Raw genomic sequence first — 461,373 nt, forward strand, 5'->3', positions numbered from 1 at the left:
CCCCTAGCCCCTAGCCCCTAAAACCTCTCCCCTCACAATCTCTGAGCCTTTACTTAGCGCATTGAGCTTGGCGCTTGCTATGTGGCGAGGGAGGGGCGCCATACCGCAATTTGTGCATGGGTAGAGCTTGTCGGCATCAACATATTTCAGGGCTTCGCGTAATGTCTGTGCTACCTCATCAGGGGTTTCAATTTCATTGCTTGCTACATCAATGGCACCAACCATCACTTTTTTGCCGCGTATGAGTGCTAATAGCTCAATGGGCACGCGAGAGTTGTGACACTCCAGTGAAATAATATCGATATTCGACTTTTGAAGTTTTGGGAATACTTCTTCATATTGACGCCATTCATTGCCCAGTGTTTGTTTCCAATCAGTGTTAGCTTTGATGCCATAGCCGTAGCAAATGTGCACAGCAGTTTCGCACTTTAAGCCTTCGATTGCTCTTTCTAGGCACTTAATGCCCCAGTCATTTACATCATCGAAGAACACATTAAACGCAGGCTCATCAAATTGAATAATATCAACACCTGCAGCTTCGAGCTCTTTCGCTTCTTGATTGAGGATTTTGGCAAATTCCCACGCCAGTTGTTCACGGCTTTGATAGTGGGCGTCATACAAGGTGTCGATCATGGTCATAGGCCCTGGCAACGCCCATTTTATAGGTTGCTTGGTTTGCGAACGTAAAAACTTGGCGTCTTCAACAAACACGGGTTTGCTGCGTGACACCGGGCCAATCACACTTGGTACACTGGCTTCGTAGCGATTACGAATGGTCACTGTTTTACGGTTCTCAAAATCAACGCCATTTAAGTGTTCGATAAAGGTCGTTACAAAGTGCTGGCGGGTTTGCTCGCCGTCGCTCACGATATCAACGCCAGCTTGTTGTTGCTCTTGTAAGGCAACACGCAGCGCGTCTTGTTTGCCGTCGATAAGCCCTGCGCCTTGCAATTTCCAAGGCGACCATAAGGTTTCAGGCTCAGCAAGCCAAGCAGGTTTTGGTAAGCTGCCAGCTGTCGATGTGGGTAATAACTTTCTCATTTTTACTCTCTTTAAATCGCGTAGTTAGCAGACCATTTCTCAAGCACTGATTGATAAGGCTTAATAAAGTGCTGCTCAGTAAATTTACCTTGTGCAATCGCAAGTTGGCTGCGCTCTTCACGGTCGTAAACAATTTGCGTGATCGAGTGATCGGCGTTTCTTAAATTTGGTTGATAGCAACTACCCGCCACGGCATTGGCATTATAAATTTCTGGACGATAGATTTTCTGGAATGTTTCCATGGTGCTAATCGTGCTGATCAACTCTAAGTTGGTGTAATCGTTCAGCAAGTCACCAAAGAAATAAAACGCCAGCGGAGCAACTGTGTTTGGTGGCATAAAATAGCGTACCTGCAAGCCCATTTTTTTAAAGTATTGCTCGGTTAATGACGACTCATTTGGTTGGTACTCAGCACCTAAAATTGGGTGTTGGTTTTCTGTGCGATGGTACGTTTTGTTATCAGACACGCTTAAACAAATAACCGGTGGTTTTTTAAAGTGCTGTTTGTAAGTCTCTGAGTCAATAAAGTATTTAAAGAGTTTACCGTGTAAGTCACCAAAGTTTTCGGGAATGCTAAATTCGTTTTTCGCTTTGTTATGATCAAGCAGCAGTACACTAAAATCATAATCGCGCACGTAAGATGAAAAGTTATTACCAACAATACCTTCGATACGTTCATTAGTTTGGTGATCAATGATATTCGTTTTTAGTACTTCAATTGACGGGAATGCCTCTGCGCTTTGTGCAATTTCTAAATCAACAGAAATGATCTCAAGCTCTACTGAGTAGCGGTTGCCTTGCGGGTTATCCCAGTTTGCTAGCGCATTAAAGCGACTATCAATCATTTTTAATGCGTTACGTAAATTCTGCTGGCGACTTTCACCACGAGCTAGGTTCGCAAAGTTTGTGGTAAGTCGTGTGCTATTTGACGGATGATAATTTTCGTCGAAGCAAATGCTTTTAATTGTAAATCTGAAATCGTTGTTCATGGCAATGTATCCAAAAGTCCTGAAATAAATGATTGCTGCTCACCTTCCTTAAATCGCTAGGTCATTAACCTTAGGTTGCTCTGCAGCGGTAATAAATTTATACGTTCTTACGATCATGAAGAAAAACGTTTTTATTTCAGGTAAAACATGAGGCAGATTCATAAATATTTGCTGTTTTAGTAAAACATTTAAGAAGGGATAGTGAAAAAATACTTTAAAGCTATTTTAGACGTCTGGATTTCTAAATTCATTTGTTGGAGTTGCAGTAATTTCATATAAAACGTGAGTAATATTCAATACTTAACAGGACTTTTGAGAGCAACCCCGTACTTTATTGTTGTTATACTCGTCTTCCTAAATCAACAACACAGACAAATATAATGAATGAATTAATCTTGCTTATTATTGCTTGCGCCATACTTGGTAGCGGAGTGGGCTTTTTAGCTGGGCTATTAGGAATTGGTGGAGGCCTAGTAATTGTGCCTATTTTAAGCATGATCTTGCTGCATTTTCAGGTGTTACCCGAAGAGCAAGTGGTGCTGGTGGCGATTGCTACATCGCTTGCCTCAATTCTTTTTACTTCAACGTCATCAGCTATCGCTCACCACAAAAATGGTAATGTGCCTTGGCAATTGGCTCCGTGGGTTATGACTGGGGTTGCACTAGGTGCACTTATCAGTGGCTTTTTGGCTTCGCTATTACCCGCAAATGTGGTGCGAATTGTATTCGCTGTGAGTGTGGTGCTTATTGCATTAAAAATGATTTTCAGCAGTAAAAACGACAGCCAATCAACATGCTCGCTACCTAATAAAGGCCTTTTAACATTTTATACAAGCATCACAGGGGGTCTTTCTGCCATGATAGGCATTGGCGGTGGTGCAGTACTTGTGCCGTTACTGACGTTTTTCTCGGTCGATATGAAAAAAGCTATTGGCTGTGCTTCGGTGTGCGGTATTGTCATTGCGCTATTTGGCTCAGTGGGTTACATCAGTTCTGGCAGTCAGTATTTTACATTAAAAGAAGGCTTTGCTGGTTTTGTTTATTTGCCAGCCTTGTTTGGCATTGTGTGTACTTCGTGGTTTACCGCGCCATTAGGTGCAAAAGCAACGCATCATTTACCTGTCTCCACCATCAAAAAGATCTTTGCGGGGCTGTTGGTTATTATGGCTGTAAATATGCTAGCTAAATAGTGTTAACGTATTAATTCGACAACACGAAAGTCGTTTGTTAATGTCAGTTAAGCAGTTTTTAGGCTGCTTAACTGCCTTTTTTCGAAAGCTGTAGGCGCTAATTAAGGACTATTTTTTAAGGAAAATGTTATGGAACGCAGGTGCTTTCAAGCGAGTAAAAAAACACTAAGCTCTTTATTTGTTGCTCTATCGCTAATGGCTTTGCCAGTGACTGCTGAGCCTACAAAGCCACTCGAAACTCACCATGCTTTAATGAGCCAAGTTCTCAATGCAAACCAACAAGCTCCCCTTACAGGTTTTGCACTTCATGTGATTGTTGATGATGGACATGCTTTTTCAACCGTAAAGCAAAGTAAAGAAAATGCGCCGCAAGTTATTAACCCAAATAGTTTATTTAGAATTGCCAGTGTGACCAAAACCTTTACTGCGGCAACGGTGCTACGTTTGCACGAGGAAGGAAAACTAAGCCTTGATACAACGCTCGATAAGTTAATTTCTGATGACTTTTATGCGCTTCTTGAAAGCGATGGTTATGCCCTTGATAAAATGACGCTTAAGCAAGTGCTGAGTCACACGGCAGGGTTATACGATCACGGCCAAAGCGATCAGTATTTAGCTGGCATAATGGCGAATCCGCAGCAAGATATTACGATGCGCGAGCAAATTAAAGGGTGTGTAGAGTGGGGCGACCCAGTTGGTAAACCTGGTGAACGTTTTTCATATTCAGATACCGGTTATGTGTTACTCGGCCATATTATTGAAAGAGTGACAGATTTACCGCTACCTGAAGCGGTTCGCCAATACTTAAGTTTCGATAAAAATCATATCGAAAATGTGGTCTGGGAACGTGGTGATTCGTTTGCCGTGGATGAATCTCGACGCGTACATCAATACTTGCATGGCACCGATACTTTTAATTGGAGCCCAACTGTCGATTTATATGGTGGTGGTGGGCTTGTTGCCAGCCCAATCGGTATGGCTAAATTTTATCAGGCTTTATTTTCAGGTAAGGTCTTCAAACATCCAGAAACGCTCAAACTCATGCTCTCGGATAAAGGCTTACCAGCAGATAGCCCTTACCGTTTAGGTGTATTTGCAAAAGAATATAACGGCACCTTGGTTTATCAACATGGTGGCTTTTGGGGCACTTTGGTGATGTATGAGCCAACAACGCAGGTGGTGGTCGCAGAGGCTGTTACTCAGCAAAAAGACTACGCCCAGCTTGAAAAAGTAATGAGTGGCTATTTAATTTTACAAGCAAAATCAGCACTCTAAACACGCCAAAATCTAAGCTGGCGCACAGATGCGCCAGATCCTTTCTTAGTTCAACTTTAGCTAAGTCATGTCATTATAGAAGATAAATGACTTGCGTACTTCATATAACAAAAATATTATATAACTAAATTGTTATGGAGTGAGTCGTGAAAGTTCTCTTTTTATGTACAGAAAATTCAGCCCGTTCAATTATGGCTGAGGCGTTGCTTAAACATCACGGTAAAGGTGAGTTTGAGGTGTTTAGTGCGGGTACTGAACCTTATGCGGTAGACCCTCGTACGCTTGCGGCGATTGAGCATTTTGGCTTAAAAACCGATGACTTACACTCAAAGCACTTAAATGATGTAACTAACCTGCATTTTGATTATGTAATTACATTGTGCGACAAAGCAGCAAAAGAATGTGCAAACCGCGTTGATGGTACACATTGCCTTGCATGGGATTTTATCGATCCTAAAACTCGCCCAGAACCTCACGCTTTTGAAAAAACCTTGCAAGAGCTCAATGAGCGAATTAAACAGTTTGTGCAATCCCAAAACAAAGAAAAACCAGCATCGATTTCGCCAACCACATTTTATAAAGCGCTTGCCGATGGTATTCGTTTAAAAAGCTTATTGCTTATCGCCGTTGAGCAAGAGGTTTGCGTATGCGAACTAATGACGGCACTTAATGAGCAGAGCCAGCCAAAGGTTTCAAGGCATTTAGCGCAACTTAAAAAACAAGGCATTTTGTCGGATAGAAAACACCAGCAGTGGGTGTTTTACTCTTTAAACCCGACTCTACCTATGTGGATGAAGCAAACAATTACCTCGACCGTGGTAAACGAACCGAATTTCATAGAAAACGAGTTAGCAAGGCTAAATGCGATGGGGGATGATCGCCCAACCCGTGTTGCTCGTTGCTGCAATTAAGGACTGAAAATGGGTGTTTTTGAACGATATTTATCTGTATGGGTTGCTGCTGCTATCGCCATCGGTGTGGCGCTTGGGGTGATGTTTCCGCCTTTATTTGAGCTAATAGCAAAAGCCGAAGTGGCCCATGTAAACATTGTTGTTGCACTGTTTATTTGGGTAATGATATACCCGATGATGGTGCAAGTTGATTTTTCAACGATTAAAGAAGTCGGTAAGAATCCTAAAGGGCTGATGCTCACTTTAATCATTAACTGGCTTATCAAACCGTTTTCAATGGCCGCATTAGGTTGGCTATTTTTTGAAGGGTTATTTGCTGATCTCGTTAGCCCTGAAACGGCGCAAGAATATATTGCTGGGATGATTTTGCTTGGTGTTGCACCTTGTACTGCAATGGTGTTTGTGTGGTCACAACTGACTAAAGGCGATGCAAATTATACCTTAGTGCAAGTGTCTGTGAACGACATCATTATGATTTTTGCTTTTGCACCAATTGCGGGTTTACTGCTGGGTGTATCTGATATTCATGTGCCTTGGCTTACACTGATGATTTCGGTTGTGCTGTATGTATTGCTGCCACTCGTTGCCGGGGTCTTAACACGAAAAGCTCTTAATAATTCAGCACAAAATGAGGCTGCTGTGCAGTCATTTTTAGAGAAAATTAAACCTTACTCAGTTATTGGTTTACTGGCCACAGTAGTCTTGCTGTTTGGGTTTCAGGCGAACACGATTTTAGCCCAACCGCTTAACATTGTACTGATTGCCATCCCGCTTGTTTTGCAAACCTACGGTATTTTTGCAATCACTTATTTCATTGCGTTAAAGCTTAGGCTTAAGCACAACATTGCGGGCCAGCATGTTTAATTGGTACTTCTAACTTCTTTGAGTTAGCGGTCGCAGTGGCTATTTCATTATTTGGTTTGCACTCGGGCGCAGCATTAGCAACCGTTGTTGGGGTGTTGGTCGAAGTACCTGTAATGCTGTCGTTGGTTGCAATCGTTAATAAAACAACACATTGGTTTAAAGAGTAATTGGGGAATCATAATGCAATCACATCCATTTGATATTTTACAGCTAGAAACTGGGGCATTTATTTTTACTCCTTGCCCTGGCACAAAAGGCGTTGGCTTATCACAGTCTGTTGCTGATCTAAAAGCGGCAGGTGCAAAAGCCATTATTACTCTAATGTACGATGAAGAGCTTGTTAAAAATGGGGCGCAGCAGCTTGCAATCGAATGTGAGCAAGCCGGTCTTAGCTGGTTTCAATTACCTATTGTTGATGATGACGCGCCAAGCGAAGCGTTTAGTTTAGCTTTCAACAAACACCTTAACGAGATTCTTGCCATCATAAAAAGCGGTGGTAGTGTGGCTGTGCACTGTAAAGGCGGCTCAGGCCGTACAGGCTTAGTTATTGGTTTATTAATGCATGAGCTTGGCTATGCTAAAAACGACATAGTTAATCAAGTGCAGGCTATTCGCCCTAAATCGTTGCATAACCCAGTACAACGTTCATATTTCGACAACTTTCAAAAAGTAGGAGCTTAACAATGGCAATTAAAGTAGGCATTAATGGTTTTGGCCGTATGGGTCGTTTATCGCTAAGAGCAGCGTTTGCATGGGACGACGTTGAGTTTGTGCAAATTAATGACCCAGCGGGTGATGCAGCTACATTGGCTCACTTACTAAAGTATGATTCGGTACACGGTATTTGGCCTCATGAGGTTGAAAGTAACGACAACGCGGTGATCATCGATGGTCAGGTGATTAACGTCACACAAAATAAAGCGATTGCAGACACTGATTGGTCTGGTTGCGATATTGTTATTGAAGCCTCTGGCGTGATGAAAGAAAAGTCACTACTTCAGGCTTATCTTGACCAAGGTGTGAAGAAAGTCGTTGTTACTGCCCCCGTAAAAGAAGACGGTGTGCTTAATATAGTGATGGGTGTAAACGATGATTTATACGACGTAGATCAGCACGATATTGTTACAGCAGCATCATGCACTACCAACTGTTTAGCGCCTGTGGTTAAAGTTCTGCAAGAAAAAATTGGTATCAAACATGGTTCAATGACCACTATTCACGATATCACGAATACGCAAACGATCTTAGATGCGCCGCATAAAGATTTACGCCGTGCTCGCGCATGTGGCATGAGCTTAATTCCAACTACAACCGGCTCTGCAACGGCGATCACACATATTTTCCCTGAACTTAAAGGCAAATTAAATGGCCACGCAGTTCGTGTGCCTTTAGCAAATGCATCAATCACTGACTGTGTGTTTGAAGTTGAAAAGCCAACCACCGCTGAGCAAATTAACCAATGGATGCAAGAAGCCGCAGCAGGTGAGCTAAAAGGCATTTTGGGCTATGAAGAAAAGCCACTTGTTTCTATCGATTACAAAACTGATCCACGCTCAAGCATTGTTGATGCGCTATCAACCATGGTTGTGAACGAGACTCAAGTTAAGCTGTATGTTTGGTACGATAACGAATGGGGTTATGCAAACCGCACCGCTGAACTTGCCCGTAAAGTTGCGCGATCACTACAAGGTTAAAAGCAATGACGCGTTTGGCTAATCTTCCCGCTGATATAAAGCAGTACTTAATTGTCACTGGGAATTACTGGGCATTTACGCTAACAGATGGCGCATTGAGAATGCTGGTGGTACTGCATTTTCATGCGCTTGGCTACTCGCCTTTGAGTATTGCCATGCTGTTTTTGTTTTATGAGATTTTTGGTGTTGTCACTAACTTAGTGGGCGGCTATTTAGGCGCAAGGCTTGGTTTAAACAAGACCATGAACATTGGCCTTGCCATACAGGTTGTAGCCTTGTTCATGCTGGCAGTCCCTCCTGAATGGCTGAGTGTTGCCTATGTGATGTTAGCGCAGGCGCTGTCGGGCATTGCAAAAGATCTCAATAAAATGAGCGCTAAAAGCTCAATTAAAATGCTGGTTGCCAGTGGCCAAGAAGGCACCTTGTTTAAATGGGTGGCGATACTTACGGGCTCTAAAAACGCATTAAAAGGTGTGGGCTTCTTTTTAGGTGGCTTACTTCTCACATTAATATCGTTTAAAGGTGCCATGCTAACCATGGCTGCTACTTTGCTGGTGGTGTGGTGTTTTAGTCTTTATGCACTTAAAAATGATTTAGGCAAAGCCAAAAACAAACCTAAGTTTAACGAGATATTTTCAAAAAGCAGTTCAATCAATATCTTGTCGGCAGCAAGGTTGTTTTTGTTTGGTGCGCGTGATGTTTGGTTTGTAGTTGCACTACCGGTGTTTTTATCGCAAGCCTTTGGCTGGGATCATTGGACAGTGGGGGCTTTTATAGCTGCGTGGATCATTGGTTATGGGATTGTGCAATCTTTTGCACCTAAAATCATTAAGCTTAATAAGCAAACATCACCAAGCGCAGAAACAGTTAAGTGGGCATCCTTGCTTGCTGTAGTCACCTTAGCCATTGCCTTGGCTATTGGTTTTGACTGGGCAGTAAAACCAATGCTGATAGGCGGACTGATGTTATTTGGTGTGCTATTCGCGATTAACTCATCTTTGCACAGCTACTTAATTGTTAGCATGGCTGATGCCGATGGCGTATCACTCGATGTCGGGTTTTATTATATGGCCAATGCCATGGGACGCTTAATTGGTACTGTGTTGTCGGGCTTAGTGTTTCAGGTGTATGGCTTAGCAGCCTGTTTGGCTATATCACTGTTATTTATTGTTATTACCGCTCTTATTTCGACTAAATTACCAAAACAAATTTAGTTAAATCTAAACACGCCCTACAAAAGTAAGCCTTCTTGCTTACCTTTGTTCATGCATAGCATCAGAAATAATAAAATCAGTCACCTTCAGGCTTGAAAAGCTCTTCGAGCATTGGCTGTGGGTTGTTTAAAAATGCCTTTGTAATTTGGTAATGTTCAGTATCCTCATAATTTATCTGTTCAATACCTTGTGCTCCCACTTGGTAGATCCTTGCGCCTGGGTACGCCATTAAAATTGGTGAGTGTGTGGCAATAATGAACTGAGAGTTTTGTTCAATTAGTTGAAACATGCGACTTAAAACTGCCAACTGCCTAGAAGGAGAAAGTGCGGCCTCAGGCTCATCTAAAATGTAAAGCCCATTACCGGAAAAACGGTTTACCATTAGCGCTAAAAAAGATTCGCCATGTGATTGGTGATGAAGGGATGTACCACCATAGGCATCTATCAGTTTAGGCTCCCCAGAAAATCCCATATCTAAGTCATCAATGTTTGATGCAACGTTATAGAAGCTTTCTGCTCGCAAGAAAAAACCATCTTTGTATCTCTTAAACGATTTTGAGAGTAGCAAGTACTTATGAAGCTCTGAATGCGATTGCTGAGTTTGAAAGTTAAAGTTTTTAGAGCCACCTTCGGCGTTAAAACCCAACCCGATAGCAATTGCTTCTAAAAGAGTCGATTTCCCAGAACCATTTTCACCTACAAATATTGTTACATGTTTCGAAAAGTCTATTTCAAAGAGCTGATTAACCGCAGGAATAGAGAATGGATATGTATCAAAAGAGAAAACGTGATCTCGTTTAAGTGTCACCTTTTGTAGATACGGTAATGCGTCCATACACAATATTCCTAATAAAGACGAACTAGACCCCTTAATAGGCTCTGGTAACTTTCTAACTTTAAGTTTTCACCTGTTTAAAGCAAACGAAGCGAAACCGCAGTTAAGCAGTGAAAATGGCTGTAATGAGCCTAAAGTTCATTATTCAGGCTCAAGATAGTAATTTAAATTTCTGTGACTTCAGGTAGCTTATATGTTCTGTCTAAAATACTTTCGCCAGGCCTGTAAACTCGCATGAGAAAGTTCCAGCCTTGAGTAATATCAGCTCTATTAGCTTGATCGCCACAAGCTTGTTCTGAGCCGAAAAATGCGGTGAATGTTCCATTTTCGTTTAGGGTAACATTACGATCATTAATTATGTTGTTCGTTGATTTCATGAAGCCATCATCACCATAAACAGTAATAGACCAAAACGCATCATTATCAGGTACTTCGTATGTTGCAGAATAGCACTTACTTGGATCGGCAGGGCCTGTATAGTTTATATAAACAGCGTCTTTTTCAGGAAATAGGCCCCAAGCACCTGCCACTGCTAAGTGGCGGCTTTGTTCGTTAACTTCTCCTTTTTTGCCCATCCAATCAGCTTCGTATTGTGCGAATTTTTGAAACTCTTTTTCATAATCGGCGCGAAGTTTAAGCATTGATGGCTTATCCCAGTCAGGCTTTGGAAAAGTGTCATTACTATTTGTAGAAATGATAATTTTCTTTTGTAATTCATTTACAAGAGCAACATCAGCAGGGTCATTTGGAGCAAGAAGCTGGATCCTTTGAATAACTGCCTGATACTTTGTTGTGTTAGGTAAAGCATGGGTTCCTGATTCATAAAATACCGCTGTTGCGTAGTGATCATTATCAACAACATAGACCGAGAAATATCGATCATCAGGAAACTCAGGAATTGTTACAGTAGCACCTCCTTCAGTATCTACTACAGCGCCTGCATACAGAGTATCTTTATTCATTCTCACTACACTTTGCTGATCCAGTGGCGTTGGTTCAGTGATGTAAAAGAACTCATTGATTTTACCGCCTGCTCTTAGTTGAAAGTCGAAAAATGAAAAGTCATCTTCAGCTCTTATGTAGTTTTCTGGAGTGACTAATTTTTGCGTGCTTTTAATAGTAGAACTTGCAGTTTTTATATCTTCAGAATTTGTTGTTTCTGTTTTATTATCGCCACAGCCAGCAAGGGTAAGACCGGCAATTATAAACATCGATGTATTGAGTATGAGGCGCATTCGATGATCTCCATATTTTGCATAAACTTAAGTAAAGGGATTATTTTTCGAACAAAAAATAATCTAGCAAGTTAATAACTTTAACTCAATGTTTGGGTACAAAGTTGTTAGTTTGTTTGATCGCCATCATGATTTTAGGCTGCCATATTTAGAAGTTTAGCTTCGCTTTTATTATTGTTTTCTTGTAACTTACTTAGCAACAAGAGTGATAAGTAGGTTGTTATGTCTGGGTATGCTTTTATTAGACAACGGAAAAAGCCACTTTTAACTGTGGCTATGGCATTAGTATGCGTAATATTTATTAACAGTTACGACTCTCAAAAAACTGCTTCATTAGCTACCAGTTCAGAACTATCGAATAATAAAATAGCTACGCAGCAAGTTGACGCACAAGTGAGCATGCCCGCTACCAAGCTTGAAACGAGTTTGTTAGCTGATGAATCAGCTGAGCAAGGGAGTGAAGTTAATGACAGCCGTGAACTTATTATCAAAAACACGCCAAATTGGCGTTTTGATGGCGTGTTTCTAGACCATTTTACAGAGCTAAAGCAACGTGCTCAGCAAGGTGATGTGGAGGCTAACTACCTCATCGCGCAAAACCTTAAGTATTGTTTTAATGCGCCTTTAGATGAACAGGTCCTGGAAGTAAAGTTGGCTGAAATCTATGAGTTTAGTGATGCTGGCGAGATACAAAGCCGTGTTTTAGATAAATATGAGTATTGCCAAGGATTAGATTTAGCAACGCGGCGTTCTTTTTACAGTTATTTGGCAGAGGCTGCAGAAAATGGCTCCGCTTATGCGCAGCAAACGTTTGCTGGGCTAACGCCCGAATTTTACATGAAGTCGCAATTTCCTGAGAAGTTGTCACGTGCAGAGTTCATCAAAAAGCGTGATAGTTTTAAAGAGCGTAAAACCGTATTTTTAGAGCAAGCAGCGAAGCAGGGTAGTGAACAAGCGCTGATGAGTTTAGCGAGCATGTATTACAGCGAACAAGTTGGTGAGCATAGTGCAGCAAAAGCCTACGCTATAAATCGACTCATTATGGAAATCACGCAAAATAACGATATGTATAATCGTTATGCGTGGTTTGAGCAAAGACAATACCCGACACTTACAGATGAAGAGCTGAGTATCGCGAACAATTTATTTGAGCAATGGCTGTTGCAAATAAAGCAAAATGGAACATTGTATTCAAAAAACTGAATACCCAAAGAATTAATAACCCAAAGCAAGGATGGCAATTATGATTGAACCAAACTATGCAGGTTACACTCTTGATGAGCTGCTAGATTGCAAAGCGAATATAGACGCACAAGCATGGCCCGAGCGTATAATACCAATCCGCAATAATACTTAATCATTTTGAGGGATTAAACCTGTCGCTATCTGCGTTAAAAATTTCTGATTTAGAACAACTAAATAACGAAATTTTTGCCTTGCTATCAACGAGGTTTTATTGCCTCAAAATAGACCACTTAATTAAGCGAATTGGTATAAAAAAATCGAAAATGCGTTGAGTGTTTATGCCAGTCAATCTGCTGAGCACGAAAAACAGTACAAACAAGCAGTGTTTGATGCTTATTGCGAGACGTTACGCCACGATCTAACCATCAGTATCGACGATAATATTCTATGGTTTCTAAGACCGTTTTCTAAGCAAGCTAAAGATATTACTCCCAGTACCTTTGCTGGCGAAGTTTGCCCGCTTTGCAAAGGAGATATTAGCGCAACCACATGGGCTGCTGGCTGGCAGTTGAGCTGCGAACATTGTGAAGTAACAGGGATTGTTGTTGAAAAGTTTGGCTATTAAAAAAGTTAGCTTATTGAAATTGCTGTGTAATTATTCACAGCAATATATAACAATTTTGATAATGCTATCAGGCTTTTTTAACAAATTTAGCGGTTACCATCATTTCACCAACGCCATCAACTTTACAGTCTAATTCGTGGTCTTTCTTATCTAACACGCGGCGGACCACAGCTTTGGTGCCTATTTTAATCACTTGTGAGCTGCCTTTAATTTTTAAATCTTTCGCAACAGTCACTTTGTCGCCATCAGCTAATAAAGTGCCGTTAGCATCTTTCACATTGATCACATCATCGGTATCAACCGCATTAGGATCCCACTCATGAGCGCATTCTGGGCATACTAAATTGTGTTGATCTTCATACACGTATTCAGAGTTACATTGTGGGCAAGGAGGAAAAGACATAAATGGCACCATGGTTGATTTTAAAAGGGTATTTTAATGGCTAAGAGTAAACTATGCGAGCCCCAAGTTGAACAAGAGATCGCATCGTTTATTTAGTTATCCATCATGCTATCAGTAAAAATTTGATAGCCATTACGACCCAGCTCTTTTGCTTTATACATCGCTTTGTCGGCTTGTTTTTGCAAAGTTTCAGCTGATATGTCATGCATCGGGTCATAAAATGAAATACCAATGCTCGCTGATACGCATAGCATGTCGTCTTGGTATTTTACCGGATTCAAAATTTCAGCGTTTAATCGTTCAATTAAGGTTAAACAAGCTTCTTGCTCTGTGAGATTGCCAATCACAGCAACAAACTCATCACCGCCAATTCGTGCTAGGGTGTCTTGTTTACGAAGTATTGTGCTCATACGAGCGGCTAAGGTCACTAAAAGGTGATCGCCAGCTTGATGACCATAACTGTCATTAACCGGTTTAAATTTATCTAGGTCTATAAATACGCAAGCAACTAAGTTGTTGTTGCGTTTTGCCAATTCAATTGCCTGGGCTAATCTATCGGCAAGTAACATACGATTGGGTAACCCAGTCAAGGTATCGAAAAATGCTGCTTTTTCTAAATGTTGGCGCTGTTTGGCTTGCTGTGTTACATCAGAAAATACCGAAACATAGTTGCGAACTTGTGCACTTTCGTCTTTTACGGCTGTGATTGTGAGTGACTCAGCGAAGAACTCACCGTCTTTTCTGCGGTTCCAAATTTCTCCTTGCCAATAGCCTTTATCATCTAGTTGTTGCCACATAGACTCATAAAACTCATTCGGCTGGGTGTTAGAACTTAATATATTTGGGTTTTGACCTAGTAACTCATCTTTTTTATAGCCTGTGATATCAGCAACGGCTTGGTTTATTCGAACGATGGCAGCATCTTCATCAGTAATAATAATACCTTCGCGCAGGTTTTCGATTATCTTGTCAGCAAGGTTTAACTCCCAGCTGTTTTTTAAAAGTTTGTTTGCTTGATGCTTTACTTCATTTTCTAGTGAGCGCACGGCGAGTTTTACAGCAAAATAAATAAGTATTTCTAGCAAGAGAAAACCAATAATTCCGTAAGCAATGTTGTAAGTCATGGATTCGTTGAAGGCATTTATTTGCTCATCAATATTGCGCCAAAGTACGATGTTACCAATATCAGGCTGACTTGGATCTTTGTGCCCGAGATAATCGCGTACAGGAATATAGGTAATCGCATAATGCTTACCGGCTATTTCACTTTGCTTTACAGTTGTTTGGTTATATACAGTTTCGCTGGTTATTGAGGTAATAAAGTCGGTTGCATTATCTCTGGAAATAGCTTCTAAATAGCAGTTGCATTGATTCAGTTTGCTGCCAAAACGTTTTGCTTTGGCATCTTCCCAAAGTAAGTTATCGATATGTTCAGCTGTAAATAATACCGCAATACCTAAATCAAACTCATTGTCGAGCGTATCGAGCAGTGAATCAAATGAGGTGCCGACTTCTAATGAGCCTACATGAATACGCTGTTGATTAATTTTATCGGTGAAGTAGACGGGCACTACACCGCGGATACCGGAGTAAATTCGACCCGTTTCTAACCCTGAAAGAGCGTGTTTATCGCGGTTAGCATCAACAATAATATGTCGAATATCATGCATGGTGTCGCCATATTTTTTATCATTGTGCACTCGTAAAAAGCTGGTAGAGCCAGGCCCTAGATGAAAATGCAGCTGGCGGGCTGAAAAGCTATTTTGTACTTCTTGCCAAGCAGGTGCGACTTTATTGAATAGCTGTTTGCGAATTGCGGCGGCGCGTTCTTTTCCTTTGCCTCCACCCTCCTGTTCAATAGCTTGCTTACCTTGATAAAAGAGTTCTGCAACTTCAGGATCGTTTGCTACAAAGGTCGCAATGGCAAGCATGGTTTCCTGCTCTTGCGACATTAGTAATTGATAACTTGATTCGAGGTTTTCGCCTTGGTTTATTAGGTTTTTGTTGAGTGTTTCTTTTTCTAGTGTGTAATTAAGCAAAATGTAGCAAATGTCGATGATTAAAATCGCAACACTTAATGCTAAAAATACTTTGCTTTTAAAGGTTAACTTCATTGGCTTACTGCTTTGTTAGTCTTTTATTGTTTTGAAGTACTATTTTATTTTTCAGTGGTTTCGAGCGTTTTGGTAATAGAGAATATTCCTCTTAGATCACCAAGCCGATAGCCTGTAGCTAAATCATTTGGGTAATGTTCGCTAAGTGCTTGCTTTACTTCTGGCGCAATCGATTGGCCATGACAATTGAGGCAAACTGGCGCGACTTTTATCGCTTTAGCAAAGCGAAATTGACCATCTTTATTGGTTGAAAAAGCCACATTGTCGATGCTTTCTGTATTTCTGATCATATCGAGTAGCTTAGCGATTTTTTCAGCTTCCCATTCATCGGGTTTATTATTTGGATTACGGTTTTTAGTGCTTTTACGTGCTACCGTCCAGCCATCAGTTGATAAGCTCTCGGCAATGGCCGGAGCTTGCATTTTACACACGTTGATTCCTTCAACTAAACCACCTTGTTTGATTGCAGCTGCCAATGCTGATTTAAGCGTAGTGGCAAATTCAGTTGCTCGCTCCGCTGCTTGAGTTTCTAGAGTCGCTGATTTTGTTTCAGCATAAATACTAGGTGAAAGTAACGCAGTAAAAATCACAATTGTTCTGAAGGAAAACATAGTAAAACCTTATATTAGATATATCTAATATAGTAGTTTGTTTTTACTATACATGCCAATTTAACCTGCAAAAAATAACGATTCTTTGCACAAAGCCTGCTGGAGTGTTGTTGCTAAATTGGTTAAGGTGAAGAAAATATCTTGAGAACAAAAAAAATGAAAAAACTAATTTATATCGCCGCTTTGTTATTCTCTGCCCTGACATTTGCAGGTACCGCTCCATACAGTGGAGAGATAAGTCGTGATGACTTACTTAAAGACTACTCTGCGTTCAGTGAAGAATACGATGAATACTCACCGAGCAAAGAAGAGTTAACCACGATAAAAGCACTGCAAGGTAAGCAGATTTTGGTGTTCTTGGGCACTTGGTGTCATGACTCAAAACGTGAAGTGCCTCGATTTTTGAAGCTTCTCGATACTGCGAAGGTGCAGTTAGGCTCACTTAAATTAGTGGCCGTTGGCTACGACAAGCTAGACCCTGCAGGGTTAGCAAAAGAGCACGACTTAATGTATACACCAACCATTATTGTCAGCGATGGTGAAAAAGAGCTTTCCCGTATGATCGAAAAGCCAAAACAAAGCTTGGCAGTGGACCTTACGCAACCGGGTCAAACGCTATAAAATCATCAATAGATAAGGGCATTGATATTAAGTAACCTTGAATATAATCAATGCCTTTATCACTCACCAACTGCCATTGCTCTGAGCTTTCGACCCCTTCTGCGGTAATCGTTAAGTCTAGTTGATGGGCTAAATCACTCATCGTTTGTAAAAATAAACCATCTCGTGGGTTATCAACGCAGTTACAAATAAAGGCACGGTCAATCTTAACGTTATCTAACGGAAACTGCTGAATCGACGACAGTGATGAATAACCCGTTCCAAAGTCATCAAGTGATAAATTAAAACCTGCTAATTTAAGTTCATGCATTAGGTTTATGGCGTATTGGGTATTTTGAAATAGGGCGGATTCGGTGATCTCAAGATTAATTTTTTGATTAGCCGGAAAAAGCTTAGCTTTTTCTTTACTCAGTCGTTTAACTAAATGCACATCAGAGAACTGTTTACGTGAGAGATTGATCGACACTTTAATACGAATGTTATTTTCAACCATGCGGTGGCAATCTTCAGCAACCTTAGCAACAATCCAACGAGATAATAAATTAATGAGCTCTGATTGCTCAGCGATGGTAATAAACTCCACTGGTGACACAAACCCTCGAACAGGGTGCTGCCAACGTACAAGCGCTTCACAGCCAATCAGTGTGCCATCTATAGTGTTTACAATTGGCTGATACACCATACTTAGCTGTTCGTTGGCCGCAAGCGCATGACGTAGATCACTTTCGAGGTTACTTTGTGCAATAAGCTTATCTTTCAGAGATTGGCTATAAACAGTAAATGGTTTTTGTGTACGGGGGCATTCATTCATCGCAATAAGAGCTGTATTGATTTGCTCAGCCGCATCGATGTTTTGTAAGTGTGGATAACCCACGCCAATGTATAAGTGGTAAAAATGAGCGCTACCAGCGGTTTCAATAATACCGCCGACCTGATGCTGTAATTTATCTAATAGGGCGGCGAGTTTTTCATCAAAAATGGCTTCTTTAAGTAATATTAAAAAACAGCCAGGTTTTATATGAGCGCAAAAAGCTTGATGTAAGTCAGAAAATTCAATTAGCCGGTTAGCTATCGTTGTCTGTAGTTCATTTAAGTAATCTTGACCGTAAATATCTTCTAATTGACGATAGCCTTTGATCTCGGCACACAATAAAGTAAGGCCGCTACTGTACTGGTCTTCAGGGCATAAGCTAGCGATATATTTTTCGCTGTAATGGCGATTGGCAAGGCCGGTGATCGAGTCAAAATGTGCTTGCTGGTAAAGCTCATGTTGGCGTTGTTTTTCAGTACTTATGTCTTTAATCGTACCAACCAAGGTGTTGGTTTTAGGGTTCCATTCAGCGTGTTCATGAAACCAGCGTTTTTCTCCATTGAGTTTAATCGTGTACTCAATTTCAGTTGGGCTACTAGGCTTAGTATGAATAAAATTTAAAAACGAATTTTTATAAAAGCTATCGATTTTTTTACAGACATCAGTAATTGATTGCGCTTTGCTTTGTTCTTTGAATAGCGATTTAGCTTGTGATGATAATTGCCTAATGCTTTTATCAGGCGACAGATGCCAACTGCCTACGCCACTGAGTGACTGAGCTTGTTTTAATTCAAGTGCCTGTTCAGACAGCTCTAAGGTTTGCTTTTGCACAAGTTTTTCGAGGTTTTGCTCATGCTCACGTAACCGACAAGTAATCGTAATCAAATAGCAGCTAACTGATGAAAGTAACAGAGCTATGAGTAGTAATACTAAAAATTCAACATGCGCTCGATAAGCAAACTCGTCTTTAATACCCACAACCCAATGTTGATTTTCAACATCGAGGTTGTAAGTTGACCAGTGGCTTTGCTCAAAACTGTGGTTATTTAAAAGCGGCACGTAGTTATTCGCTGTTTTTTGCCAAACCTCATAGAGGTGAGAGGGGGAGGTGCTCTCAGGGCTCAAATTTGCAATAAATTCTGGAAAGCGCAGCACCGCGATTGCAAACCCCCAAAACTCATTTTGATCAAAAATTGGTAATCGAGCGACTAAGCCTTGACCACCTTGAGCCAACTCTTTAGGTCCATCGATTCGCATTTTTTGCGTATCAATGGCTGTTTGTAAAGACTCTTGAATGCTTTGCATCTTAAATAAATCGACACCAATCACACTCTCGTGACTGGTTAGCGGGTAGCTGTATTGAATTACCCCTTTTGGTGCGAGTTGAATAGTTTGGCTACCATCACTATGAGTTAATATCTCAGTGGCAAGGGTTTCGAATTCAGTTTGTGTGTATGTAAAGTCACGCATCGCGGCGCGAACAAGGTAAGGACCAAGGAGTGCGTTATCGAGGGCTTTTTCAAGTTTATTGCTGTAACTGTTAAGTGCTGCACTTAGCTCAATCTCATGCATTTCTTGTCTATCGTAAAACACTTTTAGTGCGATCGCCGAAAACAAGCAGAAACTGAGAAAAAAAGAAGTAAATAACAACGAAAAATATGTAATATTACGCAATGGCGTCCCTGAATTGAGTGGGTATTTAAGTACTAAGCTCGTTTTTAAAAATACTAGTTTAGGGTTAACTGATTGTCTAGCGAAGAGCTAGAGTTTTAGTTGAATTTTTAGCAAGTTAAAAAAATAATTGTACCTAAATACAATGAATTGCAAGCACAAGTAAGATTAAACACTATGTACCAAGCTGTTATAAAAGCGATAGATGCAGCGAATGCTGTCGATCCAAATCGTGTAAAACAAGATGATCAAGAGCTAGCAAAAGAGTCTTTATATGCAATGCGTATGACCGACATGCTAAACCGTTTCAACCCACAAGCCGATGAGTTGATGCATATTGCTGCGCGAGGCCAACATATTGAGCGTTGGCGCTCTCCTCGCAGTGATTTTCCTATGGGTAAACAAGGTTATTATCAATGGCGTACTGCTTTATATGACTTTCATTCCCAGCGTGTAACAGCCCTTATGAAAACGGCGGGTTATGTACCTCAAGAATGTGAGCGCGTATACGCAGCCGTTGCTAAAAAGAACATAAAACGAAACCCCGATAGCCAATTGATTGAAGACATTGCAAGCCTTGTTTTTATTGAGCATTACATGCTTGATTTTGCAAGTAGTAAGCCTGATTACGATGAACAAAAATGGCTGGGTATTATTCGTAAAACATGGCAAAAAATGTCAAATGAAGCACATGACTTTGTATTAGCTGGTAACATCAGCTTACCTGAGCCGCTTAAACCGTTAATTACAAAAGCGCTAAATTAATTATAAAACAAGGATGGTCTATGTTTTGCCCGCGTACTAAAACAGCCCTTGAAGCAGTGAGCATTGGCGACGTTAACGTGTATTTATCAAAAAGCGGTGGCGTATTTTTTGATAACCGACAAATATTTCACTTTAGCGATCCGAATTTAAAGCCCGCGCAAGTGCTGGTGGCTCATTTACAAACCCTGCCAACAGAATGTGTTGATTTAGCAAAGCGAATTAATTGTCCGAATTGCCCTGATGTAGTGATGATGCGACGCTTTTTCACCCCACTAAAAGTGGTTGAAATAGACGAATGTCCAAATTGTGCTGCTATTTGGCTTGATCATGGTGAGCTTGAAAAGATCCATGAAAATCATTTAACGCCAAAAGAACGTGAAATGCTGCGTATTGATATGGCCAATAATCATGGTTTTATTCAAGTTAAGATCCCAAAAAGGCGCTACTCAGTTCATGCTGAAAAGCCTGAGTCTAATGCAACGTCATCATTAGAGAAACTAGCAGAACTTGCGTATTTATCGATTTTGAATGACTGAAAATAAGAAGCCTGTACCAACTAAGATACAGGCTTTATTTGCATGCTAAGCGTTAAAGCTTAACTAGCATTTTTCCTTTATTTTTACCTTCGAACAGGCCAAGAAATGCATCAATGGCATTTTCGATGCCATGGTATACCGTTTCTTCAGATTTAATTTTACCTTCGCTGATCCACGCGCCCATTTGTTCAATAAACTCAGGGAACTGATCAAAATAATCAATCACGATAAAGCCTTGCATGGTGAGCTTTTTCGAGTTGATATAAAACAGGTTGCTTGGCCCAGGCTGTGCAGTGTCGTTATTGTAACCTGAGATCATGCCACATACAGGAATACGGCCGTAATCATTCATTACATTGAGTGCGGCTTCAAGGTGATCGCCACCTACGTTTTCAAAGTACACATCAATGCCTTGTGGTGCCGCTTGTTCAAGGGCTTCTGTTAGGTTTGCTACCGTTTTGTAATTAATTACTGCATCAACACCCAACGCTTTAACCATTTGTGCTTTTTCGTCAGAGCCAACCGAAGCAATCACTTTACAGCCTTTTAGCTTAGCAATTTGGCAAACAACGCTACCTACAGCGCCTGATGCAGCTGAAACAAACACGGTATCGGTTTCTTTTAGGCTAATTACCTTTGTCAAACCTGCCCATGCAGTTAACCCAGTCATGCCCATAGTACTTAAAAACAGTTGGTCTGGTAAAGGTACGTTTGGCAGTAACGTTAAGTCGCTGCCATCGCTAATGTGCATGGTACGCCAGCCGCTAATATGACTTACTTTGCTCCCAACAGGAAAGTCATCATTGCGTGATTCAATTACTTCGCCGATAGCACCGGCTTCCATCACTTCGTTTAAGTTAAATGGCGCGATATATGATTTACGATCAATCATGCGCGGGCGCATATAAGGGTCAACTGACATCCAGGTATTTTTAATTAACACTTCGCCGTCGTTCAAATCAGGAAGTGTTACGTCTACCTGCGCAAAATTAGCCTGTGTTGGTACACCCGTTGGGCGTGAAACTAAATGAATTTGTTGACTTGTCGCCATATAAACCTCGAATCTGCTAGATTAGAATCAATTAATGAGTTGCACAAAACATTTGCGCGCAAACTATTTGCGATCAATTTAATGATCTTTAGTATAAAAGGCAATAGATCGTCGGAAAATAATTTGCGCGCAAACTAAATTAAGGCAATAATATGGCTGTATTTCAGTTTAGGGTAGCAGCATGAGCAACAAGTTATCAGACAATGTATGTTTCACTTTATACAGTGCAACCAATGCGTTGATCAGAGCGTTTCGACCAATCCTTGAAGCTTATGACTTAACCTATCCGCAATATATTGTGATGCATTCTCTTTGGTATAATAACCAAGTGAGCTTAAAAGCGCTTTCTCATGACACGCACCTCGACTCTGGCACCTTAACACCAATAGTTAAGCGCCTAGAAAGCAAAGGTTTATTGACTCGTCAGGTATCAAATGAAGATGAGCGTAAAAAAGTAATTTCGTTAACAGAGCAGGGCATGCAACTTAAAGTTGATGCTGAAGAATTAACGGCTAAGTTAATGGCACGCTCAAATATGAGTTTGGAGCGAATCGAGTTATTACGCGAGTTAACCCTTGAGCTGCATACTGACCTAACAAAAACGGACCTTACAAAAAGCTAATCTTCTACTAAACACACTAAAGTGCCTTCAATAGCGCGAACATACGCATAATGCTGGGCGTCTTTTTTAGTTGGCGGGCACAATGGCTCAGCACCAGCAAGCACAGCTTTATCGTAACTTTCGACTAAATTATGGCAGCTGAATCTTAGCTCAAAACCAAGAGCTGGTTGCTTAGGATGGGCGCGAATATACCCTTGCTTGAAGTATGATTGCGCATGCGGGTGGGTTGCAAAAGCAAGTTTAATTGATCCTGTAACAAGTTCACCGTACTCGGCATCGTCACTGATATGGTTGGTATTTAAACCAAATGCTTGATAGTAAAAGTCGAGTACCTCTTCTACGCTATCGACGTAAATAACCTGACTTAAAAAGACCATTTATGCTGCTCTATTTATTGTTCGTTTATTAAATAAAGCATAGTTTTAGCAATAAAAAAACCTTGTAAGTCATACTTACAAGGTTTTTTTAATACTTAATACTTACGTAGAAATTACGACTTGTTGCGGTTTTCTTTTGCAAATGCACGAATTTTACGTTTTTGCGATAAAGTCACTTTATTAGTGCGACCCGCGTATGGATTATCGCCTTCTCTAAATTCAATTTTGATTGGCGTACCCATAATACCTAATGCTTTACGGTAGTAGTTCATTAGGTAGCGTTTGTAGCTATCAGGTAAATCATGAACTTGGTTACCGTGGATCACGATACGTGGTGGGTTATAGCCACCTGCGTGAGCATATTTAAGTTTCACACGACGACCACGAACAAGTGGCGGTTGGTGATCAGCTTGTGCCATATCCATGATACGACGCAGCATCGCTGTGCTAATACGCTTAGTTGCTGATTCGTACGCTTCGTCTACTGACTCAAATAGGTGACCCACACCTGTGCCGTGTAAAGCAGAGATAAAGTGCAAACGTGCGAAATCGATGAAACCTAAACGACGGTCAAGCTCTGACTTAATACGTTCTTTAACGTAATCGTCAAGGCCGTCCCATTTGTTAACAGCAACAACCAATGAACGACCTGCGTTTAAGGCAAAACCAAGTAAGCTTAAGTCTTGATCAGAAATACCTTCGCGAGCATCAACCACAAGCAATACCACGTTAGCGTCTTCAATCGCTTTAAGGGTTTTGATCACAGAGAATTTTTCTACAACATCGCTTACTTTCTTACGCTTACGAACACCCGCAGTATCAATAAGAATGTACTCTTTGTCGTTACGTGTCATCGGAATATAGATAGAGTCACGGGTTGTACCCGGCATATCGTAAACGATTACACGTTCTTCACCTAAGATACGGTTTGTAAGTGTTGACTTACCAACGTTAGGGCGACCGATAATAGCAAGCTTTACTGGCTTGTCAGCAAAGGCTTGCTGGTTGTCTTCGCCTTCTTCATCTTCGCTGTAAAGATCAACCAATTCGTCATCACTTTCTTCAAGCTCTTCAGCTTCGCCTGCAAGTTCTGCAATAACAGGCTGTAGAGTTGTTTCAAGTAATTGCGTGATACCACGGCCGTGAGCCGCTGCAATGTGATGTACGTCGCCTAAGCTTAACTGATAGAACTCAGCACAGTATGAGTCTGCATCAATACCATCCACTTTGTTTGCCACAACAAAACATTTCTTTTGTTGTTTACGAAGGTGGTTAGCAATCGCTTGGTCTGCGGCGGTCATACCTGCGCGGGCATCAACTAAAAATAATACGATATCGGCTTCTTCAATCGCTAGTAGCGATTGCTCAGCCATTTCGGTTTCGATACCTTGCTCAGAACCGTCAATACCACCCGTGTCTACCACGATAAATTCATAGCCATCGTAATCAGCTTGGCCATATTTTCTATCTCGTGTTAAGCCTGGAAAGTCGGCTACGAGGGCGTCACGAGTACGTGTTAAACGGTTAAATAATGTGGATTTGCCCACATTGGGTCGCCCAACAAGAGCGATCACGGGAAGCATAAACTACCTCTTAAAAAAACAACAAAAGGCTTCGCCAAGCGAAGCCTTAGAAAAATAACGTTTACTATTAGTAAGTTAGTTTGGAATTTTAACCGCGCTAACTTCACCATCTCGGGTGTATAAAATTAACTTGTCACCGGCAACAACTGGCTCAATAAAGAAACCTGAGCTGTCAAAGTCTTCGCGCGATACAAGCTCACCCGTTTCTTTGTCTAACCAGTGTAGGTTACCTTCTTGGTCACCTAGTGCTAAATATTTACCAGCCACGGTAGGGCCTGTTAAGTACCAGCCGCGCAGTGCCGGTTGGCTCCAACGCTCAATACCTGATGTTTTATCTAGACCGTAAACAACACCTTCGCTATCAACAACATAGATAGACTGGCTATCCATTGATAAATCACGGTAGCTGCTGTACTCACGTTTCCAAACAACATTACCAGAACGAATATCAACGGCTGCTAAGTTACCATTATAGGCGATTGCATAAGCATATGGACCGCTAATTAATGCTTGTGTATCTACATCAACCAAACGTTCAAACTCAGACGCCCCTTTTGGAGAAGCAATTTCAGCACTCCACGCAGAGTAACCATTTTCAGAAATTAATACGCTTAATTTACCTGTTTCAAGACCTAGTAATACACCACCGTTGGCTACAGTTGGTGAACTTTGACCTCGTAATGTAAGTGGTGGCACTTCTTGTTCAAAGCTCCAACGCTCTTCGCCTGTATCTGGGTGTACAGCTAATAATTTACCTGAGCCTAGGTTTACAAAAATTAGGCCGTCGCCTGCAGCTGGTTTAGCAAGTACTTCGCCTGGCATAGTTTTGCGCCAAACGATTTCACCTGTTTCACGGTCAAGAGCAGTTAAGTAACCATGCTCAGAACCAACGAAAATTTTGCCGTAAGCTTGTAAAATACCGCCCGATAGCTTGGCACTTTCTGTGGTTTCCCAAGGCCAGAAGGCTGGGTTTTCACGCACATCGGTTTGCCATAGCGTATCGCCATTTTCAAGCGATAGGGCTTCAACTTCACCTTCGCGGTTTGCTACATACACAACATCGTTATGAATAGCCGGTGTTAAGCGCGAGAAATAGTGCTGAACACCATCACCGATTGATTCTTGCCAAACTACTTCTGTCTCAAATTGATTAACAATTTCAGGCAGTACCAGTTCTTCTTCGTCATCACTGGACGAACACCCAGTCAGGGTTGCGATACACAGAGCAAGTGTTGCCGCTGTTAACTTCTTCATCTTAACCCCTTACGCCGCTGGGCTAGTTTGTGCTAAGTCATCAAGTTTAATTTGTAATAACGGATTGTTTTCAAGGCCGCCATTATCAGCAGCAGCTTGGTATTGGCTGCGAGCTTGGTCTTTGTCGCCTTGTGCAGCATAAACATCGCCTTTTAATTCAGCGACTGCAGCAGCAAATGATGCTGGAAGCTGGGCGTTTAGCGTTGTTAGCGCTTGCTCATATTGCTTTTGTGCAAGGTGAACACGAGCAAGGCGCGTTGTTGCCGTTGCTTTAAGCTCAGGGTTTTGCTCGTTGGTGATGATCCAGTTAAGCTTTTCGCTTGCTGCATCAAGGTCATTCTTGTCAACGGCTTCTTTCGCCGCTACAAATGCTGTTAGCGTGCTGTAGCTTGACTCGCCATTGTCTTTGATAAACGTATCCGCTTTTTCTAGCACGGCACCGCTTTCAACAAGTTGTGTGAAAGAGTCAGATGCTTTCTCAGCTGTGGTGATTTGGTTTTGGTTATAAGCTTTCCAACCATATAAACCACCTAAACCTGCAACAATACCAATTGCAAGTGCTAAACCATTTTCACGGAAAAAGCGTTTGATCGCTTCTTCTTGTTGTTCTTCTGTTGAATAAATTTCCATGCTTACCTCTGTTGCTAGCTGGGCTTAAATAAGTTCAGCTAGTAGCGTTTTCGCTTCTTCTAGTTTTAAGGTGACTTGTTCTTTACGCTCACGTAAGTACTTAATAGTCACAACGCCTTGTTCTAATTCATCTTCGCCGATAATAACTGCGACTAGCGCATCGCTTTTATCTGCGCGTTTTAATTGCTTTTTAAAGTTGCCACCGCCTGCGTGCACCATAACACGTAGACCAGCAACATCTTTACGTAATTGAGCGGCAATGATAGGCGCTTGAATGCTGGCTTTATCGCCCATGGCTGCCAAATATACATCAGCACTACGGCGGATGTCACCTACACTTTCTAGCGCTTGAAGTAATAACACTAAACGCTCAAGACCCATTGCAAAACCTACCGCTGGTGTTGCTTTACCGCCTAGTTGTTCAACTAGACCATCGTAACGACCACCGGCACAAACGGTTCCTTGTGCGCCTAGGCTATCGGTTACCCACTCAAAAACAGTGCGGTTATAATAGTCAAGTCCACGTACAAGCTTTTCATTTACCGTGTATTCGACGCCTGCAGCGTCTAAACGTTCACATAAATTTTCAAAATGTTCTTTTGATTCAGCGTCTAAGTGCTCAGATAGTTTAGGCGCATCAGTTAAAATAGCTTGTACATCAGGGTTTTTGCTATCTAACACACGTAAAGGATTAGTGTGCATACGACGCTTAGAGTCTTCATCAAGTACATCGACGTGTTGCTCTAAGTAAGCAACAAGTGCATCTCGATAGTCTGCACGCGCTTCATTTGAACCCAATGAATTAAGCTCAAGACGAACGTGCTCACTGATACCAAACTCTTTCCATAATTGGGCTGTCAGCAAAATAACTTCTGCATCAATATCAGCAGTGGCAATGCCGAATGTTTCTAAACCAAATTGGTGGAATTGACGGTAACGGCCTTTTTGTGGACGCTCGTGACGGAACATAGGGCCCATGTACCATAAACGTTGTTCTTGGTTATACAGTAAACCGTTTTGATTACCTGCACGCACACACACTGCGGTACCTTCAGGGCGAAGAGTTAAGTTATCGCCATTACGGTCAGCAAAGGTGTACATTTCTTTTTCTACGATATCGGTTACTTCACCGATAGAGCGCTTGAATAGGTCGGTTGATTCAACAATTGGAAAACGAATTTCTTGATAACCAAACGATGAAACTGTTTCACGTAAAATGTCTTCTACTTTCTGCCAAATTTGCGTATCGCCTGGCAGACAATCGTTCATACCACGAACTGCCTGAATTTGTTTTGCCACTGATAAATCCTAAATACTGTACTTGCGCTGAAAAAATCGCGCCTCAAGAAAAACTAAAAAATTGACCCGCTATTATACCGTTTGGGCTCTAAAGGTAAACGGCAAACCCAAGGGTTTGCCGAGTATATGCGAATTATTCAACGATTTTGATGTCGATTGGCGTTTCTTTCTCTTTTTTAGCGATAAAGTCGCGCACATAGCCTTCAAGTTGGTCGACAATGTTATCGTTATCGATACGTGCTTTTTGGCGCTCACCATTGATGTATAAGCCAGAGCGACGGTTCGCACCAGCAAGGCCGATATCACTAACCAGCGCTTCGCCAGGACCATTAACTACACAACCAATCACCGACACTGACATAGGCTCAACCACATCTTCAAGGCGCTCTTCAAGCTGGTTCATGGTGCTTACCACATCAAACTCTTGGCGTGAGCAGCTCGGGCAGGCAATAAAGTTAATGCCGCGTGAGCGAATGCGTAATGATTTTAAAATATCAAACCCCACTTTGATCTCTTGTACCGGATCGGCAGCAAGTGATACGCGTAATGTGTCACCAATGCCTTCGGCAAGTAGCATACCTAAACCAACAGCCGATTTAACAGAACCTGAGCGCATACCGCCTGCTTCGGTAATACCTAAATGCAGTGGCTGGTCGATTTCTTTGGCAAGTAAACGATATGCACCGACCGCTAAAAATACATCTGACGCTTTAACAGATACTTTAAATTGATCAAAGTCTAAACGTTGTAAGATCTCAACATGGCGCATAGCTGATTCAAGTAAAGCTTCTGGTGTTGGTTCGCCGTATTTTTCTTGTAAATCGCGCTCTAATGAACCGCCATTAACACCAATACGAATAGGGATGTTATGCTCACGTGCAGAGTCTACAACGGCACGAATACGCTCTTCGCTACCAATGTTACCGGGGTTAATACGTAAACAATCCGCACCATACTGAGCCACTTTTAATGCAATACGGTAATCAAAGTGAATATCCGTTACCAGCGGGATAGTGACTTGTTCTTTAATGCTTTTAAATGCTTCAGCTGCTTCCATGGTTGGTACAGACACACGCACAATATCGGCGCCGGCATCTTGAATAGCTTGAATTTGTGCAACCGTTGCATCGATATCTAGGGTGTTGGTGTTAGTCATCGACTGAACGGCAATTGGCGCACCATCACCAATTGGCACGTTACCTACGTTAATACGGGTCGATTTTCTGCGTTTAATAGGAGATTCTGAAAACATTGCGGTTACTCTGATAACGGTAAAGTAAATTTAGCTAAGCGATTTTTGGCAAAATGTGAGGTATCGACGGCTTGACCTTGAAAAGTAATATCGACTACTTGGTGTTTGCCGAGTACCACACTAAATGGCTGTGGGCCGGTTACTGTCATAACGTAACCTGCTTTTTTAACACCAAAAGCAATACGATCGCCGTTGCCATCGTGAATTTCTACCCAGCTATCTTCATTGAAATGCATCACCACTTCGCTGTGCTCAGGATCTGCCTTTTCAGTTTGTGGCTGAGCAGTAGGTTGGTTTTGTGATGCAGTTTGATTTTGTGTTTCGTTGCTGGTCGTTGGCGCATCAGCTTCAGGCTGAGCGATTTCTTGCTCGCCTTCAGCGAGTGGTTGAATGGTTTCTTCAGCTGGTGCTTCTACAGCTAAGTCAGGTGAAATATCACTGCTTTCAAGTTGATTTGGCATCGCAGTCGTGACCGGCTCTTCGATATTCTGGTTGCTATTTTGCCACCACCAAAACACAGACGAGCCAATGATCACCGCTAAGATAAAGTAGCTAAACAGCATTAAACGGCTGTCATGTGCTTCTTTTTCTGTGCGGCGAGAAAAGCTCTGCATTTTTGACTTTTTCTCAGGCTCAACGTGCTCAGGCAGTAATTCAAGCATGGCTTGGCTATCGATTTTAAGCTCACGGCAATAGCTTCTGATATAACCTTTTACGAAGGTCGCAGGGCCTAGTAGTTCGTGCTCGTCGTTTTCTAGTCGTTGTAACTGTAAAACTGATAACTTTAATGCACCAGCAAGTTGCTCAAGGCTCATTCCTGCGTCTTCGCGGCGCTTTTTTAGCGCTTGGCCGAGCGTTTCTTGCGGTTGTTCTAAATTGTTTTCTTCATTCATAATGCGTATGAGTCTGGATCTACCAATAAGAGTCTATGCCCAGGTTCTAGGGCGACATCTGGGCTCAATTTGTTCCAGCGCATTAACTGATCGATTAATACGCTATGCTGTGTGGCTATGCTATAAAGCGTGTCGCCATCGCTGATGTTGTGGTAAATGTGCGGATCGTTCAAATAAATGCGAGTACCGTTTTGTACACGATCCGATTCTTTTAGGCCATTCCACAGCAAAATCTTTTGTAGTTTAACATTGTATCGCACCGAAATGCTAAAGAGGTTTTCACCATTTTCAACAATATGATAAGGGATATTCAGCGCCGGTACATTTGCGTTCAGCATAGGTAAATTGAGTGGCTCGTTTGTCACGCTAAAGTCAGTGCTATTTGCAGATGATGTCGTTGTTTGACTGCCACTAAATACATTTTCGTCTTTTTCTGCTTCGTAAAACACCACAGTGCTGGCATCATTTTTAGTATTTTGCGAGTTTGCTGGCGTTTGTTGTTGAACGCTTGGCGTTTGCGGTGCACCAAATGACACTATGGTCACTTCATCATTACTTTGCGCTGGTTTTTGCGCGTCTGTTTGCTGCTTTGCAATAACTGGAGTTTGTTCAACTTTACGAGAGGAAACTGTTTGGAAACCTTCGTCAGTTTTCTTTGTGAGCGTATCTTGCGTTTTATCGCTCGTCTGCGAAGAGGCGAGTGTCTCTGTTACGGGCTTTTCCTCGCTGTCTGAGTTTACCTCAGTAGGCACCTGCTTATTACTTTGCGCAACAGTTTGTGGCTCGGGTTGAGTTTTGTTTACAGTTGGCTGCTCAACTGAATAAGCTTGTTCATTAGTTGTTGGAAAATTTGTGGTCTTTACAAGGCTTTGCCCGGTAGTAGCCACTGACGCCTGCGCAACAACAGGTTGTTTAGCTGGCGCTTTTCTTTTCACGATGCGAATTTTTGGCTGATCTTTGCTAACTGCGCTGTTATCGCTTGAGATTTTCAGTTCTTCAAGCTGGGCTTGACGGTATTTTTCACGCAGAACTTCAAATTCTGAGCGTTTAGTTTGCCCTGCTGTAATTGCTTTTGCTTCGCTCGAACCCGGGTAGGTTTGTAAAATGATACCCGCCGTTGTTTCGGCTTTTTCAATGTGGCCCATCCGTTGCTGAATTAGGTAGCTGAGCATGAGTGCGCGAGGAGTCACACGACCGGTTGATTCGTATTTTTCAATAATATCTTCCGCTTTATGAAGATCGCTTTTAGCATAATACAAACCGGCAAGGCTAATCATTGAAGAAGGGCGCTGCGAGCTGTGATTTAGCGCTGATTTTAGGTATTTTTCTGCGTTTTCAAAGTCATCAAATTCAATTGCACATAAGGCTAAGTTTTCGTAACTTTCAGCTACACGGATATAGCTAGGAACTGCAATCGCTTTAAGAAGCTCTTCGGCAGCGCGGTCATATTCGCCAATGCCACACAAAAAGACACCATAGTTATTTAAGGTGTTCGGATCATTAGGGGCGATTCTTAAAGCGCGTTGATAGGCTTTATCGGCTAGCTCTGGTTCATCAACTTGTTGATAGTAATAAGCTAAAGAATAGTGTACTTCTGGGAGATCAGGAGCAAAATCAGCTGCGCGTTCTAGGTTATATTTTGCTTGCGAGTTGTTGCCTGTTTTTAAGTACTGTAAAGCAAGGGCGATACGAGTACGGGCAGCACCGGTATTGTTAACCTGTTTTTCAACAACGGGTCTGTCGCTACCTTCGTAGCTGTTTTCTGTAACACACCCTGTTAATGCGAATGCACCAACAGTAATGGCAAGTATAGAACGCATTACCTAATCTCTTCTTTGATTCCGTATGCCTATCTTACCGAAAAGCCTTTGTGTTGCATCTATTATTTTAAAAATAACGAGTTTGTCACAAAGGCTTATCTTTAGAAATTACGCTTATGCTTGGTGAACATTTACCGCAATTGCGTTATCTTCGCGCATTTTCTTTTTCGCTAAACGTTTAGTACGGTCAACGACATCACCTACTAATTGACCACAAGCTGCGTCAATATCATCACCACGGGTACGGCGAACAATACAGGTAATTCCCGCTGCTTGTAATACTTTAGAGAAGCGGTCGATGCGGCTGTTGCTCGAACGGCCATATTCATTACCTGGGAATGGGTTAAACGGAATTAGGTTCACTTTTGAAGGTGTTCCTTTTAATGTTTTAACCAATTCGTGTGCTTGATCTGTGCTGTCGTTTACACCTTGTAGCATAACGTATTCGATAGTCACATCTTTGTTTGCTTTAGAGCCATCAATATAACGACGACACGCCGCTAAAAACTCTTCGATAGGGTACTTTTTATTAATTGGTACCAGTACATCACGCAGCTCATTGTTTGGTGCGTGAAGTGAAATAGCCAGCGCTACGTCAATTTTCTCTTTTAATAAATCAAGAGCAGGTACCACACCAGAGGTACTTAAAGTAACGCGACGCTTTGATAAACCAAAACCCCAGTCGTCCATCATAAGTTCCATTGCTGGTACTACATTTTTAAGGTTTAGTAATGGCTCACCCATACCCATCATTACCACGTTAGTAACTGGTCGCTTTGTGCTATCGCCATCTAAACCAATGTCTTTTGCAACACGCCATACCTGACCGATGATCTCAGATACTGATAAGTTACGGTTAAAGCCTTGTTGTGCTGTTGAGCAGAAAGTACATTCAAGGGCACAACCTACTTGTGATGAAACACATAAAGTTGCACGGTCTTTTTCTGGGATCCAAACAGCTTCTACTTCTTGGCCACCTTGTAGCATTAGGGCGTATTTGATGGTGCCATCACTTGCCTGTTGTCTAACTGAGATTTCAGGAGCAACAATTTCACATTCAGCTTTTAGTTTCTCTTTTAGCTTTTTGTTGACGTTTGTCATGTCGTCAAAATTGTCTACACCAAAATGATAAATCCATTTCATCACCTGATCGCCACGGAATGGCTTTTCACCGAATGATACAAAAAGCTCACGCATTGCATCTCGGTTTAAATCTAATAAATTAATCTTTTTTTCAGTGGTCATGAAACAACCTCAATCAGTGACGGTGGTAAGTAGTTTGGGTGCGCGATTGTACATTATTTAATCGACTTAGTCATTAGCTAAACAGATTTACAATAGGCTTAGCTAATGACTAAAAAAAGGGCCCGAAAGCCCTTTTTCTTCTGCATCACAGACTTAGCTGTGAACTCGAAATTAACGAGTACGTGGGCAGATTTCTTCGTCAGCGAAGAAGTATGCGATTTCACGTGCAGCTGATTCAACAGCGTCAGAACCGTGAACAGCATTTTCGTCGATGCTGTCTGCGTAGTCAGCACGTAAAGTACCAGCTAGTGCTTCAGCAGGGTTAGTAGCACCCATGATTTCACGGTTTTTAAGTACTGCGTTCTCACCTTCAAGAACAGTAACCATTACTGGACCAGATGTCATGAACTCAACTAAAGCACCGAAGAAAGGACGCTCGCTGTGCTCAGCGTAGAAACCTTCAGCTTTTTCTTTTGAAAGGTGAACCATTTTAGCTGCAACGATTTTAAGACCAGCAGTTTCGAAACGGTTGTAGATAGCACCGATGTGGTTTTTAGCAACTGCATCAGGTTTTACGATTGAAAAAGTACGCTCTAAAGCCATCTTTATGCTCCAATAATTTTAAATTTAAAAGGTTAAATATTAACGGGCGCGAATTATACGCGCTTTACGTGAAAATTCCTAATTTAATTAAATAGTCATTTGATGGCATTTTCATGAACCCTAACCATGTATAGCAACACGGGTATAAAGTGTGAGCGAATTTTAGCAGTTAAGTACTTGTTGTGGGCTGTTTTATAGGCAATTATTAACTCAGGAAATGATAAAACTAATAAGGACAATAATGAAAAATCTTTTACTGGCTAGTTTACTTGCAAGCTGTTTAGTTGGCTGTAATTCAGACTCAAACGATGAGCTTGAGTGCTCTACTTACCCCATTGCAATCGATATTAATAATTATGTTGTCACCTCAGAGCAAAGCGAAGCTAATACAGCACTCGCCTATGATGCCTATACCATTAAACTAGGTGGTATGGGCGAAGGCGTTTATAGTGAAGGAAATGAGCCCGATCCTGATAAAGAGTATGCAGAGTGTGCTATCCCAGCTGTGGTACTAGGGAGCGCGAACACCATTACAGCGATTAATATTTACTCAAGCGCTGATTACAACAATGAACTCACTGCGGGTACGAGTTTAAATAGCCTGTTTGATATCAAAGAAATGTATAATAGTGATTTTGATTATTACAGTGATGGCAACTATGCCAGTGTTGAAAACTTCACAAACGTATTCCCCACTATTGCACCCATATTTATTGAACTAAAGCCTAACCAAGCTCCTGAAGTTGAAAGTAGCCATATTTTTTATATCGATATTAGTTTTGCAAACGGCAAAACCTTTGCGCTTGAAACTGAAGAAGTTCAGCTGTTTTAAATTGCTATTAATCAGCTATTTTCAGCGGGCTTCTCTGCTGACATACCTAATCTCTACTCGCTTACAATTTGCTCACCCAACTAAGCTAATTGGTATAAATTTACCTTCTCCATAACACATTTAAAAAATGTAAAAATACCACTTTATCGTTAACTTTCTGCTCACTTTATCATGGGTAAGCTAATTACCCATGATAAAGTGATGCTATTTTAAATTGTTGAAAATGATTTATTTTTGCTTTTTTGTGTGAATTTAATCTATCTTTTCAGAGAAAAATAGCAACAACAAAATTGTAATCGAAATGTTAAATTTAAGTGTACAAAACGCTACATGGTTTTTCGTGAATTCCTGAACTTATTCAATCATAAAATATTAGTGAATTGATTTTTTCTAAACAAAAAATCTTACTTTCATTTTAATTTGAATAATCAAAGGAGAGAACAATGAAACTACGCAGTGCACTTTCTAAGTTGTCATGCGCGTCAGCTTTTGCACTTGGCACCATGCTGACTTTGAGCCCCGCAGCCAATGCAATGAAACTAAAGCAACAAAACTTACGAGAGATGGCCGTTGAGTCACAGAGCATTATTGCCGGTCAGGTGGTAAGCGTAACAGATGGTTTTGATAACAATCGTCCCTATACCGAAGTGACTATTCAGGTTTCGTCAGATGCTAAAGGCAAATTAAAAGAGGATTCAAATTACACTTTTCGTCAGTTTGGCTTGATCAAGCCCCGCTCTATGGGCAATGGCAAAGTGTATTTAGGTGCAACACCAGAGGGCTTTTCTAAATGGCAAGAAGGCGAACAAGTGATTGCCTTTATGTATAAGCCAGCATCAATCACAGGGTTTCAAACGACCGTAGGCCTTGCTCAAGGTAAATTTGTAGTGCGCAATGGCAAAGTAGAAAACATTTTTGCTAACAAAGGTGTTTTTGAAGGGTTAGATACCAGCAGCTTATCAGCAGAGCAACAAAATCTTTTAACCACACCAGGTGCAGTCGATGTGGGAGTTTTTATGGATTTAGTAGGTAAACTGTCTGGAGTACAACAATAATGAAATTTTCTAAAATCGCAGCAGCATTAACCCTTGCAACTATTTCGACAGGTGCGTTAGCCGGTGGCCCACTCTATATTCATGAACCGACAATGCAGCCATATAAATGGGACACCTCAAAAGGCAGTATTCCAGTGTGGACAGATGGCGGCCAACTTATCAAAGATAAAGACGGTAACGATGTCGAAACCTTCACTGTACTTGAAAAAGGCACTGTTTTTAACGTTGATGTTACCTTACCTGATGGCACAGTGATCCCTGCATACACTGAACTTGACCGAGATTATACATTTTTAACGATTGAGCAAGCCAACAAAGTAACGGCGAATGCTGTGAAAGAGTGGTCTGATGTAGAAACGTCGACTTTCGAGATGTCAGTACAGGGCACGATTTTTGAGAAAACAGGCATTGCGGATGTGACTGCAGAAAATGTTGATCAAATTTATGGTGTTGAGAATGGTTATGGCTTTTGGGTCAATTACGACACTGATGGTGGCATTTTAGAAAACTATTTTGGTGTGCCAAGAAGCGCTGTTTTAGGTATTGCATTCCCTGAATGGGCCGACGAAGAAACTGGCGAAATTATCGAAGCGACAGCTTTAATGAATGGCTGGTTTGTTGATATCAGTGATACCGATGGCACGCAAGTTGGTGGAGTATTCACCCATGAGTTTGGCCATGCGATCAATATGTCTCACTCGCAAGCAAATGGCCATTTAGTGTATATGTCGGCAAGCTATAGTCCGCAATACGACGGTGTACCAGGTTGTGAAGGTGTCACTAAATTTACCAGCTCTAGTATGTTAGATTATTCTGCCATTGAGACGATGTTCCCGTTTATTAATGTGCGCGGCAGTGCTGGTGCAAATCAACACACCATTAATGTGAAAGATGACATCGTTAATATTTCAGATCTCTATCCTACCAGTGAGTACAAATCACAGTTTGGCTCTATTCAAGGTAAGCTCTTAACAAAAGAGGGAGTAGAGTACTCAGGGGTGAATTTAATAGCGCGTAACCTTGATAACCCTTACGAAGATGTGATCAGCCAACAGTCAGGTAACATGACACAAGGCCGTATCGGCCCAGATGGCTCATTTACCATTAATGGCTTAACGCCAGGTGCTCGTTATGCTCTTTATACTCAAGAGATCAATGCCGGTGGTTATCCAACTCAGCAAACGAATATTCTTTCTGAAGCTGAATATTGGAATGACAACGAAAGTGCAAACCCGGGAATAGATAATGCCTGTGCGATGACAGAGATAGTTGTTTCAGCGGGTGAAACTAAACAAGTTGAGATGTTCTTCAACGGTTATCAAGATGGTATTCAATATACGCCACTGATTTCAGCGTTTGTAATGGATCACGCTAAAAACGGTAAAAAAGCACTTGGAACAACCTCTTCGGGTATTCCTTTCTTATACGACAGTGCGACTAATTCGTTTGATACTTTAGTAAGCCCTGATGGCTACGCTTTATTAAGCTCTACAAGCACAGCAATGAACAAAACAGCAACTAAAGCTGCCATTACCGCACACTTTAACGATAATGGCGTGATGCAAGGCGGCGTCTGGGATATAAACTCTGGAAAAGTATCAATGCTTGAAGATTTAACGGGGAATAGTTGCTCGCTTTCAAGTCAGCAGGGGCAAAGCTCACATAGCATCTGGGATATGGATGATGATGGTAAGTTGATTGTTGGTACAACACGCTTCCCATACGATGGTTCAAATCGCTGTGCTGAAGGCGAAGCTGCGCGTTCAGTTGGTATGCCTACTGTTTGGGATGCAAACACGGGTAAAGCAAGCGTTTTACCTGGCACCCAAATGGTTGACCGTACTTATGGTAGCGGTAAAGAAATCGCTATTATGAATGGCGATGAGCAAATTCGTCGTACGGCATGGGCGCGAGCAGATCGTATCTCTGGTAATGGCGAAACCATTACAGGTTCAACGAATGGCTTTACGCAAATTGCTTGGGTGAATGGCGAGCTTGTTGATACCTACACGGAGTTTGGTGCAATCGACAATTCAGTTATTTCTGAAAATGGTCGTTATGTCGCCTTTGGCGCCATCGAAAACCGTCGCCCTGCTGGCGTAAAAGTATGGGATACAGTAACCAATACAACTCAAAAAATTGGTAGCTTACGTTGGTGTGACAACATTCCTGCGATAAGTTTCTGGACCAACTATTGCGACCTAGGCTACAGCCATGAAGAATTAGTTGAACTAGGATTTGGCTTACCTTCAGTGATGGTTCTTGATGCAAATGAGGACTTATCGATGATCACCGGACGTGCTGGTAGCCCTCTATCTGGCGGTTTTGTTGGCGCTATTTATTTAAAAGGTATTGGCTGGATGTCATCAGCAGAGTTCTTTGCTAAGCAAGGTGTTACTGAAGCAAAAGGCTTGCTTACTGATAACATGTTTGGCCTAAGTGCTGATGGTTCTGAGATCATGGCAGGCATTGCTGGCGCAGTGTTATCAATTGAAATCGATGCGAATAAGGCATTTGTATGTGACAACGGCCGCGACCGTGAACTTAGCTTCCCTAAGCAAGTGGTTGATGCGGTGTCGGCAGGTGCTGAATTTGGCCGCTGCGCACATATTAATGACTAATACCATTTTGTGTTAAGCGCTTAAAGGTCCGGCTAGGTGGCTGGGCCTTTATTTCAATATCTTTGTAACAAAGGCCTGCTAATGTATAAAAGTTCATTAATAACAATAATATGGTTATGTATTCTAAGCTTTATTCCTGATCAAGCTAGTGCGCAAACCCATCAAGCTGCAAGCTCAAGCAATAAAGGGTTTAATGTTCCTGAAGAGCTATTGACCACATGGGAGCTAGATGAAGCGGCTTCAATGGAATACGCAAAAAAGTCTGCGCACTGGAATGAACATATCGCTAATTTGATGCCGAAACTAATCGCAACAAATAAACAAATTAAGTACCGCTTTAATCAGGATGAAATGGTCACCATTCAGGCTGCAAAAGAGCACGAGCTTGCCATTAGTTTGATTAAGCAAACACTGACGTCATATAAATTCAAATTTGAATTCGACGATAAGCCAAAGCAATTGCAAGTGATAAAAGCCGCAGGTGGGCGGATCAATATTCAGGCCGATGGCCTACTTGGTTATCAGTTCTTATTGTGGAAAAAACGCCGAGAACGCTTAACTGGCGTATAAAAATATCAATGTTAAGGGCTTTGCTGTTAACATTAGCAAATCAAAACCAATTACCCTGGATAGTTAATTGAGTTTGATCTAAAAAGGTGGCCATAGGATTGGTCACCTTTTTTCTTTTCTGTATAAGTCCTTACTTAGTTTAATTTCTGTAGTGCTAAAGTGTTAGTTTTTGTCTTTGCTTATAATATTTAAGTGCTTGATTACATTTTGGTACAGATTGATACACTTTTATATTGTGTAAATATTATTTTAATATGTTGTTAATTAAGGTGTTTTTTTACAGTAAATTTAATCGTTTTTCTTGCCATGGTTTTTACCCTTTTTAGTGTGTTGAATTCTCATTTTACTTCCTCTATTACTTGTTTTGTCACTCATAACTAATTGTATAAATTAAATATATTTTATTATTGAGTGGTTTTAGCTGTTTTTAATAAAAACAAACAACAAGGAATTAATATGAAAAAAGCGCAGTTAGGTTTGTTAATCACATCATTCGCTATTATGGGTGGATGTGCAAAGTTAGACGCTCAAGTTAACGCTGGCGGCACTCTTAATTCAAAGGGTGGGGCTGGAAAAGCTGTGTTTACAGCACATGCAGCTCGATGTGATGGAGAAGTAAGCGGAAAAGTAAATTACAAAGATGTAACTGCATTAGATTGGCAACAATCTGGAGGAGTATCATTTAACGCACAGGTTTATGGTGCAGGCTTATGTAGTGAAGATCCTGTATCACCTGATGGGGCTGAGTCTGGTGATGAGCGATTATTTTGCAAACAAGATATTTGCACTGAGGGGATGTATCAAGTTGAGTTTAATTATAATTCAACCAATCCTAGCCTGCCTGGAGAGGGGGTTGGCTTTGCATGCATGATGGATATTTCTGAAGGTATTAAATCTGGATTTGGTGCAAATGGGTTATTGAATGTGATGTTACTCGAGTCAGGTCCATACCAAGGCTATAACAATGCCGGAACAATAAGTGGCAATGTACAAGTGAAAGATTGCCCAAGTAGCAAAAATGACGACAACGCAGAGTAGAGAAGGAGTTTAATGATGATAAATAAAAAAACAGTTTTAGCGGCAAGCATTGCTCTTGCTTATAGTTTTCCTTCTTTAGCTGATCAATCAATGCGAATTGTTCTAGAAGCAAATAGTAATAAAGCCTCAGCGCTTAAATCGGAGTTGTTATCAAATAATATTAAAATAGAAAAAGAGCTTAGTTCACTAGAAAGTTTTGCAATTTCGATTAATAAAACTCAGTTAGCCAATGTTACAGGGCTTACAAACGTAAAGACTTTTTACCCTGACGTACCAAGAAAGTTAATGTCTGAAGGCGCTTCGCAATATATTCCGTATGGTTTATCGATGGTTCAAGCTGATCAAGTTCAATATCAAGGCGGACAAAAAGTGTGTGTAATTGATAGCGGTTATGCCTTAGAGCACCCAGATTTGCCGAGTGCTGGTGTTACAGGCTCAGACGATGGTGGTGCTGGTGTGTGGTATCAAGATCCATTTGGTCATGGCACTCACGTTGCTGGCACGATTGCCGCAATCGACAATGAATTTGGTACGACAGGGATTGTCGATGATCATTCCCTTGATATGCACATTGTGCGTGTTTTTGCAGGTAATGGTAGCTGGGCTTACGCTTCGGATTTAGCCGGTGCTATTGATGAGTGCCAGCAAGCCGGTTCAACGGTTATTTCAATGAGCCTTGGTGGAAAATACTCAAGCCCGATTGAAGAAAAAGCGTTAGATAAAGTTGCTCGTGCAAATATATTAATGGTTGCGGCAGCAGGAAATGCTGGTGAAGCTTCACATAGCTACCCTGCCTCTTATGACAGTGTGATTTCAGTCGCAGCGGTTGATAGCACTAAAAATCATGCAAGCTTTTCTCAGCGAAGCAGTCAAATTGAACTAGCAGCGCCAGGCGTTAATATTTTCTCAACTGTGCCTGTTGACCGCGCGCGCTTTTCAAAATTTAATGTCACGCAAGATACTGTTAATTTCCAATATTATGGTATGGATGGCTCGCGTTTTGGTACTGTGACAGGGGAGCTCGTTGATTGTGGTTTAGGTACTCAGAGCTGTGGAGATGTAACAGGAAAAATCTGTCTAATCGAACGAGGGGAAATTCCGTTTTATAAAAAAGTAGAGCAGTGTGAAGCGGATGGCGGTGTGGGAGTTATTATTCGTAATAATAACCAAAGCCAGCTAATCGGCACTATTAACCCTACTTCTATGATTGCTGGCTCTGTGACAAGAAATGAGGGTCTTAATTTAATGGACAACCTCGGTAAGAAAACCACAATAACAGTCGCTGAGTTTTCAGATCATGACTTTAAATCAGGTACTTCGATGGCAACTCCCCATGTTTCCGGCGTAGCTGCATTGGTATGGAGTAATTATCCTGAGTGTTCTGCAAATGGTATTCGTTTAGCACTGAGGGCATCTGCCGATGATCAGGGGGATATGGGTTATGATCATGCTTACGGCTGGGGCATAGTGCAAGCCAAAGCGGCTGTTGATTATATCGCTGAAAATGGATGTAAAGCATCTAATAACGTATTACGTGGCGGAGATGGCTCAGCCCATTAACTACTCCCCTATATTGTTGTTATGACCAAAGCGCTTATGGCGCTTTTTTCGTTTGTCACCTACTCAACAATAAGCTCTATGAATCAATCATGATCTAGATCAATAAAATTACTGGGCAGGTTATTATACTCCCGCGCTTCATTATCGTATTAATTCATGCAACCGACTTGTACTCGGTTCGATGTGTGGAGCTTTCATGTCGTCACCTATTTTGACCCCTCGTCCTTTTACGCCTGAGTTGTTATCACCTGCGGGTAGTTTAAAGAATATGCGTTATGCCTTTGCCTATGGTGCAGATGCCGTATACGCTGGCCAACCTCGTTATAGCCTTCGTGTTCGTAACAATGAGTTTGACCTAGATAATCTGCAAGTTGGTATCAACGAAGCGCATGCGCAAAATAAAAAGTTGTATGTGGTGTCGAACATTGCTCCTCATAATGCCAAGGTTAAATCGTACTTACGCGATATTGAGCCTGTCATTGAGATGCAGCCAGATGCGCTGATCATGTCAGATCCTGGGCTTATTATGTTAGTGCGTGAAAAATGGCCAGATATGCCAATTCACTTATCTGTGCAGGCCAATGCGGTGAACTATGCCACAGTGAACTTTTGGGCTCAGCAGGGTATTGAACGAGTCATTTTATCGCGCGAATTATCGCTTGAAGAAATCGCTGAAATTCGTGAGCTATGCCCAAATACAGAACTAGAAGTGTTTGTTCACGGTGCACTTTGCATGGCGTATTCTGGCCGTTGTTTGCTATCGGGTTACATTAATAAACGCGATCCAAATCAAGGAACGTGCACTAATGCATGTCGCTGGAACTACGATGTGAAACCAGGCACGGAAAATGAAACCGGCGAAATGGTGCATAAAATCGACCCTAAAGCGGTGATCCCAACCCTAGGTGATGGTGCACCAAGTAACGAAGTATTCATGCTTGAAGAGCAAGGGCGCCCAGGTGAGTACATGCCTGCTTTTGAAGACGAGCATGGCACTTACATAATGAACTCAAAAGATTTACGTGCAGTTCAATATGTTGATCAACTAACGAAAATGGGCGTGCATAGTTTAAAAATTGAAGGCCGTACCAAGTCTTTCTACTATGTTGCTCGTACTGCACAAGTGTACCGTAAAGCCATTGATGATGCCGTTGCTGGTCGTCCATTTGACGCAAACTTATTTAAAACTCTCGAAAACTTAGCGCATCGTGGTTATACAGAAGGGTTTTTAAAACGCCACGCACATCAAGACTATCAAAACTATGAGTATGGTCATTCGGTGTCAGATAAACAGCAGTTTGTGGGTGAAGTATTAGGTCGCAACGATAATGGCTTAGTTGAAATTGATGTGAAAAATAAGTTCTGTACTGGTCATTCACTAGAATTAATGACACCAAAAGGCAATATCAATTTTAAGTTGGATTTTATGGAAAACAAAAAAGGCGAAGCCATTAGCGATGCGAAAGGCTCAGGTCATATTGTTAAAATTCCTCTGCCAGAAGATATCGATTTAGATCACGCAATTTTGATGCGTAATCTAGATGCCGACCAAGATACCCGTAATCCATTCAAAAAAGCTTAATAAAAGGGGCGCTAAGTCATACTTAGCGCATTGATCTCATCTTTTTTTGGTATTTCACTGTCGTTACTAGTTATTTTTACTATCCTTTTTTCTAAGGGTATTAATTAAACATAGTCAAAAACTATAGTGAAATACGTTGTTCATCCATCACATCAAAAAGAGCTTTTACACACTGTACCTTATATTGCGGTAGGGGTATTGCTGCTGGCTTTTGTTTTGCTACTTGAACGATTAGGTCTTATTGCTGCTATTCCTTTTTATGTAGCAATGCATACGAGCGTCGAATTGTTCTCAGTTGTGATCTCGTTTTTAATTTTTGCAATTGGTTGGAACACGTGGCATTTCACCAATAACTACAAACTGTTACTGCTCTCTTGTGCCATGTTGTGCGTTGCCATTTTTGATTCATTGCACTTTTTAGCTTATGACAGCATGCATGAAGGCGAAGCTGATATGAATCTCGTATTAAGTTTTTGGCTCATTGCTCGGCTGTTTAATGGGGTTGCCTTTTTAATTATTGCAGCGGGGATTTGGGTTAAATATAAACCGTTTAATGCGCGCGCCTTACTTACCTCTTTACTGCTTTTTAGTTTGTTTATTGCAAGCTCTCTTTTTTATTTTCCAGGTTCACTGCCAGAAATCTACATAGAAGGAGTCGGTGGCAGCCATATTAAGTTTTTAATTGAGTTACTCGTTTTAGCGCTTTACGGTGCTGCTGTTTTGATGTTTGCGACACAACTTCGTAAGCCCAGAACAAATTTAAACATTGCAGGAAAAACATTAGTTTGCCTGTTAGCTATTTTAAGTGAGGCCTGTTTTGTGGTGTTTAATGATGCGTCGCACACCACCAACACCCTTAATTTTTTTGGGCATGTGTATAAAGGGCTCACCTACTTTTTACTGTATAAAATCCTTTTTGTTGAAACCGTCACTAAACCGTATGCAGCACTAGATAACTCCTCTAATCAGTTAAAAGCAACACTTACCGCACTGCCAGACTCGGTTTTTGAGCTAGAAAAAGACGGTACTTTTCGCGAAGTCTTCAGTGATAACTCCGATAGCCATGTCTTTACTAAAGCGATGGTTGGGCAAAATATTAGTAGCATGTTTGAAAAATCAGATGCGCAAGATTTTATGCGCACACTTATGGAGGCAAAAAAATCAGCTGTCTGTTTGGTCAATACCTTACCCATTAGCGTAAATGGCTGGGTTATTCATTTTGAATTTTCGATTACCTTGTTCGAGCACGATAATGATGGACCAACGTATTTAGTGAACGCCCGCGACGTGTCAGATAAAGTTGGGCGTATGGCGGCACTTGCTCAGCAAAGTAAATTTAATCGGGGTTTATTACAGCTAACCGAAATTTCGTTTCAAGACGATCAAGATGTGTTGTTGAATTATGCAGTTAATCAAGCCCTCGAAATTACCAATTGCGATGGCGCAGCTTTGTTTATTTGTAACGAACAAAAGCAACATGATTATCGAGCCGAGAAAGGTAATGTTTTTGATGTGTGCACTGAAAAGTTACAAGGCAAAATTGCGGCTGGGCAAGCTGTCATTGTTAACCGAAAACATGCAAAAGAATACGGGTTACCTGGCGACTCTAACTCATTGTTAGTGGTGCCCGTGATACGCCATAGTCAGTGCCATATGGCCATTATTTTACAGCATCAAACTAAAGTGTTTAGTGTGCAAGATAAAAACATGCTAACGGTTTGGGCCGAGTCAGTGTGGCAATGGTTTCATAAAATTACTCTTAACAAACGCATGCACATATTGTCTCAAGCGGTTGAGCAAAATCCACACCCCATTATGTTTACCAATACAGATGCAAAAATTGAGTATATGAATCGTGCTTACCTTGATATGTGTCAGTACGAGTATGATGAACTAATAGGTCAGAGCCCGCATAAAATCAGTGCCGGTCAAACTGAACCAGCTGTTTATCAAACAATGTGGGAGCACTTAAAAAACCGAAAAGCCTGGGTGGGTGCTTTGGTTAACATGACCAAGCACGGTAAAGTGATTGTTGAGCAGACTACCATTTACCCATTGAAGGATCAGCAAGGGAAGGTGAGTAACTACATTTCGTTTCAGCATGATGTGACCAAAGAAGTCGAAAGTGAAACCCTTATACATCAACTTTCTTATTTTGATCAGCTAACGGGGCTTGCAAACCAGGACAAGTTGCAGATGGAGTTTGAGCAAACCATTAAGCTTCAAGTTGATGCTAAGGCAGCCTTTATTTTAATTGGTTTAGATAACTTTAAAATTCTCAATAAAGCATTGGGTATGGCAAGTTGCAACCTTGTATTACAAAGCTTGAGTGCGCGAATTTGTAACTTTATGGGTGAGCAGATTATGGTTGCACGACTACAAGGCGACCGCTTTGCATTTATCACGCCTTATACTTCCACTGGCGCTATAAATAAAAGTACTCACGATTTATTAAAAGTGCTCAGTGAGCCGCTGACGATTAATGATGAACTCATTGTTGTTACAGCATCGGTCGGGGTTTCCCTGTTTCCAATTGATGGTAAAGAGTTTGAGCCGCTATTGCAGATGGCCGAGTCAGCGATGTTTGAGGTTAAAAGGCAGGGTAGAAACAATGCGTTATTCTACGCCGAAGAAATGAATAAATCTGGGCTTAGGCAATTACAAATCATCAATGCCCTTAATTATGCCCTTGAAAATAATGAGCTTTATTTAGTCTTTCAGCCACAAATTGATATTGCCTCAGGTGCTGTGGTGGCTGTTGAAGTATTATTACGTTGGCACAGCGAAACATTAGGCAATGTATCACCTGCTGAGTTTATTCCCATTGCTGAAAGCAGTGGCCGCATTAGCGAAATTGATGACTGGGTATTCGAAAATACCGTTAAAACAATTCGCCAGTGGCAAGATGACAACATGCCAGCAATGACCTTTGCAATAAATCTATCGGCAACGAAGTTTGTTAAAAAGCAGCTGCTTGGTGATTTAATTTCGGTGTTGCAAACTTATTCTATTGAGCCTGAATGTATTGAACTTGAATTAACGGAAACCATTGCCATTGGTAACCCTCAGTTTGCTTTAAGTACGATTACAAAACTGCGTGAAGCAGGGTTTAAAATGTCGATTGATGACTTTGGCACAGGCTACTCATCAATGAATTACTTAAAAGATTTTGCTCTCGATAAGCTCAAAATCGACAAATCATTTATTGATGATTTAGAAAACCCCAGCGATGCTGACAAAGCAATTGTTAAAGCTATGATTGATTTAGCCAGCGCGTTAAATATGGAGTCAATTGCTGAAGGCGTTGAAAGCGAGCAGCAGCTGAACATACTTAAAGAGCTTGAGTGTTCTCAAGTACAAGGCTATTACTTCAGTAAGCCCCTGCCAATTACAGTGTTGTATGAGTTTGTGGAGTCACCAAGTTTTTCAAGGTAAGCCTACTTTTTAAATTGACTGGCAAGCTCTGCAAGCGACACTTCAGCAAAACGTTTTAATAACAGTGCTTCTGCATCATCCATCGCATTTTGCAGGGCGCTGTTCACTGCATGCTCGATAGGGCAGTTGCTGTGCTCATCGGTTAGACCAATGACAAACAGGTTCTTTTCGCCAAGCGCTTGGTGAATATCAAATAAGGTGATGTCAGTTAAGGGAGTGGCCAGTAGCCAGCCGCCATTGTGACCTTTGATTGCCGATACATAACCTGCTTGGCGCAGTAACGCCATTGTACGGCGCACGACCACAGGGTTGGTCATTAACATGTTTGCTAATGTGTCTGATGTAACAGGGTGGCTGTAACTGTTTAAATGGATCAGCACATGTAAAACCCGTGATAGTCGGCTGTCTTTTCTCATCTCAAATCGTCAATATGCGTTTTTTGCAGTGTATCACGAACTGCTTAATATTAACCGTTTGAATTACCAAGCTAATGCTCACTAAGCCAATGCCAAACCAGCCAATTTGCTGAAATTGCTCATTTAAAACCACTATAGCCAGTACGGTGGCGATAATAGGCTCAAGTAAAGTAATGAGCACGGCTTGGCTAGCCGCTATGGTTTTTAAGCCAATACTAAATAGCCAATAACCGAAAAACATCGGCACTATGGCCATGTAAAGCGCCACGCTGGTATTGGTAACTGTGGCAAAAAGCGCATCTCCAGTGAACAATAACGAAGGCAAGAGTACACATGCAGCGCCGCCAAATAGGCTTGCCATAGTCGCTCTTGAATGAACGCCGTTGCTAATTAAACGTTTGGCAACCCATGAATAGCCCGCATAGGTAAGCCCTGCAATTAAGCCAAGTAAAATGCCGATGTTTTGGCTAAACAACCCCTTAGCAGCAAGATTATGTTCTTTACCTAACGCAATTAAGCCAATGCCAATAGCACCAAAGCAAAAGCTGACTAGCCAGCGAGTTGCAATGGGCTTTTTCTCAATTAAGTATTCCAATAAGACGGTAAATAAAGGGGCGCTGGCAATCGAAACAACGGTGCCTATTGCCACACCAGCGCTATTCATCGAGGTATAAAATGCCAGCGGATAAATAGCCACACAGGCTGAGCCTAGAAGGGTTAGAGGGTAATGCTTACGCAGTGTACTTGCATTGTTTTTTAGCTGAGTTAGTGAGGTTAGGCAAAGTAATACCCCGCCAAACCCCATCGCAAACGCACCTATTGCAAAAGGGCTAATGTCTGGTGCAAAGCTTGCGGCTGTGCCTGTTGTGCCCCAAAACACACTGGCAACTAAAACGGCAATGGTCGCGATGGTATGGTTCATTGATGATTCGCTTTAAATTTAAGATATCAAAAGCATAATCAAAATTGATGTGCAGTTTTTGACAAAAAGGACGGTTTTGTTGGCGTTAAAAACTAAAGTTACTTTTTGAATTTACTCGGTGATAAGCCAAAGTACTTTGAAAAACTGCGGCTAAAAGATGAAAGCTCATTGTAACCAACTAACTCACTAATGCGCTGCAACGGGTAGTCGGTATGACTTAGCAAGGCTTGGGCTTTTTCCATTCGCTGTTTGGTTACATAGTTCATGACAGTCAATCCTGTTTGTTGCTTAAACAGCAGCTTAAATTGCGTTGGGCTTAAACAGGCAATGCTGGCAAGGTGTTTGATTTGAAGAGGAGTACCTAAGTGACTGTCAATATAAAGCAGGGCCTCGCTAATACGGCTGTCGACCTTAGGCTGCATAATTTGCTCAGCTAACAGCAAATTGAAGGTGTTAAACATAGCAAGTTCTAATTCATGATTAACCGCTTGCTCAAGTTGCTTTGCCACAAACTGCAAAAATGCCCAAAGTGATAGATTAATAGCAAACACGCAGCGCTCAGCAGTGGCCAGGTTATCTGGTAGCTTTGGCATATCGGCCACCACAAATCGGGCTTCTGGCATTGCGGTAAACAGGTGTGATTGCGAGGCTTTGACAACCACGCATTCACCGGGGGCAACTTTACCTTGAAAATCACCCACACTAATAGCAATCACACCTTTTAAGGGCAGTACTAGTTGATGATAGTCATGGCTATGACTAACAGGCTTAGTACTGTATGAGCGGATAGATAGATTGCCTTGCATCATTTTGTGATAACCGTTTGCTGAATAAGGCTATTATGCCTGTTTGCGAGGGATGATCAATTTTAGGCCATTAACGGGGTTAGCACATGCTCGTAGGCAATCATTAGCGCGACATAAACCAACAAAACAGCCATCAATTTATTAAACACATTAAAAACACCCGTCCGTGATACTTGTTTGCCAAGCACCAAGCCCGCTAACGAGTAACTTGTAGGAGCTCCAAAGGCAAGAATGGCTAAAATAAGTGACCAAAATACGATTGCAGCGCCGGTAATATCTGCACTTGGGAATTGAATCGTAGCAATTGGCAAAGTGGCCACCAAGGCTTTTGGATTTAATAGCTGCATAAACAGGCCATCGAAAAAGCTTAATGATGCATCAGCTGATGCATCATTTACCTGTACTTTTGCTTTTGCGACCTTCCAAGCAATATACAAAATATAGCCGCAACCAATTAAGCTCACATAAGGCAAAAACTGCGGGTTGATCACTTGTAAGCCAAGGTAGCCAAGCAGCACAAATAAGATAAACATCGCGCTACCCACGCCAATAAAAAACCCAAGGTGTGAACGTGTTTGTTTATTTAAGCCACTGCTTAAACCAAGTAAATTGATTGGCCCAGGGGTGTACATAATGCCAATAGCATATGCAAAAATATCTGCCATAACAGCTCCAAATCAGTAATTTAGCTCTATCTACGAGCCCATTGCAGTTGAAATTGTTTTGGTGTCATACCGAATACTCGTTTGAAGTTACGATTGAGGTGACTGGCATCTGCAAAGCCAGATTCAACTGCTACGCTGGTGGCATCGCGGCCAACTTGTAACGCTCTACGGGCATAATTAATACGACAGTTCAAAACATATTGATGTGGAGTAATACCGAAGTGCTCGCGAAAGCGGCGGATAAAATGAAACTTCGACATAGTGGCTGCATGGGCAATGTCATCAATAGCAATGTCATTGTCGATATTTGCCAAAATATAGTCTTTTGCGCGCAGTAGTAAGCTATCAACACGAGTGCTTAAAGTTGGCAAATCAAGGCTGCCGTTGAGCCTGACTAAAGACTGTGCCATTTGCAATACTGCAGCTTCTCGCTCTATTTTGCTGGTGCTATTGGTTTGTAATAGCCTTGATAAATTAATCACTTGATTACGTAGTAATGGATCAGCATACAAGGTGTTTGCCATACGTAATGTGCAGTCTTGCTTATACCCTAGTGCTTTGAACAAAGGCTGAAATTCATCGGGATGAATGTACAGCATTAGATACTCTAGGTTTTGCTCAGTGCCAGAGTGACCATCGTGAATATCTTCAGGATTAAACAAAATGACATTGCCAGGTACGCTTTTATAAAACGCATTACGACAAAAGAAATCTTGCCGCCCCTGTAGGGTAATACCAATTGAATACTCTTCGTGAGCATGTTTTGCATAGGTAAAATCACTCATAGTCGCAGTCAACATCGAGATGCTCTGATGTTGTTCGTTGTTGATGTACTTAAAGTGATTGTCTTTGCTCACAGATGCTCCTGAAGGTTGTGCGCTTCGTTATTATTCCTACGCCAATATAGCGAAGCAGGCAACCTAAAAACTTGAACAAAATTGCTGATATTGAATGGGAGAGATTTATTTTTGCCTAATTAACAGCGAATAACGGCAAATAGCTGCGATGTTTTTAGTTTTTTTCAGTTACCTAGATAAACTAATACTCAGACTTTTCTTATTTTTTAATTCAGCGTGAATGTTTTTATCCCTAACTGAGGTCTTTTAAACAAGCAGTAGAGAGGGGGTTAAATGAATTTACGTACATCAAATAATTTAGTGGTTGCACTTATCACCATCAGTTTTTCGTTATTGGGTTTGTCTTTTATCTTGGGAGCAAACCCCAATACCATTGGCAGTATCTTTTCATTTTATAAATTAGACGCTCAGTTGCCAGCTCACATCATGAGTATGATCGCAGGCTTTGCATTTTGCTTTATTGGCATTACCAGCCTTCATTCACATTTGGGGTTTATTAATAGAGCGCTTCCGACCATCACTGCAATTGCTATATCAATGCTCTGTTTGATTACGCTGTTTGGCGCTAATCGTTGGCTTGCAAGTGAAGGGGGCTTTCCTGTAATTGGGTCGGGGCAGGGGATCATTAAGTATTTTGCTGTTATTCCACTGTTTTTATTTGTGTTTTACAAAGATGCTTTGAGTGATAAAGCGCATATTGCTTTAAATTATGCATCGGTGGCATTAGTGCTGGTTTGGATTGGCGCCATGAAGTTTTTTGCTTTTGAAGCAAAGGGGATTGTAACACTTGTCGAAACATCGCCGTTTATGTCGTGGTTATATCAGGTTTTTAGTGTGCAGGGTGCATCTAATGTAATTGGTGTATTTGATATTGTCAGTGTGCTGTTGCTTTGTGTTGGCTTGTTGATTAAAAACAATAAGTTAATAGTATTGGCAGGGCTTGCCTGTTGCGCTGTTTTTATCATGACGCAAACATTTTTAATTACCGCACCGAATGCGCTTAGCAGTTCGACGGTTTTAGCAGGACTTGGTCAATTTGTGATTAAAGATCTGTGGTTTATTGCAAACTTAGTGATTATTTATCACCTAGCTGTAATTAATAATACAGCCAACGAAACAGTCGCATAAAATAAAAAAGGCCTCAGAAGAGGCCTTTTAAATGATCACTAAACAACTACAACGGCTTTTTGCTTTTGAACTTTAGAAAACTCAAGCGCATCGTTGAGATTGCTAAATTCAAAGTCTGTAGGTTCTTCAACATTTAAAGTACCCGACGCAATGTCATTAAGGAGCTTTTCGCCATCAGTTACAAGACGTTGCCATTGCTGTGTATCACCATAATCGTGTAATGCACCAAGGGCAATTTCATGATAAGAAATAGTGCGTGTGAATGGCTCATCGACTGGGGTTTCAATACGCCCTAAAATACTGATCACATGACCATTTGCTTGTAGGAGTGGCACTAACTTTTTAGCTTCTTCAGGGCCGTTAGCATCAAAGAGTGCAAAGTAGCCACCCTCAGAAGGCGCGTCGCGTAATACTAACTTAACGCCAAGCTTTTCTGCTTGCTCTGCCGTTAAGCTTTTTGATAATGCATGAACTTCAAAGCCACTGTGGTTCAGCATTTGCGTCAGCAGTTTATTAACAGCTCCCATGCCGGTAACTAATACTTTTTCGCCTTTACGTAATGGTATTTTGCTAAAGGCTTGCCACGCAGTAAGCAGTGGGCAAGGCAATGCAGCAGCAACATTAGCAGCTAACTCTTTTGGTAATTGCATAACACGTTCAGCATAAAGAACCGAGTGCTTAGCAAAGCTGCCGTTTTCACTTAAGCTATGATGATAAGCGACTGTTTTACCAATTAGTTTGGTATCGACGCCATCGCCTACCTGCTCAACAACCCCAGCACCGTCTACGCCAGGTGTGTGTGTATCTGGCCAATTAATAGGATCAGCTTGAATAAACTTCCAATCAACTGGATTGATACCAATCGCATGGTTACGAACTAAAATTTGCCCTGCTTTAAGTGCTTGTACAGCTTTTAATCCCAAAGTGAGCGCTTTATCAGCACCTTGAAATTGCCAAGCATGAGTTGTTTTTACTTCATCATGATCCCAGTCAGGAGCAAAATCAGGGGTTGCTTGCCTGTCATTGCAGCTAAGGGCATCAATTTGATTAATCTCGTCTTGGCTTAAGCTAAGCGAAAGGGCTTTTAAGTTGGTAGCCATATTTTCGCGTTTGGTCGATGACGGTATCGTCACCATGTCATGCGCTAATTCCCAAGCAATGACCACTTCAGCAGTGCTCACTTGGTGTTTGTTTGCAATCGCTTTAATGGTTGGATCTTTAAGTACTTTACCTACCGCAAATGGCATATAGCCGGTAACGAGAATGTCGTTTTGCGTACAAAAATCACGTACCTTTTGGTTGGTTAGGTAGGGATGTACTTCTACTTGATTGGTAAATAACGCGCCTTTTGGCAAAATACTTAAGGCTTCTTCCATTTGTGCAATGGTAAAGTTTGAAACACCAATTTCTTTAGTCAAACCAAGCTCTTTTGCTGATTGTAACTCGGTTAAGTACTCATCCATGCTTTCGCCATTGGCTGGGCTTGGCCAGTGAATAAGCAGTAAGTCGATGTAATCTAGTTGGAGCTTAGTCAGGCTTTCTTTTACGCTGTTAATAAAGTCCGTTTTATTTAACTTATCATTCCATACTTTGGTGGTAATAAATAACTCACCACGTGCAACACCACTGTCTTTAATCGCTCGGCCAACAGCTTCTTCGTTACCGTAAATTTGCGCGGTGTCGATGTGTCTAAAGCCCTCTTCAATAGCTGTTAGCACACTTTGATATGCAACTTCGTCTTGTAATCTAAATGTACCAAAACCCAGTTTTGGCATAATTGATTGTGACATCATAACTCCTTAATTATGGAACTTGGGCAAAACATGTTCGCCGATGTGCTTTAATGCCCATTCGATGGGTAATTCGTTACGTCTAAAGTGCAGGCCAATGTGATTCACACCGGCATTTCTCATTGCCTTTAGTTCTGAGATGAGTCCGTTAACGCTTGTTTCAACCCCTGAAGAGGGGCGATTGAATAACGGTATTATGGCGAGGAAAGTTTTTGCGAAAAACAGCAAGGATAACAAAACACCTTTGTCGTTTTTGCAAAGGTGATTTAATCGTTATGAATTAGCTTCTTCTTTTGAAAGGGTAAAGTATGCGCGAGTGACTGGGTAGGCAATTTGTGAAATCAGTGCTGTGCCCCAAAGTAAGTTGCCAATGAGCGAAGGCACATGGGGTAAAATGGGAATGGTAACTAAAGCGAGTATAACGCCAAACATTCTTACTTTAGCTGTTGCAAAACGATGGGCTACACGGTGTTCGATCATTAACTGGATCCACAATAAACTCAATAAGTAGCCTGCTAACCCTACACAGCCAATGACACCATATTTAAGTGGGTAAGGTTGCCAAAACCCAGCTTTCACTTCGCCGGCGAGCGCAACGCCAACCATAACGGCACATAACATTAAAAACAGGTGTGCTAACCACCAACTTGCGAGTGTCCATTTATGCTGATTCTTAGGTTTACCATTGCCAACAAAGTCAAAGTAAATCCAGCATTGCACAAATACTGCAATACCGCCAAACATAAAGTTAGCCAGTACAGAGGGGTCGACTTTATAAATTCCTTTTTCTGATAAAGTAATCACCAATTTAAAGAAACCTTCGCCTACGACAATGAGCAGTAAAAGGGCAAAGCGCTCAGACATATGCCCAAGGCGTGGTAAAAAACGTTTATTTTCAAGTACACCAATTTTTGGAGCCATATACAAAACTTGGATAGCGGCAATCGCAGTGCCAAATACCCAATAACGATAGGGTGCAGGCATAAAAGCTGTGGTAGCAAAGATAATGGCAAGAGCAAAGTAGTTACGGCTCACACTGCGTGCTAATTTAGTTGATTCGACCCCCAGTTGATTGGTGCGATGAAATAAATACGCTGTAATAAGTCGGTTTGCGGCATAGGCCAATGCAAAATATGTCCAGCCTTTGTCAAGTACATGAGGGGTCGAGGCTGCCATAACCATGGCGGTGACAATTTGGCAGGCCATGATCAGCCGATGTTTTACATCGGTACTGACATAGAGTGAGTTAAAAACGCTGGAGTCAGCCCACGCGAACCATACGGTGATGAACAAACCTGCAAAAGTAAGAAAACCACTTAAATGTAAGTGGTCGCTTAAAAAATTACCTAGCAAAAAAATGATTACCACATGGATAAGGTCATAAAATAATTCAACCCAATGAACATGGTCATGTGAACTTTTTAAATCTAGGTGATGCTTAGGTAAGCGCCACATTGGGTGGTTTTCTAATGCCATAGTTGATCCTACCTATTTGCTCTCAACAATAATTGCAGTGATGGTGGTTTCACCTTCATTTTTGACTTGGTGAGTCCATGTGTCATGCCACATCACATAGCCATTGGGGATCTCAAGTGTTGTTTGTGACTCTTTTGTACTGATAGTTGCCTTACCACCCGTCTCAAAGTAGACAGTTTCAGCATTATGCGTGTGCCAATTATCTTGCTCACCTGGTGCTAAAGTCATACGCAAAACAAGTACTTCACTGTTATCTAGCAATACTTCATAGTGATTAGGTGAAGCAATATGTGCATGGGGGAGTTGTGCTGAAAAGGCATGTGGTGAGCACATCATTATACTCACCAAACCAATCAGCAAAGTTGTAAATTTGCTCATGGCTACTCTCTACTTATGCATACCGCGAATTGGGTAGTTATTTTTTGGGTCGCGTATCCAGTTAAGCCCACTTACCAAGGTTGCTAAATCAGGTCTTACAAATGGGTTATTAGAATAATCAACCACATGTACATTACCTTGCTCGTTAACCACAAACAGAGCAGGCTCTGCGAAAGGGTGATCTGTTTCTTGCGGTGAACGGGAATCAGATATGTAAGTACCTAATGCTTGCATTTGCTCTGTAGTCAAACCGTAAGCAAGTGGAAATGACACAGATAACTGCTCTAAATGTGCTTCTAACTGCTCTTTGCTATCGCCTGAAACAGCAATTACATCAACACCCGTTTCTAATAGCGCAGCTTTGTACTGCTCGAGGCTGTTTAAATAGCGAGTACATAAAGGGCAATGCTTACCACGATAAACAACAACAAGCTGCCAGCTTGCACCGTGTTGAGGTTGACCAAGAACAGCCTCTTCACCACTCAAAAGTGCAGCACTAATACTAGGAAATGCACTGCCCGGGTGGAGTTTATTGCTATAAACAGATTCGTTACTCATAAGTGTTCCTTAAAAGTTGTCGTTTAAGTGTTTTTCAAAGCGCGCAAAGTCGCTGTCGATGTCTGCATTTTTCATCACGTCATAACAGGCGAAAGTAGGTAACCCTTGCATACCGAAAAACTTAAAGTTCATATGCATTGGGAAAACAAGGTCATCAACACTTTTACCTTCAAAAAAGTCAGTGGCATCTGCAAATGATTCTGCAGGTGCATTTAAAGTCAGCGACATCATGTATTGAGTGTTATTTAAGGTGCCGCCTGTACCGTAATTGGCTTTTGGATTGTCTTGATGACGACCATCACCATGGCAAAGCGCTCCACCCATGCCTGCTGTGTACACTTCATCCATGTATTTTTTGAATGACCAAGTCATGCCCATCCAGTTAATTGGTGATTGCAAAAAGACGATATCTGCCCATTGATGGTTCTCAAGTTCAGTTTCTACATCAAATTCGTCTTGTGTATTAACCACACGAGTTTGATAGCCTTTTGCTTGAAAAAAAGCGTCGGCTTTTTCGATTAAAGCAGCATTTAACTTACCTTCAGAAAAAGGGTAATAGTGATGTGCGTTAAGAATTAATATGTTTTTCATAGTTGAGTATCCGTTTGCTAATTACTTTATCGTGTTCAAAATACATTCTGTGGTATATAATAGTAACCTAGATTATTTAATCAACCAGTCACCTTTTTGTAACTAGTCTGAAAAATGTGAGGATGTTTTGGAAAGTTCAGTAGAAACAGATAGTAAGGGTAGAAAAAAAGTTTTAAATGCTTGCATGGAACCGTGTGCTATTGAAAAAGGCATGCGTTTGATTGGCGGTAAATGGACGGGCTCTATTATCTATCATTTAAAAGATGGCCCTGTGCGTTTTAATGATTTAACGCGCATGCTGGGTGGTGCAAGCAAAAAGATGATAGACCAGCGTCTAAAAGAGCTTGAAAGTAGAGCGATGATCACCCGTCATGTTATTAGCACGCGCCCGATAGCAGTGACCTATGAACTTACTGATTTTGGCCGCTCAGCACTGCATATACTCGATGAATTACGGGTTTGGTCTGAATCGAATGAGATTTAATTAGCTTAGAGAGAGCAGGGAATGCATAAGGCACAATTTGGAGAGGTTGAATCAATTAAAAAGCCACCTCATTATGAGGCGATTCATCAACTTGCGCTTGATATTGTTAATGCTCCAAATAAACAACAAGAGTGGGCGGCGTACAATAAAATAAAAGAAATATGCGACAAGTTTGCAGGCACACCGCTTGATCATCCGTTTCAATGGGAAACGCTTGCTGACTTTACCCATCAAAAGCCAGAGGTTGCACTTAGCTATTATTTCAAAGCGCTAGAGTTAGCAATGTTACTCGAACTAGAGGATTATTTGGCGTCGATTAATTTTGCGATTGCAGAGAATTACCTAGAGAAAGCTGATAAGGCCCAAGCGCTAAACTTTGCCAATACAGCTTTAACTTTCGCGGAACAAACAGCAGATGATGAATTACAGTTAGAAATTAACGAACTGATTCTCGAAGCTAATTCCTTGCCATAAAATTATTTATAAAAAAGCCAGCGCTATGCACTGGCGTTTATCAATTACGGAAAAGAGTAGCGCACAATTCGCTTTACTACAGAAAAGTACTGGCGAAAGAAGCCGCCGGTATTGTAGTGAATACCGTGCTCTTTAAAGATAGCTTGCACCTTAGGGGCAATTTCGCGGTAACGTTTTGCGGGTAAATCTGGGAATAAGTGATGCTCTATTTGATAGCTCAAGTGCCCAGTCATTACATGAAACAGGTTACCCCCTTTGATATTTGATGACCCCAACGCTTGGCGGTAATACCACTGGCCTTGTGATTCATTTTCGCAGTCTTGCTGGTTAAATGTTTCAACTTCACCGGTAAAATGCCCGCAAAAGATAATAGTTGAGGTCCACAGGTTACGTAATAAATTAGCGGCAAGATTGCCCGTCAAAACCCACAAAAATAAAGGCCCAGCAAGCAACGGAAAGAACAGGTAGTCTTTCACTAGCTGGCGCGCACCTTTACTAAAAAAGCGCTTTTTCAGTTCGCTGTGCGGTACTTTGTAATCGCGGTCATCTTTTTTCTTGCCAAAAAATACTCGCTCGGCTGCCATTTCGTGGTACGACACACCCCATTGGAACAGCACACTGAGCAATAGGTAAGTGACAAATTGCCACAGGTTTTTTACTCGCCAACGAAAGTCATTCGATAAGCGCAGTAATCCATAGCCGAAGTCGCGATCTTTACCAATAATATTGGTATAGGTGTGGTGCTCGTAGTTGTGAACACGGTTCCAGCTAGCTCCATCGCACGCTATATCCCACTCGTAAGACTTTGAATTTATATATTTATCATTCATCCAGTCGTATTGACCATGCATCACATTGTGGCCAATTTCCATGTTATCGAGAATTTTTGCTGTGGCTAAACTAAGCACACCCACGAGCCATAAAACAGGCTGAATAAAGCCTAACATTAATAAAATTCGGCCACTCCATTCAAACACTCGCTGGCAAACAATAACGCGGCGAATGTATTTTGCATCTTGCTCACCGAGTTTTGATTTTACATCTGTTTTAACGCTATCGAGTTGAGCTGCTAATTTTTCAAAATTGACTGTTTTTGTTGTGTTCATGCTGATAACTCCACGTCACTGACAGGTTGCGATATACAAAGTTGAATTAACTGCTCTGAGCTATCAGAGAGCTCACCGGTGCGAATATCACGTACGATGCCTTGCTTTTTAACGCATTGGCATTGATGGCAAATTCCCATACCACAGCCAACTGTTACAGGTTGCTTATTCGCTTGTAAGTGGGTCAGTAAGGTTTGTTGGTTATCAATAGTGAATGTTTTGCCCTGATGAGTGAGTGTTAGTTCGTGCTTATCAGAGGTTGCTAAAACAGCAGGGACTGCACTGAAATGCTCACTGTCTATAGGCGTATTTAATTGCTTAGCTAAAGCGGCTGCTTGCTTATACAAAGCAACTGGGCCGCACACTAACCAGTGTTTATGCGTATTTGTTGTCAGCCATGTCGTCGCATCGCCATCGTTGTTGCGCTCAAGTAAGTGATAATCAAAATTGCTCAGCGATTGCTTTAGTTGCTCAAGTTCATCTTTAAGCCAGTGGCTGTTCGGCTTTGCATAATAAAGCAGGGTTATAGTTTGTTTGCTATCAGCAGGTATTGATTTAAGCATGGCTATAAATGGCGTAATGCCTGAGCCACCGGCCAGCATGATTAAAGAGCGCGCGGTATTTGGCATAACAAACTGGCCTTTAGGCTCAGAAATATTAAGCCATTGCCCTGGCCTCAAATTTATTAGCTTTGACGTAAATGCGCCGCTCCCTTGGCTGCGGATCAATAAACGAATTTGTCGCTGCTGCCTTGCCAATTGTGGTTCGCTTGCGATGGTAAATACACGCGTTAGCATTCGACCATTCGTTTGGATTGTTAACGCAATGTGCTGGCCTGCTTGATGAACTGGCCATGCTTTTTCTGGCTCAATAATCAACTCAACGCTTTGTTCAGCAAACACCTGTACATATTTTACTTGTGCACGAAAATAGCCTTCGCGCCAGCCTGGTTTAAAGCACTGAACCACCGGCTCCCAGTATCCTGCCCATGATTGATGATGCAGTAAATGTTTTGATAATGAATTTAATAACGCTCTCATTTTTCGCCTTTAGCTTACAAGTGTACGCTCACTTGGCGCACAAGTGTAAGCTGAAAGCTGATAATTGCAAGCCTAATTTGAGTATTAGCTCTAAATTAAAAGGGCTTGACCTTGCTATTAGGGGGTTATATTTAATGAAAAAAGAATGGATTAATTTTCTTTTTTATTTAATTCAAGGTTATATGTTTATTTTGTTTAGTTTTAATTGCCATGCATCTAGGGAAGGGAGTTTTGAGCTCTTTTACAAGAAGTATTAAAAGGGCTCGTTAATTTCGGCTAATAATTAAAAAACAGCTTTAGCTTTTTTGCTCTGAATCTCTGCCACCGGCTCTAGTGGCAAAGCTTAATTTACAGTCCGAGGTGTAAGGTAGGGATATTCGTTGGTTTGTGAGCCAATTCAATCTAGTTAATTCTTATGCAAACATTATCCCATCTGAATCTTGTTTAAAGTTATTCTGACTCTCAACTTTACGCCACACTTTTTCGTGGAAGTAAAACGCAACAGTGTTCACAGCTGGCTCAACAATAGCGACCAAGCCACCAATTAAAAAACTACCTGTTAAAAAGTAAGTCACTGTAAAAGCGATTGCGAAGTGCATCATTGCAAAAGTAACTGTCTTAATCATTTTGAATACCCTAACTCTCATAATTTGATGAGTTTAGTATTGCTCATTCTTTTTCATCTTTAAAATGGAATAAAAGGATTGTTGTAATCGAAAAACTGGATTGTATCTTTCACATTAATGTTCAGAAAGTTTTATTTCAAAGTCTATGAATTCAAATAGAAGTAGATGGTGAGAGTTTCGTAAATATGCATTTCAGTTGGGGCAATAAACTGCGTATTGCCATCGATAATGCATGGCGAGGCTTTAGGGCAATTAAGGAGTAGAAAGCTTATTTAATCAAATTACTTAAGTTTATTTTAAGCTTAAACAAGTACAGTAAAGTTTCGCTAATAAGTAAAAAAGATAATTTAAGATAGCTCATTTTTTGTTTTAGATCATTACAGCAAGAGCGCTCAAAGGATAGCGTAATTGTGAGTCTATATTACGTATAAATTTAGCACTTATCTCAACGCGTTTTACGAAAGGGGCACTATGAAGATTAAAAATACAACGACTCATTACAGTTCGTTCTCGATATTATTGCACTGGCTTATGTTTATTCTAATCGTCACTGTTTTTGGCAGTATTGAATTGCGAGAGTTATTTGATAAAGGCACGGAAACACGCGATGCTTTTAAAATGTGGCATTTTATGTTGGGTTTATCTGTTTTAGCTCTAGTAGTTGTAAGGTTAGTGGTGCGTGTGCTGGCAGGCTCAACGCCTGCAATAAAACCTGAGCCTGCAAAGTGGCAAAATACATTAGCCAAACTTGTGCACCTAGCGCTCTATGTCTTCATGATTGCAATGCCAATAGCAGGTTGGCTGATATTGAGTATGGCTGGTAAACCCGTGCCATTTTTTGGCTTAGAGCTACCTCCATTAGCAAGTGAAAATAAAGATCTTGCTAAAACTATCAAAGAAATACACGAGACTGTGGGTGAAGTAGGTTATTACTTAATAGGGTTGCACGCCGCTGCTGCATTATTCCATCATTACATTTTGGCTGATGACACTTTAAAACGTATGTTGCCTTTAAAAAAGTAAAGTTTAGTTAGGTCATCTTAAATAAGCCTTGAAATCCCATACTAGGATTTATCAGGGCTTGCTCTTCACATAAGACACCATTCTGAATAACTTGGTTTGGAAAATGTTCAATGATTCCGGTAATTCAGTAATACCGCCCTCGGAGGATCTTAACTACTTTTAAACTTGATCTAGATCAAAGAAACTTCACTCGCAGCAATCTATATTACGCGGCTGCAATTTTCACCGCTTTTTGAAATCTAGATTAGCTTTTAAAGGCAATACTCCATCATCGTGCTTAAAGGTGTGTCATGGCATTACTCATCAATAACAAATGTATTAACTGTGATAAGTACTAGGTGCCAGGATTTAATGAGGAAAAACAAATAGTTGAATTTTGCTGTGTTCTTTTTTGTGTTGGTGATTTTTGAAAAATCAACAACAAAGCTAAGTATTAACTAAGTTTGATGGAAAAGCAAATTGTATTAACTAAATCGACTTTTTTATCAATTTTATGCATTTTTTCACACGCTTTCCCTCCTTGATTTTCACTTAAATTACTACGTAACACAGCGCTATTAGTTCGTAACACAGAATAATAAATGCGTAACACAGAGATGAAACTTACCTCTGTTACTTACCATTCGTTACCATCACGCAAGCTTAGTTAGTGTTAGGTCAAACACTAACTAGGAAACTCATGAGTACATCAAAATCACAATTTATCAGAGAGTATCAACGCGCGAGTAAATCACCTTGGGATGACAATTCAACGATTCTGCTATTAGCAGATGTCGATGAAGCGTCTACAAGCGACTCAATCGAACTTAGTTTTAGCCATTACATTTATATGCACAGAGATAGGGTAGGCAGTGTATTGGGTATAAGCATCTCAAAGCAGCTCTTTGATGATAATCCTGATTTTTCAGGGCGCTATTTAGATGGTGTAGAAATGTATGCTTTTTTGCTGCTGTACATTGAGCAAATAAAAGAATTCTGTCATTTATTTTCAGCGGAGTTCGAAGCGATATTCTTAACTAAACCAACAACTTTCTTCAGTTACGCTGAAGAAAGCTGGTTAGAAATCATCGAAAAAAGTTAAAACTGGCGAACCCTTGGGTTCGCTTTCTTAATGTTTCAATTAGTTATAACTTTATGTGGCTAGCTTAGTGTTTTTCAGGCTCGCTCGCAACCGGCCTTGATAAGACATACCAAGCTGACAATAGCATGAACAAAGCGACTGCTGTTGTAAGCGGCCATGATGGTGACGCACCAAGATAAAATAATATGAAGCCTATTGCCATTCCCACACAGGCAATGCATTTAACTTTACGCGAAATCGCGCCATATTGTTGCCAGTTTCTTAATGTTGGTCCGTAATGACGATGATTTAAAAGCCAGGATTCGAACCGCGATGAAGAGCGCCCAAAGCAATAAACAGCAACAATTAAAAAAACAGTAGTAGGCATCACGGGTAGAATCGCACCTATAATTCCAAGCCCTGTAAAAATTAAACCTGTGAGAAAGAATAGTGCCTTGAATACTTTGGAACCTTCATTCATTCCGTGTGCGTTTTTTATTTTGTTGCTGCTCATTTTTATTTTTGGCTTATGCAAATGTTTTATCGACTAGCTCACGAACAAACGAAAATGCTTGTTGAGCAGCAATAAGAGCATTTTTTCTTTGTAAATCATCAAGCTCTATTTTATTGATTGAATTAGAAAACTGTTGCCATGCAGTACCGCGGCCTTGTTCGGCAGGTGCTAAATGCCTAGCTCCAAATGTCTCCGATAAATCAATACGTTTGGCGGCTTTTAATAAATATTCTGCACCAAGGTTTGATCCTTCAACTACATACAACCACGCTAAGCCTTGTTCAAATGTGAATGTGCGCTTATCAGAGTATTGCTTAAGAATTTCATCGGCCTGCTGCTTAAATGATAAATCGCATAAATCATCGTACACAGCATCTAAGCGCTGCATACCTGCAAGCCCTGTAATGCAATCTTGAAACCTTTTATCATGATATAAAGGGGCGACCGTAATATGAAATGCTAGTTGTATTTGTAAAAACAATGCATAGCGTTCAATGCTTGAAAAAGGCCTTTTAGTCATAATCGCTTTATCTAAACCATCATGAATAGAAGTTGTTTCTGCTTTCAGCTGGGCTGTTAAAGTGCTTTCTTTAATTGTTTCCATATCCAATGAAGACATGATTAACTCCGCGTTTCTAATATTTAATTTATAAAAAATTCAACAGGTAAGGTGAGCGTTAATGTAGTACCTGTTATTTCGTCTGGGGGTAAGGGTAATGGTTCTGCGCGTTTGACCAGAGCTAGTACCTCTTTATCAAGGGATGACACACCGCTTGCTCTAAATAAAGAAACTGCAATTACTTGGCCTTCTCGATCCATTGTAAATTTTACCCAAGGCACGCCTTGCTGACGTTTCAGTTTTGCCATTCGAGGATAGCGTTTACGTCTTTCAAGGTGAGCTGATAATTGCATTTGCCAGCGCTGCTTAGCCTCAGCTTGTTGCTTGCTAAATGCATTACTAACTGGGCCTGTACGTTGTTCTGCTGGAGCTGCATCAATTGATTTTGGTGCTGTAGTCTGTGCAACTTCTCTGTCGTTCTGAGAATTTTGTTCTGTCTGTTCAACTTTCTCTTTAACAGGCTTAGTGTCATCAACAGCTGTTTCTTGCACTTTTTCGACTTTAGCTACTTTGGTTTTTTTAGTTACATTAGGCTTTGTAATTTTAATCTCAGACTGCTTAGCGATAAGCTCTGGTTGCTCGAGTTTAGGCTGTTCTTTAGGTTTGGGTTTAGGCTTACTCTCAGCAGAGGATTGACTCGCCATCTGCTGTTCAGGCCCCTCTGGTAGCGCATTTTTTGGCACTTTAGGTGCGGCTACCATACTAATGACGACGGCATCAGGCATTGCGGCATGTGTCGTTTGTGTTATAGCAACTGCAGGGCTCATAATAAAGTAAGCTGCAACCAACAGATGAACAATTAATACTGTTGAAACACAGAGTAACTGTAATTTACGATAGCCTGTTCTAAGCGTTGGCTGACCAGCTATCATGCTCATTACTGCTGACTCGCTTGTGTTTTTTCTAGCCCAACTAATGCAATGTTCTTATAGCCCGCTTTAGAAAGAATATTCAGCAAATCAACAAAGTCCCCGTAATCTACACTGCGATCAGCGCGGATTAAAATTGCTTGCTCATGAGTGATTTTTTGCTGCAATAACGCTTCAACTAGTTCGGTTTTCGCGACAGACTGCTTTTCACCAATAACCAAAGACAAATCTTTTTGTAATGTAAGGTAAGTTGGTTTTTGTTCAGAGGCTTTCGTTTCAGAATCAATACTGGGTAGTTCAACAGGCACACTAACTGTTGCTAATGGTGCGGCAACCATAAAAATTATCAGTAAAACCAACATAACATCAATAAACGGTGTGACATTAATGTCATGTTGTTCAACTAGTTCTTCATCATCTTGTTGTAAGTTAAAAGACACGGCTTTATTTCCCTGCAGCTTTGATTTGCTGATAGTCAATTAACTGCTCTAGTGGTTTTGCTTGAGTATCTTTTGCTGATAAATCACGGCTAAGGATTGTCATTATGACAGTCACTGTGTCTAATAATTGCGATTTATAGGCTGTTATAGAGCGTGAAAAATAGTTGTACATCACAACTGCGGGTATTGCTGCAACTAAACCTAGGGCCGTTGCAAGTAATGCTTCAGCTATGCCTGGCGCGACAACAGCAAGATTGGTTGTTTGTGTTTTGGCGATGCTTATAAAGCTATTCATAATCCCCCAAACAGTACCAAACAAACCAACAAATGGAGCAACAGAACCAATGGTTGCTAAAACCCCCGTTCCTTTGTTCATATCTGCAGATAGCTCGGCTTTTACCCTATCTAAGCGAGCTGCAACACGCTCTTTTAATGCATCACTTGTCGTTGCGTTTTTACTACTTAAGATAAGCTCATGTAGGCAAGCTTGAATTAATAGTTTTGCTGTACTTGGCTCTTGAGTTAAACCTTGTTCTGCCATTTTTAAGTTATGACTATTTAATAGTTTGACTAATAAAGCCCTGCCTTCACGTTTACTTTTATTAAGATAAATAAGCTTCGCGATAAAAATACCCCAACACACAATAGAAGCTAGTAGTAGGCCAATCATAACGGTTTTAACAATCACATCGGCCGCTAAATACATACCCCAAGGCGACAAATCATGGCTAACAAAAGCTGCGCTGTCGGCTAATTGTGGGCTATCTAATTTAGTTACTTGGCTTACTATTTCATTTGCAGGGTCTTGCTCAGATGAATAACTATGCCCGGAAAAAAAGCCAAAAAGAGCCACAAAAAGCACTACTCCAAATTTCATTAAATCTACTCCAGCCAACTGACAAAAATGGCGAAAAAAATAAACGTCATATTAGATAAGACGCACCAAAATCATTTTCCCGTAATAAAAATTGAATTTTTTTGTCTACGGCGGGCATTTGCTTTAAGCGATTTGTTGTAATTCTCTGATTGAATGGAGGGTTTTGAAAAGAGGCTAGCTAAAAGTGGTCATTATCATATTTTAAACAACAAACTTGCCTTGAATAAATAAGAATGGTACGGTAATGATAATTGTTATCATTTGCATTTATTGGTAGGGAACCGCAGTGCTTAATTACACCAGTATGGATCTATTTGTTCGCGACAATCAATTTTGGCTATTAAGGTTTTTACAGAAGAAACTTAACCTTCATTGCCATCATGATGCACAAGACCTTTCACAAGACACATTTATTCGTGCTCTGACTTCGTCAATTGATTTATTTGAAGTGAAAGAACCTCGTGCTTACCTTGCTACAATTGCAAATCGTTTAATTATCGATAAAGCAAGACGTAAACGCATTGAGCAAGCCTACTTTGAAGCTCAGTTAGAGTCTTCACAAGAATATGCCCCTTCGTGTGAAGAAGTGCATGAAATGATCCAAAAACTAGAGGCGTTATCGCGCTTACTTGAAGGGTTAGCAGATAAACCAAGGCGCGCATTCTTAATGGCAAGGTTAGATGGTTTGAAGTATCAAGAAATTGCCCAGGAACTGAATATATCGGTGAGTATGGTGCAAAAATATATTGCCCAAACATTGCTTCATTGCCACAGCCAATTACTCGATTAAGCCATAATGTCCGTACAGTACCCAGACTACAAATCTAAGCTTGAACAGGCCGCAAATTGGTGTGTTTTACTCAATTCTGACAACTTCACCGATGCCGATATTCAAGCCCATAGTCAGTGGCTCAAAGCCGATCCTGAAAATCAAAAAGCTTACTCAGAATTGCAAGCACTGTGGTGCGAATTTGACAGCACTGATAACAGCCATTTTGATTCGCAAATCCTCAATAGGGTACTAGATAAAGATAAGCCTAAGTCTAATCATTTTGCTAAATCGGTCGTTTTATCGGCTCTTTTTATTGGGCTCGGATTCATGGCCAATCATGTAGGTCTAACAGGAGTTAGTTCTGATTATTACACTCTAAAAGGAGAGCAAAAAACTGTTGAGCTTAAAGATGGCTCCATACTGACTCTCAACGCGCAAACCCAAGTGGATATAGAGTTTAGTTCTAAGCAACGATTGATTAAGTTGAATCAGGGAGAAATACATTTAGTGGCAAAAACTAATTCAAGTTGGCCATTAGTGGTGGAAACAGATAAAGCAACGGCAACAGCCTTAGGGACACAATTTTCTGTTAAACGCCACGAACAAGATACCTTTGTCGTTGTGAGTGAATCAAAAGTAGAACTGTGCTATTTACCTGTTAAAAAATGTGTCGTAGGTAAGGAAGGTCAAGCAATGTCAGTGGCTAATAGTCACCTCATTGGGCCAACAGCTGCTAACCCTGATATAGAATTAGCGTGGTTAAATAATAGGTTAGTTGCTAATAATATGAGTTTAGCTAGGTTATTAAGTTTGCTTGAGCCTCATTATCAAGGGGTCTTTATTTACAATCAATCCGCACTTGAACATATCCGAGTTTCAGGTGTTTACCCAACAGACAATATTGCTATGGCGCTACAGATGATAGCGTCAGAACCCGCTGTGACCCATACCTCTATCGCCAATTATTTTGAGTATATCTCATTGAAATAAAATAAATTATAAAATTAATTTCATTATTTAATAAATTTTATTACTGCTTTTTGATTTTGCTGCGTCCTATTAATAGCTCTAAAAAATAATGAGAACTATTTATGTTACAAGGCCGCTTATCGCGTTTCATTTTTACAGTCTTGCTATGCCTGCAATTTACATTTTCTGCAAAGGTGTTAGCGGATCAAGCCCACCAACTTGATATACCGCAAGGTAGTTTGGCTGAGGCACTTAATACATTTGCCCTCCAAACAGGCATCTTGCTGCAGTTTGATCCTAAGCAAGTTGGCGATTTGCAATCTACTGGTCTAAAAGGTGAATTCGAACTTGATACAGGGTTCCAACAGCTTCTCTTGGGGACTGGCTTGTATGCCGAGAAAACGGCTAATGGAAGTTATGTTATACGTGCACTCTTAGCCCAATCAAATGGTGAGATTTTACTCGATACCTTAGAGGTTCAGGCTACATCTAATAAGCGTATAGAAATTTATCAATCAGCCTCTTCAAATACTCAACTTGATCAAGCTCAGCTCCAACGCATTGCCCCACGTGATACATCAGATATTTTCTATAACGTTTCAGGTGTTACCACTTCCCAAACTCGGCAGGAGCCTGGGGTTGCAGTAAATGTTCGTGGTTTACAAGACTTTGGTCGAGTTAATGTGATGATCGACGGAGCTAGGCAGAACTTCAAACGCAGTGGTCATGGTGCCAATGGGATGGTTTATTTAGATCCTCAATTACTGTCGAGTGTCGAAATTGCAAAGGGACCAGTAGGCGAAAGTGGTGGTGCTGGCGCGATTGCTGGTGTTGTAAATTTTAAAACGCTTGAATTTGATGATTTGGCGGCTCCAGGTAAAGATCATGGTACTAAGCTAGCCATTTCATCTGGCAACAATGCCTATCATATGCAGGGCTTATTAGCGTCTACTGTGCGTGTGGGAAAAGACCTAGAGCTTGTTGCTGCGGTAGGGCATAAGAATGTTGGCCGTTTTAAGCCAGGCCAACATGGCGGTAATGCTGATTCTAGTAGTTACTTTAGTGCAATGAGTAACTTTACCGAGCAAGATAACTGGTCGTCATTGCTCAAAGCTGATTACACAATAAATAAAGAGCAGTCAGTAAAGCTTAGCTATGTCGGTTTTTATGGCAACTTTGAAGAAGGCTCAGCGACATCAGTAGATGCAGAGCCCGAAAGTAGCAGTTCACTCAATAACGATACGATTAAATTAGATTACACATGGGCTGCAAACTCAAATTACCTCAATCTTAATGCCAGTGTTTATTACAACCGCACTCAAATGCGTCAGCATGTTTATGAAATGGGAGAAAGCAGCAATCCCTACGGCGAGTTTGAATTGCAATATGAAACCAACACCCTAGGAATGGTTGTTGATAATCTTGCCTTTTTTAGCCTCAAGCATGATTGGTTAACACAACATGAGTCATTGTTATTACTTACTTTAGGTGGCGAATATTTTAAAGATTGGACAGAGCCTCAAGCAATACAGCAAACGCCAGGAACTGGCGATCCATCTTGGTTTACAGGTGCAACCCCTGAAGGTGATCGCTCTCTTGGCAGTGCTTATATTCAAGCTGAATGGCAATACGGCGAGCATTTCTCTTTTGAATCAGGTTTGCGCTATGAGCAATTTTCACTGCAAGGAGGTGGAGAAATATACTCTGGTTACATTCTTAACCCTCCCGGAGTTTCGCCTAGTCGCACTTTGATCTATACCGACTTTGACGTTGACCGGCATGAAAATTACCTTTCACCAAATATGCGTTTAGCCTATCGCTTTAACGATAAAATACAAGGCTACTTAAGTTCAGCTCAGGCAGTCAGGCCGCCTGAAATCACAGAGACCTTATTATTTGGTGCTCATGTTGGTAACTCTTTCCCTTTTTACCCAAACCCTGGACTTGAAGCTGAAGAAGCTTGGAATAATGAAATTGGTCTTAATTTTGAGTTGCTTGATATAGCCAAAGACCACGATTTATTCATTAAAACAGCATGGTTCGAAAATACCATCGATAACTTTATTGTCCAAGGTCGCGTGATGAGACCTACTTCTATTGATGACAATGGAATGACGCTGAGTTATGTCAATTTACAAGATGAGATCCGTTTTGATGGCCTTGAACTGCAAGCTGATTATGAATCAAAAAGGCTATTTGCTGAGCTTAATTACACCAAAATGAATGTTGACCTTGGCAAGGGTGGCTATGATCCATTTCCTCTAGGAAGCCAAGTAGGTTATCCAGAAACAAGTATGGGTCAAGCTGGATCGGGAAGCTTGAACTATATCCCTCCACCAAAACACAGTGGTGCATTGACCCTAGGCTTAAAGTTATTTGAAGACACTTTAAAGTTAGGCGCTCGAATGCGTTACGAAGATAACGACGGTCGTGGTGGCAGCGCTTATGAAGACGTTGTTGACTGGCAAGTTTATGACTTTTGGTTGGAATATCAATTCACATCACAGTTTAAATTACGTATGTCGGTCGACAACCTGACCGATCTCAATTATGCCGAAGCAAATGGTACTTCATATTGGATTGCGCCTGGGCGCACCGCCACTGCTCAATTAACCGCAACATTTTAAATAATAAAGGAATAAAAATGCGACATACCTTTAAGCTAGCCCTTATTACCAGTGCATTGTTTAGCGCAAATCTTGCAAGTGCCGCTGAAATTAACCTACAACAATTACATGCATTTGGTACACCGCCGACCATTATGATGGGCGGCGATAAAGGCATGATGCCCGCAAAACCACCGACATTAAATACCCATAATGGTAAATTAATAGGTACTTTTCTTTCTGGTGGTGGAAGTGACTTTGCCACGCTAACGCAGTCGGGTATTTATAGCTTCACTCCCCAATTAACCGAAGGCGAGTTAACCGACTACACCACATATATAAACGAAGTTAATAACGACACGCTAGCCTTTGTAACGAATACCGTGGTTGATAGTCAGGGAGTTGTTTATGGTGGCGCAAACAGAACATTATTCAAATGGAGTGAAGGCGAAGTAATAGAGGATGCACTATCGCATTTGGATCTCTCTAGTATTAATGGCGGAGACTTCCGAGTACAAGGCTTGATGACGATAGATGCACAAGACAACATCTATTTTGCCGCTTATGAACGAGGTAGTGATTATAGTGCATTACTGCGCCTTAATAGTGAAGGTGAAATCGCTGTACTGATTGACTTTAGCCGTGATGAATATAAACAGGGCAATATTTTTACTAAAGGTGAAGCGCCTGCCTCACTGATATACAGTGAACAAGATAATGCTATTTATGGCCTTGCACATAAATCTTCAAAGTCTGATGGAGCAGGCAGTACCGAAGGCTTAGAAGATGGCGACTTCCCAAGCGGCACCCTGTTTAAGCTAGATTTAACCAATGTTAAAACGGATGGCGGCTCAGAAGTACAAATTTTAAAAACCTTTTCTAATAACCTACATGGTCTTATCGATGACCATACCTTAGCAACCAACTCGTTAGTAGAAAGCGGTGATTGGTTATACGGAACGTCAGCTAAAACAGTATGGCGTGCCCACAAAACCAATTTAGACGCATTTACCGTGTTACATACATTTGGTTCAGAACAAGATGAAGCAGAAACAAACCTAAATGGTAAAACGCCAGCGGGCCCACTTGTAGTTGCAGCAGATGGAAATATTTACGGTACAACAACCGCCGGAGGCAGTGACGATAATTCAGGTGTGCTATTTCGTATTAACCTAAGTACAGACGCACGCGACCTTGATAAAGAGCAAGACAATTTTCAGCTTGTACTCCACTTTGCAGATCAAGCCTCACCTCTACCAGTAGGTTTAACTGCTGGTGCGCTAGTGAATGGCGAACAAATTATTTACGGTGCCACCAATGGCGACGCGGTAAACGACACGGGAAGCGTATATCAATTCACTGTAAAACAACACGCTATGGAGTTTACCACTCAAACTTCAGAAATAACTTTAGGAGAGAGTGTTGAAGTCAACTGGCAGTCAACCAACTTAAGCCAATGTACTGCAAGTGGCGATTGGCAAGGTGCAAAAGAAACCAGTGGTACTGAATCAATTGAGCCAAGCTCTGAAGGTGAACAATCTTATTTATTAAGTTGCCAAGACACTGACCAAAAACCTCATGTTCAGTTAGTTAATGTGGTTGTAAACCCAAAACCAGAGCTGAACTTTACTTCTTCAGTTACCGAAATCACCTTAGGAGAAAGCGTAGAGTTAAATTGGCAAACATCTAACTTAAGCCAATGTACGGCTAGTGGTGACTGGGAAGGTGCAAAAGAAACCAGTGGTACCGAAACTATCGAGCCAAGCACTGATGGCAACAAATCATACATTCTAACTTGCCAAGATAACGACCAAACTGACTATGTTCAAACTTTGGATATTTTAGTTAATCCTGCACCAGAACCAGAACCAGAACCAGAGCCAGAACCAGAAGATAATAGCAGCAGTGGTGGGGCATTTGGCGGTGTAATCTTGGCTCTTGGCTTATTAGTTGGTAGACGCTTTCGTAACAAAATTAAAAGCTAAATTAGCAACCGGTTTTGCTAATTAACCCAGTCATATCAATCTGGCGCGCAATTGATATGACTATTTCAGACCTCTAGGTCATTACAAAAACAGAAAAGGAAATATTATGTCTATACAAGTTTCATATGGTGCAAATTATAGCTACGGCAGTTTAAATGACTTTTTCACCTACGCAAGTGAGTTTTTTACGGATACAACTTACGATGAAAGCATTGGTAGTTTCGCTGGTACTGAAAATCCAGATCCTATTGTAGATTTAGGTTTTTGGGGGAGCTTTGGTACGTTCTCTGGCACGCAATTTGTGCAAGAGGGCACTTCAAGTGATGGCAGCCTAGGCTTTATCATTCAGGCTGCTGATGGTTCTTACTTAGATTACACCTTCTTCTCTAGCCCATCTCATACAATTTACGGTGAAATTGCCTCAATTTCCTTTGGTTACGGCATCACTCAAGATGCTAACGGTGAATACAGCTTCACTGATGAGTTAGTTAGTTTCGATGGTCTAGATACCATAGGCCTAAATGCCGGTATTGATGCAAGCGGCAATGTGATTGACCGTACAACTGGTGACAATACCACCCATAACATTGTAGATGGCTTAAAAGATGCGGAGTTTGATTACTTCACTACTTTACTATCTGACAATGGAATTGACTTAACCCTAAACGAAACTGGTGCTGCTAGCTTTGCATCACTTGACACTATTGGTGTTTCAAGCTTTGTCGAATACGAACTCGTTGCATAATCTAACTGCACTGTAGCTTTGCTGCAGTGCTACTTAAAATTTATTGAGCTAGCTATGAAAACACTCTGCATTTTTTTATTCACTTTGCCGCTTTCTTGCCTTGCTAACACGGCGGTTGACGATGTTAGTGTAAATTACCTGACTTCACTTCATTATAGTGGCCCTGAAGGTTGGCCTACGGCAGGGAAACCCTATGCACCCCCTATCTATAATGCTGAGCGAGACCAACTGCTAGGAATATCATCCACAGGACATGTAGATATTTTTGGTAACGACACTAGGGCAGCAAATATGTGGGGGCTGGCGCCGGTGCAAGGTCATTATTTTTCATTGGCTAAAGATATTAAATCATACGTGGGTTTTGCTGAGCATCCACAGCTCGATAGGCTTTATAGTATTGATTTAGATGGTAACATTTTTTATGTCCACTCAGATGGCAGTAATAAAAATATTGTTTTTGATAACAATGAGGAAGAGCTTAGCAGTCAACCTAACGTTCAGCCCATTTTTGATCAGCAGGGGCGGCTACTGTTTATAGACACAGACGGCGAATCTTACTCGCGGTTAATGCGCTTAGACGCCGATAATACCTTGATTGAAATGCACCGTTTTAACAATAACCCGCATGGTTATTATACTGGTGCGGGAGGTATGTTATTGAGTGGTAATACATTATTTGGCTATTTGGCCTACCCCAGAGGCACACCATTTTTAGATACACTCTCGATTGATGATGATTTTATTGTCGGCGCCCTCTACGCAATGGACTTAAGTAACGACCCAGTACAAAGCCCTGAAATTATACACGAGTTTACCTTAGCCGAGGGAGAAGTTCCGTGGACAAGAGGTGAAGCTGCGCGTATAGCCACCTATTTGGTTGAAGACCAACAAGGTTATTTATACGGCACCACGTCGGTAGGTACTTGTAAAACAAAAGGAATAATCGTTCATAATCAGCAAGAGGCAAAATTTGATAATGGCATTTGTGGTGGTAGCTATGCCTTATATTCTGTGACCGATAAAGAAAATCTCATCCATACAGAATATCCTCATTATGATGGCAGTAACCCTTTTGGCTCTGTATTTAGAGTAAAAAAAGATGGCTCTGATTTTGTGTTAGTGCATACATTTAGTGACCTAGATGGTAGCCAGCCCCGCGGACCAATGGCGATTACGGACAATGGCTACCTTTATGGTACAACGATGGGGGGCGGTGTCCATAAAGATGAAGTTATAAGCGTAAAGCAAGGCAACCCCTACCCCTCGGAATTCGGGGAAGTAACCGGGAATGGCACCATTTATCGTATTCGCCTCGCAGATATTAAAGTTGAAAATGGCGTGGTCGTTGAAAGTGGTTTTGAACATGTACACTCTTTTAAAGCGGGGATAGATGTTGATGCCGACGGCAAAGTGCCAACCGGTATCATGTTAGCTGCAAACGGTAACTTATACGGCACCACCTTATATGGTGGCCGAGGGTATACCGATAATTCTGGTAATAAATACCTCAATGATAAATTCGGTACTGTATTTGAAGTAGATTTAAGTGCTCAACAGCCGACAGGCTCAGTGTCAATCAGCATAACTCCAGGGACTATAAAGCAAGGAGAGCAAGCCGAAGTGACTTGGTCCAGTTTTAATGCAACAGACTGTAAAGCAACGGGGGAAACAGCGATTGGCGACTGGCAACCTGATTCGCCACTAGAGCCGCAAGGCAGTATGGTTATTTCGCCACAGACAGGGGTTTATACATTGACAGTTAATTGTAAGGATAGCGATGTGAATAGTCGTTTTGCTGCCCTAGCAACCTTGTATGTGGATGCAGAAGCCAAAGCAAAAGACAGTGAGTCACTTAGCTATGGTAATGGCGGCAGTTTAGACTGGCGTTGGCTGTTTTTGTTAACTGCGGCAGCATTGTTTAAACCAGTTCGTACAACGAGGTTTAAATGAACGCTTCGCAAGCGCTTAGTAAACCACTTAAAGATGCTTTAAAGCTGCAAATGCGCAGTTTTTATCATGTTGCAGGGTTTAGTGCTGTCATTAATGTATTAATGCTGTTGCCTGCAATCTACATGTTGCAGGTTTATGATCGCGTTTTGAGCTCAGCAAATTTAGACACCTTATGGCTAATCTCTTCGATGGTTGCGGTATTTTTCTTATTAATGGGGGGGCTGGAGTGGATCCGGAGCCGAGTATTAATAAGCATTAGTCAACAATTTGATAAAACTTTACACAACCGTGTATTTAATGCGTTATATCAACATCAACTTAAAACTGGTAACGCTAACTCAGGACTACTGATTAACGATCTTAATCAAGTTCGTCAGTTTATGACAGGGAGTAGCGTGTTTGCCTTTTTTGATGCGCCTTGGGCGCCTATTTTCTTAGTAATTTTGTTCTTTTTTCACCCTTTATTGGGCACGCTCGCATTGGTTGGTAGTTTAGTGTTATTTGCTTTAGCTTTAGCAAATGAATTATGGGCTAAACAGTCTCTAGTTTTAGCCTCACAAGCAACTACAAATGCTAACAGACTCGCCAGCGATATCATTAATAATGCCGAAGTTGCTCAAGCCATGGGTATGCAGCAAAATTTACAAGAACGATGGCAGTCAGAGCACTGGGCTGGAATTTGCCATCAAAGTGAAGCGAGTAATTTAAGTTCTGTTCTTACTGCAACCAGTAAAGTTTTACGACTCGCATTACAGTCAATGATGCTAGGTGCAGGCGCATGGTTGGCTGTTGCGGGAGAAATAACAGCTGGAATGATGATTGCGGGCTCTATTTTGGCAGGACGTATGCTCTCGCCAGTTGAGCAATTGGTTGGTGCTTTTAAACAATGGCAATCAGTTAAGCAATCACAACAACGTTTAAATGGCTTGTTATGTCAATATCCATCAGTAAAGGAAGGGCTTTGTTTACCTAAACCAAGCGGTAAATTAACCATTGAGAACGCCACTTTAATCCCACCAATGGCTCAGCATCCTGTTCTTAAAAATATTAGTTTTGAGCTTGAACCAGCAGAAATTTTGGCCATTATAGGCCCCTCAGGTGCTGGTAAATCATCAATTGCGAGAATGCTATGCGGTATTTGGGAGCCGCGTATAGGTAAAGTGCGTTTAGATGGCGCAGATGTATTTCAGTGGAATAAACAAAGCTTAGGCCCTTTTATTGGTTATTTACCACAGAATGTGAGCCTTTTTGCAGGCAGTATCGCGCAAAATATTGCACGATTTGGCGAGGTGGATGATCACTTGGTGATTAAAGCCGCGAAGTTGGCTGGGGTCCATGACATGATACTCAAGTTAAGTAATGGTTATGAAACGCAACTAGGTGAAGCAGGAACCGGTTTATCGGGCGGCGAAAAACAGCGCATAGGCCTTGCAAGAGCAGTGTATGCTGATCCTAAGGTGGTTATTTTAGATGAAGCAAATGCGAATTTAGATGATAGCGGTGAGGCTGCGTTAGCAGCAACAATCAAAACGTTAAAGCAAGCTGGCAGTAGTGTGATATTTATAACTCACAGAGCGAATATTTTAGCTATGAGCGATAAAATTTTGTTACTAAACAAAGGCCATGTTCAGGCATTTGGCGCTAAAGAAAACGTATTAAACGCCATGCAAAGAGCCAAACAAAGTCAACAGGGAGTGGCAATAGCATGAATGCTCAACACGGCATAGCAGGTCGTAAATACATTCTTTGGGGCTGGATTATGACTGCACTAAGTTTGGGTGTTTTTTTACTTTGGGGAGCCTTTGCACCACTAGATAAAGGTGCTGTGATTGAAGGTCAAGTTATTGTATCTGGGAGAAAAAAACAAATACAAGCTCCACAAAGTGGGGTGCTTGCCCAGTTGTTAGTGCAAAATGGTCAATGGGTTGAGAAAAATCAGCCTTTAGTGACCCTCGATAACCGAGTCGCTAAAAGTCAGCTTGAGGCCGCAACAACTCAATATTATATGGCACTGGCAGAAAAAGAACGTTTATATGCTGAGTTTACACTAACGCCGAAGTTGCACTATTCATCAGCGTTAACCGAAATAGCATTACCACAAGCCGAAGAGGCTATGCGCTTGCATCAGCAATTGTTTGTACAAAGAAAAGCAACGCAGGATGCAAAACTCTTACTGTTAGAAAATAACAAACACACTACGCAATCGAGAATTTTAGGCCTACAAAATGTGGTTGCCAGTCAGCAACAGCAATTGGCTGTATATAAAAATTGGCTTAGAGACACACAAGCTTTAGTAGATAAAGGCTATCAATCACAAGAAAAACTTTATCAATTACAGGCACAAGCTGCGGAGATCAGCGCTGATTCAGCAAACTCACAAGCAGAACTAAAAGCACAACAGGCCAGGTTATTAGAGCAAGACACTCAATTACAACAGACAATAAAAGCTTACAAGCAAGACCTCAGTCAACAGATGGCTACCAATCAAGCGAATATTAGTCATTTCAAACAGCAGATTATTACGGCTCAATTTAGCCTGGATAATAGTGAAGTTCGCGCACCAGCAGCTGGTCAAGTTGTAGGCCTTAATGCGTTTGGTGATGTAGTATCCCAATCACAATTATTAATGGAAATAATGCCTAAAGGCCAAAGTCTTATTGTGGATGCGAAAGTACCGGTTCATCTAATTGATAGCATCTTACTTGGTCAAGAAGTAGATCTACTATTTAATGCTTTCAATACCAGTACGACACCGAAAGTTAAAGGCAATATAGATAGCCTGACACAAGATATTGTCAACGACCAACGAACTGGGCAGCCTTATTATCAAGTAACTATTCGAGTCAATGAACAAGCGTTGCTAAAAGATTTAGTGTTACAGCCGGGGATGCCAGTTCAAGCATTTGTTAAAAATGGAGAGCGTTCGATGCTGAGTTATTTGTTTAAACCTTTAATAGATCGTATTCCTCATGCAATGGCTGATAATTAAAAAGAATTTCACTTTAATTAATAATTAAGAAGGTTTACCTAATAAATACACTTGAATGAGAATGATTATTGTTTATAATGTCCGCCTGCCACGCAACGGGACTTTGTAAATTTTGACTAGCAAGACCACTAACAGAACTGGGTTCAACTCGATGTATCAAGAACACCACGAATGGTTAGTTCGTTGGATTGCTAAGCGAACGAGTAATGCTGATAATGCCCAGGATCTGGCGCAAGATACGTTTATAAAATTGTTAAATAAGCCAATGCTTTATGATGATATGCGTAGCCCACGTGCCTGGCTTACGAAAGTTGCTGGTAACTTGATGACAGATCAATTACGCAGGCAAGTGCTTGAACGTAATTATCAAAGCATGCTCGAATCAATGCCTGAGGCTGACTACTTTTCGCCTGAAGAACAATTGGAGTTGCTTAACTTACTTGAGCAAATTGACAAGTTACTCACGGGTTTGAAAGCAAAAGAAAAAAAAGCTTTTCTAATGGTTAGATTGGATGGCATGAGCTATAAAGATGTCGCAAACGAACTAAAAGTAAGCTTATCTTCAGTCGAAAAGTATATCGCAAAAGCAACACTACAGTGCTACCAACTTGTTTATTTTGACAGCTAAATCTGATGAATTTTAGACTCAATCACAATCAAGCTCATATTCCAGAACACATAGTTCAACAAGCAATTCGTTGGCAAATTAAAATTGAATCTGGCAGCATCAGTGAGGCTGAGCAGGGACATTTTGTAAAGTGGCGCAGTGCTGATCCATTACATGAGCTGGCGTGTGCTCGGTTACTACACCTTGATAAAGCATTTAGTGATGTTGCTGTAAAGTCCGCCGGGTATGCACGAGAAACATTACAAAAAACAGACCATGAAATTGATAATCTACAGCGTAGACGTTTGCTCAAAGGCGCGCTTGGTACGACACTAAGTGTAGCAGGTGTGGCTTTTTTAGCTGAGCAGCAAGGCGCTCGTCATTATTTTAGTGCTGATTTATCAACCAGACATAGTCGCGAAAAATTTACCGTTTTCAAAAGTAGCCAACTATGGTTAAACCGCCATAGTACGGTAGAAATTGATGAACAGAAGAGTAATTCGATTAGGCTCACGCAAGGCGAGTTATTTTTAAAAACCGCAGCTATTGATGCACCTGTTCAACTACACACAGCTCATGGCGTATTTGCCACTCAAAACGCAGAAGTATTTGTTCGTCATGAGGCAAGTCATGTGATTGTACAAGTAAACAAAGGCCTACTGCATTACAGTGCAGAGGCAGGTGAAAACAGTTTATCCCTACAAGCAGGCTCGACGTATCAACTCTTTTCCAATAAACAATTTGCTTTAAATAATGGGGTTTTTGATTACAGTAGCTGGCGTCAAAATCTACTCACTGCTAGAGCCATGCCGCTTGCCGATTTTTTACACGAGTTGGCTCGTTATCGAAGCGGCCATATTCGTTGCCATCCAAGTTTAAACGAAACGCTAATTTCTGGTGTATTTCAGCTTTCAGATACAGATTTAATTTTATCAACTGTCGCACAGTCATTGGGCGCAAAGCTTAACTATCTGACCCGTTTCTGGGCAGAAATTTTACCGAAGTAAAATAATTCTCATTTATTTTTACGGCTTTTCATTTTTCGTTCGGCTTTATAGGTATGTAACGAAAAAAGGAAACTCACATGCCGTCTCGTGTATTGCTTTCTAGCTGTGCCATATTTGTTTCGAGCCTGTTGTCTGTGACCCCAATTTATGCGGCGCAATCATCAGCTAGTTCAGCTAATTTCACATTAGTTCAATTTGACTTACCTGCAGGTAATCTAGGTGATTCATTAACGCTGCTTTCACGACAAGCAGGGATCACACTGAGCTTTGATGAGCAAATCGTAAAAAATATCTCCGCGTTAGAGCTTAAAGGACGCTACAGCACAGAAACTGCTTTAAATAAACTTTTACAATCAACCTCATTAGAAGCGTTTTTGATTGCTCAAAATGCTTGGATCATTAAAGCAAAGCCACAATCAGATGTGATTACTCTTGATACTATTCAAGTTCAGGGACAACACAATAAACTAAAAAATAAAACCTATACCGAGGCAAAATCGGTAAACGTCATCACTCAGCAAGATATTGAACGATTTCGCGGTACCAGTGTTGGCGATATATTCCAAGGTACACCTGGGGTATTAGTCAGTGAGAACCGCAACTCAGGTGGTTTAGACATCAATATCCGCGGTATGCAAGGTCAAGGCCGTGTGCCAGTTATTATTGATGGAAGTCGCCAAGAAACAACTGTTTATCGAGGGTATTCAGGTGTCTCTAGCCGCAGTTATATTGACCCCGATTTAATTGGCTCAATGACGATTAGTAAAGGCCCTGTTATGGACGCGCAAGGGACCGGTGCGACGGGCGGATTAGTGAGTGTAAGCACTCTTAATGCTGACGATATTGTCAAAGAAGGTGAACTGTCAGGTGTACGTTTAAGAGCGAGTGCTATTGGTAATAGCTCAAACGCACCTCAGCCTGGAACCTATGCAGGCTATTATCTCCCTCGTAATGCTTATCGCTCAGACTGTCGCTTTCCAACATATTGTACTGAACAGTACTTGATGCCTGAGCATTTTGCCCCCGAAGAAGGAATGGACAGACCTAGTTTGTTAGAGTTTGCGAGTTACGCGGGGAGTGTCGCTGCTGCAAAACGCTTTAGTTGGGGTGACTTAGTTGGTGCTTACGCTAAGCGTGAACAAGGCAATTATTATGCAGGTAGCCATGGCCCTAAACCCGAATTGATTTATGGTGAGCCGGTTAAAATGGCTTGGTATACCGAGACTCCTGTGTCTGTGGAAGGTGCGTCAAGATTTCGTGCTAATGAGCGTATACCAAATACAAACTTCAATAGTGAGTCGGTATTACTTAAAACGAACTTGGTGATGCCAAAAGATCATAGCTTAGAGATGAGTTATATCCTTTATAACAGCGAATATGGCGAAATGATGCCTTCGCAAATTCGCTCTTTTGGTCAAGCAAGACAATGGCTTGACAGCGAAGTAACAAACCATACCTATACATTAAAATACAAATGGCAACCGCTTACTTATGATTGGGCCGACTTTTCGGCTAATTTGTGGCACACAGATGCGATTACAGATTTAAATACGCCAGATGTCGGCTCGGTGGATATTGCCGATAACATAGCTCGAAAAGATGACTATCAGCGTTGGGGTGCTGAATTTAGTAATAAAATGATGTTCTACAATCATGGCGAACTTGCATTGAGCTATGGCATTGCTGGGCAGTGGGAAGATATGGATACCGACACGCCCCAAACAGAAGGTTTTTATGCTGGTTCAAGAAGCGGTTGGCGTAAAGAGTTTAGTGCTTTTAGCGCCGTCGATTGGCAAATTACAAAGCAGTGGCAATTAGAAGCAGGATTACGCTTTAGTCATTTCTCTTCAAAAGATAATAATCCTTTAGAGCTTAAGCCCAATGATCCCGCATGCACACCTGATGGGCAAGGAGGCTGTGTCCCTGTAAATTATCAGAATAGTCACTCAGGCAGTGCGCCGCTTATTGCTTTAACATGGCAAGCGTTAGACAGTCTTCAATTATACATTAGACACGCAGAAGCTTTACGCATGCCAAGCTTGTTTGAAAGTACTTCGGGCTGGTCTGTGAGCCCTGTGCTTGATATCCCTCTGAAACCTGAGCATGCCAAAAACCAAGAATTGGGTATTAATTATTTAAACGAAAAAATAGCGAATAACACAGAGCAACTGGCTATAAAGCTTGCCTATTTCGAGAATCATGTAGATGACTATTTGACTCGAACACAACCAAATGCATGGGAGCAATCACAAGGCGGTATGCTCGATTTTTTCCGCATGCGCAATATCGACAGTTTAGATCTTAATGGTGTTGAGTTGAACTTTAGTTACACAACACCTTTTTGGTTAGTTGAATTAAGTGGCACTAAATATTCCCATATTGAAGTGTGTAATGTTGGTAGCTATGTACGCTATTACTGTAATGACTGGGGGATCCCTGAGAGCTACATAAATAATATGATCCCGCCTAACTGGCATGCCAGCTTGCATTTAGGGTTACGTCTTTTTGATCAAAAATTCGAGACTGGTTTACGCGCTACCTTTATGGGCGAGAGAAACTCAATTCCTCGATACAACGCACCAACAGGTTTTAATGAGCCTGTGCTATGGCACAGCTATAACCTTTTAGATTTCTACAGTTCATACCAATTTAACGATACGGCGACCCTTGATTTTACTATCGATAATATTACCGATCGTTACTACTTAGACGCATTGAGCTTAGGACTTGTGCCAGCCCCAGGGCGCACAGCCAAGCTTAGCTTAACTTTACAATTTTAATTGCCAGAAAAACCAGCAAGGAGACCCCGATGAAATTGATGCTACATACATTCACCGCTATAGGGCTAGCTTTAGCGCTAACCGCTTGTGGTGGAGGTGGTGGTAACGACGATAGCACCCCTGTTGTTGTTGAACAAAAACCGACGGCTGTCATCACAAGCAGTACAGAACAAACAACGTTTTCACTTAAAGATGGTGCAGTACAAATTCAACTAAGTGCTGATCAAAGTAGTAGCGCAGATAACAAAGAGCTCAGTTATCAATGGCAACTTATTTCCCGCCCAGAACAAAGTGAAGCGGCTTTAACCAGCAATGATAACCTTAGCACCGATTTTATGGCTGATCTTCCTGGTGAATATGTCATTAGTCTTATTGTTAATGACGGTGTGAATAACAGTGAAGCAACACGCATTACTTTTAATGCAACAACACCATACCCCACTGCAGTTGCCGAGCCTGTATACAGTGTAAGTTTGGGTACAACGAGTGTAGGCCTAGATGCAAGTGCCAGTTTACCTCCTACAGGCGAGACAGGCAGTTTAGATTATCAATGGAAGATTGTTGAAAAACCGGCTGAGAGTGCGGGTTATTTAAGCAATGCAACACTTAGTTTAGCTACTCTATTTGTTGATGTAGCTGGAGATTACAAACTTGAGTTGGTTGTTTATTACGGAAATATTGCCAGTGAACCAAAAACGGTTACCGTAACTGTTTCATCAGGTAATGCTCCACCTGTTGCGATTGCTGATGATGTGACGGTTAAGCTTGGGCAAACAGTCACGCTTGATGCATCAGAAAGTAATGACCCTGAAGGAGCGTCTTTACAATACCGTTGGAAATGGGCTTACAGTCCTGTTGAACCAGATGCTATTCCATTACCAGAATTAGCAGGAAGAACAACAGATACACTTACTTTTACGCCGGTAGTTGCGGGTGAGTATTCATTGGTACTGTTCGTGTTTGATGGTGCAAGAAAAAGTGAAGAGCGTGAAGTCCTTGTAACCGTAGAGAAAGATCCTGAGTCTAATGAAAACAAAGCACCCGTCGGGGAGTTACTAGCAACAGGCTATTTCCCTTCTTATAGCATTGGTGAGCAAGAAGTTGGTTTGCGCGCTGAGTTTAATTTTTCAGGCTATGATCCAGAAGGGGAAGCATTACAAATAATCAGTGCAGAACTTATTGAAAAGCCAGAAACAAGTACTGCTGAATTAGTTGATATTGGTTCTTGGAAGCCGATGGGCAAAAAGATTCAAGAGCTTGATGTTGAAGGCATGTATAAAGTGCGAATGGTCGTATCTGATGGTGTTAATCAACTAACAACCGATGCAACAATGGAAGCTAAAATTGGTAATGTTAATGGGCAGCCTTCAACACGTGGTGTAGATGCTCAATCTAAATCAGTGATTGTAGGTGATGCACTCGTATTTGATGCATCAAGTGAAGACCCAAATGATGATCCAATGACATTCCATTGGGAACTTGTTGACCGTCCAGATGGCAGTAACGCGGTTATTGAGCCAGTTATTGAACCTGAAACTCAAGAGTATCGTCGTGCTCGTGTGGTAACTGACGTACCAGGCTCATATACTGCGCGCTTGATTGTTGAAGATGACCGCGGACTTTTTGCAAAAACTTATGCAGAAGATGATGGCCTTGCAAAACTTACCAATACTGCGCCTGAAATTCGTTCAGTTGTGTGGGCACGTAGCTGGGGGAGATTGCAGCCAGGTGAAGATTACTATCAAATCTTACCGTGCATGTCATTATTACATCGCCCAGTTACGGTTGATGCTGATGGTGATGAAGTCTTCACCCATGAAGAGTTAATTAGCACGCCTGAAGGTGGTGAATTCACAAGTTATCCTGATGAAGCTGATTGTCCTGCCACACGCGGTCAAGTGTTTACCAAACCAGGTACTTATACATTCCGTTATTCAGCGACTGATTTAATAGACGATGCACCACAATATGATTTTGTTGTTAAAGTTGATCCATTATCAGAAGCGAAAGGTGTTCGCTTACGAAGTATTAATGAAGATGGCGAAAGCTTATGGCACCCACTTCCATATGAAACAATTCCACCATTTGCAAATGGCTTTAGTGCAAGCTCGCGTCCATTTTTAGAAGAAGGCTATGTGCAATGGGAGCTGAGTGCTATGGATAGTGCTTATACGATTGAGAATGTTAAGGTGAGCCATATTAATGGTGGTCTTGCGAGTCTTACTCCTCGTTTTGAAAACCTATATGAAGGACGAGTTATTCAACAAGGCGAAAGCTTAGCATTTCAAACCGTAGTACCTGCAGTGCCTTGTATTCGTAATGACGATAAGTCTGAAGGCTTCCATTTCTCTTTCAATATCAGAGAAATCCCAGAAATTACTTATGTATACGAAATATGGCGCACAGCCGATGAAGACAGTCTTTTCAATGAGTGGGAAGAGTGTGAAGAAGGCCAGTTAAATTAAATACGCCAAATTAAAAACTTAAACAAGCGAACCTTCGGGTTCGCTTTCTTAATATTTCCCCTTCCTCGTTCCTTTTTAGTTAAAAGCCGTAACAGCGGCTTAAAACCCATATAAAAATAAAGGAGCATATCTATGTTCAGATATATATCAACGCAGGATCTTCTAACTTTAGTTGACTCAACCCGCAGTATCATTCTCAAAAACGACCATAGAATTAATCATTTAATGTTAAACAAAGAAAATCCTGATTTTGAGGGGCTTTGGTCAATTGTCGAGCTAGATGTTTATGCCAATAAGCAACTGAACTATCGTGGTGTAAAAGTGTTGTTTTATAAAATGATGGTTTTTCTGCTCGAAGATATTCAGGAGGACACCTTTGATTATTCGGATTACGATGACCAACCTTGCAACGAAAACCCTGAGCGCTTTGATGCATTATCTCCCCAATATCGCTCTTGGAGGATCTTAAACACTTTTAAAATTGATCTAGATCAAAGAAACTTCATTCGCAGCAATCTATATTACGCGGCTGCAATTTTCGCTGCTTTTTGAAATCTAGATTAGCTTTTAAAGGCAATACTCCATCATCGTGCTTAAAGGTGTGTCATGGCATTACTCATCAATAACAAATGTATTAACTGTGATATGTGTGATCCGGAGTGCCCGAATGAAGCTATTTATATGGGCGCGAAGATATATCAAATAGACCCAAATAAATGCACTGAGTGTGTTGGGCATTATGATAACCCTACATGTGTTAGTGTGTGTCCTATTGATTGCATTAAGCCAGATCCAAATCATCGTGAATCTTTAGATGAGCTGGCAGAGAAATACGTTAAATTGACCTCTCAAGCTTCTTAGTTAAATCACTTTTCTTAATTCTTTTTGCTTATCTTAACGTAGCGCCCTGCGATAATTGTTCTACAATTTTATGAACAACAACACGTTAATAAAAAATCAGGGCGTTTTATGTGGTTTAATAAATCCTTACAGGCTGAAATTGATGCGTTAAAAGCTGAGCTTTATCCGCTAAAAGATCTCACTTCAGGTATTGATGAAGAGATGTTGGTGCTTAGGCTGCGTGCTGATGGCACAATGGCCTATATTAACCAGAACTTTTTAGATGAATTAGGCTACTCGCACAATCAGCTAATTGACTCGCCCTTCCAAGATATTATTACTGAACAATCTCGAAATACTGACCAGTTTGTAGAGCTAAAAAACGCCATTGAAAATCAACAGCATGGAGTAGGGCACTTACAAATAACTCGCTATGACGGCAAGCTTGAGTGGCTACGATTAATTGCTCACCCGGTACATACAGAGCAAGGTGAGCTTAATTACTTTGCTATTTATGGCACAGTGCTTACCGATGCTATTTCTACTTCTCGTGAACAGCGCGATACTATTAATGCCATCTATCGCTCGATGGCAGTTATTGAGTTTGACCTTGAGGGCAAGGTTATTAACGCAAATGAACCATTTTTAGAGAGCATGGGTTATAAAAAAGATGAGATCGTTGGTAAGCACCATAGTATGTTTTGTGATCATGCACTTGCTGAATCTGCGGAATATGAGAAGTTTTGGCAGCGCTTAAGACGTGGTGAGTTTGTTGTTGATCGCTTTAAACGTGTTGACCGTCATGGCAATGAAGTGTGGCTTGAAGCATCATACAACCCCATTTCAAATGATTTTGGTGAGCTTTACAAAGTGATGAAGTTTGCCACTGTGATCACTGAGCAAGTTAATCGTGAGCATGCTATTTCACAAGCGGCTGAAATTGCGTATGGCACATCAACCGAGACCGATAAACTCGCTCAACAAGGGGCTGAAGTGTTACAAAACACCATGACAGTGATGAATGAATTAGCCCAGCAGATGGAGCAAGCAGCTCAAGAGATTTCAGCCCTCGATAAACAGTCACAACAAATTGCAGCCATTGTGCAAAGTATTAGTAGTATTGCGGAGCAAACGAACTTACTGGCGCTAAACGCAGCAATTGAGGCTGCTCGTGCAGGTGAGCAAGGCCGAGGCTTTGCGGTGGTGGCTGATGAAGTCAGGCAGCTTGCGTCAAGAACCTCAAAAGCCACCGAAGAAATTGTTGAAGTAGTAAATAACAATCAGTCACTTACACAAAATACGGTAAAGGTTATTGAACAAGGCAAGGTGAAAGCCGAGCAAGGTGTGTCTTTATCAAATGAGTCTGGCAAGATGATGGAAGACATACAACACGGTGCGCAGCAAGTGGTTGATGCAGTTGGACAATTTGCAAATCAACTGAATCACTGACAAAAAGCTTACTCAGTTAGGCTTTTATAATGCTATTTGATTAAATCATTTCTTATTTTGCTTCAAGAAACTTCCTAATGTCTTGAAAGCGGCTATTTATCCAACTTTTTTACGCTAATATCATCGAACGGTACAGATTTAGTAGTCCTTATCGAGCTACTCTGTGATGATTTTAGTATTTAAGGTGGGATGATTTATGTTTTTTACCCAACCATTGAAAGAAAGGATAGCTCAGTTAGAAGATGAATTGTTTAGCGTATCTCAAGTGAAAGATACATTAGATAATAGAATGTTTACGCTGGAGCTAGATAAGGAAGGTTGTATCACGTTTGCCAATACGCAAGTATTAGCAGAACTCGGCTATACAGAAGCCCAATTAATAGGAAAACCTCTGCTTGATTTAGTGCCTAGTACCGCTAAACAAGCTAAGCATTCCCTTCAGTTCAAACGAGCTATTTTAGATAAATCAGCTTGGGTCGGTGCTGTTCAACTTTTAAATGCGCAGGACCAGCATGTGTGGTTAAGAGCATTTTTTCATCCAACTTTAAATAAACAGCAGGGCTTTGAAAAGTTTGATCTTCACGCCAGTGTGCTGACCCGAACAATTGAAACATCACGAGAAAATAAAGACTTAGTGAAAGCAATTAATCGCTCAATGGCGGTTATTGAGTTTGATTTAGAAGGTCATGTTTTAAAAGCGAATGATCAATTTCTAGCGGGTGTGGGTTATGCAAAAGAGGAAATTATTGGTAAACATCACCGCATGTTTTGTGAACCTGAGGAAGCAAATTCAACTGGCTATGCTGAGTTTTGGCAGAAATTACAAAAAGGCCAATTTATCTCGTCACGATTTAAGCGGGTTAATAAGTTTGGTGAACCCATTTGGTTGGAGGCGACTTACAATCCGGTTTTTAACGAGCAAGATGTGCTTTATAAAGTCGTTAAGTTTGCCACTGTGATCACCGAACAAGTGAATTTAGAAATGGCTGTGTCTCAAGCGGCTGACATCGCTTACGGCACATCTACCGAAACTGATAAAGCAGCAAAGCAAGGTGCCACTGTTTTAGATGAAATGGTTCATGTAATGGATGATTTGGCGAAGCAAATGGAGCAAGCTGCAGCTGAAATGGCTGAGCTCGATAAACAATCACAGCAAATTGCTGCCATAGTACAAAGTATTAGTAGTATTGCGGAGCAAACAAACTTATTAGCGCTTAATGCAGCAATTGAAGCGGCCCGAGCTGGTGAGCAAGGCCGGGGTTTTGCAGTGGTGGCTGATGAAGTGCGGCAACTTGCTTTAAGAACCTCTAATTCAACAGTCGAGATTGTTGATGTTGTAAAACAAAATAGGTCTTTGACTAAACATACGGTTGAAGTAATTGAATTAGGAAAAACGAAAGCTGAGCTAGGTTTTAATCTTGCCTCTGAATCGGGGAGTGTAATGAGCGACATTCAACATGGCGCTCAAAAAGTGGTGGATGCAGTTGGGCAGTTTTCACAAAAGATAAAGTAACTTTATCTGTGTTTATATTGGGTTTTACAGTAACCACGGGATATATCTGGATGACGTAGTTTTAAGTGTTTGGTTTGCCTACCCGCTGCGCGTTTTCGCCAAAGTTTAAAGCTCGAACGTGTTAATTGCTCACGCATTAGCGCGATAACGCTTTTTTCATTTAAACCAAACTGTTGGTTTATTGCTTCAAACGGGGTTCTGTCTTCCCACGCCATCTCTATGATACGTGATACTTCATGATCTAAATGCTGCATTACGGCTCCTTTTTATAGCCTATACGTATTTGCAGCAGATTTAGATTATAAGATATCGTGTTGCCAGTGCTCTGCTAAAAAGTCGATGAACGCTCTCACCACATTTTGTTGGAAGTTACGCGATAAATACACCGCCCATAAGTGAGAGCCTATAGTTGTATGCTCTGGCAGTACTTTAACAAGCTCACCTGATGCCAAATAGTCATTGGCGAGATCGCAAGGTAGGTGAGCAATGCCCATTCCTTGTTTTGCAGCTTTTAGAAGTACGCCCATATCGTTGGCAACAATGTTGCCCTTCACGGTCACTTTTTGTGTGTTGTCGTCGTGTTGAAATTGCCAAATAGTGTGTTTGTTATGAATAAGGCAATTGTGTGCGGTTAAGTCACTCGGCTCAAAAATCGGTGGGTTTGCAGCTAAATAATCGCTAGAGGCACACACTGCGGTTGCGATATACATTAGCTTACGGGCAATAAGACCTTCGTCAGGCTGGTGGATGTAACGCAAAGCGATATCAACGCGGTCATCAACCAGCTGCGATAAACTATCTGAAAGTAACAGTTCAAAGCGCGTCTGTGGGTGGCGCCTAGTAAACACTTCAATGGCATCAAACAGTTTATGTTGGCCAAGCCCAATCGGAGAGGCAACACGGATAGTACCCACTAATTCGTTGTTATGACTATGCGCTCGGCTTTGTAAATCAGACACTTGATTTAATATTTGCTGGCAATAGCTAAGGGCTTCTTCGCCTTGAAGGGTCAAACTTACTTTGCGTGTTGTACGATGAAACAATCTTAAATTTAGCCACTTTTCTATATCTTGAATATGCCTAGAAACTTGTAATCGGCTTAAACCTAAATGCTCTGCAGCCTGAGTAAAACTGCCTGTACGGGCCACTTCGACAAAGCTAGTAATTGAATTGAGTTTATCCATTGGTATCTTAAAGTGAAACAATGTGTATCTATATAGTGTGTTTATCAGTAATTAGTGAACAAGTAAACTGCAATCATTGAAACAAACAACGGAGAATTCCTCATGAAATTAGCAGTTATTGGCGCAACAGGTTGGATTGGCAGCCACATTACTTCAGAAGCAATCGCACGTGGTCATCAAGTAAATGCATTAGTTAGAGACGTAAGTAAAGTAACTCAAGATAACGTTACTGTGACTGAATTTGATTTAACAAAAGACGATATCGCAACTGCAGCTGAAGGTAGTGATGTTGTTATTGCGGCAATTGGTGGTCGTGCTTTAGGGAACCATGAAATTGTTGCAAACACAGCAAAGCAATTATTAAACACGCTTGCAGGTACTGGCACACGCATTTTATGGGTGGGTGGTGCAGGTAGCTTAGAAGTGGCACCTGGTGTAACACTGGTATCAAGCCCAGACTTTCCTGCTGAATATAAAGCAGAAGCCATTGCTCAGGGTGAGGCACTTGATGTATTTAGAGCATCAAGAGCAGATATAGCTTGGACTTTTGTATCACCAGCAGCGGTAATCTACCCTGGTGAGTCAGAAGGCCCGTACCGTGTTGGTGGCGACAGCTTCTTTACTGATGCAAACGGCGAAAGCAAAATATCAGTGACTGATTATGCTAAAGCGATGCTTGATGAAGCACAGTCGGCGGCTCATTTAAATCAACGTATTAGTATTGCTTACTAATAGCGAGCCTTTCTTCAGGCTCATAAAATGGTATTCTTAAGCGATGTGTTAAGTTACCTATTTAATTTATGAGCCTGCTATTTTCTATTGCACTTGCAACTATTCCTGCCTTACCAGAAGCCGTCGCGAACAACGCTGTAGCCAAAGTTGTTATTGATGAACAAGCCTACTTTTTAAGTTTTATGGGCTTGAGCTCAGGCAAAGCACATACCGATGTTCACAATAAAGTGTGGGTCCTTAAGGTGGGCGATAACGCGTGGCAAGCAGCCAAAGCCGTGCCAAGTACATTGCCTCTTAGTGGCCGTTTGGCGAGTACCGCAGTGGGTGTGGGTCAGCATGCCTATGTATTTGGTGGATATACCGTTAGCGCCGATCATCAAGAAATCTCTACACCCGATGTATATCGCTATGATGTGCTTTCTAATTCATATACGCAACTTGCCAATATGCCAGTGCCGGTGGATGACAGTGTGGCGCTTTCGTACCAGCAGCGTTATATCTATTTAGTCAGTGGTTGGCATAACGATGGTAATGTTAACCTTGTACAAGTGTATGATACGCATACAGATACTTGGCAACAGGCTTCGCCATTTTTAGGTCAACCGGTGTTTGGCCAAGCGGCGGCAATTAGTGGAAACACTATATTGGTGTGTGATGGCGTTAAAACAGAGGCGAATGCTGATAAACGTCGTTCTTTCGCTGCGGTTGCACAGTGTTTAAAAGGTACAATTGATGCTAATAACCCATTAAAGATAGATTGGCGTACGGTACCGCACCCTACAGGTGTTGCCCATTACCGTATGGCAGCAACCAGTTTTAATGGCGACATTTATATGATGGGCGGCTCTGATAACCCATATAACTACAATGGCATGGGATACGATGGCAAACCAGCGCCAGCGAGTGATCATGTTTGGCGCTTTGATGTTGATAAAAACACGTGGCAAGTGATGCCAAAAGCTGATACCGCGAGCATGGATCATCGAGGTTTATTAGAGCACCAAGGAAGTTTGTATCGTCTTGGTGGTATGGATAATAATCAACAAGTGACAGCCGGTGCACTTGGTTACAAGGTAAAGTTATCTCTATGAATACACTCTATATTACAGGGGCGGGAGTGAGTGCCGCTAGCGGTATACCGACCTTTCGTGGCGAAGATGGTTATTGGACCATTGGCAGCAAAAATTATACGCCGATGGAAATGGCAACGCGTGCTATGTACGAAAATAATCCCCGCGAATTTTTAGCTTGGTATTATCATCGCTTTGCAACCTATCGCCATCACGGTCCCAATGAAGTGCATCATTGGTTAAGTAATAAAAATCTCATTACGCAAAATATCGATGGCCTTGATGGTAAAGCAGGTAACACCGATTTTATTGCTATTCATGGTCGCTTAGATCAAATGACACTGTTTCACCATCAAGGTGACGATGTGATGGCTTTTAACGCGCCGTGGGATAATGTTAACGAAGACAACCTGCACAACTCCTTGCTTGAGGTGTTCAATATTGATAATGAAAGCCCCAAGCTTAACGAATCGTTTAAGCCTTACGTGTTGTTATTTGATGAATACTACACTGAGCTTTATCGAATCTCTGAGGCGCAACAGCGCATGCTTGATGCCGATAGAATCGTCTTTATCGGCACCTCTTTTAGCGTCAATATTACCCAAATGGCACTTGATATTGCACGCAGTCAAGGCACGCCAATTGAAGTGGTTGACCCAGATCCTACTCACGTATTTCATCCTAATGTGACGTATCACAAGATGACAGCGCTTGAGTATGTTCAGCAGCAAGGATAAAAATAAGGCGCTTATATTAAGCGCCTTATTTAATTATTGTTTTTCAGCTTTGGTTGCTGTGATGTTTAACCGCGCTTGTAAGGGGTCCGGTAAAAACTCTGCAGTCCCTGATTTATTCATTTGCAGTATAAAAGATTCATCATTTTTATATGCTTGCCAAGTAGGCAAACCTGGGCCATTTGGTGTGCCTAATTTAATAAAGTTTGTCACATAACGGTGCATTATTTTAGCGGCTTGCTTATCTTGCTCAGTGGTAACGTGTCCATATTTAGCAGCCACAGTATTAAAAAAGTACGGAATTTCGCTGGCGTGCTCTGCACCGGGTTTATCTAAAGTTTGCGCTACATAACCAAAACGATACAAAAAGGCATCGTTACCCATATCTGTCACACGTTTTGCAACGAACCTTGCAGGCTCTTGCATTAACGCATCTTGACCAACTTGGTAATTGAGTAAAGGCAATGGCGTTTCGCCGCTTGCATCGTAAGTCATTTTTGCTTGTGTACTGTGCGGAGCAAAACTCGCGAATAGCGCCTCTTTAGAAGCAAAATTAGCAAAGCCTAAATCCATATCTGTTGTGCCAACCATGGTCGCAACATGGCTAAATGTGCCTTTTCTCAAGCGTGCTTCTGTCGCCGAATTGATGATAGTGCCATCAATAATTGGCCCGCCAACGTAAGTAGACTCATCATCATTTTGTCGGTTTAATGTGCTTAGATTTAGGTTATCAACCACGTCTTCGGCAGATAACTCACGTAGTGCAGCAAGGGCATTTTCATCACTGCCTAAAATAGTGTGTTGCTTGGCAAAGTTTTCGCCAATTTTTTCGGCGCTTAACACGGTGTCATCATCACTAGTTAGAGGCAACTGCTTAAAAAGCTCTCGTCCGCCCGCTGACATAATAATCGCTTGCTGGAATAAGCCATTAGCAGCAGGGGTTTGCATCATCGCATGTACCGATGCGCCCCCTGCAGACTCACCCATGAGTGTCACTTTTGCAGCATCACCACCAAATTGAGCGATATTTTGTTTCACCCATTCAAGGGCCGCAATTTGATCCATCAAAGCATAATTGCCCAGTGCATCGTTCTCAAAACGACTAAGGGCAGGGTGCGCAAAAAAGCCAAATCGGCCTAAGCGATAATTAAAGCTAACAAAAATAACCCCTTGTTTAGCAAAGCTTTCACCCGAGTAAACAGCGGGTGATGCGCCACCATTTACAAAGCCACCCCCGTGTATCCATACCACAACGGGATAAGGAGAATCGTTGTGTTTAGTGGGTTTAAACACATTTAAATAAAGGCAATCTTCCGAAGGGGTTGTTGTAAGCGGTGCAGCGTCGGCTGCAAACGGCTTTTGCATACAGTCAGGCGCGTAATCGTTAAGTACTTTTACATCTTGCCACTTAGGAACAGGTTGCGGTGCTCGCCAGCGTAACTCTCCAACCGGAGCTGCAGCATACGGAATGCCTTTATAGGCAATAAAACGCCCTTCTTTTTGCCCTTGGATGAGCCCGCCAGTGACGGCGATTTGATCTGATTGAGGTTGTTCTTGGCAGGCTTGCAAAAATACAGCAGAGCCTAATAGAAAAGATGAGTAAAAAATCGATTTGAGAATACGCGATGTCATAACAAAGCCTAGGCTGTTTGGGTAAGGCTTATAATATTAACATATTCAGATAGTAACAACGAGAAAACCAGCATAGCTACAAGGGGAGGCTATGCTGGTTTTAGTATTTGGCTAAACCACGCGGAGCGTTGTTGTTTAAAAAGGCCAAGTAGGCCTTTTATCACTTGGGCAGAAGTGAGCCAAATTAGATCAACCTTAGAAGCGTGTGCGAATACCTAGTGTAATACGACGCTCAAAGATATTTTGAGTGATCACATTATCTGACCACTGTGCGTAAATATCTTCTTTTTCTTCGGTTAAATTACTGACAGATGTATAAATACTGGTATCTTCAGCTAACTCATAGCCAGCATAGAGATCGTAGTACAAGGTGCTTTTAGTCCAAAATGGCATCACACCTTCACCCATAGCTGAACTTAAGCTATCTAAACGATCACTACGATAGTTTGCTGCTAAACGAAGTTGTAATGGGCCTTTTTCGTACCACAGAACAGCATTTGCTGATTTTTCTGAGTTGTCTTGGATTGGTAAGCTTTTGCCATATACATCAACGTTAGCGCTATCACTTGGTGCGTAAGTAAAGTTAAGTGATGTACCTAAACCATCAAATGGTGCTGGTAAGAAATCAAATGCTTGTTGATACGTTAATTCGAAGCCTTTAATTTCACCACCTTCACCATTAATTTCAGTAGTAACAGGTACTTCACGACGAATCACCCCATCAATATCAGGTAAGCCCATCATCACAGTGCCATTTTCAACAAAAGACTCAATATCCATTAAGAATGCTGAGAGACTTAATAAACCACTTTCATTAAAATACCATTCAGCTGATAAGTTATAGTTTGTAGCGCGCCAAGGCTCTAGGTCAGGGTTACCATTTTGGCGACCCTGAACCGCAACTAATAAATCAGGACTCACACCAAGTTCAGCGGCAAGAACATCACCAGCACGAGTACGGCCCACACTTATACCCCCAGCAAGTTTACCAATGTCCAGCGTTGTCATTGTTTTGCCGTAACCAGCACGTAAAATAAAATCTTCAGTCAGATTTAAATTAAAGTTCATTGATGGTAAAAAATCTGAGTAATCACGATTTAACCATTTTTCACCTGTTTTCTCGCTAGCAGTACATAGTGAGCACGGACGTGCTGAGCCTAGCTGGTTTTGTAACATGTCGAGTTCAGTTTTGATGTATTGTGCACCAAGATTCGCGGTGTAGCTCATATCACCAAGTTCACCCGTAAAATTGAACTTAAAGTATGCTGATTGTGTTTGCTCTTTTACTTGGTAGGTACGTGATGGATTCGCTAAACGTTTATTACCAGGGTAAATGGCATTTTGAAAAGCCATAGGGTCATCCATTACATTTGGATCAATCAAGTAAAAGCCTTGATTAGAGCCTCCTGGGCCAAAGTCACTTACTTGGTGTACCCAACCATCCGGTAAATCACTAAAGAAGTTAGTATTGCCAATAGTTAAGTCACCACCGGCTACACTATTTTCACCATCACCATTGGTATCGCCTAATGAGGCACCTGAGTCTTTCCACATAACGTCAGCGCTTAAGTCGCCAGTTGTAAATGGGGCAACTAGAATATAAGTTTCTCGCTCAACATCACGTTTTGATGCTCGAATACCAAAATCAACGTTTGTGAGGTGCTCTGTTGAAAATTCATAGCGACCGTCGATGCGCGCTACATCGAGTGTTGCTTCTTCTTCAAAGTTATTTTCTGAATATGTAGATACTAGGTTATATTGATTGATGTCGCTGCCGAAGCCTTCTTCAAATCCAAGCGTGATGTACTCACCGCCACGAGAAAAATCAACTGCAACCGAATCAGGACCCACACCGTTAGGGTTTACTGGTGTTGCACCTGTGCCATCATTTCTAAGCAAACCATGTTGTGCACCAGAGGTTAAATAACCGTGAGCAACGTTCTCTGTGTGACCTCGTTCAGCACTGCCGTGAATATAGCGAAACTCACCAGAAAGAGGGCCATCACCTTGATATTCGAATAACATGCTGACATTAGTTGATTCGCGATCATTCGTTAAGCTCTCTGAGTAAGCACTTACACGGCGAGCCAAAAAAGTAGCATCATTTACAGTATAAATTTGACCACCTTGATCATTGTCTAAGCGTGGAATGAAGCTATCTGAATATGCCCAAATATCGCCGCGAGCATTATCGATCATCATGCCTTGTTTTCTGTCTGCATCATCCATGTTGGTGTAGAAAATATCACCGGTAAACGTCACAGCGTCTGAAATTTGATATTGAACCGTAGTGTTTAAACCTAAACGTTCACGTTCAGTTTCACGGTGCATCACACCATAAAAGCGCTGACTATAGAAGCTATCATTTAAATCACCATCACCGTTAAAGTCGCGAGTTGTTTCATTTTGAATTTCGCTTGATGTCAAAATTGTACCGTTTCGGTAGTTCGCAAGCGTACCTTCATCGTAAGCAGCAGTAAAAATAATCCCAAAGTCATCGTTGTTATAACCTGCAAAAGCAACCAATTTGGGATCTGTTTCTTCTGATAAACTTCCGCGTGTAGCTTCTCCTGTGAATGAGAAAGTAGTCCCTTGCTCTAAATCGAATGGTCGGCGTGTTTTTAGATCTAAAGTGCCCGATATACCGCCTGCTAGCGTATCTGCTTGAGGTGATTTAAGTACATCAATACCTGAGAGTAGCGCTGCGGGCACGTCTGTGAAGTCAGGTTGTAAAGTGGTAATTGAACCCGCACTTAAAAACTGTTCGCCGTTTAACAGCGTTGTCACTTGCGGCATACCGCGAACATTGATTGTTGAACCTTCCCCCGCCGAGCGACGAATTTGAATACCTGGAATACGTTGTAAAGTATCTGCGATAGTTACATCGGGTAATTTACCAATGTCTTCAGCGGTGATTGAATCCATTACACCAGTACTAAAACGTTTGTTATTTATATCTTGCTTATTACTGGCTGCAATACCACGAACTTCAATGGTTTCGATTTCTTCATTTGTTAAAGAGTTTTGATCTGCTGCAATCGCATTAAAGCTGGTATAACCGCAAATAACAGCAGCAACGGCATTAGCCGTGATACTGCGACTCAGTTTATTTTGGCGACGGGTTTGAGATTTCATTTTTAACGTTCCTCATCCTGTTTATTTTAGGGTAATTATTATTTTCTGTTAATTTGTAACACGTATTGACTGTGCCTGTGTTATTAATTAACATTAGATTTAACAAAATTGCAATAACAATTACATTAAAAGCGTTATATTTTTTGTTTGATTTTTAAACTACGGCCATTAACTGGTTGATTTGTAAGCAGGCTTTTAAAATGAAAAAATTTAGTGTCGCAAACCTAGAAACAGTAAATAGAGCTAATAAAGGACTAGGTAATTACCAAAAGCTATGTTCATCAGGTTGGAATGTCGCTAAGCAAGATGTCAGTTTGCCTTGTTTATGCCTGTATGAATCACGCTTAATAAATAATATTCAGTGGATGGCTGAGTATACAAAAAGAAGCCATGTTCTTTTTGCACCGCATGGTAAAACAACGATGACTCCTGCAATTTTTAAAAAGCAACTAGCGGCAGGGGCTTACGCAATAACGGTCGCAACAGTTGCCCAATCACATGCCGCTGTAAAGAGTGGAGCAAAACGAGTGCTAATGGCAAATCAATTAGTGGGTCGTGCTAATTGCCAGCAATTAGATGAGTTACTTGTTGCTAACAACATAACCTTTTATTGCTTGGTTGATAACCTAGATAATATACGCATGCTCGGCGAGTACTTTGCTAACACTAAGCATACGATTCATGTGCTGATTGAGCTTGGTGTACCGGGAGGGCGCTGTGGCGTTGTTGATAGTAAAGAACTGGCATTATTGGTTGCTGAAATAGCTAATTATCAATCACTTGCATTGGCTGGTATCGAAGTTTATGAGGGAGTGCTATCGCAAACAGAAGCGGTAAGTCAGTTCCTCGAATATGCAGTCGCAACGTGTAAGCAATTAATTGCTGATAACGCATTTGACACACAACAAGTGATGATTACTGCGGGAGGGTCAGCTTACTACGACTTAGTGTGTGAGGCATTTCATCCAGAAAAACTGACTCAAAACATGGTCGCTGTGCTTCGTCCTGGCTGTTATGTCACTCATGATCAAGGCATTTACGAACAAGCACAGCAGCAAATTTTAGCGCGAAATGAATTGGCATGCTCTTTAGAAACTGAGCTTACTTCATGCTTAGAAATTTGGGCGTATGTGCAATCAATACCTGAACCCGGTCGCGTGATTATTGGTTTTGGTAAGCGAGATGCTGCATTTGATGCGGGATTTCCAATTCCTTCACTACAGGTCGATCAAAACGGGCACCTAAGTAAAGCAGATCCCGCTTGGAAGATAGAGAAAATGATGGATCAGCACGCAATGATGAAAGTACCACTCGATTGTACACTTCGAGTTGGCGATATTGTCGCGTTTGCTACTTCACATCCGTGCTTAACATTTGATAAGTGGCGCTACATCAATGTGATTGATGATAGCTACAACGTAGTTGATGTGGTCGAAACTTATTTTTAGGAGATAGACGATTGGATATAGTTTCAAGAATAAAAGAGCGCTTAGGGCATTTGCGCCAATCAGAACAAGCCGTCGCTCAATTGATTTTGGCAGATCTGCAATTTGCAGCTTCCGCAAGTATTAGTGATTTAGCAGATAAAGCGAATGTTAGCCATGCTTCAATTACCCGCTTAGCAAAAGCACTTGGTTGTAGCAATGTACGTGATATGAAGTTACAACTAGCGCAATCTTTAGCTGTAGGCGAGCGTTTTATAAATGAAAATGCTACGCAGCGAGAAGATATCCCCGCTATTTACAAAGCAATTCACGATATTTTAGATATCAACGCAGGGCTAATTAAGCAAGCCGATGTTGAGCAAGCTGCCCAATATATTGCTAGTAGCCGCCATAGCTTAATATTTGGTGTTGGTGGGGGGAGTTCCATCGTTGCACAGGAATGCCATAATCGACTGTTTCGATTAGATATTTTAAGTAATGCCTACAGTGATCCTGTGATGATGCGTATGACGGCGGCAAGTGTTGATGTGAGCGACGTCGTTGTGATGCTATCTCTGACTGGTTGTGCTCGTGACTTGATTGATACTGCGCGTATTGCAAAAGAGTATGGCGCTAAGGTTATCTCAATCTGCCCGCAAAGTGAGTTAGCAGACTTAGCCACGATTCATTTGCCAATCAAAACTAACGAATCTGATTACATTTTTACGCCAAGCACCGCGCGATATGCAATGTTAGCGGCAGTTGATGTGTTAGCAAGTGAAGTCGCTATTTTGACGCAAAAGAAATCTCGCGAAAAATTACGCCGCATTAAGCATGAACTTGATCAATATCGCCAAGGACCGGACCGCGCACCGATAGGAGATTAACTATGCAGTACACTGTCTCACAACCTGTTGATACATTAATTCAAGGCGCTAAAGTATTTGATGGCCTTGGCAATGAAGCGCTTACTTGTGATGTAGCTATAAACGGTGATCGTATTGTTGCCATTGGCGAATTAACGTCATTATTAGCAAAAGAAGTTATTGATGCTAAAGGCCTATGCCTTGCTCCAGGGTTTATTGATGTTCACACGCACGATGACCTTGAAGTACTGCGCAATCCAAATATGGCTGCAAAAATTAGTCAAGGTGTCACTACCGTAATCACAGGAAATTGTGGGATCAGTGCCGCCCCTGCAATAGTTAAAGGATGCGCTCCTGACCCGATGAACCTACTCGGCGCAGCCAGTGAGTTTAAATTTGCCAATATGGCTGATTACATAACAGCAATTCAAAGCGCTCCTTCGAATGTCAATGTAGCCGCTTTAGTTGGTCACACAACACTTCGTAATAATGTAATGGATGATTTATTGCGTACGGCGACTGAAAGCGAAGTTACCCAAATGTGTCAGCAGCTTGAAAGTGCATTAAATGCTGGTGCACTGGGTCTAAGTACCGGGCTTGCCTATAAAAATGCGAATTTTGCCACAACTGATGAAGTTCAAGCGTTTGGGCCAGTGCTAAAAGCACATAATGCGTTGTACACAACGCATTTGCGCACCGAATTTGATGAAGTGCTGGACGCTATGGATGAAGCATTTGCGATGGAAAAGCTGTTTGATATTAAGGTGATCATTTCTCACCTCAAGTGCGCTGGTAAAAATAACTGGGGACGCGCGCCTGAGTTAATCGAACGATTTTCAGTTCAGGGAGCGCATTCTCGTTGTAGTTGTGATGCTTATCCTTATGCAGCTAGTTCAAGTACATTAGATTTAAAACAAGTGACTAGTGATTTTGAAATTTTTATCACGTGGTCACAACCGCATCCAGAAATGGCTGAGCGCTCACTACAAGAGATTGCTGATGTTTGGCAGTTATCATTAATTGATACCGCTAAAAAGCTGCAACCAGCGGGCGCTGTGTACCATGGTCTGAACGAAAAAGACGTAGCAATGATACTCGCTTTTGATAAAACCATGATTGGTTCAGATGGCCTCCCTTGTGACCCTCACCCACATCCACGTTTATGGGGATCTTTCCCTCGTGTGTTAGGCAAATACGCTCGCGAAGACGGTATTTTTTCACTTGCGACAGCGATCCATAAAATGACAGGGTTAAGCGCGAGTAATTATGGTTTAACCGATCGTGGTGAAATTGGCTTAGGCAAGTTTGCTGATCTGGTTCTTTTTGACAGCGATGCCATTTGCGATAACGCCACATTTATTAATTCTGAATTGCCGGCTTCAGGCGTCCATCGTGTATGGACCAACGGGCAGGCAACATTTCTTAATGACCAAGTTGTGCCTGCACACTCGGGCAAATTTTTAACATCAGTTGGAGAATAACATGATCAGACGTATTGGTATTGAAGGTGGTACAGGCACCGGTGGACAGCATTTACCTTTTGCTCGAGCGATAGAAGCAGGTGGTTGGTTAATGGTTTCGGGGCAGACACCAATGAAAGATGGTGAAGTTGTTGAAGGTGGGATAATTGAGCAGTCGCGTTTAGCGATTCAAAACTGCATCGATATTATGGATGAGGCTGGTTATGGTCTTGAGCATGTGGCGCATGTAAAAGTGATCTTGACCGACTCTCGCTATTTTCAGTCGTTTAATAAGGTATTTAAAGAATTTTTTGGCGAACATCCGCCGGCACGTATTTGCGCAGTCGCAGATTTGGTTGTTGACTGTAAAGTCGAAGTTGATGTGACTTGCTATAAAGCATCTTAAAAAATATTAAAGCGTTCAACAGCAAAAGCTGTTGAACGTAAAAAGCACGAAACGAAATTATAACTATAAGCACCAAGCCAAACAGCAAGTAATCATAATAATGAGGCTTAGGTGAAGCAGGATGTCGTATGAAGTGGCAATTATTAATGGCCTTTTTAGGTTATCTGATTTTTATGATCTGGTTTGGCTGGTGGGTTAGTCGTAACAGCAAAACGGGTGACGATTTTCTTTTAGGCGGACGAAACCTTCCTCTCTTTTTAACCTTAGGTACCACCGTTGCAACTATGGTAGGAACAGGCTCATCGATGGGGGCCGTAGGGTTTGCCTACAGCAATGGTTGGGCTGGCATGATATATGGGCTAGGAGGTGCGTGCGGCATTTTGTTGCTGGCTAAATTGTTTGCGCCGGTTAGAAAACACGAATTTATGACAATGAGCGAAGAAGTATCGTTTTATGTCGGTGCCAACCCACTTGTTAAAAATACGATTGCTATTTTCATTTTTGTAGCCAGTATCGGTTGGCTTGGCGCACATATATTGGGTGGTGGTATGTATTTGGCTTGGTTAACAGGTTTGTCGCCGCTCAGTGCTAAATTATTTATCGCACTTGGTTTTAGTATTTATGTTGTTATTGGTGGTTATGTAGCCGTTGTATGGACTGACTCTATTCAAGCGCTTGTGTTGTTTATTGGGTTTTTCTTGATGGCGGGTGTCGCGCTGTATCAAGCTGATGGTTTAATCGCCATAAACGAAGCACAACCTTTATTAAATCAAAGCTTTTTATCGTTAGATAAAATAGGTGTAGTGCATGGGGTTTCGTTATTTTTTGCCGTGTTGGTTGGTGTTCTAGTTGCGCCTTCATTTCGTCAACGTATTTATTCTGGCAAGCATGTGAAAAGTATCCGGCAGTCGTTTTATTTATCAGGCGGCTTATATCTGCTTTTTGCAATCGTGCCAGCGATTATTGGTATGGCTGCATACAAACTAAACCCATCACTTGAAAACAGCGCATTTTCTTTTCCTTACATGGCCTTTGAACTACTTCCATTTGGCTTAGCTGCGTTGGTTATTATTGCAGGGCTCTCAGCCACCATTTCGAGTGCCAGCTCAGATGCTATTGCAGCTGTTAGTGTGCTTATACGTGATATTTATATGCTGGTATTTAAACGGATGCCGCATGCAAGTGAAGTTATAATGCTTTCGCGAATTGGCCTGGTGCTAACTATTGGTACCGCGTTGTTATTAGCGTTACTTACCAATGATGTGATTGGTTACATCACCAATATGATTGCCACTTTGATGTCGGGATTATGTGTTTGTGTACTACTTGGGCATTTTTGGCCTCGCTTCAATTGGCAAGGAGCAATGACAGCCTTGTTCGTGTCATTCCTTGTATCAATGGCAGTCATTTTAACACCGAGTTGGCAAGCTTATTGGAGTAATCCAATTATTCCAGCGACAACTGCTTCAATGCTTCTATCGGTATTAGTAACGCTCATTACTCCAAAACAAACATGTGATAGTGAACAAGCATTAGCAATTTTAAATGCACAAAGAGAGGCGATGCATCATGATTAAAATCGCATTTTTTGGTGAAGCTATGCAGGAATTAAATGACGAGCACTTACTTCGCTTTGGTGGTGATGTTTATAACACTGCTGTGTACTTTAAACGCTTAGCATCACAGGCAGACGTGCACTTTGTAAGTGCTATCGGTATTGATGAAATAAGCCAAGCTGCCCAGACGCTTTGGCGACAGCAAGGGTTATCACTTTCGTTTGTGCAAACGTCAACGGATAAAACATTAGGCCGTTATGGAATTACAACTGACAGTCATGGTGAGCGAAAATTTTGTTATGCTAGAAGTGACAGCGCTGCCAAACAATTTTTCCAGTTAGATACGCAACATAACTTTATAGAATCGTTGAGATCTACTCACTTTAGTCATTGTTATTTATCAGCAATTAGTCTCGCTATTTTAGATGCAGCTAATCGGCAGTTATTACTCGATGCGTTAGATGACTTTAAGCGTGCAGGTGGCAAAGTGATTTTCGACAGCAACTACCGCTCGGTTCTTTGGCAATCTGAGCCAGCAACTCCGTTTTATTTAACTGCTTACAACCTTGCTGATTATTTATTTGTGACTGACGATGATCATCATGGCGTTTTTGGTCAATGTGATGAGAAAGGGATAGTCAGCTTTTATCAACAATTTTCTAATAAACTAGTGATTATTAAGCAAGGTGTTGCCGATACTTTCGTGCTCAATAACAAGGAAATACAATGTTTTACTGTACCAAAGGCTGAGCATGTGGTGGATACCACCTCCGCTGGTGATGCCTTTAGTGCGGGTTTTTTAGCTGCATATTTATACTCGCATGATACACAACAGGCTATAAGTACCGCACAACAATTAGCGCTACAGGTTATCGCTCAAAAAGGAGCGATAGTGCCTACAACAATCCAAATAGCGAATGAGGGTTAAGTAATGACTTATTTTTTACGTTTATTGATGTGTGTTTTATGCGTGACAGGTACTGCCATCGCTAAACCGCCCTTGTTGATGCCTATGCCTGTAAGTGTGACTAATCTTGATGGTCAACTGCAACTGACATCGAGCCATCTATCTGTTTACCTTGATGAAAAGTACAGAAACTCAAGTAAGTTACTATTTGAAAATGCGGCGTTTTTACAAAATTTTTCATCAGTTACTTGGCAAGATAAGCGCAGTGCTCAGTTAAAAATAGAGGTGGCTGATTGGCTGGATGATATCCCTAGATTAGATGTCGATGAAAGCTATCAATTGATTATTAGCACTGAAGCCATAACACTTAAAAGCCAAACACAATTTGGCATGTTGCGTGGTTTTGCAACGCTCAATCAATTGCTATTTTCAGCAAACACAACTTATCAACTTAATGCAATGACAATCAACGATGCACCCACTTATCCATGGCGAGGGTTACTATTTGATAGTGTAAGGCATTTTTTACCTATTAGTGATGTTAAACGGACGTTGCGAGGGCTAGCATCGGCAAAGATGAACGTATTTCATTGGCATTTAACCGATGATCAAGGCTGGCGTGTTGCCCTTAAAAGCTACCCGAAATTACACCAAGTTGCATCCGACGGACTTTTTTATACCGCAGAAGAAATCAAAGATGTCGTAGCTTATGCCGCAAGTTTAGGGATCCGAGTTGTACCTGAGTTTGATGTGCCTGGACATGCGAGTAGCATCGTGCTTGCTTACCCTGAGCTTGGTAGCGGGACAAAACTTGATGGTATAGAGCGTCGCTGGGGGGTATTCAGGCCTTTATTAGATCCAAGTAACCCTAACGTGTATCGGTTTGTTGAAGATGTTGTTAAAGAATTGACGGAGTTATTTCCTGATCATTATTTACATATTGGTGGTGATGAAATAGATGACAGAGATTGGCAAGAAAATACTCAAATACAATTGTTTATGGCCAAGCATAAACTCTCTGATACCCATGCCTTACATGCTTATTTCAATCAGCGCGTTGCAAATATATTAGCTAAATATAATCGCAAGATGATAGGTTGGGACGAGGTGCTTCACCCCAACTTACCCAAACAAACCTTAGTGCAATCTTGGCGTGGCCATCATTCTCTCGCGGCTATTCAAGAAGCGGGGTTCGATGGTTTATTATCGAGTGGTTTTTATATTGATCAACCACAATGGACCAGTTATCACTATCGTAACCACCCAGAACCAATAATATCAAAAACGCTTTCAGCTAAAGAGGTGATCAACCACTCAACGTTTACTTTGACGCGCTTAAAAGGAAGTTCCGTTAACGGAAAAGTGACGGTATTTAGAGATACTCAATCTTTGTTAGCAGCTTTGGTATCCATAGAAGGAAAAGGGCGTTTCATTACTGACCAAGTTTTGCAAACAGAGTATGGTTTTGAGTTATTGATAGACACGTGGATGGGGCCTACTAAGCTTTTTGTCGGAAAAACTACAAGTAATCAAGCTGCATTTGTTGGTAATACTCCATACGAGATGAAAAGCAAGTCAGAAAACAAACCAAGCTTAAGGGCACTTAATAATGCTCTTCACGAAGAACAAGGTAAAGATAAAGGCGGCAGGGTGTTGGGCGGTGAAGCAACGTTATGGGCTGAACTTTTAACGACTGAAAGTCTAGATACGCGTTTATGGCCTCGTTTATATGCTATTGCAGAGCGATTTTGGTCGCCAAAAACGCAAGTAGATGAGCGAGATATGTACCGTCGCTTAGTGGTGATGGATAAGTTTGCTTTGCTACATGGCGGTAAACATAAGCAACAACTTAATGAGCGGTTAAATACATTGTTAGACGACAATGTAACTCAAGATGAAATTGCTAAATTATTAAAATTTAGTGAATTTTTAGAGCCTGCACATTATTACACCTTGCATCACCTAGCTTATTTACGTGATGAGTATCACCATGGAGCTCCCCTAGATAAACTAGTAGATGTGCTGCCAGTTGAAAGCTTAATGCTGCGTGAGTTTGATTATAGTGTAGATGACTATATGCAGACATGTTCTAAATCTCTTGAGACTTCATTGCAATTTCAAGTTGATGAATGGCGTGATTTTATTAAGCATAACATGCACTTAATTGAACGAGTTGCAGAGTGGAAAAACCCCTATCTACAAATTAAAAACGCGCTACAGTCAAAAGAGTCACAGCCCATTATTAATAATAATGGCACGATAGCTCAGTTAGTGGCTTCATTAAATCAATATCACAAAGTGTCTTCGCTTTGCAAAAATAGTGGTTAATGAGTAAATCAAAAGAGCGTTAGTTTCGGGTTTTATTCTGAGCTAATGCTCTATCTGTAGGAATAAACGGTACTTTTTTGATGTGAATCTTTTTCTTACTGGGCTAAACTTTAGCTAAGTACCTTAATAACTGGTGTTTCAATGTGGTTTAGTAAAAGTAAAGGTCAACTCATTGATGCTTTGCAGCATGATGTTGATAGAAGTCAGCAATATTTAGCTGGGATCAGAGAAAATATTGCTTATATCGAATTTACACCAGATGGAACTGTTCTCGAAGCTAATGATTTGTTTTGTAAAACAATGAAAGTGCAAGCTGGCGATATTATTGGTCAGCATCATCGTAAGTTTTGTGCGCCTGAATATAGCAGCTCAAAAGAGTATCAAACGTTTTGGCAAGATATCGCTAAAGGCCAAGCAAAATCAGGGGTTTTCTCGCGCATAAATGGTGCCGGCGAAAATATTTGGCTGCGTGCAACCTATTTTCCGGTACGCGGTGATGATGGTAAGGTGCGCTGTGCAATTAAGTTCGCTTCAGAGATTACTAAAGAAGTCGAAAAACTTGATGAAATGTCGGCAATCTATGATGCCGTTAATAAAAGCACTGCGATGATCCGCTTTACGCCGGATGGTCATATTATTTCAGCGAATGATAATTTCTTAAATGTTGTAGGTTACAGTCTTGCTGAAATCCAAGGTCAGCATCATAAACTGTTTTGTTATGATGACTTTTATCAAAAGAACCCTAACTTTTGGCAAGAGCTGGCGAACGGGCGCATTTTTTCTGGGCAATTTTCTCGTAAAAAACGTGATGGCAGCCCGCTTTATTTAGAGGCAACCTATAACCCTATTTTTAATAAACAGGGTAAAGTGACGCAGATAATTAAGTTTGCATCTGATGTCACCGCTAGAGTTAACAGCACCGAAGAAGTTAAACATGCAGCTGAAAATGCCGGCCACACGTCTGAAGAAACCTCGCAAGTCGTGACCAATGGTCAGCAACGAATTTTAAGTAGTGTTGCGTCATCAAAAAAAGTGAGCGAGCAGGTTCATCAAACTCGTGAACTGTCAGATGTGTTAGCGCAGCAGTCATCACAAATAGGTGAAATTGTAACAACCATTAATAGCATCGCAGAGCAAACAAACTTACTCGCCTTAAATGCAGCGATAGAAGCTGCCAGAGCCGGGGAGCATGGTCGCGGTTTTGCTGTGGTTGCCGATGAGGTTAGAAATTTATCGCAACGTACTTCTGTGTCGACCAGCGAAATATCAGGCTTAATTGGTAAGACGCAAGAAATCGCAGCAAAAATGACGGCTCTTATCGAAGAAATTGAAGCTCTGTCTGGTGAGTCTCAGCAAAATGTTGAAGAAGTCAGCATGATCATGGAAGACATTAAAACCGGTGCAGATAAAGTGGTAGATCAGATCTCCGAAGTGATAATTCGTTACGATACACTTTAAAGTAAAAGCCCGCAGTGCGGGCTTTTAATGGGGTATTGATTCCAATATTATTCAGAAACAGTGAAAGACACGTCTAAGTCTTCACCCGATGTTACTGTAATTGGTTTTACTTGATAAAGCGTAAATGCTTCGTCTTGCGTTTCAACGTCATCGATATGTGCTGCACAGGTATAAGCAAGTTGATAATCACCAGGTTGAATGAACGCAAGTTCAAATTCGTATTGGTTATCTTCGCTATCGAAAACAACATCCGCCGTTGCAAGAGGTGCATCTAATGGTGTTTCGTCTTCGTTAACTTCATAGTTGTCCATTGGCATTTCAACATCGCTGCTATATAAGTAAACAGCATGACCGAATGAACCATCTTCCAATGCGATATCGATATTATCTGTTTCACAGTTAGCGATAAGTACGTCGCTTACAGTGCCTTCGATATCTTCAGATTCAGCAAGGTTTTCTAAGCGAACACCACGTGGTTTTAAGAAGATCTCATCACTATTTTGTGGATCAACTAGTGACTTTTTAAGGTCAAATTCAATAACAAAGTCGTTACCAGCTTGGTTTAGGGTAAAGCCATCAAGTTGAATTTCACCGATACCATCGTTGCCTTTACGTTTAACAACCAGTGGTGCAATGCTGTCATCTTCGTAAACAACATGCGAAGTCATGGTTAAATCGTTTGTGTCACCATTGATGACATCTGCACGGATCCATTGATATTCACCCGCAGCTACTTCTTCATCTTCTAATAAAGAAAATACATCATCACCTGTGTAGTCTAATAAATTAACCATTTCAGGCATGGTTTCATCATCATCTTCACGGGTCTTAAAAGTGAACTCTTCACCACCTTGGGTTTTCAATGTGATTGAATCAAACACAACATTAACAGCTTTTAAACCTGTTACAGGTGCATCAGACACACCTAACGTGAACTGTGCAGTTTGCGGCTGAGGATCAACTGAGTCGTTCTTGTCGTCATCGGAGCCACAACCAACAAGTGCAAATAAAACAGCGCTGCTAAGTAATGTAGTTTTAAAGTTCATCGTTTCTTCCCTTTGTGTTCTAAAAATTTACTAATAGTGTAATAACTAAAACTTAATGTAACTTGAATTGCTAGTAGTAAGTTTCGAACAACACTTTTGTACCTTTTATGTAACAAGTTGAAAGCCGAAAAAACTACTAATAAAAAATTAGACTGCTTTTATGTAAATCCATTTTTCTTCCACATTTTGCTGACACCATGACAAAAAATAAGAACCTAGGAACGAAAATGAAGGTTATTGACTTAGAAAAGCGCTTTGAGCTTATGAGCTGGGCAGTATTAAGTGCAATTAATGTGCTCTTACTGATGGGCTTTATGAGTAGTAAATCGGAAGTAAGTAATTTACTTTTTAGTTTTTTACTGTGCACAGTTACCTCACTAATTGCGCTGTTGGTATTTAATTCAAAGCGTAATTTAACGGTGTGCCGTCATGGTGTGCATTACCGTAATTTATTTGGACAATGCCGTCATATGCATGCAAGACAAGTGCAGTTTATTCACCATTACTCATTTTTTGGTTTACGGTTAGTACTTATTATGGGCGAAAAGTATATTTGTATTGCACCGTTTTACAGTCTCAGCGATAAGCAACAACAGCGTCTTAAGCGCTACGATAATGACTTGTTCGATTGGTTAAAGAACTTACAAAAAACCAATGATTTTTGTTAAGCAGGCCGCAATGCCTGCTTAACCATTGATCAGCTATTAGGTTTTATAACGGCTTACATTTTGTTCTAACTGCGTTGCCGTGTCTGTTAGTTCATGCATGTATGACGTTGCTACATCGGTATCATTAGCGGTTTTGTTAGCAATATCGACAATGGTCGTCATGTTTTGATTAATCGCTTCAGACACTGATGTTTGCTCTTCAGCGGCGGTGGCAATTTGTGCATTTTGTGATGTGATGGTATTAACCGAAAGCAGTACTTCATTAAGCGCTTTTTCGACTTCGCCCGCCTCATTAACACTGGTTGCACTGCCTGATTTAATTGACTGCATAATGCTATTTACAGTTGTTGTTCCTTGCTGAACTTGCTCAATCATTGCCTCTATTTCATGAGTACTATCTTGCGTGCGTTTTGCAAGAGTTCGCACTTCATCAGCCACCACTGCAAAGCCACGACCTGCTTCACCTGCTCGGGCAGATTCAATAGCTGCGTTCAGTGCCAGTAGATTTGTTTGCTCGGCAATATTTCTGATCACATCAAGCACACTGCCAATTTGACTCGATTGTTGATTAAGCTGATCCACCGCATTAGCCCCTTCATCAACTTGTTTGGCAAGGCCATTAATCACTTTTATGGCAATGAGCAATTGATTGTTAGCTTGCTTAACTAAATGATCGGCATGTTCAGCAGCGGTTGAGGCCTCTTGGGCGCTGCGGGCAACTTCCATTGACGCCGCCGACATTTCGTTTATTGCGGTTGCAACTTGCTCACTTTCTTCATGTTGACGATTAATACCAGAATGCATATTGGCAAGTAGCTCGTTGAGTTTGTGTGACGCTTGATTCATCGATTGCGATGATTGGCGAATATCAATAACCATCTTACCAACGTCATCGGCAAAGCGGTTAAACGAACTGCCAAGCTTGCCCAGTTCATCGTCTCGTTTCACCATTAAACGTTGGGTTAAATCGCCATCACCTTGTGATATATCGTTCATTGCTAGTACGGTTGTGTGCAAAGGGCTAGTAATACTGCGCGATACTACCACTGCAATCGCTGCGGTAATTGCAACTGCGAATATTGAAGCGATAACTGTGTTTATAAAGGCATTATCGATACCTTCATTAACCCGTTGTTCTGTTACTGCAACTTGTTGCTCAAGGCCACTGATCCAAAAGCCGGTTCCGAGCACCCAGTTCCATTTTGGGACCAAAGCGGCATAACCGAGTTTAGGGTTTACACTGCCATTGGTATTTTTCCAAGAATACTGCACATAACCACCGCCTTTCTTCGCAGCATCAATCAGCTCTCGTATCAGATAAACCCCATTAGGATCTTTAAAATCATATAGGTTTTTACCCTCAAGTGAGGCGTTAACGCCATGGGCAATATTGACACCTTTTACATCATAAACAAATACATAGCCTGTATCGCCAGCATCATCAAATCGCAAATTACGCAATATGCTTTTTGCTTGGTTTTGCAGCTGTTCAGTATTAGAGCCATCATCTTGTGCGATGAGATGAGCAATCGAACTCATGGCAATTTTTTGATAGTTACTGACTTCGGCCTTTCGGTCGTTTTCCATTTGTGTAGCAAAACTTTCAACGGTTTGCGCACCACTGTGTTTTGACTGCACATAATTGTAGAGTGTCAGCATTATTGCAATGAGTAGGGGGGGAAGTAGGGCTAGAAAAAGTACCCGTTGCTGTATTGATAGCGCCATTTATCGCTCCTAATAAAAATCCGCAGTACTAGTTTAGTACTTTTATAGATTTTTATTAGTCGACTTTATGATTATATCAATTGGCTATAAAAGCAGATCTAGGCGACCTGCTTATAAAAATACACCGTTGCGTCAAATTCACCGGATGAACTTTTCGCAAAACCAGGAATAGTGCCAGCTTCAATATAATCGAGTTTGCGATACAAATATGAAGCAGAGTCACCTTGACGGGTATCAAGTACCAATAATTGAATACCTAAGATACGGGCGTCGGTTTCTAGGCTATTCATCAATTGTTTTGCAATTCCTTTGCCTTGATATTCGCTGTGTACCATGAGCTTTTCTACCTCGCCGCGGTGAGTGCCATTGGCTTTGGCGCACAAAGAAAGCTGCACTGAGCCAATCACCGTATCACCATTAAGGGCCAGATAAAGCCTACGGTAAGGCGTTGCTAAATCGCCATCGACCCCTTGCCAGTAGTCATGTGCTGACTGTAATGATAGCGGGGCAATAAAGCCAATTGATGCGCCACTGGCAACGCTATCAATCAGTAAACTATTGAGTGATTTAGACACCCCTTTAATAGAGTGTACAGCTTTAATTTTCATTATTTATTCTTGTTGAAATGGATACACAGAGCCTAAATTAAGTAAGTTGGTTAACTCATCAAGTGCTTGATAGCTTTCGGTTAAAAGCATTGGATCGGCAAAATCGTCACTACTTAGAGAGTCACGGTAATGCTTATTCGCCCAATTCACTAATTGGTTATATTTTTCTTCGCTGAATCGTACACCCGGATTGACCGCTGCGAGTTCGTCAGTGTTGAGCGCTACACGCAAGCGTAAACAAGCAGGGCCACCGCCATTTTGCATGCTTTGGCGCAAGTCAAAAAAGCGCACTTGCTGAACTGGGTTATCTGCCAAAATCATTTCTTGAATGTAATCGTGAACAGCTTGATTACGCTGACATTCTTTAGGTGCAACCAGCATCATGCTGTCATCACTTAAGGTAATTAATTGGCTATTAAATAAATAGCTGCCTACAGCATCTGTAATGCTCACTTTATTGGTTGGCACTTCAATAATATGTAGCGGCTTGTTGCCTAGGTAAGCTTGTTTAATCTGTTTTAGCGTATCAGCTTGATGCAAAAAAGCTTGTTCGTGGCATAAAAGTACATTGCCATTGGCCACAGCGATTACATCGTTATGAAAGACACCTTGGTCTATCACATCAGGATTTTGTTGAATAAATAACTTATTTTCTGGCTTTAGTTGATGTAATCGAGCAATTGCTTGCGAAGCTTCAAGAGATTGTCTTGCAGGAAATTTAACGGGTTTTGGTAAGGCGCTATTAAAGCTACTTGCCCCATAAACAAAGATCTCAAGCCCTGCATCTGCATGGCTGTCGCATAATCGATTATGATTTGCGGCACCTTCATCACCAAAAAAGCCTTGATCAGGTAAGTGTGTATGATGGCTAAAGTAACGCTCATCGTTAAACATGGCTTTTAATAAAGCCGTAGTTGTAACGGGTTCTAACGAGCGGTGAAATTTGTTATTTAAGTTAGCAGCCGTAAAGTGCACTTTGCCATCAAGCGTATCGACTGAAGGCGAGATAGTGCCAGCATTGGCTGTCCACATGGCCGATGCACTGTAACAAGCTCGCAGTAAAATAGGGTCGGCTTTAAATGCTTTTTCAATAATCTGGCTATCGCTGCCTGTAAAACCTAAACGCTTTAGCACATTAATGTCGGGGCGAGCATGGGGTGCAAAAATACCTTGTTCTAGGCCTAATTCGTGCATCGCCTTCATTTTTTCAAGGCCTTGTAGCACGGCCTCTTTGGGGTTTGAATGCGAAGAGGCGTGACTTAGTGAAGCGACATTGCCATACGATAATCCCGCGTAATTGTGAGTAGGCCCCACTAAGCCATCAAAGTTTACTTCTACTGCGTGCATACTTAATCCATCATTATTGTGCGTGTATTTTAACCATACAGAAGTTATTTAGCTGAAGCTAGCTAACTCCATTTCTACATTACGTAGACTTTGTTGAAGGCGCTTCTGAGTGGCAATTAAATACGCTTTTTGTTTGTTCTGTTTAACTTGTTGCTGTCGTGCGGCTTTGTATAACACACGCTTAGGAATGTCGTACTGCTCAGACGCTTCGGTGATTGTCAGTTGGTGAACCGAAATTTTTTTAAGCGCTTCAATAAATGTGGGGTCATTATTTAACATAGCGACGCTCCAAATCAGCAACATTATGCGGATCGTTTGCTTCATGCATATGCCATGTGCTGATGTCTAATCGCCAAAGTAGATAAAGAGTGTGAAAGAAGTTAGTCACGTTAGTCTCCTTGTTAGTGCCAGTTCATACTCACTATTGGAAGATCTGTGCCAAACCTTTATTAAATTTAAATGCATTAAAAATCAATTGGTTAATGTTAGGCGGTAAGGGCGTCCCTAAAAACAGGCACTAAAATAGTGAAAGGTAAGTACAGTAATGCACTTTAATGATGCGTGTTTGTATTATTGAACGAGGAAGTACGCGATGTGAAATCGCTGCTACAAGCTCGCACCTCGTATCTTTACTCTCGTAACTTTAATCTCGCTAACTTTCCCCTTGCAACTCGTACCTCGTTACTCAAACCCTTCCAACACAAGCTTTCCGCGAGCTTTGTGAGATTCTAAAATCCCATGGGCTTTAACAAGGTTTGCTACGTTTATCTTACCTAAATGCTCACCCAATGTTGTTTTGATTGTGCCGTTATCAACTAAGCTAGCAAGCTCTGAAAGAAGCTGATGCTGGGCAATCATATCCTCGGTTTGGAACATTGAGCGGGTATACATAAACTCCCAATGCAACGAAATACTCTTACGCTTTAACTTTAAAATATCAAAGCTTGCAGGGTCGTCGATCAGTGCTAATTTACCTTGTGGCTTGATCACTTCCATAATGCTATCTAGATGTTGGTCGGTGTGCGTTAAGCTCACTACGTAATCAAATTCACTCAGGTCGGCCGCAAGACGTTGCTCGTTAAGGTTTTTGCTATGATCAAGCACATGATCAACACCTAAATCTTTAAGCCAGTTGGCGCTTTCTTCTCGTGCGGCGGTACCAACAACTGTTAAATTGGTAAGCTGCTTGGCAAGTTGCACTAAAATTGAGCCTACACCACCGGCTGCACCTATCACTAATACAGAGGCTGGTTTATTGTTTTGAGACTTTTCAATCTGTAAGCGGTCAAACAATAACTCCCATGCGGTGATACTGGTTAATGGCAGGGCGGCTGCTTCACTATTACTAAGGCTTGTTGGTGCAAGACCGACAATGCGTTCATCAACAAGTTGCAGCTCAGCATTACTGCCTTGGCGCGTTAAGTCGCCAGCATAAAACACACGGTCACCGACATTAAATAACGAAACCTTGTCGCCAACAGCTTTAACCGTCCCCACAGCATCCCAGCCAATAACTTTGTAGCCAGTGTCTGGTGACACATTAGCGCGAATTTTAGTATCAACGGGGTTTACTGAAATTGCTTCTACGGCTACAAGAATGTCGTGACCTGTCGCAACGGGATCAGGTAATTCAATCGCTTGTAATGATGAGTCCGATAACGTTGGGGTTGCTGTAGTGTATCCAAATGCTTTCATGATGGTGTCCGTATTGATGAGTTTTGAACACTATAGCGCATCTAGTTTTATTAAAAAGCAGTGTAATCCAAATTCACTTTCAAAAATTTTTTGTTAATTAAGATCACTATTTACTAAATCGAGTAACTCGATCAGTTGCAGTGCTTGTTGTTCGTTAATGCTTGGGAAGCGACAACGAATTTGCGACGGTATATCGGCAGCTTGATCTTGCATTGCCTTGCCTTTGGCTTCGAGCTGCACGAGTCGTTTGCGTTTATCTTGGCTATCTTTAGTGATCGACAACAATGCTTTGTCGCTCATTTTTTTCAAAATTTGCGTCATTGCACCGCCATCAATGGCGGTTTTTTCAAGTAATTCAGCAATGCTGATCTGATCTTTTTCCCACAGCGCCATCATCACTACGTATTGCGGGTAGGTTAAATCTAATTGATTAAGGGAATCTCTATACGCACGGGCAATCCCATTCGATGCCATATATAAGCGATGGCATAGCTGGTTATCTAATTTTAGTTGTGGGTATTTCATGCACGATCCTCAAAATTCAATACGAGTATTTTAATTTGCATACAAAGTATTTGCAATCCCGAAAAAGCTGATCTAATATATTTTGCATGCAAAATATATTTTCACTCAATTAGGAGAGTAAACATGAAAGAATTACAAAGCGTGGCATACACAGCAAAAGCAACAGCAACAGGTGGCCGTGAAGGCACAGCAAAATCAGATGATGGTCGTTTAGATGTGGCACTATCAACTCCTAAAGGGTTAGGTGGTGATGATGGTCAAGGTACAAACCCTGAGCAGTTATTTGCTGCAGGATACGCGGCTTGTTTTATCGGTGCATTAAAGTTAGTGGCTGGCCAAGCAAAAGTTAAATTACCAGCTGATACTCATATTAACTCTGAAGTATCTATTGGTCCTATTGAAGGTGGTTTTGGTATTGCTGTTAAGCTTGCGGTATCGGTAGGTGATCTGGATAAAGACACCGCTCTTGCTCTGGTTAATAAAGCGCACGAAGTATGCCCATACTCAAACGCAACGCGCGGTAACATTGCTGTTGAATTATCAGTGATCTAATTGCTATTTATCAAAATAGGCCGTGCTTTATGCACGGCTTTTTTGTTTTTCAGCAATCGATTTTGCTAAATCACCTGAACCAGTAAGCGCTGATACTTGGCCTTCGCGTGGTTCACTAAATTGTATTGGCTTTATCTTGCTTGCTCGGGCTGCATCGAATACCGGCACTTGGCTCATTGCATATTCCGACAATGCGGTAATGGTTAATGATGGGTTTACCCCTAAATTACCCGGTATGATTGAGCCGTCAATAACTCGTAGGTTTTGATAGCCGAACACTTCTCCAGAGCTATCAACTACGCCGTTAGAGGCATCAGTTCCCATGGCGACTCCACTCATTATATGCGCCGTCATTGGGGCACCAAAGAGCACTTCAGATAAGGCTGAGCCCGGCACGCCACCGAGTTTTTCGGCGTAGAGTTTGGTTGCTTCTTCTGCTTTTGGAAAACTAACGCTAAGCGGCGTGTCATTGTCTTTTTGCACCGCAGTAATGCCGTTTTTAAATAAGCGATACCATTTACGTCGCCATTCTAGGTGAATAAACGCCTCGGATTTTTGCATCACCAAAAATAGAATTGAGCTGCGGGCTTTTCCTTTTGGTCGCAAGACTTTGGCTGTTTTTATTGGATGGCGCAGTGTATTAACTAAAAACTTAGCAATACGCTTGAGGCCTTTTCCAGTCACCATAGGAACGTAAGGTAAATATAGCCATGTGCCATCGGCGCCTTCTCTAAACCGGCAAATTTCAATATTGGTGTCTTTGTCGACCGAAATAAATGAGCTGATCGCAACACCATCATCAACTTTTTTAGTAGTGTTGTTCGCGGTGGTGAGGGTTTCTGAATTAGTACGAATTTGCTGGCCTAGCCAAGCTGAAATATTGGGCAATGTTTTGTCTTTATCGCGCATTTTTAAAAGCAAAGGCACGGTGCCCATGACCCCTGCGCTAAGCACAACGCCACGTGTTGTTAGCGTATAAATATGGCTATTGCGATGACTGGTATCTTTAATCTTAATTTTGTATCCGGCGCTGCCATCTGCATTGAGCGGGGTGATTTTGATTACTTCAGAGCTGGGTCTTATCTCTACGCCATTGCGTTCGGCAAAGTACAGATAGTTTTTCATTAAGGTGTTTTTGGCATTATGGCGACAACCAATCATGCAGCTACCACAGTAATGGCAGGTATTTCGCCTCGGACCATCGCCATTAAAGTATGGATCGGGTAGCTCTTTGTTATAGGCTTCGCCGGGTTTTGCAAAAAGCACCCCAGTGTTCACGGTTTTGAATGAGTCACCTTGACCCATCTGCTCAGCAATGTCTTTTAGCGTGTGATCGGCAACATTGGTATAGGTATTTTTGGCACTACCTAACATGCGTTGTGCAAGGCCATAGTAGGGCATTAGACTTTCTTTCCAGTCTGATTTTATTCGTGTCCACGCTGGAGATTGAAATACTTCATCATCAGGAATAAGGTGCACATTGGCATAAATTTGTGAGCCACCGCCAACACCCACACCATGCAGCACAGTGACTTTGCTGGTAAACGAAAATTGAATGCAGCCTTTTAGGCCAATTTCTGGCTGCCACATATAATTTTTGATATCTAGGTTGGTTTTTGGAAATTCTTTATCGTCGCGGCGTAGGCCTTTTTCGAGTACTAAAACTCGGTTGCCTTTTTCGCTTAGGCGAAGCGCACTCACAGAGCCGCCAAATCCAGAGCCTATAATAATTTGGTCAAAATCAAATGTGTGTTGCTGCATTATTATCACCTGTTGGTGTTTATTGTTATGAATTTAATTTACTCAAAAAGGCTAAAAGCTTATCGGCAAACCTGCCGTAAGGCGGCATTAAAAATTTCACGCTTGAAAACTTGGCTTGATAAAACACCGGACGTAATTTTGAAAAGGTTAAAAAGCCTTCATAGCCATGGTAATGCCCCATACCACTGGCACCTACGCCACCAAAAGGCAAGTCGTGCTGACCGACATGAAACAGGGCATCGTTAACGCTTACACCACCCGACATCACCTGCTCAATATAAAAGTTAACAAGCTGTTTGTTGTAGCTAAACGGGTAAAACGCTAAAGGTCTATCTCGCTCTGCAATATAATCAACGACTTGCTGCGAGTCTTGATAGGTTTTTACCATTAAAATAGGTCCAAATGTCTCGCGGGTATCAATGCTCATACTGTCATTGCTGTTTAAAATTAATGTCAGTGGCAGTTTTCGCGTGTTGGCATCTGCAACTTGGTCGCTAAGCGTAATAACGTCAGCGCCGAGTTGTTTGGCTTCTTCAATACAGTTTGTAAGGCGTTTAAATGCGCGGTCATCAATAATGGCTGTGTAATCTTGGCTATGGATATCTGGCACATGTTTCTTCGCCCAGCGAGTTGCTGTATCGATAAATAGTGCAAGTTGAGTCTGATGCACAAATACATAATCAACATTGGTACAAATTTGCCCGGCGTTCATTTGCTTTACATACATGATGCGCTCTACAGCTTTTTGCATCGGGTAATCAGTAGCAATCACAGCAGGAGATTTACCTCCTAACTCAAGGGTTACAGGCGTTAGGTTTTGCGCCGCTGCAGCCATCACTTTTTTGCCGGTTTCACCTGAGCCTGTGAACATTAGATGATCAAAGGGAAGCTTTGAAAAGGCGATGCCTACTTCACCAGTCTCACAGTAAAATTGCAGCTTTTCGGGCTTAAAATAATTGCCCACTAGCTCACCTAAAAGCGCACTTAAATGCCGAGAGTTTTCAGACATTTTAACCATCGCCTTATTACCTGCTGCAAATGCTGCGGCTAATTGACTAAAGGCTAAATTTATCGGGAAATTCCACGGCACAATTAACCCTACAACACCAAGCGGCTGGGGAATAACTCGGTTCTTTGCCCCTAAATACATACGGTGATCAACATGTCGCTTTTGCACTTTCATCCACTTTTTAAGGTGCTTTAACGTGCTATTGATATCTGCACAGGCATTAATGATTTCGGCAAGTAAGGTTTCATGGCGAGAGCGATTACCATAGTCTTGATTAATGGCCTCGATAATACGTGCTTGGTTCTCAGTAATCATGGCTTTTAACGCAAGTAAGTGTTCACGTCTTTGCTGGTAGTTTTCAATACCTGCTGCTTTGGCATGGCTGCGCTGCGCGACTAAGTCGGCCATTAAAATGCTATCGATGCTTACTGGTTTAGTGGCAATGTTCATCTGTATGTTCTGTTTGTCAGAGTTTGTTCTAGCATAAATAAATCACTTGCAGTTGATTTGACTTTTTAGGACACTGAAATGACTCTTTAGGACAAAAGGCACACTGCGTGGAAAGTTTAATTCGCTCTTCTAGTTTAGCTGGGTTTGAGAATTTAGTGAGGCAATATGGCGTAAATCCAATTACTTTGTTGGAGAAAGCAGGTATTTTACCCGCACAATTACGCGACCCAGACAGCTTTGTTGTTTACGCTCATTACCTTGAGTTACTTGAACTTGCTGCCAAAGCGTGTGACGAGCCATGTTTTGGCTTAAAGCTTGGCGCATCACAAAGTATGAGCACGGTAGGCTTGATTGGTGCTTACATGTCGCGCCAACCTACGATTCTTGATGCCCTTAATATTGCCCAAAAATACATATACCTGCATGCCGAAGGCATTGTGCTAAACCTTGCTCTGCTTGGGCAAACAAGTTGTGAGGTACGTTTTGTCCGACTGTCTGACGAAAAACACGAGTTTGAGCAAAAGTCTCAGTTGGCAGTGTGTTTGGTCAATAAAATATTAAAAGAATTAGTTGGCCCGAAATGGCGGGCCGATAAAGTGTGCTTACGGCAATTTGTCGCAATGAAACAGCGGCCCTTATTTAATAAAGTACTTAATTGTGAGGTTGAGTTTAACAGTGACGTAGATGCGATTTACTTTTCAAGCGCATTTTTATCCTATAAACCCCAGCTAAATGATGCCATTTTAGATACCCTAATAGCCGACCAACTTGAGCTACAACGCCTTAATAAACTCCCCGATGAAATGCTGCAAATAGAAAGTGCGATGAAAATGTTGCTAGCAACCGGTGAGTGTAATAAAGAAAATACCGCGAAAAGTGTAGGGCTACACCCCAAAAAGCTGCAACGCATATTAACCGAGCATAACACCAGTTATCGGCAATTATTGGACGAAGTTAGAAAGTCAGAGGCAATGCGGCTATTACAACAAAAGCACATCAATATGACCGATTTAGCACTGCGTTTAGGCTATTCAGAGCTGTCGATTTTTAGTCGTCGCTTTAAGTTATGGTTTGGTATGTCACCCACCGAATGGCAGCGTAACTTGCGCTAACTTAACAAAGCAGCTTAATTACAGCAAAACTTCATACTTTTTTTCTAATTGTCCCTGTGTAGTCATGCAAATGGTCTAAACTATTAGCAAACCTACAATAAAAACAGGAAATGTCGATGCGGCAGTTAGCATTAGCGAAAAAGTTATTATGGCTTACGGTAGGCAGTATTTTTATTACTGTGTTTGTTTTATCAAGTGTTTTATGGTGGCAGCTGTCAAGCAGCAACCAGCAGTTAGCTGCGCAATCAGAAAAGCTGATTGTTGCAGAGGTGGAGGATAAGCTCGCTTCAAATGCCGCCGCATATGGTGAACAAGTTGCTGGGTTTATTAATGAAGCGTACCGAGTGCCTTATTCATTTGCCGCTATCTTAGGTGACAACGATGCGGCAGCTACCTTAACCCGCGATGCTGTGGTTGAGTTGAATCGCTCTCTATTACAAAAAAATGATATTCTTTCATCTATCTACTCGCAATTTGAAGCAAATGCGTTTGATGGCCGTGATGCTAATTTTATCAGCGGGTATGATCATTCTGTAGCAGGCGTTGGCACACTAGAAATTTATTTCACGCGCAACCGAGACGGTGTAATTGAGCAACAAGTGGTTGACGATGTAGCTGAAAAATATGTGGATACGCTCAATGAATTTGGCCAGCGGGAAGCTGAGTGGTACTTGTGTGTAAAAGACACCAAAGTGCCTTGCATTATGGAGCCCTACCTATACGAAATCACCCCGGGTTACTCTGAAATGATGACCTCTCTAACTGTGCCCGTTCTTCGTGATAACGAATTTATAGGTGTTGCTGGGGTTGATTTAACATTGCCTGTATTTCAAAGCATGACCGAAAAGCTCTCAAAAGAGCTGTATAACGGTAAAGCCCGTGTCACCTTGCTAAGTTCACTCGATTTAGTGGTTGGTAGTAGTCATTACAAAGATAAGCTAGGCAGACCGTTAAAAGAGGCGGTGACTAAAAACATTTTAGACAATTACGTTAAAGCGAAAAAACAAAGTGGTGTATTTAAAGTTGGTGATGAGTATTTAGTTAATTACCCAATCAGCATTAAGCTTGCAAAAACACAGTGGAACCTATTGATTGAAGTACCCGCTGAGCTTGCCCTTGAAGGGCCGCATGCGCTAGCAAATAGCATGAGCGAAAATGCCAATACACTAGGTGGTTTAATCTTGGTGACGGGTATTATTATTGCTGGCGCCGCCTTTGTGATTATGACCTTAGTGATCCGCACCATTGTGGCACCACTACAGCAAATTCAACAGCGCGTTGATAACCTTGCCAGTGCTGAAGGTGACTTAACTCAAACCTTGCATGTTGATACCCACGCTGAGTTAATCGCATTGGCTACAGGCTTTAATGCATTTCTTGCTAAATTACGCGATTTAATTGGTGAGCTTAAAAATGTATCAACGCAAACCAAAGAGCAGGCTCACTTAGCGACCAGTGTTGCTGTTGATACTAAACACAACGTTCAAGCTCAGTTCCAAGAAATTGAGAGCGTAGTGACCGCCATGAATGAAATGAGCGCAACTGCACTCGAAGTGGCAAGAGCCTCAGAGCAGTCAGCGCAACAAGCCGATGAAATAAACAGCCTTGTTGTGAGCAGTGAATCGAGCTTGTCGTCTGCGGTTACCCAAGTTAAAACCATGTCGGATGAAATCAAAGAGGCCAATCAAGCGGTTGAAAAAGTCGCGGCTCGCAGTAACGACATTACGCAAATTTTAGATGTGATCCGAACGATTGCAGAGCAAACAAACTTACTTGCACTGAATGCGGCAATTGAAGCGGCAAGGGCCGGTGAACAAGGCCGTGGCTTTGCGGTGGTGGCTGATGAAGTAAGGGCACTTGCTTCAAAAACACGTTCATCAACCGATGACATCAGCGGCCTAATCGACAGCTTACAGCTAGAAGTAGGCAACGCGTCTAAGGTCATTGAGCAAGGTGTTGTGCGTGCACAAACCGCGGTAGATGAAACCTCCGTTGCATTTGATGCATTACACGAAGTTGTAGTCAAAGTGGATGAAATCACGCAGCAAATTACTCATATTGCAACGGCTGCAGAAGAGCAAAGCTCAGTCACAGAAGAGATAAACCGCAACCTGACGTTAATTTCAGATGCCGCATCGCAACTAGCTGAGCTATCTACCCAAGCCGGAGATGGTAGCCAAACACTTAATGCACTCGTTGCTCAACAGGATGATGAGTTGAATAAGTTAAAGACGAAATAACTTTAAGTTGCTAGTTACAAGAGTAAAGGGGCTAGGTGCGAGGTTCGAGAAAAACGCGATGTAAAATCGCAGCTACAGACTCGTACCTCGCATCTCGTTTCTCGTAACTTTACTCTCGTAACTCGTATCTAATATCTTGTTTCGCGCGCCAAGCAAGCAACGGCTTTATGCCGCGACAAAGGTTAAAAACACCGTGATGCAATGGTTTTTTTCACTATTACTCTATGATTCGCTTCAGAAAACTTCGCTTTAATTTACATTCATTGAATAAGCAGGCAGTTAACTTAAAACCTAGCTTAACTTCCTGATTATTTGCACCCGTAAAAGTTAAAGAATCAGTGACACTGCCCATACCACCAAATGCAGCTAGTGAATGATAAATACTTTTTTGAGGCTTACCCACATAGAGCAACTCTAATGATTTTTGAAAATAATTAGCCCAATGCTCTTCATTATATACCCGAAGTAATTTTATGAGATTTTCTAAATTATCTTGATAATCGGCATAATTAGATTTCATTAAAGTACTCGTCGTATGAAACATCTCGCTAATAATACTAGGTCTTATTAGAGATAAGCAGAATTATCTTGGTTGCCCATTTTTCTAAGAGATTGTTAGGTGCAAAAGAAAGGAAAATACCAAACAGAGGAAATAGCGCAGTGAAAATTACTGATCCAACTTTTGCACTAAAATCCTTTGTTGGCACTCCATTTATTTCAATCGCTGCATTTGGGTCCTGCGCAGCCTGAATAAAAAAGAAGACCAAAATACTCCCAATAATAATTAGCATGCCTCCAGCAAGGCGGCTTAACCCAACGACAACATCTACTTGTTTCTTTAATTCTTCATCCATAACCATCTTAATTAGAACATTTTTATAGCTATTTAAAGCTCTTTATTAATTGCCTATTTTTAACAGAGCAACTAACTAATTACTAGTCGTATAGTGCAAAGAGCCTTAAGCTCATGCTCGCACCTCGCACCTCGCACCTCGCACCTCGCACCTCGCACCTCGCACCTCGCACCTCGCACCTCGCATCTCGCACCTCGTCTCTCGTAACTTTACTCTCGTAACTAGCAACTCGTAACTCATTCTAACTACACTGCGCCTGGTTACGGCCTTGGTTTTTGGCTTGATACAATGCTTTGTCGGCGCGTTTTAACATCGATTCTATATGCTGATCGCTTGTTTGTAAGGTGCTTACGCCAATACTCACGGTGAATTTAACGTGTTTGTTATCGGCGATGATGTCTTGTTGTTCGATATCGGCTCTGATCTTTTCTGCGATAGCAAAGGCTGTGTGGTTATTTGCCATAGGTAAAAATAAGACAAATTCTTCTCCACCAATGCGTCCCGCAATATCTGATGTTTTGCTATGTTGGATGAGCTTATGTGCAGTGGTTCGTATTACTTCATCGCCAGTAGCGTGGCCATATTTGTCGTTTATAGCTTTAAATTGGTCTAAATCTAACAGTAACAGGGAGCAGGTACATTGCGCGTCATGATATTTTACAAACTGTTGATTAACCTTTTCGAAGAAGCCACGGCGATTATAAAGTTGTGTTAAATGATCTGTCACAGATAAGGCTAATGCTTCATGCTTAGCACGTTCTAGCTCATAGGTTCTTTCTTCTACTTTTTGTTCGAGCATGGTGGTTAGTTTTTGTTGTTCTTTCTTGCGCTGAATAAACACAGCTTGAATAAGTAATACCGCTGAAAGAGTAAATAAAAAGAAAAACTGCATAGTCACTTCTGCTGTTTTAGGATGATGATAATAAAAATAGCCCCAGCCTTGATTACTTCCGACCCAAGCTGCAAAAAACACCAACATATTCATGCAGCTGGTGGCAGTTGGTGATAACCGCGTAGCGGCATAAAGCAGCGGAAACAACAGTAATGCAGGTTGTAAAAATGGTAATGTCATGGTTGTGTATGCGGGGCCAAAAATAAAATAACACAACAAAACCACGGTCAAAGTAAGCAACAAAAGTTTAGAAAATTCACTAGGGGTGACCGGGTGCGGCCAATTCCGCCATAAAAAGTAAAGGGCAGGGGTGAACACAATTGCTGCTAAGGCATTGCTAATACTCCAATTTAATATGCCTACATACAAGCCATTAAACCACTCGATACCAACTAGTGAGTATATGCCCACACCGAAAAGCGCAGAAATCACGCCAATCGCAATGCAAGCAACAATAAACACTCTGGCTAAACTGGTGACGCTTGTCAGCAGTGTGTGTTGTTTAAGTTTTCGGTTAATTAGCCAAAATGCTGTTAAAGCAGCGAGAGTATTACCTGTGGTTGTTGCGGCATTTATTGCGATGTGTTTAAACGTGAATGGATTTAAGTCGCTAAGATAAAAGTAACAAAGCACAACTAAACAGGTGCCTGATGCAACGCCCAACCAGGCTTTACGACCAAATAACATCAAGCCTGCTAATGCGACTCCTGCTGGTGGCCATACCGCCAGTGTTTTTAACACTTGCATAGTAAACAAGCCAAACAGCAGATAAACAGAGCAAACAATGATATTAAATTGCCAAGGCTTGAGCTGTGTGTTCATACATCCCTTTATGTGCTTATGTAAGAAAGCCACCGATCGGCGAGTTAGCATTAATCAAACTACTAATAAATTAGTATATTAGTAGTTGGGGAATAGGCAAATTCGATTAATTTAAAAGTGGTTTTTATCTTATTGTTTGCTATTCATACAATTTATTAGACTAATAGTTAATGTGCTTAAAAAACAACCCAAAGCTTATTCTTTAAAAACGTTTTTTATAAGTAAAGCTATACATATCAATGTGTTAAGTTTGTTTTCTGATTCTGTCAACTTATTAAAAACACCTATTTTATAAATTCATACCCGACCTTTTGCCTAATCGTGTTTTGTATCTGGCTGCTTTACCCTAACTGCATAATAAAAACTCACACAATTTTTCAAGATAGGCAGTAGGAGAACTCATGAATACGAGGCAGCAATCAGCGTCAATAACGCCTGCTGAACAAGGATCGGATACTCATACCGACCAGCAAAGCTATCAAGCTCTTCATAAACCCAGCAGTGAATTTTCGAATCGTGACGAATACCTTGAACACGAATTACAAATTATGCAGCCTAAGCGCTGGCGTCCTAACTTACCATTTCGTGATTATCGGTTTGAATTAGAAGACTCTATCCCTGCCATGGCAGGCACCATAGGCAAGGTGGTCATGGTGGGTGCAATTGCTGCAACGTTTGCAGCGCCACTAGGCTTAGGTGAAGGCTTTATTCTAGAAAACGTGCGTTATGAGCTGTTAATTGTATCGATCTTCATTTTATTATTTTCGGGCTTCTTTTTACCAACAGCAAACTTAGCGGGTACGCATGGGCCGCTTATTCCTTTGATCCCGATTGTGGTTGCTGCAGGGGGTCACCCAATGGCCTTCGGTTTACTGATAGGGGCATTTGGTCTGTTACTGGCACTTAGTAAAGGCGGGAGTTTACTGGCGGGGTTAACCAGCCGAGGCGTGTGTGGAGGTTTACTGCTCTACCTTGGTTTTATTGGCACGATTTCGCAGGTTAAAAAGCTGTTTGCATGGGCTGAAGGTATTGATATGACCCATATTGCTTTCATTGTGATTTTGTCGACTATCGTGTTGTATGCATTACTTGAGCACTACAAAAAACGTTGGTTAGCCGTGCCATTAAGCTGTTTACTTGGCGGTTTAATTGCATTTTTACTGGGAGCGCCGTTTGAGTTTAAGACCGCACCGGGTTTACCAAATATGAACCCAATGTATTGGTGGGGTGAAAACACTGGTTGGATGCTGGGTTTACCGACCCTAGAGAGCTTTGTTGTGGTATTGCCATTCGCGGTGCTTGCGGTTGCCATGTGGTCACCTGACTTTTTAGGACATCAAGTATTCCAAAAAATTAGTTACCCAGAACGCACTGAAAAAGTACAAATGAACATTGACGATACCATGTTCAGCGCTTCAATCCGCCAGACATTTGGCTCCTTGTTAGGCGGCTCTAACTTTACCTCGTCATGGGGAACCTACATCGTGCCAGCAGCCATCGCTAAACGCCCAATTCCTGCGGGAGCGGTGTTAACGGCATTATTTTGTATTATTGCCAGTATTTGGGGTTACCCAATGGATTTAGCTATTTGGCAACCCGTGTTATGCGTCGCGCTAATAGTTGGTGTGTTTATCCCGCTTCTAGAAGCGGGTATGGAAATGACCCGCGAAGGTAAAACAACGCAATCGGCTGCTATTGTGGTGTTTTCATCGACTTTAGTGAATCCTGCATTTGGCTGGTCATTAACTATGTTGCTCGACAATCTGGGCTTAATTGGTTGTAAAGAACGAAGCTCTGAACTAACCCCAATGAGCCGCTGGATCATTCCATTAGTAATGTTTGTTATTTTAACAAGCGTGATGGCAATGGTGGGTATGCTGCCAGGTATTCCGGCATTAATGGCAGACTTTAGACATTAATAAATAAGGGTAAGGTGATAAACGCCTTACCCTTTTTTAAAGCTTTTATTTAAACTTAACTGTTTTTTCGCTGCGGGTGTAAGTTCGGGTATCAGGTTTTGTCCATTGACCTTTTTTAAGATAAGAGGTCGACACCACAAAGCTGTTGTTTTTAAACTCGCTTGTCGATTTCACCTTAGTGATCCCTTCTTTATTACCCGTTACATTTTCATAAGCAACAAATTGAGTAGGGCTAAGTACATTCATAGTGCCTTGGGTATAAAAACCTGCTGTAGTGAAGTAATAAAACACTAAAGACTGCTTTTTATTGTCCCAAAAAATCATCGACTCACCACCATATTCACCTTCATTGATAGAGTGAATGGTTTTAATCGCCGTGCCATTGAGCGCGCGTTGCCAGCTACTCACATCTTGCACCGCAGGCTTACCTGCAGCGACATTAAAGTCTGACTGCCACGTGCCTAAGTAAGGCTCAAACACTTTTAGCTTGTTATCAAGTTGTTGCTCTGCTGCCATAGGAGAAAGTGAACATAGGCAGATTGATAGTAAAAGTGATTTTAGGTATGCCATAATAGCGTCCCGATAAAATTAATTTGTTTTGCAGAGTATAGGTGATAATTCGTTGATTAAGAAAACATTAATTACATTTTCATTGTTGTTTCTAGCGCTGCTATGGCTGGTATCGTGGCAACTTAATATTACCTACTTTATTGCAGGCACTTACAGCGTAGCGAGCTTAATAAGCTTTTTGGTATATGGCTGGGATAAACGTTTAGCGATGCAACATGGTGAGCATGTGATAAGAGTACCTGAGCGTACACTGCATATTTTAGGATTAATCGGCGGCTGGCCAGGTTCATTAATTGCGCAGCAATGGTTAAGACATAAATCTAAAAAACGCAGTTTTATTGCCGTACTTTGGTTAACAATTATTGTTAATGGCAGTGCACTGTCGTCACTGTATTATTTGCAGTTAATTTACAAGTAGATTAAAAAAGGAAAGCAGTTGCTTTCCTTTGGTGGGAAGTAATTTTACATTATTGAGTCGCTTGATTAGACTCTATGCTGTCAAGGTCTACAGTCAATATTGTTTTCTTATCTACAACAATCCACTTGCGATAGGTCAAGTAGCCAGGCTTTGTTACTTCAATATCGTATTTACCATCATCAAGTTCGATACCATCTTCATAAACAGGTTTAATATTCATAATACGAACACGGGCATCGTTAGGTGTAGTAACGACTGTTAATGAAGTTACAGGCATTTCTTCTATCACTTCAGCTACAGGCTCTACAATAGGCTGCGGCTCTGGCTTGACTTCAGTAGTTGATGAACAGCCAGCAAGTACCATTAATGCACAGGCAAGACTTAATTTTTTCATAATTACTCCATTAAATTACACTATTTATTAAACGTTAAAGAAAAAGAATGGCGTTCAAAAATATAACTGTGCAAACTCACTCTTCCCTGACGTTTGATTATTTAACTTTCTGAACTAGATTTTATTTTCTAGACTCTTTCTAATTTCTTCGCTACGTTCGACAAGTCTTTCGGCTGTTCTGTACATTTTTCGTTTCATTAAGCTACTAGCCATCGAAATATAAGTCGTCGCTATTTGATCTTTGATTAATAAAATAGGCTCAAAAGATTCGGGGAAAATTTCAGCTTCTTTACTAAATGACTCATCAAACTCCATAAGTTGTTTATAGTCAGAAACATCAGCAAGTTGAGTATTAAACTTTTCTAACTTTTCTTGATAAAATATTTTGGCATCATCGTCAGGGTAACTCACAGTCATCCCTTCACTTGTTTTTCTTTTATACTCAGCTAATGAAACCATGGCTGACTCTTTTTTTCGCAATGCCGTAACGAGTGGTTCAAGTTCTGAATTATTTGCAAAAACTAACTCACCTACATCAAGTAGTGCTTTTTGTGTAACGAAATCTTCATTTTCAATAGACGTTAAAACGGCTAGTTTGAAATTATTTATGTGCTCTTGATTGGGTACATAGGCATAACTAGCGTCGATAACTTTTAATTGAGATACAAGGCCGTGAATATTGTTATCACCACTCTCACCATATCTCGATTGCGATAACAATACATCTAAACGATAACTTAGATCAGATAGGATCGACTGCCTTTCAGTAAGTAAACTTTCGAGTTTATTATTTAATGTCTCTGAGTCAGGGTAGAATTTTTTTGCTTCGTCATAAATAGCAATGGCCTCATCATAGTCTCTTGTATTTATGGCGGTTCTTGGTAAATCATCAACTTGCTTAGTAAATTTTTCCACGACTTTATTTTGATGAACAGCTAAAAGCCCTTCTTTTAATACTTTGTATTGTGGGGGAATTTCATTTAATCGTTGCGGTAAACCATCACTAGGCCAATTCATCCATGTTTCAAGTTGTTCAACTTTTGCGACCGAGTTTTGATAGTTTGCTTCAATCAATTGCTGTTTATCGCTTTGAGATAAAAACTGAAACCCAGCAGCACCAATAAGTAATGCGTAGCAAGCTGCATGGATTAATAGTGAAGTTCTATTATTATTTAGTTCATATTTAACTTCGAGCAATGATTTAGGACGCATTGCGGCATCAAGTGAAATACACTTTTTGATTTTAAACCAAACGCTTAGTGAACAGTTGCTAGGTTTTTTTACACTTGTATCTTTTGCAACTTGATTTGCAGCTACTCTGTTGTATGGGTGCTTACTCGTTAATAACTCAAATGCGATACAGCCAAATGCAAATATATCGTCTTTGGCTGAAGAACTGTCTCCATTTAGTTGTTCCGGGCTTGCATAAGTGGGGGTATAACCATTGCTATTTGGTAACTCATTGTTATCCGGCGCTGCATATTTATCTTCGTGAAGATTTGTTTTTGCAATCCCAAAATCCAAGATTTTTAAGTTTCCCTGCGAATCGAGAATAATGTTTGAAGGCTTTAGATCGCTATGAACGATTCCTTTTGTGTGAGCATATGTAAGGGCATCAATTAGTTGATTTAAAATTGGTTTAGCTCTTTTTTGAGATAAACCACTAGGCTTATTTCTTTTGATCAACTGTTCAAGAGTTTCACCTTCAATCCATTCCATTACAACGAAATGATAGTTGTCACTAGATGAAGCTGAAAACACTTTAACAATGTTAGGGTGAGAAAGAGAGCGCGTTTTTATTGTTTCATCTTTTAACAACAAAAGCGCATCTTCAGAGTCTGCCAGTTCTGGGTGCAATACTTTGATTGCCACGATATCGTCTTGATTAGAAGCTGTATTTAGATAGGTATCTCGCGCTCGATAAATATAACCCATACCGCCTTCGCCAATTAATTCTTCAATTAAGTAGCGCTTTGCTAGATATTTACCAATTAAGTGAAGCTTGCTTTCTTTTGATACAGCATTTTTATTTTTTATTGAAGCAATGCGTGTTTTATCATTTTCAGCAGTCATTATAATTCCTTTTATAAAAATCAATATCCTTTTGACTGGTGCCATATTTTACAAAAAATACACCAATAAGCAATCATTCAGTTTATATTAATGAACTGGTACTTAAGGTTTAGTTCTAGAGTGGGTTATTTGTTTTATCCTTTTTATTCTGTTTTTTGAAACTATTTTAAATTTTATTTTTGGGTATTTTTCCGCGTTGACTTTATTCTGTGAAGTATTTTATCCTAATAGAATGTTTGTATTTATGGGACTAATAATCAAATGGAAGTGATTCTAAATGTTACCAGTTATCACAGGCTCTCTCCTGAGATAGATGCGAAAAAAGTAGTAAAAAATGAATTAACTTTTGGTCGTTCAGAAGACTGCGATTGGTATTTACCTGATCCTGAAAAAGTAATATCAGGTCGCCATGGCAAAATCGTAAAAGAGACCGATGGATTCTATGTATATGACTACTCTACCAATGGATTGTTTATAAACTTTTCAGTTTCACCGTTAGGAAAAGAGAATAAACACCGTCTAAATGATGGTGACATTCTCACGATTGGTGATTTTCAAATAGAATCAACTCTACAGCAAGTTAACCAAGTTCAAGATTTTGAGCCACAAATCAATTCTTTCAACTCCTCGCTTTCTGAAATGCCAAAAGATTCAAGCGATGATATTAAGGGGTTTGCTGAACAGCAAATGGCTTATGGCAGTGCAAACGAACTTGAAGAAGCAATGATTGCGCCTACTTTTCAGAAAACACCGAGTGATAATATTGACATATTTTCACAACAAAATCTGAGTCAACCTATTCCTGAGGATTGGGATGAACTCGCACAACTATCAGCTTCGGTAGAAGAAAAAGAAAATAGCGTGCCTGTATTACCGGTAGAAGAGCCTGTAATTAGCACTCCAGCTGTTAATGATAGTAAGCCGTTTAATAATGGCAATAGTGCAATGGCTGCAAATAACGCCCCAGTTAGTGCACCTATAAAAGATAATCAAATTCCAAACTCATCGAAGTTAATCTCTTCATTTTTAAATGGTTTAAGTGTTAATGAAAAGCTATCAGTAGAGCTGCAAAATGAAGACACATGGCAGCGTATGGGCGAGTGCTTTAAGCTTTTCCTTGAAGGCTCGATGGATTTGATTCGCCAGCGAACAAATATTAAGAACCAACTTAAATTGAATCACACAACGTTTAAAGTTGAACAGAATAATCCACTTAAGTTTTCAGCAACCATTGATGATGTAATGCAGAATCTTTTTGTTCGCAATAGCGCAAGTTTTTTGCCAGCGAATGAAGCAGTTAAAGAAAGTTTTGTTGATACAAAACTTCACGAGCAAGGGTTATTAGCAGGTGCGACTGGGGCACTTAATGGTCTTTTAGAACAATTATCACCCGATGGCATAAAAGCACAAAGCAATAATGGTGGGTTACTTAGCTCATTGCCTGCTTATGGTGGTGCTTCAAGCTGGCGTATATATAACGAATTGTATGCTGACATTACAGATGATGTTAAAGCTAAAGGGGTTTTAGCATTTTCTGATGATTTTCTGAAGGCTTACAATGGTGGAAATTAGCTGTATTACAATGAAGGAATAATGCAATGTTGAAGTTCAAGCTTACTTTTGTAGGTGCTTTATGGGTATTTTTAACAGCCTGTACAACAGTAAACAAGTTTGTGCCCCCATCTACTGATTTAAATATTTCAGTGGCCTCAGATGTGAACCCAGATATCTCTGGTCGTCCTTCACCTGTTGTTTATAAAGTGTTTGAACTGAGCTCTCGCACCATTTTTGATACGCAAGATTTTTTTAGCTTATATGAAAATCCTGAAGCAGTACTTGGTCCAGATCTACTTAAGAAAGATGAGCTTGAATTACAACCTTCGGCAAAAATTGAATACAAAATGAACTTGAACAGAAACACACGTTTTGTTGGTGTTGTGGTCGCTTACAGAGATATTGAAAAGGCCCGTTGGCGAGCTGTTATAGAAGTTGACCCAACAGGCTATGATGACATTGACGTAAATGTTGAGTCGTTAGCTGTATATATGAAAGATTAAAGGAATAAACATGAGTGATTACACGCGGGTCGCATGGACAGAAGGAATGTTCTTAAGGCCTCAGCATTTTCAACAAGCAGATAAGCATGTTTCTAGTGTAATTAGAAGAGTTATAGAGGGCACTGTTGCTGATTCATGGGGAGTCATTGAACTCGAAATTGATAGTGAACTACTTATAACCGGTCAATTTGCTATTGATAAATTGTCGGCTATTTCGCCAGATTTATGCCCAATTCAGATGCCAAGTGATGAGTTTCTCCCTGACCCCTTAGTGGTAGCTAAAAGTGCCTATGATGAAATTATATGCCTTGCAATTCCAGCCTTGAAGGGAAGTGGGATCAACATCTCTTCTAGTGAAGACGAATTAGTGACACGTTACAGGATTGCAGACTTATCAGTTAGTGATGACAGTTTAGGCTCTCAAGCTCAAGAAGTAATCCAAGTAGCAAAGCTTCATAGCCGATTGATGTTAATGTCTGATGATACATCGGGTTATGTCTTGCTGCCGCTTGCAAGAATTACAGAAGTCACAAATGAGGGAGCAATTAAACTTGATTCTAAGTATATTCCTCCTAGTTTGTTTGTCACCAGTAATAAGCCTTTAACAGCGCTTGTCAGAGAGGTCTCAGGTTTAATAAAGCAACGTGCTGAAAGTATTGCGGTGAGACTATGTCAAGGGTATGCAGGTAGCACATCCGTGGCTGATTTTTTGATGCTACAAACACTCAATAAATATGATGCTATTTTTCAAAGCCTATTAACGCATTCTCGTGTTCACCCGCGAGAACTTTATGCAAGGTTAATTGAGCTTGCTGGCGAACTTGCAACATTTAGTGCTGTAAATAAACGGGTGCCGCAACTTCCAAAATATGACCATGCAAATTTACAGTTTGTTTTTGCAGAGGTTGTGAACTTCCTATACCAATCTCTCAGCCAAGTGATTGAACAAACAGCCACTGAAATTAAGTTAGAACAAAGTAAGTTTGGTATCTCATTCGGTGCATTAAGAGATAAGTCGATTCTCGACTCTGCTCAATTCGTACTGGCTGTCAAAGCGAGTATTCCCCATGAAGAATTAAGAAAGTTGCTACCTTCGCAAATTAAAATTGGTAGCGTAGAGTCGATTCGAGATTTAGTAAATAACCAGCTACCAGGGATCTCAATCAATGGCTTACCTACAGCGCCACGTCAAGTACCTTACCATGCTGGATATCATTATTTTGAGCTTAATAAAAACAGTGAACACTGGAGCAAACTAAAATCCAGTGGGGGTATCGCTCTTCATTTATCAGGTAACTACCCTGATTTAAACTTAATTCTTTGGGCAATTAGAAGCTAATAAAGGAAGCGTTTCAATGGATGAAACAATAATTAAACCACGTCCAGGACGTTTGGGCCGTAACAAGTCAAATTCAGAAGCATCGCAAGGCTCGAGTGACAAAACCGTGGTCTCGTTTAGTCACTCTTCACCTGAAAAGGCGAATGTTAGTTCTGTATCAATTTTTAAAAATGAATTACTCGATGCGGCTAATGATAGCTTTTCATTGATCATTTTTATTAATCAGTCAACGCAAATAGACAGTTTAGCGGCTTTAAAGCATCGTGCAATTGAATCAATCAAGCGCTTTGAGACGAATCTGCGCGCGAAATCAATTGAGCTCACGGTCATTAATAATGCGCGTTATTGCTTATGTGCTGCAATTGATGAAGCCGTATTAAATGCAAAGTGGAGTTCGTTAGAATGGGCAGAAGAAAGCTTATTATCCACTTTTCATAAAGAAACATTTGGTGGTGAGTACTTTTTTACTTTGCTGGATGAAGCGCTAGCGCATCCAGAAATGAATCGAAACTTTTTAGAGCTACAATACCATTGTTTAAATTTAGGCTTTAAAGGTAAGTTTCGAGTTGCAGCAAGCGGTGAAAGCAAGCTAGAAGATTATCGCAATAGAATTTATCACATCCTCAATCAGTTGGATGGGCCTCATAGTCAATTTTTAACACTTAGCTGGAAAAGCCGTGTTGCAGCAGGTGTAGAACTCAGAAACCAAATTCCACTTTGGGTTGTGATATCGGTTTTGGCTTTAATTGCACTTGTGGTTTATTTATTTTTTAACATGCGTCTTAATGAGCAAGTTGACGCTACAGCTGAAAATTTGAAGTCAGTTCATCCTTTGTCATCTTCACAAGTTGAAGGTAATAGAAGCAAGCAACTTGACTTGTTAACTCAGTTATTACACACAGAGATACAACGCGGTATAGTCAGCGTTGAACAACAAACAGACAGGATCAGAATAACAATAAATAATGAGAGTTTGTTTAACTCTGGTGAAGCAACACTATTGCCCTCTTTCCAACCCATTTTAGAGAAGTTAGCACTAAGCCTTGAAGGAACAAAAGGCAAAATCTTAATCACAGGTCACACCGACGATAGCCCAATAAGTACCAGTCAGTTTCCTTCTAATTGGCATTTATCATTAGCTAGAGCTACACAAGTAGCAAATTCAATGGCTAAGAATACTGGCTTAATGGGAAGGTTATGGCCAGAAGGAAAAGGTTCTGCAGAGCCTTTAGTGAGCAATACGAATTCAGATAAGGCATTAAACCGCCGAATTGAAATCGACTTACTTTTTTAATGGAGTTGTGATGAGTTTTATTCAAAAGTGCAAGCGCGCTATGTACGCTGCTACTTCTCGTAAGGTAATGATTGTAGTTGGCTTTATAGCTCTCTTCCTACTTATTTGGTTTGGTGGTCCACTGATTGCGATCGCCGATTATAAACCGTTTGAAAGTGTCGCAGCTCGTGCCATCATTATTTTAGCAGTTTTACTGGTTTATACTGTAGTTAAACTGATTGAATTTAGAAATCAAAGCAAACGAAATACCAGCATGACAGAAGAGCTGATAGAAGTTGATGCTAATTCTGCAGATGAAGTCCAAGAAGAGATTAAAACCTTAAAAACTCGTATGGTTGAGGCAATAGAGTTGTTGAAGGACGCTAAGCTTTTTAACGGCCGTAATATCTATCAGCTTCCTTGGTATATTATGATTGGCCCACCAGGGTCAGGTAAGACAAACTTCATTAATAATTCAGGTCTCGACTTTCCTTTAAAGGAAAAGCTAGGTACTGACTTAATTCACGGTGTGGGTGGTACACGTAATTGTGATTGGTGGTTTACCAACAAAGCTGTGATTATCGATACCGCCGGACGTTACACTACTCAAAACAGTCATGCTTTGCATGATTCTAAAGCATGGCAAGGCTTTTTAGGGCTACTCAGAAAATACCGCCCAAAACGACCTGTAAATGGTGTAATCATCAGTATGGGTATATCCGAACTGATGAATCAAACGAAAACCGAGCGTAACTTGCATGCCCGAGCGATAAAACAACGCTTGCAGGAGCTTCAAGGTCAGCTTGGTATGACTTTTCCTGTATATGTTATTTTTTCTAAAGTTGACTTAGTTGAAGGCTTTAGAGAGTTTTTTAGTGAACTGAGTGATGAAGAGACGGAGCAAGTTTGGGGGGTTACTTTTGAACTTGATGCAGATTCTGACAATCAAATTGAAGTGTTTAATAAAGAATTTCATGGGCTAATTTCAAATTTAACCTCGCTATTAAATCGACGTTTGATTAATGAGCATGATTTGGCGAACCGTTCTAAAGTGTTTGAGTTTCCAAAACAACTTCGTGCTCTTCAAAGTGTTGGTTACTCTTTTTTAAAAGAAATATTTACGCCAAATGCGTATGAAAGTCTGCCAATATTTCGCGGTGTATACCTTACCAGTGCAACGCAGGAGGGAACACCTTCTAATTTGCTGACTGAGCAAAACTCGACGAAAAAAGACTATATCAATCAAACGAGAAGCTTCTTTATAAAGCGTTTATTAGAAAGCGTTATTTTTCCTGAGCAAAACTTAGCAAGTACCAACAAACATCATGAAAAGCAAAGTAAGTGGCTACGGGTATCATGTTTAGCAGTGACATGTATCACTCTGATAGCATTAAGTATTTCTTGGTTTATTAGCTTTTCATGGAATAGTGAATTGATAGATGAAACAAATCAAGCGTTAGCTGAATATCAAGTATTAGATCAAAATACGGTAGATAAAAGTAACTTACTTGTTTTGAATCAGCGCTTTAATAAGCTGAAGAACTTCCCTGTTAACGAGATTAATGCAGAAGACTTTGAAGCGTATGGTTTTAGTAAGGTCGAAGAGCTAACAGAGGCTTCAAAAAGTGCCTACTTGCGTTCACTAAAAACGTACCTAGAACCATATTTACTCAATGCGCTAACATCTGAGATGGAGCAACAAGCTGATTATTTGAGTTATTTATACGAGACATTACGCAGCTATCTGATGTTATTTGAGCCTGAGCATTATAATCAAGATGATTTACTTGCCTGGTTTAGTGCCTATTACGAAAGGGCTCTTCCGGGGGATGTGAACGTAACTAATCGCAGTGATCTTATGGCTCATACGCGAGCATTACTGGATCATGGTTTTTCTGGGCAGGAAATTGATCATCAAGCTGTTCGTCTTGCGCGAGCTGAATTAACAAAACTGCCAATTGCAGAAAGAGCTTATCAAAGACTGCAAGCTGACTTTATGGAAAGCAGCATTCCACCAATAAAATTAACAGACATTATAAGTTACGAAAGCGCAAGAGAATTTAGTTTTCAAAACCCTGAAGTCGCTATGAAAGGTATCCCAGGTCTTTATACCTACAATGGTTATCATGGCATTTTTAATGTCGAGAAAAGCAAGATGTTGGGTAACTTGATGGCTAGTAGTTGGGTTTATGGTGAAGAAGCTGCAAACACATACGATATCTCAAAAGCTGAAATCGAAAAGAAATTAGAGCAGAAGTATTTTCAAGATTATATCTATTACTGGCGTTCGTTTGTTGATGAGCTGACTTTAAATGAGTTCAATTCACCAACAGAAGGTGTTCGCGTTACTAATGTTTTAGCGGGACCAGAAGCGCCAATAAAAAATATTATTACAACTGTTCAAAAAAATGTTCAGTTGACTAAGTTGCCTATTTCGGAAAATCAAAAGGCTGCCGGTAAAGTGGCTGCAAATGCAGCTGAAGTCGCTATGCATACTAAGGCTAATAGACTTAAGCGCTACTTACCCAATGAAACACCGAAATTTGAGGTGAAGCTTCCTGGCTATCAAGTTGAAGAAGCATTTAGTGATATTTTAGAAATTGAACCACAGCAACTTGAGACAATTCAAGCAAGTTTAAGAGAGCTAAATATTTACTTAAACCAACTTGACCGTGGTGGGTTACTTAAGTCTTCTGTAAAAAACCAACTAAGTGGTAAAAATAAACCAGAGTTTCTGAGCGAGCTTGAGTTTCAAAGTAAAGGGCTGCCTTATCCAGCCAGTAATTGGTTGTTGAACATAAGCCAAGATACGTCAAACATCACAAGAAAAAGTGCCAATCAACACTTAAACGAAATCTGGAGAAGCAGTGTTTTACGTGAGTATAACGCAGCAATCGTAGGGCGTTACCCGTTGGTGCCTCACTCAGATAAAGAAATTAACCTTAAAGATTTCTCTGACTTTTTTGGTCCTAAGGGCACAATTGATAACTTCTTTTCTACCTATATTGCACCCAGTGTCGATACCAGTAAGAGTCCATGGCGATTTGAAAAGAACATAGGTGTAAGCGAATCCGCACTTAAAATGTTTGAGCAAGCAGCCAGAATTCGTGAGGTGTTCTTCGATGGCAACAGTAATACGCCACGCATAGAGTTTGGTTTAAAGCCGATAAAACTCGACCAGACGATTTCTAGCTTTATGATCGAAGTTGACGGGCAATCAATGATTTATCGTCATGGCCCGCCGAAAGTAAAAAGCATTGTTTGGCCGGGAGAAGTAGCCCAAAGTAAAACTAGAATTGTATTTACCCCACCTTATGGTGGCAGGACTATCAATACTAGTTACAGTGGCGAATGGTCTTTCTATCGGATGTTAGACGATTTAAAGGCTCAACGAGCAGAAACTCAGAGTGACTTAGAGCTGCACTTTTCGCTGCAAGGTAATAATGCAACCGTTGAATTATTACCAAATTCAATTAGACACCCATTTTGGAACGCAAGTATAGAGAGTTTTTCATGTCCGACAAGGCTATAGGTATTGGCTATTTGGGCAAGGTTCCATTTTTGGGTGACTTTGTGCAAGAAGGGATCAGCCAACAGTTTTCAGAGCATTGGGAGCATTGGTTACAGGCTGCTATAGCAGTAAGTAAAGAACAGTTAGGTGCTCAGTGGCAAGAACGTTATTTAACAAGTCCAGTATGGCACTTTGCATTGTCTGAAAACTTAATCACAGAAAGCGCAAAAGTGGGGACACTTTTACCAAGTGTTGATGCTGTTGGACGCCATTATCCCTTTACAGTTCTCATCGATAGCGATAGCACACCCATTTCGGCGTTAAATTCGAACCAACTATCGCTTGATTATGAAGACGCTGTGTTATCTGTACTTGATGACAGTGTGGACTTAAGTGTTTGGCAGAAAAAGGTACTGAATACGCTTAAAGTTCGTCATTCACCCGCTAAAAAGTTCAGTAAAAGTCTTTCGCCAGATGAAAATAAATCTGCTGCTGTATTTGAGTTTCAAGGAGATGAATTAGCGGATGGGACTCTAGATGATGTATTGCATTCACTTTTACTTAATAAATATGGTGATTACAGCGTTTGGTGGACTCACGGCTCTATAAATATTAAACCTGTTGTTTTTGTGACTGCAGGTTTACCACCGGTAAATCAGGTGGCTGCAATGCTAGATGGACGTTGGCAGCATTGGGAATGGAATTATACCCAGGTAAGTAAATGTGAATAAAAGTTTTATTAGTTATGCCGTGTCTCATCGCGGAGTCGTTCGAGAACTTAACGAAGATGCTTATATTGAACTTAATAAGTATAACATTTGGGTTGTTGCAGACGGTATGGGAGGGCATGAAGCGGGCGATTTTGCAAGTCAGCTAGTGGTAGATGTTATCAAGGCTGAAGTCGAAGAGTTACCTGCGTCATCAATTTCAACCGAGATGTTGATCAAGGCAATAAAAAGTGCCAATAGAAAACTGCTTGAATATAGCAGTGATTTTTTGGCTAACAAAACGGCCGGTACAACAGTTACCGTATTGTTTTTCAAAGATAATAAGTATTCAGCAATTTGGGTAGGTGATAGCAGAATATACCTTTACAGAGCGAATGGGTTGTTACAGTTATCTCGAGACCACAGTCAAATTAATGATTTAATTGATGAGGGGTTACTCACAGAGCAAGAGGCAATAAATCACCCTTTAGCAAATGTTATTACTCGCGCGGTAGGGGTGCAAAATGACCTGTCTGTTGATTTTGTAGAAGGCGACTTATTAACTGATGATATTTTCTTACTTTGCTCAGATGGATTAACTGGTGAGTTAAATGACTCAGAAATTAGTATTGCTTTAGGTCCTAAAAATATTATTGACTCAGGTATGGCTTTAATTCACTCCACTCTTGTGCGTGGCGCAAGAGATAATGTTACTTTTATTTTAGTGAAAAATGAAAAGTCAGATAATTCTAATGATAAAACATTAAATAATAATGATTTGACTGTGCCCTTATTATTGAGTAAGTAGCCTATTATTAAAATAATGTGGATTATGGTTTATTTTATTATTTTATTTTTTGTAATTTTATTTTAATTAACGGTTTTGTGGCTTGAAATTAAAAATAAGAGATGTATTATTTTACGTCGTCTCCATTTTGGGTGTAAAAGGAATTTGTAAGGCAATGGAATGTTTGTATTTGATGAATATATAGCTCCAATTAGTGAAGATGCATTCGCGGGCATTGAGCCTAGATCTGATGTGTCTCCTACCTCAACGTATTATTCCTTAAAAGATATGCGCAATCAGTTACGTGCTGCTGAACGACTTGCACTCGTTGATGACGAAGGCATTGCTTCTCTTGCTCGTGATTGGCAGCCATTGTTAGAACAATGCAGCACAGCATTAAAATCAGAAAGTAAAGATATAGAGTATTTAGCTTGGTTTACTGAAGCATTGTGTCGTGTTCATGGTTTTAAAGGTTTGGCATTTGGCTTTCGTGTGACACATGAACTAATAAGTAATCACTTTGAGGCCCTCTACCCATCACTTGATGATGGTGATGAGATATCTGATAAAGTCTCTGCTCTTGTTGGTTTAAATGGTGTAGCGGGGGATGGGGCATTGATCATCCCTATCAAAAGTATTGCATTAACCGATAGTCAAAACTACGAACCATTTACTTATTGGGAATATCAGCAAGCTTACGATATATCTCGACTCAATGAAGAGAAGAGAGAGAAAAAAATAGCGCAAGGGGCTATTGATTTTGAGTTGATAGAGAAAAGTGCCCAAGAAACGTCAGCAGAGTTTTTTCTCGATATAAAAAATGGCATTGAAGAGGCGCTTGCAGAATTTAGTGCTTTGAGTAGTGCACTTGATAATGCTACAGAACAATCGCAGCCTACTTCAAATATCAAGCAAGCACTCGAGGAATGCTTAAATGCAGTTTTACATTTAGGTGAAGACAAACTTAAGTCCCTTGAAGCGAAGTCGATCCAAGAACCGCAAGAAAATGAGCAGGTTGAAGGCGAAACATCTGTCACAGAGAATCCCTCTCGAAATGATACCCAAATCAATAGCCGAGAAAATGCGATAAACAAGTTGCAAGAAATTGCGCAGTTTTTTAGAAAGACAGAGCCACATTCACCTATGTCTTACACCATTGAGCAAGTTATTCGATGGAGCGAATTATCGCTACCAGAATTATTAAATGAGTTAATAACCGATAGTGATGCTAGGACCGGATACTTTAAGCTGTCTGGCATCAAAGTTAGCGAAACAGAAACCGAGTAAAAGGAGTTTTGAATGAGTATCCATGACAAATTAAAACGTGTACGTAAACCTAGAGTGCATATTACCTATGACGTTGAAACTGAAGGTGCAATTGTAAAAAAAGAGCTGCCTTTTGTGGTTGGGGTAATGGGCGATTTTTCAGGCCATAATCAAGAAGTATTAAAACCTTTAAAAGACCGTCGTTTTATTCAAATCGATAGAGAGAACTTTAATGATGTGTTAAAGAAAATGAGCCCTTCTCTAAAGTTAGATGTCGATAATACTTTAACCGATGACGGCACACAATTTAGCGTTGATCTTAATTTTAAAAGTATCGATGACTTTGAGCCTGCAGCTGTCGTTAATCAAGTTGAACCATTACGCAATTTGATGGAAACACGTAATAAACTACGTGATTTGATGACTAAGATTGACCGCTCGGAAGAGTTAGAAAATGTCTTAGAGGAAGTGTTAAGCAACACGGCGAGTCTTGATTCAATTGCCAAAGAGCTAAAGTTAGAGGAGTCTGAAAAATGAGCACCGAAACACTAGCACAAGAATTAGACACAGCAACAACGACAGAGTCAACGTCGTTATTAACTCAAGCGATTGGCGCAACTAAACAAACAGACGCAAGTCGAGCGGAAGAGCTATTACGCACTTTAACTGAAGAAGCTTTAAAGGGCACTGTTCAATGGAATAAAAACATGACAGTGACTTTCAATGAAGCGATTCAGTTGATCGACCAAAAAATTTCGAAACAACTCAGTGTGATTATGCACCATGAAGACTTTCAAAAATTAGAAGGTTCGTGGCGTGGTTTGAATCACTTAGTAATGAATTCAGATACTGGTTCAACTCTAAAAATTCGCGTGCTTAATATGAAGAAGAAAGAGCTTCATAAAGATTTAAGTAAAGCGGTTGAGTTTGATCAAAGCCAAACATTTAAAAAAATCTACGAGTCAGAGTTTGGTACACCAGGTGGTGAACCTTACGGTACTATTGTTGGTGATTTTGAGTTTACGAATCACCCTGAAGACGTTGAAACACTTGGCTTAATGTCGAATGTTGCTGCAGCTGGTTTCTGTCCGTTCATTTCGGCATCATCACCTTCACTCTTTGGTTTTGATAGTTGGGAAGAGCTCACTAAACCAAGAGATCTTGAGAAAGTATTTGAATCTCTTGAATACACTAAATGGCGCTCATTTAGAGACAGCGATGATTCACGCTTTGTTTCACTTACAATGCCAAGATTTTTATCTCGTTTACCTTACGGTGCAGCATCTAAACCTGTTGAAGAATTCAACTATGAAGAGTTTGAAGTTGATGAGCTTGCCGGTCGCTCTGTAAGTACTAATAACGCTGATTATTGTTGGAGTAATGCTGCCTATGCAATGGCAACGAATATGACAAAAGCATTCTCTCAATATGGTTTTTGTACAGCTATTCGCGGTGCTGAAGGCGGTGGTAAAGTAGAAGGTTTACCTACCCATATATTCACGAGTGATGATGGTGATCCTGATCTTAAATGCCCAACAGAGATTGGTATTACTGATCGACGTGAAGCAGAATTAAGTAAGCTTGGTTTCTTACCACTGTGTCATTATAAAAATACAGATTACGCGGTGTTCTTTGGTGGACAATCGTGTCAAAAACCGCAAGTTTACTCAACGCCTGATGCAACTGCGAATGCTGCTATTTCAGCTCGCTTGCCTTACCTAATGGCTACTTCTCGCTTTGCTCATTATTTAAAAGTAATGGCACGCGATAAAATCGGTAGCTTCATGGAAGCTGAAGACGTTGAATCTTGGTTAAATCGTTGGATTCTATCTTACGTAAATGCAACAGAGGGTGGTGGTCAAGATATCAGAGCACGTTATCCTTTAGCAGATGCAAAAGTTTCAGTTAAAGAAATTCCTGGTCAACCAGGTGCCTATAATGCTGTTGCGTGGTTAAGACCATGGTTACAAATGGAAGAGTTAACGTCATCACTTAGATTGGTTGCCAAAATCCCTGAGATTGGTTAACCCTTTCTGCATTAAGGATGATGCAAAATGAATTGTGAAGAGTTTTCATTCATAGGAGCTGACGCTGTATTTTCTCATAATACAGCGTCTGATATCTTCGAAAATAGCGCTTTATTGGAACGCTTTCTAAATGAGAAAGAGACATTTAAAGCACTGTTATTATGGCTTGAAGGCTCTTCTGATTCACCATTGCAGTGGGATAAAGAGTCAATCAGTTCATATTTGCAACTGACCATTGTTAAAATAGACTCGCTTATATCTGAGCAATTAGATCAGATTTTACACCACCCAACATTTCAACAATTAGAAGCCAGCTGGCGCAATTTATGGTGGTTAGCTTTACAAACAGAACTCAGCGATAAAGAAAAAAAAGTAAAGTTACGCTTGTTAGATTGTGATTGGAATACATTATCGAGAGATGTTAATAAAGCAATCGATTTTGATCAAAGTAGCTTCTTTCAATTAATTTATCAAAATGAATTCGACCGCCCTGGCGGAGAGCCCTTTGGTGTATTGATTGGTGATTACGAAATTACCAACGGGAATGCACCGGGTACAATTTACAACGATATAGACACCTTAAAAGAAATTTCGAAAGTAGCCGCAGCCTCCTTTTCGCCATTTATTACTGCTGTGTCAGCAAGCTTATTTGGTACAAACAGCTTTACTGATCTAGGTTACCAATTCGATTTATATAATCAATTTGAACAGGTCGAATATACAAAGTGGCGTAGCTTTAGAGCCATGGAAGATGCGCGTTTTGTTGGTCTTGTATTGCCGCATGTTTTAGTCAGAGCACCCTATAAAAACGACGGTACCCGTCACTTAGACTTTTTATATACAGAAAAAATAACAACACCAGAAACAGACATGTTATGGGGAAACGCCGGTTACCAATTCGTGTCGACTTTAGTGCGTGCTTATGCTGAAAGTGGTTGGTTTGGTCAAATAAGAGGCATTGAACCAGGTAAAATATCTAAAGGTATCGTTACCGGTTTGACGAAAAATTACTTTTCAACCGATGTATACAGAAAAGAAGCTAAACCACCAATAGATTTGATTATAACCAGTAAATTAGAAAAGCAATTTTCTGAACTTGGGTTTATTCCAGCCTCATCCGTGACTAATACTGAGCATCTGGTTTTTTATAGTAACGCTTCGGCTCAGCAAGCTAATTACTACGATAGTGAAGCATCGACTGTAAATGCCCGCTTATCATCTATGCTGCAATATATTTTGTGTGTATCACGTTTTGCTCACTATTTAAAACTCCTAGCACGTGATCGGGTTGGTTCTTACAGTACAGCTCAAGCTTGTGAACAAGGCTTGCAAGCATGGGTTAATAACTACACGACAGCATCGGATTCTGCCTCAGAGCAAATAAGAAGTAAGTATCCTTTGGCGAATGCGAAAGTGAAAGTGACTGAAAATAAATCGAAGCCAGGCCACTACTTTTCTGTCTTACAACTACAACCTCATTTTCAGCTTGATCAAATGGTATCAAGTATCAAATTAGTGACTGAACTAAGTCCTCATCATCAAATAAAGGAATAAAAATGAAAAAGATTCATGAGTGTATTCGCAATGGAAAATTAGCCGATGCATTAGAGTACTGCGCACAAAAACTAAAAGATGATCCACTGAATTTTGATATTCGCAGTGCTTATACGGAATTGTTGTGTGTAAATGGTGAACTTGAAAAAGCGGATAAACAATTAGATTTTATGGTGACTAAATCACCTGAGCTAGCGGTAGGTGCTGTTAATTTAAGACACTTGATCAGGGCCGAGCAAGCACGACAAGATTTTTATGAAGGTAAAGCGGCTCCTAAGCTATTTCATGAAGCAGATGAACTCGATGAGATATTTCTACAGATGCATATTGCTTTACGTGAAGAAGATTTAAAAGAGGCAACTGAAAAAGCAGCCAAAGTTGAGTCTTTGAGAACCAATTCAGCAAATAAGCAACTTACTGCAATCAGAGATATTGATGATTCATTAAACCCGTTTCTGGAAATTTTGGGAACCAACGGTGAGTTTTATTTAGCTCGCTTTGATGAAATCGAAAAGTTTGAAGTTCAACCCATAGAGTCAATCGTTGAGCAAATTTGGCTACGTGTTGAGGTTACTATCAAAGATGGGCCTGTAGGTACTGCTCATATCCCAGTTGTTTACCCGCACTCAAAGAGTGAAATAGAAAAACTAGGCCAAGTGACTGAATGGCAAGAATTAACTGAAGAAATGTACTTAGGACGCGGAATGAAAATGCTGTTTATAAATGAAGAAGCAGTCTTATTGTCTGAACTTGGCTCTTTCATCAATTGAGTGTGAAATGTTCATGATTGCAAGCAAGCAGCCGCTCAAAGCATCAATTTTAGATCGTTTGATAGATGACGAGCCAGAAGTACAGGATTCGCCACAGCGAACGGATGGTATCAGCTTATCACTTTTAAAAAGTTATGTAAGACGAGATATCGAGGCGTTGCTAAATGCTCGGATCCAGTGGCATACATGGCCAAGTCAATACAGTGAGCTTGCAACATCATGTTTATCATATGGATTGCCTGATTTTTCGAGCATGGTTGTAAGTTCGCATGAAGGGCGAGCTGCGTTGTGTGAAAAAGTTAGAGATGCCATTTTACGATTTGAGCCTAGGTTTATTGAAGTTGAAGTATTAGTTGATGAAGAACTCCCCCTTAACCGAGTATTAAACCTAAGAATTAATGCCTTGTTGTATGCCGATCCAGAGCCTGAATACATCAGTTTTAACTCTGAAGTTGAGCCAGTTAGTTTAGGTATGAAAATCTATGAGTCTTCACTATGAATGATGAATTATTAAAATATTACAATCGTGAATTAGCGTATGTGCGCCACCTTGGGAAAGACTTTGCAGAAAAATACCCAAAAGTAGCAGGCAGGTTAAAACTTACAGACGAAGTGATAGAAGATCCCCATGTTTCAAGGTTAGTCGAATCCTTTGCATTTTTAACTGCCAACATTAGGCAAAAACTTGATGATAGCTTTCCTGAGTTAACGGATGCGCTTTTAGGTCAACTCTATCCAGACTACCAAGCGCCTATCCCTTCATTATCAATTGTAAAGTTAGAGTCAGAAAACTTATCAACGACAGGGGTCATTATTCCTCGCGGGAGTGAGCTTGAAACTAATGTAGAAGGAATGAAACAGTGTAAATTTCAAAGCTGTTTTGATACCAATTTGTGGCCCGTAGAGATAACAGCTGCCCAGTTTGATAACAGTCCTTTTATTGCGCCTAAACCAAAGTTTAATGAACCTGCTAAAGCGATATTTAAGTTACAACTGACAGGTGAGTATGATGGCGTTTCATTGCATGAAACAGAGCTAAATGATCTAAAAATTTATATTCATGGACAATGGCATTATGCGCTCAAAGTATACGAACTCTTGTTTAAACATTGCATCGGAATAGCAGTAGATAATGGCGATGAGGGAGTGCATTACCTCTCGAAAACTCATTTAAAATCAGTTGGATTTGAGGAGCATGAAGCTGTTGTTCCTTACTCAATGCGCTCATCATCAGCATATAGGCTATTAGTCGAAAACTTTATTTTCCCTGAAAAGTTTAAGTTCTTTGAGTTACAAAATATTCGCTCGGTACTTCCTCGCAATACCAGTGCAACAACACTTTATTTTTATTTAGATGTTGAGTCTAGCGAGTTGGAGAAGCAAGTAGATAAAGACATGTTCTTGCTGGGTTGCACGCCAATCATAAATTTATATGAACAAGAACTTGAACCGATCCGCCCAGAGCTAAGCGAATATGAGTATAAGCTTGCACCACGCTATATCGACTCTGAAATATCTGAAGTTATTAGCCTTGAAGAGGTGGTTGCATTTGACCACAAGGGGAATAAACAGATAGTGACGCCTTTTTATGCGCAAACACACCCTAAATATCAAGAGCATAAAGATCTCTATTGGCATACTCGACGAGAAACTGCACTTTGGGCTGGTGGCTATGCTGAGGCGGGAACCGAAACCTATTTATCATTAGTAAATGGTGGCTTCGAAAATAGTGCGCAAACTCTCAGTGAGGGAAATACGGTGGTAACAGCGCGGGCTCAGTGCAGTAATCGTAATCTACCAGCTAGTTTACCATTTGGTGATGATGAACTTGGTTTTACATTGCCAAAGCGTGGCGATGTAATAAAAAAAATCAGGTGTTTAGTTGCGCCAACTCATGCGGTAAGACCTGTGCTTGGCAGTAATACTCGCTGGCAATTGATCAATCACCTGACTCTTGATTCATTTAGTGGTGAGCAAAGTGCAGAGAAATTAAAAGAAACATTGAGGCTATATGATTTTAAAGCAACACCCCAATCAAAAGGGATGATTGATAACATCTATAGCGTCAAAATTGAACCTGCAACTGCACGTGTCGTGCAAAACGGTCGAGTTGCTTTTGCAGCAGGAACTGACATTGAAATTACGTTTGCAAATGATGATTACGCTGGTAGTGGGGTGTTCTTTTTTGCTTCAGTTCTTGATTGTTTTTTCTCGCAATTTGCATCAATTAATAGCTTTACACGCTTAAGTCTAAAGTTAAAAGAACAAGATCGAGTTTATCATCAGTGGCCAGCTAGAGTAGGTTCCGGAGTGCTACTATGATTGCACAATTGCTCGAGAACGCGACAGAAATAGATTTTTACAAAGCCGTGTTTGTGATCGAGTCTCAGTTGTCGAGTGCGGCCCAGCAATACCGAAAAGTTGGTTATGATTGTCAGCCAAAACTAGAGCTGATCAAGTTTAGTTCAACACAAAAATTTGGCTTTGCGGGTAATGCGATAACTAAATTAAAACCTGCTAAAAACGTTGCAGGGATCACTCAGTTTGATATGGAAATATCATTTATGGGGATGACCGGTTGCTCTGGCGCTTTGCCGCATTTTTATAGTGAACTGGTGATGCAACGATTGCGCTATAAAGACAGTACAATGAGAGATTTCTACGATATGTTTAATCATCGTTTGATTTCGTTGTACTACCGAGCTTGGAAAAAGTATAAACCCGCACTTAATTTTGCTAATAGCAATCAAGATAACCACACAAAAATTTTGGCACTTTTGAGTGGGGGCAATGCCCCTCATCAGCTTTATTTCAGTGGTCTTTTCAGTCGAAAAACACGAAATATTGCTGATCTGCGAAATATTTTAACTTTCTATTTAGACTGTGATGTCAGCATAAATCAATTTGTAGGCCAATGGCAACCGTTAAAGCAATCTGAGCAAACGCGCATAAATAGTGGGGGCTTTGCAGGTCAACATGCAAGGCTTGGTATTGATGCGATTGCAGGCAAGCAAGTTTGGGATATCTCAACAAAGATCGAAGTTATTATCGAGCCTAAAAATGAGCACCAAACAGCCCGTCTTCTACCAAAACAAGAGCTCTGGAATTTAGCCCATCAAATTGTGGGTGATTTTGTTGGTAATCAAATTCAACATGCACTGATAGTAAAAGCAAACTTTTATAAGCTTGGTGCAAAGCAACTATTAAAAGAACGATGTCAATTAGGCTGTAATAGTTTTCTGTTACCCGAAAACGCTGCTCAAAATGGCAAAGTCTCTGAACTTTCGTTCAAAGGATAAATAAATACAAGGAAATATTATGTCTACAATGACGCTAAATACACTCGTAGAAAAACTAAGCCCAGAGTGCAAAAAGAGTCTTGAACAGGCTGTTGCAATTTGTAATAGCCGAAGTCACTTCACTGTTGAATTAGAGCATTGGTTACTAGCGATGCTTGAGCAACAACTTGATGACTTTCGAATTATTTTGAGCGCTTACGATATTGATAGAGACTCGTTAAAAAATGATTTGAATAAGTCTTTAGAAATGCACAAAACGGGTTGTAACTCATCACCTAGTTTATCGATGCATGTGACCAGTTTGCTCAAGCAAACGTGGCTTAGTACGAGCATTGATTTTACAGATACACAAATTCGTAGTGCTTACTTAATTTACACGCTGGTAAAAGATGACACTTTAGCAAGTTTAGTGAGTCGTTGTAGTAAAGAGTTTAATAAGATAGAAGCAGGGCAATTATTGCATGCTTGGCCTGAAATGGTCGCAAAGTCACAAGAACAAAGCCCTGTGGCAAATAGTCAGGCTGAAAAATCGGTATCTACAAGTTCTAAAACGCCGAGTTTAGATCAATTTACAGTTGATCTAACAGCTCAGGCAAAAGCAGGAAAAATAGATCCAATTTTGGGGCGTGATTTTGAAATTAGACAAATGGTCGATATTCTTACTCGACGTAGACAAAATAACCCCATTCTAACTGGTGAAGCTGGGGTAGGTAAGACCGCAGTTGTTGAAGGGTTAGCGCTAAGAATTGCTCAAGGCAGTGTTCCAGATGTTTTAAAAAATGTAAAAATTCACACCCTAGATCTCGCTTTATTACAGGCCGGCGCGGGTATGAAAGGTGAATTCGAAAATAGGCTAAAGTCTTTAATATCGGAAATTAAAAACACCCCAAATCCTGTTATCTTATTTATCGATGAAGCGCACACAATGATCGGTAGTGGTGGCCAAGCTGGTCAAAATGATGCTGCAAATCTTTTAAAACCGGCGCTAGCTCGCGGCGAACTCAGAACAATTGCAGCCACAACATGGGCTGAATATAAAAAGTTCTTTGAAAAAGACGCAGCATTGGCTCGCCGATTCCAAGTCGTTAAAGTGGAAGAGCCTACACCAGAAAAAGCAATTGCGATGTTACGTGGTTTAGTGCCTGTTATGGAAAAACACCATAATGTGTTCATTTCCGAGCAAGCGCTAGAAAGCGCAGTGCATTTATCACACCGCTACATTACAGGCAGACAACTTCCTGATAAAGCTGTTGGTTTACTTGATACAGCCTGCGCTAGGGTTGCAATGAGCCAAGCATCAACACCTAACTCAATCGAAACGCTTGAAAATGAACGCTCAGAAATAGAGTCGCAAATTAATATGTTAACTCGTGAGCAACGCACAGGATTAAATCACAGTGAGGTGCTTGAGAGTTTAACAAATAAGTGCCAGCAAATTACTGAGCAGCTTGCACCATTAAAGTCGCAATTCGAAACTGAAATGTCACTTATTAAAGATGTAAAAGAAGTCATCACTGGCTTGAATGATGAAACAGAACAGCCAAGTGCAGAAATTGAAAAGCTTCAACAATGCAAAGAAAGCTTAGCCAAATATGATTCGAACATGGTGCATTGGCAGGTTGATGATGAGTTAATTGCGCAAGTTATTTCTGACTGGACTGGTATTCCTGTTGGCAAGATGCATGAAGATGATGTGAAGAGTGTTCTTAATATAGCAAGCACAATGAAAGAGCGTGTTGTTGGCCAAGATCATGCGTTGGAGTTAATTGCAAAAGTTGTACAGACATCTAAAGCGCAATTAGCTGACGAAAGCCGCCCGAATGGAATTTTTATGCTAGCGGGTCCAAGTGGTGTTGGTAAAACGGAGACGGCACTTGCATTAGCGAATGAAGTGTATGGCAGTGAAGAAAACATCACAATCATCAACATGTCAGAATACAAAGAAGAGCATAAAGTATCGTTACTACTTGGGTCACCTCCTGGTTATGTAGGCTATGGCGAGGGGGGCGTATTAACAGAGGCGATCAGACGTAAGCCATACAGTGTTATTTTGCTAGATGAAATTGAAAAAGCGCACCCAGGTGTACATGACATCTTTTACCAAGTGTTTGACAAAGGCACAATTAAAGATGGAGAAGGTAGAGATATCGACTTCAAAAACACGATTATCATCATGACCTCGAATGTGGGTACTGATACAACAATGAGCTTATTTGAAGATGAAGAAACAGCGCCAAGCGTTCAGGGTCTGCAAAAGGCTATTCAAAGTGATTTACTTGAAGTATTTAAAGCTGCATTCCTCGGCCGCATCAATGTCATACCCTATTTGCCACTAAATAAAGAAACTCTTGCAGAAATTACAAAACTGCAATTAAGTAAAATAAAAGTTAGAGTTAACAAAAATTACAAATCTGATTTTTTATATTCAGATATTGTTGTAGATTATATAGTTAACAATTGTAATGACTCTGGTTCGGGTGCAAGAAATATTCACGCATTATTGCAAAATAATGTCTTGCCATTATTATCTGAATATTTACTTGATAGTCTTGTTAGTGGTAGTAAAATCAATAGTATATCATTAGATTTAAATGATGATTCATTTGTTGTTAATATAAATTAATATATTTAAATTAGTTTCTTGTTTCTTTTTTGGAGTCGGATTATAATTTGTCCGTCTTCATTAGTTGATGGAACATTGAGACATTGTCTTCGTCTAGGGAAAGGATATTGAAGACCTTTTCGTTGCGCAGTTAGAGATAATGATTTCAAAGGAATTTTGGGAAACCAAAAGTAAATGATCCAATGTAATGGATATTATTTATAAATTAAAAGGAGCATTATCAAATGCAATCAAATACATATTTAAAATACGGTTCAATTAAAGGCGAAACTACTGCTGAGTCTTTTAAAGATTTAATCACAGTTTTATCATTAGATTGGAACGTTAGTCGTGAAATTTCAGCACACACTGGTACAGCAATGGACCGTGAATCTAGCTCAACTCGCTTAGGTGATGTAACAATCACTAAACTTCAAGATAAAGCGTCTCCAGACCTTTTCAAAGAAGCGACAATTGGTAAAGGCCTACCGGCTGTTTTCCACATCACTAAGCAAGGTGATAAAGTTGAAGAAATCATGAAAATCGAACTTACAGATGCAATGATTTCTAGCTACTCTGTATCTGTTCAAAATGACCGTCCAGTTGAAACAATCACTATCAGCTACACAGAAATGATGATGACTGTTACTCCTACTGACGACAAAAATAACATCACTGCACCACTTGTTTATGGTTACAGCGGTGTTAAAGGTCAGCAAATGTAATTTTTTGCAGTACCTAATAGCTCTGAGTTTTGCTCAGAGCTTTTTTGATCTTTGGGAATAGGAAGCATGGAATGCAAAAAGCAACACAAGATAACAATGTAATTCAGATTAACACCCCAGCAGGTAAAGATACGCTTTACTTAACTCGGCTGGTGGTGCAAGAGTCTATGTCTGATTTGTTTGTGATGTCAGTGAATATGTTCACTATAGGCACACAAATAGCGCATGAAGATCTGGTGGGAAAACCTGTTTCTATTAAAGTAAAGAATGCCGATAGCGCTGGTGAGCGTTATTTTCATGGCATAGTTAGCCAATTAGTCTCTAATGGTAGCCGCACTGCTGATATTGATGAGCAAAAAAATTATATAGATTACCACGCCACTATTGTTCCTTTCGCAGCATCAATGCGAAACCGCAAAAACAGTCGGATCTTCCAAAAGAAAACAATAAAAGATATTTTTGCCGATTTGTTTGGTCAACACAGTGTCGCTTTTAAAGATAATACAACTAAAACGTATCCCAAGTACGAGTATTGTGTTCAGTACCAAGAGTCAGATTTTGACTTTATTCAACGCTTATTTCAGCAAGAAGGTATTTTTTATTTTTTCGAGCATAGTAACAGTGCCCATACGCTCGTACTCGCTGATGATATAACAGCTTACGAAGAGTGCGCAGAAGCAAAAGTAGAGTTTACCTCTGGTCACCTCAGTGAGTCACACATTAATAAATGGCAAGGTGGTTTAAGTATAGCGCCTGGCAGCTACAAGCGTATTGGCTATGATTTTAAACAACCACCAAGATACCCTGATGGCGATCACAAAAAAGCAGATTTACCGACCCAGTCAGTTGCTGAAATTTTTGAATATACCGCTGAAGCCGAAACCCATCCAAGAGCTGCAGGTTTAGCAGCCGTACAACTTGAATCATTACAGCGTAATATGAAGTTAAGTAGCGGTAGAAGTGATTGCCGTTCATTCTCGGTGGGTAAATTATTTAGCTTTAAAAAACATGAAGACCCGCGCCTAGAAGGTAAAACATTTGCTATCACATCTTTACTAACGTCTATTACGGTGCCAAATCAATCGGGTGCTCAGCAATCTGGCGCGCAAGAAGTATTTACCAATCACTTTGAATGTGTACCAAAAGATGTGCCATATCGTGCAGCGCACAGCATGCGCAAGCCTGTTATTCATGGTGTGCAAACAGCCATAGTGACGGGCGACAGCGCAGATGAAATTATGGTTGATCAATACGGACGTGTGAAAGTGCAGTTTGATTGGGACCGAGAAGGTAAAAAAGACTCGCAAAGTTCTTGCTGGATCAGGGTTGCACAAAACTGGGCCGGTAAAAAGTGGGGCGCATTTTTCTTTCCTCGTGTAGGGCAAGAGGTGTTAGTCGACTTTATTAATGGTGACCCTGATCAGCCAATCATTAGTGGTGCAGTATACAACGCTGACTTAATGCCTCCTTATGCATTACCTGCAGATAAAACACAAAGCGGTATCAAAACACGCTCAACAAAAGAGGGTGGTGCAGATAATTTTAATGAACTGCGTTTTGAAGATAAAAAAGGCAATGAACTTGTTTACATGCAAGCAGAAAAAGATAAGCAGCTGTATGTAAAAAATGATCAAAAAGAAAAAATTGATAATGATCGTTTTCTTGAAGTGGGCAACAACGATGATGCCAAAGTTAAAGTGAATCGCACGGTTGATATTGGTGAAAATGACACGCTGAAAGTGGGTAAATCACTCAATATCGAAGCGGGGAAAGAAATCGTTATTAAGACCGGATCGGCAAAAATTACTATGAGTAGTAGCGGTAATATTTCTATCGAAGGCACAAATATCAATATTAAAGGCAGTAACGTAAAGGTTGATGGGAGTGCAATTACCCTTTCTGCTGGCATGATCAAGTTGAACTAGCATGGAATTACATAATACGTTTCAACCAGGTGTCGTGCATGGCGCAGCAAGTAATGGCTTTACCGTTTATTGCCGTTATGGGCTTCCTCATTTGGTGTGTCTTTGTGTAAACCGCCCTGATGATCCGTTTTTGAACTTGCCAATCGATTATTTTAAGAGCCTTGATGGTTATTTTGCTGAGCAATTTTTTATAAACCTTCACCCTGTACTCAATAGTAGCAATGTGTTGTCGCATATTTATCAATACGCTACACAAACAAGTTCAATAATAAATGATCTTTCGTACGACGAAATAGCGCAGGAGTTGGCAAAACTCGTGTGCACAAATAAGTTACAAGTTATTCCTTTAAACGAATAGCCAAAAACAAGGGAGGCATTATGGGAAAACCCGCTTCAACGTTAGGGCATATGCATGTTTGTCCAAAAGTCACAGCACAGGTACCTCACGTAGGTGGACCCATTGTGGCTGGTTCTGCCAATGTATTAATAGGCAATATGCCTGCCGCAAGACAAGGTGACATGCTTGTTTGTATAGGCCCGCCAGATAGTATTAATAGCGGTTCGGGTACAGTTAAAATAAACGGGAAACCTGCTGCTCGAATGGGAGACAGTACTTCTCATGGCGGTAAAATTGTTTTAGGTAACCCAACAGTTTTAATTGGTGGATAAGGTGTTATCACTCATTTTAAATGAGCATAAAGCAGCTCTTTCAAATTTAAATGTGATGCAGCAAAGTGCATTTTATAGCATTGGGTTTATCGCTCAAGTTCGTCAGCAGTTAGCTTTAAAAGTACAAGCATATCAGGGTGCTAGCAATGTACAGTTTGAAATGGTGCAACGCACTATTGAAGAAATTGAGACGTTAAAACAGCAAGATGTTTTATTAGATGACATTGCTGAAGCGTGCTTGGTTGCGCTGCTATTAATGTCGAACTCTCAAAAGCAGAGGTTTTTGGGGTTATTAAACCGACATGAGTTTACGCTTTTAAAACATAAGCTTTTGGAGAAAAGCTTAACAATAAGTGGGTCCGCCAATAGCGACTTTTTGAATTGGGCAAATGTGTACGGTAATTCAGATACACAGGCGATTATTTATAAAGCAATAAAACGTGCTGTAAAACAGCTCCCAGACATGCCTGAAATGCAAGAAACAGTAAACGCATTTGAAAAGGCTGCGATGATTAATTCACCGTTAATGTCTGTGTACCTATTATTGCTAGACCCGCAGAGAATGAATTTTGTTTGCAACTATGTGAGCCAGCAGTTTACTCGAGAGCAAGCTATTGCGGTGCTATTGCAAACTGGGGCAACAAAATATGTCCCCATGGCTGTTGCGCTGTTGACTGAAGTGAGGTCGGCCAAGAATCTTGTTGCTGGTATTAAACGCTGCTTAGGTAGTCAGCTCGATGAATTAGTTGCATTTGATACTCAAATTCAGGCTGGCGATTGTAAGCAAGCCGCTGTTGATTTTCAGCGCCAATTTGCATTGAGTTGGCCAGAGCAAAAGATCAACTTTAATGATCAAACTCTGGTTTATGGCTTTGCGATGAATAGGCCTGTCAGTGTAGCAAGCCTGCAAGGTGTTGATTTTTTTAGTTGGCAGGTGATTACAATTTTAAATGCGCTTAAATATGACTGTCGAAATAGTCAAGCGAGTTAGCATTGAGTGCATTTAAAATTTCAATACAGCAGTTTGATACACCTTATGAAGTAGCCCCAGAAGTATTAGCACTAGAGGGGAGCTCGGGTCATGAGCAAGTGCAAAACTGGCATTCATTTGATGCCTTTATTTATGACTGTATTGTTAAAGCAAAGTCAGTATTGAAAGAGTCAGACGTGCAGCAACCGTTAATTTGGTTATTACCGGCACTGCCTTTTCAAACTGATCATAAAACACTATTTATAAACAGCCTTCAACAGCGTTATGGCATTGCTGTTGAACAGATGATTTTTGAAGGCGCAAACGCTATACACAGTGCGATTGCATTAGCCAAAGAGCAAAATTTTAGTGCTTTTGATGTGGTAGCAATTGATGGTGTGTTTAAAGCCTCAAAGCATAACGGCTTTGAATATTTAGGTATAGCGGCTTGTAAGGCATATGTTGAATTTACTCAGGTAGGTTGGGCGTTGCAATCTACGAGCATGTGTTCTTCTGTGGATATAGCAAAGCATCAGCCTATACATGCAGAGCTTGAACGTATTTTATCGCTAAATGAACAAAAAATAGATTTAGTGTTTGCCCCAGGTAATGGCCTAGAAAGTGATGATTGGGTAAGTTATTTACCTGTTTTAAGTAAAAAAATTAATGAACAAACGATGTTCCAACTTCCTAATTATAAATTAGGCAAAATGGGAGCAATAGAAGGGGTTGTAAACCTCGCAAGCCTGACAAATAGCTCACTTTATGCTGAGCGTTTTGGGCAGGCGTTAATAATTTCGCAAGAGTACAACAAGTACCAAGCCGTCGCGTCATACTTATGGATAAGTAAGGAAATGTGCAACTAATGGATAGTAAAGCAGTTGTGTTACAGGGAACACGTTATCCCATCTGCCTCGTGTTAGCTAAACAGCCAGCCCCCAGTGGTTTTATTGCTGTCGCAACGAATACGCCGGATAGTGCCTACAAATTTGTAGCAGAGGTTGGCGCGGTATTAAGTGGCGATGCTGCTAAACGATTAGATCTTATTCAATTGTTAAATGTTGCTGGTATTAATTGTCCAAGGCAAGCAACAGCGCGCGAAACTGCAGCGGCTTTGATAAAAGCCTTAACCTCAGGTGCCATTACGTGCTACCAGCAGCAAGTAAAAAGCACCATTCAAGTCAGTGATAATACTCGCTCATCGCAAAGTAGCAGTTCAGCGTCTTCGGCTGTGCCAAGTAATGCCAAAAAAGCAACACAAGCTCCTGCTAGCAATAAGGGCAGTGCCAGTAACACAACCGCAAGTGAAACGCCTATAACAGAACAAGAATGCCGTTCAGACCCGGTTTCGATGCTAACAGGCGAAGAAATTCTTCCTTTAACTGACTTCTCATTAGCCGCAAATAGGCCTTTAACGTGGCGTCGGTTATATCGTTCGTCTCACTGTAATCAAAAAACAATACTGGGTAATGGCTGGCGTCACGATTATTTAGTGCAATTAACCGAGCATTACCTACCACCGCCGAAAGTGGGCCCAAAGAAAAAGGGCACCTACTGGCTTGAGTATCACGACGAACATGGTGCGACTCATAAGTTTGAAAAAGTGAAGCCGGGGCAATCGAGTTATCAGCTAAGTAGTAACTTGGTGCTTCATTATAAAGAAAATGGCAAGCAAGTATTAGTAACACCAGATGATAAACACTTGACGTTTATGCCGGGTGGATCAGCATGGTTGCTCGAAAAAATCATCAATGAAAAAGGTCAAAGCACCCGTTTTTATTATGATTCGATGGAGCGTTTACAACGTATTGAAGTAAACAATGTACGCGGCTGTGTACTGAAATATAATAAGCACGGTTTGCTCAAAACGGTGCACGCTTATCGTACTAATGAACAAGGAAAATTAGTTCTTTTAGATCAGCCGTTAGCCAGTTATGAGTATGATGAACAGTCAAACTTAGTGGCGGCAACAAACCAATTTGCTGAACAAGAGCGTTATGAGTATAACGCTGCAAATTTACTAGTAAAGCGAACTAGAGCAAGCGGTTTTAGTCATCACTTTGAGTGGGACTCATATGGTTATGATGCCAAATGTATTAAACAGTGGGGTGATGACAACACCTATTGCTATCAGTTCGAGTATCAAGGCAATAAAACAACCAGTATAGATTCACGCGGCAACCAAGAGCACTTTGTTCACAATGAGCAAGGTAAGCTGATTGAGCACACTGATGCCAATGGTAATATCACACGCTATGATTACAATTCGCTTGGACAAAAAGTAGCGCAAACTGATGCTCTAGGCTATCAAACGCTTTATACCTATACTGAATACGGCCAACTTGAATCAGTCACCCAAGCTGATGGTAACCGCACTCAATTTGGCTATAACCAACTTGGTCAACAAGTCGTTGTTATTTTGCCAAATGGCGAGAAGATTAAACGCCAATACAGTGCCTCAGGGTTACTACAAAGTGAAACCCAAGCAGATGGGCGAATAGCACTTTACAGTTACGACAAACAAGGTAATTTGACCCAGCATGTCACGCCAAACGGTCATGTATTAAAATACACATGGAATGAACAAGGTGAGCTACTCGCAAAGCAGCACAATGATGAGCTCATTCGTTACAGCTACGATAACCTCGGTCGTGTAAACGCGACCATCAACCAAGCCGGTCTGCTTACTCAATATAAATATAATGAGCAAGGGCAACTAGTTGAAACAACAGCGTTTGAGCAAAGTAACCCTGATAACAAACAACAACAGCTTTTTTCTTATGATGATGCTGGTAGATTAGTTCTTTCGACAAACGGTAATGGTGATACCACAGAGCAGCACTTTGAGGGACTAAGCCAACCTCACTGCGTGATCCAGCCAGATGGCAGTGCACTGCATTTAACGTATGATAAAGAGCGAAATTTAACCGCAATCGAGCGTAGTGACGGCCATATTTATCGCATTAATTACGATGCAAACGAAAACCCAACACAAATCACGGGTTTTGATGGTACTGAACAGCAATTTAAGTACGACGCATGTAATCGTTTAGTGGCTGTCACGCAAAGTGACAAACGCCATGTAAATATTAAGCGTGATAAGCTAGGCCGCGTTATTTCGCAGCACGCAAGTCTAGCCACAAATAAACACATCGTTAATAACGCTAACCACTACACTTATACTTCAGAGGGCAAAATAGCACGTGCTCACAATGAGCAATCAACGATTAAACAGTCGTTTGATAAAGGCGGACGACTACTGAGTGTTGAGCAAATTCACAACCAGTCTCAAGCTCATAAACTTGTATACAGCTACGATGATTATGGCAGACGACAGTCTCTTACCTTGCCAGACTCAACAACCCTTTATTATAACTACAATAGTTTTGGGCAGTTAAGTGCTATACAGGTAAAGCGAGCGGATGGTGAGTTAGCAAAACTCGTCGAGCTTGGCTATGACAGCCAAAATAATATCAAAACTCAGCGTTTCGGTAATAAGGTTACCCTTAATCAGGCGTTTGATGTTTTTGGGCGTTTAACGCAGCAGCAACTATCGCATCCAGAGCACACATTATTTGATAGCTGTGATTATCAATATGATGCGGTTAATCAACTCATTGCGCGTGAAGAACAAGGCATTAGCTGCCAAAATACACAGTTTGAATACAATAGCCTTGGCCAGTTAATTCAGCAAAATCTAGCTGATGCAAAGTCGGATACACAAGCGCCAGAAACCGCCAAGCAATTTCAGTGGGACAGCTTTGGTAACCCGGTTAGCCAAACTCAAGCGCAGCATGATGAAGCAGTCAATAAACAAGAAGCTAATGATGCTGTTACATATAGCCAAGTCGATGCCGACAGGTTAACCCATTTTGGCGATAGCGATTTTGAATACGATGACTGTGGTAATCAAGTTCGTGAAACGGGCAAAGGCATAAAAACGCACCGTGAATACAATGCGTTCAACCAATTAAGCAGCTTTAACAACAACGGCACGCTAACACATTACGACTACGACCCACTGGGTCGTCGCATTGCTAAGCAGACTGAGCATGGCAAGATTGATTATATTTGGGATAACGACCAGCTAATAGGTGAATACCAGCATGGCGAGTATACCTGGTACATCAACTTACCCAATCAATTTCACCCGGTCGCACTGATTAAGCAAGGTGAGATGTATTACTACCACCTAGACCAATTAAACACCCCACGTTTTGTTACAAACAACAATGCAGAAGTTGTATGGCAAAACCATGCTGATGTGTACGGCTATGAAGAACCAGAAACCCATGCTGGCTTTAATAAAGAAAACAGCTTCACTCAGCCAATACGTTTCCAAGGGCAATATTTTGATGAAGAAAGCGGCCTACACTACAACCGCTACCGTTATTACAGCCCCAAACAACAACGTTTTATAAACCAAGACCCCATTGGTTTAATGGGTGGCATAAACCATTATCAATATGCGCCGAATCCAGTGAATTGGGTGGACCCGTTTGGGTTGTTATGTAAAGAAGGGCAAGAAAAGTTATCTGCAATGTTAGATACATTAGTCGGGAATGGGATTGATCAAACAGCGAAGGATAAAATTCTAAAAAGTGCGATAGATAGTGCTGCAATTACAGATCCAGAGGGTAAGTTAAAAGTTCAGAAACCAGATGGTGTGAACAAGCTTAATTATGCTTACACCGTAGAGGCAATGAATGAAGTCGACAATACCATTACAATTCACCGTAATATTGCCGGAGAAACTAAAGAAATGGAGCTTACTATCGAAGAATTTGCAGGTATGCATGAGTTTGATGGTAAGGCCGTTAATGAAGAATGGGCAACGAAAGGGCGCATTAAAGAGAATACAGCAAGAACGTTGGTGACGGCTAAAAAGAAAGAAAACTCAGATAAAACCTATATATTGAAGCCAGAAGAAAAAGAAGAATTACAACAGCATTGCGATGCACGAGATGATGCAATAAAAGAGCGTGATAAGTTCGCGCGTCAAACCGAAGGATACAACAAGCAAATCCCGAAAGTGAATGAGCAATCAGCCAAAATTGGTGAAAAGGCAGCCGACATGGCCGTAAAAGCTAATTACCCAGGTTATGAGAGAATTCACCCAGATAGTTTAGATGATTCTACATCGGTTTCTGGAAACTTTGATATGGTTTACCAAAATGCAGAAGGTGATGTAATAATCGTTGAGGCTAAAGGCGGCAAAAGCCCATTGGGTAAGAAGCAAATTGGTGATGAGGATTATCAGCAAGGAACACGTGAATATGCCGAAGCAATTACTGAGAATATGAGGAAAAGCTCGCCAAATACAACAGATATAAAAGCGGCTAATGCAATTAAGAAAGCTACTCGTAGAAAGAAAAATGAAATTAAATATTTGCATATAGAAACTCCTATCTATAAGACTGAACAAGGCTCAAGAGTTAAGGAAGTGAAAATATCAGAGTTTGATATTGGTAATTAATAGTTAAAAGGTGAAAAATGAAAATTGAAAGGGTTTGTATTCCTAAGTTTGAAAATGTGTCGCTAAATGAAAGATTGGAATTTCCTAGAGAAGAAATCAATGAAACCCCAGACTTCTTTGCTGATTATCGTGATAACCTTTTACAATGTGCAAAAGATAGGTTGGATTTAGCTCGCTGGCTCACTTGGGAAGTCCAAACCAATGAAATAGAAAAAGAGTCTGCAACAGGTTTACGCTATGCATCTAAAATGTACGCGGCTTTTTTGAAGCTCGCAGAGCATCCCGAGCAAGACATTACGTTTAAGATATTAGATTTACCAGAGGTGACTTGGAATGGGCTAGGAATGTTAGAAGATGGTCGTGCTCACCCAAGCCAGTGGCTTGATGCCTATTTTTTAGCTGTGATCACGCGCGATTCCGAAAGTATGGATAGCTTAGCGAACTTCCCCGTTGAAATTATGAAACAAAGTGCCACAAAAGCAGGGCCTGTTTCATATAAGTTAGTCGAAGTATTTCAAGCTTTCCATCACAGGCAAGATAATTATCCATCGTTACTCAACCAGTGTATGAAAATGGCAGTAGATCAAGGTAACGATTGGGCACTAGGCATTGCAATGGGGTATTTAGAAACGTTTGCAGCACTTACCACCGACATTGGGTTTGACTTCAATGAAACGCTTGCAAAAAATATTCAGCTGCAAGAAAAATATTGGATAAATGCAAGTGGTCCAGACACTGTCCCGGTTGAATCATTTTTACCTCTTCAACTGTTGGGCATGGCATGCATGTGGCGAGATATGGGTAATACTGTAACGGTTGAAAGTGATTCACTACCTCGCTTTTTAATCGAAGGAACCTATTTTTAATATTCACTTATAAGCTTTAAAAGTAACTACATAAAAACCTAAAAACTAGGCACGTATTAAATAAATACTTAGGTGTATGATGAAACAATTGATTATTAGCATTTGTTTGATTTTTACTTTTCCTTGTACCGACGCTTTAAGTAATGATGGCAAAACGTATGTCAGCCTTGATGTTATTGAGATGAATGTAGAAAGGGTCAATGACAATTTGTTTCGTTGGCTTAAATTTCATCCTGATAGCGACTTCCCTTGTTTAAGACTAGAGATTTTAGAAGCAGGTAGTAATGCGCATATCAAACGAAAGAATATATGTAACGTGTATGATGAAGCGTTAAAAGTGACACATGATCTTAAAAAGTTAACATTTTTAGATATCTACAATCTGAATGTTAATTCACAAACTCTGACATTTGACTTAGAACTCTCTTTGTTGAGTCAGAATGTAGTTAATATGAATTGTTCAATTAAGATTGAAAATACAGATTTTTCTCCACTTGAGTGTCACCGTTTAGAGGTGGGGGAATAGCCAGCGGCTGGATTGATGCTAGCTGTAATAAACACAACTAAGTCACTCGAAAGGAGTGATGGAACTAATTTATTTTTTGATAACAAAGAGCTCACTGAAGAGCTTTAATTAATGGATAGGGAAATACTATGAGTGAAATAAACACGGATGTTAACTATAAAACAATGGCGGGAAATGCCCGTTTACTAATGCTGGGTGAATCGAGTCATAATACAGCAGGTTTTAAATATGAGGCAATTAAGGCTCTTAAACAATTAAAAGCAGCAGGATTTACTCACTTTGCAATGGAAATGCTACCTCGCTCTATGCAAGAAAAAATAGATTTTTATCAACGTACAGGAAAGGGCTTTAAGGTAATTCAGCAATATTTAAATGAGAATTGGACGTGGGGCTACTTAGTACCTAAAGCTTATGGCGAGCTGGTTAAGGCTGCTAGAGACATTGGTTTGAAAGTAATTGCACTAGATATTTCTTATGAATTGATGGAGCAAATGGATAAGGAATGTGAATATGACCAATATATGACGGGTTATTGCTTCAGTACCCACACTCGTCGAAATAAAATATGGGCTGAAAATATAATAGGGGTTTTAAATGCCTCAAAACAACATCGTGTAGTTGCCTTTATGCATCGCTGGCATGCCGTACAAGCCACAGACTATGAGCCTGGTCTTGACACTATTGTGCAAGAAAAGGGCATGAATAGTATAAGGTTTATTGATTTTATAGGTGGAATAACTTGCTTATCTCAAAGGCAATGTGAAGGTAGTTCTGCAGAAATTAATTCACTTAAACAACAATACTTTTCGCGTGAAGGCTTCCCTTATAAGCATGCTGTAAAAGCATTTCAGGTTCATATTCCTGAACAAAGAGTTAACCTAGATGGCACTTTAAAATGGTAAAACATCTACTTTTAGCACTTTTAGTTTTGAGCACAGTTACTCCCTATGCCGAGAGTAAATCGGTAACGGGCTCTTTATGGACCGAACTTGATATTAATGACCCTGCTTTATCTAAGGGGGCAGCAATGCGCCAATGCGAAAAGAGTTTGAAATATGCAGTTAACGAACTTGAAAGCTGGTGTGAGAAAGCCTACCAACTCGGAGCTTGGGAAGCGTTGCTTTATATTGGGTATCATACAGGAGATGGCTCGCGTTACGTTCATGAAGTAAAACAACGTGCAGCTAATGATGAAATCAAGGCTATTCGTAAGTTAGCATGGCTATATGATGGTGGCTTATTCATTGAAAATAACCCAACTGAAGCGGCCCGTTTATACGAACTATTCCTCACAAAAGCTACAGATGCTTCGCCTCGTTTGTTAAGACGGATCCATTACGACCTGGCAAAAATTTATACAAAACTTGAGGATTGGCCGAGCGTAATTAATCATGCGGAATATGTGCTCGAACACAGTGAAGGGGATGGCACTGAGGCTCTAGCTAGAGAGTTGAGAGATTATGCAAAAACACAAAGTAGTCAATGAATGTAATTATTTAGGTTTATCTAATCAAGGTTTTAGAACTAAAAGGAGCTATAAACGCTATTAAATGCGTTATAGAAACAGTATGGAACAACAGCATCAACAAACACTCACCCAACTAGTTAACGATGTTTATAACAAACCGGACTTAATTGAAGAACATCAGGTTCTTATTCAACCCTTATTAAAAGACTTGCTAGCAAATGCGCCAGCGGGTTTTGAGGGGATGGCTACGATGATCCACAGCCATTTTGTCAACGGACTTAAATCTACCAATCCAAATATTCAAAAGTTTGAACTTGAGTCAGGGCTTTTAAAGCTTAAGCCTTATTTTCAAAGAATTAATCAGTAAGCTACAAAATCTTAGTTTAGGTAAACAAAGTACAAGGATGGTTATGTCATTAATGAATGCGTGCATTTTAATGCTACTGTTACAGCCATTGTTTGTTTACTTTGCGTTATTTGCAAAAGAAGTTGATCTTAATGAAGACTCGCAAGATTCGACTGTCATGCTATTTAACTTTGGTCTTTTGGGTATCACGCCTAGTGTTGCTTATTTTTACATGGAGCAGTTTTGGTTCGCAGTTGGGATGTTAACTGGCGTCACACTATTAGGTTTAACACTTGCTAAAACTTTAGAGTCAAAGGGTAAAAGGCCATTGGATCTCATCCTAACTTTGCGTTTTGTGACGTCGTGGCTGCTTATTTTTGGCGTTATATATTGGTTAATTTCATTATTTACAGGCTCATCAGAAGTTCAGCCAACAATTGCTGATGCTGATCAGCAAGTTGAGCCGTTTTATCAGCTATTTTGGCCTTCATTTTACTATTTAGGTTTAATGGTTTTTACATTTTTACTTAAAGTACTCGAGTTTCGTTTTCAATTAAAGCCAGCATTATCTGGTACTTTTTTGATACTTGCTGCAGCGTTAATCGGTATATCACCACTCGTTGATGGTAGTTTTATTCTTGGCTTGTTTATAAATATCGTCATATTTTTTATTTTTTGCTCTATGTATATGGAAATTAATAAAATAAATGACCCATCTGGCGGAGCGATTGCTTTCTTTTATGCATATATATTATCAATGGGAGTTGGGGTAGCTATTATCGTAAAAATTATACGTGTAATATTTTTTACTGCTGAAGTTTGATTTTTGATCTTGCAAGGGAGGTTGTTTTTTAGTTATTATTTGTACCTGTTTTGTTGTTTTTATTCTGCGTAAATTAATAATGTATAAATCAGCATAATACGGTTTTTGTTGCCATAAATTGCATTGCAAGGAGGCTTGGTGTGTTCTCATCAAGGGTTAGGCAGTTAGCTATATTAATTGCTACATTATTTGTTTTATTCACTACGACACAGGTATTTGCGAATATGTTTGGTTTTTTTAATAAAAGTGATTTTATTTTGTCTGCCCCTGTTAAAGGGCAGCTATTTGATGATGGGAAGCCTGTTGCAAATACCAAAGTGATGCGTTCACTTACTTACGGTGATGAATATATCGACGAAACAGTAACAGATGAACAGGGCTATTTTACGTTTTCAGAAAAAACAATTAAAACCAGTAAGCCAGCTAATATGTTCGATAATGACTCATTGGTACAGCACATTTATTTAGAGAATGGCACGCCAGAGGGAATAGTATTGTGGTATACACTTGTGTCACTTCATGAAAATAGTCAAACCCTCAAACGATTACTTGCTGATTTAGAATGCGATATTTCTAAAGAGCCAGAAACATACGATATTCCTATCGAAGAAGATACAAGCCATACTTTTGCGATTTATACATCATGTAAACTTTAACCTAAAACGACTCATACAAAGGGAACTTATATGAATACCTTGACGCCTACTCAAGCGGTGCAACTCGCTGAGCTTGCTTATAAAGCAAAAAGTATTAAAACAACTAATTTACTTAACCACTCATTGCACGCTTCTTTGCGAAATAGCTTTAATTTCTCAATTAACCCAAGTGCTGTACAAGGTGTGTCGGGTGGTTTTTTCTCTCATTTATTTGGTTTAAGCACAGGTTTTGGTTTAGTTGCACACGGAAAAAATGAGTTTCAAGGTGATTCTGTTATCACTATTCGTGGCACAGCCTCTTTAAGAGATGGTTTAACAGATGCAAACTTCGGTTTAAGTGGTGGTTCAAACGGTAGTATGGTTCATGCGGGGTTTAATAAAACGTTTTACACCATGAAGCCGGGCCTGCAAGAGTTTGTAACAGCAAATATACGTGACAAAGTAACAGGATGCGTACATTTAGTTGGCCATAGCTTAGGTGGTGCACTTGCAACGTTAGCGGCAGATTGGATCAAAGCTGAATATTCGTTACCTGTAAAACTGTATACATTTGGCTCTCCTCGTGTTGGTCTAGATAACTTCTCAAGAGCCGCAACAGGCAGAATCGATAAGATTTATCGTTGTACTCATGGTGCCGATCCTGTCACTAAAGTGCCGTTATGGCCATTTTCTCATGCTCCTTATCAGGGCCAAGAAATTCGTTTAGACAGCGGGCAAGGTTTAAAAGGGGCTGCCCACAAACTCAGTGGGACTCCTGGCTACATCAATACCGCAAATAGTAATGATTGGGGCAACCTGACAATCCGTGCGAATCATTATCTAAATACACCTGTGCGTTTAAATTTTGAAGATCGTAATCAAGCATCATTCAATTCACATTGGGCAGATAAATTAGGTGCGGCGCTTGTTACCTTATTAAAAGATGCTGGTTATTACAGTGCTGTTGCAGCACAAGCAGCGATTGGAACAGGCCTGACATTTTACGACATGCTTGCTCGAACTTTAGATAAAATTGCGAAAGCATCAGCCTCATTTGCTGCACAAACACTGGGTCTTATTGGTCATATGTTGGTGTTTGCTGGCAAAGTTGTTAGCAAAGCCGTAGAACTAACATACAGTGTTATTAAGTGGGCTTTTGACTCGACTCTTGGTGCTCTTTATCGCGCCGCAAAAGACGGCCTAAATGGCTTAGATTAATAACATATTGGGCATGCTGGTTAGCATGCCCATTTCTTATTATTTTTCGTTTTCTTTTAATGAGCTTATTTGTATTCCATTCTTACTCAGCTCACTTTGTAGCTTTAATGCACTGCTTTTTAAGTTTGGTAACGTCTTGTTATTTATGATATCAACTGCTTCATTTAACTGCTTTGAAGCATGTTTAGCCGACATTTTTCTACTGATTGCTGCATCAATAATAAATTGACTTTTGCTGTAAAAACGACGAATTTCAGTTAAAAACTCACTGGGCGTTTCTAAGGTTGTGGGTGAATACTGCATGGTCTGCCAAATATACTTTTCGATGGTTGGCTTGTTATATTCAAGTTCAGACTTAGCTGGGCTTTTTGCTAGTAAGTTAGCAAATTTTTTGAGATGTTCAGCATTATCTTTAACTTCATCATATAAAGAAGTTCTAAGATAATAGTTATCTTCCATTTTACTGAAAGAGTCGAATTTTAAAGCTTGCTCTAAACCACTTTGGGCTGCAAGATAAACCCCGAAAATAGTTGAAAAAACGAGGAATAATTGGTTTAGCCAAAAACCAGTACTTTTTAGTTCTTTATTATCAACGGTTTTGAATGCGGTAGTGATCTTTGGAGTATTTCCTTTATCCATTATTAAATTCCTTTTATTATTTTGACTTAGTATCTCACAGCTGTTTTATTAATAAACTTAATCTCTTTCTAACAGTACAGCGCCGCTGTGCTCTTCACCTAAATAATCATCTTTGTTGTAGATAGGGCATTTGGCCATTGATAAACAGCCGCAGCCAATGCAACCGTTAACGCGCTCGCGTAATCGTTGCATGTATTGAATTCGTTCATCTAATTGCGTTTGCCAGACTTTTGAAAGAGCTGCCCAATCTTGTTTAGTGGGTGTGCGTTGCTCGGGTAGGGTGCCTAAAGTTTGTTTAATGTCTTCAAGAGTTATGCCCATGGTTTGCGCAGCTTTTATTACGGCAATTCGGCGCAAAACATCGGGTTTATAACGGCGCTGGTTACCGTTATTACGCCAGCTGCGAATAAGCCCTTTCGACTCATAAAAATGCAAGGTCGAAACTTTTACGCCACTGCGTTTTGCCACAAAGCCAACTGCTAGGTTTGCATCAATAAGTTTCTTATCTGACATAATTTGCTCCAAGGTGTTGACCTAAAGTTAGCTTGAGGTTTTACGCTGCGCACATCATAAAAAAGGAGTGATAGTCATGCAACAAAAACCAATAACAAATACGGTAATTATTTATTCAAGTGCACGAAAAAAGGGTAACACGAGCTTACAAGTTAATGATTATAAAGCACAATATGGCGGCGATGTAGTATGTCTAGATGACTATGTTATCTCGCCTTATTGCTACGATAAGCAATATAAAAATGATGACTTTTATGCGGTATTTGAAGCGCTGTTGAATTATCAACACTGGGTGCTGGCATCGCCAGTGTATTGGTATAACACTACACCGCAGTTTAAAGCGTTTTTAGACCGGATCACTGATTACATGGATGATGAAACACTCAGGCCAAAACTGAGAACACTGCGTGAAAAGCAGTTTTCATTGCTCTCAAATGCAGGATCTGCTCACGCGCCTAACGCGTTTATCGAGATGTTTAAAAACACCTTTAATTACTTAGGCATGACCTTTAAAGCGCACCAACATATTGATGCTAGTTAAACGGGTTTAAACAAGGTAGGCTAGAGTAAAAACAACAGGAACTTATATGAAATCAACACTGTTAGGTTTATCTTTAGCCTTATTATCTTCGTTTAGTCATGCAGAGCAAGCTGAGCCTGCTATTAAAGGTTTTGGTTTTTATTATGATGTGCCAAATCATGCAGCAATCTCTGATCAAACGGTTTTCAAAGTGGCGTTTGATGTAGCTGATGCAGCAGAAAAAGGGGCGCAGAATAATAAAATGAACTCATTAGCACGATTCATTAATATGCATATAGCCCATGGTGTGAAGCCTGAGAACATTCAACTTGCTTTAGTTGTGCATGGTGGCGCAAGTGTTGATGTACTGGAAAACAGTTTTTATAAACAGCGCTTTGGCAGTGACAATAAAAATCAGCAATTGATCTCACAATTGCTGACACATAACACCCTTGTATATGTGTGCGGGCAGTCTGCAACGCACATGAAGGTAAAACAGCAACAGCTTATTCCTGGTGTGCAAATGGCGTTATCGGCAATGACCGCGCATGCACAGTTGCAACAGCAAGGTTACACATTGAATCCATTCTAATGAATATCTTATGTTTTGGTGATTCAAATACCTATGGTATTTCACCCGTCGATGGTAAGCGCTTTGCTGCCGATGAGCGCTGGCCTAGTTTACTTGGTATTAAATTAGGTGCCGGCTACCAAGTTATAGAAGCTGGTCAGCCTAATCGTACACTGGTGAACGACCCGCCTTTTAGTGGTGACAAACTGGGCATTAAATACTTAGAGCCCTACTTAGCGGCTTATCATTTAGATGTGATTGTTATTCAGCTCGGCACGAATGATTTAAAGCGCCGTTTTGCACTGTCGGCTGCTGATATTGCCAAAGCCCTCGAAGCACTTATTTTAGATATAAAAAACTACTATCTGCACCGCGAATTGCCCAAAATAATGATACTAAGCCCGCCGGCGGTGTATGAGGTTGGCGCGTATCAATCTATATATGCTGGAGCGGCTGCTAAGTCTGATGAGCTAGTCGCGGCTTTTTCTGAAGTGTGTGTGAAACAGCAAACTCTATTTTTGGATATCACAGCAATCGCTCCGCCTTGCCAGCAAGAAGGTGTGCATTTAACCCTTAAATCACATAGGTATATAGCAGAGCATTTACAGTTCTTGATTGTAAAACAAAAAAGCCACAGGTTATAAAACACTGTGGCTTGGGTATTGATTGCATAACAACCAAGGGAGTTAGGAGAGTTTAAAACTCGTAGCTAATGCTTAAGCGTGTAGTACGAGGCATAATGTAACGACCATTCGGTGCATCAGCATTACGAGGGTCACCTTCAGTGATACCTTGCTCGTCAGTTAAGTTATCAACTGCTAGCTGCACTTTAATACCTTCCATAGGCTCAACAATTAAACCAATGTCTACTTTTTCGTAACCTTCTAACACCACTGTGTTTTCGTTGTCGCCCCAACGATCATCAACCGCTGAGATTGTGCCGTATAAGGTTGCATACATGTCGCTTACTTCAAAGTCATAGCTTGGTGTTACACGTACTTGCCATTTTGGCTGACGTTGGCTTTCGTTACCTTCGTTGCTTGGGCTTTCAGTGATTTCAGTTTCTTGAAGCGTTGAGTTTAAGTTCACTGAGAAACCAGATTCGTGGTTGTAGTTATAATCAAGCTCAATACCGTATGCTTCGTTGGTTAAGATTTCAGCGGGTACACCAGGGCGGCGAACAAAGGTGTCACCTTTTACTTCGTTAGTGAAGAATGTTGCATAGAAATCGGTGCTATCAGTTAATAGTTTATAACCAAACTCGGCTTGTGTTACTTCTTTAATTAACTTTTCTCCACCTTCGTATGCACTAAAGTTATCGCGGAAGTCGTCGAAGTAAGGCATTTTATAACCGCGGTTTACGCGAGCAAATACGCCCATATCATCGGTAATTGAATAGTTAATACCTGTTGTCCACGATGTTTTGCTTTCGTCATATTGAACAGACTGAGTGATCACACCATCTAGGTTTTCATCAACTGAGTATTCCACCTCGTGGTTTTCAAAACGAATACCTGCATCAAGTGTAAAGTCATCGTTGAATTTATATTGAGCTGTTGTGTAAAACGCATTGGTGCGTGCATCACCTGTTGAATTGATATCGTAGTTAAAGCCACAACCATCATAGCTTTCATTACACTCTATGGCGTCTAGCATTTCGCCGCCTGCTTCTAGTACATGATACGCTGTGTTACCTAAGCTCCACCAGTCATTTGCTGATGTGCTTGCTGTGTAGTAACCAAATGCCAGTGATAAGTTATCAAGCTTTTTAGCAAATGCTAAATCGTTGGTGAATGCGCTAATTTCTTTTAATACCACCCAACGACCAAGTTGTTGAACCGCTGTGTCTGCATCGTATTCTGTGCCAGTTACTGCACCTGTTGCTGTCTCACCGTTATCTGCCACTGCACCAACGGTTGTTGCAGAACCTGCCGGTACTAAGCCGTACGTGTTTGCATCACCTTTGGTGATGTTGAAGCGATCTGTGAAGCTCCAACCGTTATCGAATTCAAGTTTGATGCTACCACCAGAAACATGACCTTTCCAACCACGGCCTTCACCTAAGTCGATTTGTTGCTCGTCATTATTTGGGCCTGTGTAGATAGTCGCTTGGCGATTTAAAGTACCCAGCTGCGTGTAGCTTGCATCAACACCGTCAACATTTAGTGGTGTTGGTAAGTACCATGCACCGTGGTCGTCTGTTTGACGGGTGTATAAGTTAATAGTGCCGTTTTCTAATTCTTTAGTGATATTAATGGTGAACTGGCTGCCTTTTGCTGATGTGAAACCAGCATCACGAATACCCGGAGAGCTTTTAACATAACCACCCACCATGAAGAATAAGTCATCAGAAATTTCACCACTAACCATAGCGTCAATGCGTTGTAGGTCATAATCTGAGGTTGTGTATTTGAATACGCCTTCGGTATCTTCACTACCACGTTTAAGGCGGAAATTAGTTGTTAAACCTGGTTGGCCATTTGATACAACAGGGTTTGGACCGCCGCGTAATGCTTCCATCGTTTCGATTGTTTCATCTAAACGGAATAACGACGAGTTTTCTAAAAATGACAAAGTAGGCGCAGGGTAAATTGGCGAACCTTCAAGGCTTAATGTTAAAAATGGTGCATCGCCCCCACCAGGGAAACCACGAACAAATACGTTCGCGCCAGACTCACCACCCGAGCTTTCTACCCACACACCCGGCACGGCTTTAAATAAGTCTGCTGTACTTTTTGGCGATAGTTTAACGATTTGATCTGCATCGATATTGGTTACGGCATAGCCAGCATCAATTTTACGTACGCCAATACCTGCTGGTGTACCTGATACAATAATTCGTTCTACTTTTTCTTTAGCTGGTTGCTCAGTTTGCTCTTCGGCCATAACTGTTTGGCCACTCAAAGCTAGCAAAATTGCAGAGGCTAGCGCACTGCGTGTGTATGTAGTTGTCATTGTGTGTTCCCATTTTTTATGTTGTTGAAAGCAATGTATTAGCGAATATTTTGCAATTGTTAACACCTTGCTTTAATAAACCATAAAGATTTATGCAAACGTTTGCAATTTGTTTTTTTAATTTTTTGTCCTTTTTTTAAACACAGGATGAGGTGGGCTGTTTTTACTTACTGAAAAAATATTATGCTTGTTGACGCAGCGATTTAGCCAAAATGGTGGTATATTGCCAGCATATGTTTTAAAGGAAAGCAGTGTTTCAGTATCATGAATGATAGAAAATTAAAGTTAGCTGATCTTGCGAAATTAGCCGGTGTTTCTACGTCGACTGTTTCCCGCGCGCTCAATGATAACCCATTGATAAAAAAGGAAACTCGCGAGAAACTTCAACAGTTGGCGAAAAAACATAACTTTAGTTTAAACACGGCTGCTAGCCGCCTTCGCACCCAAAAAACCAATGTTGTTGCAGTTATTATTAACCTCGATGGTGATACAGAACAGTCTATTAACGACCCTTTCTTACTTAAAATTGTTGGTGAAATAAATTTAGCGCTAAATAAATTTGGCTTAGAGTTATTACTTTCTAATTCGTTTATGGCCAGTGATGATTGGGCAAATTACTTTATTAATAGCCGCCGTGCCGATGGCATTATTGTGGTGGGCCAAGGTAAAAGCCAAGCAAATATTGAAGCGGCAGCGAATGCTGGCGTCCCTTTAGTTGTGTGGGGCGATCCAAAAACACCCAGCAGTTACCCCATTGTTGGCAGTGATAATTACTTAGGTGGTCGGCTAGCAACTGAGCACTTATTGGCAAATGGCGCTAAAAACATATTGTTTTTAGGTGACCCTGGGCACGCTGAAATTGGTGAACGCCACCGTGGTTATATAGATGCCATTTCTGAAGCAAAAGCTACTCCTCACGTGCTTTCTATCGACATTACTAGTAGTGCTGCTTACAAAGGAATTAACCAATTGTTGGTAGAAAAAGGGCTGTGCTTTGATGGCATTATGGCATGTAGTGACATGGTGGCTTTTGGTGCGATGAAAGCTTTGAAAGAGCGTTACATTAGTATTCCAAATGACGTTGCCCTTGTGGGCTTTGATGATATTGCCATGGCAGATATCAGCCATCCTTCTTTGTCGAGTATTAAACAAAATACTCAACGTGCTTCAGTTATTCTTGTTGAAAAGTTGTTAGCTCAGTTATCAGGGCAGTCGACAGAGTCTCAAGTTGTTGAAATAAAACTAGTAAATAGACAGTCGAGTCAGCGCTAAGCCTATCAAATGTTAGAAATATGTGTAATCTTAAATGCAAACGTTTGCATTTTGTTTTGGGCTAAACTAGACTGAATTAAAATAATCATAGGTTGAAGTGAATGAATCCTATAAGAGTAACTATCGCGCTGGCATGCAGCTATTTTGTCTTTGCTATTATGCTCAACAGTGTGGGCACTGTTATTTTACAAGCAATCAATAGTTTAGATGTAACCAAAACTCAGGCGTCTGTTCTTGAAGGATTTAAAGATCTTAGTATTGCCATTGTGTCATTTATAGTGGCGTCATTTATCCCTCGCATAGGCTATAAAATTGCTATGCTTGGTGCTTTATTACTGGTTGCAGCAATGTGTTTGGTTGTTCCAAGTATTGCCGACTTTTGGGTGTTAAAAGCACTTTTTGCTGCAATTGGTTGCAGTTTTGCTGTAATGAAAATTTCTGTTTACTCTGTTATTGGTCAAGTAACTGATAATGCCAATAAACACTCAGCATTATTAAACACCATTGAAGGGGTGTTTATGCTTGGCGTGCTGTCGGGCTATTGGATTTTTGCGTTATTTATAGACGCTGATAATCCGCAAAGTAGCCACTGGTTGAATGTTTATTACTTGCTTGCAGCAATTGCTGCTGTGGCGTTTGTTTCTGTACTTGCGGCACCAATAAAATCGCCAGAACTAAAAACTAATCAGCAATCTCAGCTACGTGACTTTATTGACATGTTAAAGCTGACTTACCAACCCCTGGTGCTCATTTTTGTTGTAAGTGCATTCATGTATGTACTAATTGAGCAAGGCGTGGGCACCTGGTTACCGACCTTTAATAACCAAGTTTTAAAGTTACCAGTCGATGTCAGTATCCAACTTGCCAGTTTGTTTGCCGCTGCGTTAGCGCTTGGTCGTTTGGTAGCAGGGCAAGTACTTAGGTTTATTAATTGGTTTAGTTTACTAATGGGCTGTTTGGTCGCTATGGGTGTGCTCGTTTTATTGGTGCTGCCTTTGACTCATGATGTTGATGGTAGCCAAGTGAAAAGTGTGTTTGATGTGCCTTTTGCAGCATACATGCTGCCGTTGATTGGCTTTTTTATGGCACCGATTTACCCGTTACTTAACTCTGTGATGCTGAGTTCACTTGCTAAGCACAAGCATGCGGCTATGACAGGTTTAATTGTGGTTTTTTCAGCATTAGGTGGAACAACAGGCTCAATTATTACGGGCTTTGTATTCGATAAATTTAGCGGTCAACATGCGTTTTATCTCACATTAGTGCCAATAGCTTTGTTATTAATCACGGTTTCAGTATTTAAAAAAATCACCCTACAGCCACAGTATTTAGCAGCCTCAAGCGCAGAATAAGGGATTATCATGAACTTCGTTAATAGCCAGTTATTTAAAGACGTTCAGCTTGCAGAAGTGTTTGCTGATTCAAAAATGTTTGCAGATGCAGTGCCAAACTTATCTTGGCAAAGTGCCTGTGAGTTGTATCAACTTGTAGGCCCTTTAAGAGGTGATGAGCTGCGTAAATTTGTTATGTCGAACTTTGTGTTTGCTGATCAGTCTATTCCGACTGCGAAATTAGATACTACATCAGTTAAACAGTATATTCTTGACCTATGGCCACATTTACATCGCAATGCTGATACTGATTTAGCAAGCTCACTGATGCCACTTGAGTTTGATTACATTGTTCCAGGTGGTCGTTTCCAAGAAATTTATTACTGGGATAGTTACTTTACAGCCTTAGGTTTAGAAGATATTGGCGACTTGACGACAATTGAAGCCATGGTTAATAACTTTATAGACCTACAAGAACGTAATGGCTGTATTCCAAATGGTAACCGTGTTTATTATAGCTCTCGCTCGCAACCACCTGTATTGGCGTTAATGTTAGCGATGCTATGGGATGCGAAATATAAACATGAAGCAGATATAACTTGGCTGGCAAATGCTGTAAAAGCACTTGAAGCTGAGTATCAATTTTGGATGCAAGGCTGTAACGACCTTAGCAGTGAAAAGCCTGCTATTAGGCGTGTTGTAAAAATGCCTAATAAGGCTATTTTAAACCGCTATTGGGATAGTGCGGCAACACCTCGTCCTGAGTCATTAAAAGAAGATTTACATGACGCTGAGGGGCTAACAACTGAGCAGCAGCAAAGTTATTTTCAACATATTCGCGCGGCATGCGAGTCTGGCTGGGATTTTAGTAGCCGTTGGCTGAGCGATCATAGTGACCTAAAAAGCATTGAAACAACCAATATTATACCGGTAGATTTGAATAGCTTACTGTATAACTTAGAGCATACGTTATCTCGTTTTTACCGGTTACTTGGTGAAGAACAAAAGAGTCAATCTATTGCCGAGCTGGCTACACTGCGCTTAGATGCAATTAATACTTATTGTTGGAATTCTGAGGCGGGTGTTTATCGTGATTACAACATTCGACTCAATCAGCAAAGCAGTGTTGACTCAATGGCAATGGCTGTTCCTTTGTTTGTAGGTGCAGCATCTGTACAACAAGCTCAACAAGTAAAGCAAAAACTGATGAGTGAGTTTTTAAAACCCGGTGGTCTAGTGACAACATTGTGTAGTACACCACAGCAATGGGATAGCCCTAACGGCTGGGCGCCGCTGCAATGGTTCGCTGTAAAAGGTTTAATTGAATATGGCTTTGTCAGCGAGGCACAGGCGATCATGAAAAATTGGGTGAGTATGATCGAAATGCGTTTTGCAGAGGATAAGTGCCTGCTTGAAAAGTACAATGTGTGTGAATTAGTTAGTCGTGCAGGTGGTGGTGAATACATAGTACAACAAGGGTTTGGTTGGACAAACGGTGTAACATCACGTTTTTACAAACTACTTGATGACTCACTATAAAAGGGTTGATGGGAGTATTGGTGATTTACATTTTGTTAACCGTGATGTCTGGTCATTCAAATGGGTTAGCAATGTTGTAAATTGCCAAAATAAAGGCTTATAAACGGTTGAATCATGTATCTAAATTGGGTATTGTGAATGAAATGTTTCAAGGAAGAAATGAGATGATTCAACCAACTTCTGTATTTCTAAAAACACAGCCAAGGTTACAAAACCGCAGTCAAAATTATCAATATTTAATTAAAATACTCGATGCGTTTTTTATGCGCGTGAAAGTCGATGCAAGTTTGCCTCAAGACTCTATGCGCGATGAGTTTAGCCTTTATTTGATTGATAGCACTGGCGCACATTGGAAAGACTTATTACCTGCTGAGTTAGTGCAACTTGCTAAGCAACATTTAGTGGTTATCTTTAATGCGGACGCTAATGCAATCTGCGAAGAAAACTTACTTTTAAATGGCATTAAAGGGGTGTTTTTTGCAGATCAGTCACCTGAAGATATTTTTGCAGGGCTGGTCAGAGTGATCAATGGCGAACTGTTTTTTAGCCGTAAGAGTATTTCTACTACCTTTAACCATATGCTGTCTGCAATGTCTCGCAGCCAATTTAATGCTAGTAACGATTCGGTAAATACTGATATTGACCTCAGCTTGCTGACTAAACGAGAAAAATCAGTGATTCACTTACTTGCCCAAGGTGCGAGTAATCGAGATATCGCAGAGCGTTTAAATATCAGCGATCATACAGTTAAAACCCACCTGTACAGTGCATTCAAGAAAACGGCATCGCGTAACCGCGTGGAGCTGGCTAATTGGGCACAAAATTACATGGCAGTGAGTTTGTCTTTACAAAATACACAGTGACAAACTATAGCCAGTTTAATCCCAGTGGTAGTGTTTGATCAGAATATTCAGCCACTTGCTCGATGCTTAAAAATCCAGCTTCAAGCAAGTAGCCTTCAAAATCTTGCTTCAGTTTAGTTTGCATTATTCGAACCTCGGTTCGATTTAGATGTGAGCTTATTCATAAAGTACAGTGGAATACACAGTATTAATAATCCCAGCCATTGCCATAATGGCGCAAAAAGAAACACCAGTGCTGATTGTGCATCATAAGAAAAATAGATTGAACCTAAGGTCACAGTACCAAATAAGACACACATAATAGTGACAATAAACGTGGCGATTTGTGTCACTCTTGTTTTACTGTGTTCAACCATCCACGCCATTAATAAATAGGGCGAAATACCCCATAAAACAAAGCCAATTGGCAGGCTTTTTGAACTGTCAAAATTATCAATGATGATAACCAGGGTAATCATTGCGGCTAAAACAATAAGAGAATAAGCGCATTTGGAGAAAGTAATCCATTTCATAAATAAAACTTAATTAACTGAATGCTATAAGTATTTATTTCGATGGGTAATTTAGCAGAAAGTTCAAATTGGGCGCTGTGGTGTTCAGCGCCACACTTATTCAATTAGACTGCTTTTGCAGACCAAATGCCTTTGTTAATACCTTTTAATACAAGGTCGCTAAGCGCTTTTTCAATTGCTTGCGTCACGCAAATACTCATAGGCTCATTGTCGGTGAATCCGGCTTCTGCTTCTGCAAGACGTTTGTAGCTCACATAGCGAAAGAAGCCTGCGCGCATTTCTTGGCTGAGTACTTTTTTGCTAGTCGCAACGGATAACAAAACTTGGCCTGTGCGAACATCGACAGCGCGTAAATAAATTGAGATTGCATCTTCACGATATAACTCTGATGCGCCAATCCCGAAGTATTCCATACCAATCCCGCCGGTTTTGATATTTGTGTCGTAGCTAATGATACCGCCTTCTAAGATTATTTTAGCTGTCGTGAGTGGTGGTAATTCAGGTAGCTTATCGTTTTCGGCTTGCGCAGCGCGAATTATTTTACGCTCAGTTAAGATATTTTGTAGACCTTCGCGTTCTACCGGAATAAACCAATCAGATTCATGCAATGCTTGCACTAAAATAGAGTTAGCACCTTGTGTTACTGCGGTAGAAAATGAGCTTACATTTGCCTGTGGTTTGTATTGCCCAGTTTGGTCACGAAATGAGTACACTGACACAGGAATGCTTCCCATTGGTTGAGGAAGGGCCTGCAAAGCCTGGAAAGTTTCGGTTGGCTCAAGAGAGTCTGCTAGTTGTTTGGTCGGTGGGATTAAATTGCCCATTGATGAACAACCCGACAGAAGTAATACCATTGCTGCTAATGTGAATGTCTTCATTATCCAAACCTCGGTACTTCAATTACTGTCACTGTGCCATCAGAGGTGTTGGTAATTCTAACGGTGATTGTGTCACTGGTACTGGTGATAATTTGAATTTCATAATCACCCGTCATAAAGGTCGAGTCACCATTAAAGATGCTGTCGTCGATTTCGTCACCAAATGCCATATCTGTGATTTCTCGTACCATTCTATTTAAGTAGGTACGCTCTAACGAATCTTGAAATTTTTCCCCGTAGGTTTGTTCGATAACCGGCGCTTTGTGCTTGTTTTGTGATTGCGCTTTATTAAGTAGCATGCTGGCATTTAATGGGCTGCCACCAAAGCTTGGGTTAATTGGGGTATAAACGAGTTCGGTTGCCCAACTAGAAAGAGGGCAGAGGATTATTATTAGTGTTGTTAAGTATTTCATTTTACCATCCATTTTTTGCCATATCGGGTGATGATTGCTGCATTTGACTGCGTGCCATGGCATCCATCACGCTATACATGGCTTGTTTTACACGTTCATCTAATGGCTCTAAGCGACGTCCTAAATAAGTGACGTACACTATTTGGTTATTCATTTTTAAGACAAGTCGAGTCCCCGCTCGGGGTAATACCGTTTCTTTTATTTCGATATTAAAACCTGCTGTTGAAGGTAAATCGCGCCATAGGTTGGCAAACTCAAAATAAAATTGATGGCCAAATCGGCTAATACTTCTATCGAGTACTAAGCCATCGATTTCGAGGTCTTCGCCATAACTAGCCGTACTTTGAGCTGCAAGCACGATGCAACATATGCGTAGTAAGTTTTTTATTTTCATAATGGAATGAGGGAGCAAGGCTCCCTCTTAAGCGATTATTCTTGGGTTACAGTTGCGGTATTGCCATCACCTAGTTGAGTGATAACAACTGTGCTGTTAGAGCCAATCATTGAGCCTTCAACAAGGTTTGCGTTGCCGTCTTGTACAACGACCAGTGAGTTACCCTCACCGCCTAGCAAGAATGCACTTTCACCTATACCTACAACAAAGTTTTCTGAGCCTGTTTGGCTAATATCAACAGAGTTGTTGCTACCTTCCATAATCAGGTCGATGGCATTGAGTTCACCAACTTGTGTGAAAGCAACTTGGTTGTTGTTGCTATCAAGCACGCTTGCGAATGTTAATGCCGCTTCGTTAAGGTCACCCAGCTGATTAACTGCAATGTCATTATCGTTTGAAGAGAGTGAGTCGTCTGGGTATGAAGACTGGACTAGTACCGTGTTTTCATTGCCGCCTTGAGCAATATCAACGTTGTTGTCGCTACCATTGAAGTTAGCAACGTGAGCACTGTTTGCGTCACCAATTTGGTTAGCAACAAACTCATTGCTATCGCCAATAGCACCTAAGTACACATCATTACCGTTACCATTTTGGAATGCAGTGAGTTCGTTGTCGTTGCCAATAGCATCTAAGCCAGCGGTATTTCCATCTTGCTTCTGATTAACAAGTAGCGTATTGCCATCGCCAACAATGACACCTGACTCAAAACTGTTGCTGTTGCCTTCTTGATCAGATTTAACTTCGTTCTCATTGCCTGTGATTTCTGCAATTAATGCGCTGTTAGAATCACCGTCTTGTTCAAACTTAACCTCGTTATAATCACCACGTAGTGAAGTAAGTGCAGTGCTATTAAATGAACCTGTTTGGTCAATAGTAAGCTCATTGCCATTGCCAATTACTTCATCAGAGGTAAACGCATTGAAAACACCTTCTTGCATTACATCGATGCTGTTATCATCACCTGTAATTACATTGAAAGTCGCTTCATTTAATAAGCCGCTTTGTTCTGCGCTAATAGTGTTGCTGTTACCCTGTAAATCAAAGTTGTAGAACCAATGGCCACCATCACCTTGCGTTACAGTTGCGCTATTTTCATCACCAACCATGACGTTGATAGCTTCGTTGTTAACACCAAAGAATCCTGCACCTTCTTGCTCAACGCGAATAGCATTGCCAACACCAACGGTTTCAGACAATGCGCCATTCATGGTACCGTTTTGGCTGTGCGAAACAGTATTATCGTCACCTGTGTTGTAGATAAGAGATAAGTTAGATGTTTGTGCTTGGCTTACTTCAACCATGTTGCCATCACCTACACTGACAGTTTCTGCACGATGACCTGTACCTTGTTGAGCAATAACCGCATCGTTACCAACACCGGTAACCGATACTTGATCTAGGGTAATTGAGTTTGATACACCCAGTGTTGAAACTTGGCTTGCAAGCTCAGTGCTAGATTGTGTTTTATCATCTGTGTTTGCACTTGCTGCAAAGCTTGAACCTAACGCAATAGTAATTGCACAGGTAAGTAGAGACTTTCTTAACTTCATGATTATTCCCTTTAAATTATTATTAATCAAAGCTCTAAAATTATTATTTTCGCTTTTAGAACCATGTACCAGCATGCCTTGCCGGATTAATTTCTGTGATATTCAACTGTTAGCTAACAATCAGAAGTGAATGAAGCAACGTTGTTATTTGCGACTATGAGGCCATACAAATAACAAGAAAATTACTTTAGACAGATTTGGAATAATATAAAATCATCAGTTTTTGTGGTTTTTATAAATTATTTATTTTCAATTGGTTATGTGTGTTTGTTTAGGTTTTAGTATGGGTTTTGATTTAAAAGCAGTAAAAAAGTTGGGGGAATATTAATGGATCATTGAGGGTGCTTTTTTCACAAAAAAGTGTGAATTGGACGTATTTCTATTGATTCAATCAGCAAAAAAGTATGGATTTAAACTTAACATCATTTTTTTTCTTGCCTGTTATCTGCAATTTGCCATTTATGAAATATGCCACGTGATATTCATCATTCAGAAGTAATGAGCTTTGGTGGTCGGATCATAGTGATTCGATCAGTTCAACAAATTATGGATAGTAAATATGAAAACTAAATTATCTGTATTAAGCCTAGCCTTATTACCATGTTTAGGTGCTGCACAAATCAGCACACCAGCAAAAACAACCGTCGTTGGTGCAAGTGAAGACTCTGTACTTGTTATGTATAAAAAAGGCACCTCTGCTGCAATGCGTGCCCATGCTCGTAGCTTAGTTAAAGCCACCATCAGCGATATCAACAAAGATGGTGTCGATGATAACTATTCAGCTATTTTGTCTGGCCGTTTAGCTAAATTTAAAATTGCAGGTATGAGCAGCAAAGAAGCTATCAAGCGTCTACAAAACCATGCTGCTATCGAATATGTAGAGCCTGATTATCGCGTATCGATTGCCAGCGTACCTAATGATCCTGATTTTTCTTCGTTGTGGGGTTTACACAACGAAGGTCAAACTGGTGGTGTCGCCGATGCTGACATTGATGCAGTTGAAGCATGGTCAATCTCAACCGGTAGCCGCGAAGTTGTTGTTGGTGTAATTGATACCGGTGTTGATTACAGCCACGAAGATTTAGCTGACAACGCATGGATCAATCCTGGCGAAATCCCGGGTGATGGTATCGATAATGATGGTAATGGTTATATCGATGATGTGCACGGTATTAATGCGATTACCGACTCAGGTGATCCAATGGATGACCAAGGCCACGGTACTCATGTATCGGGCACCATCGGTGCTTCAGGTAACAACGGCACCGGTGTTGTTGGTGTGAACCACGAAGTATCAATTGCGGGCTGTAAGTTCTTAAGTGCAGATGGTACAGGTTCAACTTCTGATGCAATTAAGTGTATCGATTACATGGTTGATCTTAAAAACCAAGGCGTAAATGTACGTGTTTTAAATAACAGCTGGGGTGGCGGTGGCTTTAGCCAAGCACTGGCAGATGCAATTACGGCAAGTGAACAAGCTGATATTCTATTTGTAGCAGCAGCGGGTAACGATGCAGTTGATAACGATCAAAACCCTCATTATCCGTCTAACTACGAGCATGACAGCATATTATCAGTTGCCAGTACTGACAACAGAGATAACATGTCGAGCTTTTCACAATGGGGTTTAACAAGTGTTGATTTAGGCGCACCAGGTAGTGCAATTTTATCAACGGTACCGGGCAATGGTTACGCTAGCTATTCTGGTACATCAATGGCAACACCGCATGTTGCTGGTGCAGCTGCATTAGTGCTTTCGATCAACCCTGATTTATCAGCGCTTGAACTTAAAGAGTTGCTAATGAATAGCGGCGACCAAAATGAAGCGCTGCAAGGCAAAACAGTGTCTGGCAATCGCTTAAATGTGAATCAAGCACTTGAGCAAGCAGATCCAACTCCAAGCTTCAAAATCTCAGTGTCGCCAAGTTCACAGCAAATTACTGCTGGTGAAACTGCAACATATACCTTTGAAATTGGTTCAATCGCCCAGTGGGATGGTGTCGTTAGCCTAGCACTTCAAGCTGATTTAGCGGGCGCAACACTATCGCAAACAGAAGCTGTACCTGGTGATGTAGTTACACTAACGGTACCAACACAAGAAGCAACAGCATGGGGCAGTTATAGTTTTGTTGTTGATGCAACATCAGGTGAGTTAGCTAAACAAAGCAGTGCGTCACTGTTTGTTAACCCTGTTGGCTTAAATGACTTTACTTTCTCAAATGAAACACCAGTGTCTATTCCAGATAACAATGACACGGGTATTGATTCGGTGATTACTGTAGCTGATGAACTTACTGTGTTCTCAACGGATGCAAGTATTGATATTACTCATACTTACATTGGTGATTTAATCGTCACATTAACGTCGCCGCAAGGAACAACTGCAACACTTCACAGCCAATCTGGCGGTGGTGCTGATGATCTAGTACAAAGCTACTCGCTGGCTAACTTTAATGGCGAAGTTGCGACAGGTGATTGGGTACTTAATGTCAAAGACGTACTGTCTGCTGATACCGGTACTTTAAACAGCTGGTCACTGACGTTTAGCGCTATTGGTGAAGTGAGCCCGCAGCCTCCACAAGCTGGCTTTGCATTTGAAACATCAGGTTTAGATGTCACTTTCACTAATACCAGCACAGATAGCAATGACGATATTGTTGCTTGGGCGTGGGATTTTGGTGACGGTGCATCATCAACAGATGCTGATCCTATGCATACTTACGCACAAGCAGGCAGCTATGAAGTGACGCTAACTGCGACAGATAGCGAAGGTCAAACAGATACGTTCACGCAAACGGTTGTGGTATCTGATGTTGAAATTGAGCTATCGGTTAAACGTGCTAACAAAACACGTTTAGGTACTATGCGTGTTGATTTAAGCTGGCAAACTGTGGCTGATCAAGTAAGCATCTACCGTAATGGTGAACTACTTGAAACAGTAGCTGATCGTGGTTTCTATCGCGATGTAGAGCGTAAAGCTGAGTTACCAAGCTATGAATATCAAGTTTGTGTATCTGATACTGTTTGTTCTAACCCAGTGACAGTGTCCTTCGACTAACATTGTTTCACTGCTCAAAGCCCAGTTTCCCCACTGGGCTTTTTTATTTGTATTACAAAATGAAGTTTTCGCTAAAACTGTGTATAATTTGCGCCCTTTAAATATCTATTCACGTGTCGTATTAATGTGGGGTTGTGAGTGAAAGCATTGCTGAAACAGCATGGTGTAATTTTTATTCTTCTAAGTATGCTAACCGGGTTAATGGGGGCATTTGTTAACCCATTGATGAGCTTATTCATTGTCGAAGAGCTGCAAACACCGCCCGTGTATTTAGGTGTTTATATGGTGGCGGTCACCATTACTGGGTTAGTTATTAGTCAGTGGTTAGGTGGCATGGCAGATAAAGGTACCAGTGCGCGAAAGTTATTTATGGTGGCTGTATCAGGTATGGTGTGTGCGTTAGTGACCTTTGCGAATGCCACTGCATTTTGGCAAGTATTGCTCGCAGGCGTGTTGTTTCTTGCGATGGGCAATGCGGCAATTCCGCAAATGATGACCGTGGCAAGACAATGGGCTGGGCGTCAACAGAACATCGACATTACCAGTTTTAATTCCCGTTTACGTGCTGCTATTTCCTTTGCTTGGGTCGGCGGCCCGCCGATTGGTTATTTATTAGCCGCTGGAGGCGAGTTCAGCCGCTCGTTTTACTTTGCTGCGGTGTGTGCCTTGGTTGCACTTATCTTTGCATTTAAGTTTATTCCTGACTACAGCACTAAAAAAACACAACATCTCTCAGAGCCTGCAGCCGCAGCGAGTTTATCATTTTGGTTGTTGGGCTTAGCTATTATGCTTGGCTCAACGGGCAATATTATGTATTCATCGGCACTGCCGCTTTATAGCATTACAGAACTAGGTTTCGCTGAACATACACCGGGGCTGTTTATGGGGGTAGTGGCACTATTAGAAATTCCTATCATGCTGTATGGGGCAAAGCTTGCTAAAAAATACAATAAAGTTGCGATGCTTGCGGTGGCATTTTGTTGTGCAATTGTATTTTATTTAGGGGTGTTTTTTGCCAGCCAAGTATGGCACTTAATCGCGTTGCAAGTTTTAAACGGCCTGTTTTACGGTATTTTTGCGGGCATTGGCTTAACCGTCTTACAAGATCAGCTCCCCGAACGAATAGGGTTTACCTCTGCGTTTTACACGAACGCCATTAAACTTGGTGTTATGTGCGGGGCAGGGGCAACAGGGGTTGTTGCACAGTTTTATAGTTTTAGGTTTGCAACCCTTGGCTCTATGCTAGCTGCAAGCTTAGCCCTTGGCTGCTTAATGTTGTTTAGCTATGTAAAGCGCCAAGAGCAGCAAGGAGCTGTTATGCCAGTACTGCAAGAAGGCCTAGTTGAATAACTAGCTTAAATAGATAAAAAACCGAGCATTGAGCTCGGTTTTTTGATTATGAGTAACTAATCATTAGCTATTAGCCATTAGCCATTAGCCATTAGCGATTTGATCTAGTAAATGCATAACTCGTTCACTGGCTGCTTCCATCTTATTAATGTGATTAATCGCAGCGTCTTTATTGCCAGTTTGCAGCATGACTAACGCTTCAACACCATTGCGATGAACTTCACGATGTGGCTCTTCTAATTGACGAAATGCGTTATGTTGTTTGAAGCCATTTGATTGCTCTGAATTATACCATTTACCTAATCGGCACATGGTGTGATCTGAAAAGTCATCAATCGACTTATTACTTGTGCCATTGGCAACTGAGTAAACTTCACCTTTCCAAACAATGTGGTCCAGTTTTACGGTTTGCACAAATGAGCGTGTGGCTGCATTAATAATGGTTTCTTTCATTGAGCTACAGTGATTCATGATAGAACCATAGTCATTGTTTAGAGTATCAAAACTAGTTGAAAGCTGAGTGTTATTTTGCTGGATATCTTCAACCGAGGTCACCGTTTCGCCAGTTTTATTGATGATCTCTTTAACTAGATCAGATACTTCTTGGGCTGATTTATTGGTGTTGGTTGCAAGTGTACGAACTTCGTCGGCAACAACGCTAAACCCACGACCAGCCTCACCAGCACGGGCAGCTTCGATTGCGGCATTTAGCGCAAGTAAGTTGGTTTGATCAGAAATTTTAGAAATGGTTGATACAAAGGTGTTGATGCTATCGGCCATATCAGACAGACCCGTAATGTTACTGGTCATGCTGCCCATTTTGCCTGCCATACTCGCCATTTCACTGACAATATGTTGCAGGGCATTATTTGAGTCGTTTAATAGTTGGCTTATTTGTAAAGTAACTTGGCTTTCTTCTTCGATAACAAGGTATGAGTCGAGTACAGTTTGGCGTACCCCCTCAATTTGCGTGATACATTCAATCGAACTATTCAATAAGTTGGCAAGGAACAGTTGGTCTGCATCATCAGCTTGCTGATGTAATTTTGCTTCTAAGCGTTCGTTTTCGTCACGTAATACGTGATTGTCGGCTTTAAGTGCCTCAACTTCAGCTAATAGCGCGTTGTATTGATCTTGGAGTAAAGAGTGGCTTTTGCTAGAGACAAACATGTATGTTCCTAATTTATATGGTTAATACCTACCCATGCTGATTATAGATCAAAGTATTAACTTATTATCAGTGTTTTTTATTAGAGAGAGGTTAATTACGACTATTTGATTAAGTGTAGTAGAAAAAATTGGTTATTAAAGCCGAAAAAGCCCAGTAAAAACTGGGCTAAAACGAGGGAGGAGAGTAATTAATAAAAAGAGTATTTTAAAGTAAGCGACGTTGTACGGCCGTTAATAGTACGGGCACGAATAATGTCGTTATCTGGTACTGAGCCTTCTTCTGCTTCGGTGATACCTACGGTGTCGAACAGGTTGTTCACGTTAAGCGATAGACTTAAGTTTTCAGATAGATTGTAACTTACAAAACCATTCACTTGTGTATAGCCATCAAACTCAAGGTCGTTACTGTCTTGTGCGTAAGCATCTGTTGTACCAATAAAGCTCAGACCAGCAGCACCTTTATCAAAGTTGTAAGTTGCCATTAATGAGTAGATTAGGTCAGCTTGACGACGTGGTGTATTACCGACTAACTCTGGCGATAACGCATCTTTAGCAATTTCTGCGTCTGTCCAAGTAAAGTTACCACGGAAATCCCAATCACCTACGTAGTAGGTTGATTCAACCTCAATACCTTTTGCTTCGTACTCGCGGTCAAAGAATTTTTGTGATGTTGCCTCGAAGTTTTGCTCTTCTGTTTCTGCGTAGAATGCTGTTGCAAATACTGATAGCGAATCAAAACGTTTTTTCACACCGATTTCGTATTGGTTTACTTCATCAATTGCATCGGCTTCGGCAACCGAACCATCTGCTTCTACTTTACCGAATAGTAAGCGGTCTGCATTTGCGCGGCCGCCTTTACTTAAACGGGCAAAAGTCGCAAAGCTTGGATCAATTTGGTAGTTTGCACCAATTGAGTATGAGCTGTAGTGCCAGCCGTAGTTAACAATGCTTGGGTTTGCATTATCAATACCAACAACACTTTGCTCAGGAATTGAGATAGTACCGTCGCCATTCATATCAATTGTTGATGTTACGGCACCTGCGTAGTTACCACGCGCTTCACCTGAATCATAGCGAGCACTTGCATCAATGCTTAAATCGCCAAACTTAGTGGCTAAGTTAATGTAAGGTGCGCGAGTTTCGTACTCTGTATCGTAGTTACGTTGACAGCAGTTACCCCAGTAAGGTGTACCATAAGCGTACAAGCCATTATCTGAATAGCTGTCGCCATTCGCAGCGTAAACGTCAAGTAATGCAGCGTTGTCGCCTTTTAGCTCCATAACATATGAGTTCCAAAGCCACGACATATCAATCGATTGGCTTGATGCAAAGTAACCAAAGGTAACGCTGGTGTCATCAGAAAACGACTTAGTGAGCTTAAGGTCATTAACAATTGAACCCATGTCGTTTAGCGTTACATCAAATGTATGAATACGCATTGCTAAATCGTCATCGCCATAGGCTTCGCCTGCTGAACCACCATTTGCATAAACAAGCGATGCACCATCACCAGCAATACTAGAAGCAATAGAGCTTGCGCTTGCAACTTCAGCTGGAATAAGAGAAATAAAGTTACCGCTTACTGATGATGTTCTAAAGCGGTTTTCGATGCGCCAGTCGTTTTCTAAATCAAATGCAGCTTCAAAACCCACTGAGGTAACAACTGGGTTCATACCGTCGGTCATATCGCCTGTGCTGATTTGGTTATCACCATTTAAACGCAGAGTTTGTGTGAAAAGCGCTGAATGCGGCGTATCTGATTGTGCATCAAAACCTGGGATTGAATCGCCATCTGAGTACATAGGCATAGGTAGGTAACCTACGCTCTTATCATCGAGGTGTTTAAAGTAAACACGAACATAACCAGCATCAAATTCTTTAGTTAGGTTTGCCTTAATTTGGCCACCTTTATTTGATGTATAACCGGTTTCACGTGGACCTTCACCTTGGCGAACGAAGCCACCAATGTGATAGCGCACACTGTCGTTTAAATACGTACCATACTCAAAGTCTGTACGAATTGAATCATAATCAAGGCCTACCGTGGTCGATACACTGCCTGATTCGTTCTCACCCGTTTTTGAAATAAAGTTGATGATACCACCTGGGGCATCACTTGCTGCTGTTGATGCTGAGCCACCACGGATTGATTCAACACTTTGCACTGTTGAATCTAAGCGCATGAAAATGTCTGCGTTACCAAAGGCAATATCGCCAAATTGCATAACTGGTAAGCCATCTTCTTGTAGTTGCAAGAATTTAGCACCGCCCGATGCAACCGGTAAACCACGTACCGCGATATTTGCGTTACCTTCACCACCAGTTGATTCTGAACGAACACCCGGGATTGTTCTAAATGCTTCTGCAGTAGAACGAGGTGTTGATACTTCAATTTCAGCTAATGTAACACTGCTAACCGATGAGCTTGATGCCATGATGGTTGTACGGCGTGGTACACCGGTTACAACGATTGTTTCAAGGCCGCTTTTTTTAGCCTCAGGTTGTGCTTGCTCTTCGGCGTGTAAGTTTTGGCTTACTGCTAATGCAAGCGCGCTTAATGTGTAAAGGGCATGTTTGTGTGTTGTCATAATGTGCCTCGTCTCAATCCCAGATGGTTTGTTGTCTAAATTGCTATCTTAATCGATTAAGTAAAGATAACAATAATTTTACACAGTGCAAGTCTTTTTAGCGAAAAACTTGCACAATTTATGTTCGATAATTGATTTTTAACGATTTTTATTTAGTGGCTTAATGCACTGTGCTGCGCTAAAGCTTGCTCAGCAGGGTTTCGTAAGTAGTTATATAGCATGGCTAAAAACAGTAAACATGCGAAACCTGTTGCGAGATAAAAGCCGTAACGAATGTGGCCAAAGTAGTCACTGATCACACCCATTAATAATGGGCCTGCTGCTGCAGAAAGGGCAGTAAAAAACAAAATAACCCCAGCAACTGCACCGTGCTGTTGCACCGCAAAGCAAGAAATACCTTTTGAGTTTAAAGTTGGGTAGATCATCGACATGAATAGCCCAGATAAAGGGAGTAAGAATACCGCCCAATCAACGCCTCCGAAGATTAAGCCTAAATAACACAGTGCAATTCCTAAGCTTAAATACAGCATCGCCGCTTGCCAGCTTAAGTGATTTAACAGCCACACCGCTAAGAAACGTCCTGCAGCGCGTAATATGAAAAACAAGGTCAGTGCATAGGTTGCCAGTAATTGCCAAGGGCCGTTGTAATCGCCAAGTAGAGTAGGCATCCACACATAAATAGCCACTTCGGTTGCAACATAAAGAGCAATTGCTACCGAAAAACCCAATGCATAAGGGTTTTTCATCATACTCATGGTGGTTGCAAGAGAGGCCGGTTTTGCGTGTTCTTCAAGCTTTTTAGGTTTTGGATAATCTGCACGCCAAGCAATTAAGGTTAAAATTAAACATAAAACCCCAGCAATAACGTAAAGGTAGGTCCAGCTTACCTTTTGGGTGATTAAAAAGCTGACAAGGGCAGGGCCTACAATGGCGCCAACACCAAAGAAGCCTTCGACCAAATTCATTGTTTTTGTGTGTTCTAAATTGTTTTTAGAAATATCACCTAACAGCGCCAAGGCGCCGGTTTTAAATAAACCAATAGCAAGGCCAATACAGCTAAGTAACACTACAAATATGCTAAAACTACTGCTAACGGCGAACAGAAAACAACAAATGGTGAATATGCCGAGCCCCAACATGATGGTTTGTTTGCGCCCAAAACTGTCGGCCAAAAAACCTAAAAACAGGCCACTAAAAGCAATAAGTGCCATAGGTGCATAATGGAAAGCACTGGCTTGGGTCATGCTTAAATTAAATTCTTCGATAAGCTCAGGAATGATCATACCAACCGCATCAGAGGTCATCGCAAACATAAAAAACATCATGTATGTCAGCCATCTAATGGTTTGCAAAGGATCGTGTGTTCTATTCATTATTGTATCCCCACCGAAAGGTCTGCGCCTTTACTATGTATATTAGTGTATAAAAACTATAAAAACTGCTTGAATAATTTGCTGTCGTGGTTAAAGATATATCTTAATCGATTAAGTTTCAACTTGGTATTAACAATTATGATCAACAATAAAGTGCAATTAATCACCTACGCAGACCGTATTACCGGTCAAGGTATTGATGAATTAAGTAATTTATTAAATGGCCCACTTAACAATGTGTTTGCAGGTGTACATTTGTTGCCATTTTATAATCCGATTGATGGCAGTGATGCTGGCTTTGATCCTATTGATCATAGTGAAGTAGACTCGCGCCTTGGTAGCTGGGACGATATTAACGTGCTTGGTGCAAACTATGACCTTATGGCTGATTTAATTGTTAACCATGTTTCAGCACAATCTTTCCAATTTAAAGATGTACTTGCGAAAGGCAAGCAATCTGAATTTTGGGATTTATTTTTAACTAAAGACGATGTATTTCCAAATGGCATGTCAGAGGCTGAGCAACAAGCGATTTACCGTCCGCGTCCGGGTAGCTGCTTTACACCTATCGCGTGTGGTGATGGCCAAACCTATGATTTTTGGACCACATTTACCGATAACCAAATTGATATTAATGTGAAATCAACGGCGGGTATCGAGTATTTAAATACGGTGCTTGGCAAATTTGCTGATAATAATGTCAACATTATTCGTTTAGATGCAGCAGGCTATGCGATTAAAGAAGCTGGCACAAATTGCTTTATGTTGGACGAAACGTTTGAGTATTTAAATAAGCTTTCGGCGCAAGCAAATGAAGCGGGTATGGAAACCATTGCTGAGATCCATAGCCATTTTCAAACTCAGGTTGAAGTCGCAAAGCGTGTAAATATGGTTTATGACTTTGCTTTACCACCACTTATTTTACACAGCTTGTTTAGCAATGATGCGCAAGCTTTACTGAATTGGCTAACCATTTCGCCGCGTAACTGTTTAACGGTTCTCGATACCCATGATGGCATTGGCATCATTGACGCAGGCCCAATGGGTGATAAACCGGGTTTATTAAATGCAGCAGAAATTGATAACTTGGTTGAAACCATTCATGAAAAGAGTGAAGGGCAAAGCCGCCTAGCAACTGGTGCAGCAGCAAGTAATGTCGATTTATATCAAGTTAACTGCACATACTACAATGCCTTGGGTGCAGATGACTTTGATTACTTATTAGCGCGTGCAATACAGTTCTTCGCGCCAGGTATTCCACAAGTTTATTATGGTGGCCTGTTCGCTTGTGAAAACGATATGGAATTATTGGCTCGCACCAATGTAGGTCGTGATATCAATCGCCCTTACTTAAATGCGCAAGACATTGATGCTGCGCTTGCTAAACCTGTGGTGAAAGGTTTAATCAAGCTGATTCAATTACGTAATGAGCATCCAGCATTTAACGGTGAGTTTATTGCGAAAGGTGAAGGCAGTGTGTGTCGTTTAAGCTGGCATGATGATACCAGCTCAATCGAGTTAAAAGTTGACTTCGCTAGCCGTGAAGTGATCATTGTCGATCACCGAGACGGCGAACAAAGCATTGTTGATTTGGCTGACTTTTTAGCTTAACTACTTTGACCCAATTGCAGTTGATAGTCGATTTCGGCTGTTTGCTGCTCTTTCGATAGAAACAAGGTCGCAGCAATGCGGCCTTTTTCTTCGCTATTTTGATGGACCGTTGTGAGTTTTGGCACAAATCGTTGGCCTTCATCTATGCCATCAAAACCAACAATTCTGACATCTTCAGGAATCGATAAGCCCATTTTTAATGCTTCGCGCATGGCGGCAAGGGCAATTAAATCACTCATACACAACAACACGTTTGGTCTTGGTGTGCTGCTAAGCGCTTCTTTGGCGGCAATGCTTGCAAAGCGCTCGCTGCTTTCAGGAATATTCCATGTTCTATCTTCACCAAGGGTGATGCCAGCATCGCTGATTGCTTGATGATAACCGCGCAGTCGTTGATGAGCAATCGACTGACCTGCTTCAAACTCATGATGTTCGTATACTCGGCATAATACGTCGTTATCGAGTAAGCGCAGGCCTAAAATAGCAACCCGATCATCATTTTTTTGTAGTGCATGTTTGGCAATATCGAAACTGGCTTGTTGGTTATTTACGTTTACAGAGGCATCACGACCGATGTTAAAATCAACAGTTACAACATGCTTGGCAACCTGTTTTAACTGTTCAACAAGTTGTTTATTACGAGGGCGACCATAACAAATAAAGCCATCAACAAAATCGACTACGCTATTTAGGTTATCGTTGTTACCTGAAAATAATAAAAGATTAATGCCATTTTTTTCGAGCACCGCCGATACGCCGCGCATAAAGCTGCTAGCAACCGGATCTGATACCATATATTCAACGCTGTCTGGCAATACTAAAGCAACAATATTAAAGGTGCCTCGGCGTAATGATTGCGCCGCCTTGTTTGGGCCAAAATAGCCGAGCTTTTTACAGGCCGCCAAAATTTCTTCGCGGCGTGCTTTCGATAATTGATCAGGGCGGTTAAACGCATTTGATACGGTGGCATTTGAAACGCCTAACTCTTGGGCAATACTTTTCAGCGTCCAACTTTTTGGCTTTGTCATTGTAGGTTCTTAATCGATTTACTTAATGGTAAATTACCATATAAAGAGTCGAAAAAAAGTGTTTTTAGTCATAAAAATAGGCGTACCATAAAAGAATGAGTACGAGTGTGAGAAAAAGGCGAATAGTGAGTGATTTCTAAGTTACCAAAATGGGTTGAGATTGGCGCATTTATTTTAGCGCTGGTGGCTGGGTGTGTGAATGCAGTTGGTTTACTTAGCTTTGAGCATCAAGCTGTATCGCATTTATCAGGAACTGCCACCTTGCTTGGCGCAGACCTCATGCATGGCAATAGCCTTGATGCTTTACATTTATTAGGTGTATTACTGTCATTTTTAGTTGGGTCTGGTATTGCTGGGTTCTTGCTGCATAGTTCAGCACTTAAACTAGGTCGTCATTACGACACGGCATTATTGATTGAAGCAGGGCTTTTACTGGGCGCACTTTGGTTATTGTTTAATGGCTCGGGTTACGGGCACTTTTTGGCCTCTGCGGCATGTGGTTTACAAAACGCCTTAGCAACAACTTACAGTGGTGCAATTGTTCGTACCACCCATGTAACGGGTATCTTTACTGATTTAGGTATTATGTTTGGTCGGGTTTTACGTGGCGAGGCGCTTGATAAACGTAAGGCTAAACTGTTCGGCCTAATCATTTTAGGGTTTATTCTTGGCGGCTTAGCAGGGGCATGGTTATTTGCAAAAATGAGCTTTGCGGCGCTTTATGTGCCTAGTGCTATTTGTATTTTACTTGCCTTGACCTATCGTGTTTATTCTCATCGCAATCCAGAACTTAATGGTTAGCGATACTTTTAGGTGTTGCGCCAAAGGCTTGTTTAAACACACGGCTAAAATGGCTTGGGTTATTAAAGCCTAATTGGTAACAAACTTGGCTAATCGCCTCCCCTTTTTCGAGCAGTTTATACGCTTTTTGTAAGCGTAATTGTTGTTGCCAAAGAGCGGGCGTAACACCAAAGGCTAACTTAAATTGCTGATAAAATTTACTGCGGCTCATACAGGCTATCTTACATAACACATCAATATCAATATTCTCAGCAAGATGCTGTTCTATATAGCTTACTACATGGCTTAATGGGGTTGCGAGCTTGCCTTGCTTACAACTTGCTATCATTAAGTCTCGGCTTTGCTGCTGTAACAGACGGGTTATGAGTTCATTAAGTGATAAATCAATTAAGTAATCGCGGTGTTGCTCATTTTCGCTAAATAGAGTGATCATGCGCTCCAGCAGTTGTTGAGTTTGCGGATTATGCTGGGCGTGCACTAACTTGGCTTGATATTGGAAAAAGTCATCCTGGGTAATTTGCTGGTTAAAATTAAGCGCATCAACTACTTGGCTTATTTTATCGGTACTGATTTCAATCGCTAAACAGGTTGTTGGCTGATTGAGAGATGCATTGGGAAAATCGATTAGCACCCCTTGCTCTGGGGCAAGTACAAATGACTGGTTTGGTAAAAACTCTTCATGATAATCACTGTCGGCGACATGCATGATTTTTTTACCGCTGATCATGCCGCAAAATAATAATTCAGTGGAATGTAACGCCACTTTTTGGGCATCTAAATAGGTGTCGTAAATACTTAATTCCGCATGTTCGCCCGCAAAACTGACTTTATTTTCAATAAGCACATCAATACGTTGTCGTTTTTTATCTAAACTTCTATTGCTAACTGATGTGTTCATTGTTGCCTCGCTGTCGTCCTAAATTCTGGACAAATAGTCAAAAAGTCTGGACTAGGAATCAAGTGTGTTTTCAGTAACTGAGCTAACTTCAATTGTTAGCGGTTCATTAAACAATAACCTACCGCATGATTTAGTCAATGCTAAATAAAACACAACAATTTGAAGAGAGAACACATTATGATTTATGCAAATCCAGGTAGTGAAGGCGCAAAAGTTAACTTTAAAGCGCAGTATGAGAATTATATTGGTGGCCAATGGGTTGCCCCTGTAAAAGGAGAATACTTTGAAAACATCAGCCCAGTAAACGGTAAAGTGTTTTGTAAAGTACCTCGTTCATCAAAAGAAGATATCGAACTGGCACTTGATAAAGCCCACGATGCAAAAGCGGCATGGGGAACTACGTCGGTCACCGAGCGTAGCAATATCTTATTAAAAATTGCCGATCGTATTGAACAAAACCTAGAAATGCTGGCAGTGGCCGAAACCTGGGATAACGGTAAAGCAATTCGTGAAACACTTGCGGCAGACGTGCCACTCGCGGCTGATCACTTTCGCTATTTCGCAGGTTGTGTGCGCGCGCAAGAAGGTTCAATCGGTGAGATAGATGAAACCACGGTTGCTTATCATTTTCATGAACCACTGGGTGTAGTAGGGCAAATTATTCCTTGGAATTTCCCATTGTTAATGGCGGCATGGAAACTTGCACCAGCCCTTGCTGCGGGTAACTGTATTGTTTTAAAACCAGCTGAACAAACGCCAGCATCTATATTAGTGCTGCTTGAAGTGATTGGTGACTTATTGCCTGCAGGTGTTCTAAATGTGGTAAACGGCTATGGTAAAGAAGCGGGTGAAGCGCTGGCAACCAGTACTCGAATTGCGAAGATTGCCTTTACAGGTTCAACGCCAGTGGGTTCACATATCTTAAAATGCGCTGCTGATAATATTATTCCTTCGACGGTTGAGCTAGGTGGTAAATCGCCAAATATCTTCTTCAACGATGTAATGGAAAAAGACGATGAGTTTTTGAGTAAGGCGATTGAAGGGGCTGTACTTGCGTACTTTAACCAAGGTGAAGTGTGTACGTGTCCATCGCGTTTATTTATTCAAGAAGATATTTACGAGCAATTTATTGAACGTGTTCTTGCCCGAACTCTACAAATTAAACGGGGTAATCCACTTGATACCGAAACCATGGTGGGTGCTCAAGCATCACAAGCTCAGTTTGATAAGATCCTAAGTTACATCGAAATTGGTAAACAAGAAGGAGCCGAAGTGCTTGCGGGCGGCGAAGTCGAGCAACTGTCTGATGAGTTTAATGGCGGTTACTACATTCAACCAACGCTATTAAAAGGCACTAACGACATGCGTGTGTTCCAAGAAGAGATTTTTGGCCCGGTTATTTCAATGTCGACTTTTAAAGATGAAGACGAAGCGTTAGCCCTTGCTAATAGCTCTGAGTTTGGCTTAGGTGCAGGTGTATGGAGTCGAAACATGAACCGTGCTTATCACTTTGGTCGTAAGATTGAAGCGGGTCGTGTTTGGACCAACTGCTATCACATGTACCCTGCGCATGCTGCGTTTGGCGGCTATAAAAAGTCAGGCATAGGTCGCGAAACACATAAACTCGCCCTTGATCATTACCAACAAACTAAAAACCTATTAGTAAGTTACAGTGAGAATCCACTGGGCTTCTTTTAAAAGCAATTTCTTATTGTTGTCGAAACTACCCAAACGCCACATCTAGTGGCGTTTTTATTTTATAGCGGGCATAAAAAAGCCTGGCGAACACACAAGCCAGGCTTTTCGACAACAATTTGGTTGAGTCACCGCAAGTGCAGTGACTCGGAATAAAAAAGCTTAGAGAACACACAAACTAAGCTTTTGACAACAATTTAGTTGAGTCACCGCGTGTGCAGTAACTCGGAATAAAAAAGCTTAGAGAACACACAAACTAAGCTTTTGACAACAATTTAGTTGAGTCACTGCGTGTGCAGTAACTCGGAATAAAAAAGCTTAGAGAACACACAAACTAAGCTTTTGACAACAATTTGGTTGAGTCACCGCAAGTGCAATGACTCGGAATAAAAAAGCTTAGAGAACACACAAGCTAAGCTTTTGACAACAATTTGGTTGAGTTACCGCGTGTGCAGTAACTCGGTATATAAAAAGCCCAGAGAACACACAAGCTAGACTTTTTGTGACAACAATTCGGTTAGCGCAAACACTCTCAATGGTGTGAAGCTGTTTAGCTTAAAAGCGCTGATGGGTTAACTTTAGAGTAATCCTTCTAAACCGACAAACGATTAAAATAAACCTGATAGATGAATTTTTTTAATCTATTAGCATGTGAAGTACTTTTTATTGCCACAACAATGCCTTAGTGATTAAATAGGGTGCTTTTTAAACATAATAACTATTTAAAATGGATTTTTATGAAACGCTTGACGCTTTACTCATCACTCATCTTTACAGCTCTAAACTTTTCAAAAAACGCCAGTCAGTTTACTAGACCTGTTTATGTGATTGTGCCAAGACAATGTGCCAGTGCTTGTTCAAATGATAGCTGAGTTGTAATTAAGCAGTATCTTTAGCAAAGAGTTTGGTAGACCCCTGAGGGGAGTTGAAGTGTTGACCTTGCGTAAAGAAGAACAACACTTTTTAAATTAAATTGTATATTAACAAGCTAATTCTGTAGCAGGCTCTTCTGCTAACCAGTTTAGAGCTGCTGTTTTTGACTTAAATACACTCATTACCATGCCAGCTCGTTTATACAAATTGCAGTAGGTATCACTCAACAAGCTACCGCCTTCAAGCCCTTCTTTTATAACTAAAGCTGTTTTGGCCGTGCGATGCCTTTTCGTCTAAGCTTAACAAAATACACCATTAGTTTTTCAAGCGCCCCGGGGGTTGCCATGCATGAGTTTTCAAACTCAACCAACTCAAACCATTGACCATAATCAGCGCTGAGCTTATTGATGTAATCTTTTTGCATAAAAGAGTGCGCGTCAATAATCTCTTCGTTGAAAGGCCCTGTGGCAGTAGTTAGTAGCGTACGTTCACGCTGATAAAATTCGACAAGACCATGGGGTTTAAAATCTTTGAATGGATAATGGTTGGTTGATACTTTTTTATGCATCCGTTCAATCCCTGAATACTTATTGAGCTATTGATGATAGCAGTGAAATAAATTAATTCAATCTTTAGGTTTAATTGGTCGTTAAAATAATAATAAAAGTATTAGTTTGGTTACCAAGTAGACCCCGCCTGAATGTAAATTGCATTCTGCTCAGGGCCATGGGCTACATCTAAGCCGATACTAATACCGTAATGTTCATCAATTAAATAGCGAAAGCCTGCACCCACAGTATCTATGGTTTCAGCCTTCGATAAGTCAGAAAAGTTATCGGCCGCCCAGCCCATGCCAGTAAACACATTGAGCTTTATTTTATGAGTGATTTTATAGCTCGCTTCTGCTTCGGTAACAAATACATCAAGGCCTTGATAGCGAGTTGCAGACACACCGCGAAGACTAATACTTGGCGGAATATATACCGGTAAGCGTTTTTCACCACGGTTGTTAACTGAGTCATACTGCATGCGCAGAGCAAAGTTGAATTTATCGGTGTAACGCCAGTAATTTAAGGCGGTAAGCTTTAAGCTCGTGTAATCAACTTTACTGCCAATAGCCTCATCATAATATAAATATTCGGCCTTATAATTAAAACCGCGCTCAGGGTTAAGGGGGTTATCTCGGCTATCGTATTCTATTAATGGACCAATACCTGACGTATTTACATCAAGTGAAAGGTGGTCCTTGATTATATTGTTTTCGAGTAGAAAATCTTCGATAGGGTTTTCGGCCAAGCTTATTTCTACTTGACGATAAATCTGTTTAAAGCCGTAAAAAAAGTTACTGTCGTCATAGCGTAATTTAAGGTTTTGAAATACCGCAGGGCCTTCAATATTCAGCGATAATGGTGTGAGTAATTGAATTTCATCAAAGGTATAAAAATCAAGGTTTATACTCGCCCAGCCAACAATCCCTTGATAGCGAATACGGTCTTCATCCCAAAACGTAATATGACCAACAGCGCCGCCTTTGGTGCCATTTTTAGTGCCCATGAGGCCAACCAAACTTATACTTTGTGGCAGAGTAGAGCCGTCTTTTTTCTTCTTTTTAGCTTTCTTTTCGTTGTCATGAAAAAATAAGCCAACAACACCAAGACCAGGCCCTACAGCTGGCTCTGTAATAAAAGTCGGAATAGGTAAAAATGAAATGGGCTCATCAACTTTTTGCTGTTGATTACTTAATTGCTGCTCAGCAGGTTTTATTGCATATTCATCGTAACTTGATGCAACGCCTTGTGTGCTTAACAAACTTGCTGCAAGCATAGCTATTAATACAACTTTTTTCACTTAATCCCTTACCTTGTTGTTTATTCTTTATTTCACATTTTAATTTATAGCTGATAATTAAATTCTAGACGATGATCACCATCTATAAAGTCAACGTTTTCATTCCAATTTGCGAAATAGCGTAGATTCATACGCGGGTTAATTTGATAACTTGCTGCAAACTCATGGGTTAAAATATCACTTTGGTTTAGACCATAGTAGTGGTCTTTATAGTTATCGCTACCACCGATAGTTGTTAGCCAAAATGGATTGTAATTAAGCCAAATTTTATCGTTAATGGTTATTTTTGCGTACATACCCACTAAACCATAGGCTCCCATAATGGAATAACCACTGTCACGACTACCATCATCTTCTAACGTATTTTCACCGAGCGATGCACCCACACCAGCTAACGGGTAAAACGTAAAACGTCCCATAGGTTTTAGTGCTTTTATATAGCTATACGAAACATCCATGCTTTCGTCAGCAACAAGGTTGGCATTGAGGTTATAGCTAGCATCAATCTGCGTTGCACTCATAGTGCTTAAATCAACTGAGAAGTTTCGAAAGCGAAATGAGTCTATTGAATCCGTCGTTTTGCTATCGCTCTCCCAGCCTAGCGCATCGCCATATATGCCTTTAACTTCAATCACATTCATGCCGGCAGTTGTTGCTATACCCGTATCGTATGCTTGACCTACTTTAAGGTTAATACCTTTGTTTGTTGCGCCAACACCTACTTGAGTGTAAACGGCCAGAGGGTCTGACATGTCTTGTACTTCTTTTTGCTCAGCCGCATGGCTCGAGGCTGCAATCATAAGCGTTAGTAAAGAGGGGAATCGAAGAGAAGTCATGTGTTTTCCTTACACAAAAGTTTGAAAAATTAGTGTTTTTTTAGTTTATATAAGTTGAAATTAGGTGCTTTTAGCTTAATAAATTCTCGACTTCAGCCTCTAAAGAGGCATCAATTTATTCCTTTCAAAAATAAAAATAGCATAAAAATAGTGACAAATGCGAGAACAAAAATTGAACAAGCCTCAGCAAATACAACGAAGCTCTCAAAAAGCACTTTAGTAACAATTTATATTAATTTATCAACTGGTTAATGAAAATGTGTGATGTTTGTGGAAATTTGATTTAAATCGTTTTTGCCGCTTTTAGAGACTAGACTGGTTTGTTTTTTAATCTATACTAAAAGCTGCTCATCTAGAGTAAAAAGTACTATTAATGAAAAGGGATGATTTATGAAAAAACTAATAGCGGCGGCTATTTGTGGCTTAGTTTCAACGGTAAGCCTTGCTGCAAATAAACCGAACGTATTAGCCATCATGGTTGATGACGTTGCGCCAATCTCACTCAGTGCATACTCGCACGGTATGACCTACCCAACCCCCAATATTGATCGCATTGCTAACGAAGGTGCATTGTTTACAGATCACTATGCACAACCAAGTTGTACAGCGGGTCGTGCTGCGTTTTTAATGGGGCAATTACCAATTCGAACAGGCTTAACAACGGTAGGCCAACCGGGTAACCCTCTCGGTATTAAAGAAGCCGATCCTACCTTAGCTGAATTTTTAAAAGATCGCGGTTATATGACTGCGCAATTTGGTAAAAACCACTTAGGTGATTTAGATGAGCACTTACCAACAAAGCATGGCTTTGATGAATTTTACGGTAACTTGTATCACCTCAATGTATCTGAAGAACCTGAACAAGCGGATTACCCAAAAGATCCTGAGTTTGTGAAAAAGTTTGGTCCACGTGGTGTTATCGAATCTTACGCCAATGGCAAAATTATCGATACAGGCCCGCTTACTCGCAAACGTATGGAAACCTTTGACGAAGAAGTGTTAGAGCGCTCACTTAACTTTATGGAACGTGCAGTTAAGGCGAAAAAGCCATTCTTTATTTGGCATGCGTCTAGTCGTATGCACGTTTACACACATTTAAAACCAGAAAGCCGTAATTTAGCGACGGGTATTAGCTCTGAAGAAGACGTATTTGGTAGTGGCCTGATTGAACATGATGGCCATGTTGGCAAGCTGCTTGATAAACTTGATGAGCTAAAAATTGCCGATAACACAATTGTTATTTACACCAGTGATAATGGCCCTGAGCAATCAAGCTGGCCAGATGCAGGTACAACTGAATTCCGCGGTGAAAAAATGACAACCTGGGAAGGGGGCGTGCGTGTGCCTTTCTTAGTTCGTTGGCCAAACAAAATACCTAAAGGCCTAAAGCTAAATGGTATTTCTTCACATGAAGATGTTTTCCCAACTGTTGCTGCTGCACTAGGTGAAAAGAACTTACGAGAAAAGCTTAAAAAGTCAGACAAAGTGTATATTGATGGTGAAAACAACCTAGCTTACTGGACTGGTAAGGCGGATAAGTCTGCACGTAATTATTTCTTCTATTACTATGAGTCTCAGCTTACAGCAGTTCGTTTTGGCCCTTGGAAAATGCACTTTGCGACTAAACCAAATGGTTTATATTACGAAGACATGGTAACTCACAGCATGCCTAAACTATTTAACTTACGTAAAGATCCATTAGAGCACTATGATGGAGTAACAGGTTTCCACCAAATCATGCGTAAGAGTTGGTTGCTACAGCCAATCATTGCTAAGTTAAACGAACATGTACAATCTTTTGTAGAGTTCCCACCGCGTCAAGAGTCTGCGTCTCTTAACGTGAATGAAGCAATCGAAAAAGCAAAATCACTAAACTATGGTCATTAATTACTAATCATAAGTTAAGTTGAAAGGGCCTACTTGGCCCTTTTTTAATGCTTAATGATTAATACTATTCATCATTTCGAGCTGTTTCACAAACTGCTCAATTTGCTGGTTACCCGGTACCAAGCGGGCTAGGTTTCTGGCATAAAACAGCGCTTGGCTGTAGTTTTCTTCTGCCACATACCACTGCGCCAAACTGTAGCTGATATCTGGGTTATTAGGTGTTAGATTAAAAGCGCGCTCAAGGGCTGATATTGCAGCTGGCATATTGCCTAAATCTTGTAATAGCAGTGCGTAGGTAAACTGATAGTTTGCATTTTCTTGTGCAAACTGCGCGGCTTTTTGTAAGTGTGTAAGGGCGGTGTCTTTTTGTTTTGTGCGAATAAGGCTCATTGCAAAGGCATAATGAATATCGCCGCTTTCTGCGTTAACGTCTAAGCCTTGTTTCAAGATGGCTTGCGCTGCTTTTTCATCGCCTTGGTTGCGATATAAATCAGCTAAATTGACATAAGCAGGAGCAAAAATAGGCTCAACACTGATTGCTTGTAGGTAATGTGCTTTAGCTTGCGCTGGCTTTTGTAGTGTGAGTGCCAGATTACCTAAATTGGTATGGGAATAGCCACGCTCTGCTTGGTACTCTTGAATGCCTTTGTACTCACCAAGGGCTGAATTTAAACGTTTGCTGTCTTGCTCATTAAGACCCGCCGGAAAGGGCTGAGTTAACATACCTGCAAGTGCTCTTGCTGCTTCAGCTCTGATTGGTAAATGCTCATCATCTAAAAGCGGGTTTAATAAACGCCAGCGCTGATTGATATCAAATGGCATGGCCGCCTCAATGGCTGCTTGGCGTTTTAATGGTTCGCTGTCTTTTACTGAGCGAGCAATCGCAACGACAGCGTTGTTATCAGGGCTTGTGGCTAAACGGCTTAATGCTGAAGCGCGAATAATGTCAGGAAAGCCTTTATCTTGCACGATTTTGGTCAGCATGGTTGAGGCATTTGGTAAACGGTTATCGGCGGCATAAAACGCCTCAGAAAAATGCGCAGTGCCAAGGTGTTTTGAATGTGGATGCCAGTCTTTTATTTTGCCAACCGCCCACTGCGGCGTCTTATCTTCATGGCAGCTATTACAAGCATTTGGAGCATTGGTTTTTAATGTTAAATCTGGGCGTGGTACCCGAAAGCTGTGGTCGCGCCTTGCATCAACTTGCATATAGGTGGTGGCAGGCATATGACAATCAACACATTGGCTACCAGTACTTGCCACTTTGTGACCGTGATGTTTCGGCGTATCGAACACTTCTTGGCTATGACATTGCGTACAGGTTTGATTGCCCGGTAGCTTTAATTTACCCGAATGAGGGTTGTGACAGTTACTACAGGTAACTCCCGCGTTGAACATTTTACTTTGTAAAAATGAACCCCATACATAGTCTTCATCCCACACTTGACCATCAACATGATAAAGCTCAGGAGTGAGTAATGAGCCTTGAAAGCTTTGTAAAAAACTATGTGGGTCTTTGCGGTCATCAAGCTGTGAGCGCCGAGCATGGCAGGTTGCACACACTTGCACTTGGTCGCTTTTTACCAGAGGCTGCACGCTTTGCATACTGCCATCGGCTTTTTGGGTAAACAGCGGAGTTTGCTTTTTAATATTATGAGTAAAGCCCTTATCGGCAATACTGCTATCGCCATCAGCCCATTTTAAATGAGCTTGTGGATCGCCATGACACGCTTTACAGCTCACGTTAATGCTTGAATAACTCGAATCAAAGCTATTCGTTTTAAGGTTAAATTGCTTTTTGAAATCAGTTGAGTGGCAATCGGCACACATATGATTCCAGTTTTGGCCTTTTTGCGACCAATGAAATAGGTCGTGTTTTTTCTGCTCAGGGTGCAGTACGAACCAGCGCTGACCGCCGTCTGTTTTACTGCGCGAGTCCCATGCAAATGGAAACAGCTGAATATGACCTTGGCCCATATCAAACATGTATTGCTGCAATGGCTCATAGCCAAATGTGTATAAAACCGGGTAATCAGTCAGCTTGCCATCAAGGTTTGGCATGCTTATAAAAAGTTGTTGGTCTTGTTGATAAAAGCGCGCTTGCTGGCCTTGATAGTCGAGGGTTTGTTCGTTGAAATTACCAAGCACCGTAGTGGGAGTGGCTTTTTCCATAGCATGAAAATGATGGGATGTTTGCCAGTCTTCAACTTGGCTTTGATGACAGTTAATACACTGGGGTTCTGCAAACGCATTAAATGCGAAAAAGCTGCATAACAGCCAAGCCAATCTTATCACTGAATAAATCCTTTTTATTTTTACCACATGCACTTAGAGTTATATCAGTTTGTTACTGATAAGCAAAGTCGGCTTATTAAAACGAGGGTATAAAAAAGCCCGAGAAACTCGGGCTTAGTAAGTTATAAACTTTTCTTCGGTGGCAGCGCGACGTTAGCAAAGATAAGCCCCGCCACTAATGACATGAAAATTAAAAAGGTTTGTTGGCCAATATGGTCTGCATAAACGAAATCTTGGCCTTCAATAAGTGAGTTCAAGCCAATATAGGTTTTACTACCAGGTACCAATACGATTAGTCCTTGCATAGCTACAATTGAGGCTGGAGCATTAACAACGCGGTTGAATAAGTTGCTAAAAACGCCCACGGCTAATGCGCCTACAAATGTGCCTAATGTGTAGTCTAGGTACATGGCTGAACCAATACTTGTACCATACGCTATAAAGCCAGATGCAATAGACCAAACAGCATGCTTTAGCTTGGTTCTAAAAATCACGATTAGGCTGCTACATAGCATGAATATAGCTAGCCAAGCTGTCCATTTAGGTAAAGGCTCGGGTTGCACAAAGTCACTTTGACCAAAAATAGCAAAACCAATACCAATACCAATAAAGGCGCCAAAATACAGTTTAAACAGAAGCATGAATGAGTCCATCACCCGAGCCGTACCAGATACTAAATGTCTTGCCGCTAACTCTGCCAAACCTAGGGCTAATGCTAAGCCGGGTATAAACACAATGATGGCAGAAAGTACCACTAGTCGTATGTTAATTTGGGCGTCAATATAGACACTAATAGCACAGGCTATAATCGCCGATACGATGGCAACTAATGGTTCAAGCATATGGGCAACACGTTTAGAGCGTGTTGACCAAAGTACAAATAAATACACCACTAAGGTAATAAGTGCTGACCAAAATACATCATTCCAGCTAGTACCCATCAACATGGCAAATGCACCACCTGAGGTTGCAAACGCAACGCCAGTCATAAATTTATTATATGGGTTTGGCATGGTGTAAATAATATCGAGCTGTTTATCGACCTCTTGTAGCGTCAGCTCGCCATTAAGCATTTTGTTTACTAAGTCATCGGTATCTGCCAGCGAGCCTAAGTCATGATCGCCCGGATCAACACGCGCAACATGGGTGTACTCTTCTTCGTGCCCATCTGTCCAAATAACAAATGTCACTGATGTTGGCGACATAACAAAAGATGATTTCAAACCGAGGTAAGTCGCAACTTCCATTAAGTGTGCTTCTAGTCGGTATGCAGGTGTACCGTATTTATGAAGCATTTTGCCAAGCTTCACGATAAATTTTCGTTTTTCAGTAAACGTTGCGGTTTTCAAAGGCGTTTTGAACCAAAGGTTAAATTGTTCAGTTAAGGATAGACCAAAATTCAATAAGATATAGTCCAATAGCTAGACTATATCGCTTAAATTGACCAGCGCGATTTTAGCGACAAAAGCCGCTATGTCTAGTGTTATTTACGGCAAAATTACTTATTTTTTGCTTCAATCCACTGCGCCATGTATTGGGTCGAACGCATGGTGTGATGTTTGAGCATTTGGCCGGTAAAATTTTGCTGTCTATGCTGCGCTAATGACTCACTAATGGCGGTGATTTTAGCGATTAACTGCGACTGAAGTTTTGATTTATCATAATATTTTTGCAATAACTGCTGGCCATTTTGCTGTGCCTGAGTAAATAACGCTTCATCTTGATAAAGTGCCACTGCTGCATCTGCAAATTGCTGTGCATCTTCACAGATTGCGCCTGACCAAGGCTCATTTTGATGCATGCCTTCACTACCAATAGGAGTTGTTACGCTCGGCGTTTGCATGATCATCGCTTCGAGTAACTTACCCTTAATACCAGCCCCAAAACGCAGTGGCGATAAACATACTCGGGCATCTTCCATCACTTGATAAGCATCATCAGCCCAGCCTTTGATTAAAAAGCCGGTTTTTGGATTGTTCAGTGCTGTTGCCTTTGGTGGCGGGTAAGAGCCATAAATGTGGAGTTCGGCATCGGGTAATTGTTTGCGGATCAGCGGCCAAATCTGTTGTAAGTACAACACTGCATCCCAGTTTGGCGCATGACGAAAATTACCAATGGTCATAAAGTGTTTACGCTCTGAAAATGATTTGGTGCTGGTGGGGATATGCTGTAAATCAACCAAAAATGGTAGGTGGTGAAGTAGGGCGTTATCGACTTTGAAAATGTCATTGAGTAGCTGCATCTCGTAATGCGAGATAATTAAGCTGATGTCTGAGCGTAAAATAGCCGCGATTTCTCGCTTGGCAATATCACTGTGTAAATCGCTATGGCTGAATTCTCTACCTGCTTTATGAGCGTCGTGACGGGCATTTCTTAGACACTGTAAATCTTCGGTATCGAGAACTTTAAGTGCATTAGGGCAGTATTTGTCGACTCGCCAACCAAACTGTTCTTCCATCATAAAGCGGTCAAACATCACAATATCAGGGTTATACGCTTGTACGTACTCATCAAAACTAGAGCAGTTTAATGCAATTACTTGTGTGGTAATGCCATCTTCGTTGAGATCCACCATGTGTTCGGTTTTTTGCGCAGGGCTTGCAAATTCGACTTGCCAGTTTTCTGCACGAAAGGCGCGCAGGAGTGACATCATGTGGGTGCCGGCTGCCGACGAATTAGGCTCAGGCCATACATAGCCGATCACTAACACTTTTTTCATTGACTTGAATCTCGTATTTTTAAGTTAACATCCACCAAGGTGCGAACTGGCGGTGTTGATTTATCTAATAGTTCTTTTAGCACCTGACAGGTGCGTTTACCGATTTCATCGGCATTAATGGCGATGGTTGAAAGAGAAGGTAGCATTAAGCGGGAATCTTCTAGGTCATCAAAGCCAATAACTTTAATGTCTTTACCCGGCTCTAGGCCATGTTGGCGCATAGCTTCAATCGCGCCATAAGCAATCACATCATTAAAACAGACAATGGCTCTGGTATTTGGCGCTTGTTTTATAAGGGTATTAAAGGCTTCTCGGCCACCTTGGCGGTTTGTCGGTGCTTGAATAACCGGTTTTTCGTCAGTGATATTAAACTGCTCAAGCGCAGCTAAAAACCCACTTAAACGTTCATGGTAATCTGATATTTCTGCGGTGCCGCCTAAAAAGGCTACCTCTTCTATGCCTTGCGATAAAATATGGCTGGTCGAAATATGTGTGCCTTTTTTGTTATCAGGCAAAATACACGGCGCTGCTGAAAAGGGAATTTCACGCATGATATTAATAACCGGAAAACCACTATTTATTAAATCATCTTGCCACTGTTGCTCAGTCCCCGGTGCCGGACACATAATAAACGCCGATACGTTGTATTCTTTTAGGGTTTTCACCACTTGAGTTTGCCTTTCGACACACTCCGCAATATTCACCAGCATTGGCAGCATGCCAAGCTCAAAGATGTGTTTTTCGAGGCCAACAGCAAGCTGAGCTGAATACGGGTTGGTTAAGTCATTTATAACCAACGCGACGAGGTTTGAGCGCTTGCTGCGAAGTGCTGCAGCATCGCGGTTATACACATAGCCAAGCTTATCAATGGCAGCCAGTACTTTTTCTTTACTTTTTTTACTGACCTTATCACTGTTGGTAAGGACCAAAGACACGGTTGATTTTGAAACTTGTGCTTGTTCAGCTACATCCCAAATTGTGACTTTGCCTGTCGATTTTTTCATTTTTATTAGCAAAAAGTGGCGAATAGAGTGCTTTTATTTTAGCGTAATTTAGCTGTTTAAGTCACTGATTGGCTGCCAAAAGGGTCGAAACTCTTTATGAAATGCTGCAAACATGTTCTACTTGTTTACAGAATCGAAAATAAAAACGAAAAAGGAACGAACATGAAAGCATTTAAACTGCTTTTTGCGCTAGTTATTGGCGCAGCTGTTTGCACACCCAGTTTTGCTAATCAAGGTTATCAAACTCCATCGCCTGCACTGGCTGCTGTGGTTGACGCTAAGCTTGCACCGAGTAGTTATTTATCGAATGATGGCCAGTGGCTGGCGTTATTTGATAGAAAACGCATCGATACGTTACAAGACTTAGCCAAAGAAGAGTTGAAACTTGCGGGTATTAAGCTTAATCCTGCTAATTTTTCTCGCTCACGAGTGCGTAATAAGTTTACATCGTTAGTGCTTAAGCATGTTGAAACCGGTTCTGAAATTGTTGTATCTGGTTTGCCAAATGGCATTTTACGCTCACCAAGTTGGTCAAGCGATAGTCAATACTTGGCGTTTGTGGTTGAGCAAGCATCGAGTGCTAACTTATGGGTTTATAATGTAAGTACTAAGCAAGCCCGCCAGTTAAGTGATACACCACTTAATTCAGTGCTAACGCGCACGCCTTATACTTGGTTGCCAGATAGCAGCGCCATTGTAGCTAATGCAGCGGTTAATATTGGTAAAGCACGTATCAGCAACGACAGCTCGCAGATTGTACCAGTTATTCAGCAAAGTAGTGGTGAAAAAGCGCCTGCTCGTACTTATCAAAACTTGTTAACTAGCCCATATGATGAAGCACAATTTAAGTTTTTTGCGCAAAGCCAGCTGACTTATATTCCGCTTAGTGGTCAGGGCCAACCAATTGGTCAACCGGGCTTAATTAAATCGTTTTCGGTCTCACCTGATTCAACCAATATTTTGGTTGGCATGATTGATGAGCCTTTTTCTTATCAAGTGCCTTACAGCCGATTTGCTGCGACTTGGCAAATTTGGGGGATGCGTGGCTATACGCTAGCAGAGCTTGCGAAGCAGCCTTTAGCAGATAACATACCACAAGGTTATGACAGTGTGCGTACTGGTCGCCGCGAATTTCAATGGCGAGCAGATCAAGGCGCTGAAGTCATTTGGGCAGAAGCACAAGACGGCGGTGATATGAAAACCGACGTTCCTCATCACGATTACCTTTATAGCCTAAGAGCACCATTTAAACGTGATGCTAAGTTATTTGCTAAAGTTGAACGCCGTTTTGATTCAATTACTTGGGGCAACGGTAATGTTGCTCTGTTATCTGAATGGCGCTTTAGCGACCGACAAGTTCGCACATTTGTTATTCAACCACGTAATGCAGATAAAAACCGTGTGCTATTTTCCGAACGCAGCTATAACGATGCCTACAAAAACCCAGGTTACCCAATTTATGAAAAAAATGATTTGGGCGCTGATGTATTAAAAGTCGTTGGCGGACGCTATCTTTTCTTACGCGGTAATGGTGCATCTGAAAAGGGCAATATTCCGTTTTTAGACCGTTATGATGTAAAAACCAATACCACAACACGCATTTGGCAATCAGAAGCGCCATACTATGAGCGTGTGCGTGCAATGCTTGATGATGAAGGCGAGCGTTTAATTACGATTCGAGAATCTAAAACTGAGCAACCTAACTTCTTTATTCGCGACCTAGACGATAAAACCCTGACTCAACTTACGACTTTTGAGCACCCTTATCCAGAATTTAAAGGAGTAACTAAAGAGCTAATTCGATACAAGCGTGATGATGGTGTTGAGCTTAGTGGTACGCTTTATTTACCGCCGGGTTATGATTCAACTCAAGGCCCGTTACCGGTTCTAATGTGGGCTTACCCGCTTGAATATAAAGATAAAGCCGTTGCGTCACAAATGCGTGAGTCGCCGTATGAATTTACCTACATCGGTTATTGGGGGCCAATGCCTTACCTTGCAAAAGGTATTGCTGTGTTTGACGACCCGAAAATGCCAATTGTGGGTGTTGATGGTAAAGAGCCAAACGACTTATTCCGTAAGCAGCTGGTGGCAAGTGCTAAGGCTGCGGTAGATGTACTTGTTGAAAAAGGTGTGGCAGATAAAGATAACATTGCCATTGCAGGCCACTCTTATGGTGCCTTTATGGTGGCGAATTTATTAGCGCACAGCGATTTATTTAAAACCGGTATTGCCCGCAGTGGTGCTTACAACCGCACCCTAACGCCATTTGGTTTCCAAGGTGAAGAGCGTGATTTTTGGCAAGCGCAAGATGTGTATGCGGCTATGTCACCGTTTTTCCACGCTGAGAAAATCAATGAGCCTATGCTGATGATCCACGGTCAAGAAGATCCAAACTCGGGTACCTTCCCAATGCAAAGTGAGCGTATGTATGCTGCATTAAAAGGCCTAGGTAAAGAAGCCCGCTTAGTAATGTTACCTTATGAGGCGCATGGCTATCGTGCCCGTAAGAGCTTGCTGCATGTGCTTTGGGAGCAAGAGCAGTGGTTAGATAAATACTTATTAAGTGATGAAAAACCCGCAGAGCCAGTTGCCGCTGAAGGTGTTACTCAGTAATTAGTAAAATATTAAAAATCCCCGCCTTATAGCGGGGATTTTTGTATTAATGGTAGCGTTTTGTTTTTATTGGAAGCCGCTTTAAAAGAATCAATTCAACAATGAGCCGAGTATTTATTTAACACTAGCTCTGCGTAATCGGTTTTAATTGCTCGCTTAACCAATCAATAAACACTCGGGTGCGCCTTGGTAAATGGCGTCGATTTGGGTAGACGATATTCATAGGCATGGGCGGCAAATTATAGTCAGGTAAAACTTGGATAAGTTCACCACAGCTGAGCTCGTCAAGAACTCCATGACGAGGCACTTGAATAAGACCAAGCCCTGCTAAGCACGCTGCTTTGTAGGCATCCGTGTTGTTAACTGTAAGTTGTGATTTCATGGTCAGGGTTTGCCAATCGCCTTGTGTATCTTGGTATTCGAAGCCGGGGTCAAGTTGACCGAGTGTTTGGCTATAGCGAACAATGTAGTGCTCGGCTAAATCGTTAAGTTTTGTGATGTTGCCATAGTTTTTAATATAACCTGGGCTTACACAGTTAATCATCGGGCAGTGGCCAATTCTTTTTGCAATCAGCGATGAGTCTTCTAATTGGCCGACTCGCACTACACAATCAAAGCCTTCTTCAATTAGGTTAACTCGTCTGTCAGAACTGCTCAGTTCAATCTCTAATTGTGGGTGTGCAGATAAAAAGCTGTCTAGATTCGGCAGCACTAAACGTCTGCTAATTGGCTGTGGCATATCTACTCTAAGACGCCCTGATAACGCTTCGTCTTTTTTATGAAATAGGGTTTGTAGTTCGTCTATATCAGCAAGCATATCTTTGCAGCGTTGATAAAAAACCGTGCCTTCGTTGGTCAGCGTAACTCGCCTTGTTGTGCGGTTTAGAAGCCGAGCACCTAACGTATCTTCGAGTTGTTTGATCAACTGCGAGACAGATGATTTAGGCATGCTCAGTGCAAGTGCTGCAGCCGAAAAGCTTTTTAGCTCTGCAACCTGAACAAAGGTTTTCATGGCATTCAGTTCATTCATGATTGTTTGTTATTTACGAACAGTTAATTCAATTTTACATGGTTTATCTGGTTTTGCAGTGTAAATATACTGGTTGCTCACAATTACTTCAAAGCAAAAGGTAAACATGATGAGCAATAAAATTGCAGTGATCACAGGTGGTAATCGCGGTTTAGGTAAAAATACAGTTTTAAGTTTGGCACGTAAGAACATTGATTGTGTATTTACTTACAGAAGCCATAAAGATGAAGCGCAGCAAGTTGTAGAAGAAGTCGCAGCGCTAGGGGCAAAAGCCGTCGCCATTCAACTTGATGTGAGCGATATTTTAGGTTTTGCTGAATTTAAACAAACACTTGAAAGTACCTTGGCAACACTATGGCAAACCTCTCGATTTGATTATTTAATTAATAACGCAGGCCATGGTAGTGACAGTGCATTTGCTGATACCAGCGAAGCTATGTTTGATAATTTGATGAATGTACATGTAAAAGGTGTGTTTTTCTTAACGCAAACATTGCATGAGATGATCAATGATGGCGGGCGTATTATTAACTTATCTTCTGGGCTGACACGCTTTGCATTACCAGGAAAAGCGGCCTACGCCACCATGAAAGGGGCCGTTGAGGTATTGACCAAATACATGGCAAAAGAACTTGCTGGTCGCAATATTGCCGTGAATGTCGTCGCACCTGGTGCAATTGCCACTGATTTTGGTGGCGGTGCTGTCCGTGATAATGACCATGTTGCTCAATTAGTCAGTTCATTTACAGCTATGGGGCGCGTTGGCCAAGCTGATGATATTGGCCCTATGATTGCGCAATTACTCGGTGATGAAAACCGTTGGGTAACCGGACAACGCATTGAAGCATCGGGCGGTATGTTTTTATAAGCCTGTTAGCAATCGCGTGTTTGTTTGCTTATTTAAGTGAATGTGATTTAATCGCTTTCTCTTTTTAAGCAATAAACATGTGATTGCATTTATGCTCGATTTAGCAGTACTCGCGGTTTTTATTCCGACCTTTTTCTTTGTTTCTATTACACCTGGTATGTGTATGACGCTCGCCATGACGTTAGGGATGAGTGTGGGCGTTAGACGTACGCTGTGGATGATGGTCGGCGAGGTGTTAGGCGTTGCCACGGTAGCCATTGCTGCGGTGATTGGGGTTGCTAGTATTATGCTTAATTACCCTGAGTTATTTGCCTTTTTAAAATACTTAGGTGGTGCGTACTTAATTTACCTAGGGGTTAATATGTGGCGCGCTAAAACCAGCTTTAAACCTAATGATGATACACAGCAGCAAATTGGTCGTGGGCAATTGTTTTCGCAGGGGTATATTACTGCCATTGCAAACCCAAAAGGGTGGGCATTTATGATTTCTTTACTCCCTCCGTTTATTAATGTTGATTTAGCGGTTGCTCCTCAGCTTGCGGTATTAGTGAGCATTATTATGCTGAGCGAATTTATCTGTATGTTGATTTACGCAACAGGCGGTAAAAGCTTAAGGCTGTTTTTGGATAAAGGCGATAATGTGAAGTGGTTAAATCGTATTGCTGGCGCGCTAATGATGTGCGTAGGTGTTTGGCTGGCGCTAGGTTAATACTAATTTGGATAATACCCATCCGAATACGGCAAATGGGTATTATCCTTGTAGCGTCTTAATCAACTAATTCAACTTGCTTAGACACATGGTTAAAACACAGTTTTAATGTATCAATGGCAGTTTTTGTTTTTGCCGCTAAGCTGTCTCTGGCTGGTGTTACGGCATAAACAGTGTAATTTGGCATTGCCCACTCGGGTGCAATTTCAACCAGCTCTTTCGATTTTAGTAAATGCCTGACTTCTGGCTCTGGTAATACGCCATAGCCAACACCATCACACACTAATTTAATTAAGCTTTGCATATTATTTACGGTGATCTTTGCTTTCGGTAACGGCTTGCTTGCCAGCGTTGACGGGTTAAACGCATTACTGTCGGCGTTGCTGTGGGCGATACGGGCAAAGTTGCCAAGGTCTTCCCAATTGGCTTTATCGAGTTTGCTAATTGCATGGTCTTTATGAGCACATAGCTTTAACGGCCAAGTTGCTAATTTACGAGCAACGAGGTTTGAGTCAGTTAATGGGCCAATCGCAATCGCTAGGTCAGCGCCGCATTTGATCATATCAATTGGCTCATCAGTCAAAATTAACTGAATACGTAAATCATCAAACTCGTTAATTAAGCGATCTAATGGCTCGCTTAATAGGCCACCGCCAAACCCCACAGGCGCAACTAATTTGAGCTCGCCACTGGGTTTATTTTGTAATTGTTGCAATTGCGTACTGGCCTGATCAGCCAGTGCCAGTATTTTTAAACAGCTTTGATAATACAGGTGGCCCGCTTCGGTTAAAGTCAGTTCGCGCGGGCTGCGGTTAAATAGGCTCAATCCGATTTCTTGTTCTAATTGCTTAATGTGTTGACTGACAGCCGATGTGGTCATCGATAACTCTGCAGCTGCACTGCTCATGTTGCCTGTTTCAACAGTACGTGAAAATACACGCAATGTTTTTATCAGCTTGGAATTCATGGTTCAGGCCTTCTTAATTCAGTTTTAAGAAATCGTAAATTGTGAAAATCGGGACTTCTCATTAGTATGCAAACGCTAATTATTATCATTTATAAATAAAAAGTCACGGAGTATTATTATGACGAGGGTTGTTTCTTCTGTTTTACCACTCACTGCTGCTGTTTTAGCAGGTCTTTCCCATTTTGCATACGCTGATGACAAAAAACAAGACATGGAAGTAATAGTTGTATCGGCTTCCGGTTACGAGCAAATGCTTAAAGAGGCACCAGCCAGTATCAGTGTTATTGACCGTGAGCAGCTTGAAAAACGTTTTTATCGAGATCTAACCGATGCAATGACCGACGTTCCCGGTGTAGTTGTCACAGGTGGTGGCGACAGAAAAGATATCAGTCTTCGAGGGATGGCAAGTCAATATACTTTGATTTTAATTGACGGCCAGCGCCAAACCTCACGCGAAACTCGTCCAAACAGTGATGGCCCAGGTGTAGAAGGGGCATGGACTCCACCTATTTCAGCAATTGAGCGTATTGAAGTTATTCGCGGCCCAATGTCTTCACTATATGGCTCAGATGCAATCGGTGGTGTTATCAATATTATTACCCGTAAAACACCTGAAAAATGGTACGGTGAAGTACGCTTAGACAGCACGATTCAAGAATCAAGTGAATCGGGTAATATCAACCAAGGCAGCTTCTTCACTGCGGGTGGTTTAATTCCTGAGTTATTAGGTATGCAGTTATCTGGTCAGTTTTCAAAGCGTGACGAAGACGATTTCGAAGCCGGTTTTCGTGGTAAAGAGCAAAGTAATATCAAAGCAAAGTTTATCTTAACGCCTTCTGATAACCACGAAATCATGCTTGAAGTAGGTTCTGCAAAACAAAAACTCGACGAAACATTAGGTAAAACAGTTGCTCCTTTAGCTGAAGGTGAAAGCTGTGGTCGACGTGGTTGCCCAGAGTCATCAACCACAGAGTACGACCAAGAAAGCTACTCACTAAGCCATAATGGTTTTTATGATTTTGGCTCATCACGCAGTTACTTAAAGTACGATAAATTCGATAATACCTCTCGCGAAATGTACGTCGAAAATACCGATGCGCAAACAAGCTGGACTTTACCATTTACCAATCATAATGCTGCATTTGGTGCGTCATATTTAAAAGAAGAGCTAGACGATTACACCAGTAACCGCATTAGTGACCTAACGCATGTTGAGAACGAGCAGTGGTCAGTATTTGCCGAAGATGAGTGGGCTGCAACCAAGCAGTTTAAACTCACTACCGGTCTTCGTTATGACCATGATGGTAATTTTTCAGGCCATTTCAGCCCGCGTTTGTATGGCGTGTATACAGCAACTAAGTCGTTGACGGTGAAAGGCGGCATCTCAACAGGCTTTAGAGCACCGAATATTCGTCAATCTACCGCAGCTTGGGGGCAAGTGAGCCGAGGTGGTAATATTTACGGTAACCCAGATTTAAGCCCAGAAAAATCAGTAAACTACGAAATGGGTATCTACTATGATGCCAGCCGTGATTTATCGCTTTCAAGCACCGTATTTTACAACGAGTTTGAAGATAAAATTACCCGTATTTCGTGCCCACTCACTCAGTGTACTGATGGACCAAACCAGTTTGGTTCAATGCCAACGACCTATGTCAATGTGGATGAAGCCGTTACGCAAGGCTTTGAGTTATCAGTATCTTACGACATTACCAGTGAGCTTGATGTAAGTGCCAACTACACCTACACCGACTCTGAGCAAAAAACCGGTGAATACAAAGGCAGCCCACTTAACCAATTACCGAAGCATATTTTACAAACATCAGTTAATTGGCGCCCGGTTGATAAGCTAGGTACCTGGCTGCGTGTTCATTACCGCGGCGAAGAAAGCCAGCCGACAACAGGCCCGTCGCAAGATAGCTTAATTGCGCCAGATTACACCTTGGCTGATATTGGTGGTAACTATGATTTAAGCCGCAGCATTAAGTTAGGATTTGGTGTTTATAATCTGTTTGATAAAGAAATCACTGAAGATGAATACGGATATGTTGAAGATGGTCGCCGTTATTGGGTTTCTCTAGGCTTTAACTTTTAAATAATTATTAAGTTATTCGTATTTGCAGGTTTAACCACTAAGTTAATTGGTGGTTAAACCTTATTTTAGTAAAGCTTAGGTTGTTATCTCAACGATAGCGCCGTGGTGCTGAATGACTTGCCCTGCAATATAATTTCCTTGTTTTGCGCATTTTTCGATAGCTTGATCCTGCAGCCAAGCCGATAAAAAACCAGCATTAAATGCATCTCCTGCCGCTGTTGTATCAATGACTTTGTTAATTTTATTGGTAGGATAATGCGTTGCATTTTGTTGCTCTAAAGTACTGTATTGGCACCCATTTCCACCATCTTTAATTACAAGTTCTTTAACGCCTAATTGATGAAGCCACTCTCTACAAGCTGAAATATCTTTGCAACTCCAAATCATTGCTTCATCATCAAACGTAACCAAAGCCAGGTCGGCTAATTGCGCCATCCGCTTATTAATATCCTGACAGTATTGCATCGAGTGCCATAACGAAGGCCTGTGATTGCTATCATAAATAATTTTTACACCTGCACGTTTTAAGTTTGTCAGTTCGTTAAGTAATGCATAGCAATCATCTGGGGGCAAAATTGCCAAACTAATGCCTGATAAATAAATAGCATCAAACTCAGTTAATTTATTGATGATATTATAAAATTTGGGCTGCTGAACAAGGTGTTTTGCTGCAGAATTATTGCGCCAATATTGAAAAGAACGCTCGCCATGTTGGTCTGTTTGAATCATATAAAGGCCAGCGTGTCTTTGCTTATCTTTGAGAACAAAGTCGCAATTTATTTGATAATCCTGCCAACGAGCTATCATAGCTTGGCTTAATGCATCTTCACCCATGGCAGTGAAGTAACAAACATCAATTCTTTCGCCTGCTAATTTCTTTAGGTAAATTGCGGTATTCATGGTGTCACCACCAAAGTTTTGTTGCATGGCTGTGAACAGCTCGCCAGACAATTCCACCATACACTCTCCAATAATGGCGACTTTTTTAGCCTTCATTACAGAGTGACTCCTTTTTTCCAAATAGCGACTTCACGAATATCATTAACTTCGTTACAAGTTGGCTTGCCATTTACTACCTCAACTAATAAATCGACAAACTCCTGATGCACTTCAGGCATGCTTTTACCGCTGACTAGCACACCGGCATCAAAGTCTATCCAGCGCGTTTTTTTATTTGCTAGCTCTGAGTTAGTAGCAATTTTTAAAGTCGGCACAAAGCCACCATAAGGCGTACCTCGGCCGGTTGTGAATAACACAATATGACAGCCTGCAGCGGCAAGTGCGCTGGTGGCAATGGGATCATTACCTGGTGCATTGAGTAAATTTAAACCAGCAACACTTAAGCGTTCACCATACTCAAGCACAGCCTGCACTTTGCTTGTGCCAGCCTTTTGTGTACAACCCAACGACTTATCTTCTAATGTACTAATTCCGCCTTTTTTATTGCCTGGAGAAGGGTTTTCGTAAATAGGCTGATTATGTGCTTTGTAATAACCTTTAAAGTTATTAACCATGCTGACAAGTTGATTAAAGGTTTCTTCATCTTTACAGCGAGACATGAGTAGTGTCTCTGCACCAAACATTTCGGGGACTTCCGTCAGGACTGTCGTGCCTCCTTGAGCGATTAAGTAATCAGAGAAGTAGCCAAGCATAGGGTTGGCTGTGATCCCTGATAGGCCATCACTGCCTCCACACTCAAGGCCAAATTTTACTTCACTGAGTTTGCCGGTTTCTCGCTTATCGTGTTTAACGACGCTGTAGATTTCTTCTAGTAGAGCTACGCCATCTTCAACTTCATCATCAGAGTGCTGTGAAATTAAAAACTTAATTCGTGATTCGTCTATTTCACCTAAACCCGCTTTAAAAGCTGCTAATTGGTTATTTTCGCAACCTAGACCAACGATTAACGCGCCACCGGCATTAGGGTGTAAGGCCATATCTTGCAATAAAACTTTTGTGGTTTCTAAATCATCGCCTAACTGAGAGCAGCCAAATTGATGTGGAAATATGTGTACGCCATCAATTTCAAGATCAGCATGGTTACGTAAAAACTCATCTTTCATTTGTTTGATCATGCCATTCACGCAGCCAACGGTTGGGATCAACCATATCTCGTTGCGAATACCAATCTCACCATTGGCACGACGATAAATATTAACCTCAGGTGATGGCTCCTCAGGGGCTTGTGTAACGAACTCTGGCTGATATTGGTATGTTAATTCATCATGCAATGTTGTTTTGATGCAATGTGTGTGTACCCATGCGCCAGGATTAATATCTTCAAGTGCAAAACCAATTGGGGCGCCATATTTAATGACTCGCTCACCCTTAGCAATCGGCTTAAGCGCAACTTTATGACCCTTATCTATGTCTTCTAACGTTTTAAAAGAAAAGCCTTCAAATTCGATTCTTTCATTTGCATTGATTGGCTGTAAGGCAATCGCCACATCATCAGTATTGTGAAGTCGTAATAGTCTGCTCATGCTTATGACTCCAATAAGTTAACAAGCGTTTGTTCAACTGAGCTTGATAGCATTAGACTTAGTTGCTCAGTCACTTTATCTGTAAGGCCTGCAATTTCATTTAAGTCTTTATCCCAATGCCAGTTTGCAGCTAACACAGAGCTTACTAGCTCATTGGTTGTTATTGATCCTTGCTGATGTTGTTGCCATTGCTCGTTGAATAAAGCCAACCACTTTGGACTGTCGGCTAATTCAATTTTGTCGTCATTTCGCTCGCCACGATAAAACAATATTTGCCCAGCTAAAGCTGTTGCGATGAGTGGTGGTACAGTTTTGTTGTCGCTAATATATTGCTCTAATTGAGGTAACAAGCGTGTTTTGAATTTAGTCATGCTATTTAATGAAATAGACATCAGTAGGTGACATATATAAGGGTTTCTAAAGCGGTTTAATACGTCATTAGCGAAAATCTGCAACTCTTCTTTAGGTAAGGATAGAGTCGGGATGATTTCATCAAATATCAGTTTAGTAACGTATTTTTCAAGCAGAGGTGAAGCGAGAGCCTCGCCAACCGAATCAATATTTGCCATATAGGCAAGTGGAACCATAGCAGTATGGGCACCGTTCAAAATAGCCACTTTTCGTTGCTTATAAGGCGCAATATCGTCAACAACCTTAATGTTTAAGTCACTTCCTTCAAGGTGTAATACATCAGCTAAATGCTGTGGTCCTTGGATCACAAATAAATGAAAGTACTCAGCTGTTACCATGAAGTTGTCGTAATAACCGCATTGTTGCTGTAAAGCTTGATGTTCATCGCGCGGAAAACCCGTCACAATACGGTCAACGAGAGATGAACAAAAATGATTGTGCTCGTTAAGCCAGTTTACAAACTCGCTTGGTAAATCCCATATCTGACTGTACTGCAATACAATCTCTTTAAGCTTTTCGCCATTATAATCAATAAGTTCACAAGGAATTATGATCATGCCACTACTACTTGCACCATTGAAGTGCTTGAAGCGGTGAAATAACCATTGCGTTAGTTTTGCAGGAAATGCCTTTGCAGGGGTATCAGATAACTTGTCCTCGGGAATGTATTCAATGCCGGCTTCTGTCGTATTCGAAAAAATGACTTTAAGGTCGCTGTTCTCGGCAAGCTTTAAATAGTTATCAAACTCTTTGTAAACTGGGATTTCTTCGTTAACGCAACTGATAATACGCTGCTCAGAAACAGCTTTGTTTTGCTCATTGATACCACGAATAATACAGGTATATAAGCCATCCTGTATATTAAGAAGTGGCAGCGAGTCGTAGTCGATGGGTCTGATGATAGCAACACCGGCATTTAAACCGGTTTGTTCGTTAAGCTTATCTATTTGCCAATCGACAAATGCACGTAAAAAATTGCCTTCTCCAAACTGCATAATACTCGTTGGATATTTGTTTTTATTAAAGTTTTTACGATTTAAAGTTTGCATTTTTGTGCCCGCTCTTAGCATTGTTACAGTGTATTGCAGAACATAGTAGTTAATTTTGCCACCGGTGGCAAATAAGATTTGACAATTTGCTACCGGTAGTCAAAACTGGCCTTTAACAAATAAGTAATACAATTAACGTTTGTTTATAGCTATCCATTGAAAACTCACAAAATTTTTTAAATGGATACGCAGGTCATAGCTTGGATTGCCGTGTACCTTAATGAAATATAAAGGATTATATAAGACAACATGAACACACAACTGAACACACAAAGAAGACACAACAATGCATAAAAATCTTCTGAGCACGCTATTTCTCTGCTGCTGTTTACTTTTTATCAGTGCTTGCAGTGACGACAACAAGGTTATTCGCCTAACAATGGCGCATACATTAGATAGCCGTCATGTTACTCATCAAGCCATGGAGTATATGGCAGAGCGTTTAGCTTATTACTCTGATAATCAAATGGAAATTGTGATTTATCCCGCAGCACAATTAGGCACGGAAAGAGAGTTAATAGAGCTATTACAAATCGGTAGTTTGTCGATGACAAAAGTATCGTCAAGCCCACTTGAAGGCTTTGTGCCTCAAATGAAAGTATTTGGGGTGCCTTATTTATTTAACGATAGTGAGCACTTTTGGAAAGTACTCAATAGTCAGCTTGGGCAAAAATTGCTTGATGACCTAGCTGTAGCTCGCCTTAAAGGGCTTGGCTATTATGATGCGGGGAGTCGCAGTTTTTACACAACAGATGCTGCTATTAGAACGCCCGATGACTTAATTGGTAGCAAAATTAGAGTTGTAACTAGCCCAATGGCTATTGCTACTGTGCAGTCTTTAGGTGGCGCTGCCACTCCCATTGCGTGGGGTGAACTTTATTCTGCGCTGCAACAAGGTGTTGTCGATGGTGCAGAAAATAACCCGCCTAGCTATTACCTATCTCGTCATTATGAAATTGCGAAATACTACACCCTAGATGAACACACTTTTGTGCCTGACATCGTAGTTGCTAGTCAAAAGGTTTGGCAGCAATTAACGACTCAGCAGCAACACTGGCTGAAGTTGGCAATGCAAGATTCTGTTACCTATCAACGTAGTTTGTGGCAATCAGCATCTGATCAGGCATTACAGGCCGTTGTTGATGCGGGTGTTGAGGTTATTTACCCAGATAAACAAGTGTTTCAAGAGAAAGTAGCCCCTTTTCATGCCTCATTTAAAGGCACGCCTATCGCCGCACAAATTGCGGCAATAAAAGCGATGCAGGAGGCGTTATGAAAGAGTTTAATGCGAAAATAAATCAGCTCATTGAATGGGTATTAATTGTTGCGATGTTTGCCATTGTTGCAGTCGTTAGTTGGCAGGTGTTCTCACGCTTTATTTTGCGGTCCCCTAACTCTTACACTGAAGAACTTGCTCGTTTTTTACTTATGTGGATTGGCGTTTTAGGTGCTTCGTATGCCTATCGTACCCGAGCACACTTAGGGCTTGATCTTTTCTATCAGAAGATGATTCCAACGATACGTCGTAAGTGTTCATTTTTAATTGAGTTTTCAGTACTGATTACCGCGCTCAGCCTATTAGTTTATGGAGGCGGTATGTTGATGAACTTAAGCTTTGCATTAGATCAACGTTCAGCTGCTCTTGGGATCAATATGGGGTTCATTTATGTTGCTTTGCCAATTAGCGGCGTACTTATCACACTTAATTGCATTGAAAATATCATTTATTTTTTTAGACAAACACAGGAGCAAGAATAATGGAAATGACAGCCATCTTGTTGCTTGTTTGTTTTTTCACACTGCTCCTAATCAATGTACCGATCTCGATTAGTATTGCTCTGTCGACCTTGTTAGCACTGGTTTTACACATGGATTTTACTCCAGCGGCAACGACCATTGCGCAGCAAATGATAGGTGGAATAGATAGCTTTGCACTACTGGCCATTCCCTTTTTTATTTTATCGGGTCTGATCATGGGGCAGGGGGGGATAGCTAGGCGTTTAATTGAATCTGCTATGGCTATGGTCGGTTTTTTACCGGGCGGTCTAGCGCTGGTCAATGTGATGTCTTGTATGATGTTTGGCGCAATTTCTGGTTCAGCAGTGGCGGCCACATCGGCGATAGGCAGCTTTATGGTGCCAGAAATGAAAAAGCACGGTTATAGTGAAAATTTCGCCGCCGCAGTTACGGCCAGCGCAGCAACAACGGGTATGCTAATACCGCCAAGTAACATCTTAATCATTTATGCCATAGCAAGTGGTGGTGTGTCGATCGCGGCATTGTTTGTTGCCGGTTATTTACCAGGTATTTTACTGGGCTTAACACTGATGTTGGTCTGTGCCATCTATTCTTTAAAAAATAACTACCCCGTAGCAGCACGTTTACCACTTGCTTTAGTTTTAGAAAAAGTGATTGCAGCCATCCCTAGTTTGCTTCTCATAATAATCGTTATTGGCGGTATTATAGGGGGGGTATTTACAGCCACAGAGGCCGGTGCTGTCGCTGTATTATATGCACTGGTTTTAGCCGTTTTTGTATATAAAGAATTATCGCTAGATGAGTTACCTAAACTACTGCTAAAAGCTTGTGAAACAACGGCAATCGTGATGCTTATTATTGCCGCTTCTAGTGCGATGTCGTGGGTTTTATCATATTCACACATTCCGCAAATGGTGAGTCAATTTTTCTTAACCTTAAGTGATAACCCATTACTGATTTTGTTATTAATCAATCTCATTTTAATATTAGTGGGTGCTTTTATTGATATGACACCTGCTGTGCTTATATTTACTCCGATCTTTTTGCCCGTTGCAGCACAGTTTGGCATGTCGCCAGTGCAATTTGGGGTAATGATAGTGCTTAATTTATCAATCGGTTTGGTATCGCCGCCGGTTGGTAGTGTATTGTTTGTCAGTTGCGCAGTAGCAAAAACTTCGCTTCATAAAATCATTAAGCCAATGCTGCCTTTGTATTGTGTGATGTTTATGGTGCTTATGTTGGTGACCTATTTACCTGCCATAAGTGAGTTTTTACCTCGCTTGCTAGGGTTGATTGATTAATAAAAACAATTGCTTTGCTAGAGTTAACAGCTTTTATGGATAAAAGCTTGGTGCTACTATAGCTAAGTTAGTTATTTCGGAATCTTCTATGTCAGTGACAATTAATGATATTGCCCGCTTATCGGGGGTATCAAAACGTACCGTTTCTCGTGTAATAAATAGCTCACCTGCGGTAGGTGAAGCAACACGTGAAAAAGTGCTTGAGATAATAAAGCAAACAGGCTTCTCGCCAGATAAGCAAGCCAGGGGTTTAGCCTCAAGCCGTTCGTATTTGTTAGGGCTAATTTATGATAACCCTGATGCACTCTATATTGATGAAGTGCAACGAGGTGCATTGAGTGTCTGTGCTGAATTAGGCTACGAGTTAGTGGTACACCCAGGTTCTGCAAAACGCGAAGATTTTGTTGATGACTGCTTACGCTTTATTGCTCGCTCAAAATTAGATGGCGTCATTATCTTGCCTCCGGTATCAGAAAACAAAGAGCTCGCTGCAGCTTTAAGAGATGTTGATTGTCCATACGTAAGGCTTGCATCAGTTGATTTGGATGACGCTGATAATATTGTTGTATCTGACGAGCGTGCAGCAATGCGTGATATGGCAGACCATTTAGTCGAATTAGGCCATCAGGACATTGGCTTTATTTCTGGCCCACAAAATTATCGTTCATCAATAGAGCGTTTAGCTGGCTTTTTAGCTGAATTGCAGGTTTATGATGTAAATTTACCCTCAGAATATATTGTTGAAGGCAAGAATAGTTACGACAGTGGTTTAGAGTGCGCTAGGGAGTTGTTAAGCAAACAACCTAGGCCAACAGCAATCGTTGCTAATAATGATGAGATGGCTGCAGCTGTGCTCCGTGTGGCTAACAACCAAGGTATTAAAGTGCCAGAACAGTTATCGGTCGCGGGGTTCGATGACAATATTCTTGCATCTCGGATCATTCCATCGCTGACAACAATACGCCGACCTGTATTTAATATGGCATGCTTAGCCGTACAAAAGTTGATTAATCGCTCTCGTGGTAATCAAGACAAACTACCTATGCCAAAAACAGTAACGCCACATCTGGTGACACGCGAATCAACATCTCGAGTTCCTAAGTAAGCACGGCATTATGGCAGTAATGCCGTGCTAGATTTTTATAAGTTATACGCCTTTTTAACCAACCCATAAGTTAGTTGATAAGCAAGCTCGTGGGCTGTTTCAATCGTTATTTGATGATTTGTAACAAGCTCTGCTAAGTAGCGGCAATCAACTCGACGTGCCACATCATGCCTTGCTGGAATCGATAGAAAAGCTCGCGTGTCATCATTAAAACCGACCGTATTATAGAAACCTGCGGTTTCAGTTGTTTGCTGACGAAAACGCAGCATACCTGCAGGGCTATCATGAAACCACCATGCCGGACCTAGTTTTAAACTAGGGTAGTGACCAGCAAGCGGTGCCAGCTCACGACTGTAAGTCGTTTCATCTAGGGTAAATAAAATGATTTTTAACTTTGGATGATTACCATATTTAGTTAAAAGAGGCTTAAGCGCATTAACATACTCGGTTTGGCTCGGAATATCTGCGCCTTTATCACGGCCAAATTGATTGAAAATTGGCTGGTTATGATTACGATGTGCACCAGGATGAATTTGCATCACAAGGCCATCTTCAATACTCATACCTGCCAGCTCCGTTAGCATTTGGCCACGAAATAGCTCTTGCTCTTGTTCTGTTGCGTTACCTGTGCGGCATTTTTTAAATAATGCTTCACATTCAGATAATGATAGATCAGCTGTAATCGCACTGGGGTGACCATGGTCGGTTGCAGTTGCTCGACCTTCTTTTTTAAAGTAAGCGCGACGAATTCGGATCGCTTCTAAATAACCTTGCCAAGTACTGGTATCTTGGTCTGTTAATTCGCCAAGCTTAGCGAGGTTATCAGTAAAGTCTTCTCGGCTCGCATCCACAACATCATCAGGCCTAAATGTGGTTATAACTCGTTTGGCCATGGCCGTTTCAGCCATCTCTTTATGATGTTCTAGTGAGTCTAATGCACCTTCAGTTGTTGCTATGAGTTCTATATTAAAGCGATCCATTAATGCTTGCGGTTTATAAGCATCTGTTGCAAGTTCAGTGGTGATTTTATCGTAGTATTGTTGTGCGTTTTCAGAGTTAAGTTTTTCTTTAAAACCAAATACATCATAAAAAACGGCATCTAACCAATAGCCACTTGGGGTGCCTGCAAATAGGTAATAGTTATCCGCAAAAATCTGCCAAGCTTTTTTTGGATCTGCATTTTTTGATCGTGTTAAATCGCCATCGATACCATGCTCAGGAATACCAAGCTCGGTTAAATCAATACCTTGGCTGTAAAGCATTCTAAATACATAGTGATCTGGTTTTATAAAGAGTTCAGTGGCGTTACCAAAGTTAGGGTTTTTATTAAACCACTTTGGGTCTGTATGGCCATGTGGGCTGACTATTGGAAGGTCTTTTATTTGTTCATAAAGCTCTCGGGCAACACTAACAATTGCCGGGTCACTCGAAAATAGCCTATCAGGGTGAAGTGAAAGCGGCTGTGATTTAATTGACATAAGGTTCCTCAAAATCTTGCGTTGCCAGCGGTGGCAAAATTTAAATATGTAATGACTAAACTTAATTAGCAGTGAGTAACTTAGGCACGTTAGTTGTTTTTTAATGGCCTAAGACTGTTATTTATGCAAACAACTTTAGCAAACATTGCCACCGGTGGCAATGTTGTTGCGAGTAGATAAATCTAGTCTATCTAAAATGAAAAAAGCACTGACCCTAAGGGTACAGTGCTTTATTTTCTAACTTGATGGGGAAATCAAATAAACCTTCCTTGGTTTTGCTAAACTTAGTTAGAAGCTATAGCGGAATCCTAAGCCGAATGTACGGCTATAAATAGACGCTGAGTCGTTTAGAACAGTTGGTAGTTCGTAGTATTGACGATAAACCTCATCTGTTAGGTTTGTTGCATCAAATGTCACAACCAAGTCTTCAGTGACATCGTAACTTACTTGGAAGTCTAAACTTTGTTCTGGTCGACGATAAACTCCTCGTGGATGCGCGAAACGACCTGAGCCATAGCGATTTAAGAATGAGTCACGCCAAACGTAAGAGAGGCGAGTGCTGAAATTTTCTCGTTCATAAATTAATACACCGCTGTAAGAGGTATCTGAAACACCAAATACGCTTCTGTTTGTGTACCCTGTTAATTCACCTTCGTTGCTGAAGATTGGAATGTCTTGATCCGAATCTAAGAAGGTACCACTTGCTTGAAGGCCAATGCCATCTAACCACTGTGGAACAGATTCAGGGAAGTAAACTAAGCCAACTTCAACGCCTTTAAGAACACCATTGGAGGTGTTGCCAGGTTGAGAAAGTATATAATCTTCCATCTCGCCTGTTTCTGGGTTTGGAAATTGAGCTTGGCGTAATGAATCAAAAACAAACCCTTCAATATCTCTGTAGAAGTAGGTCGCATACGCTGAGCTACCTTCATTAAAGTAGTATTCTAGTGAGAAGTCATAGTTAGTAGATTCAACTGGGCGTAGACTTTGATTACCACCGCTAGCGTTGCCGTAGCCAACATTTGTAGTGTCTGGACGTAAATTAATAAAACTATTTAATTGGCCAAACTCTGGGCGGCGTAAGGTTTGCGTATAAGCAAAACGAGTTATTAGATCATCACTTAAATGGTAGCGTAGCGTTAAATTAGGTAAGAACTTTGCGCTACTATTTCGGCCAGTACTTTGTACTATGCCACCAACTTCTCCATCCCAGTGGTAAAAGTCCATGTCAGCGCCTGCGTAGGTATAGCGAAGACCAATATCACCGTCTAATCGATTACCAAAAAGTTGTGTTTCAAATTGGCTTTGCACATACGCAGCCCATGAAGTTTGGTCGATATCGAAGTTCTTTTGTAGCGTCATTCGACGCTCGCCATCGGCGCTATCGTAGAAATTAAACGTATCACGATACTCTGCACGGTTTTGCCATAAGTTTTTTGCATTAAAGGCAACCCATGATCTCGGCAAATCACTTTTCCCATCAAAGAAATCACTATTTACGTAGTGCGCTTCTGAGCCTAGAGATGCTAATGGAATAGGGTTAAATCGATTAGAATCACGACTACTGCTATCAGCTGTACGTTTATCATAACGAACACCTGCTTTAGCTTTTGTAAAGATACCCCAGTCAACATAGAAGTCGAGGTCAAGCGTGAATGTTAAGCCATCACCATTATCCTCACCGCCGTTGTCGAACATGGTACTGGTGGTCCATAAGCTTGGATCGGTTAAATCAAGTGGAGTACCAAACTCTTCATCGTAAACAGTCCATGCCATGATGCCGTCTTCATGATTGAAGTCTGCCATGACAAATGGAAAACGAGTATTTGCCTGCATAGCAACAAACTCACGTTCATATTTACTTGTTTGATAGACCAACTCAGATTTTAGTGTTGCATCTTCAGATAGCGCCCATTTACCACCTAATGCAAACATGTAGCTATCAGTTTGGCTCTTAGAAAAGTCGCCGCTGGTAAATGCACCTGAGTCACCCCAAGCACGAGATTTGATGACATTTGTGCCTTCAAATAAGACTGGTTGTGTCACCGTTTCTACCCGTGAAGAATCTGCGTATGAAAATAGTAGGTGGTTATTACTTTCGTTACGGTAGCCATTGTAAAATGCTTCGAAAATATACTCTGATGTATCATTTGGTGCCCATTGAAATGACAGGTTTACTGCCGGGCGTTCACGTTTACCAGTTAGATCTGACTGATTTAGTGCGTCACGACTTAGATAGTACTCAACCTCACTGTCAGTTGCAGGGTCATACATGGTTGCCCCTGGCGTTCTGTCCATACCGTGTTCAAGGCCTGTTGGCCATGGGTAAATGCGATTTAAGTTATCAGCTCTAAATGGCACGAAACCACCTGGTGCACTATTCTCATCTCGGTAGCTGGTGCTAGCAAATGAAAGGTTAATTAATGCGCCGAGATCACCAACTGATGATTCCCAACGATTGCTGGCAAGCACACTTACTATAGGATCGGTTTCTTCAGATTGGTCTTGATAAACGCCACGGGCATTGACCACAACCTTTGAGCCTTCAAAATTAAATGGGCGTTGGGTGCGAACATTAAGTTGACCCGCAATACCGCTCGCTAATTGGCTGGCGTTGCGTGTTTTGTATACCTCTACACTTTCAAGTAGTGCCGCAGGTATGTCTGCAACAGCAAGTTGACGCCCTGCTGCGGTGAACATTTCGCGGCCATTAATTGTTGTTGTAACATCGGTTAAGCCACGGATTGTAACAGTATTTACTTCACCCGATGCGCGGTCTGTTACCTGTACACCCGTTACACGTTGTAGCGCCTCAACAAGGTTATTATCAGGAAACTTACCAATATCTTCGGCAACAATCGCATCAACAACCTGAATTGATTGGCGCTTGATATTAACGGCTTTATTTAAGCTGCTTCGGATCCCAACAACTTCAATTATTTCAAGGGAATCATTGTTGTCATTTGCTTGAGCGTTTTGTGTTTGCTCTGCAGCCTCATCTGCTGCATAAACACATTGCCCAAAAAGGGCCATACAAATTGTGCTGGCTAATGTCGTTTTCTTAAACATTTAAAATAACCTCCAAAATTATTTTAATGCGAATCAATAACAGAAGTTATTTGATTCAGTGTTAAATCAGCATCATTAGAAAAACCTCTAATGTTCGACAAGGTGCTGATATCGTGTGTTTTTTTATTAAGTGTATTTTTCCTGCATTTTTGCCACCGGTAGCATTTTTAGCCAAATAGTTGCACCGCAAGTAAGCATGCCAGGCTTGTTGTGTTGTCTTCATCCCCCTAACCACGCTCCTAAATTTTATAACACAGAAAATTTAGATGTTTAAGTATTATTATATTCTTTTTAATAATTTGTTACTTATTTCTGTGTATTTTAAAAATAAGTCATTTATTATCAATGGTTTAACTTTTTAATGATTTTCAAATAAAGAATTTAGATGTGTAGTTACATGGCGGTTTGTATTATTTTTTGCTTCATAAAGAGAGGGTTCAGTTGTAGTGCAAGGTTTAATTTCTTTTTGGTGCAAGACAAAAAATAAATGATTTTATTGTTAATTTATTTATTAAAATTAATGCTGTAGGTCATTTTTTAGCGTCAAATATGATGAGTAAAACACGTGAACAAGGTGGATGAAACCTCAAAATGCTACCGGTGGCAATTGTATTATGATATGTATATAATTAATGTTAATATTAGCTTGTGTAGACTAAAAATTTTCTAAAAACATTATAATTTCAACAGTTAGAGGAACACATATGAGGAAGGATTATTTTGGCCGGCTTGAAAAAAAGCTAAGGTTAATAAGCAAATCTGCATGGTTTGAAACCAGTATTATAAGAAGTGCGTTTATCGCTTGCTTAAGCTTCTTGTTTGTAGCCTGTAATAGTCAGCAAAGTGTTGACGTTCAGCCTAATGAGCAAGCTAAAACAGACATCATGATGTTAAGCGGTACTGGCAGTGATGATGCGGTGAAATGGGACTTTTACTGTAGTGAAGGGCAAAATTGTGGTGAGTGGAGTAAAATAGATGTTCCTTCTAACTGGGAGCAACAAGGCTTCGGTAACTATGATTACGGCTACATCCCAGATAAACATAGCGAACAAGGTATTTATCGTCGTGATTTTACCCTACCTGCTGATTGGTCTGGTCGCAAAATTGAAATTGTTTTTGATGGTGTGATGACAGATGCCACTGTGTTTGTGAACCAACAACAAGTGGGCCCAACCCACCAAGGTGGTTTTTATCGATTCAGCTATGACATAACGCCATATTTAAAAAGTGGTGAAGCTAATGAGCTAAAGGTTGTGGTAGATAAAGTTTCGGCTAACAAAAGTATCGAAGCAGCAGAACGCGCAGCAGACTACTGGGTGTTCGGTGGTATCTATCGTCAAGTCTTTTTACAGTCTTTGCCACAATCTCATATTGATTGGGTTTCATTAGATGCAAAAGCGTCTGGTGAATTTAAAATGGATGTTTATCTCGAAGGACTAGATAAATCAAATGCTTCTGCAGTTGAAGCACAAATTTTAGATTTAGATGGCAACCCTGTAAGTGAAACGTTTAATGCCACACTTAATGGTAACAAAGTGCACTTAGCCACTAATGTTGACTCTCCTGAGCTTTGGAGCGCCGAGACGCCTAATTTATATCAAGTACGTATTGATTTAAAAGAAGGCTCTAAAACTCTACATAGTTTCGATAAAACCTTTGGCTTTAGAACTTTTGAATTACGCCCACATGACGGCTTATATTTGAATGGCGAAAAAATTATCCTTAAAGGGGTTAACCGTCACAGCTTCCGTCCAGCAACTGGACGTACTATGACTAAACAAGCCAGCATCGATGACATTAAGACGATGAAAAGCATGAACATGAATGCTGTTAGAATGTCGCATTACCCACCCGATGTGCACTTTTTAGAAGCGGCAGATCGTCTTGGTATTTATGTTATTAATGAGTTAGGCACATGGCAAAAGCCAGTTATTGATACACCATCAGCGAGACGCCTAGTTGCACAGCTTGTTAAACGCGACCAAGCACACCCAAGTATTTTATTCTGGGCGAACGGTAATGAAGGCGGTTTTAATACCGATGTTGATGATGATTATCACCTTTATGACATTCAAAACCGTCCAATTCTTCATCCTTGGGAGTTGTTCCGTAATATCGATACTGATCATTACCCAACTTACTCGGAACTGGTAGCTAAAAAAGCCCGTAATGAAGTATTTTTCCCAACCGAGTTCTTACATGGCTTGTATGATGGTGGCCATGGTGCAGGTTTGAGAGATTTTTGGGACTTCATGATGTCAACTCCTGTTGGTGCCGGTGGTTTCCTATGGGTGTTTGCTGATGAAGGTGTTGAGCGTACAGATCAAAATGGTCGTGTTGATACCGACTTTAACCATGCACCAGATGGTATTGTTGGACCTTATGGTGAAAAAGAAGCGAGCTTTTTTACAATTAAAGAGATTTGGTCACCAATCCAAGTTGAAAACTTAAAGAATGGCCAGTTACTTGCCGGTTCTTTTGACGGTCAGTTGCAAGTTAAAAACTTGTATGACTTTGTTGATTTATCAACTATGTCGCTCGAATGGCGTTTATATCAGCCAGTGACAGCGTTTTCTGATAAAAAGCAGCTTGTAGCGAGCAATAAAGCCACACTCCCTGCTATTAAGCCAGACTCGACAGGAACAGTACAATTGAACTTACCTGACAATTGGCAGCAAAATGGGTGGTTAGAGGTTGAATTTTTTGACCAGCAGCAGAATTCAATTTGGACAGATGCTTGGCCTATCCAAAGCGCTGCTAAACTTGCAAAATTAACTCAAGAGCAATTTGAAAATCAGGCATCAGCAACTAAACCAGCTCAAATTGTTAGTCAAAACGAATCTGAGTTAGCGGTTAAGGCTGCTGATAGAACAATTATTTTTGATGCAACAACAGGTCTATTAAAGTCATACAGTAAGCAAGGTCAAACTGCGGCGTTGACTAATGGTCCTAAGCTACTTCGTTCTGATAACTCACTAAATAAAGGGGTTTATAATGGTATTGGTTCATGGCTAACTCATGATCCAAATGCTGAGAAAGAAGCGCAACAAGATAAAAAACCGACAGAATTAAAGTCTGAAATTATTGCTAATGATTTAGTGATTGAAGTGATGAACCCGCCAGCAGGCATTACAAAGCTAACTTGGACTGTTCACCCTGAAGGTCATTTATCAATGGATGTTGATTACTGGCTTGACGGTGAATACATCCTTCATGGCGTTGGTTTTAATTATCCGAAAAAAGCAATTGAGCATAAACGTTGGTTAGGTGATGGCCCTTACCGTGTATGGGCTAACCGCTTAGAGGGCGTAAACTACTCTGTTTGGGAAAATGATTATAATGAAGGCGTTGCTGGCGAGCGCTGGGAATTACCAGAGTTTAAAGGGTACTTCTCGGATATTCAGTGGCTTACATTAAGCTCTGAGCAAAGTGAAATCACTTTCTCTACTGCAACTCCAGATCTATATGCGCGAGTTATGCAGCCTGATGATGGCGAGCGTCCTGATAATACATTAGCACTTAAATATGATGAAGAAATTAGCTTCTTACACAGAATTAGTGCAATAGGGTCTAAGTTCCACGCTGCACATCACCTTGGGCCACAAGGTCGACCTGTGGCAGAAAGAGGAATAAACAATATCAAGCTAACGATATACTAATTTACAAAGAGTTACTCGTTTTAGTGAAAGCGCTGCAGAAACCTGCAGCGCTTTTTTGTTTTAATCCACTAAAGTGCATTAATAAAAAGTGATTATTTAGGGTTGAGATTTCTTATAGGTGTAGCACTATAGTTATAGATCGCTTTTTAAATAGTTCTACTACATTGAGTTAGTCATCAACTGACAGACAACAATGATAACGACTATAAAGGCGATATATGCAAAAAGTAACACAATTATGTAAACGAAAATCAGCGTCGTTTACTCCGCTCGCAGTTCTCTGTGCTGCTATTTTCTCACAGCCAAGTTTTGCAGGGAGTTGGCAGCAAAATGTCAGCATTGGCGGTTTTAATAATGTTCATATTTACACTCCTGATACGCAATCAAGCATAGGCAATGGCCATTCTTTGATGCTAGTACTGCATGGCTGCGTGCAACCCATTAATAACTACTTAACTGCGAATCTTGAAGATGCAGCCGAAGCCCATGGCATGGTAATAGCCGTTCCTGATGCTATGAATAAAGCAGGCTATAGCTGCTGGTCATATTGGCAAGGAGCAATCAATAGAAGCTCTGGCGATTATAAAAATCTGATTAATTTAGCCAATACATTGAGCGCTGATGCAACGCGTAATATTGACCCTAAACAAGTGTATATTGCAGGCTTATCATCTGGGGCGGCAATGGCTGCACAAACGGCTTGTGTGGCGCCTGATGTATTTGCCGGGGTTGCACCAAGCGCCGGGCCGACTATCGGCACAAGTTCAAGTGGGGCAATTTCGACCTGTGAAACAGTGTCTGAAAACACCTTTGTATCCCGCTGTGAAAGCTATGCTGGCAGTTATAAAGATCACTTTGCTACACAAATAGCGGTGATTGGTCACGGTACTGCCGATACCACAGTGAATACCTGTTATAACCAACAAAACGCAGATGGCTTTGCTGCCCTTTATGGGATTAATCAACTTTCAGGCACAACGACAATAAGTGATGATGCAACGCGTACCGCTGAGCAGTCACTTTGGCAAGACAACCGGGTCGCTATGCTGTGGTTTAATAATTTGGATCACTCATGGTCGGGCGGGCAAGGTGCGTCTGGCGATTATGTGGCGGCAAACAGTATTAATTTTGCAACCTATCTCGGTGAGTACTTTGCGGCGAATAATAAACGAGTTGATCGTAATGCAGGCCCTGAAATTAGTAATTTAACTGCCACAGACAGTAATAACCAGCTCACCATTACAGGCAGAGCAGTCGACCCAGAAGGCAATGTAACCAATGTTGATATTAACGTGTATAGCCTAGCCGGTGGCACGGCAAGCTTAATTGAGTCACTGAACGTGCAAGTCGATGCGAATAATACCTTTAGCGGGGTGACAAGTGCACTCAGCGATGGTCTTTATGAAGTGCGTGTCAGTGCCACAGATAACGAATCGAAACAAGGTGATGAAGCTAATCTAACGGTACGCGTTGGACCAGAGCCAGCAGCTACAGCACCGCTACTGAGTGACACTGCGGCAAGTGTAAACGGGCAGTGCGCTACAGTGACAGGAACGGTGATTGATAATAATCAAAATTTAAGCACTGTCGTGGTCAGTTTTAGCAATGGTGATGTGACGGCTACTGTGAATGGGCTTGAGTATTTTGCTGAGCAATGCAATCTAGCTGGTGGCAATAATAGCGCAGTGATCACCGCAACTGATGATACTGCGCTTACATCAATAGATAGTATTAGTTTTGTCATCGATGCTGGTGTAACAGGCGATTACAATTTTCATATCAACGAAGGCCATATTAGCTGGGGCGAAGGTTATTCTGCCTGTTATTTAGCGTTTGGAACCGCTGCCTTTACAATGCGCGAGTATTCAGCGGGCACAAATCAATGTCAGTGGATTGCTGATGATGACTCAACTTGTGCAGGGCCATTACAAGCATGCAAAACCACCACAGAACCGACTAATGACGCAGACAACGACGGTGTGCTCGACGGCGCAGATAATTGCCCGAATGTAGCGAATGCTGATCAAGCCGATAACGATAATGACGGGATTGGTAATGTGTGTGACAGCACACCTGATGGTGAAACGAGTGACTCCGACAGTGATGGTGTCAGTGATAGCTTAGATAACTGCCCGCTGGTGGCCAATAGTGATCAGCTAGATAGTGATGCAGATGGTGTGGGTGATGCGTGTGACTCAACACCGAATGGTGATTACCAATGCACTGAAACCACCTCAAGCAACTATGCGCATGTGCAAGCAAATCGCGCAACCACGAATGGCTCTTACGCCTATGCGGTAGGCTCAGGTGATAACCTTGGTCTTTATAACACCTTTTATACTAGTACCTTAGCGCAAACTAGTGCTGGGTATTATGAATTAGGTAATTGCCCTAATTAATAGCTTTGTGTCGCCCATACGGGCGACACTTTTTCTAAACAGCGTTTAGAATTTATAAGTCAGAGTTAGGCTACCGTTTGTTGGCGCGCCATAATAACCCACAGTTTGTAAGCTATTGATGTACTGCTCATCAGTAATATTATTAACGTTTGCTTGAACTGCAACTTGGTCATTAATATTCCAGCGCGCGAAGGCGTTTAGCAGGGCGTAACTACCTTGCTTGACATTGTAATCAGTGCTTTCGATTTTAGATTGCCAACGGCCATTTAAACCCACAACCATTGCATCTGTTAATGCATAATCCACTGTTACACCAACAACATCGCGAGGTGCCCATTTATTGGTGTCATCACCATTTTCATCTGTAACATCAATATGTGTATAAGATGCGACGATATTCATAGCGTCGGTGATTTTACCAGTGACTTCAAATTCATAACCTTCTGACTCAATAGACACGCCTTCATAGTAATAAATACCATCTTCAGTGAGGCCCGCATATTGCGCAAAGTTATCTTGCTCTGCAGTAAAGTAGGCAAATGTTGTCATTAGGGCATCATCAAACCAAGAAGCCTTAACACCAGTTTCAAAGTTAGTGCCTTTGGTAGGTGCTAAGTATTGGCCGTTGTAATCAGCTTGCTCTTGTGGCTGATAAATATCTGAGTAACTAGCATATAAGTTTAAATCGTCGTTTAACTTATAGGTAAAACCGATATATGGGCTTGTTTCGCTCTCATCATTATCGATAGATGCACCGGCATTCATACCTGAGCGTTCAAATTCAATAGCGTTAAAACCAACCACGGTAAATAATTTATCAGTAATATTTAACTGAGCCGAGCCAAAGTAGCGGGTTAGCTTTTGTTCAATATCTGAATACAGAACCGGTGTTAACCAATCAGGTTCAGGGATCGCATCTAAATCGTACGGAAACGCAGGAGTTGGTCCGGCCGCTGGTGTATTTGCAAAATCAAACGGGTGCTGATACATCACATCATCACTTTTTGCATGGCTTACCCCAAAGCTCGCTTGGTGCTCTTTACCAAACAATTCAAAGGCACCAAATGCTTTAATTTCAAATAAATCAGCATCGATTTCACTATCATAACGACCAGGAGAACCACTTAGGCCAAGGTTAGTATCTTTATCAATAGTGCCATATGCATAAAAAAGTTTATCTTGCTCTTCAAAACCGCGGAAGTTGTAGCTCGCTTGAAGTTGCCACGCGTTTGCAAAAACATAGTTGTACTCAACAAATGCAGAGGTGTTAATGGTGTCCCACATTGTCCATTCTTGAGTGGTTGTGTCGCTGACATCCCATTTAGCTTGCGTGCCATCTGTGTAGTTATAAACAAGACCGCCCCAGGTGTTGCCATCGGTATCAGCGTCTTGATATGAATAACCCAAAGTAACAGTTGAGTTATCTGTAAGCTGACCATCTACCACCGCAGAGAAAAACTCGCGGTTGTTCTCAAGGCCATCTAGGTATGATTCTTTATCTTCTGCGGCAGCCACAAAACGTGCAGCCCAACTACCTGATTCGGTTAATAAAAGAGAATAGTCAGCTTGTAAACGTTTAAAATCCCATGAACCAACAGAGACACCGATTTCACCGCCGTTTTCGTTTTTAGGGCGTTTGCGCACATAGTTAAGCGTACCCGATGCATTACCTACACCAGTGAGTAAGCCATTGGCACCACGAATAACTTCAATTTTTTCGTAGCCGTATGCTTCCATTGCGCCGGTAACGATACCCCAGTCATTCGGTAAGCCAACGCCATCGATTTGTGTATTCTTAATTTCAAAACCACGTGATGTGTAGTTGGTACGGTTAGTTTCCCATTCTTCAACATTGATACCAGGTGCTAAGCGTAAAGCATCATTAATGTTAAAAGCGGAATAATTCTTTAGTTGCTCAGCAGAGATCACGCTGATAGATTGCGGAGTTTCATCAATTTCTAGCGCTAAACCTGTCGCTCCTTCACTAATACGGTTTTGTCGAATACCTACAATTTCGATTTTTTCGAGATTAGCCTCTACGTCAGTCGTTTGCTCTGCAAAACTGATTTGAGGGTAAAGTGCACAAAGAATAGCGGTTGCAATAGGCAACTGAGTGAATTTCATTTTTATCTCCGCGTGTTATTTAGCAAATTTTTATAGGGTTATTGTTTTTAATAGGGAAACAATCGGCGGGTAAGTTATCACAACTGATAATAGTTATCATCACCATTCATCGCAAAAGTGATATGTTAATATAAATAAATGTAACAAATTATGTCGAAGAGTTTTGTCTATATGAAAAGGCAAGTTTATACCAATTCGCTTAATTAAGTGGTCTATTTTGAGGCAATAAAACCTCGTTGGTAACAAGGCAAAAATTTCGTTATTTAGTTGTTCTAAATCAGAAATTTTTAACGCAGGTAGCGACAGGTTTAATCCCTCAAAATGATTAAGTATTATTGCGGATTGGTATTACTAATAGGATATGAAAAAGGCGCCCTGAGGCGCCTAGATTTAGGAGTATTTATTTTCTGCGGAGGGTGTATGTGTCTTCACCACGAACAGTAACAGTTTGAGCAAGGCTTACTTCCTCAATATCCATCACGTGTACTCGCTCTGTAGAGTGAAGTACTTCATCATCCATTGATTGTTCTTCTTGGAGGAAGTAGAAATGCTTGCCTATCTGACCACCGTCATGATCAATATCGGCTTGGTATAGATTGTAATCTTTGTTACCTGCGACTGTTTCTAGTGTGCCAGAAGTGCCTGAACCAGGTAAAATTGCAAAATAAGCCACTCGTTCAGCAACATGACCTTCATTTAAGTTTTCTTGCTCATAAAATGCAGCTTTAAAGCCTGTTGTTGATAAGCCTGCTGCACGTGTATAGGCACTGTGTCCGCCATTGTAGGTTTGAGTTTGCAAAAAGACGTAAGGTTTGGCACTAAATGCTTCTGAAAATACAACGTCTTTAAACTCTCTAGAGTTAGACAAGCCAAAACTACCAATTTCGACAATTGTACCGTCGCTCATTGTATAGCGACCTTCATTCATTGTTAAAAAGTCAAAAGACTCAGTTTCGTTATGTTTTGTGTTTAAATATTGCCAATTCTGGAATGAAATTTCAGAACTATTTGTTTCAATATTCTTTAAACGAATAACACCACCATTTTCATCATGTACAGTTGCTGCTGATGAAAACACAGCTGGCTTTGTAAAATACTGATCTTGAAAATCAAATGACTGCCATACACCACCTAGTTGGTTATTAACCGTTTCTGAGTAGTAAGGAATGCCATCATTTGAAATAGCGCAAGGCGCTTCAGTGTAACAACTTGTTGAGCTTGATGTGTTTGTTGTTAAGTCACTAATGTGAATCGGCAAGGTTGCAACCAGACAAGTTTTTCCTGAATAAGGGCTAAGCTTATAAATTTTAGATTCGTTTTGATCACCATGATCATTAATAATCACACGACTGATTAAAACGTCACCTTTTTGGCTTAATGTTGCACCTGTGACATTAACTAAGTTGTGATTGGCTAATTTAGTATATGAATAGTCATTACGGTCAATGCTATATACAGAAGTCGCTGTTACTAATAAAAGGTCGCCATTTTTAATGACTAAATCAGCGCGGCTTAAACCATCAATGCCACTGAAGTCAGCTAGCACAGTTTCTTCGCCCGAGTATTTGTCTATGCGATATAGCTTTGAGAAGCTGACTGCAAAAAGTGAGTCAGTATCAGAAGCGTATGCCATACCGAAAACTGATTTTGTCTTACCTACAACAACATGCTCGCCTGTTGCATGATCAAAATAGGCTAAGCGACTGTATTTATATTTGTCACCTCTAATAGGTAAACTTGGACGTTGTTCATCACTGATATCAAGATGGCTAACATCTACTTTGAATTCAAGAGGAATAGGTGAAGACACATAATAAGTGCGGTTAGTTGTTTCGTCATATGCAATTGCAGCAGAACTAAATTTTGCAACAGAGTCTGCTCTAGCTGTTTTTTGCAGCTCATCGAGACCGAATACAACACCTAACTCGCCTCGGCCGGCATTCATAGCTACTAATTCCCCTTGGCAGCTATTAGCGATTGCATAAGAAGTCACAAAGCTACTTGAAAGAGCTAGGGTTGATAGAAATAATTTGGCTTTTATCGACATAAGTAAATCCCACTATTAGGTTTATTCCGACACAAAGAGATAAGACCACTTTGTATTAATAGTGAGCATTATAGTGAGAACTCCCACTTTACGAATGCCGATAAAAGCTGTTTTTGAGTCTGATATTTAACCTTTAAGTATTGGTAAATGTGTTTTAAATGTTAAATTAGCTTTTTTTCTGACTTTTCTGATCTTCTGAATTGCTCGACATCGAGCTGCCAACCGAAGCGGTAATCACTAATAAAATAGCTAGCCATTGCCACACGCTTAAAAATTCACCTAGGATTATAAAGCCAGCAAGTGCTGCAATCGCCGGCTCTAGGCTCATCATAATGCTAAAGCCTTGCGCTGGCATATTGCGTAGTGCCACCATTTCTAAGGTATAGGGCAGTGCACTTGACATGACTGCCACTAAAATACCGAGCGGTAATACTTCCCAACTCAATAGTGCAGCGCCTTGAGAAGCTGCGCCGTAAGGCACAAGTACAATCGCGGCGACGCTCATACCCATGGCAACGGTCATTCCGCCTGAGCCTTGGTTTCCGGTCTTTTTGCCAAACAATATATAAAACGCCCAACACGCTCCCGCCGCAAGGGCTAAAATAACGCCAACTGGGTCGAGGCTGTCTTCGCCTTTCATATCTGGGAGCAATAAAATTATGCCAGCAATGGCGCAGGCTACCCAAAATAGGTCGCGTTTTTTACGTGACGAAAGCAGAGCAACTGCAAGGGGGCCAGTAAACTCTAGCGCAACACCTATCCCTAAAGGAATACGTTCAATTGCGTAATAAAACAAAATGTTCATGCCACCTAAACTCAAACCATAAACGATGATCGGCATACGTTGACCAATAGGCGGAAACGCTCGCCAAGGTTTAAACACAAGGCACAAAATAGCAGCTGAAAAACCCAAGCGTAGTGCGGTTGTGCCTTCAGGGCCAATTAAAGGGAATAATTGCTTAGCAACAGAGGCTCCAGATTGAATGGTAACCATTGCGAGGAGCACGCAAATAACAGCAATAAAAAACGGTGGAATGGTGCGCTGCATCACTGTCCTTATGAAAGTTAATAGCTCAAGTTTGCGGCGATTCTACTGATGTTTTATTGGAGAAGAAATGTTTTTCGTTAAACGGACATAGATTATCGATAAAGCAAAATTATGGGTATCAAATTGCTTTGATACCCATACACAGAATGCTTAAGCTCGACTTGCTTGTTCAAAGGCTGGCATGATGTTTTGCGTGGTCTGTTTTTGTTGCTGGCGTTTGGCCATTTTAAAGAAAATAGCAGCAAATACAGCAGCGACAATGTCGACCATATAACTTGAGTAAAAGAGAGTGTTAACGTCACTTGAGGCAAGTTTTAAAAGTGTAGATAGCACCATTAACGCACACAGGCTCGCTAGTATGTAAAAACCAGCTGTGGTTGCCTTTTGTACAGGGTTTAAGAAGCTATATATCACAAAAACAAAAAAAGCTGCGTAATAACTGTATAGGGTTGCGTAGTTTGTGTTGCTCACAAGAGTAGGTAGCCATTTTGCAGCAACGAGTGTGAAAGCGACAGCTATCATAGACCCTAAACAAACACCAATAGTGAGCCTAGCCATAAACAAGGTACTGCGTTTATTGGGATCTTTTTTAAAGCGTTTATCTATCCATAATAAGTTACCCGAATAGAACAAGAAGGCGCCTAGTAACCCCATAATGAAGTAGCCCCAACGACCCCAGTCTCCCCCATAGGTGCCAAAATGGAGTGAGAAAATACTGGCAACCATGTTACCCCACACCGCATCTTCGCCTTGCGGGTAGCTTGAGTTAACCACTTCTAGCGTGTATGGGTTCATAAATAAGTAATCAGTATCCGGGCCACGTACTACCGCATTATTGTTACTCATCATAAACACCGCAGAAGGTGATGCTGAGTTTAAATTACTATAGCGAATGTGGATTGGCTCATAGCCGGGGGCATAGCTTTTCGCTGCGAGTACTTGCTCATCAATACGTGGTAAGTTCTCAATATGAAAACTTTGCGCGGCAGGTGTAGGGCGCTGAAACAATGGCTTACCATCATAAAATTGCGCTAAACCACCATAAATAAAATCATGAAACGCAAACACGACTACGGTAAAAGCAATGACTAAATGAAACGGTAAACTGGCGATACCAATAAGGTTATGGCTATCGAGCCAGAATCGACTAGGTCCTTTTTCTTTACGTAGTGCAAAAAAAGTTTTAACTAATGTCGGCAGTAAAATTATTACCCCAGAGACCAAAGCTAAAAAGTACAAAATACAGGCAATGCCAAGAATATAAACACCAGATTGGTCATGGCCAATTTCACCAATAAAGCCTGCTGTACGGTGTAAATAATCAACTAAATCGGCAAGTTCGTTTTCGGTTTGTGCGCTGACGTTTAATGTGCCATCAGCATTTAGGTGTGCGAAGTTAAGTTGTTTATCAAGCTCCATGCCTCGGGCATTGCCTTTGATATACCACGAAAGAGGTGCATCTTGAGTATGTAAATCAAGGTTAAAGCCTTTAGCAAGTTGTTCGCCTTGCTCATTAATTGCTGTATCTATTAGCGTTTGGTAGTCATAATTAGAGCTGGTGACTTTAGGGGCATGAATAGGTGCTGCCCATTGCTGTATTTCGTGTTTGAACATGGTCAAACTGCCCGCATAAAAACCAATAAACAGCACTAAACCTGCAATAATGCCAGTCCATGTATGTACACCTTGATAGGTGCGAAGAATATCCGATCTTACTTTCATGATGCACTCCTTAGCATAAAAAACACGCCATAAAGCAGCACAGTTAAGCTGCCAAGGACAAGCCACGCTTGCTTTGCTGAGTTGAATAAATAACTAAAACTAAAAATGGTTAGCCAAACAGGCGTGATCATCCACATGTTAAATTGCACTTTATCGCGAGCATCAATGCCTCCTGGGCCATACCAAGCAAAAAAAGCAACGAAAATAAATGAGAGTGCCAGCCCTAAGAATGTACCTGCTAGGGTTTTTCCTAACCAAGTCGGTTGGCGTCTAGATGGGCTTGTCATGAATTATCCTTTTCTTTGCAGCAGGCTAATAAAAGGGATCAGCATCAACATTAGCATGATGCTAAAGATGATGAAGAACACGGCTGCAGTGGTTGATAGCTGTTTAAAGGCAAGAATTAATGCGCAAACAGTTAACGTAATTGAAAGTAATCGCCATTGTTTTTTAATTGGTTTTTTTAAGAATCGCTGCTGCTTTCTGGTGCAGTAGAAAATACTGACAGCTAAAACGACAAGCAGGGTAACGGTAAAAATGAGCATAAGATTATAGTTGTAGTTGATGTTAAATCTAATTGTAAATGATAACTAAACTCAATTGCAATATTATTAAGCTTGTGTTAATTTCCTAGCGCTTTTTTATCAAACTCAATTTGTTTAATTCTAATAATCTCTTACGGGGAAAGGACATTGGCTACTGCATTTAAACTTAATTCACTCACCAAAGTTATGCTTGCATCATTACTTGTTACACAAGGATCAGCATGGGCTGACGACGATCAAAACAGTCGAAAATCAATGGATACCATTGTTGTTACAGGTGAAAAAACAGAGAAGTCACTTAAAGAGACCATGTCGTCAGTGGCAGTTGTTGATAAGTCTTTACTAGAAAACGGTCAACTTGCTTCTATATCTGAAGCGCTGTCAGAAATGGCGAACGTCGTTGTGTTAACAGGCTCGGTACCAGATATGCGAGGCGTATCAGGTAATGGTGGTGCAACGGGTTTTAACTCATTTAGTGGTGGTTCAAAGGCCCGTGTTTCAACCTTGATTGATGGTGTTAGCCAACCGTTTGTAGCCGATTTAACCGGTGATACGGGTCTGTGGGATGTAGAACAAATTGAAGTTTACCGAGGGCCGCAATCAACCAGTAATGGTCGTAATAGTATTGCGGGCGCTGTTTACATGACAACTAAAGCACCTACTCAAGAATTTGAAGGGGCAGTGCGCGTTGGTTATCGTAACCAAGATAGCTACCTAGATACTGCCGCAGTGGTATCAGGGGCGTTAGTTGAAGATGTATTAGCATTTCGGTTATCAACTCAGTATGTTGATGGCGAAACGTTTTCAAATCCACCGGTATACGAAACAAATCCAACTGATCGTGAATTAAACAAGTTAAATACCAGTAGCACACGCGCTAAATTACTTTACACACCAAGCAAAGATCTTGCTGTACAGCTAACTTATTCAACTTACAGTGAAGAAGGTAATTCGGGTCGTAAGTACTTTTTAGCGGATGAGCCATTTGATTATGAGCCGCTATATCAACGTATTATGGATACTGAATCTGATACCACGCAAGTAAATGTTGATTACAAAATTAACGATGATTTATCGTTAGATGTTTTAGTTGCTTACATGGATTACAAATGGGGATTTGAAGCATACGAGCCACTTGAAAGCGCAGAATCTGACGTATCAATGGATGAGAGTAATATCACTGTCGATTCCAAGCTTAACTTTGGTTTAAGCAATGATTATTACTCAGGCTTTGTTGGTCTTGCTTACTTTGATCGTGACCAAGACTTTGAAAGTGTGGGAGCAACAAACTATTACGGCGACGATAGCAGTAAATCGACCGCAGTCTATGGTGAAACAAGCTTAAACCTAAGCCGCGAATTAACGTTAACAGCGGGTCTGCGCATTGAGCGTGAAGAGCAATTACGTAATTTCAATATGGCATTTCGTGGTGATATGCTCGTTGAGCAACTGGATAATTCACACACATTGCGTTTACCAAAGCTCGCGATTCAATATGATATTAGTGACGAAACGACGCTATTTGCCAGTGCTCGTCGTGGTTACAACGCAGGGGGCGGCGCACTTGATTTTACCGCTGAAGATTATTACTACTACGACGAAGAAACCGTTAATACCTATGAAGTAGGTTCGCGCAGCGTTTTAAATAATGGCGACATAAATATCAGTGCTAATGTGTTTTACAATAACTTCAACGGTTATCAAGCGCTAAGCTCTGAGCGTAAAATCACTAATGTTGAAGATGCTCATAGCTATGGTTTAGAAGTTGAAGCTTACAGCATGTTGGGCGATCAGTGGCAGTTACATGGCGGTTTCGGTTTATTGAAAACTAAAATTGATGAATCATCAGCCTTTCCTGATGCCGTTGGCAATGATTTAAACTCTGCACCGGAGTTAACGGCAAGTTTAGGTCTGTCGCATTGGTTTACCGATAGTCTAAAAGTTAATTTAAGTGCCAATTATGTTGATGAATTTTATGGTGACTTAACAAATACAGAAGAACGCGTTGCAGGCGATTACACCATTACGCGCTTATCGATGACCTATGATACTGAACAATGGTTGATAAGTGCCTTTATCAACAATGCCTTAGATGAAGAGGCGTATACCTCACAAGAACCAGTCAGTGGTCGCTACCCACAAGGCTATGTGGCAGTTGTGAACCCACAAACAATCGGCGCATCTGTTACTTACCGATTTTAAACTAAACGCTAGTCGCTGGCTGGATCAGCGACTAGCTTAATTTAAAGCGATTAATTTGCCCGTTTAAGTTATTCGCCAAGTTAGCCAGCTTACTCGATGAGTCCGAAATGCTTTGCGTTTGTTGCTGCGACTTTCGACTGGTATCTTGTACTTCGTTTAAGCGCTGGGCGATTTCTTCGGTCACTTGAGATTGCTGCTCAGATGCAGAAGCTATGGTCATATTGGCATCAGAAATGGCTTTTGCTTGCACGCTAATTTCATCGAGCATATGGCCCACTTTTTCTGAGTTTATCACCGCTTCTTTAATTTGATTATCGCTAGAGCGTATCCTCTGCGTCACAGCATTGGTTGCAGATTGCAATGAGTCAATTTTATCTTGGATCTCAAGAGTAGAGCTTTGCGTGCGACTAGCTAAAGTTCTTACCTCATCAGCTACAACGGCAAAACCTCGGCCTTGTTCACCTGCTCTTGCAGCTTCGATTGCGGCATTGAGTGCCAATAAATTAGTTTGTTCGGCTATATTACTGATAACACTTAAAATAACCGTGACTTCATTTACTGATGCTTCTAATTGGTTAAGGTCTGTTAGTGATTTGGTGAGTGTATCGGCCACTGACTCAACAGAGCTAACTCCTTGTTGTACAACCTGTAGACCATCTTGGGTTTTCTGATTAGCTGCGGTGGCACTGCTTGCCGCTTCTGCACAGTTTTGAGACACTTCTTTAACGGCCGTTGAGTTTTCATAGACTGAGCTTGAAATCACCTCAATCGCTTGGCTTTGAATATCATTGAGCGTTTTAGCTTGCTGTGAAATTTCATCTAGGCTTTTTGCTGCTACTTGGGCCTGCTCTGATTGATCATGTATTTCTTTAAGAAGCTGAGATAGCTTATCAACCATAATATTAAAGCTGCTCGCAAGCTGGCCTATTTCGTCATCGGCTTTGTGGTCAATATAGCGAGACAAATCTCCTTCAGAGATACGCTTGGCTTCATCAATTAAGGCATGGGTGGCTTTAATTACTTTTTTCTCTAATTGCCAGTAACACACTATTAAGGTAGCAATAATAGTCAGGACTAAAACTGTGCTAATTAAACTCAAGGTAACCACACGGTCGTGATTTCCTTTGACTTCAGCCGCACTTTTTTTCTCAATAGAGCTTAAAAATGCTTGCACAGGTTGCTGAATTTTCTCAACTTCTGCCATGTAAGCATCGTTGGTTAAAAGCTCGATAGCTTGCACCCACCTTTTATGCTCGCTAGGGGTTAAGTTATTGGTATCTCGGCCAAGCAAATCATTGACCAAGCTAAATGCTTTTTCTTCTGTTTCAACAAGTTTGAGTGATAAGTCGTTGGATTTTTGCAACAGGGCTAAATCATCAGCAGCCACATTAAAGGCTTTTAAACGCTGCACATAGCTCTTCTTTTCGCCATTTAGCCAAGCAGCTTTTCCTTGAATTTGGTCAACAAGTTCTTGGTATTCTCCTTTATAGCGATTTTCTAGGGTTACAACGTGTTGACGAGCAAGTTCAGTTAAGTGAATCGAATTTGAAGATGAAAACTTAGCAAGATGGCTTAGTTCATAACGCTGTTGAGCCGACTCCATACTTTCATCTTGACCTGATTGCAAAAACAAAATAATGAGGAGAAGTCCGGCAGCTAGGGCAATGGTTGCTGCGAAAACCGCTCTTAACAAAAATCTTATAGACAAGGCTAAGTCTCACAAATCAAATAATGCATGATTTAAACATAGTGCAATAAGCTACAAGCGCAAAAAATAATGTTGCAAATGAATACTTACTAAAAAGGGTAATTTAAGAAAGTTAAAAGTTATTATTTACTAATGAAATGGTATGGGTTTTGCTTTACCTAGTCTTTTTGCCAAGGAAGACAAAATGTTGACGATCAATTCGCCACGACTACGTACGCCAAATTCACTGCAAAATACGCAATCTATTACCTCAACCTACGAGAAGTTAGCTTCGGGAAAGCGTATAAACTCTGCTAAAGATGACGCCGCAGGCCTACAGATAAGCCATCGATTAACAACACAAATAGCGGTGAAGCAACAAACGCTTAGAAACTTACAAGATGGTATCAGCTATGGGCAAGTTGCTGATGCTGGCTTATCTGAACTAACTGACTCTCTTCAACGCATGCGAACTTTAGCCCTTCAAGCAGCTAATGGCTCAAATACAGATATAGATAGGGAGGCGTTAAATCAAGAGTTTTCACAATTACGAGATCATATAAACAGCGTTGTAGCAAATACAGAAATTTTTGGAAAAAAACCATTAATGTCTAAGCCTGAACAAGAGACGAATTTAGATAATGTACCTGTATTAGATGAAGTGTTTTCTAATAATGTTCAGCAAGGGATGAGCTCTGGAGATATTTCTTTAGGTCTAATACCTGCTGGCTCAACGAACGTCAGGATACAAATAAATGATAATGGTGCAAATGACGATTTAAATCTATTTACCCAAACTGGCGAGCATTTAGTCGGGCAAGATTTAACGTCTGTGCAATCTAGAATTGAGGCAAATTTATTTACTCCAGCAAATGGTTACCAAGGAACAGAAACATATAGCAATGGCAATTTATTTACGGGGGGAGGTTTTAATTTCCCAGCTGTAAATAGTCAAACAATTAATGGAATGAACTTTATCTACTCGGGGAATGGTAACCCAAGCTCAGGAAGTTCAAATGAAGAAATATTCATTGATAATGTAACCGAGCCGCTGCTTCTAACTGTGATTGGTTCGGGTATGTTTCGAATTACTGCCAGTTGGGATTCCTTGGGAAGTTTAAATTCATCATCTGCTGAATCAAGTGATGGTCCGATGATGGTAACATCAACAGACCAAGCAATTGGCGAAGATGGTTATATTATATTTGAAGATATTGATGCTAGTGCTGGTTCTTTAACAATTGAGGGCATCACTATAAGCAGCGAAGACTTGGCTCAAAATGCAATTGCTAGAATTGACACTGCATTGTCGCGTATCGGTGGGTTCCGAGCTGAAGTAGGGGCAAAAATGAATGCAATTGAGTCGACTATACGCAATGAATCTAATCAGTCGACGATGCTGAATTCAGCAAACCAGCGAATTGAAGACACCGATTTTGCCAAAGTAATGGCAGAAAAAGTATCACTAGATATTGTTCAACAAGCGGGTGTTAGTGTTGCTATGCAAGCGAAGGAAATTACTAAGGATGGAATTTTGAGTTTGCTAGGGCAACTAGAATAGTTGCCCTGATTCGCTATTAGTTTTTATCTGCGGGGTACACAACGCCAAGTTGGCTTCGTGCTTCATCGAGCACCGCCATAACTTGTTTTGACAGTGTATGAGTATTAACTGATGACTCAATTTGTCCGGCATTCGCTGCTTGAATAAAGTGGTTTACTTCATGGCGCATAAAGTGTTCATCAAATGGCTCAGAGAGTTCTTCAACTGTGCCATCGTTACCTATATATTGCATACGCTTTAATAAAGAGACTGCTTCGATACGAATACGGCCTTTTTCACCTTGGATCTCAGTAAAATTATCGCCTTGCGAGATTTTCGAATAGCTGATCACCGCTTGCTTATCTGAGTAATTTAATAATACATCGCCAGCTCCATCAACGCCGGTTTCAAGTAACACGCCGCTGGCTTTTACACTCTGAGGCGCGCCCCATAATGCGAGTAAAATATACAGCGGATAGATACCTAAATCGACTAATGCACCGTTAGCAAATTCTGGCAAGAAAGTATTTGGTCGCTCGCCATTTTTATATTTATCGTAACGTGATGAGTACTGACTATATTGACCAATATATTTGCGGGGGGTGCCAATCTTTGCAATTGCATTTTTTAAGCGTGCGAAGTTTGGTAAATGGGTGGTCATCATCGCTTCCATGTATAAGCGTTGATGTGTTTTGGCCGCCTGAATGATGGCCTCTAGTTCTTTACTATTAGCAGCCGAAGGCTTTTCACCTAAAACATGTTTACCGGCTTTTAAACACATTACAGCATATTCTTTGTGTAAGCTATTTGGCGCAGCAATGTAGACAGCATCGACTAATGAGTCTTCGCATACTTGCTCAATATTGGTAAACACCTTAGCCTTTTGAGCATCGTGCTTTGCAAGGAAAGCCTCGCCTGTTTGCTGCTCTCGAGAGCACACACCATATAAGGAGAATTGTTCAATTTGTTTAGCTGCACTCAGTAGTGTATCGCTTATAAAATTGGTACCTACAATGACAAAGTTCATGGTTACTCCTCGTTGTTTTGTGCAAGCCATGCTTGCCAATCCAGTTCAAACTTTTCCATTTGTTTATGTTTTTTGCTTAACAAATGTTTGTCTTCATCTTCTTGTGCCATATAAGGGCCTACGCGGCATAATGCACAGTGTTTATCACCTAAATAAGCGGGTAAAGTCAGCTTTTCAGTAATACTATTGTCAGTTTTTTCGCTAAATACATAGGTAATGCCGCTGGTGTCTTTAACGTGTTTATCGCGATCAACATTGCGAATTTTATAGCCAGGGAATAAATTAATATCGAATGGCATTTGTCCTAGATATTGGCAAGTCAGCCCTTGATTTAAGCTGCCTTCAATATTCCATTCGCGATAAGGTTTTACATCTTTAGAGGTGATGAAGCAGAGCATTGGGCCGTTTTTATCTAATGCGAACTGGCTTGCGTAGTCTAGGTAGCGATGCAACAAAGCACGGTTTAAAACATTCATACCACCTTGTTGGGTATTTGCCTTAAATGCAGCTTCACCTTTAAACGCGGGTATAAGTGGAAATTGAAAAATAACCACATCAAAACAAGCGCTATCTAAGCGCTGCCACGAGTCTGGCTTTGTTACATCAAACTCAGTGAGTGTTTCAATGTTAAGTTGTCGCAAGGCGCGAAGTGCATTGTCGGCATATTTTTGTTCTATGGTGTTTGCATCATCATAAGTTGAAGCAACAAGCTTGGCCGGTTTTATATAACGCGCAATAGAGTGTGAAAATGATAAATCACCATCGCCAACCGTTAATATGCGCCAACTAGGGTCTAAAAACATGTTGTTATTTGCCTTGTGCTGGCGTTGTTTCTTGTGCGATTTCAGGGCAAAGGGCTAAGCGAGTTTTAAGCCCTTCAATGGCTATTTGCTTAAAGATTAAGTTAAAACTAATCAATACGGCAATAACGATATGAATAGGACCATGGGTAAAACCTGCGTCTGTATCAAAAAGCATTAAGCCGAATAACAAGAACATGGTAGCTAAAAATATTTCAATCAACTGATTAGAATATAGCTTTAAGCTGCCTTGGTTTTTATGATCTTTTTTAATGTGAATCGCACAAAAAAATGGGATCACTTTTACCTTAAAGTGGGCGTTTTTTTCTACGTAATTTTCGCCAAGGTGGTCTAGTTTAGCGCGCAGTTGATCTATCATAGCAAGTCCTTAAAAAACTGAGCCGCGGATGTTACCGCAAACGCAAGAAAAGGGCTACTCAGGATAGATACTCATGCCGATTACAAATATGTGGCATACAAAAACCACAGACGTTAAAACAAAACGCATTTTTTGATAATCAACGTGATAGGTTTGCCACTGTGGTGAGCTTTTTTCAAATAACAGCACTAACCAAAAACTTGCTGCGAGCCAAGCCAGTGTCCAAGTTGCTGGTAAAAAGCTTAAAAAGCCAATCGGTAAGATAGGAATAATCGCTTTTATAGCATCAGCATGCGTTTGCTGTCCTGCATGCCATAAATTGCCAGCCATAAAGGCTAAAATAGCGATGCTATAAAAAGTGAAAAAGTCTAAGTTGACGGCATTACTTCCTGCAATAAGTGGCCAACCTACGCAGCCTAAAAACGGTAGTAAACCTAAGTAACCGAGTTGAATGTGATTAATAAACTTTTCCATAATGACCTTAAAGCCGCCTAACTGGTATAAAATAACTCGTGGTTATTTTATACCAGTTAGGCGGCTAAAACGATCGCTTTATTATTGGCGTAATTCTCGACGCAGAATTTTGCCAACCGTCGATTTAGGTAATTGCTCCATAAAAATGATTGATTTAGGCACTTTATAAGCACTTAAGTTTTCGCGGCAATAGTCACTCACTTGTTGCTCATCAATCTGATCTTTTAAAGTAATGTAGGCACAGACACGCTCACCGGTTTTTTCATCTTTTGCACCAATAACGGCTGCTTCACAGATAGCTGGGTGCTGACAAAGTACGTTTTCTACTTCGTTAGGGTACACGTTAAAGCCAGAAACAATAATCATGTCTTTTAAACGGTCTACAATTTTGTAATTTCCACTTGGTAGTTTTAGACCCACATCACCAGTTTTGAAAAAACCTCGCTTCATACATTTGTCGGTTTCGTCTTGGCGCTGCCAATAACCCATCATCACCTGCGGGCCTTTAACAACAATTTCGCCAGACTCACCGTCAGCAACAGGCTCGTCGTTTTCATCCCAAATTTCCACAGTAGTGTTTGAGAGTGGGCGGCCAATACTACCAATTTCTTCTTTTTTAAAGTCGTTTAAGGTTGCAACAGGCGAAGTTTCTGATAAGCCATAGCCTTCTGTGATTGTACAACCTGTGGTGTTCATCCACGCATCAGCTGCAGCATGTGTTAAAGCTGCGCCCCCAGAGACGGTCATTTTTAGGTTTGAAAAATTCAGTGCTTTGAACCCTGGGTGCATACACAAGCCAATAAATAAGGTGTTAATCCCTGAAAAGTAATTAATCTCAAATGGTTCGATTTGCTTAACTAACGCATCTAAATCACGAGGATTTGGGATCAGTACGTTAAATTGCCCCATGGCAAATAGGCCAACCATATTCACTGTAAAGGCGTAAATATGATAAAGCGGAAGCGGGCAAATACCCGTTTCTTGACCGGGCTTTAAAATATTGTCAAAGCGCTCATTCATTTGCTCGGCATTGGCTAAAATGTTGCCATGACTAAGCATCGCAGCTTTGGCAACCCCTGTGGTGCCGCCGGTGTATTGTAAAACAGCAATATCGTCACGACTTGCTTGATGAGCATCAAGAGGGGCGAGTCTTTCACCTTGGCGAATGAGTTCGTTTAACGAAAATTGACCCTCTTGCAATGTTGGCTCAGCAACAGCCGCTGCAACAATAACGGTTTTGATCGACGTATCATTGATAACCGTTGCTAATTTATCGGTAAGAGCGTCAAGAATAACAATGGCCTTAACATCTGCATCATTAAACTGGTGTAGCATTTCACGAGCAGTATAAAGCGGGTTGGTATTGACTACGATTAAACCTGCACGAATTGCTGCATAGGTAACGATAGGGTAATCAACAATATTAGGTAGTTGAATGGCTATCCTGTCTCCAGCAACAAGACCACTTTGTTGTTGAAACCACTGTGCCAAATAGCGAGACTGTTGTTCAACTTGGGCATAGCTGAGTGTTTTACCTGCACTGTTATAGGCAGGAAGGTCAGCATAAGTTTGACACGTGTGCTCAATTAATTGTGTTAGGTTATCATGTGTGTTCATGGGGATTCCTTAGCGTGTTGTTCTTATTAATTGTTGTTTAATGAGGCGATCCATCACAGAACCCATTATCCAATTCGGTAAGTAACGACTCATGATATAGGTTAGTTTAGATTGTAAGCCTAGGATCACCATTAATTTTTGTTTATCTAAGCCTCGCAGAATATGCTTTGCGGTATCGATAGGGTTTGCCACAGCTATATGTTTTTCGCTTTCGCAAATTAAGCTGATTTTTATGTTATTTGGCTTATATTTCTTGCGTAGCTTTTTGGCTAAAATCAAAGCGCTTGGTTGTGGCGTAAATTTAGTTGCATCAATAAGGGGGGATGTAATTGCTAGGTGGCCGTTCATGCTTAAGTGTGGCGTTATTAGTGTTGCAAAGTGCTGACAAGCAATACTATTTTCTTTACTTAGTTGCTCATTGGTACTGCAGCTAAAAATGGCTAAATCTGGTTTGCCTATCGCTGCGATTGCATTATTTACTTGAGTTTGCAGCGCTTCATTATCCCAGATATGCGTAGCAAAATACTCAATGTATTGGTAATCATCAGCAAGCTCACTTAACGATTGTTTTGTTTGTTCGTTGAAATGTACGTCAAATAAAGCGACATCGTCACCACGGCTAATATATTGCTTTGCCAATTCGAACCCAATGCCACTGTTGGCACCGGTAATAAACACTCTTCTTAACATTGCACGACCACTAATTAGCGAAACTAGCTAGTCAATATATATAAATTGTTAACAGAAAACTTAGCTTTTAACGACTCGTTTTTAACTTTTTACGCCATTAGCTCGAGTGTAACTTACGATAATCTTTTGGTGGAATGCCATACCAGCGCTTAAAAGCGCGAGTAAACTCGCTGTAATTAGAAAAGCTTAAGATATCTGAGATGTTCGATAAACTGAGGCTAGATTCTGTTAAATATTGGTGTGCTAGATTACAGCGTACATCATCGACTAATTCACGAAAGGTTGTGTCATGCTTTGTTAAGTGACGCTGCAAGCTACGAGCACTCATTGATAGCTTTTCGGCTATTAGGTTTACGCCAAACTCTTCGTGGAGTAAGTATTGCTTGATCAGTACTTCAACATGATCTGCAATGTTTTCGCGTTTTGTGTCTGCTGGCTGTCCAAGCTGTTGGCTAAGTATAGAAAACAACTGCTTATCTGAATTCTTAATAGGGAGCTTTAGGTATTTTTTCTCAAATACTACTGCGGTGTGTGCACAGTTAAATACCGGAACTTGGCCAAGAGCTTGACGATAAACACTCGGATTTTCATCGCAGCTATGGGGAAGCTCCAAGCGGTGGAGTTTTATTTGATCATCGGTTAATTGTTTTAATAAATTGACCCCGACGCTTAAAGCTAAGTCGGCACCATGATAAACGCTCACCTTTAGGCTCGTGCGAACAAAAAACGATAGCTTTACATAGTCTTGGTCTACTTCAAGGAGTAAGTCAGCGCTATTTTGATGAACATGATAGTACTTAGTTAAATTTTTTAGTGCCATTTCAAGGGTGTCGCAATTGCCCATCAAATAACCAACAGACCCTAAAATATTCAAGCTTTGCCAACGGCCTAATTCTAGCCCGAAATAGGGCAGGTTTAATTCTTTCGCCGTGAGTTCTAATAGCTGAATGAGTTGCTGATACTGCACAAAGTTATTGGCATCTTGTAGTTGTTTTCTGTCTAAACCAACGCGCGATAATAGTGCGTCAGGGTTCACCAATTTACTTTCGATCAGTTCAATATAGCCGTGTAGAGCAGATACTCTAATTAGATCGGGTGCTTGTGTTAATCGGGGCATAGTGTGCTCTTTTTTAGTGCGTTGGCGTAAAAAGTAAAAAAAATTGCGTTAAAAGTAAAGTAATACAGGTCATTAAAGTTTAACAATGTATTAACTGATTGACCTGTTGACTGCAATTAAGGCTGTAACGTGCTTAGAGGAACACACAATGAACTACTCAAAAGTTTTTATCAGTGGCGGCAATGGTTTTATTGGCCGCACTCTCGCACGCTACTTTAAAGCGCATGGGGTCGATGTATGCGGCGTTGATTTAACACCCTGTGAAGAATTTAACATTGTTGCTGGTAATTTGAATGAGCCAGCGAGTTGGCGCTCAATAATGAATGACTGCGATTTAGTTATTCATACAGCGGCAATTGTTTCAAATGCGTTTAGCTATAAACAAACATGGCAGGCGAATGTGGGTTGGACGAAAAACTTACTCGATGCAGCGGTGGCTGCAAACACAGTAAAGCGCTTTATTCATATTTCGTCGACCGCCGTCTATGGTAGTGATTGGCAAACTGATATTAAAGAAGATGCGCCTTTGTTCCCTGATGGCAGAGCCTATAACGATTCGAAAATGATGAGCGAGCATTTATCACTAAGCTATCACGCTAGTAAAAAACTCAATGTCACAATAATTCGCCCTGGCGATGTCTATGGGCCCGGCTCAAGACCGTGGATAGCTTACCCATTACAAGAAATCGCCAAAGGCAAGTTCATGGTGTCAGAGGGCATGTTTGGGCCTGTTTATATTGATGATTTAGTCAAAGGCATTTACCAAAGTGCCATGAGCGACGATGCAAGCGGTGAAATTTTTAATCTATCAGGCCCTGAGCAAGTGACTAATCAAGTTTATTTTAATTACTTGGCACAGGCACAAGGGAAAAATCACGTCACAGTAGTGAATTTGGCTTTAGCGTTAAAGCTAACAGGGTTCATTGAGTGGTGTTATCACCTTGTTGGTAAAACCACAGATATCAATCCGTCGACCATGCGCATGCTAAGTCGTAAAAGTGCAGCGTACAGTAATGAAAAGGCGCAGAACATTTTTGGTTATAAACCAGAATTTACATTACAGCAAGGTATGAAACATGCATTGCAGTGGGCGTATGAACAAGGACTGTGTAAAGAAGAACCACGCACAGATACCGCCACAGCAAATTAAAGGCAACTAGTTAACTTATTGAAAGCAAGTGAAAAGAGGGCACACATATGGCATTACCAGATATTATTAATCATCAAGATTTCTTACTGACTATTCATACAAATGATGAAAAGCTAATTAAAAACGCTTTACCAGGCGTGCACATTTATCCACTCATGCTCGATTCTGAGAATGGGGTATGGGTATTACGCGTTTTATTTGAGCCGGGTACGGTTTTGCCAAAGCACTTTCATACTGGGGTTGTACATTTATATACCTTAGCAGGCAGCTGGCACTACACAGAATACCCTGACGATTTACAAGTGGCTGGTAGCTATTTGTTTGAGCCAGGCGGTTCTATTCATCAATTTCAAGTACCAGCAGACAATACTGAAGTGACCGATACCTTTATGGTGGTTATGGGATCTAACATTAACTTTGACCCAGATGGTAACTATATGAACATTATGGATGCAGGTTGGATTGAGCAAGTGATGTTAGCAGCCGCAAAAGAGCAAGGAATTGAGCCTAACTACATTAAACCAAAGAGTTTATATGGTTTTAGTAAGTAATTTTATTCCCTGAAGTGAAAGCCCTTGATTACATAAGTGATTGAGGGCTTTATAGTTTTTGGTATTCTTAATCTTTCAATCTAAAAAACAAATTAATTTAATCTAAACAATCAATTTTATTTTGATCGCTCACACCTCTATTGTATTAATCAAGCCGACGCAAGGCTGCGTTAATTAAACTTTTTTAAATACATCAATGAGGAATATTATGAGCACTTCATTAATTAACACAAAACTACAACCATTCAATGCAACAGCTTACCACAACGGTGACTTTGTAGAACTAACAGAAAAAGACGTGCTAGGTAAGTGGTCAATCTTCTTCTTCTACCCAGCAGACTTCACTTTCGTGTGTCCTACAGAGCTTGGTGATGTTGCTGATTACTACGAGCAGCTTCAAGAAATGGGTGTTGAAGTTTACTCAGTATCAACTGACACGCACTTCACTCACAAAGCATGGCACGATACGTCTGACACAATTGGTAAAATCAAATTCCCAATGATTGGTGACCCTACAGGTCGTATTACACGTAACTTCGGTGTGATGATTGAAGACGAAGGTCTTGCTCTTCGTGGTACATTCGTAATGAACCCTGAAGGCGAAATCAAAGTAATCGAAACTCACGACTTAGGTATCGGTCGTAGCGCGAAAGAGTTAGTACGTAAAGTACAAGCTGCACAGTACATTGCTAATCACGACGGTGAAGTATGTCCTGCATCATGGCAGCCAGGTGAAGAGACACTTGCACCTTCACTAGACCTAGTAGGCAAAATCTAATTTGCCACAGCATTAAACGATAGCAAAGCTTTGCTTTGCTATCTCAATGCAACCTTAATTGCCCATCACAACTCACATTAAGCACATTAGCGGGTGATGGGCAGTTATCCCTAAAATTTTTCTAGATTATTTATTCTGAACTCAAGGGCTAAGCCATGTTAGATACAAATATCAAAAACCAATTAACAAGCCACTTTGCTTCTATTACCAGCCCTGTTGAGCTGCTTATCGCCTTGGATGACAGCAATAAATCAACAGAACTTAAAAACTTAGCAAACGATTTAGCTTCGTTAAGCGACAGATTCTCGGTGCGAGATAACCCTAGCCAAGATGTGCGTCGTCCATCTATGGTGGTATCTTCACCTATTAACAATACGCAAATCACATTTGCGGGTGTGCCTATGGGCCACGAATTCACAAGCTTGATCCTTGCTCTACTGCATACAGGCGGTCATCCAAGTAAGGCATCAGAGACTGAAATTGAACAAATTAAATCATTGCCTGGGCCGCTTAACTTTGAAGTGTATATTTCATTGAGTTGTCAAACATGTCCGCAAGTAGTGCAAGCACTTAACCTGATGGCGGCACACAATGAAAATGTTACGGCTACGATGATTGATGGCGCCTTGTTCCAAGACGAAGTGAACGAGCGTAATGTGTTAGCAGTACCGGCTGTGTACTTAAATGGTGAGTTATTCAGCCAAGGCGCTGTAAACCTGACTGATATCTTAAATAAAGTAGATACCAATGCGGCTGCACGCCAAGCCGAAGCACTGAACGATAAAGAGTTATTCGATGTACTTGTTGTTGGTGGTGGCCCTGCAGGCGCTTCTGCGGCAATTTATTCAGCACGTAAAGGCTTAAATACGGGTGTGGTTGCAGAGCGTTTTGGTGGTCAGGTATCAGACACATTAGCAATTGAAAACTTTATATCAGTTAAAGCGACCGAAGGCCCTAAATTGGTTGCACAACTTGAAGAGCACGTAAAAGAATACGATGTTGATGTAATGCAAAACCAACGTGCGGCATCGCTTACTAAGCAAGATAATTATCAAATTACGCTAGAAAATGGCGCGGTTTTAAATGCTAAATCAGTGGTATTAGCAACTGGTGCACGCTGGCGTGAAATGAATGTACCCGGTGAGAAAGAGTATCGCGGTCATGGCGTTGCTTACTGTCCTCACTGTGATGGTCCGTTATTTAAAGGCAAAGCGGTAGCAGTAATCGGTGGTGGTAACTCAGGTATTGAAGCTGCAATTGACCTTGCAAACATTGTTGAGCATGTCACCGTGCTGGAGTTTGCTGATACCTTACGTGCTGATGAAGTACTTATTCGTAAAGCAAATAGCTTAAACAACATTACTATTATCAAAAACGCGCAAACGACTGAAGTTGTTGGTGATGGTAAACGAGTAACAGGCTTAAGCTATATTGACTGCATCTCTGGCGATGAAAACTCACTTGAGCTTGCAGGTATCTTTGTGCAAATCGGCTTGGTGCCAAACACTGAATGGTTAAAAGATTCAGCGTTATCACTGACTCGCTTTGGCGAAATCGAAATTGATAGCAAAGGTGCAACATCATTACCGGGGGTTTACGCTGCAGGTGATGCAACAACAACGCCGTTTAAGCAAATCATTATTGCAATGGGCAGTGGTGCAACGGCAAGTTTAGGTGCATTTGATTACTTAATTCGCCACAGCGATGAGACTCAAAGCACAGAAGATGCAGCCTAATTAGTTGCATAAACAATGACTCTTGATTAGGCAGCTCACACCCATAGTTGCCGCTTTAAAGCCGCCCTCTCCAAAGGCGGCTTTGTTTTTTATTAGTACAGCTATTGATACTGCGCTGCAGTAATAAACTCCTCAAAACTTTCACACCAAATAACTACTGTATTGTAATCACTGACATCGATACCTTGTGGTACAACTAATTTAAAGCCATTGAACGAGCGCACACCTGCAACACGCTGCATTGTGCCTTTTTGTGCTAAGAAATCGGCTTCGTTATCAATAAAGTTTCGCGATAGATAAAGTTGATAGTCAGGCCCAGGTGATAACGTGCCCTGCATAGAAATAGCATCATTCGTTAGATACACCTTGCCATCACCATAATGCAAGCGATCTGAGCCTTTGAGATCGGGCTTAAACGTTGCACTAAACTGAGCTCGACCTTGATGCTGCTTCAAAACAGCAATATCGGGTGCTGGTTGTTCAGTTAAAATAGGTAAACTGTACACTCCAGCTATAAAACCCGCTGCAAAAATCGCCAATGTCATAATGGTAATTATCAGCGCTTTTAGCATGCTTACTCCTTATTTTTTAGCGTTATGATGTGACGTTGCTTTAAAGAAAACTGTTTTTCAACATCACCAAAGTATTGCAAATAGAGCTTCTCAAGTTCACCTGATTGCTGCAGTTTTTGCATACCTTGTTCTAGCATATCTCTAATGTGACTATTACTTTTACTTAAGTAAAAGTAATAGTCACTGGGGTATTGCAACATAATGTTTGGTGCAATAACAAAATTGAACTGCTTTAGTTTATTTAGTTCGCTACCAATAGCCAGTACTGAGCGTGGAAAGTAATCACCGAGTCCAGTTTCAAGGGCTTTTACCATCCCTGGGTAATCAAGCTCGCCATTGACTGTTAAACCATTGTTTTTCAGTACGGTATAATCAGACCAGCTCTGTTTTTGTAGGCCAACCAAGGGAGTTAAATCAGCAAGGGTTTCGATGTTGCTAAACTTTTCTTGATCTTCATGGCGGATAATAAGCAAACGTTGGCCGTGTAAGCCCTTGTAGAGAGGAATAGTCGTTCTGACTAATGAATCAGTTTGCTGCTGGGGTAAAGAAAGCCATGCTAAGGTAATTGTTTTATTATGGCTTAGCTGCTCTACAACACGTTTATTATTCATAGGCCTAATATTGTAAAGCAGTACAACATCCACACCCATTGCGGCAAAACTTTTGTCGAGAATGTCGTGAATATATTGATTTTTCGCCGCATCGTTATAGCTAGGTTTAGCAAGCTGAATAACAATTTGTTCATTAGCTAATACTTGTAGACTCGACAGAGCAAATGTCATTAAAAATATCAGTATTGCTCTGTTCATTAATTTAAGTCCTTTTTTGAGCGCAGGTTTATACGACTATACTTTGAAAACATGCACCTGCTGTTGTAGACGCGAAGCCAGTGAGGCCAACTCTTGGCTGGCTTGTGCATTTTGTTGCGAGCTTTCGCTAACCAGTGAAATGCTACTACTAAATTCATTAATATTACAACTTAGTTCGTTAGCAACAGTAGTTTGCTCATCCGTTGCGGTGGATACTTGGTTGTTCATATCGGCGATAAGAGCCATTTCTTGAGTAATTTCAGTCAGTAATTGTGATGAGCGCTCTGCATATTCAACACTTTGTTTAGCACTTTCGTCGGCATTACCCATGGCGGTAACGGCTTGCTGCGCCATTGCTTGTAGTTTACTGATCATTTCGTTAATACTGGCTGTGGCTTTTTGCGTGTTGTGCGCAAGCTGCCTTACTTCATCGGCTACTACTGCGAAACCGCGACCCGACTCACCTGCGCGTGCTGCTTCAATGGCCGCATTTAAAGCGAGTAAATTGGTTTGTTCTGCAACACCTTGGATCATCATAACGACTTGATTGATATCGGTTGATTGTGTATTTAACTCATTGATTAATTTTGTATTCGCATTAACGATATGTGATAGACGGTTTATTGCATCGATATTTTCTTGCACAGACTGCTGACCCTGTTTAGCTGTTTTATCAGTGTGAGTGGCTTTTTCTGATGTTGATAATGCATTTGCGGCCACTTGCTCAATGGCACTACTCATTTGCGTAATAGCGGTGGCAATCATCGCTGATTGATGCTCTTGCTCTGTGGCAGTGCTTGCAACTTGGTCACTAATTGAGTTCATTTGCTCTGCAGCGGATGAAAGGGTGAGTGTTGCGCTAGTTACATCATTTACAAGTGCATGAATGCGTTCCATCATGGCATTAAAGTGGTTTGCTGCTTGGGCTATTTCGTCATTACCATGGGTTTTGGCGCGCAGACGCAAATCGGCATTTTCTGAGATAGAACCTATCGTTTCACTTAACGACAACAATGGGTTATGGATAGAGCGGTATATAATAAAGGCAATAGCCAATAATAAAATTATTAATATAGTGATAGAGGCAGTCATAGCGATACTGACTTGAGCAAAATCTTTATCTGCGGCGTTTTTAAACTTGTTAGCCTCATTGATTTGTAAGCTTATTAGCCCTTGATAGCTTTCACTGAGAGGGTCAAACACATCGTAAAGATTTTTTACGAACACCTCGTTAGGCACTGCTTTAAGTTGGTCACTTTTAACTTGGGTTAAAAACGCGCCGAGTGCGCTTTCTACCACAGCAAGATTCTTTTCCACGATATTAACTAAGCGCTGCTCTTCTGTGGTTAGCTTGGTCCCTAAGTAGCTTTTCCATTTGCTATCAGCAACATTTTTTGCATTTTCAACGGCGGCTAGAAAGTCAGTTTTTGAAATTTGCTCAGCGCGGTATTTATGGAATAGATCAACAATGCTAACTGCGTAATTGTCCGATACTGTTTTTATCTGCTCAAGGGGGATGACTCTATCGTCATACAAACTGTCGATGCCTTTTATCATGCCCGACATAATAGACATTGTAAAAATAGAAGTGATCACAAAAACTGTAACCGGTAACAAAGCCAAGACGGCTAATCGCGTACGAACGGTGTAGTTATTTAACATGAGCGTGCAAATTTTTGTAAGGACTTAGTATTAAAGCTAATAGAGAAATGGTTTTAAGCAAGTTTTTGCAATTGTTTTGCAGGCTTTTTCTTAAGATACATATCTATTACGACTTAAAGGTAGCCACAGAGGGGCGTTGGCTCTGGTTAAGATAACAAAGCCAGTATTTACACTGGCTTTGTTTTGTTCCTGTTTTTACCATTAATGGCCGCGATTAGGCATTTGTCTTTGTGTATTACGGCGCATTTGTTGGCGCTGCATACCTTGCTGACGTGCTCTATTTGCCCTATTTAATTGCTGCATACGATTTTGTTGCCTATTTTGAGTGTGCTGGCGTTGCTGTAATGTTTGCTTCGCTTTACTTTTATCTATGCTTTGCAATTTATTTTGCACTTGTTGGCGGTCAATATTTTGTGCCCGATCTTTGATTTGTTGCTGTTTATCGGTAGGTAATGTTTGCCATTTACCCTCAACACGTTGTTGCCATTTATCGGCATCACGCTTGAGCACGTTACCTTTTTGGTCGGCGAACACGTTGTTTGCTTTATCGCGTTGGCTGATGGCTGTTTTTAAATCGCGTTTCACTTGCTGCTTTGAAGCAAGACGAGATTTACTTTGATCGCGTTTATAAATGTTATGTCTTGGTTGTTTATTATGGTGGCCAGGTTTATGGCCAACATTAATTTTGTTACCAATATTGATGTTGCCATTATTAATAATAACTGGGCCGCGGTAACCACCGCCATACCAGCCATTACAGCAATGATAAGGTCGATAATGGGTTGGCCATCCAACATTCCATTTCATACCTAGATTTAAAAAACCATTGCTCCAACTTAAGCCAAACGACCAACCCGTCCAGTTGTTATAGCCAATATTAAACCCCCAAGTTGGTGGGCGAGGGTAGTAGTAGCCACCGCCCCAGTATGGTGGGTAATACCAACCTGTACCATACACTGGCACGCCATAATAAGGGTATGACCACATGTAACCTGGGTAATAACCAACATACACCACTTCAGGAGTTGACTCGTATATCTCGACGTAAGTGACGTTGTAAACGGGGGAGCTTGGAGGAATTTTTGCGATGTCATCTTTTGGAATGCTATCAGCAACAAGCCAAGGCCCTTGTGCGGAATCTGCCTTAAACCACACCGCATTATCGACTGCATAATATTTGCCTTTAATTTGCAGCACTTGTGCATCCGTATTAATAGCATAAGAAACTTGCGTGCCCGGGATCCGTTCAAATTTAGGTTTGCCATCATAGTACACAGTTAAACTGGTATCTTTACGGCTGATAGCCGCTGTTTGCGGCACTTTTGCATCTAATACAGCTTCGTCAGCTTCTTCAGTGCCAGCAACTGAAACTCTGAGACCCCCTAAATCTGATTCAGGTGGAATGTTGGCAAAGCTTTCGGGTAGTTCGTCGCCGCGTACAAATGTCCATGGGCCTGTTTGTTGTTTTGCGCGATACCAGCGCCCAGATAACAAGACATAAATGTTATTCGTTTGCATTTCACGTAGCCACGGGGTTTCAGTGTTAAACACATACATGAGCTCGCCACCGGTTAGGCTTTTCCATTTAGCTGCGCCATCTGTTGCAATAAGTTCGGTGGGTTTAGTGGCTACAACAATGGCTGGTGGTGCACTTAGAACGGAGCTTTCGGTATCTTTAGGGAGCATTTTTACAAGTTCAGCCGGTGGTGACTGAGTATAGTCATAAGGACCTTTGGCTTGTTTTGCCTGATACCAAAATTGCCCATCGGTGAGATAACAAAGTTTGCTTTTGCTATCTTTAATCACTGTCATGGCGGTGTTTAAAGCGCGCTCATATTGGCTGTTTTCAATTTTACTAAACTTAGGTTCACCATCAAAACTCAATAATACCGACAGTTGCTCTTTGAAAATAATCGTTGGAGGGTCGGTTTTTAACTGCATTAAACTTTGTTCTGCTGCTTCTGCACTTTCAAGGCTGGCGGTGAGTTGCGAAAGCGAGGTTTCGAATTGACTGGCTTTTATTGCTTCATTAACGACAGCAGTAAATTTTTGTTCTCCTGCATCTTTTGATTCAGGCCAGCGTACATCTGTGACTGTCATATTGCGAACGGTGACGGTATCGTTTTCGCGATCAGTATCTAGTTTAGCGGTAAACCAAAATACGCCAAACACTGCGTCATTACCTGAAACCGAAAATGACATTGCAGCACGGGCTGTTAAAATATTACCGTTTAGTTTCTCGGGTTGTGGCTGATAAACAATGAGTGTGCCTTGTGACGTTTGCACTTGTTGAGGCCACTCAATAGCTTGGCTAAAAAATGAAAATAAACACAGAAAAGAGAGTATCAAAAGCCTGAGGGCAGTAATAAAAGGTAGGGGGAGTTTCATGGTCAATCCTTGGCTAACATAACTCTTTAAAGTATAGCCAATGACCTCGAAAACGCTTAAAAATTGTTCCTGTTTTTAAAGCGTTAGCTTAGGCAACTTGAGTTAAAAAATGTGAGCCCGCATTTAAACCCATTTCATAGCCCGCACTGAGTTTTTCAAATGACTTTGTTGTTCGACCAACAGCAAAGTTGGGTGGCGGTGCAATAATATTAATTTTACAATCACTCGGCGGATTAGTAATAAAGTCAATGCTTTGATTGTAATTTTCTGCGCGTCTTAAGGTGGCTTCTGCTAATGCAGGGGTGTTTTTATAAAGACGTTTAACGAACCAAGGCGCTTTTGAAGGCTTTTTCTTATAGCCAAGAGGCTGAGATAAAATAACGGTGATTTCTTTATTACCCATCTCGTATGCTTTACGAATAGGAATAGAATCTGCCACGCCACCATCAGTAAGTTGCAAATTGTCGATAACAGGAAATTCTCGATAAGCAATCGGCAGCGCACAAGAGGCTTTTAATTGCTCTTCAAGATGAATTGCATTTGCTTTTAAGTACTCTGCCTGTCCAGTTTGTATATTGGTTGTGACTATATAAAATTCACTGGCTTGTTTTTCGAAGGTTTCGAGATCTAGGCGAATATCACGGATGGTTTCTTGCCACAGCCAGTCTAAATCAAATAGGTGGCCACCTTTGATAAAACGAACAAAATCAATAAATTCAGGTCGGCAAGAGTAATCGGTAATCACTGTATGGTTACGTTTGTATTGGGCGCACAAATAGGCAGCAATGTTAGTGGCTCCCGCAGAAACACCATAACATTGATTAAAAGGATGGTAATTGGCTTGAATAAAAGCATCTAGTACGCCAGTGGCAAAAATACCACGCATTGCGCCACCTTCTACAACGAGTGCCTTGTTATTGTTCATTTTCGCAACCTTGCTTGTAACCGTGAGTGCTTCTAACCATAGCAAACACGGTTACAAAACTAAATAGAGTTTTGGCTCTAAATGAGGTTTAACTATTGCTGAGTTATACCGCCTCTACCCAAAGTACGCCAACTTGTTTGTCGGTTACTTTTACTGTGCTACCAGCAGCAATGGGAGACTGACTTTTTAATTGCCATGTAATACCCGAATACTGATGTGTGGTTAACCCTTTATCATCAACATCGGCATTAACGACAAAGGTAAGCTCAGCAAAATCGCTATGTATCGGCTTAGTATCGGTTTTATCCTGCATGCGTTTGAGAGGTTTCCAAAGCACGAGAGCAAAACCAAGAGTAAACACGATATTGCTCCAAAGCGCGGTAGTGTAACTCGTATCAAGTAGACTTATATTCATTAATAAGCCACTGGCAAATAAAGATAAGCCTAAAAACAGTAATACATAGGTACTCATACCCAGTACAGCAACTTCAACAATTAGCGCGATAACACCTATAATCATCAGTGCTTCGGCTAAATGGGTATCTAAAAATGCCATCAGCCCACCTAACTTTGTTGCTTTTTATTCAAAGAGTTAATAATAGACATACCTTGAGCTACAAGCGAGCTTGCGTCAGTACCACTTTCAGGAAGTAATACCACAGATGACTCACGAGCAATGGCTTCTTTAGCGGCAATGGCTTTAGTGGCTAGGTCGAGTTGAATTGCTTTTTGGCCTTGTTCGGTGTCAGCGGCTTCACCTACTTTACGAAGTGCATCTGCTTGTGCTTCAGCAACGGCGATAATCGCTTTCGCTTCACCTTCAGCGCGTAAAATTTGCTCGGCTTTTTCAGCTTCGGCAGCAAGGACTTGGGCTTGCTTTTTACCTTCAGCCACGTTGATGGCAGACTGACGGTCACCTTCAGACTCTAAAATTTGCGCACGTTTTACACGCTCAGCTTTCATTTGTGCTTCCATGGCTTCCATTACAGAATTAGGTGGCACAATATCTTTAATTTCGTAACGTAAAACCTGAATACCCCAAGGCTCAGATGCTTGGTTAATCGCGGTAACTATGTTGGTGTTTAACATGTCGCGCTCTTCAAAGGTTTTATCTAGTTCCATTTTACCAAGTTCAGAACGCATCGTTGTTTGCGATAGCTGAGTAACTGCAAATACATAGTCATCAACACCATACGTAGCTTTATACGGGTCAAGCACGCGGAAATACAGCACACCATCGACGATAAGCGAGATATTATCTTTGGTGATAGCAGACTGCGAAGGCACATCTTGCGCTTGTTCTTTTAAGCTGCGGTCAGCGGCAATACGGTCGATAAATGGCACAATAAAGTTTAAGCCGGCTTCTTTGGTCGAATGGTACTTACCAAAACGCTCGATTAACCAGGCACGATTTTGCGGCACAAATTTAACGCTACTTTTTAGTAGCACTAAAACAAAAATTAGAAGAAAGACTTCTACATTTAACAACAGGTCTAAAATGCTAGAAACGGGGTCCATGTACTTTCCTTAGATACAATTTAAATTATTTTTCACTGCTGAGATTACCACCACAAAGCAATGCGCGCTAATGATTTGTGAACAGCACATTTTGCCTGCTGCTCTAAATTATTGAGGGTAGCTGTTTAGTTTGTTCAAGATTCAAGGGCGTGTTTTATCATATACATGTGTTGATCTGCTTGTGCGACAATCTCTTCAGCAGTTTTTTGTGTACCTAAAAACATGGTGATTCCTACGCTTGCAGAGCCAAAGTACTTGATGCCCTGATAAGTAAATTGAGCTTCAATAGCGGTTTGTAGTTTATCGGCAATGCGCTGAGCGTTGTTTTTAGCAGTTTGTGCATCGCGACCAAGCCCGCCAAGTAGTACGACAAACTCATCGCCTCCAATGCGAGCTAAGCAATCTTTTTCGCGCACAACCGTTTTCATTCGATTGGCAATTTCCAAAAGATAAGCATCGCCTGTGTTGTGGCCATATTGATCGTTTAACTTTTTAAACTTATTTAAGTCGATAAATATTACTGCGCCATAGTTTTGATCTCGTTTGCTTACTTGTAACGCAAGTGATAAATGAACATAAAAATAGCGGCGGTTTAAAAGTTCAGTTAACGGGTCAGTAGAGGCAGCATAGAGGAGTTGTTCTTCAAGGTGCTTACGTTCAGTAATATCTGTAGATATACCTAAAATACCAATGACTTTATTTGGCTCTGTGTCACAAAATATTGGGGTTTTTACTTCCCAAAAAGTATATTTATTTCCATCAGGAAAGGTTAGTTGTACTTCTTCACGCGTGCGCTCCCCACTGAGCACCCGTTTGTCAATTTTAGCGAGGTCTTTGACATCTGGATGAGGGAAAAAGTCAATATCGCTTTTATGTTGTAACTCCTGCTCAGAACAGGCAAACAAACTTAAAGTAAGTTTATTTGCATAAACGTAATGCCCAAGTTCATTTTTTATATAAACATAGGCGGGTACGTTATCGAGTGCAAATTTCAACTCAGCAATATGAACTGGCAGTTTTGTATTGTAAAGTTCGGCCAAAATATGTCCCTATATAACAAGCCATAAATTGATAGTGAACGAAAAACTCTCAATAAACAAGACTGACCACAAAGCTAAAAATATAACTAATAATTTAGGTATAGTTTTGAAAAATAGATAAAAAATAATAATTAAGATGGATGATGAACTTTGTTATTAAGTTTGTTTTGGCCCATTTAGTAATCTTAATTCTTAACTGTTTTTTATTACTTTGTGGTTAGTGTTTGATTAAAAACTTCCTTGTTTTTAGTCATCACTTTGGCTTTTATGCTTTGTTGAGAATGGCAAGGTGTTTTGTATGATGCGCGCTAAATAAGCGACAAAAAATATAACCCGTTACAAACATTGATAAGCTATAGGTTGCTCCAGGAATTGCCATGGCGGCATTATTGATTAAGGTACTCGCAATTAAAATGGCAAGGGTGCCATTTTGTAGCCCAACTTCAACCGCAATGCTCATTTGTTGCTTGTGATCTAAGCCCGATATTTTTGCAAAAAACAGCCCTAGTAACAGCGTGCTGAGGTTTAATGTCAGCGTTGCAATGCCACTGGTCGCAAAAAAGCTCAGCATTTGGTCAGCATTTTTATGAATAATGCTAAGCACTATCACAATTAAGAATACACTCGAAAAACGACGTATAAAGGGTTCTATTTTCAAGCTCAAATGGGGTTTAAAGTGATTAAATACCATTCCTAAGCAAACAGGAAGTACCGTTATCATCAGCATTTGCACTATGGTTTTAATCACTGGCAAAGCGAATTCGTGGCCCGGCACACTCAATGTATGCATGGCAAAATGCATAATCAGTGGCAAGGTAAAGGGGGAGATAAATGTCGCTAGCGTTGTTAGACTTATTGACAGCGCAACATCCCCTTTGAATAAATAGGTATAAAGGTTTGAGGTCACACCGCCCGGGCAGCAAGCTACTAAAATCAGACCTATAGCGAGCTCTGGGGTTAGGGTAAAACTCATTGCTAATAAAAACGCAACGCTTGGCAATAACAGTAGTTGGCAGCTTAAGCCTATTGAAAGTGCTTTGGGGCTAATAAATAATGCCCCAAAGTCTTGCTTTTTAAGCCCTAACCCCATGCCAAACATGATGATAAATAGTGCTAAAGGCAGCACTATTTTAGTCATGATATCAATTTGCATGGTATATCCTTATTGATCGTAACCCGGACTTTTATTGTCGAGTAAGCGCAGTAAGGCAGGCCAAGCAATTGCGCCACCCAGTCCCTTAGTAGCAACTTCAGTTTGCCCTTTGATACCCTCAATAATCGCGCTAGGTACTTGTACGAGTTGCTCGGTATTTTGTGAAGTACGAGTTTGTACAGCACATGCAGCTTCAAAAACATACATAAACAAAAATGCATCAGCGACCGTTTTACCCACAGTTAATAGGCCATGATTACGTAGCATTAGAAAGTTATTAGAACCTAGGTCATTCACTAAACGGTCTTGCTCAGCAGGGTTAAGGGCTATGCCTTCGTAGTCATGATAACCCAAACCTGAGTGCACAACAACAGCTTGCTGAGAGATAGGCAATAAGCCGTCTTTGTTGGCAGACACTGCCGTGCCATTGAGTGAGTGGGTGTGAATAACGCAATGGGCATCATCACGTGCCATATGAATACAGCTATGGATATTAAACCCCGCAGGATTAACAGGGTATTCACTGTCATGCAGCTTATTACATTGTTGATCTACTTTGATAAGACTTGATGCGGTAATTTCGTGAAACATCATGCCATACGGGTTTATCAAAAATTCGTTGTCTGTGCCGGGAACGCGCATTGAAATATGGGTAAAAATTAAATCATCCCAGCCATATAAAGCAACTAGGCGATACGCGGCAGCAAGCTCAACACGGGCTTGCCATTCTTGCTCTGATACTGTGTGTTTCATGGTCATGGTGTTTTCCTAAAATGGTACTTTGCGAATAATAATGTCTTTAAACATGACCCAATCACCAATAAAGCTATAAAAAGGGTGTGTAAAAGTAGCGGGGCGATTTTTTTCAAAAAAGAAATGACCAACCCAAGCAAAGCCATAGCCCACAACTGGGCATAAAATTAGCCAGCTATATTGCTGCTGATAAATAGCGGCAAACAAAATAGCCAAAACAATCCAGCTGCCAATGAAATGTAAGCGTCGACAGACTTTATTTTTGTGTTCTTGTAGGTAATAGGGGTAAAACTCTTTAAAGCTCGCGAACTCGCGTTTACTTGCTACAGTGCCCATATTGTTGTCTCCGTTGTTAATTACAGGTAAACAATAGGCTTTTATTCTTTTATTTACTTGATAATATAGGTCATTAAATTGTTTATTCAGGACACTCATGAGAACCTTATCAAGCTGGTGGCTACGTGCTATGGCTGAGTCGTTTAAATGGCAGGGCTTACCAATTAATGAGTTGTTTGCAGCGGCAAATATTCCTTTAGCAGAATTAAGTAGCCAAACAGCCCGATACCCACAAGCCAGTGTCAGTATGCTTTGGAAGCAAGCGCAAGCCATGTTACCAAACACCCACTTAGGTCTTTATGTTGGCAGTAACATGAATGTACGCGCTATTCCGGTGGTAGGCATGGCGATTATTCAGTCAACACAGTTATTGAGTGCTTTTCGGCTGATATTGCGGTATCAAAAATTGATGGGCGATACACATAATGTGTCTTTGATCGATCATGGTAGTGAGTATGAACTTCGCTTTAACTTTAGTGATGGTGAGCGTGATATGTCACTGCTAAGCTACGAAGCACCCATGGCGTTTTGTGTGAAAATAGCGCGCACTGTTAAGGGGAAAAATTGGCACCCAACACGAATTTGCTTGCAACGTAAAGAGCCACACAGTGAGATTAATACGCACTTTAATTGCAAAATTGAATACGGCGCAACGACCCACAGCCTGTTTTTTAGCGAAAATACCGATAGTGAACCTGTGTTATCAAACCAGATGAAACTAGTGACACAAACGAATGTGACGCAGGTACTGAGAATTTTGCTTGAAGAGCATTTAATTCAAGGCCAAACCACCAGTAAAGCAATGGCAAAAGCACTTAACATGAGTGAAAAAACGCTGCAGCGGCGTCTTGCAAAAGAGGGCACAAGTTTTAGTGACGAATTAGCAAGATTAAGACAGCAAAAAAGTGTGTCATTGTTAAACGAAACAGATCTCTCTGTCACAGAAATAGCCTTTTTGTGTGGCTACTCTGAAATTAGTGCATTTCATCATGCATTTCATCGCTGGTATGGCATGTCGCCAAAAACCTACAAGCAAAAAATGGCAATAATAGCAGGGTCATAATAAGCACGGCTTTTTTCAGTGAGCTGTTTGTCTCTAGTGTTTTAACTAGAAAAAAGGTACAAGTTGGCGTTTGTTCCTATTCTGTTTGAGTTTGATAATTATTCATACAAAAACAACAGTAAAAGCTTAAATAGCAATTGCTTAACACAGACTTGTTACCTAAAATTATTGATAGGACGCAAGGATGATCTAAAACTAAAACTCCACCATTAAGTATGAGGCTTGCTGAATGCGAAATCTATCGCTGCGCACTATTTTTATTAGTTTTGTGTTAATTGCATTGTTTGTTGTCACTGTGGTTAGCGCCTTAATCAATACCAGCCAATTCTCTCGGCTTTATTACCAACAAACCGAAAAGCAATTATTGCCTGACGCTGTGGGTAAAGTTGCTGCCGAAATTGACGCTCAAATGCGTTACCCGATCTCTGTTTCACAGTCTTTAGCTGAAAACCAAATTCTGCATACGTGGATGAGCGAAGGTGAGAAAAGCTCGCCAATTCATCAACGTGTCATGGCGTACTTTGCTGACTTACAAAGAAAAAGCGGTGCGTCATCGGTGTTTTGGGTAAGCAAAAACTCAATGAGTTATTACACGCAAGACGGCTTTTTCAAATCAATCTCACAAAGTGAGCCAAGAGACAGTTGGTTTTTTGACTTTATTAGCTCAGATAAACGCCAAGCGCTGGCTTTAGATGTAAGTGAGCAGGGTGGACACCTCACTTTATACGTTAACACCTTGGTTGAAATTGCAGGGCAACGCCTCGGTGTGGCAGGGCTTGGTTATGATATTTCAGATATTTCTAGCATTGTTACGTCGCGTAAAATTGGTGAGCAAGGGTATTTATTTTTAATTGATGACAGCAAGCGAATTATTGCACACGCAAATGATGCCTATATTGGTAAACAAGTCACAAGCGTCGCTTCATTAAGCGCATTACAAAGCTTTTTGAGCAGTAAACATACTGGCTTTACTCTATCGCAAGTCGAGCTCGCAGATGAAGATGTTTATGCTGGGGTTATGCCAATTGAAGGAACAGGCCTTACTCTTGTAGCGGTTCAGCCTAAGCAAGAGATATCAAGCGCGATTAATACAGTCGTTTGGATGTCGATTATCGTAAGTGTCGTGCTTGCGGGTATCTTTTTGGTGCTTACACTTTATTTTGCTAATTGGCTAAGTAAGAAAATACGCAGTGTTGGTGATGAACTACTGGGCATGGCAGGTCACGGCGGTGATTTAACAAAACGTTTAGATGACAGTGTTGATAATGAGCTTGGACATCTTGCAAAGGGCTTTAATGCCATTATTGGTAAAGTAGCCGAGCTTGTCGATGAAATCAGTGTCACCGAGCAAGCGATGCGAGAAGGGATTGACGATCTTGCGAGCTTTGCCAATAAAACCTTTGTTGCTACCGAAGATCAGCGCGCGCAAACTGATCAAGTTGCCACAGCTATTACAGAAATGGGGCAAACTATTAACGAGGTGTCTGATATTGCTCATCGCACAGCAAGCGACACGGAAGAAGCGGTACGAGAAACCGTGCAAACCAATCAAAGTATGGCTGCCACAGCGCAAACCATGAATGAACTGAATGACATTTTGATCACGGTTGATAAAAGTATCGGTGAGTTTGCAAATCAAGCAGCTGAGATCAACTCGGTTGTTGAAGTAATCAATGCAATTTCAGAACAAACTAATTTATTGGCACTCAATGCGGCAATTGAAGCGGCAAGAGCGGGTGAGCAAGGTCGTGGCTTTGCGGTCGTCGCTGATGAAGTACGCTCACTTGCACAGCGTACGCAAACATCAACGTCTGAAATTAGAGAGCAGATTTCGCGTTTACAAAGCTCATCATTGCAATCACAAGAAGCAATTGCCGAAGGTACGCAAAGTAGTCAAAAAGTGACTGAGCTTACGCATATTGCAGTGTCTGCACTTCAGTCTATTCAGCAGAAGTTTGAGATTATCAGCCAAGGCAATCACCAAGTTGCAGCAGCCACAGAAGAGCAGGGCACGGTGGTTGAGCATATCAATCAGTCGGCTCATGATATTTCAGACAGTGCAATGCAAATACATGATAACGCTGAGCAACAACAGCGTGGTACGCAAAGCTTATTATCGCGTGCTCAGCACCTTAAAGATTTAGTCAGTCAGTTTAAAGTTTAATAGCCTGCTTCTTAAATCTGTTTCGAGTAAAAGGCGTTAACAACACGTGTTGTTAACGCCTTACTATTTTTTAGCTTACAAGTGAGTGATTCAGTTTACTTATTCGCTGCTAATTCCTTTCTCATTTCTAACACATCGCGCAAAAAACTTTCAAAAAGGGACAAATAACCAAGTTTTTAGTGCGTTTGCGCTCGCCACGTATTACAATTGAGACTTTATATCATTACCACTTTCCAGCGAATAGGTATTTCACTTCTTCATGACAGATATTACAACACACCAAGCATCTAGACGCCGCTTGTTGATTGCCTTAGCCATAACGTGCTCGTTTATGGTGATACAGGTTATTGGCGCCTATTATTCGAATTCGCTTGCTGTACTTGCTGATGCTGGGCATTTGTTTGTTCATAACAGTTCTTTATTCATCGCGCTTATTGCCTCAAGCATGGCGATATATTTCGCGAAAAACTTTAATGATGGCTATCAGCGCGCTGAGCTTACGGGTGGTTTGATCAATGGCATCTTATATTTAAGCATTAGCTTGATCATCCTTTATGAAGGAGGTGAACGTTACTTTCATCATAGCGATGGTCATGATTTACAAATTAATAGCTATTTAATGTCGGTCATTTCAGCTATTGGTTTTTTGTTTCATGGTGCTGCAGCATGGGTGCTATACAAAGGGCGCAAAGCAAGCATTAATGTGTATGCGGTGTTTTTACACTCGTTTTTTGATTTAATTTCAACGGTTTCAACCTTCTTCGCTGGTATTTTAATACACCTAACTGGCTGGGCCGAAATTGATATTATTTCGAGTATGTTGATTGCTACCTTTGTCTTGTTTACTGGGGTTAAAGTGATCATTCGTTGTATTCAAGGCTTACTTGAAAATAGAAGTAAGCTGCCGAATGTAGCTGATATTGAACAAAGTATCGCTTCGGTTGAACATGTACAAAATGTTCATAATGTCACGGTAATGCGCCAAGACAAAGACATTATTGTTGGCGCGCACGTTGTTTTAAAACAGCATTGTACCGTTGAAAAGCATGACGAAGCATGTCGCTTAAAGGTCGAAAAACTATTGCAATCGCGCTTTAAAATTGGAAAAAGTGTGCTGCAAATAGAAAGTCATGAATGCCACCATGTTAATTAAAGTGGCAAAAAGTTTAATTTTCTTTTAATTTAAAGGTATCACTATGAAGTTAGGATACCTTTTTTGCTTCAAAATAAGCCTTCATATTTCAACTTTTTAGCCGCAGTACTGCTTGGTTGTATTGCGGGAGTTGTTAATTTATTACCAATTTGGTTTTTAGACAGCTCAGAATTTCTTCTTGGTCAGTTTTTTGTGATCTTAAGCTTGCTGCTACTCGGTTGGCGCTATGCAATTATCACTTTTATTATAAGCACGGGGTTTATTTTTTACCGCTGGGGGCATGCGTGGCCGTCCATTGTTTTTGCCTTAGAATTGATCTGCTTGCAGGTATTCTGTTTGTCAAAAGCGCGGCCAGTTTTTTTACGAGGCATGCTGTTTTGGTTTGTAATTGGTTTACCCCTACTTTGGAGTTTTGGCCATTTCTTTTTAGGTCTTCCAATCTTAACCATTGCCATTGCACTTGCTAAATACTGCTTAAATGCGGCAATTTACTTATCTGTTATTGATTTACTAAGCTTCTTCTTTAGCCGCTATTCGTGGCATAAACATTATTCGTCACTCTATAAAATACTTAATTATGTTGTTACTTTGCTGGTTGTGCTGGTAGTTATATTAACCTCAGTAGTACTAACCAATAACCATTATGCGCGCATTGAGTATGAGATAAATGCACAGTTAAAAGAAAAAGCCAAAGAAATCGCACGCACAATTGATGGTCACCTCGATCACCATAAAAAAGGCGTTGTACTTACTGCCAGAAGTATAGCCAATGGAGTTCATCGTCAAATTGCCCTTGAAAATATGGCAAACCTATACCCTGATTTTAGAACACAAATCATTGTTGATGCCCTTGCTGATGTCACTCACTTTTATCCACAATCGTTAGCGATTAGTTTGCAGCAGTCAAATATTCGCGCCAATGTGGCAGATAGAGATTACTTTATCAATGCGCCTAATAATGAGCTTGGTTATATCTCAACAATATTTAAAGGCCGCGGTTTTGGCTCTTTACCTATAGTTGCAGTATCAGCACCGATTTATATTGAAAATACCTTTACCGGCGTCGTTGAAGGCTCACTGATGTTTGATTATTTTGCAGGCCTTAGGCCCAGTCTATTTAGTCACCAAGGCGAGTTGTTGATTTTAGATGCCAGCAACAAAGTGGTATTTAGCACATTAGATGACTTTAAAGAGTTACAACAATTAACAGATGAAGAAATAGATTCATTTGCAGACGAAGCACGCTTTAAAATGTTTGATGCTGAGAACGAGCAGCAGTTTTACGCCAGAGAAGCACGCTCTACAGAGCATAACTGGATTGTAATGACCATGCTCAATCGCAAACATGCCAACAATGTTGCGGTGAGTGCATGGGGTCAGTCTTTGGTGATGATATTGTTCATTATTTTATTAACCAGTGTGTTCATAACGCAGTTAAGCCGCTGGTTAATTGCTCCTATCGAAAAGTTAGCTGAACAAATAGACAAATTTGAACCTGAGCGGGCAATCACAGATACCGACTTACCACAAACTTGGCTAGAAGTGAGTCGTTTGCAGTCGCAGTTTTCGAGTTTAGCAAATAAGCTGGCGCTTAATTTTAATCGCTTACATCAAGCGAATCACGAAAACGAAGTGTTGAATAACAAATTGACCGATTTTAATGCCCAGCTCGAGCAACAAGTTAATGATAAAACTAATGAGCTAGTCGAAGCTGTGCGCTTAGCGAACCAAGCTAACCGTACCAAGTCGCAATTTTTAGCGAACATGAGCCATGAAATCCGCACCCCGCTCAATGGTATTTTAGGCATGACTCAACTGCTATTAGAAAATCCTAAACTTCCCGAAACTGAACGTGATGAGCTGGCGATGATCCATCAAAGTGCCAATAACTTATTGTTGATTTTAAATGATATTTTAGATTTTTCGAAAATTGAAGCGGGGGCACTTAAATTAGAAAACCGCGCCGTTGAGATTAAGGCTTTACTGCAACAATTAGCAAAAGTATTTAGCAATACCAGTGTGAAAACGGGTGTCGAATTTAACTTGAGCATAGCAAAGGACATACCTGAGTATATCCGTTTAGATCCACTGAGGTTTAGCCAAGTAATCAATAATATTTTGAGTAACGCGGGTAAATTTACTGAGTCAGGTGAAATAAACATGCAATGCCAAATGGTCGATGGCGCTCTTGAAATATCAATTCGTGATACAGGCATTGGTATTTCAGCCAATCAACAGGCCAAACTGTTTACAGAGTTCACTCAAGCCGATATATCGACCACCCGTAAATATGGTGGTACTGGGCTTGGACTCACCATTAGTAAACGTATTATAGAGTTGATGGATGGAGAGCTTTCTTTGCTGAGTCAAGAAGGTGAGGGCAGTGAGTTTATTGTTGCCATCCCAGTCACTGTGAGCGACGCAGAAGCAACGGCAGAACAAAGTACAGACAAGCCAACACTTAGTGGGGTTAGAGTATTAATTGTTGAAGATAATCCTGTAAATCAAATCGTGCTGCAAAAAATGATGCAAGACACCCATTGTTCGATTAAAAGCGCTAACGATGGCTTACAGGCGCTTGAGCAGCTTAAAAGCTTTGCGGCAGATATTATTTTGATGGACTGCCAAATGCCTCACATGGATGGCTATCAATGTACACAAGCGATCAAACAGAATCCTGCGCTGTATGGCGAAGCTATCATTATAGCTATTACGGCGAACGCCTTTGAAGAGGACCAAAAGCGCTGCCTTGTAGCTGGCATGGATGACTTTATCTCGAAGCCCATAAATAAAGATGAGCTTTATCGCTGCTTAAATAAATGGTTTAAAGCGCGTTTAGTCGATCAATGATTGCCTGAATCGTACTTTCTGCAATGAGGTCATCGGCCAACATGGGTTTCGCGAAGTAGTAACCTTGTAAATCTTCGCAGCCCATCTCGGTTAAGAAACTGATTTGCTCGTTGGTCTCAACCCCTTCAGCAATACAATATAAGCCTAAGTTCGATGACAGCGCATGGATGGTTTTAATAATCGATTCATTACTTTTATCTTGGCCGATATTACGCACGAAGCTTTGGTCTATTTTGATCACATCAATCGGGAATTGACTTAGGTAAGTTAGTGACGAGTAACCTGTGCCAAAGTCATCCAGTAATAGTTTAAAGCCAGCATTTTTAAGCTTTTGCAGCTGTTTAGAAGCTTTCTCTTTATCTTCTAATAGTGTGTTTTCTGTAATTTCAAGACGTAGCTGAACCGGCTTAACCATGTGATTATTCAAAATAAGTAATAAACGTTCAGTTAAGTTCGATTTTAAAATATGCGTTGGTGACAGGTTTAATGATAAATAAAACTGTGGGTTAGCACGCAGCATAGGTAGCAGCTCTGTTAATGCTCTATCAAGTGCTTGCTCAGTCAACGCATCGATGAGGCCTATCTCTTCAGCAATAGGAATAAATTCGGCAGGTGATACAAAACCTTGCTCATTCTTCCAGCGCATTAAAAGCTCAACGCCGTTTATTTTTTTAGTTTTAGCATTAACAATAGGCTGATAGTTATTAAATAACTCATCGTCTTTAAACGCATCTTTCAAGGCATTTTCAAGTAACAGCTTTTTGGTCAGCTGGTTATTCATTTGCTCTGTGAAATATTTAAAATTGTTACGGCCAGATTGCTTAGCATGCATCATGGCTATATCTGAATTTTTAATTAAATCATCTGCTGTTTTCGCATCAAATGGGTAAAGAGCGACACCAACACTCGCAGAAATGTTGATTGAAAAGTCGTCAATTATAACCTTGCTTGCCAGTTCTTCAGTGAGTTTTTTAACAAGATCACTAAGTGTTTGCGGTGAGTGTAAATCTTTAATAAGAACCAAAAATTCATCACCACTTTGACGACCAATTACGGCGTTCTCGGGTAACATTAGGCTTACTCTTTGCGTGATATCGCAAAGTAATCGGTCGCCGACAGCGTGCCCGAATGAATCATTTACTGGTTTAAATTTATCTAAATCAATAAATAATAATGCAGCTAGTTTATTGTATTTTTTGGCGTTATTTATACAGTTGCTAATTTTTGTATACATTAAGGAGCGGTTAGGCAAGCCCGTTAACGGGTCATAATTTGCTAAATAACGCAAATCGTCTTCAGCGCGTTTTTGCTCTGTTAAGTCTGAAATTACAATTACATAATGACTAATTGATTGGCTTTCTTTGGCTACAGCAGTAACACTAATATGAACTGGGTGTGCAGGGCTTTTTAGCGTGCGAATAACAGCCTCTGTTTTCCAATTTTGCTTTGGTTTAAGTGTTTTTAATACGTCTATATATTCAAGGTATTTTGCACGGCCTATGGCTGCAATAAAGTCGCGACTAGTAAGCTCTGCAACATTGTTTGGCGTGGCGAATGCTTCACCAAAACTAGCATTAGCAGAAAATGGTTTCAGTTGATTGTCTAAAATTAGCAACCAGTCGTTTATTTGCCCAAATGCTTCGCCGAGCACACTGGCTTGCTGGGCATTAGCGCGTTGCTCTGTAATATTGGTATAAATACCGGTTATTTTTAACGGACGGTTGTTTTCATCGGTTGCAACAATGCGGCCAATGTCTTCGTACCAAAGCCAGTCGCCATTTTTATGTTTGAGTCGATAAGTAATGTTCCACTGCTCATTATTTGTTTGCTTACAAAATAGTTGCCATTGGCTAGTTACATGATTGCGATCATGTGGGTGCACTAAACTCACAAACTCGTTTAGGCTTATACCGTCTTTATACTCGGCATAGCCCAGTTCAGCTGAAAAACGGGTCGTTCTTAAAAATTGTTCTGCTAGGTTAATCTCCCAAACACCACTTTTAGTGCTACTTAAAGCGAGTTCGGTTTGTTGCTGTGATTTTACAGCTTTTGCATGAGCACGGCTTATTAGTTGCTGACGAGCACGGTATTGCCAAAATAGGAAAAACAAAACAGCGAAAACAATAATGACATAACTTGCTTTTGCAGAAGGGGATGACCAAGGTGCATGTGCAACATTAAATCTTAGCTGTCTAGACGCTGATATTACATCGCTTAACTCGGTTGATGACGACACTGATAACACATAATCACCAGGCGGTAATTTAGTGAAAAATACCTCATTGGTTGTTAGCTTCTCGTATTGCAGTGAGGTTGGCCCATCAAGGGTCACTCGATACGATGTTTTATCTTTATTGATGGTATCAAAATTAGAAAAGGTGACTGCTAAGCCCATATCATCATAGGTGATCTGCAGAGGCGTATTCACATATTTATATGGATGGTAGTTAAGCTCTCGCGAAAGCAAAGTTACATTGGTAATTTCGGTATTTATATTACCAGCCTCTACAGGCGATGATAAAAAGTCCTCTGGTGAAAGTAAAAGTACGCCTCGGGTACTACCAAATGCTAGTTGCCCGTTATGTAAGGTGGTGTCGGCATCAATGTTAAATTCATTAACGGCTAAACCATCGCGAATAAAGTAACGGTCAAGTTCTAAGGAACTTAAATCAAGGCGGTAAAGGCCATTTTGAGTCCCTAACCATAAAAAACCAAAACGATCTATTTGCAATGCAAAAACAGATTTAGCTTTTAAGCCCGACTGTATATTAATACGGTGTTTAACTTCGTAAGTTTTAGCATCTATGCCAATAAGTCCTTCGTCAGCTGAACCAAGCCAAAGGGTATTGTTATAATCCATCACCCAGTCATCAATTGTGGTGAACGCTAAAGGGTTATAGTTTTCTGTTTGGTATATCAGTGTTAACTTTTGAGTCTGCTCATTGTAGCGGTATAACTTGCCAGACATACTCAGTACATATTCATCAGGATGATCAGGCAGTGGCTTTAAAAAAGCATGGGCATTAACTAGGTCAACTTGTTCTTTTAATCCTTTAATAGTGGTAAGTTCGCCTGTTTTACCATTGTATTTATAAAAATTTTGGTCATCTAAAAATGCAAATTGATCATTACCCATAGCACGAAAGCCCCAGTTAGGGCCGTAATTTATAAGGTGTATGGCCTCAGCATTGCCTTTTATAGGCACCAGTTCACCTTTTTGTTTATCAAACAAGGCAAGGCCTATGTATTTCATTAGCCATAGATAACGGTTGCTTTCATCAATGTTAGCTTCGGTAATACCATAAATACCATGCTCACCATGAAAGGCTTTTTCATCGTTGCTAACTAAGTAGGGTGTAATATCTTTAGTAACTTGGTTGTACTTCATTAAGCCATTATCTGTACCAATCCAAACCGTATTGTTTTGATCTTGTAATACCGACCAGACATTATTATTGAAGCGAGCTTGGTTATTTTTTAATTCAATGTGTTTAAAACGTCTTGCGAGTGTTGACCAAGTAAAAACGCCTTGAGAACGAGATGCAAGCCACAGCAAGCCAGTTTTATCAATCATTACATCTTGAATTGAATTGTCAGACATCAAAAACTTACTTTGTTCAAAGTTTAAGATGAACTCAACCGACATGGTTTGGCGATTAAATTCGAACAATCCTTTTTCTGTGACGATATATTCACCAAATGAGCTAATAGAATAGTCCCAAATATTTAAGTTAGGGATTAACAGCCTTAACTTATCAAATGCCAGTAAACGGTTAGCGTTAAAAGGGATATCAAACATGCCCTCTACAGTGCCAACAAATAAGCCCAGTTGCGCATCGACCCTTAAAAATTTTACGTTTTTATTATCTTCGGTGACCTGAGATTTATCGGTAAGCGGAATATGCGAGATATGCTCATCTGCAAGGTTTTTTGAGAAAAGCCCATTTGATGTGCCGATATATAAAAAGTTGTCGTGCAGGGTGAGTGCCCGAACAATATGCTCTTCTTTATTGATAGAAAACTCATGCAAAAACTTTTTTGATTGCTTGTTGTATGAATAAACGTGCTGGGCAATAGCGAAGTAAAAAAAGTGATCGTCTTCAGTGATTGCTAAAATAGGTGAAAAGAAAACATCTTCAGGGTCTAGTTTGCCGGAATAGATTTTTTCAACTTTTAGTGTTTTTGGGTCTATTAGAAAAGCACCTGAAAACTCAGTGCTGACGAAAATGTTTCCATCGTCAGTTTTATGCATTGTGGTAATTTGTCGCTGATCAAGAATATACTCTACAGCAAAAGGGGCTACCTGATAACCATCATACCTATTTAAGCCTTGGTAGGTACCAATCCAGATAAAGCCTAAATCATCTTGCACGATTTTAGTTACACTGCCTTGTGTAAGTCCTTCATCGGTCGAAATACGCTGCATTTGCAAAGCATAGTTTTGTGCCAACGCCGAAGAGGAAAGCGTGAAGAACAGCAAACTGAAAATCAAAAGAAAAAGTTTAGGCACTGATTGATTAACCCTAAATTATTATTTGCGCATAATTTTTAACAAAATATAGCACAATTATGACCGTAATTAATGGTTCTGAAAAGAAAAAATAGTAATAAGGTCTACTTGGCGCTGAAACTGAAACCTATGCTATAACTAGTTCAATTATCAGCAATTTGAGAACGTGATGCGCCATTCATTTATCAGTCGAAAAAGTAATGCCTTGTTATTAATTATTGACCTTCAGGCAGGGCTTGAGCCGGTAATTAACGACTTTGGCTCAGCTGTTAATCAGACCGAAAAGTTAATAAAAGCAGCTAAAGCTTTAGATATTCCCTATCTATTTACCGAACAAAACCCAACCAAGTTAGGTAAAAGTAGTGAACAGCTCTTACCTTTTATAACTGGCACTAACTGCTATCACAAAATACATTTTAGCGCATGCCAAGAGGTTCAATTTAACAACCTATTGGCTGGCTTTAACCGTAAGCAAATAGTGGTAACGGGTACAGAGTCGCATGTGTGTGTACTGCAAACATGTTTAGACTTAATTGCCAATGGTTACCAAGTGTTTGTAGTGGAAGATGCCATTGCATCACGCAACGAAAAACACAAAGAGTTGGCTGTTAAGCAGCTATCGGCAGCAGGTGCTATTATTAGCTGTACAGAAAGTGTGATATTTCAATGGCTAGAAAAAGCAGGGACCGATCAATTTAGGGCATTATTGCAATTAATAAAGTGAACCATGATGCGCATCAAACCGTATTAGCTCGATTAATTGTATTTTTGTAAATTATTTAATAATTAAGGCTTTATCTATGACGAGTGTGCGCCGCCTTTTTACTTATTTGTTCCTTTTATTGTTTGTTGAATCTTTAGTTTTAGGCTTTATTTATTCGACCTTAATTACAGGTTTGGTAACGGGTTTATTATTACTGTCTTTACCGCTTTGGATGCTCCATCAATACCCAACGAGCAAATTAACAGCTCATGTTGTAGCTGCCGGTTGCATGATGTTTTCGTTTTTACACATCCAACAAAGCTACGGCCTTATTGAGGTTCACTTTGAAATATTTATTTTAATGGCCGTGTTGATCATGTTTGTTGAATGGCGCGTGTTTATTACTGCACTTGCTTTTGTGGCCGTTCACCATTTGAGCTTTTACTTTTTACAGATAAACGAAGTCGGTTTATACGTTTTTGATCCAGACAGATTGTATTTTAGCACCGTACTTATTCATGCCGTGTATGCCATTGTTGAAGCAATTGTAGCTGGCTATATTGCTAAAACCCTACACCGTGAACGTAGTTCTGGCTTATCGTTAAGCACAACGACAGAGCAGATAATGGCCGACGAAAACAGCATTAATATTAGTTTAAGAGCGGATGATAGTCACAGTGAAGCTGTAGCGGGTTTTAACCGCTTACTAGGTTTTGTATCGAGCGTGATTGGTGATGTTCAAAGCCAAAGTAGTGTTTTAAAAAACCAGTCTAAACAATTACTTGAAGTACACGACGAATTGCATGAGCAAGCACTTAATCGTGAGCAGCTATCGACGGATATCGCGCAGTCAGGTGAACGAGTCGCCGAAGGCTTTGCTCATGTTGAACAAGAAAGTAATGAGCTACAAACACAGTTTGAGCAGCTCCATTTAAGTGCTACAGAGGCATTAAATGAAGTGGCTAATACAGACAGCAAAACGGCTGAGCTTGCTAATAACCTTCAAGAAGCAGACCAAAATATAGGCCAACTGGTGAGTGCATGTTCGCATATCTCAGAATTACTTAATGAAATTTCGTCAATTGCTGAGCAAACGAATTTACTTGCGCTTAACGCTGCAATTGAAGCTGCACGTGCAGGTGAACAAGGCCGCGGCTTTGCGGTAGTGGCTGATGAAGTTAGAAACTTGGCAACACGCAGTAAAAACACGACGGATAAAATAACTAATACGCTTGAAAGCTTGATGCAAAACAGTGCCTCATCAACCAAGTCTATGCAGGGTAGTGTTGCGCTTATAGAGCAGTTGTCGGCCATTAGTTCGCAGATGAAACTGCAAATTACCGAGATGACAGAGCAGGTGAATGTTGCTGCAAGTAGCTCACAGTCGGTTGCTCATGTAGTGCGAAATCAAGCGGGTAATACGCGTGCTATTGCCGATAATTCACAGGCCTTAATTGCTAACCAAGCCAACGACAACCTGATGATTGAAAAACTCACCGATCGCGTACAGTTAATTGATGTAAGTATCGATGTACTGGAGCAAGGTATTGCTAAATTCAAATAGCAAATGGCTGATAATGGCAACTCTACTTTGGGTTGCCTCTGTAGCATTAGCCTTGGTGTTTGCTTATTCTCAACAAGCAAGCTCCTTTGATCCAGATAAAAAGCTAGCCACAGCAAATTGGTTACCTGCTTTTCAACAAAGTATGGGGCTTGGCATCACTAATACAGATACCTTGTACATTATTGATGAAAATACCTGTGTATGCTCAGAGCGTTCACAACCGCACATAACAAGCCTTAGCAGCTATGCAGCAGAGCAAGGTATTGAAGTAATAAAACTTAAACCAACATCTGCGGTTGCTGCAATATTACCCGCTCAACCTGCCGCAGTACTTGTTTCAGAAAATCAACAGCTTGTGTATGCAGGGCCATTATCAAAAGGACTCGCCTGTTCCAGTCAGAATGGCTTTGTTGAGTTAGTAATTGCAAACTTACGTGCGGGTTTTAATAGCCAGTTTATTAACTCAGATGCTGAGGGGTGTTATTGTGAGATTAACTGAGCGAGGAAAGTAACGAAAAGAGGCCAAAAATATTGGCCTCTGACTCTATAAAATTATTGAATTTGGCCTCGTATCTCACCACTTGGATTTGCAGGCGTATGAATGTTTACATAATGACCGCCTGAAGCTAAAACTGAAAAGATATCGGCATCTATCATTAAGCCTGTGCTGCTCATCCAGCGATTCATGTCATCACTGTCTTGCACAAGAGGAGCTAACACAGGGCCATTTTCACCGGCTACACCGGTATGAATATGGGCTGCAGTTGCATCGCTTACACCCGATGTTAGTACTTGCAGCTCAACACTGTAATCATTGGTATTCACTAGCGCATAACCATCACCAGATGCATCCGTTGTGACCGCGGGTACTTCTTGTTCACCACTTAGCGGAAAGGTTACAAACACATAGTTGTCGGTAAGGATTTGACCGCGTAGTTCACCACTTGGGTTAGCTGGAGTATGCACATTAACGTAGTGACCACCTGATGCGAGTACTGCAAAAATATCTGCATTGATCATGGTGTTTTCAGGTGTTTGCCACAGGTTCATGTTATCGCTTGATTGCTCTAACGCGGCAAGAACGTCGCCATTGGTGCCTATACGACCTGTATGAATGTGGGCAGCAGTAGCATCACTCACACCTTCGGTTAACGCTCTTAATTCTAGATGGTAATTATCCATATTGACTAAGGCATAACCACTACCTGATGCCATCGTATCAACCGCTGGAACTTCTTGCATACCACTGAGTGGGAAAGTAACGAGCTGATAGTTGTCTGTTAGGATCTGACCTCTAATTTCGCCACCCGTGTTAGCAGGCGTATGTACGTTAACGTAATGACCTCCTGATGCAAGTACCTCAAATATCTCTGCGTTGATCATGGTATTTGCTGGTGTCATCCACATGCCTGCGTCAGTTGTTGACTGCTCAAGTGCAACGAGTGCGTCGCCATTCGTGCCAATTCGGCCAGTGTGAATGTGTGCACCTGTCGCATCATCAACACCCATTGTGTTTACTAATAGCTCTAAGGCATAGTTATCCATGTTGATTAATGCATAACCTTCACCACTTGCATCAGATTCGATGGCAGGAACTTCTTGCTCACCGCTTAGTTTAAAACTCGTAAAGCCATAGTTACTGGTTAGGATTTGCCCACGAAGCTCGCCGCCAGCATTAGCAGGTGTATGAACATTGACATAGTGACCGCCAGAAGCCAGCACTGCAAAAATATCTGCATTGATTTGCGTGTTGCTTGGTGTCATCCAGACGTTACTGTCGTCCATTGATTGTTCAAGAGCGACTAATACATCGCCATTAGTACCGATACGACCTGTATGAATATGCGCAGCACTTGCATCGTCTAAGCCTGACGTGACAACAGTAAGCTCTACACTGTAGTCTGTTGTATCAACAAGGGCATAACCATCACCATCAGCCATGGTGCTGACCATAGGCACTTCTTGTGCACCACTCAAGTCAAAGGTCGCAACTGCATAGTTGTCTGTTAAGATTTGGCCGCGAATTTCGCCACCGGCAAATTCAGGCGTGTGAACGTTAACATAGTGACCGCCGTCTAAAAGTACTGCCAGAGTGTCGCTGTCAATCATGGTATCTTCAGGTACAACCCAGTCAGTCATGACTTCGTCGTCTTGTTCTAAAGTCACGAATACATCACCATTTGAGCCTAATTTTCCTGTATGGATATGAGCTGCTGTAGCGTCATCAACACCCATAGTCACCGCACGAAGTCGTAATTCTGTCGTGGCGCTATCATAAGATGCATAGCCATAACCCATTGCGTCACTGTCGTTCATAGGCACTTGCTGATCGCCATTTAAAGCAAACGTGATGATGCTGGTTGTATCAGGCACAATTTGCGCACGAAGTTCGCCGTTTGCATATTGTTCGGTATGAAGGTTAATGTACCAATCGCCATCCATTAAATCAGCGATCAAGCTTTCATCAAGGTCGGTAATTGCGACTTCATACATACCATCGGTAGTGGCCTCAAATGCAAAAGCAACATCACCATTAGCGCCTAAATCGCCGTCGTGTATGTGTGCTGCGCTAAAACCTTCAACTGAGCTTGCATCAAGTGTTGCACGAAATTGCATTAAACTTTCGTCAAGCTCTACCGTTGCAGTCGCTGTTTGCATTGAGTCATTCATTGGCACTTCTTGTTTGCCACTTAAAGTTACAGAATAGGTTTTACTTGGAGTGAATTCTTGAACTGGGGGAGGGGTAACAACTTCGGTATTATCGTCATCATCATCGCTACAAGCGGTGAGAAAAAGTAAGCTGCTAGCCAGGAGTATGTATTTCATCGTTCTTCCTTATATCTTTGTATGTTCGGACGTTACGACGTGTCCATTTCAATAAGGCTTACGGCGGGTGTTTAAAAAGCGATCACAAAAGGTTATTTAAAAGTTAAAAACTGGTTCTTTAGTGTTAGTTTATTGGAAAAGGGGATTAATAGTTAAAGTTTAATATCGCTAACTTTAAAGGAACATACATGCTTAGCAACATAAAAAGTTTTGGGTGGTAAATGGGTACGGATTGTGCATCTATTTTGTTTTCAAAAGGTTTATAGCTAAACGTCAAAAAATTAACGATAGGAAAACTATGCAGCTAACTTCGTACACATCCTCATTCCTAAAAGAGCCATTATTAGATCAGCAAAATAAAAATGAGCTAAACCCAGAAAGTGAAAAAGCAACAAACCTTCAAGGCGCTAAACAACAAGAAGCGGGCGTTGATTCTGATCCACAAGCAGAAGCTCAATCAAAGACATCACACACACAACAAGAGCTTGTAGTAAAAATAAAGGAGCTACAAAATAAGATTAATAGTTTAAAAAGCAATAAAGACCTAGCTCCAGAACAACGAGAAAGTGAGTTACTAGAGCTTAATAAACAACTTGATGAAGAGATAAGTGCAGTCCAGCTTGCCGTAAAAAGTAATGTTTCTACGATGATAAACTCATTGTTTGCTCCTACTTCTAGTAATCACTCTGGTATGCTGTTTAACAATAAAGCCTAAATTTAAGGCAAAGCGCTTGCTCGCAGTTGCTTTGCCAATTGCATATTTATAAGTCCGCTAAATTACATACTTTATAAGTGAGTAGATGAGAGTACATATAAAGGTAAATAGGAAGAAGCATTTTATGTGAACTGTTATTGGTGATCCGCGTTTGGCTGTTCTGATCATAGTGACTGGGTAATCATACTCAACAAGTGTCTTGAAGAGCTCAGGATGTTCTAAGCTCCAGTCATTTAAAGGAATTGAATCACCATAGCGAGTTTTAAAAATAACAGAAAATAGATAGGCACGCCTAGGTTGTGGATCGTTAATATCGTAGCCGCTTTTGGTGCGTGTAAAATTCCATATGGCCTCAACGTTAAGTAAATCTTCTCTTTTAATTGTTCGTGGTTTTCTGTCATCGAATAAAAGTGCAGGCAGGTAAACCTGTTCTTGGTTTATTTTAATTTCGCACAACGGGGATTCATGGATGAAGTAACGCTTATTGGCGATAAACATTTGAACTAAAAAGTAACTGAGATATGTAATGATCACAGCGGCAATTGCACCTGCACCGGATTGTGTTTTCCAAACAAGGTGGCAAGCAATGATGAATATAGCACCGGTGATTAATTTTGCTTTGAATTTCTGTGCTTTAGGTAAAGGGACTGCGCATCTCAAGATAGGTATTTCAGCTTGCACTTTCGTTTTTATGAAAGTCTGAAAAAAGATGGAGTTAAAGTTATCACGGGTTAATTCAAAAGTAGGCGCTTCCATGTGTCCTCGGTTACATATTTAGTTATTTGGGGTAAAATAGCAAATGCAGTGCTTTACTATCAACCAAAAAACTAGGTTTTGTTTAAGTTTGGCTGGAGCATAACTTGCTTTTTATTGGTATAGTAAGTTACTGAAAAATATGTAAATGTGAACTGGTGAAATGATAGATTATTTTCTTATTATTTTGATGGTACTTTCGGTTGTTTTATTTTTGTTTGTAATAGTTTTGTTTATCTTAGCTCCAAAATTCGCAAAAAAAGAGCTTTTCATAAACTACTACGGCGGAACAGGTGCAATTTATCATGGTTTTAAGCTGTTCAAAGTTGAATCCTATCGGGAAGACAAAGTGTGGGCTTGTAAAGCCATTAAATACTCATCTATAGCAATTGTAGTAATGTTTTTCATTATGGTTTTTTTAATAAAATTGAATGGAGTTCAGCAGAGCTAGGAGTCGGTTCTTGTTTTTCTTTCGTGGATTATGGTTAAGCAATACGCCAAACAACGTAACAGTTTTTTCTGAGCTAATCGTAGAGACTCAAGATAAATGGTGGAGTTACTATGAGATATTTTATCTTTATCCTTTTATTCCAAAGCGGCATTTGCATGGCGTTACAGCCTATATCTGAATATTGTGAAGATTCTGATTTGTTACTCAGTTTTGCTGGTGATACCTTTGCAGCAACAAATTGTTTGGCTTATGGGTTTAATGCGGAGAATGCGTTCTTTTCTAAAGCTATTAATACAAGTATTAGATTTGAAAAAATTAAGCCTGCAATTGATACGTTTGTCAAAATTGTCAATACCGATGGAGGGTCATCCTTTGACAAACAAGAAGTTTTTTATAAGTACGTTGGGGAAATAGATAGTTTCTCAGTGCCTCTATTTGCGAGCTATGATGAATTCGAAGATGCTAAAGCTTCATTAGTATTTTCGATTAACTACACAACTAGTTGTAACATATCAGTTTTAGATTACAGTGGAAGTGATAAATTCATGATTGGATATAAACTTAATCGAATGACTGATGAAGGTAAATACAACTATGATTATTTGCATATAGAGCTCCCTAAAGAAGCAAAAATAAATAAAGCGGATAGTGATGGTTTAATAGATGCTTTTTGTCATAATGACTTAAGCTTTAAAAATAAAGAATAATGGTAAGTAGCTTTTATCTATCCAAAGAGGTCGAGCTACATTTTCCTTCTAAATCATAATAACCACTTCAGTTCAGTCTTTAGTTGAGATCAAAAAAGAAAGACCTGACCCCATGGTCACGTACTATCACAGAGCGGTAGTGATTGGTATATACAGTGTTTATGCATATCAAACTACCCAAAAAGTTACTTATCAATATCAATAAAACAGCAATAGTGGAAGGTGTTCTTGTACTATATATATTCAGGAGATGGTAAATGTTAAGGTTCCTTTTTCTTTGTTTTTTATTTTTTAGTTTTAGTCTACAAAGCAAAGTAGTGTTCACTAATATATATTCTTTGCTAGGAAGCCCTGACAAATATTTAAATAAGGAAGTCAAATTTTCTGGCTATCTTGTTAGGAATACTGGCGGGATTTATGAGTTATATCCCTCAAAGTCAGATAGTGAGTTTTTTCTCAAAGATAGATATTTAGATGTCATCACCTTCTATGATGGAGTCAATTTACTTGATGCTTGCGTGCAAAGCTATGTGTTTATACAAGCTAGATTTACTTTTCATAAAGATAATTCTGAAAGACGAGTCTTAGATAAGGTCTCTTTTGTTCATAAATATGATGAAAACGAAAAGTACACTAAGTTTAGTCCTTGCTATATAAAAAATAAAAAGTAAGCGTTGAGATCTAGTATAAAAAACCAATAGGGTCAGGTGTTTCTTTTTAGCTAGTCCAATGTCATATATAAGCAATGTTTAATAAAAGTCATCAAAATGCTGGGCATTTTACGATGGACAAGCACAAGCTCCAGAGTGGCTTGAAATCGACAAAGTGTTACTTCAATTTGGCAAATCTAAAGCGATAGCAAGCCGAAAGTTTGCGCTATTTGTCGAGCAAGGAAAATAATTGGGTGATTATTTTCAATTACACTATTCGCGTGTTAGTAAGATTGTTGCAAAAAGCAAGACCTGACTCATGTGTGGAAACATTATATCTCAAAGGGCTATATGAGCGTTTAACATTGCCTTCAGGAAATGTTGAACACAAATACTATGTTGGGAATACTGTAGTAATTGACAGTACTGATGCTAAGCAAAGTAAAACTTTATATACGCATAAGGACCATCTAGGCTCTACCGTGACGGTAACAGACGCGAATGGCAGCGTTGTTCAGCACATAAACTATGATGCGTGGGGGAAACAAAATCGGTTCTATACTAGTAGCTCATTAGTTTCTTTGCTGAATCAACAAAGCCCCGTGGAAAGTAAAGGTTATACAGGTCATAAAGAAATATCGGATTTAGGTATTATCCATATGAACGGTCGGATCTACGATCCAACATTGGGTCGATTCTTACAGGCAGATCCGAATATTCAGGCACCATTGAATAGCCAAAACTATAACCGTTATTCGTATGTATTGAATAATCCGATGAGCTATACCGATCCAAGTGGTTACTTCTTTAAAAAGCTTTATAAAGCATTGGGTAAAATAGATGGGCGTTACCATTCCCACAAATATGTCTTTTCGAAAAATCAGGGACTGGCAAATATGGTTCAGGTAGGACTGAATTACATTCCATTTTTCGGACACCTTGCATCGGCGCATTTTGCTGCTGATAGGGCTTTCTACGCCACAGGTAGTTTAAGGGCTGCATTCACTGTCGGTGCTGTTTCTTATATTATGAATTACGCTGGAGGAAAACCTAGCTATGAAGCATTTTTATTCACTGCTGTAGACTCTGTTAATCCTGATGTCGGCAAAGCATTAAGATTCCTCTATTATGGTGTTGATACAAATAGTTTTACTAATACGACAATCAACTTGGCTAACGAAGTTAAAAATTATTACGTCAGTGAGGAGTTGACTCGGTTTGCGAACAAAAACAGCATGACATTAATGGAATTGAACGCTCTACTCACGTTGAATTCTTTTGTGGGGAATAAGCTAGCAGGTAGTAGATATGATTCGGAGAAAAACGAAATAAGCGGCTTTACATCCAGAACAGATGGTTTGTTTGGTGAATATAGTGGAGTTGCTGGTGTATTTTGGGATGTAAATGACACCATTCTAGGATATCAAGGGTTATTAGATGCTAGTGGGTATGACTACATAACTAGTGGTAATGTGGGACGCTCAATTGGTGGTTGTCATAGCTTAGGCACGCTTACATGCAACAATCTTGTCGCGAGGGGATATGCACCATCGGCACAACTTAATTCGCTTCCATTTGGGAATATTGCTGTCAGCAAAAACGCAACTATAACCAATCTTGGACAATGGGACATTATAAATGGTGGATGGCTAGGTAGATTATTTAACCCAATTTCGAATTCCACTCCATGTTCAAATGGAGGGGCACCTGGAGCATTTTGTCATGGTTGGGATGCTAACTATCGAAAGATACCCAATCAATAGGCTGGGAATACTAAAATGAATAAAACAATTATTATATTTATGAGCCTTGTTATTACATCTTGTGCAGTGCCTAATAAAATTGAATTTGAGAGTTTTTCAGAAGGCTTAAGTTGCATATTACCCAAGGAAAAAATGTATATTTATATGGCATTTGATAGATGCCCAGTATTAAGTGATAAACCAGTTCCTAAGGCAACTTATTGGAATCTGAGGAAGCTAGATGAGCTAAATCCTCATAAAGATTTGTCGTCAGATGCCAAGGTGGAAACTCTAAAAAATTGTGCCATCGGAACAGAATCTGTCCAACGACTTTTGATTAATACTGATTCACAGCTTTTCGTAGATTCAATAGTTTTACGCTCAGATAGTGTAAGCTCAAACAGATTGCTAATTTATGGAAAAACTAACCACCAAAATCGAGAGTTGAATTGGCTTTTTGATAGTCGAGAAAATGTGGGCTTTGAAGTTCTGGATAGAATTAAAGCAGATTTCAAAATATGCAAAACTGAAGAATAATAACCTTTTGAAACCAAACCCGCTCCGGCGGGTTTGGCATATTTGGCGGGGCTGAGCAGTTCATGGTGTTTGTCTGCTGCTAATTCTTTGTTTTCAATTGTTCGTGATCTAGTAATTCCATCGCCTTGCTTTTGCTCACGTATTTCATTGGTATACTAGCGCTTAGCGAAGCCAGCGGGAGCTGGCTTTCTTTTATCTGGCGTTTGTATATAGGCGGTTAGCCTCTTCTGGGTTGGTGCTAAGGGAAGCGAAGATTGTAAATTGCTGAATATCCGTTTGGTGCCAAAGCTGGCAGGTGCTGCTATATCTCTTCAGAGTCCAATTGCTTAAAAAATGTTTCGCCATCAACAAGGTCATTTTCGTCTAGATTTTGAAAACACCTTTTGACAAGCGCAAGCTTTTCAATCTCATCGACATCGCAATCGTGATGCTCTTCGCATAGAAAGATAATTTTCTTGCGAATAGCGTTAGGTCTATCTGGTGATGGTGCAATTATCTCAGTTCTAATATCGACATGCTTTTTGCAGCAGGCCGAGCATTCGGCATTGTGAAAATCAATTTTGCTTGTCGGCATTATTTGCTCCAACTTAGTAGTGGTTGATCGATGAAAACCCGCTTGGTGGCAAAGCTAATGGGCTAAAAGAAGCGATGAGCTTTATAACCCCCTAATTTACTCTGGCGAAAATCCGTGGCGAAGGAGTTCGAAATCGTCTAAATCGATAACAGCTCGTTTTCCGCGTCCCTTGAGAGCGTAGCAAGAGGTGCTTGCTGTTAATATCTGCAGAGCCTTAACATCCATAACTGTAACAATATACCAATCTTTTACTGTGGTGTTCATAAGCTGAGCCTCACGTTACTCGATAGCCTATGATTGATCATTTCATTCAACTCCAAACTAAACCCCCTCAAAAAAGTTAGAAATTTTTTCTTTGCTCGCTTTTAACTAACTGCCCAAATCATAAGGGAAAATTTTTAGTTGTGTGCCATTTAGGAAATTTTGGTATAAAAGTTATGCAAATATTGCCTATAACACTATTGCGAACTATTACCGTTTAGATTAATATGCTGACCATCAAGAGAAATGAGAGTGGTTTGCATTCATGTATATCTGTTTATGTCATGGTGTGACTGATAAAAAAATCGAACAAACAATTGATGATGGCGCTATGACGATGCGTGAGTTATCAAAAGAACTGCAAGTTGGTAGCCAGTGTGGCAAGTGTTGTGGTTGTTGTAAAAAAATTCTTAATCGCAAACTGATCGAAATTGCAGATATCACTGAGCAAGTAGCGTAATTACTTGCTCTTAAGCATGTTTGCTTAACTATTTTTCCTTTGTTTAATTCTTCTAATTTATCCCCATAGTTACGAGTTTTTATTTGCTTTTAACCCCTTCATTTATTAGGGTTATAACAAAGCAGATACGTGTATCACACGGTCATTGGTAGGAAGCCATGATAATAGACTCTTCAAAATCACTTTTTTGTGCAGTACTCATTTTAATCACCGCGGGCTGTGCGCAGTTACCTTCACGAGAGTCCATTCAACCAAGCTATGCCATTGCAGCGGATACACCCAGTACCATAGGAGATGCAGTGGGTAATAATCATCCTGGGTTATCAGGGTTTTATCCTTTAGCAGATGGGGTCGATGCCTTTGTAGCTAGGTTAGCACTCATTGATTCTGCAGAGCACACCATTGATGTGCAGTACTATTTATACCACAGGCAGCAAACCACCATTTTATTTACGGCCTTTTTATTAAAAGCCGCAGATAGGGGGGTAAGAATTCGCTTGTTGCTTGATGACTTATCACAAGCCGACAGTGAACTTGATTTAGCCGCTCTGGCTGTTCACCCAAATATTGAAGTTCGATTATTTAATCCATTTCCTAACCGTCGTTTTAGAGCGCTCGGTTTTGTTACCAACTTTAGCCAGCTTTCAAGACGTATGCATAACAAGAGCTTTATTGTTGATAATCGGATTTTTATCACCGGTGGGCGCAACATAGGCAATGCGTATTTCTCGGCTGAAGATCATTCTGAATTTATTGATTTAGATGTGATGAGTGTTGGCGAGATTGTGCCTGAGGCATCAAAAGCATTTGATTTATATTGGAATCATCAGCTGTCTTACCCTGTTGAAGATTTACACGGTGAGCGTGATGAGCAATCACTTATTGATATCACTAACACCTTATCGACCTATGTTGAGCAAAATCAGCAGAGTAATTACGTTGAGCAGTTACGCGAAAGCGCCTTTGTAAAACGCTTGTTGCACGATGAAATAGAATTCGACTGGCAAAAGTCAGTGTTGTTTTATGATCATCCCGATAAGGTGATGAACGACGTCAGTGAAAAATCGGCCAATATGTCGCCAATGTTGTTTAAAGAAATGGGCGAGCCGAAACAAAAAGCAATTATTGTGTCGCCGTATTTTATTCCTCGTGAGCAGGGCGTTAAATTACTAACCAATTGGGCAAAGCAGGGCGTTGATGTCACTGTACTGACTAATTCTTTAGCTGCTACCGATGTATCTGCGGTGCATGCTGGTTATAAAAAGTACCGAGAAGATCTCGTAAAAGGTGGGGTTAAGCTGTGGGAGTTAAAACCCAGTGACTTAATGGCCATTAAGCGCAAAGCAGGGCGTAAAGTAACCGGGTCATCACAAGCAAGTTTACACGCAAAAACCATGACCTTTGATGATGAAAAGATTTTTGTGGGCACCATGAACCTCGACCCTCGCTCGCTTGATTTAAATACCGAGATGGGCGTTTTAATCGAAAGCGAAAAGCTTAGCCGCTTTTTAGCCCATTGGGTTGATACGCAAATGCCTGAATATGCCTGGAAAGTCGAGCTCAAAGATAATGACTTAGTTTGGCTCGATACCGTGAGTAATGAGCAGTTTGATGAAGAACCACAAACGTCTTCGTGGCGACGCTTTCAAGTGTGGTTTATTTCGTTATTCCCTATCGAAGATGAGCTATAAGCCATTTCTTCAGTATTTATACCTAAGCCCAACTTTTTAGTTGGGCTTTTTGTTTTCAGCCTTTAGTTGTTAACCATTTCGGGATAAAAAAGGCGTTTGAGCGTACACGTGTAAACCCATTGTATTCAAGTGCTTAGCGTGCAAAGAAAAAATAAATATAAAAAAATGTTAAAAAAACTGGTTGGACCAATTGATCTATTGCTCGTTTTATGACGTAATGTAGGTATTACTATCTGGTCGGATGAGTTTATTATGAGCTTACGTACAAAATTAAAAAAAGTATTACCTAGTATTTCAATTACAGAACAAGAAGCGTTAGATGCGGGTGATGTTTGGTTAGAAGGTTCAATCTACCAAGGTAAACCTGATTTCGATGCACTTCGTGACGTGCCAGCAGCTAAGCTGAGCGCTGAAGAGCAAGCATTCTTAGATGGCCCAGTGAAAGAATTATTATCAATGATTGATGATTCTGAAATTCAAAACGGTGTTCATCTTCCTGACTACATTCTTGATTTCTTGAAAAAAGAGCGTTTTTTCTCGCTTATCATTCCTAAATCATTCGGCGGTTTAGAATTCAGCCCTTATGCAAACTCAACAATCGTTGCGACTATCGCGACTAAGAGTTCTGCGGTTGCGGTAACCGTGATGGTTCCTAACTCTTTAGGCCCAGGTGAGCTATTACTTCACTTTGGTACTAAAGAGCAACAAGATCACTACTTACCACGTCTTGCAAATGGTCGTGATATTCCATGTTTCGCTCTAACTAGCCCAGAAGCGGGTTCAGATGCGGGTGGTATTCCAGATATTGGTGTTGTTAAACGTGGTCAGTTCAATGGCGAAGAAGTTCTAGGCTTAGAAATTACCTGGGACAAACGCTACATCACACTTGCGCCAATTGCGACAGTATTAGGTTTAGCATTTAAAGTAGTTGACCCTGATGGTTTACTAGGTGGCAAAGAAAACCTAGGTATTACCTGTGCGCTTATTCCTAAAGATCACCCAGGTGTTGAACTTGGTAATCGTCATGATCCTATGGGCATCCGTTTTTACAACGGTACGACTCGCGGCGAAAAAGTATTTGTACCAATGGACTTCATCATTGGTGGTCAAAAGAACATCGGTCGTGGCTGGCAAATGCTGGTTAGCTGTTTAGGTGCAGGCCGTGGTATTTCGTTACCGGCACTAGGTGTTAGCTCATCACAAGTAGCATTTAAAGGTGCTTCTGAGTACGCAGCAGTACGTGAGCAGTTTGGTCTGGCGATTGGTCAATTCGAAGGTATCCAAGAGAAGCTTGCTGATATCGCAGGTAAAACTTACCTTCAAGAAGCAATGCGTGTATTAACAACAGAAGGTTTAGGCATGGGCCTTAAACCATCTGTAGTCACTGCGATTGCTAAATACCACATGACAGAAATTGGTCGTAACGTGCTTGATTCAGCAATGGATATTCAAGCAGGTAAAGCAATTCAAAATGGTCCGCAAAATACATTAGCAAGTGGATATGTTGCACAACCAATCGCAATCACGGTTGAAGGTGCAAATATTCTTACTCGTAACCTTATGATTTTTGGTCAAGGTGTAATGCGTTGTCACCCTTACCTACAAACTATGGTTGAGTCTATCCACAGCGAAGACAAAAATGCAGATAAAGAATTCAACAGCATCTTACGTAAAACAGTGGGTTACAGCGTAGCTAATAGCTTACGAGCTTTCCGTTTAGGCGTATTACCGTTTACTGCGGGTGCTAAATCGTCACTACCAGAAGTACGTGAATACGAAAAAGCAGCGCATAAATTATCTGCAAAACTTGCAGTTTACGCTGACTTCTCGTTATTGGTACTAGGTGGCAAACTTAAGCAAGCAGAAATGTTATCTGCACGTTTAGGCGACGTAATGAGCTTCTTGTATGCGGCGATGGCATCAATTAAATACTACGAGCAAAAAGTAGCAAGCAGTGAACGTGAGCAAGCTGCGCCTTACTTCCACTATGCGACTCGCTTTGCACTACAAAGCGCTGAAGAAGCATTGCATAAGTTCTTAGATAACTTCCCTGCAAGTGGTACTCGTAAATTTATGCGTTTCATTACGATGAACTACTCAATGAAAATGCCTAAGATCAGTGATGATTTAATCCGTGAACTTGCGACTCAAGCGCAAATGGATACGGCATTTAAAGCGCAAATCACTCACTTGGTTAAACCAATTGAAGGTGATGGTCATTACATCAATGAGCAAGCGTACAAAGCGAAAATGGCGTGCCTTGATTTACTTAAGAAAGTTAAAAAAGCTCTGCGTGCTAAAACTATTAAGCCGGGCGTTCGTTTTGCAGAAACGCTTGATAATGCACTTGTTGCAAGTGTTATCAACGAAGAAGAATATGCAAAACTGATTGATTACAACAAGAAGCGTGAAAAAGCGATTCGTGTTGATGAGTTCGACTTTGATATGAACCTACTGGATGACAATGCAAAGCCAGTTAACCCACTTAAAAGTGTGGTAAACGAGTAATTCAACAATGCAAGTCCTGAGCAGTATTAGGACTTTATCTTCGAAAACCCGTGCTTAGCACGGGTTTTTTATTGCCTATAGGCCGTTGTGCCAATAGCCAATATCACCTACCATTGCCATCGGTTTATATAAATTACAGAGCGTTATGGATCTTAGGCAATTCGTTACTTGTCACTTTTCAAATATTACAGAGCTACAGCAAGCTGCATCAGTATGGAGTGGATGCGGTGAGATTATTCGTTGCCAAATGAATGGTGCTGCTGCGGTAATTAAAGCGATTGAAGTGCCTAGTCAGATCAATCATAGTCGTATAAAACAAAGTGATTTTGCGCTTGCCAGAAAGCGCCAATCTTACTTAGTCGAATTTAATTGGTATCGGCATTACGCAGAGCAATTACCCCATGAAGCTGCGTCTATCCACTGTATTGAGGCAATACAAGAGGGCAGTAAACAAGCGCTGGTATTTAGTGATTTCAGTGCGCTTGGCTACCAGCAAGCTAGTGCTACACACAGTGATATTCAAGCAATTATAAACTGGCTTGCACACTTTCATGCTTTTCATTTAGCAAGTTCTGCCGATGGCATTTGGCCGCGAGGTAGTTATTGGCATTTAGCAACGCGGCCTGATGAGCTACAACGCATGAGTGATTTAAGCTTAAAAGCGCAGGCACGCGCTATTGATATCGCGCTGAGTGAGTCACCATATCAAACGTTAATTCATGGCGATGCTAAGCTTGCCAATTTTGCGATTGCGCCACAAAACCAGCATGTTCTTGGCTATGATTTTCAATATGTTGGCAAGGGTGTTGGGGTGATTGATGTCATGTATTTTTTAGGCAGTTGCTTAAATGATGCGGCATTAAAATCAGTTGCCGATGACTATTTAAATCGCTATTTTGACACCCTCACACAGGCACTAAAACGTTATCAACCGAATGTAAACCCAGCGCATGTTGTTAGCAGTTGGCGAGCGCTTTGGTGTTACGCATGGAGCGATTTTTATCGTTTTTTAGCAGGTTGGAGCCCTGATCATGTAAAAATAAACGACTACATGCAGCAGCAATTTGTAACGTATTTAAAAATAAAGGATTAGCAATGAATAAGCCAATGCGATTTGCCATTATCGGCTGTGGTGCTGTAACCGAAGTGAAAAGCGGCCCTGCTTATCAACAAGCAGAAGGTATTGCGCTTATTGGGGTGACACGTCGCGACCTAGAAAAAGCCCATGATTACGCTAAACGCCATAATGTCGCAAAGGTGTTCGCATCGCCAAGCGAACTCATTAACGATAACAGTGTTGATGCCGTGTATATTGCCACGCCGCCAGATAGCCATAAAGCGTATGCTCTTGAGGTTGCTGCGGCAGGTAAACCGTGTTGTATTGAAAAGCCACTGGCGCCAAGTTATCAAGACAGCCTTGATATCGTCGCAGCGTTTAAAGAGGCTAAACAGCCGCTATTTGTGGCTTATTATCGCCGTTCATTACCACGCTTTAATCACGTTAAACAATTACTTGAGCAAGGTGCCATTGGTAAGCCTCGTCATGTAAGTTGGCATTTAAGTAAAGCAGCTAACGCCCTTGATTTATCGGATGAATACAACTGGCGCACAGATCAAAACGTGGCACGAGGAGGTTACTTCGACGATTTAGCCAGCCATGGTCTTGATTTACTTGCCTACCTTTTAGGTGATTTTAATAAGGTGCATGGTTTATGCGCTAATCAACAAGGCTTATATTCCGCATTCGATGCTATTACCGCTCACTGGCAGCATCAATCTGGTGTTACAGGCACCGGGAGCTGGAACTTTGCTTCAGCAAATCGTTTTGATGATGTGATGATTTATGGCAGTGAAGGCGAGCTTAGCTTTAGTGTTTTTGACGAAAAGCCGATTGTGCTTAACAATGCACAGGGCAAACAAGAGTTCGTAATTGATAACCCCGCGCATATTCAACAATATCATGTTGAAAACATGGCGAACTATTTTCATGCTCAGCAACCTCATCCATCAACTGGTGAGAGCGCACTTCATACAAGTTGGGTAATGGAGCAGATTTTATCGGCTTAGTGCTCAAACGCTGCATTGAAGGCATTTACTATTTGTGTGTTTTCACCTTCATGAAATAACTCCATTAGGCGCTCACTAATTAATGTGCGTACCTTTTCTGTTTTAAGCGCTTTATCGAATAGCGCAATTGCTTGTTTGCCGACCTCTGTTGGTGAACAAGCAATATAACCAAACACTGCGGCTTTTTCTGGTTTAATGCTAATATATCTAACGCTAGTTAGATCGGGGAAGCGTTTATAGCGCTCAGAAAAGATACCTTGGTATTCAACGACTGCGTCGATTTTATTTTGAAATAACATTTGCCCGAGCCTTGGTGCATTTGTTGCCCCATCGAGTATAAAAAAGTGCTCATCATTTAAACGGACAAACTTATCAATCTCTTCTGAGTATGAACGGCCTTTGGTGACGCCAATTGTTAAGTCATAGTAATAGATAGCTTGTAGTAGGGTAACAGCGTCTGGAATGGTGGGCTTATTAAATACCACCAGTTTATTTGAAGGAAATGCCATTAGAGGGTACTGGCTAAACACAGCATGAGCTTCACGCTCTGGGGTTTTTAATTTATTGTACAAGCAAACATTGTTCATTCTTCTTAATTGCTGCCACTCTCTTAAGCGGCTTGCAGGTATAAATTGTAGGCTGATTTCATCGCCTAATTCAGCTGCTACAGCCAGTAAAAATGTGGTGGCCTCATTCTCAGGGTTACCGCCATCTTGCGGAACAAAGTCAGCCATAACTTGAATTTCGAGTGTTTCACTACGGGCAGGCAGGAGAAAACTACAAAGTAGTATCGAAGTGAAGATAAACGTTTTCATTACTGCAGGCCCAAAATAAATAAAATGTTAAACATTGCCGATGTGTGTTGTTGCAAAAAAATTAATATTTGCAGCTGATAGTGTAATTTTAGACCAATTCAAAGAATTAATGCGATGAACATGCATTTTTGCAGTCGAGAAGACTATTTTGCGCTAAAATAGGCGTAATTTATCTCATTTAGGTTCTACTTATGTCTATCCATGTAATTACTCATCCGTTAGTTCAACACAAACTTGGCCTTATGCGTGCAGAAGGTATTAGCACTAAAAGTTTTCGTGAGCTGTCGTCTGAAGTAGGTACTTTGCTTACTTACGAAGCAACAAAAAACCTACCATTAGAAAGTGTTCAAATCACAGGGTGGGATGGTTCAACATTAGATGTAGAACATATCAAAGGTAAAAAAATTACTGTTGTGCCTATTCTTCGTGCCGGCCTTGGTATGATGGATGGCGTAATGCAGTTATTACCTGCTGCAAAAGTAAGTGTTGTTGGTCTTCAGCGTAACGAAGAAACATTGGAGCCAGTGCCTTATTTTGAAAAGTTGGTTGGTAAAATTGATGAGCGCTTAAGCCTTGTTATTGACCCAATGCTTGCAACCGGTGGTTCAATGATTGCAACTATCGATATGCTTAAAAAAGCAGGCTGTAAAGATATTAAAGTGATTGTATTAGTAGCTGCACCAGAAGGCGTAGAAAAAACCCTTGCAGCCCACCCAGATGTTGAAATTTTCACAGCATCTTTAGACAGTCATTTAAACGAAAAAGGATATATCATTCCAGGCTTAGGAGATGCCGGTGACAAGATTTTTGGCACAGTGTAAGGCGCTCACGTGGAAAACCATCAAACATTTTCGTTAAAAACTATTCTAACTGGCGCGCAAATGCTGTTTGTAGCATTTGGCGCACTAGTACTTGTGCCGTTACTAACAGGCCTTGATCCCAATGTGGCTTTATTTACCGCAGGTTTAGGAACTTTACTGTTTCATGTGGTTACCAAAGGCCAAGTTCCCATCTTTTTAGCATCGTCTTTTGCTTTCATCGCACCTATTATCGCCTCGGTGCAAATGTGGGGCATTCCCGCAACTATGGGCGGTTTGATGGTGGCAGGCTTTTGCTATTTTGCGCTTAGCTTGATAGTAAAATTTAAAGGCGTGAATGCACTGCATAAAGTGTTACCTCCTGTGGTTGTTGGCCCTGTGATTATGGTGATTGGTTTAGCCTTAGCCCCCGTTGCTGTGAATATGGCAATGGGTAAAGCAGGGGATGGCAGTGCACAATTAGTTCCTTATGAGCAAGCAATTTGGGTTTCTGGTTTATCATTACTGGTTACGCTGATTTTTGCGGTATGGGGCAAAGGTGTATTTAAACTTATTCCAATTCTTGCTGGTGTGGTAGCAGGTTACCTTGCTTCGTTATTTATAGGTATTGTTGAATTTAATGCGGTCACCGAAGCAAACTGGTTTGCGGTACCGGCATATACTTATCCTGAGTTTAAATGGCAAGCTATTTTATTTATGGTGCCTGTGGCCATTGCGCCAGCAATTGAACATATTGGCGACATGATGGCTATTAGCCAAGTAACAGGTAAAGACTATTTAAAGAAACCGGGTTTACACCGTACTTTACTGGGTGATGGCTTAGCAACTTCTGCGGCATCGGTTTTTGGTGGTCCACCTAATACAACGTACTCTGAAGTAACGGGGGCGGTAATGCTTACACGTAACTTCAACCCTCGAGTGATGCTTTGGACGGCAATTATCGCAATTGTGCTCGCGTTTGTGGCAAAAATGGGTGCTGGTTTACAAACGATTCCGGTACCTGTGATGGGCGGCATCATGATTTTACTATTTGGCTCTATCGCCGTTGTTGGTTTAAATACCTTAGTAAAATCAGGTGAAGACCTTACCGCGCCTCGCAACTTGACTATCATCGCACTGATTTTAGTGTTTGGTATTGGTGGTATGCATATCGGTGGTGATGAGTTTAGTTTGCAAGGTGTGAGCTTATGCGCAATTTTGGGGATTATCTTAAATGCTGTTCTCCCCAAAGCAGTGCAACAAGCTGATTAGAACTTAAAAACTGCTTGAATATTGCACCAAAAAAGCGCATTAAATATGCGCTTTTTTTGTAACTAACTAAAATTTAAGGAGTTATAAAACTGGTCTACTAACTGCATTTATCTCTATGTCATACTGGTAGGAGCGATTATGCAAGAGGCAAATGTTGTGGATATTACCCCGTTTTTAGCGAAGCATCAGTTACCACTCAAGTATCAATACTTAAGTGAGCAGTTTTTTATACCCCTCGCGCACGATATCTTAAGCGCAAAAATGACCGGCCAACCTATGCTGGTGGCGATTAACGGCTGCCAAGGGTCAGGTAAAACGACCCTCGCTGATTTTTTAGTGACCTGGGTTAATAGCAATACCGAATTTAATAGCGTGTCATTATCAATCGATGACTTTTATTTAAGTCGTGATGCACGCAACGAGCTTGCTAAAGATGTTCATCCTTTGTTTGCGAGTCGTGGTGTACCGGGTACGCATGATACGCAATTAATGGAGCAAACCTTATCGGCCTTGTTGGCAGGTAAAGTGGATGTGCCATTACCTCAATTTGATAAACTAACTGATGATCCGGTGCCAAAAGACCAGTGGTCTAGTAATCAAAAGCCGATTGATATCGTGTTTTTTGAAGGCTGGTGTGTAGCCAGTACACCTCAGCAGCCTTATCAACTGCAAAGTCCGGTAAATGAATTAGAGCAACTAGAAGATGCCGACGGCATTTGGCGTCGCTGCGTAAATAGTTGCTTAGCGAATGAATATCAAAATGTATTCGCGATGGCCGATTACACCATTATGTTAAAAGCGCCTTCATTTGAAGATGTGTATGCGTGGCGCTTAGAGCAAGAGCATAAACTAATTGCCAAAAAAGGCCAGGGGCAGGGCACGTTTGACGAAGTGAGTTTAAAGCGTTTTATCTCTCATTTTGAACGTATTACGCGGGAAAATTTAGCCACTCTTGCGCACAGTGTTGATGCGTTATTATTGCTCGATACCGAGCGTGATATTACCAAGATGGAACTTCTCGCTGACCAGATTGCTCAGCCACTTATTTTTACTGACTTAGACGGCACATTGCTCGATCACGACAGTTACGAATGTGAGGTGATCAAACCATTTTTGGCAAAGTTGAATGATACCGGTGTCAATGTGATTTTTAATACCAGCAAAACCTTTGCTGAAGTCACTGATATTCAAAAAGGTTTGGATCATCATCAACCCTTTATTGTGGAAAATGGTGCGGCTGTTTATATCCCGAAAGACTATTTTAAAGTAAAGCCGATTGGCTGTGATGACTATAAAGGTTATTGGCGTTTTGCTATGACGCAAAGTACCGATAAATTGCATGACGATCTTAAACAATATGCGAGTCAATTTAGTCATTGTGTACGCTTATTTAGCCAATTTAGTGCACAAGAAATAGCTGAATTGACAGGACTCCCCGTTGATAAGAGTGAACTAGCTTTACAAAGACAGTACTCAGATCCGGTTTGTTTCTCGGGCAGCGATGAAGAAAAGCAAGGCTTGATAGATGCAATGAGCCAAGCAGGCTACGAAGTGCTTGTTGGCGGCCGTTTTATTCATTTAACCAAAGGTAACAACAAAGGGCTTGCACAAAAGTGGCTGTTAAATCAGTTCAAAAAAGCCTATCGCAATCCATTTACTGTGATAGCCCTTGGCGACAGTCAAAACGATGTCGCCATGCTAAAAGCGGCCGACACCGCTATTTTAATCAATAACCCTGGCAGCCAAGTACAATCACAAATATTACAAAAAGCATGGCAGCTCAGCGAAAAACCAGCCCCAGCTGGTTGGGTTCAAGAAGTTTCTGCGTTAACTATCATCAAAGCGCGTTTTGCAGCAAAACAGGAGCAATCTCATGGCTGATTTTTATCAAAATGGCATTATCACGACCTTACACAATATTGCTGACCGCCCAGTAGAAGAACTAGAAAAAGAGTTGTTGGGCTTTTCAAAACAACGCCCAATGGGCCTAATTTTACCTTCGCTTTACAGTGAGCTAGAAGGACCCGCTCTGCAAAATATTATTGCTGAGCTGAAACATGTGCCTTATTTATCGCAAATTACCATTGGTCTAGATCGCGCTGATGAAAGCCAATATCGCCATGCACTGCAGTTTTTTGCGGAGCTTGATCAGCCTCATAAGGTACTTTGGAATGATGGCCCGCGTTTACAAGCTCTTGATAAAGAACTACAAAAATTGGGCGTTGCGCCACGAGAGCTAGGTAAAGGTCGCAATGTTTGGTATTGCATGGGCTATAAGTTGGCAACCTCAAAAGTAGAGTCAATTGCACTGCATGACTGCGATATTTTGACTTACGACAGAGCGCTATTAGCACGTTTAATTTACCCCGTTGCTCACCCTCGTTTTAACTATGAATTTTGTAAAGGGTTTTATCCGCGCACCGCTGATGGCAAAATTAATGGCCGCGTGTCACGTTTGCTAGTAACGCCGTTATTGCGTTCATTCAAAACAATATTAGGCAGCAACGATTACTTAGAATATATGGATTCATTTCGTTACCCATTAGCAGGTGAGTTTTCATTCCGCCGTGATGTACTTAATGATATTCGTATTCCAAGTGACTGGGGCTTAGAAATTGGCGTGCTATCAGAGATGTATCGTAATTACTCGCATAACCGTTTATGTCAGGTCGATATTGCTGATAACTATGATCACAAACACCAAGACTTATCGCTAGAAAACCAAGCGGCGGGCTTGTCGAAAATGTCGATTGATATCACCAAAGCTTTATTTAGAAAGCTGGCTACCCAAGGGGTGACTTTTACGACAGAAACGATTCGCTCATTAAAGGCAACCTATTACCGTATTGCACTCGATTTTATTGAAACCTATCACAACGATGCGTTAATGAATGGCTTAACACTTGATATTCATCATGAAGAAAAAGCCGTTGAAATGTTTGCTCAAAATATTATGAATGCAGGTCAGCACTTTTTAGAAAACCCAATGGAAGCACCCTTTGTGCCGAGTTGGAACCGAGTAGCTTCGGCAATGCCAGAGGTGTTTGCTCGCTTAGAAGAAGCCGTAGAGCTTGATAACAAAGAATATATTTAACGGGGAAGGCACGTGACTTTAGAGCTTTTGCAACAAAGGGTTATTCAGCATTTAACCTGCATCTACAGCGAAGTTGAGCTATCAACAACGCTTGAACAACTCGCAGACAGGCTTATCAATACCATGTTAGGTGATGATCCTGTTCGAGACCCAACGCCGCATAAAAACCGTTGGGATGAGCAAGATATGATTTTAATTGCTTACGGTGATTCGATTATTCGTCATGCTAATACGGATGAAGCCGTTGCTAAGCCTGAAGAGCCGCCTTTGCAAACGTTACATCGCTTTGTAAAAAACCAATGCTTACCTGAACTTAATGCACTGCACATCTTGCCGTTTTACCCATATAGCTCAGATGAAGGCTTCGCGGTAATGAACTATGTGCAAGTGAATGAAGCGTTAGGTAGTTGGCAGCATATCCGCGATATTTCAGCGGATGTTAGGTTGATGGCAGATTTGGTGATCAACCACTGCTCTAGCCGCAGCGTTTGGTTTGAAAACTTTATTCAGGGCAAAGAGCCGGGAAAAGGGTATTTTAAAACGGCAAGCCAGAGTGATGACCTTGTGCAAGTTGTCCGCCCGAGAACATCACCCCTTTTACAGGCGGTTGAAACTAAAGACGGTTTGCAACATGTGTGGTGTACCTTTAGTCATGACCAAGTCGACTTTGATTTTGCTAACCCAGATGTGCTTAATGAATTTGTCAGCATTATTCGTCATTATTTAGATAACGGTGTGCGTATATTCCGCCTTGATGCGGTGGCTTTTTTATGGAAAAAACTCAATACCCGCTGCATTAACCTGCCTGAGACACATGAAGTGATCAGGCTGCTTCGCACCCTTATTGAGCATTTTGAGCCTAATGTGATTATTATCACAGAAACTAATATCCCGAACCGCGAAAACCTATCGTACTTTGGTAATGCCAACGAAGCGCATTGTATTTACAACTTTTCATTACCACCGCTGTTATTACATACCTTACTCAGTGGCGACAGTACCGCATTAAAACATTGGATGATGAGTATGCCACCTCCTCAAGAAGGGACGGCATACTTTAACTTTATAGCTTCACATGATGGTATTGGCTTGCGCCCCGTTGAAGGCTTGTTGGAGCAAAGTGAAATTGCCGAAATGGTCAATACTACGGCTAAATATGGCGGTAAAGTCTCATTACGCACCGCCCCAGATGGCACCAATACACCTTATGAGTTAAACATTGCCTTATTTGATGCATTGCAAGGTACCCATAAAGGCCCAGATAAATGGGGTGTTGCACGCTTTTTATGTGCGCATGCCATTATGTTTGCGCTTGAAGGTATTCCAGGTTTGTATATTCATAGCTTACTCGGTACCACCAATGATTATGAACGCTTTGAAAACAGCCAACATAACCGAGCGATTAACCGACACCGCTGGCAAGAGTCAGATTTACTAGCAAAGCTGAGTAATGAAAATGCCCATCATCGTACTGTGTTTAAAGCGATGAAAAACCTAATGGCTATTCGTAAGGCGCAAAGTGCATTTCACCCTAATGCGACGCAATATACGTTACATTTAAGCGAAGGGCTCTTTGGTTTTTGGCGACAAAGTATCAACCGTTCGCAAAGTATGTTTTGTGTTTATAACATTAGTGACGAGCCGCAAACGCTTACGCTTGCCGACTTAAATTTGATTGGTACAGAGCAATGGCGAGATTTGATAAGCGGTGAGCAAATTACTGAGCAAACACAAACAATGTCGCTAACCCCATACCAAGCTGTATGGCTCAGCAATAAATAATGTAAATGCCCTTTACAGTTTGCTATTGGTTACCTCTAAAAGAAGTGATTCAACACTGAAGGGAAGGGCATTTTTATTCGCATTACTGAAAACGCGAAAGTTAATTGCTAAGTTATCACTGTGAATTTGTTCAACTAGCTTAAGCGTTTGTTTGCTATGTTGGCTGAAAATGGCCACTTCATGATGCATAGTTCCGGTTGCGTAATTATTGAGTAGATCATGAACATTTACTATAGCTAAAGCCCCTAGCGTAACATGACCACCGATAGTGACGTCTATTTTTTCTGCCACAACTCTGAGTGGCCAATTTATTGCGCCAACCAATACATCTTTGCGTTTATTTAACTCATCAAGCGCTGCAATAGCCCCTAATGCCATGGCATCATTGGCAGCCCAAACCATATTGATGTTAGATTGATGGCTAAAGTAGCCAAGACTCTGGCGATACGCTTGTGTTGCTGACCAGTTGGCAACTGTTTTAGCGGTGATATTAGCATTATCATGCGTTTGAACACTTTGCTCTAAACTTTGCTCTCTATCAAGTGCTGCATGAGTGGTGTAATCACCATTAATCGCGAGAATATTTGCCGTGTGCTGAGCTTTTTCAATCAGTTTTTCAGCTAATAATTGACCCGATTGTTTGTTATCGGGCACAACGCTACCTGCGATATTAATACCATGATCAATCAAACGGTTTAGTTCTTGTTCTGATGGGCGGTTAAGTAAAAAATAGATGGGCGTAGAGATGTGCTTTAAGCTTAAAAGTTGTTGGGTAAGCACACTTTTCTCATCAACTAAAATCAGCATGTCTGGCTTTGCTTTTATCGCTTTAGCCACTAATGACTTCATTTCAATATGATTTCGGTTGGCATAATGAATCGTTAATTCGAGATTAAAGTCTTTGGCAGCATCACGCATCAACTGCGACACTTCAAACCAAAACGGGCCTGTGACATTGGTATCGGCATGACCTGGGTTTATAAAAATAATACTTTGCTTGGCAAAAACACTCGGTAAGCAAAATAGGCAGATAATGAAAAATACCGTTTTGAGCATAGTCTTATTAAGTTAAAAGGCCGGTAGGGAAGAGTATAGCTTGAATTGTCAGGTTTTAAGTAAATGATTGGAATAGGATAGTTTTTTAATATCTGATAGAAAAAGGGCTGCACAAATGTGCAGCCCCAAGGGAATCAAATATTTTACGATTAGAAATCGTAAGATAGTCTTAAGTAGCCGAAACGACCGATGTTGTCGTAACTTGCACTACCAGAACCTGTACCTCTTGTACCGAATGGAAGCTCACGGTTAAAGATGTTATCAACACCTACTTTCACACCAAAGCCGCTTTCGAAGTTATAACCAACAGTTGCGTCAGAAATAACATAGCTACCAAACTTCATTAAGCTATTTGGATTCGGGTTATCTTCTAACTCTTGGTCTGTGTAAAGGCTTACTTCATCTAGGTAACGTGTATCAAACGTTGCAAAGAAACCATCACGCTTATAAGAGATAGTTAAGTTAGCTTGCCATTTCGCTTCACCCGTTGTACCTGCGTACTCGATGTAATCTTCAGGTTGGTCTTGGAATGGGAACTCTTTACGTTCAATTAGGTAAGTACCAATTAAACGTGTAGAGAAGTCGCCGTCTAGTGCGTCAAAGTCATAACCTAACTCAAAGTCAACACCCGATGCTTCTTGACCAGAAACGTTCAGAACTGAGTTTTGAATAAGTGTAATTTCATGTGAGCTGCTATCACGCGTGATCAGGTTACAGTATTGGTTATTAATACCACCTTCTGCATCTACACAGCGGTCAAGAATTTCTTGAGAAGCAATCGTTGTAATTGCGTCTTCTAATTCAATTTTCCAATAGTCGATTGTAACAACTGAGTTTTCTAGGAATGACGGCTGGTAAACTAAACCAATTGTAGTACTGGTTGACTCTTCACCTTTAACATCTTTGTTACCGCTTACTAAACCTTCAAGGGTTTGTGAATCGTAATCTGATTCAAAACCAGCAGGAACACCTAATGCTGCACAGTTTGCACGGCGAACTTCTGAGTTTTGTAAATCATCTAGGTTATCTGCTAAACAAGGATCATCTACGTTGTAGAATGTTTGGCTCGGTGCACCGAAAATTTCACCAATGTTTGGCGCACGTAATGCTTCAGATTGTGTTGCACGTACACGTAGTTGATCGTTAACAGTCCAATCTAAACCAACTTTCCAGCTTGTTGCATCACCAATTGTGCTGTAGTCAGCGTAACGTACCGCTGTATCAAGTACTAAGTCTTGAACAAGTGGCAAGTCAGCTAGTAGCGGGATTGATGCTTCGAAGTAAATTTCGTTTACATCAAAATCACCTTTGTCTTCACCAAGTGCGTTAAAGAACGTACCTACTGCGTTATCTGGCTCTTTAGTTTCACTTTCTTCTTTACGGTATTCAACACCGGCAGCAAAACCAACATAGCCTGCTGGTAATTCATAAATTGCTGAGTTTGCAAGTGATGCTGTTACTACTGTTTGAGTAATTTCAGAAGTACCTGTTGATACTGTATTAATGTAATCAATCGCTTCTTGGCTTGGTGCACCAAAGCCCATGATGTTTACAGGTACACAACCTTCAGCGCGCGCTTCTTCACTACGACAAACAACATTACCTTCGCCATCATCAACAGCGTCAAGGGCATTGTAGTAGTTTGCCATAATCATGTTAGCGCCATTAATACGCTCTAAGTCAGTTTGGCCATGAACAACTGATGCATCTAATTCCCAGTCATTGAATACTGTGCCTCTTAAGCCTGCAACAAAGCGGGTTGTTTCACGTGTGTTGTTTTCAATACGACGACCTAAATCTGTCATCATACGGTTAACCATGATTGAGCTAACACCTTCTTGTTCCATTAGATCTTTAACACTTGAGTCAAGGTATGGGTTGTCAATCTTGATGCTGTTATTTGGGTTAAAGAAGAAAAATGCTGGTTGGCCAATGCTTTCGCCTTCGCTGTTTACATATTTTGCTTCAAAATACGCATTCATGTCTTCTGCAACGTCATAGTTTACTTTAAAGTTTACGTTGTAACGTTCAAATTCAGGCTGAATTTCATTGAATTGTGCAAGGTTAAACGAGTCGCAATCAGCACATGATAGGCCATCTACTCGGTCACCAATATAAAGCTCTCGAAGGCTGCCATCTGGGTTGAATGAGTTAACATAGCCATTGCTTGATGCAAAAACACCTGCATTATTAATCGCATAATAACCAGCATTTGGCGTGTAAATTCTATCAGGGAAATTTGGATCGTCTTTATTCTCTTCTGTCTGAGCCGGGTTACGCAAGCTGCTATAAGAGCCATCAGTCCAGGGATGGTCAAGTGCATTAAGTGTATCTTGGCCTGAATATTCAACAGCAAAGGCTACATTACCACGGTCATTATCGAAGTTTGTACCGTATGAAAACGTTGCTTTTACGTTTTTGTAATCACTTAGTTCAGAGGCACCTTTGGTTACACTAACACTTAGACCTTCGATATTCTTTTTAAGAATGAAGTTAACTACACCCGTTACAGCATCGGCACCGTATACGGCTGATGCACCACCTGTGATGATTTCAACTCGTTCCACCCATGAGCTTGGAATTGTATTGGTATCAACTGATTGGGTACCAGCAGAACTTGAAACATGGCGTTTGCCATCGACAAGAACAAGTGTACGAGCTGTGCCCATATTACGTAAATCAAGAATGTTAAGGCCCGCAGTACCAATAAAACGACCTGAGTTTGATAGTGAATAAGTATTACCAAGTGCTGGTAATTTATTTAGTGCCTCACCAATATTAACCGCGCCAGTGTTAACTAAGTCTTCACCGCTGATCACTGTCACTGGGGCTGGGGCAATAGCACCTTCACGTAAAATGCGAGAACCTGTTACTTCGATACGGTCGATTGATTTTGCGCCTTCTTCTTCAGCAGCTAAAGATTGGCTAGAAATGGCAAGTGCCGATGAGCATAGAGCAAGCTTTATGCTAGCACCTAAATAATTATTTTTTATCATTGTTTCACCTGTTACTTTATTGTTTTATCCCTGAATGGATGTGTTAACTGTGTTTTTAAAATGTTAACGAATGGGACTTTATCATTGTTCCTATTTTTTGCAAATCAAAACTTCGTAGCAATTTGTAGTATAAATAAACTTTTCTATTACAAAGGCTTATAGGTTTTTATTATTTTCACTAAATCATGTCACTATTTATTGCTAATGATAATTATTGTTCTTTGATGCGTTTTTGTAGATGGTACTATTGTATTGCAAATTAGACCTTGCTCTTGTATTAGGCCAGTGACATGTTTCGGTTTATAATGACGACAAGGTTTTACACATGAGTATCTTATGAAATTAATTCTTGTCACTTTGTTGCTGTTTTTTTCGAGTTTCGGTTCTGCCTCGGATATTGACCTTGAGGCCAATATGAAAAACATGGGGCTTGCTTATAAAAACTCAGTGCGAGCAACTGATTTAGCCACCTTTAATACCGCTATCGATGAATTTATTGAGTTGTTAGAGACTGCCAAAACAGCTGATTTTAAACAGCATAAAACAGCGTCTTTAGAAGGGCTTGATAAAGTCATAAATCAAGCAAAGCAAGCTAAGCAACTTGCAACGACCCGTGGCCTTGAAGCTGCAAAAGCGCCGCTTAAATCTATTGATGAGCTACGTAAGAAATACCATGAGCTACATGAGCCGCCAGGTTTTTGGGAGTTGTTATTTGGCAAATAAAAATAAACTAACGAGTTAGATTTACTTTAATTTAAAAAAGGTGCCTCGGCACCTTTTTTAAAGCTTTTTCTTTTTACCCTGAACTGCCTTCAAGCGCGGATTGTCTTTATTAATAACATAGACACGACCTTTACGCTTTACGATTTGGCAGCCCGGGCGGTTCTTCGCACTTTTTAATGAACTTAACACTTTCATGTTCTTTCCTATAGCAACTACTTGCTCGCTAAGTTTTTGAAACGACGATTAAACGCAGCAACACGGCCATCGCTTGCAACGGCTTTTTGCTTACCGGTATAAAACGGGTGTGAATCGCTTGATACGTCAATTGGCACATAAGGGTAGGTTTTGCCCTCAAGTTCTACTGTGCGCGAAGTTTTAATTGTCGAACCAATAATAAAGTAGCTGTCTGCCGCTGTATCATGAAACGCGACTTGCTGGTAATCAGGGTGGATATTTGGCTTCATAATGGAACTCTTTGTTATGTGATAATGTATCGATTATAGGGTGGTTGACTATTTAGATCAAGATAAAAATGATTCTTATTTATATTCTTTTGTCTTAATTTTGTACAAGCTGAACAATCAATAAGCAGTTAGATTTAAAAAGCTGGATATTGTCGATAAGGCTGTTATAACTAGGTATGCGTGCTTATTTTAAAGAAGGATAAGGAAGTGAATGATAAAACTAGCCGTGAAGAACTAGATCAAAATGTAATGAACACGCTTCGCGATAAAGACCATTCTGTTTTAGCTAATCATGTAGACACCTTGTCGTGTACTCACAACGATATTATTGAGTTGTTGGCACAGTATTTAGCTCTGAGTGAACAAGATGATGATGAGCGTTTTGATACCTGGTTTGATAATCTAAGTAAAGAGCAACACACCGTTGTGAAGACTTTCGAAGTGTATCGTGGTCAGTACGAGCATTTAGATTCTTAATACTTGATCATGTTGTTTTTACATGAAAAAAGCCACCCGAAGGCGGCTTTGCTGATTAGCGCTAACTAATTAATCTAACATGTAAGCTCGCATGGTAATTTGCTCAGCTTGGCTTGAACCATAATCTGAAACAATCGTTCGAATATGGACAAAGTCACCGACGTTGCCAGTATTAGGGATCGTAGCTATCCATTCACCGTCAATATGTTCAACCTGTGCATCTAACCAGTTTTCGCTTGAGAACTTGGTTGATACAGGGCAATAGATATAAGCAGGCACGTTAGCAATTGTGCATTCTTGGCCGTACGCATATTGGAACTGTACATCTGCCAGCGCCACTTCACCTACACCGTCCAGTAAACCCGTTAACTTAACGTGAGCCGCTTCACCCGCTTTCATGCTGTTGTTAATATCAACCGGTAAATCAACCATAGGCACTAAAATTGGCTGAACACCTTGTTGCTGCTCGTCAGCCGTAAATGTATAGAAACCTTGGTAAAGAGAACCTAGCTTATCATTTATTGGAGAGCGCTCACCAACACCACGGGCATAAGAACGCATTTCTAAGGTAATTTGATGAGAGCCCGGCTCAAGAGTTAACGTACCTTGATACGGAGAGGCTAGCTCACCATTTACTTTTAAACCAAAGGCTGAGCTACCCATAAAGCCAAAAATACCATCATGGTTTGCGGCATCGCCAAACGAGGCAAGGTTAAAGTAAAGAACATTGGTATCGCGGCTAATAATCGCCGAGCCACTGCTGCCTAAGCTACCAGCACGTGGACCTTTAAACCAAGTAGTGCTTTGCTCAGCACCTTCAGTCATAGCGCGTGGACCATCAAAATAAGCGCCACCACTTTGAATTTGATAGTTTGGCATAACGACATTCGTCCATGCATTTTTTGTACTTGCTGTGTAATATTCATCACGCTGATGAGGCAACATAATTAACTGTGAGCTACCTGTTGAGTAGAACTCTCCGGTACTGTTGGTCATTGCCATAACATCAGTCCATGCAGGGCGCTCATCATTTTGCGAGTGATAAGACGCACTCATTTTATGCATTTTATGTTCAGCAATATTGATTTGCCCAGATTGAATTCGGCCATCAGTAATATGGTTGATTGAATAAGCATAAGGTGAGCGTTCAGCCGCAATACCAGACCAGCTAACGATATTGTTGCCAGCCTCTATTTCTGCCATTAAGGCTTCACCTTGTTCGGTACTAATACCAATCACGGGGACTTTTGGTGTGCCTGTGATTGCCCCTTTATATCGGCCGCCACGACCAGGACGATAAAAAATCACACCGCTGGCGCCATTTTTCATCGCATTACCGACCATGTAAGACGTGAGGTAATTAGGGTTAGCAATAAGCGCAATTTTTCCGTCTAACTCAAATTGGCTCCAGTCAGTGCTGTAACCAGCATCACCTACTGGCACGACTTCTGCAGAGCCTTCACCATGAAAAGACAGTGCTAAACCTTGTTTGATGTAATCAAGTTCAACCCCATTTTGCATCGTGACGGTTGTTTCTGGAGCTACCGCGCGGGTGGTGATAAATGAGCGAAAACGATCGTCATGACCTTGTGACCATGCATACATATCATTTACGTAATCAGGTGCCATTTCGATAGCTGCAAGCTTCGCAACTTCTTGATCGTCAATCGCGTAAGTAAAGCCAAATGAATAACCTTGTGGATCAAGAGGCTGGTCAGCTTTGAAGGTGACAGGTTGAGCGTTACGTGCATCAAAGTTAATCTCTGTTTTGCCATCAATCTTACGATTTAATACAGCCATTTGTGCCGCTGATTCAACTAAACCAGAGCTGGTTTGCTGATTATCGTAAGTCATAATGTTAGCAATCAACGTATAGTAACCAGCAGGTACATCGATATTGGCTTTACCGCCAGTGAGCCTAACAAGACTGCCCCAATCATCTTCTTCATTAATTAAGTAAAGCTTTGATGGCGAGCCTGCTTGATTACCCCAGCGATCAGTCAGGTTTACCGTTAAATTAACGTGAGGTTGGTCAATCCAAAATGATACTGGCACAGTTACTTGTTGGTCGGTATTGCCAACGGTTGTGCCTGTGATACGACCTGTAATTGCACCATAAGCACTGTTATTAAGTGCCACACTAGGGTCAATCCACATAGGGACTTGAGCAACACCTTTGGCTGGGATTGTCACAGATTTAATATCTAATCCTGCCAAGGTCGCCGGTAATTGTGTTTTGCCATCTTCACCAATTAAGTCTAATTTCAATTTTAATTTAATACTTTCATCAGACGTGTTTGTTAGCGTGATCTGTGTTTCGGTAAATGCACTATTGGCATTATCAAAGTAGCCAAGTTCACGGTTTGCAGGGGCCACAATAGCTTGGTCAATGGCACGGTCGATATTCATGGCACCGGCACCTTGCTCAAGGACGTGTGAGTCACCACTAAATACAGATGATGTAAGCACGTCTTTAATTTCTTTTGGCGTAAGGTCTTGGCGAGCTTGCATTACAATTGCAGCACCACCGGCAACATGAGGGGCAGCCATTGATGTGCCTGAATACACGCGGTAGGCCGTATCACCTAAGCCACCAGAAGCCGCGGCAACCACAGAGACACCTTGCGAGGCAATATCTGGTTTTGCTGAGTGGCCATCTGGCGATGGACCGCGTGAAGAGAACGACGCCGTATTGCCGTCACGATCAATGGCACCCACGGTTAGTGCACTTGGCGCACAGCCCGGTGAACCAATTGTTTCGCGGGTAAAGCTATTGCCTGCAGAGATAACAAATAAAGCTTTATCGCTAAGCGCTTCAACCATCTCAACCAATGGGCCACTACAAGTTGTTGCCGTACCACCCAATGACATATTTACAATATTAGCGTGCTCAGAAAGCACGGCCCATTGCATGCCATTTAAAATACCGTAAGTTGAACCTGAACCCGTATTACTTAATACTTTACCGATAATTAAATCGGCAGCTGGTGCCACACCGACCCATTTACCTTCTGACTCATGACCATTGCCTGCAACGGTTGAGGCTGTATGAGTACCATGACCATTTAAATCATCTACACCGTTGCTCGAAAAAGTAAAATCACGGGATGCAATGACGCGACCTTGTAAGTCTGGGTGCTCGGTATCGTAGCCTGTATCAAGCACGGCAACTTTAATACCTGCGCCATTATAGTTAATCGCTGACTCACCATATGCGCCGGTTAGTGGGACTGTTGGAGTCAGTGTTTCTGACTGGGTAACCTTGTGAGCATGAACGACAGCATCAAGCCAAATACCTTCAACGTCAGCTTGTGCAACCAGGGTTTGCCAAGTTTGCGCTGCTTTGTCTTTGTTGATTGCAAATGCGGCGCTGTCGATTAGCTCAATTTCACCGGTTAATGACATACCAGCAAGCGTTGCTGGGACTGCAGGTCCTGCAAGGGTGCCGTCGCGGTATTCAACAATGACGGGGAGCGCGTCGGTTGATGCATCATCGTAACCCGATTCATATAACTTATTAATGTTAAATAACTCTAAATCGATCGCATTTGAATCAACTAAGGCTTGAGCATGGTTTGGAACAACATAGGTGTTGTTACCACGTTTAAAGATACTGGTGAATGTATCTGAACCATCTGCATTCACTAATCGAATGCCGCCTAGCTTGCCGTCTTTATTGACAACAGCCGATACTTTGTCCCCAGTGATCAAAGTGAATGTAAGGGCATCCGCTTTACTTTGTTGTGTAACAAATGATTCTTCTGCGGTTGCTGGTTGGGCAATCGATAAGCCGAGCATGGCTAAGTAGGTCGCCTTTAAGCGACCAAGCCTTGGAAAAGGTTTCATCTTTTCATCCTGTATTTTGATTTAATTAGTTTGGAAGAAAGGAGTTATTGCTAGGTGTCAAAACAACAAATATGACAAGAGCAATAACTCAACCAGACCAATCTATCGATCATGCAGATGAAAACCTACAAAACAAAGGTAGCAAATTGTATTAACCTATCTGTAACAAAATAAACACTGTTGTAACTTTGTGCGGTCATTCAGTTTCGCTTCATTTTAAGCGCAAAAATGAGAGGTTATTTTACCGATAGATCGTACTTTGCCACTACGTCATCAATATAACGATGGCGTAAGGTGTTTTTACCTTCGTTGCCCGTACCATGACTTAACGCGCGGTTCATTAATTTGAGCGCTTTATGTAAGCTTTGGCGCTCTTCCACGCTTAAACCTGTTTTAGTGCGTAATTCCGTAATATCATCAATTAATAATTTAGCTACGTCGAGCTGCACGGCTTCTTCAACTAAGCCATTTTGTGTTAGCACACCGTATTTACTGCATAAAAACTGCTGCCAAACTTGCTGTAAGTGCTCGTCAATTTCACTGCCAAATAATTCTTCATCGATAGCAAAGCCTTGCTCAGCAAGCTTACTGAGTTGATTTGAATATTGCTGAGCAAAATAATTAAACGCTTGGCAGGATGAGCTTATGTCATGTTTGATAATTAATTGCCCCCAACTAGCGGCACCACGAGGGTAATAGTCTTGATATTCTTCGCATTGATAAATGCCCGAATACGAACTGCATTCTAATTGACTCTGCAAACAATAACTCGGCTTTGGAAATAAACTACTTTGTTGCCATGCCGATAGCGTTTCCTCATCAATTGAGAGGGTATGACACAGCTCTTCGGTGGTATAAAAGTAGGTTGCCAAAAATTTTGAAAGTTGCATTATCAAATACTCACAATAAATACTGTTAATTTATACAGTATTTGATTTTGGCTTAACTTTGATTTTTTCTCAAGTATTTTTATTTATTGCAGCACACTACTCGGAAAATGCCCGTGTTTGTGATACAACTAGCGCAAATTTTCCAAACATTAAAAAAGTTATGCGCAACCTAGAAACAATTAAACAAGCAAGTTTGATCACCGCTATAAAAACACCTTATTTAACTAATGGTGAAATTGATCTTGCATGTTATGACGACCTTGTTGAACAGCAAATTGCAGCTGGTGTTGATGGCATTATTGTCGGTGGTACCACAGGTGAAGGCCAATTAATGAATTGGGAAGAACACTTAATGTTAATTGCTCACAGTGTTAGCAAATTCTCTGACCGTTTATTAATTGTTGGTAATACAGGTAGCAACAATACACGCGAAGCGATTAAAGCAACCGAGTATGGCTTTGCTACCGGTATGGATGCAGCGCTGCAAATAAACCCATATTATGGGCGTACGTCACTGGCGGGTGTGAAAGAGCACTTTAATCGTTTACTTGATATTGGTCCTGCGTTTATCTACAACGTAGCCGGTCGTACTGGCCAAGATTTAACACCCGATGTCATTGAGCCACTCGCTAAGCACGAAAATTTTATCGGTGTAAAAGAGTGCGGTGGCAATGAGCGTATTGCTCATTATGAACAGCAAGGTATTGCTTGTTGGTCAGGTAATGACGATGAAGCGCATGACGCAAGACACATTCATAAAGCCCACGGTGTTATCTCGGTTACATCTAATATTATTCCAGGCTTATTCCGTCAGTTAATGGATGAGCAAAATGATGCACTTAATGCAAAACTACAGCCACTTATGGGCTGGTTATTCTGCGAGCCTAATCCAATTGCAATCAATACGGCACTAATGATGACAGGCGCGGTAAATCCTGTGTTCCGTCTTCCTTATGTGCCACTAACAAGTGCTCAGCAAGAAATTGGTTTAGGTTACATTAACGAACTTGATGTTGCTGATATAGTGGGTGAAAAAGCACAACTTTTAGCCGAAAAAGACGTTATTTTACGATAAAAATGAATGAGTGCTTAATTGCGGCTGTAATTAAGCACCATTGTTTTACTTTTTTGTAGCTAATAGGTAAAATTAGCAATCGTTTGGCGTTATAAGAATAATATTTGTGAAATTTGTTGTTGAGAATTTGAGTTTATGGGTGGCACCTGAGCAACAAATAGCAGAATTAAGCCATCTTAATCTCCCTGATCTTGATTTAAGTTGGGTTGCACCGATGCAGCGCCGCCGCTTAAGTCCATTTATGAAAATGGCGCTTCATACTATGCATCAAGCGCAAGGTGAGCATCAGCAGTTAGCTGTTAATTTTTCATCGCGTCATGGCGACTTACCAAAAACAGCGCAACTGTTACATTCACTTGTCGAACAAGAACCTCTTTCTCCGACCGCATTTGGTTTGAGTGTACATAATGCTGCAACCGGATTATTTTCGATTATTGCAAAAAATAAAGCCCCGATGAATGCTATTGCTGGTGACCAAGACTGCATTATTTCTGCCATGATAGATGGTTTTGCGCGTGTTCATAGTGGTATTGAACAGCAGATTTTGATTGCTCATGCCGAAAGTGTATTACCTGATGAATACTTACCATTTAGTGACGAGCAACAAATTGCTCATAGTGTATCGTTCGTATTATCAACAGCGCAGACCGGTAAGCCGTATTTTGAATTAACAAAACTTTCTGAATCAGAACATACTCAAAGTGACTCGTGTTTACCACTGAGTCTGCAATTAGCAGCTGCTTTAACAAGCAAAGGATCACAATGGCTGCTTTCACATCAACAATCAGCTTGGATGCTACAGTACCATGGCGACTAACGTTTACATTAAGTTGAATAAAATTTGGCGGGTACTGGCAACCGGGTTTTGTTTTGCTGTATTTGGTTTTGGCGGTATTGTACTCACCTTGTTGGTTTTGCCTTTACAACGTTTATTTGAACCTTGCCAAGCGAAACGGAAGCAAAAAGCCCGTTTAACGGTTCACTATAGTTTTAAATTCTTTGTTGCCTTAATGCATTACACCGGTGCTATCCATTTCTCTGTGCAAGATAAACAGAAATTTCATGATCTTAAAGGGCAGTTAGTACTTGCCAATCATCCTTCATTAATTGATGTTGTGGTGCTGATATCTGTGATTAAAAATGCTGACTGCGTGGTCAAAGCACACCTATTTAAAAATCCATTTATGCGCGGTGTCATTAAAGGCACAGGTTATATTAGTAATGAAGACCCGCAAGAGCTACTTAATGATTGTGAAGCATCACTCGCTGCTGGAAATAACCTGATTATCTTTCCTGAAGGCACCCGTACAACCCCAGGTGAACAGTTAAAATTTAAGCGTGGCGCTGCGAATATTGCTGCGCGTTGTGAAGCCCCAATTACCTCAGTGCTGATTAGTATGAAACCCAGCACTTTGACCAAAGGCACACCATGGTATTGCGTTGCCGCAACAAAAGCGCATTTTGAGATGCGCTTTGCCACTGACCCATTTACGTTTAACGACACATTTAATAATGAACAACCCGCCATGCAAGCACGACAATTAACCCGTGATTTGCAACATTACTTTTCAGAGGAACTCAGGCACCTATGACTGAACTAAAGAACAAAATAAAACAATTAATCATTAGCAGCTTAGATCTTGAAGATATTACCGTGGATGATATTGAAAATGACCAACCTTTGTTTGTTGATGGTTTAGGCCTAGATAGCATCGATGCGCTAGAGCTTGGCTTAGCCATTAAAAAAGAGTTTAACGTTAAGATTGACGCAAACTCAGAACAAACAAAAGCCCATTTTGCATCGGTAGATGCATTGGCAGAATTTATTAACCAACACCAATCATAATACAGACTTAGAAGTAGGAATAAGCATGAAAACCGCTGCTGACATTTACAACGTTTTACAGGGCATTTTAGTAGATGAATTTGAGATCGATGCTGATGATATCAGCCTAGATGCGCACCTGTATCAAGACCTAGATCTTGATAGCATTGATGCTGTTGATTTAGTTGTAAAACTACGCGAAATCACTGGTAAGAAAATTGAGCCAGATGCATTTAAGCAAGTGCGTACTGTGCAAGATGTTGTAAACGAAGTAGAAAAACTCGTTTCATAAACATTACTATGCTCAAAGCGATAACCACAACACTGCTCTTAGTATGCTTATCTTTATACCCATTTATTGTGTATTTTGGATTACAGCATATCTCATTAAGGCAAGTGAGCTTGGTATTGATGGTATTGTTAGGTTTAAGGCTTTTACTTAGCAAGAAGTTACTGACATCTATGCCATGGATAAAGCCAGCCTCTATTTTGGCTATTATCGCTTTAGCAACAACGCAGTTTTTTAACAGTGATCTGGGCTTAAAGCTTTACCCAGTCATTATAAATACAGTAATGGCCATAACCTTTGCTTATTCGTTGAAAAGTGGCCCAACAGTCATTGAAAGTTTTGCTCGAATTAAAGAGCCTGATCTTGATGAAAAAGGGGTTAATTACACGCGCCAAGTTACTAAAGTATGGTGCGCGTTTTTTATTATTAATGGCAGTATTGCGTTATACACTAGCCTATTTACTTCGTTACAGACATGGACTCTGTACAACGGATTAATAGCCTATATTTTGATAGCTCTCTTAGGCCTTGTGGAATGGCTTGTAAGACAAAAGGTTAAAAGTAATGGTAGCGAGTAACCTGAAATTTCACCCAGACGCTGCATTTGTTGTTGCAGGGCAGCCAATAACACAAACACAGTTTTTTGCTGATATTGCGGCTTATCAAAGTAAGCTCACAGCGCTTAAAGCTGGCAGCCATGTGGTGTTATTCCATCCTGATACCTACCAATTTGCAGTGCGCTTATTTGCTTTAGCGTGTAGTGGTTATAATGTTATTTTGCCACCTAATGGTCAGCACGAAACCTTAAGTTTATTGCTAGCACAGTCTGCTTTTTTTGCCGGCGATGCGACCAATATCAATGATGATGTGCTATTTACTAACCTTGAGCAAAGTCTTGGTCACACGCCTTTGCAAACTAACCGTTTACAATGGCCAACAAACACAGCGGTTATATTTTATACGTCAGGCTCATCAGGACAATCTAAACCGATAGTGAAACCGTGGCGGGTATTAAATCGAGAGCTTGCAGTACTTTCAATGTCATTTGACTTACCCAGCCAATTTACGTTTTTAGCAACTGTTTCGCATCAGCATATTTACGGCTTATTATTTCGTTTACTTTGGCCGTTGGCGAAAGGCCATATAATTGATAGTGAACAAATTCAGTACCCTGAACATATTGCGCAAAGGCTAAAAAATATTCGTTATGCAGCGCTCGTCTCAAGCCCTGCGCAACTTGGCCGTTTATGTGCTGATAATGTGTTAATTCCTGAGCGCGACAAAATTAAGTGGTTATTCTCCTCTGGCGGACCTCTCAACAACGAACATGCCGAAACTTTATTTAACCAGTTAGCTCGCCCAGCTACCCAAGTATTTGGTAGTACCGAAACCGGCGGTATTGCTTATCGACAAGTTACACAGGCGGCGGTTGATGTACCATGGCAGCCGTTTAATGGTAATTTTTTATCGCTGAATCATGAAGGGCGCTTGATGCTAGATTCTGCGATTTTAGAGCAATCGAATTTCCCTTTAGATGATAGAGCACTTATTCATAAAAATGGTCAATTTAAACTGTTGGGCCGTATAGACAGAACGATAAAAATTGAAGAAAAACGTTTAAACCTTGATGAGCTTGAGAGTTATCTGCAAAGTCACGACTGGGTAAAAGAAGTTAAAGTAGTGGTTATTCCAGCTAAGCGCGTGCAAATTGGTGCGGTGGTTGTACTCAGTGATGAGGCTAATAAAGAGCTTGAACAGCAGGGTAAACTGGCAGTTAACCGCGCTTTACAAGCGCACCTCTCAAACCGCTTTGAACGTATTTGTTTACCACGTAAATGGCGCTACATCGATGCACTTCCTTTTAACAGCCAAGCTAAATTAAGTTTAAAAACATTGGAGCAGTATTTTGCCAAGCCTGAATAACGTGACCCCAGAGGTGGCCGTTTTAACACAAACAGAAACTAGTGTGAGTTTAGCGTTAACCATTGCGGCTGATTTAGATTATTTTCGCGGCCACTTTCCAGATGCGCCAATTTTAGCAGGCGTAGTACAGCTGGATTGGGCAGTAAAATATGCTCAGCAATATTTGGGTTTTGGCAAACTAGTTCAAGATTTAGAAGTGTTAAAGTTTCAGGTAGTAACAACCCCCGATATGACGGTAAACCTAACCCTTGAGCGCAATGCAAAAGGCAAATGTTTATTTAGCTATCAATCAGAAAAAGGCCAGCATGCATCTGGTCGAATTGTATTTTGTGATTAAGCCATGAACCAGTTTTGTATTGTTATTCCTAATTACAATCACACCCATGCTATCGCTGCAGTACTCGATGAGCTAAAAGAGCTACAGCTGCCGATAATCATGGTCGATGATGGCAGTGACGCTGATGCCAAGCATGTATTTACACAGCTTGACGCACAGTACGATTTTTTAACCTTGATAAGCCATGCTCAAAATCAAGGTAAGGGTGGGGCAGTTCAAACAGGCTTGATGGCTGCCTATCAGCAAGGGTTTAGCCATGCTATTCAGGTTGATGCCGACGGTCAGCATTCGTTAGCAGATATTAGTAAGTTGATTGAACTAAGTAATGCATCACCTAACAAGGTGATCAGTGGTTGCCCAATTTATGACAGCTCCGTGCCTAAGCACCGTTATTTAAGTCGTTACATCACCCATTTTTGGGTTTGGGTAGAAACGCTCAGCTTTGATATTGTTGATTCAATGTGTGGTTTTCGGGTTTACCCCTTAGCAGCCGTTGAACAATTAATGACTAAGCAAACGCTTGGCAAGCGCATGGACTTTGATATCGAAATTTTAGTCAGGCTTTATTGGCAAGGTGTTAAAGTCACGTTTTTGCCAACCCAGGTCATTTACCCTGAAAATGGCGTATCTCATTTTCGAGCCTTACACGATAACGTGGGAATTTCGTGGCTGCATACGCGTTTATTCTTTGGCATGTTGCTACGCTCACCTAAGCTACTTTGGCGTAAGGTGACTGGCTAATGGCTGTAAAACATTGGTCAAAAATGCAAGAACGTGGCAATCGCTTAGGCATGCAAATATTGCTCGTATGTTATCGCGTATTTGGTCGAAAAGGCTTGTGGTTGGTGTTGTTTCCGGTGGTATTTTATTTGTTTTTAACAGGCAAAACTGCCCGCCAAGCGTCTCATGCATTCTTAACCCAAGCGCGTAAAGTGAATGGCAATAGCAAAGGGGTTACTTGGCGCGATAGCTTTCGTCACTTTCGCTGCTTTGCTGACAGCGCTTTTGACAAAATTGATGCCTGGCTTGGACGAATTCAGCAACATAATATTCTTTACACCAACGAAGCGCTGTTTAAACAGCTTGATGAGCAACAGCAAGGGGCTATTTTTATCGGCTCACACCTTGGTAACTTAGAGGTATGTAGAGCTCTTAGCCAACACCGAAACAGTAAAACGATTAATGTGTTGGTGTTTACACATCATGCTGTTGAATTTAATAAATTACTGAAAAGTATTAATCCGGATGTTGCGGTAAACCTCATTCAAGTAACCGATCTTGGCCCTGATATGGCAATTATGCTCAAAGAAAAAGTCGAGCAGGGTGAAATTGTGGTGATTGTCGGTGATAGAACCAGTACCACCACTGCAGGAAGAGTTATCGAAGCTGACTTTTTAGGTAAGCCAGCCCCTTTTTCACAAGGGCCATTTATTTTAGCTGCGCTGTTAGATTGCCCGGTGTTTCATCTGTTTTGTTTAAAAGATAAAAAGCCCAATGGCGAAACATTTTACCGCGTGATTTTTGAAAAATACGCCGACAAACTCGTTTTACCGCGTAAAACGAGGCAACAAACATTACAACAAATTGTTAGCGATTATGCGCAAAGGCTCAGTTTTTATGCTGCGGCCTATCCGTATCAATGGTTTAATTTTTATGATTTTTGGCAAAATGACGAGCAAGTGTCTCGTAGTCAAAACAAGGAGAACTAAGGTGTCAGAGCACTCGACTACCGTTTTTGGCCAACAGCGTTTATCAATCGAAGATATTGTTCATATTGCATTAGAGCAAGGTGCTGTTGCGTTAACATCAGACCGTCAATTTGCTAATAAAATAGACAGCGCCGTGGCCTTTTTAGATAAGTTGCTTGAAGATGATGGCGTGATATATGGCGTTACCACAGGTTATGGCGACTCAGTAACCGTAAAAGTGCCACTTGATTTAGTCAATGAGTTACCACTGCATCTTACTCGTTTTCATGGTTGTGGCCTTGGCGATGTTTTTAATCAAGCCCAAGGGCGCGCTATTTTAGCAACCCGCTTAACTTCGCTTTCACAAGGTTATTCTGGCGTTAGCTGGGAGATGTTGAATTTATTACGTGACTTTTTAAATCACAATATCGTACCGGTGATCCCGCAAGAAGGATCAGTGGGAGCCAGTGGTGATTTAACGCCGCTTTCGTATGTAGCCGGTGCTATGGTTGGTGAGCGAGATGTGTATTACAAAGGCGAAATTAAAAACAGCCTAGAGGTGATGCAAGAACTTGGCTTACAGCCATTAAAGCTGCGCCCGAAAGAAGGGTTGGCAGTCATGAATGGCACTGCCGTGATGACAGCTTTGGCATGTCTTGCTTATGATAGAGCTGATTATCTAGTTAAATTGACCAGCCGTATAACAGCCCTTGCAAGCCTTGCATTAAAAGGTAACAGTCATCACTTTGATGATATTTTGTTTTCGGTGAAGCCACATCCAGGGCAACAGCAAGTAGCTGCATGGATCCGTGGAGACTTAAACCATGTAGAACACCCGCGTAATGCTGACCGCTTACAAGATAGGTATTCAATTCGCTGTGCTCCACATGTGATTGGTGTGCTGCAAGATAGTTTGCCATGGTTTAGGCAAATGATTGAAAATGAATTAAATTCGGCAAATGATAATCCAATCATCGATGGCGAAGGTGAACACGTATTGCATGGTGGTCACTTCTATGGCGGTCATATTGCAATGGTTATGGATAGCATGAAAACCGCTGTTGCTAATTTAGCTGACTTAGCCGATAGACAAATCGCATCCTTAGTTGATACGCGCTATAACAATGGCTTACCTTCTAACCTATCGGCGAGTAATGATGAGCGTCGTTATATTAACCATGGTTTTAAAGCGGTCCAAATTGGTGCCAGTGCATACACGGCCGAAGCATTAAAACTGACCATGCCAGCTAGTGTGTTTTCTCGTTCAACCGAGTGTCACAACCAAGATAAAGTGAGCATGGGAACCATCGCTGCACGAGATTGTTTACGTATATTGCAGCTAACTGAGCAAGTGGTTGCAAGTACTTTGCTTGCGAGTATTCAAGGTTTGCGTTTACGTATTAATAGCGGTGAGCTTGAATTCGCTAGTTTAACTAGTGATGTACAAAGTATGTATCAAGACATTAGCGAGTTTTTCCCGCTGCTTGATGAAGACCGTCCTCTAGAGGCTGTTCTTCGCTTTACGGTTGACGCTATTCAAACAAAACGTTGGAGTTTATATGCATAGTAGAGGCTCGTTGCTGAGCACTCATGTTGAGATTGAAATTCCTTTTCATGATTGCGATCCAATGAATGTGGTATGGCATGGTAATTACCCGCGCTATTTAGAAGTCGCGCGCTGCGAATTACTGCGTTTGTTTGATTATGATTATGTGCAAATGCAAGAGTCTGGCTATGCGTGGCCGATTATTGATATGCATATTAAGTACGTCGGCTCAGCATTGTTTACACAAAAAATCCGCGTCGATGCGTACTTAAAAGAATATGAAACACGATTACGTATCGATTACGTAATCACTGATTGCGCTACAGGTAAAAAGTTAACCAAAGCAACGACTATCCAAGTTGCGGTTGATATAGAGAAAAAAGAAATGCAGTTTGTTTCGCCGCCTGTGCTACATGAAAAACTTCAAAAGGTGATTTAATGCGATTAAGCGTGTTGTTACTGAGTGTGCTAGTTTTTTTTCCTGTGTTTGCATCGAGCGCAGTGACAGAGCAAGGCACATTTAGCCAAGAGAAGCATTTTAAAGGATTTAGTAAACCTTTTATTTCAACAGGTTCGTTTGAACTTGCTGAAGATGGCCTCACTTGGCAGGTTGAATCTCCGGTTAAAAGCACGCTATTAATCAAGCAAGGGCAAGTATATACCCTTAACGATCAAGGTGAGCCGCAGCTACAAAAAGGAGCTGAGCCTTACGTTAATTTACTGCAAGCGATTTTAAAGCATGATGAAGTGGCACTTGCTGAGCAATTTTCGATGACAGGTCATGCAGAGTCCGGTTGTCAGACTTTATTGCCTAAAGATGACTTGCTAAAGCAGCTATTTAGTCAGTTCGAATTATGTGTAGCAGCAGAGCAAGTGAGCCGTGTGCGTCTTCAAGAAGCAAATGGTAACTTTACTGTATTACGCTTTGCTTATCCTCACAATGAGCAAAAACAGTGAAAGCATGGGGCCTAACGCTTGCTTGGCTGAGCCTATTAGTTAGCGCCTTAGTGGTTGTTTTTATTCTAAAACAGCCGACGTTGAATAATGATATTTTGGCTTTGTTGCCAAAGTCAGAACCGCGTTTACAGCAAGTCGAAGAACACTTTTTTTCAGCTAATAAACAGCAGTTAAGCTTTTCTTTTCGTGGTGAAAATGCAGTAAAAGCTTATGATGATTTACATCAATGGCTGGCGACTAAACATATTGAGCCTCGTTTTAAGTTACCCGAAATATCCCAGTTGGCAGCATTTTACGGTCAGTACGCAGGGCATTTAGTTTCCGAGGAATATAAGCAAGCAATTGGCGATGCTAATCGCTTTCAACGGTATTACTTTAGTCAGTTGAGTAAAGTCGCAGATCCTTTTGTTTCAAGTACTATCAACCAAGACCCTACGCTTGCCACAGCGGGGTTCTTATCTGAAGCAATGGCGCACATGCAGCAATTTGAGCTGCAAGATGGCCGAATTAACATTAGCTATCAAGGTGATGAGTATTTAATGTTATTCGTGCAAAGTGCTGACAATGCCTTTTCAATAAATCAATCAATAGCTTTAAGCAATGAGATAGTTGCCTATATCGCTGAGCTTGAAGGCCGCTATCCAGATACACAAATTCGCTATGCTGGTGCTTTATTTCACACCGCAGCAAATGCACAGCAAGCCAAATTTGAAATGACCTTGTTTGGTTCGGTGAGCTTGCTAGCTCTTATTGTGATGGTGGTGTGGGTGTTTCGATCGATCAATGCATTGTGGCTGGCCTCTGTAACCGTGATAAGCGCCGCTATTGGTGGCACCATTGCGCTGATCAGTATTTTTAGTCAGGTGCATGTATTAACCATGGTGTTTGCCGTGACACTGATTGGTATTGCCATTGATTATGCTTTTCATGGCATGCTTGATTTAACCGAGCAGCCGCAAGGTTTTAGTCAAGGGCTTAAGCTGGCACTGTTGTTGTCGTTACTAACCACCACACTCGGTTACGCGAGCTTGTTTTTCTCACCGGTGCAGTTACTCAGTCAAGTGGGAGTATTTGTTGTTGCAGGGCTAGTTACAGCTTGGCTCTGCACACGAATCTTATTGCCTTATTGGCAAACTGGTTTAACCATTAACACTGCTGCACATCGATTAGCTAACTGCTTAAGTGGTTATTTAAAACGATTAACGCATTATCGCGTCGCACTCAGTATGCTGATGCTAGTGTTATTGAGTGCTTTTGCTTTACTAAAACCCCCTGTGATTAATGATGATGTAAAGCTGTTAAATGCAAGTCCTGCGGATTTAATGCAAAACGAAGCGCTGCATATGTCTTTATTAGGTAAAGATAATGGCCAAATCATGATTTTATTTGCCGATAATGCGCAGCAGTTATTAGTACAACAAGAAGCATTAAAAGCAACTATTCGCGGCCTTAATGGCAGTGCAGTGATGCTTAGTGACTTAGTGCCTAGTAAACAATTACAACAGCAAAACTATGAGCAGTTGCATTCAGCCCAGCAAGCTATGAGCGTGGTTAGCCAAATGACAGGGACGCCCGTTGAGCTTTCAACATCAATGCTTGATTTAAACGCGGCACTTAATTCACCGTTAGCGCCGTTAATCGCTAACCAAGTGATCTCAAACAATACACTAACCGCAAGCTGGTTTATGGTAACAGGTGTAAATAAATCCGAGCTGATGGATTTAACCAACGCTTACCCAGATTTAATTGTTTACGATAAAGTCGCGATGATAAGTGAAGGTTTAAGTCATTACTCAAATTCGTTACTGATAACATTGGCCATTGCGATGACCTTTGCGTTACTACTATTTAGCGTCAAATTTGGTTTTAAAACGGCGTGTAAACAAACGCTAGTGCTTGTACTAACAACCGCGGCTGTACTGCTACTTTGCAGTGCACTGCAATCTCAGTTATCGATTTTTAATTTGCTAGGCTGTTTATTGATATTAGCGTTGGCAATCGATTACTTAGTGTTTTATCAGGTCAATAATTTAAGCCCGAGCAATGTACTTGCAATTAGTTTGTCAGCGGCATCATCGATGTGGGTATTTGGCATGTTGGCCGTTTCGAAAACCCCGGCCATTTTCAGTTTCGGATTAACGGTATTAGTGGGGCTAGTTTGTATCTATATCCTGGCGCCGCTCAGTATTGCATTACCTAAAAATAAGGAAAAATAATAGGTGAATAATCAAGTTCAACAGGCTGATGTTGTTATTATTGGTGCTGGCCCTTCAGGTGCTGTGGCTGCCAGTTTACTAGTAAAAAAAGGTTGGCATGTAGTGGTGTTAGAGCAGCAAACCTTTCCGCGCTTTTCGATTGGTGAAAGTTTATTACCCCAGTGCATGAGCTTTTTAGCAGAAGCAGGCCTTGAGCAAGCGGTGCAAGCACAGGCACAATCGCTTGGTTTTCAGTTTAAAAATGGGGCGGCGTTTCAGCGTCGGGGCGACCACACAACAATCGATTTTACCGAGAAATTTAGCGAAGGCCCTGGCACGACTTTTCAGGTAAAACGCGCTGACTTTGATAAATGCTTAGCCGATGGTGCCATGCAGCAAGGGGCTGAAATACGTTACCAACATAGCGTGTTAGCGTTCACCGATTGTGAGGATGGCGCTTTACTTGATGTTACGGATGAAAACCAACAAGGCTATCAAATTAAAGGGCGTTTTGTACTTGATGCCAGTGGTTTTGGTAGGGTATTACCTCGCTTACTTGATTTAGAGTCAGCATCAAATTTCCCAGTACGTTGGGCTTTTTTCAGCCATTTTAAAGATAATATTAGCGATACACAGTTTGACCGCGAAAAAATCTTAATTAATGTTCACCCAGAGCATAAAGATATTTGGTATTGGCTGATCCCATTTAGTGATGGTACGGCAAGCATTGGTGTGGTTGGTAAACCAGAGCAGCTTGAGGATAAACAACCACTCGCTGGTTTAAATGAATTTATTGAACAAGATAGCTATTTAAGTGAGTTATTAGCCAATCGAGAAGCTATTGGTGAAGCGCGTGCTATCAAAGGCTATTCGGCTAATGTGTCGAGCTTGTATGGTGAGCATTTTGCACTACTTGGTAATGCTGGTGAGTTTTTAGATCCGGTATTTTCATCTGGAGTGACGATTGCATTAAAATCAGCCTCATTGGTCGCTCCTTTAGTTGATAGCTACTTACGTGGTGAGCAAGTTGATTTCAAAAACGATTACAGTGAGCCTTTGCAACAAGGGGTTAATTGCTTTAGAACCTACGTCAGTGCTTGGTATGATGGCTCCTTTCAGGACGTGATTTTTTACAGTGAGAAAAACCAACAAGTGCGCGAGATGATCAGTGCTATTCTTGCGGGTTATGCATGGGACTTACAAAACCCATTTGTAAAACAAAGCAACAAACGCTTAAATACGTTGGTTGAATTATGTCGCGACTAACACGCTCTTTGCTCTTATCTTTGAGCATATTAGTGGCGAGTTGTGCCAGTGAATTTGCAGTAAAAACGGGCGTTGATTTAGCGCCAAATGCAGGGATTTATTTGCTTGATCCACCGCCATCATTAGTTGCCGATAATTGGCAGCAAGTACTTGAAGTACACCATGGCGATGAGCAGCATACATTACTAGCGCAGCTGAGTTTAAACAGTGAAACGGGTATTAACTTGGTTGTGATGACGGCTCAAGGTATGCCGATATTTCAGTTAGAAAAAGCGCCACTAGGGCCAATTCAAAGCGAAAAAATGCTTCCTATCAACGCGGTTGATCCTCGCTATATTCTTGCTGATATCATGCTAGTACACTGGCCGGTTACTGTGCTGAACTCGCAACTTTATGGTTTGAACTTGGTTGAACAAGGCTCAACGCGGCGTTTATATCAGGGTGAGCAGTTAATTAGTGAAATTCGCTATTTAGACGGTGCAACAGAACTTGTAAACTTTCAGCGGGATTACAAAATTAAATTTCAAAGGGTTAATTGATTATGCCATTTTGGCTTAACGACTTAGGTATTGTTAGTGCATTGGGGGTTGGTCATCAACAAACAATGCAAAGTATCAGCTTACAACCTAAACAAACACTCACAAAGGTGACGTCGCTTGCATTTGAGCAGCGCCCAACCTTTGTGGGTTTGGTTAATGAACTGCCATTAACAGCATCAATGCGATTTTATCAGCTAATCGATTTAGCGCTGGGGCAAATTGCTGATACATTGGCAAGCATAAACATTCCGAGCAGCCGTATTGCTGTGGTGATTGGTACCAGTACTGCTGCAATTCAAGAAGGTGAAAGAGGCCGAATTGCCCATGCAGCTAAGGGAAAGTGGCCAGAGGAATTTGATTATTATGACCAAGCGCTCGTCGCACCCGCCAATTATATTGCCAAGAAACTCGCTGCGAAGGGGCCAAGTTACAGTATTTCAACTGCGTGTAGTTCAAGTGCCAAGGCGCTTATTAGTGCGCGTGCCTTACTCAGTGCCGATTTAGCCGATGTGGTAATTTGTGGTGGGGTAGATAGCTTGTGCCAACTCACTATCAATGGCTTTGATTCGTTATCTTCTATTAGCGATAAAATTTGTAAGCCGTTTAGTGGCGACAGAGCAGGCATCAATATAGGTGAAGCCGCAGCGTTATTTGTTATGAGTAAAGAGCAGCATACAAAACAAAGTATTGCCTTTTTAGGTGGTGGTGAAAGCTCCGACGCCCACCATATTTCAGCCCCGATTGCAGATGGTTCTGGCGCAATCGCAGCGATGACAACGGCGTTGCAAGACGCGAATTTAACGCCTTCAGATATCGACTACATTAATGCTCATGGAACAGCCACACCGCAAAATGATGCCATGGAATCTCTGGCAATCAGTGAGGTATTTGGCAAAGATACAAAGGTCAGTTCTTCTAAACATTTGACCGGCCACACCTTAGGCGCTGCAGGTGCTTTAGAAGCTGGATTATGTTGGCTCTATTTGGCTTACCCAGAGTTTAATCAATTAGTATGCAATCAGGTTATAAAAGACGAATCATTGGCTGAAATTGGTTTAATAACACAACCAGAAACGGCAGAAATTAACACTTGTTTATCAAATTCGTTTGCCTTTGGTGGCAATAATGTCAGTGTAGTACTAGGACATCTAAATGAATCACTATAAAATTGAGCAAGTAGTCCCTCATAGCGAACCAATGATATTGCTCAATCGCCTATCCAATTACAGCGAAGAGTCAGGTTGCTGTGAAGTGGATATTAGTTCACACAGCCCGTTTTATGACGAGAGCTTAAATGGCGTTGCCAGTTATATTGGCTGTGAATATATGGCGCAAACTATCGCAGCGTATGCTGGTGCGCTGGCAAAAGACAAAGGAAGTGAAGTACAAATCGGTTTTTTAATTGGTACGCGCAAATATAAAACCTATGCACCGGTATTTAAAAACGAGCAAACGCTTAAAGTCTCGGTGACAAAATTATATCAAGAAGAATCAGGGTTAAGTGTATTTGAGTGTCAAATACATAGCGATGAAACATGCTTAGCAGAAGCAAAAATTAATGTGTTTCAACCACAAGACCCCATGCAGTTTATAAGAGAAAATCAATGACAAAACGTATTTTAGTCACCGGCTCAAGCCGTGGTATTGGCAAAGCAATCGCACTTAGATTAGCTAACGATGGCTTTGATATTGCTGTTCATTGTCGCAGTGGCGTGGCTGAAGCAGAGCAAACCTGTGAAGAAATTAGTGCGCTTGGTCGTCATGCAAGCTTATTGCAATTTGATGTTTGCGATAGAGAACTAGCAAAACAACAAATTGAAGCTGATATTGCCGAGCACGGTGCGTATTATGGGGTGATCTGTAATGCCGGTATCACGAATGATATGGCGTTCCCTGCGATGCAAGGTGATGATTGGGATAAAGTGATCCGTACTGGCCTTGACGGTTTTTACAATGTGGTGCATCCAACGGTGATGCCAATGGTGCAAGGTCGTAAAGGTGGCCGTATTGTCACTATGGCGTCAGTGTCAGGGATTGCCGGTAATCGCGGGCAAGTTAACTACAGTGCCGCTAAAGCGGGCATTATTGGTGCGACCAAAGCGCTTTCGCTTGAGCTTGCAAAACGTAAGATCACCGTTAACTGCGTGGCACCAGGGTTAATCGAAACTGAAATGACAGACGATTTACCGGTTGATGAAATGCTAAAAATGATCCCATTAAAACGTATGGGGTCGGTTAGTGAAGTCGCGGGTACTGTGTCGTTTTTATGTTCAGATGACGCCGCGTATATCACCCGCCAAGTTATTTCTGTGAATGGCGGTATGGTGTAATGAAGCGCGTTGTTGTTACAGGCATGTCTGCCATTACTGCATTAGGTGATACCTGGGCTGAATTTAAAACCGCTTTGCAAAAAGGTGATAATGCCGTTCAGTACATGACTGACTGGGATGTGGCGCCAGAACTAAACACTCGACTAGCAGCACCTGTTACTCATTTTAGTAAACCAAGCCACTATAAGCGTAAACAAGTTCGCTCAATGGGGCGTGTTGCTATGATGTCGACCCGTACTACAGAGCTTGCTTTAGAAGAAGCTGGGCTATTAGAGCACTCAAGTCTAACCGACGGCTCTACAGGTATTGCTTTTGGCTCATCAACGGGGTCAACGCCACCATTATTGGCTTTTGCAAAAATGATGGAAACCGGCGAAATGACAGGCGTAACGGCCACCAGTTACATCCAGATGATGGCGCATACAGCGCCTGTGAATGTGGGTGTCTTTTTTGGTTTAAAAGGTCGGGTGATCACTACCAGCTCTGCGTGCACATCAGGCTCGCAAGGTATTGGTTATGCTTACGAAGCGATTAAGTATGGTCGCCAAAAAGCCATGGTGGCTGGTGGCGCAGAAGAGTTATGCATTACAGAAGCTGCGGTATTTGACACCTTATACGCGACGAGCACAAAAAATGATGCTGCGAAAAGCACGCCACGACCATTTGATCAAAATCGTGATGGTCTGGTTATTGGTGAAGGTGCAGGCACACTCATTTTAGAAGAGTATGAGCATGCCCTAGCCCGCGGAGCGACCATTTATGCGGAGCTGGTCGGTTTTGGTTGTAACTCAGATGGTCAACATGTGACGCAACCTACCGCAGATACTATGCAAGTGGCTATCGAAATGGCCCTTAATGATGCACAGCTTACTGCCGACCAAATTGGCTATGTGAATGCTCATGGTACGTCAACAGATCGGGGTGATATTGCGGAGTCTCAGGCGACTTTCAATGCCCTTGGCAAGAAACCTATTAGCTCATTAAAGAGTTATTTAGGTCATACCTTAGGAGCGTGTGGCGCCATTGAGGCATGGGCAAGTATCAATATGATGAATGATGGTTGGTTTGCACCTACTATCAATTTAATGGATGTCGATCCTGAGTGTGCTGATTTAGATTATATCAAGGGCAATGGCCGTGAAATGCAAACAGATTACATTATGAGTAATAACTTTGCGTTTGGTGGCATCAATACCTCGTTAATTTTTAAAAAGTGGCAAGCATGATCAAGCGCTGCATCATAAGTATTTTATTTATTCTAACTTTTAATGCTTATGCTGCAGAAGACAGTGTAGAAAAGGGCACTGCAAAAATGGAGTTCGGTGCAGGCCTTTTTTATGCAGATATCCCGCATTATTTAGGTTCAGATGAAAGTGAGCAATACCTATTGCCTGTGCCTTATTTTCGTTATCAAAGCGATAAAATGGCCATCGACCGTAATAACTTCACTGGCTTTTTGTGGCAACAAGAAAATCTCCATTTAGATTTATCTGCCAACGTAGGTCTTGCAGTTGACAGTGAAGACAACAAAGCCCGAGAAGGTATGGATGATCTAGATTGGGTGTTTGAATTAGGGCCTTCACTTAATTACTACCTAATAGGTGAACCAAACGCTAAACAGTATTTGTATTTAAGCCTGTTTGCACGCAAAGCCATTGCGACAGATTTCTCAGGTATTGATGATATTGGCTGGCGTTATGGGCCAAGTGTGTATTATCGAGTGCCGATCATCGAAAAAGCAGATTCACAATTTTCATTAGCGTTTCGTGGCAATATCAACTTTGCTAGCGATAAATACCTTGATTATTACTATGGAGTGAGTGACTTACATAGCAATGAAACTCGCCAAGCATACTCAAGTCGTTCAGGTTTTTCTGGCGCTGATGTATCAATTGGGGTACATTTTGACACACCAAAGTATTGGCTAGGTGGTTTTGTTAAATATCATCACCTTGCTAACAGTCAACAAGATGCAAGCCCACTCGTGAAGCAAGATTATAATGTTTCGGTTGGTTTTGGTGTTGCATGGAAATTTTATAGAAGGAATTTTTAAATGAAGTTATTGATCCTTGCATGTGTTTTAGCAGCTTGTTTGTTTTCAGCAAACAGTTTTGCACGTGATGATATACAAACGCTACCTGTACAGGCACTACTTGAAACTAGCAAAGCGAAACAAGCGCTGTTAGATATTCCACTGTATTTTGCTGATCAAAGTCATACCAGCATTAAAACCAATTATGGTGAAGTGATCACCAACAAGAAAACCAACGCATTTAATAAAACTGACCGAGAAGCGTGTGAGTGGGTAATGCTTAGTGCTTTAAAAGCATTACAAGAGCGTGCTGTTCGTGAAGGCATGAATGCAGTTGTAAATATTCAGTCGTACTACAAAAAACGTGAGTTCGTTAGCCAAACAGAATATCAATGTGGTGCGGGCACATTTGTTGCTGGCGTGGCATTAAAAGGCACTTTAGTTAAGTTATAACTAACTAAAGTCATTTTTTTTCTGTATAATTTGCGACCCTTGATATGATGGCCGCAGGTTATACAGCATGAATTTTAAATCATTTAGTTTTTCTTCTGAGCTTTTACAGGCATTAGAAGAGCTTAATTTCGAAACGCTTACTCCCGTTCAACGTAGTGCAATTCCTGCGGTAAGAAAAGGCAAAGACGTACTTGTTAGTGCGCAAACAGGCACGGGTAAAACCGCTGCATTTGCTTTACCACTTATCCAAAAATTATCAGAATCAGCGGTTAGTGAAAATAATGCACCAAGCGCATTAGTGCTTGCACCTACTCGCGAGTTAGCTGAGCAAATCGCTAATAATTTTAAAGCGTTTGCAAAATACACTGAACTCAAAACAGTGTGCTTGTTTGGTGGTATCAATTTAGCGGGTCAAGCTAACGATTTGAAAGCGGGTGTTGACATCGTAGTTGCAACGCCAGGTCGCTTACTTGATCATATTCGTTTAGGTAACATCAGCTTAGCTAATGTTAAGCATTTAGTGCTTGATGAAGCTGACCGTATGCTAGACATGGGCTTTATCAGCGATATGCAAACGGTTATTAATGGCTGTGATGAAGCGCGTCAAATCTTGTTGTTCTCTGCCACTTTCCCGGCGGCAATTAAACAATTTGCAAGTAAAGTATTAAAGCAACCTGAAATTATTCGTGTCGATCAAACAAACAGCACCGCAGAAACAGTGCAACACGTTGTTTATCCGGTTGAAGAGCGCCGTAAGCAAGAGCTTTTATCTGAATTGATTGGTAAGAAAAATTGGCAGCAGGTACTTGTTTTCGTAAACATGAAAGAGACTGCTGATGAGCTTGTAAAAGAGCTTAACCTTGATGGTATTCCAGCGGTTGTTTGTCATGGTGATAAAACCCAAGGTAACCGCCGCCGCGCTTTACGCGAGTTTAAAGAAGGTAAAGTTCGCGTGCTGGTCGCAACTGAAGTAGCTGCTCGTGGTATTGATATTGAAGGGTTGCCACGTGTGATCAACATCGATCTACCTTGGCTTGCAGAAGACTACGTGCACCGTATCGGCCGTACAGGTCGTGCTGGTAAGCCGGGCCAAGCAATTTCGTTTGTGAGCCGTGAAGAAGAAAACACTTTATTTGATATAGAAAAGCTAATCGGACAGCGCATCAAGCGTGTTGTTTTACCAGGTTACGAAGTAAGCAGCCGTGAAGTACTGATTGATAAAATTGGTAAAAAGCCGTCGCATTTACGCCGTAGCCGTACAAATAAGGCTTCAGGTCAGGCAACGGGTGAAGCGCGTGCGAAGAATCGTTCACGTATCGCAAATGTTCGCAAATCTTTGAAAGGCAATAAATTAAGCCTTAAAAAGTAATAAACTTCGATAATAAACGTATGAAAAAGCCCCATTGCTGTTTGGCAATAGGGCTTTTTTGGCTCTTTTATTAGTACAAATGGAGTATTTTGTTAAATTTTATGACATAAAGCTGAAAATTAGATTAACAAATGTACCTTACTGAATTACAATCGCTTTGAAATCAGTCAAGTAGCGTTTCTAGCGCGTCAGTGTCTAAATGGATGTTTATGCAGTACTTAAAAAGAATAATAAATAAAATAATCGCCCCTACTTTTTTACTTAGTGTTGCCTGTGTGCCTTTTTCTGCCAATGCATTTGATAAAGCAGAGTTCTCCCTTGCCCATATTAAAGAGTCTATTAGCGTTGATGGTGTGATGGATGAGTCGCATTGGCAATACGCCACAAAAGTACCATTAAAATATCAGAATGAGCCAACCGAAAAAGGCACGCCGCTCGTACAAACCGATGCCTACATGTATGAAGATGGTAAATACTTGTATGTTGGTTTTATTGCAAAAGATAATGACCCTTCGCAAATTCGTGCCGCCCTTCGAGATCGTGATACGCTTTGGCAAGACGACAATGTTGCCTTGATGATTGATACCTTCAATGATGAACGAACCGGCTATGAGTTTTATGTAAACCCTCTTGGTGCGCAAGGCGATATGCGCATGACGGATATTGATGATTGGGTGGAAGATCCATCATGGGATGCCATTTGGGACAGTGCAGGGCAAATAACTGACGATGGCTATGTGGTTGAAATGCGTATTCCATTCACTGCACTTCGCTTTCCAAAAGATCAAACAGAGTTAACGTGGAGTTTTGCAGTTTGGCGAAATTATCCGCGTGATGTGTATTATCAAATGTCGAATGTTGGTTTTGACCGAGATGTAAAATGTAGCTTTTGCCAGTTTGATAAACTCACAGGCTTTGCCAACATGACAGAAAGCCAAAACATTCAGCTTACGCCCACTTTAACGGCGCTTCGCCATGATACCAAAGACGAAGTGCCGGGTGATTGGCAAAATGGTGATATTGATACTGAAGCGGGCTTGGACTTACGTTGGGGGGTAACGCAAGATGCGGTTATTAATGCCACCATTAATCCTGACTTTTCGCAGGTCGAGGCAGATTCACTTGAGCTTGATGTAAATACTACTTACTCAATTTATTATGCTGAAAAGCGTCCATTCTTTTTAGATGGCGCCTCTTACTTTAATACCAGCCAACTAGAGCTTTTATATACGCGAATGATTGCTGAACCTGATGTGGGTTTAAAGTTAACAGGTAAAACCGGCGCGCACAGCTACGGCTTTATGTATGCTGACGATCAGAATACCAGTGTCTTACTTCCGACGAATCAAGGTTCGGGCTTTGCTAATCTGGCAGATAAAACGCAAGCAGTAGCGGGGCGTTATCAGTTTGATATTGGCCAAAAAGGCACAATTGGTGTGATGAGCACCCACCGCGAAAATGATGATTATCATAATACGGTATTATCTTTAGATGGCAGCTACTGGTTTAATCAATCAGATAGTTTGCAGTATCAAGTAGCAACCACAGATACCACTAACTCAGAATTTTTAGTTGATTATTATGGCATTGATAAAAATCAATCAGATCAAGCTTATGCCATTGAATTTACAAGAACTAAGCGTGATTACGAAGTCTATGCTAGCTACGAAAATATAGGTAAAGAATACCGCTCAGATTTGGGTTATCAAGCTAAAGTTGATTACGAGCAAGTACAACTAGGCGGTGGACAAACTTGGTATCGTGATGCTGATGATGCAATCACAGAGTACAGCTACAATGTTGAGTGGGATAAAACATGGGCGCAAAATGGCGAGCTACTCGAAGAAGAATACGATGGCTTTTTTACCTTTAAAGGTAAGATGCAATCACAAACAGAAATTGGCTTTATCCATCGTAATGAGTTTTATGCTGGCGAGTTTTTTAATCAAAACATAGGTTATATCTACGGCGGTTTTAGACCCATTCGTGACATTAGCTTTTTATTGTATGCTCAATATGGCAGTAAAATTGATTACAGTAATGCAGCCTTAGGTACTATGGTTCGCATTGAACCTGAGATGACATGGGATATAAACGATCATTGGCAGGTGCAACTAGAGCACAGCTACAGCTATCTAGATAACGAGCAAAATGAGCGTGTTTATACTGCAAACTTAACGGATCTACGCGTTTATTATAAATTTAATATGCGCTCAATGCTGAAACTCGTTTTACAGTTTGAAGATGTCGATCGGAACAATGAAGCTTATCGATTTGATGTAAGCCAAACTAACCGCGATTATGGTAGTCAGCTAGTGTACTCGTATAAAATTAACTCACAGACACTGTTTTATTTAGGTTATTCTGATAAAGGCTACCAAGATGATTCGTTGAAGAATCTTGAGCGTGATCAGCGTACCTTCTTCACTAAGTTAAGCTATGCATGGCAGCTTTAGCTTAAGCAAAAATAATACATAGTTGGTCAGCTTATAGCTGACCAACTTCTTCGTTTACTTTACTTCTTACCACTCCTTCAAGGCTTTTTAAGCCCCATTGCTTACCAATCTCAACAGCTTCATCAACTGGCTTTTTTAAGGTTATGGCATTGTATAGCGCTACAAGAGCACCGACACGGTTGCTGCTAGCACAGTGCAGTAAGGTGGTTTGCTGTTGGTGCTCATTGAGCAAAGCCTGAAGTTTCGTAGCATTTTCAATGGTAATATCAGCTTTAGATTGCACAGGAATATGGTAATAGTTCATACCAAGCTCAGTGACTAACTCTTGCTCAGACCAATTCGTTTCGTTATCACCGCGAAGGTTGATGATGTTCTCAACACCAAGTTGTTTTAATTTCGCAAAATCAGTTTGACTTGGCTGACCTGACGTTAATACATGCTCAGACTGCGCCTTAAGATTTAAAATATTCAGTTTCGTAGCAGCTGTTTGTGTTGCTAATGCTGAAAATGACAGCAGCGCAGCACATGCCAATTGTATAAACTTATTCATGTTACTCCTTTAAAAGTGTTTAATTTTTGCTGTAAACGGTTTTACCACGGCTAATGGTTTCTAGCACTTGTAAGTTATGTAGCTCTGCAGGCTTGATTTTCAACGGGTTGTTATCAAGGATAATTAAATCTGCTTGCATCCCTTGTTTTAATTGCCCTTTTGAGCTTTCTTCAAAGTGTTGATACGCAGGCCATGTCGTCATTGCTTGCAGTGCAGTATACACAGAAACACGTTGATCTGGGCCTAATACCTGATCTGTACGAGTCGTACGGTTAACCGTTGCATCTAATACACGTAGTGCGTTTGGCAAGGCCACTGGTGCATCATGATGGGTGCTAAACATTAATCCTTGTTTGCGAACCGCATGGGTGGGCGAAATAAAATCGGCACGGGGGTGACCAAGCACCGAATTTACATGCCAGTCGCCCCAATAAAAGGTATGCATTGGGAAGAGCGATGGAAATATGCCTAATTCTTTAAGACGGTTTACTTGATCTTGACGAATTGTTTGCCCATGAATAAGTACGGGACGGCGGTCTTTTTTACCAAGCTTGTTATTGGCATTTTCAACGGCATTTAAAAATTGCTCAATAGCAGCATCACCATTTGCATGTGTCATCACTTGCCAGTCATTGGCAAAGGCCGTTTCAATATACTGATAGGCTTGTTCATCATTAAAAGTAGGGTAGCCTGCATAGCCTTGTTCTTGGCCTTCAGGTGCTTTTAAGTATGGGTGAGATAACCAAGCGGTTTTCCCTTGTGGTGAGCCATCAAAGTTAAGTTTTACACCACCAATACGAAAATGATTTGTGTAGTTTTTACTGTTATAGGGTGAGTCCATAAAACTGCTGCTGGTGGCCATATCGGCATAGGCAACCACATCAATCACGAATTTATCCGCTTTTGATGCCCTTACCATTGAATCATAGGCTTCTTGAGTTGCTCGGCCCTCTTGCGCTGTGGTGTAGCCGTATTTTGTGTAGAGTTTTTGCCCTTCTTGCAGCATTAAATCTTGTAAGTCAGGATCAAAGGACTGCATGAGCTTAAACAGTAAACCAAAGTGCGCGTTTTCTTCGAGCACCCCATTGGGTTCTTGTGAGTTGGCCATACGACGAATTAGCCCACCGTCAGGATTGTCTGTGTTTTCGTCGATGCCGGCCATGGCTAAAGCTTTACTGTTTGCAACACTTAAGTGCCCCGAAGTATGAATGATGATCACTGGCTTTTCTGTACTAACGCGGTCTAAGTCCATTTTTGTTGGGTATCTATCAAGCTCAGCATCATCGTAACCAAAGCCTAAAATTGCCCCCGTTTTTTCAATAAATGTGGTGTAGTCAGGGTTATTTTGTGCGGCAGTGAGAATATTAACAATTTGCTCAACGGTATTGGCATCACCATCTGGACTAGGTACTACATTGGCTACCATGGCTTGCAAACCAACACCATAGACATGGCTATGGCCATCAACAAAGCCTGGCATTAAGGTTTTACCCTGTAAATCAATTAGTTTTGTTTTGCCAAACTTATGCTCAAGGGCTTTAGTTTTATCACCCACAAAGATGATTTTTTCACCTTGGGTAGCGATTGCTTGTGCATATTCTGGTTCATCGCCAGCCATCGTAAGAATATCGCCACCATAATAAATAGCATCTGCAGCACTCACTTGCAGAGGTAGGGTTTTAGCTGTTTGTTCTGGGGTTTTATCGCAAGCCGTTAAGGCAAGTAATGAACAAGCGATTGCGAGGTGATGTTTCATATAAATCTTCCATGAATTTTAACTATGTCTAAGAATATAGTCTGTTTAAAATTTTTATCTTTAAAAAATAGTATTAAATTTCGTTAAAGTACAAGACAATAGCTGCGCCATCGAGGCTACTACCGTTGTGAATGTTGATACCAATGCCAAAGTTGTCAAACCATGACGTCCACTTTCTACTGTCCCATAATAAGCCGATACCATATTCATAAAAGTGATCGGTCCCAAATGCTACGCGACTATCGCCGCCTAAATCGATACGCTGGCCTTTAATGTAAAAAGCTTGCTCAAAAACCCCGATTTTGAACATGTTAAATTTAGCTTTAATACCATTGAGTGTGCGCCATGTTTCGGGTGTTGCATTGCTTATCCCATCAGGGTGAGAGAGTGCCCAGCCATAGTAATAATTAAAATTAAGCTTGTACTCGTAATAGCCCCAATGCCTAGGTAAGCGATAGATCATGGTCGCATTTGGGTTTAACACCAGCGCATTACTGTTGAGGTTGGTGTAAAGATTTTCAGCTAAAGGCTTAAAGTTACGTCTAGACTCAGGAGAGTTATACTCATAGTCATTGTTGTAATGTAAGTAGTGAGTATTAAAGCCAAATTGATATGACCATTTAGAGCCAAGTGCTTTTTCGGCATTAAAACCGAGCATCCCGTTATACACTGTTTCTGAAATATAGTCGTCAGCGACATTCTCATACAGTGAGATAAAATCTGATTGATTTAAATAACTTATTCTGCCGGTTACACTTAGTTGGTGCTGATAAATTGGCTCATCAAGCTGCCAAGTGTAAGGAATACTGTAGAGTTTAAGCTCCTTCCTAAGTGCGATACTGTCTTCATCTTTGTTGGCATGTTGCGGGTCAAACAGTGTTTGTGGATCAAAATCACCAAACCCAAGAGTAATACTGTCACCATCCGTTAAAACTAACGACGTTGCAAATGCGGTTTCGAGTTGCTTGGTTGGATTAGCATAGCTGTTTACACAAAAAATACACGTCATCAATATGCAAACATTTAAACAGCTTATGACATTGTTATTCATTTAAAAAATTAACTCTCGCTCAAAAGTATTGAATACCTAAGTGTTTAAATCTAGCTGTACTAGTTCCTAATTGCTATTCAGATCATACAAAGGTTTTTTCTCAGAACTAATAACAAAGGTTGTCAGAATTTTCACATACCCATCTTGAATCAGAATTTTCTCATTAGAATGGCTAGGATTTTAATCTAATGTAAATGACATGTACAAAGTGGATGTTCGTAATTAACAGTGGATTCGTTGCAATTACAATCAATCTGTTAAAGAGGTCTCACTTTGAAATATTCACACTTTTCCACTAGTCAAAATGGCTTTATTCCTAAGTTTGCGGCAGTCATTCTATTTGCTGGCTCTTTGTTTTGTAGCCAACAGAGTAAAGCAGAGCAAACTTCCTGGTTTGTGTCTGGGCAAATAGGCTCAGCCTCCACAGACATTAGCACAAAAAGCCTAACATCATCACTCAATGATCAAGGGGCCTTGATTGATTCTGTTTCAATTAAAGATTCGGATACAGGTTACCAAGCAGCAATCGGTTATAAATTCAATGCAATCTATTCACTGCAAATTGGTTATGTAGATTTTGGTGAGAGACATTTTAGCTTTACAGGCGAAGTCACCGACTTAGATAGCTTTCATAGCACCATGAAACAAATTTACCCGGAATCAGCAACTGGGCCGCAAATATCACTTTTAGCGTCTTGGCCAATTAGCAAAGAAATATCGTTGACTGGTAAGTTGGGGTATTTAGATTGGCATCAGGATTACCAGTATCAAGCTGATTCTTCACAGCTAGTTAAAGCAAAACGCAGTGGTAGCAGTGTCACCTTTGGCATTGAAGCGAGTTTTGCCCTTTTTAAAAATACCCAGGTTTTTTTAAGTTACGACCATGCAGCGCTTGATGCAACTGATGCTTCGATGCTCTCAATAGGCGCAAGATATTACTACGACTAACTTATTATCGATGTGCGCAAGGGGCGTACATTTTAAATTATCTCAAGGAATAGCTGAGAATCTGAGTAAATCATTTTGATGATATGACTCACAGCTTGAAGTTTCTACAGGAACAATACGTCATGCTATCAACAATTATTAAATACCTATACCTCATAGCGCTTATTGCGCCTATGTCTATATTGGCTATGCCAATAACAATCATTGCACCGAACGAAACTTTTACACTCGATGTTGAGCCAAGTGACAGCATTGAAACGGTAAAAGGGCTTGTTGAGCAGCAGACGAGTATTGCGCAAGCTCGGCAGATTATCACCTTTAATGGAAAAGTATTAGAAAATGGTCGCTCGTTGTCTGATTATAATGTGCAAAAAAATTCAACACTAAATGTAACTAAATCGAATGCAGCGCCTAGCTTTAGTGCTAATAGTCCTTGGCAGCAAGTAGGTTCAATTTCTTCGTCAGTGGGGGATTCGACAAATTTAAACATTACTGTAGATAACAACAATACCCCTTACATTATTTTTAAAAATGGTCAAAGTCAGGCGGTTGTTTATAAGTTTAGCGATACAAATACATGGGAATTAGTAGGAGGAAGTGCGCTTTCAACAGACTCAGCATCTGACACCGATATAGCGTTTGATACAAATAACCAATTATACGCAGCATTCATTTCGGGCACGGGTGGAGCGAAAAAAGTAGTGGTTAAAGAGCTGGTAAATGGTAGTTGGAATGAACTTGGTTCTGATCAAATAACAGGCTCTAACATCAATCATATTGACTTGAAAACAGATAAGAATGGCGTGCTATATCTCGCTTATGATAACTCTTACTCTTATGTAGAAAAATGGGATGGCACGAACTGGGTTAGTGTAGGCTCTCAGGCAAGTGGCGGACGCTCAGAAAGCCCTGAAATAGCATTTAACTCAATGAATGAGCTACATATAGTATCTAGAATAACAGAGCGTATTCCTGCCTTTGTAGAAGTTAGAAAATTTGATGGCGCCAATTGGAACAGTCTAAGCTTAACAGGTTTAAGTGGTCTATCAGGTGTTTATCCTCAAATAGCATTTGATAGTCAAGATACTCCTTACGTCTCTCTTATTAATTCAACGTCAAGCGAGGGCCCAGTTAAGGTACTCGAATTTGTCAATGATAGCTGGTCTGAAGTGGGGGATACTTCAACGTTGGCGGCAATTAAAATCTTGAATCTGTTAATAGATTCAAACGATAAACCTTTAATTGCGTTTAGTGAACAAGCGACTAACGGGAGAGGGCAATTATATATTTATGAAAACAATACATGGAGTTCATTAGGTCAGGTTGCCCCTGCAGATAAAGCGTTTTATTTCGGTATTAGAATGAGAGCTGCAATCGATAGTGCTAATACGTTTTATGCAATTGATACAACGACTGAGATTGGTTCTCCGTTCGTTGTTAAAAAAACATATTCTGCTTTTGAAAACTTCAATAAAAATATTTCAGAAGGCACTACAGGCGAAACCTTACTTAATAATGTGAGTATTGCAGATACTGATAATGATGAGGTCACATTAACTGTAACACTCTCAGATACACAGTTTGGCTCGTTGTCTGGCACAGCAAGCGGCTCAGCATCAATTAGTTATGATGAAAGTACGGGTATCTTAACACTTTCTGGTACTCTAACGGATGTTAATGCGTCAATTGCTAGCATTGTCTTTAATGGCACTGCAAGTGGAGCCGGGGATTTTACTCTTAGTTTTACTGTAAATGATGGAACGGCTTCAAGTTCAACTATCGTTGGTAGTTACTCTGTTAAAGCAGTGAATGATCCTCCTTCAGTTAGTATAAATACAGGGTTAACTGTTAGTGAAGGTGATTCAAAAGTTATTACTAATAGTCTGTTAGCGGCAAACGATAGTGACGACTCTGGTACAGAGCTAACATATACACTTAAATCAGTACCTACTAATGGCAACTTGTTTGTCGATGCCAATGATAATGGCAGCTTAGATTCAGGCGAAGAGCTTGCTATGAATGGTTCATTTACCCAGCAAACACTGGATGATTCGACGCTTTATTATAAGCACAATGGCACTGAAACAAGCTCAGATAGTTTTACGTTTGATCTTGCAGATGGCGGTGAAGATGGGGCCGCAGCTGTTACAAATCAAACTTTCGCTATTACTGTTTCATTAATAAATGATGCACCTATGTTTTCAATAGACCCTACTTGGGAGTATGTAGGTAAGGCTAATTTTACAAATAATAGTGTTGACCGTATTAAACCTGCCTATGATAAAAATGGTATTCTTCATGTGGCATATACTTACCAAAATAATGGTGTTAATTATGTCGAAGTTATGAAGTATTCCAATGACGAATGGGTATCATTGGGCGATACGTACATCGCACAAGCTAGAATTAGCTCTCCTTTAAGTATTTCATTTAATAGTCAGAATATCCCTTATATTGCTTATAACGATGTTGATTATAATGCTACAGTGCAAAAGTATGAGAATGATTCTTGGCAAAAACTTGAGGGCGGACCATTAACTTCAAGTTATGCCTTACATACGGTATTACAGTTTGATAGCGCTGATAATTTATATCTCGCTTTTCAGGACTTAGATGTCAGTTCTAGAGCTATTGGTATTCATAAATGGGATGGTAATAGTTGGTCTATGACGACGATAACGGCTTCCTCCTCACTAAATCTTCATTCCATCAAACTGGCTTTTGACAGCATTAATACGCCTTATATTGCATATAATGGGAACGATGGAACAAATTACTTAAATGTAAAAAAACTTGTTGATAATAACTGGGTGAATGTCGGTTCTGATAATTTTGAAGATCGTGTCACTTTCGTCGATTTAGAAATTCATAACGATGTGCCATACATTGCAATGTCTAGCTCATCTCGCATAGCGTCAGTGAAACTATTCAACGGTAGTGAATGGGTATTAGTTGGTAATAATAATTTCACAGGAGGTGAAGCTTACTCGCCTGATCTTGCATTTGACAGTAACAGTATCCCTCATCTTGCTTTAACTGATGTTGCTAATGAATATCGACTCACGGTAATGAAGTTTTATGAAAATGAGTGGGTTAGTTTAGACAAACAAGGCTTTTCAAATAAGGTTTCTAGAATCCCAGCCTTTGTGATTGACCAAAATGATAATCCTGTTGCCATTTATTCTGATTTAGAAAATGGTGGCAGTATCTCCGTTATAAAATACGAAAAACCTGTATTTGATAGTTATTCTCTGACTGTAGATGAAGACTCAGGTGCAACCTCGTTATTTAAAAGCCTTAAAACTGCTGATGAAGAAGGTGATGATTTAACACTGACAGTTACATTAGGTAATAGCACTTCAGGCGAACTTACTGGTACTGCAAGCTCAGGCGCCACATTAAATTACAGTAGTGAAACTGCAACTTTCACACTCAGTGGATCATTGGAAGATGTTAATGCGAGTTTGGCGAGCATTGCGTTTACGCCTGCGGCTAATTTTTCTGGCTTAATCAGTATAAAATTTGACTTATCAGATGGTAATAGTAGTGCAAAGGCTGTATCTGGCACTATAACAGTGACAGGTATTAATGACACGCCGAGTATCACATCTTCAGCTCCGGTTTGGGCAACTGAAGACTCTGTGTATTCTTATAAGGTGCAGGCAAGTGATGCCGATATGGGTGATACCCTAACATTTAGTGCAATTGGTTTACCTAGTTGGTTAACAATGGATGCTAAATCAGGCGTTTTATCAGGCACACCAACAAATGATGATGTAGGCACGCATTATGTTGCCGTTGTTGTAACAGATGCTTTAAATGAATGGGACAGACAAGATTTTGTTATTAATGTTGCTAATGTAAATGATAAACCCGTTATTACGTCATCGCCTATTACAGTAGCACTTGAAGATGCACAATACAGTTATACTGTGACAGCGTCAGATGTTGATTCTGGTGATAGTCTTTCTTACACAGTGTCCTCTGCTCAGGGCCTGCCTAGCTGGTTAAGCTATGATCCTGTTACACGCACCCTAACCGGCATTCCTACTAATGATGATGTAGGGACATATAGCATTACCGTTGTTGTTACTGATACTAGCTCTGAAGAAGCCAGACAATTATTTACACTGACTGTTACAAACGTAAATGACGCGCCTGTTATTTCATCAACACCTATTACAACTGCAACTGAGGACAGCGTTTATAACTATACTGTTAGTGCAACAGATGTAGATAAAGGCGATACGCTAATTTATTCAGCCAAGACGCTTCCGAATTGGTTAAGCATAGATGCTGCGACCGGTTTAGTTACTGGTACACCAAGTAATGATGATGTAGGCATTCATACGGTTAGTTTAACAGTTACTGATAGTGCAAAAGAAACAGATTCTCAGCTGTTCTCTATTACTGTTGAGAATGTAAATGATGCCCCTGTGTTTTCATCTACGCCGATTACAACTGCAACCGAAGATGAGTTATATAGCTATACCGCTTCAGCAACGGATGATGATGCTGGAGATACTCTTTCTTATACTGCGCTGGACATGCCTAGCTGGTTAACTTTTGACGATGCAACGCGTACCTTAACCGGCACACCAACTAATGATGATGTAGGCACGTATAATATTACGCTTGTTGTAACAGATGCGAGTAAAGAGGAGACAAAACAGGAGTTTATCCTGAATGTTGTGAATGTTAATGATGTACCAGATGTGCATGATGACACAGCAATTGTTGATGAAGATAACAGTGTTGCTATTAATATTTTAGCGAACGATTCAGATGTTGATAATGATCTAAACCCTGCCAGTGTTCGGGTAGTGACAGCGCCAATGCTTGGTAAAACAAGCTTAAATACTGCGAATGGGGTTATTACCTATACGCCGAATGAAAATGTTAATGGCTCTGATTCTTTCACTTATACCGTCGATGATTTAGAAAATGGGCGCTCAGCTATTGCGACTGTTTCTATTACTATCAATCCGGTTAATGATGCACCATTTGCTAAAATTGATACGGCCATAACTGAAGAAGACATGGCAATTGAAATTGATGTCGCACTAAACGATTCAGATTTAGATGAAGGTGATTCACTCGATTTATCTAGTCTAGAAGTTGTCACTGCGCCAGAAAATGGTAAGGCGAGTGTGCAAAACAAGCGTATTCTTTATACTCCAAATGCCGACTTTAATGGCAATGACACATTTACATATCGTGTGGCAGATGAATCTGGAGCCATGTCTAATCAGGCCAGTGTAATGGTCACAGTCGGTGAAGTTAATGATGCGCCAATCGCATCAAACGATACAGCTGAGCTTGATGAAGATGCCTCGATTGAGCTGTCGATTTTAGACAATGACCTTGATGTAGATAGCGATTTAACTATTGACAATGTGACTATTGCCCAAGCACCAGCACACGGTAAAGTCAGCATTAATAGTGCATCAGGAACCATCAGTTATAAACCAAACGCAGATTTCTTTGGCAGCGATAGCTTTACTTATAGCGTGAAAGATGACCAATCATTAATCTCAAATATCGCTGTAGTGAAATTAACCGTGAATAGTGTGAATGATGCGCCAGTGGCTAATAATGATGTTGCACAATTGCTCGAAGATACAGCTCATAGCATTAACGTATTGGGTAACGACTTAGATGTAGATGGTTCGCTTGATAAATCAAGCCTTGAGGTTGTGACTGAGCCAGAACATGGTAGTACACAAATTGTTGACGGCATGATCAGCTATACGCCTAATGCTAATAGCAATGGTGAAGATAGCTTTAGTTATCGTGTTAAAGATGATTTGGGTGTTTGGTCAAATAATGCAAATGTATTCATCACTGTAACAGCTGTGAATGATGCACCGCTAGCAAATAATGATGTAATACAAATTGATGAAGATGAGAGCGTTATCATCGATGTAACAGGCAATGATTCTGATGTCGATGGTAGCATCGATGAGGACTCAGTTAAGGTTGTTACTGAACCTGCATTTGGTAACGTTATCAATAATGTAGATGGTACAGTTAGTTATACCCCAGTTAGTAATTACGTCGGCTTTGATAGCTTTACTTACTCAGTACTTGATAATGAAGGTGCAGAGTCAAATACGGCATCAGTGACTATTACCGTACTCGCTGTAAATGATGCGCCAATGATTGAGTCAGCGCCAGTCACTTCGGCGACACAAGATGAAGCGTATAGCTATGTACTTATTATCAATGATGTAGACAGTGCTGATAGCTATAAACTAAGTGCTACCGAACTGCCAAGCTGGCTTGACTTTAATCCTGCGACAGGTGAGCTAAGTGGTACACCAAGTAATGATGATGTGGGTACTCATGCTGTTACTTTATTAGTAACAGATGCTGAAGGGTTAACTGATACACAAACCTTTGTTATCACAGTGGCCGATGTTAATGATGAAGCAACAGGTGGTATCAGTATCAGTGGTGAGGCAAAACAAGGTGAAACCCTGCGTGTTGAGTCAACCATTGACGATCCAGATGGATTGGGTGAATTTACTTACCAATGGATGCGCAATGGGGTGTTAATTACAGGCGCAACACTGTCAGAATACATGCTAACCGATGCTGATATCGGTGCGACGATTACTGTTGTCGTAACCTATGTTGATGGCAATGGTAATACTGAGACCTTTACGTCAGGTGCTACTAGCCCTGTAATTATCAGTAACGTTGCGCCTGTGGCTATTGGTGAGCAATTCAGTACCGATGAAGACGAGAGCATCACCTTTACACTCGGATACTTTGATGAGAATGGTGATGAGCTGACTTTCAATCTAGTCACACCGGTTAGCAATGGTACGTTAACGATGGATTCTAATCGTTTTATGTATCAACCAAATACAGATTTTAGTGGCTCTGATAGCTTTACTTATAGCGTCTCTGATAGTGTTTTAACTTCTGAGTTAGCAACAGTCACTATTGTGGTGAACCCAGTTAATGATGCACCTGTTGCTACACCAGATAACTTTACGGTTAATGCAGACTTAAATGAGTATGTCGTACTTGATGTGTTAGCGAACGACATTGATGTTGATGGTGATGCACTAACATTAGTTAAAGCGCTTGCAAGTGTTGGCAGTATTCGAATTGTTGATAATAAGCTGGAATATTTACCGCCTGTTGGTTTAAACGCCGATGTGACTATTACTTATCAAATTAAAGATGCAAGTGGTGAAGTTGTAGATGTGACACTTATTATTAAAGTGGTATCAACGGTGTCTGATATAACTATCACTGCGCCTGAAGATAAAACAATCGCATCAGAAGGACTGTTCACTAAAGTGAATATGGGAACGGCTGTTGCATTGGATTCACTAGGTAACCCAGTTCGAGTTACGGCAAGCTCGAAAGGCTTCTTTGCATCGGGAACACATACCGTTGTTTGGAGTGCAGGTGAAGGGAGCGACCAAGTTACAGCAACGCAATTGATCCATGTAATCCCGCAAGTTAACTTCAGTAAAGATCAAACTGCAACAGAGGGAACAAGTGTCATAATTAAAGCGATTCTTAATGGTGATGCAGTAACTTACCCAGTAATTGTGCCATTTACAGTCTCGGGTGATGCAATTACAGGAGACGATCATGACTTATCTGAAGGTGAGTTCACCTTTAAACAAGGTCAGCGCGAAGCCATGTTGATCGTGAACCTTATTGAAGATGACGTACCAGAAAATACAGAAACATTAACTGTGCATTTTCAAGAACCTAAGAATGCAGTTGTGGGTCCTTTAGGTTCCCATACACTGACAATTGCAGAGGGGAATGTTGCGCCAAGCGTAGAATTATTTGCAGCTCAGCAAGGTATGAGTACACGTCTTATTGATAAACAAGCTGGTGAAGTAACTATCAGTGCACTTGTAACAGATGCAAACCTAGCCGATACCCATGTATTTGATTGGCAAGTGTCCGATGAAGCAATCATTGATGCTGATTCAATTGATGACCAATTTAGCTTTGACCCAAGCGTACTCGCTGAAGGTGTTTATGAATTTATGGTTACTGTTGATGACGGTGACAAGACTGGCACAGTCAAGCTTTCACTGACAGTGCTTGATTCATTGCCTGAGTTAGCAGCCATTGATTCAGACTTTGATGGGATTAATGATGATGAAGAAGGTTACGCCGACAGTGATAACGACGGTATTCCAGATTATCTTGATGCAAGCTCGCTTGCTAGCAATGTTGTTCAAGAAAAGCTGATTGAAAGTGAATTTTTCTTGATGGAGACAGAGCCAGGACTTCATTTGAGCTTAGGTAACGTTGCTTTTAAAGCCTCTGGTAGTAATACCGGTATTACTGAAGACGATGCCGTGAAGTATGGACATAACGGATTAGGTGCGAATGCTGACGATGGGTTTGACTATATAAGCGGCGTATTTGATTTCAATGTAAATGAAATTCCGGTTGCAGGTCAGTCTGTGAGCATAGTGATAGCACAGTTTAGTCCAATTCCAAGCAATGCTATCTATCGTAAACTGATGCCAACTGGCTGGACTGAATTTGTAGTCGATAGTCGTAATAGTATTGCATCAGCGCCAGGCGCTGAAGGGTTCTGCCCACCTCCACAGGATGAACAGTACACACAAGGGCTTAGTGAAGGCCACTGGTGTGTGCAGCTGACTATTGAAGATGGTGGTCCAAATGATGCTGATGGCCAAGTTAATCGTGCGATTGAAGATCCAAGTGGTATTGCAACTTTAGATACAAATAACAGCCAGCCAGTCGCAATGGATGATGTTATGACGGTAAAACGTAATATCAGCGCTTACCTTGATGTATTAGCTAATGATACAGATGCAGATGGTGATTTATTAACGCTCACGTCGGCAACTGTTGATATTGGTGAAGTGAGTATTATTAATAATGAACTGCACTTTAATCCACAAGCTGAACATCTAGGTACAGCTACAATAAGCTATGGTGTATCTGATGGAAATGGCGGCTCAGCATTTGCAACTGTGACCGTTGAGGTTGTTGAAAACACAGCACCACAAGTGAGTGCAATTATTGATGTTACAACAGATGATCAAAACCCAGTTAACATCGACATACTGGCCAATGTTACTGATGATGATAATAATGATTTCACTATTATTTCTGCATCAGCTGATACTGGGACGGTTGTCATCAATGATGATGGCACTATTACGTATACACCAAATGTCGGCTTTGATGGCACTGACACAGTGACCTTTATTATCTCTGATGGTGATGGCGGAACAACCCAAGGGCAGTTTAATGTGGTTGTTAAAGCCTATAAACAAGTGAGTGTTGAGCATAAAACAAGTGGGGGGGCGCTACCTCTGAGCTTAATCTCATTGTTGTTACTGCTAATGTTTATTAGATGCTATCAGTATCGGGCTCGCTGTTAAAAAGCAAAAAGCCAAGCATTAGCTTGGCTTTTTTACATCTTTAAGAAAAAGATTAAGGCTGATAATAAATCGGTGATTCAGGGCCAACTGGGAAGCCCAGAACAAATACCCATAAGTAGAATAACGCAACCCAACCAACAAAGAAGATCATGCTGTAAGGAAGCATGGTCGCAACCAATGTACCAATCCCCATGTCTTTCTTATACTTAGTCGCAACAGCCAGTATCAAGCCAAAGTAACTCATCATTGGGGTGATAAGGTTAGTAACCGAGTCACCAATTCGGTACGCCGCTTGAATAGTCTCTGGCGCATAGCCGATGAGCATTAACATTGGCACGAAGATAGGTGCCGTTACAGCCCATTGTGCAGATGAAGAGCCCAAGCTTAAGTTTACTAATGCACACATTAAAATGAAGAGCACAAATACTTCTGGGCCAGTTAGGTTTAATGCTTGCAAAAGAGCTGCACCGTTAATGGCTAAAATTGTGCCTAGGTTGGTCCATTTAAAGAAGGCAACGAACTGTGCAGCAAAGAAAACCAGCACAATATACATCCCCATCGAGCTCATGCTTTTACTCATGGCATCGATGACATCTTTATCGTTTTTCATGGTGCCAACAACGCGGCCGTAAACAAAACCTGGAATACCAAAAGTTACAAAGATAAAGACCACAATGCCTTTTAAAAATGGTGAATGTGCAACAAGGCCCGTTTCTGGGTTACGCAAAATGCCGTCTTCAGGAACAATTGTCCAAGCAAGTAATAATGAAACCACTAACAGTGACACACCCGCCCACTTAAGACCTGACTTTTCTTTATCAGTTAGCCCTGCAATGTCATTTTTAGGTAAATCATTGCTTGCTTCATCTGGGTTGTATTTGCCAAGGCGTGGCTCAACGATTTTCTCGGTAACGAACGTGCCTAAAATGGCAATTAAAAATACTGAGATCATCATGAAATACCAGTTTGCTTCAGCGCCAACTTGGTAGTTCGGATCAATCATTTGTGCTGCTGGCGTGGTGATACCTGCAAGTAGCGGGTCAATGGTGCCGAGTAATAAGTTGGCACTGTAACCACCTGAAACGCCGGCAAATGCCGCAGCAAGACCGGCAAGAGGGTGACGACCAAGACTGTGGAATATCATTGCTGCTAATGGGATTAGTACGACGTAGCCAAGTTCTGATGCCGTATTTGATAAAATCGCAGCAAACACCACCATAAAAGTAACTAAACGCTTTGATGCGCCCATTACCATGCCGCGCATAGCAGCAGAGAGTAAACCAGAGTGCTCTGCAACACTAACACCTAATAGAGCAACCAGTACTGTACCAAGTGGTGCAAAACTGGTGAAGTTCGTAACAAGGCCAGTAACGATGCGCTGCAGGCCTTCGGCGCTAAGTAGGCTGACAACTTCAATAACCCCATCAGGGTCTCGACCTGCAGCGCCTTCAGGGCGTGGGTCAATAGCACTTAAACCATACCAATCGGCAATGCCGCTAAAAACTATAATGGCAACGCAGAACATTGCAAATAAAGTGATAGGGTGGGGGAGCATATTACCCAAAAATTCAACAGTGGCTAAAAATCGGTTAAATAACCCATTGTTACCACCCTCATGGGTGTTGTGAGAGTTTATAGCTTTTGACATGTCCAGTTCTCATTATTTCAAAATGGCGCTAACCTAGCATTTTTTACCGAACAGATCATGTTTTAGCGGTGGGATATCTAATAGGTACGTTCCAATACGCCCTTATATAGCAAGGGGTAGCGGCGCAAACGTTTGCCAATGTAATCATCGGCTAAAATTTGCGCACAGATTTGATCTACATCGTTAGTTGCTTCAAATACCCAATCAAAACGCTCAATAGCAAGCAAAAAGCCACGCTTGAGGAACTGTTGTTCGCGATAGTAGCTAAGGTTTTCGCGAATAATATCTAACTTACCTGGGTTAGATTTTAGTTCATTAATAACTTGGTTGATAAATGCCTGCTGTTGATTTGATTCAGCTTTCACCCGTCGTTTCATTACTTCTCTACAGTTCCTGTTCTGCGATATAAAGCACTTTCTTTAAAAAGTCTTCTTTGTTCTTTTCATGTTGATAGTCAAGGTGATAGGTATTATGAAAGCCAAAGCGCAGTAACACACCACTGCCTTTTAGATATACCGTATAACCATCGATATCCGAAAAAGCGCAAATACCCTCATAAAGCTTTCCATCTTCATGATCTTCGCCGTGTTGAATGATTTTTTCATACACAGATAGAATTAATTTACCGTCTAGCTCATTTTTCATGATGACTCCTTTTTGAAGTAATACGTTTCAGATCTATAAAAAGTTTAGTGCTATTTTATGCAGGTATTAAACGTGCTGTGTGTTTTTAAAACCTTACTTTGCGATAAATCACTAAAATCACATTTAGATAGCCGATGTCGAAAATTTACAATATTTTCTCTTACCTTAAACTTAAGATAGATTTTATTTGAGGGACACACAATGAAATATAAGTTTATACCCCTGATACTACTAACAGGCTTGTTGCTTGTAAGCAAAAGCATATCAGCAAATACAGCTCCCCTGATGTTAGAAAATGAAGCGGGGCAAATAGTTAAACTTGACAGTTACTTAGGCAAGAAACCCGTTTACTTAAAGTTTTGGGCGACTTGGTGCAAGCCATGTATGGAGCAAATGCCACATTTTCAGCATGCTTATGAGCAGTATGGCGATAAAATTCAATTTTTGGCTATTAATATTGACCTTAATGATGATGCACACGCTGTTGCTAAGGTTAAAGAGCGCTTTTCGCTCACTATGCCACTATTTACTGATCACACAGCCCAGGTTGCTAAACATTATGAATTTATGGGCACCCCGTTTCATGTGTTGATCGATAGTGATAAAAAGGTGATTTTTCAAGGTCACGAAGCTGATAAACCGCTTGATAACACATTACGTTTGTTATCACACAATGGCAAAGTTGATAAAGCGCGCTTACTAGGCGAAAAGCAAGGCCAAGCGACTCCTTTGGTAATTCCGAACAAAGGTAAAAAAGCCGTGCTGTTCACCGCTACGTGGTGCGACTGGTACTTAGCCGACACGCGCCCTGCAATGGCAAAACAGTGTGTACTAGCGCAGCAACACGTTAATAAGCTGGTAGAGCAAGGAGTTAATGTCGAGGTTAAAGTGAGTCAGCTGTGGACTGATCAAAGTGCAGTGCAAGAATATGTTGATAAATTCGCTGTAACCATGCCGGTTTCAATCGATTATGGTAATGATTTATTTATCGAAAATAGTATTAATTCGGTACCCAGTTTACTTCTCTACAACGATGGAAAATTAGTTTCTAAGCACGCTGAATTTTAGCTCAAAACCGCTTAATTTTACTTTGTTATTATGCAAATTTAGCCTATGCTCAAGGCTCATTTTACAGTGAGCCTAGAGCATGATAGATAAGGCATTATTAGCAAAAACACGCGAGTTATCTGACCGATTAATCGCATTGCAAACACCCATTCGTATTCTTGATGCGATCAACTGGGATAAACAAATCAAAGAAGAGTTTTTTAAGCATAAATGCCAAAAGAACCCAACGGTTGATCAAGCCTATTACCAACAGCGTGATCTTGGTTTTGTACCAAGCGAGTTGCGCCGCGCGTTTTCTGATTTAAATCGCGATATCATCAGCCAGTTAGGGCAGCTAAATCCTATTGCCCAATACATGAGCAAGATGTGTACTGAATATAAAACCGTACTTAGTATGATTGAATATCGTGGTACCCCAGAGTTTCATGATTTGTCAGTTGAGCTGTTCGGTCATCCCAAGGATTTATTCCATGCAGGAGAGCCTTCACTTTCTGAGCTTGCAACCATGCTTGAGCAGCCGCTAAAGAGTATGCTTGATGCGGATATTTTACCGGACGATCCAAAAAACATAGATGCACAAGATGCCGTGAAAATTCTAGCATCACAAGTGGCTCAAACGATGCCGGGTATCGATGTTGAGGTTATTCTGAGCGACGGTATTGTGAGTGATGCTGCGGCAGGTGCAAATAATATTAAACTTAATCAAGATGTTAAATTCTCTCAAAGAGAGCTAGATATTCTAGAGGTGCATGAAGGCTGGATCCATGTCGGGACCACGCAAAACGGTCTTGCTCAGCCCTATTTAACCTGTTTAAGTAAAGGCACACCGAGCTCTACAGTGACCCAAGAGGGCCTTGCTGTATTGACCGAAATTATTACTTTAAAGTCGACGCCACGACGTTTAGCAAAATTAGTGAACCGTATTCAAGGTATTACTAAGGTTATTGATGGCGCGGAGTTCGTTGATATTTATCGTGATTATGTAGCGCAAGGTTTGAGTAAAGACGACAGTTATACGCTTACTCAGCGGGTGTTTAGAGGCAGTACAGCAACAGGCTTACCTTTTACCAAAGATATCGCCTACATCAAAGGTTTCGTGTTGGTGTATAACCTTATACGAGTTGCCATTCAGTTAGGTCGAATTGATCAATTGCACTTGTTATTGGTCGGTAAAATCTCAATTGATGATTTTAGACTGATATCGCAATTACATGATTTAGGTGTGATTGAAGACCCTAAATTTATTCCACCACACTTTAAAGACTTACGAGGCCTAGCAACCTGGCTAAGCTTTGGTCGTTTTATTGGTAACTTGTCGTTTGAACAATTAGAAAACGATTACAAACCACTCTTTCTTTAAACAAAGAAATAAAAAAATGCAGCTGGAATGAGCAGCTGCATTTTAAGAGTTAAAGCATGTTGCCTTACATGCTTTTAGTCGAGGAAACGATTAACCGGTGAGTGCGTCAACATGAACTACATCATTCAGTACGATAACTTCTGCACGTTTGAAGAAGTTAAAATCTGTTGCGGTTGCTAATGTGTAAGCACCCATCATACGGCTGATGATTAAATCACCATTGTTTAATTTTGGTAGCATAATTGACTCACTTACTACGTCGATGCTATCGCAAGTCGGGCCTGCTAACACTGACTCTACGCGCTCGTTTGATTGCTTTAACGAGTCGATAGGGTATGAAGCTTCATCAAACAATAAACCACTGAATGAGCCGTAAATTCCATCATCTAAGTAGTACCATGGCTTGCCATCACGTACTGCTTGACCCATTACTGATGCAACACTGGTTACAGCACTGGCTACAATAAAGCGACCTGGTTCAGCAATTACGCGAACTGTCTCTGGTAACTGTGCTAAGGCATCATTAATAGGCGCACAAAACTCATCAATTGGCAGCACATCTTTGTTGTAAGGCACTGGGAAACCACCGCCAATATCAAGCGTACTAAGCGCAGGTAATCCTAATGCGGCAACGTCGTTAATCACTTGGTTACATGCAGCAATGGCAGTTACATATTTAGTTGGACTTGCTGTTTGCGAACCAACATGGAACGACAACCCTTTGATACGAATACCTAATTGTTGTGCGTAGCTAATGATTTCAATGGCCATTGCTGGGCTGCAACCAAATTTTTTCGATAAATCTGCGAAAGCTTCCGCATTACGAAAACTTAAGCGAACAAGTAACTCAACCTGGTCTTTGTATGCAATGAACTTTTCTAGTTCGTTGATGTTATCAACCACAAACACATTACAACCGTATTCAAGTGCATCACGGATATCACGATCTCGTTTGATAGGGTGCGTGTGAATTGTACGATCACTAGGTACGCCTTGGCTGGCGACTAAGTCAACTTCGCCGCTGGTTGCTAAATCAAAGCTGGCACCTTCTTCTAAAAGCGTACGAACAACCGCAGGATGAGGAAGTGGCTTTAACGCAAAGTGTAAAGCAACGCCAGGTAAAGCATGGCTTAATGCACGGTATTGGTGACGAACAGATTCACAATCTAGCACCATTAATGGCGCGCCATGTTGTGCAACAAGTTGCTCAATAAATTGGTTTGATGGTTGTGCGACTGGTTCGTTTGCAGCAACCGACGCTGCAGGTACTTTGATTGTTAAGTCTTGTGTAAGTGTTGAAATAGCCATTTTACTCTCCGGCAATTAAGCAACTGCTCGGAAAAAATGGAAGTCCGAGTCAGTTGAGTGTTATTAAGCGCACAGTATGTTCCGTGCAATCAAATACACTCTTGGATAGTTGCTCTATCGCCTTGCTACAAACAGGGTTTGTAATGTACTCGGATTGGCTATCATCAAGAAGCGGCGAGATAATAGATCTGCTTTTTTATTTGCGCAAGTATTTTTTAAATATTTTTTGAATTAATTTTGTACAGTAATTAATAGTCACTTAGTTACTGTTTTCAAAGCGTATTCCGTAGCTTTTTGAATAAAGATCAAGCATGGCTTTTGCGTCATCGGGGTGATTACTTTGGTTGTGTAATTGCTGAATATAGGCAGCCATTTCTGCACTTTTCATATATTCATCGATAAGTGCAATGGCACGATAACCCGCAGCGGTTTTACTGCAGGTAAAAAAGCCATTAATAAATTGAGGGTATTCTTTTATCGTTCGTGAGCTGATCAACTTTAATTGCTTCGCGTCTAGGTGCGAATATAAAGACTCTCGATACGCAACGATATAATCAATACGACGATTTAGTAGTAACTTACTTAATTGTAGAAACGGGTTTTCACCATAGATGTGAGCTATTTTCGTATTATGCTTTTCAAAAATAGGGTCCAGTTGTTGGTAGCTTGTAGAGCCTATAACACCAAAAATTTGTTTATTTGCTAAAAGGCTTTCAACGGATGCAGAAGATGGAATGTTGTCGATATTCGGCTTTAAAGCGAACAGTTGTCTTTGCATGTGCATATAAGTAGGCACGTTTGAAAACAACATGTTTTTAGTTCGTTCGGGTGTCTTAATCGCATTGTAAGTGCAACTCGTTTTTTCGCTTGCTAGGCGTTTCATTACCCGAGCGTGATTAGTGAATTGGACACTTAGCTGAAATTCATCACTTAACGCAGGTTCAATCACTTTATCAAAGTGTTGATTTATGTTCTTTTCGTCATACTCATTCGCAAAATAGGAAGGAGTTAGAATAGTTAAAGCACTCTTTTCATTGGCTTTAACAGTTATACTAATAAATGTTACAACAAGTACTAAAGGAAGGTTAAATACCCAAGCCATTTGATAAAAAAAACGATTTTTTTGATAGTTAAACGCTAGTTTTTTCATAATGACCTGAGTATTAAAATATAACTTACTTATCGAGCATTGGTGCTCTCAAAAATTTTGTCAGCTGATGCTGCCACAAAACCTGTGTATAGCTCGCCATCTGGTTTTGCGTAACGCAGAGCGAACTCATAAAAACAACTCGGAACGGCAACAACACCATCGCTAAATTCAACTTCGCTGTCATCAGCAAGAGTCGAAGATTGCTCGAGTAATACTTCTGGTGAACCTTTGATCTCGCCGCCAGATGTATTTAGCGCAAAACCTGCATCTTTAAGTGCTTGGTTTACACTTTCGATATCATCGAATTTAGCCAATTCATTGATGCTCACGGTAAAGTGATTAGCACGGTAACCCCATGCTGACATCCATGCAGCGTATTCGCTTTCTGCTAGCAGCTTTTTGTAAGTGTCTGAACTTACTTGCCAGTGTGTACCTGAATATAGGAAATTATCCGCTGTTACAGCGTCTTCGTCAATCTGTTCAACCATGTCGTTAACGATAGCTTGTAATTCTTCTGAGCATTGCTCAACAAGTAATTCAGAAATGAAAACTTTAGGTTGCTTAGGATCTGAATGTTCGAAGTGCTTTGCGTATAGTTTTTTCGCTTCGAAATGGTACTCGCCGCATTCTTTGTAGCCAACTGCTAAAAAGTGCGCAGCTAGTTTTTCTAAACCGATTTTTTCATGGTTAAAAGTACGTAGTGCGATGTGGTCGTTAATCACGTCATCTTTTTGTGTTGAGCCAAGTAACTCATGTACTTTTACTGCCGATGGCGTAACTGATAAATAGTTGTCCCATAGGTTTTCAAATAGGGCGTTTACATCTGTGTGCATGTTTAATTCCTTCAATTAAGGCGACGAGGCCGCCAAACAATTATTCAATAATTAAGCCCGGCGCAAGGGTCTGTGGTAAGTTAACTTTTTCGGCTTCAACAGAAGCAACAGGGTAAGCACAGTAGTCAGCAGCGTAATAGGCACTTGCTCTGTGGTTACCACTGGCACCAATACCACCAAATGGTGCAGCGCTTGATGCGCCAGTAATTGGTCGGTTCCAGTTAACGATACCGGCACGAATACGTTTTAAGAAATGCTGGTAGTCATCGCTATCATCACTTAATAAACCAGCAGATAAACCAAATGAGGTGTTATTTGCTTCATTAATCGCGCTATCGAAATCTGTGTAGCGATAAACCTTGATAAGAGGACCAAAGTGCTCTTCATCAGGCATATCTTTAACAGCCGTTACATCAATAATACCAGGGCTTACAAAACCAGTACCTGGTTCAAGGTGCTTAAGTTCGACAAGAGAGGTTGCTCCCATATCAAGTAACTGCTGCTGAGCTGCAACCATACCTAAAGCCGCTTTTTCGCTGATCATTGCACCCATGAACGGTTGATCTTCGCTGAAGCTGTCGGCTACTTTAATATTTTTTGTTGAAGCAATTAATTTTTCTAAAATTGCATCGCCATTTGCCGAGTTCTCAATGAATAAACGACGAGAACAGGTACAACGTTGGCCAGAAGTAATGAAACCAGACTGGATAATGTCGTGAACAGCCGCACTTACATCTGCGACATCTTTTACGATCAGTGGGTTATTACCACCCATCTCCAGCGCTAAGATTTTACCTGGGTGACCTGCAAATTGCTTATGCAATAGGTGACCTGTATTTGAGCTACCCGTAAAGAATAAGCCATCAATATCTTGGTGAGATGCAAGAGCAATACCTGTGTCTACTTCACCTTGAACAAGGTTGATGACACCGGCTGGTAAGCCTGCTTTTAGCCAAAGTTTTAAGGTGAACTCAGCAACATGAGGCGTTAGTTCTGATGGCTTAAATACAACTGTATTACCCGCTAAAATAGCTGGCACAATATGGCCATTTGGTAAGTGACCCGGGAAGTTGTATGGGCCAAACACCGCAACAACACCATGTGGCTTATGACGAATAAACGCTTTAGCGCCAGGCATTGGGTTTTCTGTGGTCCCAGTACGTTCGTTATAGGCTCTGATTGAAATGGCGATTTTACCCGTCATTGCACCTACTTCAGTACGTGTTTCCCAAAGCGGTTTACCTGTTTCACGGGCGATGATCGTTGCAAACTCTTCGCTGTGCTCTTTAAGCTCTGCAGCAAAGTTTTCAAGAATAACGATACGCTCTTCAAGAGTCATATCAGCCCAGCCCAGCTGCGCACTACGAGCTGCTTTTATTGCATCAGCGACTTGTTCAGCCGTGGCTGTTTTACCTTGCCAAACAACCTCGCCATTACTTGGGTTGATTGAACTAAAATCATGACCAAGGCCAGCTTGCCATTGGTTATCGATAAGTTGAGTTGTGAAACTCATTTTAAACTCCTTAAGTGGTTACAAACGGAAGAACCGTGCTGCATCCCCTTGTTTTAATTTAAGTGCATCTGCCACTTCTTGGCTGATGATTAAGGTGTGCTTGGCGTGGTTATAATGAGCATGTTTGGTAAATGTGGCTCTAAAGTCATTCACACCATGGTTGCAGATAGCTAATGTATCTGAGCTTTGCTCATTGATATGCGCAAGCTCACCAATCGTGATAGGGCACACTTGTGACTCACGAACACTACGAATATTGCCAAGCTTGGCTTCAACAGTTGGCCCTGCATCGAATAGGTCAACATAACCACGGTGCTCAAACCCTTCTTTTTCTAGAAGTTTTAGCGCAGGCTTGGTTTTTTCATGAACCTTACCAATCACAGCTTGTGCTTTTTTGCTCAGTAAGTTGGCATAGATAGGGTACTTAGGCATTAACTCGCTGATAAAAACTTTATCGCCTAAACCCACTAAGTGATCAGCTTGCGGGAACTCAATGCTAAAAAAGTGTTCTTGTAACCACTGCCAAAAAGGTGAATGACCGTCTTCATCACTTACACCGCGCATTTCTGCAATAATGGTGTCAGCAAAACGTTCGCTGTGCTGGGCCATAAATAAAAAGCGAGAACGTGATAAAAAGCGACCCGTTAAGCCTTTGCGGTTTTGCTCACGTAAGAACAAGGTACAAATTTCAGAGCAACCCGTATAGTCATTACACATACTCAGAATATCAACCGTGTTATATACGTTGAGAGTAGGTGAATGGTGAACAGTTTTACCTTGGTGGTAATGATACAAAGGAACCGACATTCCTACAGCAGCTTCGATAGCCGTTGTGCCGATAACGTCACCCGTTTCACTGTCTTCTAATACAAATAAATAGGTTTCGTCTTGTGGTTTATTAATATCTTTTGCAAAACTGCGTTCAGCGCGTTCAATTTTTTCTTGTAGTAAATTGTCGTCAACCGGTAAAGAGGTAAAACCATGACCAGATTCAACAGCAATTTGTTTTAACGCAGCAAAATCATTTGCTGTTATAGGACGTAATACTTGCATTAAGTGCACTCCAATGGCGCATGCTAAAGCATGCGCCAACTAGGATTAACCGTTTACAACGTCTGCAACCGCTTTTTCAAAGCGAGCTAAACCTTCTTTGATATCCTCTAATGGAATCACTAAAGATGGCGTAAAGCGCACAACGTTTGTACCAGCAACAAGGCTCATTAAACCGTGTTTAGTGCTTGCTACTAGGAAGTCACGTGCACGGCCTTCGAATTTGCTGTTAAGAACCGCACCTAATAATAGACCTTTACCACGTACTTCACTAAATACGTCGTATTTTTCGTTGATTGCTGCAAAGCCATCGCGTAAAAGTTGTTCACGCTCTTTAACACCAGCAAGTACTTCTTCGCTATTCACAGTATCAAAAGCCGCTTCTGCTACAGCACATGCAAGTGGGTTACCACCGTAAGTTGAACCATGTGTGCCTACTTTTAAATGCTCTGCAATGCTAGTTGTTGTGATCATCGCACCAATTGGGAAACCACCGCCTAACGCTTTTGCTGTAGTTAGGATGTCTGGCGTTACATCTAAACCTTGGTATGCGTATAAATCACCTGTACGGCCAACGCCTGTTTGTACTTCATCAAAAATAAGTAAAGCATTGTGTTTATCACATAATGCGCGAACACCTTTGATAAAATCGCTCGTTGGCGAAATGATGCCGCCTTCACCTTGTAGTGGCTCCATCATCACGGCACATGTGTTGTCGCTGATAAGCGCTTCAAACGCAGCTAAATCGTTATAATCACAGTGATCTACAGCAGCAGGCTTAGGGCCGAAACCATCTGAGTAAGCAGCTTGACCACCTACGGTAACAGTGAAGAATGTACGACCGTGGAAACCTTTGTTAAACGCGATGATTTGGTTCTTTTGCTCGCCGTGTACATCTAATGCCCAACGACGCGCTAATTTTAATGCCGCTTCGTTAGCTTCTGCACCTGAGTTTGCAAAATACACTTTATCTGCAAATGTAGCGTCAGTTAACTTTTTAGCTAAGCGAAGTGCAGGCTCGTTAGTCATTACGTTTGATAAGTGCCAAATTTTTTCGCCTTGCTCTTTTAGGGCATTGACAAGCGCTGGGTGACAATGGCCTAAACAATTAACGGCAATACCACCTGCAAAATCGATAAATTCTTTACCGTTTTGATCCCACACACGTGAGCCTTCTCCGCGAACAGGAATCACCTCTGATGGGTTGTAGTTTGGTACCATTACGTCGTTAAAAAGTTCTCTTGTTACTTGCATTTGTTGCACCTAAATCTGGCTTAGTATGAAAAAAGTTAAATTGCAAAAAATAGGTCAGTTAAGCCGTTCCTGCCTAATTAAGCACGATTAGATTATTTTTCTTATCTATTTTTCTTATTATCTGGGTTAGGGACTTAAATTTGCAGTGCTATTTTGTGAAAAATGACTAAAATAAAAAGCAAATTAACGAAAAGAGTAGTCAAAGTGATAACTTCACAAGATGAAAAACTATTAGCTATCTTAAGAACCAACGCGCGTGCGAGTATTTCTGACCTAGCGAGAGCGCTTAATTTATCGCGCTCAACTGTTCAAAGCAGAATGTTGAAATTAGAAGAAACAGGTGTGATCAAAGGCTACAGCGTAGACTATGGTGACGCCTATTTGAGCCAAATGGTATCGGCCCACGTTTCGATTAAAGTGAAACAAAAACTGACCACCAAAACGAACCTTGAACTAAAGCAGATTGATGCTATTTCACAGCTCTACGCAATTAGTGGTGAATTTGATTTGATTGCTGTTGTGCAAGCACAAAACCTTGAAAAGCTGAGCCACTTATTAGATGACATTGGTAATTTAGATGGCGTAGAGCGAACAACGTCGTCGGTGATTTTAGAAACGAAGTTTAAGCGTTAACCCTTAATCAGGTAAAACCGCTTCTTTTGTCTATAATAACTGTTACTCGTTAGTTATTTAGGCTTGTATTGATGCTTGCTTCATTATTGCTGTCACTCACTGTAGCTCAGCCTTTTCAGTTAGGTACTAACTTACCAATTAACGCACCACACAACGCAATTACGCATGTTGAATGTATTTTCAAGCAAATTAATGTGCCATTTCACTTGCAGAATTTACCTTGGTTAAGGGCTAAAAGGGAAGTGCAGCTAAATCGGCTCGATGGTTACTTTACCGCAAACCTGTTATCACAAATGCAAGAGTATGGTGAGCTTTCTGCCCCGATGTTTTTAGAAAACTGGTACTGGTTTACTCATGCAGATTCAGCTTCAATAGCTGAACACGAGCTTCGTTATGGCGTCGTAAGAGGGAGTCATCAGGCCGATTGGTATCAATTAACAAATCGGAAAATTGAAGTCGAAGTTAACACCACGCAAGAGCTTATAAAAGTATTTAAAAAGCAACGGGTAGATAGAATCTTGCTTGATTTAGAAGAGTTTGAGTTCAATGCTGTGCAGTTACAGATAAAGCCAGATGAATACACGCAAACATTCTATCGTTATGTGCCTTTGGGTTTATTTGCAGCAAATAAAACACTCGAGGAGTTTCCTGACTTTTTAAATGCCTTTAACAGTCACATAAGTAGTTGCTCACAAAGCCCCTTTGTATTGTCAAAAATTGAAAAACTTACTTTAGTGCAAGGACTTTTAGAAAAAATACAGCAATTAGCGAATTCAGAACAGGTGCAGCAAGCAGTAATTAAAAGTAATCAGCAACCACTCGCGCAGCAAGATCTAGAACAGCTTGATCATCAGTGGGCACAACAAGTCCGTGACAATACATCTATACTGGCAGAGCGCTACTTAAAACTTGAAGGTTCACAATTCTTACAAGTATGGCAAAAGCAGATGCAAGGTGTGATTACAGAAATAATCGTCAGCGATAAACAAGGTAAAAATGTCATTATTAGTGAAGTCACAACTGACTATTGGCAGGGTGATGAAGCCAAATTTTTAAATATGTACCAGCAAGATGATGACTATTACATTGATACAGTGGAATTTGATGAATCGACTAAACACTTTCAGGTGCAGTTTAGCGTGCCCATATTCGATAAGGAGAATCAGCACATGGGAGTGCTGATTTTAGGTGTAGATGTCGAAAAAGCGCTCTCTAAATAATGCGCTGGCTTATTGATTGGTTTTTGGCGCTTTGCGAATGACTTTCTTTTCGACTTCATCGAGCTTTATCACATAGGCATTACCGCCAATGCCTTTAAACTCTTCGTCTGTAAAAACAATTGTGTTGTCATCGTAAAAAGTGATTGCTTCTTTTTGCGTAACAATGCCTAAGTCAATGCGCGATACATCACCGGAAAAAAACTTATCACCTTGATAATTTTCAAATAACCAAATGCTGGTTGAATCTAGTAGAACTAACTTGGTTCTATCAGGGCTCAGAGCTGCAGATGTGATCCAACAAAGTTTTTCCATTGTGGTGCAAGTTTGAAACGAATCTATTAATTGTGCATCAAAGTTAGCCGCATGATCGCCAACTTTATACACTTTTGTAATACCATCAAATGGCTCAGTGCGATTTTTAGTAAATAAGTAGAGGTGTCGGCCAAGGGCTACAAAGGCTTCTAAATCAAAATTACGTTGATCAGGTTGAATTGGGCTGCCATCCATTTCAGGATAAGTGAACTTGATTATTTCTGCTTCTGTGGTGTCACTTTTGATGTCGATAGGGTTCTCTATTTTATAAATGGTTAACCATTTTCTATCGTTTTTATTATTGCCAAAATCCCCTAAGAAGAAGTGACCAAATTTGTTTTGTGTCATGTCTTCCCAGTCAATATTTTTAGCATTGGTAACTAAAATTTCTTTCGCTATAGAGCCATCTTCATTAAGGCGATAGAGCTTAGGTAGGTCGCCACTGTCATTAATAGCCCAAAGTCGATTGAACTTATCAAATTCAATACCGGAGATTTCTCTAAGTTTTGGGTCCACAGTTAAGCGTTTTTTGCTGTAAAGGGTATAAATAGAAGAGCCTACCAGTATTCCAATAATGGTGACTGACAAGATAAAAACCGTAAGTAAGCTTTTTTTTAACATTAACAATGAAGTGGCTTTGGATAATGTGATTATTATAACTTACTTAAGCGGTTGCTGTATATTCCAAACCCCTGTTCCAGTGACAGACATAAAGTTGATATTATCTTGCAACACTTTATGGCCAACATTAACTGAAGACTCAGGGTGACTGACCAAATAGCCTTGGATACAATTAATACCCATTGATTTTACTAATTCAAATTGGGCTACCTCTTCAACTCCTTCGGCCACTACTTTCAGACCAAGTTTACTGCCAAGCTCGCTGATTGAATGCATGATTTCATTGTATTTAAGGTTGTCGTTAGCTTGTGAAACAAATAGTTTATCAAGTTTAATGACATCAATAGGTAAGTCTGCAAGAGTACTTAATGAGCTGAAGCCTGTGCCAAAATCGTCAATCGCAATGGTTATACCTTCTCTCCTAAGTTTTTCTAATGATTGAATAATTTTATTACTGGCCTTAATTAAGGTTGATTCGGTTATTTCCAGCATTAATGCTTTTGCAGGCAGCCCTGTTTTGGCAAGTTTCTCCATGACCCACTCATAAATATCGTAATGCTTTAATTGCACGCCAGATATATTCACAGAAATAGCGACTTTTTTCATTCCGGCATTGTACCAAGCCGACATCTGTCTACATGACTCAAGCATAATCCAATCACCGAGCTCTAGTATTAAGTTTGATTCTTCGGCAATGGGTATAAATTCGTCAGGCGTAATTGAGCCTTCAACTGGGTGATCCCAGCGAACTAACGCTTCAAAATAATCAATGGCACAATCGTCGACGTGTACAATCGGTTGAAAAGACATGTGAAAATTACTGCTAGCAATGGCAAGACGCATTTCCTCTAGCAAGTAATGATAGCGTCGAATCTTTATGCCCATTTCAGGAGAATAGACTTTAAAAATGCCACGACCATCTGTTTTGGCGCGGTACATGGCAACGTCAGCCATTTGCAGTAATGCTTGCGGGGTGGAAGCGCTATCTGGGTACACAGCGATACCAATGCTGGCACTAATTTTAATTAATTTATTTCCTAATACAAAGTCACGTTCAATTTCTTGTAATACATTTTGCGCAACTTCTAATGCTTTGTTTCTATCATCTTTTAAGTTAATGAATATTGAAAATTCATCACCTCCAAGACGTGCTAAGTTTTGTTCTAACTGGCTTATTGGAGATAAATTACTAATTTTATGATGGCGTAAAACATTGCTTAAACGCGTCGCTACTTGGATTAATACATCATCACCAAAACTGTGTCCAAATGAATCATTAACTTGTTTAAAGCCATCTAAATCAATAAATAGTAATGCGCAGCTAAACTGCTCCACTTCTGCAAGCCGCAGCTGTTTAGCTAGATGCTCGATATACGCATGGCGGTCGATTAAATGCGTCAACTTATCCAGATAAATACTGACTTCAGATTCACGAGTGTAATTAGTAATGTATGTATTCAGGGATTGAAAATTTGTCTGTAATTGTTCAAGTTGGCTATGCTTTTTAGGAGTTATACCAGCTGCTATATTTAGACTAGTGAGTAACTCTATAGCTTGACTATTGAGTACTTTGAGAGTGTATTTTTCCTGACTATTTTGAAATCTTAAATTTACTAGCCAGCTGACAGCTAATGCAAGTAATAACAGCATGATAATGTTAACAGGCGCTAGTAACGTGAGTAATACAAGATCTGAAGCGCTGGCTGTTATCACAGAGTCGGCAGTTGTTTGAATCACAATGTAAGCGGTATCGTCACTGTAAATTAAGTGCTGGCCGCTTAAAACAATATTATACCAAGGAGCAGCAACAACATTTACTTGCTCTTGTGCAAAGCTAAACATTTCAATGCCTTTAGGGGCGTATACCAAATCATTGACCTGTTTAGTCAAAAAGATATTTAAGCCATATATAAAAGCTATTAACGTTATAATACTTATAGATAAAATTCGAAGAGCATTGGCCATAAATTACTACCGTTATGGTGTTATTGTTTTACCATAAAACCTCACCAGTGAATGAAGTTAGTATATTGCGTGTGACTGAGATAGACAAAGCCTTTCTCATACTTTGGGGTTTGGATGATAACGGAATGTGAAAATTCATAGTGTTTAGCGTTAGCTTTGTAGGTAAATGTATTTATATTGAAAAAAACGATTACTACTTTTATGTTGTTTTATTGCTTTTTCCTAAGTAATAATTTAGAAAGTTAATCAAACAAACGATAGCTAGCTTTAGTTGATTTAATAAGTTAAATCCACATTTTGATTTTTGGTTAGAAAGCTAACCCTTTGCTTTTTCTTTATTAATTAGATGTTTGTAATTATATTTTATGTTTTTCGCTATTATTCTTTGAGAGTAGTGGATCTGCGCCTTTTTAAAGAGAAAAGCTCTTTTTTCATAAATGTTACTGTAAGACAAATTTGCTATCACACAGCTAAAAAGTAGCGCTTCCCTTGTTTTGTTGGCTGGGGTTTTTATTTATATTTACGCTATTATACTTATTGTTTTTATATTTGTATTGGGATAGTTTTTAAAAGCGTTAATTGGAGTTTTAATTGACGGTTGGTTTAAAGGTTAAATTGCTTTTAGTTTGTATGTGAGAGTTAATAATCACTAAGAATTGAAAGGTGTTTTATCTGGCTTTTAGTTCTATACAAAAAGAATAAAGGTATTATTTTTTGTAGATTATTGGCAATGTGTTATTTGGAAAATAAAGTAGTGTCTCTTTTAGTGTGTTTACTCTAATTTATCACTTCAATTTTATTCACTTTACCCAACCTAAATTGTTATCTACTTTTTATAAGTTGCGATGATAGCTGATAAAAAAGGTACTGAAAATAAAGTATATTTTATTATCAACTTGGTTCAGTTATTGCTCGTAATAATACAGCAATATGATTGTTGTAGGTTTTGTTTGTTTTTTGCACTTTATTGGTGCGAAAAACAAACAATTGCACTGTCATAATGCGTAAATATAGGTTTGATTTACTAGATACGAACTTGGTGTTTAGTAAACAAGTTTTGATACCTGGAACGCACAGCTTCCGCTTAATGAGTCGTTGAATGCGGTACTGTGGCAAGGATTAATTTACCAATTGGTTGAATTGGAGCCCACTATGTTAAGTAAACGTTTTTTTAAAACTAAAGACGAAACCGAAGTTACCTTTGAATTCCAACACCCTGACGCTGATGAAGTGCAATTAGTTGCTGAGTTTACAGATTGGCAGCCAGTGCCTATGAAGTTTAATAAGAAAGAACAAGTGTTCAAATGCAAACAGCGCTTACCGCTTGATCAAGAATTCCACTTCCGTTACTTAATCAATGGCGAAACATGGGATAACGACCACCAAGCTGATGGTTATATTCCTAATGGTTTTGGTACTGATAACAGCATTGTTAATACCCAACGCGCTTAGGTGTTTTGATGCAGTCACTTTCGCAGTTATATTACCTGCATGGCATAGGCTATGAATATACTAAATACACTGGTGAGCATGTTATTTTCGATGAAAGTACACGCAGGCAGGCGCTTAGTTGTTGTGGCATAGATATCCAAGATAATGATGCAATTAATCAACTTAATTTTGCATTAGATGCAGGTACTTGGCTGAATTTGTTGCCTCATACAAGTATTATTGAGGCACACCACCCAATTTTGAAAGTGCGCGTTGATGAGCGTTTGTTATCACGCTCATGTACTCTAAGCGTGCCTTCTTTGGATATTAAATTTACCCGTGAAAATCTTCAAGGCTTAGCTATTCTTGGTGACTATGGTCTAAACGGTATTCGTTATCTTGAGCTTGCTTTACCAGTCCCAGAAATGCCAATTGGTTATCATGATGCGCTCATTACTGTGGCAGATCAGCAATCTCACAGTCAGCTATGGATCACACCTAAAGAAAGCTTCTCTATTGATGACAAAAAGCGTTTGGGCTTATCCATTCAGCTTTATAGCTTATGCAATGAAGAGGGGTTAGGAATTGGTGACTTCGCTGACTTAACAAAGCTTATTAAAGCAGCGGCGACTAAAAATATGGATTATGTGTTGCTTAATCCACTGCATTTACTGTTTGAACACAGCCCAGAGAGGGCTAGTCCCTATAGTCCAAATAGCCGAGCGTTATTGAACCCGCTGTATATTGCAGTGTCATTATGCGAAGACGCCAAAAATAATAATGCACTTATTAAATTGTTAGCGGATAAACCGCAAACCGATGCGACTTACATTGATTATACATCAGTTAGTGACTTTAAATATCAAGTGTTTAGCTGTTTATATCAACACTTTTGTGAATTTGGCTCAGCAGAGCGAAAACAGCAGTTCACTCGTTTTTGTGAAACCCATAAACACAGTCTTGCAACTATGTTGGTTGGGGACCGTGATTATGCTAGCTATTTACAATGGCAAGCTCACCTTCAATTAAATATCTGCCAGCAAGCTGCCCGTGACAGTGGTATGGCAATTGGCCTTATTAATGACTTAGCCGTTGGCTGTGCAGGTGATGGTAGTGAGTTCAAGAGCCAAAATGAATTATTTGCCGAAAATGCACATGTTGGAGCTCCGCCAGACCCTTGGGCTGAACATGGTCAGAATTGGGGCTTACCGGCACTTAATCCACAAAAGTTAAGTAAAGACAATTTTGCTTTTTATCGCTCACTTATCCGCGCCAATATGGAAGATGTTGGTGGTCTTAGAATTGACCATGTTATGGCGATACGCCGACTTTGGTGGTGTTTTGAAAATAACTCCCAGCAAGATGGTTGTTATGTCTATTATCCCTTTGAACAACTATTAGCAATTCTAAAGATTGAATCTCACCTCAATCAATGTGTGGTGATTGGCGAAGATTTAGGTGTTGTACCTAATGAAGTGCGTGAAGCACTAAAAGCAAGTGCAATCTATTCAAACGGGTTGTTTTACTTTGAAAAGGACCACCAAGGTGAGTTTTTAGCGGCTGAGCATTTTGCTCCTCATAGTCTTTTAATGATAGCCAACCATGACGTACCACCATTCAAAGGCTGGTGGATTGGCCATGATATTACGATTAAACAACAATATGGTTTGCTTGATGATGAGCAAACTCGGGCTCAATTCGATGCGAGAAACATTGAAAAGCATCGTATGCTTAATTTTATCGCACGAGAGTCAAACCAGCATTTATCGTTAGAAACAGATGCCTTTACGGTTTATGAAGCGTTAGCATCCTCATTAGCGGCAGCACCAGCAAAGCTATTTACTATTCAAATAGATGACTTAGATCAGCAAATACTGCCTGTAAATATCCCCGGTACTGATAAAGAGTACCCAAATTGGCGGCGTTTATTGTCGCGTCCAGCGGCGCAGATTATCGAAGCGCAACAGTCATTCTTAGCCAATTTAATTTCGATAAGGAATCAATAATGCGAAGTCGTGTTCGTCAAGAGCAAAGTGCACAACCTGTTATTTATCAAAAACAAATCGATGCATTAGCCAGTGGTTGTTTTAGAGATCCTTTCAGCTTTCTTGGAGCGCATAAAAGTGGCCCTACAAGCTATGAAATTCGTTGCTTTTTGCCTGGCGCAAGCAGTGTTTCGATTCTGCTTGGTACAGAAAAAATCGTTGCGCAGCAACAAGGTGATAGTCATTTATTTATCGCAAATATCAAATCAAAAACTAAGCCTGACTACCAGCTAGATGTTAGCTATAGCAATGAATTTACTCATCAACAATACGATGAGTACAGCTTTGAAAGCAGCTTAGATGAACAGGCAATGTATCTGTTTAATGAAGGCAGTTTAGAGCATGCGTATCAACATTTTGGTGCACATTTTGTGACTCAACAAGGCGTTGATGGTGTTCGCTTTACAGTGTGGGCGCCGAATGCCAGTAGTGTATCGGTTATTGGTGAATTTAACTATTGGCAGCGTAATCGTCATTTTATGCGTTTTCATCCTGCCAGTGGGGTATGGGAGTTATTTATTCCTGGGCTTAAAGAGCATCAATGCTATAAATTTGCTATCACCACTCTAACAGGAGAAGTGCTTGATAAAGCCGATCCCTTTGCGTTTAAGATGCAACAAGCACCGGGTACGGCGTCAGTACTACAAAAGCTAAAAACAGGTATTCAGCTTTCTGAAAAGGCATTAGCAAATCGTGCAAAACGAAACAGTATTGATGCGCCTGTTAGTATTTATGAAGTGCATGCGGGTTCTTGGCAAAGAAGAGATGATGGCGAGCGTTATCTCACATGGCGTGAACTTGCTGATAATCTTATTCCTTACACAAAAGAGCTCGGTTTTACGCATCTACAATTAATGCCAATCAGCGAGTACCCATTTGATGGTTCTTGGGGTTATCAACCTGTTGGATTGTTTGCCCCGACCAGTCGCTATGGCAGCTTTGAAGATTTTGTTTACTTCGTCGAGCAATGTCACGAAGCCGATATTGGCCTTATTCTTGACTGGGTACCAGGTCATTTCCCGAGTGATCCTCATGGTTTACATCGTTTTGATGGCACCCATCTATACGAACATGCTGATGTTAGGCAAGGTTTTCACCCTGATTGGAATACCTATATCTACAATTATGATCGCGCAGAGGTTCGTAGCTTCCTAATTGCGAATGCAATGTATTGGCTGCATGAATTTGGCATTGATGGTTTACGCGTTGATGCGGTTGCCTCAATGCTTTATCTAGACTATAGCCGTGAAGAAGGGCAATGGGTTGCAAATCAATTCGGTGGCAGAGAAAACTTAGGCGCCATTGAGTGCTTAAAACAAGTCAATATGCGCTGCTATGCAAAAAATCCGGGCATTATGATGGTGGCCGAAGAGTCAACAGCATGGCCAGGTGTTACGCGCCAAGTAGACCATGATGGTTTAGGTTTTGGTTATAAGTGGAACATGGGCTGGATGAACGACAGTTTGCATTATATGCAGCGCGATTCCATTTACCGTTCGCATCACCACCATGAAATGACGTTTTCGATGGTTTACGCCTACAGTGAGAATTACATTCTACCGCTTAGCCATGATGAAGTGGTGCATGGTAAAGGCTCATTAATTGAAAAAATGCCAGGGGACGACTGGCAAAAGTTTGCAAATTTACGTGCATACTATGCCTTTATGTGGGCGCATCCAGGTAAAAAATTATTGTTTATGGGTGCAGAAATCGCCCAGCGTAAAGAGTGGAATCACGACCAATCGCTTGATTGGCATTTACTTGAACATATTAGCCACAGAGGCATGCAGCAAACGATTAAAGATTTAAATGCTGTATACACTAGCACGCCAGCTTTATACGAGCAGGATACCAGCCCTGCGGGTTTTGCGTGGCTTGATAGCAATAATGCTGAGCAAAGTATGTTTAGCTTTATTCGCTATGCAAAAAAAGCTGAAGATTTTGTGGTGGTGATCTGTAATTTAACGCCGCAGGTGTATCACGACTACGTGATTGGTGTGCCAAAAGCTGGTACCTATCAAGTTATTTTGAATACCGACAAAGAGGATTATTTTGGTTCCGGCGTTGAAGCAACTAATCATGCAGAGCAAATAATTGTAAGCCAAGCGAAAGAAAGTCATGGCTTTAATCAAAGTATTAGTGTTTCTTTGCCTGGCCTTGCGACAATTTACCTTAAGAAGGTGAGCGATGAGTCATAGTGTCGAACTAGAAGTCGGTGTGAGCTCACCTTTAGGGGCGTCTGTTGTTGGTGAGGGCGTAAACTTTGCTGTGTACGCACCACAAGCACAACATATGTCTCTGTGCTTATTTGATAGCAGCGGTCATTCAGAAATTCTTACCCTTGCGATGCATATGAACGAAGGTGGCATCTGGACACTGAAAGTGAGCCCTTTGAAAAGTGGCGCCTTGTATGGCTTTCGGGCTGATGGTGAGTACGCACCCGAAAAAGGACTATTTTTTAATAATCACAAATTGCTGTTAGACCCGTATGCTCGAGATTTGTATGGTGAGTTTACCTGGAGTGAACGTCACTATGGGCAAATGCCTGTAGGAAAGTTAAGTCAGGTTAATAATGCCATTGATATGCCAAAATCACGTGTCCGTGAACTGGCACCTTACACAGGTAAAAAACCCAATCATTGCTGGGGAAAAACGGTTATTTATGAGTGTCATGTGGTTGGTGCAACATGCCGCCACCCTGAGATCCCAAAACCGTTACAAGGTAAATTTTTAGGTTTAAGCCACCCTAGCTTTATTGAACATCTACGTACTATTGGTGTGACTTGCTTAGAGTTATTACCCGTTCATGCTTTTATCAGTGAGCAGTTTTTAACAGCCAAAGGCTTACAAAACTACTGGGGCTACAACACACTTAATTTCTTTACACCGCATAAAGAGTATCTGGTTAATGATGATATTAGCGAGTTTCAAGAAATGGTGGCGGCGCTTCACAAAGCAGATATCGAAGTAATACTCGATGTGGTTTATAACCACACTGCAGAGGCGGGCACAGATGGACCTATCTTGTCGCTACGTGGCTTAGACAATCTAGGTTACTACCGCACCGTTGCTGATAAACCCCAGCATTATATTAATGATACCGGCTGTGGTAACACCGTAAATATTGATTCGCCTCGCTCTTTACAGCTGGTACTTGATAGCTTGCGTTATTGGGTTGAAGTGATGGGAGTCGATGGCTTTCGTTTTGACTTAGCGACCATTTTAGCGCGTAACCCAAATGGTTTTAATCAGGCGCATGCGTTTTTCCAAGCGATTAATCAAGACCCAGTACTAAGCCAAGTTAAACTGATTGCAGAGCCGTGGGATATTGGCCCCGGTGGATACCAATTAGGGGCTTTTCCTGCGCCTTGGCGTGAATGGAATGATAAGTATCGCGATACGATAAGACGCTTTTGGAAACAAGAGCAGGGCGTAATTGGAGAGCTTGCAAAACGTTTACATGGTTCGTTTGACTTGTTTGAGCACAACCTACGTGGGCCACTTAACAGTATTAATTTCATCACCAGTCATGATGGCTTCACGCTTGCTGATTTAGTCAGCTACGAGCATAAACACAACGAAGCCAATGGTGAGCAAAATCGTGATGGCCACAGTGGCAATCACTCATTCAATTGTGGTGTCGAAGGGTTTACCAACGATCCACAAGTGAGCAAATTACGCTTACAACAACAAAAAAATATGCTGTTAACTTTGTTACTTTCTAAAGGCGTGCCTATGCTTTCATTAGGAAGCGAAATGGCACACTCACAAGGCGGTAACAACAACGCCTATTGTCAAAACAATCGTACAAGCTGGCTTGCATGGAAAGACTCTCAATTCAGTCATCCTCTAACTCGATTTATTGACGATGTACTGCGCATTCGTAAGCAGTTCAGCATTTTTAAACACCGCTTTTTTGTTCACGATAATGACCCACGTTATGAAGTCGCGTGGTTCACCGAATCAGGCTCCAATATGCAACAAGACGATTGGCATCAAGGTGATCGCCAAGTGTTGATATACAGCCTGACCGACAAGCATACAAATCAAGCTTTATTGATCATATTAAATGCAGGATCAGAGCCGGTAACGTGCCAACTTCCTAGTTTAGATAAAGGAAAGTGGCAGTTAGCACTGACCAGCATTCATCCTATGTCGACACAATTTGTTGATAAGGAACACCAGATTGCTGCAATGAGCAGCTGGGTTTTTACCGCCAATTCAGAGGATCTAAATCATGGCTAAAAATGCCGATCAAGTATGTATTGTAAAGGGCTGGCAGGATGCGCCTACAGTTGATGAAAGTACACTAGATGATGACTTATCACGCCATTTTTATTACACCCTTGGGCGTGACAAAGTGGGTAAATCACAGCTGTATTTATACCATGCATTAGCATTAACTATTCGTGACCGATTAGTTGCTCGTTGCCGTGTGACCAAACAGCAAATCCATGAACAAAAACGCCGTAAAACAGCTTACTTATCACTTGAGTTTTTAATGGGGCGTGCTCTTGGTAATGCGATTTTGAACTTAGACTTAGATGAGCAAGTCGCTAAAGCGTTACAAGAATACTGCACAGAGCTCGAGCAAGTTGCTGAGGCTGAGCACGATGCAGGCCTTGGTAATGGTGGTTTAGGGCGCTTAGCTGCATGCTTCTTAGATAGCTGTGCAAGCCTTGCACTACCTGTGGTTGGTTATGGTATTCGCTATGAATACGGCATGTTTAATCAAGCTATTGAAAATGGTCATCAAATTGAACAACCAGATAACTGGCTACGTGAGGGACACCCGTGGGAACTAAGTGCACCTGAGCAATCAAAGCGCGTAAAATTCTTTGGTCATGTTGAAAGTTATACTGATAAATATGGTCGTGAGCACCGTCAATGGCTAGATTCTCATGATGTTTTAGCTGTGCCTTATGATGTGCCAATTCCGGGTTACAAGAATGATATTGTAAATACCTTACGTTTATGGAAATCAGAAGCAACAGACGAATTTGATTTGAGCGAATTTAATGCGGGTAGTTACTCAGAAGCAGTAGCGCGTAAAAACTTAGCTGAACAAATTACCATGGTTCTTTACCCGAATGACAGCAGTGAGAACGGTAAAGAACTGCGTTTACGTCAGCAGTACTTCTTATCATCAGCGAGCTTACAAGACATTATTGACACGTGGGTTAGCAAACATGGCGAAGACTTCTCTGATTTTGCTGATTACCATGTTTTTCAATTAAACGATACACATCCAAGTATTGCTGTCGCTGAGCTTATGCGTATTTTGGTTGATGAGTATGAGCTAGATTGGCAAGAAGCTTGGTCTATCACGACTAAGACCATGGCCTATACAAACCACACTTTACTTCCTGAAGCATTAGAGAAGTGGTCAGTATCTTTATTTGCTCGATTATTGCCGCGTATTTTAGAAATTATCTACGAAATCAATGCACGTTTCCTCGCTGAAGTTGCGTTAGCATGGCCAGGTGATGTTGAAAAACAACGTGCGCTGTCGCTTATCGAAGAAGGCCCTGAGCCACAAATTCGCATGGCATATTTAGCGATTGTTGGTAGCTATTCGGTGAATGGTGTAGCTGCACTTCACACTGAGCTACTTAAAGCGGGCCTATTCAATGAGTTTTATCAGCTATGGCCTGAAAAATTCAACAACAAAACCAATGGTGTAACACCTCGTCGTTGGTTAGCACATTGTAACCCTGAGTTGGCTAAACTGCTTAATCAACATATTGGTGATGAATGGGTTGCAGACTTTAGTAAAGTTAGTCAGGTACGTCGTTTATATGACGACCCTAAATTCCATAAACAATGGCAAGCTGTAAAACACAGCAATAAGCAACGCCTTGTTGAGTTAGTGAAAAACCGCTGTGGCGTAGAGTTTGATGCCGAAATGATGTTTGACGTGCAAGTGAAACGTATTCACGAATATAAGCGTCAGCTATTAAACGTATTGCACGTTATACACCTTTACGACCGTATTCGCCAAGGCGATACAGCAAACATTGTTCCTCGTTGTGTGCTATTGGGCGGCAAAGCTGCACCAGGTTACTACATGGCGAAGAAAATTATTAAGTTAATTAATAACGTAGCAGAAGTGATCAACAAAGATCCGCTTGCTAAACCGTATTTAAGAGTTGCTTTTTTACCTAATTACAACGTGACAGCAATGGAAACTATTTGCCCAGCGACGGATTTATCTGAGCAAATTTCTACAGCAGGTAAAGAAGCATCTGGCACAGGTAACATGAAGTTCATGATGAACGGCGCATTGACTATAGGTACGTTAGATGGCGCTAACATCGAAATTCGTGATGCTGTGGGTGCTGACAACTTCTTCTTATTTGGTGCACGTGCAGAGCAAATTGATGATATCAAAGCGCACTATAATCCTGAGCAGATTATTCACCAAACTGACAGCCTCTATAAAGTAATGCAATTACTTGAGAGCGGTCACTTCAATTTGTTTGAGCCTAATTTATTTGACGACATTATTGCGGCGATTAAGAGCCCGCACGATCCATGGTTAGTTGCTCATGATTTTGCCAGCTTTGTAGAAGCGCAAGAGCAAGTTGAACAAGCCTACTTAGACACTGCTCACTGGACCAAAATGAGTATTTTGAATACTGCAGCCAGTGGCATGTTTTCGAGCGATAGAACCATTAGTCAATACAGTGAAGATATCTGGCATTTGGAGCCATTACTGGACACTAGTGCACAGCAAAACACACAGAAGAAAAGCAGCTAGCTTAAGACGGAGAGAGTTATGCCAAGTTATGCAAACCGATACATAAGTAGTTTAACCAGAGAAACGTATGCCCTAATTCTTGCCGGTGGACGTGGCTCACGTTTACATGAATTAACAGACTGGCGTGCTAAACCAGCAGTCTATTTTGGTGGTAAACACCGAATAATCGACTTTCCATTGTCGAATTGTATTAATTCAGGTATTCGTCGAGTTGGTATTGCTACTCAATATAAGTCGCACTCGTTAATTCGTCACGTAAACCGTGCATGGGGTCACTTTAAGAAAGAATTGGGTGAATCTGTAGAGATTTTACCTGCATCTCAGCGATATGGTGACGAGTGGTATTGCGGTACAGCTGATGCGGTATTCCAAAATATGGATATCATCCGTCATGAACTGCCTAAGTATGTCATGATCCTCTCTGGTGACCATGTATATTGTATGGACTACGGCGGTTTGTTGGCAAAACATGTTGAGACAGGTGCTGATATGACGGTTTGTTGTATTGAAGTACCTTGCGAAGAAGCTGCAGATACATTTGGTGTAATGACGGTTGATGAAAGCAATCGTGTCCGTCGTTTTGATGAAAAGCCTGCTGAGCCAACGTCTGTACCGGGTAAACCAGGAACCTGCTTAGCATCAATGGGTAACTATATTTTCAATACTGAGTTCTTATTTGAACAATTGAAAAAAGACGCAGAAACGGAAGGCTCAGGCCGTGATTTCGGTCACGATATCATCCCAGCTATCATCGAAGAGCATAACGTGTTTGCATATCCGTTTAGAGACTCTAACACAGATGGTCAACCATACTGGCGCGATGTGGGTACGCTTGATTCATTCTGGGAAGCTAACATGGAGCTGGTAATGCCAGAGCCTCAGCTTGATCTTTATGATCCAAAATGGCCAATCTGGACTTATCAGGAGCAGTTACCACCTGCTAAGTTTATTTTTGATGATGATGACAGACGTGGAATGGCTGTTGATTCAACAGTTTCGGGTGGCTGTATTATCTCTGGCTCTAAAGTTAAAAAGTCACTGCTGTTCTCGAATGTATATGTTCACTCATTCTGTGAAATTGAAGAGTCTGTGATTTTACCTGGTGCGAAAATACAGCGAAATTGCCGAATTAGGCGTGCTATTATTGACCGTAATTGTGAGATCCCAGCAGGCCTAGAAATTGGCTACGATCACAAAGCTGACAAAGAAAATGGCTTTAGAGTCTCGAAAAAAGGGATTGTGTTGGTAACTCGTGATATGTTGAATGAACTTGCAAAAAAGTTAAAACAACAAGAGCAAGATAATAAACGACTTGCTTAAGCAATCGCGTTAAATGAAAAAGGGAGGGCATGTCCCTCCCTTATTTATATTTGAATAATACCAATTCGCTTAATTAAGTATTATTGCTGATTGGTATAACAGTTTTATGGAGTACTGCAAAGCATGCATGTATTGATGGTAGCTGCAGAGAATGATGCATTACCGAATGCAAAAGTCGGTGGTGTAGCGGATGTTGTTAGAGATTGCCCTAAAGCGTTAGTAGAAAAAGGCCTTACTGTTGATGTGGTGATCCCTGATTATGGCTTTGATTATTTAGAGCGTCATCACATAGGTGTAGTACATGTGCCATTTGCAGGTCAAATGCAAAAAATGGATGTGTGGAAGCTCGCTCAAAGTGATGAAGGTGTAACGCAACTGCTTATATCTCATTGGGAATTTAGTCGCCATAATGGTGCTGTTTATTGTAATGATGAACCAGGCCGCCCCTTTGCAACCGATGCAAGTAAGTTTGCTCTTTTTAATGCTGCTGTTTGTGAAGCTTTATTACAAGGGCTTATCCGCACGCCGGATGTTGTGCATTTACATGATTGGCACAGTGCTTGTGTTGCTCTATTACTAAAAACAGACAGCCGCTATAAAAAACTATCGCACTTATTTTTAGCTTACACAGTACATAACCTTGCATTGCAAGGGATACGCCCTTTCAAAGGCGATAGCTCAAGCCTTGAAGCCTGGTTCCCAAGTCTAGGTTATAACGGCGAACGGTTATGCGATCCACGTTATTTTGATTGTTTTAACCCAATGCGCAGCGCAATTAATCTAGTGGATAAAGTTCATCTTGTATCGCCAACTTATTGCCAAGAAGTATTGCGCCCTAGTGATGCAGAAAAAGGCTTCTTTGGTGGTGAGGGGCTTGAAGCTGACCTACAAGCTGCTTATGAACAAGGCCGCGTAGTGGGCATTCTTAATGGTTGCGAATACCCTGGAATGAAGCTTGAGGACATTAGTTTAGCGAGCCTTTATCAACATGCCGAAAATGCATTATTTCAATGGATGGCAAAAAGTCCGGTCTTAGATTCAAGTTATTACTTAGCGCATCAACGCTTACTTAAATTTAAAACTCAGCCGTTTTCAGGGCCATTAGTAACCAGTGTGGGCCGTTTAACGGACCAAAAAGCACTGTTACTTCGCCAGCCTTTTGATAAAGGACTGGTGTTAGATGAGTTGTGTCAGCGCTTAAAACAACATAACGGCTATATGATTATTTTAGGCTCAGGGGATGCTGAACTTGAGCAAATTATGACATCGGTTATGGCTCGCCAAGAAAACCTGCTATTTTTAAAAGGGTACGCACATTTTGTTGGCGAATATATGTATCACTTAGGCGATTTATTTTTAATGCCAAGTTCGTTTGAGCCATGTGGTATCAGTCAGATGTTAGCAATGCGAGCAGGTCAGCCATGTTTAGTCCACGGGGTGGGTGGTTTGCGTGATACGGTAGAGCATCATGTGAGTGGTTTTAGTTTTCAAGGTGAGAGCTTAGTATCACAAAGCTACGAACTTGTTACTAGTTTTAGCGATGCGCTTGAGCTTAAAAAATCACAACCAGAACAATGGTGTGCAATATGTGAACAGGCTAAAAATGCCCGTTTTACGTGGCAATCCGTTGCAGAAGGCTATTTATCAGGCTTATATCAATAAAAAATGCGTGATTCATGGTAATTAAGTGACTTTTTTGTCAATTTCAGCTATTAATTACTTAGTGTGAGATAAAATATAAAAAGTAGGTAAAGTGGCTGTATTTGTTGCTAGGCAAGCGGTCTTTAATCGTCGTCAACAAGTTGTCGCCTATGAGCTACTATTTAGAGATAGTTTAAAAAATAGTTTTCCTGATGTGTCAGAGAGTACGGCAACGGCTCGGCTGATTATGGAAAACCAGCTCAATTTAGGTACCCGTCATATTACGTCGGGCAAAAAAGCATTAATTAATATAGGTCCAGAGTCTTTGAAGCTGGACCTTTGCGCGTTTTTGCCAACTCAAGATGTGGTGATTGAGTTACTCGAAACCATGGAACCTACCGACGAAAATTACGAATATTGTCGCGAGCTTTTTCACAACAACTACAAGTTGGCACTGGATGATTTTGTCTACCAACCTGAGTGGGATCGCTTTTTAAAACTTATTCGTCTTATCAAGTTTGATGTACAGCAAACACCCTTTGAAGAAATTGCCCCTGTTGTAAATAAGCTTAAAAAACATAAAAAAATAAAGCTTTTGGCAGAAAAGCTTGAAACAGCCGATGATTACGACAAAGCTTATAAAATGGGCTTTGATTTTTTCCAAGGTTATTTCTTTGCTAAACCTAAAATGATTCAGCATCGTGATATTGATTACAACTACGCACTGGTATTATCAATTTATGCTGAAGTCATGCGCCCAGACCCAAATATAAGCGAAATTGCGGGCTTGTTCTCGTTAGATACCGCACTTGCCTATAAATTGCTGCGCTTAATTAATAGCGGCGTGTTTCCTATTAAAAGCAAAATTGGCTCTCTAAAACAAGCGCTTGTATATTTAGGCCATGAACGACTGAAAAAGTTTGTTAGCCTAATTATTACTGCCCACAGTGCCCAGTCAAAACCAGCCGAGCTTACTCGGCTTTGTGTTGTTAGAGCGCGCTTTTGCGAATTAATAGCGCAGCGTGTTGCTAAGCAACAAACTGGTGAGGCATTTTTAACGGGGCTGTTTTCATTACTCGATGCCATATTAGATCAGCCAATGGAAAAGCTATTGGATCGATTGCCGTTTCCTGACGAAATTCATGCTGCTCTCATGCAAGAAAAAAATATCCTCTATTACATACTAGAAACCGTCAAAGCTTACGAAACTGGCAGTTGGTGGGCACTCGAACAGGCTGTTGCCTATCTAAGTATTGAAAGTGCTGACCTTCCCAAGATATACGAAAATGCGGTAAATTGGAGCGATAGCTGCAGACAAAACCTATAAGGGATTTATGCGCAATATAAATATGGATGTTTTACGGGGTATTGCAGTACTCGGCTTGATGTTTATGAATATCTACACTTTTGCCGTGTTCGAGTACGATTATACCCCAAGTGCTACACCACCATTTTCAGATTCACTAATTCACATTTTTAATACTGCTTTTATTGATGGGCGCTTTAGGAGCCTTTTTTGCTTGTTATTTGGTGCGTCTTTAGTTATTCAATGGCAGCTTTGGCAAAGCGTCGAGAAGCAACATAGGCGACTAAAAGTTTTGGCTTTTATAGGCCTTGCCCATGGTTTTTTATTGTGGGCTGGCGATATTTTGTTTATTTATTCTTGTGCAGGCTGGTTAACGCTTAAATTTAGCCAGCAAGATGACGAAAAAATACTGCGTATGGGCATGCTGTTTTTACTTCTTGGTGCCTTCATTTCATTTTTACTCTCCTTTATAGAGCCAGAGTTTAGCCCTGTAACGAGAAGCTCTGAGAGTTTTTTAATGGCATATGACGCGGCTTATTCTTCTTATTTTGCAGGGTTTGTCAGTAACTTCTTGATTTTTATAATAATGCTTATTGCTGTGCCACTCATCACAATGTGGATGGCTGCAGGGTTAATGCTGGTGGGCGTTTATTTATATAAACAAGGGGTATTTGTTCAAGGTTTAACACACTCTCAGCTTAAGTTGATTACTGCTGCAGCGATAAGTTTAACGGCTCTAAGGTTGATGATAGAGCCTGACCAAAGTGTATTCATGTACGCGGTTGCTGAACCAATTAATTGGCTTGCTGCTTTAGCTATGGCCATTTGTTATTGCCACATCATTGTGAAAATAGTTAAAAACTCCCCCTGTAACTGGTTATTGCTACAGCAAGCCGGTCGCATGTCATTAACGCTATATCTAATGCAAACAGTGATTTTTATTCTGTTTTTTAAAGTCGCATACCCAACCGCAGCACTTAATTTTGATCGCATGGATTATTGGTTGGTCATTGCTGTTGTGCTTGTTTTTCAATTGTTTTTTTGTAAAGTGTATAGTCAGTATTTTACACATGGTCCGTGTGAATTAATTTGGCGAAAATTGTCTAGATAATTCCTCGTATACTACAATCAAAGAAAAACAAAGCGGAGTGGTAATGCGAGTTTGCTTGTTGGTTTTTACATTGCTTTGCTGTTCACCACTTTATGCTGGCGAGCAACTCTCTGTGCTGTTAGTTAACCCCTCAGTTAAAACTGATTTGTTTTGGCAAAAAGTGACTAATGTGATGCAGGTTGCTGCCAAGCAAAATAATGTTTCTCTCACAACGATTTATGGCGGTGGAAATCGCCACATTCAATTAGCCGAACTCAAACAATACCTGCAATATAAGCCCAAACCTGATTACGCAATTTTAATCAATTACCCAGGTGGTGCAGAGCAGTCAATGAGCTTGCTTGAACAACATAAAGTGAATTTTATCACCCTTGAAGAAACGATTGTTGGCGTAGAGCGTGACGAAGTGGGTAAACCCAGTCAGCGCTTTAAGTATTGGTTAGGTGAAGTATTTCATGATAACTTCAAAGCGGGTGAGCAACTTGGCAAAGCCTTACTTGATGAGGCGATAAATACAAAACAAACGCCTCACTTTGTTGCGATTAATGGTCATTATGGCACAGAGTCAGACACCCGCAGTGACGGCCTTGTTCATTATTTACGAAAACAAGATGTTGAGCTTGAGCAAGTTGTGTATGCCAGTTGGAATAAGCAAGAAGCCGAGAATAAAGTGAGCCGATTATTACAACGATACCCAGATACGAATGTGATTTGGTGTGCATCTGATTTGATGGCGCAAGGTGCCCTAGAAGCAGTCAAAGGTAAAAAAGATAAAGCCTATTTCATAGGTGGCATTGATTGGCTTGATGATAATTTAGACTTAATAGAACAACAAAAACTCACAGCCAGTGTTGGCGGGCATTTTATGATGGGAGCATGGGCTTTAATTAGCGTGGTCGATCATCATAATGGCAACCCTTATTGGCAAAATCACGATGAGATTAAGTTTCAGCTTGGGGTGATCACAAAGCACAATATTCAAAGTTACAGCTGGCTAAGAAACATCAAAGATTGGTCGGTTATCCCTTTTGAAACCTTCTTACTGCAAAACAGCAAAAGCACTGAGTACGCCTTCGATTTTGATACGCTACATAGTTTATTGAGCGAAAGGCCCAAAAACGCAGCGCAACACTAAAAGTGTAGTCAAAGAGCCTAGATTCTACCTAGCTTGGTAAAGGCTTCTGGTATAAACTAGCGGCTTTAAAATCCAGACAGAAGTGTGCCATGACAGAGTTAAAGCGATTAAATAAATTTATCAGTGAAACAGGTTTTTGTTCACGCCGTGAGGCAGATAAATATATTGAAGAAGGTCGTGTTACTGTTAACGGCAACTTGCCTGAAATGGGCGTAAAAGTTAGTGACGCCGATGATGTACTTATAGATGGCAAACCTTTAAAAGCAAAGCCTAAGTTGGTTTATATTGCCTATAACAAACCTGTTGGCATTACTTGTACAACAGAGCGAAAAATTCAAAGCAATATTGTTAAAGCCGTTAATTACCCAGAGCGTATTTTCCCAATCGGACGCTTGGATAGACCTTCAGAAGGCTTAATTTTCTTAACTAACGAAGGCGACATCGTTAATAAAATTCTTCGCGCTGGTAATAATCATGATAAAGAATACGTAGTGACCGTTGATAAGCCACTTAATCGCCAGTTCGTGAATAAGATGGCAAACGGTATTCCTATCCTCGATACCGTTACTAAAAAGTGTAAGGTCAAGCAAACTGGCCCACAGCAATTTACCATTGTACTAACACAAGGCTTAAACCGCCAAATACGTCGTATGTGCGAATATTTAGGTTATGAAGTGGTGACACTAAAGCGCACACGAATTATGAACGTGACCCTAAAGGGTTTAAAAGTAGGGCAGTGGCGTCATTTAACCGAACAAGAAATGGCTGAGATCAATAACTCAATTGCCGACTCAGGTAAAACGGAAGAGCGTTCGATTGATGAAAACAAACAGCCAACGCAAGCTCGTGCTAAGCAAAAGCCACGCAATGAAGAAGAAAAAAAGCGCGACTTTTCTAAATACGTGAAAAAAGCACGCAGTGATGCTAAGCAAGGTCAATCAAGATCAAAGGCTGGCAATTCACATTCATCAAAACAAAATCAAACGAAGCGTAGCAGTACCAAACGCACAGGCACATTAAGTCTGAAAAAGTAAGCTCAGCGCATTAGAGCCCTGACTAGTATTTACTCGTAATCTTCAGGGTTCTTCAATGATATATAGTGCAACCTCAGCCTTTATCAGGATATATAGCATCAGCTTCCCAGAGGTCTCCTCTTGATTGAAAGTCTTTTATTAAATCAGCAGCAATAGGTATTACAAAGCTGATAATTAAATAGACACCCACTTTATTTAAAACCATAAGCTGAACACCAAAAATAGACACCCATTAAAACTAAGTGGTTAAGCAGAATAACTAGTAACCCACCATAACTAGACACCCACCTCAACTCGTGTGTTAACTCAGCAGAAAAAAGCCCTAACAGTTTGCTGATAGGGCTTTTGGTTGAGAGTCAATCTGTATTAATTAGCGTGACGCTGTTTAGGTACTTTGATCTTAAACAGCATGGTATAGAGCACAGGCACAACAATTAGTGTCAGCACTGTCGCAAAACCAAGACCAAACATAATGGTTACCGCCATTGACTGGAAGAACACGTCAAATAGCAGTGGGATCATGCCTAAAATGGTGGTAATTGCAGCCATCGCTACAGGGCGAACACGGCTTACACCTGAGTCGAATACTGCTTTGTAAGGGTCTTTACCACTATCGAGTTCAAGATTAATTTGATCAACTAATACAATGCCGTTTTTAATGAGCATACCGCTTAAGCTCAGTAAGCCAAGCAGAGCCATAAAGCTAAATGCTGCATTCATTAGTAATAAACCAGCTGATACACCCACAATGGCTAGTGGCACTGTTGCCCAAATCACTAAAGGCTTTTTAACTGAATTGAACAGTAACACTGTGATTGCGAACATGGCTAAGTAACCAAGAGGTAATGAACCGAAAATAGCTTTTTGCGCATCTGTTGACGATTCATATTCGCCGCCCCATTGCAATTCATAACCACGTGGTAGTTCAATAGCTTCTATGTCTTTGCGAACACGTGCAAACAGCTTCGCTGGAGTTTCATCGCCAATGACATCGTGGTCGGCCATTACAGTGATGGTACGCTTACGATCACGTCGCATGATCAAGCTGTCTTCCCACTCAACAACAAAATCATCAACCACTTGTGTCACCGGTACAAATACACCTAACACTGGGCTGTAAATTTGTAAGTCTCGCAGGCTTTCAACGTTTAAGCGCTCTTCAGCAGGTGAGCGAGCAATAATTGGCAGCATTTGTGTGCCGTCTTTATAAACACCCACTTGTTTACCCGATAAGCTAGTTAACAGCAGTTGATCAAGGTCAGATTTGGCAATTCCTAAACGACGGGCTTTTTGCTCGTTAAATTGCGGACGAATTAACTTTGAGCGAGCACGCCAATCGTCACGAATATTAAATGCTCCCGCATCTTGATGCAGAATATCTTTCGCCTCTTTTGCTAACTGGCGAAGTACCACAGGATCAGCACCAGAAAAACGCGCTTCAATTTTTGCATCTGTTGATGGGCCAATTTCCATACGTTTAACTTTTAGCTGAGCATCAAGTACATGTTCATGTTGGTAATCGCGTACTTTTTTGATCATGGTTGTAACAGCGTCGCGGTCTTTTACTCGAATAATCAATTGCCCATAAGCTGGGTATGATTTTTCAGGTGCGTAAGTCAGCATGAAACGCGGTGCACCTTGACCAACCGTTGTGGTTATTTCTTCAACTAATGGGTCGGCTTGTAAGAATTTTTCGAGCTTTGCAACACCATCCATTGTGGTATGAATATCAGCGCCTTGTGTATGCCAATAATCGACATAAAACATAGGAGTATTCGATGCAGGAAAGAACGACTGCTTGATAAATTTAAAGCCATAAACTGAGCTAACAAGCAGGATCACCATCAGCAGTAGCGTGGTTTTACGGTACCGCATTGCTGTATGTAACACGCCTTTATAAACATTAAAAATAACACCTTGATAAGGGTCTTCATCGTGATGCGGCTGTTTTTCAGTGGCTTGCTTAAACATTAAATCAGCGAAGAAAGGCGTTAAAGTAATAGCTGTTATCCAGCTTAGTAACAATGAAATAAACAACACCCAGAACAAGCTGCCAGCAAACTCACCACTGGCATCTGAACTCAAGCCAATCGGCGCAAAGGCAGTAATTGCGATGACCGTAGCCCCCAGTAATGGCCACTTGGTTTGATTAACAATATTAGTCGCCGCTTGCAGTTTTGTTTGTCCGCGCTTGAGGTTAATTAATATACCTTCGGTAACCACAATGGCATTATCTACCAGCATCCCTAAGGCAATGATTAAAGCACCAAGCGAAATTCGCTGTAAATCAATGGCAAATAACTTCATGAAAATGAAGGTACCGAGTACGGTCAGTAGGAGTATTACACCAATCAATACGCCGCTCTTAAAGCCCATAAAGACTAAAAGCACGATAATAACAATGGCAACGGCTTCAAGTAGGCTGATAATAAAGCCACTTACTGACTTTTCTACTTCAGCAGGTTGGTTATAAACGCTGTTTATTTCCATACCATGTGGTCGTTGATATTCCAGTGACGCTAAATGGGCATCAATATTTGCGCCTACATCAACAACGTTAACGCCTGTGCTAAATGACACGCCAACCAGTAATGCTTGCTGTTGGTTATAGCGAATAATATTGTTAGGGACTTCGGCGTACTCACGAAAAACGGTAGCAACATCACCTAAGTAAATAAGCTCATTTTCACCTGGCTTAGAAATAAGTAAGTTTTCGAGCTCTTTTACGTCTTTAAATTCACCGGTTGGGTGTAAGCGAATTGATTCATCGCCAACGCGGACTTTACCTGCGTTCGACACGCTATTTTGAGTTTGTAAAAGCTGATAAATACGATTAGGCGAAATACCTAATTGGGCAAGTTTGCGGGTTGAAATCTCAACCATGACTTGTGCTTGTTGCTCACCACCCACGGTTACTTTACTAACGCCATTAACTAAAACCAGTTCACGTTTTAAATAATCAACGTAATCTTTAAGCTCATCGTAAGAATAACCATCACCAGTGACTGCATACATCACTCCGTATACATCACCAAAGTCATCCATAATTTTACTAGGATAAACACCAGAGGGCATCGACGATGCTTGATCATTGATTTTGCGACGCAACTCATCCCATATTTGACGTAAGTCTTGTTTACGATAATTGCTTTTCATCTCGACGGTAATTTGCGATTTACCCGGTGATGAAATACTGGTTACGTAATCAACATACGGTAGCTGTTGAATTGCATTTTCAATAGGGAAGGTGACTTCTTCTTCAACCTGCTGTGGTGACGCGCCCGGATAAAGGGTGATCACCATGGCTTTTTTTAGGGTGAATTCAGGGTCTTCTAGTTGTCCTAAGCCAAAGTAAGCGACGGTTCCACCAATCAGTAAAAACAGCGCGAACATCCAGCTAATGACTTTTCTTTCAATAGCAAGTGCTGCAAAGCTCATTATAAGCCTCGCTCTTTTTGCCATGGACGCACTTTCATACCTTCTTCTAAAAAGTGCACGCCAGCAGCCACAACGATTTGGCCTTCTTTAATACCTGAAAGTACTTCAATGCCATCACGATGTAACTGGCCAACTTCAACAGCTTGCTTGTGCACTAAACCGGTGTTTTCGTCATACAGCCACACATAGCTGTTGTTGTTTTCAGACTCAGTAGGCTCAGAGAATACCGCCTCAACAGGCAGTAATGTATAAGGTGATTGTGAGCTGGTGATTTTGCTTAAATCTATATCAACGCGGCCAGTCATACCGGCAAGTAGGTTAAAGTCTTCTGGCACAGGCAATGAAAACACAACTTTATACGTTAAAGTAATTGGGTCGGCTTGGGTATCAAACTCTTTAACTGTTAATTGATATGACTTGTTTGGGTAACCATCAAATACAACTTCTGGTTGGTAATGTACGTCTTTATCGATACGTGCAATGAGCTTTTCAGGCACTTGAATAACCACATCCATTAGATCGCGAGTTTCAAGGCGAAGGATGTTTTGTTTTGCTTGAATATTTTCAAAGTTTTTCACAAATACCTTTGCCACAGTACCGGCGAACGGCGCGCGTAATTCACTATTATCAAGGTTGGTTTTGGCAATTTTTAGCGCTGACTCAGCAACCTGTTTATTGGCAAGGGCTTGGTCTAACTCAGATTGACTGGCAATAGAGCGGTTAAAAAGCTTTTGCACACGCTCAAGTTGAGACGCAGCAAGTTCAAAGCGTGCTTTACGTTCTTCGTACTGCAGTTGAAAATCTTCAGGATCCAGTTTTGCTAAAAGCTCTCCCTTTTCAACGTGTTGGCCCGCAAGAGCAGGGAACTCAAGTAACTCACCATTTACTCTAAAAGCGAGATAGGAACCTTGGTTAGCAACCACTTCAGCAGGAAAGCTGCGAATGCTTTGCTCTGAATTATTGCCAATATTAAAAAGTTTAACAGGACGTACTACCGGCTCTACTTCACCTTGCTGTGCTTGCTCTGAACATGCCGCAAGAAGCAATAACATGCTGCTCATTAACGCGGCGGTTGCCAATCTCATTGTCTTCTCCATAGATAAGAAAGCATAAATTTGCTGCAGGATACGCTGCAAAGATATAAAATAAAAATTATTAAATTTTAGAAACAGCATAAATTTTATTTATATAGTTTGCCATTAATGAATTTAAATCAATTAATCATTCTAGATGCTATTGTGCAAAGCACTAGTTTGAGCCAAGCCGCACTTAAATTACATAAGACTCAACCTGCGCTCACGTTAGCTATTAAGAAGCTAGAATCAGAGCTAGGATTTGAGCTACTAGACCGAAGCCAATACAGGTTACATTTAACTGAGAAGGGCCGTATTTTTTATCGTGAGGCCAAGCAATTACTTAATGCAAACAGTGAGTTAAGCTCACTTGCTAAAGAGCTGGCACTAGGTAATGAAGCCAATTATAAAATTTGTTACGAGCAACTTTGCCATCAAAACAGTTATAACCAAGTGATCAGCCAAACCTTCAAACGTTTTGCTAGTACTGAGTTTAGTATTTCTTCAGGTAAGCGCTTTGTATCTCTAGAGCAGGTTAATAGTCATCAGGCTGATTTGGGAATTGGCCCTTGGTTTGATTTGTTTCATGCAACAGGGGATCTCGAAAGTTTACCGATTGGTAAATTTGATATAGGTATAGTTAGCGCGCCTGATGTAGTGCCAAGTGAAATCAGTTTTGCAGATATTCAAAATTACCCGTGTTTAGCCATGTTTGAAAGTGACTTGAGTTTTGACAGTGATAGGCTTTCTTATACGCTAGGCTCCGCATTAATGAAAATTGACGATATAACCAGTGTTAAGTCGTTTTTGCTCTCTGGTGCGGGCTGGGCAATGATCAGTTTGCAACATTGCCAAGCGGAAATCGATGCTGGTTTATTACAACAAATTAAAATTATCGATCGTGAACACCAGTTTGGCGCAGAAATTCGTGTATTTAGACAGCACTCAGTTCATCATGGCCCTGTTGCAAGAGCTATTTGGCAGGATTTTAGCGAGGTCAGTAAACAGTATTTGGAGTCGAGTCGTGCAGCAGGCAACTAAAGAAGATTTAATTTATACCATTATTTGTGCCATTCCAGAGGGGAAAGTTGCCAGTTATGGGCAAGTAGCAAAGCTTGCGGGATACCCTAATAACTCAAGGTTAGTGGGGCGGTTATTAAAAGTGATGCCCGAGGGCTCAAGCATTCCATGGCATCGGGTGGTTAATAGCCAAGGTAAAATATCGTTTCCAGAAGGTAGCAATAAACACCTTGAGCAACGACAAAAACTACTCAGTGAAGGTGTTACTTTTAATAAGGCTAAAATTAATATGCGCCTGCATCAATGGGACTAATAAACATACAAACTAATTGATAAGTAGTGACAAACACAGCCAACTAGCACAAATACATGCCAAATTGCATGGCTGTAATGGCGGGTTTTAGCGCTATAAAATACAGTGCCTAAACTGTAGGCAATCCCGCCAGCTAGCAGCCACCATAAAGCGCTTAAATCAAGGTTCAAATAAAGTGGGTAAACAAGTGCTAATGCAAACCAACCCATTAACAAATAGGTAGCGAGTGAGACTTTTTTATTCGTGTTTTTGACCAGTAATTTATATGCAACGCCACCAAGCGCTAAAGTCCAAATAAACACCAAAGCAGCAATTGCCCAAGCCCCAGATAACGAAATAACCAAATAAGGCGTATAGGTACCTGCAATAAGCAAGTAAATTGCACAGTGATCACATTTTTTATAAATGGCTCGTATACGCTCTCTGGTACTGGCGTGATATAAGGTCGAGGCTAAAAATAATACCAGTAGGCTTGAGCCGTACACGATGGCACTTACCGTAGCTGACACAACTTTAGATTGTGAAATTAAGTCCCACAGTACATATACCGCAAACAGGACTCCCATGCTGTGAGTAAGCACGTTAAGTTGTTCTTCTTGGCGTGAATAAGGGAGTTGCTCTGTCATATCTATCTACTAAAAATGAGTGAATAAAACAGTTTCAGTGTACAAGTGTGCGCTGAAATTGGCAATGCTTATTTTTTCACTAAATGTTGGTCAAAACATTTAAACCTATTGGTTTTATTAACCAACCCTGAATAAGGTTAAAAAACCAATTAATAATTAAAATATTAAAAATCAATAATTTAAAATTTATTTTCAGGGTGGCACAACCTTTGATTAAGTAATTACGACTAATTACTTAAAGAGACAAGGAATACCACTATGAATAACTCACTTAAATTAACTACTGCTGCGTTACTTGTATTAGGGTCAACTCAAGCAAGTGCTACTGACTTTGAATTAGATATCAGCAACACAATTACACAATCTGTTAAAAGCTATGTTCAACAAGCGAGTAACGAGCTGAAGGAAAGCGTAATGAACAGCATTGAGTTTGATGCTCAAAAGTTACTAGATACTTACATGAGTGAAGATGCAATTGCTTCTAAAGAAGAAGAGTTAAAAGTTGCTCAAGCTCCTAAAGCAACAAACAAGCAGTAAGGAAACAAGACAATGAGTAGTGAAATCAGCTTATTTTTACTTATGGTTGCACCGGTTTTGAGTTTACTCAGTGCATATGCATCAATCGAATTATTTCGTAACGTTGCACAATGGTTCAACTTCTAAGGTACAAAGTAGATATTAAGATTTCATGAAATATTGATCGGCGGATTAAAAGCGCACGTAATTAAAGGCATGTGGTTTTAGAATAGTAGACTTTATGAAGCGTGCGATTTTTCCTTTACCGGTTTTTATTTTACCTGAAGGTTTCACCAAGCTAAGAATTTTTGAGCAGCGTTACTTAACGATGGTCAAAGAAGCTGTACAGGATAACACTGGTTTTGTGCTGTGCACTTACCAACACGATACAGATCTTAACTTGCCCGAAATTGGTTGTTTAGTGCAAATAACCGACTTCAATCAAGATGATAATGGTCAATTATTAATTGATGTTTATGCTGAGCATGCAGTGTCTATGCATAACGCTTTTCAGGATAAGCAGCAACTTCGACATGCTGACATCGAAATAATTACGTCACCTTCATGGTACGTAAGCACGCCAATTAATGACGAAAACACTTTATTGAGTGACACACTTCGTGCTGTATTTGCAAATCAGCCGGATTTAGCAGACCTATATAAAGACCCACAATTCGATAACCTTGCTTGGGTTGTTGCCCGCTGGCTTGAAATTTTGCCTATATCGTTAGTTAAAAAACAACAACTTGCTTATAAATCTAACTTTGAAAACTTGCTAAGTTTCCTCCATACTCTAATCAACAACGAATTTACTGATTAATGTGATCTAACATCAACTTTTTGCCGTATTACTTCTAACGACAATAATTGGATGACATAAAGATGGTAAGTCAACAACTTCAAACAGGTTGTAAACCTAACACAGGTCAATACTCTGCCATGCCAGATACTCCAAGCAAAGAGCTTGCTGATGCTTTATTTGCTGTTGCTGAGCACCGTGATAAACGTGCGTTTGCAATACTTTTCCAATATTTCTCACCAAAAATTAAACGTTTTGGAATAAAGCAGTTCGGTTCTGAAGCACAAGCGATGGAATTAGTTCAAGAAACACTAACCTCAGTTTGGCGTAAAGCACACCTTTACCATAAAGAAAAAGGTGCAGCGACAACGTGGGTATATACAGTAATGCGCAATGCCTCTTTCGATATGCTAAGAAAAATGAAGAGCAGTAAAGAAGAGTGTATTAGTGAAGATATCTGGCCATTGATTGATGAAGCCTTGCCGGGCCAGCACGAATTTAGTGACCACTTAGAAGATAAACAGATTAAACAATACCTTGATAAATTACCGCTTGCGCAACGTGAAGTTGTCCGCGGGGTGTACTTTCAAGATATGTCGCAAGAGCAGCTTGCTGAGCATTTAAATATTCCCGTAGGCACAGTGAAATCTCGTCTTCGCTTAGCCTTGCAAAAGTTACGCAATGAAATGGGAGATCACCATGATTAAGCACCATCCTAGCAACGAATTACTTGCCAAGTTCAGTGAAGGTAATCTACCTGCCACTTTGAGTGTTGCAGTCGCTATTCATGTTGAAATGTGCCCTGTGTGTCAAAAAGAACTCGCTGCGCTTGAAGCAAAAAACGCTGACAATGTATTTACTGAATCAGCTACAGACCTGGATGATATGTTCGATAAAACTCTTTTTGATGCCATCACCGCTGATGAATCAATTGATGAAGTTTACGAGCAAGAACAGGTGTTGGTTGATGTTAAAGATAAAACCTACACTTTGCCTAGAGCACTTACGCGTATTGGCCACAGTAACTTTATGCAAATAGGTAAACTTGCCCGCTCTCGTATTGATTTAGAGGATGGCCCATTACGAGCAAGCCTGCTTCATATTGATGCGGGTGGTGAAATACCTGAGCACACACATACTGGATTTGAGCTCACATTATTATTAGATGGGGAGTTTAGTGATGAAGACGGACACTATGTACCAGGTGACTTTATGATGTTAGATGGTCGTCACAATCACACACCAAAAACGATTGAAGGGTGCTTGTGCTTTACAGTTGTTAGTAGTGCCCTACACTTCAATAAAGGTATTAGTAAATTACTGAACCCAATTGGAAATCTTATCTATTAGTAGAGTTTATATGCAGCAATCGACAATTAAAATTGGTTTAAGCGCCTGCTTAGCAGGCGACAAGGTTCGCTTTGATAGCGGGCACAAAAAATCTAATTTTTGCATGGATGAGTTGGCTAACCATGTTGAATATAAAAAGTTTTGTCCTGAAGTAGCGGTAGGGCTACCAATCCCTCGACCAACTATTCGTCAAGTGCGTGTTGGCGATACTATTAAAGTGTGCCGCCCAGATGGCACTGGTGATGTTGGCCCTAAATTAACTGAATACGGCAAACGAGTGGCAACAGAGCAAACTGCAGAATTAAGCGGCTTTGTATTTTGTGCCAAAAGCCCTAGTTGCGGAATGGAGCGTATTAAAATTTATAACGAAGCGGGTACTGGCAATACTTCAGAAGGTGTGGGTTTTTTTGCAGAGCAAATAATGGCACATAACCCATTGTTACCTTGCGAAGAAAACGGTCGTTTAAATGATATGCACCTTCGCGAAAACTTTGTAATGCGTGTTTATACCTATAAGCACTGGCAAACATTAAGCGAACAACCACTCACAGTACATAGATTGACTCAGTTTCATGCCCAATATAAGTACTTATTGATGGCGCATAACTACGAAGCTTACCGTAGTTTAGGAAACCTACTTGGCACTTTTGATGGCGAAGATATCCAAACTTTAGCTGATGAATACATTTTAGGGTTAATGACAGCCCTTAAAAAACCAGCTTCTCGTAAAAATAACGCCAACACCTTAATGCACTTGCAAGGTTATTTTAAAAAATCGCTTTCTAAGATTGAAAAGCAAGAACTGCGAGATGCCATCGATGAATATCGACAAGGGTTAGTGCCACTTTACGTACCACTTACGCTAATTAAGCATCATTTAAAAGTGCATCCAAACGAGTATCTTGCTAAGCAAGTGTATCTTGACCCCTATCCGAACGAATTAAAACTACGCTACGGAATTTAATGAATACATTATTTTGGTTTAGGCGCGATCTGCGCCTTTTTAATAACGACGCTTTGTATCAGGCAATCGAAAATGGTTGCAGAAATGCGGTATTTTTTATTACTGAAAAGCAATGGCAAAAGCATGATGTGGCTGCTATCCAGCTAGATTTATTAAAGCGTAGGCTTAGCTTCTTGGGGGAGCTTTTAGCTAGCAAAGGTATTGAATTACATATTATTGATGCAGCTGATTACGCCGGTTGTGTTGAAAAATTAGCGTCATTTTGCGAGCTGCATCAAGTAAAAAATGTATACGCTAACAACGAATATGAGCTTAATGAAGTAAACCGAGATAAAGCCTTTTTACAGCACGCTGATAGTAAAGGGATTGCTTTTTACGCATACGATGGCGATGTAATTGCGCCACCGGGAAGCATCAAAAATCAAAGCGGCGAAATGTTTAAAGTATTCACGCCATTTAAAAATGCATGGCTAAAAGTTTATCAAGACACCCACTTTTATTTTGCTGAGCCGCCTAAGATGTTCGAACCCATTGAGTGGCAGCCAAATGAGTTATTAGCCTCAGACGGCAGCTCAGAAAAATGGCCCGTTGATGATGAAACGCTCAGCCAAGTTTGCGCGCGCTTTATTGAAGAGAAGCTAGCAACATATCAAGACCATCGTGATATCCCAAGCATTAAAGGCACCTCAGGTTTAAGCCCTTACTTAGCACTTGGCATTATCAGCGTTCATCAATTATTGGCACTGATCCAACAGCGCCACCCAGATGTACTACGCAGCAGTAAAAGTAACTTATTTTGTTGGGTTAACGAACTGATTTGGCGTGAATTTTATCGTCATCTTATCGCGATTTATCCAAGTCTAAATAAATACAATAACTTTAATGAGAAATACAACGCCGTGAAGTGGCGTGATGATGAAAGCGACTTTAAAGCATGGTGCGAAGGTAAAACAGGCTATCCATTAGTTGATGCTGCAATGAGGCAACTACTGCAAACTGGCTGGATGCATAACCGTTTACGCATGGTGGTCGCGAGCTTTTTAACCAAGCACTTATTAATTGATTGGCGTAAAGGCGAACGCTTTTTTATGCAGCATCTTATAGACGGTGACCTTGCCTCTAACAACGGTGGCTGGCAATGGGCTGCAAGTACGGGGTGTGATGCTCAGCCGTATTTTCGAATTTTTAATCCTATCACCCAAAGCGAGCGATTTGATCCAGATGGTGAATTTATCCGTAAATATTTACCAGAGCTGGAAAAAATTCCTGCTAAGCAAATCCATTTTCCGCATGACTATTTAGCGAAACAGGGTAAGTCGAGCAGTTATTGGCCAGCAATTGTTGATCATAAAGCCGCGCGAGAGCGAGCGCTAAACGCATTTAAGGTGTGACATGGACAAGGCGATCCTTGATAGGTTTATTGATGTTTATCAATCACTCAATAAAGACAATTTACAGTTACTGGATGAAATTTATCACCCAGATATTCAGTTTGCAGATCCCTTGCATGCGGTAAATGGTCTTGGGGAGCTGCGTGACTATTTTAAAAACCTCTATGCCAATGTGCTTTCTTGTGAATTTGCTATCGAAGACAGCTATGTGACTGAAAATATTCAGAGCAAAGACGACATCGCGTTTATTTATTGGACCATGCATTATCGCCATCCAAAGCTCAATAAAGGCCAAGCAATCTCGGTTGCGGGTCATAGCCGTTTAAAATTTGCTGGCGATAAGATAATCAATCATCGCGATTATTTTGACGTAGGTGCTATGCTCTACAGGCATATTCCAGTGCTTGGCTCGGCTGTGAAATACATCGATAAAAGAGCGAGTGCATAATGACAACATTAATTACAGGTGCAACCTCAGGTATTGGCGAGTCATTAGCAACGCTTTATGCAGACAATAATGAACAGGTCATTGCATGTGGCAGGAATACAGAAAAGCTTGCTAAATTGAGCCAGCATCAAAATATAGAGTCTTGCCAGTTTGACGCAACCGACCTTCAAGATATTCGTTCGAGCACAGTGGCTTATACACAATTTGACCGGGTTATTCTAAATGCTGGCAATTGTGAATACATTGATGATGCTCGCAATTTTGACAGCAGTTTGTTTGAGCGGGTGATCACGACCAACTTGCTCAGTATGGGCTATTGCCTGGAGGCGTTATTACCAAAAATAAAGCCCGGTGGTCAGCTGGTGATCGTAAGCTCTAGTGTGACTTATTTACCCTTACCACGCAGCCAAGCATATGGTGCGTCTAAAGCCGGTGTAAGTTATTTAGCTAATAGCTTAGCGGTTGATTTAAAAGATATCGATGTCACTTTAGTTCACCCAGGTTTTGTTAAAACGCCGCTTACAGACAAAAATGACTTTCCAATGCCTATGGCTGTGAGTGCAGAAAAAGCGGCAAATTATATTTATAAAGGGGTCGCGAAAAGGCGCAAAGAAGTGCACTTTCCGCACCGTTTTACCTTCATTTTAAAATTTTTAAGAATGCTTCCTACGCCACTTTGGCTGAAGCTTGCAAAAGGATTATCACGTTGAAAAAAGTGGCTGTTATTGGATCTGGCATAGCGGGTTTAAGCTGTGCGCACCTATTGCATAAGCACTACGATGTAACCGTATTTGAGAAAAACGACTACATAGGTGGCCATACTGCAACCATAGACGTAAAAGTTGATGGCGTTGAGTACGCTGTTGATACAGGCTTTATTGTCTTTAACGACCGAACTTACCCATATTTTGAAAAACTACTTAAGCGCTTGGGCGTTGAGCGTCAGAGAACCCAAATGAGCTTTAGTGTGCATAACGAACAAACCGGCTTTGAATATAACGGCCATACTTTTTGGAGTTTGTTCGCACAAAAGCGCAATATCTTTCGCCCTAAATTCTGGAAACTTTTAAAAGACATTGTTCGCTTTAATGATGTCTGTAAATCATTGCATGCTGAACAAAATTACAAGGAAAATCAAACCCTAGGTGAGTTTTTAGACGAGCATGATTTTAACGAGTTCTTCCGTTTTCATTATATCTTGCCGATGGGCGCTGCTATTTGGTCAACAAGCATTAAAGAAATGGCGCAGGTTGGCGTAGAGTTTTTTGTTAAGTTCTTTTATAACCACGGTTTGTTGGATATCACTAATCGCCCGCAGTGGTATGTTATTCCGGGTGGCTCTCGCGAATACATTAAACCTATGATCCAAGGTTTTGCTGATAAAATTCGTTTAAATAGTAATATCAGCTCGGTATCTCGAAAAGATGACAATGTGCATGTTCATTTTGATGATGGCCACAGTGAATCATTCGATAAAGTTGTGTTTGCTTGCCACTCAGATCAAGCATTAAAACTGTTATTAGATCCGACTGAAGACGAAAAAAGTGTTCTATCAGCGATACCTTATACGGCTAACTCAGTGGTACTACACACTGATACTACACTGCTACCAAAACGCAAAGCCGCATGGGCGAGCTGGAATTATCTGTTAAATAACAACATAGACAAAGCTGCTGTTGTGACTTATCAGATGAATATTTTGCAAGGCATTAAGAGCGACACGCAATTTTGTGTCACGCTTAACCACCTTGATGGCATTAAAAAAGATAAAATTTTACGCGAGTTTACCTATCATCATCCGGTATTTAATAAACAGTCGATTGCCGCTCAGCAGCAAAAGTCTCTTATTGACGGTAAAAATAATAGCTATTTTTGCGGTGCGTACTGGTACAACGGCTTCCACGAAGACGGTGTAAGAAGTGCTGTAAATGTGGCAAAGCAACTCGGAGTCGAGTTTGAATAGCGCCATATATGTAGGTGATGTTCGCCACAGGCGCTTTGCCGTCAAAGAGCATCACTTTAAGTACCCGCTTTATATGATGTGGGTTGATTTAGCTAAGCCTGATGAACTTAATGGTGTTCATCCTTGGCTTGGCTTAAGTGGCTTTAAGGCGCTCAAATTTAATCAGAGCGACTATTTTAATTATCAAACCGATATGCAGCTGCCACTCAAACAGCGTGCACTTAATAAAATTAAAGAGCTTGGCATTGACGATGAATTTGCCCATGTTTTTATGCTCGGACAGGTGCGCTGCTTAGGAATTTATTTTAGCCCGGTTAATTTTTTCTTCTTTCAAACTAGTTATGGCGAGTTCACTCACATGCTTGCTGAAGTCAGCAATACGCCTTGGAATGAGCGTCATTATTATGTCGTACCCCTTGAAAAAAAAGTGAACTTTAAAAAGGTTTTCTCCGTATCACCTTTCATGAACTTAGATATGAACTATCATTGGCATATTAGAATGAATTCTGATAACACCATGATTCATATTGAAAATAAAAAAGACGACACTCTTTTGTTTGATGCAACCCTGCGTTTGCAAAAGCACCCTCTCACGAAAGAGCAGGTTAGTGCCGTGCTTAAACAGTTTCCGGCTATGACGTTAAGTATTTTTAAAGGTATTTACCTTCATGCTTTGAAGTTGTTTTGCAAACGTGTGCCATTTATTGGCCACTCGGGCAAACAAGAGAATTCAACTAGGTGATGTGATGGAAAAAGTATCAAATTTAACGCAAGCCCAAACGACCGGCTGGATGACAAAGCTTTATAAAAAACTGGTAATAGGTGCATTCAATAGTATCAATGTCGGTTGCATTACCCTAAAAGAGGGTAATCAAAAGGAGCAATTCGGTGACATTACAAGTGATTTACACGCAACGGTCACGGTAAATGATGCTGCTATGTATAAGTCATTTGCTTTGTCTGGCAGTGTGGGGGCCGGCGAGGCGTATATTCTCGGCTATTGGGATTGTGACAACCTCACTAAACTTATTGAAATATTTGCCCTTAATCAAGAACAGCTAGATGCATTCGAGAAAAAATTCGCCTTCTTAAGCGGCATTGCGCACCGAGTTAATCACATTAAAAATAAAAACTCAGCAAGCGGTTCAAAAAAGAACATTGCGGCGCACTATGATTTAGGCAACGATTTATACAGTGCATTTTTAAGTGACGAAATGTTGTATTCATGCGCTGTTTACCCGTCAAAACAAGCTAGCCTTGAACAGGCCCAAGAGCACAAACTAGCATTGATTTGTGAGCAGGTTGATTTACAACCAGGTGATTCGGTGATTGAGATTGGCACAGGGTGGGGCGCCTTTGCGATTTATGCCGCAACGCATTTTGATTGCCATGTAACGACGACCACCATTTCTGACGAGCAACATGCTTATGTGGAACAAAAGGTCAAAGAGCTTAACCTTGAGCATAAAATCACGTTATTAAAGCAGGATTATCGTCTTTTAGAAGGCAAGTACGATAAGCTTGTATCAATCGAAATGATTGAAGCTGTTGGGCATGAGTATTTGCCTGGCTTTTTTGCAAAATGTCAGTCTTTACTAAAAGACAGTGGTGCAATGCTTATTCAAGCAATCACCATAGCTGATCAGCGTTACAGCCACTACCTTAAAAATTCCGATTTCATCCAGCAGTACATTTTCCCGGGTGGCTGTTTGCCTTGTTTAGACGAAATGAATAAGCAAATAAAGCAGCAAACAGACATGGTTGTGCATAGTGTAAAAGATATTGGTGTTCACTATGCAAGAACACTGGCTGATTGGCGCGAGCGCTTTGTCGCTAGCTGGCCTGAAATAGATAAAGTCAAATTTGACCAGCGATTCTATCGTTTATGGTTATTTTATTTAGCTTACTGTGAAGGTGCGTTTAGAACCCGTGCTATCAGTACTGTGCATTTAGTTGCCCGTAAACCTCGTTTTGGTCATTCAGGCGATGATATCGCGCTCGATTATTAATTTTGCTTTGTTTCAAGGAGTCTGGTTTATGGCCTTACTCCTTGAGCATAACTCTCTGATACCCGCTTTAGCTGTTGTCGCTTTGATGATTTATCTATCAAAGCAACGCCAGCAAGATAGTTGGCTACTCTTATGTGGCTTGCCTCTCGCACTGGGCTATGAATGGCTTGCCAGCAGCTTAAATTTACTTGCCTTTAAAGTAAGCCCTTTTCCTTTATGGCTTGCTGTACTTTGGGCTGCACTGCTTTTAACCATTAATACTTCGATGCAATTCCTACAAAAGCTGCCTTGGTATATTGCATGGGGTGTTTGTGTGTTATTTGCTCCTGCTAGTTACTACGCTGGAATGCGCTTTGAAGTACTTAATACTGAGCTTGTTCTTTGGCAGTTTTGGCTTGTGTATGGCTTAGGTTGGGCAAGTATGTTTATGGCTATTATCGCTATTAATAAGCGATTTTTAACGGCTAAATGATCAGTTTTAGGTGGTTTTTCGTAGTGTTTGATAACACAACTTTAAGGATTATTTGATGAAACAGTCACTTAATTTAAGTTTATTTGCTGCGTTATTGTTCTCTGCGGGCGTGTATGCAAATGGCTTTAAAACGGTTGGCCAAGCGAAAATGGAGTATTTGTTTTGGGATGTTTATAACGCTAAATTAGAGACCCCATCGGGTTCGTATCAGTTTGGCCAACACCCCAGCAAACTTACACTTACTTATTTGCGGGATTTCGATGCGAAAGACATCGTCAAAGCAACCAACGAGCAATGGCAACATTTAAAGCTCAATGACATGGTAGGTACTTACGATAACCAATTATTAGCCCTTTGGCCTGATATCAAAAAAAACGATTCGTTGTCGTTTCAAACCAACGAGCAAGGGATCGGTACTTTTTACTTTAATGATAAAGAGCTAGGTCAGATCGATGATAATAGATTCGCTGACAACTTCTTAGCAATTTGGCTAAGCGCCGACACGTCTGAACCATCACTTCGTAAACAGCTTATTGGAGGGAAACATGATTAAGCCTAAAGCACTCTTTATTTTTGCTGTGGTACTGTTAATTACCAGCTGCTCTGCGCCAGATGTTGATTATTATCAAGGAACAGAGCCTAAGTTTGACTTTAAGCAGTTTTTTAGTGGTGAGCTCAAAGCCTACGGCGTTGTGCAAGACCACAAGGGCGAGTTAACTCGTAAGCTGGTAGTTGACATGCAAGCATCTTGGAACGGCAATCAGGGAGTGATTGACGAGCAATTTGTTTATGATGATGGCCAAACGCAAACGCGTGTTTGGTACATTACCATTAATGATGATGGCAGTATCACAGGGACAGCATCAGATGTGATTGGCGAAGCAAAGGGTGAGAGCAATGGAAGCGTGTTCCATTGGACATATTCTGTCGAGCTTCCATATGATGGTAGTACTTTAGTGGTAAATTTCGATGATTGGATGTACTTGGTAACACAATCACGCTTGATAAACCGTACCGCTATTGATAAGTTTGGCTTTGAGGTCGGGGAAGTTACCTTGGTTATCGAGAAAATTGAATGATGGTTTAGCTATCATAAAACTTTGTGATGGAAGTTAAATTAAGTCTTTATTAATACTGATGTCACTAACCTTGTGATTGATAGTTAAATAGTAGTCATTTTTGAATAAATTACGTAAAAATAGCAATTTGCTGTTGCTAACTTCTCAAAAATGCATAAAGATAGGTTTTGCGAAGGCAAAATAATAACGAATAGGAATCTAACAATGAATAAAGCTCAATTAGTTGAAAAAATTGCTACTGATGCAGAAATCTCAAAAGCGGCAGCAACTCGTGCACTAGATGCATTCACTGGCGCAGTTACTAGCTCTCTTAAAGAAGGTAACTCAGTAGCATTAGTTGGTTTCGGTACTTTCTCAGTAAAAGAGCGCGCAGCGCGTACTGGCCGTAACCCACAAACTGGTGCAGAAATCCAAATCGCAGCAGCAACTATCCCAAGCTTTAAAGCGGGTAAAGGTCTTAAAGACCAAGTTAATCCTTAATAGGGTAACTTACTAATTATTGAAAAAAGGGCTTATAGCCCTTTTTTTTGTATCTGGAGTTTTGTCGCGCTAGCGAAAAAGGCTTATGCCTTTAACGCTTTATCACCACGACCAATACCAACCGCACCTGAACGTACAACTTCAATAATGTCTGATTCATGACGCAGGGTATCAAGGAAAGATTCAATTTTTTCTGTGCTCGCTACAAGTTGCAGTGTGTAACTGTGGCGACCCATATCTAAAATAGCACCTTGGAACACATCAGCAACACGCGTTACCGCTGCACGAGTGGTTTCATCTTGGGCAAAAACTTTCACCAATAATAGCTCACGCTCGATGTGCGCCATTTCGGTTAAGTCAATAATCTTTAGAACATCTACCAGTTTGTTAACTTGCTTAGTAATTTGCTCAACGATGCGATCATCACCCATGGTTGTAATGGTAATACGCGAAAGAGAATGATCGTCAGTCGTGCCAACAGTCAAGCTATCGATGTTGTAAGCGCGCTGTGAAAATAAGCCTACAATGCGCGATAACGAGCCAGGTTCGTTTTCTAATAAGATTGATAAAATACGGCGCATTATGCTTTTACTCCTTTACGTAACCACATATCATCGACTGCCCCTAGCTTGATTTGCATAGGGTAAACATGTTCTTTTTCATCTACACAGATGTCTAAAAATACCAGTCTGTCGTTAATAGACATGGCTTTTTCAATAGCAGGCTGTAATTCATCAATATGATCAACACGAATACCCACGTGGCCATAGCTTTCTACTAATTTTACAAAATCAGGAAGTGATTCCATGTAAGAAGATGAGTGACGACCTGAATACATCATATCTTGCCATTGACGTACCATGCCCAGTGAGCGGTTATTCAATGACACAACTTTTACTGCTAAATTATATTGTAAACATGTTGATAGTTCTTGAATGTTCATTTGGATTGAACCATCACCCGTCACACAGATAGACTCTTTGTCAGGGAAGGCAAGCTTAACGCCCATTGCCGCAGGTAAACCAAAGCCCATGGTGCCTAAGCCACCAGAATTAATCCATTGGCGAGGGTGTTTAAACGGATAATACTGAGCTGCAAACATTTGATGCTGACCTACATCAGAGCTAATGTAAGCATCTCCATTGGTTGCTTTGTAAATTGCCTCGATAACGGCTTGTGGTTTGATTTTATCGCCATCAGTGCTGTAGCTTAGGCATTTTTGTTCACGCCAGCTAATAATTTGACGCCACCAGTCTTCTTGTGCAGAACGATCAATTGAAATAGGGCTCTTATCAATCGCCGTTTGTAACTGCTCAAGCACTGTTTGCAAGCAGCCAACAACCGGGATGTGCGCTTTAATTGTTTTAGAAATAGAGGTTGGGTCAACATCAACATGAACGATAGTGGCATTAGGGCAGAACTTTTTAACGTTATTTGTTACCCGATCATCGAATCGAGCGCCTAAAGCTAAAATAACATCAGCATTTGCCATGGCTTTATTTGCCTCAAGGCTACCATGCATACCTAACATACCAATAAAGTTAGGGTGAGTACCGCTGATACCACCTAGGCCCATTAAGGTGTTAGTGATTGGCGCATTTAATGATTCAACCAAGTGAGTTAGTTGCTCAGAGGTATTTGATAGAATAATGCCGCCACCTGAGTAAATAACCAACTTTTTAGCTTCTAAAATAGCGTTCACTGCTTTACGAATTTGTTTTGAGTGACCTTTAGTATTCGGGTTATAAGTTCGAAGCTCAGTGGTTTTTGGAAATTCGAATGGGAACTTTAGCTCAGGATTAAGCATATCTTTTGGTAATTCAACCACAACCGGACCAGGGCGGCCTGTGCTGGCTAAGTAGAAAGCTTTTGCTAAGATGGCAGGGATCTCTTTTGCACTTCGACAGTTATAGCTGTGTTTTACGATAGGGCGAGAACAACCAACAATATCAGTTTCTTGGAATGCATCATCACCAATTAAACCAGTAGGAACTTGGCCAGATAACACCACCATTGGAATAGAATCCATATAAGCAGTCGCGATACCAGTAATACAGTTTGTAGCCCCTGGGCCTGAAGTTGCAAGCACCACACCGACGTCACCGGTAGCACGGGCATAACCATCAGCCATATGTGTTGCGGCTTGTTCGTGACGTACTAGGATATGTTCAATATCTTCTTGTTGAAATAACGCGTCGTATAAATCAAGAACTGACCCACCTGGGTAGCCAAAAATATATTTAACATTCAATTCTTTAAGTGCCCGAACAACTAGTTCGGATCCATTATATTCAGTTGTACTCATCCTCATTCCTCTGTGTGTGCAAGCATAAATGCATAAAAAAACCCCCGCATATGGCGGGGGTTTTTTAAAAAGCGTGCTTTCACCTTTTAATAGCCTCCCGCTGGGCTTGTAACTAAGACCAGTACGAGAACGTTGACGACTAAAAGGTGACGGCGAATATTCATTATTTTTTAATTTTCTTCTAAAAAATGCACAGCCGACTAGATGGCTGCTGTTTAAAAAATGTTAGTAGTATTTTTAAGCGTTTTGGAAACTGATGTCAACCGCAAATGTGGCTTTTTGCATTAATTTTTCTGTATTTTTGTTTTTTGATATTTTTGTTGCACCGACATGCTTAATCGTCATTATTTGGGGTGTAACTATGCATTGAATTGTTCGTGTGGCAAATTGATAACTATACCAATAGATAATACATTTACGTTACTGCGTTGCATAACTTAGCTACTATCAGAATCGGATTCTTTTTATAATTAGACACCCAACTTAACACCTCGCTACAATAAGGTTTGGTTAATTTTTGAAAAGACAGCCAACTTAAATATTTAACCAGAAACCCATCTTATTTTTAATAAGAATCAGCTAAAGATAGATGTGAATTATTGAAAACAAGTTGAATTGCTATAAAAATAGTGATTTTTCATCGTCATTAATTAAATTACAGTCTTATGTGCTGAGTTATTTTTTAGTTTTACACACTGGAAAATGCTAGTTGCAAAAGTCGTTATACCTCTAGAATTAAAGGGTTGGATTTGTAAAATTGACTTCTAGTGTCGAATCCGTAACTAAGTAAATAAGGCTAAGCTATTAGCTATAGAGCTTCTTCGTTTTCGCTTCATGTGATTAGTATAAGCTGTGATTGCTTGTTCTTTACCTGCAGTATTTTTAAATGAGCGGGTAAAAGAAGTGGTGAGTGTAAGCCAGTTTTCTGTACAAATGTTTAATCTTTCAAGTATTGGTAATGCTTCTTCTGGGATTTTCCCAGGCTTATCTTTTCGTATTGAGCGGCCAGTCCAATCTACAAGTTGCAGATATGTCTTGAGCTCAAATGGTAGTCCCTTAGGCATATGTTTACGAGGCTTACCTGCAAAGCGCATAAGCGATTTTGGTTGCTTATTATTTTGAGCTGCATAAATTCTAGATTTAATACTGGTGTAGTCAGATTCTTCTGGTAAATCGGCCGCTTTTGCTCTTACAGGGTTCAAATCAACATATGCAAGGCAAGCGGCAAGTGCTGCTTCATCAAGTAAAGCTTGTGATTTAAAGCGACCTTCCCAAAATCGTCCTTTGCACTCATCTTCTTGATTCGCTTTTCGTGCAATATTCTCATTAAGAACTCGCATAAACCAACTAATGCTGCTGAGCCGTTCTCGATATAAATTTACTCTGGCATTAACTGCAGCGAGCTCAGCTTGTGTTAGCAATTCGCCATTTAAGAATCGTTGGCAAAGGAATGTACTTTTGAATAACTTGTGCCATCTAATAAGAATCGCTCTATTATTCAGGCGCTTTGTTTTTGCTATATCGATGTGAAGGACCAAGTGCGTGTGATTACTCATAACCGCGTAGGCACAAATATCAATACAAAATATCCTGCCAAGTTGAAATAGTTTCTTTTCAACCCAATCGCGCCGGTGTTCATACGAACGACCTGTTAGTGGGTCTTGCCCGCACAAATAAGCGCGACGAACGCAGCGTGAAATACAATGATAGTAAGGCGTGTTTGAAACGCTAATTAAGTTTCTACGTGGGGTTGCCATGCTCTTCTCCTCCTTGAGTTGAACAATACAAGTTTAGCCATAATTTTGAGAAGTGAGAAATTTTAAGTTGGGTGTCTAGTTTTATTTAGCCATAATTTTGAGAAGTGAGAAATTTTAAGTTGGGTGTCTAGTTTTATGTTGAGGTTTTACTAAAAAGATAAAAGTGGATGTCCAATTAAGTATTCAATTTAGTAGAGGGAATAAAAAAGCCAGTCTTAGACTGGCTTTTGGAAAGAGGTGTTTAAGGGTTATTAGCTTGTCATAAGCCTTAAACAAGAGTTCTCTTATAGGCGCTCAATTACAGCTTGAGTGAAGTCTGTAGTACCGTGGCTGCCGCCTAGGTCGCGAGTTGTACGGTCGCCTGATTTGATAACATCAGCAACTGCGCTGCGAATGCGCTCTGCAGTGTCGCCCATACCTAGGTGCTCTAGCATTTGGATAGATGCTAAGATCACTGACGTTGGGTTTGCAAGGTTTTTACCAGCGATGTCTGGTGCGCTACCGTGTACAGCTTCGAAGATTGCTGCATCTTCACTGATGTTTGCGCCAGGAGCCATACCTAAACCACCAACAAGACCAGCACATAGGTCAGATAGGATGTCACCGAATAAGTTTGTAGTAACAATTACATCAAACTCATCAGGAGTCATAACTAGTTTCATACAAGTTGCATCAACAATCATTTCTGTTGATTCGATTTGTGGGTAACGCTCAGCTACTTCACGTGCAACTTTTAAGAATAAACCAGATGTAGATTTAAGGATGTTAGCTTTGTGTACAGCAGTCACTTTTTTACGGCCTTCACGTACCGCTAGTTCGTATGCAAAAGTAACGATTTTTTCTGCACCTTCACGGGTGATTTTTGACATTGCTTCTGCTTCGTTACCATCTTCAGAAACCACTTGGCCAAGACCTGAGTACATACCTTGAGTGTTTTCACGAATAGTGATGATGTCGATGTCGTCGTAACGAGCTTGTGTACCTGCGAATGATTTAACAGGACGAACGTTAGCGTAAAGGCCAAACTTTTTACGTAAAGTTACGTTGATTGAAGTGAAACCTTCACCAACTGGCGTCGTTAATGGACCTTTTAAAGTGATCTTGTTACGCGCGATTGTGTCGATTGTTTCTTGCGGAAGTAACTCACCAGTTTTTTCTAGGGCAGCAAGGCCAGCATCAACGAATTCATAATCAAAATCGCAACCTGCAGCTTTAAGGATCTCAAGTGCTGAATCAATAATGCTAGGACCAATGCCGTCGCCTTTGATCACTGTGATGGTTTGTTTAGCCATTTACTTTTCCTATTTATGAGTAGATAAACACGTAAACTTATCGCGAAATAGCATGCGATTTACTTGTTAGAGGGTTTACGTGGATGTGTTTGAAAATTTAAGCGGCTTTTATAGCAATTTATTCAGCTTTTTGCCAGTTTATCCTGTGAATACTGACTATAAACAGACTAAAGTTCATATTTATTTAACGTTTTCGCACTTTTTAACAACACAATCTAAAAATTGTCTGCAAATTCACAGTTTTTCAGATATGCATAAAAATCTGCTTTTGATTGCCATCCAGCAGCCGATAAGCTGTCGAAAATAATCTGTTCTTGCCAACTACTAAATAGTGCTTTGGGCTGAAAAACATAATAAGTAAATAGCTTAATCGCGACCCAATGTTTTTCATTGATATCGAGTGTTTGCTTTTTATGTTGCTCACTACCAAGTAAATGCTGTGTCCAACTGTTATCGCCAATCAGTTGATTTAAATACGCCGTTAGTGGCTCTTGATTTAAGTGACTAACCCCAAACAAACAGGCAAGCGGTGGACTTATTGCCTGTTCTTCGGCCTGCTCAAATACAGTTTTACGAGAAATTCTGGTTGCTTGATGTTCGCAAAGATAAAGAACGTAGGCATATAAGGGCAAAGTAACTTGCTCAAATTGAATAGAATCGTTGTGCTTAAATAACGCCTGAATAATGCGCACCATATTCTCAAGGCGCTTAGATATATGCTGAAAAAGCGGGTGAGAGGTGGTTGCAACCAAGCGTTGAAATAATACTTTTTGTATAATCGCAGGGGCGTTATCGTATCCGACCATAGATAAACAATGGCGCAAGTCTTTAGCTCTTTGCTGCTCTTTATTATAGGGTTTAGAGGCAACGGTAAGCTGGGTAATCAATTCAGGGTAGGGGCTTAAAAGTTTGTTTAAGCCACGAAAGCTATATTCTTGCGATACTTTTAACGTGCTAATTAACTCTAAATAGTGCTGCCTACGCTGCTGATTTATTGGCTGTGGCTCAGAAAAGTTAATGTTTTCACTAAACCAAACTGTGTACAGCAAACGAGAGTCTTTACAATGTCTTTGTTTGTCAAAAATAGTTAAGCTTGCTTTAAAGCGGTGCCAACGAATTTTTTCAGGGCGGCTGGCATCAACCAATATATGGCGGCCATGTTCATCTGTGGCTAAATAAATAAGTACTTGTTCGGCGTACTTTACTTCACTGGCCGGAATGTAAGGGCCAATATGCGCAATCAGTGCTTTTATAGCATTTTGGGCAAATTCATTAGGGGTGCGTAAATAAATATCAGCTAAGGCTTTGTGCACACTAATGTGACCACCCGACTCGCGGTAAGTCGTATTCATGGCAATAATATTAGCCAAAGCAACTAAGGTTGTTGCGCCATCGTAAATCATAATTTTTGGCGCGCTTAATAGGGCTTGTTTATATTTATTTAAACGCGCTAATAAATGCTGAATAGAAAGCGTATGTGGGCCTGAATCTTTTAGTAATTTTGCTGCTAATTGATGACGGCACTGCCAAAGCTTTTTATCTTGAGCCGTCAGGGTCTGTCCTGCCGCTAACTTATTACTTTGTGATTGCACGCAGAGGTAATTGGCTAAACAGCAGCTAATAATTTGTTCGCTAATGGCTTGGTTGTAGTTAAGGCTGCGGCACAAAATGCAGGCTACAACACATTGGTTTACAACTAAGTTTGTGGTGTAACCATGGTTCGGTACATACAAGCTTAGTTGTGCTTGCATCCCTTTTGGGCAAGCTTGGTATATTAGGTAATAACGCTCAGCTAGGTTACTTAATAAAGGGAAAATTTGTGACCATTTTTGCTTTTTATGATAAAGCTTAAGTAGCTGGTGTGTACTATCAAATAAGCGTGCCAATTCCCGTGGCGTCACGTTTTCCATCATAAGCGGTTAGGTTTCTTGTTGATAGCTTTCATAGGCACTTGGCCCCCATAATACCAGCTGACCATTTTTAAATAGTAGGCCTGTGCACTCATCGATGGTGGTTATGCCATCAGATTTAACATGCTGAGTGCGGTAAAAAATAATCTGCCAAACATTGTCTTCGACTCGTTTAGCATAGGTTAGATCGGGGCTACCTAAATAATCAAGCACCGCATTAAGGTTTTCGGGCTTATCAATCGATAGTTTTGCGATATAGCGTTTATTAAAAGCTTCACGGTCTTGCCAGATCATGGCTTGCGGATCATCTTTGTAAAAAGTGATCACTAGGGTTGCTATCAGTGCATAAACACCTAACCCAAGTACCAGATATTGGAAAACCTTTTTAAACATGTGTAACTCTATAAAACTAACGCGAATTTTCAGTATACGCTTAGTTGGCAAACTGTGCTACGAGATTGCGACTAATTGAGCCTTAACTGCTTTAAACTAAAGCCTAAGTTAATATCGGTACGCAGCATAACAAGGTTTTTTGATATTACGAACATGTCCATTTCTGAACTCAGCTTACGTTTAAGAGTCGGGTTTAGCTCATCATCGTTCATGGCCGCTTCTATAGACTCATAATCGTTGATTAATTGCTGCGCCGACTTATTACCTATCCCTTTAACGCCCGGAATATCATTGGTTTTATCACCTGCTAATGCCCAAAAATCAGCAAGTCGATGCTTTGGTACATCGAAGCGCTGCTTGATATCTTCAAGCTCAATATACTGTTTTTTGAAGTAATCAAATATTGCAATTTGCTCAGATAAAAACGGCAAAAACCCTTTATCGGTAGAAACGATAGTAGAATGCACATTATTAGTTGCGGCCTTGTAAGCAAGAGTAGCAATTATATCGTCGGCTTCATCATTATCAGGTGAAAACACCACAATGCCAGTGTCTTCAATTGCTTGTTTAAAGCGTGATAAGTTTTGCTTGAGGGTGTCAGGCATTGGTGAACGAGTGCTTTTGTAGGCCTCAAAGTAGTGATAACGCCAACTTCTTTCACCATCAAACACGGCAATCGCGTGAGTCGCATTCGTTTGCTGGCGTAACTTTTTGCAAGCATGTGCCACTCGGGCACAGCTTGCTTTTATCATATGCTCTTCACTGTGATGACTCTGATTACTATCAACAGCATAGATGCGCCTAATAAGATTTAGCGCATCTATTAAAAGTAATTGGGTTGTCACATAGGCTCCTGTTAAGCTTTGATCTCATAGCAAGGAATATACTTACTGCCAGGCAATTTCATTCGGCCTTGCTCAACAAATGCTGCCAGTAGTTTGTCCATATCAGCCATAAGCGCAGGTTCACCACTTAGCACAAATCGACCATGTTGTTTGATGGCTTGTAAGCCTTCGTCTTTAACATTACCAGCTACAATGCCTGAAAACGCACGGCGTAAATTAGCTGCGAGTTGCTGAGTTGGTTGATCTAAATGTAAATCTAAGCTCGACATATTAGCATGAGTTGGTGCAAACGGCTGTTGGAAATCATGATCGATTTTTAGTGTCCAATTAAAGTAGTAGGCATCACCTTGGCTCTTGCGGTATTCGCGCACTTCAACCATCTTCGCTTTAAGAGTTTTACCAACGCGCTCTGGATCATCGATGATCACTTCAAACTTATCTAGCGCCGCTTTACCAAGCGTTTTCTCAACGAATTTACACAGCTCAATAAAATAGTTTTCACTTTCTTTAGGGCCAGTAAGGATCACTGGTAAACATTGTTTTTCGTTATCTGGGTGTAGCAAAATACCTAAGAGGTATAACAGCTCTTCTGCGGTACCCGCCCCACCTGGGAAGATAATAATGCCATGGGCTGTACGAATAAAAGCCTCTAAACGCTTTTCGATATCAGGCAAAATCACCAGCTCGTTTACTATTGGGTTTGGTGGCTCAGCGGCTATAATGCTTGGTTCGGTTAAACCTAAGTAACGGTTATTAGTAATACGTTGCTTGGCATGGCCAATAGTGGCACCTTTCATTGGGCCTTTCATTGCACCAGGGCCACAGCCGGTACAAATGTTTAAGCCACGAAGGCCAAGCTCATAGCCAACTTGTTTGGTATATTTGTATTCCACTTCGTTAATAGAGTGGCCGCCCCAACAAACTATCATGCTTGGGTCACTATTTACTCTCAATGCGCCTGCGTTTCGCAGCATATCGAATACCATATGAGTAATGGCTTTTTGTTCTGTTAAATCTTTTTCGTACTTTTGACAAATAAACAGAATATCGCGAATAACCGAGAAGATATGTTCATGAATACCGGTAATAATTTCGCCGTCAACAAAGGCGGATTCGGGTGGATTTTCAAGTTCGATCTTAATCCCGCGTTCGCGGCTTAATAAGCGAATATCAAAGTCTTCGTATTTATTGTAAATTTCTAAGCTTGAATCGGTGTGGCTGCCCACATTGAGAACCGCGAGCACACAGTTCCTAAATAATTTATAGCGCCCGCTGGTGGATGATTGTTCGAGTAGATCAACTTCTAGTTGCGATAGTAAATCCAGTACACCTGTAGGATTCAGTTGTTTTAACATAAGCACTCTCCCGGCTCGTCTATGAGCCTTTATCATTGTGTGTCAAAGACCTCACATACTAGATGAGGCCTTTATTTGCTAATGCAAACTTTATTTCGTCCCTCGTTCTTAGCTTTGTATAGTGCTTCATCTGCACGGTCAAAGGCAATCAGCGGGGTATCACCTTTTTTCAACTGGGTTGCACCAAGAGAAATGGTGATTTCTACTTGTTTATTTTTAAATTTAAACGGAATGCCTTGAATTGTTTTGCGCAGTTTTTCAAGTGGCACAGCGGCATTTTCAATCGACATTCCACTCATTAATAACACAAACTCTTCGCCGCCGTAACGGGCAATAAAGTCTGATTTACGAATTGATTTTTGTAATGCTTTAGCAATTACTTGCAGTGTTTTATCACCAGCACTGTGGCCATATTGATCATTGATTGATTTAAAGTGGTCTACATCAATCACTACAAAGGTGATATCTGATTCTTGCACATTAAATAAGTTAAATTCATGGTTAAAGCGTTCATCAAATGCAGCACGGTTTGGCAACTTAGTTAGGCCATCGAGTAAGCTTTTAAAGCGCTGCTCATTTAGGCGCTGCTTATAGGTAGAAAGCTTGGTTTCTAAATGACTAATGCGGCTATTAATATCGTTAAAGCTAGCTAGTAAGTTTTCGCGTTCGGTTTGTTCTAGCTTTTCTTTCGCAATTAAATCATCACTTAATGATTTTAATTCTTCTTCTACAAGCTCTTTAAGCGAAGAAATAGACGTCGCTTGCTGTGTTTGCGTATGCAGATTTTTAATTTTGCTTTCGATTTGCTTGTTAAGCGTGTCGTATTCAGCGCTCAGAGATTCTGAATGCTTGCTGGTAGAAACAATGGAATGATGTAAATCTTCGATTGTTTGATTTAATGAGATCAAAAAGCTTTGCGCTGATTGGCGCTCTTTGCTCATATTGCGCGTAACGATGCTGATAATATTCAGTGCAGAATCAAGCAGATCGTCAACACTATCATTGTGGGTTATTTTACTTTTGATAGTCTTAATTTGCTCGGCACTTTCATCTTCGAGCACTAAGTCATTGGCAAGAGAAAGCAGCTGTGTGGCAAGCTCTGGTCTTATTTGCGCCTCAGCTGTATTTGTTGTTGCAAGCTTGGCTTGTAAGGCTTGATGATAAATTAAAATCAGCTTCGAAAGTAGTGGCACAAAGTCATGATTAGACTGAATATTATTTAATTCGTGATCGAGTAAGTAACGTAGCGAACGACGTGCATCATCAGGCAAGCCTCGTACTTTTTGCAGCTGCTTGCCTGCGTCAGTGACGCTTTCATTTAGCTCACGTTGCAGTGTCATTTGCTTAGTTTCTTGTTGTTTTAACAGGCCAAGCACATCATCGATAAAGGGGGTGAGTAATTCGAATTTAACCCCTTTTTTAAGGGCATTTCTAAATTTTGCTAAACGATTGTCTAGTTCAATGTCTAGTCCTTTACAGCTTAGCGATAGTTTCGCTGCAAACTGAGAAAGAACTTCAACTTGATGTTTGCGCGCATCTTCGACCACTGTTCGAGCGTCGATCGCTTGCTTTAACTTTTTATTAAGAACATCATGCTGTTGCTGCACCTAGTAATACCGCCATCAAAATTCAAATTTCTATTAGCTAAGTTTACAACAAATTAATACGAAATGTAGGTTCCAAGTCAAAAACTTAGCTATTTTGTCTATCAAACTTGTTGCAATGGCTGTTTATCGGTTTTTAATTCACATTTTTTCTCGCAATTGTTAGGCTGTTTCGCAATTTTGATAGTAATAAAAAGAGTTGTTATGAAAAAGTTTTTGGCAATGTCTATTTTGGCGGCCTGTTCTAGCAGTGCGTTTGCAGATGTGAACTACTCACTGTCTATCACTCAGCCTGAGCACCATTTAGGTAATGTAAGTGTTGAGTTTCCGCAAACAGCACAAGCACATTTAGATATTAAACTTCCAGCTTGGCGTACTGGCCGTTACGAAATTTTAAATCTTGCCAATGGCGTGCGCTTTTTCGAAGCAAAAGATGATGATGGTAAGGCTTTAAAGTGGGAAAAAATTGACCACAGCACTTGGCGTGTTCATCTAAACGAACCTACTCAAGTCAATGTAGATTACCAAGTTTACGCTAACGAGCTAGGTAAACGTGCTCGTCATATTGATGACAGTCATGCCTTCATTGATGCATCTGGCTTTTTCATGTTCAGCGAATCATTCCGCCAAGACCCAGTTAAAGTTGAGCTAAATGTACCAAAAGAATGGCGCTCAGTATCGGGTATGGAAAATGCGGGTTCTAAACACAGTTTTAAGGCCGCTGATTACGATATTTTAGTTGATTCACCAATCGAAACGGGTATCAATGATCTACACAAGTTCACTGTTGATGGTCGTGAATATGAACTCGTTATTTGGGGGGAAGGCAACTACGATGTAGATCAAATGCTAACTGACCTTAAAAAGCTAGTGACAACGGGCAACGTAATTTGGGATAACTACCCGTATGAGCGTTATGTGTTTATGGTACATGCTACGTCAGGTGCAGGCGGTGCAACAGAGCATTTAAACTCAACAATTATCCAGCGCCCACGTGACCGTTTTGGTTCTCGTAAAGATTACCTTGCGTTTATCAGCACCGCAGCTCACGAATTTATTCATACTTGGAACGTAAAAGCATACCGCCCTAAAGGTATCGCGCCGTATGACTACACCAATATTAACTACGCGAAAACATTATGGATTGCAGAGGGCTCAACCAGCTACTTTGAAGATCACTTAATGGTGCGCGCTGGCATTGAAACAACTGATGAGTTCTTCGGTACGTTAACGAAAACCGTTAATCGTCACTTACAAACACCGGGTCGCGAAGTACAAAGTGCAACCGAAACAAGCTTTGATAAGTGGATCAACCAAGGCGGCGACCACGCTCGCAACTACAGCACCAATATCTATTTAGAAGGTTCATTGATTTCAATGGCACTTGATATTGATTTGCTAGAAAAAAGCGATGGCAAAATCAGTTACCGCGACGTTCACCGCGCGCTTTACAACAAGCATCGTTTACCAGATGGTTTTACGCCAGATGATGTTAAAGCAATTTTAAAAGAGCTTACAGGTCGTGATTACAGCGCTTGGTGGCAAGCGAATGTGGATGAGCCAGCTGCTATCGACTTTGATGAGCTACTTGCAAAAGTAGGCTTAGGTTTAATTCGCCCTGAAGGCGCAAAATCAGTACCTAGTATTGATTCGTTTGCAAAAAACAGCGGTGAGTTATTAACCCTAACTCATGTTCGCCGTGGTGGCGCTGCATGGCAAGCGGGCTTAACGACTGATGACAAAATCGTGGCGTTTAACAAAAAGCATGTTGGTAAAGATTTAACAGCCAGCCTCGAAACGTTTAAAGCAGGCGACACAGTGACTGTTGATTTCATTAGACGCGATGCATTACAAAGCACAACGCTAACACTTAGCGAAGACTTTGATAAAGAGAAAAAGGTCAAAGCATTAAAAGATGCAACACCAGCTCAAATGGCATTGTTTAAAGCATGGATGGGTGTTGACCACCCAAATCAAGCTAAATAACAGCCAAGCAAAATAAATCGTTAATGATTTTTGATTGGTAAGAGAGGAGCTGCGGCTCCTTTCTTTTTGTTTGGTACTAGCTGCGTTTTTACAAACTGCTTAGTGTATTTTGCGTTTAGTAGTGCACTTTGTAGCTGCTGTTTTTTACGTCGCCAAAACGACTTTTTAACTTTTACTGATCTATCACGAATATCACTTTGTGAATTATCAGGTTGTGATACCGGGTAGGGCAGCAAAGAGTATCCATAAACACCGGTTTCCCATACATGCTGTAAATCGCAGTCAACGGGGCGGCCAAATATGGCTGTGGCTTTTAATAGCGCTTTTGCACCTTCAAAACTAACAGCAGTTGCACAGCAGCCAGACATAAGCTTTTTATGAATAACTAAGTGTTGCTCATCAGCAAGGGGCTTTGTAAAGGCAATTTCCCGATTTCGGTCTTTATAAGCGGCCAATTTTATTAGCTGCCAAGGCTGTTTTAATGTACTAATGTTTTCAATTGCACTGTGAATAGAGCGGTCGAGAACAAAGTCATCTTCTAAAATAATGGCGTAATCTAATTGCCTATCGACAATGGTTTGCCATGCTTTTCTGTGACTCAGGTAACAGCCAATTTCACCTTTACTCAATGGCTTATGGTATTTTTTTATATTTAAATCAGCACTATAGTGCTTGGCTATCTCTGTATCAGACAGCTCTCTACCATCAATTGCATCAAGGCGTTCAAATGCCAAATTTTGTGCGTTGAGCTCATGGCTAACACGGTTTAATCGTTCAGTAGAGCTTGCTAAGTTAATTACAAAAATAGCGGTCATTATCGTTACCTGATGGTCAGTTTGAATCAGGCTAACAAGCTTTAATGACGCTTGGGTGTCAGAACTATTTCGCTTTTATGTCAGGGCGAGGAGTATTTAAAATCGCTTGCTTTTCTTGTTCGGATAAAATGATCCAGTCAAAAATCTCATCATTACTGCGACCACAGCCAGTGCAATAGCCATTTAGGCGATGACATTGACCGATGCAATCTGTTTTAAATTGGCTGGTTGGTTTTTTTGATTTTGTCATAGTGATGTGAAGGCTAATATAGCCTTCATGAGTGTATTACTTACCTTCAATTGGCTTACCAATTTCAAGCGTGGTAGACCAAGGCTGTTTGCGTGATAGGGTTTTACCCGAATGAATTGAGATAACAGGGTTGTTTTCGTCAAGCACAAACGTGGTGCGTAACGATTCAGCTGACTCTTTTTGTGTTTGGTGCCAATTATTACCCGCTAAACAAGCTTGGGTAAAATTAACTGCACGAGTGTGATCAGCGACAGCTTGTTGCTGTTGCTCGTAGTTGCCTACACAGCGGTAGGTAACATTGTCTTTATCAAGCGCCGTGATTTGACAGTTATCGGCAATAAGGTTGTATTTCGCTGTCCATGTTTCCATGTATTTAGTATTTACACGGCTACGTTTTAAGCCTTCAAAGCGGTTGTCGTAAGCACCTAATAGGGCGTTGATTTTCTCGCAAGGGGTTAGGTTATCAATGGCCGCTTGTTGTTCAGTTGTTAGTCCTGTACAACCTGTTAAAACAAGGCCAGTTAGTAAGGCGGCGAGTGGCTTTTTCATATCAGGCTATCCTTTTAAATAGCAGTTCCTTAAACGTTTCCTAAAGGATACCTAAGCCCTTGTAAAAATGCTAATAAAGATTGGTAATTACAATTTAAAATGCCTTCGCAAAGGAAGGCATTTTAGTTGCTAATAACGGTAAAGCGTGGGCTTACATCTTAGTTTTACCAGCAATGTTGGTTACTTTTACTGAGCCAGAGCCATCGTTTAGTAACTCAAAGTTTGCTGCAGTATCAACGCGAATGCTGCCTGAGCCATCTGAAACGACAACATCACCCGAAATATCATTTAAGTCGATACCGCCTGAGCCATCATGTACTTCAATATTGCCCTGTGCGTTGGCAACATCAATATTACCTGAGCCGTCATGAATTTTAATATCACGGCTGATATTACGTGCCTCTATGCTACCCGAACCATCATTGATTTCTAATGTGCCTGTAATGTCATTTGCGGTAATTGAACCTGAACCATCGTTGATCACAGTATTCGCAACTTTGCTAATGATAATTTCGCCAGAGCCATCGTGTACATCAACATTAAATGAGCGAGGGATCGCAACAGTTAAATCAATGCGAGTTTGCTTATTGGTGTGGTAATCGCACTGGCCTGCACTAAGCGCTGCGTTATTGCCTTTGGCTTCAAGGTTTAAACAGTATTCATCATGAGGCTTTTCTTGATAAATCTCGGCTTTAACGGTTACTTCATCACTGTCACTACCGGTAATGTGTAAAAAACCAGAGCCTGCTTCTACTTTTAAAGCGCTTAATGAGGCTGCATCTAGCGTTAGGTTTTTAGTTTCTTGTAGTGGCATATCACCCCAAGCAAATGTTTGTGCTGATAATAAGCCTGCGGCAATGAGTGAAAGCGTTTTTACTGTACTTAACATGGTTCTTCCCTTTCATATGTGTGGTGTTATTAGCTTAGTCGCAAGTGCTGATAAAAAAGGTTTAAAGGCTTTAAAAACTTTTTTACACAAATAGGCAAGAAAGCGCGAGCTTCAGGCATTTATGGTTTTTAACTATGCTTTAGACTGAAATAGTAGACCATAACCTAAGCAAGCCAAGGAGAAACATATGAGTGATTCAGCGCAAACAAACGATATGCAAGTAATTAAGTCAGGTTCTCAAGATCCAATTGCAGGGCCAGCAGAATGTTTCACAGGTAAAGTGCAAATTAGTACTTTATTTAATGCACCAGCACCTGCTCGCGTTGGTGTTGCTGTGGTGGAGTTTTCAAAAGGAGCTCGCACAAATTGGCATTCTCATCCACTCGGCCAAGTATTATTAGTTACAGAAGGTCAAGGTTGGACACAGTGTGAGGGTGGTGAGAAAACAGTCATCAATCCAGGTGATTTAATTTGGTGTAACTGCGGAAAGAGGCACTGGCATGGTGCGACTGCTGATAGTGCAATGAAGCATGTAGCAGTTCAAGAAGCACTCGATGGTAAACCTGTTGACTGGTTCGAAGCTGTTTCAGATGAAGATTATTTAGCATAAGGTACATTGAAATGTGTGACAAACATGAAACGCAAGACTTATCACGTCGTAATTTTATTAAAACGAGTTCAGCTTTAGGTGCAGGCCTTTTATTAGGTGGCTTTGCGGCGCCTTCATTTGCAGCATCATCTGAGCAGCTTGCAAATGGCAATATAAAATCTCGTGGCTATGCGGCTTTTGATAATTCAGGCTTACTAAAACCATGGGAATTCGAAAGACGCCCAGTAGGCGATAACGATATTTTAATCGAAATTAAATTCGCCAGTATTTGCCACTCAGATATTCATCAGATGAAAGGGCATTGGGGCGCACAGCAATACCCTCAAGTACCAGGTCATGAAATTGCAGGTATTGTAACTGCGGTCGGTAAGAATGTGACTAAGTTTAAAGTGGGCGACCGTGCTGGTGTAGGCTGTATGGTTGATAGCTGTCTTGACTGTAATAGCTGTAAAGATCAAGGCGAGCAATATTGCCCAGAAACAAAATTTACTTATGGCTACCCTGATGAGCGCTCACCGACAGGTATCACACAAGGTGGTTACTCGAATAACATTGTTGTTCGCGATCATTTTGCAGTGCATATTCCTGAAAACATTAGTTTAGAGCATGCTGCTCCTTTATTATGTGCCGGCATTACAACGTATTCTCCGCTGCTTAAATTCAACTTGAAAAAAGGCGATAAAGTAGGTGTTGTTGGTATTGGTGGGCTTGGGCACTTAGCTGTTAAATTGGCTGTGTCACAAGGTGCTGATGTCTATGCATTCACAAGCTCTAAAGATAAAGTAGCCGATATTAAAGCCTTTGGCGCTAAAGTGGTTGTTGTTGACGGTGAAGACGCTTACAACGAGCATAAGTCGCAGCTTGATTATTTAATTAATACCTTGCCAGTGAAATATGATATTGCTAAATATGCTTCATTAGTAAAACCATTCGGCACGTACACTCAAGTGGGCATGCCAGAAGAGTTTTCATTAAATATGAATGCATTAGCATTGGCTGCAAGCCGCGTAAACTTTAATGCTTCGTTAATTGGTGATATGCAAGAAACGCAAGAAGTTGTTGATTACTGTGCTAAGAATAATATTCTGCCAGCAACCCAGTTAATCAAAGCCTCTGAAATCAATAATGCATGGCAAAGCGTGGTGGAGAAAAAAGCGCGCTATCGTTATGTAATTGATGCCTCGACATTTTAAATAATTTTTAGATTGAGTAAGCCAAACGCCATACCCAGTATGGCGTTTTTTGTTGTTCCTTTTTTATTCGGTTATTTATCGCTTAAAGAGCGAATACTGCCGTAAAAACATATCATTATTTTTTTCTTTTGCTAACTTAAACTCTTTGGCCTCCATGGAGTAATAATGAAAAAAATAACCTTCCTGAGTACGTTGTTGTGCACTAGCTTTTTTGTTTGTAGCGAAGAAACAGATACAACCTTGAACGCTTATGCCGCTGGGTACGTCGCCAATTTTACCTGTAGTGCCACGTTTAACGCTGGCAAAAGCAAAGATCAAATCGATATTGATGAACTTACCGGTATTTATCCTTTAATTGCAGATACTGTAAAAACACTAAAAGCGAACATTGATACTGAGCATAAACGAGTCATTGTTGATTACGATAAAGATAAACAACGTATATCGGTGTGGCGGCCTCGTTTAGGCTGTGTTGATTTACCCGTAGGGGCAAGCCTTAAAGCTGCAAAACTCGTGCAAGCACCGTTTAAAGAAAACTTAGCCTACCAAAAGGATGATGGTAAGCCTTGGCAAATGCTAAATGGTGTTAATAAAGCGACGGGCAATAAGGCGCTTGATGAGGTTATTGCACAGGCTTTTACTCGTCATTATGGTGAAGGCGCACGAACTTCGGCAATTTTAATAGCAAGCCCTGAGGCGATTATTGCAGAGCAATATAAAGCCGGTTTTACCCCTGAAACTGCCCAGCGTACTTGGTCTGTTGCAAAAAGTATTGGCGCGAGCATTATTGGAGTGGCGGTAGCGCAAAAGCGACTTGATGTTATAAAGCCTGCGGGGCTTGAAAGCTGGTCTCATCCGCTTGACCCACGTGGCGAAATTACCCTTGAAAACTTACTTCACATGGCATCAGGTTTAGACAGTAATAAAGCGGGCAATCGTACGGATCGTGTCTATATGGGCGGCGGTTTAGTGTCTGATACTGCAACGCATACTGCATTAGAAGTAAAGCCTGGTAGCCGTTGGAAATACGCTAATAACGACACCATGTTAGCGCTACGTACCTTACGAGAAACGTTCAACGATGAAGCGAGCTATTTGCGTTATCCATATGACAATTTACTCGATAAAATCGGCATGCAGCACACGTTTTTAGAGTCAGATTGGCAAAGTGACTTTATTTTGTCATCGCAAGTGTGGACTACTTCGCGGGATCTTGCTCGCTTGGGGCTATTACACCTGAATAATGGCCGCTGGCAAGGTGAGCAAATATTACCAAAAGACTGGTTAAGTTATATTAGTAAACCTGCCCCTGCTCAACCCCCTGTAACGGCACCGGGATACGGCGCACAGTGGTGGCTTTATAACGAACGTTTTCCTGAGTTACCAAACGATACCATTGCAGCGCGAGGCAACCGTGGTCAATTTTTAGTGATCATTCCAAGCGAGCAGTTAGTGATTGTTAGGCGAGGGTACGACCTTGCAGGGCTTAAAGGCTTTAGTGAGCATGATTTTGCTCGTGATGTTTTAAAAGCACTGGGCAGATAAAGTCAGGCAATAAAAAAGCTGCTTTGTGGCGTACAGAAGCAGCTTTGCTAACTGGAGAGTTAGTATCTACTACAAGGGCTCTATAGTGACATCCGCTTGGCCTAAACTTTTAAAAAACTGACTATCGCCCGTTATTTTGCCAAGTTTTATAAGACCATTTGCATAACTTTGCTGCTTATAAAAGAGCGCAAGGTTACCCCAAGGTGCGTAATAAGTGATGTCTCCTGCGTTGGCATCGGTGCCAGTAGGTAAGCCTTGTAGATTTAATTTCTCTGGTAAAGTGGCAATTTTCTCAGCATTGGCAAAGTCTTCTACTTTTAAAGTCAATGGTAGAAGTTGATAAAAATGCTTAGCGGCATTGTTACTTTCTAGAGTCGCTTGCATAGTTTTGCCGTTACTGGTGAACTTTATTTGCATTTCACTTACCATCTTTACTGCTTTTTTAAATATTGCTTATCTGTTACTGGCTCTAACCAATCAACAACCTTACCGTCTTTTGATTCTTGAATAGCTAAGTGCATCATGGCTGTTTTATCTGTAGCACCGTGCCAATGTTTAACATTAGCAGGAATATGTACAACGTCACCTGGTTTTATAACCTGAGGTTGTCCATGCCACTGATTAACCCAGCCCATACCTGATGTAACAATTAAGGTTTGGCCAACAGGGTGGGTGTGCCAGTTTGTTCGAGCGCCGGGCTCAAATGTTACCATGGCACCAGCGGCTTTCGCTTCGCCATGAGCTTGGAAACTAGGCTCGACGCGTACTTTGCCCGTGAAATACTTGTCGAGCCCAGTCATTGGGTACTGAGTGCCATTTTTTTGCACTGTGATTTGCGGTAATTCTAAACGTTGTGAAGAGGCGTTTTCTGCATGACTAAATGCACTCATCGTTAAGATAAGGGTACCGATAATATACTTCATACTTTTCTCCATGTGTTTGTAACCGAACGAATCTTCATTTTGGCTAAAAACTGTGCCTTTAAAAAGTACAATGCACGCAAGTTATTGCCTATTAGTCCGAGGCGGCAAATTTATCACTGGTCAATATTGTATAACCGAGCGTATAGTTAAGTATCTTGAATTTAATTGGGTTGGTTATGCATTCAGATTATGATGCTATTGCTAAAATGAGCGCTGCTTTAGCAGATAAGATTGCGCCGCTTATTGGCCAGCAAGAAACCGCTGATAGCGTGATTGAGGATTTGTTTTTTTATCGACAAACACAGGCCGCGACCTCTTGTTCAATGTGTGTGGTTGAACCAAGTATTGCACTGGTGCTACAAGGGGCAAAAAGCATGACCTTGGGCGAAGATGTGTTCAAGTATGACCCACACAAGTATTTGATTACCTCTATTGATTTGCCTGCAAAAATGCAAGTTCTTGAAGCAAAAGACGACGCACCTTATTTAGGCTTAGTGTTAAAGCTTGATTTGGCTATGTTAGGTGAACTGATTTCGCAAATACCGCTCGACAAATTAAACAAGCAATCACTCAATAAGGGAATGACCTTAGGTGAGATGACAGAGCCGCTACTTAACGCTTTTACACGATTAATTGATCTGGTTGATGATCCTGAGTCTATGCCAGTGCTTGCGCCATTAATTAAACGCGAAATTTTTTGGCGTGTACTTAACAGTGAGCATGGGGCAGAGCTTCGCCATATAGTGTCAACAGGTAGCCAAGGGCTGAGAATTGCTCGTAGTGTTAAGTGGTTAAAAGAAAACTATGATCAACCCTTGAGTGTAGAGGACTTAGCGGGTCTTGCTAAAATGAGTAAATCGACTTTCCACCATCATTTTCGAGATCTAACTTCAATGAGTCCGTTGCAATATCAAAAGCGTTTAAGGTTAATGGAAGCTAGAAGGTTGATGGTTGGCGAGAGTATGGATGCCTCAGGTGCTGCTTTTAAGGTTGGCTACGAAAGCCCTTCACAATTTTCTCGTGAGTATTCTCGGTTTTTTGGTTTATCACCAAAACGAGATGTTGAGGCGTTTTTAGCAACGGCTAAATAGCCGGCTACATATAATACCAATGGGCAATAATAGTTAATTAAGCGAATTGGTATAAAAAACGAATGGGCATATCCCTATGTCCCATTCGTTACCATGACACGTTTTAGTTAAAGGCTTGCTTTGAAAAATTCAGCAATTTTAGTGAATGGAATTAAACCCACATCATCATATAAATCAACATGACCTGCATTTGGTACAACCAATAATTGTTTAGGTTCAGCTGCTAAATCATAGGCTTGTTGGCTAAACTCAAATGAGTGAGCGTGTTCACCAGCAACAAACAGCAATGGACGTGGTGAAATAGTCTCAATATCGTTAAATGGATAAAAGTTCATAAAACGCACATTGCTGCTTAATGTTGGGTGTGTTGTTAAATCTGCTGATGAACGCTCTGGTGTATATTCACCACGCTCAGTGCGGTAAAAGTCATAAAACTCTTTTGCAATTGGGTGTGAGCTTTCATCAATGTGATGGGGGCAGCCGCCAGTGTATTGTACTTCGCCACCAAGGTACTCAACATTACGTTGCTCTGCAGCCTCATCCAGCATATCTTTACGCATATCAAGATCAATAGAGTTGCCTAAACCATTGCGCGTTGCGCCACCCATGTCATACATACTAACTGTTGCCACAGCTTTGATACGTGGGTCAATTTTTGCGGCACTAATGATGAAACCACCACTACCACATACACCTAAACCACCAATGCTTTCTTTGTTGACGTATGAACGGCTAGCAAGGTAATCGACACCGGCACTGAATGACTCTGCGTATAAATCAGGTAGTACAGTATTACGTGGTTCGCCGTCACTTTCGCCCCAGAAGCTAAGATCAACTGCCAAAGTTACAAAGCCTAGCTCTGCAAGTTTAGTTGCATATAAAGTAGCACTTTGCTCTTTTACCGCACCCATAGGATGACCAATTACAAGTGCTGGAAGATTCGCACCTTTCTCTGCATTTTTAGGTGTAAAAAGATTACCGACTACATTCATTTGTAATTGGTTTTTGAAAATTACTTTTTCAAAGTTAACAGCATCGCTTTGGTAAAAATTATCAGTTGAGGTTGTCATAACACTCTCCTATTTTTTGATTAACAGGGACTGCAATTTGTTTTCACAATGCAGCTTTGATGAGGTTATTGTCGGTTATTTGTGCAGTTTGGCGTTATATTAGAACAGTCGATTTATTGCCTAAAAGTGTCGAATGTATCTTTAGGTGCTTAAAATGAACATTAGGTAGCCCAAGTATGAGCCACCTAATGATTTTTTAGGGTGTTTTTATAGTGAAATAGCTGGCAATAGCTGCAAAAAATAAGATAGCTGCGCTAACAAAGAAGGTAATAGGGTAGTCATAAACATCGAATAATATGCCGCCGAATGTTGAGCCTAGCGCTATCGAAAATTGAATAATTGCTACCATCAATCCTCCTGCAACTTCAGCATCTTTTGGTAAAGCACGAGCTACCCAGCTCCACCAAGCAACAGGCGCTGCAGTTGCAATTAACCCCCATAATCCAAGTAATACGATGTTGATGTTAAAAAGAGATATTTGATTAGCTAAACAAAATGCTATTAAAGCCATAACCGTAGGGGCAGCTATTAAGGCAAACGCTAAACTGAGTTTTATGACCTTACTGATCAATAAGGTGCCAATAAAGCCTGCAAAACCGATAACAAATAACACTATAGAGACTTGTTGGCTGGTGGCTTGAAACGCTGACTCTAAAAAGGGCCTTACATAGGTAAATAAAGTAAATTGCCCCATAAATAGCAGCGCGACAGCTAGCATACCAAAACGGACGAGTGGCTTTTTAAATAACTTAAATGCAGAAAAAGGTCCTTTTGATTGCTGCTGAGCTGGCATGCTAGGCAAAGCCTGCCATTGCCAAAATACAGCAATAGCAATAAATGGCACTAAACACATAAACGCGCCTCGCCAGCCAAGAACACTGCCTAAATAACTGCCAAGTGGTGCTGCAATTATCATGGCAAGACCATTACCACCATTAAATACTGCCAGTGCTTTAGGCACTTTTTCCTCGGGAACTAAGCGCATTGCAGAAGCAGTTGAAAGTGACCAATAACCACCAATGACTAAGCCGATTAACGCACGACCAAGCATATAAACAGTGTAACTATCAGCTACAGAGATTGTTAAAGTTGACAGTAGCATTATAAAGGTCAGAGCGACTAGTAAGGTCTTTCGGTCACTTTTAGCAAATAAAGGACTCATGAATAGACTCGTGATCACCGCAAAAAAGCCCGATATTGCTAACCCCTGACCAACCATGCCTTTACTAATTGATAAATCTTCAGCCATAGGTGTTAATAAGCTTACAGGCATAAACTCGCAGGCTATTAAGGCGAAAATACATAATGTCATCGCAAAAACCCCACTCCAATTAGCTTGCTGCTCCATAGGCTGATCATCTTGATAGGTTGAGTAATTTGTCATGCTAGTCCATACAGTTAAATGTGATGGAGTATTTTTTCAGACATAGGTTGAATAGACTAGCTAATGAATACTAATATGCTTTATTAGTAATACTTATTAATAGGCTGGTGGATGATCAAACAAAACCTCAATGAATTGAACTATTTTGTCATTGTGGCAAGAACTGGCAGTTTTACGCGTGCTGCGGCCCAGTTAGGCGTGACTCAGTCAGCTTTGAGTCAGGCTATTCGTTCACTAGAAGCAAATTTAGATATTCGTTTGTTAACCAGAACAACTCGAAGCGTATCACCGACACTCGCCGGGGAGCGTTTACTCAATGCAATAGGGCATCGTTTTGATGATATTGAAAATGAGTTAGAAGCGTTAACTGAACTCAGAGACAAACCTGCGGGCACGGTAAAAATTACTTGTGGTGATTTTATCATTCAGAACACATTACTCCCAAAACTGGCCAATGTATTAAAGCAATACCCCGATATTAATATTGAATTTAATGTTAACTATGGCTACACAGACATTGTTGCTCAGCGTATCGACGCTGGCGTTCGTCTTGGCGAAACTATAGATAAAGATATGATTGCAGTGCCTATTGGTAAAGAGCTCAATATGGCAGCCGTTGCAAGCCCTGAGTATTTTACTAAGCATCCAAAGCCTAACACGCCAAAGGATCTTACTGCACATAATTGTATCAACATTCGTTTTCCGACCCATGGCGGTTTATATGCGTGGGAGTTTGAAAAAGAGGGGGAGGAACTCAATGTGAATGTACGCGGTCAATTAATCTTTAATACCTCTCATCATATTGTTGAGGCGGCGTTACAGGGGTTAGGTATTGCGTTTCTACCTGAAGAAGAGTTTGGTGAGCATATTAAAAATGGTAATTTAATTAAAGTGTTAGCTGATTGGTGCCCCGCATTTCCCGGTTATTATTTGTATTACCCGAGCCGAAGGCAACCGTCTCCGGCATTTAAAATTGTGTTAGAAGCGTTAAAACAGCAATAGAGTGCGGTATTTAGATACCACACTCTATATTTATTACTTATGGCGGCCTTGTAAACAGCTCACCACATCAGCCAATGATAGGCCTTGGCGCTGTAATAACACAGTTAAGTGATACAATAAGTCTGCCGATTCATTGGTTAATTCATCGTTATCATGTTTCATTGCTGCAAGGGCAACTTCAACACCTTCTTCACCCACTTTTTGGCAACTACGGCTTAAGTCTTTTGCAAACAAAGATGCAGTGTAGCTTTTGCTCGGGTCATCGTCTTTACGCGAGACAATCACTTGTTCAAGCTCAGCTAAAAACGACAAGCTAGGTTTAGCATCATCGCCGAAGCAGCTTTGTGTGCCTAGGTGGCATGTTGGTCCAAGTGGGTTTGCCAGTACTAATAGTGAGTCGTAATCACAGTCGGTGTGCACAGAAACGACTTCAAGGTAGTTTTCTGATGTTTCGCCTTTGGTCCATAAACGCTCTTTAGAGCGCGAGTAAAAGGTTACTTTTTGTTTGTCGAAAGTGGCAGCTAATGCGTCTTGATTCATAAAGCCTTGCATTAAAATCACCCCAGAGCGTGCGTCTTGCACGATAGCTGGGATCAACTCGCTTTTGGCAAAGTCGACTTGAGAAAGAGTGTCTTTGGTTAATTGCATAGTCTTGCCGCTACATTATTATCAGTTAAAAATTGTTTTAGTTCGCCAATATCAATGACGTTCTTGTGAAATACGCTGGCAGCGAGGGCGCCATCAACTTGGCTTTGTTGAAACACATCAACAAAGTCTTGCATCGTACCTGCGCCGCCCGATGCAATTAGTGGAATATCGCACAGTGCACGCATTTTTGATAGCTGAACATTGTCGTAGCCTTTACGCACGCCGTCTTGGTTCATGCAATTGAGTACAATTTCACCAGCGCCTAGGTCTTGCACGCGCTTAACCCACTCTTCGGTTTTATAGCGAGTACGGCTTGATGCATTTGGGTCGCCAGTCAGCTGGTACACTAAATATTCGCCAGTGGTTTCATCATAAAAGCTATCAATACCCACAACCACGCATTGTTTACCAAACTCATCGTGTAACTCTTTGATAAGCTCAGGGCGAGCAATTGCAGGGCTATTAATACTGATTTTATCTGCACCACGTTCTAAAACACGTGCTGCATCGGCAACAGATTTAATGCCGCCCGCCACACAAAATGGAATATCAATGTGGCGTGCAATATTCTCAACCCAATTGACATCAAGTAGGCGTTTTTCGACGCTGGCACTGATTTCATAAAACACCAGTTCATCCGCACCGGCATCGCTGTAAGCTTTGGCAAGCGTTAAAATATCACCAACCACTTCATGGCCTTTAAATTTAACACCTTTAACGACTTGGCCGTCTTTTACATCTAAACAAGGGATTATGCGTTTTGATAACATGCTAACGCCTCCTCAACATTAAAGGCACCATCGAGTAATGATTTACCTAAAATAACACCGCCAACACCCAGTTTTTTTAGTTTTGCAATATCATCCAGTGAGCTTACACCGCCTGATGCTTGAACTTTAATCTCGCTGTTGTGGTTGGTTAAATCTTCATAAAGTGCAAACGAAGGGCCGGTCATGGTGCCGTCTTTGCTGATGTCAGTACACAGAAAATCAACCACACCCAGTGCCACGTAAAAATCAACCAGTTCGAACAAGCCAAACTCAGATTCACTTAACCAACCATGTGTTGCTGGTGCCCAGCCGTTGTCAGTTTTATTAACATCTAGTGCGATAACAAAGTGTTCACTGCCAAATTTTTCAATCCAGGCCTTTACTTGCTCACGCTTTTCAACGGCCATTGAGCCAATCACGACTTGGTTAGCACCGGCTTCAAGCCAGTCAGCAACATCTTGCTCAGAGCGAATACCACCGCCCACTTGATAAGGAACATTAAGCGCTTTAGTCGCAGCTTGAATGTGCTGCCACTGTTTTTTATTTGGATCGCGCGCGCCTTCTAAATCAACTAAGTGCAGTTTGCCTGCGCCGCTATTTGCATACTCTTGTAAGCGTGCGCCAAGTTCGTAAGGGTAAAATTGTGCGGTATCATACTTACCTTGGTATAAGCGCACAATTTGGTTTTGTAATACATCGAGTGCTGGAATAATCACGTTTATTTCTCTTATTTTTTTGCTGCGCTTACAGCTGCCAATCTAAAAAGTTTTGTAAAAGTCGGGTGCCTACTTTGGCGCTTCGCTCTGGGTGGAACTGCATGCCTGCGTAGTTATCTTTAGCAACAATTGCTGAAAAAGCTTGTCCGTATTCACCGCTAACTAGGGTGGCATCGTTCACTGTGTGAGCAAAGCTATGCACAAAGTACACTTGATCTTGCGCCGATAACCCTTTGGTGAGGGCATGCTCTTTTAATACGCTTAGGTCGTTCCAGCCCATGTGCGGTGAAGTTAATTCACCTACATCTAAGTGCTTAACAATACCTGGAATTTTGCCAAGGCAATCAACATTGCCTTCTTCAGTGCTGTCGCAAAGTAATTGCATGCCTAAACAAATGCCCATCAACGGACGCTGATATTCATCAATTGCTTGTTGCCAACCACCGTCTTTTAAGCGTTTCATGGCAACAGAAGCATGACCTACGCCGGGTAAAATGGCACGTTCAAAGCCTTTTAGTTGCTCAGGTGAGGTGATAACCTCAGGCGTTTTCCCTAAGCGTTCAAAGGCAAAACGAACAGAGTTAATGTTGGCGCAACCGGTATTAATTATGGCAATCATAAACACCCCTTAGAGCTTGCTGTTTGTTGCGAAGCATCTTTTGCAATCGCAGCGCGAAGTGCTCTTGCAAACGCTTTAAAAAGGCCTTCAACTTGGTGGTGACAATTACCATTGCTAACCGACAAAATAAGGCTCATGGCGGCATTATCACTTAAGCTTTTAAAGAAGTGCTCAACCATTTGTACGTCTAAGTCGCCCACTTTTTCACGGCTAAAATCGGCGTTTAATACAAATGAGGCGCGACCCGATAAGTCAATTTGCGCTTCTGCTTTACATTCATCCATAGGGAGTGCAAAGCCATAGCGACCAATTTGCGTTTTTGTACCTAGCGCTTGTTTAAGGGCAAGGCCAAGTGCAATGCCGATATCTTCAACTAGGTGGTGCTCATCAATGTGTAAGTCGCCAGTGGCTTGAATATTAAGTCCGATATTGGCGTGTGTACGAATTTGGTCAAGCATGTGGTCGAAAAAGCCAAGGCCAGTGCTAATTTCGCCATTTTTTGTTTGGTCTAAATTAACTTGCACATCGATTTGTGTTTCTTTGGTATTGCGAGTGACACGGCCTTCACGGTTCGCGGTTGTCAGCTTAGTGACAATGGCATCCCAGCTGCCGTCATACAAAATGCCTTCACAACATAAGTTATTGGCAAGTCCAATATCAGTTTGGCGGTCACCAATCACAAATGAGCGTGCTAAATCGACTTTACCTGAGCGCATAAGCTCAGTAAGTAAGCCAGTTTTTGGTTTACGGCAGTCACAATTTTGTTCATCAAAGTGAGGGCAAATCAGAACTTCATCAAATTTAATCCCTTGGCTGTTTAAGATATCCATCATCTTGTCTTGGGCAATATCAAAATCAGCGGTCGGGAAGCTATCAGTGCCTAAACCATCTTGATTAGATACCATAACAAGGCGGTAACCTGCCGCTTGAAGTTGTAATAGAGCAGGGATCACATTCGGCAAGAACACTAATTTTTCTAGGCTATCAACCTGTTTGTCGGTGATAGGCTCTTCGATAATCGTGCCATCGCGGTCAATAAATAAATACGGGTTGCTCATGATAATTCCTGTTCTACTGTATTGCTGGTCAGTGATAAGCCATCTAACCAAATTTTTACTTGTTCTAGTTCTTGCTCGTTACCGATAGAAATTCGTAACCAATCATTTTTGCCATACAAGGTGAAGGCACGCATCACGAGTCCTTGCTCAAGTGCGATATTAAATGATTGTTTGTCTTTTAATTTCAAGGTGACAAAGTTACCTTCACCGCTCAGTACTTTGATAACAGCAGGTGATTGCTCGAGCCAACTTTTTAGTTTGCTTTTTAAGCTATTTAGAATAGTCACCTGACGGCGCATTGAAGCGATGTTGTCACTACTTAATGCGTCTGCTGCAATGCTCGCCACTACCGTTGATACAGGGTATGGCGCAATCACTTTACGAATAGGCGCAAGTAGCTCGCTGTTGGCTAATGTGAAGCCTGTTCTTAAACCCGCAAGTGCAAATGCTTTTGATAAGGTTCTTAGTACCACAAGGTTACTAAACTCGTTGATCAGGCTTGCCGCTGTTTGTTCTGGGCAAAATTCTATATAAGCTTCATCAACCACTACAATCGCTTTACCCGAAAGTTGTTGAGTGATTTTTCTGATTTTGTCTAGGCTCGTTATGCTGCCGGTAGGGTTATTTGGATTACAGATAAACACCAGCTTTGAATCAGCAACCGCAGTGACAATCTCATCAACCGTGCCTTTTAATAACAGCTCTTGAGTTAAACCGTTAATCGCAATGTTGTGGGTATCAGCAGTCACTTTGTACATGCCGTAAGTTGGCAAAAAGAGTGCAATGCTATCTTTAGCAGGGCTACAAAAAGTACGTACTAATAGCTCAATACCTTCGTCAGCGCCACGAGTCATCAGTACTTGCTCAGGCTCTAAATTAGCATAGCAAGCGTAACGATTGATCACTTGCTGAGGCTGCGGATCTGGGTAGCGATTTAAATCAGCTAAATTGATATTTGGCGTACGTGAATAAGGGCTTTCATTGGCATTTAACCAGGTTGTGCCTGTTAGCTTTTCACTTTTAGCCGAACTGTAGGCTGTAAGCGCTGCAATGTTATCTGGCAACAGCGTTGTTATTTTTGAATTATCGCTCATTGTTCATAGCCTCAAGACGAATCGAAACAGCATTGGCGTGAGCATCAAGCCCCTCTGCTGCAGCCAAAGGTAAAATTGCTTTAGATAATTCACGTAAGCCATTTTTACTGATAGTTTGCACTGTGTAAGTTCTAAAGAAGTCCAGTAAGTTTAAGCTCGAATAGGTCGCGCTGTAACCATACGTTGGTAGTACGTGGTTAGTACCCGATGCATAGTCACCGGCAGATTCCGGGGTGTAATCACCCACAAATACTGAGCCGGCATTTTTCACTAAGCTTAAATAAGGCTGCGCATCAGCAAGCTGAAGAATAAGGTGCTCAGGGCCATATTCAGCAGACACCGCAAAAGCTTGCTCAACCGAGTCGACTAATATCAAGCTTGAATTAGCAAGGGCTTGCTCGGCGGTGTCTTTACGACTTAACTTTGCTAGCTGCTCTGTTAATGCTTGCTGTGTTTTTTCAATAATGCGTTCGCTGTTACACAGTAAAATAACCTGTGAATCCGCACCGTGCTCTGCTTGCGATAATAAATCTGCCGCAATAAACTCTGGGTTTGCACGCTCATCAGCAATCACTAGCACTTCAGAAGGGCCCGCTGGCATATCAATCGCCATGCCCGGAATAGTTTGCGCAACAAGTTGTTTTGCCATGGTGACAAAGCTATTTCCCGGGCCAAAAATCTTGTTCACCTTAGGCACTGATTCTGTGCCGTATGCCATTGCTGCAATCGCTCCGGCGCCGCCACTTTCTACAATGGTTTTAATACCACATAGTTTTGCCGCATATAAAATGGCTGGGTTGATAGTTTCATCGGCTTTTACAGGTGTAGTAAGCACAACGGTTTGTGCACCACTTAACTGTGCAAGTACCCCTTGCATAATCACTGACGATGGCAGTGGCGCACTGCCACCTGGCACGTAAATGCCTACCGCTTCAATGGCTTGATATTTAAGTTCACACAATACGCCAGGTTGCGTTGTTAACTTAATGTCTTTTGGTAATTGTGCTTGGTGAAAACGTTTTACATTGGCATAGGCCGTTTCGATGGCGGCTTTTAATTCGTTTGATAATAACTGCTCAGCTTGGTTTATTTCTTCAACTGGCACTAATAAGCGAGGTGTTTCGCGCTTATCAAACTCTTTTGCCATTTTTAATAACGCTGCGTCACCCTTAGTTTTAACTGCATTTAAGATATCGATGCAAATTGCTTCAACCTCTTTACTTGCAGTAACAGCAGGGCGGGTAAGTACCGCCTGCTGTGCTTGTTGATTTTCCTCATTCCAGCGAAACATGGATAATTACTCCATCATTTTTTCAATTGGCATAACAAGAATTGAGTTGGCACCCAGTGCTTTTAACTGTTCCATTGTTTCCCAGAAAAGGGTTTCGCTGCTAACCATGTGCAGTGCTACATAATCGTCGCTACCAGCAAGCGATAGTAAAGTCGGTTGGCCTGTGCCAGGTAGTAAGTCGCATACTTCATCAAGTTTTGCTTTTGGTGCGTGTAGCATGATGTATTTACTTTCTTTTGCTTGGCGCACACCACGTAAACGCGGCATTAACGTGTTGATTAAATCAAGTTTGCTTTGATCAGTAAGGTCTTTGTTTTGAATTAAACATGCATTTGATTCTAAGATGGTGTCGCCTTGCATTAAGCCATTAGCTTCTAAGGTTGCGCCAGTAGACACTAGGTCACAAATTGCATCAGCTAAACCAGCACGCGGTGCAACTTCAACAGAGCCTGTTAACATGACTGTGCTTGCATTAATGCCTTCACGTTTTAGGTACTGGCTTAAGATTTCTGGGTAGGTAGTGGCAATGCGTTTACCTTCAAACCAGCTTTTATCTTGTGGACCAAGTTCTTGTGGCCATGCAAGTGCAAGGCGGCAGTAACCAAAATCAAGCTTAGAAAGTTTATTTACCTCGAATGCCACGCCTTGGCGCTCGCGTTCGGCTTGTACTTCGACTAGTACGTTTTCACCAACGATACCTAAGTCACACACACCGTCCATTACTAGGCCCGGAATATCGTCATCTCGCACGCGTAGTACGTCAATTGGCATGTTGGTAGAGTGTGCGATTAAACGTTGTTCACGAAGATTTAATTTAACACCAAGTTGCTTTAGTAACTCTTGGCAGTCTTTTGATAAGCGGCCGCCTTTTTGGATGGCGATTCGTAAACGGTTGGTATTGCTCATTATTCATTTTCCTTTAATTCAAAAACTAAAAACCCCGAGGGAACCTCAGGGCGAAAATAAATAATTTGGTTGATTGCTCGCCAGAGGTTCCTTTTAGGAATAACCTCTCAGCGAAAAACCTGACAGGCTATTCCGGTGAATGATGGTGATGATGGATAGTTGTCAGATTGAAGCGCATAATTTTTCCTGTATTGCACTCGTTTGTATAAACCAGTGCGTAAATCTGTTTAAATAAGTTACGTATATAGATAAACATGCTTTGCTAATCTTTGGCAAGCATTTTTTTGCGAAATTAAAGTATATGCTATAACTGCCGATAATAAATGGATAGATAGGAGGTACAAATGGATATCATGATCCCCTTTTTAGGTCGAATTACGCGCTTACAGTTGGAAAGTAAAGGTGCGTTCCATATTGCGGGCGTAAAAGATGCGAACGTGCAGCGAATTGAGCTCGAAAAGCGCCAAAAGCGTGAAATAGAACGCCGCAAAAAAGCCTCAAAAAAAGAAGATAAAGGCAACAAAAGTGTCATAGAAGAAGATGAAGAGGGTAATAAACACCTAGATACATGGGCTTAATACTCCATATAAGAATTTGTTTTTATGCAACTGTGCGGTTTTTTCTGCTAACGTTAAGAAACACTTGTGTTGTAACTTACAAGGCAATTCAATGGAACGACCCTCAGTGCCATCAAATGAGCAAGCTAGGCTTGAAGAGCTTCGCTCATTAGATGTTTTAGACTCTCAAAGTGAACCCGCCTTTGACCGAATCACTCGCCTTGCCCAACAATTTTTCTCTGTACCCATTTGTGTTATCAGTTTAATTGACGAGCACAGACAGTGGTTTAAGTCATGTGTAGGGCTCGATGTAACTGAGACCGCAAGAGATATTTCATTTTGCGCCCATGCAATTTTATACAAAGACCCGCTTGTGGTTGAAAATGCCTTAAACGATAAGCGTTTTGCTGATAACCCACTGGTAATGGGAGACCCAAATATTCGCTTTTATGCGGGTTGCCCAATTACACTTAAATCAGGAAATAGAATTGGCACTTTGTGCCTTATCGATCATCAACCACGCAGTTTTAACAAACAAGAAATTAAAGCCTTACAAGACTTTGCAGCAATCGTCGAGCGAGAGTTTGCAATCATGCAATTAGCGACTACCGATGAGCTTACCTTACTGCCTAATCGTCGCGGCTTTATTGGCACTGCAGAGCATTACCTTGATTTATGTATTCGCCAGCACTTAAAAGCAAAATTAGTGTTTATTGATTTAGATAACTTTAAAACAATTAACGATAAATTTGGTCATGCCGCTGGCGATAGAGTACTGAAAGATTTTGCAGGATTACTAGAGAACTGTTGTCGCAAAGCGGATTTATATGCACGTTTGAGCGGTGATGAGTTTGTGATTTTATTTACAGATTTAAATAGCAGCGAATGCGATACTATAATGCAGCGCTTGTTGTTATCATTCAGTGACTTACCTAATAGCTTTAATAACCAAGTTGAACTTGGCTTTTCTTATGGTATTGCCGATTTTTCTGATCAGCAACCTTGTTCACTGACGAAGTTACTCGCTGTTGCAGACGCGCGAATGTATGCCGATAAAGCACAAAAAAAGGCTCGATAATCGAGCCTTTAAAGTAAAAAGCAGTGCTTAATCTTTCGCTTCTGCTGATTGAATACTACTTTGGATCAACGGCGAAATTGTTAAACCTTGTACGATAATCGAAAAGATCACAACTACGTAGGTCACAATTACAATTAGGTTGTGAAGGTCAGAGCCTGCAATCATCACTTGATCGCGTGGGATAGCAGCTGCCATTGCCAGTGCTAAACCACCCCGTAAGCCACCCCAAGTGAGTATTTTCACTGAGTGCTTATCGTATTGGCGATACTTTTTAAAGAACACAAATGGCGCACCTACACTTATAAAACGAGCTAGCAACACCACAGGTACCATTAGTAAACCTAAGCCAATTTCTTCAAGGGTAATAGGCATAGTGACGATGAGCATACCGATAATCAAAAACAGCAAGGCGTTTAAAAAGCTATCGGTGGCATGCCAAAAGTCTTTCACGTAGCGAGTATCTTCAGGCCCAGTACGCTCTGTTGCTTTTGAACGAGTAATATTGCCAAGTAAAATACCACTGGTGACCATAGCAAGTGCACCTGAGATTTCCCAAATATTCGCTGCTGCAAAGCCGGCTGTTGGAATGGTCAAGGTTAGTAGCAAACGAATGTTCACATCGCGGCTATTAATAATTAAAAAATGCCCGACTAACGCAATCACGAGACCAAACACGATACCGCCAATTGCATCAACTAAGAATAACTCTGCAACGTCAGTAAAGGTGGCTTCGGTGCCATAAAAGGCCACTGAAAATATCGTTGTGAAAATCACCAAACCAATACCATCATTAAACAAAGACTCACCTTCAACTTGCACAGAAATACCTTCTGGGGCTCGCATTTGTTTAATAATGGCTAACACTGCAATCGGGTCGGTTGGGCTGATTAAAGCACCAAACAACAAGCAGTAAATAAACGGTACTGGCCAGCCTACAAAAGCAAACAAATAATAGCTTAAGTAACCAACAATGACCGTTGAGGTAATGGTTGAAAATAATACTAATGCGGTAATTTCCCACCGTTGCTTACGAAGGGCTGCTAAGTTGATTTCCAGCGCACCTGCGAATAGCAAAAAGCCGAGCATGCCTTTTAGTAGCAACTGATTAAAGTTGATACTAGAAACAATTTGGGTCATTTCGAGGGCGGTAGTATCGCCAAGCATTTTAACGGCAAGAATAAGTAGTAAAGAAATAACAACAGAGCCAGTTGTTATAGCAATCGTAGTTTGCATTTTGAGGATGAATTGGTTAGCAAAAGCAATAAAAATAGCTAATGCTGAAAGAAAACAAATGAGGTACCAAGCATTCATTGTTTGACCTTAAATATTTGTATAACAAGACGCAGAAAGCAGTCACTTTCTGGCCGCATATAGTACGCCTCTAAAATAGGTATGTCACAGTGTTTATGCGATTTTTATGACATTTTAGAGTAAAAATTCAAGGCGCTGATTGCATATGTATAATCGCTGTTAATAATGTCTCAAAAGAGACAAAATAAACCTGATAAAAGCGCAATAGTGATAACCTGAGTTAGGTCAATCAGCCTGTTTAAATTGAGCTGATTCTTGGCTGGTATTAATTGCCCTAATTGGATAAGGGATCACAATTCCTTCTTCTGCGTAACGTTGATGTAATGCTTTGATAAAAGCAGATTTCACCCAAAAGCGGTTAAAGTACTCTTTTGCTCTTAACATCACCGTAAAATTGATGCTTGATTGATCGAATGTATGAAAGACCACAAAAGTTTCGTAATCATCGACGCCCCATTCATGGCTTTTTAATATCTGCCTAGCAACATCCAACGTAACCTGCTCAACTTTTTCAAGGTCTGAGCTATAATGCACTCCCACTTCAACGGGGACGCTGAGCTCTTTTTCTGGGTAAAAATAGTTAATGATGCGCGATTTAGACAGCTGACTATTGGGGATGACTATCATGTTATTTGGCAACATTTTTACCCAGGTTGAGCGCCAACCGATTTTCTCAACAAAGCCTTGATCGCCACTTTCAAGCTCTATAAAGTCGCCGACCCGAATAGGTTTATCAATCACCAACTGAACGCCAGAAAAGAAGTTTTCGAGTGTCGGTTGTAAAGCCAAAGCGACGGCAAGAGAGGTAATGCCCAAAGAGGCAATAATCGGAGTGATTGATATGCCTAACGTACCTAATAACACCAATAAACCAACACATACAATTGCGCAGCGGATCAAGCCTTTAATGATGCTATGACTATTCGAAACAACTACTGAGCGGGCACTGTAATAATCAACGGTACCAAATAAGAAATGATCTAAAAATAACACTAAGGCAAAAATACAAATGGCTTTAGCAGTGGCCGCAATAGGTAAGGGGTGCTCAGCCATAAAGCCGGTGGTGTTTAATAACTGACCAAAAATGATCACAAGCACCATCATTGTGCACAAGGTCAATGGTGTAGACAGTGAGTCAACCAGTAATGAGTCGAACACAAAGTCGGTTCGTTGGGTCCATTTCTTTAAGCAATAGATGATTACAAACTTTAATAAAAACAAGGTTGTGGCGGCTAGTACAGTACCACCAATGACGACCAGCCATGGCTCATTTAGCCATTCGTTTTGTATTAGTTCAGTAATCATGCTTAGTCCTTAAACCCTAGATACTTGCCATTGCTGCAAGTTATGTACCCAGACTTTTTTATGGATATCTAATCCTTTTAGCTGTGAATCACAAATAATAAGGTGAGCAAAATAAAAACAAATAAAAGGTACAAATGTTTAATAAATGTTATTATTTTGTATCAATAAATTTACACTTCAAGTCAATCTGTTAACAATTAATAAACTTAAAATTTGGTATCCTACTGTTATTTAGGAACTTTTAATTTAGAGCTAATACTTTATTTGTAAATTTTTTGTTTCATTTTTAATTTCGCTCCATTCAATCTAGGCTGGTCATTAATCGGGAACAGTGCAGTCCGGTTACTAGGAAAATATTAAATACATAACAATCTAACGGAGCGTAAACGTGAATTTATCTAAAATCACATTAGCAACTCTTGCTGCTTTTGCTTTGACTCAAGCAACAAGTGCAGTAGCTGCGAACAAGAAATACCTAAACGAACAAACAGGGATTAACCAAGCTTTGCAAACCAATGCATCATCAGTATTGAGTGCAAATCCAAATCAGTTAGTTGGTTTAGGTGCAGGGAATGATTTAGTTGTATTAAAAGAAATCAAAACCAGTAACGGCAACACCACGCGCCGTTATCAGCAGATGTATCAAGGTCTACCTGTTATCGGCGATACGGTTAGCCTAACATTTGATGATAATGGTCAATTAAAACGTGCACATGGTGCAGCGGTGTATGACATTGCGGCAGACATCGACTCAGTCTCTCCGGCACTTAACAAGAAAAAAGCAATGGCGAAAGGCCTTGCTAATTCACCTGCTGCAATTAAATCGGTTGGGTTAAAAAAGCATAATGAACAGTCACGTTTAGCAATTTGGCTTGATGAAGATAGCGTTGCACACCTGGTGTATGAAGTATCTTATGTGACTTATGGCGATAACCCATCTCGTCCGTATCAAATTATTGATGCTAACAGCGGTGAAGTTTTATTTAGCTTCGATAACTTACAACATGCCAGTGCAACAGGCCCAGGTGGTAACTTAAAAACGGGTAAATACATTTACGGTACTGACTTTGATAGTCTAGATGTTACCCAATCTGGCAATATTTGTACGATGAATAACGCCAATGTAAGAACCATTAACCTAAATGGTAGTACAAGTGGTTCAACAGCGTATTCGTTTACATGTCCTGAAAATACTTTTAAAGAAATTAACGGTGCGTACTCGCCTTTAAATGATGCGCATTATTTCGGTAATGTAATTTTTAATATGTATAACGATTGGGTAGGCACTGCACCATTAACTTTCCAATTAAAAATGCGCGTTCATTACGGCAGTAATTACGAAAATGCGTTTTGGGATGGTAGTGCTATGACCTTTGGTGATGGTCAAAATACCTTCTATCCACTGGTAAGTCTTGACGTATCAGCGCATGAAGTAAGCCACGGTTTTACCGAGCAAAACTCAGGCCTCGTTTATTCTGGTAAATCAGGTGGTTTGAATGAAGCGTTCTCTGATATGGCAGGTGAAGCGGCCGAGTTTTACATGAAAGGCTCAAATGACTGGTTAGTGGGTCAGGAAATCTTTAAAGGTAACGGTGCATTACGTTACATGAATAACCCTACCCAAGATGGCAGCTCAATTGATCATCAAAACAACTATTACTCTGGTATGGATGTGCACTACAGCTCAGGAGTATTCAACAAGGCATTTTATAACCTTGCAACCACACCAGGTTGGGATACGCAAAAGGCGTTTGTTGTGATGGCGCGTGCTAACCAACTTTACTGGACAGCCAGCACAAACTGGGATTTAGCAGGTAATGGCGTGATGGATGCGGCGTGTGATTTAAGCTATGACCCAGCCGATGTTCAAGCGGCACTTGCGGCGGTGGGTGTGACTTCAAGCTTAAGTGCGGGTAGTAGCTGTGGTACGACTGAGCCACCTCCAAGCGGTGATGAAGAACTAACTAATGGCGTTGCGCGCACAGGGATCAGTGGCGCAGCGAAAGATCAAATGTTCTTTACTCTTGAAGTGCCAGCAGGTGCAACGAATTTACAATTCAATACAACTGGTGGAAGTGGTGATGCAGACCTTTACGTTATGTATGGCGCAAAACCAACACTGAGCAACTTTGATTGTAAAAGTACTTCATCTACTAGCACAGAAAGCTGCGCTATTAGTAATGTGCAAGCGGGTACTTACTACGTAATGGTAGAAGCGTGGAATCAAATTTCTGGTGTATCACTTACAGGTAGCTTTGATTCGGGCAGCGGTGGTGGTGTAACACCAATAAACCGTACTGAGTCTAACTTAAGTGTTGGCACAAATAGCTGGACTCGTTTCACGCAAGAGCTAGGTGCGGGTTATTCATCACTTGATGTGACTATTTCTGGTGGCTCTGGTGATGCTGACTTGTATGTGAACTTTGGTTCACAATCGACAACATCTAGCTATGACTGCCGTCCTTATAAAAACGGCAATAGCGAAACCTGCACATTTACAAACCCACAAGCGGGTACTTGGTATATCGACCTTCGCGGCTATCGCGCTGCAAGTGGTGTAACACTCACCATTTCGGCTAACTAGCCACCCTTTTAGGGAGCTTCGGCTCCCTTTTTTTATTTTCATTAAAATGCAAATCATAAAAGGATTGATTATGACAACCCGTCTAACACAGTGCTTAATGGGCTTTGCCACACTGTCACTAAGCCAAGTAAGTTATGCAGCGCAAGACGAAACAATTTGGGTCACCATTGATGCCCTTGCTGCAGAGCACTTTCAACAAGATACACTGAGTAAACGTAAATTAAACAGCAATTTTGCGATGCAAAAATCGGCTTTGAATCAAGTTAATTTTATGCGCGTTAACAAGCAGGATATAGCTGGGTTAAGTGAGTTTATGCACGATAACTATCATCGCTGCGGTGGTTTTGTAGCCCATGATTCATTAGCAGATGCAGAGCTCTATACTCAGCAATTAAATGCTGTATCTCAGACAGCTATGAATGCGAGCCTAGTAAACTACAGTATAGATAATGCCGCGACAGTCAATGCACTAATATCATCGATTGATAGTAGCGAACTGAGCGATACGGTTAATAGCATGATGAACTTTCATAACCGATATTATTCAGTGCAAAGTGGTGTTGATGCAGCAGATTGGTTAAAGAGCCATTGGCAACAATTAGCCAGTAGTCGCAGTGATATCAGTGTTGAATATTTTAACCATAGCTTTTCCCAGTCATCAGTTATTGTGACTATTCCTGGTGCAGAAAAAGCAGATGAAATCGTCGTTATTGGTGGTCATTTAGACTCAATCAATCAGTCTAATCCAAGTAATGGTCGTGCTCCCGGTGCAGATGATAACGCCTCTGGTATTGCAGTGCTCACACAAACCCTCAAAGCAATTGTGGAAAATAATTACCAACCTCAGCGAACCATTCAAATTATGGGGTTTGCCGCTGAAGAAGTAGGCCTTAGGGGCTCAAAAGATATTGCTCAAAGTTATAAAACACAGGGTAAGAATGTTGTAGGTATGGTGCAGTTTGATATGACTGGTAATAACGGCAGTAGCACAGATATTGTGATGATGACGGACTACACAAACTCTTCGCAAAATCAGTATTTATCGCAGTTGCTTGATGCTTACCAGCCCACAGTGAGCTATGGCTTTGATCAATGTGGTTATGGCTGCTCAGATCATGCCTCTTGGTATCAACAAGGGTTTGCCGCCTCAATGCCATTTGAATCAACAATGAGTGACATTAACCCATTGATCCACACATCAAATGATGCCCAATTTGATGCGGCTCACGCGAGTAAATTTGCAAAACTAGCAGTGAGTTATGTTGCTGAAATGGCAAAAAATGCCGGTGATGTAGTAACGGAGCCGACTAATCAGCTTGAAAATGGCGTAGCTAAAACGGGTTTGGCGGGCGCAGCAAAAGAGCAGCTATTCTTTACGCTTGAAGTACCCGCAATGAGCAGTAACCTTGAGTTTGTAACTGAGGGGGGCTCCGGTGATGCCGATTTATACGTTAAATTTGGCAGTAAGCCGACCTTACAGGACTTTGATTGTAAAAGCACAACCTCTACAAGTAATGAAAGCTGTGTGATGTCGTCAGTTCAAACTGGCACGTATCATGTCATGGTTGAAGCGTGGAATAAGATTTCGAATGTGTCACTCACGGGAAGTTATAGCACCTCAGGTGGCGGCGAAAGCGTTGACCGAACTGAGACAAACGTGAGTGTGGCTACCGGAAGTTGGCAGCGCTTTACTCAACAAATACCCGCAGGCCTCAGTAATTTAACGGTGACTATTTCTGGCGGTAGTGGCGATGCAGATTTGTATGTTAACTATGGCTCAGCGTCAACAAGTTCAAATTATCTTTGTCGGCCGTACAAAAATGGTAACGAAGAAAGTTGTCAATTTGATAACCCACAAGGTGGTACTTGGTACATAGATTTACAAGGTTACAGAGCTGCATCGGGCGTTACATTAACGATTCAAGGACAATGATTTAAACCCAATCATACTTTTAACCATGAGGAAGCTTTGCTTCCTCATTTAGTCTTGCCCTTGGCAAGTCAGTTACGTAAAATCTGCCCATCACTTTTAATCTATTGGCGAAGTTTATCAAACAACTTTTCAGTGCCACTGGCCCCCTTGCACTTTCTCTTGATGGATATACTCCTCGGCAGCCACAAATTGACATGGCTGTTGCGGTTGATGATGCCTTAAAAAAACGTCACCAATTAGTGGTTGAGGCGGGCACAGGCACGGGTAAAACCTACGCTTACTTAGCGCCTGCGTTAAAATCAAAAGGCAAAACCATCATCTCTACGGGGTCAAAAGCACTACAAGAGCAGTTGTTCCACCGTGATTTACCCAACTTAGTCAAAGCTCTGAGCGCCACTAAAAAAGTCGCCCTTTTAAAAGGACGTGCGAATTATTTGTGTACCTATCGCTTAAGTCAGCATGTTGCGCATGTACCAACAGATGATCCTGATGTAATGCATCAACTCGCGATGGTGGCAAAGTTTGCAAGTGAAACCCGTTCAGGCGATTTAGCAGATTGTATTGGCATAGAAGAAGACGCTAAGGTACTGCCTTATGTTAGCTCAACCGCAGATAACTGTTTAGGTAAAGAGTGCCCCGATTTTCAAGATTGCTATATTCGTAAAGCCCGCTTAAATGCCATGGAAGCTGACGTGGTGGTGATCAACCATCATTTATTCTTTGCCGATATGGCTGTAAAAGACACGGGTTTTGCTGAATTAATGCCTACGGCAGATGCCTATATTTTTGATGAGGCGCATCAGCTTAGTGAAATTGCCAGTGACTATTTTGGCGAAAGTGTTAGCACTAAAAAGCTGGTGGATTTAATTAATGACTTACGAGCAATATACCGTGCAGATATCCCGGATATGCTGCAATTAGGTAAAACCCTCAACAAGTTAGAAACCAGCGTGGCAGATTTACGTTTGCAGTTTGGGGTTGATGGTAGTCGTGGTGATTGGCGTGAAAAGCTGGCTGATAAAGATATTTGTGCAGCACTGCACCGAGTAATTAGCGACCTCGACTTTTTATACCAAGTATTAAAGTTATGCTTAGACCGTAGCGAAAAAATAGAGCATCCGTTTGAGCGTACGCTGGCCTTTAAAGGTCAGTTAGAGCGGGTATTTGATACAGCCCAAACGGGCTATAGTTATTGGTACGAAACCACTCGCCGATACCTAACGGTAAACATTACACCGCTAAATGTATCGGCTAAATTCGCACAAATGATGAAAGACACAGGAGCAGGTTTTGTGTTTACATCAGCGACTTTATCGGTCGATAACGAATTAGAACACTTTAACGCTAGCCTTGGCTTAAAGCCAACGCAAAGCATGATTGTTGAAAGTCCGTTTGATTATCAACAACAAGCGCTACTTTGCTTACCACGCTACTTACCTGAGTCTCATGCGAATAATATGCCTCATGCTATTATCAAGCTGACCCTTGAGTTAATTAAATCAGCAAAAGGTCGCTGCTTTGTGCTCTTTACTAGTTATCGTATGATGCACTTAGTGGCGGAAGGTTTAACTACACAAATGGATTATCCGGTTTATATGCAAGGGCAAATGTCTAAACGCATTATCCTTGAGAAGTTTACCCGTCACGGTAATGCCGTATTACTCGGCACAGCCTCATTTTGGGAAGGCGTAGATGTTAGAGGCAGCACATTAAGTTGTGTTATCATTAACAAATTGCCGTTTGCCGCACCTGATGACCCATTATTGCAAGCAAAAATGCAAGATTGCCAGTTACAAGGCAAAGACCCATTTGCACATATTCAATTACCTCAAGCGGTCATTGCATTAAAGCAAGGGGTAGGGCGACTTATTCGCGATAGTAAAGATAAAGGTGTGCTGGTTATTTGCGATAACCGCCTAGTAACACGCCATTACGGCCAAGTATTTTTAAAAAGTTTGCCACCCATGCGCCGCACGCGCGACTTAGCAATGGCAAACGCGTTTTTAGAACAGATCAATTAGAGTAACTTAGATGATTAAACACAATATTCTTGCCTTAGATGCATCAACTGAAGCTTTATCGCTGGTGCTACATTATCAAGGGCAAACATTTCATCATTTTGAAGAGTGCCCTCAGCAGCACAGCCAAAAGATTTTGCCTTTAATTGATGAGTTACTCGCAAAGGCGCAATGTAAACTAACCGATTTAGATGTAATTGGTTTTGGTCAAGGACCGGGTAGCTTTACGGGCGTGCGTATTAGTGTTGCGATTGCACAAGGTTTAGCTTATGCCGCACGCTTACCTCTGGTTGGCGTATCAACATTGCAGATGATGGCGCAACAAGCGTTTGAACAAGACCAAGCCAGCGATGTGTTTTCTGCGATTGATGCACGTATGGGTGAGATTTATTACGCTCATTATAAAGCTGATGATAATGGCTTAATGACGCTAGTTGATGAAGAACAAGTTATTAAACCTGAGTTGCTAACGTTACCTGAAACAACGGCGGCAGCGGTGGGTACGGGTTGGAAAACCTATCCTGCACTTGTTACAGAACTTGCAAATGTAAGTCTAAATGAAAACATTTTACTGCCTGATGCAAAGTACATGCTGGCCTCGGTTGCCACTGCATTCGCTAACGGTGATACAGTGACTGCAGCCAATGCGCAGCCTAAATATGTTCGTGATACAGTGACTTGGAAAAAGCTACCAGGCCGAGAGTAACTGAGAGAGTAACGAGACTTGCGCGCTTGTCAGTTATGGCACATAATTTAGTCATGTTTGATGTGGAATTACGAGTTTGACTTTACCTATTGGCTCAGGCTTTTATACCGGTGACATTCCCGGTCAATATAGCCGTAAAAATACCGTTACTGATAAGCCTAAAGCGATATCAGACCAAACGGCTGAGCAAAAATCGTCAACAGAGTATGTTAAATCAAGCCCTCAAGCTGTTGCTATTGCTGATGAATTTAAAGCTGAGTCGCAAAGCTATCAGCAAACAATTTATGATAAACCAAGCAACCCAAAAACCAGTCGCGCTATTTCAACCTATACGGAATTTGCTAACTTAGAGCGCCGCGCCGAAGTGCAAAGCCTTATTGGCGTTGATGTATATGCTTAGCTAATTGCTAATACTGAATTCATAAAAAAAAGCCTAAACAATATGTTTAGGCTTTTTTTATGATTGGACAGTATTCAATATAAATTACTGCTTAATAAAATCAATCAGCTTGTCGGCAATCGCAGTATTGTTTTGCGAACCGTAGAAAGCTTCTGCTCGTTTACCATAGGCAAACACTTGTACATCAATAGCGGTGTGGCCGCCAGTAGTCCAACCTGTGAAGCTGGCATGATTGATAATATCTTTTACAGCAAGTAGCAGTGCTTTCTCGCCCATTTTCTTAGCTTCGCTTAGCTTAATGCTGTTAGCATCAGTGAATTCGATATCAGAATACTTTTGCCATACTGCTTTTAAGTCATCGCTTTCAAGTAGATCTTTTGTGATAGTGCCAGCTGTTGCTTTAACACCTTTAATCACGTCTGTTTCCCACTTATATTGACCATGAGCACCGAGTGTTAAGCCACCTGTTGAGTGATCGGCAGTGATAACAAGCAGGGTATCAGGGTTTTTATCTACATACGCTTTTGCTTGTTCAATTGATTTAGCAAAGTCATCCATTTCGCCCATTGCACATGCAATGTCGTTTGCATGACCACACCAGTCAATTTGGCTGCCTTCGATCATCACAAAGAACCCTTTGTCGTTTTGACCATCAAGTAAATCAAGTGCTTTCGTTGTCATTTGCGTAAGGCGCGTTGGATTTTCGTCAAGCGCAAACGGTAAACCGACTTCAGCGAATAAACCAAGCGCTGGAACTTGCTTTAAGTCATTCATTGCTGCAAAGTCATCGCTGTACTGATAGCCAGCCGCTTTAAACTCTTCTACAAGGTTACGGTCTTCACGAACGTAATATTTCGTGCCGCCACCAAGCATTAAATCAACCGGTAATTTACCCGCGATTTTGTTATCGATATAGTCGTTAGCAATTTCGTCGTAGTTACGGCGTGATTCGTTGTGCGAAGCAAAGCTTGCTGGTGTAGCGTGGTTGATTTGCGAAGTAGCTACGAGTGCTGTTGTCATGCCACGCTCTTTAGCAACTTCAAGCATAGTTTTTACTGGTTTTTTATCAGTATCAACGGCAATTGCGCCATTATAACTTTTATGACCACTGCTCAGAGCTGTTGCACCCGCTGCGCTGTCTGTTACATAGGTATGATCATCAGGGTAGGTATGTGCCATACCACGCAAAATAGTATCGAAAACAGTTGGGTCAACAACTTTAGTATTTGGATCATCTTTAAAGTAACGATATGCAGTTGTGTACGCCGGGCCCATACCATCACCAATCATATAAATGATGTTTTTTGGTGCTGATTCAGCCATTACTGAGCCTGCTGAGCATAATAATGCTAAAAGACTTAATTTTAATTTCATTGATGTAACCTTATTATTGTGCCCTTATTTATACTGCGAGGATTATTGTATACTAGCCAGACGATAAATAAACGCCTTTAAGTTGAAACGCTTAATAAATAGGAGCAATTGTGCAACCTTTTTCTTTTCAAACTGGCACTCAGGCAATGCATGGCCTAACCTTTGGTCATGGCGAAGAGGTTGTGATTGCCTTACATGGTTGGCTTGATAACGCACATAGTTACATACCTATGTTACAAAACGCGCAGTTAAACCAGCGTTGGTATTGCCTTGATTTTCCTGGCCATGGTTTATCTGATTGGCGAAGCAGTGACGCCCACTATTACTTTATTGATTATGTTGATGATGTATATAAGTTTATTGAGTCACTTGATGTAACGAAAGTGCATTTAGTTGGCCATTCTATGGGCGCCATGGTCGCTGGTGTTTTTGCGAGCTGCTTTCCTGAAAAGGTGGCATCGGTAAACTTTATTGAGGGAATTGGCTGCGTTACAACCAACAGTAATGAAATGAGCAGCCAACTTCGTAAAGCGATATTAAATAGAGCGCGGGTAAACAGCAAAGGCCCTCGTGCATTTGACTCAATAGCGCACATTATTAGTGCAAGGCTTGCAAGTGGCGACCTTGAATACCCACAAGCAGAGCTATTAATGACAAGAAATAGTTACGAAAAAGCAGGTAAGTGGTATTTAACAACCGATCCTAAGCTTAAAAATCACTCAGGATTTCGCTTTGATGAGTCGCAATGTATTGCAACCATCAAACAAATTACCGCACCATGTCAGCTTATCTTAGGGGATAAGGGGTATCCTTTTGTTAGGGATAACCTAGAGGCATATGGTAAATATTACAAGGAGTTAAAAATTCATGAGATACCTGGAGGTCACCATTGCCATATGCAAAGTCCTGCATTAACCTTAGAACACATTCATGCATTTATTGGGCAGTATAAAGCAAGTTAATTGTATAATTGCACCAAATGTGGGATTATCTGCACCATTAGAGTATTTACTCCATTGAGAAACGGCCTTAGTTAGATTAAGGTTATTAAAAAATATAATTATAAACAGGAGCTAAGAGTGGAAAAAATCTGGCTTAAACGCTACCCAGAAGGTATGCCTGAAACAATCGACCCTGAGCATTATCACTCGCTACTCGACTTGTTTGAAAAAAGTTTTGCTGACTATAGTGACCTTCCAGCCTTTACCAACATGGGTAAAGTGTTGACCTATAGTGAGTTAGACAGTGCTACAAAACGTGTTGCGTCGTACATTCAAAATGATCTTGGTCTGAAAAAAGGCGATAAAGTAGCGGTGATGATGCCGAATCTACTGCAAACGCCTGTTACTATTTTAGGTATTCTTCGTGCAGGCTGTGTAGTGGTGAACGTAAACCCACTTTACACCGTGCGTGAATTAGAGCATCAGTTAAATGACTCAGAGTCATCAGCAATTTTCATTCTTGCTAACTTTGCCGATACTCTAGAAAAAGCATTACCAAAAACCAACGTTAAGCACATTGTGGTTACCCAAGTAGGTGACATGGTGGGCGGCCTTAAAAAGCACATCGTTAACTTTGTGGTTAAGCACGTTAAGAAAATGGTGCCTAGCTACTCATTGCCAAATGTAATCAAATTTGCCGATACACTTGCTGGTAACGAAGCGAGCTATAAAAAGCCAGATGTTGATTTAAACGACTTAGCATTTTTGCAATACACAGGTGGAACAACCGGTGTATCTAAAGGTGCAATGCTATCGCATGGCAACATGGTTGGTAACCTTGAACAAGTTTCAGGTTGTCTAGATAACGTTTTAGATCGCGGAAAAGAAGTGGTTATTACAGCACTGCCGCTTTATCACATCTTTGCTTTGACTGCGAACTGCCTAACATTTATGAAATACGGTGGTTTAAACGTACTTATTACAAACCCTCGTGATATGCCTGGCTTTGTAAAAGAGTTAGCACAACACAAATTTACTGCTGTAACGGGTGTAAATACGCTATTTAACGGTTTACTAAATACCCCAGGTTTTGCTGAACTTGATTTCTCAAGCCTAAAAATGTCACTTGGCGGTGGCATGGCGGTACAGCGTCCAGTTGCTGAAAAATGGCAAGCTGTAACAAAAACCAAATTAATGGAAGGTTATGGCCTAACTGAGTGTGCACCACTTGTAACTGTTAGCCCCTACGACCTCGAAGGTTATAACGGTTCAATTGGTTTACCTGCTCCTAGCACTGATATTAAGCTTATGCTTGAAAATGGTGAAGAAGCAGCAAAAGGTGAGCCAGGCGAGCTTTGGGTTAAAGGCCCACAAGTTATGCAAGGTTATTACAACCGCCCAGATGCAACAGCCGAATGCTTAAAAGACGGTTGGTTTGCAACGGGTGATATTGCAACTTACGATGATGAAGGTTTCTTCTATATTGTTGATCGTAAGAAAGACATGATTATTGTATCTGGCTTCAACGTGTTCCCAAATGAGATCGAAGAAGTTGTTGCTATGCACGAAGGCGTGCTTGAAGTGGCAGCTATTGGTATCCCTCATGAGGTCAGTGGCGAACAAGTTAAAGTTTTTGTTGTGAAAAAAGATCAATCTTTAACTGAAAAAGATATAATAAAGCACTGTCGTGATAATTTAACGAACTATAAGGTGCCTAAACTCGTTGAGTTTAGAGATGAACTACCAAAAACAAACGTTGGTAAGATTCTAAGAAGAGCCTTAAAGGACGAAGAAAAATAATTAAAGCCGGCATTAGCCGGCTTTTTTATGGTAAAGAAAGGGGTATAAGTGCAATATCAACTGATCGAAACGCAAAATCAATTAAATGATTTTGTAGAAAAAATAACAGGAAAACCGGTACTGGCAATTGATACCGAGTTTATGCGTCGTCGTACGCTTTACCCTGAAGTTGCACTTATTCAAGTATACGATGGTGAGCATTTAGCGTTAATCGACCCTCTGGCTGAGTTGTCGCTTTTTGATTTTTGGCAAGTACTTAAAAACCCAGAAGTGTTAAAGGTACTGCATTCACCGTCAGAAGATATTGAAGTGTTTCAAAAATACGCTGGCTTTGTACCAACACCGCTGTTTGATACCCAATTTGCTCTACAAATACTAGGTCATGGTAACTGCATGGGCTTTGCCCACATGGTTAAAGAGTTGCTTGATATCGAAATAGATAAAAGCGAATCACGCACGAACTGGTTACAGCGCCCACTCACAGAAAAGCAGCTAGATTATGCCGCTGCTGATACGTATCACTTACTGCCTTGTTTTGAAATTATTAAAGAACAAATTGATGAAGCAGGCTTTTTTGACATTGTGATCAGCGAAAGCGAGTTAGTCGCGCAAAAACGTGCTTACCAACCACCTGCAGAGCAGCTTTACAAAGATATTAAAAATGCTTGGCAATTACGACCGTACGACTTAGCTGTATTGCGCGAACTTGCCGCATGGCGCCGTGAAAAGGCAGAGCGCAAAAACCTCGCGCTTAACTTCGTGGTAAAAGAGCACAACATGGTTGAAATTGCTAAGCGCAAGCCTGTAAGTTTAAATGCGTTACGCAGAGTGCCAGGTGTTGAACCAATGGAAGTTAACCGTTCAGGCGTAGAAATTTTAAAATGTATTGAGCGTGGTAAAGCCGTTCCTGTTAGCGAACAACCTGCACAACTAAAACGTTTAATCGATTTTCCGGCATACAAAAAAGCCGCTAAAGATATTAAACAAAAAATTACCAAAGCTGCAAAAGAGCAGGGTATTCCTGAAGATGTATTGGCCTCTAAAAAACAGATTAACCAGCTGATCAGCTGGAATTGGAAGCTCGATGCTGATGAGCGTAAAGCTGCATCAAAGCCAGATCTGTTTAACTCATGGCGCTATGAGTATGTGAAAGACGTACTTAAAGAGTGGCAAAACTAAGTAACTATCTCAAAGGGCTTTTTATGCTTTGACTTGCATTAAAAGCCCTGAAACTTGCTGCGTTTACGTGTAACCTCTAACCAATGCAGCACGTTATTATCATATCGTTTTAATCGTTGTTTTTGTTTCGATGTTAAATAATAAAATGGCGCGAATATAAAGTAGCCATGACCAATGATTACCACACAATTAAAACCATATTTAGAGTATTGTTTAATTAGTTTAGTTTTGTTTGGTTCAATATGAACATTTCCAAACGCTGAGCTATAAAAAATACCGTGTCGACATATAGTCAGCTCATTTTTACTGCTCAATACCAATAAAATAATTATTAACGATGTAAGCATAAAAGCCAGCAAAAGCAGGTCATAAAGTGGATGCTTTTGGGATGTCGCTTTTAGAATAGACAATGTTAAGACGGCTAAAGTCACGAGGATCGCAAGTGTGCTTTTCTCTGAACTCTTCCTTAAATTCAATACTTTCATTCTCAGTCCCTGAGAGGCTTTTTTAATATAGTACTTCGCTACTTAGATAAAACAATCTGCCAAAAAAATGAAAGTAAAAGCTGTTTTTAATGTTTTATTATTAATTTTTAATGCTGTGTTTTATTTAGCTTGTTGAAATTAAATGAGATATTGAACGGTGAAAGATATAATAATAAATGTAAAGTAGGTTGGTAGAATAAGCCACGTTATATATCTTCATTAAGGATAATGAGCCTTTGAAAACTGCTAAGCTGTTCTTTGCACATATCATTTAAGAAAATGAACGATGCGAGTATATTAATGTATTTAACTTTACATAAAAGCTTTTAAAAACTAGTTATAGAAATACTTTAAGTAATTTGTTAAAACTATATCAAAGGGGTAAGCCACATAACAAACCGCAGTAGAGCTGGGAGGAACATGCTGGGATTAAAGAGTGTGAATCGTCCTCGCTTGTTAATATAGCCACCCTTTATGTCCCTATGCGAGATGGGTGGTACGTTTAAGGATATTCCCGCAATTAATTTTGGCGTTGGTACTTTTAAAATATAAACAGATGCATAGAACGGAAATTTAGGAGCGCTTTTGTGAAAGGGACTGCATTCATTCTTCTCATCGTAGCAGTTTTCGGTATTCTTAAACTCATTGCTCCGAAGATTGTGGAGTTTTTGCCTGAGTGGGCAAATGGGCTCATTTTTCTCATTGTATTTTTAGTTTTGTGTTTTCAATTTGGGCGATTTATCTTTAAACACCGAAGAAAGGACGATTAGCTGTTCGTTTTAAAGCGTATAACAAACAATTTAAGCCGTCGTTCGGTCGTTTTTACTGAATGTTTTTGACATCAATAGGATTAAGATATGGAAAACTATGCACTAGCAGGCTTGGGGTTGCTAATAGTGTTCAATATTTTGATTAGTTTAGTAATTTATAAAAGAAATGATTTTGAAACTTTTCAAAAAGTAGCACAAATAGTTCTGGTTTGGTTACTCCCCGTCATAGGTGGAGCTGGAATCTTGATATTCTATAAAAGCATAGATAAACCGATCAGGAAACCAGAAAGCTTTGCAAAACGTACTGAAGGTAGTAGCTCTTGGCAAGATGAACCTTAATATAGAGCTATGAGTGAACGACTTTTTAAATCCAAGCCATGAGCTCACGTTTTTAAAGCGAGCTCATTCCTAAAATAACCCTACAAACCAAGTAAAATCTTATCTAAATTTTGTTTCGATTTAGCAACGCTTTGTAGTGGGGTTAATCCAGTTGGGTATTCTTCTTGCTCAAGCACTAACCACTTGGTGTTGCCGTGCGACTCTAAAGTATCGATGATGGCAGGCCAATCAATGTTGTTTTCGCCGATAATCGGGCTCATGTTGCTACTCTCAACTGTACGTACTTTAATGTGCGTAGCAAGAGTGCGGTTAGGGTACTTTTTAATAAAGTAGATTGGATCTTTAGCAGCGTAATTGACCCAGCCAATATCTAACTGCAATGGCATGGTCTTGGGTGTATTAGTGGCAATATAATCCCAAAACGTTGCGTTATTAAATGCATTAAACTCTTTATTATGATTGTGAAAACCGATCTTCATATCAAAGCGGGTTGCGTAATCACAGACCTTAGTAAGCTCTTTAACCAGAGATTTAACTCCCTCAGGGTGCCATGCTCTTTCATCCCAAGGTACATAAAGTGTAGTAACGCCAAGGGTTTTGTAAAACAGCAGGGTGCTACCAATGGTGTTTTCACTGAGTGCATCAAAGCCTATATGGGCACTACTGGCAACTAAGCCTAATTCACTAAGCTTTGTTTTTAAGGCTGCTGGGTTATGTGAGTATGGGCCAAAATCTCCGGCAAACTCCACGCCGTCAAACCCCATTTCGGCAAGTGATTTAAGCGTACCATGAAAGTCATTTTTTAAGGTGTCTTTGACTGACCATAGCTGTACACTCACGGGCAGTTTTGCGAATAATTGACCACTAAATACAAGGCTGATAATGAGTAATAAAATGCGGGTTTTAAACATACTTAAATCCTAAAAAAGCAGGGGAGTGACCCCCTGCACTGTGTTACAAATAACACAAGGGGGAAAGTTAATCGGTATAGGCGTACTCGCTCAGACCAAGCTCAGCTAAAACCTGATCTAAATGGGCTTTTGCTTCATCAGAAGGGCCAGGGTAATCACCTGCAATAGGCACATTACCAAGGTAACCAATGTCTTTACAGCCCTCTGGCGTACAGAAAAAGGCAGCAAGCACTAACTCTTTAAAGCGTAAAAAGGCTTTACCAATGCGCTGAAATTGAACAGGTGTTTGCTCGTTTAAAAACGCAATATCGTCTAAAATCGCGCGATGTTGCTTTTCATTAAGTGCAACAAATTGCTTTTTAAAACGAAGTTGTGCTTCATCGTTAAGCCAAGCTAATGAATTTAAAATTTTAATTCTATCGCGTTGTTGGCCTTCATAAGGTGCGCTTACCCATTCATTAATAACGGCCGGTACTTGTAGCTCACTGGCTGAAGGAATAGCGCCTTCGCGCGGTACAATGTAATCAGATAAAAGCGCTACCAACGTAAGTTCGTCTGCTGTTAAGGTCAGTGGCCAAGGTGATTCTGGTGGCATCACCAAATTAGGATCTTGACCATAGCCTTTAGCGGTTACAGGCTTGATATCTAAATCAGGCCAATGCTCTTTTGCAGAGACTGCAACGTCATCTTCCAGTGCTTTTGTGCAGCCAGCAGTTAAACCAATCGCCGAGCCTGCAGCTAATAGACCAAGCCATTTTAAAGACTCACGGCGGCTCATGTTTGAAACATAGTTATATGAGTCGTGTTCGTTACGATGATGCATAATTAAAGTACCCCGTTATCAATTTGTTGAGCAAGCCAAGTTGAATTACGCATTGCCAGTGTCATGATGGTGAGCGTACAGTTTTTATGAGGGTTAGAAGCAAATACACCCGCATCCATTACAAATAGGTTATTACAATCCCACGTTTGACCCCATTGATTGGTGACAGAGTCTTTCTTTGAGCTGCCCATTCGTGTGGTGCCCACTTCGTGAATGATTTCGCCACCTTTTGAAATTGCTTTTTCAGCAGGTGGGAGTTCGCCAACGGTCGCACCCATGTTTTCTAGAATTTGCTTCGCAGTTTTTAAACCATGTTCGATTTGCTTTAATTCTCTGTCAGACCACTTAAAGTGGAATTTTGATACCGGAATACCCCATTTGTCTTTAACGTTTTCGTCAATTTCCATGTAGGTATCTTTGTTCGGTAACATCTCGCCACGAAGAGCAAAGCCAACGTAAGAGCCATATGCATCACGAATTTGTTGTTTAAGAGCTGGGCCATAGCCTTGTTTATCACCTGACACACCCGAACCCGGCTGGCCAAAGCCACTGCCAATTTCAAAGTGATAACCACGTGGGAAATCTAATTCATTGTTAGCTTGTGCTTGATGACCCCACCAAGGAATAAATAAGTGATTAGCGGTGTGTCCATCTTCGTTATAACGTGGGCGACCTTTAAGTGCCGGAATTTGCGCACCTAACCATGCACCCGTCGAATCCATCAAGTTTCGACCTACTTGGCCACTTGAGTTAGCAAGGCCTTTAGGATGCTTTTTATTCTTTGAGTTTAATAAAATACGTGCTGATTCACAGGCGCTGGCGGCTAAGATAACCACATCGGCATCAATAGCATGTTCGGTTATTGTGTGTTTATCAACATAGGTGACGCCAGTGACCTTACCTTGCTCATCAACTTTGACTGATTTAACCATGGCATCGGTAATAACTTTTAAGTTGCCGGTGGCTTTTGCCATAGGTAATAGCGATGTCGTAGTTTGGAAAGCTGCGCCAATTGAACAACCTGAGCCACAAGGCGTTGCATAAAAACACGCCATGCGATCATCTTTCGGGCGGGTTAATACCGCACGGTGCATCGGTACTGCTTGAATGCCCATTTTCTTTGCAGAAGCGGCAATTAAAAGCTCAGGAACACGGGGCTTTGGTGGCGGCTGTAAAATACCCGGTGACGAGTCTGGCATATCTTCATGGCCTGTATTGGTGCCACATACACCCACAAGTTCTTCGGTTTTATCGTACCAAGGTGCTAAATCAGCGTATTCAAATGGCCAGTCGGCACCGTGACCATCACGGCTTTTGCCTTTAAAATCGTGCTCACTAAAACGTAATGAATAGCGGCCCCAGTGGTTAGTTCGACCACCTAACATACGTGCGCGCCACCAATAAAAGTCGCTTCCTTTGGCGCTGGTATATGGCTCATCAGGTACTTGCCAGCCGCCATCAACGGTTGCGTCGTAAAAGCCAAAGTTTTTGTCTTTGTTACCTGCACCCATAAGTGGGGCTTCGTTGTTACGACGAAACATCGGGCTTTCTGTTTTCGGGTCATAATTACGACCCGCTTCAAGTAATAACACTTTGTGGCCAAGTTTAGTTAGCGTATAAGCGGCCATTGCACCGCCAGCACCAGAGCCAACAACTAATACCTTATGTTTAAAATCAGACATCTTATAGCTCCTTGATTTTTATATTTTTAAACCACACTTTGTCACCATGGTCTTGAAGCCCGATATGACCTTGTTCAGCCGTTGCAAAGTTTTTCCAGGTTGCAAACTTACTGCCTTTTACAAGGGTGTTCCATGTTGTACTACCAATTACAATGCTGGTGGTGCTGATACCGTTTTGCCAAACTTGTAAGTGGTTGTCTTGCATTTTAATGCGCACATGGTTCCAGCTATTTGCTGGTTTGTGCGACGCAACTGGTGCAGCAAATAAATCGTAAATTGACCCTGCTAAGTGCGAGTCAATTTCGGTATCTGGGTGTTCTTCGTTATCGATAATTTGAATTTCAGGTGCATGAGAGTAAATCATCTGCCCGGTTTCATCAGCTAACACAAAAATACCGCTATTGCCTTTGGTAGAGATTTTCCAATCAATCTGTAATTCAAAGTTTTGGTACTGCTTTTTAGTAAGCAGGTCGCCACCACCTTTGGTTAAAGTCATAGCGCCATCTTCAACGACCCATGCAGGATTTAAAGATTCGCTTTTAAAATTACGCCATTGCGACATATCTTTGCCGTCAAACAACAACTGCCAGCCAGCTTGCTTTTCTTGTTGTGTTAGCTGATTGTCAGCCGCATTAGCGAGTGCACAGCTACTAACGGTGAGCATTAAAGTCAGTGCTTTAAGAGATTTAAACATAGTGTTCCTCGACGATTTACTTGCTTAAGACGCACATTTTTCGGTGCGTTTGTTGTTATTAATTACTAAATGCAACCCAATGAATGCGACGATTAAAATAATTGGGAAGATCAGTAGGTTTTGTAATACAGCCTGTCCGGCTAAAATTTCAATTTGTTCAGCGCTTGCGCCACTTGCTTCTGCTGATGAGCGTGCCGTATCTATCCAGCTACCAATTACAGGGTTCCAGATGCTCATAGCAAACATGCCTGCACCGCCCATTAACGACATACCCATCGCCCCTGACTTTGGAATGTATTCTGCAACGCAGCCAAGCATGGTCGGCCAAAAGTAGGTAACGCCAAGTGCAAAAAGCATCGCTGCTAGATAAATCATGCTGCCCTCGGCTTGGCTCATCATAAAAATACCTAAGCTTGCACAAATGGCAGATCCAAGTAATACACCTGTAGGGTTGAGCTTATGCACAATTGGGCCTGCAAAGAAACGACCAACCGCCATTAAGCCGGTGATCAGGGCTAATACCACCATAGGAGAGGCACCCGATGAACCTAAAATACGCTCAATCCATTGTTGTGTGCCAAATTCAGTGGTTGCGGTAAACGTCATACAGGCAATTAAAAAGATGTATAACGGCGTAAATAAGTGGCGAATATTGCTGCTGGTAGAGTGAGTACGCGTATCAAAGCGTGGAAATTGTGCTTTGATCAGCATAGCGCCATAGATAACCGTAGGAATTAAAATCAACGCTACTTGCCATTGCCAGTTTAAACCTGCTCCCGACATAAAATTCGACGCAAGTGCGCCAATCACAATGCCACCTGGGAACCAAACATGAAAACGGTTTAGCATAGTGGTAGTGTTTTTAGGGTACATTTCTGCAATTAGTGGGTTACAGCCAGCTTCAACAGCGCCGTTGGCAAAACCAATTAAAAAGGTAGAAACCAGTAAGCCCCAAAAACCATCAGCTGTTATCGTCAAAACAAGACCAAGTAAATGACAGATAAACGCTAACGCCACTAATTTCTTCGCGCCAATGGCATTATAAATAATACCGCCGACCATAGTCGCGACCGGAAAACCTAAAAATGCCATGGCGTTAACCCAACCTAATTCGGTGTCGGTTAAGCCAAACTCACTGCCTAGTTGACCTAAAATACCAGCACGAATGGCAAAGGTCATAGAGGTCACAATCAGTGCTATACAGCAAAGCCGAAAGACAATGCGGTTATAATTATTGTTGTCCATATTGTGTGTCCTGTGTGTTCTATTGTTGTCGGTTTATAAACCTAAAATTCGATTATTACGCTCAGTGTTTGTTGTGCCACTGGCAAAATCGTCAAAGGCTTTGTCTGTTGGGTTTATTAAGTGTGCTTTAATAAACTCAGCGCCTTCTCTTGCCCCATCTTCTGGGTGCTTTAAGCAACATTCCCATTCAAGTACAGCCCAACCATCAAAACCATATTGAGTTAACTTGCTGAAGATTTGCTTAAAATCTACTTGGCCATCACCTAAAGAACGAAAACGCCCTGGTCGGTCTTGCCAGTTTTGAAATCCGCCATAAACACCTGAGCGGCCATTTGCGATAAATTCGGCATCTTTGACATGAAACGCCTTAATGCGCGAATGATAAATATCGATAAACGCTAAATAGTCGAGCTGTTGCAATACAAAATGGCTCGGATCATAAAGAATATTAACGCGTGGGTGATTATTGGTTGCTGCTAAAAAGCGCTCAAATGTCACACCATCATGTAGGTCTTCACCCGGATGTAATTCATAACACACGTCCACGCCATGCTCGTCAAAGCAATCTAAAATAGGTAACCAACGCTTAGCAAGTTCACTAAAGCCTTGTTCAACAAGTCCTTGTGGACGCTGTGGCCACGGGTAAAAGGTATGCCATAAAAAAGATCCCGAGAATGTCGCATGGGTTGTTAAGCCAAGGTTTTTACTTGCTTTAGCAGCCATCATCAGTTGCTCTGTTGCCCACTTTGTTCGCGCTGCAGGGTTGCCTTTTACATGCTCTGCGGCAAAGTTATCGAACATTTCATCGTAGGCAGGGTGAACAG

At 41.0% G+C, this 461,373-nt stretch carries 389 protein-coding genes and 2 pseudogenes (1 of these 391 only partly in view); 218 read left to right on the forward strand and 173 right to left on the reverse strand.

Annotation, left to right across the window (positions count from 1 at the left end; all coding sequences use genetic code 11):
• Positions 1-3: 3 nt before the first annotated feature.
• Both NFU46_RS09225 and NFU46_RS09230 read right to left on the reverse strand, forming a co-directional pair.
• Positions 4-1,041, reverse strand: coding sequence for a methionine synthase (locus NFU46_RS09225; RefSeq protein ID WP_251601316.1), 1,038 nt, complete (start codon positions 1,039-1,041; stop codon positions 4-6).
• An 11-nt stretch (positions 1,042-1,052) separates the two neighbouring features.
• Positions 1,053-2,030: a DUF1852 domain-containing protein gene (locus NFU46_RS09230; protein WP_251601318.1), complete on the reverse strand. Its 978-nt coding sequence runs from the start codon at positions 2,028-2,030 to the stop codon at positions 1,053-1,055.
• Positions 2,031-2,410: 380 nt separating this feature from the next.
• On the opposite strand from NFU46_RS09230, the gene NFU46_RS09235 reads away from it, so the two are divergent.
• The 7 genes and pseudogenes from NFU46_RS09235 to arsJ all read left to right on the forward strand — a co-directional run bounded on the left by NFU46_RS09235 (position 2,411) and on the right by arsJ (position 9,178).
• On the forward strand, positions 2,411-3,220 hold the full coding sequence (locus NFU46_RS09235) for a sulfite exporter TauE/SafE family protein (RefSeq protein WP_251601320.1): 810 nt from the start codon (positions 2,411-2,413) through the stop codon (positions 3,218-3,220).
• Positions 3,221-3,349: 129 nt separating this feature from the next.
• The gene (locus NFU46_RS09240; protein WP_251601322.1) at positions 3,350-4,495 is read left to right on the forward strand and encodes a serine hydrolase; all 1,146 of its coding nucleotides are present in this window, start codon (positions 3,350-3,352) and stop codon (positions 4,493-4,495) included.
• A gap of 146 nt (positions 4,496-4,641) precedes the next feature.
• Positions 4,642-5,406 (forward strand): metalloregulator ArsR/SmtB family transcription factor, encoded by a 765-nt coding sequence (locus NFU46_RS09245; protein ID WP_285835535.1) that lies wholly within the window; start codon positions 4,642-4,644, stop codon positions 5,404-5,406.
• 9 nt (positions 5,407-5,415) lie between these two features.
• A pseudogene (gene arsB, locus NFU46_RS09250) lies at positions 5,416-6,437 on the forward strand (ACR3 family arsenite efflux transporter).
• 13 nt (positions 6,438-6,450) lie between these two features.
• The gene (locus tag NFU46_RS09255) at positions 6,451-6,951 is read left to right on the forward strand and encodes a dual specificity protein phosphatase family protein (RefSeq protein WP_251601324.1); all 501 of its coding nucleotides are present in this window, start codon (positions 6,451-6,453) and stop codon (positions 6,949-6,951) included.
• Between the two features lie 2 nt (positions 6,952-6,953).
• Positions 6,954-7,964, forward strand: a complete 1,011-nt coding sequence (locus NFU46_RS09260) for an ArsJ-associated glyceraldehyde-3-phosphate dehydrogenase (RefSeq protein ID WP_251601325.1) — start codon at positions 6,954-6,956, stop codon at positions 7,962-7,964.
• 5 nt (positions 7,965-7,969) lie between these two features.
• Positions 7,970-9,178: an organoarsenical effux MFS transporter ArsJ gene (gene arsJ, locus NFU46_RS09265; protein WP_251601327.1), complete on the forward strand. Its 1,209-nt coding sequence runs from the start codon at positions 7,970-7,972 to the stop codon at positions 9,176-9,178.
• 76 nt (positions 9,179-9,254) lie between these two features.
• On the opposite strand, the gene NFU46_RS09270 is transcribed toward arsJ, so the two are convergent.
• Both NFU46_RS09270 and NFU46_RS09275 read right to left on the reverse strand, forming a co-directional pair.
• Positions 9,255-10,013: an AAA family ATPase gene (locus tag NFU46_RS09270; protein ID WP_175082908.1), complete on the reverse strand. Its 759-nt coding sequence runs from the start codon at positions 10,011-10,013 to the stop codon at positions 9,255-9,257.
• A 164-nt stretch (positions 10,014-10,177) separates the two neighbouring features.
• Entirely contained in the window at positions 10,178-11,248 is a 1,071-nt protein-coding gene (locus NFU46_RS09275; protein ID WP_250660792.1) for a DUF1214 domain-containing protein, read from the reverse strand.
• Between the two features lie 222 nt (positions 11,249-11,470).
• Here NFU46_RS09275 and NFU46_RS09280 point away from each other — a divergent pair, with 222 nt between their 5' ends.
• Both NFU46_RS09280 and NFU46_RS09285 read left to right on the forward strand, forming a co-directional pair.
• Entirely contained in the window at positions 11,471-12,451 is a 981-nt protein-coding gene (locus NFU46_RS09280; RefSeq protein WP_251601329.1) for a hypothetical protein, read from the forward strand.
• 310 nt (positions 12,452-12,761) lie between these two features.
• A complete protein-coding gene (locus NFU46_RS09285) occupies positions 12,762-13,058 on the forward strand; it encodes a hypothetical protein (protein WP_251601330.1) in 297 nt (98 codons plus the stop codon).
• Between the two features lie 67 nt (positions 13,059-13,125).
• Here NFU46_RS09285 and NFU46_RS09290 read toward each other — a convergent pair whose 3' ends face one another.
• The 3 genes from NFU46_RS09290 to NFU46_RS09300 all read right to left on the reverse strand — a co-directional run bounded on the left by NFU46_RS09290 (position 13,126) and on the right by NFU46_RS09300 (position 16,186).
• A complete protein-coding gene (locus NFU46_RS09290; protein ID WP_251601332.1) occupies positions 13,126-13,461 on the reverse strand; it encodes a zinc ribbon domain-containing protein YjdM in 336 nt (111 codons plus the stop codon).
• Positions 13,462-13,553: 92 nt separating this feature from the next.
• Positions 13,554-15,575: a diguanylate cyclase domain-containing protein gene (locus NFU46_RS09295; RefSeq protein WP_251601334.1), complete on the reverse strand. Its 2,022-nt coding sequence runs from the start codon at positions 15,573-15,575 to the stop codon at positions 13,554-13,556.
• Between the two features lie 44 nt (positions 15,576-15,619).
• Positions 15,620-16,186 (reverse strand): DUF3365 domain-containing protein, encoded by a 567-nt coding sequence (locus tag NFU46_RS09300; RefSeq protein WP_251601337.1) that lies wholly within the window; start codon positions 16,184-16,186, stop codon positions 15,620-15,622.
• A gap of 156 nt (positions 16,187-16,342) precedes the next feature.
• Here NFU46_RS09300 and NFU46_RS09305 point away from each other — a divergent pair, with 156 nt between their 5' ends.
• Positions 16,343-16,807, forward strand: a complete 465-nt coding sequence (locus NFU46_RS09305) for a thioredoxin (RefSeq protein ID WP_251601339.1) — start codon at positions 16,343-16,345, stop codon at positions 16,805-16,807.
• Here the strand turns inward: NFU46_RS09305 and NFU46_RS09310 are convergent.
• Positions 16,782-19,190: a bifunctional diguanylate cyclase/phosphodiesterase gene (locus NFU46_RS09310; RefSeq protein WP_251601341.1), complete on the reverse strand. Its 2,409-nt coding sequence runs from the start codon at positions 19,188-19,190 to the stop codon at positions 16,782-16,784. The genes NFU46_RS09305 and NFU46_RS09310 overlap by 26 nt on opposite strands.
• A gap of 276 nt (positions 19,191-19,466) precedes the next feature.
• On the opposite strand from NFU46_RS09310, the gene NFU46_RS09315 reads away from it, so the two are divergent.
• Positions 19,467-20,054, forward strand: coding sequence for a DUF4202 domain-containing protein (locus NFU46_RS09315; RefSeq protein ID WP_251601343.1), 588 nt, complete (start codon positions 19,467-19,469; stop codon positions 20,052-20,054).
• 20 nt (positions 20,055-20,074) lie between these two features.
• Positions 20,075-20,590: a zf-TFIIB domain-containing protein gene (locus NFU46_RS09320; RefSeq protein WP_062565869.1), complete on the forward strand. Its 516-nt coding sequence runs from the start codon at positions 20,075-20,077 to the stop codon at positions 20,588-20,590.
• A 52-nt stretch (positions 20,591-20,642) separates the two neighbouring features.
• Here NFU46_RS09320 and NFU46_RS09325 read toward each other — a convergent pair whose 3' ends face one another.
• Entirely contained in the window at positions 20,643-21,641 is a 999-nt protein-coding gene (locus NFU46_RS09325) for an NADP-dependent oxidoreductase (RefSeq protein ID WP_251601345.1), read from the reverse strand.
• Positions 21,642-21,822: 181 nt separating this feature from the next.
• Here NFU46_RS09325 and NFU46_RS09330 point away from each other — a divergent pair, with 181 nt between their 5' ends.
• Positions 21,823-22,263, forward strand: a complete 441-nt coding sequence (locus tag NFU46_RS09330) for a MarR family winged helix-turn-helix transcriptional regulator (protein ID WP_175079516.1) — start codon at positions 21,823-21,825, stop codon at positions 22,261-22,263.
• On the opposite strand, the gene NFU46_RS09335 is transcribed toward NFU46_RS09330, so the two are convergent.
• From NFU46_RS09335 to ndk, 10 genes are all read right to left on the reverse strand, one after another.
• Positions 22,260-22,640, reverse strand: coding sequence for a VOC family protein (locus NFU46_RS09335; protein ID WP_251601347.1), 381 nt, complete (start codon positions 22,638-22,640; stop codon positions 22,260-22,262). The genes NFU46_RS09330 and NFU46_RS09335 overlap by 4 nt on opposite strands.
• Positions 22,641-22,753: 113 nt before the next feature.
• A complete protein-coding gene (gene der, locus NFU46_RS09340) occupies positions 22,754-24,223 on the reverse strand; it encodes a ribosome biogenesis GTPase Der (protein ID WP_054553521.1) in 1,470 nt (489 codons plus the stop codon).
• A 75-nt stretch (positions 24,224-24,298) separates the two neighbouring features.
• Complete coding sequence (gene bamB, locus NFU46_RS09345) at positions 24,299-25,477, reverse strand: outer membrane protein assembly factor BamB (protein ID WP_251601349.1); 1,179 nt, start codon at positions 25,475-25,477, stop codon at positions 24,299-24,301.
• Between the two features lie 9 nt (positions 25,478-25,486).
• Positions 25,487-26,107, reverse strand: a complete 621-nt coding sequence (locus NFU46_RS09350) for a tetratricopeptide repeat protein (protein WP_175079519.1) — start codon at positions 26,105-26,107, stop codon at positions 25,487-25,489.
• A 24-nt stretch (positions 26,108-26,131) separates the two neighbouring features.
• Positions 26,132-27,406 (reverse strand): histidine--tRNA ligase, encoded by a 1,275-nt coding sequence (gene hisS / locus NFU46_RS09355; RefSeq protein ID WP_058584526.1) that lies wholly within the window; start codon positions 27,404-27,406, stop codon positions 26,132-26,134.
• Positions 27,407-27,539: 133 nt separating this feature from the next.
• Entirely contained in the window at positions 27,540-28,658 is a 1,119-nt protein-coding gene (gene ispG / locus NFU46_RS09360; protein ID WP_054553525.1) for a flavodoxin-dependent (E)-4-hydroxy-3-methylbut-2-enyl-diphosphate synthase, read from the reverse strand.
• A gap of 5 nt (positions 28,659-28,663) precedes the next feature.
• Positions 28,664-29,551: a RodZ domain-containing protein gene (locus NFU46_RS09365; RefSeq protein ID WP_251601351.1), complete on the reverse strand. Its 888-nt coding sequence runs from the start codon at positions 29,549-29,551 to the stop codon at positions 28,664-28,666.
• Entirely contained in the window at positions 29,548-31,371 is a 1,824-nt protein-coding gene (gene pilW, locus NFU46_RS09370; RefSeq protein WP_251601353.1) for a type IV pilus biogenesis/stability protein PilW, read from the reverse strand. Before pilW ends, NFU46_RS09365 begins: the two co-directional genes overlap by 4 nt.
• Before the next feature lie 114 nt (positions 31,372-31,485).
• A complete protein-coding gene (locus NFU46_RS09375; protein WP_058584529.1) occupies positions 31,486-32,616 on the reverse strand; it encodes a bifunctional tRNA (adenosine(37)-C2)-methyltransferase TrmG/ribosomal RNA large subunit methyltransferase RlmN in 1,131 nt (376 codons plus the stop codon).
• 171 nt (positions 32,617-32,787) lie between these two features.
• On the reverse strand, positions 32,788-33,219 hold the full coding sequence (ndk, locus tag NFU46_RS09380; protein WP_036972405.1) for a nucleoside-diphosphate kinase: 432 nt from the start codon (positions 33,217-33,219) through the stop codon (positions 32,788-32,790).
• Between the two features lie 241 nt (positions 33,220-33,460).
• Between ndk and NFU46_RS09385 the strand changes: the two genes are divergently transcribed.
• The 8 genes from NFU46_RS09385 (at position 33,461) to NFU46_RS09420 (ending at position 45,912) form a co-directional block, all read left to right on the forward strand.
• Entirely contained in the window at positions 33,461-34,051 is a 591-nt protein-coding gene (locus tag NFU46_RS09385; protein WP_251601355.1) for a hypothetical protein, read from the forward strand.
• A gap of 443 nt (positions 34,052-34,494) precedes the next feature.
• Positions 34,495-35,106, forward strand: coding sequence for a hypothetical protein (locus NFU46_RS09390; RefSeq protein ID WP_251601358.1), 612 nt, complete (start codon positions 34,495-34,497; stop codon positions 35,104-35,106).
• Positions 35,106-37,727, forward strand: coding sequence for a hypothetical protein (locus NFU46_RS09395; protein WP_251601360.1), 2,622 nt, complete (start codon positions 35,106-35,108; stop codon positions 37,725-37,727). Before NFU46_RS09390 ends, NFU46_RS09395 begins: the two co-directional genes overlap by 1 nt.
• An 81-nt stretch (positions 37,728-37,808) precedes the next feature.
• Positions 37,809-38,297 carry a hypothetical protein gene (locus NFU46_RS09400; RefSeq protein WP_063528463.1) on the forward strand — a complete coding sequence of 163 codons (489 nt, stop codon included), beginning with the start codon at positions 37,809-37,811 and terminating at the stop codon, positions 38,295-38,297.
• Between the two features lie 456 nt (positions 38,298-38,753).
• On the forward strand, positions 38,754-39,335 hold the full coding sequence (locus NFU46_RS09405) for a hypothetical protein (protein ID WP_058584534.1): 582 nt from the start codon (positions 38,754-38,756) through the stop codon (positions 39,333-39,335).
• 12 nt (positions 39,336-39,347) lie between these two features.
• On the forward strand, positions 39,348-40,895 hold the full coding sequence (locus tag NFU46_RS09410; RefSeq protein WP_251601361.1) for a S8 family serine peptidase: 1,548 nt from the start codon (positions 39,348-39,350) through the stop codon (positions 40,893-40,895).
• Between the two features lie 196 nt (positions 40,896-41,091).
• Positions 41,092-42,477, forward strand: a complete 1,386-nt coding sequence (yegQ, locus tag NFU46_RS09415) for a tRNA 5-hydroxyuridine modification protein YegQ (RefSeq protein WP_054562626.1) — start codon at positions 41,092-41,094, stop codon at positions 42,475-42,477.
• Positions 42,478-42,603: 126 nt separating this feature from the next.
• Positions 42,604-45,912 (forward strand): EAL domain-containing protein, encoded by a 3,309-nt coding sequence (locus NFU46_RS09420; protein WP_251601362.1) that lies wholly within the window; start codon positions 42,604-42,606, stop codon positions 45,910-45,912.
• Between the two features lie 2 nt (positions 45,913-45,914).
• Here NFU46_RS09420 and NFU46_RS09425 read toward each other — a convergent pair whose 3' ends face one another.
• From NFU46_RS09425 to NFU46_RS09445, 5 genes are all read right to left on the reverse strand, one after another.
• Positions 45,915-46,328, reverse strand: coding sequence for an Rrf2 family transcriptional regulator (locus NFU46_RS09425; RefSeq protein WP_062565849.1), 414 nt, complete (start codon positions 46,326-46,328; stop codon positions 45,915-45,917).
• Position 46,329: 1 nt separating this feature from the next.
• Positions 46,330-47,250, reverse strand: a complete 921-nt coding sequence (locus tag NFU46_RS09430; protein ID WP_251601364.1) for a DMT family transporter — start codon at positions 47,248-47,250, stop codon at positions 46,330-46,332.
• Between the two features lie 98 nt (positions 47,251-47,348).
• Entirely contained in the window at positions 47,349-48,059 is a 711-nt protein-coding gene (locus NFU46_RS09435) for an AraC family transcriptional regulator (protein WP_309296740.1), read from the reverse strand.
• 59 nt (positions 48,060-48,118) lie between these two features.
• Positions 48,119-48,721, reverse strand: coding sequence for a LysE family translocator (locus NFU46_RS09440; RefSeq protein WP_175082880.1), 603 nt, complete (start codon positions 48,719-48,721; stop codon positions 48,119-48,121).
• Positions 48,722-48,747: 26 nt separating this feature from the next.
• A complete protein-coding gene (locus tag NFU46_RS09445) occupies positions 48,748-49,578 on the reverse strand; it encodes an AraC family transcriptional regulator (RefSeq protein ID WP_251601366.1) in 831 nt (276 codons plus the stop codon).
• 273 nt (positions 49,579-49,851) lie between these two features.
• Here NFU46_RS09445 and NFU46_RS09450 point away from each other — a divergent pair, with 273 nt between their 5' ends.
• Complete coding sequence (locus NFU46_RS09450) at positions 49,852-50,706, forward strand: DUF417 family protein (RefSeq protein WP_251601368.1); 855 nt, start codon at positions 49,852-49,854, stop codon at positions 50,704-50,706.
• Between the two features lie 38 nt (positions 50,707-50,744).
• On the opposite strand, the gene NFU46_RS09455 is transcribed toward NFU46_RS09450, so the two are convergent.
• The 6 genes and pseudogenes from NFU46_RS09455 to NFU46_RS09480 all read right to left on the reverse strand — a co-directional run bounded on the left by NFU46_RS09455 (position 50,745) and on the right by NFU46_RS09480 (position 55,499).
• Positions 50,745-51,629, reverse strand: a complete 885-nt coding sequence (locus NFU46_RS09455) for an alcohol dehydrogenase catalytic domain-containing protein (protein WP_251602000.1) — start codon at positions 51,627-51,629, stop codon at positions 50,745-50,747.
• Positions 51,630-51,689: 60 nt separating this feature from the next.
• Positions 51,690-52,496, reverse strand: a pseudogene (gene dkgB, locus NFU46_RS09460) (2,5-didehydrogluconate reductase DkgB); the annotation flags it as partial.
• A 273-nt stretch (positions 52,497-52,769) separates the two neighbouring features.
• Complete coding sequence (locus tag NFU46_RS09465) at positions 52,770-53,972, reverse strand: low temperature requirement protein A (protein ID WP_251601371.1); 1,203 nt, start codon at positions 53,970-53,972, stop codon at positions 52,770-52,772.
• A 12-nt stretch (positions 53,973-53,984) separates the two neighbouring features.
• Entirely contained in the window at positions 53,985-54,350 is a 366-nt protein-coding gene (locus NFU46_RS09470) for a hypothetical protein (protein ID WP_251601373.1), read from the reverse strand.
• A gap of 9 nt (positions 54,351-54,359) precedes the next feature.
• Positions 54,360-54,908, reverse strand: coding sequence for a redoxin domain-containing protein (locus NFU46_RS09475; RefSeq protein ID WP_251601375.1), 549 nt, complete (start codon positions 54,906-54,908; stop codon positions 54,360-54,362).
• A gap of 9 nt (positions 54,909-54,917) precedes the next feature.
• A complete protein-coding gene (locus NFU46_RS09480; RefSeq protein ID WP_251601377.1) occupies positions 54,918-55,499 on the reverse strand; it encodes an NAD(P)H-dependent oxidoreductase in 582 nt (193 codons plus the stop codon).
• Positions 55,500-55,626: 127 nt separating this feature from the next.
• Here NFU46_RS09480 and NFU46_RS09485 point away from each other — a divergent pair, with 127 nt between their 5' ends.
• On the forward strand, positions 55,627-55,983 hold the full coding sequence (locus NFU46_RS09485; RefSeq protein ID WP_054553546.1) for a helix-turn-helix domain-containing protein: 357 nt from the start codon (positions 55,627-55,629) through the stop codon (positions 55,981-55,983).
• 21 nt (positions 55,984-56,004) lie between these two features.
• Entirely contained in the window at positions 56,005-56,457 is a 453-nt protein-coding gene (locus NFU46_RS09490; RefSeq protein ID WP_175078741.1) for a tetratricopeptide repeat protein, read from the forward strand.
• A 44-nt stretch (positions 56,458-56,501) separates the two neighbouring features.
• Here NFU46_RS09490 and NFU46_RS09495 read toward each other — a convergent pair whose 3' ends face one another.
• The 3 genes from NFU46_RS09495 to NFU46_RS09505 form a co-directional block, all read right to left on the reverse strand.
• Positions 56,502-57,563, reverse strand: coding sequence for an acyl-CoA desaturase (locus tag NFU46_RS09495; RefSeq protein ID WP_251601379.1), 1,062 nt, complete (start codon positions 57,561-57,563; stop codon positions 56,502-56,504).
• Positions 57,560-58,603 (reverse strand): flavin reductase family protein, encoded by a 1,044-nt coding sequence (locus tag NFU46_RS09500; protein ID WP_251601381.1) that lies wholly within the window; start codon positions 58,601-58,603, stop codon positions 57,560-57,562. The genes NFU46_RS09495 and NFU46_RS09500 overlap by 4 nt, the downstream gene beginning before the upstream one ends.
• A gap of 413 nt (positions 58,604-59,016) precedes the next feature.
• Positions 59,017-59,229, reverse strand: coding sequence for a DUF2061 domain-containing protein (locus tag NFU46_RS09505; RefSeq protein ID WP_175078744.1), 213 nt, complete (start codon positions 59,227-59,229; stop codon positions 59,017-59,019).
• A gap of 471 nt (positions 59,230-59,700) precedes the next feature.
• Here NFU46_RS09505 and NFU46_RS09510 point away from each other — a divergent pair, with 471 nt between their 5' ends.
• Positions 59,701-60,252, forward strand: a complete 552-nt coding sequence (locus tag NFU46_RS09510) for a cytochrome b (protein ID WP_175078745.1) — start codon at positions 59,701-59,703, stop codon at positions 60,250-60,252.
• 679 nt (positions 60,253-60,931) lie between these two features.
• A complete protein-coding gene (locus tag NFU46_RS09515; protein WP_251601383.1) occupies positions 60,932-61,333 on the forward strand; it encodes a hypothetical protein in 402 nt (133 codons plus the stop codon).
• 64 nt (positions 61,334-61,397) lie between these two features.
• Here NFU46_RS09515 and NFU46_RS09520 read toward each other — a convergent pair whose 3' ends face one another.
• From NFU46_RS09520 to exbB, 5 genes are read right to left on the reverse strand one after another with little or no spacing between them, the layout of a single operon-like run.
• Positions 61,398-61,793, reverse strand: a complete 396-nt coding sequence (locus NFU46_RS09520; RefSeq protein ID WP_251601385.1) for a YbaN family protein — start codon at positions 61,791-61,793, stop codon at positions 61,398-61,400.
• Between the two features lie 46 nt (positions 61,794-61,839).
• On the reverse strand, positions 61,840-62,445 hold the full coding sequence (locus tag NFU46_RS09525; protein ID WP_251601387.1) for a biliverdin-producing heme oxygenase: 606 nt from the start codon (positions 62,443-62,445) through the stop codon (positions 61,840-61,842).
• A 23-nt stretch (positions 62,446-62,468) separates the two neighbouring features.
• The gene (locus NFU46_RS09530) at positions 62,469-63,323 is read right to left on the reverse strand and encodes a TonB family protein (RefSeq protein ID WP_251601389.1); all 855 of its coding nucleotides are present in this window, start codon (positions 63,321-63,323) and stop codon (positions 62,469-62,471) included.
• On the reverse strand, positions 63,323-63,754 hold the full coding sequence (locus NFU46_RS09535) for a biopolymer transporter ExbD (RefSeq protein ID WP_248526279.1): 432 nt from the start codon (positions 63,752-63,754) through the stop codon (positions 63,323-63,325). Before NFU46_RS09535 ends, NFU46_RS09530 begins: the two co-directional genes overlap by 1 nt.
• A 4-nt stretch (positions 63,755-63,758) precedes the next feature.
• Entirely contained in the window at positions 63,759-64,631 is an 873-nt protein-coding gene (exbB, locus tag NFU46_RS09540) for a tonB-system energizer ExbB (RefSeq protein WP_251601391.1), read from the reverse strand.
• Positions 64,632-64,917: 286 nt separating this feature from the next.
• On the opposite strand from exbB, the gene NFU46_RS09545 reads away from it, so the two are divergent.
• The 16 genes from NFU46_RS09545 to NFU46_RS20460 all read left to right on the forward strand — a co-directional run bounded on the left by NFU46_RS09545 (position 64,918) and on the right by NFU46_RS20460 (position 87,308).
• Positions 64,918-65,421, forward strand: a complete 504-nt coding sequence (locus NFU46_RS09545; protein ID WP_251601393.1) for a sigma-70 family RNA polymerase sigma factor — start codon at positions 64,918-64,920, stop codon at positions 65,419-65,421.
• Between the two features lie 6 nt (positions 65,422-65,427).
• On the forward strand, positions 65,428-66,393 hold the full coding sequence (locus tag NFU46_RS09550; RefSeq protein ID WP_251601395.1) for a FecR domain-containing protein: 966 nt from the start codon (positions 65,428-65,430) through the stop codon (positions 66,391-66,393).
• A gap of 101 nt (positions 66,394-66,494) precedes the next feature.
• On the forward strand, positions 66,495-68,999 hold the full coding sequence (locus NFU46_RS09555) for a TonB-dependent receptor (protein WP_251601398.1): 2,505 nt from the start codon (positions 66,495-66,497) through the stop codon (positions 68,997-68,999).
• Positions 69,000-69,016: 17 nt separating this feature from the next.
• The gene (locus tag NFU46_RS09560) at positions 69,017-70,963 is read left to right on the forward strand and encodes a choice-of-anchor tandem repeat GloVer-containing protein (RefSeq protein WP_251601400.1); all 1,947 of its coding nucleotides are present in this window, start codon (positions 69,017-69,019) and stop codon (positions 70,961-70,963) included.
• Positions 70,964-71,069: 106 nt separating this feature from the next.
• Positions 71,070-71,708 carry a heme acquisition protein HasA gene (locus NFU46_RS09565; protein WP_251601402.1) on the forward strand — a complete coding sequence of 213 codons (639 nt, stop codon included), beginning with the start codon at positions 71,070-71,072 and terminating at the stop codon, positions 71,706-71,708.
• Positions 71,709-71,762: 54 nt separating this feature from the next.
• Complete coding sequence (locus tag NFU46_RS09570) at positions 71,763-73,658, forward strand: hypothetical protein (RefSeq protein WP_251601404.1); 1,896 nt, start codon at positions 71,763-71,765, stop codon at positions 73,656-73,658.
• A complete protein-coding gene (locus NFU46_RS09575; RefSeq protein ID WP_235378206.1) occupies positions 73,655-75,367 on the forward strand; it encodes a type I secretion system permease/ATPase in 1,713 nt (570 codons plus the stop codon). Before NFU46_RS09570 ends, NFU46_RS09575 begins: the two co-directional genes overlap by 4 nt.
• Complete coding sequence (locus NFU46_RS09580; protein WP_251601406.1) at positions 75,364-76,647, forward strand: HlyD family type I secretion periplasmic adaptor subunit; 1,284 nt, start codon at positions 75,364-75,366, stop codon at positions 76,645-76,647. Before NFU46_RS09575 ends, NFU46_RS09580 begins: the two co-directional genes overlap by 4 nt.
• 151 nt (positions 76,648-76,798) lie before the next feature.
• Entirely contained in the window at positions 76,799-77,275 is a 477-nt protein-coding gene (locus tag NFU46_RS09585; protein WP_251601408.1) for a sigma-70 family RNA polymerase sigma factor, read from the forward strand.
• Positions 77,276-77,280: 5 nt separating this feature from the next.
• Entirely contained in the window at positions 77,281-78,261 is a 981-nt protein-coding gene (locus NFU46_RS09590; protein ID WP_251601410.1) for a DUF4880 domain-containing protein, read from the forward strand.
• 77 nt (positions 78,262-78,338) lie between these two features.
• Positions 78,339-81,041, forward strand: a complete 2,703-nt coding sequence (locus NFU46_RS09595; RefSeq protein WP_251601412.1) for a TonB-dependent receptor — start codon at positions 78,339-78,341, stop codon at positions 81,039-81,041.
• A 29-nt stretch (positions 81,042-81,070) separates the two neighbouring features.
• On the forward strand, positions 81,071-83,506 hold the full coding sequence (locus NFU46_RS09600) for a PKD domain-containing protein (RefSeq protein WP_251601414.1): 2,436 nt from the start codon (positions 81,071-81,073) through the stop codon (positions 83,504-83,506).
• 132 nt (positions 83,507-83,638) lie between these two features.
• Positions 83,639-84,058, forward strand: coding sequence for a hypothetical protein (locus tag NFU46_RS09605; RefSeq protein WP_251601415.1), 420 nt, complete (start codon positions 83,639-83,641; stop codon positions 84,056-84,058).
• Positions 84,059-84,112: 54 nt separating this feature from the next.
• The gene (locus NFU46_RS09610; protein ID WP_119853146.1) at positions 84,113-84,367 is read left to right on the forward strand and encodes a YfhL family 4Fe-4S dicluster ferredoxin; all 255 of its coding nucleotides are present in this window, start codon (positions 84,113-84,115) and stop codon (positions 84,365-84,367) included.
• A gap of 108 nt (positions 84,368-84,475) precedes the next feature.
• Positions 84,476-85,795 (forward strand): PAS domain-containing methyl-accepting chemotaxis protein, encoded by a 1,320-nt coding sequence (locus NFU46_RS20530; RefSeq protein ID WP_405030635.1) that lies wholly within the window; start codon positions 84,476-84,478, stop codon positions 85,793-85,795.
• 196 nt (positions 85,796-85,991) lie between these two features.
• Positions 85,992-87,308: a methyl-accepting chemotaxis protein gene (locus NFU46_RS20460; RefSeq protein ID WP_285835536.1), complete on the forward strand. Its 1,317-nt coding sequence runs from the start codon at positions 85,992-85,994 to the stop codon at positions 87,306-87,308.
• Positions 87,309-87,310: 2 nt separating this feature from the next.
• Here the strand turns inward: NFU46_RS20460 and NFU46_RS09635 are convergent, their stop codons facing one another.
• Together NFU46_RS09635 and NFU46_RS09640 are read right to left on the reverse strand one after the other, a co-directional pair.
• Positions 87,311-87,562, reverse strand: coding sequence for a TIGR03643 family protein (locus tag NFU46_RS09635; protein WP_251601417.1), 252 nt, complete (start codon positions 87,560-87,562; stop codon positions 87,311-87,313).
• A gap of 45 nt (positions 87,563-87,607) precedes the next feature.
• Positions 87,608-88,492: a LysR family transcriptional regulator gene (locus NFU46_RS09640; RefSeq protein WP_251601420.1), complete on the reverse strand. Its 885-nt coding sequence runs from the start codon at positions 88,490-88,492 to the stop codon at positions 87,608-87,610.
• A gap of 102 nt (positions 88,493-88,594) precedes the next feature.
• Here NFU46_RS09640 and NFU46_RS09645 point away from each other — a divergent pair, with 102 nt between their 5' ends.
• The 3 genes from NFU46_RS09645 (at position 88,595) to NFU46_RS09655 (ending at position 91,031) form a co-directional block, all read left to right on the forward strand.
• Positions 88,595-89,224, forward strand: a complete 630-nt coding sequence (locus NFU46_RS09645) for an NAD(P)-dependent oxidoreductase (protein WP_251601422.1) — start codon at positions 88,595-88,597, stop codon at positions 89,222-89,224.
• Positions 89,225-89,292: 68 nt separating this feature from the next.
• Positions 89,293-90,315 carry a kelch repeat-containing protein gene (locus NFU46_RS09650; RefSeq protein ID WP_251601424.1) on the forward strand — a complete coding sequence of 341 codons (1,023 nt, stop codon included), beginning with the start codon at positions 89,293-89,295 and terminating at the stop codon, positions 90,313-90,315.
• Complete coding sequence (locus NFU46_RS09655) at positions 90,312-91,031, forward strand: Sir2 family NAD-dependent protein deacetylase (protein WP_251601426.1); 720 nt, start codon at positions 90,312-90,314, stop codon at positions 91,029-91,031. The genes NFU46_RS09650 and NFU46_RS09655 overlap by 4 nt, the downstream gene beginning before the upstream one ends.
• Before the next feature lie 33 nt (positions 91,032-91,064).
• Here NFU46_RS09655 and NFU46_RS09660 read toward each other — a convergent pair whose 3' ends face one another.
• Positions 91,065-92,660: a carboxylesterase/lipase family protein gene (locus NFU46_RS09660; RefSeq protein ID WP_251601428.1), complete on the reverse strand. Its 1,596-nt coding sequence runs from the start codon at positions 92,658-92,660 to the stop codon at positions 91,065-91,067.
• Positions 92,661-92,855: 195 nt separating this feature from the next.
• A complete protein-coding gene (locus NFU46_RS09665) occupies positions 92,856-95,795 on the reverse strand; it encodes a TonB-dependent receptor (protein ID WP_251601430.1) in 2,940 nt (979 codons plus the stop codon).
• A 200-nt stretch (positions 95,796-95,995) separates the two neighbouring features.
• On the opposite strand from NFU46_RS09665, the gene NFU46_RS09670 reads away from it, so the two are divergent.
• The 8 genes from NFU46_RS09670 (at position 95,996) to NFU46_RS20465 (ending at position 106,200) form a co-directional block, all read left to right on the forward strand.
• The gene (locus NFU46_RS09670) at positions 95,996-97,243 is read left to right on the forward strand and encodes an amino acid deaminase (protein ID WP_251601432.1); all 1,248 of its coding nucleotides are present in this window, start codon (positions 95,996-95,998) and stop codon (positions 97,241-97,243) included.
• A gap of 11 nt (positions 97,244-97,254) precedes the next feature.
• Positions 97,255-98,106 carry a MurR/RpiR family transcriptional regulator gene (locus NFU46_RS09675; RefSeq protein ID WP_251601434.1) on the forward strand — a complete coding sequence of 284 codons (852 nt, stop codon included), beginning with the start codon at positions 97,255-97,257 and terminating at the stop codon, positions 98,104-98,106.
• A gap of 2 nt (positions 98,107-98,108) precedes the next feature.
• Complete coding sequence (locus tag NFU46_RS09680; RefSeq protein ID WP_251601436.1) at positions 98,109-99,566, forward strand: amidohydrolase family protein; 1,458 nt, start codon at positions 98,109-98,111, stop codon at positions 99,564-99,566.
• A gap of 1 nt (position 99,567) precedes the next feature.
• The gene (locus NFU46_RS09685; protein WP_251601438.1) at positions 99,568-99,951 is read left to right on the forward strand and encodes a RidA family protein; all 384 of its coding nucleotides are present in this window, start codon (positions 99,568-99,570) and stop codon (positions 99,949-99,951) included.
• A gap of 128 nt (positions 99,952-100,079) precedes the next feature.
• Positions 100,080-101,528 (forward strand): sodium:solute symporter family protein, encoded by a 1,449-nt coding sequence (locus tag NFU46_RS09690; protein ID WP_251601440.1) that lies wholly within the window; start codon positions 100,080-100,082, stop codon positions 101,526-101,528.
• Complete coding sequence (locus tag NFU46_RS09695; protein WP_251601442.1) at positions 101,521-102,435, forward strand: sugar kinase; 915 nt, start codon at positions 101,521-101,523, stop codon at positions 102,433-102,435. The genes NFU46_RS09690 and NFU46_RS09695 overlap by 8 nt, the downstream gene beginning before the upstream one ends.
• Before the next feature lie 3 nt (positions 102,436-102,438).
• A complete protein-coding gene (locus NFU46_RS09700) occupies positions 102,439-104,742 on the forward strand; it encodes a family 20 glycosylhydrolase (RefSeq protein WP_251601444.1) in 2,304 nt (767 codons plus the stop codon).
• 141 nt (positions 104,743-104,883) lie between these two features.
• A complete protein-coding gene (locus tag NFU46_RS20465; protein WP_285835537.1) occupies positions 104,884-106,200 on the forward strand; it encodes a PAS domain-containing methyl-accepting chemotaxis protein in 1,317 nt (438 codons plus the stop codon).
• A 47-nt stretch (positions 106,201-106,247) separates the two neighbouring features.
• Here the strand turns inward: NFU46_RS20465 and NFU46_RS09715 are convergent, their stop codons facing one another.
• Positions 106,248-107,246: a DUF4382 domain-containing protein gene (locus tag NFU46_RS09715; RefSeq protein WP_251601446.1), complete on the reverse strand. Its 999-nt coding sequence runs from the start codon at positions 107,244-107,246 to the stop codon at positions 106,248-106,250.
• Positions 107,247-107,473: 227 nt separating this feature from the next.
• Between NFU46_RS09715 and NFU46_RS09720 the strand changes: the two genes are divergently transcribed.
• Positions 107,474-107,914, forward strand: coding sequence for a hypothetical protein (locus tag NFU46_RS09720; RefSeq protein WP_251601448.1), 441 nt, complete (start codon positions 107,474-107,476; stop codon positions 107,912-107,914).
• A gap of 36 nt (positions 107,915-107,950) precedes the next feature.
• On the opposite strand, the gene NFU46_RS09725 is transcribed toward NFU46_RS09720, so the two are convergent.
• The 6 genes from NFU46_RS09725 to NFU46_RS09750 all read right to left on the reverse strand — a co-directional run bounded on the left by NFU46_RS09725 (position 107,951) and on the right by NFU46_RS09750 (position 113,814).
• Positions 107,951-109,639: a methyl-accepting chemotaxis protein gene (locus NFU46_RS09725; protein ID WP_251601450.1), complete on the reverse strand. Its 1,689-nt coding sequence runs from the start codon at positions 109,637-109,639 to the stop codon at positions 107,951-107,953.
• 98 nt (positions 109,640-109,737) lie between these two features.
• Positions 109,738-110,247, reverse strand: coding sequence for a GNAT family N-acetyltransferase (locus NFU46_RS09730; RefSeq protein WP_251601452.1), 510 nt, complete (start codon positions 110,245-110,247; stop codon positions 109,738-109,740).
• A gap of 3 nt (positions 110,248-110,250) precedes the next feature.
• A complete protein-coding gene (astB, locus tag NFU46_RS09735; protein ID WP_251601454.1) occupies positions 110,251-111,594 on the reverse strand; it encodes an N-succinylarginine dihydrolase in 1,344 nt (447 codons plus the stop codon).
• A gap of 48 nt (positions 111,595-111,642) precedes the next feature.
• Positions 111,643-111,873 carry a helix-turn-helix domain-containing protein gene (locus NFU46_RS09740; protein WP_251601456.1) on the reverse strand — a complete coding sequence of 77 codons (231 nt, stop codon included), beginning with the start codon at positions 111,871-111,873 and terminating at the stop codon, positions 111,643-111,645.
• Positions 111,874-112,275: 402 nt separating this feature from the next.
• The gene (locus tag NFU46_RS09745; protein WP_251601458.1) at positions 112,276-113,289 is read right to left on the reverse strand and encodes a zinc-binding alcohol dehydrogenase family protein; all 1,014 of its coding nucleotides are present in this window, start codon (positions 113,287-113,289) and stop codon (positions 112,276-112,278) included.
• A gap of 93 nt (positions 113,290-113,382) precedes the next feature.
• Complete coding sequence (locus NFU46_RS09750; protein WP_055197371.1) at positions 113,383-113,814, reverse strand: MarR family winged helix-turn-helix transcriptional regulator; 432 nt, start codon at positions 113,812-113,814, stop codon at positions 113,383-113,385.
• 123 nt (positions 113,815-113,937) lie between these two features.
• On the opposite strand from NFU46_RS09750, the gene NFU46_RS09755 reads away from it, so the two are divergent.
• Positions 113,938-114,366 (forward strand): organic hydroperoxide resistance protein, encoded by a 429-nt coding sequence (locus NFU46_RS09755; protein ID WP_054562552.1) that lies wholly within the window; start codon positions 113,938-113,940, stop codon positions 114,364-114,366.
• Between the two features lie 27 nt (positions 114,367-114,393).
• Here NFU46_RS09755 and NFU46_RS09760 read toward each other — a convergent pair whose 3' ends face one another.
• Both NFU46_RS09760 and NFU46_RS09765 read right to left on the reverse strand, forming a co-directional pair.
• A complete protein-coding gene (locus NFU46_RS09760; protein ID WP_251601460.1) occupies positions 114,394-116,127 on the reverse strand; it encodes a GMC family oxidoreductase in 1,734 nt (577 codons plus the stop codon).
• A 25-nt stretch (positions 116,128-116,152) separates the two neighbouring features.
• Positions 116,153-117,586 (reverse strand): coniferyl aldehyde dehydrogenase, encoded by a 1,434-nt coding sequence (locus NFU46_RS09765; RefSeq protein ID WP_251601462.1) that lies wholly within the window; start codon positions 117,584-117,586, stop codon positions 116,153-116,155.
• Positions 117,587-117,693: 107 nt separating this feature from the next.
• Between NFU46_RS09765 and NFU46_RS09770 the strand changes: the two genes are divergently transcribed.
• Positions 117,694-118,698, forward strand: a complete 1,005-nt coding sequence (locus tag NFU46_RS09770; RefSeq protein ID WP_251601464.1) for an AraC family transcriptional regulator — start codon at positions 117,694-117,696, stop codon at positions 118,696-118,698.
• 116 nt (positions 118,699-118,814) lie between these two features.
• Complete coding sequence (locus tag NFU46_RS09775) at positions 118,815-120,938, forward strand: methyl-accepting chemotaxis protein (RefSeq protein ID WP_251601466.1); 2,124 nt, start codon at positions 118,815-118,817, stop codon at positions 120,936-120,938.
• Between the two features lie 217 nt (positions 120,939-121,155).
• Here NFU46_RS09775 and NFU46_RS09780 read toward each other — a convergent pair whose 3' ends face one another.
• The 3 genes from NFU46_RS09780 to NFU46_RS09790 form a co-directional block, all read right to left on the reverse strand.
• Positions 121,156-121,458: a DUF6966 domain-containing protein gene (locus NFU46_RS09780; RefSeq protein WP_251601468.1), complete on the reverse strand. Its 303-nt coding sequence runs from the start codon at positions 121,456-121,458 to the stop codon at positions 121,156-121,158.
• A gap of 37 nt (positions 121,459-121,495) precedes the next feature.
• Positions 121,496-121,792 carry a hypothetical protein gene (locus tag NFU46_RS09785; RefSeq protein WP_251601470.1) on the reverse strand — a complete coding sequence of 99 codons (297 nt, stop codon included), beginning with the start codon at positions 121,790-121,792 and terminating at the stop codon, positions 121,496-121,498.
• Between the two features lie 241 nt (positions 121,793-122,033).
• Positions 122,034-123,506 (reverse strand): diguanylate cyclase, encoded by a 1,473-nt coding sequence (locus NFU46_RS09790; RefSeq protein ID WP_251601472.1) that lies wholly within the window; start codon positions 123,504-123,506, stop codon positions 122,034-122,036.
• Positions 123,507-123,907: 401 nt separating this feature from the next.
• Here NFU46_RS09790 and NFU46_RS09795 point away from each other — a divergent pair, with 401 nt between their 5' ends.
• Positions 123,908-125,425: a DUF3360 family protein gene (locus tag NFU46_RS09795; RefSeq protein WP_251601474.1), complete on the forward strand. Its 1,518-nt coding sequence runs from the start codon at positions 123,908-123,910 to the stop codon at positions 125,423-125,425.
• 45 nt (positions 125,426-125,470) lie between these two features.
• Here the strand turns inward: NFU46_RS09795 and NFU46_RS09800 are convergent, their stop codons facing one another.
• A complete protein-coding gene (locus NFU46_RS09800; protein WP_251601476.1) occupies positions 125,471-125,995 on the reverse strand; it encodes a hypothetical protein in 525 nt (174 codons plus the stop codon).
• Positions 125,996-126,047: 52 nt separating this feature from the next.
• Here NFU46_RS09800 and NFU46_RS09805 point away from each other — a divergent pair, with 52 nt between their 5' ends.
• Positions 126,048-126,413 (forward strand): DUF1294 domain-containing protein, encoded by a 366-nt coding sequence (locus tag NFU46_RS09805; protein WP_251601478.1) that lies wholly within the window; start codon positions 126,048-126,050, stop codon positions 126,411-126,413.
• Positions 126,414-126,462: 49 nt separating this feature from the next.
• Here the strand turns inward: NFU46_RS09805 and NFU46_RS09810 are convergent, their stop codons facing one another.
• Together NFU46_RS09810 and NFU46_RS09815 are read right to left on the reverse strand one after the other, a co-directional pair.
• The gene (locus NFU46_RS09810) at positions 126,463-126,807 is read right to left on the reverse strand and encodes a hypothetical protein (RefSeq protein ID WP_251601480.1); all 345 of its coding nucleotides are present in this window, start codon (positions 126,805-126,807) and stop codon (positions 126,463-126,465) included.
• A gap of 114 nt (positions 126,808-126,921) precedes the next feature.
• Positions 126,922-128,880 (reverse strand): serine/threonine-protein kinase, encoded by a 1,959-nt coding sequence (locus tag NFU46_RS09815; RefSeq protein WP_251601482.1) that lies wholly within the window; start codon positions 128,878-128,880, stop codon positions 126,922-126,924.
• Between the two features lie 261 nt (positions 128,881-129,141).
• Between NFU46_RS09815 and tagH the strand changes: the two genes are divergently transcribed.
• The 31 genes from tagH to NFU46_RS09970 all read left to right on the forward strand — a co-directional run bounded on the left by tagH (position 129,142) and on the right by NFU46_RS09970 (position 165,719).
• Positions 129,142-130,452, forward strand: coding sequence for a type VI secretion system-associated FHA domain protein TagH (tagH, locus tag NFU46_RS09820; RefSeq protein WP_251601484.1), 1,311 nt, complete (start codon positions 129,142-129,144; stop codon positions 130,450-130,452).
• A gap of 26 nt (positions 130,453-130,478) precedes the next feature.
• Entirely contained in the window at positions 130,479-130,937 is a 459-nt protein-coding gene (gene tssJ / locus NFU46_RS09825) for a type VI secretion system lipoprotein TssJ (RefSeq protein WP_251601486.1), read from the forward strand.
• 10 nt (positions 130,938-130,947) lie between these two features.
• Positions 130,948-132,276, forward strand: coding sequence for a type VI secretion system baseplate subunit TssK (gene tssK / locus NFU46_RS09830; protein WP_251601488.1), 1,329 nt, complete (start codon positions 130,948-130,950; stop codon positions 132,274-132,276).
• A 16-nt stretch (positions 132,277-132,292) separates the two neighbouring features.
• Positions 132,293-133,570: a type VI secretion system protein TssL, long form gene (tssL, locus tag NFU46_RS09835; protein ID WP_251601491.1), complete on the forward strand. Its 1,278-nt coding sequence runs from the start codon at positions 132,293-132,295 to the stop codon at positions 133,568-133,570.
• A gap of 10 nt (positions 133,571-133,580) precedes the next feature.
• Positions 133,581-137,081 (forward strand): type VI secretion system membrane subunit TssM, encoded by a 3,501-nt coding sequence (gene tssM / locus NFU46_RS09840; protein ID WP_251601493.1) that lies wholly within the window; start codon positions 133,581-133,583, stop codon positions 137,079-137,081.
• A complete protein-coding gene (tagF, locus tag NFU46_RS09845) occupies positions 137,063-137,791 on the forward strand; it encodes a type VI secretion system-associated protein TagF (RefSeq protein ID WP_251601495.1) in 729 nt (242 codons plus the stop codon). The genes tssM and tagF overlap by 19 nt, the downstream gene beginning before the upstream one ends.
• Entirely contained in the window at positions 137,784-138,575 is a 792-nt protein-coding gene (locus NFU46_RS09850; RefSeq protein WP_251601497.1) for a PP2C family serine/threonine-protein phosphatase, read from the forward strand. Before tagF ends, NFU46_RS09850 begins: the two co-directional genes overlap by 8 nt.
• Positions 138,576-138,734: 159 nt before the next feature.
• Complete coding sequence (tssA, locus tag NFU46_RS09855) at positions 138,735-139,841, forward strand: type VI secretion system protein TssA (RefSeq protein ID WP_251601499.1); 1,107 nt, start codon at positions 138,735-138,737, stop codon at positions 139,839-139,841.
• Between the two features lie 12 nt (positions 139,842-139,853).
• Positions 139,854-140,357, forward strand: coding sequence for a type VI secretion system contractile sheath small subunit (tssB, locus tag NFU46_RS09860; protein ID WP_217877249.1), 504 nt, complete (start codon positions 139,854-139,856; stop codon positions 140,355-140,357).
• Complete coding sequence (gene tssC / locus NFU46_RS09865) at positions 140,354-141,847, forward strand: type VI secretion system contractile sheath large subunit (protein WP_251601501.1); 1,494 nt, start codon at positions 140,354-140,356, stop codon at positions 141,845-141,847. The genes tssB and tssC (NFU46_RS09865) overlap by 4 nt, the downstream gene beginning before the upstream one ends.
• A gap of 27 nt (positions 141,848-141,874) precedes the next feature.
• Entirely contained in the window at positions 141,875-143,401 is a 1,527-nt protein-coding gene (gene tssC, locus NFU46_RS09870) for a type VI secretion system contractile sheath large subunit (protein ID WP_251601503.1), read from the forward strand.
• A gap of 2 nt (positions 143,402-143,403) precedes the next feature.
• Positions 143,404-144,171: a type VI secretion system accessory protein TagJ gene (locus NFU46_RS09875; RefSeq protein ID WP_251601505.1), complete on the forward strand. Its 768-nt coding sequence runs from the start codon at positions 143,404-143,406 to the stop codon at positions 144,169-144,171.
• Between the two features lie 13 nt (positions 144,172-144,184).
• A complete protein-coding gene (gene tssE, locus NFU46_RS09880) occupies positions 144,185-144,670 on the forward strand; it encodes a type VI secretion system baseplate subunit TssE (protein WP_105181921.1) in 486 nt (161 codons plus the stop codon).
• Entirely contained in the window at positions 144,667-146,493 is a 1,827-nt protein-coding gene (tssF, locus tag NFU46_RS09885) for a type VI secretion system baseplate subunit TssF (RefSeq protein ID WP_251601509.1), read from the forward strand. The genes tssE and tssF overlap by 4 nt, the downstream gene beginning before the upstream one ends.
• A complete protein-coding gene (tssG, locus tag NFU46_RS09890; protein ID WP_251601511.1) occupies positions 146,490-147,470 on the forward strand; it encodes a type VI secretion system baseplate subunit TssG in 981 nt (326 codons plus the stop codon). The genes tssF and tssG overlap by 4 nt, the downstream gene beginning before the upstream one ends.
• 19 nt (positions 147,471-147,489) lie before the next feature.
• Complete coding sequence (gene tssH / locus NFU46_RS09895) at positions 147,490-150,093, forward strand: type VI secretion system ATPase TssH (protein WP_251601513.1); 2,604 nt, start codon at positions 147,490-147,492, stop codon at positions 150,091-150,093.
• A 224-nt stretch (positions 150,094-150,317) separates the two neighbouring features.
• Positions 150,318-150,797, forward strand: coding sequence for a type VI secretion system tube protein Hcp (locus tag NFU46_RS09900; protein ID WP_105181734.1), 480 nt, complete (start codon positions 150,318-150,320; stop codon positions 150,795-150,797).
• A 71-nt stretch (positions 150,798-150,868) separates the two neighbouring features.
• Positions 150,869-152,722, forward strand: coding sequence for a type VI secretion system Vgr family protein (locus tag NFU46_RS09905; RefSeq protein ID WP_119853114.1), 1,854 nt, complete (start codon positions 150,869-150,871; stop codon positions 152,720-152,722).
• Between the two features lies 1 nt (position 152,723).
• On the forward strand, positions 152,724-153,080 hold the full coding sequence (locus NFU46_RS09910) for a hypothetical protein (protein ID WP_105181736.1): 357 nt from the start codon (positions 152,724-152,726) through the stop codon (positions 153,078-153,080).
• A 20-nt stretch (positions 153,081-153,100) separates the two neighbouring features.
• On the forward strand, positions 153,101-153,391 hold the full coding sequence (locus NFU46_RS09915; protein ID WP_105181737.1) for a PAAR domain-containing protein: 291 nt from the start codon (positions 153,101-153,103) through the stop codon (positions 153,389-153,391).
• A gap of 1 nt (position 153,392) precedes the next feature.
• Entirely contained in the window at positions 153,393-154,382 is a 990-nt protein-coding gene (locus NFU46_RS09920; protein ID WP_251601515.1) for a hypothetical protein, read from the forward strand.
• Between the two features lie 2 nt (positions 154,383-154,384).
• A complete protein-coding gene (locus NFU46_RS09925; RefSeq protein WP_251601517.1) occupies positions 154,385-155,227 on the forward strand; it encodes a hypothetical protein in 843 nt (280 codons plus the stop codon).
• Positions 155,227-159,837, forward strand: a complete 4,611-nt coding sequence (locus NFU46_RS09930) for an RHS repeat-associated core domain-containing protein (RefSeq protein ID WP_251601519.1) — start codon at positions 155,227-155,229, stop codon at positions 159,835-159,837. The genes NFU46_RS09925 and NFU46_RS09930 overlap by 1 nt, the downstream gene beginning before the upstream one ends.
• Positions 159,838-159,854: 17 nt before the next feature.
• Entirely contained in the window at positions 159,855-160,703 is an 849-nt protein-coding gene (locus NFU46_RS09935) for an immunity 49 family protein (protein WP_251601521.1), read from the forward strand.
• Positions 160,704-160,782: 79 nt separating this feature from the next.
• Positions 160,783-161,229, forward strand: a complete 447-nt coding sequence (locus NFU46_RS09940; protein WP_251601523.1) for a hypothetical protein — start codon at positions 160,783-160,785, stop codon at positions 161,227-161,229.
• A 128-nt stretch (positions 161,230-161,357) separates the two neighbouring features.
• Positions 161,358-162,131, forward strand: a complete 774-nt coding sequence (locus NFU46_RS09945; RefSeq protein ID WP_251601525.1) for a ChaN family lipoprotein — start codon at positions 161,358-161,360, stop codon at positions 162,129-162,131.
• A complete protein-coding gene (locus tag NFU46_RS09950; RefSeq protein WP_251601527.1) occupies positions 162,125-162,715 on the forward strand; it encodes a hypothetical protein in 591 nt (196 codons plus the stop codon). Before NFU46_RS09945 ends, NFU46_RS09950 begins: the two co-directional genes overlap by 7 nt.
• 82 nt (positions 162,716-162,797) lie before the next feature.
• Positions 162,798-163,064, forward strand: a complete 267-nt coding sequence (locus NFU46_RS09955; protein WP_251601529.1) for a hypothetical protein — start codon at positions 162,798-162,800, stop codon at positions 163,062-163,064.
• Between the two features lie 88 nt (positions 163,065-163,152).
• Positions 163,153-163,866, forward strand: a complete 714-nt coding sequence (locus NFU46_RS09960) for a hypothetical protein (RefSeq protein WP_251601531.1) — start codon at positions 163,153-163,155, stop codon at positions 163,864-163,866.
• Between the two features lie 140 nt (positions 163,867-164,006).
• Positions 164,007-164,522 (forward strand): DUF6795 domain-containing protein, encoded by a 516-nt coding sequence (locus NFU46_RS09965; protein WP_105181748.1) that lies wholly within the window; start codon positions 164,007-164,009, stop codon positions 164,520-164,522.
• A gap of 30 nt (positions 164,523-164,552) precedes the next feature.
• The gene (locus tag NFU46_RS09970; protein ID WP_138618920.1) at positions 164,553-165,719 is read left to right on the forward strand and encodes a lipase family protein; all 1,167 of its coding nucleotides are present in this window, start codon (positions 164,553-164,555) and stop codon (positions 165,717-165,719) included.
• A 39-nt stretch (positions 165,720-165,758) separates the two neighbouring features.
• Here NFU46_RS09970 and NFU46_RS09975 read toward each other — a convergent pair whose 3' ends face one another.
• Together NFU46_RS09975 and soxR are read right to left on the reverse strand one after the other, a co-directional pair.
• Positions 165,759-166,358 (reverse strand): hypothetical protein, encoded by a 600-nt coding sequence (locus tag NFU46_RS09975; protein WP_244926762.1) that lies wholly within the window; start codon positions 166,356-166,358, stop codon positions 165,759-165,761.
• A gap of 57 nt (positions 166,359-166,415) precedes the next feature.
• Positions 166,416-166,871: a redox-sensitive transcriptional activator SoxR gene (soxR, locus tag NFU46_RS09980; RefSeq protein WP_251601533.1), complete on the reverse strand. Its 456-nt coding sequence runs from the start codon at positions 166,869-166,871 to the stop codon at positions 166,416-166,418.
• A 76-nt stretch (positions 166,872-166,947) separates the two neighbouring features.
• On the opposite strand from soxR, the gene NFU46_RS09985 reads away from it, so the two are divergent.
• The 3 genes from NFU46_RS09985 to NFU46_RS09995 are packed head-to-tail and all read left to right on the forward strand — an operon-like array spanning position 166,948 to position 168,606.
• Positions 166,948-167,412, forward strand: a complete 465-nt coding sequence (locus NFU46_RS09985; RefSeq protein WP_062565811.1) for a flavodoxin family protein — start codon at positions 166,948-166,950, stop codon at positions 167,410-167,412.
• Positions 167,413-167,458: 46 nt separating this feature from the next.
• Positions 167,459-167,983 carry a DsrE family protein gene (locus NFU46_RS09990; protein WP_251601535.1) on the forward strand — a complete coding sequence of 175 codons (525 nt, stop codon included), beginning with the start codon at positions 167,459-167,461 and terminating at the stop codon, positions 167,981-167,983.
• On the forward strand, positions 167,983-168,606 hold the full coding sequence (locus tag NFU46_RS09995; RefSeq protein ID WP_251601537.1) for an SGNH/GDSL hydrolase family protein: 624 nt from the start codon (positions 167,983-167,985) through the stop codon (positions 168,604-168,606). The genes NFU46_RS09990 and NFU46_RS09995 overlap by 1 nt, the downstream gene beginning before the upstream one ends.
• Positions 168,607-168,658: 52 nt before the next feature.
• Here NFU46_RS09995 and NFU46_RS10000 read toward each other — a convergent pair whose 3' ends face one another.
• Positions 168,659-170,917 carry a TonB-dependent receptor gene (locus tag NFU46_RS10000; protein ID WP_251601539.1) on the reverse strand — a complete coding sequence of 753 codons (2,259 nt, stop codon included), beginning with the start codon at positions 170,915-170,917 and terminating at the stop codon, positions 168,659-168,661.
• A gap of 264 nt (positions 170,918-171,181) precedes the next feature.
• On the opposite strand from NFU46_RS10000, the gene NFU46_RS10005 reads away from it, so the two are divergent.
• The 4 genes from NFU46_RS10005 to NFU46_RS10020 all read left to right on the forward strand — a co-directional run bounded on the left by NFU46_RS10005 (position 171,182) and on the right by NFU46_RS10020 (position 175,922).
• Complete coding sequence (locus tag NFU46_RS10005) at positions 171,182-172,189, forward strand: LacI family DNA-binding transcriptional regulator (protein ID WP_251601541.1); 1,008 nt, start codon at positions 171,182-171,184, stop codon at positions 172,187-172,189.
• 101 nt (positions 172,190-172,290) lie between these two features.
• Positions 172,291-173,541 carry a sugar MFS transporter gene (locus tag NFU46_RS10010; protein ID WP_251601544.1) on the forward strand — a complete coding sequence of 417 codons (1,251 nt, stop codon included), beginning with the start codon at positions 172,291-172,293 and terminating at the stop codon, positions 173,539-173,541.
• A gap of 9 nt (positions 173,542-173,550) precedes the next feature.
• The gene (locus tag NFU46_RS10015; RefSeq protein ID WP_251601546.1) at positions 173,551-175,059 is read left to right on the forward strand and encodes a trehalase family glycosidase; all 1,509 of its coding nucleotides are present in this window, start codon (positions 173,551-173,553) and stop codon (positions 175,057-175,059) included.
• 164 nt (positions 175,060-175,223) lie between these two features.
• Positions 175,224-175,922 carry a helix-turn-helix transcriptional regulator gene (locus NFU46_RS10020; RefSeq protein ID WP_251601548.1) on the forward strand — a complete coding sequence of 233 codons (699 nt, stop codon included), beginning with the start codon at positions 175,224-175,226 and terminating at the stop codon, positions 175,920-175,922.
• A 113-nt stretch (positions 175,923-176,035) separates the two neighbouring features.
• On the opposite strand, the gene NFU46_RS10025 is transcribed toward NFU46_RS10020, so the two are convergent.
• The 5 genes from NFU46_RS10025 to NFU46_RS10045 form a co-directional block, all read right to left on the reverse strand.
• Positions 176,036-176,380 carry a hypothetical protein gene (locus NFU46_RS10025; RefSeq protein WP_251601550.1) on the reverse strand — a complete coding sequence of 115 codons (345 nt, stop codon included), beginning with the start codon at positions 176,378-176,380 and terminating at the stop codon, positions 176,036-176,038.
• A gap of 158 nt (positions 176,381-176,538) precedes the next feature.
• Positions 176,539-177,312, reverse strand: a complete 774-nt coding sequence (locus NFU46_RS10030; RefSeq protein ID WP_251601552.1) for a CsgG/HfaB family protein — start codon at positions 177,310-177,312, stop codon at positions 176,539-176,541.
• Entirely contained in the window at positions 177,312-177,737 is a 426-nt protein-coding gene (locus NFU46_RS10035; RefSeq protein ID WP_054562528.1) for a curli assembly protein CsgF, read from the reverse strand. Before NFU46_RS10035 ends, NFU46_RS10030 begins: the two co-directional genes overlap by 1 nt.
• Positions 177,727-178,119, reverse strand: a complete 393-nt coding sequence (locus tag NFU46_RS10040) for a curli production assembly/transport protein CsgE (protein WP_251601554.1) — start codon at positions 178,117-178,119, stop codon at positions 177,727-177,729. Before NFU46_RS10040 ends, NFU46_RS10035 begins: the two co-directional genes overlap by 11 nt.
• Before the next feature lie 35 nt (positions 178,120-178,154).
• Positions 178,155-179,669: a curlin gene (locus NFU46_RS10045; protein WP_251601556.1), complete on the reverse strand. Its 1,515-nt coding sequence runs from the start codon at positions 179,667-179,669 to the stop codon at positions 178,155-178,157.
• A gap of 559 nt (positions 179,670-180,228) precedes the next feature.
• Between NFU46_RS10045 and NFU46_RS10050 the strand changes: the two genes are divergently transcribed.
• Both NFU46_RS10050 and NFU46_RS10055 read left to right on the forward strand, forming a co-directional pair.
• On the forward strand, positions 180,229-182,727 hold the full coding sequence (locus tag NFU46_RS10050) for a S8 family serine peptidase (RefSeq protein ID WP_251601558.1): 2,499 nt from the start codon (positions 180,229-180,231) through the stop codon (positions 182,725-182,727).
• Between the two features lie 138 nt (positions 182,728-182,865).
• Positions 182,866-184,077 carry a sugar efflux transporter gene (locus NFU46_RS10055; RefSeq protein WP_251601560.1) on the forward strand — a complete coding sequence of 404 codons (1,212 nt, stop codon included), beginning with the start codon at positions 182,866-182,868 and terminating at the stop codon, positions 184,075-184,077.
• A gap of 84 nt (positions 184,078-184,161) precedes the next feature.
• Here NFU46_RS10055 and NFU46_RS10060 read toward each other — a convergent pair whose 3' ends face one another.
• The 3 genes from NFU46_RS10060 to NFU46_RS10070 all read right to left on the reverse strand — a co-directional run bounded on the left by NFU46_RS10060 (position 184,162) and on the right by NFU46_RS10070 (position 189,208).
• On the reverse strand, positions 184,162-185,247 hold the full coding sequence (locus tag NFU46_RS10060; protein ID WP_175081686.1) for a methyl-accepting chemotaxis protein: 1,086 nt from the start codon (positions 185,245-185,247) through the stop codon (positions 184,162-184,164).
• Positions 185,248-185,435: 188 nt separating this feature from the next.
• Positions 185,436-187,835 carry a TonB-dependent siderophore receptor gene (locus tag NFU46_RS10065; RefSeq protein ID WP_251601562.1) on the reverse strand — a complete coding sequence of 800 codons (2,400 nt, stop codon included), beginning with the start codon at positions 187,833-187,835 and terminating at the stop codon, positions 185,436-185,438.
• Positions 187,836-187,987: 152 nt separating this feature from the next.
• On the reverse strand, positions 187,988-189,208 hold the full coding sequence (locus NFU46_RS10070) for a sugar MFS transporter (RefSeq protein ID WP_251601564.1): 1,221 nt from the start codon (positions 189,206-189,208) through the stop codon (positions 187,988-187,990).
• Between the two features lie 138 nt (positions 189,209-189,346).
• Here NFU46_RS10070 and gtfA point away from each other — a divergent pair, with 138 nt between their 5' ends.
• The gene (gene gtfA, locus NFU46_RS10075; RefSeq protein ID WP_251601566.1) at positions 189,347-190,819 is read left to right on the forward strand and encodes a sucrose phosphorylase; all 1,473 of its coding nucleotides are present in this window, start codon (positions 189,347-189,349) and stop codon (positions 190,817-190,819) included.
• Here gtfA and NFU46_RS10080 read toward each other — a convergent pair.
• A complete protein-coding gene (locus NFU46_RS10080) occupies positions 190,816-191,847 on the reverse strand; it encodes a LacI family DNA-binding transcriptional regulator (RefSeq protein WP_251601568.1) in 1,032 nt (343 codons plus the stop codon). The genes gtfA and NFU46_RS10080 overlap by 4 nt on opposite strands.
• A gap of 129 nt (positions 191,848-191,976) precedes the next feature.
• On the opposite strand from NFU46_RS10080, the gene NFU46_RS10085 reads away from it, so the two are divergent.
• A complete protein-coding gene (locus tag NFU46_RS10085; RefSeq protein ID WP_250660881.1) occupies positions 191,977-192,648 on the forward strand; it encodes a YoaK family protein in 672 nt (223 codons plus the stop codon).
• On the opposite strand, the gene NFU46_RS10090 is transcribed toward NFU46_RS10085, so the two are convergent.
• Positions 192,638-193,546 (reverse strand): AraC family transcriptional regulator, encoded by a 909-nt coding sequence (locus tag NFU46_RS10090; protein ID WP_054562517.1) that lies wholly within the window; start codon positions 193,544-193,546, stop codon positions 192,638-192,640. The two genes, NFU46_RS10085 and NFU46_RS10090, sit on opposite strands and share 11 nt — an antisense overlap.
• Before the next feature lie 177 nt (positions 193,547-193,723).
• Here NFU46_RS10090 and NFU46_RS10095 point away from each other — a divergent pair, with 177 nt between their 5' ends.
• Positions 193,724-195,244, forward strand: a complete 1,521-nt coding sequence (locus NFU46_RS10095; protein WP_063701273.1) for an aldehyde dehydrogenase family protein — start codon at positions 193,724-193,726, stop codon at positions 195,242-195,244.
• Positions 195,245-196,373: 1,129 nt separating this feature from the next.
• Here the strand turns inward: NFU46_RS10095 and NFU46_RS10100 are convergent.
• From NFU46_RS10100 to NFU46_RS10110, 3 genes are all read right to left on the reverse strand, one after another.
• Entirely contained in the window at positions 196,374-196,682 is a 309-nt protein-coding gene (locus NFU46_RS10100; RefSeq protein WP_251601571.1) for a hypothetical protein, read from the reverse strand.
• A 110-nt stretch (positions 196,683-196,792) separates the two neighbouring features.
• Positions 196,793-197,962, reverse strand: coding sequence for a BamA/TamA family outer membrane protein (locus tag NFU46_RS10105; protein ID WP_251601573.1), 1,170 nt, complete (start codon positions 197,960-197,962; stop codon positions 196,793-196,795).
• Between the two features lie 44 nt (positions 197,963-198,006).
• Positions 198,007-198,798: a hypothetical protein gene (locus tag NFU46_RS10110; protein WP_251601575.1), complete on the reverse strand. Its 792-nt coding sequence runs from the start codon at positions 198,796-198,798 to the stop codon at positions 198,007-198,009.
• A gap of 390 nt (positions 198,799-199,188) precedes the next feature.
• Here NFU46_RS10110 and NFU46_RS10115 point away from each other — a divergent pair, with 390 nt between their 5' ends.
• Entirely contained in the window at positions 199,189-200,685 is a 1,497-nt protein-coding gene (locus tag NFU46_RS10115) for an arylsulfatase (protein ID WP_251601577.1), read from the forward strand.
• A gap of 51 nt (positions 200,686-200,736) precedes the next feature.
• Here NFU46_RS10115 and NFU46_RS10120 read toward each other — a convergent pair whose 3' ends face one another.
• From NFU46_RS10120 to NFU46_RS10135, 4 genes are all read right to left on the reverse strand, one after another.
• Complete coding sequence (locus tag NFU46_RS10120; RefSeq protein WP_251601579.1) at positions 200,737-202,980, reverse strand: CDC27 family protein; 2,244 nt, start codon at positions 202,978-202,980, stop codon at positions 200,737-200,739.
• A 122-nt stretch (positions 202,981-203,102) separates the two neighbouring features.
• Entirely contained in the window at positions 203,103-204,329 is a 1,227-nt protein-coding gene (locus tag NFU46_RS10125; protein WP_082401625.1) for a threonine/serine exporter ThrE family protein, read from the reverse strand.
• Between the two features lie 149 nt (positions 204,330-204,478).
• Complete coding sequence (locus NFU46_RS10130; protein ID WP_251601581.1) at positions 204,479-205,699, reverse strand: glycosyltransferase; 1,221 nt, start codon at positions 205,697-205,699, stop codon at positions 204,479-204,481.
• Positions 205,696-206,703, reverse strand: coding sequence for a LacI family DNA-binding transcriptional regulator (locus NFU46_RS10135; protein ID WP_251601583.1), 1,008 nt, complete (start codon positions 206,701-206,703; stop codon positions 205,696-205,698). The genes NFU46_RS10130 and NFU46_RS10135 overlap by 4 nt, the downstream gene beginning before the upstream one ends.
• 162 nt (positions 206,704-206,865) lie before the next feature.
• On the opposite strand from NFU46_RS10135, the gene NFU46_RS10140 reads away from it, so the two are divergent.
• Complete coding sequence (locus tag NFU46_RS10140; RefSeq protein WP_055197292.1) at positions 206,866-209,319, forward strand: prolyl oligopeptidase family serine peptidase; 2,454 nt, start codon at positions 206,866-206,868, stop codon at positions 209,317-209,319.
• Between the two features lie 124 nt (positions 209,320-209,443).
• On the opposite strand, the gene NFU46_RS10145 is transcribed toward NFU46_RS10140, so the two are convergent.
• Complete coding sequence (locus tag NFU46_RS10145; RefSeq protein ID WP_251601585.1) at positions 209,444-210,349, reverse strand: LysR family transcriptional regulator; 906 nt, start codon at positions 210,347-210,349, stop codon at positions 209,444-209,446.
• A gap of 106 nt (positions 210,350-210,455) precedes the next feature.
• On the opposite strand from NFU46_RS10145, the gene NFU46_RS10150 reads away from it, so the two are divergent.
• On the forward strand, positions 210,456-211,217 hold the full coding sequence (locus NFU46_RS10150) for an SDR family NAD(P)-dependent oxidoreductase (protein WP_251601587.1): 762 nt from the start codon (positions 210,456-210,458) through the stop codon (positions 211,215-211,217).
• Positions 211,218-211,308: 91 nt separating this feature from the next.
• On the forward strand, positions 211,309-211,926 hold the full coding sequence (locus NFU46_RS10155; protein ID WP_054562642.1) for a LysE family translocator: 618 nt from the start codon (positions 211,309-211,311) through the stop codon (positions 211,924-211,926).
• Positions 211,927-211,984: 58 nt separating this feature from the next.
• Here NFU46_RS10155 and NFU46_RS10160 read toward each other — a convergent pair whose 3' ends face one another.
• Positions 211,985-212,893 carry a LysR family transcriptional regulator gene (locus tag NFU46_RS10160; protein ID WP_058584682.1) on the reverse strand — a complete coding sequence of 303 codons (909 nt, stop codon included), beginning with the start codon at positions 212,891-212,893 and terminating at the stop codon, positions 211,985-211,987.
• A gap of 118 nt (positions 212,894-213,011) precedes the next feature.
• Here NFU46_RS10160 and NFU46_RS10165 point away from each other — a divergent pair, with 118 nt between their 5' ends.
• A complete protein-coding gene (locus NFU46_RS10165; RefSeq protein WP_251601589.1) occupies positions 213,012-214,988 on the forward strand; it encodes a ligand-gated channel protein in 1,977 nt (658 codons plus the stop codon).
• A gap of 75 nt (positions 214,989-215,063) precedes the next feature.
• Here NFU46_RS10165 and NFU46_RS10170 read toward each other — a convergent pair whose 3' ends face one another.
• The 3 genes from NFU46_RS10170 to NFU46_RS10180 are packed head-to-tail and all read right to left on the reverse strand — an operon-like array spanning position 215,064 to position 218,931.
• The gene (locus NFU46_RS10170) at positions 215,064-215,984 is read right to left on the reverse strand and encodes a sugar kinase (RefSeq protein WP_251601591.1); all 921 of its coding nucleotides are present in this window, start codon (positions 215,982-215,984) and stop codon (positions 215,064-215,066) included.
• Complete coding sequence (locus NFU46_RS10175; RefSeq protein ID WP_251601593.1) at positions 215,984-217,471, reverse strand: UxaA family hydrolase; 1,488 nt, start codon at positions 217,469-217,471, stop codon at positions 215,984-215,986. The genes NFU46_RS10170 and NFU46_RS10175 overlap by 1 nt, the downstream gene beginning before the upstream one ends.
• Positions 217,472-217,473: 2 nt before the next feature.
• The gene (locus NFU46_RS10180) at positions 217,474-218,931 is read right to left on the reverse strand and encodes a tagaturonate reductase (RefSeq protein ID WP_251601595.1); all 1,458 of its coding nucleotides are present in this window, start codon (positions 218,929-218,931) and stop codon (positions 217,474-217,476) included.
• Between the two features lie 379 nt (positions 218,932-219,310).
• On the opposite strand from NFU46_RS10180, the gene NFU46_RS10185 reads away from it, so the two are divergent.
• The 4 genes from NFU46_RS10185 (at position 219,311) to NFU46_RS10200 (ending at position 223,095) form a co-directional block, all read left to right on the forward strand.
• Entirely contained in the window at positions 219,311-220,207 is an 897-nt protein-coding gene (locus NFU46_RS10185; RefSeq protein ID WP_156426482.1) for a TRAP transporter substrate-binding protein, read from the forward strand.
• On the forward strand, positions 220,204-220,689 hold the full coding sequence (locus tag NFU46_RS10190; RefSeq protein ID WP_062565778.1) for a TRAP transporter small permease: 486 nt from the start codon (positions 220,204-220,206) through the stop codon (positions 220,687-220,689). The genes NFU46_RS10185 and NFU46_RS10190 overlap by 4 nt, the downstream gene beginning before the upstream one ends.
• Positions 220,689-221,990, forward strand: coding sequence for a TRAP transporter large permease (locus NFU46_RS10195; protein ID WP_251601597.1), 1,302 nt, complete (start codon positions 220,689-220,691; stop codon positions 221,988-221,990). The genes NFU46_RS10190 and NFU46_RS10195 overlap by 1 nt, the downstream gene beginning before the upstream one ends.
• A gap of 88 nt (positions 221,991-222,078) precedes the next feature.
• A complete protein-coding gene (locus NFU46_RS10200; protein ID WP_251601599.1) occupies positions 222,079-223,095 on the forward strand; it encodes a LacI family DNA-binding transcriptional regulator in 1,017 nt (338 codons plus the stop codon).
• Positions 223,096-223,130: 35 nt separating this feature from the next.
• On the opposite strand, the gene uxaC is transcribed toward NFU46_RS10200, so the two are convergent.
• Complete coding sequence (uxaC, locus tag NFU46_RS10205; protein ID WP_251601601.1) at positions 223,131-224,573, reverse strand: glucuronate isomerase; 1,443 nt, start codon at positions 224,571-224,573, stop codon at positions 223,131-223,133.
• Between the two features lie 288 nt (positions 224,574-224,861).
• Entirely contained in the window at positions 224,862-227,642 is a 2,781-nt protein-coding gene (locus tag NFU46_RS10210) for a TonB-dependent receptor (RefSeq protein ID WP_175078801.1), read from the reverse strand.
• A gap of 704 nt (positions 227,643-228,346) precedes the next feature.
• Between NFU46_RS10210 and NFU46_RS10215 the strand changes: the two genes are divergently transcribed.
• Both NFU46_RS10215 and NFU46_RS10220 read left to right on the forward strand, forming a co-directional pair.
• A complete protein-coding gene (locus NFU46_RS10215; RefSeq protein WP_251601603.1) occupies positions 228,347-231,301 on the forward strand; it encodes a glycoside hydrolase family 2 TIM barrel-domain containing protein in 2,955 nt (984 codons plus the stop codon).
• 218 nt (positions 231,302-231,519) lie between these two features.
• Positions 231,520-233,700, forward strand: a complete 2,181-nt coding sequence (locus NFU46_RS10220) for a PHB depolymerase family esterase (RefSeq protein ID WP_251601605.1) — start codon at positions 231,520-231,522, stop codon at positions 233,698-233,700.
• Positions 233,701-233,745: 45 nt separating this feature from the next.
• Here NFU46_RS10220 and NFU46_RS10225 read toward each other — a convergent pair whose 3' ends face one another.
• The 5 genes from NFU46_RS10225 to NFU46_RS10245 all read right to left on the reverse strand — a co-directional run bounded on the left by NFU46_RS10225 (position 233,746) and on the right by NFU46_RS10245 (position 240,928).
• A complete protein-coding gene (locus NFU46_RS10225) occupies positions 233,746-235,824 on the reverse strand; it encodes a TonB-dependent siderophore receptor (RefSeq protein WP_251601607.1) in 2,079 nt (692 codons plus the stop codon).
• 400 nt (positions 235,825-236,224) lie between these two features.
• Complete coding sequence (locus NFU46_RS10230; RefSeq protein WP_251601609.1) at positions 236,225-237,871, reverse strand: hypothetical protein; 1,647 nt, start codon at positions 237,869-237,871, stop codon at positions 236,225-236,227.
• Positions 237,872-238,037: 166 nt separating this feature from the next.
• Positions 238,038-238,919, reverse strand: a complete 882-nt coding sequence (locus NFU46_RS10235; protein ID WP_251601611.1) for a DMT family transporter — start codon at positions 238,917-238,919, stop codon at positions 238,038-238,040.
• A gap of 150 nt (positions 238,920-239,069) precedes the next feature.
• Positions 239,070-240,641, reverse strand: coding sequence for a PepSY domain-containing protein (locus NFU46_RS10240; protein ID WP_251601613.1), 1,572 nt, complete (start codon positions 240,639-240,641; stop codon positions 239,070-239,072).
• The gene (locus tag NFU46_RS10245; protein WP_251601616.1) at positions 240,638-240,928 is read right to left on the reverse strand and encodes a hypothetical protein; all 291 of its coding nucleotides are present in this window, start codon (positions 240,926-240,928) and stop codon (positions 240,638-240,640) included. Before NFU46_RS10245 ends, NFU46_RS10240 begins: the two co-directional genes overlap by 4 nt.
• A 444-nt stretch (positions 240,929-241,372) precedes the next feature.
• Here NFU46_RS10245 and NFU46_RS10250 point away from each other — a divergent pair, with 444 nt between their 5' ends.
• A complete protein-coding gene (locus NFU46_RS10250) occupies positions 241,373-243,388 on the forward strand; it encodes a TonB-dependent receptor (protein ID WP_251602006.1) in 2,016 nt (671 codons plus the stop codon).
• A 31-nt stretch (positions 243,389-243,419) separates the two neighbouring features.
• On the opposite strand, the gene NFU46_RS10255 is transcribed toward NFU46_RS10250, so the two are convergent.
• Positions 243,420-245,096: a methyl-accepting chemotaxis protein gene (locus tag NFU46_RS10255; RefSeq protein ID WP_285835538.1), complete on the reverse strand. Its 1,677-nt coding sequence runs from the start codon at positions 245,094-245,096 to the stop codon at positions 243,420-243,422.
• Positions 245,097-245,238: 142 nt separating this feature from the next.
• Here NFU46_RS10255 and NFU46_RS20470 point away from each other — a divergent pair, with 142 nt between their 5' ends.
• The gene (locus tag NFU46_RS20470) at positions 245,239-246,636 is read left to right on the forward strand and encodes a flagellin (protein WP_285835539.1); all 1,398 of its coding nucleotides are present in this window, start codon (positions 245,239-245,241) and stop codon (positions 246,634-246,636) included.
• Between the two features lie 16 nt (positions 246,637-246,652).
• Here NFU46_RS20470 and NFU46_RS10270 read toward each other — a convergent pair whose 3' ends face one another.
• From NFU46_RS10270 to NFU46_RS10300, 7 genes are all read right to left on the reverse strand, one after another.
• On the reverse strand, positions 246,653-247,642 hold the full coding sequence (locus NFU46_RS10270; RefSeq protein ID WP_251601618.1) for a Gfo/Idh/MocA family protein: 990 nt from the start codon (positions 247,640-247,642) through the stop codon (positions 246,653-246,655).
• Positions 247,643-247,644: 2 nt separating this feature from the next.
• Positions 247,645-248,445, reverse strand: coding sequence for a class I SAM-dependent methyltransferase (locus NFU46_RS10275; RefSeq protein ID WP_251601620.1), 801 nt, complete (start codon positions 248,443-248,445; stop codon positions 247,645-247,647).
• A gap of 4 nt (positions 248,446-248,449) precedes the next feature.
• Positions 248,450-248,821, reverse strand: coding sequence for a hypothetical protein (locus NFU46_RS10280; protein WP_130167665.1), 372 nt, complete (start codon positions 248,819-248,821; stop codon positions 248,450-248,452).
• A 54-nt stretch (positions 248,822-248,875) separates the two neighbouring features.
• Positions 248,876-249,295 (reverse strand): DUF3429 domain-containing protein, encoded by a 420-nt coding sequence (locus NFU46_RS10285; RefSeq protein ID WP_130167664.1) that lies wholly within the window; start codon positions 249,293-249,295, stop codon positions 248,876-248,878.
• A gap of 81 nt (positions 249,296-249,376) precedes the next feature.
• Entirely contained in the window at positions 249,377-250,912 is a 1,536-nt protein-coding gene (locus tag NFU46_RS10290; protein ID WP_251601622.1) for an AMP-binding protein, read from the reverse strand.
• 9 nt (positions 250,913-250,921) lie between these two features.
• The gene (locus tag NFU46_RS10295; protein ID WP_251601624.1) at positions 250,922-251,602 is read right to left on the reverse strand and encodes an SDR family NAD(P)-dependent oxidoreductase; all 681 of its coding nucleotides are present in this window, start codon (positions 251,600-251,602) and stop codon (positions 250,922-250,924) included.
• 97 nt (positions 251,603-251,699) lie between these two features.
• A complete protein-coding gene (locus NFU46_RS10300; RefSeq protein WP_175078812.1) occupies positions 251,700-252,719 on the reverse strand; it encodes an AraC family transcriptional regulator in 1,020 nt (339 codons plus the stop codon).
• 148 nt (positions 252,720-252,867) lie between these two features.
• Between NFU46_RS10300 and NFU46_RS10305 the strand changes: the two genes are divergently transcribed.
• The 4 genes from NFU46_RS10305 (at position 252,868) to ahpF (ending at position 256,934) form a co-directional block, all read left to right on the forward strand.
• Complete coding sequence (locus NFU46_RS10305; RefSeq protein ID WP_251601626.1) at positions 252,868-253,869, forward strand: NAD(P)-dependent oxidoreductase; 1,002 nt, start codon at positions 252,868-252,870, stop codon at positions 253,867-253,869.
• A 47-nt stretch (positions 253,870-253,916) separates the two neighbouring features.
• Positions 253,917-254,420 carry a 2,4'-dihydroxyacetophenone dioxygenase family protein gene (locus NFU46_RS10310; protein ID WP_054562481.1) on the forward strand — a complete coding sequence of 168 codons (504 nt, stop codon included), beginning with the start codon at positions 253,917-253,919 and terminating at the stop codon, positions 254,418-254,420.
• A 208-nt stretch (positions 254,421-254,628) separates the two neighbouring features.
• The gene (gene ahpC, locus NFU46_RS10315) at positions 254,629-255,198 is read left to right on the forward strand and encodes an alkyl hydroperoxide reductase subunit C (protein ID WP_054553958.1); all 570 of its coding nucleotides are present in this window, start codon (positions 254,629-254,631) and stop codon (positions 255,196-255,198) included.
• A 155-nt stretch (positions 255,199-255,353) separates the two neighbouring features.
• A complete protein-coding gene (ahpF, locus tag NFU46_RS10320) occupies positions 255,354-256,934 on the forward strand; it encodes an alkyl hydroperoxide reductase subunit F (RefSeq protein ID WP_251601628.1) in 1,581 nt (526 codons plus the stop codon).
• A gap of 101 nt (positions 256,935-257,035) precedes the next feature.
• On the opposite strand, the gene NFU46_RS10325 is transcribed toward ahpF, so the two are convergent.
• From NFU46_RS10325 to NFU46_RS10375, 11 genes are all read right to left on the reverse strand, one after another.
• Positions 257,036-257,506 carry a DM13 domain-containing protein gene (locus NFU46_RS10325; protein WP_251601630.1) on the reverse strand — a complete coding sequence of 157 codons (471 nt, stop codon included), beginning with the start codon at positions 257,504-257,506 and terminating at the stop codon, positions 257,036-257,038.
• A gap of 2 nt (positions 257,507-257,508) precedes the next feature.
• A complete protein-coding gene (locus tag NFU46_RS10330) occupies positions 257,509-258,315 on the reverse strand; it encodes an ABC transporter substrate-binding protein (RefSeq protein ID WP_251601632.1) in 807 nt (268 codons plus the stop codon).
• A 36-nt stretch (positions 258,316-258,351) separates the two neighbouring features.
• The gene (locus NFU46_RS10335) at positions 258,352-259,977 is read right to left on the reverse strand and encodes a methyl-accepting chemotaxis protein (RefSeq protein WP_251601634.1); all 1,626 of its coding nucleotides are present in this window, start codon (positions 259,975-259,977) and stop codon (positions 258,352-258,354) included.
• Between the two features lie 201 nt (positions 259,978-260,178).
• Complete coding sequence (locus NFU46_RS10340; protein ID WP_251601636.1) at positions 260,179-262,365, reverse strand: carbohydrate-binding family V/XII; 2,187 nt, start codon at positions 262,363-262,365, stop codon at positions 260,179-260,181.
• 88 nt (positions 262,366-262,453) lie between these two features.
• Entirely contained in the window at positions 262,454-263,290 is an 837-nt protein-coding gene (locus NFU46_RS10345) for a patatin family protein (protein ID WP_251601638.1), read from the reverse strand.
• Between the two features lie 103 nt (positions 263,291-263,393).
• Positions 263,394-263,846 (reverse strand): NfeD family protein, encoded by a 453-nt coding sequence (locus NFU46_RS10350; protein ID WP_251601640.1) that lies wholly within the window; start codon positions 263,844-263,846, stop codon positions 263,394-263,396.
• Between the two features lie 8 nt (positions 263,847-263,854).
• Positions 263,855-264,808 carry a slipin family protein gene (locus NFU46_RS10355; RefSeq protein ID WP_054562473.1) on the reverse strand — a complete coding sequence of 318 codons (954 nt, stop codon included), beginning with the start codon at positions 264,806-264,808 and terminating at the stop codon, positions 263,855-263,857.
• A 134-nt stretch (positions 264,809-264,942) separates the two neighbouring features.
• Entirely contained in the window at positions 264,943-265,848 is a 906-nt protein-coding gene (locus NFU46_RS10360; RefSeq protein ID WP_251601642.1) for a GGDEF domain-containing protein, read from the reverse strand.
• Positions 265,849-266,113: 265 nt separating this feature from the next.
• Entirely contained in the window at positions 266,114-267,001 is an 888-nt protein-coding gene (locus NFU46_RS10365; protein WP_251601644.1) for a bile acid:sodium symporter family protein, read from the reverse strand.
• Positions 267,002-267,010: 9 nt separating this feature from the next.
• Complete coding sequence (locus tag NFU46_RS10370; RefSeq protein WP_251601646.1) at positions 267,011-267,760, reverse strand: class II aldolase/adducin family protein; 750 nt, start codon at positions 267,758-267,760, stop codon at positions 267,011-267,013.
• A 9-nt stretch (positions 267,761-267,769) separates the two neighbouring features.
• On the reverse strand, positions 267,770-268,090 hold the full coding sequence (locus NFU46_RS10375; protein WP_054562470.1) for a DUF962 domain-containing protein: 321 nt from the start codon (positions 268,088-268,090) through the stop codon (positions 267,770-267,772).
• 97 nt (positions 268,091-268,187) lie between these two features.
• Here NFU46_RS10375 and NFU46_RS10380 point away from each other — a divergent pair, with 97 nt between their 5' ends.
• From NFU46_RS10380 to NFU46_RS10395, 4 genes are all read left to right on the forward strand, one after another.
• On the forward strand, positions 268,188-269,153 hold the full coding sequence (locus tag NFU46_RS10380) for an AraC family transcriptional regulator (protein WP_251601648.1): 966 nt from the start codon (positions 268,188-268,190) through the stop codon (positions 269,151-269,153).
• Positions 269,154-269,382: 229 nt separating this feature from the next.
• Complete coding sequence (locus NFU46_RS10385; RefSeq protein ID WP_251601650.1) at positions 269,383-271,317, forward strand: methyl-accepting chemotaxis protein; 1,935 nt, start codon at positions 269,383-269,385, stop codon at positions 271,315-271,317.
• A gap of 259 nt (positions 271,318-271,576) precedes the next feature.
• Positions 271,577-272,470: a cation diffusion facilitator family transporter gene (locus tag NFU46_RS10390; protein ID WP_054562467.1), complete on the forward strand. Its 894-nt coding sequence runs from the start codon at positions 271,577-271,579 to the stop codon at positions 272,468-272,470.
• Between the two features lie 63 nt (positions 272,471-272,533).
• The gene (locus tag NFU46_RS10395) at positions 272,534-275,320 is read left to right on the forward strand and encodes a response regulator (RefSeq protein ID WP_251601653.1); all 2,787 of its coding nucleotides are present in this window, start codon (positions 272,534-272,536) and stop codon (positions 275,318-275,320) included.
• Here the strand turns inward: NFU46_RS10395 and NFU46_RS10400 are convergent.
• Positions 275,295-279,746, reverse strand: coding sequence for an EAL domain-containing protein (locus NFU46_RS10400; RefSeq protein WP_251601655.1), 4,452 nt, complete (start codon positions 279,744-279,746; stop codon positions 275,295-275,297). The two genes, NFU46_RS10395 and NFU46_RS10400, sit on opposite strands and share 26 nt — an antisense overlap.
• Positions 279,747-279,999: 253 nt before the next feature.
• On the opposite strand from NFU46_RS10400, the gene NFU46_RS10405 reads away from it, so the two are divergent.
• The 3 genes from NFU46_RS10405 (at position 280,000) to NFU46_RS10415 (ending at position 282,596) form a co-directional block, all read left to right on the forward strand.
• Positions 280,000-280,554: an isochorismatase family protein gene (locus NFU46_RS10405; RefSeq protein ID WP_251601656.1), complete on the forward strand. Its 555-nt coding sequence runs from the start codon at positions 280,000-280,002 to the stop codon at positions 280,552-280,554.
• Positions 280,555-280,630: 76 nt separating this feature from the next.
• The gene (locus NFU46_RS10410) at positions 280,631-282,097 is read left to right on the forward strand and encodes a methyl-accepting chemotaxis protein (protein WP_251601657.1); all 1,467 of its coding nucleotides are present in this window, start codon (positions 280,631-280,633) and stop codon (positions 282,095-282,097) included.
• Positions 282,098-282,110: 13 nt separating this feature from the next.
• Positions 282,111-282,596, forward strand: coding sequence for a DUF6436 domain-containing protein (locus NFU46_RS10415; RefSeq protein WP_251601659.1), 486 nt, complete (start codon positions 282,111-282,113; stop codon positions 282,594-282,596).
• A gap of 53 nt (positions 282,597-282,649) precedes the next feature.
• On the opposite strand, the gene NFU46_RS10420 is transcribed toward NFU46_RS10415, so the two are convergent.
• The gene (locus tag NFU46_RS10420; RefSeq protein ID WP_251601661.1) at positions 282,650-284,923 is read right to left on the reverse strand and encodes a CHRD domain-containing protein; all 2,274 of its coding nucleotides are present in this window, start codon (positions 284,921-284,923) and stop codon (positions 282,650-282,652) included.
• Between the two features lie 298 nt (positions 284,924-285,221).
• Between NFU46_RS10420 and NFU46_RS10425 the strand changes: the two genes are divergently transcribed.
• Entirely contained in the window at positions 285,222-285,638 is a 417-nt protein-coding gene (locus NFU46_RS10425; RefSeq protein WP_251601663.1) for a hypothetical protein, read from the forward strand.
• A 57-nt stretch (positions 285,639-285,695) separates the two neighbouring features.
• On the opposite strand, the gene NFU46_RS10430 is transcribed toward NFU46_RS10425, so the two are convergent.
• Entirely contained in the window at positions 285,696-286,394 is a 699-nt protein-coding gene (locus NFU46_RS10430) for a hypothetical protein (protein WP_251601665.1), read from the reverse strand.
• Positions 286,395-286,952: 558 nt separating this feature from the next.
• On the opposite strand from NFU46_RS10430, the gene NFU46_RS10435 reads away from it, so the two are divergent.
• The 4 genes from NFU46_RS10435 (at position 286,953) to NFU46_RS10450 (ending at position 290,478) form a co-directional block, all read left to right on the forward strand.
• Entirely contained in the window at positions 286,953-287,549 is a 597-nt protein-coding gene (locus tag NFU46_RS10435) for a hypothetical protein (RefSeq protein WP_251601667.1), read from the forward strand.
• Positions 287,550-287,866: 317 nt separating this feature from the next.
• Positions 287,867-288,220, forward strand: coding sequence for a hypothetical protein (locus NFU46_RS10440; protein WP_251601669.1), 354 nt, complete (start codon positions 287,867-287,869; stop codon positions 288,218-288,220).
• Between the two features lie 233 nt (positions 288,221-288,453).
• Positions 288,454-289,962 (forward strand): RHS repeat domain-containing protein, encoded by a 1,509-nt coding sequence (locus tag NFU46_RS10445; protein WP_251601671.1) that lies wholly within the window; start codon positions 288,454-288,456, stop codon positions 289,960-289,962.
• Positions 289,963-289,977: 15 nt separating this feature from the next.
• A complete protein-coding gene (locus tag NFU46_RS10450; protein WP_251601673.1) occupies positions 289,978-290,478 on the forward strand; it encodes a hypothetical protein in 501 nt (166 codons plus the stop codon).
• 301 nt (positions 290,479-290,779) lie between these two features.
• Here NFU46_RS10450 and NFU46_RS10455 read toward each other — a convergent pair whose 3' ends face one another.
• Both NFU46_RS10455 and NFU46_RS10460 read right to left on the reverse strand, forming a co-directional pair.
• Positions 290,780-291,052 carry a hypothetical protein gene (locus NFU46_RS10455; RefSeq protein ID WP_251601675.1) on the reverse strand — a complete coding sequence of 91 codons (273 nt, stop codon included), beginning with the start codon at positions 291,050-291,052 and terminating at the stop codon, positions 290,780-290,782.
• 96 nt (positions 291,053-291,148) lie between these two features.
• Positions 291,149-291,316, reverse strand: coding sequence for a hypothetical protein (locus NFU46_RS10460; protein WP_251601677.1), 168 nt, complete (start codon positions 291,314-291,316; stop codon positions 291,149-291,151).
• Positions 291,317-291,578: 262 nt separating this feature from the next.
• Here NFU46_RS10460 and NFU46_RS10465 point away from each other — a divergent pair, with 262 nt between their 5' ends.
• From NFU46_RS10465 to NFU46_RS10485, 5 genes are all read left to right on the forward strand, one after another.
• Complete coding sequence (locus tag NFU46_RS10465; protein WP_105181791.1) at positions 291,579-291,773, forward strand: (2Fe-2S)-binding protein; 195 nt, start codon at positions 291,579-291,581, stop codon at positions 291,771-291,773.
• Positions 291,774-291,931: 158 nt separating this feature from the next.
• Positions 291,932-293,464 (forward strand): phospholipase D family protein, encoded by a 1,533-nt coding sequence (locus NFU46_RS10470; protein ID WP_058584094.1) that lies wholly within the window; start codon positions 291,932-291,934, stop codon positions 293,462-293,464.
• Between the two features lie 252 nt (positions 293,465-293,716).
• Positions 293,717-295,972: an acyl-CoA dehydrogenase gene (locus NFU46_RS10475; protein WP_251601679.1), complete on the forward strand. Its 2,256-nt coding sequence runs from the start codon at positions 293,717-293,719 to the stop codon at positions 295,970-295,972.
• A gap of 145 nt (positions 295,973-296,117) precedes the next feature.
• On the forward strand, positions 296,118-297,065 hold the full coding sequence (locus NFU46_RS10480; protein ID WP_251601681.1) for a phosphotransferase: 948 nt from the start codon (positions 296,118-296,120) through the stop codon (positions 297,063-297,065).
• Positions 297,066-297,067: 2 nt separating this feature from the next.
• Positions 297,068-298,039 carry a Gfo/Idh/MocA family protein gene (locus NFU46_RS10485; protein ID WP_251601683.1) on the forward strand — a complete coding sequence of 324 codons (972 nt, stop codon included), beginning with the start codon at positions 297,068-297,070 and terminating at the stop codon, positions 298,037-298,039.
• Here NFU46_RS10485 and NFU46_RS10490 read toward each other — a convergent pair.
• Positions 298,036-298,854, reverse strand: coding sequence for an ABC transporter substrate-binding protein (locus NFU46_RS10490; RefSeq protein WP_251601685.1), 819 nt, complete (start codon positions 298,852-298,854; stop codon positions 298,036-298,038). The genes NFU46_RS10485 and NFU46_RS10490 overlap by 4 nt on opposite strands.
• 191 nt (positions 298,855-299,045) lie before the next feature.
• Between NFU46_RS10490 and upp the strand changes: the two genes are divergently transcribed.
• The 5 genes from upp to NFU46_RS10515 all read left to right on the forward strand — a co-directional run bounded on the left by upp (position 299,046) and on the right by NFU46_RS10515 (position 305,799).
• Positions 299,046-299,675 (forward strand): uracil phosphoribosyltransferase, encoded by a 630-nt coding sequence (gene upp / locus NFU46_RS10495; RefSeq protein WP_054562437.1) that lies wholly within the window; start codon positions 299,046-299,048, stop codon positions 299,673-299,675.
• Between the two features lie 9 nt (positions 299,676-299,684).
• Entirely contained in the window at positions 299,685-300,923 is a 1,239-nt protein-coding gene (locus tag NFU46_RS10500; protein WP_251601687.1) for a uracil-xanthine permease family protein, read from the forward strand.
• Between the two features lie 138 nt (positions 300,924-301,061).
• Positions 301,062-302,804, forward strand: a complete 1,743-nt coding sequence (locus NFU46_RS10505; RefSeq protein WP_251601690.1) for an HAD-IIB family hydrolase — start codon at positions 301,062-301,064, stop codon at positions 302,802-302,804.
• Positions 302,797-304,017: a glycosyl transferase gene (locus NFU46_RS10510; protein WP_251601692.1), complete on the forward strand. Its 1,221-nt coding sequence runs from the start codon at positions 302,797-302,799 to the stop codon at positions 304,015-304,017. Before NFU46_RS10505 ends, NFU46_RS10510 begins: the two co-directional genes overlap by 8 nt.
• Before the next feature lie 12 nt (positions 304,018-304,029).
• Entirely contained in the window at positions 304,030-305,799 is a 1,770-nt protein-coding gene (locus NFU46_RS10515; protein WP_251601694.1) for a sugar phosphorylase, read from the forward strand.
• Between the two features lie 12 nt (positions 305,800-305,811).
• Here the strand turns inward: NFU46_RS10515 and NFU46_RS10520 are convergent, their stop codons facing one another.
• Positions 305,812-306,855, reverse strand: coding sequence for an ABC transporter substrate-binding protein (locus NFU46_RS10520; RefSeq protein WP_251601696.1), 1,044 nt, complete (start codon positions 306,853-306,855; stop codon positions 305,812-305,814).
• Positions 306,856-307,004: 149 nt separating this feature from the next.
• Positions 307,005-309,851, reverse strand: a complete 2,847-nt coding sequence (locus NFU46_RS10525) for a TonB-dependent receptor domain-containing protein (RefSeq protein ID WP_251601698.1) — start codon at positions 309,849-309,851, stop codon at positions 307,005-307,007.
• Between the two features lie 336 nt (positions 309,852-310,187).
• Between NFU46_RS10525 and NFU46_RS10530 the strand changes: the two genes are divergently transcribed.
• Positions 310,188-310,574 carry a cytochrome b562 gene (locus NFU46_RS10530; RefSeq protein WP_251601700.1) on the forward strand — a complete coding sequence of 129 codons (387 nt, stop codon included), beginning with the start codon at positions 310,188-310,190 and terminating at the stop codon, positions 310,572-310,574.
• Positions 310,575-310,631: 57 nt separating this feature from the next.
• Here the strand turns inward: NFU46_RS10530 and ykgO are convergent, their stop codons facing one another.
• Both ykgO and NFU46_RS10540 read right to left on the reverse strand, forming a co-directional pair.
• On the reverse strand, positions 310,632-310,769 hold the full coding sequence (gene ykgO / locus NFU46_RS10535) for a type B 50S ribosomal protein L36 (protein ID WP_251601703.1): 138 nt from the start codon (positions 310,767-310,769) through the stop codon (positions 310,632-310,634).
• Between the two features lie 17 nt (positions 310,770-310,786).
• Positions 310,787-311,038 (reverse strand): type B 50S ribosomal protein L31, encoded by a 252-nt coding sequence (locus NFU46_RS10540; RefSeq protein ID WP_062567146.1) that lies wholly within the window; start codon positions 311,036-311,038, stop codon positions 310,787-310,789.
• Between the two features lie 249 nt (positions 311,039-311,287).
• Here NFU46_RS10540 and NFU46_RS10545 point away from each other — a divergent pair, with 249 nt between their 5' ends.
• Positions 311,288-311,515 (forward strand): hypothetical protein, encoded by a 228-nt coding sequence (locus NFU46_RS10545; RefSeq protein WP_220095044.1) that lies wholly within the window; start codon positions 311,288-311,290, stop codon positions 311,513-311,515.
• A 69-nt stretch (positions 311,516-311,584) separates the two neighbouring features.
• Here the strand turns inward: NFU46_RS10545 and NFU46_RS10550 are convergent, their stop codons facing one another.
• Both NFU46_RS10550 and NFU46_RS10555 read right to left on the reverse strand, forming a co-directional pair.
• Positions 311,585-315,361: a S8 family serine peptidase gene (locus NFU46_RS10550; protein ID WP_251601705.1), complete on the reverse strand. Its 3,777-nt coding sequence runs from the start codon at positions 315,359-315,361 to the stop codon at positions 311,585-311,587.
• 236 nt (positions 315,362-315,597) lie between these two features.
• A complete protein-coding gene (locus NFU46_RS10555) occupies positions 315,598-316,251 on the reverse strand; it encodes a DUF6058 family natural product biosynthesis protein (RefSeq protein WP_063527485.1) in 654 nt (217 codons plus the stop codon).
• Between the two features lie 160 nt (positions 316,252-316,411).
• Between NFU46_RS10555 and dapA the strand changes: the two genes are divergently transcribed.
• The 24 genes from dapA (at position 316,412) to NFU46_RS10675 (ending at position 338,531) form a co-directional block, all read left to right on the forward strand.
• Entirely contained in the window at positions 316,412-317,326 is a 915-nt protein-coding gene (gene dapA, locus NFU46_RS10560; protein WP_251602012.1) for a 4-hydroxy-tetrahydrodipicolinate synthase, read from the forward strand.
• A gap of 106 nt (positions 317,327-317,432) precedes the next feature.
• A complete protein-coding gene (locus tag NFU46_RS10565) occupies positions 317,433-318,143 on the forward strand; it encodes a beta-ketoacyl synthase chain length factor (protein WP_251601707.1) in 711 nt (236 codons plus the stop codon).
• Positions 318,133-318,918: a 1-acyl-sn-glycerol-3-phosphate acyltransferase gene (locus tag NFU46_RS10570; protein ID WP_251601709.1), complete on the forward strand. Its 786-nt coding sequence runs from the start codon at positions 318,133-318,135 to the stop codon at positions 318,916-318,918. Before NFU46_RS10565 ends, NFU46_RS10570 begins: the two co-directional genes overlap by 11 nt.
• Entirely contained in the window at positions 318,915-319,172 is a 258-nt protein-coding gene (locus tag NFU46_RS10575) for a phosphopantetheine-binding protein (RefSeq protein ID WP_054554555.1), read from the forward strand. The genes NFU46_RS10570 and NFU46_RS10575 overlap by 4 nt, the downstream gene beginning before the upstream one ends.
• A gap of 25 nt (positions 319,173-319,197) precedes the next feature.
• The gene (locus tag NFU46_RS10580; RefSeq protein ID WP_054554554.1) at positions 319,198-319,443 is read left to right on the forward strand and encodes an acyl carrier protein; all 246 of its coding nucleotides are present in this window, start codon (positions 319,198-319,200) and stop codon (positions 319,441-319,443) included.
• Between the two features lie 8 nt (positions 319,444-319,451).
• Positions 319,452-320,018: a hypothetical protein gene (locus NFU46_RS10585; RefSeq protein ID WP_054562420.1), complete on the forward strand. Its 567-nt coding sequence runs from the start codon at positions 319,452-319,454 to the stop codon at positions 320,016-320,018.
• Positions 320,005-321,363: a class I adenylate-forming enzyme family protein gene (locus NFU46_RS10590; protein WP_175080188.1), complete on the forward strand. Its 1,359-nt coding sequence runs from the start codon at positions 320,005-320,007 to the stop codon at positions 321,361-321,363. Before NFU46_RS10585 ends, NFU46_RS10590 begins: the two co-directional genes overlap by 14 nt.
• Positions 321,347-321,700 carry a thioester dehydrase gene (locus tag NFU46_RS10595; protein WP_175080187.1) on the forward strand — a complete coding sequence of 118 codons (354 nt, stop codon included), beginning with the start codon at positions 321,347-321,349 and terminating at the stop codon, positions 321,698-321,700. Before NFU46_RS10590 ends, NFU46_RS10595 begins: the two co-directional genes overlap by 17 nt.
• A gap of 3 nt (positions 321,701-321,703) precedes the next feature.
• Positions 321,704-322,441, forward strand: a complete 738-nt coding sequence (locus NFU46_RS10600) for a glycosyltransferase family 2 protein (protein WP_175080186.1) — start codon at positions 321,704-321,706, stop codon at positions 322,439-322,441.
• Entirely contained in the window at positions 322,441-323,409 is a 969-nt protein-coding gene (locus tag NFU46_RS10605; protein ID WP_175080185.1) for an acyltransferase, read from the forward strand. Before NFU46_RS10600 ends, NFU46_RS10605 begins: the two co-directional genes overlap by 1 nt.
• Before the next feature lies 1 nt (position 323,410).
• A complete protein-coding gene (hutH, locus tag NFU46_RS10610; RefSeq protein ID WP_175080184.1) occupies positions 323,411-324,955 on the forward strand; it encodes a histidine ammonia-lyase in 1,545 nt (514 codons plus the stop codon).
• Positions 324,948-325,373, forward strand: coding sequence for a thioesterase family protein (locus NFU46_RS10615; RefSeq protein ID WP_054554548.1), 426 nt, complete (start codon positions 324,948-324,950; stop codon positions 325,371-325,373). Before hutH ends, NFU46_RS10615 begins: the two co-directional genes overlap by 8 nt.
• On the forward strand, positions 325,373-325,891 hold the full coding sequence (locus NFU46_RS10620) for an outer membrane lipoprotein carrier protein LolA (protein ID WP_175080183.1): 519 nt from the start codon (positions 325,373-325,375) through the stop codon (positions 325,889-325,891). Before NFU46_RS10615 ends, NFU46_RS10620 begins: the two co-directional genes overlap by 1 nt.
• A complete protein-coding gene (locus NFU46_RS10625; protein WP_175080182.1) occupies positions 325,888-328,107 on the forward strand; it encodes an MMPL family transporter in 2,220 nt (739 codons plus the stop codon). The genes NFU46_RS10620 and NFU46_RS10625 overlap by 4 nt, the downstream gene beginning before the upstream one ends.
• Before the next feature lie 3 nt (positions 328,108-328,110).
• On the forward strand, positions 328,111-329,352 hold the full coding sequence (locus tag NFU46_RS10630) for an NAD(P)/FAD-dependent oxidoreductase (protein ID WP_251601711.1): 1,242 nt from the start codon (positions 328,111-328,113) through the stop codon (positions 329,350-329,352).
• A complete protein-coding gene (locus tag NFU46_RS10635; protein ID WP_251601713.1) occupies positions 329,340-329,891 on the forward strand; it encodes a DUF3261 domain-containing protein in 552 nt (183 codons plus the stop codon). The genes NFU46_RS10630 and NFU46_RS10635 overlap by 13 nt, the downstream gene beginning before the upstream one ends.
• A 2-nt stretch (positions 329,892-329,893) precedes the next feature.
• A complete protein-coding gene (locus NFU46_RS10640; protein WP_251601715.1) occupies positions 329,894-331,057 on the forward strand; it encodes a beta-ketoacyl-ACP synthase in 1,164 nt (387 codons plus the stop codon).
• Positions 331,044-331,499: a hotdog family protein gene (locus tag NFU46_RS10645; RefSeq protein ID WP_251601717.1), complete on the forward strand. Its 456-nt coding sequence runs from the start codon at positions 331,044-331,046 to the stop codon at positions 331,497-331,499. Before NFU46_RS10640 ends, NFU46_RS10645 begins: the two co-directional genes overlap by 14 nt.
• Positions 331,496-332,221, forward strand: coding sequence for a 3-oxoacyl-ACP reductase FabG (gene fabG, locus NFU46_RS10650; protein WP_054562409.1), 726 nt, complete (start codon positions 331,496-331,498; stop codon positions 332,219-332,221). The genes NFU46_RS10645 and fabG overlap by 4 nt, the downstream gene beginning before the upstream one ends.
• The gene (locus tag NFU46_RS10655; protein ID WP_251601719.1) at positions 332,221-333,447 is read left to right on the forward strand and encodes a beta-ketoacyl-ACP synthase; all 1,227 of its coding nucleotides are present in this window, start codon (positions 332,221-332,223) and stop codon (positions 333,445-333,447) included. Before fabG ends, NFU46_RS10655 begins: the two co-directional genes overlap by 1 nt.
• Positions 333,444-334,274, forward strand: coding sequence for a MipA/OmpV family protein (locus tag NFU46_RS10660; protein ID WP_251601721.1), 831 nt, complete (start codon positions 333,444-333,446; stop codon positions 334,272-334,274). The genes NFU46_RS10655 and NFU46_RS10660 overlap by 4 nt, the downstream gene beginning before the upstream one ends.
• Positions 334,275-334,706, forward strand: a complete 432-nt coding sequence (locus NFU46_RS10665; protein ID WP_251601723.1) for an excinuclease ABC subunit A — start codon at positions 334,275-334,277, stop codon at positions 334,704-334,706.
• 67 nt (positions 334,707-334,773) lie between these two features.
• Positions 334,774-336,075, forward strand: a complete 1,302-nt coding sequence (locus NFU46_RS10670) for a DEAD/DEAH box helicase (RefSeq protein ID WP_138599447.1) — start codon at positions 334,774-334,776, stop codon at positions 336,073-336,075.
• A 209-nt stretch (positions 336,076-336,284) separates the two neighbouring features.
• Positions 336,285-338,531, forward strand: coding sequence for a carbohydrate binding family 9 domain-containing protein (locus NFU46_RS10675; protein WP_251601725.1), 2,247 nt, complete (start codon positions 336,285-336,287; stop codon positions 338,529-338,531).
• Between the two features lie 31 nt (positions 338,532-338,562).
• On the opposite strand, the gene NFU46_RS10680 is transcribed toward NFU46_RS10675, so the two are convergent.
• The 3 genes from NFU46_RS10680 to NFU46_RS10690 form a co-directional block, all read right to left on the reverse strand.
• Positions 338,563-339,081: a protein tyrosine phosphatase family protein gene (locus NFU46_RS10680; protein WP_251601727.1), complete on the reverse strand. Its 519-nt coding sequence runs from the start codon at positions 339,079-339,081 to the stop codon at positions 338,563-338,565.
• 19 nt (positions 339,082-339,100) lie between these two features.
• Entirely contained in the window at positions 339,101-340,837 is a 1,737-nt protein-coding gene (locus NFU46_RS10685; RefSeq protein WP_251601729.1) for an amidohydrolase, read from the reverse strand.
• A gap of 73 nt (positions 340,838-340,910) precedes the next feature.
• On the reverse strand, positions 340,911-341,888 hold the full coding sequence (locus NFU46_RS10690; RefSeq protein ID WP_285835540.1) for a Solitary outer membrane autotransporter beta-barrel domain: 978 nt from the start codon (positions 341,886-341,888) through the stop codon (positions 340,911-340,913).
• A gap of 273 nt (positions 341,889-342,161) precedes the next feature.
• On the opposite strand from NFU46_RS10690, the gene NFU46_RS10695 reads away from it, so the two are divergent.
• Both NFU46_RS10695 and NFU46_RS10700 read left to right on the forward strand, forming a co-directional pair.
• The gene (locus NFU46_RS10695; protein WP_251601733.1) at positions 342,162-342,836 is read left to right on the forward strand and encodes an outer membrane beta-barrel protein; all 675 of its coding nucleotides are present in this window, start codon (positions 342,162-342,164) and stop codon (positions 342,834-342,836) included.
• 122 nt (positions 342,837-342,958) lie between these two features.
• Positions 342,959-352,240: a tandem-95 repeat protein gene (locus NFU46_RS10700; protein WP_251601735.1), complete on the forward strand. Its 9,282-nt coding sequence runs from the start codon at positions 342,959-342,961 to the stop codon at positions 352,238-352,240.
• 52 nt (positions 352,241-352,292) lie between these two features.
• Here NFU46_RS10700 and NFU46_RS10705 read toward each other — a convergent pair whose 3' ends face one another.
• The 3 genes from NFU46_RS10705 to NFU46_RS10715 all read right to left on the reverse strand — a co-directional run bounded on the left by NFU46_RS10705 (position 352,293) and on the right by NFU46_RS10715 (position 354,533).
• Positions 352,293-353,888, reverse strand: a complete 1,596-nt coding sequence (locus NFU46_RS10705) for an AbgT family transporter (protein WP_251601737.1) — start codon at positions 353,886-353,888, stop codon at positions 352,293-352,295.
• 77 nt (positions 353,889-353,965) lie between these two features.
• On the reverse strand, positions 353,966-354,265 hold the full coding sequence (locus NFU46_RS10710; RefSeq protein WP_251601739.1) for a hypothetical protein: 300 nt from the start codon (positions 354,263-354,265) through the stop codon (positions 353,966-353,968).
• Positions 354,266-354,272: 7 nt separating this feature from the next.
• Positions 354,273-354,533, reverse strand: coding sequence for a DUF3081 domain-containing protein (locus NFU46_RS10715; protein WP_054554528.1), 261 nt, complete (start codon positions 354,531-354,533; stop codon positions 354,273-354,275).
• Positions 354,534-354,734: 201 nt separating this feature from the next.
• Between NFU46_RS10715 and NFU46_RS10720 the strand changes: the two genes are divergently transcribed.
• Complete coding sequence (locus tag NFU46_RS10720) at positions 354,735-355,601, forward strand: thioredoxin family protein (protein WP_285835541.1); 867 nt, start codon at positions 354,735-354,737, stop codon at positions 355,599-355,601.
• Positions 355,602-355,680: 79 nt separating this feature from the next.
• Complete coding sequence (locus NFU46_RS10725) at positions 355,681-356,961, forward strand: flavohemoglobin expression-modulating QEGLA motif protein (protein WP_058584118.1); 1,281 nt, start codon at positions 355,681-355,683, stop codon at positions 356,959-356,961.
• A gap of 90 nt (positions 356,962-357,051) precedes the next feature.
• Here NFU46_RS10725 and NFU46_RS10730 read toward each other — a convergent pair whose 3' ends face one another.
• The 6 genes from NFU46_RS10730 to NFU46_RS10755 all read right to left on the reverse strand — a co-directional run bounded on the left by NFU46_RS10730 (position 357,052) and on the right by NFU46_RS10755 (position 364,069).
• Positions 357,052-358,269 carry a type III PLP-dependent enzyme gene (locus tag NFU46_RS10730; RefSeq protein WP_251601741.1) on the reverse strand — a complete coding sequence of 406 codons (1,218 nt, stop codon included), beginning with the start codon at positions 358,267-358,269 and terminating at the stop codon, positions 357,052-357,054.
• A 259-nt stretch (positions 358,270-358,528) separates the two neighbouring features.
• Positions 358,529-359,419 (reverse strand): transporter substrate-binding domain-containing protein, encoded by an 891-nt coding sequence (locus NFU46_RS10735; protein ID WP_251601743.1) that lies wholly within the window; start codon positions 359,417-359,419, stop codon positions 358,529-358,531.
• Positions 359,420-359,448: 29 nt separating this feature from the next.
• Positions 359,449-360,252 (reverse strand): DUF1338 domain-containing protein, encoded by an 804-nt coding sequence (locus tag NFU46_RS10740; protein WP_055021080.1) that lies wholly within the window; start codon positions 360,250-360,252, stop codon positions 359,449-359,451.
• Positions 360,253-360,292: 40 nt separating this feature from the next.
• Positions 360,293-361,765, reverse strand: coding sequence for a succinylglutamate-semialdehyde dehydrogenase (gene astD / locus NFU46_RS10745; protein ID WP_251601746.1), 1,473 nt, complete (start codon positions 361,763-361,765; stop codon positions 360,293-360,295).
• 18 nt (positions 361,766-361,783) lie between these two features.
• Positions 361,784-362,818: an arginine N-succinyltransferase gene (astA, locus tag NFU46_RS10750; RefSeq protein WP_054562391.1), complete on the reverse strand. Its 1,035-nt coding sequence runs from the start codon at positions 362,816-362,818 to the stop codon at positions 361,784-361,786.
• 45 nt (positions 362,819-362,863) lie between these two features.
• Positions 362,864-364,069 (reverse strand): aspartate aminotransferase family protein, encoded by a 1,206-nt coding sequence (locus NFU46_RS10755; protein ID WP_175080164.1) that lies wholly within the window; start codon positions 364,067-364,069, stop codon positions 362,864-362,866.
• Positions 364,070-364,273: 204 nt separating this feature from the next.
• On the opposite strand from NFU46_RS10755, the gene NFU46_RS10760 reads away from it, so the two are divergent.
• Positions 364,274-364,702 carry an Lrp/AsnC family transcriptional regulator gene (locus NFU46_RS10760; protein WP_054554593.1) on the forward strand — a complete coding sequence of 143 codons (429 nt, stop codon included), beginning with the start codon at positions 364,274-364,276 and terminating at the stop codon, positions 364,700-364,702.
• Between the two features lie 71 nt (positions 364,703-364,773).
• Positions 364,774-365,922 (forward strand): cellulose-binding family II protein, encoded by a 1,149-nt coding sequence (locus tag NFU46_RS10765; protein WP_251601748.1) that lies wholly within the window; start codon positions 364,774-364,776, stop codon positions 365,920-365,922.
• Between the two features lie 9 nt (positions 365,923-365,931).
• Here NFU46_RS10765 and NFU46_RS10770 read toward each other — a convergent pair whose 3' ends face one another.
• Positions 365,932-366,855, reverse strand: coding sequence for a hypothetical protein (locus tag NFU46_RS10770; RefSeq protein ID WP_251601750.1), 924 nt, complete (start codon positions 366,853-366,855; stop codon positions 365,932-365,934).
• A gap of 39 nt (positions 366,856-366,894) precedes the next feature.
• On the reverse strand, positions 366,895-368,820 hold the full coding sequence (locus tag NFU46_RS10775) for a bifunctional diguanylate cyclase/phosphodiesterase (protein ID WP_251601752.1): 1,926 nt from the start codon (positions 368,818-368,820) through the stop codon (positions 366,895-366,897).
• A 1,152-nt stretch (positions 368,821-369,972) separates the two neighbouring features.
• Between NFU46_RS10775 and NFU46_RS10780 the strand changes: the two genes are divergently transcribed.
• From NFU46_RS10780 to rluF, 11 genes are all read left to right on the forward strand, one after another.
• On the forward strand, positions 369,973-370,272 hold the full coding sequence (locus NFU46_RS10780) for an isoamylase early set domain-containing protein (protein ID WP_175080160.1): 300 nt from the start codon (positions 369,973-369,975) through the stop codon (positions 370,270-370,272).
• 8 nt (positions 370,273-370,280) lie between these two features.
• The gene (gene malQ, locus NFU46_RS10785; protein WP_251601754.1) at positions 370,281-372,257 is read left to right on the forward strand and encodes a 4-alpha-glucanotransferase; all 1,977 of its coding nucleotides are present in this window, start codon (positions 370,281-370,283) and stop codon (positions 372,255-372,257) included.
• Complete coding sequence (gene glgB, locus NFU46_RS10790) at positions 372,257-374,494, forward strand: 1,4-alpha-glucan branching protein GlgB (protein ID WP_251601756.1); 2,238 nt, start codon at positions 372,257-372,259, stop codon at positions 374,492-374,494. The genes malQ and glgB overlap by 1 nt, the downstream gene beginning before the upstream one ends.
• A complete protein-coding gene (gene glgX / locus NFU46_RS10795; RefSeq protein ID WP_251601758.1) occupies positions 374,484-376,541 on the forward strand; it encodes a glycogen debranching protein GlgX in 2,058 nt (685 codons plus the stop codon). The genes glgB and glgX overlap by 11 nt, the downstream gene beginning before the upstream one ends.
• Positions 376,534-379,056, forward strand: coding sequence for a glycogen/starch/alpha-glucan phosphorylase (locus NFU46_RS10800; RefSeq protein ID WP_054562382.1), 2,523 nt, complete (start codon positions 376,534-376,536; stop codon positions 379,054-379,056). Before glgX ends, NFU46_RS10800 begins: the two co-directional genes overlap by 8 nt.
• A gap of 18 nt (positions 379,057-379,074) precedes the next feature.
• Positions 379,075-380,376, forward strand: a complete 1,302-nt coding sequence (glgC, locus tag NFU46_RS10805; RefSeq protein WP_054562381.1) for a glucose-1-phosphate adenylyltransferase — start codon at positions 379,075-379,077, stop codon at positions 380,374-380,376.
• A 123-nt stretch (positions 380,377-380,499) separates the two neighbouring features.
• A complete protein-coding gene (locus tag NFU46_RS10810; protein WP_251601760.1) occupies positions 380,500-382,038 on the forward strand; it encodes a glycogen synthase in 1,539 nt (512 codons plus the stop codon).
• Positions 382,039-382,129: 91 nt separating this feature from the next.
• Positions 382,130-383,344: an EAL and HDOD domain-containing protein gene (locus NFU46_RS10815; protein ID WP_054562379.1), complete on the forward strand. Its 1,215-nt coding sequence runs from the start codon at positions 382,130-382,132 to the stop codon at positions 383,342-383,344.
• Between the two features lie 7 nt (positions 383,345-383,351).
• Positions 383,352-384,434, forward strand: coding sequence for a DUF418 domain-containing protein (locus tag NFU46_RS10820; protein ID WP_251601762.1), 1,083 nt, complete (start codon positions 383,352-383,354; stop codon positions 384,432-384,434).
• Between the two features lie 43 nt (positions 384,435-384,477).
• Positions 384,478-385,569 carry an ABC transporter substrate-binding protein gene (locus NFU46_RS10825; protein WP_251601764.1) on the forward strand — a complete coding sequence of 364 codons (1,092 nt, stop codon included), beginning with the start codon at positions 384,478-384,480 and terminating at the stop codon, positions 385,567-385,569.
• Positions 385,570-385,658: 89 nt separating this feature from the next.
• Positions 385,659-386,603, forward strand: a complete 945-nt coding sequence (rluF, locus tag NFU46_RS10830) for a 23S rRNA pseudouridine(2604) synthase RluF (RefSeq protein ID WP_251601766.1) — start codon at positions 385,659-385,661, stop codon at positions 386,601-386,603.
• Between the two features lie 73 nt (positions 386,604-386,676).
• Here the strand turns inward: rluF and NFU46_RS20475 are convergent, their stop codons facing one another.
• The 3 genes from NFU46_RS20475 to NFU46_RS10840 form a co-directional block, all read right to left on the reverse strand.
• Entirely contained in the window at positions 386,677-386,808 is a 132-nt protein-coding gene (locus tag NFU46_RS20475) for a hypothetical protein (protein WP_285835542.1), read from the reverse strand.
• A gap of 161 nt (positions 386,809-386,969) precedes the next feature.
• On the reverse strand, positions 386,970-390,041 hold the full coding sequence (locus NFU46_RS10835) for an efflux RND transporter permease subunit (protein ID WP_251601768.1): 3,072 nt from the start codon (positions 390,039-390,041) through the stop codon (positions 386,970-386,972).
• The gene (locus NFU46_RS10840; protein ID WP_251601770.1) at positions 390,041-391,126 is read right to left on the reverse strand and encodes an efflux RND transporter periplasmic adaptor subunit; all 1,086 of its coding nucleotides are present in this window, start codon (positions 391,124-391,126) and stop codon (positions 390,041-390,043) included. The genes NFU46_RS10835 and NFU46_RS10840 overlap by 1 nt, the downstream gene beginning before the upstream one ends.
• 117 nt (positions 391,127-391,243) lie before the next feature.
• Here NFU46_RS10840 and NFU46_RS10845 point away from each other — a divergent pair, with 117 nt between their 5' ends.
• Together NFU46_RS10845 and NFU46_RS10850 are read left to right on the forward strand one after the other, a co-directional pair.
• A complete protein-coding gene (locus NFU46_RS10845; RefSeq protein WP_054562369.1) occupies positions 391,244-392,155 on the forward strand; it encodes a LysR family transcriptional regulator in 912 nt (303 codons plus the stop codon).
• Positions 392,139-392,447, forward strand: coding sequence for an MGMT family protein (locus NFU46_RS10850; RefSeq protein ID WP_054562368.1), 309 nt, complete (start codon positions 392,139-392,141; stop codon positions 392,445-392,447). The genes NFU46_RS10845 and NFU46_RS10850 overlap by 17 nt, the downstream gene beginning before the upstream one ends.
• Here the strand turns inward: NFU46_RS10850 and NFU46_RS10855 are convergent.
• On the reverse strand, positions 392,444-393,073 hold the full coding sequence (locus NFU46_RS10855; RefSeq protein ID WP_251601772.1) for a hemolysin III family protein: 630 nt from the start codon (positions 393,071-393,073) through the stop codon (positions 392,444-392,446). The two genes, NFU46_RS10850 and NFU46_RS10855, sit on opposite strands and share 4 nt — an antisense overlap.
• A 258-nt stretch (positions 393,074-393,331) precedes the next feature.
• On the opposite strand from NFU46_RS10855, the gene NFU46_RS10860 reads away from it, so the two are divergent.
• The 15 genes from NFU46_RS10860 to NFU46_RS10930 all read left to right on the forward strand — a co-directional run bounded on the left by NFU46_RS10860 (position 393,332) and on the right by NFU46_RS10930 (position 404,544).
• Positions 393,332-393,610, forward strand: coding sequence for a hypothetical protein (locus NFU46_RS10860; RefSeq protein ID WP_054562366.1), 279 nt, complete (start codon positions 393,332-393,334; stop codon positions 393,608-393,610).
• A gap of 220 nt (positions 393,611-393,830) precedes the next feature.
• On the forward strand, positions 393,831-394,409 hold the full coding sequence (locus NFU46_RS10865) for an LON peptidase substrate-binding domain-containing protein (protein ID WP_251601774.1): 579 nt from the start codon (positions 393,831-393,833) through the stop codon (positions 394,407-394,409).
• Between the two features lie 62 nt (positions 394,410-394,471).
• Positions 394,472-395,095: a sigma-70 family RNA polymerase sigma factor gene (locus tag NFU46_RS10870; RefSeq protein ID WP_251601777.1), complete on the forward strand. Its 624-nt coding sequence runs from the start codon at positions 394,472-394,474 to the stop codon at positions 395,093-395,095.
• Positions 395,088-395,738 (forward strand): ChrR family anti-sigma-E factor, encoded by a 651-nt coding sequence (locus tag NFU46_RS10875; protein ID WP_251601779.1) that lies wholly within the window; start codon positions 395,088-395,090, stop codon positions 395,736-395,738. The genes NFU46_RS10870 and NFU46_RS10875 overlap by 8 nt, the downstream gene beginning before the upstream one ends.
• A gap of 10 nt (positions 395,739-395,748) precedes the next feature.
• Positions 395,749-396,702: a DUF523 and DUF1722 domain-containing protein gene (locus NFU46_RS10880; protein WP_054551988.1), complete on the forward strand. Its 954-nt coding sequence runs from the start codon at positions 395,749-395,751 to the stop codon at positions 396,700-396,702.
• Positions 396,702-398,093, forward strand: a complete 1,392-nt coding sequence (gene phrB, locus NFU46_RS10885; protein WP_251601781.1) for a deoxyribodipyrimidine photo-lyase — start codon at positions 396,702-396,704, stop codon at positions 398,091-398,093. The genes NFU46_RS10880 and phrB overlap by 1 nt, the downstream gene beginning before the upstream one ends.
• 1 nt (position 398,094) lies before the next feature.
• Positions 398,095-398,541: a nuclear transport factor 2 family protein gene (locus NFU46_RS10890; RefSeq protein ID WP_105181833.1), complete on the forward strand. Its 447-nt coding sequence runs from the start codon at positions 398,095-398,097 to the stop codon at positions 398,539-398,541.
• Entirely contained in the window at positions 398,541-399,251 is a 711-nt protein-coding gene (locus tag NFU46_RS10895) for an SDR family NAD(P)-dependent oxidoreductase (RefSeq protein WP_251601783.1), read from the forward strand. Before NFU46_RS10890 ends, NFU46_RS10895 begins: the two co-directional genes overlap by 1 nt.
• Positions 399,248-400,504 (forward strand): NAD(P)/FAD-dependent oxidoreductase, encoded by a 1,257-nt coding sequence (locus NFU46_RS10900; protein WP_251601785.1) that lies wholly within the window; start codon positions 399,248-399,250, stop codon positions 400,502-400,504. Before NFU46_RS10895 ends, NFU46_RS10900 begins: the two co-directional genes overlap by 4 nt.
• Positions 400,497-401,246: a DUF1365 domain-containing protein gene (locus NFU46_RS10905; RefSeq protein ID WP_175080138.1), complete on the forward strand. Its 750-nt coding sequence runs from the start codon at positions 400,497-400,499 to the stop codon at positions 401,244-401,246. The genes NFU46_RS10900 and NFU46_RS10905 overlap by 8 nt, the downstream gene beginning before the upstream one ends.
• A 4-nt stretch (positions 401,247-401,250) precedes the next feature.
• Positions 401,251-402,513 carry a cyclopropane-fatty-acyl-phospholipid synthase family protein gene (locus tag NFU46_RS10910; RefSeq protein WP_175080137.1) on the forward strand — a complete coding sequence of 421 codons (1,263 nt, stop codon included), beginning with the start codon at positions 401,251-401,253 and terminating at the stop codon, positions 402,511-402,513.
• A complete protein-coding gene (locus NFU46_RS10915) occupies positions 402,491-402,985 on the forward strand; it encodes a DUF2878 family protein (RefSeq protein WP_175080136.1) in 495 nt (164 codons plus the stop codon). Before NFU46_RS10910 ends, NFU46_RS10915 begins: the two co-directional genes overlap by 23 nt.
• Positions 402,986-403,040: 55 nt before the next feature.
• Positions 403,041-403,538: a chalcone isomerase family protein gene (locus NFU46_RS10920; RefSeq protein ID WP_251601787.1), complete on the forward strand. Its 498-nt coding sequence runs from the start codon at positions 403,041-403,043 to the stop codon at positions 403,536-403,538.
• The gene (locus NFU46_RS10925) at positions 403,531-404,064 is read left to right on the forward strand and encodes a DUF3833 domain-containing protein (RefSeq protein WP_251601789.1); all 534 of its coding nucleotides are present in this window, start codon (positions 403,531-403,533) and stop codon (positions 404,062-404,064) included. The genes NFU46_RS10920 and NFU46_RS10925 overlap by 8 nt, the downstream gene beginning before the upstream one ends.
• 204 nt (positions 404,065-404,268) lie before the next feature.
• Complete coding sequence (locus NFU46_RS10930; protein ID WP_004586404.1) at positions 404,269-404,544, forward strand: HU family DNA-binding protein; 276 nt, start codon at positions 404,269-404,271, stop codon at positions 404,542-404,544.
• Positions 404,545-404,627: 83 nt separating this feature from the next.
• On the opposite strand, the gene ilvN is transcribed toward NFU46_RS10930, so the two are convergent.
• The 9 genes from ilvN to NFU46_RS10975 all read right to left on the reverse strand — a co-directional run bounded on the left by ilvN (position 404,628) and on the right by NFU46_RS10975 (position 416,008).
• The gene (ilvN, locus tag NFU46_RS10935; protein ID WP_054551998.1) at positions 404,628-405,125 is read right to left on the reverse strand and encodes an acetolactate synthase small subunit; all 498 of its coding nucleotides are present in this window, start codon (positions 405,123-405,125) and stop codon (positions 404,628-404,630) included.
• Positions 405,125-406,849 (reverse strand): acetolactate synthase 3 large subunit, encoded by a 1,725-nt coding sequence (locus tag NFU46_RS10940; RefSeq protein ID WP_063707503.1) that lies wholly within the window; start codon positions 406,847-406,849, stop codon positions 405,125-405,127. Before NFU46_RS10940 ends, ilvN begins: the two co-directional genes overlap by 1 nt.
• Before the next feature lie 782 nt (positions 406,850-407,631).
• Entirely contained in the window at positions 407,632-408,606 is a 975-nt protein-coding gene (locus tag NFU46_RS10945) for a transposase (RefSeq protein ID WP_251601791.1), read from the reverse strand.
• Positions 408,607-408,890: 284 nt separating this feature from the next.
• A complete protein-coding gene (locus NFU46_RS10950; RefSeq protein WP_054563906.1) occupies positions 408,891-409,898 on the reverse strand; it encodes an isocitrate dehydrogenase in 1,008 nt (335 codons plus the stop codon).
• Positions 409,899-410,113: 215 nt separating this feature from the next.
• The gene (locus NFU46_RS10955) at positions 410,114-411,799 is read right to left on the reverse strand and encodes a hypothetical protein (RefSeq protein WP_251601793.1); all 1,686 of its coding nucleotides are present in this window, start codon (positions 411,797-411,799) and stop codon (positions 410,114-410,116) included.
• An 18-nt stretch (positions 411,800-411,817) separates the two neighbouring features.
• Entirely contained in the window at positions 411,818-412,201 is a 384-nt protein-coding gene (locus NFU46_RS10960) for a DUF3192 domain-containing protein (RefSeq protein WP_054563904.1), read from the reverse strand.
• A 71-nt stretch (positions 412,202-412,272) separates the two neighbouring features.
• Positions 412,273-413,046, reverse strand: a complete 774-nt coding sequence (gene xni / locus NFU46_RS10965) for a flap endonuclease Xni (protein ID WP_251601795.1) — start codon at positions 413,044-413,046, stop codon at positions 412,273-412,275.
• Positions 413,047-413,057: 11 nt separating this feature from the next.
• Positions 413,058-414,401 carry a nucleotide 5'-monophosphate nucleosidase PpnN gene (ppnN, locus tag NFU46_RS10970; protein WP_251601797.1) on the reverse strand — a complete coding sequence of 448 codons (1,344 nt, stop codon included), beginning with the start codon at positions 414,399-414,401 and terminating at the stop codon, positions 413,058-413,060.
• A 71-nt stretch (positions 414,402-414,472) separates the two neighbouring features.
• The gene (locus NFU46_RS10975; protein WP_251601800.1) at positions 414,473-416,008 is read right to left on the reverse strand and encodes a GGDEF domain-containing protein; all 1,536 of its coding nucleotides are present in this window, start codon (positions 416,006-416,008) and stop codon (positions 414,473-414,475) included.
• 201 nt (positions 416,009-416,209) lie between these two features.
• On the opposite strand from NFU46_RS10975, the gene NFU46_RS10980 reads away from it, so the two are divergent.
• On the forward strand, positions 416,210-417,991 hold the full coding sequence (locus NFU46_RS10980; protein WP_251601802.1) for a M61 family metallopeptidase: 1,782 nt from the start codon (positions 416,210-416,212) through the stop codon (positions 417,989-417,991).
• Positions 417,992-418,011: 20 nt separating this feature from the next.
• Here the strand turns inward: NFU46_RS10980 and NFU46_RS10985 are convergent, their stop codons facing one another.
• From NFU46_RS10985 to NFU46_RS11000, 4 genes are all read right to left on the reverse strand, one after another.
• Positions 418,012-418,806: a glycosyltransferase family 25 protein gene (locus NFU46_RS10985; protein WP_251601804.1), complete on the reverse strand. Its 795-nt coding sequence runs from the start codon at positions 418,804-418,806 to the stop codon at positions 418,012-418,014.
• A gap of 64 nt (positions 418,807-418,870) precedes the next feature.
• Entirely contained in the window at positions 418,871-419,056 is a 186-nt protein-coding gene (locus NFU46_RS10990) for a DUF1289 domain-containing protein (RefSeq protein ID WP_138600737.1), read from the reverse strand.
• A gap of 36 nt (positions 419,057-419,092) precedes the next feature.
• Positions 419,093-419,605, reverse strand: a complete 513-nt coding sequence (locus tag NFU46_RS10995) for a hypothetical protein (RefSeq protein WP_175080654.1) — start codon at positions 419,603-419,605, stop codon at positions 419,093-419,095.
• A gap of 151 nt (positions 419,606-419,756) precedes the next feature.
• A complete protein-coding gene (locus tag NFU46_RS11000; protein ID WP_251601806.1) occupies positions 419,757-420,494 on the reverse strand; it encodes a hypothetical protein in 738 nt (245 codons plus the stop codon).
• Positions 420,495-420,681: 187 nt separating this feature from the next.
• Between NFU46_RS11000 and NFU46_RS11005 the strand changes: the two genes are divergently transcribed.
• The 3 genes from NFU46_RS11005 to NFU46_RS11015 all read left to right on the forward strand — a co-directional run bounded on the left by NFU46_RS11005 (position 420,682) and on the right by NFU46_RS11015 (position 423,842).
• Positions 420,682-421,104 (forward strand): cupin domain-containing protein, encoded by a 423-nt coding sequence (locus tag NFU46_RS11005; protein ID WP_055021700.1) that lies wholly within the window; start codon positions 420,682-420,684, stop codon positions 421,102-421,104.
• 11 nt (positions 421,105-421,115) lie between these two features.
• The gene (locus NFU46_RS11010; RefSeq protein WP_054563894.1) at positions 421,116-422,297 is read left to right on the forward strand and encodes an NAD(P)-dependent alcohol dehydrogenase; all 1,182 of its coding nucleotides are present in this window, start codon (positions 421,116-421,118) and stop codon (positions 422,295-422,297) included.
• Positions 422,298-422,462: 165 nt separating this feature from the next.
• Complete coding sequence (locus NFU46_RS11015; RefSeq protein ID WP_251601808.1) at positions 422,463-423,842, forward strand: serine hydrolase; 1,380 nt, start codon at positions 422,463-422,465, stop codon at positions 423,840-423,842.
• 69 nt (positions 423,843-423,911) lie between these two features.
• Here the strand turns inward: NFU46_RS11015 and NFU46_RS11020 are convergent, their stop codons facing one another.
• Together NFU46_RS11020 and NFU46_RS11025 are read right to left on the reverse strand one after the other, a co-directional pair.
• A complete protein-coding gene (locus tag NFU46_RS11020; protein ID WP_251601810.1) occupies positions 423,912-424,259 on the reverse strand; it encodes a cyclophilin-like fold protein in 348 nt (115 codons plus the stop codon).
• Between the two features lie 14 nt (positions 424,260-424,273).
• Positions 424,274-424,765, reverse strand: a complete 492-nt coding sequence (locus NFU46_RS11025; protein WP_105181850.1) for a cupin domain-containing protein — start codon at positions 424,763-424,765, stop codon at positions 424,274-424,276.
• Between the two features lie 176 nt (positions 424,766-424,941).
• On the opposite strand from NFU46_RS11025, the gene NFU46_RS11030 reads away from it, so the two are divergent.
• Positions 424,942-425,856, forward strand: coding sequence for an AraC family transcriptional regulator (locus NFU46_RS11030; RefSeq protein WP_251601812.1), 915 nt, complete (start codon positions 424,942-424,944; stop codon positions 425,854-425,856).
• Between the two features lie 107 nt (positions 425,857-425,963).
• On the opposite strand, the gene NFU46_RS11035 is transcribed toward NFU46_RS11030, so the two are convergent.
• Both NFU46_RS11035 and NFU46_RS11040 read right to left on the reverse strand, forming a co-directional pair.
• Positions 425,964-426,926, reverse strand: coding sequence for an alpha/beta hydrolase (locus tag NFU46_RS11035; RefSeq protein ID WP_175081569.1), 963 nt, complete (start codon positions 426,924-426,926; stop codon positions 425,964-425,966).
• A 196-nt stretch (positions 426,927-427,122) separates the two neighbouring features.
• Entirely contained in the window at positions 427,123-428,310 is a 1,188-nt protein-coding gene (locus tag NFU46_RS11040; RefSeq protein ID WP_251601814.1) for an MFS transporter, read from the reverse strand.
• A gap of 111 nt (positions 428,311-428,421) precedes the next feature.
• Here NFU46_RS11040 and NFU46_RS11045 point away from each other — a divergent pair, with 111 nt between their 5' ends.
• Positions 428,422-429,312: a LysR family transcriptional regulator gene (locus NFU46_RS11045; protein ID WP_251601816.1), complete on the forward strand. Its 891-nt coding sequence runs from the start codon at positions 428,422-428,424 to the stop codon at positions 429,310-429,312.
• A gap of 33 nt (positions 429,313-429,345) precedes the next feature.
• Here NFU46_RS11045 and hisIE read toward each other — a convergent pair whose 3' ends face one another.
• The 8 genes from hisIE to hisG are packed head-to-tail and all read right to left on the reverse strand — an operon-like array spanning position 429,346 to position 436,414.
• The gene (hisIE, locus tag NFU46_RS11050) at positions 429,346-429,960 is read right to left on the reverse strand and encodes a bifunctional phosphoribosyl-AMP cyclohydrolase/phosphoribosyl-ATP diphosphatase HisIE (RefSeq protein WP_054552013.1); all 615 of its coding nucleotides are present in this window, start codon (positions 429,958-429,960) and stop codon (positions 429,346-429,348) included.
• A complete protein-coding gene (gene hisF, locus NFU46_RS11055) occupies positions 429,951-430,730 on the reverse strand; it encodes an imidazole glycerol phosphate synthase subunit HisF (protein ID WP_054563887.1) in 780 nt (259 codons plus the stop codon). The genes hisIE and hisF overlap by 10 nt, the downstream gene beginning before the upstream one ends.
• Entirely contained in the window at positions 430,712-431,446 is a 735-nt protein-coding gene (locus NFU46_RS11060) for a 1-(5-phosphoribosyl)-5-[(5-phosphoribosylamino)methylideneamino] imidazole-4-carboxamide isomerase (protein WP_058584164.1), read from the reverse strand. The genes hisF and NFU46_RS11060 overlap by 19 nt, the downstream gene beginning before the upstream one ends.
• Before the next feature lie 28 nt (positions 431,447-431,474).
• Positions 431,475-432,065: an imidazole glycerol phosphate synthase subunit HisH gene (gene hisH / locus NFU46_RS11065; protein ID WP_054563885.1), complete on the reverse strand. Its 591-nt coding sequence runs from the start codon at positions 432,063-432,065 to the stop codon at positions 431,475-431,477.
• Entirely contained in the window at positions 432,062-433,123 is a 1,062-nt protein-coding gene (hisB, locus tag NFU46_RS11070) for a bifunctional histidinol-phosphatase/imidazoleglycerol-phosphate dehydratase HisB (RefSeq protein ID WP_175081565.1), read from the reverse strand. Before hisB ends, hisH begins: the two co-directional genes overlap by 4 nt.
• Positions 433,120-434,217, reverse strand: a complete 1,098-nt coding sequence (gene hisC / locus NFU46_RS11075; protein WP_251601818.1) for a histidinol-phosphate transaminase — start codon at positions 434,215-434,217, stop codon at positions 433,120-433,122. The genes hisB and hisC overlap by 4 nt, the downstream gene beginning before the upstream one ends.
• Entirely contained in the window at positions 434,207-435,508 is a 1,302-nt protein-coding gene (gene hisD, locus NFU46_RS11080; RefSeq protein ID WP_251601820.1) for a histidinol dehydrogenase, read from the reverse strand. The genes hisC and hisD overlap by 11 nt, the downstream gene beginning before the upstream one ends.
• A gap of 6 nt (positions 435,509-435,514) precedes the next feature.
• The gene (hisG, locus tag NFU46_RS11085; protein ID WP_054563881.1) at positions 435,515-436,414 is read right to left on the reverse strand and encodes an ATP phosphoribosyltransferase; all 900 of its coding nucleotides are present in this window, start codon (positions 436,412-436,414) and stop codon (positions 435,515-435,517) included.
• Between the two features lie 344 nt (positions 436,415-436,758).
• Between hisG and NFU46_RS11090 the strand changes: the two genes are divergently transcribed.
• Positions 436,759-436,992: a hypothetical protein gene (locus NFU46_RS11090; RefSeq protein WP_251601822.1), complete on the forward strand. Its 234-nt coding sequence runs from the start codon at positions 436,759-436,761 to the stop codon at positions 436,990-436,992.
• 91 nt (positions 436,993-437,083) lie between these two features.
• Complete coding sequence (locus tag NFU46_RS11095; protein WP_251601824.1) at positions 437,084-438,049, forward strand: sensor domain-containing diguanylate cyclase; 966 nt, start codon at positions 437,084-437,086, stop codon at positions 438,047-438,049.
• 27 nt (positions 438,050-438,076) lie between these two features.
• Here NFU46_RS11095 and NFU46_RS11100 read toward each other — a convergent pair whose 3' ends face one another.
• Together NFU46_RS11100 and NFU46_RS11105 are read right to left on the reverse strand one after the other, a co-directional pair.
• On the reverse strand, positions 438,077-439,360 hold the full coding sequence (locus NFU46_RS11100) for a sodium:proton antiporter (protein WP_251601826.1): 1,284 nt from the start codon (positions 439,358-439,360) through the stop codon (positions 438,077-438,079).
• A 225-nt stretch (positions 439,361-439,585) separates the two neighbouring features.
• A complete protein-coding gene (locus tag NFU46_RS11105) occupies positions 439,586-440,665 on the reverse strand; it encodes a mechanosensitive ion channel family protein (RefSeq protein ID WP_251601829.1) in 1,080 nt (359 codons plus the stop codon).
• Positions 440,666-441,053: 388 nt separating this feature from the next.
• On the opposite strand from NFU46_RS11105, the gene NFU46_RS11110 reads away from it, so the two are divergent.
• The 5 genes from NFU46_RS11110 to NFU46_RS11130 all read left to right on the forward strand — a co-directional run bounded on the left by NFU46_RS11110 (position 441,054) and on the right by NFU46_RS11130 (position 448,306).
• Entirely contained in the window at positions 441,054-443,249 is a 2,196-nt protein-coding gene (locus NFU46_RS11110) for a M4 family metallopeptidase (protein WP_251601831.1), read from the forward strand.
• Positions 443,250-443,319: 70 nt separating this feature from the next.
• Positions 443,320-445,182: a M28 family metallopeptidase gene (locus NFU46_RS11115; RefSeq protein WP_405030648.1), complete on the forward strand. Its 1,863-nt coding sequence runs from the start codon at positions 443,320-443,322 to the stop codon at positions 445,180-445,182.
• A 104-nt stretch (positions 445,183-445,286) separates the two neighbouring features.
• Positions 445,287-447,203 (forward strand): ATP-dependent DNA helicase, encoded by a 1,917-nt coding sequence (locus tag NFU46_RS11120; RefSeq protein WP_251601833.1) that lies wholly within the window; start codon positions 445,287-445,289, stop codon positions 447,201-447,203.
• Between the two features lie 10 nt (positions 447,204-447,213).
• Positions 447,214-447,906, forward strand: a complete 693-nt coding sequence (gene tsaB, locus NFU46_RS11125) for a tRNA (adenosine(37)-N6)-threonylcarbamoyltransferase complex dimerization subunit type 1 TsaB (protein WP_251601836.1) — start codon at positions 447,214-447,216, stop codon at positions 447,904-447,906.
• Positions 447,907-447,982: 76 nt separating this feature from the next.
• A complete protein-coding gene (locus NFU46_RS11130; RefSeq protein WP_062565644.1) occupies positions 447,983-448,306 on the forward strand; it encodes a hypothetical protein in 324 nt (107 codons plus the stop codon).
• A gap of 84 nt (positions 448,307-448,390) precedes the next feature.
• Here the strand turns inward: NFU46_RS11130 and NFU46_RS11135 are convergent, their stop codons facing one another.
• A complete protein-coding gene (locus NFU46_RS11135; protein ID WP_251601838.1) occupies positions 448,391-449,680 on the reverse strand; it encodes an alkaline phosphatase in 1,290 nt (429 codons plus the stop codon).
• 110 nt (positions 449,681-449,790) lie between these two features.
• Between NFU46_RS11135 and NFU46_RS11140 the strand changes: the two genes are divergently transcribed.
• From NFU46_RS11140 to rnd, 3 genes are all read left to right on the forward strand, one after another.
• Positions 449,791-450,642: an alpha/beta fold hydrolase gene (locus NFU46_RS11140; RefSeq protein ID WP_251601840.1), complete on the forward strand. Its 852-nt coding sequence runs from the start codon at positions 449,791-449,793 to the stop codon at positions 450,640-450,642.
• 117 nt (positions 450,643-450,759) lie between these two features.
• Entirely contained in the window at positions 450,760-452,421 is a 1,662-nt protein-coding gene (gene fadD / locus NFU46_RS11145; RefSeq protein ID WP_251601842.1) for a long-chain-fatty-acid--CoA ligase FadD, read from the forward strand.
• Between the two features lie 48 nt (positions 452,422-452,469).
• Complete coding sequence (gene rnd, locus NFU46_RS11150; protein WP_251601844.1) at positions 452,470-453,600, forward strand: ribonuclease D; 1,131 nt, start codon at positions 452,470-452,472, stop codon at positions 453,598-453,600.
• Between the two features lie 38 nt (positions 453,601-453,638).
• On the opposite strand, the gene NFU46_RS11155 is transcribed toward rnd, so the two are convergent.
• Complete coding sequence (locus NFU46_RS11155; protein WP_251601846.1) at positions 453,639-454,085, reverse strand: hypothetical protein; 447 nt, start codon at positions 454,083-454,085, stop codon at positions 453,639-453,641.
• Positions 454,086-454,942: 857 nt separating this feature from the next.
• On the opposite strand from NFU46_RS11155, the gene NFU46_RS11160 reads away from it, so the two are divergent.
• The gene (locus NFU46_RS11160; RefSeq protein WP_130167606.1) at positions 454,943-455,194 is read left to right on the forward strand and encodes a hypothetical protein; all 252 of its coding nucleotides are present in this window, start codon (positions 454,943-454,945) and stop codon (positions 455,192-455,194) included.
• Positions 455,195-455,274: 80 nt separating this feature from the next.
• Here NFU46_RS11160 and NFU46_RS11165 read toward each other — a convergent pair whose 3' ends face one another.
• The 6 genes from NFU46_RS11165 to NFU46_RS11190 all read right to left on the reverse strand — a co-directional run.
• Positions 455,275-456,105, reverse strand: coding sequence for a sugar phosphate isomerase/epimerase (locus NFU46_RS11165; protein ID WP_251601848.1), 831 nt, complete (start codon positions 456,103-456,105; stop codon positions 455,275-455,277).
• 67 nt (positions 456,106-456,172) lie between these two features.
• On the reverse strand, positions 456,173-456,928 hold the full coding sequence (locus NFU46_RS11170) for a gluconate 2-dehydrogenase subunit 3 family protein (RefSeq protein ID WP_251601850.1): 756 nt from the start codon (positions 456,926-456,928) through the stop codon (positions 456,173-456,175).
• A gap of 2 nt (positions 456,929-456,930) precedes the next feature.
• The gene (locus NFU46_RS11175) at positions 456,931-458,610 is read right to left on the reverse strand and encodes a GMC family oxidoreductase (RefSeq protein ID WP_251601852.1); all 1,680 of its coding nucleotides are present in this window, start codon (positions 458,608-458,610) and stop codon (positions 456,931-456,933) included.
• Position 458,611: 1 nt separating this feature from the next.
• Positions 458,612-459,304, reverse strand: coding sequence for a DUF1080 domain-containing protein (locus NFU46_RS11180; RefSeq protein WP_251601854.1), 693 nt, complete (start codon positions 459,302-459,304; stop codon positions 458,612-458,614).
• A gap of 24 nt (positions 459,305-459,328) precedes the next feature.
• Positions 459,329-460,549, reverse strand: coding sequence for a sugar MFS transporter (locus tag NFU46_RS11185; RefSeq protein WP_251601856.1), 1,221 nt, complete (start codon positions 460,547-460,549; stop codon positions 459,329-459,331).
• A 33-nt stretch (positions 460,550-460,582) separates the two neighbouring features.
• A protein-coding gene (locus NFU46_RS11190) for a sugar phosphate isomerase/epimerase (RefSeq protein ID WP_251601859.1) crosses the window boundary here: on the reverse strand, positions 460,583-461,373 show its 3' portion. The gene runs 262 nt beyond the window's last position; the window shows 791 of its 1,053 coding nt (coding positions 263-1,053); its start codon lies beyond the right edge, outside the window; it ends in the stop codon at positions 460,583-460,585.

It is taken from the genome of Pseudoalteromonas sp. NCCP-2140, assembly GCF_023708065.1.
In the GTDB taxonomy this organism is placed as follows: Bacteria; Pseudomonadota; Gammaproteobacteria; order Enterobacterales; family Alteromonadaceae; genus Pseudoalteromonas.

Excerpts from the sequence above, each read along its gene's own strand:
- NFU46_RS10350 (WP_251601640.1), bottom strand. The coding sequence starts at position 263,846 with ATGGCATTTTTAGATACCCATTTAGCCGAAGCACTGATGATTATAGGT.
- NFU46_RS10485 (WP_251601683.1), top strand. The coding sequence starts at position 297,068 with ATGAATAAGCCAATGCGATTTGCCATTATCGGCTGTGGTGCTGTAACC.
- NFU46_RS09550 (WP_251601395.1), top strand. The coding sequence starts at position 65,428 with ATGTCCGTACAGTACCCAGACTACAAATCTAAGCTTGAACAGGCCGCA.
- NFU46_RS09350 (WP_175079519.1), bottom strand. The coding sequence starts at position 26,107 with ATGGAAATTTATTCAACAGAAGAACAACAAGAAGAAGCGATCAAACGC.
- NFU46_RS10985 (WP_251601804.1), bottom strand. The coding sequence starts at position 418,806 with ATGACCGCTATTTTTGTAATTAACTTAGCAAGCTCTACTGAACGATTA.
- NFU46_RS10130 (WP_251601581.1), bottom strand. The coding sequence starts at position 205,699 with ATGAAAAAAGTGTTAGTGATCGGCTATGTATGGCCTGAGCCTAATTCG.
- NFU46_RS09290 (WP_251601332.1), bottom strand. The coding sequence starts at position 13,461 with ATGTCTTTTCCTCCTTGCCCACAATGTAACTCTGAATACGTGTATGAA.
- NFU46_RS09295 (WP_251601334.1), bottom strand. The coding sequence starts at position 15,575 with ATGAAGTTAACCTTTAAAAGCAAAGTATTTTTAGCATTAAGTGTTGCG.
- NFU46_RS11170 (WP_251601850.1), bottom strand. The coding sequence starts at position 456,928 with ATGCATCATCGTAACGAACACGACTCATATAACTATGTTTCAAACATG.
- NFU46_RS10835 (WP_251601768.1), bottom strand. The coding sequence starts at position 390,041 with ATGAGCTTTGCAGCACTTGCTATTGAAAGAAAAGTCATTAGCTGGATG.
- NFU46_RS09430 (WP_251601364.1), bottom strand. The coding sequence starts at position 47,250 with ATGAACCATACCATCGCGACCATTGCCGTTTTAGTTGCCAGTGTGTTT.
- NFU46_RS10340 (WP_251601636.1), bottom strand. The coding sequence starts at position 262,365 with ATGAAACTCCCCCTACCTTTTATTACTGCCCTCAGGCTTTTGATACTC.
- ykgO (WP_251601703.1), bottom strand. The coding sequence starts at position 310,769 with ATGAAAGTGTTAAGTTCATTAAAAAGTGCGAAGAACCGCCCGGGCTGC.
- NFU46_RS09730 (WP_251601452.1), bottom strand. The coding sequence starts at position 110,247 with ATGAAAATTAAAGCTGTACACTCTATTAAAGGGGTGTCTAAATCACTC.
- NFU46_RS09520 (WP_251601385.1), bottom strand. The coding sequence starts at position 61,793 with ATGAATGAAGGTTCCAAAGTATTCAAGGCACTATTCTTTCTCACAGGT.
- NFU46_RS10675 (WP_251601725.1), top strand. The coding sequence starts at position 336,285 with ATGCAGTACTTAAAAAGAATAATAAATAAAATAATCGCCCCTACTTTT.
- NFU46_RS10465 (WP_105181791.1), top strand. The coding sequence starts at position 291,579 with ATGTATATCTGTTTATGTCATGGTGTGACTGATAAAAAAATCGAACAA.
- NFU46_RS10665 (WP_251601723.1), top strand. The coding sequence starts at position 334,275 with ATGAAGTTATTGATCCTTGCATGTGTTTTAGCAGCTTGTTTGTTTTCA.
- NFU46_RS11025 (WP_105181850.1), bottom strand. The coding sequence starts at position 424,765 with ATGAAGTATATTATCGGTACCCTTATCTTAACGATGAGTGCATTTAGT.
- NFU46_RS09995 (WP_251601537.1), top strand. The coding sequence starts at position 167,983 with ATGAATATCTTATGTTTTGGTGATTCAAATACCTATGGTATTTCACCC.
- NFU46_RS09785 (WP_251601470.1), bottom strand. The coding sequence starts at position 121,792 with ATGGATGAAGAATTAAAGAAACAAGTAGATGTTGTCGTTGGGTTAAGC.
- NFU46_RS09335 (WP_251601347.1), bottom strand. The coding sequence starts at position 22,640 with ATGGTCTTTTTAAGTCAGGTTATTTACGTCGATAGCGTAGAAGAGGTA.
- NFU46_RS10570 (WP_251601709.1), top strand. The coding sequence starts at position 318,133 with ATGGCGACTAACGTTTACATTAAGTTGAATAAAATTTGGCGGGTACTG.
- soxR (WP_251601533.1), bottom strand. The coding sequence starts at position 166,871 with ATGTCAGATAAGAAACTTATTGATGCAAACCTAGCAGTTGGCTTTGTG.
- NFU46_RS10155 (WP_054562642.1), top strand. The coding sequence starts at position 211,309 with ATGCTCGATTTAGCAGTACTCGCGGTTTTTATTCCGACCTTTTTCTTT.
- NFU46_RS10470 (WP_058584094.1), top strand. The coding sequence starts at position 291,932 with ATGATAATAGACTCTTCAAAATCACTTTTTTGTGCAGTACTCATTTTA.
- NFU46_RS09875 (WP_251601505.1), top strand. The coding sequence starts at position 143,404 with ATGAAAAAGATTCATGAGTGTATTCGCAATGGAAAATTAGCCGATGCA.
- NFU46_RS11015 (WP_251601808.1), top strand. The coding sequence starts at position 422,463 with ATGAAAAAAATAACCTTCCTGAGTACGTTGTTGTGCACTAGCTTTTTT.
- NFU46_RS10400 (WP_251601655.1), bottom strand. The coding sequence starts at position 279,746 with ATGCAGCGTATTTCGACCGATGAAGGACTTACACAAGGCAGTGTAACT.
- tagF (WP_251601495.1), top strand. The coding sequence starts at position 137,063 with ATGTCCGACAAGGCTATAGGTATTGGCTATTTGGGCAAGGTTCCATTT.
- NFU46_RS09975 (WP_244926762.1), bottom strand. The coding sequence starts at position 166,358 with ATGGATAAAGGAAATACTCCAAAGATCACTACCGCATTCAAAACCGTT.
- NFU46_RS09390 (WP_251601358.1), top strand. The coding sequence starts at position 34,495 with ATGAAACTACGCAGTGCACTTTCTAAGTTGTCATGCGCGTCAGCTTTT.
- upp (WP_054562437.1), top strand. The coding sequence starts at position 299,046 with ATGTCTATCCATGTAATTACTCATCCGTTAGTTCAACACAAACTTGGC.
- NFU46_RS09255 (WP_251601324.1), top strand. The coding sequence starts at position 6,451 with ATGCAATCACATCCATTTGATATTTTACAGCTAGAAACTGGGGCATTT.
- NFU46_RS10585 (WP_054562420.1), top strand. The coding sequence starts at position 319,452 with ATGCTCAAAGCGATAACCACAACACTGCTCTTAGTATGCTTATCTTTA.
- NFU46_RS10045 (WP_251601556.1), bottom strand. The coding sequence starts at position 179,669 with ATGAAGTTAAGAAAGTCTCTACTTACCTGTGCAATTACTATTGCGTTA.
- NFU46_RS11045 (WP_251601816.1), top strand. The coding sequence starts at position 428,422 with ATGATCAAACAAAACCTCAATGAATTGAACTATTTTGTCATTGTGGCA.
- NFU46_RS09970 (WP_138618920.1), top strand. The coding sequence starts at position 164,553 with ATGAATACCTTGACGCCTACTCAAGCGGTGCAACTCGCTGAGCTTGCT.
- NFU46_RS11005 (WP_055021700.1), top strand. The coding sequence starts at position 420,682 with ATGAGTGATTCAGCGCAAACAAACGATATGCAAGTAATTAAGTCAGGT.
- hisF (WP_054563887.1), bottom strand. The coding sequence starts at position 430,730 with ATGTTATCAAAACGCATAATCCCTTGTTTAGATGTAAAAGACGGCCAA.
- NFU46_RS10355 (WP_054562473.1), bottom strand. The coding sequence starts at position 264,808 with ATGGACCCCGTTTCTAGCATTTTAGACCTGTTGTTAAATGTAGAAGTC.
- NFU46_RS11040 (WP_251601814.1), bottom strand. The coding sequence starts at position 428,310 with ATGACAAATTACTCAACCTATCAAGATGATCAGCCTATGGAGCAGCAA.
- NFU46_RS09310 (WP_251601341.1), bottom strand. The coding sequence starts at position 19,190 with ATGCATGAGATTGAGCTAAGTGCAGCACTTAACAGTTACAGCAATAAA.
- hisD (WP_251601820.1), bottom strand. The coding sequence starts at position 435,508 with ATGTTTCGCTGGAATGAGGAAAATCAACAAGCACAGCAGGCGGTACTT.
- NFU46_RS10275 (WP_251601620.1), bottom strand. The coding sequence starts at position 248,445 with ATGTTTTTAGACCCTAGTTGGCGCATATTAACGGTTGGCGATGGTGAT.
- NFU46_RS09610 (WP_119853146.1), top strand. The coding sequence starts at position 84,113 with ATGGCATTACTCATCAATAACAAATGTATTAACTGTGATATGTGTGAT.
- NFU46_RS09790 (WP_251601472.1), bottom strand. The coding sequence starts at position 123,506 with ATGAACACACAGCTCAAGCCTTGGCAATTTAATATCATTGTTTGCTCT.
- NFU46_RS09490 (WP_175078741.1), top strand. The coding sequence starts at position 56,005 with ATGCATAAGGCACAATTTGGAGAGGTTGAATCAATTAAAAAGCCACCT.
- tssK (WP_251601488.1), top strand. The coding sequence starts at position 130,948 with ATGAGTGATTACACGCGGGTCGCATGGACAGAAGGAATGTTCTTAAGG.
- tssE (WP_105181921.1), top strand. The coding sequence starts at position 144,185 with ATGATTGCAAGCAAGCAGCCGCTCAAAGCATCAATTTTAGATCGTTTG.
- NFU46_RS10185 (WP_156426482.1), top strand. The coding sequence starts at position 219,311 with ATGGCGCATACATTAGATAGCCGTCATGTTACTCATCAAGCCATGGAG.
- NFU46_RS11105 (WP_251601829.1), bottom strand. The coding sequence starts at position 440,665 with ATGATTACTGAACTAATACAAAACGAATGGCTAAATGAGCCATGGCTG.
- tssH (WP_251601513.1), top strand. The coding sequence starts at position 147,490 with ATGTCTACAATGACGCTAAATACACTCGTAGAAAAACTAAGCCCAGAG.
- NFU46_RS10820 (WP_251601762.1), top strand. The coding sequence starts at position 383,352 with ATGCGCAATATAAATATGGATGTTTTACGGGGTATTGCAGTACTCGGC.
- NFU46_RS10390 (WP_054562467.1), top strand. The coding sequence starts at position 271,577 with ATGACAGATATTACAACACACCAAGCATCTAGACGCCGCTTGTTGATT.
- NFU46_RS09600 (WP_251601414.1), top strand. The coding sequence starts at position 81,071 with ATGAAATTGATGCTACATACATTCACCGCTATAGGGCTAGCTTTAGCG.
- NFU46_RS10930 (WP_004586404.1), top strand. The coding sequence starts at position 404,269 with ATGAATAAAGCTCAATTAGTTGAAAAAATTGCTACTGATGCAGAAATC.
- astD (WP_251601746.1), bottom strand. The coding sequence starts at position 361,765 with ATGAGTTTCACAACTCAACTTATCGATAACCAATGGCAAGCTGGCCTT.
- NFU46_RS10100 (WP_251601571.1), bottom strand. The coding sequence starts at position 196,682 with ATGCATAAAAAAGTATCAACCAACCATTATCCATTCAAAGATTTTAAA.
- ispG (WP_054553525.1), bottom strand. The coding sequence starts at position 28,658 with ATGTTTTCAGAATCTCCTATTAAACGCAGAAAATCGACCCGTATTAAC.
- NFU46_RS11095 (WP_251601824.1), top strand. The coding sequence starts at position 437,084 with ATGGAACGACCCTCAGTGCCATCAAATGAGCAAGCTAGGCTTGAAGAG.
- NFU46_RS10110 (WP_251601575.1), bottom strand. The coding sequence starts at position 198,798 with ATGACTTCTCTTCGATTCCCCTCTTTACTAACGCTTATGATTGCAGCC.
- NFU46_RS10780 (WP_175080160.1), top strand. The coding sequence starts at position 369,973 with ATGTTAAGTAAACGTTTTTTTAAAACTAAAGACGAAACCGAAGTTACC.
- NFU46_RS20530 (WP_405030635.1), top strand. The coding sequence starts at position 84,476 with ATGTGGTTTAATAAATCCTTACAGGCTGAAATTGATGCGTTAAAAGCT.
- NFU46_RS09315 (WP_251601343.1), top strand. The coding sequence starts at position 19,467 with ATGTACCAAGCTGTTATAAAAGCGATAGATGCAGCGAATGCTGTCGAT.
- NFU46_RS09510 (WP_175078745.1), top strand. The coding sequence starts at position 59,701 with ATGAAGATTAAAAATACAACGACTCATTACAGTTCGTTCTCGATATTA.
- NFU46_RS10150 (WP_251601587.1), top strand. The coding sequence starts at position 210,456 with ATGATGAGCAATAAAATTGCAGTGATCACAGGTGGTAATCGCGGTTTA.
- NFU46_RS10240 (WP_251601613.1), bottom strand. The coding sequence starts at position 240,641 with ATGAAAGTAAGATCGGATATTCTTCGCACCTATCAAGGTGTACATACA.
- NFU46_RS10280 (WP_130167665.1), bottom strand. The coding sequence starts at position 248,821 with ATGATAGATCAACTGCGCGCTAAACTAGACCACCTTGGCGAAAATTAC.
- NFU46_RS11000 (WP_251601806.1), bottom strand. The coding sequence starts at position 420,494 with ATGTTAAGTACAGTAAAAACGCTTTCACTCATTGCCGCAGGCTTATTA.
- NFU46_RS10810 (WP_251601760.1), top strand. The coding sequence starts at position 380,500 with ATGCATGTATTGATGGTAGCTGCAGAGAATGATGCATTACCGAATGCA.
- NFU46_RS09900 (WP_105181734.1), top strand. The coding sequence starts at position 150,318 with ATGCAATCAAATACATATTTAAAATACGGTTCAATTAAAGGCGAAACT.
- NFU46_RS10530 (WP_251601700.1), top strand. The coding sequence starts at position 310,188 with ATGAAATTAATTCTTGTCACTTTGTTGCTGTTTTTTTCGAGTTTCGGT.
- NFU46_RS10875 (WP_251601779.1), top strand. The coding sequence starts at position 395,088 with ATGATTAAGCACCATCCTAGCAACGAATTACTTGCCAAGTTCAGTGAA.
- exbB (WP_251601391.1), bottom strand. The coding sequence starts at position 64,631 with ATGAAATTTGGAGTAGTGCTTTTTGTGGCTCTTTTTGGCTTTTTTTCC.
- hisIE (WP_054552013.1), bottom strand. The coding sequence starts at position 429,960 with ATGCAATTAACCAAAGACACTCTTTCTCAAGTCGACTTTGCCAAAAGC.
- NFU46_RS09400 (WP_063528463.1), top strand. The coding sequence starts at position 37,809 with ATGTATAAAAGTTCATTAATAACAATAATATGGTTATGTATTCTAAGC.
- NFU46_RS10890 (WP_105181833.1), top strand. The coding sequence starts at position 398,095 with ATGGACAAGGCGATCCTTGATAGGTTTATTGATGTTTATCAATCACTC.
- NFU46_RS10940 (WP_063707503.1), bottom strand. The coding sequence starts at position 406,849 with ATGAGTACAACTGAATATAATGGATCCGAACTAGTTGTTCGGGCACTT.
- NFU46_RS10080 (WP_251601568.1), bottom strand. The coding sequence starts at position 191,847 with ATGACAAAGCCAAAAAGTTGGACGCTGAAAAGTATTGCCCAAGAGTTA.
- NFU46_RS10030 (WP_251601552.1), bottom strand. The coding sequence starts at position 177,312 with ATGAAGACATTCACATTAGCAGCAATGGTATTACTTCTGTCGGGTTGT.
- NFU46_RS10200 (WP_251601599.1), top strand. The coding sequence starts at position 222,079 with ATGTCAGTGACAATTAATGATATTGCCCGCTTATCGGGGGTATCAAAA.
- NFU46_RS10510 (WP_251601692.1), top strand. The coding sequence starts at position 302,797 with ATGGCTGATTTTTATCAAAATGGCATTATCACGACCTTACACAATATT.
- NFU46_RS20465 (WP_285835537.1), top strand. The coding sequence starts at position 104,884 with ATGTGGTTTAGTAAAAGTAAAGGTCAACTCATTGATGCTTTGCAGCAT.
- NFU46_RS10415 (WP_251601659.1), top strand. The coding sequence starts at position 282,111 with ATGGCAACTCTACTTTGGGTTGCCTCTGTAGCATTAGCCTTGGTGTTT.
- NFU46_RS10880 (WP_054551988.1), top strand. The coding sequence starts at position 395,749 with ATGCAGCAATCGACAATTAAAATTGGTTTAAGCGCCTGCTTAGCAGGC.
- yegQ (WP_054562626.1), top strand. The coding sequence starts at position 41,092 with ATGTCGTCACCTATTTTGACCCCTCGTCCTTTTACGCCTGAGTTGTTA.
- NFU46_RS09225 (WP_251601316.1), bottom strand. The coding sequence starts at position 1,041 with ATGAGAAAGTTATTACCCACATCGACAGCTGGCAGCTTACCAAAACCT.
- NFU46_RS09590 (WP_251601410.1), top strand. The coding sequence starts at position 77,281 with ATGAATTTTAGACTCAATCACAATCAAGCTCATATTCCAGAACACATA.
- NFU46_RS10735 (WP_251601743.1), bottom strand. The coding sequence starts at position 359,419 with ATGAAAAAACTAGCGTTTAACTATCAAAAAAATCGTTTTTTTTATCAA.
- NFU46_RS10220 (WP_251601605.1), top strand. The coding sequence starts at position 231,520 with ATGCAAAAAGTAACACAATTATGTAAACGAAAATCAGCGTCGTTTACT.
- NFU46_RS10145 (WP_251601585.1), bottom strand. The coding sequence starts at position 210,349 with ATGAATGAACTGAATGCCATGAAAACCTTTGTTCAGGTTGCAGAGCTA.
- NFU46_RS10950 (WP_054563906.1), bottom strand. The coding sequence starts at position 409,898 with ATGGCTAAACAAACCATCACAGTGATCAAAGGCGACGGCATTGGTCCT.
- NFU46_RS11035 (WP_175081569.1), bottom strand. The coding sequence starts at position 426,926 with ATGACAACCTCAACTGATAATTTTTACCAAAGCGATGCTGTTAACTTT.
- tssC (WP_251601501.1), top strand. The coding sequence starts at position 140,354 with ATGAGCACCGAAACACTAGCACAAGAATTAGACACAGCAACAACGACA.
- NFU46_RS10035 (WP_054562528.1), bottom strand. The coding sequence starts at position 177,737 with ATGGATGGTAAAATGAAATACTTAACAACACTAATAATAATCCTCTGC.
- hisG (WP_054563881.1), bottom strand. The coding sequence starts at position 436,414 with ATGAGCAATACCAACCGTTTACGAATCGCCATCCAAAAAGGCGGCCGC.
- NFU46_RS10435 (WP_251601667.1), top strand. The coding sequence starts at position 286,953 with ATGAGATATTTTATCTTTATCCTTTTATTCCAAAGCGGCATTTGCATG.
- NFU46_RS09720 (WP_251601448.1), top strand. The coding sequence starts at position 107,474 with ATGAAGGTTATTGACTTAGAAAAGCGCTTTGAGCTTATGAGCTGGGCA.
- NFU46_RS09570 (WP_251601404.1), top strand. The coding sequence starts at position 71,763 with ATGAAAACACTCTGCATTTTTTTATTCACTTTGCCGCTTTCTTGCCTT.
- ndk (WP_036972405.1), bottom strand. The coding sequence starts at position 33,219 with ATGGCTTTAGAGCGTACTTTTTCAATCGTAAAACCTGATGCAGTTGCT.
- NFU46_RS10140 (WP_055197292.1), top strand. The coding sequence starts at position 206,866 with ATGAAAGCATTTAAACTGCTTTTTGCGCTAGTTATTGGCGCAGCTGTT.
- hisB (WP_175081565.1), bottom strand. The coding sequence starts at position 433,123 with ATGAGCAACCCGTATTTATTTATTGACCGCGATGGCACGATTATCGAA.
- NFU46_RS10090 (WP_054562517.1), bottom strand. The coding sequence starts at position 193,546 with ATGAACACATCAGTTAGCAATAGAAGTTTAGATAAAAAACGACAACGT.
- NFU46_RS09580 (WP_251601406.1), top strand. The coding sequence starts at position 75,364 with ATGAATGCTCAACACGGCATAGCAGGTCGTAAATACATTCTTTGGGGC.
- NFU46_RS11090 (WP_251601822.1), top strand. The coding sequence starts at position 436,759 with ATGGATATCATGATCCCCTTTTTAGGTCGAATTACGCGCTTACAGTTG.
- phrB (WP_251601781.1), top strand. The coding sequence starts at position 396,702 with ATGAATACATTATTTTGGTTTAGGCGCGATCTGCGCCTTTTTAATAAC.
- NFU46_RS10410 (WP_251601657.1), top strand. The coding sequence starts at position 280,631 with ATGACGAGTGTGCGCCGCCTTTTTACTTATTTGTTCCTTTTATTGTTT.
- NFU46_RS09930 (WP_251601519.1), top strand. The coding sequence starts at position 155,227 with ATGGATAGTAAAGCAGTTGTGTTACAGGGAACACGTTATCCCATCTGC.
- NFU46_RS10345 (WP_251601638.1), bottom strand. The coding sequence starts at position 263,290 with ATGAACAATAACAAGGCACTCGTTGTAGAAGGTGGCGCAATGCGTGGT.
- NFU46_RS10380 (WP_251601648.1), top strand. The coding sequence starts at position 268,188 with ATGAGAACCTTATCAAGCTGGTGGCTACGTGCTATGGCTGAGTCGTTT.
- NFU46_RS10180 (WP_251601595.1), bottom strand. The coding sequence starts at position 218,931 with ATGCAAACTTTAAATCGTAAAAACTTTAATAAAAACAAATATCCAACG.
- NFU46_RS09385 (WP_251601355.1), top strand. The coding sequence starts at position 33,461 with ATGAAAAATCTTTTACTGGCTAGTTTACTTGCAAGCTGTTTAGTTGGC.
- NFU46_RS09425 (WP_062565849.1), bottom strand. The coding sequence starts at position 46,328 with ATGAGAAAAGACAGCCGACTATCACGGGTTTTACATGTGCTGATCCAT.
- NFU46_RS11020 (WP_251601810.1), bottom strand. The coding sequence starts at position 424,259 with ATGCAAATAAAGTTCACCAGTAACGGCAAAACTATGCAAGCGACTCTA.
- NFU46_RS09495 (WP_251601379.1), bottom strand. The coding sequence starts at position 57,563 with ATGAACACAACAAAAACAGTCAATTTTGAAAAATTAGCAGCTCAACTC.
- NFU46_RS09555 (WP_251601398.1), top strand. The coding sequence starts at position 66,495 with ATGTTACAAGGCCGCTTATCGCGTTTCATTTTTACAGTCTTGCTATGC.
- NFU46_RS10725 (WP_058584118.1), top strand. The coding sequence starts at position 355,681 with ATGATAGATAAGGCATTATTAGCAAAAACACGCGAGTTATCTGACCGA.
- NFU46_RS10295 (WP_251601624.1), bottom strand. The coding sequence starts at position 251,602 with ATGTTAAGAAGAGTGTTTATTACCGGTGCCAACAGTGGCATTGGGTTC.
- uxaC (WP_251601601.1), bottom strand. The coding sequence starts at position 224,573 with ATGTCAATTAAATCACAGCCGCTTTCACTTCACCCTGATAGGCTATTT.
- NFU46_RS10525 (WP_251601698.1), bottom strand. The coding sequence starts at position 309,851 with ATGATAAAAAATAATTATTTAGGTGCTAGCATAAAGCTTGCTCTATGC.
- tssJ (WP_251601486.1), top strand. The coding sequence starts at position 130,479 with ATGTTGAAGTTCAAGCTTACTTTTGTAGGTGCTTTATGGGTATTTTTA.
- NFU46_RS10375 (WP_054562470.1), bottom strand. The coding sequence starts at position 268,090 with ATGGGCACTGTAGCAAGTAAACGCGAGTTCGCGAGCTTTAAAGAGTTT.
- NFU46_RS10405 (WP_251601656.1), top strand. The coding sequence starts at position 280,000 with ATGCGCCATTCATTTATCAGTCGAAAAAGTAATGCCTTGTTATTAATT.
- NFU46_RS11135 (WP_251601838.1), bottom strand. The coding sequence starts at position 449,680 with ATGAAATTAAAATTAAGTCTTTTAGCATTATTATGCTCAGCAGGCTCA.
- NFU46_RS11155 (WP_251601846.1), bottom strand. The coding sequence starts at position 454,085 with ATGAAAGTATTGAATTTAAGGAAGAGTTCAGAGAAAAGCACACTTGCG.
- NFU46_RS10475 (WP_251601679.1), top strand. The coding sequence starts at position 293,717 with ATGAGCTTACGTACAAAATTAAAAAAAGTATTACCTAGTATTTCAATT.
- NFU46_RS10040 (WP_251601554.1), bottom strand. The coding sequence starts at position 178,119 with ATGAAAATAAAAAACTTACTACGCATATGTTGCATCGTGCTTGCAGCT.
- NFU46_RS10270 (WP_251601618.1), bottom strand. The coding sequence starts at position 247,642 with ATGAACTTTGTCATTGTAGGTACCAATTTTATAAGCGATACACTACTG.
- NFU46_RS09755 (WP_054562552.1), top strand. The coding sequence starts at position 113,938 with ATGAAAGAATTACAAAGCGTGGCATACACAGCAAAAGCAACAGCAACA.
- NFU46_RS10025 (WP_251601550.1), bottom strand. The coding sequence starts at position 176,380 with ATGATTACCCTGGTTATCATCATTGATAATTTTGACAGTTCAAAAAGC.
- NFU46_RS09915 (WP_105181737.1), top strand. The coding sequence starts at position 153,101 with ATGGGAAAACCCGCTTCAACGTTAGGGCATATGCATGTTTGTCCAAAA.
- NFU46_RS09940 (WP_251601523.1), top strand. The coding sequence starts at position 160,783 with ATGAAACAATTGATTATTAGCATTTGTTTGATTTTTACTTTTCCTTGT.
- glgB (WP_251601756.1), top strand. The coding sequence starts at position 372,257 with ATGCGAAGTCGTGTTCGTCAAGAGCAAAGTGCACAACCTGTTATTTAT.
- NFU46_RS09530 (WP_251601389.1), bottom strand. The coding sequence starts at position 63,323 with ATGAGCATGATAGCTGGTCAGCCAACGCTTAGAACAGGCTATCGTAAA.
- NFU46_RS09780 (WP_251601468.1), bottom strand. The coding sequence starts at position 121,458 with ATGAAATCTAATTATGCCGATTATCAAGATAATTTAGAAAATCTCATA.
- NFU46_RS10305 (WP_251601626.1), top strand. The coding sequence starts at position 252,868 with ATGAACTACTCAAAAGTTTTTATCAGTGGCGGCAATGGTTTTATTGGC.
- NFU46_RS10070 (WP_251601564.1), bottom strand. The coding sequence starts at position 189,208 with ATGAATAGAACACACGATCCTTTGCAAACCATTAGATGGCTGACATAC.
- NFU46_RS09670 (WP_251601432.1), top strand. The coding sequence starts at position 95,996 with ATGAAAAAATTTAGTGTCGCAAACCTAGAAACAGTAAATAGAGCTAAT.
- NFU46_RS10365 (WP_251601644.1), bottom strand. The coding sequence starts at position 267,001 with ATGCAAATTGATATCATGACTAAAATAGTGCTGCCTTTAGCACTATTT.
- NFU46_RS09605 (WP_251601415.1), top strand. The coding sequence starts at position 83,639 with ATGTTCAGATATATATCAACGCAGGATCTTCTAACTTTAGTTGACTCA.
- NFU46_RS09680 (WP_251601436.1), top strand. The coding sequence starts at position 98,109 with ATGCAGTACACTGTCTCACAACCTGTTGATACATTAATTCAAGGCGCT.
- NFU46_RS10210 (WP_175078801.1), bottom strand. The coding sequence starts at position 227,642 with ATGTTTAAGAAAACGACATTAGCCAGCACAATTTGTATGGCCCTTTTT.
- NFU46_RS09325 (WP_251601345.1), bottom strand. The coding sequence starts at position 21,641 with ATGGCGACAAGTCAACAAATTCATTTAGTTTCACGCCCAACGGGTGTA.
- NFU46_RS09275 (WP_250660792.1), bottom strand. The coding sequence starts at position 11,248 with ATGCGCCTCATACTCAATACATCGATGTTTATAATTGCCGGTCTTACC.
- NFU46_RS10680 (WP_251601727.1), bottom strand. The coding sequence starts at position 339,081 with ATGAATAAGTTTATACAATTGGCATGTGCTGCGCTGCTGTCATTTTCA.
- NFU46_RS10370 (WP_251601646.1), bottom strand. The coding sequence starts at position 267,760 with ATGACCATGAAACACACAGTATCAGAGCAAGAATGGCAAGCCCGTGTT.
- bamB (WP_251601349.1), bottom strand. The coding sequence starts at position 25,477 with ATGAAGAAGTTAACAGCGGCAACACTTGCTCTGTGTATCGCAACCCTG.
- NFU46_RS10865 (WP_251601774.1), top strand. The coding sequence starts at position 393,831 with ATGAAGCGTGCGATTTTTCCTTTACCGGTTTTTATTTTACCTGAAGGT.
- gtfA (WP_251601566.1), top strand. The coding sequence starts at position 189,347 with ATGATCAACAATAAAGTGCAATTAATCACCTACGCAGACCGTATTACC.
- NFU46_RS10870 (WP_251601777.1), top strand. The coding sequence starts at position 394,472 with ATGGTAAGTCAACAACTTCAAACAGGTTGTAAACCTAACACAGGTCAA.
- hisC (WP_251601818.1), bottom strand. The coding sequence starts at position 434,217 with ATGAGCGATAATTCAAAAATAACAACGCTGTTGCCAGATAACATTGCA.
- NFU46_RS09595 (WP_251601412.1), top strand. The coding sequence starts at position 78,339 with ATGCCGTCTCGTGTATTGCTTTCTAGCTGTGCCATATTTGTTTCGAGC.
- hisH (WP_054563885.1), bottom strand. The coding sequence starts at position 432,065 with ATGATTGCCATAATTAATACCGGTTGCGCCAACATTAACTCTGTTCGT.
- NFU46_RS09475 (WP_251601375.1), bottom strand. The coding sequence starts at position 54,908 with ATGAGTAACGAATCTGTTTATAGCAATAAACTCCACCCGGGCAGTGCA.
- NFU46_RS09685 (WP_251601438.1), top strand. The coding sequence starts at position 99,568 with ATGATCAGACGTATTGGTATTGAAGGTGGTACAGGCACCGGTGGACAG.
- astA (WP_054562391.1), bottom strand. The coding sequence starts at position 362,818 with ATGCAAGTATTACGTCCTATAACAGCAAATGATTTTGCTGCGTTAAAA.
- NFU46_RS09470 (WP_251601373.1), bottom strand. The coding sequence starts at position 54,350 with ATGAGCAAATTTACAACTTTGCTGATTGGTTTGGTGAGTATAATGATG.
- NFU46_RS11100 (WP_251601826.1), bottom strand. The coding sequence starts at position 439,360 with ATGAATGCTTGGTACCTCATTTGTTTTCTTTCAGCATTAGCTATTTTT.
- NFU46_RS09515 (WP_251601383.1), top strand. The coding sequence starts at position 60,932 with ATGAGTACATCAAAATCACAATTTATCAGAGAGTATCAACGCGCGAGT.
- NFU46_RS10010 (WP_251601544.1), top strand. The coding sequence starts at position 172,291 with ATGAATCCTATAAGAGTAACTATCGCGCTGGCATGCAGCTATTTTGTC.
- NFU46_RS09700 (WP_251601444.1), top strand. The coding sequence starts at position 102,439 with ATGACTTATTTTTTACGTTTATTGATGTGTGTTTTATGCGTGACAGGT.
- glgX (WP_251601758.1), top strand. The coding sequence starts at position 374,484 with ATGAGTCATAGTGTCGAACTAGAAGTCGGTGTGAGCTCACCTTTAGGG.
- NFU46_RS09410 (WP_251601361.1), top strand. The coding sequence starts at position 39,348 with ATGATGATAAATAAAAAAACAGTTTTAGCGGCAAGCATTGCTCTTGCT.
- NFU46_RS10620 (WP_175080183.1), top strand. The coding sequence starts at position 325,373 with ATGCGATTAAGCGTGTTGTTACTGAGTGTGCTAGTTTTTTTTCCTGTG.
- tagH (WP_251601484.1), top strand. The coding sequence starts at position 129,142 with ATGGAAGTGATTCTAAATGTTACCAGTTATCACAGGCTCTCTCCTGAG.
- NFU46_RS10960 (WP_054563904.1), bottom strand. The coding sequence starts at position 412,201 with ATGTTTAAAAAGGTTTTCCAATATCTGGTACTTGGGTTAGGTGTTTAT.
- NFU46_RS10285 (WP_130167664.1), bottom strand. The coding sequence starts at position 249,295 with ATGGAAAAGTTTATTAATCACATTCAACTCGGTTACTTAGGTTTACTA.
- NFU46_RS10775 (WP_251601752.1), bottom strand. The coding sequence starts at position 368,820 with ATGGCCAATGCTCTTCGAATTTTATCTATAAGTATTATAACGTTAATA.
- NFU46_RS10050 (WP_251601558.1), top strand. The coding sequence starts at position 180,229 with ATGAAAACTAAATTATCTGTATTAAGCCTAGCCTTATTACCATGTTTA.
- NFU46_RS09635 (WP_251601417.1), bottom strand. The coding sequence starts at position 87,562 with ATGCAGCATTTAGATCATGAAGTATCACGTATCATAGAGATGGCGTGG.
- tssB (WP_217877249.1), top strand. The coding sequence starts at position 139,854 with ATGAGTATCCATGACAAATTAAAACGTGTACGTAAACCTAGAGTGCAT.
- NFU46_RS09690 (WP_251601440.1), top strand. The coding sequence starts at position 100,080 with ATGAAGTGGCAATTATTAATGGCCTTTTTAGGTTATCTGATTTTTATG.
- NFU46_RS09575 (WP_235378206.1), top strand. The coding sequence starts at position 73,655 with ATGAACGCTTCGCAAGCGCTTAGTAAACCACTTAAAGATGCTTTAAAG.
- NFU46_RS10995 (WP_175080654.1), bottom strand. The coding sequence starts at position 419,605 with ATGAAAAAGCCACTCGCCGCCTTACTAACTGGCCTTGTTTTAACAGGT.
- NFU46_RS10450 (WP_251601673.1), top strand. The coding sequence starts at position 289,978 with ATGAATAAAACAATTATTATATTTATGAGCCTTGTTATTACATCTTGT.
- NFU46_RS09795 (WP_251601474.1), top strand. The coding sequence starts at position 123,908 with ATGAATACGAGGCAGCAATCAGCGTCAATAACGCCTGCTGAACAAGGA.
- NFU46_RS10060 (WP_175081686.1), bottom strand. The coding sequence starts at position 185,247 with ATGTTTGTCTCTAGCAAAAGCCACTCTTTACTCCAAGATCAATACAAC.
- NFU46_RS10755 (WP_175080164.1), bottom strand. The coding sequence starts at position 364,069 with ATGCAAGTAACAAGAGAACTTTTTAACGACGTAATGGTACCAAACTAC.
- NFU46_RS10720 (WP_285835541.1), top strand. The coding sequence starts at position 354,735 with ATGAAATATAAGTTTATACCCCTGATACTACTAACAGGCTTGTTGCTT.
- NFU46_RS09665 (WP_251601430.1), bottom strand. The coding sequence starts at position 95,795 with ATGAAATCTCAAACCCGTCGCCAAAATAAACTGAGTCGCAGTATCACG.
- NFU46_RS10430 (WP_251601665.1), bottom strand. The coding sequence starts at position 286,394 with ATGGAAGCGCCTACTTTTGAATTAACCCGTGATAACTTTAACTCCATC.
- NFU46_RS09270 (WP_175082908.1), bottom strand. The coding sequence starts at position 10,013 with ATGGACGCATTACCGTATCTACAAAAGGTGACACTTAAACGAGATCAC.
- NFU46_RS09760 (WP_251601460.1), bottom strand. The coding sequence starts at position 116,127 with ATGCAGCAACACACATTTGATTTTGACCAAATTATTATAGGCTCTGGA.
- NFU46_RS10990 (WP_138600737.1), bottom strand. The coding sequence starts at position 419,056 with ATGACAAAATCAAAAAAACCAACCAGCCAATTTAAAACAGATTGCATC.
- tssC (WP_251601503.1), top strand. The coding sequence starts at position 141,875 with ATGAATTGTGAAGAGTTTTCATTCATAGGAGCTGACGCTGTATTTTCT.
- NFU46_RS09950 (WP_251601527.1), top strand. The coding sequence starts at position 162,125 with ATGGTAAAACATCTACTTTTAGCACTTTTAGTTTTGAGCACAGTTACT.
- NFU46_RS10420 (WP_251601661.1), bottom strand. The coding sequence starts at position 284,923 with ATGAAATACATACTCCTGGCTAGCAGCTTACTTTTTCTCACCGCTTGT.
- NFU46_RS10710 (WP_251601739.1), bottom strand. The coding sequence starts at position 354,265 with ATGAAACGACGGGTGAAAGCTGAATCAAATCAACAGCAGGCATTTATC.
- NFU46_RS10740 (WP_055021080.1), bottom strand. The coding sequence starts at position 360,252 with ATGCACACAGATGTAAACGCCCTATTTGAAAACCTATGGGACAACTAT.
- NFU46_RS09260 (WP_251601325.1), top strand. The coding sequence starts at position 6,954 with ATGGCAATTAAAGTAGGCATTAATGGTTTTGGCCGTATGGGTCGTTTA.
- NFU46_RS10490 (WP_251601685.1), bottom strand. The coding sequence starts at position 298,854 with ATGAAAACGTTTATCTTCACTTCGATACTACTTTGTAGTTTTCTCCTG.
- NFU46_RS10920 (WP_251601787.1), top strand. The coding sequence starts at position 403,041 with ATGAAACAGTCACTTAATTTAAGTTTATTTGCTGCGTTATTGTTCTCT.
- NFU46_RS10290 (WP_251601622.1), bottom strand. The coding sequence starts at position 250,912 with ATGAACACACATGATAACCTAACACAATTAATTGAGCACACGTGTCAA.
- NFU46_RS09745 (WP_251601458.1), bottom strand. The coding sequence starts at position 113,289 with ATGAAAGCATTTGGATACACTACAGCAACCCCAACGTTATCGGACTCA.
- NFU46_RS10635 (WP_251601713.1), top strand. The coding sequence starts at position 329,340 with ATGTCGCGACTAACACGCTCTTTGCTCTTATCTTTGAGCATATTAGTG.
- NFU46_RS10480 (WP_251601681.1), top strand. The coding sequence starts at position 296,118 with ATGGATCTTAGGCAATTCGTTACTTGTCACTTTTCAAATATTACAGAG.
- NFU46_RS09405 (WP_058584534.1), top strand. The coding sequence starts at position 38,754 with ATGAAAAAAGCGCAGTTAGGTTTGTTAATCACATCATTCGCTATTATG.
- NFU46_RS09525 (WP_251601387.1), bottom strand. The coding sequence starts at position 62,445 with ATGTCTTCATTGGATATGGAAACAATTAAAGAAAGCACTTTAACAGCC.
- NFU46_RS09740 (WP_251601456.1), bottom strand. The coding sequence starts at position 111,873 with ATGTTAAATAATGACCCCACATTTATTGAAGCGCTTAAAAAAATTTCG.
- NFU46_RS10700 (WP_251601735.1), top strand. The coding sequence starts at position 342,959 with ATGCTATCAACAATTATTAAATACCTATACCTCATAGCGCTTATTGCG.
- NFU46_RS10945 (WP_251601791.1), bottom strand. The coding sequence starts at position 408,606 with ATGGCAACCCCACGTAGAAACTTAATTAGCGTTTCAAACACGCCTTAC.
- NFU46_RS11165 (WP_251601848.1), bottom strand. The coding sequence starts at position 456,105 with ATGTTTAAAACCCGCATTTTATTACTCATTATCAGCCTTGTATTTAGT.
- NFU46_RS09715 (WP_251601446.1), bottom strand. The coding sequence starts at position 107,246 with ATGAACTTTAAAACTACATTACTTAGCAGCGCTGTTTTATTTGCACTT.
- NFU46_RS10460 (WP_251601677.1), bottom strand. The coding sequence starts at position 291,316 with ATGAACACCACAGTAAAAGATTGGTATATTGTTACAGTTATGGATGTT.
- NFU46_RS09695 (WP_251601442.1), top strand. The coding sequence starts at position 101,521 with ATGATTAAAATCGCATTTTTTGGTGAAGCTATGCAGGAATTAAATGAC.
- NFU46_RS09810 (WP_251601480.1), bottom strand. The coding sequence starts at position 126,807 with ATGAAAAAATTAAGTCTTGCCTGTGCATTAATGGTACTTGCTGGCTGT.
- NFU46_RS09320 (WP_062565869.1), top strand. The coding sequence starts at position 20,075 with ATGTTTTGCCCGCGTACTAAAACAGCCCTTGAAGCAGTGAGCATTGGC.
- NFU46_RS10645 (WP_251601717.1), top strand. The coding sequence starts at position 331,044 with ATGAATCACTATAAAATTGAGCAAGTAGTCCCTCATAGCGAACCAATG.
- NFU46_RS09990 (WP_251601535.1), top strand. The coding sequence starts at position 167,459 with ATGAAATCAACACTGTTAGGTTTATCTTTAGCCTTATTATCTTCGTTT.
- NFU46_RS09660 (WP_251601428.1), bottom strand. The coding sequence starts at position 92,660 with ATGACATCGCGTATTCTCAAATCGATTTTTTACTCATCTTTTCTATTA.
- NFU46_RS11010 (WP_054563894.1), top strand. The coding sequence starts at position 421,116 with ATGTGTGACAAACATGAAACGCAAGACTTATCACGTCGTAATTTTATT.
- NFU46_RS10300 (WP_175078812.1), bottom strand. The coding sequence starts at position 252,719 with ATGCCCCGATTAACACAAGCACCCGATCTAATTAGAGTATCTGCTCTA.
- NFU46_RS10190 (WP_062565778.1), top strand. The coding sequence starts at position 220,204 with ATGAAAGAGTTTAATGCGAAAATAAATCAGCTCATTGAATGGGTATTA.
- NFU46_RS10615 (WP_054554548.1), top strand. The coding sequence starts at position 324,948 with ATGCATAGTAGAGGCTCGTTGCTGAGCACTCATGTTGAGATTGAAATT.
- NFU46_RS09650 (WP_251601424.1), top strand. The coding sequence starts at position 89,293 with ATGAGCCTGCTATTTTCTATTGCACTTGCAACTATTCCTGCCTTACCA.
- tssM (WP_251601493.1), top strand. The coding sequence starts at position 133,581 with ATGAGTTTTATTCAAAAGTGCAAGCGCGCTATGTACGCTGCTACTTCT.
- NFU46_RS09725 (WP_251601450.1), bottom strand. The coding sequence starts at position 109,639 with ATGGCGCTATCAATACAGCAACGGGTACTTTTTCTAGCCCTACTTCCC.
- NFU46_RS10590 (WP_175080188.1), top strand. The coding sequence starts at position 320,005 with ATGGTAGCGAGTAACCTGAAATTTCACCCAGACGCTGCATTTGTTGTT.
- NFU46_RS10915 (WP_175080136.1), top strand. The coding sequence starts at position 402,491 with ATGATATCGCGCTCGATTATTAATTTTGCTTTGTTTCAAGGAGTCTGG.
- NFU46_RS10580 (WP_054554554.1), top strand. The coding sequence starts at position 319,198 with ATGAAAACCGCTGCTGACATTTACAACGTTTTACAGGGCATTTTAGTA.
- NFU46_RS10550 (WP_251601705.1), bottom strand. The coding sequence starts at position 315,361 with ATGAAACCTTTTCCAAGGCTTGGTCGCTTAAAGGCGACCTACTTAGCC.
- NFU46_RS10690 (WP_285835540.1), bottom strand. The coding sequence starts at position 341,888 with ATGAATAACAATGTCATAAGCTGTTTAAATGTTTGCATATTGATGACG.
- glgC (WP_054562381.1), top strand. The coding sequence starts at position 379,075 with ATGCCAAGTTATGCAAACCGATACATAAGTAGTTTAACCAGAGAAACG.
- NFU46_RS10335 (WP_251601634.1), bottom strand. The coding sequence starts at position 259,977 with ATGTTAAATAACTACACCGTTCGTACGCGATTAGCCGTCTTGGCTTTG.
- NFU46_RS09905 (WP_119853114.1), top strand. The coding sequence starts at position 150,869 with ATGCAAAAAGCAACACAAGATAACAATGTAATTCAGATTAACACCCCA.
- NFU46_RS09505 (WP_175078744.1), bottom strand. The coding sequence starts at position 59,229 with ATGATTAAGACAGTTACTTTTGCAATGATGCACTTCGCAATCGCTTTT.
- malQ (WP_251601754.1), top strand. The coding sequence starts at position 370,281 with ATGCAGTCACTTTCGCAGTTATATTACCTGCATGGCATAGGCTATGAA.
- NFU46_RS09945 (WP_251601525.1), top strand. The coding sequence starts at position 161,358 with ATGAGTGAAATAAACACGGATGTTAACTATAAAACAATGGCGGGAAAT.
- NFU46_RS10225 (WP_251601607.1), bottom strand. The coding sequence starts at position 235,824 with ATGAAATTCACTCAGTTGCCTATTGCAACCGCTATTCTTTGTGCACTT.
- der (WP_054553521.1), bottom strand. The coding sequence starts at position 24,223 with ATGCTTCCCGTGATCGCTCTTGTTGGGCGACCCAATGTGGGCAAATCC.
- NFU46_RS10160 (WP_058584682.1), bottom strand. The coding sequence starts at position 212,893 with ATGAATTCCAAGCTGATAAAAACATTGCGTGTATTTTCACGTACTGTT.
- NFU46_RS10505 (WP_251601690.1), top strand. The coding sequence starts at position 301,062 with ATGCAAGAGGCAAATGTTGTGGATATTACCCCGTTTTTAGCGAAGCAT.
- NFU46_RS10065 (WP_251601562.1), bottom strand. The coding sequence starts at position 187,835 with ATGACAACACACAAACATGCCCTTTACACATTAAGCGCGCTTGCATTA.
- astB (WP_251601454.1), bottom strand. The coding sequence starts at position 111,594 with ATGCACGCAGTAGAAGTAAACTTTGATGGCTTAGTGGGGCCTACTCAC.
- NFU46_RS10855 (WP_251601772.1), bottom strand. The coding sequence starts at position 393,073 with ATGACAGAGCAACTCCCTTATTCACGCCAAGAAGAACAACTTAACGTG.
- NFU46_RS09330 (WP_175079516.1), top strand. The coding sequence starts at position 21,823 with ATGAGCAACAAGTTATCAGACAATGTATGTTTCACTTTATACAGTGCA.
- NFU46_RS10545 (WP_220095044.1), top strand. The coding sequence starts at position 311,288 with ATGAACACGCTTCGCGATAAAGACCATTCTGTTTTAGCTAATCATGTA.
- NFU46_RS10765 (WP_251601748.1), top strand. The coding sequence starts at position 364,774 with ATGCTTGCTTCATTATTGCTGTCACTCACTGTAGCTCAGCCTTTTCAG.
- NFU46_RS09300 (WP_251601337.1), bottom strand. The coding sequence starts at position 16,186 with ATGTTTTCCTTCAGAACAATTGTGATTTTTACTGCGTTACTTTCACCT.
- NFU46_RS11030 (WP_251601812.1), top strand. The coding sequence starts at position 424,942 with ATGCATTCAGATTATGATGCTATTGCTAAAATGAGCGCTGCTTTAGCA.
- NFU46_RS10015 (WP_251601546.1), top strand. The coding sequence starts at position 173,551 with ATGAACTTCGTTAATAGCCAGTTATTTAAAGACGTTCAGCTTGCAGAA.
- NFU46_RS20470 (WP_285835539.1), top strand. The coding sequence starts at position 245,239 with ATGGGTTTTGCTTTACCTAGTCTTTTTGCCAAGGAAGACAAAATGTTG.
- NFU46_RS10330 (WP_251601632.1), bottom strand. The coding sequence starts at position 258,315 with ATGAACAGAGCAATACTGATATTTTTAATGACATTTGCTCTGTCGAGT.
- NFU46_RS09560 (WP_251601400.1), top strand. The coding sequence starts at position 69,017 with ATGCGACATACCTTTAAGCTAGCCCTTATTACCAGTGCATTGTTTAGC.
- NFU46_RS10170 (WP_251601591.1), bottom strand. The coding sequence starts at position 215,984 with ATGAAGGCTAAAAAAGTCGCCATTATTGGAGAGTGTATGGTGGAATTG.
- NFU46_RS09565 (WP_251601402.1), top strand. The coding sequence starts at position 71,070 with ATGTCTATACAAGTTTCATATGGTGCAAATTATAGCTACGGCAGTTTA.
- ilvN (WP_054551998.1), bottom strand. The coding sequence starts at position 405,125 with ATGCGCCGTATTTTATCAATCTTATTAGAAAACGAACCTGGCTCGTTA.
- NFU46_RS20460 (WP_285835536.1), top strand. The coding sequence starts at position 85,992 with ATGTTTTTTACCCAACCATTGAAAGAAAGGATAGCTCAGTTAGAAGAT.
- NFU46_RS09480 (WP_251601377.1), bottom strand. The coding sequence starts at position 55,499 with ATGAAAAACATATTAATTCTTAACGCACATCACTATTACCCTTTTTCT.
- NFU46_RS09235 (WP_251601320.1), top strand. The coding sequence starts at position 2,411 with ATGAATGAATTAATCTTGCTTATTATTGCTTGCGCCATACTTGGTAGC.
- NFU46_RS10825 (WP_251601764.1), top strand. The coding sequence starts at position 384,478 with ATGCGAGTTTGCTTGTTGGTTTTTACATTGCTTTGCTGTTCACCACTT.
- NFU46_RS10925 (WP_251601789.1), top strand. The coding sequence starts at position 403,531 with ATGATTAAGCCTAAAGCACTCTTTATTTTTGCTGTGGTACTGTTAATT.
- NFU46_RS10165 (WP_251601589.1), top strand. The coding sequence starts at position 213,012 with ATGACGAGGGTTGTTTCTTCTGTTTTACCACTCACTGCTGCTGTTTTA.
- ahpF (WP_251601628.1), top strand. The coding sequence starts at position 255,354 with ATGTTAGATACAAATATCAAAAACCAATTAACAAGCCACTTTGCTTCT.
- NFU46_RS09750 (WP_055197371.1), bottom strand. The coding sequence starts at position 113,814 with ATGAAATACCCACAACTAAAATTAGATAACCAGCTATGCCATCGCTTA.
- NFU46_RS09365 (WP_251601351.1), bottom strand. The coding sequence starts at position 29,551 with ATGAATGAAGAAAACAATTTAGAACAACCGCAAGAAACGCTCGGCCAA.
- NFU46_RS10660 (WP_251601721.1), top strand. The coding sequence starts at position 333,444 with ATGATCAAGCGCTGCATCATAAGTATTTTATTTATTCTAACTTTTAAT.
- NFU46_RS10910 (WP_175080137.1), top strand. The coding sequence starts at position 401,251 with ATGGAAAAAGTATCAAATTTAACGCAAGCCCAAACGACCGGCTGGATG.
- NFU46_RS09500 (WP_251601381.1), bottom strand. The coding sequence starts at position 58,603 with ATGAGAGCGTTATTAAATTCATTATCAAAACATTTACTGCATCATCAA.
- NFU46_RS10640 (WP_251601715.1), top strand. The coding sequence starts at position 329,894 with ATGCCATTTTGGCTTAACGACTTAGGTATTGTTAGTGCATTGGGGGTT.
- NFU46_RS10555 (WP_063527485.1), bottom strand. The coding sequence starts at position 316,251 with ATGCAACTTTCAAAATTTTTGGCAACCTACTTTTATACCACCGAAGAG.
- NFU46_RS10730 (WP_251601741.1), bottom strand. The coding sequence starts at position 358,269 with ATGGCTATTTCAACACTTACACAAGACTTAACAATCAAAGTACCTGCA.
- NFU46_RS10980 (WP_251601802.1), top strand. The coding sequence starts at position 416,210 with ATGAAAAAGTTTTTGGCAATGTCTATTTTGGCGGCCTGTTCTAGCAGT.
- NFU46_RS10600 (WP_175080186.1), top strand. The coding sequence starts at position 321,704 with ATGAACCAGTTTTGTATTGTTATTCCTAATTACAATCACACCCATGCT.
- NFU46_RS09230 (WP_251601318.1), bottom strand. The coding sequence starts at position 2,030 with ATGAACAACGATTTCAGATTTACAATTAAAAGCATTTGCTTCGACGAA.
- NFU46_RS10605 (WP_175080185.1), top strand. The coding sequence starts at position 322,441 with ATGGCTGTAAAACATTGGTCAAAAATGCAAGAACGTGGCAATCGCTTA.
- NFU46_RS10845 (WP_054562369.1), top strand. The coding sequence starts at position 391,244 with ATGAATTTAAATCAATTAATCATTCTAGATGCTATTGTGCAAAGCACT.
- NFU46_RS10115 (WP_251601577.1), top strand. The coding sequence starts at position 199,189 with ATGAAAAAACTAATAGCGGCGGCTATTTGTGGCTTAGTTTCAACGGTA.
- NFU46_RS10095 (WP_063701273.1), top strand. The coding sequence starts at position 193,724 with ATGATTTATGCAAATCCAGGTAGTGAAGGCGCAAAAGTTAACTTTAAA.
- NFU46_RS20475 (WP_285835542.1), bottom strand. The coding sequence starts at position 386,808 with ATGGTTTTAAATAAAGTGGGTGTCTATTTAATTATCAGCTTTGTAATA.
- NFU46_RS09800 (WP_251601476.1), bottom strand. The coding sequence starts at position 125,995 with ATGGCATACCTAAAATCACTTTTACTATCAATCTGCCTATGTTCACTT.
- dapA (WP_251602012.1), top strand. The coding sequence starts at position 316,412 with ATGCGCAACCTAGAAACAATTAAACAAGCAAGTTTGATCACCGCTATA.
- NFU46_RS09305 (WP_251601339.1), top strand. The coding sequence starts at position 16,343 with ATGAAAAAACTAATTTATATCGCCGCTTTGTTATTCTCTGCCCTGACA.
- NFU46_RS10230 (WP_251601609.1), bottom strand. The coding sequence starts at position 237,871 with ATGTCGATAAAAGCCAAATTATTTCTATCAACCCTAGCTCTTTCAAGT.
- NFU46_RS09585 (WP_251601408.1), top strand. The coding sequence starts at position 76,799 with ATGTATCAAGAACACCACGAATGGTTAGTTCGTTGGATTGCTAAGCGA.
- NFU46_RS10705 (WP_251601737.1), bottom strand. The coding sequence starts at position 353,888 with ATGTCAAAAGCTATAAACTCTCACAACACCCATGAGGGTGGTAACAAT.
- NFU46_RS11180 (WP_251601854.1), bottom strand. The coding sequence starts at position 459,304 with ATGTTTAAATCTCTTAAAGCACTGACTTTAATGCTCACCGTTAGTAGC.
- tssF (WP_251601509.1), top strand. The coding sequence starts at position 144,667 with ATGAATGATGAATTATTAAAATATTACAATCGTGAATTAGCGTATGTG.
- tssA (WP_251601499.1), top strand. The coding sequence starts at position 138,735 with ATGTTTGTATTTGATGAATATATAGCTCCAATTAGTGAAGATGCATTC.
- NFU46_RS10520 (WP_251601696.1), bottom strand. The coding sequence starts at position 306,855 with ATGCTCAAAACGGTATTTTTCATTATCTGCCTATTTTGCTTACCGAGT.
- arsJ (WP_251601327.1), top strand. The coding sequence starts at position 7,970 with ATGACGCGTTTGGCTAATCTTCCCGCTGATATAAAGCAGTACTTAATT.
- NFU46_RS10325 (WP_251601630.1), bottom strand. The coding sequence starts at position 257,506 with ATGCTAAAAGCGCTGATAATTACCATTATGACATTGGCGATTTTTGCA.
- NFU46_RS10670 (WP_138599447.1), top strand. The coding sequence starts at position 334,774 with ATGAATTTTAAATCATTTAGTTTTTCTTCTGAGCTTTTACAGGCATTA.
- NFU46_RS10000 (WP_251601539.1), bottom strand. The coding sequence starts at position 170,917 with ATGACAACTACATACACACGCAGTGCGCTAGCCTCTGCAATTTTGCTA.
- NFU46_RS10540 (WP_062567146.1), bottom strand. The coding sequence starts at position 311,038 with ATGAAGCCAAATATCCACCCTGATTACCAGCAAGTCGCGTTTCATGAT.
- NFU46_RS11115 (WP_405030648.1), top strand. The coding sequence starts at position 443,320 with ATGACAACCCGTCTAACACAGTGCTTAATGGGCTTTGCCACACTGTCA.
- NFU46_RS09955 (WP_251601529.1), top strand. The coding sequence starts at position 162,798 with ATGGAACAACAGCATCAACAAACACTCACCCAACTAGTTAACGATGTT.
- tssL (WP_251601491.1), top strand. The coding sequence starts at position 132,293 with ATGGATGAAACAATAATTAAACCACGTCCAGGACGTTTGGGCCGTAAC.
- NFU46_RS09775 (WP_251601466.1), top strand. The coding sequence starts at position 118,815 with ATGCGGCAGTTAGCATTAGCGAAAAAGTTATTATGGCTTACGGTAGGC.
- NFU46_RS10235 (WP_251601611.1), bottom strand. The coding sequence starts at position 238,919 with ATGCAGCGCACCATTCCACCGTTTTTTATTGCTGTTATTTGCGTGCTC.
- NFU46_RS09655 (WP_251601426.1), top strand. The coding sequence starts at position 90,312 with ATGAATACACTCTATATTACAGGGGCGGGAGTGAGTGCCGCTAGCGGT.
- NFU46_RS10770 (WP_251601750.1), bottom strand. The coding sequence starts at position 366,855 with ATGTTAAAAAAAAGCTTACTTACGGTTTTTATCTTGTCAGTCACCATT.
- NFU46_RS10800 (WP_054562382.1), top strand. The coding sequence starts at position 376,534 with ATGGCTAAAAATGCCGATCAAGTATGTATTGTAAAGGGCTGGCAGGAT.
- NFU46_RS10385 (WP_251601650.1), top strand. The coding sequence starts at position 269,383 with ATGCGAAATCTATCGCTGCGCACTATTTTTATTAGTTTTGTGTTAATT.
- NFU46_RS10860 (WP_054562366.1), top strand. The coding sequence starts at position 393,332 with ATGAATAACTCACTTAAATTAACTACTGCTGCGTTACTTGTATTAGGG.
- NFU46_RS09435 (WP_309296740.1), bottom strand. The coding sequence starts at position 48,059 with ATGATGCAAGGCAATCTATCTATCCGCTCATACAGTACTAAGCCTGTT.
- NFU46_RS09910 (WP_105181736.1), top strand. The coding sequence starts at position 152,724 with ATGGAATTACATAATACGTTTCAACCAGGTGTCGTGCATGGCGCAGCA.
- NFU46_RS09440 (WP_175082880.1), bottom strand. The coding sequence starts at position 48,721 with ATGGCAGATATTTTTGCATATGCTATTGGCATTATGTACACCCCTGGG.
- NFU46_RS10135 (WP_251601583.1), bottom strand. The coding sequence starts at position 206,703 with ATGAAAAAATCGACAGGCAAAGTCACAATTTGGGATGTAGCTGAACAA.
- NFU46_RS10655 (WP_251601719.1), top strand. The coding sequence starts at position 332,221 with ATGAAGCGCGTTGTTGTTACAGGCATGTCTGCCATTACTGCATTAGGT.
- NFU46_RS09395 (WP_251601360.1), top strand. The coding sequence starts at position 35,106 with ATGAAATTTTCTAAAATCGCAGCAGCATTAACCCTTGCAACTATTTCG.
- NFU46_RS11175 (WP_251601852.1), bottom strand. The coding sequence starts at position 458,610 with ATGTCTGATTTTAAACATAAGGTATTAGTTGTTGGCTCTGGTGCTGGC.
- NFU46_RS10425 (WP_251601663.1), top strand. The coding sequence starts at position 285,222 with ATGCAGCTAACTTCGTACACATCCTCATTCCTAAAAGAGCCATTATTA.
- ppnN (WP_251601797.1), bottom strand. The coding sequence starts at position 414,401 with ATGTTAAAACAACTGAATCCTACAGGTGTACTGGATTTACTATCGCAA.
- NFU46_RS10575 (WP_054554555.1), top strand. The coding sequence starts at position 318,915 with ATGACTGAACTAAAGAACAAAATAAAACAATTAATCATTAGCAGCTTA.
- NFU46_RS10895 (WP_251601783.1), top strand. The coding sequence starts at position 398,541 with ATGACAACATTAATTACAGGTGCAACCTCAGGTATTGGCGAGTCATTA.
- NFU46_RS09240 (WP_251601322.1), top strand. The coding sequence starts at position 3,350 with ATGGAACGCAGGTGCTTTCAAGCGAGTAAAAAAACACTAAGCTCTTTA.
- NFU46_RS10245 (WP_251601616.1), bottom strand. The coding sequence starts at position 240,928 with ATGACAAGCCCATCTAGACGCCAACCGACTTGGTTAGGAAAAACCCTA.
- ahpC (WP_054553958.1), top strand. The coding sequence starts at position 254,629 with ATGAGCACTTCATTAATTAACACAAAACTACAACCATTCAATGCAACA.
- NFU46_RS10715 (WP_054554528.1), bottom strand. The coding sequence starts at position 354,533 with ATGAAAAATGAGCTAGACGGTAAATTAATTCTATCTGTGTATGAAAAA.
- NFU46_RS09375 (WP_058584529.1), bottom strand. The coding sequence starts at position 32,616 with ATGACCACTGAAAAAAAGATTAATTTATTAGATTTAAACCGAGATGCA.
- NFU46_RS09465 (WP_251601371.1), bottom strand. The coding sequence starts at position 53,972 with ATGGCATTAGAAAACCACCCAATGTGGCGCTTACCTAAGCATCACCTA.
- NFU46_RS09815 (WP_251601482.1), bottom strand. The coding sequence starts at position 128,880 with ATGACTGCTGAAAATGATAAAACACGCATTGCTTCAATAAAAAATAAA.
- NFU46_RS09640 (WP_251601420.1), bottom strand. The coding sequence starts at position 88,492 with ATGGATAAACTCAATTCAATTACTAGCTTTGTCGAAGTGGCCCGTACA.
- tsaB (WP_251601836.1), top strand. The coding sequence starts at position 447,214 with ATGATTAAACACAATATTCTTGCCTTAGATGCATCAACTGAAGCTTTA.
- NFU46_RS09765 (WP_251601462.1), bottom strand. The coding sequence starts at position 117,586 with ATGAACATTGCCACTAAACCAGTAAGCATCGATAGCATTTTAATGGCC.
- NFU46_RS09935 (WP_251601521.1), top strand. The coding sequence starts at position 159,855 with ATGAAAATTGAAAGGGTTTGTATTCCTAAGTTTGAAAATGTGTCGCTA.
- tssG (WP_251601511.1), top strand. The coding sequence starts at position 146,490 with ATGATTGCACAATTGCTCGAGAACGCGACAGAAATAGATTTTTACAAA.
- fabG (WP_054562409.1), top strand. The coding sequence starts at position 331,496 with ATGACAAAACGTATTTTAGTCACCGGCTCAAGCCGTGGTATTGGCAAA.
- NFU46_RS10685 (WP_251601729.1), bottom strand. The coding sequence starts at position 340,837 with ATGAAACATCACCTCGCAATCGCTTGTTCATTACTTGCCTTAACGGCT.
- NFU46_RS10250 (WP_251602006.1), top strand. The coding sequence starts at position 241,373 with ATGCTTGCATCATTACTTGTTACACAAGGATCAGCATGGGCTGACGAC.
- NFU46_RS09280 (WP_251601329.1), top strand. The coding sequence starts at position 11,471 with ATGTCTGGGTATGCTTTTATTAGACAACGGAAAAAGCCACTTTTAACT.
- NFU46_RS10005 (WP_251601541.1), top strand. The coding sequence starts at position 171,182 with ATGAATGATAGAAAATTAAAGTTAGCTGATCTTGCGAAATTAGCCGGT.
- NFU46_RS09450 (WP_251601368.1), top strand. The coding sequence starts at position 49,852 with ATGAATTTACGTACATCAAATAATTTAGTGGTTGCACTTATCACCATC.
- rluF (WP_251601766.1), top strand. The coding sequence starts at position 385,659 with ATGACAGAGTTAAAGCGATTAAATAAATTTATCAGTGAAACAGGTTTT.
- NFU46_RS10175 (WP_251601593.1), bottom strand. The coding sequence starts at position 217,471 with ATGAGCAGACTATTACGACTTCACAATACTGATGATGTGGCGATTGCC.
- NFU46_RS09645 (WP_251601422.1), top strand. The coding sequence starts at position 88,595 with ATGAAATTAGCAGTTATTGGCGCAACAGGTTGGATTGGCAGCCACATT.
- NFU46_RS11185 (WP_251601856.1), bottom strand. The coding sequence starts at position 460,549 with ATGGACAACAATAATTATAACCGCATTGTCTTTCGGCTTTGCTGTATA.
- NFU46_RS10310 (WP_054562481.1), top strand. The coding sequence starts at position 253,917 with ATGGCATTACCAGATATTATTAATCATCAAGATTTCTTACTGACTATT.
- NFU46_RS11160 (WP_130167606.1), top strand. The coding sequence starts at position 454,943 with ATGGAAAACTATGCACTAGCAGGCTTGGGGTTGCTAATAGTGTTCAAT.
- NFU46_RS10020 (WP_251601548.1), top strand. The coding sequence starts at position 175,224 with ATGATTCAACCAACTTCTGTATTTCTAAAAACACAGCCAAGGTTACAA.
- NFU46_RS09985 (WP_062565811.1), top strand. The coding sequence starts at position 166,948 with ATGCAACAAAAACCAATAACAAATACGGTAATTATTTATTCAAGTGCA.
- NFU46_RS10840 (WP_251601770.1), bottom strand. The coding sequence starts at position 391,126 with ATGAGATTGGCAACCGCCGCGTTAATGAGCAGCATGTTATTGCTTCTT.
- NFU46_RS10215 (WP_251601603.1), top strand. The coding sequence starts at position 228,347 with ATGAGGAAGGATTATTTTGGCCGGCTTGAAAAAAAGCTAAGGTTAATA.
- NFU46_RS10195 (WP_251601597.1), top strand. The coding sequence starts at position 220,689 with ATGGAAATGACAGCCATCTTGTTGCTTGTTTGTTTTTTCACACTGCTC.
- NFU46_RS10455 (WP_251601675.1), bottom strand. The coding sequence starts at position 291,052 with ATGCCGACAAGCAAAATTGATTTTCACAATGCCGAATGCTCGGCCTGC.
- pilW (WP_251601353.1), bottom strand. The coding sequence starts at position 31,371 with ATGCGTTCTATACTTGCCATTACTGTTGGTGCATTCGCATTAACAGGG.